The sequence below is a fragment of the Alteromonas naphthalenivorans genome, from assembly GCF_000213655.1.
In the GTDB taxonomy this organism is placed as follows: Bacteria; Pseudomonadota; Gammaproteobacteria; order Enterobacterales; family Alteromonadaceae; genus Alteromonas; species Alteromonas naphthalenivorans.
This window is the reverse complement of record NC_015554.1, coordinates 57,672-519,044: the sequence shown is the minus strand read 5'-3', so window position 1 is coordinate 519,044 and position 461,373 is coordinate 57,672. Positions and strand designations below refer to the sequence as shown.

Annotated in this window: 378 protein-coding genes, 3 tRNA genes, 3 rRNA genes and 8 pseudogenes (2 of these 392 running past the window's edge); 189 read left to right on the top strand and 203 right to left on the bottom strand. The window is 43.6% G+C overall.

What is annotated here, in order from left to right; genetic code table 11:
• The 12 genes from murC to AMBT_RS02135 all read right to left on the bottom strand — a co-directional run.
• On the bottom strand, window positions 1-780 hold the 5' portion of the coding sequence (gene murC, locus AMBT_RS02190) for a UDP-N-acetylmuramate--L-alanine ligase (RefSeq protein ID WP_013782938.1). 669 nt of this gene lie to the left of the window's left edge; the window shows 780 of its 1,449 coding nt (coding positions 1-780); its start codon is at window positions 778-780; its stop codon lies beyond the left edge, outside the window.
• Window positions 780-1,868, bottom strand: coding sequence for an undecaprenyldiphospho-muramoylpentapeptide beta-N-acetylglucosaminyltransferase (murG, locus tag AMBT_RS02185; RefSeq protein ID WP_013782937.1), 1,089 nt, complete (start codon window positions 1,866-1,868; stop codon window positions 780-782). The genes murC and murG overlap by 1 nt, the downstream gene beginning before the upstream one ends.
• Window positions 1,861-3,402 (bottom strand): cell division protein FtsW, encoded by a 1,542-nt coding sequence (gene ftsW, locus AMBT_RS02180; RefSeq protein ID WP_049791794.1) that lies wholly within the window; start codon window positions 3,400-3,402, stop codon window positions 1,861-1,863. Before ftsW ends, murG begins: the two co-directional genes overlap by 8 nt.
• Window positions 3,402-4,814: a UDP-N-acetylmuramoyl-L-alanine--D-glutamate ligase gene (murD, locus tag AMBT_RS02175; protein WP_013782935.1), complete on the bottom strand. Its 1,413-nt coding sequence runs from the start codon at window positions 4,812-4,814 to the stop codon at window positions 3,402-3,404. Before murD ends, ftsW begins: the two co-directional genes overlap by 1 nt.
• On the bottom strand, window positions 4,814-5,896 hold the full coding sequence (mraY, locus tag AMBT_RS02170; protein WP_013782934.1) for a phospho-N-acetylmuramoyl-pentapeptide-transferase: 1,083 nt from the start codon (window positions 5,894-5,896) through the stop codon (window positions 4,814-4,816). The genes murD and mraY overlap by 1 nt, the downstream gene beginning before the upstream one ends.
• Window positions 5,890-7,305 carry a UDP-N-acetylmuramoyl-tripeptide--D-alanyl-D-alanine ligase gene (locus AMBT_RS02165; RefSeq protein ID WP_013782933.1) on the bottom strand — a complete coding sequence of 472 codons (1,416 nt, stop codon included), beginning with the start codon at window positions 7,303-7,305 and terminating at the stop codon, window positions 5,890-5,892. The genes mraY and AMBT_RS02165 overlap by 7 nt, the downstream gene beginning before the upstream one ends.
• Window positions 7,302-8,894 carry a UDP-N-acetylmuramoyl-L-alanyl-D-glutamate--2,6-diaminopimelate ligase gene (locus AMBT_RS02160; protein ID WP_013782932.1) on the bottom strand — a complete coding sequence of 531 codons (1,593 nt, stop codon included), beginning with the start codon at window positions 8,892-8,894 and terminating at the stop codon, window positions 7,302-7,304. Before AMBT_RS02160 ends, AMBT_RS02165 begins: the two co-directional genes overlap by 4 nt.
• Window positions 8,884-10,659, bottom strand: a complete 1,776-nt coding sequence (locus tag AMBT_RS02155) for a peptidoglycan glycosyltransferase FtsI (RefSeq protein WP_013782931.1) — start codon at window positions 10,657-10,659, stop codon at window positions 8,884-8,886. The genes AMBT_RS02160 and AMBT_RS02155 overlap by 11 nt, the downstream gene beginning before the upstream one ends.
• On the bottom strand, window positions 10,656-10,991 hold the full coding sequence (gene ftsL, locus AMBT_RS02150; protein WP_013782930.1) for a cell division protein FtsL: 336 nt from the start codon (window positions 10,989-10,991) through the stop codon (window positions 10,656-10,658). Before ftsL ends, AMBT_RS02155 begins: the two co-directional genes overlap by 4 nt.
• Window positions 10,988-11,929 carry a 16S rRNA (cytosine(1402)-N(4))-methyltransferase RsmH gene (gene rsmH / locus AMBT_RS02145; protein WP_013782929.1) on the bottom strand — a complete coding sequence of 314 codons (942 nt, stop codon included), beginning with the start codon at window positions 11,927-11,929 and terminating at the stop codon, window positions 10,988-10,990. The genes ftsL and rsmH overlap by 4 nt, the downstream gene beginning before the upstream one ends.
• Entirely contained in the window at window positions 11,926-12,384 is a 459-nt protein-coding gene (gene mraZ, locus AMBT_RS02140) for a division/cell wall cluster transcriptional repressor MraZ (protein ID WP_013782928.1), read from the bottom strand. The genes rsmH and mraZ overlap by 4 nt, the downstream gene beginning before the upstream one ends.
• 356 nt (window positions 12,385-12,740) lie before the next feature.
• Window positions 12,741-13,508 (bottom strand): SapC family protein, encoded by a 768-nt coding sequence (locus tag AMBT_RS02135; protein ID WP_013782927.1) that lies wholly within the window; start codon window positions 13,506-13,508, stop codon window positions 12,741-12,743.
• A gap of 384 nt (window positions 13,509-13,892) precedes the next feature.
• On the opposite strand from AMBT_RS02135, the gene AMBT_RS02130 reads away from it, so the two are divergent.
• Entirely contained in the window at window positions 13,893-15,107 is a 1,215-nt protein-coding gene (locus AMBT_RS02130) for a dipeptidase (protein ID WP_013782926.1), read from the top strand.
• Between the two features lie 94 nt (window positions 15,108-15,201).
• Here the strand turns inward: AMBT_RS02130 and AMBT_RS02125 are convergent, their stop codons facing one another.
• From AMBT_RS02125 to AMBT_RS02100, 6 genes are all read right to left on the bottom strand, one after another.
• Window positions 15,202-18,354, bottom strand: coding sequence for an efflux RND transporter permease subunit (locus AMBT_RS02125; RefSeq protein ID WP_013782925.1), 3,153 nt, complete (start codon window positions 18,352-18,354; stop codon window positions 15,202-15,204).
• Window positions 18,347-19,801, bottom strand: a complete 1,455-nt coding sequence (locus AMBT_RS02120) for an efflux RND transporter periplasmic adaptor subunit (RefSeq protein WP_013782924.1) — start codon at window positions 19,799-19,801, stop codon at window positions 18,347-18,349. Before AMBT_RS02120 ends, AMBT_RS02125 begins: the two co-directional genes overlap by 8 nt.
• Window positions 19,798-21,231 (bottom strand): TolC family protein, encoded by a 1,434-nt coding sequence (locus AMBT_RS02115; protein ID WP_013782923.1) that lies wholly within the window; start codon window positions 21,229-21,231, stop codon window positions 19,798-19,800. The genes AMBT_RS02120 and AMBT_RS02115 overlap by 4 nt, the downstream gene beginning before the upstream one ends.
• Window positions 21,232-21,311: 80 nt before the next feature.
• Complete coding sequence (locus tag AMBT_RS02110; RefSeq protein ID WP_041452470.1) at window positions 21,312-21,875, bottom strand: hypothetical protein; 564 nt, start codon at window positions 21,873-21,875, stop codon at window positions 21,312-21,314.
• A gap of 39 nt (window positions 21,876-21,914) precedes the next feature.
• Window positions 21,915-22,994 carry an alpha/beta hydrolase gene (locus tag AMBT_RS02105; RefSeq protein ID WP_013782921.1) on the bottom strand — a complete coding sequence of 360 codons (1,080 nt, stop codon included), beginning with the start codon at window positions 22,992-22,994 and terminating at the stop codon, window positions 21,915-21,917.
• Window positions 22,995-23,175: 181 nt separating this feature from the next.
• Window positions 23,176-23,916, bottom strand: a complete 741-nt coding sequence (locus AMBT_RS02100; protein WP_013782920.1) for a glutathione peroxidase — start codon at window positions 23,914-23,916, stop codon at window positions 23,176-23,178.
• Between the two features lie 491 nt (window positions 23,917-24,407).
• On the opposite strand from AMBT_RS02100, the gene AMBT_RS02095 reads away from it, so the two are divergent.
• Both AMBT_RS02095 and AMBT_RS02090 read left to right on the top strand, forming a co-directional pair.
• On the top strand, window positions 24,408-26,549 hold the full coding sequence (locus AMBT_RS02095) for a GGDEF domain-containing protein (protein WP_013782919.1): 2,142 nt from the start codon (window positions 24,408-24,410) through the stop codon (window positions 26,547-26,549).
• Between the two features lie 11 nt (window positions 26,550-26,560).
• A complete protein-coding gene (locus tag AMBT_RS02090) occupies window positions 26,561-26,881 on the top strand; it encodes a GFA family protein (RefSeq protein ID WP_013782918.1) in 321 nt (106 codons plus the stop codon).
• A 237-nt stretch (window positions 26,882-27,118) separates the two neighbouring features.
• Here AMBT_RS02090 and prsR read toward each other — a convergent pair whose 3' ends face one another.
• From prsR to AMBT_RS02070, 4 genes are all read right to left on the bottom strand, one after another.
• Window positions 27,119-28,480, bottom strand: a complete 1,362-nt coding sequence (gene prsR, locus AMBT_RS02085; RefSeq protein ID WP_013782917.1) for a PEP-CTERM-box response regulator transcription factor — start codon at window positions 28,478-28,480, stop codon at window positions 27,119-27,121.
• Between the two features lie 62 nt (window positions 28,481-28,542).
• Window positions 28,543-30,570: an XrtA/PEP-CTERM system histidine kinase PrsK gene (gene prsK, locus AMBT_RS02080; RefSeq protein ID WP_013782916.1), complete on the bottom strand. Its 2,028-nt coding sequence runs from the start codon at window positions 30,568-30,570 to the stop codon at window positions 28,543-28,545.
• A gap of 126 nt (window positions 30,571-30,696) precedes the next feature.
• Entirely contained in the window at window positions 30,697-31,821 is a 1,125-nt protein-coding gene (locus AMBT_RS02075) for a beta-ketoacyl-ACP synthase III (RefSeq protein WP_013782915.1), read from the bottom strand.
• A 352-nt stretch (window positions 31,822-32,173) separates the two neighbouring features.
• Window positions 32,174-33,985, bottom strand: a complete 1,812-nt coding sequence (locus AMBT_RS02070) for a choice-of-anchor I family protein (protein ID WP_013782914.1) — start codon at window positions 33,983-33,985, stop codon at window positions 32,174-32,176.
• A 323-nt stretch (window positions 33,986-34,308) separates the two neighbouring features.
• Between AMBT_RS02070 and AMBT_RS02065 the strand changes: the two genes are divergently transcribed.
• Entirely contained in the window at window positions 34,309-35,103 is a 795-nt protein-coding gene (locus tag AMBT_RS02065; protein WP_013782913.1) for a M48 family metallopeptidase, read from the top strand.
• 79 nt (window positions 35,104-35,182) lie between these two features.
• Here AMBT_RS02065 and AMBT_RS02060 read toward each other — a convergent pair whose 3' ends face one another.
• Complete coding sequence (locus AMBT_RS02060; RefSeq protein WP_013782912.1) at window positions 35,183-36,025, bottom strand: mechanosensitive ion channel family protein; 843 nt, start codon at window positions 36,023-36,025, stop codon at window positions 35,183-35,185.
• A gap of 505 nt (window positions 36,026-36,530) precedes the next feature.
• On the opposite strand from AMBT_RS02060, the gene AMBT_RS22545 reads away from it, so the two are divergent.
• The 5 genes from AMBT_RS22545 (at window position 36,531) to ruvX (ending at window position 39,772) form a co-directional block, all read left to right on the top strand.
• Window positions 36,531-36,695, top strand: a complete 165-nt coding sequence (locus tag AMBT_RS22545) for a hypothetical protein (RefSeq protein ID WP_013782911.1) — start codon at window positions 36,531-36,533, stop codon at window positions 36,693-36,695.
• Window positions 36,696-36,841: 146 nt separating this feature from the next.
• A complete protein-coding gene (locus AMBT_RS02055) occupies window positions 36,842-37,570 on the top strand; it encodes a 16S rRNA (uracil(1498)-N(3))-methyltransferase (RefSeq protein WP_013782910.1) in 729 nt (242 codons plus the stop codon).
• Window positions 37,571-37,782: 212 nt separating this feature from the next.
• Entirely contained in the window at window positions 37,783-38,736 is a 954-nt protein-coding gene (gene gshB / locus AMBT_RS02050) for a glutathione synthase (protein ID WP_013782909.1), read from the top strand.
• A gap of 42 nt (window positions 38,737-38,778) precedes the next feature.
• Window positions 38,779-39,345: a YqgE/AlgH family protein gene (locus AMBT_RS02045; protein ID WP_013782908.1), complete on the top strand. Its 567-nt coding sequence runs from the start codon at window positions 38,779-38,781 to the stop codon at window positions 39,343-39,345.
• The gene (gene ruvX / locus AMBT_RS02040) at window positions 39,338-39,772 is read left to right on the top strand and encodes a Holliday junction resolvase RuvX (RefSeq protein WP_013782907.1); all 435 of its coding nucleotides are present in this window, start codon (window positions 39,338-39,340) and stop codon (window positions 39,770-39,772) included. The genes AMBT_RS02045 and ruvX overlap by 8 nt, the downstream gene beginning before the upstream one ends.
• A gap of 378 nt (window positions 39,773-40,150) precedes the next feature.
• On the opposite strand, the gene AMBT_RS02035 is transcribed toward ruvX, so the two are convergent.
• From AMBT_RS02035 to AMBT_RS02025, 3 genes are read right to left on the bottom strand one after another with little or no spacing between them, the layout of a single operon-like run.
• Window positions 40,151-40,465, bottom strand: a complete 315-nt coding sequence (locus tag AMBT_RS02035) for a putative signal transducing protein (RefSeq protein ID WP_013782906.1) — start codon at window positions 40,463-40,465, stop codon at window positions 40,151-40,153.
• Between the two features lie 5 nt (window positions 40,466-40,470).
• Window positions 40,471-41,583, bottom strand: coding sequence for a PilT/PilU family type 4a pilus ATPase (locus AMBT_RS02030; protein WP_013782905.1), 1,113 nt, complete (start codon window positions 41,581-41,583; stop codon window positions 40,471-40,473).
• Window positions 41,584-41,592: 9 nt separating this feature from the next.
• Window positions 41,593-42,636, bottom strand: a complete 1,044-nt coding sequence (locus AMBT_RS02025) for a type IV pilus twitching motility protein PilT (protein ID WP_013782904.1) — start codon at window positions 42,634-42,636, stop codon at window positions 41,593-41,595.
• Between the two features lie 24 nt (window positions 42,637-42,660).
• Here AMBT_RS02025 and AMBT_RS02020 point away from each other — a divergent pair, with 24 nt between their 5' ends.
• From AMBT_RS02020 to AMBT_RS01995, 6 genes are all read left to right on the top strand, one after another.
• A complete protein-coding gene (locus tag AMBT_RS02020; protein ID WP_013782903.1) occupies window positions 42,661-43,347 on the top strand; it encodes a YggS family pyridoxal phosphate-dependent enzyme in 687 nt (228 codons plus the stop codon).
• Window positions 43,348-43,403: 56 nt separating this feature from the next.
• Window positions 43,404-44,225: a pyrroline-5-carboxylate reductase gene (gene proC / locus AMBT_RS02015; protein ID WP_013782902.1), complete on the top strand. Its 822-nt coding sequence runs from the start codon at window positions 43,404-43,406 to the stop codon at window positions 44,223-44,225.
• 21 nt (window positions 44,226-44,246) lie between these two features.
• Complete coding sequence (locus tag AMBT_RS02010; RefSeq protein ID WP_013782901.1) at window positions 44,247-44,786, top strand: YggT family protein; 540 nt, start codon at window positions 44,247-44,249, stop codon at window positions 44,784-44,786.
• A gap of 22 nt (window positions 44,787-44,808) precedes the next feature.
• Window positions 44,809-45,249, top strand: coding sequence for a DUF4426 domain-containing protein (locus AMBT_RS02005; protein ID WP_013782900.1), 441 nt, complete (start codon window positions 44,809-44,811; stop codon window positions 45,247-45,249).
• 274 nt (window positions 45,250-45,523) lie between these two features.
• Window positions 45,524-46,378, top strand: coding sequence for a hypothetical protein (locus AMBT_RS02000; protein WP_013782899.1), 855 nt, complete (start codon window positions 45,524-45,526; stop codon window positions 46,376-46,378).
• 345 nt (window positions 46,379-46,723) lie between these two features.
• Window positions 46,724-48,745 carry an NADPH-dependent 2,4-dienoyl-CoA reductase gene (locus AMBT_RS01995; RefSeq protein ID WP_013782898.1) on the top strand — a complete coding sequence of 674 codons (2,022 nt, stop codon included), beginning with the start codon at window positions 46,724-46,726 and terminating at the stop codon, window positions 48,743-48,745.
• A gap of 94 nt (window positions 48,746-48,839) precedes the next feature.
• Here AMBT_RS01995 and AMBT_RS01990 read toward each other — a convergent pair whose 3' ends face one another.
• Together AMBT_RS01990 and AMBT_RS01985 are read right to left on the bottom strand one after the other, a co-directional pair.
• A complete protein-coding gene (locus tag AMBT_RS01990) occupies window positions 48,840-49,175 on the bottom strand; it encodes a VOC family protein (RefSeq protein WP_013782897.1) in 336 nt (111 codons plus the stop codon).
• A gap of 579 nt (window positions 49,176-49,754) precedes the next feature.
• Window positions 49,755-50,771: pseudogene (locus AMBT_RS01985) on the bottom strand (polysaccharide lyase family 7 protein); the annotation flags it as partial.
• Window positions 50,772-51,579: 808 nt separating this feature from the next.
• Here AMBT_RS01985 and AMBT_RS01980 point away from each other — a divergent pair.
• Window positions 51,580-51,861, top strand: coding sequence for a tRNA-binding protein (locus AMBT_RS01980; RefSeq protein WP_049791738.1), 282 nt, complete (start codon window positions 51,580-51,582; stop codon window positions 51,859-51,861).
• Between the two features lie 75 nt (window positions 51,862-51,936).
• On the opposite strand, the gene AMBT_RS01975 is transcribed toward AMBT_RS01980, so the two are convergent.
• Window positions 51,937-52,575 (bottom strand): glutathione S-transferase family protein, encoded by a 639-nt coding sequence (locus tag AMBT_RS01975; protein ID WP_013782894.1) that lies wholly within the window; start codon window positions 52,573-52,575, stop codon window positions 51,937-51,939.
• Window positions 52,576-52,650: 75 nt separating this feature from the next.
• Entirely contained in the window at window positions 52,651-53,427 is a 777-nt protein-coding gene (gene yaaA / locus AMBT_RS01970) for a peroxide stress protein YaaA (RefSeq protein WP_013782893.1), read from the bottom strand.
• 288 nt (window positions 53,428-53,715) lie between these two features.
• Between yaaA and tal the strand changes: the two genes are divergently transcribed.
• The 3 genes from tal to AMBT_RS22080 all read left to right on the top strand — a co-directional run bounded on the left by tal (window position 53,716) and on the right by AMBT_RS22080 (window position 56,827).
• Window positions 53,716-54,675, top strand: coding sequence for a transaldolase (gene tal / locus AMBT_RS01965; RefSeq protein WP_013782892.1), 960 nt, complete (start codon window positions 53,716-53,718; stop codon window positions 54,673-54,675).
• 18 nt (window positions 54,676-54,693) lie between these two features.
• On the top strand, window positions 54,694-56,343 hold the full coding sequence (pgi, locus tag AMBT_RS01960; RefSeq protein WP_013782891.1) for a glucose-6-phosphate isomerase: 1,650 nt from the start codon (window positions 54,694-54,696) through the stop codon (window positions 56,341-56,343).
• Between the two features lie 307 nt (window positions 56,344-56,650).
• On the top strand, window positions 56,651-56,827 hold the full coding sequence (locus AMBT_RS22080) for a DUF3545 family protein (protein ID WP_013782890.1): 177 nt from the start codon (window positions 56,651-56,653) through the stop codon (window positions 56,825-56,827).
• Window positions 56,828-56,973: 146 nt separating this feature from the next.
• On the opposite strand, the gene ung is transcribed toward AMBT_RS22080, so the two are convergent.
• The 5 genes from ung to AMBT_RS01935 all read right to left on the bottom strand — a co-directional run bounded on the left by ung (window position 56,974) and on the right by AMBT_RS01935 (window position 63,659).
• On the bottom strand, window positions 56,974-57,633 hold the full coding sequence (gene ung / locus AMBT_RS01955; protein ID WP_013782889.1) for a uracil-DNA glycosylase: 660 nt from the start codon (window positions 57,631-57,633) through the stop codon (window positions 56,974-56,976).
• The gene (thrC, locus tag AMBT_RS01950) at window positions 57,630-58,916 is read right to left on the bottom strand and encodes a threonine synthase (protein ID WP_013782888.1); all 1,287 of its coding nucleotides are present in this window, start codon (window positions 58,914-58,916) and stop codon (window positions 57,630-57,632) included. Before thrC ends, ung begins: the two co-directional genes overlap by 4 nt.
• 56 nt (window positions 58,917-58,972) lie before the next feature.
• On the bottom strand, window positions 58,973-59,926 hold the full coding sequence (thrB, locus tag AMBT_RS01945; protein WP_013782887.1) for a homoserine kinase: 954 nt from the start codon (window positions 59,924-59,926) through the stop codon (window positions 58,973-58,975).
• Between the two features lie 62 nt (window positions 59,927-59,988).
• On the bottom strand, window positions 59,989-62,454 hold the full coding sequence (gene thrA / locus AMBT_RS01940) for a bifunctional aspartate kinase/homoserine dehydrogenase I (RefSeq protein ID WP_013782886.1): 2,466 nt from the start codon (window positions 62,452-62,454) through the stop codon (window positions 59,989-59,991).
• Between the two features lie 329 nt (window positions 62,455-62,783).
• Window positions 62,784-63,659, bottom strand: a complete 876-nt coding sequence (locus AMBT_RS01935; protein ID WP_013782885.1) for a LysR substrate-binding domain-containing protein — start codon at window positions 63,657-63,659, stop codon at window positions 62,784-62,786.
• Between the two features lie 236 nt (window positions 63,660-63,895).
• On the opposite strand from AMBT_RS01935, the gene AMBT_RS01930 reads away from it, so the two are divergent.
• The gene (locus AMBT_RS01930) at window positions 63,896-65,044 is read left to right on the top strand and encodes an S-(hydroxymethyl)glutathione dehydrogenase/class III alcohol dehydrogenase (protein ID WP_013782884.1); all 1,149 of its coding nucleotides are present in this window, start codon (window positions 63,896-63,898) and stop codon (window positions 65,042-65,044) included.
• 70 nt (window positions 65,045-65,114) lie between these two features.
• On the opposite strand, the gene AMBT_RS01925 is transcribed toward AMBT_RS01930, so the two are convergent.
• Both AMBT_RS01925 and AMBT_RS01920 read right to left on the bottom strand, forming a co-directional pair.
• Window positions 65,115-65,759 (bottom strand): response regulator transcription factor, encoded by a 645-nt coding sequence (locus AMBT_RS01925; RefSeq protein WP_013782883.1) that lies wholly within the window; start codon window positions 65,757-65,759, stop codon window positions 65,115-65,117.
• Entirely contained in the window at window positions 65,756-66,895 is a 1,140-nt protein-coding gene (locus tag AMBT_RS01920; RefSeq protein WP_013782882.1) for a sensor histidine kinase, read from the bottom strand. Before AMBT_RS01920 ends, AMBT_RS01925 begins: the two co-directional genes overlap by 4 nt.
• Window positions 66,896-67,026: 131 nt before the next feature.
• Here AMBT_RS01920 and AMBT_RS01915 point away from each other — a divergent pair, with 131 nt between their 5' ends.
• The 6 genes from AMBT_RS01915 to arsB all read left to right on the top strand — a co-directional run bounded on the left by AMBT_RS01915 (window position 67,027) and on the right by arsB (window position 71,302).
• A complete protein-coding gene (locus AMBT_RS01915) occupies window positions 67,027-67,773 on the top strand; it encodes a hypothetical protein (protein ID WP_013782881.1) in 747 nt (248 codons plus the stop codon).
• A 7-nt stretch (window positions 67,774-67,780) separates the two neighbouring features.
• Window positions 67,781-68,506: a protein tyrosine phosphatase family protein gene (locus AMBT_RS01910; protein ID WP_013782880.1), complete on the top strand. Its 726-nt coding sequence runs from the start codon at window positions 67,781-67,783 to the stop codon at window positions 68,504-68,506.
• A 122-nt stretch (window positions 68,507-68,628) separates the two neighbouring features.
• Window positions 68,629-68,982 (top strand): metalloregulator ArsR/SmtB family transcription factor, encoded by a 354-nt coding sequence (locus AMBT_RS01905; RefSeq protein ID WP_013782879.1) that lies wholly within the window; start codon window positions 68,629-68,631, stop codon window positions 68,980-68,982.
• A 53-nt stretch (window positions 68,983-69,035) separates the two neighbouring features.
• Entirely contained in the window at window positions 69,036-69,506 is a 471-nt protein-coding gene (locus tag AMBT_RS01900) for an arsenate reductase ArsC (RefSeq protein ID WP_013782878.1), read from the top strand.
• Window positions 69,506-70,225 (top strand): arsenical resistance protein ArsH, encoded by a 720-nt coding sequence (gene arsH / locus AMBT_RS01895; RefSeq protein ID WP_013782877.1) that lies wholly within the window; start codon window positions 69,506-69,508, stop codon window positions 70,223-70,225. The genes AMBT_RS01900 and arsH overlap by 1 nt, the downstream gene beginning before the upstream one ends.
• A gap of 63 nt (window positions 70,226-70,288) precedes the next feature.
• A complete protein-coding gene (gene arsB, locus AMBT_RS01890; protein WP_013782876.1) occupies window positions 70,289-71,302 on the top strand; it encodes an ACR3 family arsenite efflux transporter in 1,014 nt (337 codons plus the stop codon).
• A 127-nt stretch (window positions 71,303-71,429) separates the two neighbouring features.
• On the opposite strand, the gene AMBT_RS01885 is transcribed toward arsB, so the two are convergent.
• Window positions 71,430-71,816, bottom strand: coding sequence for a response regulator (locus tag AMBT_RS01885; RefSeq protein ID WP_013782875.1), 387 nt, complete (start codon window positions 71,814-71,816; stop codon window positions 71,430-71,432).
• A gap of 252 nt (window positions 71,817-72,068) precedes the next feature.
• On the opposite strand from AMBT_RS01885, the gene aceK reads away from it, so the two are divergent.
• The 3 genes from aceK to AMBT_RS01870 all read left to right on the top strand — a co-directional run bounded on the left by aceK (window position 72,069) and on the right by AMBT_RS01870 (window position 75,995).
• Entirely contained in the window at window positions 72,069-73,799 is a 1,731-nt protein-coding gene (aceK, locus tag AMBT_RS01880) for a bifunctional isocitrate dehydrogenase kinase/phosphatase (protein WP_013782874.1), read from the top strand.
• Between the two features lie 67 nt (window positions 73,800-73,866).
• Window positions 73,867-74,550: a winged helix-turn-helix domain-containing protein gene (locus AMBT_RS01875; RefSeq protein WP_013782873.1), complete on the top strand. Its 684-nt coding sequence runs from the start codon at window positions 73,867-73,869 to the stop codon at window positions 74,548-74,550.
• Complete coding sequence (locus tag AMBT_RS01870) at window positions 74,544-75,995, top strand: sensor histidine kinase (protein WP_013782872.1); 1,452 nt, start codon at window positions 74,544-74,546, stop codon at window positions 75,993-75,995. Before AMBT_RS01875 ends, AMBT_RS01870 begins: the two co-directional genes overlap by 7 nt.
• Window positions 75,996-76,035: 40 nt before the next feature.
• Here AMBT_RS01870 and AMBT_RS01865 read toward each other — a convergent pair whose 3' ends face one another.
• A complete protein-coding gene (locus tag AMBT_RS01865) occupies window positions 76,036-76,584 on the bottom strand; it encodes a DUF3833 domain-containing protein (RefSeq protein WP_013782871.1) in 549 nt (182 codons plus the stop codon).
• 239 nt (window positions 76,585-76,823) lie between these two features.
• A complete protein-coding gene (locus tag AMBT_RS01860; RefSeq protein WP_232363175.1) occupies window positions 76,824-77,375 on the bottom strand; it encodes a chalcone isomerase family protein in 552 nt (183 codons plus the stop codon).
• 158 nt (window positions 77,376-77,533) lie between these two features.
• Here AMBT_RS01860 and AMBT_RS01855 point away from each other — a divergent pair, with 158 nt between their 5' ends.
• The 4 genes from AMBT_RS01855 (at window position 77,534) to nspC (ending at window position 81,563) form a co-directional block, all read left to right on the top strand.
• Window positions 77,534-78,502 carry a 1-aminocyclopropane-1-carboxylate deaminase/D-cysteine desulfhydrase gene (locus tag AMBT_RS01855; protein WP_013782869.1) on the top strand — a complete coding sequence of 323 codons (969 nt, stop codon included), beginning with the start codon at window positions 77,534-77,536 and terminating at the stop codon, window positions 78,500-78,502.
• Between the two features lie 137 nt (window positions 78,503-78,639).
• Window positions 78,640-79,050 (top strand): hypothetical protein, encoded by a 411-nt coding sequence (locus AMBT_RS01850; protein ID WP_013782868.1) that lies wholly within the window; start codon window positions 78,640-78,642, stop codon window positions 79,048-79,050.
• 150 nt (window positions 79,051-79,200) lie between these two features.
• Entirely contained in the window at window positions 79,201-80,403 is a 1,203-nt protein-coding gene (locus AMBT_RS01845) for a saccharopine dehydrogenase family protein (RefSeq protein ID WP_013782867.1), read from the top strand.
• Between the two features lie 29 nt (window positions 80,404-80,432).
• Window positions 80,433-81,563, top strand: a complete 1,131-nt coding sequence (nspC, locus tag AMBT_RS01840; RefSeq protein WP_013782866.1) for a carboxynorspermidine decarboxylase — start codon at window positions 80,433-80,435, stop codon at window positions 81,561-81,563.
• A gap of 107 nt (window positions 81,564-81,670) precedes the next feature.
• Here the strand turns inward: nspC and AMBT_RS01835 are convergent, their stop codons facing one another.
• Together AMBT_RS01835 and rsmI are read right to left on the bottom strand one after the other, a co-directional pair.
• Window positions 81,671-81,934: a hypothetical protein gene (locus AMBT_RS01835; RefSeq protein ID WP_013782865.1), complete on the bottom strand. Its 264-nt coding sequence runs from the start codon at window positions 81,932-81,934 to the stop codon at window positions 81,671-81,673.
• A 113-nt stretch (window positions 81,935-82,047) separates the two neighbouring features.
• On the bottom strand, window positions 82,048-82,899 hold the full coding sequence (gene rsmI / locus AMBT_RS01830; protein WP_041452691.1) for a 16S rRNA (cytidine(1402)-2'-O)-methyltransferase: 852 nt from the start codon (window positions 82,897-82,899) through the stop codon (window positions 82,048-82,050).
• 139 nt (window positions 82,900-83,038) lie between these two features.
• Between rsmI and AMBT_RS01825 the strand changes: the two genes are divergently transcribed.
• From AMBT_RS01825 to AMBT_RS01785, 9 genes are all read left to right on the top strand, one after another.
• Window positions 83,039-85,021: a penicillin-binding protein activator gene (locus AMBT_RS01825; protein WP_013782863.1), complete on the top strand. Its 1,983-nt coding sequence runs from the start codon at window positions 83,039-83,041 to the stop codon at window positions 85,019-85,021.
• Window positions 85,022-85,027: 6 nt separating this feature from the next.
• Window positions 85,028-85,369 carry a YraN family protein gene (locus AMBT_RS01820; RefSeq protein ID WP_041452467.1) on the top strand — a complete coding sequence of 114 codons (342 nt, stop codon included), beginning with the start codon at window positions 85,028-85,030 and terminating at the stop codon, window positions 85,367-85,369.
• Between the two features lie 229 nt (window positions 85,370-85,598).
• Window positions 85,599-86,195, top strand: a complete 597-nt coding sequence (locus AMBT_RS01815; protein WP_013782861.1) for a phosphoheptose isomerase — start codon at window positions 85,599-85,601, stop codon at window positions 86,193-86,195.
• Window positions 86,196-86,208: 13 nt separating this feature from the next.
• Window positions 86,209-86,790, top strand: coding sequence for a BON domain-containing protein (locus tag AMBT_RS01810; RefSeq protein WP_013782860.1), 582 nt, complete (start codon window positions 86,209-86,211; stop codon window positions 86,788-86,790).
• Window positions 86,791-86,833: 43 nt separating this feature from the next.
• Complete coding sequence (locus AMBT_RS01805) at window positions 86,834-88,189, top strand: MFS transporter (RefSeq protein ID WP_013782859.1); 1,356 nt, start codon at window positions 86,834-86,836, stop codon at window positions 88,187-88,189.
• Between the two features lie 241 nt (window positions 88,190-88,430).
• Complete coding sequence (locus AMBT_RS01800) at window positions 88,431-89,180, top strand: hypothetical protein (RefSeq protein ID WP_013782858.1); 750 nt, start codon at window positions 88,431-88,433, stop codon at window positions 89,178-89,180.
• A 123-nt stretch (window positions 89,181-89,303) separates the two neighbouring features.
• The gene (locus AMBT_RS01795; protein WP_202945450.1) at window positions 89,304-90,278 is read left to right on the top strand and encodes a hypothetical protein; all 975 of its coding nucleotides are present in this window, start codon (window positions 89,304-89,306) and stop codon (window positions 90,276-90,278) included.
• A gap of 328 nt (window positions 90,279-90,606) precedes the next feature.
• The gene (locus AMBT_RS01790; RefSeq protein WP_013782856.1) at window positions 90,607-91,236 is read left to right on the top strand and encodes a hypothetical protein; all 630 of its coding nucleotides are present in this window, start codon (window positions 90,607-90,609) and stop codon (window positions 91,234-91,236) included.
• Complete coding sequence (locus AMBT_RS01785; RefSeq protein ID WP_013782855.1) at window positions 91,233-91,676, top strand: hypothetical protein; 444 nt, start codon at window positions 91,233-91,235, stop codon at window positions 91,674-91,676. The genes AMBT_RS01790 and AMBT_RS01785 overlap by 4 nt, the downstream gene beginning before the upstream one ends.
• A gap of 539 nt (window positions 91,677-92,215) precedes the next feature.
• Here AMBT_RS01785 and AMBT_RS01780 read toward each other — a convergent pair.
• Complete coding sequence (locus tag AMBT_RS01780; RefSeq protein WP_013782854.1) at window positions 92,216-93,202, bottom strand: hypothetical protein; 987 nt, start codon at window positions 93,200-93,202, stop codon at window positions 92,216-92,218.
• 220 nt (window positions 93,203-93,422) lie between these two features.
• Here AMBT_RS01780 and AMBT_RS01775 point away from each other — a divergent pair, with 220 nt between their 5' ends.
• The 6 genes from AMBT_RS01775 (at window position 93,423) to AMBT_RS01740 (ending at window position 99,704) form a co-directional block, all read left to right on the top strand.
• A complete protein-coding gene (locus tag AMBT_RS01775; protein WP_013782853.1) occupies window positions 93,423-93,779 on the top strand; it encodes a hypothetical protein in 357 nt (118 codons plus the stop codon).
• Between the two features lie 793 nt (window positions 93,780-94,572).
• A complete protein-coding gene (locus AMBT_RS01765) occupies window positions 94,573-95,565 on the top strand; it encodes a coiled-coil domain-containing protein (RefSeq protein WP_013782851.1) in 993 nt (330 codons plus the stop codon).
• Window positions 95,566-96,805: 1,240 nt separating this feature from the next.
• On the top strand, window positions 96,806-97,444 hold the full coding sequence (locus AMBT_RS01755) for a DUF7010 family protein (RefSeq protein WP_013782848.1): 639 nt from the start codon (window positions 96,806-96,808) through the stop codon (window positions 97,442-97,444).
• 26 nt (window positions 97,445-97,470) lie between these two features.
• On the top strand, window positions 97,471-97,800 hold the full coding sequence (locus AMBT_RS01750; protein WP_013782847.1) for a DMT family transporter: 330 nt from the start codon (window positions 97,471-97,473) through the stop codon (window positions 97,798-97,800).
• 15 nt (window positions 97,801-97,815) lie between these two features.
• Window positions 97,816-99,066 (top strand): sensor histidine kinase, encoded by a 1,251-nt coding sequence (locus AMBT_RS01745; protein ID WP_013782846.1) that lies wholly within the window; start codon window positions 97,816-97,818, stop codon window positions 99,064-99,066.
• Window positions 99,067-99,098: 32 nt separating this feature from the next.
• A complete protein-coding gene (locus tag AMBT_RS01740; RefSeq protein WP_013782845.1) occupies window positions 99,099-99,704 on the top strand; it encodes a response regulator transcription factor in 606 nt (201 codons plus the stop codon).
• Window positions 99,705-99,777: 73 nt separating this feature from the next.
• Here the strand turns inward: AMBT_RS01740 and AMBT_RS01735 are convergent, their stop codons facing one another.
• A complete protein-coding gene (locus AMBT_RS01735) occupies window positions 99,778-102,042 on the bottom strand; it encodes a TonB-dependent receptor (RefSeq protein WP_013782844.1) in 2,265 nt (754 codons plus the stop codon).
• Window positions 102,043-102,819: 777 nt separating this feature from the next.
• On the opposite strand from AMBT_RS01735, the gene AMBT_RS01730 reads away from it, so the two are divergent.
• The 6 genes from AMBT_RS01730 to AMBT_RS01705 all read left to right on the top strand — a co-directional run bounded on the left by AMBT_RS01730 (window position 102,820) and on the right by AMBT_RS01705 (window position 111,453).
• A complete protein-coding gene (locus AMBT_RS01730; protein ID WP_041452687.1) occupies window positions 102,820-103,494 on the top strand; it encodes a GntR family transcriptional regulator in 675 nt (224 codons plus the stop codon).
• 23 nt (window positions 103,495-103,517) lie between these two features.
• The gene (prpB, locus tag AMBT_RS01725; protein WP_013782842.1) at window positions 103,518-104,393 is read left to right on the top strand and encodes a methylisocitrate lyase; all 876 of its coding nucleotides are present in this window, start codon (window positions 103,518-103,520) and stop codon (window positions 104,391-104,393) included.
• A 313-nt stretch (window positions 104,394-104,706) separates the two neighbouring features.
• Entirely contained in the window at window positions 104,707-105,831 is a 1,125-nt protein-coding gene (prpC, locus tag AMBT_RS01720; RefSeq protein WP_013782841.1) for a bifunctional 2-methylcitrate synthase/citrate synthase, read from the top strand.
• A gap of 27 nt (window positions 105,832-105,858) precedes the next feature.
• Window positions 105,859-108,456 (top strand): Fe/S-dependent 2-methylisocitrate dehydratase AcnD, encoded by a 2,598-nt coding sequence (gene acnD, locus AMBT_RS01715; RefSeq protein ID WP_013782840.1) that lies wholly within the window; start codon window positions 105,859-105,861, stop codon window positions 108,454-108,456.
• Between the two features lie 428 nt (window positions 108,457-108,884).
• The gene (gene prpF / locus AMBT_RS01710) at window positions 108,885-110,066 is read left to right on the top strand and encodes a 2-methylaconitate cis-trans isomerase PrpF (RefSeq protein ID WP_013782839.1); all 1,182 of its coding nucleotides are present in this window, start codon (window positions 108,885-108,887) and stop codon (window positions 110,064-110,066) included.
• A 151-nt stretch (window positions 110,067-110,217) separates the two neighbouring features.
• Window positions 110,218-111,453, top strand: coding sequence for a response regulator (locus tag AMBT_RS01705; RefSeq protein WP_013782838.1), 1,236 nt, complete (start codon window positions 110,218-110,220; stop codon window positions 111,451-111,453).
• A 120-nt stretch (window positions 111,454-111,573) separates the two neighbouring features.
• Here AMBT_RS01705 and AMBT_RS01700 read toward each other — a convergent pair whose 3' ends face one another.
• From AMBT_RS01700 to arcB, 3 genes are all read right to left on the bottom strand, one after another.
• A complete protein-coding gene (locus tag AMBT_RS01700; protein ID WP_013782837.1) occupies window positions 111,574-113,304 on the bottom strand; it encodes a PH domain-containing protein in 1,731 nt (576 codons plus the stop codon).
• On the bottom strand, window positions 113,304-113,882 hold the full coding sequence (locus AMBT_RS01695) for a PH domain-containing protein (RefSeq protein ID WP_013782836.1): 579 nt from the start codon (window positions 113,880-113,882) through the stop codon (window positions 113,304-113,306). Before AMBT_RS01695 ends, AMBT_RS01700 begins: the two co-directional genes overlap by 1 nt.
• An 81-nt stretch (window positions 113,883-113,963) precedes the next feature.
• Window positions 113,964-116,321, bottom strand: a complete 2,358-nt coding sequence (gene arcB / locus AMBT_RS01690; protein WP_013782835.1) for an aerobic respiration two-component sensor histidine kinase ArcB — start codon at window positions 116,319-116,321, stop codon at window positions 113,964-113,966.
• Window positions 116,322-116,972: 651 nt separating this feature from the next.
• Between arcB and gltB the strand changes: the two genes are divergently transcribed.
• The 12 genes from gltB (at window position 116,973) to AMBT_RS01630 (ending at window position 129,504) form a co-directional block, all read left to right on the top strand.
• On the top strand, window positions 116,973-121,439 hold the full coding sequence (gene gltB / locus AMBT_RS01685; protein WP_013782834.1) for a glutamate synthase large subunit: 4,467 nt from the start codon (window positions 116,973-116,975) through the stop codon (window positions 121,437-121,439).
• Between the two features lie 14 nt (window positions 121,440-121,453).
• The gene (locus AMBT_RS01680) at window positions 121,454-122,869 is read left to right on the top strand and encodes a glutamate synthase small subunit GltD family protein (RefSeq protein ID WP_013782833.1); all 1,416 of its coding nucleotides are present in this window, start codon (window positions 121,454-121,456) and stop codon (window positions 122,867-122,869) included.
• 273 nt (window positions 122,870-123,142) lie between these two features.
• Complete coding sequence (locus AMBT_RS01675; protein WP_013782832.1) at window positions 123,143-123,610, top strand: hypothetical protein; 468 nt, start codon at window positions 123,143-123,145, stop codon at window positions 123,608-123,610.
• Window positions 123,610-123,834: a helix-turn-helix transcriptional regulator gene (locus tag AMBT_RS01670; protein WP_013782831.1), complete on the top strand. Its 225-nt coding sequence runs from the start codon at window positions 123,610-123,612 to the stop codon at window positions 123,832-123,834. The genes AMBT_RS01675 and AMBT_RS01670 overlap by 1 nt, the downstream gene beginning before the upstream one ends.
• 145 nt (window positions 123,835-123,979) lie before the next feature.
• On the top strand, window positions 123,980-124,375 hold the full coding sequence (locus tag AMBT_RS01665; RefSeq protein WP_013782830.1) for a hypothetical protein: 396 nt from the start codon (window positions 123,980-123,982) through the stop codon (window positions 124,373-124,375).
• Between the two features lie 143 nt (window positions 124,376-124,518).
• The gene (locus tag AMBT_RS01660; RefSeq protein ID WP_013782829.1) at window positions 124,519-125,106 is read left to right on the top strand and encodes a DUF2726 domain-containing protein; all 588 of its coding nucleotides are present in this window, start codon (window positions 124,519-124,521) and stop codon (window positions 125,104-125,106) included.
• Window positions 125,107-125,298: 192 nt separating this feature from the next.
• Window positions 125,299-125,997, top strand: a complete 699-nt coding sequence (locus tag AMBT_RS01655) for a 5'-methylthioadenosine/adenosylhomocysteine nucleosidase (RefSeq protein ID WP_083820175.1) — start codon at window positions 125,299-125,301, stop codon at window positions 125,995-125,997.
• 6 nt (window positions 125,998-126,003) lie between these two features.
• Entirely contained in the window at window positions 126,004-126,972 is a 969-nt protein-coding gene (locus AMBT_RS01650; protein ID WP_013782827.1) for a cobalamin biosynthesis protein CobD/CbiB, read from the top strand.
• A 1-nt stretch (window position 126,973) separates the two neighbouring features.
• Window positions 126,974-127,933, top strand: coding sequence for a cobalamin-binding protein (locus AMBT_RS01645; RefSeq protein WP_013782826.1), 960 nt, complete (start codon window positions 126,974-126,976; stop codon window positions 127,931-127,933).
• Between the two features lie 46 nt (window positions 127,934-127,979).
• Window positions 127,980-128,384: a rhodanese-like domain-containing protein gene (locus tag AMBT_RS01640; RefSeq protein WP_013782825.1), complete on the top strand. Its 405-nt coding sequence runs from the start codon at window positions 127,980-127,982 to the stop codon at window positions 128,382-128,384.
• Between the two features lie 156 nt (window positions 128,385-128,540).
• Window positions 128,541-128,945, top strand: a complete 405-nt coding sequence (locus AMBT_RS01635) for a DUF2721 domain-containing protein (RefSeq protein WP_013782824.1) — start codon at window positions 128,541-128,543, stop codon at window positions 128,943-128,945.
• Complete coding sequence (locus AMBT_RS01630) at window positions 128,923-129,504, top strand: GNAT family N-acetyltransferase (RefSeq protein WP_013782823.1); 582 nt, start codon at window positions 128,923-128,925, stop codon at window positions 129,502-129,504. Before AMBT_RS01635 ends, AMBT_RS01630 begins: the two co-directional genes overlap by 23 nt.
• Before the next feature lie 91 nt (window positions 129,505-129,595).
• Here the strand turns inward: AMBT_RS01630 and tyrS are convergent, their stop codons facing one another.
• Window positions 129,596-130,795 carry a tyrosine--tRNA ligase gene (gene tyrS, locus AMBT_RS01625; RefSeq protein ID WP_013782822.1) on the bottom strand — a complete coding sequence of 400 codons (1,200 nt, stop codon included), beginning with the start codon at window positions 130,793-130,795 and terminating at the stop codon, window positions 129,596-129,598.
• Between the two features lie 84 nt (window positions 130,796-130,879).
• On the bottom strand, window positions 130,880-131,053 hold the full coding sequence (locus AMBT_RS22540; protein WP_013782821.1) for a hypothetical protein: 174 nt from the start codon (window positions 131,051-131,053) through the stop codon (window positions 130,880-130,882).
• 206 nt (window positions 131,054-131,259) lie between these two features.
• On the opposite strand from AMBT_RS22540, the gene AMBT_RS01620 reads away from it, so the two are divergent.
• The gene (locus tag AMBT_RS01620; RefSeq protein WP_013782820.1) at window positions 131,260-132,585 is read left to right on the top strand and encodes an OapA family protein; all 1,326 of its coding nucleotides are present in this window, start codon (window positions 131,260-131,262) and stop codon (window positions 132,583-132,585) included.
• 7 nt (window positions 132,586-132,592) lie between these two features.
• Window positions 132,593-133,747 (top strand): anhydro-N-acetylmuramic acid kinase, encoded by a 1,155-nt coding sequence (locus tag AMBT_RS01615; RefSeq protein ID WP_041452465.1) that lies wholly within the window; start codon window positions 132,593-132,595, stop codon window positions 133,745-133,747.
• 15 nt (window positions 133,748-133,762) lie between these two features.
• On the opposite strand, the gene AMBT_RS01610 is transcribed toward AMBT_RS01615, so the two are convergent.
• The gene (locus AMBT_RS01610; protein ID WP_013782818.1) at window positions 133,763-135,838 is read right to left on the bottom strand and encodes an extracellular solute-binding protein; all 2,076 of its coding nucleotides are present in this window, start codon (window positions 135,836-135,838) and stop codon (window positions 133,763-133,765) included.
• 285 nt (window positions 135,839-136,123) lie between these two features.
• Window positions 136,124-137,455 (bottom strand): L-fucose:H+ symporter permease, encoded by a 1,332-nt coding sequence (gene fucP / locus AMBT_RS01605; protein WP_013782817.1) that lies wholly within the window; start codon window positions 137,453-137,455, stop codon window positions 136,124-136,126.
• A gap of 492 nt (window positions 137,456-137,947) precedes the next feature.
• Here fucP and AMBT_RS01600 point away from each other — a divergent pair, with 492 nt between their 5' ends.
• Complete coding sequence (locus tag AMBT_RS01600; RefSeq protein ID WP_013782816.1) at window positions 137,948-139,267, top strand: carbohydrate porin; 1,320 nt, start codon at window positions 137,948-137,950, stop codon at window positions 139,265-139,267.
• A gap of 271 nt (window positions 139,268-139,538) precedes the next feature.
• The gene (locus AMBT_RS01595; RefSeq protein ID WP_013782815.1) at window positions 139,539-140,660 is read left to right on the top strand and encodes an alkene reductase; all 1,122 of its coding nucleotides are present in this window, start codon (window positions 139,539-139,541) and stop codon (window positions 140,658-140,660) included.
• Window positions 140,661-140,807: 147 nt separating this feature from the next.
• Here the strand turns inward: AMBT_RS01595 and AMBT_RS01590 are convergent, their stop codons facing one another.
• A complete protein-coding gene (locus tag AMBT_RS01590; protein ID WP_013782814.1) occupies window positions 140,808-141,254 on the bottom strand; it encodes an SRPBCC family protein in 447 nt (148 codons plus the stop codon).
• A gap of 238 nt (window positions 141,255-141,492) precedes the next feature.
• Between AMBT_RS01590 and AMBT_RS01585 the strand changes: the two genes are divergently transcribed.
• Entirely contained in the window at window positions 141,493-142,455 is a 963-nt protein-coding gene (locus AMBT_RS01585) for a D-2-hydroxyacid dehydrogenase (protein ID WP_013782813.1), read from the top strand.
• Here the strand turns inward: AMBT_RS01585 and AMBT_RS01580 are convergent.
• Entirely contained in the window at window positions 142,449-143,021 is a 573-nt protein-coding gene (locus tag AMBT_RS01580; RefSeq protein ID WP_013782812.1) for a glutathione S-transferase family protein, read from the bottom strand. The genes AMBT_RS01585 and AMBT_RS01580 overlap by 7 nt on opposite strands.
• 124 nt (window positions 143,022-143,145) lie before the next feature.
• On the bottom strand, window positions 143,146-143,490 hold the full coding sequence (erpA, locus tag AMBT_RS01575; protein ID WP_013782811.1) for an iron-sulfur cluster insertion protein ErpA: 345 nt from the start codon (window positions 143,488-143,490) through the stop codon (window positions 143,146-143,148).
• Window positions 143,491-143,701: 211 nt separating this feature from the next.
• Between erpA and AMBT_RS01570 the strand changes: the two genes are divergently transcribed.
• Window positions 143,702-144,535 carry a polyphosphate kinase 2 family protein gene (locus AMBT_RS01570; protein ID WP_013782810.1) on the top strand — a complete coding sequence of 278 codons (834 nt, stop codon included), beginning with the start codon at window positions 143,702-143,704 and terminating at the stop codon, window positions 144,533-144,535.
• 120 nt (window positions 144,536-144,655) lie between these two features.
• On the opposite strand, the gene minE is transcribed toward AMBT_RS01570, so the two are convergent.
• From minE to AMBT_RS01550, 4 genes are all read right to left on the bottom strand, one after another.
• Window positions 144,656-144,913, bottom strand: a complete 258-nt coding sequence (minE, locus tag AMBT_RS01565) for a cell division topological specificity factor MinE (protein ID WP_013782809.1) — start codon at window positions 144,911-144,913, stop codon at window positions 144,656-144,658.
• Window positions 144,913-145,722, bottom strand: a complete 810-nt coding sequence (gene minD / locus AMBT_RS01560; RefSeq protein ID WP_013782808.1) for a septum site-determining protein MinD — start codon at window positions 145,720-145,722, stop codon at window positions 144,913-144,915. Before minD ends, minE begins: the two co-directional genes overlap by 1 nt.
• 29 nt (window positions 145,723-145,751) lie before the next feature.
• Window positions 145,752-146,504: a septum site-determining protein MinC gene (minC, locus tag AMBT_RS01555; protein WP_013782807.1), complete on the bottom strand. Its 753-nt coding sequence runs from the start codon at window positions 146,502-146,504 to the stop codon at window positions 145,752-145,754.
• 297 nt (window positions 146,505-146,801) lie between these two features.
• Complete coding sequence (locus AMBT_RS01550) at window positions 146,802-148,193, bottom strand: class II fumarate hydratase (protein WP_013782805.1); 1,392 nt, start codon at window positions 148,191-148,193, stop codon at window positions 146,802-146,804.
• 363 nt (window positions 148,194-148,556) lie between these two features.
• Here AMBT_RS01550 and AMBT_RS23140 point away from each other — a divergent pair.
• Window positions 148,557-149,866 (top strand): annotated as a pseudogene (locus AMBT_RS23140) (putative manganese transporter).
• A 104-nt stretch (window positions 149,867-149,970) separates the two neighbouring features.
• On the opposite strand, the gene AMBT_RS01540 reads toward AMBT_RS23140, so the two are convergent.
• On the bottom strand, window positions 149,971-150,696 hold the full coding sequence (locus AMBT_RS01540) for a DUF6776 family protein (RefSeq protein WP_013782802.1): 726 nt from the start codon (window positions 150,694-150,696) through the stop codon (window positions 149,971-149,973).
• A 116-nt stretch (window positions 150,697-150,812) separates the two neighbouring features.
• On the opposite strand from AMBT_RS01540, the gene AMBT_RS01535 reads away from it, so the two are divergent.
• The 3 genes from AMBT_RS01535 (at window position 150,813) to AMBT_RS01525 (ending at window position 153,186) form a co-directional block, all read left to right on the top strand.
• Window positions 150,813-152,489, top strand: a complete 1,677-nt coding sequence (locus AMBT_RS01535; protein ID WP_041452464.1) for a chloride channel protein — start codon at window positions 150,813-150,815, stop codon at window positions 152,487-152,489.
• A 2-nt stretch (window positions 152,490-152,491) separates the two neighbouring features.
• Window positions 152,492-152,920: a protoporphyrinogen oxidase HemJ gene (hemJ, locus tag AMBT_RS01530; protein WP_013782800.1), complete on the top strand. Its 429-nt coding sequence runs from the start codon at window positions 152,492-152,494 to the stop codon at window positions 152,918-152,920.
• Between the two features lie 68 nt (window positions 152,921-152,988).
• A complete protein-coding gene (locus AMBT_RS01525) occupies window positions 152,989-153,186 on the top strand; it encodes a hypothetical protein (protein WP_013782799.1) in 198 nt (65 codons plus the stop codon).
• Here AMBT_RS01525 and AMBT_RS01520 read toward each other — a convergent pair.
• On the bottom strand, window positions 153,183-153,866 hold the full coding sequence (locus AMBT_RS01520) for a UPF0149 family protein (RefSeq protein ID WP_013782798.1): 684 nt from the start codon (window positions 153,864-153,866) through the stop codon (window positions 153,183-153,185). The two genes, AMBT_RS01525 and AMBT_RS01520, sit on opposite strands and share 4 nt — an antisense overlap.
• A gap of 204 nt (window positions 153,867-154,070) precedes the next feature.
• Here AMBT_RS01520 and AMBT_RS01515 point away from each other — a divergent pair, with 204 nt between their 5' ends.
• The gene (locus AMBT_RS01515) at window positions 154,071-155,282 is read left to right on the top strand and encodes an Nramp family divalent metal transporter (RefSeq protein ID WP_013782797.1); all 1,212 of its coding nucleotides are present in this window, start codon (window positions 154,071-154,073) and stop codon (window positions 155,280-155,282) included.
• A 91-nt stretch (window positions 155,283-155,373) separates the two neighbouring features.
• Here AMBT_RS01515 and AMBT_RS01510 read toward each other — a convergent pair whose 3' ends face one another.
• The 3 genes from AMBT_RS01510 to typA form a co-directional block, all read right to left on the bottom strand.
• On the bottom strand, window positions 155,374-156,519 hold the full coding sequence (locus tag AMBT_RS01510) for a MalY/PatB family protein (RefSeq protein ID WP_013782796.1): 1,146 nt from the start codon (window positions 156,517-156,519) through the stop codon (window positions 155,374-155,376).
• Window positions 156,520-156,660: 141 nt separating this feature from the next.
• Window positions 156,661-157,053, bottom strand: a complete 393-nt coding sequence (locus AMBT_RS01505) for a response regulator (protein ID WP_013782795.1) — start codon at window positions 157,051-157,053, stop codon at window positions 156,661-156,663.
• A 182-nt stretch (window positions 157,054-157,235) separates the two neighbouring features.
• Window positions 157,236-159,065: a translational GTPase TypA gene (typA, locus tag AMBT_RS01500; protein ID WP_013782794.1), complete on the bottom strand. Its 1,830-nt coding sequence runs from the start codon at window positions 159,063-159,065 to the stop codon at window positions 157,236-157,238.
• A 432-nt stretch (window positions 159,066-159,497) separates the two neighbouring features.
• On the opposite strand from typA, the gene glnA reads away from it, so the two are divergent.
• From glnA to glnG, 4 genes are all read left to right on the top strand, one after another.
• Window positions 159,498-160,907, top strand: coding sequence for a glutamate--ammonia ligase (gene glnA / locus AMBT_RS01495; RefSeq protein ID WP_013782793.1), 1,410 nt, complete (start codon window positions 159,498-159,500; stop codon window positions 160,905-160,907).
• A 105-nt stretch (window positions 160,908-161,012) separates the two neighbouring features.
• Window positions 161,013-161,582, top strand: a complete 570-nt coding sequence (locus tag AMBT_RS01490) for a hypothetical protein (RefSeq protein WP_013782792.1) — start codon at window positions 161,013-161,015, stop codon at window positions 161,580-161,582.
• A gap of 126 nt (window positions 161,583-161,708) precedes the next feature.
• Window positions 161,709-162,794: a nitrogen regulation protein NR(II) gene (glnL, locus tag AMBT_RS01485; protein ID WP_013782791.1), complete on the top strand. Its 1,086-nt coding sequence runs from the start codon at window positions 161,709-161,711 to the stop codon at window positions 162,792-162,794.
• Window positions 162,784-164,193, top strand: a complete 1,410-nt coding sequence (gene glnG, locus AMBT_RS01480; RefSeq protein WP_013782790.1) for a nitrogen regulation protein NR(I) — start codon at window positions 162,784-162,786, stop codon at window positions 164,191-164,193. The genes glnL and glnG overlap by 11 nt, the downstream gene beginning before the upstream one ends.
• 115 nt (window positions 164,194-164,308) lie before the next feature.
• On the opposite strand, the gene AMBT_RS01475 is transcribed toward glnG, so the two are convergent.
• On the bottom strand, window positions 164,309-165,448 hold the full coding sequence (locus AMBT_RS01475; RefSeq protein ID WP_013782789.1) for an HD domain-containing phosphohydrolase: 1,140 nt from the start codon (window positions 165,446-165,448) through the stop codon (window positions 164,309-164,311).
• Between the two features lie 232 nt (window positions 165,449-165,680).
• On the opposite strand from AMBT_RS01475, the gene AMBT_RS01470 reads away from it, so the two are divergent.
• The 4 genes from AMBT_RS01470 (at window position 165,681) to AMBT_RS01455 (ending at window position 169,377) form a co-directional block, all read left to right on the top strand.
• Window positions 165,681-166,406, top strand: a complete 726-nt coding sequence (locus tag AMBT_RS01470) for a 1-acylglycerol-3-phosphate O-acyltransferase (protein ID WP_013782788.1) — start codon at window positions 165,681-165,683, stop codon at window positions 166,404-166,406.
• A gap of 30 nt (window positions 166,407-166,436) precedes the next feature.
• Window positions 166,437-166,835 carry a ribonuclease E inhibitor RraB gene (gene rraB, locus AMBT_RS01465; RefSeq protein WP_013782787.1) on the top strand — a complete coding sequence of 133 codons (399 nt, stop codon included), beginning with the start codon at window positions 166,437-166,439 and terminating at the stop codon, window positions 166,833-166,835.
• 113 nt (window positions 166,836-166,948) lie between these two features.
• Complete coding sequence (locus tag AMBT_RS01460; RefSeq protein WP_013782786.1) at window positions 166,949-167,788, top strand: choice-of-anchor H family protein; 840 nt, start codon at window positions 166,949-166,951, stop codon at window positions 167,786-167,788.
• 182 nt (window positions 167,789-167,970) lie between these two features.
• Complete coding sequence (locus AMBT_RS01455) at window positions 167,971-169,377, top strand: sensor domain-containing diguanylate cyclase (RefSeq protein WP_013782785.1); 1,407 nt, start codon at window positions 167,971-167,973, stop codon at window positions 169,375-169,377.
• Here the strand turns inward: AMBT_RS01455 and AMBT_RS22785 are convergent.
• Window positions 169,366-169,659 (bottom strand): hypothetical protein, encoded by a 294-nt coding sequence (locus tag AMBT_RS22785; protein WP_013782784.1) that lies wholly within the window; start codon window positions 169,657-169,659, stop codon window positions 169,366-169,368. The two genes, AMBT_RS01455 and AMBT_RS22785, sit on opposite strands and share 12 nt — an antisense overlap.
• Here AMBT_RS22785 and AMBT_RS01450 point away from each other — a divergent pair.
• Together AMBT_RS01450 and AMBT_RS01445 are read left to right on the top strand one after the other, a co-directional pair.
• Entirely contained in the window at window positions 169,565-170,806 is a 1,242-nt protein-coding gene (locus tag AMBT_RS01450; RefSeq protein WP_232363216.1) for an ABC transporter substrate-binding protein, read from the top strand. The genes AMBT_RS22785 and AMBT_RS01450 overlap by 95 nt on opposite strands.
• Before the next feature lie 34 nt (window positions 170,807-170,840).
• Entirely contained in the window at window positions 170,841-173,504 is a 2,664-nt protein-coding gene (locus tag AMBT_RS01445; RefSeq protein ID WP_013782782.1) for an ATP-binding protein, read from the top strand.
• A gap of 159 nt (window positions 173,505-173,663) precedes the next feature.
• Here AMBT_RS01445 and AMBT_RS01440 read toward each other — a convergent pair whose 3' ends face one another.
• Genes AMBT_RS01440 through pepA form a run of 3 tightly spaced genes read right to left on the bottom strand, consistent with a single transcriptional unit; the run spans window position 173,664 to window position 178,415 of the window.
• Entirely contained in the window at window positions 173,664-176,438 is a 2,775-nt protein-coding gene (locus AMBT_RS01440) for a valine--tRNA ligase (protein WP_013782781.1), read from the bottom strand.
• A 39-nt stretch (window positions 176,439-176,477) separates the two neighbouring features.
• A complete protein-coding gene (locus AMBT_RS01435) occupies window positions 176,478-176,903 on the bottom strand; it encodes a DNA polymerase III subunit chi (protein WP_013782780.1) in 426 nt (141 codons plus the stop codon).
• 6 nt (window positions 176,904-176,909) lie between these two features.
• Window positions 176,910-178,415 (bottom strand): leucyl aminopeptidase, encoded by a 1,506-nt coding sequence (gene pepA, locus AMBT_RS01430; protein ID WP_013782779.1) that lies wholly within the window; start codon window positions 178,413-178,415, stop codon window positions 176,910-176,912.
• 261 nt (window positions 178,416-178,676) lie between these two features.
• Between pepA and lptF the strand changes: the two genes are divergently transcribed.
• Both lptF and lptG read left to right on the top strand, forming a co-directional pair.
• Entirely contained in the window at window positions 178,677-179,777 is a 1,101-nt protein-coding gene (gene lptF, locus AMBT_RS01425; protein ID WP_013782777.1) for an LPS export ABC transporter permease LptF, read from the top strand.
• Complete coding sequence (gene lptG, locus AMBT_RS01420) at window positions 179,778-180,839, top strand: LPS export ABC transporter permease LptG (RefSeq protein ID WP_013782776.1); 1,062 nt, start codon at window positions 179,778-179,780, stop codon at window positions 180,837-180,839.
• A 139-nt stretch (window positions 180,840-180,978) separates the two neighbouring features.
• Here the strand turns inward: lptG and AMBT_RS01415 are convergent, their stop codons facing one another.
• Window positions 180,979-181,422: an RDD family protein gene (locus AMBT_RS01415; RefSeq protein ID WP_041452682.1), complete on the bottom strand. Its 444-nt coding sequence runs from the start codon at window positions 181,420-181,422 to the stop codon at window positions 180,979-180,981.
• A 464-nt stretch (window positions 181,423-181,886) separates the two neighbouring features.
• Here AMBT_RS01415 and AMBT_RS01410 point away from each other — a divergent pair, with 464 nt between their 5' ends.
• The 7 genes from AMBT_RS01410 to AMBT_RS01380 all read left to right on the top strand — a co-directional run bounded on the left by AMBT_RS01410 (window position 181,887) and on the right by AMBT_RS01380 (window position 187,977).
• Window positions 181,887-182,420, top strand: a complete 534-nt coding sequence (locus AMBT_RS01410) for a sigma-70 family RNA polymerase sigma factor (RefSeq protein WP_013782774.1) — start codon at window positions 181,887-181,889, stop codon at window positions 182,418-182,420.
• Window positions 182,417-183,118, top strand: coding sequence for an anti-sigma factor (locus AMBT_RS01405; RefSeq protein ID WP_013782773.1), 702 nt, complete (start codon window positions 182,417-182,419; stop codon window positions 183,116-183,118). The genes AMBT_RS01410 and AMBT_RS01405 overlap by 4 nt, the downstream gene beginning before the upstream one ends.
• Window positions 183,119-183,276: 158 nt before the next feature.
• Entirely contained in the window at window positions 183,277-184,857 is a 1,581-nt protein-coding gene (locus AMBT_RS01400) for a DUF4331 domain-containing protein (protein ID WP_013782772.1), read from the top strand.
• Between the two features lie 12 nt (window positions 184,858-184,869).
• The gene (locus AMBT_RS01395; RefSeq protein WP_013782771.1) at window positions 184,870-185,370 is read left to right on the top strand and encodes an Ig-like domain-containing protein; all 501 of its coding nucleotides are present in this window, start codon (window positions 184,870-184,872) and stop codon (window positions 185,368-185,370) included.
• A gap of 79 nt (window positions 185,371-185,449) precedes the next feature.
• Window positions 185,450-186,604: a hypothetical protein gene (locus AMBT_RS01390; protein ID WP_013782770.1), complete on the top strand. Its 1,155-nt coding sequence runs from the start codon at window positions 185,450-185,452 to the stop codon at window positions 186,602-186,604.
• 9 nt (window positions 186,605-186,613) lie between these two features.
• Complete coding sequence (locus AMBT_RS01385) at window positions 186,614-187,768, top strand: HupE/UreJ family protein (RefSeq protein ID WP_013782769.1); 1,155 nt, start codon at window positions 186,614-186,616, stop codon at window positions 187,766-187,768.
• A gap of 122 nt (window positions 187,769-187,890) precedes the next feature.
• A tRNA-Leu gene (locus tag AMBT_RS01380) sits at window positions 187,891-187,977 on the top strand.
• Between the two features lie 260 nt (window positions 187,978-188,237).
• Here the strand turns inward: AMBT_RS01380 and AMBT_RS01375 are convergent.
• Together AMBT_RS01375 and AMBT_RS01370 are read right to left on the bottom strand one after the other, a co-directional pair.
• Window positions 188,238-188,594, bottom strand: a complete 357-nt coding sequence (locus AMBT_RS01375) for a type II toxin-antitoxin system RelE/ParE family toxin (RefSeq protein WP_012519647.1) — start codon at window positions 188,592-188,594, stop codon at window positions 188,238-188,240.
• The gene (locus AMBT_RS01370) at window positions 188,572-188,799 is read right to left on the bottom strand and encodes a type II toxin-antitoxin system Phd/YefM family antitoxin (RefSeq protein WP_013782767.1); all 228 of its coding nucleotides are present in this window, start codon (window positions 188,797-188,799) and stop codon (window positions 188,572-188,574) included. The genes AMBT_RS01375 and AMBT_RS01370 overlap by 23 nt, the downstream gene beginning before the upstream one ends.
• 194 nt (window positions 188,800-188,993) lie before the next feature.
• Here AMBT_RS01370 and AMBT_RS01365 point away from each other — a divergent pair, with 194 nt between their 5' ends.
• Window positions 188,994-190,661: a tetratricopeptide repeat protein gene (locus tag AMBT_RS01365; protein ID WP_013782766.1), complete on the top strand. Its 1,668-nt coding sequence runs from the start codon at window positions 188,994-188,996 to the stop codon at window positions 190,659-190,661.
• Between the two features lie 426 nt (window positions 190,662-191,087).
• Here AMBT_RS01365 and AMBT_RS01360 read toward each other — a convergent pair whose 3' ends face one another.
• Window positions 191,088-192,152, bottom strand: coding sequence for a Gfo/Idh/MocA family protein (locus tag AMBT_RS01360; RefSeq protein WP_013782765.1), 1,065 nt, complete (start codon window positions 192,150-192,152; stop codon window positions 191,088-191,090).
• Window positions 192,153-192,551: 399 nt separating this feature from the next.
• On the opposite strand from AMBT_RS01360, the gene AMBT_RS01355 reads away from it, so the two are divergent.
• Window positions 192,552-193,340 (top strand): lipase family protein, encoded by a 789-nt coding sequence (locus AMBT_RS01355; protein WP_013782764.1) that lies wholly within the window; start codon window positions 192,552-192,554, stop codon window positions 193,338-193,340.
• A 159-nt stretch (window positions 193,341-193,499) separates the two neighbouring features.
• Here AMBT_RS01355 and AMBT_RS01350 read toward each other — a convergent pair whose 3' ends face one another.
• A complete protein-coding gene (locus tag AMBT_RS01350) occupies window positions 193,500-196,643 on the bottom strand; it encodes a WD40/YVTN/BNR-like repeat-containing protein (protein WP_148259067.1) in 3,144 nt (1,047 codons plus the stop codon).
• 253 nt (window positions 196,644-196,896) lie between these two features.
• On the opposite strand from AMBT_RS01350, the gene AMBT_RS23055 reads away from it, so the two are divergent.
• Window positions 196,897-197,019 carry a hypothetical protein gene (locus AMBT_RS23055; RefSeq protein ID WP_013782762.1) on the top strand — a complete coding sequence of 41 codons (123 nt, stop codon included), beginning with the start codon at window positions 196,897-196,899 and terminating at the stop codon, window positions 197,017-197,019.
• Here AMBT_RS23055 and AMBT_RS01345 read toward each other — a convergent pair.
• The 3 genes from AMBT_RS01345 to AMBT_RS01335 all read right to left on the bottom strand — a co-directional run bounded on the left by AMBT_RS01345 (window position 197,009) and on the right by AMBT_RS01335 (window position 200,984).
• Window positions 197,009-198,286 (bottom strand): GGDEF domain-containing protein, encoded by a 1,278-nt coding sequence (locus AMBT_RS01345; RefSeq protein ID WP_013782761.1) that lies wholly within the window; start codon window positions 198,284-198,286, stop codon window positions 197,009-197,011. The genes AMBT_RS23055 and AMBT_RS01345 overlap by 11 nt on opposite strands.
• A gap of 267 nt (window positions 198,287-198,553) precedes the next feature.
• Window positions 198,554-199,672 carry an adenosylhomocysteinase gene (locus AMBT_RS01340; RefSeq protein ID WP_013782760.1) on the bottom strand — a complete coding sequence of 373 codons (1,119 nt, stop codon included), beginning with the start codon at window positions 199,670-199,672 and terminating at the stop codon, window positions 198,554-198,556.
• A 268-nt stretch (window positions 199,673-199,940) separates the two neighbouring features.
• Window positions 199,941-200,984 (bottom strand): CDP-glycerol--glycerophosphate glycerophosphotransferase, encoded by a 1,044-nt coding sequence (locus AMBT_RS01335; protein WP_013782759.1) that lies wholly within the window; start codon window positions 200,982-200,984, stop codon window positions 199,941-199,943.
• Between the two features lie 205 nt (window positions 200,985-201,189).
• Here AMBT_RS01335 and AMBT_RS01330 point away from each other — a divergent pair, with 205 nt between their 5' ends.
• Both AMBT_RS01330 and AMBT_RS01325 read left to right on the top strand, forming a co-directional pair.
• Complete coding sequence (locus tag AMBT_RS01330) at window positions 201,190-202,272, top strand: ADP-ribosylglycohydrolase family protein (protein ID WP_013782758.1); 1,083 nt, start codon at window positions 201,190-201,192, stop codon at window positions 202,270-202,272.
• A gap of 41 nt (window positions 202,273-202,313) precedes the next feature.
• Window positions 202,314-202,670, top strand: coding sequence for a RidA family protein (locus tag AMBT_RS01325; RefSeq protein WP_013782757.1), 357 nt, complete (start codon window positions 202,314-202,316; stop codon window positions 202,668-202,670).
• Between the two features lie 133 nt (window positions 202,671-202,803).
• Here the strand turns inward: AMBT_RS01325 and AMBT_RS01320 are convergent, their stop codons facing one another.
• The 21 genes from AMBT_RS01320 to AMBT_RS01225 form a co-directional block, all read right to left on the bottom strand.
• Window positions 202,804-203,925, bottom strand: coding sequence for a hypothetical protein (locus AMBT_RS01320; protein ID WP_013782756.1), 1,122 nt, complete (start codon window positions 203,923-203,925; stop codon window positions 202,804-202,806).
• Between the two features lie 8 nt (window positions 203,926-203,933).
• Window positions 203,934-204,623 carry a hypothetical protein gene (locus AMBT_RS01315; RefSeq protein ID WP_013782755.1) on the bottom strand — a complete coding sequence of 230 codons (690 nt, stop codon included), beginning with the start codon at window positions 204,621-204,623 and terminating at the stop codon, window positions 203,934-203,936.
• Entirely contained in the window at window positions 204,620-206,791 is a 2,172-nt protein-coding gene (locus tag AMBT_RS01310; RefSeq protein ID WP_148259066.1) for a hypothetical protein, read from the bottom strand. The genes AMBT_RS01315 and AMBT_RS01310 overlap by 4 nt, the downstream gene beginning before the upstream one ends.
• A 215-nt stretch (window positions 206,792-207,006) precedes the next feature.
• A complete protein-coding gene (locus AMBT_RS01305) occupies window positions 207,007-207,681 on the bottom strand; it encodes a hypothetical protein (protein WP_013782753.1) in 675 nt (224 codons plus the stop codon).
• A gap of 23 nt (window positions 207,682-207,704) precedes the next feature.
• Window positions 207,705-208,331: a hypothetical protein gene (locus AMBT_RS01300; protein WP_013782752.1), complete on the bottom strand. Its 627-nt coding sequence runs from the start codon at window positions 208,329-208,331 to the stop codon at window positions 207,705-207,707.
• Window positions 208,332-208,444: 113 nt separating this feature from the next.
• A complete protein-coding gene (locus tag AMBT_RS01295) occupies window positions 208,445-209,029 on the bottom strand; it encodes an RNA polymerase sigma factor (protein ID WP_013782751.1) in 585 nt (194 codons plus the stop codon).
• Window positions 209,026-212,286, bottom strand: coding sequence for a CHAT domain-containing protein (locus AMBT_RS01290; RefSeq protein ID WP_013782750.1), 3,261 nt, complete (start codon window positions 212,284-212,286; stop codon window positions 209,026-209,028). The genes AMBT_RS01295 and AMBT_RS01290 overlap by 4 nt, the downstream gene beginning before the upstream one ends.
• A 239-nt stretch (window positions 212,287-212,525) precedes the next feature.
• Entirely contained in the window at window positions 212,526-213,734 is a 1,209-nt protein-coding gene (locus AMBT_RS01285) for a M24 family metallopeptidase (RefSeq protein ID WP_013782749.1), read from the bottom strand.
• A gap of 163 nt (window positions 213,735-213,897) precedes the next feature.
• Complete coding sequence (locus AMBT_RS01280) at window positions 213,898-214,599, bottom strand: HAD family hydrolase (RefSeq protein WP_013782748.1); 702 nt, start codon at window positions 214,597-214,599, stop codon at window positions 213,898-213,900.
• Window positions 214,600-214,682: 83 nt separating this feature from the next.
• Entirely contained in the window at window positions 214,683-215,714 is a 1,032-nt protein-coding gene (locus AMBT_RS01275) for an ABC transporter ATP-binding protein (protein ID WP_013782747.1), read from the bottom strand.
• A gap of 10 nt (window positions 215,715-215,724) precedes the next feature.
• Window positions 215,725-216,549: a carbohydrate ABC transporter permease gene (locus AMBT_RS01270; RefSeq protein ID WP_013782746.1), complete on the bottom strand. Its 825-nt coding sequence runs from the start codon at window positions 216,547-216,549 to the stop codon at window positions 215,725-215,727.
• A 3-nt stretch (window positions 216,550-216,552) separates the two neighbouring features.
• The gene (locus AMBT_RS01265) at window positions 216,553-217,425 is read right to left on the bottom strand and encodes a carbohydrate ABC transporter permease (protein ID WP_013782745.1); all 873 of its coding nucleotides are present in this window, start codon (window positions 217,423-217,425) and stop codon (window positions 216,553-216,555) included.
• Window positions 217,426-217,493: 68 nt separating this feature from the next.
• Window positions 217,494-218,801, bottom strand: coding sequence for an ABC transporter substrate-binding protein (locus tag AMBT_RS01260; protein ID WP_013782744.1), 1,308 nt, complete (start codon window positions 218,799-218,801; stop codon window positions 217,494-217,496).
• Window positions 218,802-218,961: 160 nt separating this feature from the next.
• Entirely contained in the window at window positions 218,962-220,236 is a 1,275-nt protein-coding gene (locus tag AMBT_RS01255; RefSeq protein ID WP_013782743.1) for a hypothetical protein, read from the bottom strand.
• Between the two features lie 3 nt (window positions 220,237-220,239).
• Entirely contained in the window at window positions 220,240-220,377 is a 138-nt protein-coding gene (locus AMBT_RS22720; RefSeq protein ID WP_013782742.1) for a hypothetical protein, read from the bottom strand.
• Between the two features lie 590 nt (window positions 220,378-220,967).
• A complete protein-coding gene (locus AMBT_RS01250; protein WP_041452462.1) occupies window positions 220,968-222,716 on the bottom strand; it encodes a diguanylate cyclase in 1,749 nt (582 codons plus the stop codon).
• A 231-nt stretch (window positions 222,717-222,947) separates the two neighbouring features.
• Window positions 222,948-224,591, bottom strand: a complete 1,644-nt coding sequence (locus tag AMBT_RS01245) for a GGDEF domain-containing protein (RefSeq protein ID WP_013782740.1) — start codon at window positions 224,589-224,591, stop codon at window positions 222,948-222,950.
• Window positions 224,592-224,645: 54 nt separating this feature from the next.
• Complete coding sequence (locus AMBT_RS01240) at window positions 224,646-225,074, bottom strand: hypothetical protein (RefSeq protein ID WP_013782739.1); 429 nt, start codon at window positions 225,072-225,074, stop codon at window positions 224,646-224,648.
• A gap of 207 nt (window positions 225,075-225,281) precedes the next feature.
• Window positions 225,282-225,782 carry a cytochrome c-550 PedF gene (gene pedF / locus AMBT_RS01235; RefSeq protein ID WP_013782738.1) on the bottom strand — a complete coding sequence of 167 codons (501 nt, stop codon included), beginning with the start codon at window positions 225,780-225,782 and terminating at the stop codon, window positions 225,282-225,284.
• 164 nt (window positions 225,783-225,946) lie between these two features.
• Window positions 225,947-227,734 (bottom strand): PQQ-dependent methanol/ethanol family dehydrogenase, encoded by a 1,788-nt coding sequence (locus AMBT_RS01230; protein WP_013782737.1) that lies wholly within the window; start codon window positions 227,732-227,734, stop codon window positions 225,947-225,949.
• A gap of 190 nt (window positions 227,735-227,924) precedes the next feature.
• Window positions 227,925-228,824, bottom strand: coding sequence for a substrate-binding periplasmic protein (locus AMBT_RS01225; protein WP_013782736.1), 900 nt, complete (start codon window positions 228,822-228,824; stop codon window positions 227,925-227,927).
• A gap of 183 nt (window positions 228,825-229,007) precedes the next feature.
• On the opposite strand from AMBT_RS01225, the gene AMBT_RS01215 reads away from it, so the two are divergent.
• The 15 genes and pseudogenes from AMBT_RS01215 (at window position 229,008) to AMBT_RS01150 (ending at window position 245,496) form a co-directional block, all read left to right on the top strand.
• Window positions 229,008-230,273, top strand: a complete 1,266-nt coding sequence (locus tag AMBT_RS01215) for a type 1 periplasmic-binding domain-containing protein (RefSeq protein WP_232363172.1) — start codon at window positions 229,008-229,010, stop codon at window positions 230,271-230,273.
• The gene (locus AMBT_RS01210) at window positions 230,270-231,250 is read left to right on the top strand and encodes a PQQ-dependent catabolism-associated beta-propeller protein (protein ID WP_013782734.1); all 981 of its coding nucleotides are present in this window, start codon (window positions 230,270-230,272) and stop codon (window positions 231,248-231,250) included. The genes AMBT_RS01215 and AMBT_RS01210 overlap by 4 nt, the downstream gene beginning before the upstream one ends.
• Window positions 231,241-231,960, top strand: a complete 720-nt coding sequence (locus AMBT_RS01205; protein ID WP_013782733.1) for an ATP-binding cassette domain-containing protein — start codon at window positions 231,241-231,243, stop codon at window positions 231,958-231,960. Before AMBT_RS01210 ends, AMBT_RS01205 begins: the two co-directional genes overlap by 10 nt.
• A gap of 54 nt (window positions 231,961-232,014) precedes the next feature.
• Window positions 232,015-232,773, top strand: a pseudogene (locus AMBT_RS01200) (ABC transporter permease); the annotation flags it as partial.
• Between the two features lie 140 nt (window positions 232,774-232,913).
• Window positions 232,914-234,608, top strand: coding sequence for a leucyl aminopeptidase (locus AMBT_RS01195; RefSeq protein WP_013782731.1), 1,695 nt, complete (start codon window positions 232,914-232,916; stop codon window positions 234,606-234,608).
• A gap of 95 nt (window positions 234,609-234,703) precedes the next feature.
• Window positions 234,704-234,775: a pyrroloquinoline quinone precursor peptide PqqA gene (pqqA, locus tag AMBT_RS23090; protein WP_073324441.1), complete on the top strand. Its 72-nt coding sequence runs from the start codon at window positions 234,704-234,706 to the stop codon at window positions 234,773-234,775.
• Window positions 234,776-234,845: 70 nt separating this feature from the next.
• A complete protein-coding gene (pqqB, locus tag AMBT_RS01190; protein WP_013782730.1) occupies window positions 234,846-235,766 on the top strand; it encodes a pyrroloquinoline quinone biosynthesis protein PqqB in 921 nt (306 codons plus the stop codon).
• A gap of 1 nt (window position 235,767) precedes the next feature.
• Window positions 235,768-236,523: a pyrroloquinoline-quinone synthase PqqC gene (pqqC, locus tag AMBT_RS01185; RefSeq protein ID WP_013782729.1), complete on the top strand. Its 756-nt coding sequence runs from the start codon at window positions 235,768-235,770 to the stop codon at window positions 236,521-236,523.
• Window positions 236,523-236,798, top strand: a complete 276-nt coding sequence (gene pqqD / locus AMBT_RS01180) for a pyrroloquinoline quinone biosynthesis peptide chaperone PqqD (protein WP_013782728.1) — start codon at window positions 236,523-236,525, stop codon at window positions 236,796-236,798. The genes pqqC and pqqD overlap by 1 nt, the downstream gene beginning before the upstream one ends.
• Entirely contained in the window at window positions 236,791-237,954 is a 1,164-nt protein-coding gene (gene pqqE / locus AMBT_RS01175; protein ID WP_013782727.1) for a pyrroloquinoline quinone biosynthesis protein PqqE, read from the top strand. Before pqqD ends, pqqE begins: the two co-directional genes overlap by 8 nt.
• Before the next feature lie 10 nt (window positions 237,955-237,964).
• Window positions 237,965-239,725, top strand: coding sequence for an insulinase family protein (locus AMBT_RS01170; RefSeq protein ID WP_013782726.1), 1,761 nt, complete (start codon window positions 237,965-237,967; stop codon window positions 239,723-239,725).
• A 129-nt stretch (window positions 239,726-239,854) separates the two neighbouring features.
• A pseudogene (locus AMBT_RS01165) lies at window positions 239,855-242,300 on the top strand (TonB-dependent receptor).
• Between the two features lie 226 nt (window positions 242,301-242,526).
• Window positions 242,527-243,756 carry a porin gene (locus tag AMBT_RS01160; RefSeq protein ID WP_013782725.1) on the top strand — a complete coding sequence of 410 codons (1,230 nt, stop codon included), beginning with the start codon at window positions 242,527-242,529 and terminating at the stop codon, window positions 243,754-243,756.
• 97 nt (window positions 243,757-243,853) lie between these two features.
• Window positions 243,854-244,684 (top strand): SHOCT domain-containing protein, encoded by an 831-nt coding sequence (locus tag AMBT_RS01155; RefSeq protein ID WP_013782724.1) that lies wholly within the window; start codon window positions 243,854-243,856, stop codon window positions 244,682-244,684.
• Between the two features lie 152 nt (window positions 244,685-244,836).
• Entirely contained in the window at window positions 244,837-245,496 is a 660-nt protein-coding gene (locus tag AMBT_RS01150; RefSeq protein ID WP_013782723.1) for a response regulator, read from the top strand.
• Between the two features lie 64 nt (window positions 245,497-245,560).
• On the opposite strand, the gene AMBT_RS01145 is transcribed toward AMBT_RS01150, so the two are convergent.
• The 7 genes from AMBT_RS01145 to AMBT_RS01115 all read right to left on the bottom strand — a co-directional run bounded on the left by AMBT_RS01145 (window position 245,561) and on the right by AMBT_RS01115 (window position 255,497).
• Complete coding sequence (locus AMBT_RS01145) at window positions 245,561-248,164, bottom strand: PAS domain-containing hybrid sensor histidine kinase/response regulator (RefSeq protein WP_013782722.1); 2,604 nt, start codon at window positions 248,162-248,164, stop codon at window positions 245,561-245,563.
• On the bottom strand, window positions 248,151-249,326 hold the full coding sequence (gene nosP, locus AMBT_RS01140; RefSeq protein WP_013782721.1) for a nitric oxide-sensing protein NosP: 1,176 nt from the start codon (window positions 249,324-249,326) through the stop codon (window positions 248,151-248,153). Before nosP ends, AMBT_RS01145 begins: the two co-directional genes overlap by 14 nt.
• Window positions 249,292-251,382, bottom strand: a complete 2,091-nt coding sequence (locus AMBT_RS01135; protein WP_041452459.1) for a 4Fe-4S binding protein — start codon at window positions 251,380-251,382, stop codon at window positions 249,292-249,294. The genes nosP and AMBT_RS01135 overlap by 35 nt, the downstream gene beginning before the upstream one ends.
• Before the next feature lie 40 nt (window positions 251,383-251,422).
• A complete protein-coding gene (gene exaC, locus AMBT_RS01130; protein ID WP_013782719.1) occupies window positions 251,423-252,940 on the bottom strand; it encodes an acetaldehyde dehydrogenase ExaC in 1,518 nt (505 codons plus the stop codon).
• A gap of 143 nt (window positions 252,941-253,083) precedes the next feature.
• Entirely contained in the window at window positions 253,084-253,713 is a 630-nt protein-coding gene (locus AMBT_RS01125; RefSeq protein WP_013782718.1) for a response regulator transcription factor, read from the bottom strand.
• Window positions 253,710-254,951, bottom strand: a complete 1,242-nt coding sequence (locus AMBT_RS01120) for a sensor histidine kinase (RefSeq protein WP_013782717.1) — start codon at window positions 254,949-254,951, stop codon at window positions 253,710-253,712. Before AMBT_RS01120 ends, AMBT_RS01125 begins: the two co-directional genes overlap by 4 nt.
• A 174-nt stretch (window positions 254,952-255,125) precedes the next feature.
• Window positions 255,126-255,497 carry an alpha/beta fold hydrolase gene (locus AMBT_RS01115; protein ID WP_013782716.1) on the bottom strand — a complete coding sequence of 124 codons (372 nt, stop codon included), beginning with the start codon at window positions 255,495-255,497 and terminating at the stop codon, window positions 255,126-255,128.
• 502 nt (window positions 255,498-255,999) lie between these two features.
• Here AMBT_RS01115 and AMBT_RS01110 point away from each other — a divergent pair.
• On the top strand, window positions 256,000-256,731 hold the full coding sequence (locus AMBT_RS01110) for a FadR/GntR family transcriptional regulator (RefSeq protein WP_013782715.1): 732 nt from the start codon (window positions 256,000-256,002) through the stop codon (window positions 256,729-256,731).
• Between the two features lie 261 nt (window positions 256,732-256,992).
• Here AMBT_RS01110 and AMBT_RS22070 read toward each other — a convergent pair.
• From AMBT_RS22070 to AMBT_RS01080, 4 genes and pseudogenes are all read right to left on the bottom strand, one after another.
• Window positions 256,993-258,163, bottom strand: a pseudogene (locus tag AMBT_RS22070) (IS3 family transposase).
• 73 nt (window positions 258,164-258,236) lie between these two features.
• Window positions 258,237-258,728, bottom strand: coding sequence for a DUF1993 family protein (locus AMBT_RS01090; RefSeq protein ID WP_013782711.1), 492 nt, complete (start codon window positions 258,726-258,728; stop codon window positions 258,237-258,239).
• A 22-nt stretch (window positions 258,729-258,750) separates the two neighbouring features.
• Window positions 258,751-259,893 carry a carbohydrate porin gene (locus tag AMBT_RS01085; protein WP_041452458.1) on the bottom strand — a complete coding sequence of 381 codons (1,143 nt, stop codon included), beginning with the start codon at window positions 259,891-259,893 and terminating at the stop codon, window positions 258,751-258,753.
• Between the two features lie 21 nt (window positions 259,894-259,914).
• Entirely contained in the window at window positions 259,915-261,093 is a 1,179-nt protein-coding gene (locus tag AMBT_RS01080) for a sterol desaturase family protein (RefSeq protein WP_013782709.1), read from the bottom strand.
• Between the two features lie 115 nt (window positions 261,094-261,208).
• On the opposite strand from AMBT_RS01080, the gene AMBT_RS01075 reads away from it, so the two are divergent.
• A complete protein-coding gene (locus AMBT_RS01075) occupies window positions 261,209-262,096 on the top strand; it encodes a LysR family transcriptional regulator (protein WP_013782708.1) in 888 nt (295 codons plus the stop codon).
• Window positions 262,097-262,678: 582 nt separating this feature from the next.
• Window positions 262,679-263,281 (top strand): hypothetical protein, encoded by a 603-nt coding sequence (locus AMBT_RS21810; protein WP_049791736.1) that lies wholly within the window; start codon window positions 262,679-262,681, stop codon window positions 263,279-263,281.
• A gap of 201 nt (window positions 263,282-263,482) precedes the next feature.
• Here the strand turns inward: AMBT_RS21810 and AMBT_RS22535 are convergent, their stop codons facing one another.
• Window positions 263,483-263,641 carry a hypothetical protein gene (locus AMBT_RS22535; protein WP_013782706.1) on the bottom strand — a complete coding sequence of 53 codons (159 nt, stop codon included), beginning with the start codon at window positions 263,639-263,641 and terminating at the stop codon, window positions 263,483-263,485.
• A 534-nt stretch (window positions 263,642-264,175) separates the two neighbouring features.
• Between AMBT_RS22535 and AMBT_RS01065 the strand changes: the two genes are divergently transcribed.
• The gene (locus AMBT_RS01065) at window positions 264,176-264,739 is read left to right on the top strand and encodes a DUF2780 domain-containing protein (protein ID WP_013782705.1); all 564 of its coding nucleotides are present in this window, start codon (window positions 264,176-264,178) and stop codon (window positions 264,737-264,739) included.
• Window positions 264,740-264,830: 91 nt separating this feature from the next.
• Entirely contained in the window at window positions 264,831-268,202 is a 3,372-nt protein-coding gene (locus tag AMBT_RS01060; protein ID WP_013782704.1) for a DUF748 domain-containing protein, read from the top strand.
• A gap of 72 nt (window positions 268,203-268,274) precedes the next feature.
• Here AMBT_RS01060 and AMBT_RS01055 read toward each other — a convergent pair whose 3' ends face one another.
• From AMBT_RS01055 to AMBT_RS21805, 10 genes are read right to left on the bottom strand one after another with little or no spacing between them, the layout of a single operon-like run.
• Complete coding sequence (locus AMBT_RS01055) at window positions 268,275-269,240, bottom strand: vWA domain-containing protein (protein WP_083820122.1); 966 nt, start codon at window positions 269,238-269,240, stop codon at window positions 268,275-268,277.
• Between the two features lie 54 nt (window positions 269,241-269,294).
• Window positions 269,295-270,152 carry a vWA domain-containing protein gene (locus AMBT_RS01050; protein WP_013782702.1) on the bottom strand — a complete coding sequence of 286 codons (858 nt, stop codon included), beginning with the start codon at window positions 270,150-270,152 and terminating at the stop codon, window positions 269,295-269,297.
• A 22-nt stretch (window positions 270,153-270,174) separates the two neighbouring features.
• Window positions 270,175-271,671: an FHA domain-containing protein gene (locus tag AMBT_RS01045; RefSeq protein ID WP_013782701.1), complete on the bottom strand. Its 1,497-nt coding sequence runs from the start codon at window positions 271,669-271,671 to the stop codon at window positions 270,175-270,177.
• A 51-nt stretch (window positions 271,672-271,722) separates the two neighbouring features.
• Window positions 271,723-272,541: a PP2C family protein-serine/threonine phosphatase gene (locus AMBT_RS01040; RefSeq protein ID WP_013782700.1), complete on the bottom strand. Its 819-nt coding sequence runs from the start codon at window positions 272,539-272,541 to the stop codon at window positions 271,723-271,725.
• Between the two features lie 2 nt (window positions 272,542-272,543).
• On the bottom strand, window positions 272,544-273,320 hold the full coding sequence (locus tag AMBT_RS22755) for an FHA domain-containing protein (protein WP_013782699.1): 777 nt from the start codon (window positions 273,318-273,320) through the stop codon (window positions 272,544-272,546).
• A gap of 9 nt (window positions 273,321-273,329) precedes the next feature.
• Window positions 273,330-274,139 carry a MotA/TolQ/ExbB proton channel family protein gene (locus AMBT_RS01030; protein WP_013782698.1) on the bottom strand — a complete coding sequence of 270 codons (810 nt, stop codon included), beginning with the start codon at window positions 274,137-274,139 and terminating at the stop codon, window positions 273,330-273,332.
• 33 nt (window positions 274,140-274,172) lie between these two features.
• A complete protein-coding gene (locus AMBT_RS01025; RefSeq protein WP_013782697.1) occupies window positions 274,173-274,541 on the bottom strand; it encodes an FHA domain-containing protein in 369 nt (122 codons plus the stop codon).
• Between the two features lies 1 nt (window position 274,542).
• A complete protein-coding gene (locus tag AMBT_RS01020; RefSeq protein WP_013782696.1) occupies window positions 274,543-275,070 on the bottom strand; it encodes a hypothetical protein in 528 nt (175 codons plus the stop codon).
• Between the two features lie 11 nt (window positions 275,071-275,081).
• Entirely contained in the window at window positions 275,082-275,891 is an 810-nt protein-coding gene (locus AMBT_RS01015; RefSeq protein WP_013782695.1) for a hypothetical protein, read from the bottom strand.
• A 58-nt stretch (window positions 275,892-275,949) separates the two neighbouring features.
• Complete coding sequence (locus AMBT_RS21805; protein ID WP_013782694.1) at window positions 275,950-277,689, bottom strand: serine/threonine protein kinase; 1,740 nt, start codon at window positions 277,687-277,689, stop codon at window positions 275,950-275,952.
• A gap of 545 nt (window positions 277,690-278,234) precedes the next feature.
• On the opposite strand from AMBT_RS21805, the gene AMBT_RS01005 reads away from it, so the two are divergent.
• Genes AMBT_RS01005 through AMBT_RS00995 form a run of 3 tightly spaced genes read left to right on the top strand, consistent with a single transcriptional unit; the run spans window position 278,235 to window position 284,788 of the window.
• Window positions 278,235-279,971 carry a PP2C family protein-serine/threonine phosphatase gene (locus AMBT_RS01005; protein ID WP_013782693.1) on the top strand — a complete coding sequence of 579 codons (1,737 nt, stop codon included), beginning with the start codon at window positions 278,235-278,237 and terminating at the stop codon, window positions 279,969-279,971.
• Window positions 279,972-280,014: 43 nt separating this feature from the next.
• Window positions 280,015-282,300, top strand: coding sequence for a M4 family metallopeptidase (locus AMBT_RS01000; protein WP_158306756.1), 2,286 nt, complete (start codon window positions 280,015-280,017; stop codon window positions 282,298-282,300).
• 43 nt (window positions 282,301-282,343) lie between these two features.
• The gene (locus AMBT_RS00995) at window positions 282,344-284,788 is read left to right on the top strand and encodes an ATP-binding cassette domain-containing protein (protein WP_013782691.1); all 2,445 of its coding nucleotides are present in this window, start codon (window positions 282,344-282,346) and stop codon (window positions 284,786-284,788) included.
• A gap of 56 nt (window positions 284,789-284,844) precedes the next feature.
• On the opposite strand, the gene AMBT_RS00990 is transcribed toward AMBT_RS00995, so the two are convergent.
• Window positions 284,845-286,218 (bottom strand): DEAD/DEAH box helicase, encoded by a 1,374-nt coding sequence (locus AMBT_RS00990; RefSeq protein WP_013782690.1) that lies wholly within the window; start codon window positions 286,216-286,218, stop codon window positions 284,845-284,847.
• 671 nt (window positions 286,219-286,889) lie between these two features.
• Here AMBT_RS00990 and AMBT_RS00985 point away from each other — a divergent pair.
• On the top strand, window positions 286,890-288,896 hold the full coding sequence (locus tag AMBT_RS00985) for an EAL domain-containing protein (protein ID WP_013782689.1): 2,007 nt from the start codon (window positions 286,890-286,892) through the stop codon (window positions 288,894-288,896).
• Here the strand turns inward: AMBT_RS00985 and AMBT_RS00980 are convergent.
• The 6 genes from AMBT_RS00980 to AMBT_RS00955 form a co-directional block, all read right to left on the bottom strand.
• Window positions 288,893-289,288: a hypothetical protein gene (locus AMBT_RS00980; protein ID WP_232363168.1), complete on the bottom strand. Its 396-nt coding sequence runs from the start codon at window positions 289,286-289,288 to the stop codon at window positions 288,893-288,895. The two genes, AMBT_RS00985 and AMBT_RS00980, sit on opposite strands and share 4 nt — an antisense overlap.
• Window positions 289,289-289,308: 20 nt before the next feature.
• Entirely contained in the window at window positions 289,309-290,517 is a 1,209-nt protein-coding gene (locus tag AMBT_RS00975; protein ID WP_232363167.1) for a hypothetical protein, read from the bottom strand.
• Between the two features lie 156 nt (window positions 290,518-290,673).
• Entirely contained in the window at window positions 290,674-291,093 is a 420-nt protein-coding gene (locus AMBT_RS00970; protein ID WP_013782686.1) for a hypothetical protein, read from the bottom strand.
• Window positions 291,093-292,289: a hypothetical protein gene (locus AMBT_RS00965; RefSeq protein ID WP_013782685.1), complete on the bottom strand. Its 1,197-nt coding sequence runs from the start codon at window positions 292,287-292,289 to the stop codon at window positions 291,093-291,095. The genes AMBT_RS00970 and AMBT_RS00965 overlap by 1 nt, the downstream gene beginning before the upstream one ends.
• 195 nt (window positions 292,290-292,484) lie before the next feature.
• A complete protein-coding gene (gene eda, locus AMBT_RS00960) occupies window positions 292,485-293,099 on the bottom strand; it encodes a bifunctional 4-hydroxy-2-oxoglutarate aldolase/2-dehydro-3-deoxy-phosphogluconate aldolase (RefSeq protein WP_013782684.1) in 615 nt (204 codons plus the stop codon).
• A gap of 29 nt (window positions 293,100-293,128) precedes the next feature.
• The gene (locus tag AMBT_RS00955; RefSeq protein ID WP_158306755.1) at window positions 293,129-294,031 is read right to left on the bottom strand and encodes a sugar kinase; all 903 of its coding nucleotides are present in this window, start codon (window positions 294,029-294,031) and stop codon (window positions 293,129-293,131) included.
• Window positions 294,032-294,513: 482 nt separating this feature from the next.
• Between AMBT_RS00955 and AMBT_RS00950 the strand changes: the two genes are divergently transcribed.
• Together AMBT_RS00950 and AMBT_RS00945 are read left to right on the top strand one after the other, a co-directional pair.
• Window positions 294,514-295,245: a FadR/GntR family transcriptional regulator gene (locus tag AMBT_RS00950; protein WP_013782682.1), complete on the top strand. Its 732-nt coding sequence runs from the start codon at window positions 294,514-294,516 to the stop codon at window positions 295,243-295,245.
• A 438-nt stretch (window positions 295,246-295,683) separates the two neighbouring features.
• Window positions 295,684-297,009, top strand: a complete 1,326-nt coding sequence (locus AMBT_RS00945; RefSeq protein ID WP_041452456.1) for a mechanosensitive ion channel family protein — start codon at window positions 295,684-295,686, stop codon at window positions 297,007-297,009.
• Here the strand turns inward: AMBT_RS00945 and AMBT_RS00940 are convergent.
• Both AMBT_RS00940 and katG (AMBT_RS00935) read right to left on the bottom strand, forming a co-directional pair.
• On the bottom strand, window positions 297,006-297,491 hold the full coding sequence (locus AMBT_RS00940; protein ID WP_013782680.1) for a hypothetical protein: 486 nt from the start codon (window positions 297,489-297,491) through the stop codon (window positions 297,006-297,008). The two genes, AMBT_RS00945 and AMBT_RS00940, sit on opposite strands and share 4 nt — an antisense overlap.
• Before the next feature lie 382 nt (window positions 297,492-297,873).
• Window positions 297,874-300,174, bottom strand: a complete 2,301-nt coding sequence (katG, locus tag AMBT_RS00935) for a catalase/peroxidase HPI (protein WP_013782679.1) — start codon at window positions 300,172-300,174, stop codon at window positions 297,874-297,876.
• Window positions 300,175-300,674: 500 nt separating this feature from the next.
• On the opposite strand from katG (AMBT_RS00935), the gene AMBT_RS00930 reads away from it, so the two are divergent.
• The 5 genes from AMBT_RS00930 (at window position 300,675) to AMBT_RS00910 (ending at window position 307,749) form a co-directional block, all read left to right on the top strand.
• A complete protein-coding gene (locus AMBT_RS00930) occupies window positions 300,675-301,253 on the top strand; it encodes a porin family protein (RefSeq protein WP_013782678.1) in 579 nt (192 codons plus the stop codon).
• 175 nt (window positions 301,254-301,428) lie between these two features.
• On the top strand, window positions 301,429-303,288 hold the full coding sequence (locus tag AMBT_RS00925) for a monovalent cation:proton antiporter-2 (CPA2) family protein (RefSeq protein WP_013782677.1): 1,860 nt from the start codon (window positions 301,429-301,431) through the stop codon (window positions 303,286-303,288).
• Window positions 303,289-303,445: 157 nt separating this feature from the next.
• Complete coding sequence (locus tag AMBT_RS00920; protein WP_041452455.1) at window positions 303,446-304,606, top strand: GGDEF domain-containing protein; 1,161 nt, start codon at window positions 303,446-303,448, stop codon at window positions 304,604-304,606.
• Between the two features lie 240 nt (window positions 304,607-304,846).
• The gene (locus tag AMBT_RS00915) at window positions 304,847-307,033 is read left to right on the top strand and encodes a VTT domain-containing protein (protein ID WP_013782675.1); all 2,187 of its coding nucleotides are present in this window, start codon (window positions 304,847-304,849) and stop codon (window positions 307,031-307,033) included.
• On the top strand, window positions 307,021-307,749 hold the full coding sequence (locus AMBT_RS00910; RefSeq protein ID WP_013782674.1) for an endonuclease/exonuclease/phosphatase family protein: 729 nt from the start codon (window positions 307,021-307,023) through the stop codon (window positions 307,747-307,749). The genes AMBT_RS00915 and AMBT_RS00910 overlap by 13 nt, the downstream gene beginning before the upstream one ends.
• Here the strand turns inward: AMBT_RS00910 and AMBT_RS00905 are convergent.
• Window positions 307,698-308,702 carry a LysR family transcriptional regulator gene (locus AMBT_RS00905; RefSeq protein WP_013782673.1) on the bottom strand — a complete coding sequence of 335 codons (1,005 nt, stop codon included), beginning with the start codon at window positions 308,700-308,702 and terminating at the stop codon, window positions 307,698-307,700. The genes AMBT_RS00910 and AMBT_RS00905 overlap by 52 nt on opposite strands.
• 421 nt (window positions 308,703-309,123) lie before the next feature.
• Between AMBT_RS00905 and AMBT_RS00900 the strand changes: the two genes are divergently transcribed.
• The 6 genes from AMBT_RS00900 (at window position 309,124) to AMBT_RS00875 (ending at window position 316,349) form a co-directional block, all read left to right on the top strand.
• Window positions 309,124-311,724, top strand: coding sequence for a TonB-dependent receptor plug domain-containing protein (locus AMBT_RS00900; RefSeq protein ID WP_013782672.1), 2,601 nt, complete (start codon window positions 309,124-309,126; stop codon window positions 311,722-311,724).
• A gap of 117 nt (window positions 311,725-311,841) precedes the next feature.
• Window positions 311,842-312,663, top strand: coding sequence for a sulfite exporter TauE/SafE family protein (locus AMBT_RS00895; protein ID WP_013782671.1), 822 nt, complete (start codon window positions 311,842-311,844; stop codon window positions 312,661-312,663).
• 32 nt (window positions 312,664-312,695) lie between these two features.
• Window positions 312,696-313,865, top strand: a complete 1,170-nt coding sequence (locus AMBT_RS00890) for a pyridoxal phosphate-dependent aminotransferase (RefSeq protein ID WP_013782670.1) — start codon at window positions 312,696-312,698, stop codon at window positions 313,863-313,865.
• A gap of 251 nt (window positions 313,866-314,116) precedes the next feature.
• Complete coding sequence (locus AMBT_RS00885; RefSeq protein WP_013782669.1) at window positions 314,117-314,485, top strand: response regulator; 369 nt, start codon at window positions 314,117-314,119, stop codon at window positions 314,483-314,485.
• A complete protein-coding gene (locus AMBT_RS00880) occupies window positions 314,482-315,066 on the top strand; it encodes a chemotaxis protein CheX (protein WP_013782668.1) in 585 nt (194 codons plus the stop codon). The genes AMBT_RS00885 and AMBT_RS00880 overlap by 4 nt, the downstream gene beginning before the upstream one ends.
• Entirely contained in the window at window positions 315,066-316,349 is a 1,284-nt protein-coding gene (locus AMBT_RS00875) for a sensor histidine kinase (RefSeq protein WP_013782667.1), read from the top strand. Before AMBT_RS00880 ends, AMBT_RS00875 begins: the two co-directional genes overlap by 1 nt.
• A gap of 3 nt (window positions 316,350-316,352) precedes the next feature.
• On the opposite strand, the gene AMBT_RS00870 is transcribed toward AMBT_RS00875, so the two are convergent.
• Window positions 316,353-317,363, bottom strand: a complete 1,011-nt coding sequence (locus AMBT_RS00870; protein WP_013782666.1) for an MBL fold metallo-hydrolase — start codon at window positions 317,361-317,363, stop codon at window positions 316,353-316,355.
• Window positions 317,364-317,594: 231 nt separating this feature from the next.
• Here AMBT_RS00870 and AMBT_RS00865 point away from each other — a divergent pair, with 231 nt between their 5' ends.
• Window positions 317,595-319,964: a DNA polymerase II gene (locus tag AMBT_RS00865; RefSeq protein WP_013782665.1), complete on the top strand. Its 2,370-nt coding sequence runs from the start codon at window positions 317,595-317,597 to the stop codon at window positions 319,962-319,964.
• 240 nt (window positions 319,965-320,204) lie between these two features.
• Window positions 320,205-320,804, top strand: a complete 600-nt coding sequence (locus AMBT_RS00860) for an EF-hand domain-containing protein (protein WP_013782664.1) — start codon at window positions 320,205-320,207, stop codon at window positions 320,802-320,804.
• 150 nt (window positions 320,805-320,954) lie between these two features.
• On the opposite strand, the gene rrf is transcribed toward AMBT_RS00860, so the two are convergent.
• The 5 genes from rrf to AMBT_RS00835 form a co-directional block, all read right to left on the bottom strand.
• Window positions 320,955-321,070 (bottom strand): 5S ribosomal RNA (gene rrf / locus AMBT_RS00855).
• A 274-nt stretch (window positions 321,071-321,344) separates the two neighbouring features.
• Window positions 321,345-324,335 (bottom strand): 23S ribosomal RNA (locus AMBT_RS00850).
• Between the two features lie 663 nt (window positions 324,336-324,998).
• A tRNA-Ile gene (locus AMBT_RS00845) sits at window positions 324,999-325,075 on the bottom strand.
• A gap of 164 nt (window positions 325,076-325,239) precedes the next feature.
• A tRNA-Ala gene (locus tag AMBT_RS00840) sits at window positions 325,240-325,315 on the bottom strand.
• Between the two features lie 100 nt (window positions 325,316-325,415).
• Window positions 325,416-326,948, bottom strand: a 16S ribosomal RNA gene (locus AMBT_RS00835).
• The 16S, 23S and 5S rRNA genes sit together here with 2 tRNA genes alongside, the layout of an rRNA operon.
• 652 nt (window positions 326,949-327,600) lie before the next feature.
• Between AMBT_RS00835 and AMBT_RS00830 the strand changes: the two genes are divergently transcribed.
• Window positions 327,601-328,065, top strand: coding sequence for an RNA recognition motif domain-containing protein (locus AMBT_RS00830; RefSeq protein WP_013782662.1), 465 nt, complete (start codon window positions 327,601-327,603; stop codon window positions 328,063-328,065).
• A gap of 37 nt (window positions 328,066-328,102) precedes the next feature.
• Here AMBT_RS00830 and AMBT_RS00825 read toward each other — a convergent pair whose 3' ends face one another.
• Window positions 328,103-329,380 carry a DUF5610 domain-containing protein gene (locus tag AMBT_RS00825; protein ID WP_013782661.1) on the bottom strand — a complete coding sequence of 426 codons (1,278 nt, stop codon included), beginning with the start codon at window positions 329,378-329,380 and terminating at the stop codon, window positions 328,103-328,105.
• Window positions 329,381-329,537: 157 nt separating this feature from the next.
• Between AMBT_RS00825 and trmA the strand changes: the two genes are divergently transcribed.
• The gene (gene trmA, locus AMBT_RS00820; RefSeq protein WP_013782660.1) at window positions 329,538-330,632 is read left to right on the top strand and encodes a tRNA (uridine(54)-C5)-methyltransferase TrmA; all 1,095 of its coding nucleotides are present in this window, start codon (window positions 329,538-329,540) and stop codon (window positions 330,630-330,632) included.
• A gap of 64 nt (window positions 330,633-330,696) precedes the next feature.
• On the opposite strand, the gene fabR is transcribed toward trmA, so the two are convergent.
• The gene (gene fabR / locus AMBT_RS00815) at window positions 330,697-331,317 is read right to left on the bottom strand and encodes an HTH-type transcriptional repressor FabR (protein WP_013782659.1); all 621 of its coding nucleotides are present in this window, start codon (window positions 331,315-331,317) and stop codon (window positions 330,697-330,699) included.
• Between the two features lie 339 nt (window positions 331,318-331,656).
• On the opposite strand from fabR, the gene AMBT_RS00810 reads away from it, so the two are divergent.
• The 4 genes from AMBT_RS00810 to sthA all read left to right on the top strand — a co-directional run bounded on the left by AMBT_RS00810 (window position 331,657) and on the right by sthA (window position 336,116).
• Entirely contained in the window at window positions 331,657-332,637 is a 981-nt protein-coding gene (locus AMBT_RS00810; RefSeq protein ID WP_041452454.1) for a thioredoxin domain-containing protein, read from the top strand.
• Entirely contained in the window at window positions 332,631-332,972 is a 342-nt protein-coding gene (locus AMBT_RS00805) for a DsbA family protein (RefSeq protein WP_041452453.1), read from the top strand. Before AMBT_RS00810 ends, AMBT_RS00805 begins: the two co-directional genes overlap by 7 nt.
• 373 nt (window positions 332,973-333,345) lie before the next feature.
• Window positions 333,346-334,473, top strand: coding sequence for an acyl-CoA desaturase (locus tag AMBT_RS00800; protein WP_041452452.1), 1,128 nt, complete (start codon window positions 333,346-333,348; stop codon window positions 334,471-334,473).
• A 215-nt stretch (window positions 334,474-334,688) separates the two neighbouring features.
• Window positions 334,689-336,116 carry a Si-specific NAD(P)(+) transhydrogenase gene (gene sthA, locus AMBT_RS00795; RefSeq protein WP_013782657.1) on the top strand — a complete coding sequence of 476 codons (1,428 nt, stop codon included), beginning with the start codon at window positions 334,689-334,691 and terminating at the stop codon, window positions 336,114-336,116.
• A 53-nt stretch (window positions 336,117-336,169) separates the two neighbouring features.
• On the opposite strand, the gene AMBT_RS00790 is transcribed toward sthA, so the two are convergent.
• Window positions 336,170-336,484 carry a pyridine nucleotide transhydrogenase gene (locus AMBT_RS00790; RefSeq protein ID WP_013782656.1) on the bottom strand — a complete coding sequence of 105 codons (315 nt, stop codon included), beginning with the start codon at window positions 336,482-336,484 and terminating at the stop codon, window positions 336,170-336,172.
• A 115-nt stretch (window positions 336,485-336,599) separates the two neighbouring features.
• On the opposite strand from AMBT_RS00790, the gene AMBT_RS00785 reads away from it, so the two are divergent.
• Window positions 336,600-337,178: a uracil-DNA glycosylase family protein gene (locus AMBT_RS00785; RefSeq protein ID WP_013782655.1), complete on the top strand. Its 579-nt coding sequence runs from the start codon at window positions 336,600-336,602 to the stop codon at window positions 337,176-337,178.
• A gap of 4 nt (window positions 337,179-337,182) precedes the next feature.
• Here the strand turns inward: AMBT_RS00785 and AMBT_RS00780 are convergent, their stop codons facing one another.
• Window positions 337,183-339,417, bottom strand: a complete 2,235-nt coding sequence (locus tag AMBT_RS00780; RefSeq protein WP_013782654.1) for a bifunctional diguanylate cyclase/phosphodiesterase — start codon at window positions 339,415-339,417, stop codon at window positions 337,183-337,185.
• Window positions 339,418-339,553: 136 nt separating this feature from the next.
• Between AMBT_RS00780 and AMBT_RS00775 the strand changes: the two genes are divergently transcribed.
• Window positions 339,554-340,465 (top strand): TIGR03899 family protein, encoded by a 912-nt coding sequence (locus AMBT_RS00775; RefSeq protein WP_013782653.1) that lies wholly within the window; start codon window positions 339,554-339,556, stop codon window positions 340,463-340,465.
• Window positions 340,466-340,545: 80 nt separating this feature from the next.
• Here the strand turns inward: AMBT_RS00775 and AMBT_RS00770 are convergent, their stop codons facing one another.
• Genes AMBT_RS00770 through AMBT_RS00760 form a run of 3 tightly spaced genes read right to left on the bottom strand, consistent with a single transcriptional unit; the run spans window position 340,546 to window position 344,829 of the window.
• The gene (locus AMBT_RS00770; protein WP_013782652.1) at window positions 340,546-341,292 is read right to left on the bottom strand and encodes a phosphoadenylyl-sulfate reductase; all 747 of its coding nucleotides are present in this window, start codon (window positions 341,290-341,292) and stop codon (window positions 340,546-340,548) included.
• Window positions 341,285-343,003: an assimilatory sulfite reductase (NADPH) hemoprotein subunit gene (gene cysI, locus AMBT_RS00765; RefSeq protein WP_013782651.1), complete on the bottom strand. Its 1,719-nt coding sequence runs from the start codon at window positions 343,001-343,003 to the stop codon at window positions 341,285-341,287. Before cysI ends, AMBT_RS00770 begins: the two co-directional genes overlap by 8 nt.
• Window positions 343,003-344,829 (bottom strand): assimilatory sulfite reductase (NADPH) flavoprotein subunit, encoded by a 1,827-nt coding sequence (locus AMBT_RS00760; RefSeq protein ID WP_013782650.1) that lies wholly within the window; start codon window positions 344,827-344,829, stop codon window positions 343,003-343,005. The genes cysI and AMBT_RS00760 overlap by 1 nt, the downstream gene beginning before the upstream one ends.
• Window positions 344,830-345,201: 372 nt before the next feature.
• Here AMBT_RS00760 and AMBT_RS22320 point away from each other — a divergent pair, with 372 nt between their 5' ends.
• The gene (locus AMBT_RS22320) at window positions 345,202-345,492 is read left to right on the top strand and encodes a hypothetical protein (RefSeq protein WP_013782649.1); all 291 of its coding nucleotides are present in this window, start codon (window positions 345,202-345,204) and stop codon (window positions 345,490-345,492) included.
• A 79-nt stretch (window positions 345,493-345,571) separates the two neighbouring features.
• On the opposite strand, the gene AMBT_RS00750 is transcribed toward AMBT_RS22320, so the two are convergent.
• The 7 genes from AMBT_RS00750 to dusA form a co-directional block, all read right to left on the bottom strand.
• Entirely contained in the window at window positions 345,572-346,327 is a 756-nt protein-coding gene (locus AMBT_RS00750; protein WP_013782648.1) for a TIGR04219 family outer membrane beta-barrel protein, read from the bottom strand.
• A 3-nt stretch (window positions 346,328-346,330) separates the two neighbouring features.
• Window positions 346,331-347,323, bottom strand: coding sequence for a DUF2333 family protein (locus tag AMBT_RS00745; RefSeq protein WP_013782647.1), 993 nt, complete (start codon window positions 347,321-347,323; stop codon window positions 346,331-346,333).
• Between the two features lie 157 nt (window positions 347,324-347,480).
• A complete protein-coding gene (locus tag AMBT_RS00740; protein WP_013782646.1) occupies window positions 347,481-347,825 on the bottom strand; it encodes a hypothetical protein in 345 nt (114 codons plus the stop codon).
• Complete coding sequence (locus AMBT_RS00735) at window positions 347,825-348,025, bottom strand: PspC domain-containing protein (protein WP_013782645.1); 201 nt, start codon at window positions 348,023-348,025, stop codon at window positions 347,825-347,827. The genes AMBT_RS00740 and AMBT_RS00735 overlap by 1 nt, the downstream gene beginning before the upstream one ends.
• 88 nt (window positions 348,026-348,113) lie before the next feature.
• Entirely contained in the window at window positions 348,114-348,785 is a 672-nt protein-coding gene (gene pspA, locus AMBT_RS00730; RefSeq protein ID WP_013782644.1) for a phage shock protein PspA, read from the bottom strand.
• 354 nt (window positions 348,786-349,139) lie between these two features.
• The gene (locus AMBT_RS00725; protein WP_013782643.1) at window positions 349,140-349,421 is read right to left on the bottom strand and encodes a hypothetical protein; all 282 of its coding nucleotides are present in this window, start codon (window positions 349,419-349,421) and stop codon (window positions 349,140-349,142) included.
• A gap of 228 nt (window positions 349,422-349,649) precedes the next feature.
• A complete protein-coding gene (dusA, locus tag AMBT_RS00720) occupies window positions 349,650-350,651 on the bottom strand; it encodes a tRNA dihydrouridine(20/20a) synthase DusA (RefSeq protein ID WP_232363214.1) in 1,002 nt (333 codons plus the stop codon).
• A 370-nt stretch (window positions 350,652-351,021) separates the two neighbouring features.
• On the opposite strand from dusA, the gene AMBT_RS00715 reads away from it, so the two are divergent.
• From AMBT_RS00715 to AMBT_RS00700, 4 genes are read left to right on the top strand one after another with little or no spacing between them, the layout of a single operon-like run.
• Window positions 351,022-351,558 (top strand): hypothetical protein, encoded by a 537-nt coding sequence (locus AMBT_RS00715; RefSeq protein ID WP_013782641.1) that lies wholly within the window; start codon window positions 351,022-351,024, stop codon window positions 351,556-351,558.
• A 6-nt stretch (window positions 351,559-351,564) separates the two neighbouring features.
• On the top strand, window positions 351,565-353,337 hold the full coding sequence (locus tag AMBT_RS00710; RefSeq protein WP_013782640.1) for an OmpA family protein: 1,773 nt from the start codon (window positions 351,565-351,567) through the stop codon (window positions 353,335-353,337).
• Window positions 353,334-353,819, top strand: a complete 486-nt coding sequence (locus tag AMBT_RS00705) for a Rab family GTPase (RefSeq protein ID WP_013782639.1) — start codon at window positions 353,334-353,336, stop codon at window positions 353,817-353,819. The genes AMBT_RS00710 and AMBT_RS00705 overlap by 4 nt, the downstream gene beginning before the upstream one ends.
• A 9-nt stretch (window positions 353,820-353,828) precedes the next feature.
• Window positions 353,829-355,934 carry a sensor domain-containing protein gene (locus tag AMBT_RS00700; RefSeq protein WP_013782638.1) on the top strand — a complete coding sequence of 702 codons (2,106 nt, stop codon included), beginning with the start codon at window positions 353,829-353,831 and terminating at the stop codon, window positions 355,932-355,934.
• 62 nt (window positions 355,935-355,996) lie between these two features.
• Here the strand turns inward: AMBT_RS00700 and fghA are convergent, their stop codons facing one another.
• The gene (gene fghA, locus AMBT_RS00695; RefSeq protein WP_013782637.1) at window positions 355,997-356,839 is read right to left on the bottom strand and encodes an S-formylglutathione hydrolase; all 843 of its coding nucleotides are present in this window, start codon (window positions 356,837-356,839) and stop codon (window positions 355,997-355,999) included.
• A 124-nt stretch (window positions 356,840-356,963) separates the two neighbouring features.
• On the opposite strand from fghA, the gene AMBT_RS00690 reads away from it, so the two are divergent.
• From AMBT_RS00690 to AMBT_RS00680, 3 genes are read left to right on the top strand one after another with little or no spacing between them, the layout of a single operon-like run.
• Entirely contained in the window at window positions 356,964-357,878 is a 915-nt protein-coding gene (locus AMBT_RS00690) for a 1-acylglycerol-3-phosphate O-acyltransferase, YihG family (RefSeq protein ID WP_013782636.1), read from the top strand.
• The gene (locus AMBT_RS00685) at window positions 357,875-358,768 is read left to right on the top strand and encodes a 1-acylglycerol-3-phosphate O-acyltransferase, YihG family (RefSeq protein ID WP_013782635.1); all 894 of its coding nucleotides are present in this window, start codon (window positions 357,875-357,877) and stop codon (window positions 358,766-358,768) included. The genes AMBT_RS00690 and AMBT_RS00685 overlap by 4 nt, the downstream gene beginning before the upstream one ends.
• A 2-nt stretch (window positions 358,769-358,770) precedes the next feature.
• The gene (locus tag AMBT_RS00680; RefSeq protein ID WP_013782634.1) at window positions 358,771-360,057 is read left to right on the top strand and encodes a mechanosensitive ion channel family protein; all 1,287 of its coding nucleotides are present in this window, start codon (window positions 358,771-358,773) and stop codon (window positions 360,055-360,057) included.
• A 78-nt stretch (window positions 360,058-360,135) separates the two neighbouring features.
• On the opposite strand, the gene AMBT_RS00675 is transcribed toward AMBT_RS00680, so the two are convergent.
• Entirely contained in the window at window positions 360,136-360,327 is a 192-nt protein-coding gene (locus tag AMBT_RS00675) for a hypothetical protein (protein ID WP_013782633.1), read from the bottom strand.
• 348 nt (window positions 360,328-360,675) lie between these two features.
• Between AMBT_RS00675 and AMBT_RS00670 the strand changes: the two genes are divergently transcribed.
• Both AMBT_RS00670 and AMBT_RS00665 read left to right on the top strand, forming a co-directional pair.
• On the top strand, window positions 360,676-361,476 hold the full coding sequence (locus tag AMBT_RS00670) for a DUF2884 family protein (RefSeq protein WP_013782632.1): 801 nt from the start codon (window positions 360,676-360,678) through the stop codon (window positions 361,474-361,476).
• Between the two features lie 303 nt (window positions 361,477-361,779).
• Window positions 361,780-362,625, top strand: coding sequence for an NAD-dependent epimerase/dehydratase family protein (locus AMBT_RS00665; protein ID WP_013782631.1), 846 nt, complete (start codon window positions 361,780-361,782; stop codon window positions 362,623-362,625).
• Window positions 362,626-362,779: 154 nt separating this feature from the next.
• On the opposite strand, the gene AMBT_RS00660 is transcribed toward AMBT_RS00665, so the two are convergent.
• From AMBT_RS00660 to AMBT_RS00650, 3 genes and pseudogenes are all read right to left on the bottom strand, one after another.
• Window positions 362,780-364,201: a sodium-dependent transporter gene (locus AMBT_RS00660; protein WP_013782630.1), complete on the bottom strand. Its 1,422-nt coding sequence runs from the start codon at window positions 364,199-364,201 to the stop codon at window positions 362,780-362,782.
• A 207-nt stretch (window positions 364,202-364,408) separates the two neighbouring features.
• Window positions 364,409-365,218: an SDR family NAD(P)-dependent oxidoreductase gene (locus tag AMBT_RS00655; RefSeq protein WP_013782629.1), complete on the bottom strand. Its 810-nt coding sequence runs from the start codon at window positions 365,216-365,218 to the stop codon at window positions 364,409-364,411.
• 94 nt (window positions 365,219-365,312) lie between these two features.
• Window positions 365,313-365,705 (bottom strand): annotated as a pseudogene (locus tag AMBT_RS00650) (thiol-disulfide oxidoreductase DCC family protein); the annotation flags it as partial.
• A gap of 167 nt (window positions 365,706-365,872) precedes the next feature.
• Between AMBT_RS00650 and msrA the strand changes: the two are divergent.
• Complete coding sequence (msrA, locus tag AMBT_RS00645) at window positions 365,873-366,418, top strand: peptide-methionine (S)-S-oxide reductase MsrA (protein WP_013782627.1); 546 nt, start codon at window positions 365,873-365,875, stop codon at window positions 366,416-366,418.
• 123 nt (window positions 366,419-366,541) lie between these two features.
• Here the strand turns inward: msrA and AMBT_RS00640 are convergent, their stop codons facing one another.
• Window positions 366,542-367,690 carry a YjiK family protein gene (locus AMBT_RS00640; RefSeq protein WP_013782626.1) on the bottom strand — a complete coding sequence of 383 codons (1,149 nt, stop codon included), beginning with the start codon at window positions 367,688-367,690 and terminating at the stop codon, window positions 366,542-366,544.
• A 371-nt stretch (window positions 367,691-368,061) separates the two neighbouring features.
• On the opposite strand from AMBT_RS00640, the gene AMBT_RS00635 reads away from it, so the two are divergent.
• The 5 genes from AMBT_RS00635 (at window position 368,062) to AMBT_RS00615 (ending at window position 373,349) form a co-directional block, all read left to right on the top strand.
• Window positions 368,062-369,927, top strand: a complete 1,866-nt coding sequence (locus AMBT_RS00635; protein ID WP_041452450.1) for a metallophosphoesterase family protein — start codon at window positions 368,062-368,064, stop codon at window positions 369,925-369,927.
• A gap of 21 nt (window positions 369,928-369,948) precedes the next feature.
• Window positions 369,949-370,488, top strand: a complete 540-nt coding sequence (fldB, locus tag AMBT_RS00630) for a flavodoxin FldB (protein WP_013782623.1) — start codon at window positions 369,949-369,951, stop codon at window positions 370,486-370,488.
• A gap of 2 nt (window positions 370,489-370,490) precedes the next feature.
• Window positions 370,491-371,276 carry a CLCA_X family protein gene (locus AMBT_RS00625; RefSeq protein ID WP_013782622.1) on the top strand — a complete coding sequence of 262 codons (786 nt, stop codon included), beginning with the start codon at window positions 370,491-370,493 and terminating at the stop codon, window positions 371,274-371,276.
• 140 nt (window positions 371,277-371,416) lie between these two features.
• Window positions 371,417-371,824: an ExbD/TolR family protein gene (locus tag AMBT_RS00620; protein ID WP_013782621.1), complete on the top strand. Its 408-nt coding sequence runs from the start codon at window positions 371,417-371,419 to the stop codon at window positions 371,822-371,824.
• Window positions 371,825-371,996: 172 nt separating this feature from the next.
• The gene (locus AMBT_RS00615) at window positions 371,997-373,349 is read left to right on the top strand and encodes a choice-of-anchor A family protein (RefSeq protein WP_013782620.1); all 1,353 of its coding nucleotides are present in this window, start codon (window positions 371,997-371,999) and stop codon (window positions 373,347-373,349) included.
• Here the strand turns inward: AMBT_RS00615 and AMBT_RS00610 are convergent.
• The 8 genes from AMBT_RS00610 to AMBT_RS00575 form a co-directional block, all read right to left on the bottom strand.
• On the bottom strand, window positions 373,332-375,914 hold the full coding sequence (locus tag AMBT_RS00610; RefSeq protein WP_013782619.1) for a cellulose synthase subunit BcsC-related outer membrane protein: 2,583 nt from the start codon (window positions 375,912-375,914) through the stop codon (window positions 373,332-373,334). The genes AMBT_RS00615 and AMBT_RS00610 overlap by 18 nt on opposite strands.
• Window positions 375,914-376,972, bottom strand: a complete 1,059-nt coding sequence (locus tag AMBT_RS00605) for a family 8 glycosyl hydrolase (RefSeq protein WP_013782618.1) — start codon at window positions 376,970-376,972, stop codon at window positions 375,914-375,916. Before AMBT_RS00605 ends, AMBT_RS00610 begins: the two co-directional genes overlap by 1 nt.
• On the bottom strand, window positions 376,966-379,239 hold the full coding sequence (locus tag AMBT_RS00600) for a cellulose synthase BcsB subunit (RefSeq protein WP_013782617.1): 2,274 nt from the start codon (window positions 379,237-379,239) through the stop codon (window positions 376,966-376,968). Before AMBT_RS00600 ends, AMBT_RS00605 begins: the two co-directional genes overlap by 7 nt.
• 2 nt (window positions 379,240-379,241) lie before the next feature.
• Complete coding sequence (gene bcsA / locus AMBT_RS00595; RefSeq protein ID WP_041452449.1) at window positions 379,242-381,458, bottom strand: UDP-forming cellulose synthase catalytic subunit; 2,217 nt, start codon at window positions 381,456-381,458, stop codon at window positions 379,242-379,244.
• A complete protein-coding gene (locus tag AMBT_RS00590; RefSeq protein ID WP_013782615.1) occupies window positions 381,439-381,942 on the bottom strand; it encodes a hypothetical protein in 504 nt (167 codons plus the stop codon). Before AMBT_RS00590 ends, bcsA begins: the two co-directional genes overlap by 20 nt.
• 201 nt (window positions 381,943-382,143) lie before the next feature.
• Window positions 382,144-382,650: a YgjV family protein gene (locus tag AMBT_RS00585; RefSeq protein WP_013782614.1), complete on the bottom strand. Its 507-nt coding sequence runs from the start codon at window positions 382,648-382,650 to the stop codon at window positions 382,144-382,146.
• 15 nt (window positions 382,651-382,665) lie between these two features.
• Window positions 382,666-383,382: a tRNA1(Val) (adenine(37)-N6)-methyltransferase gene (locus AMBT_RS00580; protein WP_041452664.1), complete on the bottom strand. Its 717-nt coding sequence runs from the start codon at window positions 383,380-383,382 to the stop codon at window positions 382,666-382,668.
• Between the two features lie 53 nt (window positions 383,383-383,435).
• Window positions 383,436-384,056 carry an NAD(P)H-binding protein gene (locus AMBT_RS00575; RefSeq protein ID WP_013782612.1) on the bottom strand — a complete coding sequence of 207 codons (621 nt, stop codon included), beginning with the start codon at window positions 384,054-384,056 and terminating at the stop codon, window positions 383,436-383,438.
• Window positions 384,057-384,128: 72 nt separating this feature from the next.
• Here AMBT_RS00575 and AMBT_RS00570 point away from each other — a divergent pair, with 72 nt between their 5' ends.
• Complete coding sequence (locus AMBT_RS00570) at window positions 384,129-386,336, top strand: S9 family peptidase (RefSeq protein WP_013782611.1); 2,208 nt, start codon at window positions 384,129-384,131, stop codon at window positions 386,334-386,336.
• A gap of 137 nt (window positions 386,337-386,473) precedes the next feature.
• Here the strand turns inward: AMBT_RS00570 and AMBT_RS00565 are convergent, their stop codons facing one another.
• Together AMBT_RS00565 and AMBT_RS00560 are read right to left on the bottom strand one after the other, a co-directional pair.
• Window positions 386,474-386,848: a PH domain-containing protein gene (locus tag AMBT_RS00565; protein ID WP_013782610.1), complete on the bottom strand. Its 375-nt coding sequence runs from the start codon at window positions 386,846-386,848 to the stop codon at window positions 386,474-386,476.
• A 9-nt stretch (window positions 386,849-386,857) separates the two neighbouring features.
• Entirely contained in the window at window positions 386,858-389,830 is a 2,973-nt protein-coding gene (locus AMBT_RS00560; protein WP_013782609.1) for a sensor domain-containing protein, read from the bottom strand.
• Window positions 389,831-389,987: 157 nt separating this feature from the next.
• Here AMBT_RS00560 and AMBT_RS00555 point away from each other — a divergent pair, with 157 nt between their 5' ends.
• The 3 genes from AMBT_RS00555 to AMBT_RS00545 are packed head-to-tail and all read left to right on the top strand — an operon-like array spanning window position 389,988 to window position 393,403.
• Entirely contained in the window at window positions 389,988-391,001 is a 1,014-nt protein-coding gene (locus tag AMBT_RS00555) for a serine/threonine dehydratase (RefSeq protein WP_013782608.1), read from the top strand.
• Window positions 391,002-391,003: 2 nt separating this feature from the next.
• The gene (locus tag AMBT_RS00550) at window positions 391,004-392,740 is read left to right on the top strand and encodes an amidohydrolase (protein WP_013782607.1); all 1,737 of its coding nucleotides are present in this window, start codon (window positions 391,004-391,006) and stop codon (window positions 392,738-392,740) included.
• A 21-nt stretch (window positions 392,741-392,761) separates the two neighbouring features.
• Entirely contained in the window at window positions 392,762-393,403 is a 642-nt protein-coding gene (locus AMBT_RS00545) for an MBL fold metallo-hydrolase (RefSeq protein ID WP_013782606.1), read from the top strand.
• 119 nt (window positions 393,404-393,522) lie between these two features.
• Here AMBT_RS00545 and AMBT_RS00540 read toward each other — a convergent pair whose 3' ends face one another.
• The gene (locus AMBT_RS00540) at window positions 393,523-394,038 is read right to left on the bottom strand and encodes a lactoylglutathione lyase family protein (protein ID WP_013782605.1); all 516 of its coding nucleotides are present in this window, start codon (window positions 394,036-394,038) and stop codon (window positions 393,523-393,525) included.
• 99 nt (window positions 394,039-394,137) lie between these two features.
• Between AMBT_RS00540 and AMBT_RS00535 the strand changes: the two genes are divergently transcribed.
• Window positions 394,138-395,085 (top strand): LysR family transcriptional regulator, encoded by a 948-nt coding sequence (locus tag AMBT_RS00535; RefSeq protein WP_013782604.1) that lies wholly within the window; start codon window positions 394,138-394,140, stop codon window positions 395,083-395,085.
• Between the two features lie 39 nt (window positions 395,086-395,124).
• On the opposite strand, the gene AMBT_RS22065 is transcribed toward AMBT_RS00535, so the two are convergent.
• The 16 genes from AMBT_RS22065 to AMBT_RS00455 form a co-directional block, all read right to left on the bottom strand.
• A complete protein-coding gene (locus tag AMBT_RS22065; RefSeq protein WP_083820118.1) occupies window positions 395,125-395,610 on the bottom strand; it encodes an alginate export family protein in 486 nt (161 codons plus the stop codon).
• Window positions 395,611-395,748: 138 nt separating this feature from the next.
• The gene (locus AMBT_RS00525) at window positions 395,749-396,603 is read right to left on the bottom strand and encodes a class II glutamine amidotransferase (protein WP_013782602.1); all 855 of its coding nucleotides are present in this window, start codon (window positions 396,601-396,603) and stop codon (window positions 395,749-395,751) included.
• A gap of 92 nt (window positions 396,604-396,695) precedes the next feature.
• Complete coding sequence (locus AMBT_RS21800; protein WP_148259064.1) at window positions 396,696-397,070, bottom strand: S-methyl thiohydantoin desulfurase domain-containing protein; 375 nt, start codon at window positions 397,068-397,070, stop codon at window positions 396,696-396,698.
• Window positions 397,071-397,171: 101 nt separating this feature from the next.
• Window positions 397,172-398,047 carry an MBL fold metallo-hydrolase gene (locus AMBT_RS00515; protein WP_013782600.1) on the bottom strand — a complete coding sequence of 292 codons (876 nt, stop codon included), beginning with the start codon at window positions 398,045-398,047 and terminating at the stop codon, window positions 397,172-397,174.
• A gap of 65 nt (window positions 398,048-398,112) precedes the next feature.
• Window positions 398,113-398,376, bottom strand: a complete 264-nt coding sequence (locus AMBT_RS00510) for a DUF1653 domain-containing protein (RefSeq protein ID WP_013782599.1) — start codon at window positions 398,374-398,376, stop codon at window positions 398,113-398,115.
• A gap of 162 nt (window positions 398,377-398,538) precedes the next feature.
• Window positions 398,539-399,612: a DNA polymerase IV gene (gene dinB / locus AMBT_RS00505; RefSeq protein WP_013782598.1), complete on the bottom strand. Its 1,074-nt coding sequence runs from the start codon at window positions 399,610-399,612 to the stop codon at window positions 398,539-398,541.
• A 253-nt stretch (window positions 399,613-399,865) separates the two neighbouring features.
• Window positions 399,866-400,099: a (Na+)-NQR maturation NqrM gene (nqrM, locus tag AMBT_RS00500; RefSeq protein ID WP_013782597.1), complete on the bottom strand. Its 234-nt coding sequence runs from the start codon at window positions 400,097-400,099 to the stop codon at window positions 399,866-399,868.
• A gap of 10 nt (window positions 400,100-400,109) precedes the next feature.
• Complete coding sequence (locus AMBT_RS00495; RefSeq protein ID WP_013782596.1) at window positions 400,110-401,141, bottom strand: FAD:protein FMN transferase; 1,032 nt, start codon at window positions 401,139-401,141, stop codon at window positions 400,110-400,112.
• A 66-nt stretch (window positions 401,142-401,207) separates the two neighbouring features.
• Window positions 401,208-402,440 carry an NADH:ubiquinone reductase (Na(+)-transporting) subunit F gene (gene nqrF / locus AMBT_RS00490; RefSeq protein ID WP_013782595.1) on the bottom strand — a complete coding sequence of 411 codons (1,233 nt, stop codon included), beginning with the start codon at window positions 402,438-402,440 and terminating at the stop codon, window positions 401,208-401,210.
• Between the two features lie 20 nt (window positions 402,441-402,460).
• On the bottom strand, window positions 402,461-403,069 hold the full coding sequence (gene nqrE / locus AMBT_RS00485) for an NADH:ubiquinone reductase (Na(+)-transporting) subunit E (protein WP_013782594.1): 609 nt from the start codon (window positions 403,067-403,069) through the stop codon (window positions 402,461-402,463).
• 3 nt (window positions 403,070-403,072) lie between these two features.
• Window positions 403,073-403,705 (bottom strand): NADH:ubiquinone reductase (Na(+)-transporting) subunit D, encoded by a 633-nt coding sequence (locus AMBT_RS00480; protein WP_013782593.1) that lies wholly within the window; start codon window positions 403,703-403,705, stop codon window positions 403,073-403,075.
• A gap of 10 nt (window positions 403,706-403,715) precedes the next feature.
• Entirely contained in the window at window positions 403,716-404,480 is a 765-nt protein-coding gene (locus AMBT_RS00475) for a Na(+)-translocating NADH-quinone reductase subunit C (protein ID WP_013782592.1), read from the bottom strand.
• Window positions 404,470-405,672, bottom strand: coding sequence for an NADH:ubiquinone reductase (Na(+)-transporting) subunit B (locus AMBT_RS00470; protein ID WP_013782591.1), 1,203 nt, complete (start codon window positions 405,670-405,672; stop codon window positions 404,470-404,472). Before AMBT_RS00470 ends, AMBT_RS00475 begins: the two co-directional genes overlap by 11 nt.
• Window positions 405,673-405,674: 2 nt before the next feature.
• The gene (locus AMBT_RS00465) at window positions 405,675-407,015 is read right to left on the bottom strand and encodes a Na(+)-translocating NADH-quinone reductase subunit A (RefSeq protein ID WP_013782590.1); all 1,341 of its coding nucleotides are present in this window, start codon (window positions 407,013-407,015) and stop codon (window positions 405,675-405,677) included.
• A 475-nt stretch (window positions 407,016-407,490) separates the two neighbouring features.
• A complete protein-coding gene (gene fabV, locus AMBT_RS00460) occupies window positions 407,491-408,669 on the bottom strand; it encodes an enoyl-ACP reductase FabV (RefSeq protein ID WP_013782589.1) in 1,179 nt (392 codons plus the stop codon).
• Window positions 408,670-409,067: 398 nt separating this feature from the next.
• Window positions 409,068-409,688, bottom strand: coding sequence for a BamJ family beta-barrel-assembly machinery protein (locus tag AMBT_RS00455; protein WP_013782588.1), 621 nt, complete (start codon window positions 409,686-409,688; stop codon window positions 409,068-409,070).
• A 233-nt stretch (window positions 409,689-409,921) separates the two neighbouring features.
• On the opposite strand from AMBT_RS00455, the gene ppc reads away from it, so the two are divergent.
• Window positions 409,922-412,543, top strand: a complete 2,622-nt coding sequence (ppc, locus tag AMBT_RS00450; protein ID WP_013782587.1) for a phosphoenolpyruvate carboxylase — start codon at window positions 409,922-409,924, stop codon at window positions 412,541-412,543.
• Between the two features lie 105 nt (window positions 412,544-412,648).
• Here ppc and katG (AMBT_RS00445) read toward each other — a convergent pair whose 3' ends face one another.
• Complete coding sequence (gene katG, locus AMBT_RS00445) at window positions 412,649-414,838, bottom strand: catalase/peroxidase HPI (RefSeq protein ID WP_013782586.1); 2,190 nt, start codon at window positions 414,836-414,838, stop codon at window positions 412,649-412,651.
• Between the two features lie 336 nt (window positions 414,839-415,174).
• Between katG (AMBT_RS00445) and AMBT_RS00440 the strand changes: the two genes are divergently transcribed.
• The gene (locus AMBT_RS00440) at window positions 415,175-415,975 is read left to right on the top strand and encodes a hypothetical protein (protein WP_013782585.1); all 801 of its coding nucleotides are present in this window, start codon (window positions 415,175-415,177) and stop codon (window positions 415,973-415,975) included.
• 601 nt (window positions 415,976-416,576) lie between these two features.
• Here the strand turns inward: AMBT_RS00440 and mdh are convergent.
• On the bottom strand, window positions 416,577-417,515 hold the full coding sequence (mdh, locus tag AMBT_RS00435; RefSeq protein WP_013782584.1) for a malate dehydrogenase: 939 nt from the start codon (window positions 417,513-417,515) through the stop codon (window positions 416,577-416,579).
• Between the two features lie 239 nt (window positions 417,516-417,754).
• Between mdh and argR the strand changes: the two genes are divergently transcribed.
• The 4 genes from argR to AMBT_RS21785 all read left to right on the top strand — a co-directional run bounded on the left by argR (window position 417,755) and on the right by AMBT_RS21785 (window position 421,573).
• Window positions 417,755-418,219: a transcriptional regulator ArgR gene (argR, locus tag AMBT_RS00430; RefSeq protein WP_013782583.1), complete on the top strand. Its 465-nt coding sequence runs from the start codon at window positions 417,755-417,757 to the stop codon at window positions 418,217-418,219.
• 764 nt (window positions 418,220-418,983) lie between these two features.
• Window positions 418,984-419,985 (top strand): TonB-dependent receptor plug domain-containing protein, encoded by a 1,002-nt coding sequence (locus AMBT_RS21795; protein WP_049791735.1) that lies wholly within the window; start codon window positions 418,984-418,986, stop codon window positions 419,983-419,985.
• A gap of 20 nt (window positions 419,986-420,005) precedes the next feature.
• Window positions 420,006-420,407 (top strand): hypothetical protein, encoded by a 402-nt coding sequence (locus tag AMBT_RS21790; protein ID WP_049791734.1) that lies wholly within the window; start codon window positions 420,006-420,008, stop codon window positions 420,405-420,407.
• The gene (locus AMBT_RS21785) at window positions 420,404-421,573 is read left to right on the top strand and encodes a TonB-dependent receptor domain-containing protein (protein ID WP_049791733.1); all 1,170 of its coding nucleotides are present in this window, start codon (window positions 420,404-420,406) and stop codon (window positions 421,571-421,573) included. Before AMBT_RS21790 ends, AMBT_RS21785 begins: the two co-directional genes overlap by 4 nt.
• Before the next feature lie 176 nt (window positions 421,574-421,749).
• On the opposite strand, the gene AMBT_RS00420 is transcribed toward AMBT_RS21785, so the two are convergent.
• Window positions 421,750-422,433, bottom strand: a complete 684-nt coding sequence (locus AMBT_RS00420; protein ID WP_013782581.1) for a type 1 glutamine amidotransferase domain-containing protein — start codon at window positions 422,431-422,433, stop codon at window positions 421,750-421,752.
• Between the two features lie 181 nt (window positions 422,434-422,614).
• Window positions 422,615-425,635 (bottom strand): TonB-dependent receptor, encoded by a 3,021-nt coding sequence (locus AMBT_RS00415; protein ID WP_013782580.1) that lies wholly within the window; start codon window positions 425,633-425,635, stop codon window positions 422,615-422,617.
• A 435-nt stretch (window positions 425,636-426,070) separates the two neighbouring features.
• Here AMBT_RS00415 and AMBT_RS00410 point away from each other — a divergent pair, with 435 nt between their 5' ends.
• The 5 genes from AMBT_RS00410 (at window position 426,071) to AMBT_RS00390 (ending at window position 430,931) form a co-directional block, all read left to right on the top strand.
• Entirely contained in the window at window positions 426,071-426,931 is an 861-nt protein-coding gene (locus AMBT_RS00410) for a PhnD/SsuA/transferrin family substrate-binding protein (RefSeq protein ID WP_232363166.1), read from the top strand.
• Window position 426,932: 1 nt separating this feature from the next.
• Window positions 426,933-427,871, top strand: coding sequence for a hypothetical protein (locus tag AMBT_RS00405; RefSeq protein ID WP_232363165.1), 939 nt, complete (start codon window positions 426,933-426,935; stop codon window positions 427,869-427,871).
• A 188-nt stretch (window positions 427,872-428,059) separates the two neighbouring features.
• Window positions 428,060-428,683: a uridine kinase gene (gene udk, locus AMBT_RS00400; RefSeq protein ID WP_013782577.1), complete on the top strand. Its 624-nt coding sequence runs from the start codon at window positions 428,060-428,062 to the stop codon at window positions 428,681-428,683.
• Window positions 428,684-428,695: 12 nt separating this feature from the next.
• Window positions 428,696-429,907 carry a NupC/NupG family nucleoside CNT transporter gene (locus AMBT_RS00395; protein WP_013782576.1) on the top strand — a complete coding sequence of 404 codons (1,212 nt, stop codon included), beginning with the start codon at window positions 428,696-428,698 and terminating at the stop codon, window positions 429,905-429,907.
• Between the two features lie 184 nt (window positions 429,908-430,091).
• Window positions 430,092-430,931, top strand: a complete 840-nt coding sequence (locus AMBT_RS00390; RefSeq protein WP_013782575.1) for an isopenicillin N synthase family dioxygenase — start codon at window positions 430,092-430,094, stop codon at window positions 430,929-430,931.
• Between the two features lie 124 nt (window positions 430,932-431,055).
• Here the strand turns inward: AMBT_RS00390 and AMBT_RS00385 are convergent, their stop codons facing one another.
• On the bottom strand, window positions 431,056-432,225 hold the full coding sequence (locus tag AMBT_RS00385; RefSeq protein WP_013782574.1) for a tetratricopeptide repeat protein: 1,170 nt from the start codon (window positions 432,223-432,225) through the stop codon (window positions 431,056-431,058).
• Between the two features lie 188 nt (window positions 432,226-432,413).
• Here AMBT_RS00385 and AMBT_RS00380 point away from each other — a divergent pair, with 188 nt between their 5' ends.
• From AMBT_RS00380 to AMBT_RS00370, 3 genes are all read left to right on the top strand, one after another.
• A complete protein-coding gene (locus AMBT_RS00380; RefSeq protein WP_013782573.1) occupies window positions 432,414-432,920 on the top strand; it encodes a fasciclin domain-containing protein in 507 nt (168 codons plus the stop codon).
• Between the two features lie 145 nt (window positions 432,921-433,065).
• Window positions 433,066-433,482 (top strand): MAPEG family protein, encoded by a 417-nt coding sequence (locus AMBT_RS00375; RefSeq protein WP_013782572.1) that lies wholly within the window; start codon window positions 433,066-433,068, stop codon window positions 433,480-433,482.
• A 120-nt stretch (window positions 433,483-433,602) separates the two neighbouring features.
• Window positions 433,603-434,562 (top strand): GGDEF domain-containing response regulator, encoded by a 960-nt coding sequence (locus tag AMBT_RS00370; RefSeq protein ID WP_013782571.1) that lies wholly within the window; start codon window positions 433,603-433,605, stop codon window positions 434,560-434,562.
• 33 nt (window positions 434,563-434,595) lie between these two features.
• Here AMBT_RS00370 and AMBT_RS00365 read toward each other — a convergent pair whose 3' ends face one another.
• The 4 genes from AMBT_RS00365 to AMBT_RS00350 all read right to left on the bottom strand — a co-directional run bounded on the left by AMBT_RS00365 (window position 434,596) and on the right by AMBT_RS00350 (window position 439,217).
• Window positions 434,596-435,279, bottom strand: a complete 684-nt coding sequence (locus tag AMBT_RS00365) for a 3'-5' exonuclease (protein WP_013782570.1) — start codon at window positions 435,277-435,279, stop codon at window positions 434,596-434,598.
• 2 nt (window positions 435,280-435,281) lie between these two features.
• A complete protein-coding gene (locus tag AMBT_RS00360) occupies window positions 435,282-437,111 on the bottom strand; it encodes a DUF294 nucleotidyltransferase-like domain-containing protein (RefSeq protein ID WP_013782569.1) in 1,830 nt (609 codons plus the stop codon).
• Between the two features lie 128 nt (window positions 437,112-437,239).
• Window positions 437,240-438,946 carry a sodium:solute symporter family protein gene (locus tag AMBT_RS00355; RefSeq protein ID WP_013782568.1) on the bottom strand — a complete coding sequence of 569 codons (1,707 nt, stop codon included), beginning with the start codon at window positions 438,944-438,946 and terminating at the stop codon, window positions 437,240-437,242.
• A 4-nt stretch (window positions 438,947-438,950) separates the two neighbouring features.
• Window positions 438,951-439,217, bottom strand: a complete 267-nt coding sequence (locus AMBT_RS00350) for a DUF4212 domain-containing protein (protein WP_013782567.1) — start codon at window positions 439,215-439,217, stop codon at window positions 438,951-438,953.
• Window positions 439,218-439,474: 257 nt separating this feature from the next.
• On the opposite strand from AMBT_RS00350, the gene AMBT_RS00345 reads away from it, so the two are divergent.
• Entirely contained in the window at window positions 439,475-442,927 is a 3,453-nt protein-coding gene (locus AMBT_RS00345) for a PAS domain-containing hybrid sensor histidine kinase/response regulator (RefSeq protein ID WP_013782566.1), read from the top strand.
• Here AMBT_RS00345 and AMBT_RS00340 read toward each other — a convergent pair.
• Window positions 442,924-443,562, bottom strand: a complete 639-nt coding sequence (locus tag AMBT_RS00340) for a mechanosensitive ion channel domain-containing protein (RefSeq protein WP_013782565.1) — start codon at window positions 443,560-443,562, stop codon at window positions 442,924-442,926. The two genes, AMBT_RS00345 and AMBT_RS00340, sit on opposite strands and share 4 nt — an antisense overlap.
• A gap of 231 nt (window positions 443,563-443,793) precedes the next feature.
• Here AMBT_RS00340 and rimK point away from each other — a divergent pair, with 231 nt between their 5' ends.
• From rimK to AMBT_RS00320, 4 genes are read left to right on the top strand one after another with little or no spacing between them, the layout of a single operon-like run.
• On the top strand, window positions 443,794-444,699 hold the full coding sequence (gene rimK, locus AMBT_RS00335; RefSeq protein WP_013782564.1) for a 30S ribosomal protein S6--L-glutamate ligase: 906 nt from the start codon (window positions 443,794-443,796) through the stop codon (window positions 444,697-444,699).
• A 6-nt stretch (window positions 444,700-444,705) separates the two neighbouring features.
• A complete protein-coding gene (locus tag AMBT_RS00330; RefSeq protein ID WP_129740149.1) occupies window positions 444,706-445,728 on the top strand; it encodes a succinylglutamate desuccinylase/aspartoacylase family protein in 1,023 nt (340 codons plus the stop codon).
• A gap of 14 nt (window positions 445,729-445,742) precedes the next feature.
• Entirely contained in the window at window positions 445,743-446,177 is a 435-nt protein-coding gene (locus tag AMBT_RS00325; RefSeq protein WP_041452659.1) for an ATP-dependent zinc protease family protein, read from the top strand.
• 11 nt (window positions 446,178-446,188) lie between these two features.
• Window positions 446,189-447,172 carry a transporter substrate-binding domain-containing protein gene (locus tag AMBT_RS00320; RefSeq protein ID WP_013782561.1) on the top strand — a complete coding sequence of 328 codons (984 nt, stop codon included), beginning with the start codon at window positions 446,189-446,191 and terminating at the stop codon, window positions 447,170-447,172.
• Here the strand turns inward: AMBT_RS00320 and AMBT_RS00315 are convergent.
• A complete protein-coding gene (locus tag AMBT_RS00315) occupies window positions 447,156-447,809 on the bottom strand; it encodes a response regulator transcription factor (RefSeq protein ID WP_013782560.1) in 654 nt (217 codons plus the stop codon). The genes AMBT_RS00320 and AMBT_RS00315 overlap by 17 nt on opposite strands.
• Before the next feature lie 11 nt (window positions 447,810-447,820).
• Window positions 447,821-449,770: an acetate--CoA ligase gene (gene acs, locus AMBT_RS00310; protein WP_013782559.1), complete on the bottom strand. Its 1,950-nt coding sequence runs from the start codon at window positions 449,768-449,770 to the stop codon at window positions 447,821-447,823.
• A 253-nt stretch (window positions 449,771-450,023) separates the two neighbouring features.
• Between acs and AMBT_RS00305 the strand changes: the two genes are divergently transcribed.
• Window positions 450,024-451,190: a DcaP family trimeric outer membrane transporter gene (locus AMBT_RS00305; RefSeq protein ID WP_013782558.1), complete on the top strand. Its 1,167-nt coding sequence runs from the start codon at window positions 450,024-450,026 to the stop codon at window positions 451,188-451,190.
• Between the two features lie 126 nt (window positions 451,191-451,316).
• Here the strand turns inward: AMBT_RS00305 and AMBT_RS00300 are convergent, their stop codons facing one another.
• The 9 genes and pseudogenes from AMBT_RS00300 to AMBT_RS00260 form a co-directional block, all read right to left on the bottom strand.
• Window positions 451,317-452,468 carry a Na/Pi symporter gene (locus AMBT_RS00300; protein WP_013782557.1) on the bottom strand — a complete coding sequence of 384 codons (1,152 nt, stop codon included), beginning with the start codon at window positions 452,466-452,468 and terminating at the stop codon, window positions 451,317-451,319.
• Between the two features lie 220 nt (window positions 452,469-452,688).
• A complete protein-coding gene (locus AMBT_RS00295; protein ID WP_013782556.1) occupies window positions 452,689-453,741 on the bottom strand; it encodes an aldo/keto reductase in 1,053 nt (350 codons plus the stop codon).
• 18 nt (window positions 453,742-453,759) lie between these two features.
• Window positions 453,760-454,839: a hypothetical protein gene (locus tag AMBT_RS00290; protein WP_013782555.1), complete on the bottom strand. Its 1,080-nt coding sequence runs from the start codon at window positions 454,837-454,839 to the stop codon at window positions 453,760-453,762.
• Between the two features lie 226 nt (window positions 454,840-455,065).
• The gene (locus AMBT_RS00285) at window positions 455,066-455,632 is read right to left on the bottom strand and encodes an ankyrin repeat domain-containing protein (protein WP_013782554.1); all 567 of its coding nucleotides are present in this window, start codon (window positions 455,630-455,632) and stop codon (window positions 455,066-455,068) included.
• Between the two features lie 149 nt (window positions 455,633-455,781).
• Window positions 455,782-456,663: pseudogene (locus AMBT_RS00280) on the bottom strand (catalase); the annotation flags it as partial.
• 78 nt (window positions 456,664-456,741) lie between these two features.
• A complete protein-coding gene (gene istB / locus AMBT_RS00275; RefSeq protein WP_013782552.1) occupies window positions 456,742-457,506 on the bottom strand; it encodes an IS21-like element ISShfr5 family helper ATPase IstB in 765 nt (254 codons plus the stop codon).
• Window positions 457,507-457,534: 28 nt separating this feature from the next.
• On the bottom strand, window positions 457,535-459,079 hold the full coding sequence (istA, locus tag AMBT_RS00270) for an IS21 family transposase (protein WP_013782551.1): 1,545 nt from the start codon (window positions 459,077-459,079) through the stop codon (window positions 457,535-457,537).
• 218 nt (window positions 459,080-459,297) lie between these two features.
• Window positions 459,298-459,984 (bottom strand): annotated as a pseudogene (locus tag AMBT_RS00265) (catalase); the annotation flags it as partial.
• Window positions 459,985-460,567: 583 nt separating this feature from the next.
• Window positions 460,568-461,373, bottom strand: the 3' portion of a protein-coding gene (locus AMBT_RS00260) for an alkaline phosphatase PhoX (protein ID WP_013782547.1). The gene runs 562 nt beyond the window's last position; the window shows 806 of its 1,368 coding nt (coding positions 563-1,368); its start codon lies beyond the right edge, outside the window; the stop codon is at window positions 460,568-460,570.

Below are 461,373 nucleotides of genomic sequence, written 5' to 3'. Positions count from 1 at the left end.
GGTAATATCCTGGGCACGTACATCGTTGTGCGCTTCAAAGCCATAAGTAATGATACTGCGGCCAATACGAGGGCTAATCTCTTGTATGTTGGCGTCGTCGCCACACACAATTGCCTGCCCGTAAAATGGCAAATTACTCAAAAACTCAACAAAAGTGTCTTTCACTTTCGAGAAGTCACCGCCATAGGTATCCATATGGTCAGCTTCAATATTCGTAACTACCGACACCATAGGCTGCAAGTGTAAGAACGATGCATCACTTTCATCGGCTTCAGCAATTAAATAACGGCTTCTGCCTAAACGTGCGTTAGTACCCGCACTATTTAACAAGCCGCCAATCACAAACGTGGGGTCGTACTGCGCTTGTGCAAAAATGGTAGAGATCAAACTGGTTGTTGTGGTTTTACCATGGGTTCCTGCCACGGCTATACCATGACGAAAACGCATCAATTCCGCTAACATTTCCGCACGACGTATAATTGGAATACGCTGTTCTCTGGCGGTAATAATCTCTGGGTTAGCTTCGTTAATGGCACTAGAAACCACAATCACATCCATACCATCAACGTTTTCGGCTTTATGACCTATCTTTACGTCTACGCCCAAATCACTAAGGCGCTGAGTCATCGGCCCTGAGTTTATGTCAGAGCCAGCAATGTCGTAACCTTCATTAAGCAGTACTTCAGCAATACCGCCCATACCCGCACCGCCAATGCCGATAAAAAATATTTTCTTCACCCTGCGCATTTGCGGGCTCTCAAATGGGGTCTTAAAAACCATTATTCCCCTACTCCTACTACTGCCATGCAATGGCTTACTACTTGTTCAGTGGCGTGAGTACTGGCGTGTTGCCTTGCTACTTCACCCATTTTTAGGCAATCGCTAGGGTGTGTTACCCAGTGCCGAACCGCCTGCCTTAAATTGTCTTTTAATGCTGACTGCGCAATCATAATGGCTGCGCCATGCTTCACTAACGATTGCGCATTTTTTGTTTGATGATCGTCTACCGCGTGTGGCAGAGGTACAAACAATGCTGCCCTGCCCGCTGCCGCCACTTCCGCAACGGTGAGTGCACCCGCTCTGCAAATCACAAAATCAGCCCACTCGTAGGCCGCTGCCATATCATCAATAAAGTCGCTGACTTCAACGGGATTAGCCGAACCTGCATAAAGCGCTTCTACCGACGCTTTATTGCCTTTCCCACATTGATGGCGAATAGACAAACCGTCCAGCGCCGCGCATGTGGCAGGCACAGTATCATTAAGTACTTTGGCACCCAAACTTCCGCCAACAACCAGAAGGTTAAGTTTACCCTTTACTGTTTCGTCTGAAACTGCTTCTTTAGGGTTAACTTGCCAAATTTCGTCTCGCACAGGGTTGCCAACGGTGTGCACTTTAAAAGCAACCTTAGCAAACTGCGACTTTGCGTCCTCAAACCCGAGTAACACCCGCGTGGCAATATTAGCCAATAACTTATTGGTCATGCCCGCGGCCGCATTTTGCTCGTGAATAACCACGGGAATGCCTAACGATTTGGCAGCAACACCCCCAGGGCCACTGGCGTAACCACCAAACCCAATCACTAAATCTGGCTGCACCCGTTTAATAAGACGGCGAGCCGAAAACAAACTTTTTATTAGTGCTATACCGCCCGATAATTTAGCTTTTAGCCCTTTACCTCGAATACCTTTCACTGGAATAAAGTGAATGGGAATACCATGCTTGGGCACAACGTCGGCTTCCATTCGCTCTGCGGTGCCAAGCCATTCTACTTCCCAACCCGCTGATTGCAGCGCGTGAGCCACGGCTAATCCAGGGAAAACATGCCCCCCAGTACCACCAGCCATAATTAAGCAACGCTTACTCACTCGACGCCTCCTTAGATACACGGGCTAAAATGGCTTTAATGCCGGCTTTGCCTTCGTCTTCAGGAGAAACTGTATTGGATGCTTTTTTTGACCCAGCGTCTTTTGTTTTAGCTACTGGCGCGTCTTCGCTACTCTCATGCATATCAGGAGCGTTCACATCAGATGCTTTCAGGTCAGGGGCTTGGTTGTAATCCGCCTCGGCATCAGCGAACGGTTCAGCATTGGTATGTTTCGTTCTTACTGCCGGCTTAGCCGCTGATTTAGCTGAAGGCTTTGCCTTTGCTTTGCTGGTTCTCTTATTGTCGCCACGTCCTAACGCTTGAACTCCGTCTACGCGAAGTTCAAAATCGATACGCAACAATAAAGCCACCGCCACCGACATAACAATAAGCGATGAACCACCGTAACTAACTAATGGCAGCGTTAACCCTTTAGTAGGCAGAATACCTGCACTTGCACCAATATTCACCGCGGTTTGGAAACTGAACCAAATCCCTACGCTGTAAGCTAAATACCCTTCGAATGGGCGTGATTTCAATAAGGCTTTGTTCCCTATTTGTAACGCACGCACCACCATCCATAATATTAAGCCAAGTACCGCAAGCACACCCACAAAGCCAAGCTCTTCAGCTAAAATGGCCATTACAAAATCGGTATGGGCTTCAGGTAAGAACTCTAACTTTTGTAGGCTATTACCTAAACCTTGGCCAAACCAATTACCTCGGCCATAAGCCATTAGCGATTGGGTAAGCTGATACCCCGCGCCGAATGGGTCGGCCCAAGGATCAAGAAACGAGGTTACCCGCTTCATGCGGTATTCTTCAAACACGATAAGGGCAACAACGGCCAACACGCCCGCAAACACCAACGCAAAGAACTGCCATAAGCGAGCACCCGCTAAAAATAACAGCCCAATGGTGGTGGCAAACATTACTACCACAGTACCCAAATCGGGTTGTAGCAGCAGTAACATGGCTAATGCGAAGAACACCACTAATGGCTTTATAAACCCTTTTAAATTTTCCGTTACTTCTTCATAACGGCGAACTAGGTAGCCGGCCAAGTAAGTGAAGAAGAAAAGCTTGGCAGGCTCAGCCGCTTGAATGGTAATGGGGCCTAGTGCCAACCAACGGGTACTTCCGTTTACGGTACGCCCAACAAGCAGCACTGCCACCAATAGCCCAATCGCCGCTAATAACAGATAAGGGTTTGCCGTGCGCCAAAACTGCATAGGAAGTTCTAGTACCACCATAGCAGCAATAATTGCCCCCACAATGTAAATACCGTGACGAATAGCAAAGTAAAAAGGGTTATCGTGAATTCTCTCAGCAACAGGCATTGAAGCTGATGTCACTATGATAATACCAATCGTCATTAGGGCTAACGCAACAATGATTAAGCCAATATCGTAAGGGCTTTGAAGGTTTTGTTCGTCATGACGAGCCGCAAACAACGCACTTAATTTAGTGTCGGCTTGCGACGTATCTTTTGTTTTTAACGCGCGATTTGCTTGGGGAGCGTTTGCAGTCGTCATCATGATGGCAAACCTCCCGCTTCTTTCATTGCGCCAGCGTCACTTTCAAATTTTACCTTTTCGGTAATATGTGTGACTGCATCAGTAAATACTTGTGCGCGATGCATATAGTTTTTAAACATGTCGATACTGGCACACGCTGGGGATAGCAAGACGATATCGCCGTTACCAGCACGCAAGTTAGCAGCCAATACCGCCTTCTCCATTGAAGCCACTATTGTGGTGTCTCTAAAAACAGCGCTGAATTTTTCTGCGTCTTTGCCTAGCGCAATCACTTCACCAACACTTTCATCTAGCGCTGGTTTTAATGCACTTAAATCTGCACCTTTGCTATCACCACCGGCAATCAGGATAATTTTTCCATTGGTAGTAGGAGCTAGCCCTTGAATAGCAGCGATAGTGGCACCCACGTTGGTAGCCTTTGAATCATCTATCCACTTCACGCCATTAATGTTGGCAATTTCTACGCAGCGGTGCGGCGCTGAAGTGAAGCTAGCCACTGCACGTGCGGCGGTATTAAGCAGGGCTGGTTTATTCAATGAAGTACTAAACGCTTGGCATAATGCCAGCGACGCCATCACGTTAAGCACATTGTGCATGCCTGCCAATCGAATATCGGCGGTATTAAGCAGCGCTTCACCGTTGATGGTTATAACGCCTTCGCGTAAACCAAAGCCGGTATCGCTCATATCAAGGCCATAGGTGATAGTGTTTTCACAGTTTGAGGCTGGCGTAACCTGCTTGTCGCCGCGCCATACTACTGCGGTATGACAATGACTAAAAATACGCTGTTTGGCAGCTGTGTATTGCTGCATATCGCCGTGTCTATCTAAATGGTCATCGCTAATATTCAAAATCGATGCGGCGTTCAACTTCAAGCTAGAAGTCGTTTCAAGCTGAAAACTGGAAAGCTCTAAAACAATGACATCCAAAGAAGAAGACAGAGTTTCAAGCTCTGCCATGGATTCTGGAAGGGTTTCAAGTACTGGGCGCCCTACATTACCCGCCTCACACACCTCGTACCCACAAGCTTTCAGCATATGCGTTGTTAACAAGGTAACCGTGGTTTTACCATTTGAACCAGTTATTCCTATGGTTGGCGTATTGTTAAGACGTGCAAACAATTCCACGTCGCCAATAACTTCAACACCACAGGCTTTTGCTTGTTTTACTTGTTCAATGTTAAGCGGTAAGCCTGGGCTCAGCACTAACGTGTCGACGCCTGCGAAAAAATCACGAGGTAATGTCCCAGTGGTTACGCAGATATTTAATGGTGCTGACACATTGAAAGTATCACGGGTATCAAAGGCTTTAACCTTCGCCCCTTGCTGTTTTAGAAAACGCACGCAAGCCTGACCTGTTACTCCAAGGCCGCCTACCACATAAGAATGTGCACGTACGTTATATGTCATTATCTAAGTTTCAACGTTGCCAGCCCAACAAGGACTAAAATGATAGAAATGATCCAGAAGCGCACAATAACTCGCGGCTCCGGCCAACCTTTTAATTCGTAATGGTGATGAATAGGTGCCATTCTAAAAATACGTTGTCCACGCAACTTAAATGAACCCACTTGCAAAATGACCGATAAGGTTTCTACTACAAACACACCACCCATAATAATCAGTACAATTTCTTGCCGAACTAATACGGCTAGTACGCCCAATGTGCCACCTAATGCCAATGAACCTACATCGCCCATGAAGACTTGTGCTGGATAGGTGTTAAACCACAAAAACCCTAGCCCTGCACCAACAATGGCCGTACACACAATAACCAACTCACTGGTAAGGGGAATATGCGGAATATTAAGGTAATCGGCGAGATTCGCGTTCCCGGTTACATAAGCAAAAATAGCGAAAGCACCTGCCACTAAAATAGTCGGCACGATGGCTAATCCATCAAGGCCGTCGGTTAGGTTTACTGCGTTGCTTGTGCCCACAATGGCAAAGTAAGTAATAATGATAAAAAAGGCGCCTAGTTGCGGAAACACTTCTTTAAAGAAAGGGATAAGCAATGAGGTTTCAGCACTTAATGTGGCACTGCTATATAGGAAGAAAGCTACCCCAATGGCTACCACTGATTGCCAGAAATACTTCCAGCGCGCAATCAAGCCTTTTGAGTCTTTACGGATCACTTTGCGATAGTCATCCACAAACCCGATAATGCCGTACGACACCACTACGGCTAAGGTCACTAAGACGTAGCGGTTACTTAAATCTGCCCACAATAAGACACTCACTACTATAGCCGCTAAAATCAGTAAGCCACCCATAGTAGGTGTACCCGATTTAGATAAATGACTTTGCGGGCCATCATCACGTACAGTTTGTCCTATCTGCATGGTTTGCAAATAACGAATCATTTTAGGGCCAATTAAAATAGCAATCAGCAACGCCGTTAGCGTACTTAAAATCGCTCTTAGGGTAAGGTATGAAAATACGTTAAACCCAGTATCAAATTGTGTCAGCCAGTCAGCTAGCCAAATTAACATGCAATACGCTCCCGACGGCGTTCAAACTTTCCCAGCGAAGAGGCCTCGATCGCCTCTACCACGCGTTCCATACGAGAACTGCGTGAGCCTTTTACTAAAATTGAAATATCTTGTTGTTCTACTTGTAAGTCTTGCTCTAACGCACTCACCAAACTGTCGATGTCAGTAAAATGCTCGCCGTTTTTTCCAGGTGCCGCGTCAAAAACCGCGCTGGCCGACTGACTTAACACACCAAATGAATACAGGTAATCGATACCTTTACTTAGTGCGTAATTACCTACTTGCTCATGATAGAAACGCGCTTTTTCGCCGAGTTCTTTCATGTCGCCCAATATCAAAACATTAATGCCAGAGAAGGTACTTAGTGTATCGATAGCCGCATTCACAGAAGCAACGTTGGCGTTGTAAGTGTCATCAAGCAAACGTACTTGGCTACCTAATGTCTTAACATTCAAGCGCCCTTTCACTTGCTTCATCGCAAGCAAACCGTCGCGTACGTTCTCAAGGGTGGCACCCAATTGCATAGTAAGGGCCGCAGCAACTAGCACATTCCCCACATTATGGATACCCGGAATAATTAATTGAATAGCAGCTTCACCTTCATTGCTACACAACTGAAATGCTGCGCAACCATCAAGACCTACAATGATATCTTCTGCTGTGAAGTCAGCTTCGTTCTTTTGCATTGGCGAGAAAGTTAATACCCGCTTTTGCTTGAGCTTGCCTTGCCAGAAATCGGCAAATTGGCTGTCTACATTAACGATGGCAGTGCCGCTATCGCCTAAGCCTTTAAAGATTTCGCTTTTTGCACGAGCGACACCTAACAAACTCCCAAACCCTTCAAGGTGAGAAGCAGCAGCATTTACAATAGTGGCGACATCAGGCTTAACCAGATTAGTGGTGTACGCAATTTCACCTAGATGGTTTGCACCTAATTCCATCACCGCGTATTCGTGGTGGTGTTCTAGGCGAAGTAAGGTAAGCGGAACCCCAATATCATTGTTGAAATTTCCGTTTGTGGCGAGTACTGAACCGCGACGCTCAAGGATAGCCGCACACATTTCTTTCACGGTAGTTTTACCGCTACTTCCTGTGATAGCGATGGTTTTAGGTGCTATTTCACGTTTTACGGCAGCGCCTAAAAGGCCTAAAGCCAGTTTAGTGTCTTCAACATACACCACAGGAATGGAAACATTCACAGGTTCGCTGGCAATAATTGCGCTCGCCCCTGCATTTTCTGCGCTTTTCGCAAATTCATGGCCGTTAAAATTTTCGCCTTTTAGTGCAAGGTAGACAGAGCCCGAATCTATGGTTCGCGTGTCTGTACTTACCGCACTGACTTCACAATCTTGTCCGTCAAGTTTGCCGTCAATTTGGCTGGCTATCCACGACAGTGTTGTAGTTATCATTTTTTGTACTCCTGCTGTAGTCGCGCCACAACTGTACGTTCGTTATAGTCTGTCTGTTGGGTACCAATAATTTGGTAATCTTCATGGCCTTTACCGGCCACTATAATAATGTCGTTCTCATCTGCACTATCTAAGCAATAGCGAATAGCGCTTTCTCTGTCTGCTTCTTCAACTGCGTCATTAGGGCGTTGCAAGCCCGCCTTAATATCGCTAGCAATACTTTCTGGCGACTCGCTACGACTGTTGTCAGTGGTAATGACAATTACGTCAGCATGCTGTTCAGCCGCCGCGCCCATTAAGGGACGCTTGCCTTTATCGCGATCGCCACCACACCCAAACACGCACCACACTTTGCCGGCAGTATGTGTTTTAGCGCTTTTCAGCACTTGTTCTAACGCGTCTGGCGTGTGCGCATAATCAACAATTACGCTGGCACTACCCCCAACGGGGAACACTTCCATTCTTCCCGGTACAGGTTGCAAACCATTCACTACCCGCACTACATTTTCAAAGCGTTCGCCCTGCGCCAATAAACATGAAATAGCGCTTAGCGTATTGCTCACGTTAAACGAGCCAAACAATGCCAATTCAATAGGTGCTGTGCCCCATGAAGAAACAAGGTCGAATCGAATTCCTGAAGAATGGTATGAAACATTTGTGGCGAAACAATGGCGATCTTGTGGTTGTTTGTGCGTGGCTAAAACATCATCAGTAGGTTCAAACCCTGTCCATACTCGTGTCACTCTCGGCTTACTAATTGCTATTTCTTCTGAGCTTCCATCTTTAGCTGCATTAGCGTCTAAGTAGTCAGCCCAATTCTGGCTTTCACTGTCGTTTACATTCAATACAACAGCTTCAAGGCCAGGTTGATCTAACAACAAACGTTTTGCCTTAGCGTACTCTTCCATGGTGCCGTGATAATCAAGATGGTCTCGCGTTAAGTTGGTGAATACTGCAATATCCGTTTTCACTTGGCTTAACCGGCCTTGCACTAATGCATGAGAGCTGGCTTCAAACGCCGTATGTCGCACTTCGCATTGCACAAACTCTGCCAACACGTACTGCAAACGAATAGCATTAGGGGTGGTATTAGCCGCGGCGGTCGTAACCCATTGGGTATTTTCACCTTCATATACGCTACTGCCAAGAGTGCCAACGCTTGCACTGCGCGTACCTAGCGCATCTTTTAACTGGGTAAGCAATTGAACTGTCGAGGTTTTTCCGTTAGTTCCCGTTACCGCCACTGTCATCATTTTCAAAGCGGGGTAATCGTAAAATGCAGCCGCCAATGCCGATAGCATGCTAGGTAATTGATATAGCGAAATAATTACCGAATGGTCGCGCATTTCCATTTGGCCATGGGCTTGACTGTCGTCAGTTTGCGCCAGAATGACACGCGCGCCTAAACTAATTGCCTGTGGTATGAAATCTCTTCCGTCACGCTCATGACCTTTAACCGCTACAAATGCTGTTTTTGTGTTCACATCACGGCTATCTAAAGTTAGGCCTTCAATACGAATATCTGGCGCGTCTATGCCAAACTTTGCTAACAGCGCACGCGTACTTTGAATAAAGGAATTAACTACCACTGTTGCCTCCTTTCAGCCATGCGCCTGACGTCACGTGCTTGTCATCGGGAGTTACATTTAACATGTGTAAAGCACCGCCCATGATTGACGAAAACACAGGTGCTGCAGTGTCACCGGCGTGATACAAATCACCACCAGGCTCGTTAATAAGCACAATAGTGACAAGTCTTGGGTCGGAAACAGGGGCAATACCAGCAAAGATATTCACATACTCTTCGCCATAACCACCTGCCACAGCCTTACGACTGGTACCTGTTTTTCCTGCCACACGGTAACCTGGAACGGCCGCTTTTTTCGCTGTACCGCCTCGCTGGGTTACGCTTTCCATCATTTGGACTATGGCTTTTGCATTCTCTTCACTGATAACCCGTTCAGGCTGACCTTGCCATCCGGTTTGCTGTGGCGACTTAATAATATTCAGTGGCTGCTTGATACCGCCATTCGCCAATGTGGCGTATAACCGCCCAAGTTGCGCAGTGGTTACCGATATCCCATAGCCAAATGACAAGGTGGCAAGTTCGAATTCAGACCAACGGCTTCGGTCGTAGAAGATACCACTGCTTTCACCGGCCATATTTAGGCCCGTATCTGACATCAACCCAATGTTGTAATAGGTGTCGAGTAGAAATTGCTTAGGCACAGACAGCGCTAATTTCGAAGTACCCATATTGCTTGAATGCTGAATAATTTCTTCAAGGGTAAGCTCGCCATAGTTACGCGAGTCTTTAACTAAGCTTCCGCCTAGGCGCATCCAACCAGGGTTGGTATCTACGACATCCTCCGCTCCTACTTCACCAAATTCCATAGCAGTTAGTACCGCTAACGGCTTTAACGCAGAGCCTGGCTCGAATGCATCCGTAATGACGCGGTTACGCATGCGGTGGGGTGAAATATTACTGCGATCGTTAGGGTTAAAAGACGGCGCATTTACCATGGCCAGTACATCGCCCGTTTTTACATCAATCACCACTGCCGAGGCAGAACTGGATTGATAGTAAATCATGGCTTCTTTAATTTCTTTGTACGCTAACGCTTGAATACGTTGGTCGATAGTCAGTTGCAGATTACCCGCATCCTCACCCGTGGTGGTTTCTAAAATCTCTACCTGACGACCTTTGGCATCTCGACGAATTTTGCGGGAACCTGGCGTACCAGTAAGCCACTCATCGTACATACGCTCTAGGCCTTCAACACCTGTATCATCAACATCGGTAACACCGATTAATTGAGCCGACACTTCACCGGTAGGATAATAACGACGACTTTCGCGGCGTAAGTAAATACCTGGAATATCAAGTTTATCAACATACTCGGCCATGGCAGGAGACACTTGACGCTGCAAGTACACAAAACGGCGTTTAGGATTGCTCACTTTTTCTTGTAAGCTATCTACCGACTGGCCTAGTACGTCGGCCAGTGCTTGCCAACGACGTGGCTCAGCAAGGCCATCGTTCTCATGAATAATTTTAGGATCGGCATAAATGGCTCGAACCGGCACGCTAACGGCTAGCTCAACCCCATTTCTGTCTGTGACCAGTCCGCGATAGGTAGGCATGTTGCGCGTACGCAAGGTACGGCTATCGCCTTGTTGGATAAGTTCATCAGGCTCAATAACTTGAATAAACGCCGCGCGGGCAGCCAGTGCCGCAAAAACCGAGATAACCACGATAAGCACAACCACAAAGCGCCAGTGCACCAAGCTTGGTGTGACGTTTTGTTTTGCTCCGCTCGCTTTGCGGCTACGTTTAACGGTAGACGTGGTCATTTAAGCCTCACTACCACTTCGTCATCGGCTGTAGGACGGTACATATCAAGTTGCTTTTCAACCAAGGTTTCAATGCGGTTATGTTCGGTAAGCGCACGTTGTTCTAGCACTAAGTTGCGCCATTCAACATCGAGCTCATCTTTCTGTTGCATCAGGTCTTCAAGGGCAATAACTTGCTGACGATTTTGGTGGCTACCAAGAATAACCGCCATGCCACTAAGCAGAACCGCTAAATACAACAAAACCCGCAACTTGTTGCGGGTTAAATCTGACACAATAATCAGCAGTAAACTGAAGTTTGTATTTGCCCTATCAGGCTTACCTAACGTCATAGCTTTTCGGCCACCCTTAACACGGAACTGCGTGAGCGAACGTTGTTCGCAATCTCCAATTCAGAGGGTTTTATGGCACGGCTTAACGCTTTTAATACTTTATCGGCATCTATTTCAGCTTGGGTTATGGGCAAATTATGCGGTACTGATTTGCCTTTGCTTTGGTCTTTTATAAAGCGTTTTACGAGTCGGTCTTCCAAAGAATGAAACGAAATAACCGCCAAGCGTCCTTCTTTTGCTAACACTTGAGTCGCTGCTTTTAGGCCTGTTCGCAACTGCTCTAGCTCAGCATTAATGTAAATTCGGATACCTTGGAATGCACGTGTAGCTGGGTGTTTAAACTTATCTTTTACTGGTACGGCTTCATCAATAAGTGCGGCTAACTGAGCAGTACGGGTAATAGGCGTGGTTTCGCGAGTATTTACAATGGCGTGCGCAATCCGTTTACCAAACTTCTCTTCACCAAACTCTTTAATTACTTGGGTAATGTCTTGTTCTTCAGCGCGGGCTAGCCAATCGGCTGCACTTTCACCGCGTGAGGTGTCCATACGCATATCTAGCGGGCCGTCGCGAAGGAAACTAAAACCACGTTCGGCATCATCAAGTTGAGGAGACGAAACACCCAAGTCCATTAATACGCCGTCAATCTTTCCGGTTAAACCCAAGGCTTCAATTTCTTCGGCCATGTCGCCAAAAGGAGAATGAATAATACGGAAGCGGCTGTCATCGGCAAAACGCTTAGCCGCTTCTATAGCCTGTGGGTCGCGATCAAACGCGATTAGGGTACCATCGCTACCTAACGCATCAAGAATATGCGCAGAATGGCCTCCACGGCCAAATGTGGCATCAATATAAATACCGTTGGGTTTAATAGCTAGTGCTTCTATACACTCGTCGAGAAGTACAGAAACATGTTTGAATTCGCTAGATTGGCTCATAAGGAAAAGTCCTGTAAACGTTCGGTGAGTTCAAATTCGCCTTTGCGTTCGGTATCCATATCAAGCTCAACTTGTTCTGCCCATACTTCGGCATCCCAAATTTCAAACTTATTCAACTGACCAACTAACATGACTTCTTTTGATAGGTGAGCATGAATGCGTAGCGGAGTAGGAAGCAGAATTCGTCCGCTTTTGTCCATTTCACCTTCTGTAGCATGACCGAGTAATAAACGCTGCATGCGTCTTTCTGCCGGAATCATGCTTGAGAACTTAATGAGTTTAAGCTCAATTTCTTCCCATTCGGGAAGTGGGTAAAGCAGCAAACAACTTTGCTGTGTATCGACCGTACAGACCAGCTGTCCATTACAATCATCCAGCAGCGACTGCCGATACTTTGTCGGTATCGCTAGTCTGCCTTTTGTGTCCAGATTGATTGCATTAGCGCCGCGGAACATTCCCCTAGCCTTCTATATTTTGCTCTTGGTTTTCTTGTTTTTTGAGTACTGATCTGCAAAACAATGATGGTTCGATCCACTATTCGCCACATTTACCCACTGATTGACAGTTTAGGTATCAATGATCCCCACTGTCAAGCTAAAAAGCATAGTGAAGGCCACGTATTTACTGGCTTTGAACTGTGTGTATATACAGTGTTTTGGCGAAGTAGTTGATAACCCCTAAGAAAAGAGGGGCAAAATAAAAAGGGGGTGGGGAAAGTAAAGATGATAAATACGAAAAAACCGATACTCGTTTCCCAGTATCGGTTTATTGTCTAGCTTAGCGCTTTAATCACCCTAGTGGATGATAATACCTATGCGCTTGGCGCTTCAGCTTGTGCTTCTTCAGGCTTAACCACTGACAATTGCATGCTGCGAATTGGGTTGTCTGTACCATTTGAAAGCTCAACTAAACGGTTCAATTGGCCTGCTGACATCATTACCGCGTACATAGCGCCTAAGAAACCAGACTTATGAAGCTCAGTCACTTTCTCTTCTGGCAACTCAAGTACTTTCTTTTCGTTAATACTTAGCATGCCAGTAACGTTACGTTGTTGGCCGCTTTGGTAAGTAAGACGAATTTGAAGTGGGTCTAGCAGGTCTAGGTCAACAACTTGTTGAACAAAACGCTGAGTCATCATTTCGCTGTTAGCAAGGTCAGCTAGAAACTGCTGACGGTTTTGCAAGAATTCCGTTGGCTCACCAGCGTCAGTAAATAAGGCTTCGCCTTCCTCACCGATTAGGTCGCTGTTTTCATCAATGTATACGCCTAGCTTCTCGCCATCAGGGCGAACATCAAAAGGGTAACGAAGAATGTTCATTGGAACGTGAGGGCCCTGCCATTTGTCGCCAGTAAGAAACAGGTTTTTGTTCTGTTCCATGCCAAGCATTGCAACAACATGGTGGCGTTTAGCATTAGCATCTTCAATAAATACTAGCGGCATAGTGGCAGCCAATTGAGCAAACTCACGAATAGTGGCTGCAGCAAGGTGCGTATCTTTCGCAAACTTAAAGGTATTGCTAACCGCGACTTTTAAGTCTTTGTGTTTTTCTTTATCTAGCGGTACAAAATTAATAGCCATTTTACTTTCTCATACTTGTCTACTGTGGCCCCTGTAAAATAACTGAGAAGTGAGGGGTGCCACGAAAAATTATGTAGGCCGCGCGGATGAACTCACTCTCATCCTATTCGGCGACGCGCTCGGGAGTATCCCGCATTCGCGTTATGAAGTCACGCGTCAACACAATAACAAGTTTTAAATTTTTATTGCAATGTAAAATTAAAGTGAATGGTAGTAACCGCTCTAAAAACGCACAATTTTACTGTTTTTAGGGGCTTTGAGAATAAAAAAGCCCGAAATAAAAGGAAATCAGAAGAAATAAAAGATTAAGGCGTTCGGGCCATTGTAGGCATGAAGGTTTTCTTTTAGTCTTTTGTCTTACAACAACGATAAGGAAAAACAAAAATGAAGGGCTTCTTCCCGCTAAAATCTTGTGCACTCGCGATCTCCACTTTACTTTGCGCGCAGGCTGTTGCTGCCGATGTCCCCACTTATGCCGCAAGCGAAAAAGCGGTAAAAATAGCCCAAGAAACGATTATTGTTGATGGCCATATTGATGTGCCTTATCGGGTTAAAAATGCATGGGTAGATGTCACCAAAGCCACAGAAGGCGGAGACTTTGATTATCCTCGCGCGGTCAAAGGCGGTTTAAATGTCCCTTTCATGTCAATTTACGTACCTGCGAGTTTAGATAATTCACCGGAATCTACCCAGCTTGCTCATCTGCTTATTGATTCTGTGGAAGCCATTGTGGCGCGAGCCCCTGATAAATTTGCCATTGCCAAAAGCCCGTCAGACGTAAAAGCCCAGTTCGAGAAAGGCATTATTTCATTACCCATGGGGATGGAAAATGGCTCTCCACTTCAAGGCGATTTAGCTAATTTAGAAGCGTTTCACGAACGTGGCATTCGCTACATTACACTTGCGCACAGTCAGTCGAATCATATTTCAGATTCGTCATACGATTTGCGCCGTCAGTGGAACGGGTTAAGCCCGTTTGGTAAAACACTGGTTACTGAGATGAACAACATCGGCATCATGCTCGATATTTCTCATGTATCTGACGATGCCTTTTATCAAGTTATTGAGCTGACCAAGGTCCCTGTCATTGCGTCTCACTCATCGCTTCGCCGCTTTACACCTGGCTTCGAGCGTAATATGAATGACGAAATGGTTAAAGCGCTTGGCGATAATGGCGGCGTTATCATGATCAACTTTGGCTCAAGCTTTGTCACAAAAGAAGCGGGTAAATGGCGTACAGGGTTAACACAAGCGCGCAAAGCATTAATTGCCGCTGAAGGTGAAGATAGCCCGAAACTGGAAGACTTCGAAGCTAACTACCGTAAAGAAGTACCTTACCCTTACTCAACACTTGATGAAGTGCTTGACCACATCGACCATGTGGTAGAGCTGGTTGGTATTGAGCACGTAGGAATTGGTTCTGATTATGACGGCGTAGGTGACTCGTTACCTATCGGCCTGAAAGATGTGGCTAGCTTTCCTAATTTAGTTCAGGGGTTACTGGACAGAGAATACAGCCGTGCAGATATTGAAAAAATCTTGAGCGGAAATTTACTGCGTGTATGGACCCAAGTGGAAGAATACGCCAGCAAGCATTAATCGTTGAAATAAAACAGCCGAACAAATACTAAAAAGGCAGTTAGGTTATCCTAACTGCCTTTTTGTTTCTAAGGTGGTTATGTAGCGTGTTTTCTTACGAACGTCGCTTCATCTGCCACGCCTGAACAAGGTAAAACATAGTAGGTAGCACAAACAGAGTTAGCGCTAGCGCACTTAACATGCCTCCTACCATGGGTGCAGCAATACGTCGCATAATTTCAGCACCGGTTCCCGTTGCATACAGCACAGGTAGCAAGCCTATTATAATAGACAGCGCCGTCATCATTACCGGCCTAACACGCCGGGTGGCGCCTTCAATAATGGCGTCTTTAAGTGCTTGTTTTATTTGCTCAGCAGATGATTGAGCATGCGTAGTAGAGCAAGCTTTTCCATCAAACGCTTCAACCGCTTGATGCAGGTACACCAGCATAATAACGCCTATTTCAACCGCGACACCCGCCAAGGCAATAAACCCAACGGCAACGGCTACAGAGAAGTTAAACTCCAGTGCATACAGTAGCCAGTAGCTGCCAATTAGTGCCAATGGCAAGGTAACCATAATAAGTGCTACATCGGCAACTCGCCTGAAGCTTAAATACAGCAGCAACACGATAACGGCTATGGTAAATGGCACCATTATGCTAAGCCGTGCTTCCGCCCTTTCTAAGTATTCAAACTGCCCCGCCCACGTTAAGGAGTAGCCTGGAGGCAATGAAACCGTATTAGCAATATGCTCTTTTGCGCTTTGTACGTAACTGCCTAAATCGCCGCTTTCAATATCGATAAATACCCAACCGTTTAATCGAGCATTTTCGCTTTTTATTGCCGCGGGCCCCACCTCAATAGCAATATCGGCTACCTCGCCCAAGGTAATATTGGCACCGTTTGCTAAAACTATGGGAAGTTGTCTTAGCGCTTCTGGAGAATCTCTGTATTGTTGTGGGTAACGCATACTGATAGGAAAACGCTGCCTTCCCTCTACGGTTTCACCCAATGTTCGCCCACCTATAGCAGTGTTGATAACCTCTTGGATATCAGCGATATTGAGCCCATATCGCGCCGCCCTATCACGACTAATATCAATAGTGATATAACGCCCACCTGCAACTTTCTCGGCAAATACCGATGCGGTATTCTCAAAGTCTTGTAGCGCTTGTTCTATTTGTACACCCACCTGCTGAATGCCCGCTAATTCTGGCCCCGCTATTTTGATACCTACCGGCGTTTTAATACCAGTAGCGAGCATGTCGATACGCGTTTTAATTGGCATCACCCACGCATTGGATACCCCTGGAAATTCCACCGTACTGTTTAATATTTCCTTCAATTTTGATGTTGTCATACCTGCACGCCACTGGGATTTTGGCTTTAATTGCACAAAGGTTTCTATCATAGTTAAAGGCGCAGGATCGGTAGCGGTATCCGCTCTACCCACTTTACCGAATACATTTTGCACCTCGGGTATTGTGGCAATCAGCTTATCGGTTTGTTGTAGCAACTCTCTGGCTTTGCCCACCGAAATTCCAGGGTAAGTCGTAGGCATATAGAGTAAGTCCCCCTCATCCAAAGATGGCATGAATTCACTACCGATATGCTGCATTGGCCATACTACAGAAACTAACGCAATAAAGGCTGCGAACACTATTTTTCGAGGGTGGTTCAGCGCAGCCGTTAACGCCTTAACATACCCTGTCGAAATAGCCCTATTTAACAGGTTGCGATGCTCTGCTTTTACCTTGCCTGTCACGAAATAGCCGGCTAACACTGGCACCAAGGTAATGGCTAACGCCGCAGCGGCAGCCATGGCATAGGATTTCGTAAAAGCGAGAGGGGCAAACATTCGCCCTTCTTGTGCTTCTAAGGTAAAAACAGGGATAAAAGACACGGTAATTATCAACAGTGAAAAGAACAGGGCTGGCCCCACTTCGTTGGCCGACTTCACCACTAGCGCCCAACGCGCTTCACCTTTTACTTGCTCTCCTTGCGCTGTCGCCCGTTCAATATGCTTATGCAGGTTTTCCACCAACACAATAGCGCCATCCACCATGGCCCCCATAGCAATGGCAATACCACCTAAAGACATAATATTTGCGTTAAGGCCTTGAAACTTCATTACGATAAAGGCCATTAATATGCCAATTGGTAATGTGATTATGGCAACCAGCGACGACCGCACATGAAAAAGAAACACTAAGCAGACGGCACCCACCACAAGTAACTCTTCAACAAGCTTGCTCCATAGGTTATCGACGGCATTATCGATAAGGGTGGAACGGTCGTATACCGGTACAATATTTACGCCACTAGGTAAACTGGCCTTCAACGTTTCAATACGCGCCTTCACGTTATCAATAGTCGCCTTAGCATTTTCGCCAAAGCGCATCACTACTATGCCACCTACCACTTCGCCATTTCCGTTTAGCTCAGCGATGCCTCTGCGCATAAGTGGCGCCTCTACTACACTCGCGACATGGCCTATCGTTATCGCCACGCCATTGTGAACAACGCCTAAAGGAATATTAGCAATATCTTCAGTACCCGTAAGATAGGCAGAAGATGTCACCATATACTCTGCTTCAGCCATTTCTATTACTGACGCACCCGCTGCAATGTTGCCTCGGGCGAGTGCCGTTTCAATATGACGTAAAGGCACGTTATACGCTTGCAACTTTTGCGGATGAAGTTGCAGTAAATACTGTTTAACCATGCCGCCTACAGAGGCGACTTCCGACACTCCTTGCACGCTTTGCAATTCATATTTTAAGAACCAGTCTTGCAAAGCCCTAAGCTCACCAGCATCGTAGTTGTGTAACTCATCAACAAGGGCATACATGTAAACCCAACCTACCCCAGTAGCATCAGGCCCCAGTTTGGGTACCACACCATCAGGCAAGGTTATTTGGCTAAGGTATTCCAGCACTCTGCTTCGTGCCCAATACATATCGGTACTGTCGTCAAAAATAACGTACACATAAGAGTCACCAAAAAATGAAAATCCTCGAACTGTTTTTGCACCCGGCACAGACATTAAGGCAGTGGTGAGCGGATAGGTTACTTGATCTTCTACTACTTGAGGCGATTGCCCTGCATAGCTGGTTTTAACAATCACCTGCACATCTGATAAATCAGGTATGGCATCAATAGGTGTATGCTTTACTGCTATTACCCCGCCAATAGAAATACACAACGTTGCCAGTAAAACTAATATGCGATTCGCCACAGACCAACGTATTATGGCTTCAATCATGGTGCATGCCCTCGTGGTGCTTGGCCTCGTGATTCACTCCCTGATGTTGTAATCCATGATGAGATTTCTCTGGCAGGTTTGACTCTTTTTGGGGTGAATCGTGTTGTGTTGGATCATGTTTTGTTGGATCGTGTTGCATTGGGTCATGCTCAGGCGTATCAGACATTGGCTTGTTGTGTTTTACCATTTCATGATCGCCATGAGACTGCATACGTTTGAAATCTGATGTTTTAGACGACTCTGAATCAATCAGAAACTGCGCCGACAGCACTATTTTGTCACCTTCATTTACGCCTTGAGTTATTTCAATGAAGTCCCCTGCTTTACGCCCAACGTTGACGGCTATAGATTTAAAGCTTTCTTCGACATTCATAACGACTCGGTTTTGGGCGAGATTTTGATTTTGGCCCTGCGACTGGATTTGAATAACGCTTTGATAAGGCACATACAGCACAGGCTTTTCGGTTTGCTTGGTAAAAATCACATTGGCGAACATATTCGGTTTAATGTCACCGCTGTCGTTCTTTAAAGTAACCCGTACTTTGAGCGTACGTGTTTCAACATCAAGTGCTGGGTAGATAAAATCAACTTTACCTGAAAAGGTTTTATTTGGCAGATAGTCAAACGTAACCGATACCTGCTGATCAAGTGCCACTTTAGGGACATCTTGTTCAAATACGCGCGCTTCAACCCATACACTGTCTAAACGAGCAATACTAAGCACCGTGGTGCCAGGTTGAACATAGAATCCTTCGCGAACTCCTAAATGTTCTACCACGCCGGCTTGGGGGGCAAAGAAGGTAATAGTTTGTGAAACCTCGCGGCTTTTTTCGAGTTGCGCAATAAACCCATCCGATAAGTGCAGCGCTTTTAAACGTTGTTTAGCACCTGCGGCTAAGCGTGTGTCTCCTCGCTTTAGCGCAATAACAAATTCCTCTTGCGCAGTCACCAGAGCAGGTGAATAAAGGGTATACAGTTTTTGCCCTTGGCTAACGGCCTCACCTTCCGTTTTAATAAACAGCTTATCAATCCAACCCTCTACTCTGGGGTGAATATGCACCAAGTAGTCTTCGTTATAGGTAACATTACCCACTGCACTAAAGGTCAAATCCAGTTGCCCTCGTTTTACCGTGGTAAACTTCACGCCCATATTTTGTTGTACCTGGGGTGAAATTGTTACCTCACCTTCACCACGATTTTCACTGCTATCCGATGCCGGATATACAGGCACTAGATCCATGCCCATTGGCGACTTACCCGGCTTATCTCGACGGTAGGCATCATCCATCGGTGCAACCCAATAAAGGGGCTTTTTGTTATTTGAGTTTTCATCACCGCCAGCAACCACACCCTCAACAGCAGCCTCGCCCTGCATGTTTAAATTCCAAACAAACATAGCCGCTGCGCCACCGATTAATCCGACTATAAGAATAAATAGTGTCTTCATTGTTTTGCTACTCCGTCGGTAGTGGTTTTGTGGGTGTCTAGAAATCTGTCATCCAATCGAGAACCTGTTAACTGATTTTTTTCGTTTGTCAGCGGGTAATACAGGTAAGCGAGTTCGGCTAAAGTCTTTGCTATATCGACGTGAAGCGCTAGGGCATCTAACTTTGCGGATATGAGAGAGATACGCGCACGCATTACGTCGTCAAATGTGCCCTTATCGGCTATGTAGGCATTGAGCGCTGATTCGGCTAAACTCTCTGATTGTTCAAGTAATGCGGTATCAAATAACTGCTGGCGGTCAGTTAAGCTTGCAAGCTCTGCTTCACGTGCTTCAGCAAGGGCTGCTAATCGCCTCACTTCTAATCGTCGCTGTGTGGATGTCACCCCTAACCTTGCTGCTGATGCCGACACATTTGCATCTTGACGCTTACTGTTAAACAGCGGTAAATCAACTTGGACACCCACACTAATAAAGTCAGCTTGGCTCATGCCGTTTTGGGCATCTTGACGATATCCGTATGCTGCTTCAATAGCCCATTTAGGTTTGGTTTGCTCTTTGGCAAGAGTCAATTTCTGTGTAGCCACCAATTCATCTTTTACAAGCAGCTGCACAGAGGGATGAGCGTCAATAACATTGAGTACGTCACGTCGTTTAAGCTGTGTAGCTAAAGATTTATTAAAAGGGAATATTTCGTGATGATTGAGTGTTTCGGGCACAGTAAAACTAACTTCACTAGAAAAATCGAACCACCGCGAAAGTCGTGCTAGGGCGACAGATGCAGCCTGCTGTTCCTTCAAAATCGTATCTTTTAAGCGAAGGCGCTCTAGTCGAATCTGAATAATGTCTTGCTGTTGAGTGCCGCCCACGCCACTTCGGTAAGACGACTCTACTGTCTCGAGTAACTGCGCTAACGACTGCGATTCTTCACGCAATAAGGCTAGGGTTTGCTCTGCCCGATACCACGCCAGCCACTCCAGCGACACTTCTCGCAACAACCACGCTCGCCTTGCTGCTCTTTTCACAGGTTCTTTTTGGGCTTGCTCAATGGCAATGGTGCGGGAGATGTTTGCGGAATTCCCCCTTGGCATAGCTTGTCGAATACCCAATTTCAACTGTGTCATAGGCTCTTGATTCAGCGAAAATCCATCTGTTGGCACGCTTTGCAATGTAGTGCTGATTGTGGGGTTATCCCAACTATCAGCCGCATTACTATCGTGCTGATACGCAGCCTCTTCAAGTTTGCTGCCTTGAAAATAAACGTCTTGGTTTAGTGCGAGATGTTGCGCATCTTTAAGACTGAGGGTCGTTGCGAGGGAAGGTGTATTAATTACAAAAAGTAATATCCCTAGCCAAGCACGCTGAAGGTAACAAGTACGTAATCGAACTTGAGTTTGGTAGTTAAAAATCATACCCAGATTAAATGCAAACATGAGAAAACCACATCAATTTCCCTTTGTACTAAGGGAATAAAAAGAAAACCATGGGTGCTATACGCTCCCGCCAGATACAACTATCCTGCGAAAGTGAATTTTGGGGGGCGAAATTGGGTGTTGGGTATAGTGTAAGGAGTTTGGTGGTTAACAAAAACCACCAACGGAGTGGGCGCAATAACTGCTACCGAGAGTTCGTTATTTATGACGGCATAAACAGTGGCACATACACCTGTAGGGCATTGACACTGGACGTCGCAGCACGACTCAGATGTGTCACCGTGCATACTAGATTTCATAGCTTCGCGGGGAGCACTTGAGCCACTATGAATGGCGTGAGCATTTTTTGCAGTAGATTGAGCGCTTGAAGGCGTGATTACTTCGCTTGTAGAAGCGTAAATAGCTGAATGGCACCCACTAGCACCAGCATGCATTTTTTTATTGGCGCGACTTGCTTCTGATGAATTGTACTCAGAATTTGCTTCATTAGACATCACGTCCGCAGGCGTTGTCGCGGCCTTTGAGGTAGCCATTGGCATAGTGTTTGGCATAGCCATTCCCGGCGACAATTTAGTCACCAAGGAAATAACCATTATCAATATGACGACGTAGCCACGTCGCTGCTTTTTCAATTTAGCTATCATGCCTTAAAGCTTAATCGCATTTGTTAGAGCTGTAAAACGCTAGAATTGTTGCGCATAGGTTTTCAGCATCATTGTCATGGTTGAAAATAAAGGATTTGCTTTTGGTACTGCACATTCTTCGTTTTCATTTACCATGACTTTATTGAACTTCATATCGTGTAACATTGACGTGTTCACCACAAGGTCGGCGTGGCACAACGCATAAGATGCATCGATAACAAAAAACGTATTTGGCCCTGCGCTATTTTCCATTAGATTTTCTACACCGTGAATAGGCGTGGTGGCATCAGCTTGAGAGTGCGCAGCAAAAAGAGGCACTTCAATACGCTTGCCGTCTTCGAAGTCGTCGCGAATTTTTTCAATAATATCCATCAACTCTAACCCCGCAAAGCCTGCAACATTTGGGTATTTAAAAGGGTTCGGACCGTGCGTGATATAACTACCATCCACAATTTTCGCCACCCACTTAATACCCCAAATTCTAGACATACTCTCGGCATTTTCAGAAAGTGCCAATGCACCAGAAAACAACATAAGCCCATCTATGTTTTCATTTGTGTCTAGGTACTGATCGACCGCTAATGCGCCACCAGTAGAAAACCCTCCAACAATCAGGGTGTCGCCCATGTCATCAGCTAACGCGATAACCTCATCAACATGTGCTTGCCAACGCTCGGCTAAATCGCTGTCACTCATTGCCCCCTCATCATCTCGCAACCCATGCCCAGGTAACAGTGGAACAATAACGTCGTAGCCTTCGTTGAATAAAATATTGCTAATTTCTCGCATAAAGAAAGGTGAATCACTAAGTCCGTGGACTAGCACGGCCACTTTCTTTGAAGGGGTATCGTGATGCAGCACGAAGGGAGCATTACCTTCGTTGCGAAGTACGTTGCCACATACCGTGTAGCGATGCAGTTTAGAAGATTTACATCGCTGCGTTTCACCCCACTCTTGCTTATAAAAATCAGCAAATCGCGTTAATGCGTCTTGTGTTTCAAGAGTGCTGGCTGCTGCAGAACTAGCGAAAAATGTTCCTATTAATGTGCCTATCAATGCAAAGCACACTACTGCAACAGGAAGTATAGATAATTTTGCGAGAGCAAACTTTGAATGCACGTATATTCTCCAGAAGGCATTACAATTAGCCAATTATAACAAAATAAGGCCATTAAATAATGACCTTACGCTATTACAGTTACACTGTGACGGTATGCTGTTTTAACAAATTTCAGCTCAACAAGCCCTGTTTTAGCACATGTTGTGTTAGTAAGCGCTTTGTTACCGTCGTTACTTGTATTTAGCTAAAATACAATGCTAAGTCGTCTGACCCGCCAATATGCTTACCGCCAATGAATACTTGAGGTACGGTGTCACGGCCAGTCATTGCGTTAAGGCTAGTTAACGAGGCATCTTTCCCTAGTACAATCTCTTCAAAGTCGTAACCCTTGTCGGTTAACAACGCTTTCGCTTTTGTACAAAATGGGCAGTTAGGCTTAGTGAATAGTGATACCGGCGCTTGTTTCTCAGCGCCTGGGGCTATATAAGCAAGCATAGTGTCGGCATCAGAAACCTCAAACGGGTCGCCAGGCACGTCTGGTTCAATGAACATTTTCTCTACAGTGCCGTTTTTAACCAACATAGAATAGCGCCAGCTACGCTTTCCAAAACCTAAATCGGCTTTGTCTACCAACATACCCATTCCGTCAGTAAAATCCCCATTTCCATCCGGTATAACAGTAACATTTTCTGCTTCTTGATCGGCTGCCCATGCATTCATTACAAACGTATCGTTGACTGATATGCACAATATGTCATCTACGCCATGCTGTTTAAAAACTTTGGCGAGTGCATTGTAGCGAGGTAAGTGCGTAGAAGAACATGTAGGCGTAAACGCGCCGGGAAGTGAAAAAACCACCACTGTTTTGTTGCTAAACAATTCTTCAGTGGTTTTAGTTGCCCACGTTTCGCCATCGCGAACAGGAATAGATACGGAAGGTACTTGCTGACCTTCTTTTGATATAAAACGACTTTCTGACATAGTGTTCTCGCTACGCGCAAATAAATGAAGTTGCTAGCATAGAGAAATCTAAGAAAAAAGAACAGCCTCGGTTCATCTAATCCGAGTAAAGGTATGAATTAGCATGCGTAACGACTAATATTAATGCTTATTAAGACACATTAAGCTTTTCAATATTGTGCATCTCACTATATTCTTATTTTATGTTAGACAAAAGTTTCAACCTGTCAGGGAATGATTCAGCCTTACGCTTCCGGCAAGCCGAACTCAAAAAAGCATAACAGTTTTATTTAATGTGTAAATTCTGATTAGAACAGGTACTCTGCGTGCCAAATTTATACTTTAGTCTAATGCCTGATACGTTATTTCTTCGGGTTGTTCGCCATAATAGTAGTGATAGAAATTGACTGCTTATAACGATATCAGCACTTCAGTTTTACTCATAAATTTTCAGTCCTTCTTCTTTATTAAAGGGAGGGCAATAAATGCGTAGTCGTAAGGAAGCTTCTATAATGCCCAGACAGTCGGCTCGGCGTTTTGCCACCAGCATTGTCACCGTTTCGCTACTTTTCGCTTTAGTGGGCTTTTCTTCGCCTACAAAAGCTTCACCTGCAGCCCTTACTCAAACTGTTCACGAACTCATTCAAAGCGGGGCTTTCGAGGATGCCGAGCGTCAAACTCTACTTGCCATTGAACAAGCCCATCAAAGCGGTACATTGTCGATAAGTACATTGTCGGCCAGTACGTTCTATGAGGTAGGGCAGCTATTACAAAGCGCATCCCGTTTCAATGTAGCAAACGATGCACTCTACGTTGCGTTAGATGGATTCACCCGCCATGGCCAACTTATTGATATGGCAAATACCTTACACCACCTTGGTACTTCGCAACGTTTTCTAGGGAACTATGAGCAATCTATTGGCTACCTTCGACGTGCCCAATCTATCGCGCAAACCCAAGGTGTCCTCCCGTTAAATGCGACCATTCAAATGGAAATTGGCCTTGTCCAAAAAGAACAAGGCCAAGTTCAGGCTGCTCTTTATACATTAAAAAAAGCATTAAGCTTATTTCGGGTACAACAAGATACAAAAAGTACTGGCCAAGGCCTCGCCACCATTGGTGATATATATGTCACATTAAATCAGTTTTCTGAGGCCAACACGTATTATCAAGACGCATTACAAATAGCGAAAACAAGTAATGACAAGCCGCTAACAGCTCAAATACTGGGTAAGATTGGCGCTTTGCTGTTACTGAAAGGCGATATTGAAGAAGCATCAGAAGCACTTACACACGCACTAACCCTATTAAAAGAGAATGGGGAGGCAAATGAAATTTCTACTACTCAGGCATGGTTAGGCGAAGCGCTGGTAAAAACCGGTGACACAGAGCAAGGCTTGATGTTGCTAGAGGAATCACTCGCGGTGGCTAAATCTACAGGCCAGCAAAAGTTGCTGCAACAAGCCCGCCTAGCATTAGCCAATGCAATGATGTCATTGCAACAGTTTGACGATGCGCTAGCGTACGCTAAAAATGGCACTATTGAAGCAAGACGGCGCGGAGATTTACGCAGCCAGCTGAACTTCTTATCGATTCAAGTGAAAGCCCTAGCAGCAAAGGGGGAGTTTAAGCGCGCATTAGATATTCAGTCGGTATTGCAAAATATACGAGAAGAGGTGCTGAGCTCAGGTAGCGAGGTCGCTATTGCGCAACTTCAAGCCGAAATAGAAATTGAGCGTCAAGCACAGTCTATTCAGGTATTACAGAAAACCAAACAACTTGCATTAGCTGAAGCCGAGCAAACTAATCTGCGCACGACATTGTTTTGGAGTACCTTAATTGCAGGGTTATTAACGCTTTTTCTCATTTGGAGCAGATACACTCAGCGCCAACAAACCATCAGGCTTCGCCGTGAAGTTAAGCAGCGAACAAAAGAGCTTGAACAAAAAAATTCTGAGCTACAAACAGCCTATAAAACCCTTGAGCAAGTGAGTCTGCATGATTCCCTGACAGGCTTGTATAACCGGCACTACCTTGAATCCCAATTGCCAGGTGAACTTAAGCGCAGTGCTCATGCGAACAAACATCAAGAAGGTCACAATGAACGCAACCAAGACCTGCTTTGCTTCTTAATAGACATCGACCATTTTAAACGTATTAATGATGAGCATGGCCATTTAGCGGGCGATAAAGTACTGAGTCAGTTCGCCGACGTCCTTCGAGAAGTTTTCAGGCAAACGGATTTACTTATTCGCTGGGGCGGCGAAGAGTTCTTGGTAATATGCCGTCACTCTATGCGAGATGACCTTCCCCAACTGGCCGAACGATGCCGCGCCGCAGTAAATGATAACGTGTTTCATATCGACGATACTCGCTCGCTTCGTGTTACCTGCAGTATCGGCTTTAGTATTCTTCCCCCTGTTGAACATGTGTCCTTCGAAGAAAGCTGGAAGAGCACCTTTTCAGTGGTAGATTATTGTTTATATGCCACCAAAATGTCTGGCCGCAATGGGTGGATTGGGGTTATCGATACCAATAAAGCCCTGATTGGCGATGTGCAAGACACCCCTCTCGATAAAAAATTTCATTTTAAGCAGTCATACATTTCTACATCATTTAACACGCTGTCGAGCATAAATTGGCCCGATGAGTAGGAGCGTACATTATGTATAAAGGTAGTTGCCAGTGTCAGGCCGTGCAATTTGAGTTGTCTGATATTAGCGAAGATGAGTTGGACGTAGAAACATTATCCTGCAGCGAAACGCTTAACCTCACCATCGCCGGTGCACGTGAGCATCTAGTGATAGATTGTGCGCCATCGATGCTAGGTGAGCTACAGCTATCGCCAAACAGCAAACAGTTTTTCTGTAATGAATGCTCGACGCCAATTTTTACCGAAGATGATCAGGGCAATATTGGGTTGCATGTCGCCTTTTACGGGCATGATTTATTAGCTAAACATCACAGCCAATACCATATTCCCTGAGCAGAGCCACTGTTTGAGTACCTCTGGAGACGCAGCATGGGTTTTGAGACATTGTGAGTTGTCGCAGTGAAGTTGTCACAGTGAAGCTGTCCCAACGAATCCGCTATAAGACTAGCGCGCTCGACCAAGCTTGTCGTAGTAACAGGTTATACCTAAATAGTGGCTTTATGAAGCCTATCGCACCTAAGGGTGCGATAGGCAAGAGCGTAGCATCAAACTACGCCTTTTCGATGAGTCTCACGCCGAACTTTTTAAGTCATCCAAGTGGTATTTATCAATAAGTGAGTACAAGGTTGGGCGCGTAACACCTAGCAATTCAGCGGTTTTAGACATATTTTTATCCGCTTGATGATACGCCCTACGAATTGCCTTACTTTCAGCAACCTCTCGTACCTCGCGAAGATTCAAGGTTTCAGACTCTCCACTACCATCTACCGCGAACAAACCTAAGTCATCAGGCTGTATGACTGTACCCTCGGCCATGATCACTGCCGATTTCAGCTTATTTTGCATTTCACGAATATTCCCAGGCCATTTGTGAGCCAGCATGGAATTAATCGCAGATTCAGAAAAGCTCTTTGCCTTGGCATTAAACTCTTCACGATAAATATTAAGGAAGGTACGGGCAAGCAAGATAATATCTTGATCTCTATCTCGCAACGGCGGGATCATAATGGGAATTTCACCAACACGGTAATATAAATCTTCCCTAAAACGCTCTTCTGCCACCATGGTTTGCAAATCTCTGTGGGTCGCACAAATAACCCTAATATCCACAGGAATTTCGGCACGGCCCCCCACTCGCTCAATAACACGTTCTTGTAAAAAACGTAGCATTTTGGCTTGCAGTCCGATAGGCATATCGCCAATTTCATCTAGAAATAGCGTGCCACCTTGGGCGGTTTCAATTTTACCTAGGGTCGTTTTATTGGCGCCAGTAAATGCGCCTTTCTCGTAACCGAAAAGCTCACTTTCCAAAAGATTTTCAGGAATAGATGCACAGTTAATGGCAACAAACGGTTTATCTTTACGAGGGCTGTGTTCATGGATGCTGCGAGCAAACACCTCTTTACCCGTTCCACTTTCACCTAGCAGTAACGTACTCACATCGGTATTCGCTATTTTTTCAGCTTTACGCACTACCGTTTGAATAGACTCACTGTTACCAATGATACGGCTCATACCTGTGCGCACTTTGGATAAAATGCTGTTTTCTAACTCTAATTTCGCCAAATTAAGCGCGCGATACACGAGTAGCTTTATGGTGTCAGAATCTATGGGTTTTTGGTAAAAGTCGTAGGCACCGAAGTTGATAGCTTTAAGTGCATTCTCTTTTTCGTTGTTACCGGTGACAACAATGACCTTGGTTCTAGGCGCTAAGGAAATAATATCTTGTAGAATTCTCAAGCCTTCCGACGCATTTGCTGGGTCGGGTGGCAGCCCTAAATCTAGTGTCACGACTTTAGGTTCGTAACGGCGCAGTTGCGCAATTGCCGAGGTATGATCGTCAGCAAAAACAACGTCGTAGTCGGTTAAGCTCCACTTTAATTGTTTCTGAATACCTAAATCGTCATCTACCACTAAAACGGTATCTGTCATCAGTCTGTTCCTGTGTTACTTCGTCCATATCAACATAGGTTGGTTGTCATCGCTCACTTTGCTCAATTCAGCGTAAATGCTAGCGTAAAACAACTCCCTTTCCCTGGTTCACTTTGAACGCTTATTTTCCCACCAATAGATTCAATGTACGTTTTCGCATCGTACGCACCAATCCCCATTCCTGCGTTACCTTTCGTGGTATCGAAAGGTGTAAACAAGCGAGTATCGATGAAGTCTTGATCCATCCCGGTTCCTGTGTCCTCTATCATTACATATTGAACACGGTTTTGGATGTCATGCGTTAGTACAATATCTATTTCGCCGCTATCTTCGGTTGCTTGTTGCGCATTACTTATTAGGTGATAGAAAACATTGGCGACTTTTTCTTTATCAATTAATACCGGCTCTTCGCTGCTGCAGTGCACTTTAGGGGCGGGAAGAAGCCCCATGCATCGGTTTGCCACTACATCATTAATAATATGCGATAACGAGCACGAAGTGTGAGCCCCATCATCATTAATCTTTTTATCCGTTAATTGCTTTAACATTTTATCCATACGCGCTTTGGTATGTTCCAATGTTTCAAATGTGTCTTCAATAAACTCGGGGTTGTGTTTATGCTGCTGCGCGTTGGCCAAGATCAAATCGACTTGTGCCATCACATTCTTTAAATCATGCACAACAAACGCAGACATTCTATTGAACGCAGCAAACTGCGCATTTTCAGCCACCAGCTTTGAAGCTTCATGATGGAACACAAACATACTCACCTGCTCGGTGATAGCATTGAGATAATCTCTCACTTCCCAATTTAAACTCAGTCGTTCTTTATCCCCAGCCGAAAGCACAGCAAAGCCCCAAATTTCATCATTTTTGTAAAACGGCAAGTAAAGCTGATAACCCCAGTCTTTTAAAATATCTCTGTCGATTTGCAGCCCTTTGTAATGAAATGGCTTGGCTTGGTATTCATGTACATCAATTAACCAGGTATTAGACGTGCAGTAGTCTGTTAGCGTACGAATGATAGTTAAGTCATCATGGGTGTCTGGTAATGGATTAACTTGTGCCAACTGCTCGAAGTCGTTATTTACCCGTTTATACAATTTGCCAGAGTCATATTCGATGGCTTCAAGTATGCCGCGAAGCGCACTTTCGTGAACGGTATTAGGGGCGTCCATTGAGCTAGACAGTGTTTTGGTTAGTTTTATCCACTCTACGCGGTAGTCAAACTGATTGGCAAAAAAGTGCTTGGTAATAAAGACCTTACACTTGGTTCTAAAGGAGTTCGACAAAAATACGGTAACGAGTAGGGCAAGCGACAAAACTACCAAGATAGTTTGCACCATGGCGCCCCAGTTTCCACCTACGTAGCTGATGGCGTAGCCAATAATGGCCATAATGAAAAGGTAAGCGCCTGCAACCAATAATAAAGAGCTGTGTAGTACTACATCCCTGGAAATGAATATATCAACGCCCCAGTGCTTTATACGTCGAATGGCAATAACTAAAAATGGAATAAGCAGGAAATAGATATAGCCACGAGCCGCAATATAATTAACCTCAACCTGATTCACCATGGTGGCATTGGCGTAAGTAACAAAATCAAAAAGGTGGGTAGCGCCAAGATATAAAATTAAAGGCTTATATGCCCATTGATCGGCATCCGCTTGACGGTAAATAACTTCCAATAAGATAAGCACTTCAAGGGCCAGAATAATCAGCATCAGATAACGCCACGAGGCATCAATCCACAAGACGTGGGGCAGCACCAAGGCTATGCAGCCGGGAAGTAGTATAAAAAGCGTTGTTGGGCGGCGCAGAACATCGAACAGGTTGGTGAAATTATTTTTCAGGCATCCAGCTAAAAAGAGCAACCATGCCACTTGCCTGAGCGCATCAATAGTGAGCAACCAGGAAAGGCTGATGGGACCAAACAGTGCCGTTATCATGCTAGTAGACCAGAACAGCGTCGTAGCTGTAGCTAATACCAGCAAGTGGTTGGCTAACCCAGGCTTTCGTACTGCAAAAAGTAATAGCATTAACAGTAAGTAAGCCAAACTGTTAAGGGCATAGCCTATATCTGAAATCATCCCTATTTATTCTCACCCAGCTTTTTATTTTTTTAAGGTTCTATTTTCAAGGTTTTGTTTTTAAAGTTCTGTTGTTAGCAGGTGGTGCTGACAGCAAACTAGGTTACTGCCAGCTCAGGCTAATGCCTATCGTTTTTTAAGTAACAATGACCCAATTGAATAGCCTGCTCCAAAGGAGCACAACACACCAACATCACCGGCCACTAAGTCTTCATGGTTCAAGCCAAAAGCAATAACCGACCCTGCTGACGCCGTATTAGCATATTCGTCTAATACAATAGGTGCTTCATCAGCGTTAGCATCACGCCCCAACAAACGCTTTATGATCAGCGTATTCATGTTGATATTCGCTTGATGCAACCACCAACGTCTTACATCAGTTGCCGTTAGTTGATGTCTATCTAAATGACTTTCTATGTGGCTTGCTGCCATAGGGCAGACTTCTTTAAACACTTTGCGACCTGCTTGATGAAAGAGTTTGTCTGCACCATATGGGTCTACATCTTCTGTTCGCGTTATATAACCGAAGTTTGAGCGAATATTATTGGAGTACTTAGTTACCGCGTTTGTACTCATAACATCGTAGCTGTGCTCACTATTCACGGTTTCAGCTGTTTCTAGTACCGTGGCTGTGGCTACGTCACCAAAAATGAAATGGCTGTCTCTGTCGGTATAGTTAATTTGCGGTGACACTAATTCAGGGTTAATAACTAATACACACTTAGCATTACCGGCACTTAGCATTTCGTACGCGCGATGCATACCGAATGTGGCGGCAGAGCACGCCACTAACATGTCGAAACCAAAACCTTCAATGCCTAACGCTTCTTGCACTTCAATCGCAATAGCTGGGTAAGCACGTTGGGTATAGGCACAAGATACAATAACGGCATCAACGTCTTGGGCGGTTTTGTTTGCAGAAGCCAACGCCAATTTGGCTGCTTCTACTGCTATTTCCGCTTGGTGGGATAGCGCTTCATCTTCACGAGCCTCAATTTTTGGCTTCATGCGCGAGATATCGAGCGCACCTTCTTTTTGGTAAATATATCGGCTTTTAATACCTGACGCTTTTTCAATGAACTCAGCACTTGAATAAGGTTTTGCAGTAACCTGTTGGGCTTCTATTTCCGCTTTATGCGCTTCGTTATACGAATCAACATACGCATTATAACTATCTACCAGTTCCTGATTTGTAATACTGCTTTCAGGGTGCCAAACACCCACACCGCTAACAACGATCTGTTGAGACATCTGCATTCTCTTTTTCTATTAATTCTGTTTAAGCCCTTCGGCCATGACATAACGGAGAAATAAGATAAGTGAAATCCTACAGACTGTTAGCAGGCAACCACAATCTGTACTCTGACAATTTGAGCGCTAACGCGCTGCACTTATCGTTTCAATGTTAATACGTATAGTTATAGCTTAACTCAATCCACCCCGTATGTAATCACCGCTCAACGATTTACCCTAGGCACAAGATGCACACTATTTTGGTTTTAATAAAAAAAACGGCGCCAAAGGCGCCGTTTCATTATGGTTTTCTAGCGAGTGTTTTTGCTTAGCAACCTTTGCTCAGTAATGTCTACTTAGCGTGTTTCACTTAGTTTTGTGTAATTTGCCATACCGTTACGGTGCCACTAACTTCATTACCTACAAGTAACAAAGGAACGCCGCTTGCACTATCATCTGCACTTACAAATACCAAACTCTCTGGCGCCAAGTCGCCTATGACGTCAGTCGCCTCTAGGCCTTCTGTTAAATCGCGATTGATAATGTAATCAGCAAATTGAACATCGTAAGGGTTAGTTACATCGTAGACGAATATGCCGCCCATACGTTCAGTTCCAACAAACGCGTAGGTTCTATCACCGATAACACCTACGGTTAATGCTTCAGGCTCTGGACCTTTATTCTCAGAACGTGAGTCACCTTCGTTTGCATCATCACCGTTGTTAAACGATGCACCGTGAACTGACGCGGTAATACGCTCAAAATCATCACCTGAATCATAAACCGCCAAGCCGTTTTGATCCCAAATGGTAAACGAACGTGAGCCATACGCATAAGCTGCATCATATTCACCGTTACCATCCGCATCACCCATTGCATTAGTAACACGTAAATCATCAGCTTCGCCATTGGCTTGTAAGTCAGCAAGTTCAGAATTCGCTTCTGCCGTTAAGTCTTCAACTTTAACTTCGTCAATGAAAGCTAAACAACCATCGTCTTCATCAAACTCTAGTCCGCCTTCACTTAGGCAAGTTGCTTCATCAGCAGAGTCAAAGAAATATTCACGTGCGTCACCTTCATTCGCTGTCACGATAAAAGTGGCATCTTTCCAAGAGTAATTGGCAATAGTATCGGGCTGATATACACCGTAAAGGCCGTCATACTGACCAAAACTTACGCTGCCATCTTCTTGAATATCAATATTCAAGTCAGCCCAACTTTTTACACCCAAGCCAATAATTTCTACGGTTAGTTCTTCAAGATCAAGAATGGCTAAACCGTTGTTTTCTTGCAGGCTGACGTACGCTACATCGTTAGTCGCCGTAATATATTCTGGTTCTAAATCTTGAGCCACAGTGGTAGCAATATCTACACCTTTAATCGTACGGCCACTTGGGTTAGGGAACATCATTCCCTGTGCAACCAAGTCGTCTTGACTGCCGTTAAAGCCCGTGAAGCTCACTGAGGACGCTGTTTCTTCAGGCTCACCACTTGCAAGAATATTAATTACCGAGATAGAACCTTCTGGGTCAATCGTGTAATCATCCGAAGGCTCCCCTTCATTGGCTACTAATACTTTTCCGCCATCTGGCGTAAAAGTCACCATGTCAGGCAGGGCGCCAACAACGACTGAATCTAAAAATACTGGTGCAGAAGTGTCTAACCCATTATAGAAAAGTACGTAGCCGTTATCTGTTTTCACATCAGCAGGCACTGCAACAGCCATTAGGTCGCCACTAATAGCAATACTAGTGAGGCTTCCTAACGTTACGCCGTCAATATCAGCAGGTAGCGTAATATCACTCACTGTAAGGTTGGTCGTATTGATTGGGTCGCTCATAGCAGTAGTACTTACTGTATCAGCGGCAATAACTGCGATGGCATTGGTTTCACCGTTGGTGGCATAAATAGTTTGGGTGTCAGCATGATATTGCACGATTTCTGCCGACGTTAGGTTACCCAAAAAAGCGCGGGCAACAACGTCAAGAGAAACACCTAAAGATGCATCGCTACCGTCAACACCGTCGGCGCCATCTGACCCCGCTTCACCTTGCTCGCCCTGAGGGCCTTGAGCACCTGTTTCACCTTGTGCACCATCATCGCCATCTAGACCACAGCCGGTAAGAGCCGCTGAGATAAGAAGCGCTAAGACGCCGTATTTGAATTTTGACTGCGCAGACATTTAATTTCCTTTTTATCATGTTGTTACGCCAAACCTCAGCTTGCCAACTAGGCTGTTTAATTCTCGCTTTCAGTACGGGAACGAACCGATGGCATACAATGTAGATTTAGCTATTATTTTTAATTACATCTGTATATAAGCTAGAGCCAGTGTATGACACAAATATTAATTTGGCAAAAGGGTAAATTTACAAATGAATAACACCCCAATTTGTAGTATTAATAGAAGCTAATATTGGTCTGCTCTTACGCACTGTACGTAACAAACAATAAGAGTCGTAACTCACTAATATTTCTCTATTTCGCGACAACAAGGATTAAAATATGAAATTGAGGTTTACCGCATCAATCGCCGCAGTAGCCCTTGCAGTGACAGCGTGTGCTACATCGCCCACAGGTCGTAATCAGGTACTCTTATATTCTGAATCCCAACTGGAAGAAATGGGCGACCAAGCATTTAGCGGAATGAAAGAAGAACTTAAAATCTCAAACAAAGCTGTTCAAAATAGCTATGTTGAATGCGTCGCCAATGCGATCACCGCGAAGGTCCCTAATAGTGTGTTCGATGGTACATGGGAAGTTGTGGTATTTGACGATGAGCAGGTTAATGCCTTTGCTTTGCCTGGGGGGAAAATTGGTGTTTATACAGGGTTATTAAATGTAGCTGAAAACCAACACCAGCTTGCGGCAGTCATCGGCCATGAAGTGGGTCATGTAATTGCAGAACATGGTAATGAGCGTATGTCTCAATCAACGCTTATCAATATGGGCACCCAAGCAGCAGGTGCAGCTTTGGCGATGAACGAAGTTTCTCAAACGGCTCCTATCATGGCAGCCATTGGTTTAGGGTTACAAGTTGGGGTTCAACTACCGTTTAGCCGTACCCATGAGTCTGAAGCCGATGTTATTGGCCTTCAATTAATGGCTATGTCAGGCTTTGACCCTCGCCAATCCGTAAACTTATGGCAGAACATGGATGCGGCAAGTAATGGCGAACGCCCCTTAGAGTTACTTTCTACTCACCCTGCCCCGCAAACACGGATTAGCAACTTGCAAGCAAACATGAACGCTGCGTACACTGATTACCAGGCATCGGCGTATAGACCTAACTGTGGCTAGTTATTCAACGTCGCTAACGTAAAATAGAGCAAAAAAAACGCCACATTAATGTGGCGTTTTTGTATCAGGGAATAAAATCTTATTCGCTGTCGTTTTTGTGAAGGTGTACATCCATTTGTGGGAACGGAATTGAAATACCTTCTTGGTCGAAGCGAAGTTTAACTTGCTCAGTGAAGTCAAACTTAACGCCCCAGAAGTCAGACGCTTTACACCATGGACGAACCACGAAGTTAACGCTGCTATCAGCCAATTCAGAAACGGCAACAGTAGGTGCTGGCTCGCTGAGGATACGCTCATCGGCACGAACCATTTCATTAAGGATTTCTTTCGCTTTGCGCAAGTCTGCGTCATAACCAATACCAACAACCATATCAACACGACGTGTTTCTTTCGCTGAATAGTTAGTAATGTTATTGCTGTAAATGCCACCATTAGGAACAATAATTTCTTTGTTATCTGGTGTAGCCATTGTAGTAGTGAAAATGCCAATCTTATTGATTGTACCCGCAGTTCCAGCAGCTTCAACGAAATCGCCTGATTTGAAAGGCTTAAATACAAGAAGCATTACGCCAGCAGCAAAGTTTTTCAGTGAGTCTTGCAGTGACAAACCAATAGCTAAACCGGCAGCACCTAATATTGCAACAAGCGAGGTGGTATCGACACCAAGTTGGTTTAGCGACGCCACAATAACGAACAACATCAAAATAGCGCTAATAATGGCTTCTAAGAAGTCCACCAACATTGCATCGTACTTTGATTTTGCCATTAAACGGCGGAATAAAGATAGGATGAACCCTACAACGATTCGACCAATAACGTAGATAACAATCGCCATGGCAATATTAATGCCCCATGGGATTGCATAATCGTTAATGTAGCGTTCAACATCACTCGATGAGAATAATGATAAATTTTCTTCCATAATTTTGTCCTTGTTTTATCAATCGTAGTGTAAGCCGATTCAAAGTAGCAGGCTTTTAGAACTACGCCAACGACTTTGATGCACAAATAGCCATTTTTGGCCCAAAGTCTAATATTCACGTGGCCTACAGGCAATAAATATTATCCTAAAGTCGACTTTTTTCCTGCTAATTATTTCTTCAGAATTGTTTTCGAGCTGTTTAAACTTATTGTCGTAAATTCGTCATTAGGGTGTCATTTAAGCAATCTAATCTCAATGGCTCGTCAAGTTAGTTAGTAGCACCGAATAGCGAATCAGCCATAACGGACTATCGAAAACTTTACGAGAATTGATGATTTTTCCATCTAATTGGTGTAGAGTTTTTAGTCAAAATAAGCAGGATGCTTTAAAAAGTCTGCAAAGCGCTGAAAAACATTTAAAAAGAATGTGAACCGGACATGACGTTAGCAGGTATTGCTATTGTCAATTTTGTACAGCTTAGCAAATAGAATAAAAGGAATAATCTATGTTTTACTTTATATTACTGGCAATTATCGTAGCAGCATTGTTCTTGTATTCTTTGAGAACAGATAAAGGCGAACATACCAAGTACGCACGAAAGGACGGGCAAGCAGTACCTCCTCATCAAAACGAAACGCAAAACACCACTTCAACACCTTCGGCAGCTTAATTAACCCTAGTGCTATCAAAGCTATCGTAAATCTCAAAAAAATAGCTTTTTACAACGCATTGTAGCGATTTTCAGCTACGATGCGTTGCATCCACTTGCTCTAGACAAGTATCATATCTACATTATCCGCCATTTTTAGTTTCCCAATGCGCATACCGAGAATTTATTACCCCAACCCAATTCCTCTTGAAGAAGAATTTCAGTTAACTGAAGAAGCTGGGCATCACATTGCCAGTGTGCTTCGTTTGAAAGCGAATCATCCTATCGTATTATTTAACGGTGACGGCAACGAGTACAGCGCACAGATAATTAATGCTCAAAGAAAAAAGGTTTTTGTAGAGGCCGATGCGTGTTTAACGCTGTCAAAAGAATCATCGCTAAATATACATTTAGGCCAAGGTGTATCTAAAGGTGACCGAATGGATACGGTGCTGCAAAAAAGTGTAGAGCTTGGTGTTACCGAAATTACGCCTATTTTGTCCGAACGATGTACAGTTAAATTAGATGAAGCCAGGTGGGAAAAAAAGCTGCTGCAATGGCAAAAGATCATCATCGGTGCATGTGAGCAAAGTGGCAGAAATACACTGCCCTCGCTTAACCCGCCAATTGCCCTTAACAAATGGTTATCTGAATCAACCTCGAGTTCGCGGTTAGTATTGGCGCCGGGTGCAGAGAAGCCATTGGCCCGTCAACCATATAACTCTCAAGGCTTTCGTTTATTGATAGGTCCAGAGGGCGGACTTTCTGAAGGCGAAATTCACCAAGCTAATGAAAGCGGATTTACATCGTGCAGTTTAGGGCCTCGAATACTGCGTACTGAAACTGCCGCCATTAGCAGTATTAGCATTCTGCAAGCCCAGCATGGCGATTTTTAGGCGGGCAGTTTACGCAAGCTTTACAGGTTAATGATTAGAAAGTTTGGTTTTTTCGATACTTGATCTAAATGCTGAATGCCCCCACTTAAGTTTTAGTGGTATTCATACCTAAACCAACTTCGACAAATAAAATGCACCAACAGCCAACTATCACAATCAGTGCGTAATGCTGTTGGCAATTTATCTACCTTTATCAAAGAGTGAGAACATACATGCACTACACCCTTGGCGTGATTATGGATCCTATCGCGGTGATTAAGCCGCATAAAGACACCAGCTTAGCAATGATGCTTGAAGCCCAGCGCCGTGGCGCAACCGTACTGTACTTCGAACTTAAAGATATCTTTATAAACAACGGTAAGCCAATGGGGCTGGCTAGAACCATTACCGTGCGTGATCAAGCAACTGACTTTTACACCCTAGGTGAAGAACATACTGTTTCACTAGGCGACATTGATGTGTTGCTAATGCGCAAGGATCCGCCCTTCGACAGCGAGTTTTTGTATGCTACCCATATATTATCGCTTGCCCAGGACGAAGGCGCGCTGGTTGTAAATAATCCGCAAGCGCTTCGAGACTACAACGAAAAATTATTTACCTCTTTGTTTCCTGAGCACATTCCTAACACATTGGTAACCAATAATCAGAAGCTTATTCGTGATTTTCATGCAAAGCATCAAGATATTATTTGTAAGCCTTTGGATGGAATGGGCGGTGCTTCAATTTTCAGAGTGAAGCCAGATGGAAATAACTTAGGCGTGATCATTGAAACGCTAACCAATTTAGGCAAACGTTACATGATGGTTCAAGAATACTTGCCACAAATTAAGGATGGCGATAAACGTATTCTTATTGTGGACGGTGAAGTGATTCCTTATTGCTTGGCGCGCTTACCCACCAAGGGGGAGACTCGTGGCAATCTGGCAGCAGGCGGAACAGGCAGACCCCAAGAAATTTCAGAAACTGATCGTGCGTTAGCTGAAGCTGTTGCTCCCACATTACGAGAGAATAATATTTTATTTGTTGGGCTGGACGTGATTGGCGAAAAAATCACAGAAATAAACATTACTAGCCCAACATGCGTAAGAGAGATAGAGGGTCATTATAATATTAATATTATGGCCTCGTTATTCGACGCAATTGAAAAGCGCCTTACAACTAAGTAGCGTTTTGCACTAACTGTAAGTAAGTGAGAAGTAGAGGAAACAATGACAGAACTGAAAAGTTTACAAAACCACTTTCTAGTAGCGATGCCTTCGCTAGATGACCCGTATTTTTCTCGCTCTCTCACTTATATTTGCGAACACAACAAAGACGGTGCCATGGGGCTGGTAATCAATCAGCCTTCAACTATGAACTTAAAAGAACTGCTCGAGCAAACCGACAAAGACTTAACCGTGGCGGAAGACAAAGCCGAGCAAATTATTCTTGCCGGCGGGCCGGTAAGCCAAGAACGAGGGTTCGTTCTGCATTCCAGTCAAAGTGGCTGGGACTCAAGCTTAGCCTTATCGCCTGACGTTATGATCACCACTTCAAAAGATATTTTATCAGCAATAGGCACTAACACTGGGCCAGATTCATCGATTATCGCGTTAGGTTATGCGGGCTGGACTGCTGGGCAACTTGAACAGGAAATGCAAGATAACTCGTGGCTAACCATAGAGGCCGATGACGACATTTTGTTTAACACGCCTATTCATAAAAAATGGCAAGCAGCGGTAAATAAACTTGGTGTAGATGTGTGGCAACTCGCACCAGGAGCCGGACATGCCTGATATTGGCAGTAGAACAGTATTAGCCTTCGACTTCGGTACAAAAAGTATTGGAGTTGCAGTAGGACAAGAAATTACCGGTACGGCGTCACCGCTAGCCGCACTGAAAGCCCGCGATGGTATTCCAGATTGGAATGTTATTGAAAAGCTTTATGAAGAGTGGCAACCGCAGCTTGTGGTGGTGGGTTTACCGCTGAATATGGATGGCACCGAGCAAGAAGTTACACAGCGCGCCAAAAAATTCGCCAATCGCTTACATGGTAGATTCAAAGTAGCAGTAGATTTATGCGATGAAAGGCTTACCACAACGGATGCAAAATCTATGTTGTTCGAACTTGGCGGCTATAAAAAGCTAACCAAAGAAAAAATAGACAGCGTATCGGCCTGCGTGATTTTTACCAGCTGGGTTGAAAACCAATACGGCGACTAGTTTCTCGCCGTTATTTGGACACCCACCTTTTCCGTTAGTTGGACACCCATTTATTTAGGCTGTGATCACCTTTTCCGTTAGCTGGACACCTTTTCCGTTAGCTGGACACCCACCTTTTTATGTAACTGCGCCGTTATTTGGACACCCACCTTTTCCATTAGTTGGACACCCACCTTTTAAAAGATTTGGAGTTCCTTTTTATCATCACTTCTTTTAAGACAGCCACAATTTCAATCATTACCTCTTGGACACCCACAGTTTCAATCACGAATTAATGAATAAGAAAATCAGAAACCCGTAATGCTAAAATCATTACCTCTCGGACACCCACAATTTCAATCACGAATTAATGAATAAGAAAACCAGAAACCCGCAATGCTAAGGTCTACTTTCTCCGCACTTCCAGCAGGTATCAAAAGCTTCGCCGTTTGGTTCATTACAATGTCCGCACACCCATGGAAATTTCTCAGCTGGTTCGTGGCTGTCCATGAGAGAATTCACAACTTTATTGGCTCTGGTAGACCAAGATTCATCTATTAACCAAAGTTCGGGTTGTGACTCTTGCCATGGCAGTTCACCCATCGCCCCACCTGCAAATTCGTTTTTCACTAGGTAAGGTATAGAAAGCGCATCGAGTTCACTCTTTACCGACTGAAGTAAGAAAGGGTCTGAAGACGTAAAAAGCTTAATCAAGAGTTTTAGTCATCCATATCGATTGAGACATTCGATAATGTGCCCAAGCTCGATCCATCGTTAGAATCTAGCTTAATCATTAGGCGCAAATCATTGGGAGAATCAGCATGGTGTAAGGCTTGGTCTAAATCAATACTACCCTCGCGATATAAATCGTACAACGCCATATCGAAACTTTGCATGCCTAACTCTTTGCCCTTTTTCATGGCTTCTTTCAAGCTACCTATTTCATTGCGTTGAATAAGGTCGCTCACTAGAGGAGAGTTTAATAGTATTTCAATTGCCGCTACCCTTCCCTCGCCGTCTTTGGTTGGAAGAAGTTGTTGTGCCACTATAGCTTTTATATTTTGGCTTAAGTCAAAACGTAACTTGTCATGTTGGTCTTTTGGCGCTAGATGCATAATACGCTCAATTGCTTGGTTAGCGTTGTTGGCATGGAGTGTTGCCACACATAAGTGCCCCGTATCAGCGAACGACATGGCGTATTCCATTGTCTCCATTGAACGAATTTCACCAATAAGAATGACATCAGGCGCTTGTCGCAAGGAGCTTTTCAATGCATCGTCGAATGAGTGGGTGTCTATACCCACTTCACGCTGAGTTATCACGCAAGATTTATGCTCATGCACAAATTCAATAGGATCTTCAATAGTTAAAATATGCCCATAAGAATTACTATTTCGATGACCGATAAGTGCGGCCAACGAGGTTGATTTACCCGTGCCTGTGCCACCTACAAAAAGTACCAAACCACGCTTTGACATAATGATATCTTTTAACACCGAAGGTAAACCCAGGTCATCAACCTTAGGAATTTCGGTCACAATACGACGTACCACCATCCCGGCTTGATCTCGTTGCCAGAAGGCCGAACAACGAAAACGCCCTAGGCCTTCTCGTACAATGGCAAAATTACATTCCTTGGTAGTATGAAAAGCCTCTTTTTGCTTTTCATTCATAGCCTCATGAACAAGTGCTAATGCATCTTCATCATTAAATGAATTTTCCGAAATGGGAGTAAGCTTACCGTGCACTTTGGCGCTAACGGGAAAGCCCGCGGTAACGAATAAGTCAGAAGCAGATTTCTCTACCATTTTTTCTAAAAAGCTATCTAACATTACCCGTCCTTAAAAATTACTCATCGATTGCTTGTCTTTCGATTTAGCAGCGGCGTCTTCTTTAGAAATGGCACCTAATGCCAACAAGCGTTGTAGGCACTGATCCATAGTTTGCATACCCGTAGCTTGGCCCGTTTGAATAACCGAATACATTTGAGGCACTTTATCTTCACGAATAAGATTTCGTATTGCAGGGATACCTACCATGATTTCATGCGCTGCGATTCGCCCTCCCCCTACTTTCTTCAACAGGGTTTGAGAAATTACAGCTCTTAGCGATTCAGACAACATAGAGCGCACCATCGCTTTTTCTTCGGCAGGAAACACATCAATAATACGGTCTATTGTTTTAGGTGCTGAGTTAGTATGCAGGGTGCCAAATACTAAATGCCCAGTTTCCGCTGCTGAAATAGCTAAGCGGATGGTCTCTAAATCACGTAATTCACCAACTAAAATAACATCTGGATCTTCACGTAATGCAGAGCGAAGTGCGTTACTGAAAGAGTGGGTGTCTCGATGGACTTCCCGTTGGTTTACAAGACTTAATTTATTTTCGTGCACAAACTCGATAGGATCTTCGATAGTAAGAATGTGCTCGCGCTTATGTGAATTGATATGGTCAACCATAGCAGCTAGGGTTGTACTCTTACCCGACCCTGTGGCGCCAGTGACTAGAACAATGCCGGTAGGTTGGTTGATTATTTCTTTGAATATTTCAGGCGCACCTAAATCATCAAGCGTAAGAACCGTGTTGGGGATAGTACGAAGCACAGCTGCTGCACCGCGATTTTGCACAAAAGCATTTACACGAAACCGCGACAAGCCACTAATTTCGAATGAGAAATCGGTTTCCAAGTTCTCTTCGTATTCTTTACGTTGCATGTCATTCATTATTTCATAAATAAGTGCATGGACTTGTTTATGATCTAATGCGGGTACATTAAGCTTACGCATTTCTCCGTCTACGCGGATAAGAGGTGGCAGACCTGCTGATAAGTGCAAATCTGACGCTTTATTTTTAGCGCTGAAAGCCAAAAGTTCGGTAATATCCACAACAACTCCTCAAAAAGGTGAATAATGCAAACAATAGCAGAAAGACTCAATAGTGCACGACAGGATGTGAGCCTAGCTACTGCCAACGCTAATCGTCCACCAAATTCAGTTAAATTGCTAGCCGTGAGTAAAACTAAACCGGTATCGGATATTATGGCAGCGTATGAAGAGGGACAACGTACATTCGGCGAAAACTATATACAAGAAGGTGTAGATAAAATACAGCAGCTGTCTGCACTTAGTGATATTGAATGGCATATGATAGGCCCAATTCAATCAAATAAGACAAAAATAGTTGCCGAGAATTTTGACTGGGTACAATCCGTTGATAGGGAAAAAATAGCGCGTCGTTTGAATGACCAACGTCCGGCGGAGATGGCCCCCTTAAATGTATGTATTCAAGTGAATATAGATGATGAAGCAAGTAAGTCAGGTGTAAAACCTGAAGACGTAGATGAACTGGTGCGCTTTATTACCAAGCAGGACAAACTTTGCTTACGCGGGCTAATGGCAATTCCAAAAGCAAACCCAGACAGCCATGAACAAGCGCAAAGCTTAAGTGCTTTAAAGGAATTGTTCGACCGATACCATACAAACTTGACCAATTTTGATACCCTGTCCGTAGGAATGAGTAGTGATATGCAAAGCGCCATCGCTCATGGGTCTACCATGGTAAGAATTGGCACCGCAATCTTCGGCGCACGAAATTAGTTCCTACTATTTTTAACTGAACGCTGTTAGTTTTTTCAACTTACAATAGGATTCATATGCAACAAAAGAAATTGGCATTCATTGGCGCGGGCAACATGAGCCGCAGCATCATTAGTGGTTTAATTCAGTCTGGCTACGATAAGACACGCATTTTAGCGAGCAACCCGTCTACTCCGAAACTCGATAAGTTAAAAGAGGAATTCGGTATTCAAATTACCCAGTCTAATGATGAAGCCTGCCAATTTGCAGATGCTATTGTGTTAGCCGTGAAACCCCAGATGATGGGTGACATGTGCGCAGACCTTAAGCAGAACAATGACTTAACTGGCAAGCTATTCCTTAGTATCGCAGCTGGGTTACCCGTATCTCGATTACAAGAAATGCTAGGCGGTGAATATCCCGTTGTTCGTATTATGCCAAACACACCAAGCCTACTTGGTAAGGGTATGTCGGGCATGTATGCAGATAATACAGTGTCAGAAGATGACAGAACTTACGTTGATGATGTGATGAATAGCGTAGGTGAGACAGTATGGGTTGAAGAGGAAGACGGTATCAATGGCGTTATCGCTGCAGCTGGCAGTAGCCCTGCGTATTTCTTCTTGTTTTTACAAGCTATGCAAGAGGAAGCTATAAACATGGGCTTCGATAAAGCACAGTCACGTTTGATGGTACAACAAGCCATGTTAGGGGCCGCTGAAATGGTTTGTCACAATCCTGACCTTGAATTAAGTGAGCTTCGTGCCCAAGTTACTTCTAAAGGCGGCACTACAGCTGCGGCAGTCAATACCTTAATTGATCAAGGCTTGAGTGATATCGTAAGTAAAGCGATGCGCGCTGCGGTAGCTCGTGCTGAAGAAATGGCAAAACAGCTTTAACGTTTTTAGGAACATCAAAACATGAATGCAACGGTTTTTCTGGTAGATACACTATTTGGTTTGTATTTAATGGTGGTTATCTTACGCCTATGGTTGCAACTGGTTAGGGCTGATTTTTATAACCCTATGAGCCAGTTTATTGTAAAGGCCACTCACCCTATCGTGGGGCCGTTGCGCAGAATAATCCCTTCAATTGGTCGCTTCGACACTGCTACCTTTGTGCTGGCGCTTGTTGTTGCCGCGTTAAAAATAATCACGCTTTCGCTGATGGTCGGTGGCAGTTTGAATCCAGTAGGCATCGTAATAGTTGCGCTGATTGAAGTGGTAAAAGAAACGCTTTCTATCATGTTCTGGGTGTTGATTTTACGCGCCATTTTAAGTTGGGTATCACAGGGTCAAACGCCTATCGACTACCTTCTTTATCAACTAACTGAGCCTTTCTTAGCACCCATCAGAAAAGTTATACCGCCTTTAGGTGGTTTAGACTTATCTGTGCTGATTGCCATTATCGGACTACAGTTTTTACAATTGCTACTTCAAGACACATTCAGGTTCTTTTAAGCTGAACGTGCGGAGTGATAACATGAAAAAAATCAGTACATTACTTTTTGGTTTACTGGGTAGTTTGTTACTTATTACAAGTAGCGCAGCGTACGCTGAGCAAAAGCAACAATTAGGCGAGTGGGATGTACATTACATGGTAGTGAGTACTCCTTTTCTTACCCCTGAGGTCGCGGCCTCTTACGGCATAGTTCGTAGTAAGTTTAACGCCTTGGTCAATATTTCAGTACTAGACGCCGTAACAGGAACTGCTCAACGGGTATCGGTTTCTGGTACTGCTAAGAACTTGATAGGCACCACTAAGACACTCACCTTTAAAAAGGTAGAAGAAGGTGATGCTATTTACTACCTAGCAGTGCTGCCTTTTAGAGATAGAGAAAACTACCGGTTTAGTATTGATGTTCAGCGTGGGAATACCATGCAGACCTTGAATTTTAAACAAGAAATGTTTGTTGATGGCTAAGGTTTAAAGTAAGCCGAAAGCGCGAAACACGTAATATAATTTTGTAAAAATACTAATTGGCGAGTGAAAACTCGCCTTTTTTATGCGCGCTAAAAGGTTAGACACCCACCCAAACCATCCTCTTGTTCAGTATATTCAACAAGAGAAATACCTCAGTATCTTAATCACTATTTTGAGATTGAGCTCCCTTATGCCAAGCCCTAGAAAGTCATTAATCTGTTTACAGAACACGCCCTACTATCACTGCGTATCTCGGTGTGTAAGACGAGCATTTTTGTGTGGAGATGACCATTACACTGGGAAAAGTTACGAGCATCGACGTCAATGGGTTGAAGACCGGCTCATAGCATTAACGAACGTATTTTCAATTGATGTATGTGCCTATGCGGTAATGAGTAACCATACCCACTTGGTATTACATGTAGATAGAAACGAAGCCTTGTCGTGGACCACCGAGGAAGTATTAAGGCGTTGGCATTCTCTGCATAAGGGCACTGTGTTAACCCAGCAATATATGCAGCCTACACAGCGGGCATCACTTACAGAAGCTCAGATAACCACTATCATATCGACAGCAAATGTTTATAGACAACGGTTGTACGATATCAGTTGGTTTATGAGGTTGCTTAATGAGTTTATTGCTCGTGAAGCTAACAAGGAGGATGAGTGCACGGGGCGTTTTTGGGAAGGAAGGTTTAAATCTCAGGCTCTACTTGATGAAGCCGCATTGGCAGCGTGCATGGCTTATGTAGATTTAAATCCGCTACGTGCGGGTATCTCAAAGGCGCCAGAAAAATCTGAATTCACAAGCATTAAACATCGAATAGAGGCAGCACAATTTGGCCTCCAACCAGCGTTCCTTAAGCCTCTGGTGGGAAGTTCGTCACACGGCTTGAAAGGGTTGCCGTTTAATTTAGCTGATTATTTAACTTTGGTCGATGAAACTGCCAGGCAAATTAGTGCAGGTAAATCAGGCTACGTACTCCACAATGTCTCCCCAATTTTACAGCGTACCGGCTTGTCGCAAACAAATTGGAATAGTATGGTCGTTGGGATTGAAGCTATCTTTTCAAACTCTATTGGCCTATCGATTGCCCAACGTAAGCTAGCTCTTTCTAAAACTGGGTGATATCACACAGTTAAATCAAATTCGATAAAATAATGCGCGGCTAGGTGCACCCAAACCATATTTACCATCAGTTTTCTCTTGGTGCATGCCACACCTAGAACCTTTAGTGCTAGGTGAATATTCGCGACACCATTTTGTCTCACTAATGTTTGTTATCCGTCCTGGAAATCATAGTTCATCTGTCTCATAGCTCTAAAACTATGTTTGAAACTGTGGGTGTCTTAACATTATCTTCGATTTTTTATACCTCAATCCTTTACCCCCAAAGCATACTGGTAAATAATCTTAAGATACTGGTCGGGCTAGTTTATGGCTGTCCGAATAAAAATTATAACGAGAATAACCATGACCAACGCATACCCTCATTTACTTGAGCCCCTAGATCTCGGCTTCACCACGTTAAAAAACCGTACTTTAATGGGCTCTATGCACTTAGGCCTTGAAGAAGAAAAAGGCGGATTCGATAAGCTTGCAGCCTTTTACGCAGAACGAGCAAAAGGGGGTGTGGCACTTATCGTAACAGGGGGAATTAGCCCCAACATTTCTGGCTGGGTTGCCCCTTTCGCTGGCAGAATGACAGCCAAACGTCACGCAAAAAAGCACAGAGTAATTACTGAAGCCGTGCATGCTGAAGGCGGTAAAATTTGTATGCAAATTTTGCACTCTGGTCGTTACGGCTATCACCCTCTTGCCGTATCGGCTTCCCCTGTTAAGTCTCCAATTACGCCGTTTAAACCTCGCGCCTTATCTTCAAAAGCTGTGACATCCACAATTAAAGACTACGTTAGTTGTGCCGCTCTTGCGAAAGAAGCTGGTTACGATGGCGTAGAGGTGATGGGATCTGAAGGTTATTTAATTAACCAGTTCTTGGTAAAGCGTACTAATCATCGTGATGACGAATGGGGTGGGTGTCTAGAAAACAGGGTAAAAATAGCGGTCGATATCGTAAAAGGTATTCGTGAAAAGGTGGGCACTGACTTCATCATTATTTACCGCCTGTCGATGCTCGATTTGGTTGAAGGTGGCGCTAAATGGGATGAAGTTGTCTATCTTGCCAAAGCGATTGAAAAAGCTGGTGCTACACTTATTAATACCGGCATCGGTTGGCATGAAGCACGTGTTCCAACTATTTCGACTTCGGTGCCGCGCGCAGCCTTCACGTGGATAACACAGCGGATGAAAAAGGAAGTATCACTGCCGCTTGTTACAACAAACAGAATTAATACGCCTGAAGTGGCCGAAGGCGTTTTAGCCGATGGCCATGCAGACATGGTATCAATGGCAAGACCATTTTTAGCCGATTCACAGTTTGTAGCCAAAGCGATGCGCAATGAATCTCAACTAATTAACACCTGTATTGCGTGTAATCAAGCGTGCTTAGACCATGCATTTGAACAAAAACGTGCTAGCTGTTTAGTTAATCCGCAAGCCTGCTACGAAACAGAACTGACCTTTACTCCAGTAACACATAGTAAACGTATTGCAGTGGTTGGAGCTGGCCCTGCTGGGCTTGCATTTGCTATGTATGCTGCAGATAGAGGCCATCAAGTCATCTTGTTCGACAAAGCAAGTGAGCTTGGTGGGCAGTTCAACTACGCAAAACAAGTACCAGGCAAAGAAGAGTTTTATGAAACTATTCGCTACTTCAGCAATCAACTTGAACGGACTGGGGTTACCGTAACCCTTAATACCGATGTTACCTGTGAATTTCTTACTGAAAGCGGTTTTGATGAGGTGGTATTGGCTAGTGGTATCAACCCTAGAAGCCTAACTATCGAAGGTGCTGACCATTCTAAAGTCATGAGTTATATAGATGTGCTTCGCGACCACAAAGCTGTGGGGCAAAAAGTCGCTATTATTGGAGCGGGCGGCATCGGTTTCGATGTGGCCGAGTATTTAGTTGAAGACAAAGACCTATCGCTCAATACTGATAAGTGGCTGTCTCATTGGGGGATTGATAAAAACTATACCAATGAAGGCGCGCTCACCGAGAAATCTTATACTCCTTCAAGCCGAGAAGTATTCTTACTTCAACGTAAGACATCCAAAGTTGGCAAGGGCTTGGGTAAAACAACAGGTTGGATCCACCGACAATCCTTGAAGCTGCATAATGTGCAAATGGTGAATGGTGTAAGTTACGAGAAGGTTGATGATGAAGGTTTACATGTTCTAATAAATGATAAACCGAAATGCTTAGCCGTAGACAACGTTATCGTGTGTGCAGGACAAGAACCGTTTAAGCCTTTGCAAGCACCGCTGGAGGCTGCCGGTGTGAGTGTCCACATTATTGGTGGTGCAGATGTAGCCGCTGAACTTGATGCGAAGCGTGCTATTCGCCAAGGTGCAGAGTTAGCCGCTAAAATTTAAAGTTGATTGCACTTAAAGGTGGGTGTCTCAGTTTAGTTTTATAAAAAGATGGGAAGCTAATTAGCTTCCCTTCCTTATATTTCTTATATATCTACTAGAACTGATCGAACATAATCGTATTACCGTCTGGATCTTTTACTACGCAATGCCCTGGCCCTTCATCGCCTTTGACTGGCACATCTATTTCAATGCCTTTATCCTTCAAGCGCTGCTCAAGTTCACGCACATCAGTGGGATTGAAGGTTAAAATATTGCCCTCAAACATACCCTCGAACAAACCAATCATGGTTTGCCCACTTTTCATGATAACCCATTTCTCTTCTACCGAACCGCACGACGGCATGGCCTCAAAGCCAAGCGTTTCATAAAACGCTTTCGAGATGGCAATATCACTGACCGCTAAACTTAACGAAAAAAGCCCAGGTTGCACTGTGTTCTCCTAAGAATCTAACAGAATGAATTACATACTGTAGATAAGTGCACAAGCAAGATCACTGTATTTGGTCGCAAAACGTTCAATTATTCCGCTAAGTTAGTGTTGCCACTCTTTTGCTAGCACAACCGCTTCGCCGCCCTCTACTTTCACTTCTTTACGCGACTCTTTGCCTTGGCTGTCCACCGCATAAAACTCATAAACGGTTATTCCAGTGCCATGCTGAACACTTTCAATAATGCGTTTTGCTTCGAAATCCGGTGAAGATTGTTTTAATGCTCCACTAACATTTTCAGGCAACTGAGACCAGACTAAGTCTCTTTGTATCTCTACTACTTTCCATTTGTCAGCCACTTGTAGCATATCGAACTCAATTTCTCTGCCATCGGCCAATACGCCTTCAACATCAAGGTAAGTGTTGCCATGTTTCAGTTCTTTTTCCACTTCATTTACTGTGAAAGATGGCTCAATGGCTTTGATAGCGGTTAACGCATTGTCTGGAATGTCACTAACACTCATACCAACTTTTTCGTTTAACGTGGCACCAATTTTAGCGTGTTCGCCGTGATTAGCTTTTGGCGCAACGCTCTCCCCTACTTCTAAACGCGTGAACGTCACACTGGCATAATCACCATTTACCTTATCTTCTTCCCAGTTGCCTGTACCTAAGCACGCCGGATACCAGAAACCTGGGTCATCTTTAGTGCTACATTGGTTATAAGCACCAGCTTTAAAGTAATTCCAATCTAACGTGTAGCCATATGGATGGTCGTGCTCATCAAGTTTACCGTTAGCGTCTACAGCATTGGCGAGGTTGATTTTATATTCTACGGTTTCATGCCCATCAGCTTCGAAAGTTAAATACATCACATCACCGTGCACATTCACTACGTAACTCAGCGCTTCACCTAAGGCTAATCCTGCTTCACCAGGATCTTCAGGATTTGTCCATAAATTCCCCCAGACTGGATAAGCTATATCTCTTCGATTAGCATCATCTTTTGGAAGGTTTCTTTCATAAGTCCAAAATACCGAGCCTTTTTCATGGTTAGGCCATTTCTTATAATAAATCTTAAGCGGTTCGTTCCCCCACCCAAAACCTTTTATCTTTTTCTCCCATTTACTGGCATGTATTTGACCGATAACCACTGAATAGGCTGGTGCTTTTTCCGGGTATTTCGCGCGCAGAGCTACATGGTTTACTTTTAACGTAGCTTCCATCTTGCCACCTACTCGCCCAAAGCGTTTCGCTATAGGGTTGCTAGCTACAGTAAAATTATTCTTGGGAGATTTAGTCTTAATTCGTGTACTTTTTCCACGTAACATATGACGCAGTTCACTACGTGTGTTACTGGAATTTGCGGTTGTTAGCGCTTTGTTTGGAGACGTAAATACCATACCGCCGTTTTCGTCTAGGTAAAAAAAGTCAGGATGGGAAAAATCTTGGATGTCTTTTACTGAGACACTATCTGGCTTCCCATCATTATTTTCATCAGTTGGCAGCGTAATATTCCACTCACTTAAATCGAATTTATCAGCGGGGACGACATCCGCAATAGCACCAACATTAAATATTGAAAGTATGAGCAACATAGCAGCATTACTGCACTTTCCTCGTTGAGGGATAACTTTCATAAAAAACCTCTTAAATTATATGTTAAGCGTACTTCTTGTGCGGTACTTGCCTGATACGAACCTCTTTCATAAAAACAACAAATGGCTTTACCAATACACCATCAAGGATGCATTTAAAAGCAGAGATAAAATACCAAAAAACATTACCAACGAAGAATTAATGTAATACCAATTTAACATTCAAACAATTTAATTACAAAATACTTTCATTTCATTCATTAGGCTGCACAGGACAATTGCCTAATATGGGCTAGTGAAACGTAAAGGAAGGTTGAATAGCTAAAAAGTGTGGGTGTCCATTAGTGAGACTATTCATTAGGCTGCACAGGACAATTGCCTAATATGGGCTAGTGAAACGTAAAGGAAGGTTGAATAGCTAAAAAGTGTGGGTGTCCATTAGTGAGACTATTGATGAGACTCATGAGTGATACTCTTTTTGAGCCCTGCATTTGTGGCTGTCTGCTAAATAGAGGGTCTGCAAGATAGACGCTTGTTCATATTTAATAGGCTAAAGAAGTAGGTTCGTCTAGCCTTCAAATACGTGGGTGTCTATAAATTGCTATTGATGAGACTCATGAGTGATACTCTTTTTGAGCCCTGCATTTGTGGCTGTCTGCTAAATAGAGGGTCTGCAAGATAGACGCTTGTTCATATTTAATAGGCTAAAGAAGTAGGTTCGTCTAGCCTTCAAATACGTGGGTGTCTATAAATTGCTATACAGAACTATGGGTGTCCAAATTCAAAGAACAGGTACAATTATTAAAGAATTATTGAAACCAGCGAGTTTCCTGAGGCTCGCAAGCCAGCCTACAAACTACTTATTGATTTTTGTGAGGATATTGGAACGCTTAAATCCAGTGCTCAAATAACTGAACACTATCTAGCTGAAGAATTATTGGGAAAGCAAATTGTGGTTATAGTTAACTTTCCGCCCAAGCAAATAGGCCCCTTTACGTCAGAATGCTTGGTGACAGGTTTCTATCGTGAGGATGGTGTGGTGTTAGTCAGCCCCGACAAACCTGTGCCTAATGGCGCAAAACTGGGCTGACTATTTAACCCGTGGCTACATCGCTCTGCGTCCTTTCTCAAAACGAGCTATCAACACTAGCCTCATAAAGCAGGCTTAAGCATCCGCCTTAGCCAAATGCGCAACTTCATTGCGCCATGCTTTTTCATAGGCCGAGCGAGACAACACCCGTTCAGCATATGACTTTACATTGTCGAACTTTAGGTCTAGCTCACTGCCTTTTGCCCATGACAACACTTGGGCTGTCACGATGTCGGCCATTGTGAACAAACTGCCGCACACATACTCTTTGTCATTAAGAAGTAGCGAGAACGCTGTTAACGCTCGATCAAATTCCCACGCTGCTGTGTTTTGCATCTGGGGAATACGATGCTGCTCAGGTAAAGCAAAGGTATGCTTTGCTTTACTCCATAAGGGCTGCTCTAGTTCGCTAACGGCAAATATCATCATTTGCTCATACAACCCACGTTCAAATGTACCTGATGCAGGAATAAACTCTTCCATTGCATGCTTTTCTGCTAAGAAGGTCACTATGGCACCTGACTCAGAAAGGGCACCTTGTTCAGTGACTAATACAGGAATTTTAGTGGCCGGATTAAGTGTTTTAAATGCTGAGTTTAAGTGTTCACCGGCTTTTAAATTCACCACCTTGTACTCGTAAGGTAAGCCAATTTCTTCTAAAGCCCATGCCACCCTTACCGACCGCGTTTTCGGGTATCCATAAAGTGTATACATTGCGTGCTCCGCGTTTAAAATACTTCAATTTAACAGCATAAAGCCATATTGAAGCCAAAACGCGGTGCAAACAGCTTATGCGTCTTGGCGTCGTAAAAAGACTAATTCAGTGGCTGTACTTTGTGACTCGCTATAAACATAACCTTCACTGTCGAAAGCTTGTAACCCTTCAACATCACTTACTTCGTTTTCAATAATATATCTTGCCATTAATCCACGAGCTTTTTTGGCAAAAAAGCTGATAATTTTATATTGATCGTTTTTATAGTCTTTAAAGACAGGTGTAATCACCATACCTTCAAGTTCTTTTTTCTTAACGGCCTTAAAGTATTCATTAGAAGCAAGGTTCACCAAAACGTTATCACCCTGCGCTTGCATGGCGTCGTTTAAAACCTGAGTAATACGACTCCCCCAAAATGCATACAAGTCTTTACCTTCCGGATTCGCTAACTTGGTGCCCATTTCTAAACGGTACGCTTGCATTAAATCCAACGGACGTAACAGCCCGTAAAGGCCAGACAAAATCCGCAAGTGGTCTTGGGCATAACTAACGGCTTTATTGCTTAGTGTATTAGCGTCTAGCCCTGTGTATACATCACCATTGAATGCGTACATGGCTTGACGCGCATTATCAGCAGTGAAAGGGGTAGAAAACTCAGCAAATCGATTAGCATTAAGTGTGGCTAACTTGTCACTAATTTTCATTAACGAAGAAAGGTCGGCTGGCGAAAGGGTACGGCACACTTCCATCAAACGCTCAGTGTCTTGAAGCATGGTAGGCTGCGTGAAATCATCCACCTTAATGGGGGTTTCAAAATCTAGGTTTTTCGCTGGGGATACTACAACTAACATCTTCGACTCCTTATCTTTTTCAGGCTTTATTATACCACTGTGAAAAAGTTGAGGTTGAATTTAGCATTAAAAACCTATAAATCAACGTAACAGAGAAATCCGATTAGCCAGTATTTACCGTGTCTGCGCTATAAATTGTCACACGGGTTTGGTATAACTATACCCAAATACGCAAACGTTTGAACCTATCAAACAATTACGCCCTACATACGCAAAAGCGAACCGCTTTACACGACTTGCCTTTCCGGCAATTCGTCCGAGTTTTTTAATTTAAGATTAGAGAGAATTATGAGCAACCAGCTAGCTTCGTTACGTGAGATCACCACGGTCGTTGCCGACACCGGCGATATCGACGCAATCAAAAAATACCAGCCAGTAGACGCAACAACAAACCCATCTTTGTTGTTAAAAGCCGCCAGCTTGCCTCAGTATGCCAGCCTAATCGACGACTCAGTAGCGTGGGCTAAACTACAATCATCTGATAGCGATCAACAACTTATCGACGCATCCGACAAACTTGCTGTTGCTATTGGTAAAGAGATTTCAGACTCTATCCCAGGTCGTATTTCTACGGAAGTAGATGCCCGTTTGTCTTTCGACAAAAATGCCACCGTAGAAAAAGCAGAGCGTCTTGTTCAACTTTATCAAGATGCCGGCATCGATAAGTCACGTATTCTAATTAAAATGGCATCAACGTGGGAAGGCATTCAGGCTGCTGAAATACTTGAGAAAAAAGGTATTCAGTGCAACCTAACCTTATTATTTAGCTTTGCCCAAGCGCGCGCTTGTGCTGAAGCTGGCGCATATCTTATTTCACCGTTTGTAGGCCGTATTCTAGATTGGTACAAAAAATCGACGGGTAAAACTGAATATGCTGCCGATGAAGATCCAGGTGTGGTGTCGGTTACCAGTATTTACAACTACTACAAAGAACATGGTTACAACACGGTAGTCATGGGCGCAAGCTTCCGCAACATTGGTGAAATCCAATCGCTAGCGGGCTGCGATCGCCTAACTATAAGCCCTGCTTTATTAGAAGAGCTTGCCAATGAACCGGGCGAACTTACTGTTAAGCTTAAAGATAATGGCGCTACAAAAACCCCTGGCGATCGTTTGACCGAGTCTGAATTCCGCTGGGAAATGAACCAAGATGCCATGGCAACAGAAAAGCTTTCTGAAGGTATCCGCAACTTCGCAGCAGACCAAGACAAGCTTGAAGTAATGCTTCGTGAAAAGTTAAGTGCGTAAACCATAGGGAATTAGTAAATGAGTACACTAACATCATTGCCACAATGGCAAGCACTTAATCAAATTGCAGCTTCAATGAAAGATGCACACATGCGTGATTGGTTTAAGGCTGATCCTAAGCGTGCTGAAAAAATGCAGTTAGAAGCGTGCGGCATTTTTCTTGATTACTCTAAGAACCGCGTAAACGAACACGCGTTAGGTGCACTTTTCGATTTAGCCCGTGCATGTAAGTTAGATGACGCCCGCGACGCCATGTTTAACGGTGAGCAAATCAACAGCACTGAAGGTCGTGCGGTTCTTCATACCGCGTTACGTAACTTCTCTGATTCACCTGTAATGGTTGATGGCGAAGACGTCATGCCCGAAGTACGTGCCACCCTTGATAAAATTCGCGACTTCACTGCATTAGTTCACAGTGGCGAACATAAAGGCTACACAGGCAAATCTGTGAAGCATATTGTTGCGATTGGTATTGGCGGTTCTTTCCTTGGCCCTAAAATTATGACCGAAGCCCTAAAACCTCATACGGTTGAGACGGTTAAGGTTCATTTTGTGGCTAACGTTGACGGCTGCCATATTCATGATGTGTTAACCAAACTCGATCATGAAGAAACCCTTGTCGTCATGTCTTCTAAGTCATTCACTACCCAAGAAACATTGCAAAACACCCTTTCTGCCAAAGCTTGGTTTTTGAAGTCGGGCGGCACACAAGAAGATATCGCGAAGCACTTTGTTGCCGTGTCTTCAAATGTAAAAGCGGCCACTGAATTCGGAATAGCAGAAGATAACATTTTCCCTATGTGGGATTGGGTTGGTGGCCGTTATTCTTTATGGTCAGCAATTGGGTTACCTATTTCTTTAGCGTTAGGTTTTGAAAACTTTAAAGGTTTACTTGAAGGCGCGTTCGACATGGACACGCACTTTAAAACAGCACCGTTAGAACAAAACCTACCTGTTTTACTTGGCCTATTAGGCGTGTGGTATCGCAATTTCTTCGATGCACAGTCTCAGGTGCTACTACCATATTATCACTACCTTCGCGGCTTACCTGCTTATGTACAGCAACTTGATATGGAAAGTAATGGTAAACAAGTCACTCAAGGCGGTGAAGCGGTAGATTACGCCACAGGCCCTATTATTTGGGGTAGTGAAGGTACTAACGGCCAGCACAGCTTCCATCAGCTTATTCACCAAGGCTCAGGGGTTATTCCAGCTGACTTTATGTTGCCGTTGAATGTACCTAACCAAGATGACACACATCATGCGATGTTAGCATCTAACTGCTTTGGCCAAGCGCAAGCGCTTATGCAAGGCAAAACCTTTGATGAATGTTATGCCGACCTAGAAGGCAAAGGCTTAGACGAAGCGGAACGTACGCGTTTGGCGGCCCACAAGACGATGCCGGGTAACAAGCCTAGTAACACCTTAATGTTTGATAGCCTTACGCCTAAGACACTTGGCGCACTAGTTGCAATGTATGAGCATAAGGTATTCGTTCAGGGTGTTATCTGGAACCTTAACTCATTCGACCAATGGGGCGTAGAGTTAGGAAAAGTACTGGGCAACCAAGTACTAGCAGGCATTCAGGGAAATGCAGAAGAAGAAAGTTTTGACGCATCTACCCAACAATTGATTGCCCGTTTCAGAGCAGCGAATGCACCAAAATAAGGAAGTCCGAGTGATGTAATCACTCAAATTTGGTGCAAATAATAACTGAACGGCCGGCTTACCCCCGGCCGTTTTTATTGGCAGAAAATAAGAACGTACAAGCTAACTTGCTGCTAAGTATGTAACCTGCTAACTGTTTTGCTAAACACACTGACGATATCTACCTGTGTCATCATACTGTCACAATTTGTTAATAAAAAGTAAATTTACTTGTTTTATTTTAATTGTGGCTGTGATACAAAATTATACAGAGGGAATAAATACCAAACTCTGTATTGTTGTAGTGGTAATAAAAAGGAGAATCCCAGTGGACAAATCAGACTTATTTGCCATGTTAGATATTGAAGCAAGCCCAGCGAAAACAAAAAGTAAAAAACGCAAGTGGAGAGAGATTGAAGCGCTTCAAGATCGCTTCAAACTGGAAAAGGAGCTCTCTGAACTCGATTGTGGTTTCGAATACGAGTTAGAAACACTGGAAAGATAATATAAAGGCCGCCTGTTAATAACAGGCGGCCTTTTTACTTTCTGGCTTCTTACTTTCAAAGCGGCATTCAAAGTTGCGAAAGAACGACGCCTAACGTTTGCCTTTTGTTAACCGCGATCCTTTCAATAGGCTACAACTGCCAGAAACTATACCTGCCAAAGAATGGGTGAAAGTCCTTTGCTTGCTAGGTAGGCATTGGTGTCGCTAAAGTGGTGACAGCCAAAGAAGCCTCGGTAGGCTGATAACGGTGACGGATGTGGCGCATGTAGCACACAGTGCTTAGTGCGTTTGATATGCTTGCCTTTCTTTTGTGCATGACTGCCCCACAATAAAAACACCACGTTTTCTGCGTGCGTGTTAATTGCCTCTATTAGCGCATCAGTATAAGTTTCCCATCCCCACTTGGCATGACTATTCGCCTTGCCCTGCTCTACCGTTAACACGGTATTAAGCAGCAGTACACCTTGTTCGGCCCAAGAGGTAAGCGTGCCGTGGTTCGGAATGGAAAAGTCGGTAATATCATTGGCTAATTCTTTATAAATATTAACCAGCGAGGGAGGTGTTTTAATGTTTGGCAATACCGAGAAGCATAAGCCATGAGCTTGATGTGGGCCGTGATAAGGATCTTGCCCCAATATCACCACCTTTACTTTTTCTAGCGGTGTCATCGTCAGGGCGTTAAATACATCTTCTGAAGGCGGGTAAATGACTTTACCCGCTTCACGTTCAGATTCTACTTTTTGCATTAGGGCTTTGAAGTAAGGCTTATCTTCTTCACTGCCCAATGCTTGTGCCCATGTGGTCACGCTTTTAGTAAATCCAACATGTGCTGTTTAAGCGCATCGTAAGATGCAGGCAAATCAACAGCAAGGCTGTCTTCACCGGCTACATCAGCTAACGGCTTAGGCAAGCTAATAGGCGTGCCCAGCACGTTTTCTACCGTTTCGCGGAATTTCGCAGGATGCGCAGTACCTAAGAATAGGCCAATTTCGCCGTCTTCTAAATCGTGGCTAACTGCACGGTAAGCAATAGCAGCATGAGGCTCACTGGTATAGCCTAATTGCGCTAATTGGCGCATAGCTAGCTGAGTGTACTCTTCATCTACCATTTCGCCTTTTAAGCAGCCTTTATCAACATAGCCCTGCTCGATTAAGGCTTCAATGCGCGGCCAGTTGTTAGGTTGGCTAACATCCATCGCGTTCGACATAGTAGCGACAGTCTTCTTCGGCGCCCACTCGCCAGTTTTTAAATAGCGTGGCACAGTATCATTAGCGTTAGTGGCAGCGATAAAGCGTTTAATTGGCAAGCCCATTGATTTTGCAATCATACCGGCGGTTAAGTTACCAAAGTTTCCACTTGGTACAGAGATAACTAGTTGATCACGCTTATCTTTAGGTAATTGGCTTACCGCTTCAAAGTAATAACATACTTGGGCTAGCAAGCGACTGATATTAATCGAGTTAGCCGAGTTAAGGTGTAAACCTTCACGGATGTCTGGGTCGTCGAATGATGCTTTTACTAAGGACTGACATTCATCAAAATCAGATTCAACAGCTACTGTATGGATATTGCCACCAAGAGTGGTGAACAGCTTTTCTTGCAGGGCGCTAATTTTGCCTTTAGGGAAAAGAATGACCACATTGATATTTTCAATACCGTGAAACGCATGCGCTACCGCAGCACCTGTATCACCAGAAGTGGCGGTAAGAATAGTGACTGGTTTACCTTCACTAATTCTTGATAGGGTTTGCGCCATGAAGCGACCACCAAAATCTTTAAACGCCAACGTTGGTCCGTGGAAAAGCTCCAAAGTATAAATATTGTCGCTTACCTGCTCTACCGGCGCGCCAAAAGCAAACGCGGTATTCACGATTTCTTCTAATTCGCCATTGTTAAGCTCATCACCAATAATGGCACGAAGTACCGCTATGCTGCGCGCCGCGAACGGCATTTCAAGCAGTTCATCAATATTATCTAGCTTTGGAATATGCGTCGGGAAATACAAACCTTGTTGCTTACCCAACCCTCTTTTAACTGCTTCGGCAAATGAGGCAGTGTCCTGTGCATCTTTTAAATTAACCAATTCCACGTTTTAATACCTTTTTTAGTTGTGCCGTAATTTTACTTAGCTGCTGTATCACTTATTTAAGCGATAGGGCCAACCGTGGTTCCCTGCTCAGGGATTTGGCACACATGGCTAAAGCCATCTTCATTTTGAATATAGTGTTCGTCTAAATAGGCAACGATACGCTGCGCTTTTTCTTTACTGTCACATACGGCGAATACGGTTGGGCCGGAACCCGAAATACCAAAGGCTAACGCGCCTTCTTGTTCACTGAAGGCTCTTGCTTCATCGAAACCCGGCAGTAACTGTTTACGATACGGTTCTGCAATTACATCTTTCATTACCGAGGCAGCAAGATCATTTTCACCTGCATTCAAGGCGTGTACAAACACCCCTAACTGGCGACCAAAAGTGAGCGCCGTGGCCATATCAACCTGCTTGGGTAATATGTCACGGGCGGCTGCCGTAGATACGCTAATGCCAGAATAACAAATAGCATAATACCAGTCTTTCACTAAAGGCAGCGACAAGGTTACAGGAGATGTTGCCCCAGTCATCAATGTCATGCCGCCAACATAACATGGCGCCACGTTGTCGTAGTGAATGCTACCGCTGATTTGCCCTTCTAGTTCACCCATCATGGTCAATAAAGTGTCTTCATCGAAGGGATAATCATAAAAAGCGTTTAATGCAACAAAAGCAGCAACAATAGAGCTTGCGCTCGACCCCAAACCGCTGCCTATTGGCAAATTTTTCGATAAAGTCATCGCCACTGGTGATGTCGCTTTTCCGACTTTCTCCATTTGCGCACAAAAGTAGTGATAGCATTGCGTCACAATATTGCTGTCTGCGTCGCCAGGCAATTTGTGTGCGAAAGGGCCAACCGTGGTTAACGAAAAGGTATCTGCACTTTCAATATCCACTTCGTCGCCCAAGCGCGAACCATCGACAGGGGCAAGTGCGGCACCTAGTACATCAAACCCTAAACTTACATTGCCAATAGATGCTGGCGCATATGCTCGTAATGCTTTCATAATACTTTTCTTTAATTACTCTTTAAACTTCAGCGGCTCTTTTGTTCTAGAAGAAGAGCCAGTTAGTGTGCCATTTGCTTCCATGGCATAGTACGTAGTATATCTGCAAATACACCCGCAGCCGTTACCGTACCACCCGCACCATAGCCTCGAATCACATAAGGGATGGGCTGATAATAGTCACTGTTAATAGCCAGTGCATTTTCGCCGTCTTTCACTTGCGATAATGGGTTAGATGCAGGTACTGCTTGAATGGTTACCTTACACTTGTCGCCTTCAATGCTGCCAATATAGCGAAGCACTTTTCCTTCGGCTTTAGCTGCATCTACACGCTTGGCAAATTCAGCATCAAGTTCAGGCAACTGTGTCATGAATTCTTCAATGGAACAGTCTTCAGCAAAACCAGCTGGTAGTACCGATTCTATTTCAATATCAGAAAGCTCAAGTTCTAAGTCTGCTTCACGGGCCATAATAAGAAGCTTACGGGCAACGTCCATTCCGCTTAAGTCATCACGAGGATCTGGCTCGGTATAGCCATTATCTTTCGCTGTACTTGTAGCTTGAGATAGCGACATTCCATCTTCTAACTTGCCAAATACGTAAGACAAACTGCCCGATAATATGCCTTCAAAACGGTGTAATACATCACCTGCACTGAATAGTTTTTGAAGGTTGTCGATTACCGGTAATCCCGCGCCTACCGTAGTTTCATATAGATACTGACGATTCGTAGATAATGCTGTTTTCTTCAACTTACGGTAATAGTCGAGTGAGCTGGTATTCGCTTTCTTATTCGGTGTCACTACGTGAAAACCGTTTTCCATCATGTCTACATATTGCTGAGCAATAGCATCGTGGCTAGTGCAATCAACAATGACCGGGTTTACCAAACTGTTCTCGTCCACAAACTGTTGTAAACGTTCAATGGAAAGCCCTTCACTGGCCGCATCTAATGCTGGCTTCCAGTCCTGGCTTAAATCTATGCCTTGACTGTTAAGTAACAACTTACGGCTATTCGCAATACCGTATACCCGCAGCTGTACATTACGATTAAGTAAAGCTGGCTGTTGTTTTGCAATTTGGCTTAAAAGCTCAGTACCCACGTTGCCGCACCCTACCAAAAATACATCAATGGTATGGCGGTCTGAGAAAAAATTCTGGTGGATAACCTTAACCGCTTTTTTCGCCCGCTTGTTTTCGATAACTGTTGAAATAGAACGTTCTGAAGACCCTTGCGCAATTGCCACGTTATTAACGCGAGCTTGCGCCAACGAGTTAAAGAAGCGTGCAGCCAAGCCTTTCGCATGACGCATACCGTCACCCACTAAGGTAACAATCGCTAAGTCATGGCGCACTTCGATAGGGTCTAACAATTGGTTTTGCAACTCTAGCGCAAAGGCATCTTCTAACAAGTTTAACGCGCGATCCGCGTCTTTACTTTGAATACAGAAGCTTATTGAGTATTCAGAAGAAGACTGAGTGATTAAGCTTATTGAAATATTCGCATTCGACATCACCTCAAACACACGGCTCGCCATGCCAACCATGCCTTTAAGACCAGGGCCTGCCACGTTGAACATAGTGACATTATCAAGTTGAGAGATACCTTTAACCGACGTCCACTTTTCGCTGGCTTCATTACTAATCAACGTACCAGGGGCCGCTGGGTTCAGCGTATTACGAATCAAACAAGGAATATGGTGCTGGGCAATAGGGCCGATAGTTTTCGGGTGAAGTACTTTTGCACCAAAGTATGAAAGCTCCATGGCTTCTTGATAAGTAAGCTTATCAAGCAATACCGCCCCTTCAACTTGATTCGGATCGGCATTGTAAACACCGTCTACGTCAGTCCAAATTTCACAACAACTCGCATCGATACAAGCTGCTAAGATAGCCGCTGAGTAGTCAGAACCATTGCGACCAAGCGTAACTTTTTCACCGGCCTCGTTCGCAGCAACAAATCCAGGCATGACCAATAACTCTCTACCATCGATAGGCACATCAGTAAAACGGGCTTTACTTAACGAAACATCAGCAATGCTGTCTAGGTACTCACCTTCTGCAAGAATGTAAGTCACCGGGTCGATAATACGATTTTTAACACCTTTAGCGCTTAATATGCCGCTAAATAGCGTTACCGAGATGTACTCGCCAATACTTAAAATCCCTGCGGCAATATTGTCAGGTGCAACACCTAATAGTTTAATACCATCGAGGTGTTGATTAAGTACACGCAGTTGCGCATGAATGAAGTCGGTAACATCGGCGTGTGCGAAGCCGCTGAGCTCTTCGTTTAGTGCATCAGCAATACCGGTCACGGTAGACGTCAATTTTTCAAATAGAGGGTGGAAATCTTCGCCAGCGGCTGCCTGCTCACATAAAAGTGACAATGCATTCGTTACCCCTTTAGGGGCAGAAAGTACCACTGCAGCGCCATCGGTTTGGTGGGTGGCCGTGCTAATGTCGTTCACGCGCAAGTAGCGCGGTGCGTCGGCAAGTGATGAGCCCCCAAACTTTAAGACTTTCATGTGCTGCTCCTATATCGGTTACGCCAGGTTACTGCTTTAAATCGGTTACGATGACGTGAGTAAAAAAAAGCCCGCTCTCTGTGAGGGCGGGCTTTCGTTGTCTTATGCTTACTTGCACTAGCCAGCGACCGCCCGTTTTAAGGTGGTAATCATAATGCTGGTGGTGCCAATAAGAAGAATCGTTTTCATAGGGTCAATTTGCCGTATAGACGTCTATCTGTCAACCGCAGTTTTCACCATACTGTATTGCAAAAAGTGAAACACAAAGTATTTCACGTTTCGATTTAAGCGATAATCAATTAAGCGATGCTAGATTCGGGTAGTAAGAACTATTCATCATCAACTAATTTCGCAGATAAAAAATCAACTAACAAGCGTATTTTTGGCACTAAATGCCGGTTCGATGGAAACAATGCCCATACCGCTTCTCGCTTGTCTCGATATGATGATAACACTTCAATTAACTTGCCTACTGCTAACGACTCACGTACATAAAATCCTGGCAGCTGTACTAAACCCAGCCCGGCCAATGCAGCATGATGTAGGGCATTACCACTGTTATACTTCACTCTTCCCTTCACTCGCACGGTTTGCGCTTGCCCTTCATGATTAAATCGCCAATGGGGCTGAGATCCTACTAAGCACTGATGTTCGCTGAGCATGTCGGTACGCTTAGGTTCAGGGAAGACATTTAAATATTCTGGGCTGGCGCACACATATAGCTGTCGGGTAGCCAGCTTTTTGGCCACCAAGGTAGAATCTTCTAAATTACCTATGCGTATGGCCAGGTCATAACCTTCATCAATAATATCCATGGTGTCGTTAGTAAAACGACACTCTACTTCTATACCTTCGTATTTTTTTAAAAATTGATTAATGAGCGGGGCGATAAAAGCTTCGCCAAAGGCGACCGGAGCGGTGAGTTTAATCAGCCCTTGGGGTACTTTTTGAAGTTGACTAGTATTGAGCTCAGCCTCTTCTAACGCTTTTAGTGCTGGTTGGCATTGCTCAAAGTAAATATGCCCTGCTTGAGTGAGTGACACACTTCGGGTGGTACGGTTGAATAACTTCACTCCCAAACGCTTTTCCACATTGGCGACTTTTCTACTTATTTGCGCGCCCGACGTATCTAATTTAGTAGCAGCCGCAGTAAAGCTGCCAGTACTGGCCACTGCGCAAAATTCTACTATACCTTCCCATGTCATCGTTTATACCTTTACAGATTCTCGTTTTTTAGCATGGCGCTATGGGGATAAACACTCACTAGAAGACGCCAGTTAACTTACAATTAAACACCAACAAATTATTACACTCAAGTAATAATGAATTACCAAATCTGTATTTATAAAGCCTCGCCTCAGGTCTATAATCTATTTCATTACGTAAGAAATTAAAGGTAACGACATCGTGTTGTTTACTTACACTTATTTAGGAGCATGCCATGACATTAGCATTGAAAGATGGTCAGACACATATTAAGTCCAAAGCAGCCGTTGCGTGGGCCGCTGGTGAACCGTTAAAGATGGAAGAGATTGATGTTGAACTTCCCAAAAAAGGCGAAGTACTAGTACGTATTGTTGCCAGCGGCGTGTGTCATACCGATGCGTTCACGCTTTCAGGTGATGATCCAGAAGGTGTGTTTCCTTCAATACTTGGCCACGAAGGTGGCGGTATTGTAGAAATGGTAGGTGAAGGGGTGACGTCTGTTGAAGTAGGCGACCATGTTATTCCTTTATACACAGCGGAATGCGGTGAATGTAAATTCTGTACGTCTGGCAAAACAAACTTATGCCAAGCGGTTCGTGAAACTCAAGGAAAAGGCTTAATGCCTGATGGCACCAGCCGCTTTTCGAAAGATGGTGAGCCAATTTACCATTACATGGGTTGCTCTACTTTTTCTGAATACACCGTATTGCCAGAAATTTCACTGGCTAAAGTGAACAAATCAGCGCCGCTTGAAGAAGTCTGCTTATTAGGCTGTGGCGTTACCACGGGTATGGGCGCTGTGCTTAATACTGCTAAGGTAAAAGAAGGCGATACCGTTGCTATATTTGGCTTAGGCGGCATTGGGCTTTCAGCTATTATTGGTGCACGTATGGCGGGCGCTAGTCGTATTATTGGTATTGATATTAACGAGAGTAAATTCGACCTTGCTACGCAACTTGGTGCTACAGACCTTGTTAACCCTAAAAATTTCGACAAACCTATTCAGGAAGTGATAGTTGAAATGACCGACGGCGGCGTAGATTACTCTTTTGAGTGTATCGGTAACGTGAATGTGATGCGTTCAGCACTCGAGTGCTGCCACAAAGGTTGGGGCGAATCAGTTATTATTGGTGTAGCGGGTGCTGGCCAGGAAATATCTACTCGTCCATTCCAGTTAGTAACTGGCAGAGTATGGCGTGGTTCTGCTTTTGGCGGTGTGAAAGGTCGCTCTGAACTACCGGGTATTGTTGAACGCTACCTAGATGGTGAATTTGGCTTACAAGAATTCATTACACACACAATGGGGCTTGATGGCATCAATGATGCGTTCGATTTAATGCATAAAGGCGAAAGTATTCGTTCTGTTGTGCACATGGATAAATAGCGCTTAGCTTCTAATAAACTGTGTTTAAGTGTTAAAAGGCCCGCATTAGCTAATGCAGGCCTTTTTATATTTATAACCACCCTAACTCTAGCGCTTTTAGCACGGCTCGTGTTCTATCTCTCACGCCCATTTTCGCCATAATGGCAGACACTTGATTCTTAACCGTACCGGTTGATTTAAACATAGCTTCAGATATTTCTTTATTACTGTAGCCAGCGGCCACTAAACGTAAGATCTCAATTTCCTTTGGGCTCAAGGTTTCTGGTTGTTCAAATGACTCGAAACTAACCTCTAACCCTTGCAACCCTTTTAGTACTTTTTCGGTAACACTGGGCTGAATAAGGGTTTCCCCATTAACGACGGATTTAATTGCGTCAATTAAGGTTTCAAGTGAGACATCTTTAAGCAAATACCCTTTCGCCCCCGACTGCATCGCTTGAGTAACCAGTTCATGATCGTCAAATGTGGTTAGCATAATAACGGGGGTATCAATGTTATGTTTTCGCATTGCACGCAAAGCATCAATACCCGTCATCTCGGGCATTCGAATATCCATCAATACAATATCTGCACTATTAGCATTAAGTGCATCAATAACATAAGCACCGTCATCACACTCGGCCACGACTTCTACACTATCATCCAATGCCAACAAGGAGCGTATCCCTTGTCGCACTAACATTTGATCTTCAACTAATACAACACGAATACTCATACTGGCTCCGGCAACAACACATGCGTAAAAAACCCATGTTTATTAAAACTAAATTTCACCGAACCACCTGCCTCTTCAATTCGCTCCGACATCCCCGTCAACCCATTACCTAACTGAATTGTTTTTGCCGTAGGCACTTGCTCATCTTGCAGCGTTAATGAATACCCTTTTTCGCTTTTATCTAAGGTGACTTGTAATTGCGCAGACTGCGTATGCTTAATGGTATTGGTTAAGCTTTCTTGTACGCAGCGAAGTAAGATATCTGCTGTCGTGACATCTTCAATGCTGACATTATCGGCAATAGATAATTGAAGGCTTGGGCGCGGTAAGTCTTTAAATAATGCCCTTACCGCTTGCTGCCAATCTAATGGGGCGTTTTCGCGAATATCAGAAACCGCTTCTCGCACATCAGATAGAAGCAACTTTGCTAAGCTGTGACACTGGTCTACGTGGGTCTTTACTTCATCTTCCCCAGCACCTTTGGCTTTATGTGAAGCCACCTGCAAGTGGATGGTAAGCGCGGTTAAGTGGTGCCCTAATACATCGTGTATATTTCTGGCAATGCGCAGCCTTTCGTCTTGTCGCCCAGCTTGGTGAATGAGTTGCTGGGCACTGGTTAACTGTCGATTTAGTGCTTCAGATTTCTCTCTGGCGGACTTTTCTTTAATAGCTACATTCGACATCATCATGGCAAATAAATTAAATGTCCAAAACAGTGCGGCCGTTAGCCATGCGTAGGGATCTTGCCAATAGAAGGTGTGTATCACCCCTAAAGGTAAAGCCGCTAATACTGAAACAGCCAAACATTTTCTCCACCCTAAGTAATAAGGTAGCAATGCCGACCATACCACTAAGTATATAGCGAGATAACTGTAAGGCAGTAAAAGCAAACTCCCTACTGCCAATAAGTACATTACAATTAATAGCGGAATACGCCAAGAAGGAAGCGACGTGTCCCGCCTAGTTACCACACTAAAGCACAGCGCTAGCCCAACTGCTGCGGCAACAATCAACCACGGTCTGTGGGATGAGACACCATATTGACTAAATGCGTAGTAAAGCGCAGAGCTACTCACAAACAGCCATGTTACTAAGGCGCTTGCTCGCTCTATATTCATAAAACTGAGTATTTTCATAAACCTATTATTAACTTAAGCGACGAAAAATACATAGGCCAAAAGTCACTTTTTATCTTGTGACCTTCGGCACTAATACTAAAAAGAAGATATCGGCAAACTGGCTACATCAAATATTTAAGGTGTAAGTCATGCAAAACATTCACAGCGCTATCGTTCTATTTCACATTATTTGTGGTGCAATTTCACTGCTACTTTTTTGGGGGCCATGTTTTACCAAAAAAGGCGGAAAACAACATAAAAAGGTAGGTAATGTTTACCTAGCCACAATGACGCTGACATCAGTCAGTGGTGTAGTTAGCTCATCATTAGTACTGCTTGCTCCCCTTCTCATCTTTCCGACGATGCCGGCGCACTTTGAATCTGTTGAGTATTTTCTTGCTTATCTTCAAGGCCAGTATATTTTCTTGCTCATGCTAAGCCTTCTGGTTTGGAACAATGTCAGGCACGCTAAAAGAGTTTTAGAGGTAAAAGTTAACCGAGGTGAGCTTCGGAAGGTTGAATATTTATGGTTACCTACTGCACTATTTGTTGTAGCCAGTATCGCGCTATACCAAGGCATAAAATACAACATCACGCTGACTCAAATTTTTGCGCCTATCGCACTATTTAACAGCTTTGGCATTGTGCGATATGCATTCAAAAAAGACATTGCTAAAGGAGCATGGGTCATTCAACACATCGGGCATATTATTGGCTCAGGCATTGGAGCCTATACTGCATTTTTCGCTTTCGGTGGTCGCAACCTATTTCAAAGCCTCCCCTTGCTTCAGATAGGAAGCTGGGTATTGCCAAGTTTAATCGGTGTCCCTTTTATCATTTGGCTAAGTAGGAAGTATTTTACGTTGTTTAATCCTAAAGCCAGAGTTAGCGCCTGAAGGTTTTTTGACCAAAATTACCATTGAATTTATTCTCGATTTGGCGCAGTCTGGGCTTAAACATGAATACTACCTGCTAGCGGTGATGGCTATGAGACGTAAAACAACAAGTTTCCTTTCTTCATTCTTGGTTGTAGCAATAGCACTTATAAATACAAGCTCATCAGTAGGTAGTACAGTAACTGTTACTAGCGATATTTCGAAGGAAAAGGGCATTATAGCCCCAGAAATATCACTCAATTCGCTTACCAACTATCAAGTTAATAACGACCGTATGGTTAGCTCAGGTTTGCCTTCTGCTGCGCATTTTCAATTATTGAAAGACGAAGGGATAGGTAGGGTTATAGATCTCATTCCCGGCGAGCGAGGGCAAGAACAGCTAATGGTTGAAGCACTATCGCTTGACTATCACAATATTCAAGTTGAATGGGAACACCCTACCCTCGCTAATTTCAAAGAGTATACGGGCTATATGGCTCAAGCAAATTCAGCCGATGATAAGGTGCTTACTCATTGTAAATTGAATTGGCGAGGTGCCGTATTTACCTATTTGTACCGCATTACCGCATTAGGTGAATCAGAGCTATCGGCTAAACAAGATTTACTGGCAATTTGGCAACCGAATCAAACCTGGTTTCAATTTATTAATTCCGTCATAGATGACTTTAACCAAACCCACAATGCTCAACTCGTTACCTCTGTAACGCCTCAGGTAGAGCCTCTTGAACAATAATTTCTAATTACATCTTGGTAGCGACATCATCAAGAGCATAGTAAGACTTCATTTGAGTTTGACATATACGAAAATTCATATACGATACCAACATATATGATTTAGCGTATTTGAGATAAATGATGACTGCAGCAACTTCTACTTCATGCGTTTCGCTTTCACCCCTTTCATTGTTTAAATGTTTAGCGGAAGAAACTCGGCTAAAAACACTGCTTATGCTTTGTGTTAAAGACGAACTTTGTGTGTGTGATTTAACCGACGCGCTCAATCTTAGCCAACCCAAAATATCCCGTCATCTGGCCGATTTACGTAAATGCGGGCTAGTGGCTGACGACCGACGTGGTAAATGGGTTTATTACCGCCTCAACCCAGCGCTTCCTGCATGGGCCAAAGAAGTGATTCATTTATCTGCCACAAACAACGCTGACTATATTAGCGATGCGCTAAACAACCTTAAATGTGACGCGGGCTGTTAAACGCCCTTCTTACTTTTTTCAAATATGTGACGTAAACCATCAGGATTTTTGTAATGAAAATATTGTATATCTGCACGCACAACCGTTGCCGTAGCATCCTTTGCGAAGCCATTACTAATGCTTCAAGCAATTCATCTTTAGAAGCGCGCAGTGCGGGAAGCCAGCCTGTGGGTGAAGTACATCCGTTGTCAGTAAAGTACCTTGCCGAGCGTGGCTATAGTACCGATGGGCTTAAAAGCCAGTCTTGGGACGACTTTGAAGACTACCAGCCTGACATCGTCATTACCGTGTGTGACTCAGCAGCGGGTGAAGCATGCCCAGTGTATTTTGGTAATTCTCTTAAGTTGCACTGGGGTCTTGAAGATCCTTCGAAATTAGAAGGTAGTGAAGAAGACAAAGCCCAAGCGTTCTACAACTCCATCGATATTATTGAAAGCCGCGTTGCCGTATTAAGTGATATTGCATCTCGTAACCTTGCTATCGAAGACGTTAAAAAGGCGCTTCAGGAAAAAGGGGCTCAGTAATGTCAGAAAAAACATCACCTTCTGATAACTTAGTGACAAGCGTTGCGCCTGCACCTACAGCAGACGACTTCGCAAAAACGTATTCTGAACACAAACCGCGCATATTGTTACTTTACGGCTCGTTAAGAGAGCGCTCTTACAGCCGTTTAGTCATTGAAGAAAGCGCACGCCTGCTTGAGTACTATGGTTGTGAAGCTAAGATTTTTGACCCTAGAGGGTTGCCACAACCAGACACGGAAGATGACACCCATCCAAAAGTAAAAGAGCTTCGCGAGATCATGATGTGGTCTGAAGGGCAAATTTGGTGCTCGCCTGAACGTCACGGCAGTATGACAGGCATTATTAAAAGTATTATCGACTGGGTACCATTAAGCATTGGCGCGGTGCGTCCAACTCAAGGGAAAACCTTAGCCGTAATGCAAGTCAGTGGTGGCTCTCAATCATTCAACGCAGTGAATCAAATGCGTGTGCTTGGTCGCTGGATGCGCATGCTGACCATACCTAACCAGTCTTCGGTGGCAAAAGCCTTTTTAGAATTTGAAGACGATGGCCGTATGAAGCCTTCTTCTTACTACAACCGCATCGTGGATGTGGTTGAAGAACTGGTGAAATTTACACTGCTGACCCGCGACAACAAAGATCATCTTGTTAATCGCTATTCTGAGCGCGTTGAAAGCGCAGAGGAATTGAGCAAGCGGGTCAACCAAAAAACGATTTAAACAATACTGTGAACAACAGATTGTAAGTTTTAAAGACATTAACGTCATTAAGGACACTGTCTCATGGGATTTTTCGAACGATACTTATCCGTATGGGTAGGACTTTGTATTATTGCAGGTGTAGCCGTCGGCAGTCTTTTTCCAGACTTCTTTGCGCTAGTAGCTAGCCTTGAATATGCTCACGTAAATTTGGTAATTGCTGTACTAATTTGGCTCATGATTTACCCAATGATGATTCAAATTGATTTTTCATCCATAAAAGATGTGGGTAAAAAGCCCAAAGGGCTGGTACTTACCTTAGTCGTGAACTGGTTGATAAAGCCTTTCACAATGGCGCTACTTGGCTGGTTATTCTTCAAAGGCATTTTTGCCGATTGGGTAGACCCACAAACGGCCACTGAATATATCGCGGGTATGATTTTACTAGGTGTAGCACCGTGTACTGCCATGGTATTTGTATGGAGCCACTTAACAAAAGGCGATGCAAACTACACCTTAGTTCAAGTCTCTATTAACGACTTGATAATGATTATCTTATTTGCCCCTATCACGGCTATGTTACTGGGTGTTACCGATATCACAGTACCCTGGAATACCTTGATCCTATCTGTAGTGCTCTATGTGGTATTGCCGCTCATCGCTGGTGTTATCACACGTAAGAAGATGGAAAAAAAGGGCGAGCAAGCGGTAACGGCAATTATTGAACGCTTTAAGCCATTTTCGGTACTTGGGCTGTTAATTACCATTGTATTGCTGTTTGGCTTTCAAGCAGAAACAATTTTAGCCCAGCCTCAAGACATCGTGCTTATCGCGATACCGCTTCTTATTCAAACCTACGGTATATTTGCGATAGCGTATTTTGCAGCGAAAAAAATGAAGCTACCACACAATGTTGCAGCACCTGCCTGCATGATTGGTACGTCTAACTTTTTCGAATTAGCCGTTGCAGTAGCCATATCCTTATTTGGCTTACATAGTGGTGCTGCCCTAGCAACCGTTGTTGGTGTGCTGGTTGAAGTACCAGTTATGTTATCGCTGGTATGGTTCGCGAATAGAACTCGCCACTGGTTTGACTAACATGAGCATTCATTAGCGCGACAAAAGTTAACACAAAACTAAAAGCAAAAAGGAGCTCATATGAGCTCCTTTTTTGGTATTTATAAGTGCATGAACACCCAATATCATTACCCGTGAAGATGTTTATTTAACACGCCATGGTTTCTGGCAGAATAAATCCGTAGCGCTTCAAGGTAGTTTCTAATGGCAGTCGTTTTAGCGGCTTTTCAATAAATGCCAGCGCGCCTAGTTCCATCACGCGGTTTTGCATCACCGGCTGAATATCACCTGAAATGACCACTACAAACACTTCTATTTTTCGGCGCTTTATTTCTTCAAGCACGCCTACCCCGTCGAGTATCGGCATGGTTAAATCTAGCAGCACTAAATCAATGCGATGATGCCCCATTATCTCAAGCGCATCCACACCATTAGATGCTTCATAAATTTCACTTGCTAATCCATCGGGCAAGTTACGGCGCGCCATCTTTCTTGCTAGCGCCGAATCATCACAAATCAGAATGTTAAAGCTCATGGTCAACTCTTAGTCATCTACAAGTACGTATATCGCCACAAGGAACTCAAAGCAATGCGTCTATTGTCGAAAACATGGATGAAGAAAGTAGGGATAAGACTATATTAAACGAAAGTATAAAAAAACACTTTTAGGTCAATTTTCCAGTAGCTTATCGTAAATATTTGTTACTTTAGAAGGTATATGCAGCCAAATATAAATACAAAGCACATTGCACTGCATTGAATATCACTTATTGTTTAAGGTTAAATTATGCTGGATGTAACCCTTTCTAAAAAAGTTGCTTATCAAATTCTTTCTCATTTTGATAAGAGCTATCGCTGGTTTACGCGAATTACTAGAGGTGCCCAATCGCGGTTTGAGCAAGGCCAATGGAAAGAAATTCAGCTCGCTTCAAAAGAGCGTATTACCATCTATGAACAAAGCCTTTCAGATGCCGTTGCCGATGTTTACCATTTAACCGAAGTTCATAAAAAAAATGACGAGTTTTGGCAAGACCTCAAGAAGGTTTTCGCACGACAACTTGAAGGCCACCCGCAATTTGAGCTAGCCGAAACCTTTTATAATTCTGTGATTGGACGTTTATTCAAACACCGCAAAATCGACAACAGCATGATGTTTGTATTGCCAAGTCGCTGCTTTTTACCCGGCCAAGACCGAGATAAAGTCATTCACAGCTTCGATACCACCACCACGGTACGCGAGATGTACGTGTCTATTTTCAAAATCTATCGCTACGGCATCCCTTTTGAAGATTACGAACGTGACATGCAAAACCTTGAAGAAGCACTTAGAAAGCGATTAACCACACAGCAATTGGCCAGTGTTCATACTGTGGAACTGCTAAAACCCACGTTTTTTAGAGGAAAATCGGCGTATCTTATTGGCAGAATATGCATGCCAGAAGAAACCCTCCCTTTTGTAATCTCTTTACAACGCAGTGATGAACACACCCTGTTTGTAGACGCATTACTCACGGACAGAAGTGATTTAAGCGTTATTTTCGGTTTTGCCAGAAGCTACTTCATGGCAGACACCCAAAACCCAGCAGAAGTGGCGGCGTTCCTTCAAGAACTATTACACAACAAAAAACACTTTGAGCTTTACATGGCGCTAGGTCATTACAAGCACGGGAAAACAGTGTTTTATCGTAATTTTCTCGATCATATGGATACCACCGACGATCACTTTGAGGCCGCGCCAGGCATTAGAGGATTGGTGATGATGGTGTTTCACCTGCCCTCTTACGGGGTAGTGTTTAAAATTATCAAAGATGAGTTTGCCGAAAGTAAGAAGATCACCCGAGAGCATGTTAAAGACTGCTACCGGTTAGTAAAAATGTCCGATCGTGTGGGACGAATGGCAGACACCCATGAATACGTTAACTTTCGCTTTCCCTTGTCTCGTATCGACCCTCTTTTAATCGAAGAACTTAAAGAAACCTGCGCTTCTAGTCTCGAATTTACCGATGACGAACTGGTCATTAAGCATTTATACATAGAACGTAAGATGACTCCGCTTAATTTGTATCTTCAACAAGAAGAAGATGAGGACAAAGTACGCAGCGCATTAAACGAGTTAGGGCTTTGTATTAAACAAATAGCCATGGCGAATATTTTCCCTGGCGACATGCTGCATAAAAATTTCGGTATAACCCGACATGGCAGAGTTATCTTTTACGACTATGATGAAATATGTTTAATGAACGAACGTCATTTTAGGGCGCTACCCAAATCAGATGACCCTTATGCGATGGACATGTTGTCGGTTGGTCCCAGCGATGTCTTCCCTGAGCAGTTTGAACATTTTATTGTTGGAAAACGGAAACTTAAGGATATTTTGAAGTCGTTGCATGGCGACCTAATGACCCCAGAATACTGGCACGAAGTTCAGGTGAAATGTGCTCGTGGGGACATTCAACATTTTACGCCATATAACGCTAATGTCCGTTTTAATAGGGGTGCTGATAGCAACCCAAAGTGATCGCAACACGATAGATTGTATGTATAAACACTGATATTTAACTCCATTAATTAGAAGTACCAAAATCATGAATGTGCTACTTGTTGAAGATGATCCCAAGGTTGCCGCTCACATTGAAAAAGGATTTATTGGTGAAGGGCACAGCTGCGTTGCGGCGCGTGATGGCGAAAAAGGCTTAGCTGAAGCTTTGTCCGATGATGTAGATGTTATTGTACTAGATGTAATGCTTCCCTTGTTAGACGGCTTTACCATCTTAGAACGTTTACGAAAAGATAACGTGCTTACCCCTGTGCTACTGCTTAGTGCGAAAAGCCAAGTAGAAGATAAAGTCCGGGGTTTACGTTCAGGCGCCAACGATTATTTAACCAAACCTTTTGCGTTTGAAGAACTACTCGCCCGTGTTGAAGGGTTAGCAGGAAGAGAACGTGAAAGCGGTGATAAAACACTTATCAAAGTGGGCGACCTCACGCTTGATCTTGTTAACAGGAAAGTACAACGCGGTGATACCGAAATAGACTTACAATCAAAAGAGTTCCAGTTACTAGAGTGCTTATTACGCCATCAAGGAAAGGTCGTTACTCGTAGCATGCTATTGGAGCAAGTTTGGAATTATCACTTCGACCCGCAAACCAATGTTATCGACGTGCATATCAGCCGTTTGCGTCAAAAAGTAGACAAAGCATTTAACGTCCCTCTTATTGAAACGGTAAGAGGCACGGGTTATAGAATTGCGGATCCGGTTGTGTGTTAGCAATAGGCAATTTCACCCGAAGCTCTAGTTTTCGAGTTGGGGTATTACTTACCTCGTTAGCGCTTGTTGCTATTTTATTTATCGTTTACTTCTGGCGTCTTGCCAGTAGTGACGTATTTATTCGTGAGGCAAGCGCTGCGGTTGATGCTGAAACTTATGCGTTTACGCTATTGCATGAGCAAGTGGGTATTGATGCGGTTATTAGTAACATTCAAGCGAGAACCACACCAAGCCTTTCGTCAGATTCGAACCTAACCGACACCTCCCACGCCTTAACGCCATCTCGTTTAATTGTGGTTCTTCGCGACAGCGAAAACCAGATAGTAGCAGGCAATTATCCAATGTGGCCTATTGCCATGGGTGAAAGTGTTGACGCTGGTACTCCCTTCACAAGCATTATTAAATTGCCCGTACTGAGCGGCGAAAAAGAGAGTATCGCGCAAGACAGCACCCGCTATTCCTTTTCTGAATCAACCAACAGCATTCTTTTCGAGGAAGTAAACCTAGAAGGTTATTCTTTGTTTGTTGGCCGGAATATCGATGATTTATACAGTGCACAGTGGTTAGGAAAAACGTTTGGTTGGATAATTATTGCCTTGCTATGCGTATTGGGTGCCATAAGCTTTGCGGTCGCACTTTACGTAGTTAAGCGTATTAACCGCATGGCACAAACTGCTGATTACATTATTCGTACTGGTAATTTAGAAGAACGCTTGGAAATAGACAGCAACTGGGATGATTTAAGTCGACTGGCTGTTGTGTTCAATCATATGCTCGATACCATTGAAAGTGCGGTGAACAATATAAAGTCGGTAAGCGACAGTATTGCCCATGACTTGCGTACACCGTTGGCACGCTTACGCAATAATTTAGAACATATTGGTGATGAGAAACTACGCCACGAAACTACCTACGAAGCTGACAAACTCTTAAATATGTTCAACAGTCTTTTGCGAATTAGCAAACTAGAAACGGTTCACAAAAAAGAAGGGTTTTGTGAAACCGAGCTAAGTGAAATGATTATTGATGTAGAGGATTTATATCAGCCATTGGCCGAAGACCGTGATATTAACCTAATTAGTCAGCTGTCAAAAGTTCAGTTCTACGGCGATCCAAACTTACTGTTTCAAGCAGTAGCGAATGTGCTAGATAACGCCATAAAATACACGCCTGATGGCGGAACCGTTACGCTACAACTTACCGCCACGTCTTCCCATGTGATTATCAGCGTGAACGATAATGGAAAAGGTGTTGATGAACATGAACTTGATAGTTTAGAACGTCGTTTCTTCCAAGCTGATAAAAGCAGAACCTGTGAAGGGAACGGGTTGGGGTTATCGCTTGTTTCGGCAATTATTAAACTGCACAAAGGTAAACTCTGGTTCGTGCACGACCCGCTTATGCAAGGTCACGGGTTGGGCGTAGTATTCACCTTCCCCCGTTAATGCTTTGATGGTAATGCTTTGATAAACTGTTAAATCGACACTAGCTTTGTTTCTGCATAAAAATAGTCACCTCAGCCATTACCACGCCAAATTTTCTAATGTATGAGCGGTTCATCATGGCGCTATCGTCAAATGCCCAAAACCAATCATCGAAGGTAACTGCATAGGTTGTATCATCAACCGGTAAGTCCATATTGTAATGAAAGTTAAATGCGTTGCCGTATGAACTGCCTGTTGCAGGGCCATCAATATCGCCCGCGTTGCCCACGTAGGTGCCATCGGCCTGTTTAACAATTTTCCACGTACGAGTTTTTGGCCCTTCACCTACCCCGTAGGTGAATGTTTCATCTAGCGTTAATGTACCGCCCTCGTTTTTACCTTCAATATCTACCACAAAGCGCTGAACCACTTCGCCAGAACGATTTTGTACTATGCCCCAAGCCCGAACGTTGCCAGCAAAAAATTCCTCAATATTAAACGTGGGTGAAACTTGTTTGTAAGTATTGCCATCTACCGATGTAGAACATCCGGCTACAAGAGTAAGGCAAGATAAAAGCCCGACTAATACCGTGCGCTGTATAAATTTCATAATGACCTCGATTTTGGTTTATATGGCTGCCTGCTTAGCGACTTATTTTTTTAATAAATATTTCGCCAAATGAATGCCGTTCACTGCGCTTGCTGTGCGCTTTTTGTTTATATAGGTTGATGCTTTAAGCTGATATTTTTAGCTAATATTTTTGTTTATAGTCTTTATTCTTGAGCTTATTTGATAAGCTTTTTAACGCGCTTAGAATCGCTGCCCATAATTAATAAAGAATGGGCTTATTACTTTTGTAACAAGGCCTTGCGTAATTTGGGTTCAGAGGTTTTTTCTGACAGCCAAATGTCGAAAAAAGACTGCGTGAAGTTTGTATCTTCAATAGTGCCAGCTAGCTCACCATTGATATAAAACTCACTGGCTTGGTCTGAGGTAGCCACACCGGTAATCACGTCACCGTCTTCAACATCGGGGAAAAGCGCCGCCATTTTGTCTCGCCATTCACTTAACATTGCTTCGTCGCTAATACCTTGCTTACGCATTTCATCTACTGAACGCTGTGCTATCTTTTTACCGTCTAGACTTCTTTGATAATCAAGCTTTAATGCAAAAGGAGCGTCAGACTGCCACTGTCCCTTCGGCGCATAGAGCGTAGCGTCGTACACGTCCCAAAACATATACGTAAACATTGCATTACCCACAACTTGCGCCTCGGGCACTTGTTTGGTGACATAATCAGGCACGCTTTGCGCCAGCACATTTTTCGACAAAACCACAAGTGATATTCCCAATACGATGACGAGCTTTAAAGTGGAATAACGACGTTGAAACATATACATGTACCTTCTTTATCTATCTTCTAGTTATACTGTTGGAATTGCCACATTGATCATTTGAATAGCTTGTTTTGAATTTTGAAAGTTTTGCTGATGCCCTATGTTTACCCTCGCCGCTAGAGCCCTTTGCGCCAGACTGGGAGGGGGCTGAACATGTATCAATGTTTGTTAAGCGGGACGATAAAATACATCCCATCATTTCAGGCAACAAATGGCGTAAATTAAAGTACGCGTTTGCTCTTTTGCCGCACCAAGAAATGGCTTTAAATTCGCAGGCGGGTTTACGCTCGGATTTGAAAACCCAGCTACCTTCCTCAGTAGTCAGTTTTGGCGGTGGGTTTTCCAATCATCTGCATGCTTTAGGTTATTTATGTCATCAGCTAAATGTGCCTTTTCACGCTATTATTCGCGGCGACTACACAAAACACCCCAGCCCAATGATTCAGGATTTAGTGAAATGGGGCGCTCAAGTTCACTACGTAAATAAAAAAACCTATCAGCAAAGGGATGAGCCTACTTATTTAGCAAGCCTACGAACTCAGTTTCCCGATGCGTTGATTATTCCTGAAGGTGGCAGCCAAATGGCGGCGCTAAAAGGCGTGCAAGAAGTCGTAAACGAAATAGATATCCCTTTCGACCGTATTATTGCTCCTGTTGCCAGTGGCGCGACCTTGGCAGGGTTAACCTCTGCATTATCACCCCACCAACACGCTATTGGCATTGGCGTATTAAAAGGAGAAGGATACCTAGAAGGACTCGTAGAAAAGTTTATTGAGCCGGGGCGGGCACTTAATCTTGCTCATACTTCTACACCCACTCATGCATCAGCCCTTAGCGCTCGCTCAAAAAGCCACTTCAGCATCAATCATGATTTTCATTGTGGTGGATATGGGAAAATACCCCCGTACTTGAAGACATTCTGTGAAAACTTCAATCGAACAATGCCGTTTGAAATTGAAGGGGTTTACTCTGGAAAGGTGTTTTGGGCACTTAAGCACTTGCTAGCCACTTTGGCTTCAACCAATGCCTCGACCAATGTAGGTGAAAAAAGGACAATTGAAAAAGGACAGACACTTATCATCGTTCACACTGGCGGAATTCAGGGTGCCAGAAAAAATAAAACCCCTTGATCTTATAGACCCACACATTCGTTTAACCTAATATCAAGGCTGTGGAAGGTGTATATCTAAAAGCACAGCCTGGTTGTATCTAGCTTCGCGTTACTCATAGCTACCGCTCAAACGCAATAACTGTTAGGAGATGCACCATGATAAAAGGAACAAGTAGCTTACCACCCCCTTTAAACATACTGGTTTCTAGGGCGCTCAAGTTATGCGAACTGGTACTTTCTACCAGTTCCGTTTTCTATCCCTTCGCGGCTATTTATGAAAATGGCAAAGTCGGTTGTTTGTTTAGCGAAGAAACCCATTATCGTATCGACGAAAGTCAGCTTATAGAGTGTTTGCAGTGGCGAATCATCGACACTACCACAGACTCTGAAAGTTACAGTATTCTCGTTTACGCCGCGACGGTTGAAACGCAAAAACACACTCGTTTAGATGCTATCGCCATCAGCGCTGCGTGCCCCAATGACGAGGAAAAACTTTTACTCTATCCTTATTATCGTGTGGGCGACAAAATTGTGGTTTCCCCTCCCATCAATACAATGCCAGAATAGGCGTTATCGCGTATAAATTGCGCTTATTCGTTTTCCTTGTGATTACGATGACTATTTTTTGTCGAACCTATGCTGTCTTTGCTTGCCAATTTGGTATCGTCTGCTAGCATTCAGCCCAAAATTCATTAGCTTATTTAGGGATTAATTATTATGTCTCGCGTTTTAATTATTGGTGCTGGCGGCGTTGCCTCAGTAACCGTAAAAAAGTGTGCACGTTTACCTCAACACTTTGACGAAATTTTTCTTGCCAGCCGCACTGTGTCTAAGTGTGAAGCCTTGCAACATGAAGTAGGTGCAGACCGCGTTAAAGGCGTATTCGCTCTTGATGCTGATAACGCCAAAGAAGTAGAAGCGCTTATTAACGATGTTAAACCTGACCTAGTAATTAACCTTGCGCTACCGTATCAAGACTTGCCTATTATGGATGCTTGTTTAGCAACCAATACTGATTACCTTGATACCGCAAACTACGAACCAAAAGACGAAGCAAAATTCGAATACTCTTGGCAGTGGGCTTACCAGCAGAAATTTAAAGACGCTGGCATTATGGCGTTGTTAGGCAGTGGTTTCGATCCAGGTGTAACCAACGTGTACACCGCTTACGCTGCTAAGCACTATTTCGACGAAATTCACTATTTGGATATTGTTGATTGTAATGGTGGTGATCACGGTCAAGCATTTGCTACCAACTTCAACCCTGAAATCAATATTCGCGAAATTACTCAACGTGGTCGTTTCTGGGAAAATGGCGAGTGGAAAGAAACCGATCCACTCAGCGTGCGTGAAGATTTGGATTACCAAAATATTGGTGTGCGCGCGTCATACTTGATGTTCCATGAAGAATTGGAATCTTTGGTTAAGCACTTCCCTACTCTAAAACGTGCGCGTTTTTGGATGACATTTGGTGATGAATACCTAACACACCTTCGCGTATTAGAAGGCGTTGGCATGACCAGCATTGAACCGATTGAATTCCAAGGCCAAAAAGTGGTGCCTTTAGAGTTCTTAAAGGCAGTTCTGCCCAACCCAGGTTCGCTGGCTGAAGGTTATACCGGCATGACCTGCATTGGTACTTACATTACCGGTATAAAAGATGGCAAAGAAAAAACCATTTTCATCTACAACAACTGTGAACATGCCAAGTGTAACGATGAAGTTGGTGCACAAGCGGTGTCTTACACCACAGGTGTTCCGGCCATGATTGGTGCAGCGCTAATGCTAAATGGCACTTGGAAAGAAAACGGTGTTTGGAACATGGAACAATTCGATCCAGATCCATTCATGGATATGCTTAACGAGCATGGCCTTCCATGGCATGTACTTGAGTGTGATAGCAGCCCATTCACTAAGTAATAGAACACTGTAACTGGAGCAAATAAAGGTTGGCAGACTTAACGCAACGAACAGATATCCCTTCTCCTTGCTATGTGCTGGAAGAGGAAAAACTCATCCGAAACCTTGAGTTGATGAAGCGTGTACAAGACGAGTCAGGCGTTAGAATTATTCTGGCTTTAAAAGGGTTTTCAATGTGGTCGAGCTTCGACATCATTAAACCTTATTTACATGGCGCAACCGCAAGTTCGGTATGGGAAGCCAAATTAGCCGCTGAAATGGGTAAAGAAGTCCATGCCTATTCTCCTGCGTATAAAAAGGCGGATATAGAAGAGCTGGCTACGCTGGTGAATCACTTGTCGTTTAATAGTCTGTCACAATGGCAAACTCACAAAGATGCGCTTGCGGGCGTGTCTCTGGGTTTGCGTATTAATCCAGAGCATCAAGAAGCAGATACCCCGCTTTACGACCCCGCAGCGCCGGGGTCGCGATTGGGGCTTCGAGTAAGTGAGCTCGAAGGGGTAGGTTTATCGGGCATTGACGGTTTCCATTGTCATAACTTGTGTGAGTGTGACTCATTTGCTACCGAACGTACGCTTAAAGCAATAGAGGCACGCTTTGGCGATTACCTAGGTCAGTTAAAGTGGTTAAACTTAGGTGGCGGTCACTTGATGACTAGCGAAGGTTACGATGTTGACCACCTGATTAAAACCCTTAGCGATTTTAAACAGCGCTACCCGCATTTAGACGTTATCTTAGAGCCGGGCTCTGCCGTCGCGTGGCAAACAGGGCCGCTAATTGCTGAGGTCGTGGATGTAGTAAACAATGATGGTGATATTGCCATTTTAGATATTTCAGCCACGGCGCACATGCCTGATGTACTTGAAATGCCTTATCGGCCGACGATTTTAAATGCAGCGTTACCTGGCGAGAAAGCCTACGACTATCGCTTAGGTGGAAATTCCTGTTTAGCCGGTGATGTTATTGATACTTACTCGTTTGATGCGCCATTAAAAGCCGGCGATCGGGTTCAGTTTGAAGACATGATGCATTACACCATGGTGAAAACATCATTCTTCAACGGCGTTGAACACCCCGCCATTGGTATTTTACGTAAAAACGGTGAGTTCGAAATTGTTCGCCAATTTTCTTACGAAGACTTTAAAGGCCGCTTGTCGTAAGCAGTAGATAGCGCCTTTTAACTAAAAAATAAATGCCCGCTGCGTTAACGCCAGCGGGCATTTCTATTTATGACGTTTGAATACAGCGTAGTGGATAAAAACCTATTTTATAAAATGCCTGTACCGTTAAGATTCTGGCTTTTATCAACCGTGCCTTCCGCGATAACCGTATCATCAAGATAAATAGCAAATGGCGTACCTTCAGGGCCAGTAAGATTATACCGAAACCCATGCATTTCATCGGCTAAGGCTAACTTCACCTGCGTATTAGGGTGAATTAAATCGTACTCGCCGGAATCGCCGGATTTACCAAAAATATCGACAACCCATTTACCCTCTGGCATCTCAATTTTCAAAACTTGCTGACTCATAACTATCCTCCAACCTTACACTTAACGTGATAAGCGATAGTGCAAAATGCGCTAAGCCTATTGTGTGTTAACTATATTGTTTAGATAGGTACCCTTAACCCATAGGTCTGAGATCAATCAGCGTCTTTCGCACCTTTTGCGTCTAGCCCAGCTTGGTACAAGGCATTCTTTTTCAAGTCATAATGCTCAGCCACCACTGCTGCGGCTTTCTTTAATGGCATGTGGTCACATAACGTGGTTAAAAGCGACATGGCTTCAGCCGATATTTCAGATAAATTCACTTGAGCTGGCGACACCATCACCACGAACTCACCTTTTTGGTGGGCTGCGTCTGCTTCTAAATAATCAATAACATCACCCGGCGTACCACTCACATAGGTTTCAAAGGTTTTGCTAAGCTCTTTGGCGACCACTATGTGTCTGTCTCCTAGCACACGGGCAATGTCTTTCACTGTGGCTAAAATACGGCGCGGTGCTTCATAAAATACGCTCGTGCAAGTACGCGCTTTTAGTTCGGCAAGTTGGTTGTCTTTAGCTTGTGTTTTTACCGGTAAAAAGCCTTCAAAAATAAATCGGTCTGTTGGCAGCCCAGAAGCACTTAACGCGGTAATAGCGGCACATGGGCCTGGCAATGCGATAACAGGAATACCTTCTTCTCGGCAGCGCCTAACAAATACAAAACCAGGATCGCTAATTAATGGCGTGCCCGCATCGCTGATTAACGCCACAGATTCGCCGTCTTTTAAGCGCTGTACCAGCATCGCGGTACGTTTATCTTCATTGTGATCATGCAGCGATAAGGTACGTGTAGAAATACTGAAGTGCTGTAACAACCGAGAGCTGTGTCGTGTATCTTCCGCAGCAATCCAGTTAACCTGTTTTAATACCTCGATAGCGCGGGCGCTAATATCATCAAGGTTGCCGATAGGTGTAGGAACGATATACAAGGTGGCGAAATTGGTCATATAAACAATAAAAATAACGAATAATAAAGAAAGTGTACCACGCCATTGGGCTAGTTTACGTCGGCAAACGTAGATTTTCATCGTGGTTAGGATAAACTTGCCGCTACTTGCCGTTAAACGAAGTGAAAGGAAACAGACTGTGGGTCACATTGGACATTTTACAAAGCGCATTACCTTTGCAATGGCGACAGCCACCAGCGTGCTATATTTAGCAGGCTGCGGGAGCACACCTGAACCCACCTCGGCACCTAAGATTATCAATACTGAGCCGGTAGAAGCGCCAGTAAAGCAACATATCACGCCAGAACACAAGCTGGTAGAAGCCAAAAAAGTATGGCTTCAAACTCGAGATAAAGTGAAGCGAGATACCTTACTACTAGATGCAGTAGGCCTTTATATCGCGCAAGACGATACTATTTTAGCGCAGCAAATCTTGTTTGAAATGAAACAAGATGGTGTAGCTACCTCATTGCAAGATAGCTACGCCATACATGTTGCGATGGCATATCAGAACGACCCTTCTTCATCACCGGCACAACTTACAGCAATGCTGGAAGATGTGAATACTAGCCCTGCCCTTGTTGCCAAACTGGCGGCGCTGGAAGCAGACCTTTATGCCAAGCAAGGTTTGTGGGCTAAAGCGGCCAATAGCGTTTTGTCTACCGAGCTAGAAGACGAACAAAAAGTTGCTAAGGTTTGGTCATTATTAAACCAAATACCTAGAGATGAACTTGCGCAAAGTGAAAACCAGTACCCTGAGCTGCAACCCTTCTTTGCCCTTCGTCAATTAACCATTGAAAGTGCGCGAAACCCGCAGCAATTGAATCGGTCAATTGCGCAATACCAACAGGTTTATGCAGGCCATATGTTGGCACAGCATTTACCCAAGGATGTTGCCTTAGCGCAGGCACTAACTGCCCCTCAAATTCGCGAACTCGTCGTGCTACTGCCGTTAAGCGGAAGATTGGCGGCTACTGGTGAAGCAGTGAAGGATGGCATTATGGCGGGCTATTACCAACAGCTTCAACGAAGCAGCAACCCAAATAGCTTGCCTGCCATTCGGTTTGTAGATACCACCAACGCCGATACACAAACCATGGTCGCCGCCATTGGCGACGCTAAATTTATAGTGGGTCCGCTACTAAAAGAAACCGTTGAGCAATTAATACCAGCGTTACCCCCTGGCGTAAACATGCTAGCGTTAAACCGCCCAGACGAAATGCCGACAATTTCAGAGAGCTCAGCCTCAGTAAACTCTGCGCCTTCAAACTCAAAGCCTTTAATCCCAGAAGCCGTTAACGCTGAATCTGAAATGCCTTCCAGCGCAGCACCGGCCGTTAATTATTTCGCCCTTGCGCCGGAAGATGAAGCAAATCAGCTTGCAGAGTTTATTTATAGTAAAGGCTTTAGAGCCCCTATCGTTATTGCGGCACAAAGTAACTTGTACCAGCGTATGAACGATGCGTTTAAATCCCGTTGGAACACCTTGCACGAACAAGAAGCGCAAGCCCGAAAGGCCAATATTACCTCAGTAACGTTCAACGATAGTGAATCGTTACGAGAAGGTATTACCCAAGCTTTAGATGTAGCGCAAAGTAATCAGCGTATTAACCAAATTGAATACATGACGAACGAAGAAGTCTACAACATGCCCCGCAGCAGGCGAGACATTGATGCCATTGTTGCATTCGCGTCGCCGCAAGATACCGAACTTCTTAACCCCATTATTGAAGCGAGCTTAAACCCGTACGATGGAAAACAAGTGCCTGTTTATGCGACCTCTCGTTCAATGGACTACAACAGTGGCAAGAACCAGTGGCGTGATTTACAAAACGTTCGCTTTATCGACATGCCATGGATGATGCCAGACCATAAATGGCAGCAACTTGCTCAAGAAACCAAGCAAACCTGGCCCGATCGCAGTACATTGCAAAATAGACTATTCGCCTTTGGTGTAGACGCTTACGAATTACTTCCTCAATTAGGGATGTTAAACACCCTGTCGTACATAACATTCGACGGGTTAACCGGCACCCTTACACTGAACAAAAACAGCGAAGTAGAACGAAACTTACCTCAAGCCGTTATTCGTAACGAGCGCGTGCAAATGCTAATGGAGTAAATAACATTGTCCGTATTGCAAGGGAATGCAGCAGAAAACAAGGCTGTTGATTACTTAGAGGAACAAGGGCTTACATTACGTTGTCGTAACTACCGAACTAAACGTGGTGAACTTGATATCGTTATGCAAGATGGTGACACCATTGTTTGCGTAGAAGTGAAGTTTCGCAAACAATCGCAGTATGGTCACGCTGCCGAATTTGTCACAATGAAGAAACTTCAACGAATTCAGGCTGCGTTTGCGTTCTATTTGTTAGATAATAAGCTTAATCCCGCGTCTACCCCATTACGCATAGACGTTATCGCCATTGACGGAAGCGACCTTCAGTGGCTTAAAAATATTGGATAAGCCGCGCGTAGCTGTTAGGTATGCTGGTGAATAGGTGTAGGTAGTACTTAGGCTGTAGTAAACCCTCCGCCGCACGGATGCGGCGGCGGAGCTCCCATGGATGGGTTCACAGCGGGTTTACGGAAGCCTAAGTACTGACTGCGCCAAATTCTCAAGCCATACCTCCTACAGCGTGATGTGCACTCATTATTGAGATTGCTTGATATCCTGAAATGCAGAGAAAAGAAGTATGATTGAACAAATTAAAGCGAACTTTACTGAAAGTATTCAAACCAAAATTGCTGCATCTGAAATTTTGCCTGAATCAATTGAAAAAGCAGCCATGATGATGGTTGAAGCGCTAATTCGCGGCAATAAGATTTTAAGCTGTGGTAATGGTGGTTCAGCAGGTGATGCACAGCATTTTTCTTCTGAAATGCTTAACCGCTATGAGCGCGACCGCCCTAGCCTTCCTGCTATTGCGTTAAGTACTGATACTTCTACTATTACCTCAATTGCCAACGATTATAGCTACGACGAAATTTTTGCTAAGCAAGTGCGTGCTTTAGGTCAGTCTGGCGATATTTTGTTTGCTATATCAACCAGTGGTAACTCACGCAATGTAATAGCCGCCATGGAAGCTGCTTTATCACGCGATATGACCATTGTTGCCCTTACCGGAAAAGACGGCGGTGAAATGGCAGGTTTCTTAAGCGAGCACGATGTTGAAGTGCGTGTGCCTTCTAACCGCACTGCCCGTATTCAGGAAGTTCACTTGTTGGTTATTCACAACTTATGTGAATGCATTGATGACAGCTTATTCCCAGCCGACCTTGGAGACGAATAACGTTTACCCATTTATGAAACGAGTTAAAACGTTAAGTATTACCCTTGTATCACTACTTTTTGTAATGCAATTACAGGGCTGCGTGGTAGCGGTTGGTGCTGCGGGTGCCATGGCAGCAAAAGTGGCGAACGACAGACGCACCGTTGGGACTCAACTTGATGACCAAAACGCAGGTCGCTCTGTAGCTTATCAGTGGTCTAAAAGTGAAGCGCTTAAAGAGCAAACCAATCTACAAGTAGATATGTATAACGGCATTGCTTTGCTTACTGGCCAAGCCCCCACGCAAGCGTTAATTGATGAAGCGGTTAGACGGGCTCAAGAAGTCGATTACCTTAAGAAAATACACAATCAAATTCGCATTGGCGAGCCTATTGGCGCGGGCACCCAAGCCAACGATATTTGGCTAGCCTCAAAAGTCCGCACCAAGATAGTGGCCGATGAACGCGTGCCTGCATTGCAGGTTAGGGTGGTAGTGCAAGACTCTGAAGTGTTCTTAATGGGCCGATTAACCAATGCAGAAGCTAATGCCGCTGTAGATATCGCAAGGAACATAACGGGTGTAGCCCGCGTAGTGCGCGCATTTGAGATCATTTAGTCGCGATACCGCAACGGCCCTACTGGTTGCTGGGGCCTTGTTTATGGAAATTCTGGATGCCACGGTGATCACCACCGCGCTTCCCGTTATTGCTGCTGATTTTGGCGTGCCAGCAACCCAGCTTTCTATTGGCGTTTCTGCCTACCTTGTTGCCGTTACCTTTTTTATTCCGCTAAGTGGTTATGTTGCCGACAAATTTGGTGCCCGTAACGTTTTTATGGCTGCCATTATTATTTTTGTGGTGGCATCAATACTGTGTGGCATTAGCACTAACCTAACTAGCTTTACCTTGTCTCGCATTATGCAGGGTATTGGCGGCGCCTTAATGGTGCCCGTAGGCCGTTTAGTGGTGCTGCGAGACTTACCCAAAGAAAAGCTAGTTAAAACCGTGGCTATTATCACGTGGCCGGCGTTAAGTGCCCCTATTCTTGGCCCTGTATTAGGGGGGTGGATTGCCACCCACTTGAGCTGGCAATGGATATTCTTTATGAATGTGCCATTAGGTATATTCGCGCTTATTGCTTCCGCTTATTTGCTTGAGAACTTCACCGCCAATGTAGGTAAGTTTGATGTGGTAGGTTTTCTGCTAACCGGCATTGGCTTTGCCTCTTTTATGGCCGGTATAGAACTATTTGCTGGTCACAGCACCTCCACCCTATTGGGCGCTGTGGTGACCGTGTTTGGGCTTTTACTATTGTTAACTGCAGTATTTCATATTCGCCGTGCTGATAAACCTTTGTTTTCTTTTGAAGCTATGCAGTTTCGTACCTTTCGACTGTCGATGTACGGCGGCTCGGTGGTACGTATTGCCCTAGGCAGTGCGCCGTTTCTGGTGCCGCTTATGCTGCAATTAGGTATGGGTTACTCGCCGGTAGAAGCGGGCACATTATTACTATGGCTATTTGTAGGCAATATTGCCATTAAGCCAGCTACCACATGGATAATGAACACCTTTGGCTTTAAGCGGGTGCTTATCGCAAATGGCATTATGATCTCACTGGGTTTTGTGGCGCTATCGCTAATTACTCAACAAAGTTCATCGGTTGTGATTGCGGTTATCTTATTTGTTAGCGGTGTGAATAGGTCGATGCATTTAACCTTACTAAACACTATCGCCTTTGCTGATGTGCCAAAAGATAAAATGCGCGATGCCAATACACTGGGTGCAATACTCATGCAAATGAACCGTGGCATGGGGATCACCATTTCTGCGCTTATGCTGGCCGTTGCTTCACTGATGGTGGGTAATTCAAGTAGTGATCCGTCGCTTATCAACTTCAAAATTGCTATGGCGATGATGGCAGTAGTTGCGCTGCTTAGTATTACCGACAGCCTAATGTTATCAAAAACCGATGGTGACTCAGTTTTAAAAAAGCGACTTAAAAAGCAGGTGAGTTGAGGTAGCACGGGTAAGTGCTACTGTTCAGATAAAGCGAATGACTGTGTTTAGCAAGGGGTTATCAGGGATTTAAACCTACACTTCAATAACCGAATTAACTATACCTGACAGTCCGTTGTGTACGTGAAGCGGACATTTCCTATACCCCAAAAAAAAGAGAATATGGTTTTTCTGTAGGATCGGGTGTTACTATGAAGTCTTAATAATAAGCTGTTAGGCATCTTCAGTTTTCAGGAGCAGTATGCAAGTATCTAGACGAACAAAATTCTCATTAGCACAACTTTTAAGTGTTGTTGATAGCCCGACTGCATATCTTATTTTTGATAAATTTGGCTTTGAACCACAAGAAGTTTCTTCACCCGCTGGCATTAGTAATGAAATAACGTCTGCAGACGAGCAAACTCTTTCAGAGTTGATTATTGAAGTAATCGAGACCAGTAGAACTCTAAGAAACTATACGTCCCCAAAATACAAATTTGATGACCAATTTTCAATATTGGAAAAATCTTTATTACTTGATGGATACTTAATTGAAGATAAATCAATTAAAGCATTAGACCCAAATTTTATCGGGTTTGACCCAGTTGAAGATGCACTAATAAATGAACTTGAAATTTCATCCTTACAAAATAAGGTAGGAATAATACGTTCAGTAAAAGCATCAGCTGATGATTTTGTAAAAGCACAACCAGATTACAATGGCAGTTTAACTAATATTCGTATTGCACTTGAAACGCTTGTGAGAGAAATAGCACTAGAAAAAGGTTTTACTACAGCAAGAGCAGGCAACACTTGGGGACCATCATTAGGGTATCTGAAAACCAATAACTTTATAGATCAGAAAGATGAAAATGCTTTGGCGTCCGTGTACACATTTATTAGTAATGGCTCGCATATCCCATTCGGTTTTACTGAGGCTGAAATTGTTCGTCTAGGTCGAAACATGTGCACTTCAATGTGTTATTTTGTTATCAAGAAGTACAATGCCTAACAAGGCAATGAGAACGGACGCATTACGGCTGTCACGATTCTTGCAAAAAAAAGCCAGTAAAAACAGCGCCCACTTACGCGCCATTTATTGCGGCGTTAACCTCCCCCTTAAATTATGGCAAAAATGCAAAATCTATACTTATCGTTAAACGGTATTCCAACAGAAGCGCCTGAACAATCGGGGAAGTTATACTTTGCACGTGACCCCCAAGGGGCTTGGTATCCAAATCAAGGCAATCGCCTTTATGAGATAGACAGCGCTTGCGTTCGCCTCCATGATGCTCTCGCTCAGCGAGTTTTCGGTAGCTTGGATAGCTTTTATAATTTCCTGATGACTGCCCCCGAATTTTTATCGACCGCAGGGATGAATTCAGAAGCTCCTGTTTCAAAAGATGTATTCAACCAATTATTGGAAAAATTTCCACCAAGCTTTCCGGTAAACAAAGCGCTTTACCTTTTTGACTGTCGAAAGCTCGTTAGCGGAGTGCAGGAGTGCAGTAAGGAAGTGATGCAGTTACAAGGAGAGTTTTATCAGGCCTTGAATCTAGAGGAACTGTTTTTTCCAGAGATTAAAGAGGAAGATGGAGTTCGGTATGTAACCTCGCCGGTTGTTACAAAGATATATGCGTTACTTGGGTTTACTTATATCAGAATGCATAGTCTTCTTGACTACGTGACAAAACTAGCTATCGAATTTGAGTGTTTGAAAACACAGTTTGATTCTTACCCACGTTTAGCCTCGAAGAATTCGCTTTATAGCGACCGTAAGAAAATTTCGCTCAATAACCGGGCTGGTACTTTGTTTGAGAAATGCCCACTCCTTACGGAAGTTGAAACAGTTCGTAATCATTTAATCCATAACGGTCTTATAGATGATATGCCCAAGGTATACCGGGTGATATCAAATGGTGAGTGCGTAGAAAAGTTTCTGCTCTTCCCTGACCAAGACGAACAAGGGCGATTTGATTCGTTCAAGAATCGGACTTTGTTCTATGGTAACGAAAATAAGATTAACCTTCGCCTCCCCAGTATTACAGAAGAGTTTCAGGAGCGGCTGTTATCTACGCTAGAACTGCTAGTCGAAAAAGTGCTAATCTAGGATGTAAAGCTGGTGTAAAAGGAGGCTAACAAGCGCATGTTGTAGGACTGGTTTTCCGATGCCCTCCATACTAGCCGCAATGTGGGCATTAACCATCAAGGAAGGATATGAGTACGAAATCGACATCATTCGAGCTTTTTAGATATCAGATTTTGCCAATCGATAGATTTCTTCAGGGTAATTTATTGACTGGAGTTAGTTCGATCAAGGAACTAATTTCTCGGAAGAACGAGTTTTTTCAGAAGCCATCCATGGAACGAAAAATTACTCTGATAATAGGCATGAGACGATAACGAAGAAACTTTACGAAAAAGATGATTTCTTCCTTTTGAGAATTGCTCACAATAGATCAATTCATCGCGAAACCAAAGATTTTCGCGATGAGGTCATAGATAACTGGCCATCCATATTGGTCGCAATATGGAATGATCCTGAAAAGCAGTTCATTGCAGTCCAACGAAGATCTACTGCATTCTCGTCCTGCGAAGTGGTTGTTAAAATGATTATTAACTCCTTATCACCTCAATTGAGTAATCACCACCTACGTGCGATTCATGAGCCATTATTTGAAAAACAACAATTTTGGTCTCTATTGCACCAGTATGAGGGTAGAATCAAATCCGTAGAGTTTGAAATAATAACTCCGAACATGGCAAACATATCTGGCTCACTATCAGACGATCTAAAAGATTTCGCAAAGGCAACTAATTCAGCGAAAAACAAATTAAAAATTGAGTCTGATCCAGAAGCGCCACTTCATCTTGTGGAAAACAATCGCACGTTGCAAGGCCTTGTCAACTATAGTAGTGAAGGTGGCGGAAATATCTCCCTAAAAATCGATGGCGTTAAAAAACTCTACCATACATCTAAAACGGTTAAAGAAATCCAGCTTGGAGATATGGAAATACAGGGTAATGCAGAAGAAGTGGTTTCGGTGATAAAAGAATTTCTTAAATGATTAAACAGGTATTTACTACATCATTTATTTCTTTAGGAACTGGCTTTTTAGTAGAGCTATTAAATGTTTGGCTAGGCTCTAAATTTCTTTATGGCTTTTTCGAATCTAGCCTAGTAACAATACTTGTGGCACTACTGGCTGTCAACGCTGCCACAATGGGAATTGTACTAACCAAAATGCGTGACCTTATAGATAAAAATGGTAATGCAGAGGCGTTCAAGAAAACAAGAACCAATATGCTACTATCTATAAAAGAGCAAATCGGCTTAATCATACTCGCAACAATTGTTTTGTCCGTTAAGTCTGCTCCGGTAATTCAGACAATCGAAAATATGCCTTTGCTCTTCAACTCTATAGTTACTGGCATATTTGTTTATGCGTTGCTAGTGCTATATGACACGGCGAAAGGCGTTTTGGTTATAGTTGACTTCAATGGTTAACAGCTTGCCGCATGCCTTAACAGACAGCTACTTTCGTATTTTTGCATGTCGCTGCGCTGGATGTGCCGGTGAGCAAAGCGTTGAAAGTCCGCTCCTTGTCTCAATATGCCTCTGACGCTGTTGGGCGGCTCCGTACGTAAAACCGGCTTTGGCTCATTGCAATTTTTATCGAGGCTACGAGTGAATTGCAGACCATCACTGGTGCTTCTGCGATGGCCTGCTGAATACAATAAGCGAAGCTTGATAAATTCCCTCAACTGGAAGCTAGTAGGTGCTTTGAGGTGTGTAATTCTTAGAAAGGCAAAGCAGCCATTTAATTTCGCTTAAGTAACGAGAAGTAAATGACCAACTAGCAATGAATGAGTGGCAAAATTTAGCGAGCCACTACACTGGGATGTGTTTTTGCAAGTCACCTATGAAAAACGCGATTAGCTATTGAGCGGCTTCAAGTAATATAACAGAACAGCGCATTACCCAACGTTTACATTGGTCTTTACTTGAAGAGCTTTTTAGCTGTGCAAGAGAAACTCTGGTTCTATCTATTGTACTTTCCTAATTTGATTTTTTGAGGATTCAACAATCGTAAAAATCTGGTCACCGACCTTTAGAGGGACTTGCGCCCATGCAAACGTGCGTGGATCGCCTTCAATTTTCAGACCAGATTGTTCCAACATTTGCTCAATATTAATTTTAAAAGCCTGCTCTTCGAAGCCTTCTAAACGACGGTTAGGATCACCTCTGAAGTGATGCAAACCGGAGATAATCAAATCGCTTTGGCGCTGTAACTGATCTTTTGGTATCAGCACCACCGCAAACAATCCCCCTCTATAATCGCGAGAAACTGAATTGCGAGCAGGCACTGCTTCCATGGGGTCAATGAGGGCTTTAATGGCACCAGCAAGGGCATTTTCTTTCTCGTTGGCATAACAATCCATCAACTCTTTGTAGAATTGCGATTCACGATCGAACTGTATGGACGCTGTCGGGGCTTGACGGTTCGGCCAACATTTCGGTAACAAATCCCTTCTAAAGTTAATATATTGATTTATAAGGTGATCTATTCGGTGTTTTACGGCCTCTACAGAAGCTTGATTTTGACTAGGAAAGGCAGATAACGTGACCGGATTAAATCCGTAACCTCGATGCAAAGCACTAGCTAGCTCTTCTGTGGTAATGGCTTTTAAGTCAATAAAGGTAATATCAACATCCAGAGGTAAGCCATTTGAAGCCTTTTGTACCGTAACTGTGAATTCCACATCAACAGTCGCATTGTCAGGAATTTCACCAAAGACAGCGTGGATGATTCTTCTGGCTTCAGCACGTTTTTGAGGGTCTGAGCTATGATACTCATCGATATAGATACCAAACTGATTAATCGATAGTGATGCCGTTCTTGTAGACGCTTTGACGTCCTCACCAAGTTTGTCTACCGTCTGCCTAAGTGTTTCGATTTCACTTGAATAATCGCAGGCTGTTAAACCTGTAGAGATAACTAAAATCAAAATAGCCGATTTTAGACTTTTCATAAATCATTCCTTCGATGCCCTTTTACTCTTAATTTGCCAACAAAGATGACTTCATGCAATGATTATTATTTGTACAAACAGCAGCAAGTTCCAAACAACCTTCTGTTAAAAAAATGCCCTTTGTATACGCTATGATTTAAGAAACAAACGCTGTTCATTTAAAAATATTGAGAATTCTCAGCTAAATTTGATATTGATTTATCAATAAGGAAACCGCTAGATGAAAAAAATAGTTTGTATAGTTTTGTTATCTTTACCACTAATTACTAATGCAAATCCTGAAAACTATCCGATGTGTAAGTCTGTTGATAAAAATTGGTCATGGTTTAGTGATCACGCTGTTAGCTCAATAAAATATCATGTTGTTGTGGAAACAGGAGCAAAAGTCATAGTTGGCACAGGTATGAAAGTAGTTGGTAAACCTCGCGGTTCAATAATAACTATTGTAGGAGAGGAGATAGTTAACGCATACGGTATTGGGAGCATTCACATTCGAAGCACTGAAGAATCACCGGTAAAAGTTTGCGTAAACTCCGGCGAAGCTGTTCCTATCACTATTATTAGAGAATACTTCTAGTTACCACAAGAACTGATTCATTTTAATAATACGAATATCGAGACATAAATAAAAGGTTGTATTTATTGCAGGTATTGAGGTGCTTCTCACTGCTTATCTTTGCGTTTAAAGAACAAATTTTATGACAACAGTAGGCACATCGGGACTAAAGTTGAGTAAACAACATTTAGCCATTGGAGGGCTGCTACATGAACAAAGTAATCGTTAAAATAACTTAATCTCTACGTCCGGAAATGGCACAAATCGAAGTCTAGAATTTCAAATCTGAAGGTCCGAATCTTGTCTCAAGATGCCTCTCACACTGTGAGACTGAAACGTACGTGGGAAGGACCTTGGAGCACTAGTTGTGAGCGACAGATAACAAGCGAGACCTGTTTCAACAATCAAGGCGCCATGCTGTGACAGCGTTCAGGCCGTATCTGTAAAAAAATGCACCTACCTCATTCCTTAATTGTGAAAGACTAGCAAACATCAATCCACTAATCTTAGATGTGCTTACATGAGGCACAACAGTCATGTTGCTAGGCTTGTGCTTGTTGGTACCGTCACTTTTGTCTTCAAGATACATCGTAAAGTATACGTTGAGCAGTGTTTTCATAAGGCGAACTCGTAAATGGGTATAGGTCTATTATGCCCAAAATTGTCATCCCACAAGGCCAAGCGAAGGCTTAACAGCGTGTCCACGATAAGAAATAATGACGTGCATGCTTTAGAGTATTTGTAGAAGCCGTGTGTTAAGTTGTCACGATAGAAACACTCCAGAATTTATAACGTTTAACAAAGGGATGGGTATATGCGTTTATTAGTTTTAGCTTTTTTTCTACTGATGTCGTTCCAATCGCATGCAGCGAGATTAACCTGTAATGCAGAAAAATTAAGTTTTAGTTTTGGTGGCTCGAACACGATAGACTTCCTTCAAACGGCCATGAAATATCAAGACTTTGATTTCACAAGCGTCAAAAATGTTGGTGATATGCAGAAGGTCGTGAAGCACAAGAAAGCGCTTAAAAGTATGTACGACATGTATAAAGACTCACCTTTCATCTGGGGCGAGACTTACCAAAAAATGCTTCCACTTTGTGATGAGAATCAGAAGAAAACACTCTTCGCAAAAGCTTTTACGTATTATGAAAACCGCTGGAGAATGAACTCTCATTATGACCCTGTTGAACGAGAAGAATTTTCAGAGTATCTGTTTGAATTTGAAATGGCTGGACACACTAAGAGCAAGTTCTTTCATATAAGAAGCTATGAACATTTCATGTCTATATTTGAGGCCGCTATACAGAGCATAGAAAATAATACCGACACAATGCGAGCCGCTTTAAAAAGCAAGCGAGAAAATGAAAAGCAAGAAATACAAGAGATGGAAAATGAAGCGAAGGAAATGGATCGTTTAATCGCAGAGCAAAAGGCCGCCAACGAAAAGAAAAGGAAAATGCAGGAAGAAATAGCCGCGAAGCAACGTGAATTGGACCTTCTTAAGAATCAGAGCTTTGAAACGTCTCAATCAACGAACAAACAACGCGGTCACTCAACAAGCAGCAATGTTGGAAATAGAACGATTAAGCCAAACAGCGTGATATGCATGAGTGAAAGTGCCTATGACCGACAAATGCAAGCGCTCGCACAAAACGACCATAGATTATTTTCAGGTTGCACCGTTAATGAGAGAGCGGTTAAAGGCTGGTTCGATGATATAAGCATGTTTAGCGGCACTTGCACTTTGCTAAGCTCAGATAGAAGCCGAAAGATGTGGGTTAATTGCGAGAGCGTGCAAGACTGATAATACAGTGAAGCAGAGGCTCACTCCGTGGGCTTTGGTAACGGCGGTTGCAAGCAATATATAGAGATCAACAAGCCATGGCATTGAAAATGCTCACTTTTGGCGGAGATGCGAGAGAGTTTCCAAGGACAATATAAAATTTGCTTGAATAGACGAAAAGAACTGGCTTTTGCTCGTTGCGTGCGAACTTCAGCCGGCTATATTTCAATGCTCAGCTGTACTAGCTCAGCAAAGCGTTACGAACTGCTATTTGTGGCACCAAGTAATCATTCAAGAAGTTAAGTCGCCAGTGTCTGCTCTTTGTCTGAAGCTGGCGTACAATGATATTTAAGTCAACTCCGCTTTTTTCCCATCACGGTAGTTGCTAATTACATTTATTGAGTTGCTTGTCCCTCAATGTCAGCATTGGATCAAGAAATGCTAACTGATGTTAAAAAACGACACTGCCAAATAAACGTTCATTTATTTAGGCTGCTTTTACTAAACATTGAAATAATACTTTTAATTCATTCAATCTAACACGAGGTGTATATCTGGGCAGGGATAGTGGCCATGTTCAGATAGAAACCTATTATGTTTGCGTATTATGGCTTTAATGTGCGAAATATCAGTGTTGCTACAAACGTCTAAACTGTTAGAAGGTAGATTAATTAAATTGTTCAAACAATCGATAGAAGTTGATAGGTCAGAATCATATTGCCTTAAGTCATGATCAAAATCGCTCTCAATTTCTTCTGTAACAGCCATATGGCGTCGCAACTTCAGTAGGCCTAAATCAGTTCGACAGTTCTCGAAAACATCTTTGAAGCACTTATCACCACGGGTCTTTCTTAATTTCAATGACCCAAACATGTTTTCAAAACTCTTTAAAAAAGCAGACAACTCATTGATTTTTTCTAAGCTTATTAAACTCATTCGATATTCTTTTTGACATGATTCTATATGTTTGGAAATGGTATATGATCAATAAAAAAACTCAATAAATACTTATGAGTGTCAACTAAATGTGGTGCTTGTCCAGATCGATAAGCAATCAAACTTACCTCAAAAAGATTTTTTGACAATCCGTCCGCTTAATGCCCTGAGCCACTCGTCAACCATTTTTATCCAACCCCATAGCTTATTCATGACAAATGTCATGTCACTTTGCTTACCTTTGTGACTAACCAAATTTTCTCGCGCATTACATACTTTCATCACTGCTTACGCACTTTTATTTATCAACTAAAGAGGCATCGTGATGAAAACACAAACGCTAACACTAGAACAACAACGCGACATTATGAAACAACGCCGCTTTATCGCGATGCCACTGGCAGGCACTCTGGTTTGGGCGGCGATTGGTTTTGCATCGCCTTTTTTCAACGAGGCAATACAAACCTGGATGCTTTACCTTGGCACGGGCGCTATTTTTTATATTGGTTCAGGACTTTCCTACCTTACTGGCGAACGTTTCTTTTCTAAAGACCGCCAAAATACAGAATTCGACACCTTGTTCTTTATTGGCATGGCGATGGCGTTACTGGTATTTGCCATCGCCCTACCCGTCGCCGCCATCGACCACACTACGCTTCCACTTAGTATTGGCATACTTACCGGGCTTATGTGGATGCCGCTATCGTGGGCTATTCAACACTGGGTTGGCTACTTTCACACTGTCGCCCGTACCCTAGGTATTCTCATTGCTTGGTATGTGTTTCCAGAAGCCCGGATTGAAGCCATATCAGCAGTTATTGTGGCAGTTTACTTGATATCACTTGTGGCATTGGAAGTAAGATATCGTGCCATTAACCGCACAACACTAAAAGTAAGTCGAGCTTCGGCTAACGCTGGCGTATCAATGTCAGCACGCTCTACTACTAGCCCTATTCCACAATAAGTTCATATTCATTACGGAGAGAAATTATGACTTACTTATTATTAGCCCTAGCCATTGTCACAGAAGTAACAGCTACGTTGTTGTTAAAGGCCTCAGACGGCTGGGAGAAATGGTACTTCGGCTATGGGGCTATCGCATTTTATATGGTTTCAGGAATACTATTTGCTACCGTGCTCAAGCATATGGGGGTGGGTGTTGCTTATGCCATATGGTCTGGAATGGGTATCGCCCTTATCACCGCAGCTTCCGTAATCTTATGGAAACAAACTTTCGACTTCTATGTCGCAATGGGTATTATATTAATTGTTTCAGGTACTTTGCTTATCACCAGCAAGTCTGCCGTTGTATTTCAATAAGGACGAAATACCTAGATGGATAGCAATTCAATAAAAAACAGCGACAAGGCCACTAGCGGTTCTGGTATAGCCACTAGCAGTTCTGGTATAGCCACTAGAGACTCCGGCGTAGCCATTAGCAAAAACTCTGCTAACCTACCATCGCCAGTATTACCCTTACTGGCAGACGGGCGCAAAAAAAAGTGGTCTTATAGCTCTTTGGTATTTTCGCTGTTTTACTTTGTGCCAATGTTATTTATGCAAAATGCGCCTTCCAATTGGGTAATGGCGCTTATTCTTACCGGCTTTGTCACCTTTGTTTTGCTTTATGTGTTGTGTGTAAACCAACCTGTAAATCGCTTACCTTATTACCTCACTGCAATGTTTTTTTTAGCCTACACCACCAGCTTGGTTAATCCTGGTGGCACGGTGATTTTTGGCTTTATTAGCTTTATTGTTGGCTACTATTATCGTTTACGTACCGGCATTATTTTATTATTGATAGTATCGGCTTCGCTCATTGTCATGAAAGTACATTTATACCCAACTGGGTTGTTTTTCTTTCTTGGCGCAGGAAGCAATATCGCTGTGCTATTTGGCTTTGGATATATGGAACGTAAGGAAACGCTTTTTCAACAAAAAGAAGCAAAGCACGCTGCCGCACTGGGTACCTTAAGTGCCATTGCCGAAAGAGAACGAATAGGCCGTGATCTTCATGATGTAGCTGGTCATGCATTAAGCAGCATTTCGTTGAAGGCTCAAGTGGCCGATAAATTACTGTCTAAAGGCCGCACAGCTGAAGCTCAAGTGGAAGTAAAAGCATTAGCGCAGCTGTCTCAGCAACTACTCAGTGAGATTAGGCAAACGGTAAGTGGCATTAAACACCTTTCCTTTAGCCAGGAAATCGCTAAGAATATGGCTAAGTTGTCGGAGCAGGGTTTTCATGAAGTGAGTGATGTAGACGAAAGCAGCTTCACTCATCTTACTCCCCTTCAAGAAACCCAATTGTCGTTAATAGTAAAAGAAGCGACTACGAATATTCTTCGTCATAGTAAGGGCAACCAAGCAGCGCTTACCCTTCAATGTACCAACGATATGTTGAATCTCGTTATAACTGATAATGGTAACAGCCACTGCCAAACAGAGGGCAACGGCATTCAAGGCATTCGCGAGCGAGCTGAACTCATTAATGCAACGGTTGAGTTTCAGTGGGGCTCCCCAACCGTGCTAACACTTCAATTACCGCTACTTTCTAAACCCGATAATAGCGCACAGAGCACACATTGAAATATGACTAATTCTATATCGAGCAACCGGCAATGAATCGAATTTTAGTGGTAGAAGACCAATCTTTGGTGCGTGATGCTATCGCCACCTTATTGTCTTTAGAAGACGACTTTGAAATAAGTGGGAAGTGCGCTAATGGACAAGAAGCGCTAGATTGGCTTGGCGCAAACGAAGTCCCCGACATTATTCTTACCGACATTGAAATGCCCTTAGTCTCGGGGCTAGATTTAGCAGAAAAGCTTGCAGCTTTATCTATAGGTAGCAAAGTGGTGGTAATGACCACATTCTCCAAACCTGGCTACATAAAGCGAGCGCTGGCACTGGGTGCTAAAGGGTTTGTTTTAAAAGAAGCTGACAGTGAGTACCTTGTAAGCTCATTACATAAAATTGTAAAAGGCGAAAGAGTTATTAGCCCCGAACTTGCTTTAATGGCACTGGATGATAATAACCCACTTTCGGCAAAAGAAAGCAAAGCACTGAAACTCGCCGCTGATGGATTAAAAACCCATGATATTGCGCAGAAGCTGTTTTTGTCAGAAGGTACCGTACGTAATTATTTGTCTGAAGCCATCGCAAAACTAGATGCTACCAACCGTGTAGATGCCGCCAGAATCGCAAAACAAAAAGGCTGGTTATAAACCAGCCTTTCTTATATCCGCTACACCTATCTCACATGTAGCGTTTATCTTTTTAGCTTACTCAATTCGTTCATTAAAACTCAGTTGAGAAGCGTACGCCAAATTCGCTGGCGTCATTGCTTAATACTTGCAGAATATAATCGCCGGTGTTTAAGCGAGCATTGTCATAACGCTCATCAAAAATATTACGGCCATATAATGCCACCGTGTAAGCCTCATCAGCTGGCGTGTATGCCACATCAAAGTTAACTAATTCTCGGCTTTCAATTTCCGTCATACGAGCAGGCTCTGAGCTAGGCTCACCGTACATATCTGCGCGGTATGAATAGTCGATACGAGCGCGAATTTTATCGCCACCTTCAAGGTCGAAAGTATATGACGGGCCAATCGCAAACGTTAAATCAGGCGTTAATGGTGCAACAGGATTAAATCCATCTTGCTCATCTACTTCAACGTCCATATAACCAATACTGGTCAACATGCTGAAGTTGCCTACGTTTAAGGTAGTATCTAGCTCGATACCGCGAGAAGTTTGCTCAACCACTAAGTTTGCTGTATCAAAACCGCCTTCACTTACACGGCTAACTTGGTAAGGTAGGTCTTCAAACTCAGTGTTAAATACTGCAACACTTACGTCGAAGTATTCATTAACGCGACCTTTAACACCCACTTCGTAGTTCACTGCGGTAATGTTGTCAGAAGCAACAAAACAGTTGCTTGCATTAACTGCTGCTACTGCGCCGTCTAAATCATCGAAGCCACCCGCGCCAAAGAACTCGCCAATTAGGCAGTATGGACGAGCAGGATATTGACCTGACTGATAACCGTTTTGAATAGTGGCATAACCTGTCATGCCATTTTCAAAGGTATAGTTGGTCGCCAATTCCCACGTCACTTCGTCCCATTCATTTGAATCGAAAATGGTGCCAAGGGCGTCAAAAACATTGGCAGATGCGTCTTTTTCATCTTCAGTGTAACGAATACCACCAGATACACTAAGCTCGTCAGTTAAGTCATGACGAAGGTTTAGGTACACTGCTTTACTGGTAGTTTCTTGATCAAGTTGAAGCGTGTTACCGCCACCATCAAAACTTGAATCGCTACCTTGGCGGTTACTACCTTCTTCATTGAAGTAATAAAGGCCAGCAACAAAGTCAGTGTACTCGTTGATATAACCATTTAATTGAACTTCAATTGACGTTTGGTCTGCTTCACCGCGTTCTGGATATTGGTCTAATGAATAGATAGTGCCATCATCGTCCAAACCCGCTTTGTACTTAGAGGTACGGCGGCTAGCAACGACTTTAGCCGTGTAATCGTCGCTAATATCCCATTCGGTAGTTAGAGACACACCACGGGCTTCATTCGATACGCTGGTCACTTCTGGTGTGCCTGTAGCGTTATCGTAAATGTCATACCCTTCTGGGGTTACATCACTATTTCTAAGCTCAAGACCTAGACTGTTTGTACCTGCATAAAAACGCCCTTCTGGCATTTCATCGATAAGCACTGTGTAAGGGCGTAAACCACCGTCACCATTGTTGGCATCAGCGGTTAGCACCATACGGAAATCATCAGACGGCTCATATTTTACCGAGATACGACCAGAAATATCTTCTGTTTCACCCACATCATATTCTGCATTAGGTACGTTAATGAACTCGCCCAAACCATCACGGGTGTTGTAAGCAAGGTTCATGTTAAATGCTAGGGTGTCAGATAATGCATGGTTCACGAACAAGTCAGTCTTAACACGACCGCGAGTACCGAACTCTGCATTCACTTTAGTCACATCGCCTTGATCTGGCTCTTTGGTAATGATGTTAATGGCACCACCAATAGAGTTACGACCGTATAGCGTACCTTGAGGACCACGAAGTACCTCGATACGCTCGATGTTATTCAAGCTCCAGTTTTGACCCACTTGGCGGCCTAAATAAACGCCATCAACATAGACGCTTACGCCTGGATCAGTAGTGATAAGGTGATCTTGAAGACCAATACCACGAATAAAAGGGTTTACAGAAGAAGTGTGACCCGCTGAGAAGCCCGTTACGTTTAAGTTTGGAACAAACTTACCAACATCCGTTAAGTCAGTAATGCCTTGTTCAGCTAACATATCACCATCAAATGCACTAATTGCAATTGGTACTTCATAGATAACTTGAGGACGCTTGGTTGCTGTAACGGTAATCGCTTCATACATTTGTTCTTCAGTGGCTTCAGCCTCTTGAGCAAATGCAGAATGAGAAATAGCAGGTACAGTTAACGCTACTGCCAAAGCGACAGGCGAAAGCCTACTAACTAGTGTCTTAGACACGTCAGTATTGGTGATCATGTGTAACCCCTTTGCGAGAGTGTTTAGTGTCAAAAAATTTATTGTTTTTAGGCTGCTTCAAGTTCTCTATGGAACTTTAAAACCAATAGACTCACAAAATAGAGGGCGTTACGACGAGTAACATTTAGCTGATTTATGGATATCCTGATGAAAGTGGCGTGTATCCCTACTGGTTTTAGTGTCACTTTCTCTACCCTACCAGCCCCCATCTACCCACGACCGAGTATTGGCTTGAAGACTGGAGAAATATCATACTGACTTCTTTTTAACTTGCATAGCGAAATATTGCACTTTTATTAAATTGAGACTTTAAAATTAGACTAATTGGTTAGGTCGAAAACGGTGCTAAACCACTCATCTCAATTGACATATTATTTTTTATAATCATTACGTTAGCATCGGTTACTTATTAACCATAAAATCGATTCCCTTTAACTATTCACTAGACCATTTAGACAATATTTCCCCTTACCTTTACAATATTCAGTTAAAAAGCACTACAATTTGCAGGTGCACTAGGCTGTATTAGTTTGTTTGATAGCCGCCCCCCACTTAATTCACCCTCTTTAATTCGCCCTCTCTGTACTCAAGCTCTTGTCGCTAGCCTTTTAGATTAACCTCTTGCATTAGCAGCAAATTGTTACCTTTTTTATTTTTATTAAGTATTCCACTTATAAAAATCAACACCACTTTGTCGACAATAACTACCAAGAAAGTTTGACCGAGCCACTTAAACCCTCTATATTGTCGACATGTAATAAATTTGTGGTGAATAGCTTGTCGGTACAGATAACCCTAGAAAAGCCTGTAACTAATGCGGATAGAACCTTCTTTCAATTGCGTAAAGACATTGTAGAAGGCGTTATTCCTGCAGGCTCTAAACTCAGTGAAACTGAGTTGTCGACAAAATACGAAGTCAGCCGCGCGGTTATTCGCGAAGGTATTAATCGTCTTGCCGCCTGCCACCTTGTAGAACGCAAAGCGAACATAGGGGCCAAAGTTGTATCGCTAACCCCTGAAGGGCTGATTCAGCTTTACCAAGTAAGAGAAGCATTAGAAGGCATGGCCGCACGCCTTGCTGCAAGACACATGAGCGACGAAGAAGTCGCCTCATTACAAGGCTTATTAGATTCTCACTTTAATAAAGTGAAAGACGCCCAGCTCTATTACCAAGAAGCCGGCGACGTGGACTTCCACTACCGCATCGTGACTGGCAGTAAAAACAGCCACCTCATTAGCGTGTTAATAGACGGGCTCTATCATCTTGTACGCATGTATCGCGTTCAACTAGGCATGGCTGGCCCAAGAGTTACCACTGCCTTTGATGAACACAGACACATTGTGAACGCGATTGCGAATCGCGATGAAGAGCTAGCCGAGATGCTAATGCGCCGCCATATTCTTTATTCAAAGAACAATATTGAAAACAAACTTAACGCCACACCAACCTAATTTAAAACCAGAGAGTGTTACTTATGAGTGCAGGAAAGAAATTCAGACAAGCACTGGCCGACAATAAGCCACTGCAAATATTAGGCACCATTAATGCCTATACCGCCATGATGGCAAAATCTATCGGTCACAAAGCGATATACCTCTCCGGCGGTGGCGTTGCGAATGCTTCATACGGGCTACCCGATTTGGGCATGACATCACTAAACGACGTTATTGTTGATGTACAACGCATCACGTCAGCCTGTGATTTACCCTTATTGGTAGACATAGACACAGGCTGGGGCGGCGCATTTAATATTGCAAAAACCATTCGCGATATGGAAAAAGCAGGCGCAGCGGCTGTGCATATGGAAGATCAAGTTGCGCAAAAGCGCTGCGGTCATCGCCCTAACAAAGAAATTGTGAGCACAGAAGAAATGGTCGATCGCATTAAAGCCGCGGTGGATGCCAGAACCGACCCAGACTTTTTCATTATGGCGCGTACTGATTCTTTCGCTCAAGAAGGGTTAGAAAAAGCCATTGAACGCGCTAAGGCTTATGTTGCGGCCGGTGCCGATGGCATATTTGCAGAAGCAGTAAAAACTGAAGAACACTACCGCGCATTTTCAGAAGCGTTAGACGTCCCTATTCTTGCCAACATTACCGAATTCGGACAAACCGAACTTTGGAACAAAGAACAACTTGGCGAATGGGGCGCTGCGATGGTGCTTTACCCACTAAGTGCATTTCGCGCCATGAACAAAGCTGCCGAAAACGTTTACCAATCAATACTGGATAATGGCGATCAAAAAGCCGTTGTCGACACCATGCAAACACGCATGGAGTTATACGATTACCTTGGCTATCACGACTACGAGCAAAAGCTCGACGAACTGTTCGCCAAAGGCAAAGGCTAGCGGCTGAGATGACTCGAGGCAGTATTGCCTGCGGGCTGAATTGAGTAGAGGCCGCTTTGGCTGCGAAGCCGCTTTGGCTGAGGAGGCAGGGATACGGCGCTGCCACGCCGTAAACCCATCCATGGGGGCTCCGCCTCGGCATCCATGCCTCGGAGGGGCAGCGCTCGTATTCCCTGCCTCCCCATCCGCGGCCTCGAACGCCAATTTGCATCGAGTAATACTTTGTTAAAAACAACGCTTTTAAATATCGATTGTTGAATTAAAAACTAAACAAACTTTTGTACCTTACATACACAAGACCGGAGACAACAAGATGGCTAAACAATTAAGTGGCGCGGGATTACGCGGCCAAGTTGCAGGAAAAACAGCACTGTCTACTGTAGGCGTATCAGGTTCTGGCCTGACATACCGTGGTTACGATGTAAAAGATTTAGCAGCCAGTTGCCAGTTTGAAGAAGTGGCTTATCTTATTTTAAAAGGTAAATTGCCTACCCAGTCCGAGTTAGATGAATACAAAGCCTTACTTCGAAGTATGCGCGGATTGCCTCAGGCTCTTAAAGATGTATTAGAGCGTATTCCAAAAGACGCACATCCTATGGACGTACTTCGTACAGGTTGTTCTATGTTGGGCAACCTTGAAATGGAAAACGATTTCAGCGAACAGCAGCAAGCAACTGATCGTATGTTAGCTTGTTTCCCAAGCATTATTTGCTATTGGTATCGCTTTACTCACGATGGCGTTCGTATTGATGTAGAAACCGATGACGATTCAATCGGTGGTCATTTCTTGCATATGCTGCACGGCGAAAAACCACGTGAGCTACATGAACAAGTCATGCACGTTTCACTTATTTTGTACGCAGAGCACGAATTCAATGCCTCTACCTTTACCGCTCGCGTATGTGCCTCAACCTTGTCAGATATGCACTCATGTGTCACCGGCGCTATTGGCTCACTTCGCGGTCCATTGCATGGCGGTGCGAATGAAGCAGCTATGGAAATGATTGAAGGCTTTACCTCGGCAGACGACGCTGAAGAAAAAATGATGGCCATGCTTGCCCGTAAAGACAAAATCATGGGCTTTGGCCATGCCATTTATTCTGAATCTGACCCTCGCAACGAAATCATCAAAGGCTGGTCTGAAAAGCTCGCTGCCGATGTAGGTGACGAGGTACTTTACCCCGTATCTGTGCGCTGTGAAGAAGTGATGTGGCGCGAGAAAAAGCTATTCTGTAACGCTGATTTTTTCCACGCTTCCGCCTATAACTTTATGGGAATCCCCACCAAGTTGTTTACCCCTATCTTCGTGATGTCTCGCCTAACGGGCTGGGCAGCACACGTGATGGAACAACGCGCTGACAACCGTATTATTCGCCCATCAGCTGAATATACTGGTGAAGATATTCGTGACGTACCTCCTATGTCTGCACGTAGTTAACGACTAAGGCTTAAAATCATGAGTAATATGAACTACGAATACCGTAAACCTTTGCCTGGCGCAGGTATCGATTTCTTTGATACCCGCGAGGCAGTGGAAGCCATTGAACATGGTGCCTACGATAAACTTCCCTACACCTCACGGGTGTTTGCTGAAAACTTAGTGCGCCGTTGTAACCCTGACGCATTAACCGATTCACTTAAGCAGTTTATTTATCGCAAGAACGACTTGGATTTTCCGTGGTTTCCAGCCCGCGTGGTTTGCCACGACATTCTGGGGCAAACCGCGTTGGTTGACTTGGCTGGCTTACGGGATGCCATTGCGGCGAAAGGCGGCGATCCGGCGAAAGTAAACCCCGTTGTGCCTACCCAGTTAATTGTCGATCACTCATTAGCCGTTGAACATGCGGGTTTTGAACCCGACGCGTTTGAAAAAAACCGCGCTATTGAAGATAGACGTAACGACGACCGATTCCATTTTATCGACTGGACTAAGTTAGCGTTTAAAAACGTGGATGTGATACCGCCGGGTAATGGCATTATGCACCAAATCAACTTAGAGCGTATGTCGCCAGTTATTCAGTCTCGCGACGGCGTCGCTTTTCCAGATACCTTGGTCGGCACCGACAGCCACACTCCTCATGTTGATGCACTAGGCGTTATTGCTATTGGTGTAGGCGGCCTTGAAGCAGAAAGCGTTATGCTGGGGCGCGCCTCTTACATGCGCCTACCTGATATTGTAGGTGTTGAACTTACCGGTAAGCCACAGCCCAATATTACTGCTACCGATATTGTATTGGCACTTACCGAGTTTTTACGTAAAGAGCGTGTGGTGTCTTCTTATTTGGAATTTTATGGCGAAGGTACTACGCACCTTACCCTTGGCGATCGCGCTACTATTTCAAACATGACACCCGAATACGGCGCCACCGCGGCGATGTTCTACATCGACCAGCAAACCATCGATTATTTGCGCTTAACTGGCCGTGAAGAAAAGCAAATTGCCTTAGTTGAACAATACGCGAAGCACACCGGTTTATGGGCAGATTCATTAGCGAGTGCCGAATACGAGCGTGTTCTCACTTTTGATTTATCCTCTGTTGGCCGCAACATGGCTGGCCCATCTAATCCACATGCTCGTTTAGCCACCAGCGACTTGGCTCAGCGCGGCGTTGCCAGCGCATGGGAACAAGAAGAAGGAAAAATGCCTGATGGTGCGGTAATTATCGCTGCCATTACCAGTTGTACTAATACGTCTAACCCGCGCAATGTGATTGCAGCAGGCTTAATTGCCCGCAATGCAAACCAGCGTGGCTTAACCCGTAAACCTTGGGTGAAAAGTTCGTTAGCGCCAGGTTCTAAAGCGGTAAAACTGTATTTAGAAGAAGCCGATTTGATGGGCGAATTGGAACAGTTGGGCTTTGGTGTAGTGGCCTTTGCCTGCACCACCTGTAACGGAATGAGCGGCGCGCTAGACCCGAAAATTCAGCAAGAAATTATAGACCGTGACTTATACGCCACGGCAGTGCTTTCTGGTAACCGTAATTTCGATGGCCGTATTCACCCGTATGCGAAACAAGCCTTTTTGGCATCACCGCCATTAGTGGTTGCCTACGCCATTGCAGGTACGGTTCGTTTCGATATTGAAAAAGACGTACTAGGCATAGATAACGACGGTAACCCTGTCACGCTCAAAGATATTTGGCCAAGCGATGAAGAGATTGATGCCATTGTCGCGAAAAGCGTGAAGCCAGAGCATTTTCGTAAAGTGTACGAGCCCATGTTCGATTTAAAAGTGAATACTGGCAGCGACATTAGCCCGCTGTATGATTGGCGTGAAATGAGTACCTATATTCGCCGCCCGCCTTATTGGGAAGGTGCGATGGATGCTGAGCGCACCATGACGGGTATGCGACCGCTGGCTATATTGGGCGATAACATTACCACCGATCATTTATCGCCATCGAATGCGATTATGGCTACCAGTGCAGCTGGTGAGTATTTGGCGAAAATGGGGTTACCGGAAGAAGACTTTAACTCTTATGCCACCCATAGGGGCGACCATTTAACTGCGCTTCGCGCTACTTTGGCGAACCCGAAAGTGTTCAACGAGATGGTGCTTGAAAACGGCGAAGTGAAACAGGGCTCGCTTGCTCGCATCGAGCCAGAAGGCAAAGTGGTGCGCATGTGGGAAGCCATTGAAGCCTACATGCAGCGCAGACAGCCCCTGATTATTGTAGCTGGTGCCGACTATGGTCAGGGCTCTTCACGCGACTGGGCTGCCAAAGGTGTTCGTTTAGCTGGGGTAGAAGTCATTGCCGCAGAGGGCTTCGAGCGTATTCACCGTACCAACTTACTTGGCATGGGTGTATTACCTCTTGAGTTTAAGCCAGGTACAACACGCAAAACCCTTGAACTTGATGGCACTGAAACCTACGACGTTAAAGGTGAACCTGCACCGGGTGCTACGCTAACCTTAGTGGTTAATCGAGCCAACGGTGAAACCCTAGATGTGCCCGTAACCTGTCGCTTAGATACCGCAGAAGAGGTGTCGATTTACAGCGCAGGCGGTGTGCTTCAACGCTTTGCCAAAGACTTCTTAGAAGCTGAAGAGGTTGAGGGCTAACGCCTTCATCTTAGCGCATTGACGTTTGGCACTGCCACTTCACTTCATAAACACGCCGTGACCCCATCCATGGGGGCTCTGCCGCAGCATCCTTGCTGCGGAAGGTTTATGAAGCGAAGTAGCTCAATACCTTGGTGTGTAACGACGTTAAGCCAAAACTTGTAATACAACTGTGGAAAGTGATTTTTAAGCGCTGCTTTCGCTGTGTGACTGGTTGCCTAGCTCCCAACTTACATCCATGCGTATTGAGGGCACTGAGCCCAAATTACGTTCCCCTAACATCCTCCAACAACGTTTAATTAGGTGGTGGATTTAAGTGATGGATTGGTGTGTTTTAAGTGGGGTTTAATCGTTATTACGGTTCGCAACCACTCATCGTAACCAATTAACGTAATCAGCCATTGCCACCACTCAAAAAAGGAATAAACATGACGAAGTATGCCCCTCAAATTCGTGTACCAGCTACCTATATGCGCGGTGGTACCAGTAAAGGTGTGTTCTTTAACGTATCTGATTTACCCGAAGCGGCGCAGCAGCCTGGACCGGCGCGAGATGCGCTTTTATTGCGTGTGATTGGCAGCCCAGACCCTTACGGTAAACAAACCGATGGCATGGGTGGCGCTACGTCGAGCACTAGCAAAACCGTGCTTATTAGTAAGAGTGAGCGCGATGATTACGATGTCGACTACTTATTTGGTCAAGTTTCTATCGACAAGCCTTTTGTAGATTGGAGTGGAAACTGCGGTAACTTGACGGCCGCAGTGGGCGCATTTGCGATAAATAATGGGTTGGTCGATGCCAATAAAATTCCAGATAACGGCATTGCTGTCGTCAATATTTGGCAAGCTAACATCAATAAAGCCATTATTGCCAAGGTGCCTATTACTCATGGTGAAGTGCAAGAAACCGGCGACTTTGAATTAGACGGGGTGACGTTTCCTGCCGCAGAAGTTGAGGTTGCGTTTGTCGACCCTGCCGATGGCGAAGGCGCTATATTTCCTACCGGTCGTTTAGTCGATACGCTTGAAGTACCTGATGTAGGCTCTTTCAGTGCCACCATGATTAACGCAGGCATTCCGACTATTTTCATCAACGCTGAAGATATTGGCTACACGGGTACGGAACTTCAAGATGACATTAATAACGATGATGCCGCCCTTGCCAAATTTGAAGCTATTCGTGCTTATGGCGCGGTGAAAATGGGGCTAATTAATGATATTGGCGAAGCGGCCTCTCGCCAGCACACGCCCAAAGTCGCTATGGTAGCGCCACCTGCAGGCTATAAGGCCTCTAGTGGTAAAGATATTTTGGGAAATGATATTGATGTACTGGTTCGCGCTATGTCTATGGGTAAGCTGCATCACGCTATGATGGGCACAGCCGCTGTGGCCATAGCTGCAGCTGCGGCTATTCCGGGTACATTAGTGAACCTTGCTGCTGGTGGCAGTGAACGTGAAGCAGTTGTTTTTGGACACCCCTCAGGCACCTTGCGTGTAGGCGCAAAAGCAAGCTTTGAAAACGACAAATGGAATATTGAACAAGCCGTCATGAGTAGAAGCGCCCGCATATTGATGGAAGGCTGGGTTCGCGTTCCGCAAGAACAAAGCTAACCAACAGTATAAAATTTAACCCTTTGAGAAATGCCAGCTTTTCTTCCCTTATCGCTAAGGTAGACTTCCGTATAATATTGCGCTCTTAGGGGCGCTTTTTTTATGTTTATTCGTTATTCTTTTCGTCTGATTACTTAGAGTCCACGTTGTCATGAATAAAGTATTGGTGGTAGAAGACAGCCTAACCGTTCGTAAAATTTTAAGTAAACTATTAGAAGACAACCCGTACTTAACGCCAATCCTTTGTAAGGATTTCGCTGAAGCAACGCAAGAACTTAAAAAAGGACACGACTTTCTTGCCGCTATTGTAGATTTAAATTTACCTGATGCTCCCAACGGTGAGAGCGTAGATTTAAGTTTATCGTATTCAATTCCCACTTTGGTGTTAACAGGCAATTTTGATGAGTTTACCCGAGCACAACTTCTCGATTTAGGTGTACTTGATTATATAACCAAAGAATCTCGCTATTCCTACAATCAGGTCATCAAGCTCATTGACCGCTTGAGAAAAAACCTCACCACTAAAGTACTCGTTGTTGAAGACTCTGTTACTAGTCGAAACTATATTTGCAGCCTGCTTAAAAAATTCCAATTCCAAATATATGAGGCAAGTGATGGCCTAGAGGCGCTCAATTTGCTTGCTGAGCATCAAGATATCCGTATGGTAATTTCCGATCATCGCATGCCTAATATGGATGGATACGAACTCATTAAAGCAATTAGACACGAACGTCGAATGCAAGATTTAATCTTTATAGGGCTTTCAGGTACCAATGATGGCGTACTTTCCTCTAAGTTCATCAAAAGTGGCGCTAACGACTTCCTTTCTAAACCTTTCTATCATGAAGAGTTCTTCTGCCGAGTGATGCAAAATTTAGAAGCTCAGGAAATGATTCAGACCATCAGGCAATCAGCCAATATCGATCCCCTGACTCAAGTTTACAATCGCCGCTACCTTATAGAACAAGGAGAAGAAATATTAGCCGAGGACACGTCTACCTCTGCGGTAACCGTATGTATGATTGATATCGATAACTTTAAATCGGTGAATGACAATCAAGGTCACAAGGCAGGTGATATGTTGCTTCAGGAGTTTGCCACTTTGTTAAAAGAACATTTTAGTGAAGACTTGGTGGTTCGCTACGGCGGTGAAGAGTTTACAGTAATATCTACCCGAGCTTTAAAGGAGCATCTTGGGAACGTTTCGCAATTTATTAACCTTGTCCGAAGCTCACGTTTCACGCAACACGAATTAAACATAACGTGCAGCATTGGTATTTGCGCAGAAAAACACACTGACCTTGAAACGCAAATTGACATTGCTGACAAACGGCTTTATCAAGCTAAGCGTACTGGAAAAGATAGAATAATTGCTAGTGACAGCTAACGCTAAACAATTGCATCATACGTGCCCAAATTAGTCGCTTCGATTGCTTTAACGTAATCACAAAAATAAAACAAGCTGTGGTCATATTCTGGAGGTACCACGCTTGTTATCGATAAATTGTTACATCCAAGACTTTCGTTTCGATTCCACTTCAAATAGCACGTTATTAGCTAACTCATTCGCATAATCTTCAGGTAAAAACGGCACTAAAATAGCCCCAGATGCTAATACAAACTGCACCGTCGCAAGCTTTCGCCTTTTCATGAACACACTTTGCTTTACCACTACCTGCTGAACTTTGTAGGGTTCGAAGCATAAGTAATCCACACCTATGCGCCCTCGCCTTACATAAATGTATTTACCGTCGCTAACCACACCCCAACGCCACCATCTAAGCACAATAACACTTAGCAGTATTGCGCTAACAAAAGTGACCCCTGCAGTAATATCTAAATGTTCTATATAGATGCCGAATCCAGCACCCACCATAAAAGGAATAGAAAGCCCTGCTATCACCCAGTGTAAAATGTAACGCTTGCTTATAGACTGGTAGTCGCTACGGCGAATTTTACTCTGCGGCATGACTTCTTGGCTTAACTCATCCGCTTCGTCTTCAGTCACAGAAGGTACAATAAGTCGGTTTGGCGACATAAGCTCATTGGTCGAGTGCCCAATTGATGCGTTTTGCTCGAAGTACAGGTTCACGCGCTTAAGAATTCTGTCTAACCAATCTTGCTTCGCAGAAATTACTTGAATGCGGGATGCCCGCATACTCACTTCTTGTTTATTCAATAAACCACTTCTGCGGATATATCTGTCGTTGTGGCGCGACAATGTATAATCGTAAAAGGTAAACAGAGCCCCGCCAATACTAATCACTGCGACCAAGGCCATAGCCATCATTAGCATCACAAACGCGTACAAGCCAAACTGCCACCACGCTATGGTCTGCTCGCCAACAAGCTGATTTAGCTGCAAGCCCTTTTCAGCCAGCCATTCTGATAGGTAGCCAAACGCATTGTCATAAAAGGGGGCTGCAGCACCTAATAAAATCCATACTCGGTTGTTGGTAATTCCGTGGATCACAATATCGGTTATAGAGCGCCTATTCAGTATGGTTTCGCCATCCTCGTTGGTTTCTAAATAGCGCTTGCTTTGGTCACTGTTGACCGCAGTATTAGCAACAGCATTGCTATCATTTACATAAGAGCTTGCGTGGCGCCCAGTCTCTTGATGCCCAGTCTCTTGATGCCCAGTTTGTTGATGCCCAGTCTCTTGATGTTCTTCCTCGCTATCTCGAGCGTCTAGGGGGCGAGAGTCTTGATGCTCGGCAAGCACTTGCTTTCTTAAGGCATGAGCATAGGCCAAAGGAACGGCGACAATTTTAGCCTCTTCTCCTGCACTTCCAGCGGTATCAAGTATCACAAGTGCGAAGCCGAACGGTCGATAGTAGAAAGGTAATTCAATTTTTACATTCTGAATACGCCAAAATGGCAAGTTGGTGTAACTTCGAGAAAACACACCACTGTGAATTTCAACGTGCTGGTTGTTTACTCTAAAGCGGTACATGAAGAAACTGACGACACCGCTTGAAAAGAAAATAATGAAGATCGCAGCAATGCCTAAAAAGGTATTGGGCGATTGAATGTTATCGGTAATATTGGCCGTTACTGCAATGGCCGGTACGGCGTAAATGGCGCCTTGTGCCATGTTTTTAATGCTGCGAAGGGTAAAATAAGCAATGGCAATGGGGGAAAGCCTACGCCAGCCTTCGCCGGTATCAACCTTAACGGCTTTCCCTTGTGCGCTGCTTTCGGAGGGCTTCGCCGATTCTACTTCGGGGGAAGCCATTATTTTGCACTCACATCTTTATGATCAAGTATGAACTGCCTTAACCGCTCGGCCACCTCCACCTCTATACCTGGAATTTCAAACGTGTGGGTAGCACCACCAGCCGAAAAAACCTGCAAAGAAGCTAAACCAGCTAGGCGCGCAATCGGCCCACGTTTTAATTCAACATGTTGAACGCGAAGTATGGGCTGGCAAGATAACGACCTAAATACCAAGCCTGATTGCAAGCTTAAGTCTTGTTCACGCAGGGCATATTTAATAAGCGGATCGGCAAAAAAATGATAGGTCGTCCATAAACATCCCAGCACACAAATGCCCACAACAATATAAGGAAAGGCGGCGACCAAGGGCTCTGGTAGCGCGAAAAATGACTGATACCGTAGCGCACTAGCCACCATGATAAGCACAAACGCTATGCCAAAAGCCAATGAAATATTAATCACGCGGTAACGCGGAGAAATCGCTTCTAAATTAAGTTGGTGAAGTTGAGGCTTGTCTGATGCAGACGTGTTTTCATTAGCTGTTATAGCGTCTAGCTGAGCGTTGCTAAACGTCTCGTTATCAGTACTCATTGTCATTACGTCTACCCCTTGTAAACTCGCGAAATCAACTTTCAAATAAAAACGGGGCCTAATCAGCCCCGTAATTTGATAAACGAATTAATCGTCTACTCGCTGCTGATTAAGCCAATCCTGCAAGGCTTTCATGTCGTACTGTACCGCCATCTGCAATTCTTCAACCCAATCATGAACGTTTTGCCACCACGTTGGGTGATCGCCTTGTTGAATTTGATTTGCAATACGCTGAACACGAGCAAGCCCTACAGAACCCGCCGCACCTTTAATTTTATGCGCTTGCGAGCAGACTTCAGATTTCTCATCAGCGCTTAGGCTCAACTGCAAAATTTCCATGTATTCAGGCATTTTCTCCTGGAACACTTTCACACTTGCTCGCACCATATCATCGCCTATTGTATCCACTAACATCTGGAGCAAGTCCATATCTAAAATGTTACTTAATATTTTGCTTGGCTCTGGTGGGCGTTCTACCTGACCTTCAACTTCTAATGGTGCAGGCGGCGCATGGAATAATTCGTTGAACACCTCAATCACGCGAGATTTCTTAATGGGCTTGGCAATAATATCGTCCATGCCATTTTGCAAATATTCTTCCCGCTTTTTAATCACGTTCGCAGTAAGTGCCACAATAGGCGTTTGCATTACTAAGTCTTCTTCATGCAGCGTACTGGCCACGTCGAAGCCCGTCATATCTGGCAACTGAATATCTAACAGTATTAAGTCGTATTGGTTCGCGCGGGCTTTATCAATCGCTTCTTGCCCCGTCATGGCCACATCCACCTTTTGCCCCATTTTTTCAAGCAAGGCTTTGGCAACCATCACATTAAGTTCAATATCTTCTACCAGTAGAATGTTCAAGTCAGTAACCTGAAGCTGCGCCACTTGCATAGGCTTTTTCGATATTTCTACCGGAAGCTCTATTTCAAAGCGCGTGCCTTTACCTACCACACTGGTAACCTTGATATTACCCTTCATTAAATCGACCATTTGCTTACAAATAGCCAAACCAATACCGGTGCCTGTTGCAGACTGGTGATCGGGGTGATCAACCTGATAGTACATAGCGAAGATTTTTTCTATCTCTTCTTCAGGTATGCCTACCCCAGTATCTTCAATAACAAAAGTCACGAACGCGACGTCATTTTCTGGTTTAGTGGCTTCAATGGATAAGCTCACATGGCCTTTTTGGGTAAACTTCACTGCGTTAAACAGGATATTCCACAAAATTTGGCGCAGGCGCGTGCCATCGACTTCAACTAATCTCGGAAGAGGCTCTTTAATCGTAGTCTTAAGCTCTAGCTGTTTATCACCCGCTAATAGTCGAATAATACTGCTTAGCTCTTCGGTGAAGTCGCGAAGCGATACAGTCTTTAAACTAAGCTCAACTTTATCTCTATCCAGCTTATCCAAATCGATAATATCGTTAAAGATATTGCCAAGCGTGATAGCACTGGCATAAATAGTACTTACCCAGCTAAATTGCTCTTCGTTTAATTCGGTATCGCGCAGCATTCTACTTAAGCCAACAATACCGTTTAACGGCGTACGTAGTTCGTGGCTAATCGTAGCGATAAAGCGCGTTTTGTCGGTACTGGCTTTCGCTGCTGCATTTTCTGCTTGTTTACGTTCAGTCATGTCTCGACCAAATGATAGCAAGCCTAAACGGTTACCTTCTTTATCGAAGAATGGAACTCGCTTCATTTCGAAGTAGCGACGGCGGCCATCGGCAAAGCGTAGCCATAACTCTTCGGTAATACTGGCGTTAGTTTCTAGTACTTCGTGATCACTGGCGACGATTTGTCGCGCCAAGTCTTCTTCATAAACATCGGTAGGGGTTAAACCAAGCAGTTCCTGCTCTGTTTTACCCGTCATGAGTTCTGCTATACGGTTACAGCCCGCAAAGCGCCCTTCTTCATTACGGTAGTAAATAAGATCTGGCGAGGCATCGATAATCGAGCGCAGCAAGGTAGATAAGCGGCGGGCTTGCGCTTCTTGTTCAGATTTATCCTGAATTTCACGCTCTAAGTCTTTAAATAAGGCTTCACGCTCTTCTTGCGCTAATTTACGCTGCTCAATTTCGTGATTTAATTGGCGGATATTTGTTTGCAGCTCACGGTTAAGAAAAACATCTTCTTCTCGCAAGCGCTCTAGTTGGCTTACCACTTCTTTAAGATTGGTACGTGAATTTTCTAACTGCTTTATAAGTTCGCTAAAAAAGTACAGTACCCAAGGTGCCGAAAGCATGGTGAGTATAACCGCGCTGATAAAGTCATCAGGCTGTACTGCACTGCCCATGCTTACGCGAATTACGTAAGAGCCGCCAAGCGTAAATACCAGCGAAAATACAACGAACAGAATACTTAACTTAAGCGTACCGAAGCGCTGTACAAACTGCGCAAAACGAATAGCCCAAGAATCGTTTGGTGAATCTGAATGCATGAACGACTTATTTTTAGGATTATATTCAGCATATCCTATCAGGCTTTATGCATTACGGAAATGCTGACAGACACCGTATCTACTGAACAATAGAATGTTGTTTATAGGAATTGATTCACCATGGTGTAATTTTTGTACAACTGCAAATGATTCTGGTAGGCTGGATATAAAGAATGAACAACTACATAAAAATACAGAAAACATGCCTTTGACTAGATATTAAATCCTTCAATGTGAATTTTTATTCACTTTTAGCGATTCCAAGTCACTTACTTGAATTTCATTGCCTACCAATAGAACGATATATCGGGTTATAACATTTTTGTTACAAAGATGAATTTAAAAGTTTAACATCATGAAAGTATTGATAATTTTAAACTATATGCTAAATCTTTGCTATACCCTTAATTTTAGCGTTTGATTTTACATATCAATATAGGTATTTTGTACGCCCCGCAAAGCAATAATGCATAAAAATGCGGAACACGACTGGAATCCTCTAATAATAAATAACGACAAGAAAAGGCGCATAGAGCGGTAATAGTGCCAGCTCGACAAAAGACGTCTGAACAATGTTGTGATACGCAATACCTAGGCGCATCTACACGCAACGCACACCTTGCCCCAGTCAAAGGTTGAAGGAGTTAAGAGATGAGTTTATACAACCCCAACGATTCCCGGGATAACTGTGGATTTGGCTTAATCGCCCATACCCACGGAGAAGCTAGCCATACGCTAGTAGAAACTGCTATTCACGGTTTAGACCGTATGCAGCATCGAGGCGGTATTGCCGCTGACGGGAAAACCGGAGACGGCTGTGGTTTATTACTACAGAAACCGGATGCGTTCTTCCATACTATCGCCGCAGAAAATGGCTGGAAACTCAGCAAAAAATACGGCGTTGGCATGATCTTTCTAAGCCAGGACCAGGCCCTTGCGCAAACTGCGCGTGAGGTGTTGAATGAAGAACTTGAAAAAGAAACCCTTAGTGTTGTTGGCTGGCGCGAAGTGCCTGTCGATCGCTCTGTATTGGGTGAACTTGCTCTTACCGGCGTGCCACAAATAGAACAAGTATTTGTGAATGCACCAGCAGGTTGGCGCAAGCGCGATCTTGAACGCCGCCTTTATATGGTGCGTCGACGCGCTGAAAAGCGTCTTGAAAGCGATCCAGATTTTTATGTTGCCTGCCTATCAGGTTTGGTCACTATTTATAAAGGCTTGGTAATGCCGAAAGACTTACCCGCCTTCTATTTAGATTTAGCCGACGAACGTCTGCAAAGTGCTATTTGTGTATTCCACCAGCGCTTTTCAACCAATACGCTTCCACGTTGGCCATTGGCTCAACCGTTCCGCTTCTTGGCCCATAATGGTGAAATTAATACCATTAAAGGTAACCGAGATTGGGCAATGGCACGTGCCTCTAAATTTGCTACGCCGCTTATCCCTGATTTGAAAGAAGCAGCCCCTTTTGTTAATACCGAAGGTTCTGATTCATCGTCACTTGATAACATGCTTGAGCTATTCTTAGCCGGTGGGATGGATTTGTTCCGTGCCATGCGTTTATTAGTGCCACCTGCTTATCAAAATAACAAAACCATGGATGACGACCTACGTGCATTTTACGAGTTTAACTCGATGCATATGGAACCATGGGATGGCCCTGCCGGTATCGTATTAACGAACGGCCGCCACGTGGCATGTAACCTAGACCGAAATGGTCTTCGCCCTGCCCGCTACGTTATCACCAAAAATGGCTTCATTACCCTTGCCTCAGAAGTGGGCATTTGGGATTACGAAGAAGCTGACGTTATTGAAAAAGGCCGCGTAGGCCCAGGTGAAATGCTAGCGGTTGATACCTACACAGGTAAAATCTGGCGTTCCACTGAAATTGATGAAGAATTAAAAGCGCGCCATCCTTATAAAGAGTGGCTCGATAAGCATATTCGTCATTTAACGCCTATTGAAGAGCTAGATGCTTCACTGATTGGAAAGCGCGTTTTTGATGACGACACCATTTCGGTATTCCATAAGCAGTTCAGCTATAGCTATGAAGAAATTCAGCAAGTTATTAAAGTACTTGCGAAAGACGGTCAAGAAGCCGTTGGCTCTATGGGTGATGATACGCCAATGGCGGTTATGTCTTCACGCCAGCGTACCGTTTACGATTACTTCCGTCAGCAGTTTGCACAGGTAACTAACCCGCCTATCGATCCATTACGTGAAAACCACGTAATGTCGCTAGCCACCTGTATTGGCCGCGAGCAAAACGTATTCAGCGAAACCTCAGGTTATGCAGACCGCGTATTGTTTAACTCGCCAATACTGATGTATACCGATTTAAAACAGCTACGTGAATTTAATCCTGATAACTACTATTCAGAAGTGGTTGAACTTCAGTATCAACCGCAAGAGGGCTTGAAGAAAGCCATCGAGCGTATTTGTAACGAAGTAGAACACTTAGTTAAACAAAAGCGTGCGGCGTTCGTGATTTTATCCGATCGCAATATCAGACAAAACCGCTTACCTATTCCAGCTGCTATGGCCGTTGGTGCAGTACAGCGCCGTTTAGTTGATAAATCACTACGATGCGACGCGAACGTAGTAATAGAAACCGCCAGTGCCCGTGACCCACATCACTTTGCCGTACTCATTGGTTTAGGTGCTACAGCGGTTTATCCGTTCTTAGCCTACGAAACCATTGAACAGCTTTGTGAGAAAGGCGAATTAGACATTTCACCTATGCAAGCCACGTTGAACTACCGTAAAGGTATCAACAAGGGCTTGTACAAGATAATGTCGAAAATGGGTATCAGTACCGTGGCGAGCTACCGTAGCTCGAAGCTATTCGAAGCTATCGGTATTAACGATGCGGTAATGGAATTGTGCTTCAGAGGCGTTACCTCGCGCTTACAGGGAGCCGATTTTGACGACTTCCAACAAGATACGGTTAATCTAAACCGCGTTGCTTGGTTAAAACGTAAGCCTGTTGATCACGGTGGTTTGCTTAAGTATGTACACGGCGGCGAATACCATGCGTATAACCCAGATGTAGTCAGCACTCTGCAAAAAGCAGTAATGTCCGGCGAATACAGCGATTACCAGCAGTATGCGAAACTGGTTAACGAGCGCTCTCCTGCGCACATTCGTGACCTGCTAGCGCTCGACCCACAAAGCGAGCCAGTGGATATAAGCGAAGTTGAAGACGCACAGAACTTATTCCCGCGTTTTGATACGGCAGCAATGTCTATAGGCGCGTTAAGTCCTGAAGCGCATGAAGCGTTAGCGATTGCCATGAACCGTTTAGGCGGGCAGTCGAATTCAGGTGAAGGTGGTGAACATCCATCACGCTTTGGTACTGAAAAGAACTCGAAAATTAAGCAGGTTGCTTCTGGTCGCTTTGGGGTAACACCGCATTACTTAGTAAATGCGAATGTTATTCAAATTAAAGTGGCACAGGGCGCGAAGCCTGGTGAAGGTGGTCAGTTACCTGGCGACAAAGTGAATAAGTACATTGCACAGTTACGTTTCTCAGTGCCTGGTGTAACCCTTATTTCGCCTCCACCGCACCACGATATATATTCAATTGAAGATTTAGCCCAGCTTATTTTCGATTTGAAACAGGTGAACCCAACTGCACTTATTTCAGTGAAGTTAGTGTCTGAACCTGGTGTAGGAACTATTGCTACCGGTGTAGCAAAAGCCTATGCAGACCTTATTACAGTATCAGGCTACGACGGCGGCACAGGCGCAAGCCCACTAACGTCGGTTAAGTATGCTGGAAGCCCGTTCGAATTAGGTTTGTCTGAAACACAACAAGCCCTAATTGAAAACGGCCTTCGCCATAAAGTACGCGTTCAAACTGACGGCGGCCTTAAAACAGGTTTAGACGTAGTGAAAGCGGGTATTTTAGGTGCTGAAAGCTTCGGTTTTGGTACTGGGCCTATGGTGGCGTTAGGGTGTAAGTACTTACGTATTTGTCACTTGAACAACTGCGCGACCGGTGTAGCAACACAAGATCAAAAGCTTCGTGACGACCACTTCATTGGTTTGCCAGACATGGTTATGAACTACTTTAAGTTTATTGCCCAAGAAGTACGTGAAATTATGGCTGCCCTGGGCGTGACCAAGTTTGACGACCTTGTTGGCCGTACTGAGCTACTTAAAGTCATTGACGGTGTGACTGCGAAGCAAAACCGCCTCGATTTAACGCCATTGTTGGTAAGACCGAAAGCAGGTGAACATACCCGTTTATTCTGTTCACAAACCACCAATGAACCCGTTGATAAAGGTGTGCTTAACGCACAAATGCTTAAAGACGCGCAACAAGCGGTTGTTGACGGCGAGTCTCTTGAATTGAAATACCCTGTTCGCAACACCGACCGTTCGGTAGGTGCTTTGTTATCGGGTGAAATTGCTAAGCACCATGGTAACCACGACTTTGAAGATACACCGATTAAAGTGAATCTTACCGGTACTGCCGGCCAAAGTTTTGGCGTATGGAATGCTGGCGGTTTACACATGCACCTTGAAGGTGACGCAAACGATTACGTAGGTAAAGGAATGACTGGCGGTAAGCTTGTTATTCATCCACCAAGAAACATGACTTACAATGCGCATGAAAGTGCCATTATGGGTAATACCTGCTTATACGGTGCAACTGGCGGTAAATTATTTGCTGCAGGCCGTGCAGGTGAGCGTTTTGGTGTACGTAACTCAGGTGCTATTGCGGTAGTTGAAGGTATCGGTGACAACGGTTGTGAATACATGACCGGTGGTATTGTTGCTGTACTTGGCCCTGTAGGCGTGAACTTCGGTGCCGGTATGACAGGTGGTTTTGCGTACCTTATGGACGACAACGACGACCTAGATAACCGTGTAAACCAAGACCTTATTGAGATTATGCCTGTTGACGGTAAAGCGATTTTAGTAGAGCACTTACGTGGTCTTATTAATCAGCATTACGAAGAAACCGGCAGCGACCATTCGTTAGGCTTGCTAACCGATTTCGCGGCAACGCTGAAACGCTTCAAGCTTATTAAGCCGAAGACCAGTGATGTGAAAAACCTATTAGGTCACATCAGTCGTTCAAGCGCAGAATTGCGCATTCAGGCTCAGTAGGAGGAGAAAAGTTTATGGCAAAGAACGTATACCAGTTTGTCGATGTTGAACGTATCGATCCGCCGAAAAAGCCGATCATGGTGCGTAAACACGAATTCGCTGAAATTTATCAGCCGTTAAGTCAGTCACAAACCGAAGGCCAAGCAGATCGCTGCTTGGACTGCGGTAACCCGTATTGCGAATGGAAGTGCCCAGTACACAACTACATTCCTCAATGGTTAGACCTTGCCAATGAAGGTCGTATTATTGAGGCGGCTGAGTTGTCGCACAAAACCAATAGTTTGCCAGAAGTATGTGGCCGCGTTTGTCCTCAGGACAGACTCTGCGAAGGTGCATGTACCCTAAATGACGACTTCGGCGCGGTAACCATTGGTAGTATTGAAAAATACATTACCGATACCGCGTTTAAAATGGGCTGGCGCCCAGATATGTCTGACGTAGTTTGGACAGATAAGAAAGTCGCTATTGTAGGTGCAGGCCCAGCAGGCCTAGCGTGTGCCGATATTCTTGTGCGTAACGGTGTTAAGCCCGTAGTATTCGACAAGTACGAAGAAATTGGTGGCTTGCTAACCTTCGGTATTCCATCGTTTAAGCTTGAAAAAGATGTGATTAAGCTTCGCCGCGAAATCTTTACCGACATGGGTGTTGAGTTTGTACTTAACACTGAAATTGGTAAAGACATTGAAATGCAAAAACTGTTAGATGATTACGACGCCGTGTTCTTAGGCATGGGTACGTATAAATCGATGCAAGGCGGCTTTGAAAATGAACATGTACACGGTGTTCACGATGCTCTGCCCTTCCTTATCTCAAATACAAACCGCGTGATGGGTCTTGAAAAAGACGAAACCGACTTTGTTGATATGAAAGGCAAACGCGTAGTGGTTCTTGGTGGTGGTGATACCACCATGGACTGTGTACGTACGTCTATTCGTCAAGAAGCCGACCGCGTTATTTGTGCTTATCGTCGTGACGAAGAAAGCATGCCTGGTTCTCGCCGAGAAGTGGTTAACGCAAAAGAAGAAGGGGTTGAATTTATGTTCAACATTCAACCTTTAGACATTGCTGTTGATAGCGAAGGAAATGCTTGCGGTGTTAAATTCGTAAAAACCGAGATGGGTCCACCGGATATTAACGGGCGTCGTCGCCCAGTTGAAATTGAAGGTTCTGAGCACGTGGTTGAAGCTGATGCGATTATTATCGCGTTTGGTTTCCAACCTAGCCCTGCCCCTTGGTTTGCTGAGTTCGGCATTATGCTAGATGAAAAAGGCCGCGTACGCGCTCCTGCTGCTGGTAAGTTTGCTTTCCAAACATCGCACCCTAAAATCTTTGCGGGCGGTGATATGGTACGTGGTAGTGACCTCGTGGTTACCGCTATCGACGAAGGCAGAAAAGCCGCTGACGGTATTATGGATTACATTGGCGTTTAATATCCACGTGTAAAACAGCACGTTAACCGTACCTCGTTGTATGTAATCTATTTAAAAGCTCGCTTAGGCGAGCTTTTTTGTGGCCAGTATATCTAAAGCTGTAAAGAAATCCGCCTAGGGTACTTTCGCCTACAACATCGCCTACAACATACTTTGTAACAACCTACCACTAGCTTTCTACAAGCACCAATGTATAGTATATTTAACATTGAGTTAAATTTAGCGTATACAAAGTAAAATTTAACCACCATTACTAGGGCATGGAGAAAGATAATGATTTCGTTCAGAGAGAAAAGTTTGTGGGTGTCTTTTTTAGTATCTGCGGTGATCGCCTCTATTTATGGAGATAGCGTATATACACTTATGTTTTTGCAACCAAATACTAGCCTAGATGTCACCACCGCCCTCATCATGCGAATTACTATTGCCTTCATTATCTTAGAGGTAGCGTTACATGTTGCGTTAGCCATGAGCCAGCAAGAAGATGCCAATACCCCTGAAGATGAACGAGAGCGTTATCATCGACTTACCGCGAATAATGCGGGTTATTGGGTACTGTCAGTAGGTATTGTGAGCTGCGTGATACAACAAATGATCAACAGTAACATCGATTTTGACGCGCAAAATAGCTACACCAATTATGCTCTTGCGCCTATTGAGCTAAAGTTAGTCCTTATTTTTTGGTTATCGGAGGTAACCCGCTTTGGTACTGAGATTTACTATTGCCGGAAAGAAAGTTAATGGCTGAACATTATTCAATAACTAACAATATAAGAACCTTGCGCTTTCTTGTCGATGAAATGACGCAGCAGGAACTCGCGTCAAAAGTGGGTGTTACACGCCAAACCATTATGGCGATTGAGAAAGGAAAATACTCACCATCTCTTGAAGTGGCGTTCAAAATTGCCTTGGTATTTGATAAGCCATTTAATGAGGTGTTTCAGTATTCGAAAGTGAAGGAGTGATGGGATTGAGAACCCGGTTCTCAAATTATTTTCACCTTATACCCATCACGTTATGAACATACCTTGTGCAACTATTTACCTATTGCTCTTATATAGTTAGCCCATTATTATCGATACAAAGAGTGATTAATGGTTAACAAGAATAATGACAAGTGGTTTACGTAAAAGCATTAATATAGTTTTACTTAGCGGGCTAGCAATGGCGAGCCACGCGTTTGCCGATACGGTGTCCACCGACAGTTCATTAGATGAACCTGTTGTTCGGTCTTGCCCTGCCTCCTTTTTTGACGTCTCGCTAATGGCTAATGCTCGCCAGTGTCAGCAATTCGACGATAGCTTGCCTGCGAGTTTGGTCTATTTTACTAAGCACGCGCCTAAAGAGGTTATCGCCTTCTATCAAAATGCCTATCCGCAATTTGTCAGAAAACCTGCGGTCAACCAACGCACCATGCTTGCAGCAACAGATGATTCGGTTCGTATTGTGGTCTCCCCGGATAATGTGGGCACGCAAGTTGATGTACTCATCATTAGTAAGCCATAACCTTCCATAAATTTTATTTCCGACTAGTTACTCTCCTCGTTCAATGTGGCACTGCCTTTGCAATTTCAATAAAGAACCACAGTGGTGTCAAAAAAAGCGTCATTTTAATGACGCGCATTACACGTTGATATGCGAGGAATATGATGGAACTGGCAATTATTTTAATGATGTTACTTATCGTGGTGGCATTAGGCGCCATAAAATTATCAGATGGTGGCGTAGCGTTTCCTTTTCGCCGAAAGCCACAGCTTTTCACTCCTGTAGAACACTCTTTTTTAAACCTTATTGAACAAGCAATGGGGCGAGAGTTTCGTATCATTTGCCGTGTACGCTTAAGCGACATAGTGTCAGTAAGGCAATCGGCCAACAAGAAAACGGCCAGCCAAGCTATTTCTAGAGCCTCTTCGCGCCAACTTGATTTTATCCTGGTCGACAAACAGGACATGAGCCCCATATTAGCTATCGACCTTGTGCATAACCAAGGAAAAGAGGGTTACAAAACTCAGCGCGATTGGTTTGTTTCTGGCGCATTAGATGCTGCGGGTGTACCTCATGCGCGAATTAAGGTTAAGTCGGGTTATACCGTAGACGATATTCGTGAATGCCTTGAAAATAAGCTTATTCCTTATAGAAGAATTCAACAAAAAATGTCGCAGCTTCCTACGCACAACCCTGAGCCAACTAAGCGCCCGACTCGCCCAGTTAGGTCGAGCCGCGCGGCAGCTGCATAAAAAAAGCCGGTTTCCCCCTAGCCTTTGTTGCACTCCATTATTGCTGTAATAGCAGGTGACAAAGGCTTTTTCCTGTCAGTTTTCCTCATTTCCTTATACAATTCATTACCATATCTGTAGCAAGTTTTGCTTCCCCCAACATTAGAATAAATCGGTATTTACATGAAAGAGACTGACATGAAAGAGACTGGCATAAAAAAAATTGGCATTCTAGGCGCAATGGATGAAGAAGTTGCGTTACTTAAAGCTTCACTTTCAAACCTTAAAGAAACCACATGGAAGCACTTAACCTTTTATGAAGGCACCCTTAATAACGTTGAGGTTGTGTTAGTAAAGTGTGGTATTGGAAAAGTTGCGGCGGCCCTTGCCACTACGGTACTTATCGAGCAATACGCGCCAGATGTGGTAGTAAATACAGGTTCAGCAGGCGGGTTTGATAAGAACTTAAACATTGGTGACTTAGTGATTGCCACCCATGTTATCCACCACGATGTGGACTTAACCCATTTCGGCTACAAGCTTGGCCAATGTGCTGGCATGCCTGCAGACTACCGCTGTGACAATACGCTCATTGAAGCCGCAAAAACGGCGACGGGCGAGTTAGAAAACATCCAATCTACCAGCGGTCTTATCTGTACTGGCGATTCGTTTATCGGCACCGACGAAGCAGTAGAAGCGCTGCGTGAAAGTTTCCCAGATATGAAAGCAGTTGAAATGGAAGGTGCAGCTATAGCCCAAACCTGTCACATGCTTGACGTGCCGTTTTTGGTCATTCGCTCGCTATCTGATATTGCAGGTAAGACATCAACTGTCAGTTTTAAAGAATATTTAGATACGGCGGCAAAACATTCAGCGCAACTTGTTATGGCTATGATCAAAGCGCTGGCGTAGCGGTAAATGGAAGCATTGCTGACCCAATCAGCATATCAGTCGGTGCTGGTATTATGGTTGGCAGTTGTTTTAGATGCCCTTTGGCGGTGGCCGCTTAGCAGCCACCCGCTTACCCTCATGCGTTATTTGGTTAGGCAGATGGGGTTTAAAGTTCTTCCTTCTTTAAGCTACTCTCGTTCGCAGCATTATATCTCTGGTTCATTAGCGGCTATCGTATTATTAGCCCCCTTAATCGTTTGCCTTGCCATACTCATATACATGGCTCAATACCCTGCTTTTTTCGAAGCCGTGATCATGGTTGCCTTGCTTGACTTTGCCTATCAGCGCCATCAGTTCAGTAAGATATTAAAAACAGTAGGAAAAAATAAAAAAGTACTCACCAGAGAAACAGTAGACACCATAGTTGCCCGTGAATGCACCCAATTAACCGATGTAGGTATTGCGAAAGCGGCCATTGAATCGCTATGGCTTAAGTTTTTATATCTTTATTGCGGCGTTATTTTTTACTTTATATTGGCAGGCCCGATTGGTGCGCTCACCTACCGTTTGTTATTACTCACCTCGTGGCAATGGCACTATCGAAATCCTAAAATGGTGCATTTTGCCAAACCTGTGCGAAAGCTTGTTTCGTTATTAGTGGTTCCCCCTGCGTTACTCGGTTGTGTTGCTGTGCTTCTTTTCACTCACCCCATAAAAGGCATTCGAGCAGTAAAACGAAGTAAAGCACGAGATAAAACCTCCTTGTTACTTGCGCTATTTGGGGGAATACAAAACATTCAATTAGGCGGCCCTGCAATTTATCATGGACGAAAATACCGCTACCCTCGCGTAGGCGCTGCCGAGCAAGTAAAGTATTCAGATATGATACGCAGTAAGCGCACTATAGTGGGTGCCATGGCCGTGGTCACCGCCATCGCGAGTGTTTGTTTGCTATTGATCGCAGTACAGACACAAACCCTGAGCGAGGTCTTCTAACGTGAAAAGTATATTTCACAAATTGCGCAAACACGCTGCGTTTATAATAAGCATTTTGCCATTTAACAAATTGAGTAGGGGCAGTGCGGAAAAGCGTTCGCTAACAATCGTTACATTACTCATACTAGTACCTCTTTCCACTTCAGTTGAAGCGCAAAGTGGTGGGCAAATTGACGAGCAAAATCAGCATGAATATGTTCAGGATGTAGAAGCCAGAAAATCAGCCCCGCGGATTATCACTCTCGCACCTCATTTAACCGAGTGGGTTTATAGCCTTGGTTTAGAAGCACACTTAATTGGCGTTAGCGACTACAGTAACTATCCTAAAGAAGCACAGCTTTTACCTAAAGTGGCCGACTATCAAGGAGCCGATTTATCCCAGATAATGGCGCTGCAACCTACCCTGATATTAGCGTGGGAAGGAGGCAACAAGCCGCAAGATTTACACCGTTTAGAAAGCTTAGGTTATAAGGTGTTTCGAGCCAAAATTACTGAAGTTGAGGACATCGCCAGTGAGTTGATGCGATTAGCTAAAGTAACTAACACAGAAGAAAAAGCCAATGCGCTCACCAGTGAGTTTTTACACCATTTAGCAGCATTAAGAGCCGAGTATGCCACGCCTTCAAATAACAAGGTGTTTTATTATTCTTGGACATCGCCGCTAATGACCATAGGTGACAATGCGTGGCCGAACAAACTGCTTAACGTATGTGGTGCGCAAACCCTATTTGCCGACAGCCCGGTCGATTACCCGCAAGTTTCGGTACAAGAAGTACTATCTAGACAGCCTTTTGCTTTGGTGGCCGCAAGCAATCAGCCAGCGTCCGATCTTGAGCAGTTTTGGCGTGCCCACCGCCGCTTTTTGTCAGCCCCCTTAATTGTGGTCAATCCTGACATTACCAGCAGGTTCTCACTGCGGTTAATTAATGAACTAAAAATACTGTGTAAGGGTATTAACTAGCAATTCCACAAGGTATAATATCCTCGTTTTTTTCTGAAGGTTATTCATGCGAATCGTTTTAGTTTTGTTTCTCGTCGTTGTTGCCGTCACGCTATTTGTGTCAATGCAATGCACAGCGAAAGCAACCTCTCAAGTATCGGTTGCGGCTTCCCCGTACCTTATTGAGCGGGTGAAAAACAATGACTGGATGCTTATCGACGTGCGTTCTCCAAGCGACTTTGCTGATGGACACATTCCAGGCGCCATCAATATGCCTCATGAAAATATTAACGATTACCTTACCGAGCTAGAAGGCCATAAAGACAAGCCTATTATTATTTACTGCCAATCTGGTACTCAGGCTAAACTTGCTATGAAGTTTCTAAAAGACTTAGACTTTTCTGAAGTCATGCATTTAGAAGGCGATATGCTGGGCTGGAATGCTTCTCAAATGCCAATTGACAGAATGTAGTTTTCTGTAAAAAACTTCTGTAATTAAAGCCTTTTCAACTGCATTTCGTTTCTAACACCAACTAAACACTCACCTACACTACTATTCACTATCAGACGACAACATCCCTACACTTTTGATACACTGACACGCATTCACTAAGGTGACAGACAATTCATGAAAATAGATCTCGCAACACCCGCCATGCTCTTTCCAGCAATCTCATTGCTGTTGCTGGCCTATACCAACCGTTTTTTAACCCTTGCTACGCTTATTCGTAACTTTTCAAAAGAAGAGCGTGACGACAATACCCTAGCCCAAATCAAGAACTTGAGACTGCGTATTCAGCTTATTAAGCGGATGCAAATTGCGGGGGTTGGCAGTTTCTTTTTGTGTGTCGTCTCTATGCTTGCGATTTACCTTACTTATCAGCAAGTGGGTAATTGGATATTCGCATTAAGCCTAGTCTCCCTTCTGTATTCACTTTGGATGTCGGTAAAAGAAATACTCATTTCTGTAGAAGCATTAGATTTTCACCTTGATGGTATGAAAGAGCAACATGACAGCAGCAAACTTAAATAGCGTTAAATACCTACCTTTAGCGCCCGAACATTTTGCTGATGTTATACGCTTAGGTAATGAGGTTCAGGGTGAAAATTACCTGATGCCTGACACATTAAAGGCCATGTACGATAAAAGCTGGCACAACAATATCAATGCTAGCTTGGTAAGCTATTGTGGTAACGACATTGTTGGTTTTCGAATTACCTACGCTCATTCGCAGTGGCAATGTGATAAATGGTGCAGCCCAGAACTTTGGCCGGTGGCACCGGAAAAAGTATGCTATTTCAAATGCAATACGGTATCGCCTGCTATGCAAGGAGTGGGCATTGGAAGTACCTTATTGGCAAAGTCGGTAAGCGCGGCCAAAGCGCAAGGCGCTGAAGCAGGCCTTGCTCATATTTGGCTTTCAAGCCCAGGTAATAGTGCGTTTAAATACTTTAGCAAAAACGGGGGTGAACTTATTAAAAAGCACCCAAACAAATGGCGCTATGAGTCAATCCACGAAGGTTACGACTGCCCTGTGTGCCCTGAAACCTGCGAATGTGAAGGCGCAGAAATGTTACTCCGGTTTTCCTAAAACCTACTGACATTAAAAAGCCCCGATAAATCGGGGCTTTTTGGTATTTGCGTTAACACCTAAATGCTAAGGCCTAAGCGCTAATATCAAACTAAGCTAACGTAATTCTCGCGAATTTACGTTTACCCACTTGATAGACATTTTCGCCAGCTTCGGTCAGTACAAGACGAGTATCTTCTACTTTATCGCCATTAATTTTCACAGCGCCTTGCTTAATCATACGCATAGCGTCAGACGTTGAACCCACTAACTTGGTTTCTTTTAATAAGTTACCAATAGCAATGCCATCATCGCCAAGTGCAATTTCAAACTCTGGCATTTCATCAGGAATCGCATTTTTCTGGAAGCGCTGAATGAAATCTTGATGCGCACCTTCTGCTGCGGCATCGTCGTGGAAACGAGCGATAATCTCTTTCGCCAGCAATATTTTAATATCACGCGGGTTTTCGCCGTTCTCAACACGCTGCTTAAGTTCAGCAATTTCTTCAAGTGGGCGGAAGCTTAGCAGGTCGTAATAACGCCACATTAAATCATCTGAAATCGACATCACTTTACCAAACATATCGTTTGGTGCATCAGTAATACCGATATAGTTGTTTAATGACTTAGACATTTTTTGAACGCCATCTAGGCCTTCAAGCAACGGCACCATCACAATAGACTGTGGCTTAATACCTTGCTCTTTTTGAAGCTCGCGGCCCATTAGCAAGTTAAAGCGTTGATCGGTACCACCTAACTCAACATCAGATTTTAGCGCAACTGAATCCCACCCTTGTACTAACGGGTACAGAAATTCGTGTATCGCAATAGGCTGACCATTGTTGTAACGCTTTTTAAAGTCGTCACGCTCAAGCATACGTGCAACAGTTTGGCTGGCAGCTAATTTAATCATACCCGCAGCGCCTAATTGATCCATCCACTCTGAGTTAAAGCGAATTTGAGTCAGTTCAGGATCAAGAATTTTGAACACTTGTTCTTGATACGTTTGCGCGTTTTCTAATACCTGTTCTTTGTTTAAGGGCTTGCGTGTCACATTTTTCCCTGTAGGATCGCCAATCAGGCCAGTAAAATCCCCAATAAGAAAAACAACGGTATGGCCTAACTGCTGAAAGGTACGCAGTTTATTGATCAAAACAGTGTGACCAAGATGAAGATCAGGCGCAGTAGGATCAAAACCCGCTTTAATGGTTAGGGTTTTGCCGGATTTTAATTTCTCAATTAAATCCTCTTCGGGGAGTATTTCATCCGTTCCCCGTTTAATTTCAGCTAGCGCTGTTTGCCAGTCTTTCATCGGTTATTTCACACTCTTGATGTTGTAGAATCTATTTTGAGCGGCATTTTACGCGGACATTGGAACCATTAAAAGGTTTCTGCGTCAAAAAGCGGATGACTTGTCGTCACGTTCGTTATTGAACGCAATGGTTGAGGGCTTATTAACTGCTGCACTTTGCATATCAAGGTGCACGTCGAGGACATTGAGATCAGGAGGAAGGGGGCTTCCGCAAACACGCGGTAAACCCATCCATGGGCGCTCCGCCATCGCATCCATGCGATGGAGGGTTTGCTACAGCCCCCTCCCTCCTGCTCATGCCCTCGATGTATCATCACTTGCAGTTAAAGTAGCTTTTCGCTATTTCCTATAGCCATTGCGTTCAATAATTAACTTTTGCGCTAAAAAACAATGAGAAAAGTTGCATTTTTAAGCAACTTATGTGACAAGTACATTGCACATAAAATTCTCAAGTAGGTAGTATTATGAGAATCAAACTAGACGCCCTTAAGGCGCTAAACATATTTAAACAATTGCCTAAGCAACACCGAACAGGGTTAGCTATCGCTAGCATGTTTTTAGGTGGGCTTATTCTTTTTCCGTCAGACACGGTAGAAGCGAGTCGTCATCAAGACGCTTTGGTACTTGATACCGGTATTCGTTACCCTCTTGATTTGAACATTATGCCGTCAACCGACGTGTTTTCAATTGAAGAAGAGTCGAACTGGCAATCCTATAAAGTACGCAGCGGCGACACCCTTGCAAAGCTGTTTAAGCGTGCGGGTTTTACTTCTCGTGACGTTTACAATGTTACTCAAGCGGGTGATCTTGCTAAAACATTGGTTACCTTATTACCCGGTGATGAGCTTTCGTTTAAAATTAATAACGATGGCACATTTGGCGAGCTTAAATACAAGCTTTCTTCTACCGAAACCTTATTTATTCGCCCTGACTCCACCAGCGAAGATAATAGCTTAACGGCCGAACTTGAAAAGCGTGACGTAGATATTCGCTATAATTTTGCCCAAGGTGAAATTCATTCAAGCTTTTGGAATGCTGGGGCAACAGCAGGATTAACCAGCAACCAAATTATGAACCTTGCGGGCATATTTGGCTGGGATATCGATTTTGCGACAGAAATTCGTTCAGGCGATACCTTTAACGTGGTGTTTGAAGAACAGTACATTGATGGTGAGTTCGTCGGCTATGGCGACATAGTTGCAGCAGAATTCACTAACCAAGGTGAAGAGTTTAGCGCTATTTTGCATGAAGATGGCACTTACTACACACCTGAAGGCCGAAGCATGCGTAAGAGCTTTTTACGTGCGCCAATTAACTTTAGGTACGTGAGCTCTAACTTCTCCAAAGCACGTTTTCACCCTGTGCAAAAACGCTGGAAAGCACATCGTGGCACAGATTACGTTGCGGCTGTTGGTACGCCAGTTATGGCGGCGGGTGATGGTAAGGTGATTAAGTCTGCGTACGATAAATACAATGGTCACCATGTATTTGTTCAACATGGTGAAAAATATACCACCAAGTATTTGCACTTCAAAAAACGTGCTGTGAAAGTAGGCGACACGGTTAAACAGGGTCAAACCATTGGTTACTTAGGTAGCACTGGCTTGGCATCAGGCCCGCATGTTCACTACGAATTCTTGGTAGACGGTGTACACCGTAACCCTCGTACTGTTTCGCTACCAAAAGCATTACCTATTGCCGCTGAAGAGCGCGAAGCATTTATGGAAATTGCCCATGTACGTCAACAGCAGCTTAATAACAACAAACGCATTATGCTTGCAATGAAATAGCCTACTTATGGCAAAGTATATTGGCCTTATGTCAGGAACTAGCATGGACGGCGTTGATGCCGTCCTTTGCGATATCACTGGCGATAACTGCCAAACTTTACATGCGGTCTCTATTTCCTACCCTGAGAACCTGCTTTCTTTACTTCATTCACTTTGCACCCCCTCTACTAACGAGCTAAATGCGATGGCAACCGCCGACAGGTTGGTGGCCGAAAGCTTTGCACGTGCCGTAAACGTGTTGCTATCAGAGACTCAGCTTTCATCAAGCGATATCACCGCAATTGGCTCTCATGGACAAACCATTAGGCACTTTCCGCAGGGAATTGAACTTCCACATGACGTTGAGCAAAAAGGTTTTACGTGTCAGATTGGCGACCCTAATACTCTTGCCGTGTTAACAGGTATTGATGTTATTGCTGACTTTAGGCGCAAAGATATTGCTCTTGGCGGTCAAGGTGCGCCCTTAGTTCCTGCTTACCATAATGCTATTTTCGCTCATGACACCAACCCCAGAGTGTTGGTTAACATTGGCGGTATTGCGAACATTTCAGTATTAGCAGCAAAACGAGATGCTATTGCCCCTCTTGGCTATGATACTGGCCCAGGCAATACCTTAATGGATGGATGGATTAAGCAGCATTTGAACCAACCCTATGATGACAAAGGGCAATGGGCTAGTACCGGTGTAGTAAGTAATGACCTATTAGCAAGACTGCGAGCAGATAACTATTTTCATCACACGGCGCCTAAAAGTACCGGCAGAGAGTATTTCAATTTAGCATGGTTAACGTCTTACCTTAATGGGATCGCAAGTTCACAAGCCAGCACACTCGCCCCTCAAGATGTGCAAGCGACGTTATTAGCGCTAACAGCAACCAGTATTGCTGATGAAATTAACAAGCAAAAAATGCCCAAGGGAGCACAAGTCATCGTTTGTGGGGGTGGAGCCTTTAACCCTATGCTGATGCAACGCATAGCCAACTTACTGCCAAGTTATCAAGTGAGTGACAGCCACAGTATCAATATTCACCCCCAACACGTTGAAGGGGCTGCATTCGCGTGGCTAGCTTTTGCACACAACAATAATATTCCAGGCAACGTACCTGCTGTTACCGGCGCTTCGCGAGAGGCTGTATTGGGTATTTTTTGCCCTGCAAACTAAATGTAAGTGGGAATTTCAGTTGTGATAATAACCAGCGCGCCTCATTACAGCTTCAGATTGGTGTTGCGCTGTTTTTAATGCCTCTTGAATAGTAACTTGCTGCTTCACTGCTAAATTTATCTGAACTCCCACAAGGTAACCGAGCGCCGTAAATTCTGGGATTGGAACAAACTGGCTTCCAGTCGTGGGGACATTAATATTATCAAGCTCAGTTGCTAGCAGTGCGTTGTATTCATAGCTAGCATAAGGAATAGCGTTTATATAGCTGTCACTGTAGGTTGAATGACGAGTGCCAGCTGGCGCTGCGTAATAACCATACTTACCTTTAACCGAAGTAATAAACGCTTTAGAAGTTAACCAATAAGCTAATTGCTGTGCTATTTCTTTATTGTGAGCTAAATGAGGTATCGCGAAATTCCACGACCAAAACCATTGTGCCCCTTTTGGTGTTGTTCCTATTGGCGCATAAGTCACACCGACATTCTCCGAAACCTTCGAAGAAGAAGGATCTAAGATGTAGCCACCTAAAGATGATGCATCAACAAAGAATGCTAATTTTCCGTCAGCAAAGAGTTGCTGGTTATCTTTCCACCCTAAATCGTATTCACCTGGCGGACCGTTGTTTACCGCGATTGAAACATAGTCCTTGATTGCTCGCTCCCACGACCTAGAAGTAAGCAGCGGCTTCATATCTTCATCAAACCAGCTTCCACCGTACGTATTTACCATGGTGCCAATTAATGCCATATTTTGCCCCCAACCTACTTTTGTGCGCAGTCCTACACCATACAGCTGCGATTTGGGATCTTGAATTTCCATAGCAATGGCGCTTAGGTTTCTATAAGTCATCTGCTTGGGCAAACTAATATCAGCGTTCTGCAACAGATCTTTTCGGTAGAAGGTTAGCGTTGTTTCTCCTACAAACGGTAAACCATAGACCTCACCTTCGTATGTATTTGAATGCTTTGCGATGGGTATAATATCTTTCATATCGTAGTTCGAGGGCGGCTCGGGAAAAGGTAACAACCAACCATTTCTGGCCCAAATAGGCACCTCGAAATTACCTAGCATTACTAAGTCAAACTGTGTTTCGTTAACTGCAAAATCTCCCTGTATGTGCTTTCTGAGTATACTCTCCTCCATGACACGCCACTGAATATCTTGCTCTGAAAAAGGCGTGCCGCTGTCATTCAAGTATTTAATAGCGGTTTCAATACCATTAATATTAGGCGCACCAACTATTAATTTTCTCTCTGTAACGACATTTTCCGGCTCGATGAAAATACCGTATCGCTTTAATATTGTATCGATGGTTCCATCAGTTTCTAGAGATGCCAATGCTTGATTGAAATGCGCCATAATTTGGGGGGCGTCGGGCAAGTTTTTCGATATCCCTAAGAAATGAGGATTGCTTTTTCTAAGCGATTTAATGAATTTAAATTTCTGTGATAAGTGGGGACGATGATTAGTTATTGTTTGTTTTGCGCCGTACTCATCTATATAAATAAAGTCAACTCGCCCCCTATCTAACATATCTAACAATGTCGGTAATGATTTGGCTAAGAGTACATCGATATTTTCAGCCTCACGAAGACTCAACGGCAACTGTGCACCGCGTAAAACCCCAAGACGGGAAAGGCCTAAGTTGTTGAATTGTGATATCGAATCGCCTAATTCGGTGTTTAATAAGCTATGAATGTTTCGACTATTATGGACAAGATAGTTGATGCTCCCACCACGGATAGCATCGGAATATATCATCCCCTCAACACGTACTGTGCTATCGCGAAGTGGAAAAACACCTTCAACTTTTCCGCCGTCGGCGAGATATATCGCTCTAGCATGTGGAAAGAATTCAATTTTGGGGATGTAGCCCATTTTTTCAAATGCAAGGTGAATGACCTCGTTTACGTACCCTTGTTTAGGGTCGTGCGCGCTACTGAATGGACTCGCTTCTGAGGTGGCTAAAGTAATTGTGTTTCGTTGCTCGGCGTAAACACCAAGTGAAAACGTATAGCTTCCAAATAGAATCAAAAATACCGAAAAATGGCTGATGATATTTGAGTTAATAGAGCCAGACCAATTATTCATAATCCCAATAGTAGTTGAAAACCATTAAGTTAGTATTGGCATGAACGACAGAAATTACCAGTTAATCTAGTTTTCTGCGCAACTCGAATTTTATGTAATTGGCTTTTTGATATTGAGGCAGCAATCTTATCTACTAGTGTTTTCAGTCCACCCAACGTTACCTGCAACTATTAGATCCTTGCTTCTTGTGCCAATCTACTTGGCCGTTCATCTCACATAAAAAAATGCCAGCAAAGGCTGGCATTTTTTTAAATCATGATGAGCATCACTACAGTAAAGTAAGTATTACTTCGCCATGTTTGTCTTCAAAGTGTTGGTCTTCAAATCGTCAATGGATACTTTCTGAGGACTTTTAACTGCTTTAATGTCAAACAGTCCATAGCCAGCCACAAATATAAAGCATACTGCAGGAACAATATAAGAAATAACGATACCTGCTGAGTCGATAATTGCAGCTTGGAAGAGTGGCATAATTGCACCACCTAAAATAGCCATTACCAAACCCGCCGCGCCAAGTTTAGTATCTTTCCCTAGCCCTTGTAACGCAATGCCGTAGATAGTAGGAAACATTAGCGATAAACATGCAGATATTGAAATTAGTGCCACCACACCGACTATATTTGGCGATTGTGTCATAACAAAACACAAACCTGCTGCCACCAGTGACATCACCATAAGCAGTCGTGCTGGGTAGAGATACTGCATTACCCACGTCATCACAAAACGTGAAATAAGAAACACTATCATGCTGTATTGAAGTACATCGCCGCCTTGTACCTCATCCCCCCCAATCGCTTTCATGACGTATTGGATAGTAAAAGTCCACACACAAGTTTGCGCGCCCACGTTGAAGAACTGAGCCATTACACCAAAACGATAATGTTTGTTCGCCACTAGGCGCTTCAATGATGCTGCGATATCGATATCGTCAGCTTTAGACGCAGTGGCTTCATCCACAGGGGTTTTAATCAAAGCTACGGCAACCCAAACCAAAAGAAGTACACACGCCATAGCAACGTAGGGGATCATCACTGCATCCAGTTCAGCACCTATAACAGATTTTAGCTCAGTCATAGACATAGCACTTCGCTCTTCAGCTGACGCCTGATTCAGATTAGGTAGTATGAGCGTAGCGGCTAAGAATACGCCAAAGTTTGTCCCTACAGGGTTGAATGCCTGTGCTAGGTTCAATCTTCTGGTGGCGCTTTGCTCGTTGCCCATCGCCATGACATAAGGATTAGCGGACGTTTCCAAAATAGACAACCCACCGGCCATCACAAACAAGGCCATCAGAAAAAAGCCATAAGTCATTGTCTGACTTGCTGGGTAAAATAGAAAGGCACCGGCTGCAGCACATCCTAGCCCTACTAGCACACCCGTTTTATAAGAGTATCGCTTATTAATAAAGGCTGCGGGTATCGCTAAACAGAAATAAGCACCATAGTAAGCGAACTGAACTAAGGCCGATTGTAGTGACGACATAGTAAATATTTTACTAAAGACTTTCACTAGTGGATCTGTCATGTTGGCGGCAACACCCCATGCAGCAAAACACACCGTCAATAGAATAAACGGCAATAGCATATCTCTGGAAACTATAGGCGTTTTAGTTTGCATCACCCCAACCTCATCTTGTAAACAATTTGTTGAGTAATTTAAACAACAAAAAATGTTCATGTCAATAAATCAACAAGACTTATTTAATATCTAGCCAGACTAAAAAAATCACAACAAATTCACATCAATGCGATCACTTCAATTATCCATACCATTCCAAATCTTATCAATTCTTTATATTAAACAAGGCTTAAACCACATTTACATATGAAAAAAGCACTACAAAAGTCTATAAAAATAGCATTTCCATACCGAAAAAACGTCACACTGCCTCACTTCAACTATTAACAACTTTGTAAAATACAAATAAATAAACATGATTGATTTATTTCTTTAACTGCATTAAATTGCGTTTCCCATACGAAAACTGTTAACACGATGTAATTTAAGTTCTCTCTGTTCTAGGCATTGGAAACAAATAAAAACATCGTGATGAGCACACAAAGATAAGTGCAAGTTATAAGCACGTTCAATCAACTCTAAGGGTAAGATATGAAGCATACTTTTCGTTGGTTAAAGCAAAAAACTCTGGCTTTAAAGCCATTTACACTTACTTCCTGCTATCTATTAGTCAGTTTTTCTTACCCTACATTTTCTGCTCAAGATACATCGGAATACATAGAATGGCAGGCCAGCTACACGGGAGAAGCCGCTAGTAATGTTGAAGGGGGTAAGCGTGAAGGGAGTGCATATGCTGGTCAATTATTTTTGGGCGCAGAAATAGACTTAGAAAAATTTGCAGGTTGGGAAAAGACTAAAGTCCATGTGGCATTTACTAATCGTCACGGACAAAACCTTGCGGCCACGCATATTGGAAGCAGTACGTCTGTTCAAGAAATCTATGGCGGCCAAAACTCCCGTTTAGCCAGACTTACCGTAGAGAAAAGCTTTTTTGACGACCAGCTACAAGTAGAAGTTGGCAGAACTGTGGCTAACATCAGCTTTCTTGGTTCAGAGCTATGCCAGTACTTTCAAACGAATTCTGCCTGCGGTAACCCCACCTTTGTATTTAAAACCAGTAACTTTACATGGTGGCCTGTTTCAAGTTGGGGAGGTCACGCAAAGTACTGGCTATCACCTGAAATCTATTTTCATACTGGTGTGTATGAAGAGAACACTCCCCATCAAGATTTGCGTGATCATGGCTTTGATTGGTCAACGGATGAATCTACTGGCGTGGTCGTACCTGTGACGTTGGGCTATCAAACTACATGGGAAAATGACGACTACCCAAAACGCTATGAAATTGGCGGTTGGTATGATGGCGCGGACTATACCTATCCTGCTAAAGATGAGAAGGGTAATTTTGCTGCTGTCACCGGTAATGACTATGCAACACAAAATGGGCGCTCTGGTATTTTCGCCCGATTCGAGCAAACCATTTTACGTCCAGATTTAAATTCTAAACGCAGCGTTACGATTTTTGGTGCCGTGTTAACGGGCACATCTGGTGAGCTAATAGAAGATGAGTATATTAAAGCTGGCTTTGTTAAACGTGGTACCTTCGAAGGAAGAGACGAAGACACAATTGGTTTTGTCTTCACGCAACAATTTTATAGTGAGGATGCTATTGAAGACCAACGCGTATTGCGCGAAGCAAATGGCGGTTCAGGTCGCCCTGCAAGCAGCCAAACCATGATGGAGTTAAGCTACGGTGTCCATATTAACGACAATATTCGGGTTCAGCCCAACGTGCATTATATTATCAATCCAGACCAGTTTAGCGAGCGTGACCGACTTCAATCCTTAGATGATGTATGGGTGGTGGGCGTACGATTTGACGTAAACCTTGCAGGTTTACTACTGCGCTAGTTAAAGCAAACTCCCTCTTATTTCTACCGTACAGGTCGTCATTTTGAGGGCCTTTTTTCTTTTTAGCTTAAACGCATTTTCATTAGTTAACGCCTCTTCTCGTATTACGCGATTAACATCTGCATTACCAACTTCGCAGCGTTCCCCCTCGCCTCTCTTGCACTCGTTTTGCTATTTATTAGTACCAATCGGCATATCCTTTCATCTTGAATCAATCCAAGTCGCATCCATTTCTGTAATCACTTACACACAGTTTTAAAAGGAACGACAAATGTCAGAGTTATCTCTGTTTAAACCACTAGAATGGGCAGGAAATACGCTACAAAACCGCATGGTATTAGCACCTATGACACGCGGCCGTGCAGGTAGCGACCGCATACCAAACAAAATCATGGGCGATCAATACGTACAGCGCGCCGATGCTGGCCTTATTATCACCGAAGCAACGGCCATATCAGAAGAAGGTATTGGCTGGGTAGACACGCCCGGAATCTACACCGAAGAAATGGTGGAAGGATGGCGCTCTATTAATGAAAGAGTGCATGAAGCTGGCGGCAAAATTATCCTTCAGTTATGGCATACCGGTCGTGCGTCTCATAGTGACTTTCATAACGGCGACCTGCCTTTTTCTGCATCTGCTATTGCCATCGAAGGCGATGAAATTCACACGCCAAAAGGTAAAAAGCCTTACGAAGTGCCAAGAGCAATGACACAAGATGACATTCGTAGAACGGTTGCTGATTTCAAACATGCGGCTGTAAATGCGAAAGCTGCAGGTTTTGATGGTATAGAAGTGCATGCCGCTAACGGTTACCTGTTAAATCAGTTTTTAGACAGTCGCAGCAATCAACGTAGTGATGAATATGGCGGCAGCGTAGATAATCGGTACCGCTTCCTTAGTGAAGTGATGGACGCTGTGCTAGAGATTTGGCCTTCAGAGCAAGTTGGAGTGCGTTTATCGCCTAACGGCGTATTTAATGACATGGGTGCAGATGATTTTCGCGATACGTTTACTTATGTCGCCCAAGCACTTAATAAGCTAGACCTTGGCTATTTACATGTGATGGATGGCCTAGCGTTTGGTTTTCATGAACGCGGTGAGCCTATGACACTTGCTGAGTTTCGTGCCTTGTTCGACGGCATGTTAATGGGCAACTGTGGTTATACCCAAGAGGAGGCAGAGAAACGTATTAGCGACGGTGATGCCGACATGATTGCTTTTGGGCGCCCTTGGATCACCAATCCTGATTTGCCTACGCGGTTTAAAAATAACTACCCGCTGGCAGCGTTTGATGATCCTTCAACATGGTATGGTGGTGGTGAAGAAGGTTATACCGATTACAACACCTACCGTGAAGAAAGCGGAAAAGCGGCCATGGAGTCCTTAACCTAACAAATAAGCTAACCTAACAAATAAGGTTAATTTAACTGCAGGTGCAAAAATGTTGCAGTTAGTAAATAGAAAAGCAGTCATTTCATGACTGCTTTTTTTATATCTTTAGCAACACTGCGCTATTAATATTTCGCTAGCATTACAGCTTTAGTTAAACGCCACTTGTTTATCGGCTAATACTGCAAGCTTTTCTAGGCAAGACATCCATGCATATTGATGCTGGTCGCATTCTTCTTGGTTATTGAAACCACTATGAATTAACGTTAACGCCACTTCCCCTTCGCTTGTTTCTTCAAACGAGATATCTACTGAGCTCATTACCGTTTCTTCTACGCCATCTTCCCACGCCCAAGAGAACACAAGCTTCTCGTTTGCTAAGATAGTCACATATTCGCCCGTTAGCGCTATTTCAACGCCGTTGGGTTCAATCACTTTTATGCGGTATCTTCCGCCTTCCTTAAAGCTACTCATAATCTGCGATACCGTGCAATTACCCGGTGCAAACCATTCAGATAAATATTCAGGTTCATGAAACGCAGCAAACAAAAAGGAGATGGGCGCATGAAGGGATACATTCAGGGTAAATTGAAACATGTTAAGTCGCCTGTAAAAAACCTAGAGCCTTGGTAAGTTTAGGCGCTAGAAGAAAAGGATTCTAGGCTGTTATCGGCTATGTTCGACATTTTCTTTAGTTTGACCGATAGCGTTGCCTTATGTGAATGATTATCTTAGGGTATCCTCACTAGCAGTATCCATTCTGCGTAAACTATTTACGCTATGTATTCGTGTGCTAATTGTAAAGGCCACCAATAAAGATTACTAAGGCTCACTTATGTCAATTCAATCGCCTACACTCAACGTCTCTATACTCAGCAAAGATGCCAGCGCATTAGCCGAGGAAATAGCAAATGCATGGCCCCAGTCTCATGCTTTGAATATCTGCCAAGCCGTTACCACTTCTGAACAAATTAACCCTGACGAGGTTGAGGTATTACTTGCCGATCCTAATTTGGCGGCTGAGGTTATCGACCAGTGCACTGGCTTGAAGTGGTGCCAATCAACGTGGGCTGGCAATGCACCGCTGCTTAATTTGGACAAAAGCGATTATATACTCACTGGCGTAAAAGGCGTGTTTGGAAAGCTAATGCGCGAATATGTGTTTGCTTATCTCTTGCAATACGCACGCAATATTCCCGCGTTCGCGCAGAACCAGAATCATCAGCCCCCAATCTGGGAAGAAAGCCCTCGAGCGCCCCTTACGGGTAAAACCCTTGGTATTTTAGGCGCTGGCTCAATAGCTCAAGCTCTTATTCCTGTGGCAAAAAGTTTTGAAATGAAGGTCATAAGCTTATCGAGAAGTGGTCAAGCGGTAGACGGTTTCGATGATGTCTATGTAGCAACTGATCTACTCAAGTTTGCCCAAGAGGCCGACCATGTGGTGAACCTGATGCCAGATACGCCCGCCACTACAGGTGTATTAAACCAGGCTTTCTTTGGCGCACTAAAGCCTCATAGCGTGTTTATCAATGCGGGACGTGGAAGTGCCATTATAGAAGACGCGCTTTTAAACGCGCTGGATAACGGCACACTACAAGCAGCAGTCCTTGACGTATTCACCCAAGAACCACTGCCAGAGAAGCACCCATTTTGGACACACCCAAAGGTGGTAGTTACTGCTCATACTGCTGCAGTATCATCACCTGAAGATGTTGCTAGCGTATTTGTGGCTAATGCAAAACGTTACATAGCGAATGAGGCGCTACTCTATCAATTTGATTTCAACAAAGGCTACTGACGTGGGTCGGTAGCGGTTAGCTCTATACGGTCGCGATGTTTTTCGTGGAATTCCAGCAACAAAGGGTAATCTTTAAAGCTGTGCAATTCTCTGAATAGCACCCAATCTACCATTGAGTACAGACATATTTCAGGGTACGTCCAGCCACTAAATCCACCCGCTTCCAACTGCTTAGACAGTGTCGAAAAAACCGATTCGATACGTTCTTTTTGCAAACGAATGATGAGCTTGTCTTGATTGATATCGATATCAGAGCGCTTTAGTAGCATCAACTGCACGAATGAATCGTTAGCAGCATCTATCAGAGTAAGCAGATTTTCTTCCTCCCAAGACAGGGAGTCATGGTCAAGTTTACTCGCCAAATAACTATAAATTACTCTGGAATCGAAAATTAGTTGCCCGTTGTCTTCTAGGCAAGGCACTTTTAAGGTGGGGTTTCGCGATGCGAGTAGCTCTCTGTCTTCCCCAGAGAATATTTGTAAATCGAGGAATTCATGGGGCGTGTTAGAAAGTACTACGCGAATTCTACGTACAAATGGAGATGTTACTGAACCATACAGTTTCATAGCTTCAACCTGAGTGAATTTATTTACACACTCAGTTTAGCCATAAAATCAACGAGGAGAAAAGTACAAGATCATAAACGCGAGACAAGCATACACCAAGATGCGATGTATGCCCGATTATCATTTACACGCTAAAGCTAGCGCCGCATCCGCAAGTGGTGGTTGCATTCGGGTTTTGCACTAAAAAGCGTGAACCTTCTAAACCTTCAACGTAGTCAACAACGCCGCCCACTAAGTATTGCAAACTCATAGGGTCTACCACTAAGGTAACGTCATCTTTATCAATTGTCATATCACCGTCGTTCACTTTCTCATCAAAAGTGAAACCATACTGAAAGCCAGAACAACCGCCCCCAGTAACATAAACCCGCAGTTTTAACGCAGGATTTTCTTCTTCCGTGATGAGCGCTTTTACTTTTGTCGCCGCTGCATCAGAAAACTCAATTGGCAACGCCATTTCTACAGACATACTCACCTCTTCATTAACCATGTGCACCTGCACGCATTCACGTGCACGCATCGATAACCCAATTATCTAATACTTGAGTAATGCTATCAACTATTGGGGTGAAACTAACTGAAACAATAGCCAGCGTTCTTTCATTTAGCATGAGAATGAGAGACTAAATGGACACGCTTGTCTGAAAGGCATACCCTGAAAAGAAACAAACGGGATCATCATGGCGCGTTCAGTATCTTCTATTTCTCTTCTTGAGCGCAAACTTACATTGCCTGAAGGCGATGATGCGCCTTTTATTGATAGTCGCAAGCATTACAAAAACACATTGAAAAGCTGGCAGAAAAAACTGCTACATGTACAGCAGGCTTATTATCACCAAGGCCGACGCGCCATCATCGTGTTTGAAGGGTGGGATGCCTCAGGTAAAGGCGGCGCTATTAGGAGGATAACCGAAAAACTTGACCCTCGCGGGTTTCGCGTTCACTCGTTCGCCAAACCCACACCTGAGGAACAAGGTCGCCACTACCTCTATCGGTTTCAAACACGGCTACCTGTACCGGGAAGAATAGCCATTTTTGACCGCTCTTACTATGGCCGTGTGATGGTAGAACGCATTGAAGGTTTTACACCTACACCCGCATGGGAAAGAGCTTATCAAGAAATTAATGAGTTTGAACGACTCTTAATTGATGACGGCGTAACAATTATAAAACTCTTTATGCATATTTCAGCAGCCGAGCAATTAGAGCGCTTTGAAGAACGCTTAAATAACCCTTACAAACGCTGGAAGCTAACCGAAGAAGATATACGAAATCGTGGCCGACGGGACGATTACATTAATGCCATAGAAGAAATGTTTGATAAAACCGATACTCAAATGGCACCCTGGCATGTGATAGAGGCCGAGCATAAATGGTTTGCACGTATTAGCGTGCTAAAAACGATTGTTGAGGCACTCAGTGATGGCGTAGTTGTAGAACCACCGCCAATCGACCCTACCGTGGTGCATTTAGCAAAGCAGCAACTTGGTATTACTTTAGAGAAAAGCGAATAAACAATAACAGTTTACCCATGTCTTGTTACTAAGACACGGGCAATACTATTTTAATATAAGTCGCGGCATGGGCGGCTTTGATACGGTGTATACCGGCTATTCCTGGCCTTAGCCCTAGTTCTAGCTTTCAGGCAAAGTAACGTTTAGCTCTAGCACGCTGCAATCGTCACTGCTTTCCAACTGTACCGACACTTGGTCGTCTGCAATACTCACATATTTGCGTATTACCTGAATAATTTCTTGCTGCATCATTGGCAGATAATCAGGCTCGGTACGTTTACGTCTTTCGTGAGCTACAATGATTTGTAACCGCTCTTTGGCCACCGCCGCAGTGCGCGGCTTTTCCTTTTTCTTGAGTAGGTAATCGAAAATACTCATTACTTGCCTCCTAGCAGGCGCTTAAAGAACCCTTTTTTCTCTGCTTCTAGAAATCTATGTTCAATGGTTTCGCCTAATAAGCGGCGAACGGCGTCTGAATATGCCTGACCAGCATTGGCTTCTAAGTCTAGAATAACCGGCTGACCTTGGTTAGAAGCTTTAAGTACGGCTTCCGATTCAGGAATAACGCCCAATAGTGGTATCGCTAATATTTCTTCAACATCAGCAACACTAAGCATTTCTGCACTTTCAACTCGCTGAGGATTGTAGCGGGTAAGCAGTAAATGCTCTTTTACCGGCTTTCCTTGTTCAGCGCGCAAAGACTTACTTTGCAAAATACCTAAAATACGATCTGAATCACGTACCGAAGAGACTTCAGGGTTGGTCACAACGATAGCTTCATCGGCAAAATACAATGCCATTTGAGCGCCTTGTTCTATACCTGCTGGTGAATCACAGATAATAAAATCGAAATCTTCTTTCAACTCGTTAAGAACCGCTTGAACCCCATCGATGGTAAGCGCGTCTTTATCACGTGTTTGTGATGCTGGCAGAATAAACAAGTTGTCGGTACGCTTATCTTTAATTAGCGCTTGTTTCAGCGTGGCTTCTTTATTTATCACGTTAACGAAGTCGTAGACCACACGGCGTTCACAGCCCATGATCAAATCGAGGTTACGCAAGCCCACATCAAAATCTATCACGACGGTTTTATGACCCGCTAAGGCTAAACCTGTACTGATAGCCGCACTTGAAGTCGTTTTACCAACCCCACCTTTACCCGATGTTACTACGATAATCTTTGCCATTTTTAATTCCTTGTAGAATACGTTAACACTTAGGCGATAGGCTCAATGTGTAACGTGTCCTCTTCTAAATAGATTTGTGCGGGCTGTTTCCAGCATGATGCTTTTACGGTTTCATGCATAATGAATTGCCCAGCAATTGAGATAAGTTCTGCATCTAACGACTGACAAAAAACGCGGGCATGCACGTTACCTTTTACGCCCGCCAGAGCTCGGCCTCTAAGTGTGCCGTAAACATGAATATTTCCATCTGCTAGTACTTCTGCCCCTTCGCTCACCGCTGCGGTAATCACCAAATCACCACCTTCGGCATAGACTTGCTGCCCAGAGCGTACTGGGCGGCTAATGACTTTTACCGGTTTAATGGCTGCTGGTGTGGGTACTGGCGAAGATACTGGTGTGGATGCTGCTGGCTCATTCGCGGCCTGCTCTTTAGACGTGGTACTTTCTGATTTTGTTGTTTTCAACGAGCTTTCGGTGAATTTACTTTGGCTAACATCCGCTAACCCCAAATCGTTGATGATACTTCTAAGTGGCCCAACTTCACCGCGAACCGCCATAGGCTGAAGCTTAAAGCGTCGACATAACGCAACAAGCAACTCGAATTCGGTGGCAGTGAGTGATTTGACTAAATGCAATATTAGCGATGAACGAGTGAAAAACTGGGGTGCACTATTTACCTTTTCAGCAAGCTGAGATTCAAAGGTATCTGGCTCAAAATCGATCACTTCTAACACGATACTGGTTAGTGTAGTGCCCTTCATGCGAAAGCATGTATCTGTCATTAATTATTCCTGAGTAATTTTTATTGCTCAACTGCCCAACCATGAGGGCTTAAAGCGAGTATGCACTCTATCAAATTCCGCTTCATCGGCAATAGGCAAGCGCTTAACAAGCGCACAACTGCTCACAAAACAACCACAATCTAACATTCCTTTGCACTAGGCATCTAGTATCGACCTAAAATTGCTTTGAAAATCCGTAAAAAAAGCGTGGGGCTCCACGCTTTGCATACCAATATTTTGTCCATAGAGCCTTTCAACCAGGGAATTAAAGCTCGGTTAACCGCCCTACTAAATGCTTTAGCGCTGAATTTCAGTCAGTTTTTTAGGGTCTAATAACGATTCCAGCTCAGACCTTGGCAAGTCGGTCATCGCTTCTGCAACATCGATAACGGGCATTTTATCTTTGTAAGCTTTTTTCGCTATTTCTGCGGCTTTCGCATAACCAATGATAGGGTTAAGCGCAGTCACTAAAATAGGGTTTTTCGCCAATGCTTTCTCAAGGTTCTCTTGGTTAACCGTAAACTCTTTAATGGCCTGCTCGCCCAAAAGCACACAGCTATTCGACATTAACTTGATGCTCGACAGCAAATTATCGGCAATCATAGGCAACATAACGTTAAGCTCGAAATTGCCCGACTGCCCGCCCACCGTTATGGCTGCATCGTTTCCTATCACTTGTGCAGATGCCATCGCTACCGCTTCGGGTATTACGGGGTTCACTTTGCCAGGCATAATAGATGATCCTGGTTGCAATGCCGGTAACGATACTTCACCTAAACCAGCAAGGGGCCCTGAGTTCATCCAACGTAAGTCATTTGAAATTTTCATTAAGGTAACGGCGAGGGATTTTATCGCGCCTGATAAAGTTACCGCTGTATCTTGCGAGCTAATTAACGCAAAGCAGTTATCAGCAGGGGTAAATGCTATACCTGTAAGGTCAGATAGAGTACTTGCAAAAGTGGCAGCAAAGTCAGGGTGTGCGTTTACTCCTGTGCCAACTGCCGTTCCACCCTGCGCTAACGTTTGAATGGCGGGTTGAAGCGATTTTATTGTCTTACGTTGCTGACTAAGCTGCGCAGACCAAGCACGTAAACTTTGATCCATCCTAACCGGCATAGCATCCATTAAGTGTGTGCGGCCGGTTTTGCAATAATCAGACACTGAGTTCGCTTTGGTATCAATGATATCGATTAGCTTCGTAATGGCCGGGATAAGCGATTCTGTCAGCTCAATGGCGGCACTTGCATGAATAGTAGTGGGAATAACATCGTTTGAGCTTTGTCCATTGTTGACATGATCGTTAGGGTGAACCGCTTCCCCTTCATGTTTACCTTGTTGCTGATTCGCCAAGTTAGCGATGACCTCATTGGCATTCATATTGGTGCTAGTGCCTGAGCCTGTTTGAAATACATCTACCGGGAAGTGTTGCTGTAACTCGGGCTCACCAAGCAATGTGTCACAGGCCTGCTGTATAGCGTCGGCAGTTCCAGCATTAAGGGTTTCGAGTTTTTTGTTCGCAAGTGCAGCGGCTTTTTTAATTGTCACTAGGGTGCGAATAAAAGTAAGCGGCATTCGTTCACCGCTTAATGGAAAATTATTAATTGCGCGTTGTGTCTGTGCGCCATATAACGCGTCGCTAGGAACTTCGAGCTCGCCCATGCTGTCACTTTCTGTTCGGGTATTTGTCATTACTGTCCCCTTAATCTGATGAAATAAACGTTACTCTACTCTTGCGTACTTCACCCTGCACGGTTTGGATCCTTATTTATCTTTTTCAGCAACAGCGCATCCATCAACGTGTTTATCAACGTTTCCGTCAAAGCTCCTATTAACGTAGTACCCAATAAACCTGAGTCACAAGTGCTATCGGTACGTATTGACAGTACGTATTGACAGGAATCTTGACAGAACACCTGTTAATGATAATAATAACCATTATCATTTAATGCGTTATAGCATGATCTGATCACGTAAAAGTTCGTAGGAATTAGTACTGTTTGTTTAAAAAGCACATTACATGTGCTTTTGCTAAAACCTGTTATTTTCACTGTAATGTGTGGGGCTGGGCCTTTTATTACTGGGCCTTTTATTACTGAGCCTTGTAGGACCACCACCTGTTGCTATCACCTGGAATCGAGAGTGTCTTCTTTAACTTCAACTGAAAAAGTCAGTAGATACAGCATTAGGCAGAAAACACTAATGTTAAACAAGCGCCTGTTCTTACCGGCGTTTATCGTCATGCTGCTTGTTTACTCATTCACGCGTGAAGCGACCATCGCGGTTCTATCCGATGCCTATTTTCAAGTCGCTGCATTTGTTTATGCATCACTGTCAGTTTATTACCTTGCCACTTTGAAAGTATCCGCTGAAGCCATTGGCGACTTTATGCGCAAGCATCCGCTCTATGAAGTAGGCTTGGCATCTTTTCTTGGTGCCCTTCCCGGCTGCGGGGGCGCGATTATTGTAGTCACGCAATATACCCGAGGTGTTACTAGTTTTGGTGCTGTGGTTGCTGTGCTAACAAGTACCATGGGTGACGCCGCGTTCTTGCTATTGGCTCAGGCGCCGTTTGACGGCTTAACCGTAATGGGTGTTGGCATGGTAGTGGGTACCCTTACCGGCGTTATTGTAAACCGGTTCCACAATTACCAACCGCCTTCCTCTACTACTGCGCTTGGCAGTGCTGACGACAATACCGATGATAGCGTTGATGATAGTGAGCCATCCGCTACCACTGCCTCCTCTTCCATTGATAAGCTTTCTACTTACTTTTGGCTGGTTGTTGCATTACCATCACTTGCTATCGCCCTAGGCTTGTCGTTCCAATCGCCCGTTCATGAATATCTGGGGGTAACGGAACCTACATTGCAACTTATTGGTGCCGTATTGTGCTTATCGGCAATTACACTGTGGTCGTTAAACGGCGGCAGTGCAGGTTATGCTTCGCTAACTCTAAAGAAGATGCTATTACGCCTCCGCCACGCTGGCAGAGTAAAGCAGCGCTAGATACCCAATTTGTATTAGCTTGGGTTGTCGTTGCTTTTTTATTGTTTGAATTGGCGATACTGTGGTTTGGACTTGATATAGGTGCCACCCTAACCTCTATGGGCGCAAGCGTTGTAGGCTTAGCAATTTTGGTGGGGTTTATACCCGGGTGCGGCCCACAAATATTAGTGACCAGTCTGTATTTGAATGGTGCAGTACCTTTTTCTGCTCAACTTGGTAATGCTATTAGTAACGACGGTGATGCATTGTTTCCCGCCATAGCACTATCACCAAAAGCGGCCATTCTAGCCACTGTCTACTCCGCTATTCCTGCCATAACGGTGGGCTATGGGTATTATTTTCTATTCGAGAGATAGCGATATCAGTGAGGCTAGTAGCTGTGAAACACTCACGGTTCACACTTGAGAATGAGCTTCTTCGCCCGGCACTGTGGGTTTGCATTGTACTTATCGTCGAAGCGCTACTGCGTATCTTCTATTATACTGCCACTATTCAATGCGTCTTCCCACTTGACCGTTTTAGCTAAGTCTCCGCGCTTTGCATTATATTGGTATACAGTAGTTTCAAGGGTAATTGATGTAGGCTGAAAGCCATCGGGTAGCGTAAAGCTTGTATTAATGGCTTGAAAATATTTAAACCTGTACTCAATTTCTTGCTGAATAAACTCTGGCTCACCAATAGTAACCGTGTACTCCTTCCCTTCCCGCTCACCTACTAAGGTGACTGCAAGTTTGCCCTTAACTACTGCTTTGTTTTGTCGCTGCTGTAGTACTACAAAACGCATTTGAAACTGATTAGGCTCTGGCAGTGAGACAACCTCTACCCCTTCAATGATAAAACCATCTTGGGTGGTTTCAGGTGCCATAATTCGTTGGTAAAAAGCGAGTTGCTGCTGAAGCTCAGCCTGTTCGGTTTGAACGTTATTGAGTTGCTCGGCAATCGATTTCTTTTCCAATTCTGTTAACTGTAATGCGACTTCCAATTGGTTAACCTGAGTCACATATTGATTATTTTCACTGACTAATAACGCAATGGTTTTGTCTTGAGCAGCTACCTTCAGGCTATCACCCTCATCCACTATTCGCGCTAACTTGTAGCCAAACGCTATCATTATTAGTAACAAAGCAGCGACAAGCAATGACCACTTGTAATCACCTAGGAGTTGTTTCAATTTATCAGTTGTCATGAATAGTTATGGTTCTTAATTTTCTCGAGCCAGATACATTAAAATTCTTAACATTATGAATTTCAAGTGTTTGTGGTAAGCTGCTTATATCTACGATTTCTCTACTGTATCACAACATGCGTTTGCAGGCTTTACGACAAGAAGTGGCTCACCCGAGGACGTCTATACAACTTTGCCTCTTGGGTATTGTGGGCGGCGTAAGTGCTGCATCACTGATCATCATGTTCCGCCTTTGCGTAGAATGGCTTCAAGCGTCAGGTTTCGGTGCACTACGAGAGTGGTTCAATGATGAGTGGCCCGTTTGGTTTCTCATGCCCTTACTTAGCGTGCTGTGTATTTTGCTTATTGCCTATATCACGGGCTTTAAGCACTATCGAATGGGTATTCCCTTTGTTATCCACCGCGTAAAATATTACTACGGCCATATTCCCTTTCGCACTACTATTAATCAATTTTTCGGCGGTATGTTGGCCTTAGCCGGCGGCTTCGTGGTAGGCCGCGAAGGCCCTTGCGTTCATTTAGGTGCATCGGCCAGTAGCTTCTTAGGCCAATGGCTACGACTTCCCTACAACAGCATTCGTATTTTAGCGGGTTGTGGTATTGCTGCGGGCATATCCGCCTCATTTAATACCCCGTTTGCCGCGGTTATCTTCGTTATGGAAGTGGTACTGCGGGAATATAAAATTCATATATTTGTGCCCGTTATGCTTGCCGCTGCGTGTGGCTCGGTGTTAACCCGTATCGTATTTGGGCAAGTAAACGAACTGTCGTTTTTATCTTTTACCGCGTTTAGTCAGTGGATGTACCTATACCTTGTTTTACTTGGCGTTTTACTCGGTATGCTCGCGACATTATTTAACAACCAACTTATGCGGGTAATGACCTGGTTTAGACCTGTCCCTATGGTATGGCGACTCATGCTGGCGGCGCTAATAACAGGTACAGTGGGTATGTTGTTGCCCGAGGCGTTAGGGGCCAACTTTATTGATGTCGAAACGCTGTTTTCCAGCAACCCAGAAACCCTTTTACTGTGTGCTATTTTAGTGAGTAAAGTCGTGCTGGCTGTATTTGCTATTGGACTGGGTATTCCCGGCGGAATTATTGGGCCTGTAATGGTTATCGGCATGCTTGCTGGTGCGGTACTGTTGGTGCCCTTGTCTTACTTTATCGACGTACCTGAATTTACTAACAGCTTTGCCTTATTAGGTATTGCTGGCATGCTAACAGCCGTGCTTCACGCGCCCTTAGCTGCCTTGTCGGCGGTAATGGAGTTATCGTACAGCCCTGAAATTATTTTGCCCGCCATGTTGGTTATCGTGCCTGCTTATGTGACATCAACACAATTTTTCGGCAATCGGTCGATTTTTATTCGCCAATTAGATTATCAAAACCTACCCTATGCTATTTCTTCCATTCGGGAAGCCCTTGAAAAAACGGGTGTACTGGCAGCATTAAGCAAAGACTACAAACTTTTTCATGACGCTCCAGATAAGGCACTTGAAGACTATTTATCGAAAAATCCAACAAAGATCGTAATTCAACAATCAAAATTTGAAATAGATGTGCAGTATCGTCTGGTCCAATATAATGTGAGCTTAGAACACGATGCGAATGCGCTCAGTTATCACGAGATGGAAGGCTTAAATGCTCAAAGCACGCTTCATGAAGTATATGAGCATCTCAAAAATACGCGTTCTGGCGCGGTCTATATTTACGATCAGGAACTCAACGACATCATTGGCGTTATTACCTGGAATATTTTGCAAAGCTTTTTACAAAAGGCACAGTATTAACAATGTACATTTTATGGTTTAAAGCACTTCATATTTTTTTCATGCTTGCGTGGATGGCCGGAATTTTTTATCTTCCTCGGTTGTTTGTTTACCATGCTGAAGCTACATCGCAAGAAGTGAAAGATCAGTTTAAAGTGATGGAGAGAAGGCTGTGGTTTTTTGTCACCCCTTTCGCTTTGTTAACCTTGGCGTTTGGTGTTGCACTTATCGTGAGCTATGGGAGTACGTGGTTTAAAATGTCAGGTTGGCTACACATTAAATTCATGCTTTTGCTTGCGCTTTACGGCTATCACTTCTATTTGTTTAAGCTAGTAAAACAATTCTCCCGTGATGAAAATCGTCACAGCGCCAAATTTTACCGCATTATTAATGAAGCTCCGGTACTGCTTATATTGGCTATTGTTTGTTTAGCAGTAGTAAAACCGCTATAAATTCAACAGGCCGTGTTACCACGTACTGATGTTATGGAATAACCGTTAAATAACCTAAAGGAAACTACATGGATGATAGTAACCAGCACTTAAAAGATTTGTTGTCGCAAACTGATTTAGCGTTTAAAGCGCTGATGCGCCAACCTAACTCTAGTGAGTTAAGTCATGCTTACGACAACGCTAAAGCAGAGTTAGACGCTTACATGAAGTCATTGCGTAATACGCTTTCTCAGCGCAAACACCTGCAGCGTCAGAAAGCTCGTTAAGAAGTTTTCGTAAAGGTTTCAAATTGGTTAGGTAATGCTGCGCTCAGTTCGCCAGCCAGATCAATATAATCTTGAATCATTGCTGGAAGTTGTTTCCACAATAAGGGTAAGTTGGCTTTAAGCTGTTGCGCTTGGCTGGGGTTACGATACTGCAATGCCAGTTCAACATTTGCTAGGGTAGTAAATAACTTTAAGCAACGAGACAGCCGTTTCTCTGGGGTATCTGAGTCATTGATATCTTCACGCATTGCATCTTTTGCACTAAACTTTTCCCACGCTTGTTGCCAGACATCTTCAAGTTGCTGGTGCACGTAAAGTAATCCTTCAAGCCATTGAGCTAATTCAGCGGGTATTGCAGAAGCGGGTTCAACAGTAGCATCACCCTCTGAATACACACAGCGTGATGGCATTAAGGGCTTCTCGTCGGTCATACACTGCAGGTGAGCCCTTAAGTTATTCATCAGTACATCCGCTAATGCATCTACATCTTTGTCTACCAGTGCACTTGAAGAGCTCTGTATCAACCATGGCATCCACTGCTCTGGCATAGGTATTTCTGGTGATGCTGCAACAGCGAATATCATACCGTCGGCTTTGTAGGCGCTAGGTAGTACATGCGTTAACTTGCCCTTTTCAAATACAGGCAAAAGAATATCGATGGGACGCGCCGTTTCTGACATTAAAAATTCCTACTAGCGGTTGAAATGACCTATTTATAACCTGTACCCTTCGCGCCCGTTTTTATGTTGGGTTAAAAACCTGTGTTAACCGTTATATTCAAAGCACAACAACATAGTGAGCGAGTAGCAATAGAATTAGTTTGCGTGGTTGCGCAATAGCTAACCTGTTGTCATGATAGCAAAACTAAACTAAGAGTGACTGCAATGGCAAAAGATAAATCAGGATATATTATCGCGGCTGCCTTTATTGGCCCAGGTACAGTAACAACGGCAAGTCTAGCAGGCGCTAACTTCGGTTTTCATTTGGTGTGGGCATTACTGTTTTCAATTTTTGCCACCATTGTATTGCAAGATATGGCAGCTCGCTTGGGGGTGGCAACGGGCAAAGGCTTGGCATCAGCCATGAAAGACATGGTGTCTACACCATGGCTGAAAATGCTTTTCATTGCGTTAATTGTTAGCGCAATCGGCATTGGAAACGCCGCTTATGAATCAGGCAATCTAACCGGCGCTGCCATCGGTCTAGATGCTTTTTGGGAAATTGGCACAGGCACCTGGGCGCTTATTCTTGGGGTACTTGCCATTGCTCTACTTTGGACAGGTAGCTATTCATGGATAGAAAGCGTACTGGTTTACCTCGTGTTTATTATGGCTGGCGTGTTTTTCGTTACCCTTATTGTTGCTAAACCCGATATATCACTAATGTTTAGCCAGCTACTGCAGCCGCGTTTAGCCGCCGATTCTATTACCACCATACTTGCGTTGATAGGCACCACTATTGTGCCTTACAACTTATTTCTTCATGCGAGTCTTGTGGCGAAGTCATCCACAAACACGGACAATACAAATTCTGATAAAAGTGATGCGATTAAAGCGTGCAGAAAACAATCGGCAACGGCCATTAGTATGGGCGGCTTAATTACCCTTGTGGTGATGGCCACTGCTATGATGGCCTTTTTCAACCAAGCTGCCACCATGGACGCCGGAAACATGGGTGAGCAGTTAAAGCCCGTCTTAGGTGACAAAGCTCAATGGTTTTTTGCATTAGGCTTATTCGCGGCTGGGCTAACCAGTGCCATCACCGCACCGCTTGCAGCAGCCTATGCGGTTTGTGGAGCACTTGGGCTGTCTGACGACATGAAAAGCAAGGGGTTTAGGGCGGTGTGGCTGACAATAATTGTGTGTGGCGTTGCCGTTGCTGCACTCGGCTTTAAACCCTTACCTGCTATCTTATTTGCTCAAGCAACCAACGGCTTATTGCTGCCTATTATCGCTATCTTTTTATTGGTAGTGATGAATAAAAGTAACGCACTTGGCGAATTCAAAAACACCCTATGGAGCAATCTTGCAGGCGTTTTAGTGGTATCTGTTGTGGTAGGGTTGGGTCTTTATAAATTGACTAGCCTATTCATTTAATTCGATAATTTCAGCCACAAAAAAGCCCGTTATGCGATAAGCAGACGGGCGTTTTTATAGGCTAGCGTTTAATTAGTGGCTAACTTGACCGCTACTTGGCTAAACGTTGTAGCACATCATTAAGCATCGACTGGCTACAGCCAAAGTTAATTCTGAAATGATCAGCTTTATGAAAATCTGCGCCAGGAGAAGGGCCTACGCCTTTTTCTTCAGCCCATCTTTGCACGTTTTCTACGCCTAAACCGCTTGCGTCTACCCACGCTAAAAACGTGGCTTCTTGCTTCAGCATAGATAACCCATCGATACCGTTTATCGTTTCATACACGGCATCACGGTTAGCGCGCAAATACTCAATTTGAGCGCTGTGCCATTCGTCACACAAAGTAAATGCGGCTTCGGTAGCGGCTAATCCCAACACGGTAACCCAAGGCATGATGCCAGCGGCTGCGCTGGTAAATTGCTGCCGGAGTTTAGGGTCTGGAATAATCGCAAAAGAGGTGCCTAAACCCGCAACGTTAAAGGTTTTGCTAGCAGCCATTAGGGTAACGCTGTTGTTGGCTAAGTTAGCCTCACGACCAGCAGGAATATGCTTCACTCCAGGCTCTAAAATTAAATCACAGTGGATTTCATCAGAACATAAACGCACGTTATTGGCGTTACAAATATCAGCAACCCTATCTAGCTCTGCTTTGGTTAATACTGAGCCAACTGGATTCATTGGGTTACAAAGAATGAATAACTTACATTTAGGGTCGGCGGCATTGGCTTCTAGTGCTTCGAAATCCAACGTATAGCGCTTTCCTTCAGATTCAGAGTCAATCACAGTGCCAATATCGACACGCTCTAATTCATTTAATTTAGGCGCCGCGAGCAATGGTGGGTAATTAGGCGTTTGAATAAGCACCTTATCGCCTGGCTCACAATAAGCTTTACAGGCTACATTAAACGCAGGCACTACGCCGGGTGTCCACACAATCCATTCTGATTTAACATCCCAGTCGTGTTTGTCTTTCAACCAGCGCTGGATTGCACGAATGGCACCTTGATGCTGACTAGGTAGTACATAACCTAAATTACCGTGCTCAACTTGTGCTGAAATTGCATCTAAAATAGGCTGTGCGCAACGAAATTCAGTGTCGGCAACCCAAGCAGGAATAATGTCCTTGCCTTTATATTTCTGCCACTTGAACGAATAGGTATCTTTACGAGGTGGGGTTTGGTCAAAATTAATCGTCACACATACATCCTGTTGCCATTACATTATGGGCACCAGTGTAATAATTCGTGAGCATATAAACTAGCGCTGCTTAGACCATTTAGGACTTTTTTATTTGTTTGCTAACGCCATTACCTATATTCGCTGACGAGTAGTTCGCTATTAGCTAACGCGACTTTTCGTTTTTGCTTGCACAACAGATTTCGCCTTTGCGGCCAAGGCGTCCATTTCCAAGGGTTTCGCTAAAAATCCAGACACGCCTAACTTGCGCGCTTCCATAACGAGTTCTTTATTAGGATCGCCAGTAATAAGTAAAAAGGGAACGGATAAATTCGCAGAGCGGCATGCTTTCAACAAACTTAACCCATCGAATTCTTTCATGACTTGGTCGCTGATAATAAGCTGAAGTGTGTCTGGCGTTTGTTGGAGTAAGAATTCACGAGCAATTTTACTTCGGCTAAACGGATAAACCGTCGCCGACAAACGGGTTTCTAATGCATCGGTAATAAGATCGAGCGTAATAACATCGTCTTCAATAACTGCTACAGAAAACACGGGCTTTGCCTTTTTAATTTCAATAACTTGATAATAGAGGCCAAATTCGATGTTGCCAACTCATCTTTCGTCGACATTTTGGCAAAAAACGTGAATATAAAAAAAACGCCAGCTTTCAAGCTGGCGTTTTTGAATCATATCAATGCATTTGAAAACTAATTAAGTTATCAAAGCAGTGGTGATTACTTTTTCTCGCGTGAAGAACGCTTACGTTCGTTTTCAGTAAGTAACTTCTTACGAATACGAATAGATACTGGCGTAACTTCAACTAGTTCGTCTTCATCGATGAACTCAAGCGCTTGCTCAAGAGACATCTTGATAGGCGGAACCAAAGTTTGCGCTTCATCAGTACCAGATGCGCGAACGTTGGTTAACTGCTTACCTTTAAGGGCATTTACAGTTAGGTCGTTATCGCGGCTGTGAATACCGATAACCATACCTTCGTAAACTTCTACACCGTGACCGATAAACAAACGACCACGCTCTTGAAGGTTAAACAAGGCGTTAGTTAGGGCTTTACCGTTAGCGTTAGCAATAAGAACACCGTTCTTACGCTTCCCAATGATACCGCCTTTGTATGGGCCATAGTGATCAAACGTATGGTAAAGCAAACCAGAACCAGACGTCATCGTCATGAATTCTGTTTGGAAACCAATCAATCCACGGCTAGGAATTACGAAGTCGATACGTACACGGCCTTTACCATCTGGAGACATGTTGGTCATTTCAGCTTTACGCAGACCAAGTTGTTCCATGATTGAGCCCTGATGCGCTTCTTCACAGTCAACCGTTAGTGTTTCAAACGGTTCTTGTGTTTCGCCATTCTCTTCTTTAAGAATAACTTCTGGACGTGATACTGCTAGCTCGTAGCCTTCACGACGCATGTTTTCAATAAGGATACCCAAGTGAAGTTCACCACGACCTGATACGCGGAATTTATCCGGATCTGGTGTTTCTTCAACACGTAGTGCAACGTTATGTACTAGTTCGTCGTTCAAACGCTCTAGAATGTTACGTGAAGTAACGTATTTACCTTCTTTACCAGAAAACGGTGAAGTGTTTACTTGGAAAGTCATGGTCACTGTTGGTTCATCAACAGATAACGGTGTCATTGCTTCTACTTGGTTAGTATCACAAATAGTGTCAGAGATTTTAAGCGAACCTAAACCTGTGATTGCGATGATATCGCCAGCACTTGCACCTTCAACTTCATGACGTGCTAGACCAAGGTAACCATATACTAAGCCAACTTTACCGTTACGCTTCTCACCTTCAGCAGTAACAACAGTTACTTGTTGGTTTGGCTTAACAGTACCGCGCTTAATACGACCAACACCTATTACACCAACATATGAGTTGTAATCAAGTTGAGAAATTTGCATTTGGAATGCACCAGAAGCATCTGCGTCTGGAGGCGATACTTGGTCAACAATCGTTTGGAACAAAGCATTCATGTCTTCTTCAGGTTTGTCGGCGTCTAGTGAAGCCCAACCATTCAGTGCAGAAGCATAAACAACTTGGAAGTCTAGTTGATCGTCAGTTGCGCCAAGGTTGTCGAACAAATCGAATACTTGATCCATAACCCAATCAGGACGTGCGCCTGGCTTATCAATTTTGTTGATAACAACAATTGGCTTTAAGCCTTGAGCAAATGCTTTTTGTGTTACGAAACGCGTTTGAGGCATTGGACCTTCTTGCGCGTCTACTAGAAGCAACACTGAATCGGCCATTGACATTACACGCTCTACTTCACCACCGAAATCGGCGTGTCCTGGAGTATCTACGATGTTGATACGGTAGTCGTTCCAGTTAATAGCAGTGTTTTTCGCTAAGATTGTGATGCCGCGTTCTTTCTCGATGTCATTCGAGTCCATCACGCGCTCTTCTTGCTCACCGCGAGTTTCAAGAGTGCCTGACTGTTGTAACAGTTTATCAACCAAAGTTGTTTTACCGTGGTCAACGTGAGCAATAATAGCAATGTTACGTAATTTATTAATATCAGTGGTATTCATCTAGGGAGCCTGTGTAAATCATTACATGATGTTAAGCATGCATTAGATTTGTTGCAAAAAATGCAGATAGTAAATTTTGCGCGGATTGTACAGAAAAACCACGGCGTTTGCGCACCTTTTTTTAAAAGGTAGGCATGTTTTTCACTATTATAGTCTTTGATTAACGAATTTATTACTTTTGCGCCCTGTTTTCGGTGGTAAGTGAAGACAAGTTACTCTAGGCTAGCTAACGGCTACTTAAGTTTAATTTGCACCAAAATATAGCGATTGAGCACCATTATCGTGCAACACCATTAATCATTCAGTTATCCTCTTGCTGCTAAGCCAGCAAAATTGGAACCACGATAGATGGCATGAAAATCGCTTTTAGTTTTTCCACTGTTGGGATGAAGCTGATCATTCCGCATTTTTACATTAAACCTGGAGGACACGATGTCAGTAGAAAAGGCATTAGAGCTGATTAAAGAAAGTGAAGCGAAATTTGTTGATTTGCGTTTTACTGATACTAAGGGCAAGGAACAACACGTATCGATTCCTGCTGCTACGGTAGACGAAGAGACATTTGAAGAAGGTAAAATGTTCGATGGTTCTTCAATTGCAGGCTGGAAAGGCATTAATGAATCAGACATGGTACTTATGCCTGATCCTACGAGTGCGGTAGTTGACCCATTCGCAGAAGAGACTCAAGTTAATATTCGTTGTGACATCCTAGAGCCTTCTACAATGGAAGGTTACGAGCGTGATCCACGTTCAGTTGCGCGCCGTGCAGAAGAATACCTAAAATCTACCGGCATCGGCGACACAGTATTCTTCGGTCCAGAGCCAGAATTCTTCCTTTTTGACGATGTTAAATTCCACACAGACATGGCTGGCTCTTTCTACAAGATTGATGCTGCTGAAGCAAAATGGAACTCAGGCGCTGATTTTGAAGGCGGAAACATGGGTCACCGTCCTGGTGTTAAAGGCGGTTACTTCCCAGTTCCTCCAGTAGATTCAGCGCACGACATTCGTGCAGCAATGTGCTTAGTAATGGAAGAAATGGGCTTAGTTATTGAAGCGCATCACCATGAAGTGGCTACTGCTGGTCAAAACGAAATCGCTTGCGAATTCAACACACTAGTAACGAAAGCAGATGAAATCCAAGTTTATAAGTATGTAGTACATAATGTAGCTCACGCTTATGGCCAAACTGCTACGTTCATGCCTAAGCCTCTTGTAGGTGATAACGGTTCTGGTATGCACTGTCACCAATCAATCGCTAAAGATGGCGTAAACATCTTTGCGGGTGATAAGTATGCTGGTCTGTCTGAAGAAGCGCTTTTCTACATTGGCGGTATTATTAAACACGCTCGTGCAATCAACGCTTTTGCAAACGCATCAACCAACTCTTACAAGCGTTTGGTTCCAGGATTTGAAGCACCGGTAATGCTTGCATACTCTGCACGTAACCGTTCTGCATCTATCCGTATTCCATACGTAACTAGCGATAAAGCGCGTCGTATCGAAGTACGTTTCCCTGACCCAACAGCTAACCCATACCTTGCTTTCTCAGCAATGCTTATGGCTGGCCTTGACGGTATTAAGAACAAGATCCATCCTGGCGATTCTATGGATAAAGACTTGTACGACTTACCACCAGAAGAAGCGGCAGAAATTCCAACCGTTGCTAGCTCGCTAGAAATGGCACTAGAAGCATTGGATAACGACCGTGAGTTCCTTAAAGCGGGTGGCGTTATGACTGACGACATGATTGATGCATACATCGATCTTAAGTCTGAAGAAGTAACTACGCTTGCCATGACAACTCACCCAGTTGAGTTCGACATGTACTACAGCGTTTAATTAACGCTTAAGTGCTTATTTATACAAAAGCCCGCTTATGCGGGCTTTTTTTTATGCCAAAGCTTTTCTACTATATAAGTAAGAAACTATGAGTGGGTCTTCCTATTGACTATTTATCCCTACATTGCGTTGCTTACGGTGATGGTGTTACTCCCCAGTGAAAGCCATGGGCAAAGCACATCAAACGACCCTGATGAGTCTACTACCTCAAGCTCTCCTGTTTATAAAGTGAAGCAAGCCGATGGCACTATCCTTTATACCGATAACCCTTCACCAAAAAGCGACCCTGTTGAGTTTGAAGCGAAAACACAGAATGTAGTGTCTAGCCCCTCAACACCGAAACCCGTTTTCGCTCAAACAACTAAATCCAAGGAGGTTGCCTATAAGGTGGTTATAGCCTCTCCTGCCCCTGAGGCTACTCTTCGAAACAACGCCGGAAACTTCACCATACGAGCGAACCAGCCGACTTCAGTGAAGGCGCCCCGCTATCAGTTAATTTTTGATGGCGCCCTATTGCAGAGCAATACAACAGGCGTATTTACCTTAAATGGTATAAATCGGGGCGAACATCAGTATAAGGTTGAGCTAACAGATAATAAGGGCAAGACTCTTGCATCCTCTGCACTACAAACGCTGTTTCTACATCAAGCATCAGCGTTAATAAATAGCAACTAACGTTCGAAAGTAGCGCAAAGCCCGCACCATAGCGGGGAACAGAAAAAAAGTAACACCAATTCTGTGCCTACAATTTTTACCGATACGTTACAATGCACCCATATAGTGCAGAGGAGATAAGCTCGGATGCAATCTACCGAGTTAGACACGCAACAATTTTTGAACAGCCTGAATACTGCGCTTGTGATGGTAGACAATAGATTAAATATTGTTTACGCCAACCACGCAGGAGAAGCCCTGTTTGAAACTGGCAGAAAGCAACTATGCGGTCATCGACTTGATGACTTTTTCCTGCCTGGAAATATCGACACCACTCGTTTACGCGCAGCACTAAGGCACGGAGAAGACTTTACCGAAAACGAAATTCGCCTTTGTTTTAGAGATAATCGCAATGTCATGGTTGATTTAACCGTAACGAACTTGCAGTTAGAAGAAGGGGCTAGGCTACTATTTGAAGTAAAAAAAATAGATCAGCAAAAGCGAATATCCCGTGAAAATTTACAAAACGCACAACATTATGCAGCTCGCGAACTTGTCCGTGGGTTAGCTCATGAAATTAAAAACCCATTAGGGGGCATTCGCGGGGCGGCGCAATTACTTGAAAAAGAATTGAGCGAAGAGCATAAAGAATTTACTCAGATGATCATTGAGCAATCTGATCGACTTAGAAATCTAGTCGACCGTTTGCTTGGACCAAATTCACTGCCTCGGTTTAATTGGAGCAATGTGCATCAAGCATTGGAGCAAGTGCGAAGCCTGATGCGGGTTGACTCAGAAACCCCTATCACCATCATTCGGGATTACGACCCTAGTATTCCACCTCTGATGATTGACGCTGATATGATTCAGCAAGCTGTTTTAAATATTGTCAGAAATAGTATTCAGGCGTTAACCGAAAGTGAAACGCCTGACCCTCAAATTCGCTTGGTAACGCGTATTGAGCGACAGATGACTATTCAGGGAAACCGCCATGCCCTAATCGCTAAAATAAAAGTGATAGACAATGGCCCAGGCATTCCCTCAGAAATAAAAGACACGCTTTTTTACCCCATGGTGAGCAGTAAGCAAAATGGTTCCGGCTTAGGGTTATCGATATCGCAAACATTGATAAACCATCACGGCGGAAAAATAGATGTAGAAAGCCACCCTGGGCACACTGAATTCGTAATTTATATTCCGATAGACCGCAAGGAGACAGACAATGACGAATGAGTCAGTATGGATTGTCGATGACGATAGTTCTATTCGTTGGGTGCTTCAAAAGGCCTTACAAACAGCAAGCATTGGATGCTTGTGTTTTGAAAACCCGCAAGATTTACTCCTTCAATTACAAAGCGGTCAAGCGCCAGAAGTGATTATCTCTGATATTAAAATGCCGCAGATGGACGGCATGACATTGCTTAATGAAGTTCATGCTACGCACCCCATGATGCCGGTAATCATCATGACAGCACATTCCGATTTAGACAGCGCGGTAAACGCCTATCAAAAAGGGGCATTTGAATATCTACCTAAACCCTTTGATATCGATGAAGCGGTCACGCTGACTCAACGTGCGTTAGCCCATGCAAGAGAGCAGTCGAAAACGCAGCAAGCCCCTCAAGACGATCCGGAAACCGAAATTATCGGAGAAGCACCCGCGATGCAGGAAGTTTTCCGTGCAATCGGCCGATTATCTCGTTCTTCAATTAGTGTATTAATTAATGGCCAGTCAGGTACTGGTAAAGAGCTGGTTGCCCACGCCTTACATCGCCATAGCCCGCGCTCTAGTAAACCTTTTATCGCACTTAATATGGCCGCTATTCCAGCCGACTTGGTAGAGTCTGAGTTATTTGGCCATGAAAAAGGCGCGTTTACAGGTGCCCAAAATGCGCGCCAAGGGCGCTTTGAACAAGCTGACGGCGGCACCCTTTTTCTTGATGAAATAGGTGACATGCCTTTAGATGTGCAAACTCGACTTCTTCGGGTTTTAGCCGATGGACAATTTTACCGTGTGGGCGGCCATCAATCTGTGGCAGTAGACGTACGAATTATTGCGGCCACCCACCAAAACTTAGAAAAGCGTGTGGCTGACGGAAAGTTTCGTGAGGATTTATTTCACCGGTTAAATGTTATTCGTGTGCATCTACCGTCTTTATCTGAACGCCGTGAAGATATTCATTTATTAGCCCGTCACTTCTTACGCCGAGCAGCGAAAGAGTTAGATGTAGAAGCAAAAAGTTTAAGCAAAGATGCTGAAAAGTTAATGGCTCAGCTTCCTTGGCCAGGTAACGTAAGACAACTCGAAAACGTATGCCGTTGGTTAACCGTGATGGCTAGCGGACAAGAAGTGTTACCGAGTGACTTACCGCCTGAAATCCACTCAGACAACAGCATCGAAAAGCCCGCCGCCGAAGCGGGAGATTGGCCAGACTTACTCGCCCGTTGGACCGACAAACAACTTCGCGATGGCAGATACAATATTCTTAATGACGCCATGCTTACGTTTGAAAAAATTATGTTGGAACGTGCCCTTCAGCATACTCATGGCCATAAGCAAGATGCCGCTAAGCGTTTAGGTTGGGGCCGTAATACCCTTACTCGTAAACTAAAAGAGCTAGGTATTACGTAGTTTGCGCTAGCTTGTAAGGCCTGCTAATACACAAAAGCCCGCTTTATTCATTGTGAAATAGCGGGCTTTTCTATGCTTGTTGAAAACAAGAAATAGGTTCGTTACTAATCGGAGGCTAGCCGCCTTTTTTCAACAAACTTGTCATCGCCTGGTTGAACAACCTTACCCACTGCATGCTAAATTGCCCTTTAGCACTGCGGTTAATTTCAATAACTGCCTCTTTCTTAGATAGTTGTTTTTCATCATTGTGGGCACGAGAATGTGTCATCGCATCATAAGTATCAACAATGGCAAGTAACTTGGCCCCATCACAAATATCATCTTCTTTAAGGCCTAATGGGTAACCGGTGCCATCAGTACGCTCATGGTGCTGCATCACTATTTTACGGGCCAAATCCCATTGGTCTAAGTGTTCAAGCAAGCGGGAGCTTTTATACACATGGGAACGCATTAAGTTGAATTCTATATCGGTTAACGCCTCGCTTTTATGCAAAAGCTTTAGTGGCATAAATGCCATACCGAAATCATGTACATAACTGGCTACGGCTAGCTGAGATTCATCAATAGGTTTGCCTGCGGTACTATTAATATACAACGCTAACTTAGCAACCCTATCCCCTCTGCCTACCCAAAATTTCGAGCGCTTCTCGATGGTTTGCATAAGATCACGAAAGAAAAGAACATCCAATTTCTTTTCATTACTCATGTCTTTGGGTATACCCGACGTTGCCAGCGTAGGCGGTTTTATTTGAATATTTTCAGGGTTACTGTCGTCGGTTATTACGTCTAAGGCGGGGTTGAGTAATAATACAGCCTCGGTAAGACGTTTCTCATGTTCATCGCCATTATCCGGTGTAATTCGGCTTATCGCCATGACCAACTGTTGGTGCAAGGTATCGTCATATTCGGCTTTTCCTTCAGCCATAACAGCTTCTACAAATGCCTTAACCCTATCCATGGTAAGTAACACCAAGTCACTCATGGTGCTGGTATACGACACCTGTCCTTTACGTAAGTAATCGAGTAAGTCTTCTACATGCTGAAGCAAGGGGATCATGGGTGAGAAATTCACTAACCCAAGGTCGCCTTTAATAGTATGAATTGATCGGAACAACGCACGTTGCAGTTCATTGTCTTCTGGACGAAGCTCTAATTCTATTAATGTCTGCTCACTCGATTCGTAAAGCTCATTAATTTCTTCCATTAAGTCACAAAGAATATCTTCTTCGAGGTCGTCAGGTACAAATGTCTGCATTATGGATACCGGGTTGGTGAGGATAAGGTTTCACTTTCTCTTATTGTAAGATGCTATCGACCAAGTTACCTCATACTAAAGTTAAGTATTTTAGATTAACTTGCCTAATTTGAACGTATTTCTTGCGATACCATGGCAACAGAACCGCTAAAGCATCTATAATAACTCATCGGACAAGTGTACGCTGAAACTTACTTTATACTTCGCGCGTCATTTATATTCAGGAGTCACTTTGATAGCTTTACTACGCGTTCCCGCGCTGTTACTCACCTTTTTACTCGTCAATATAGCCCTTTTGGCGGTATGCATTTTTCGTCCTTTTCACAAAGATAACGTACATACGGCGGGTAAACTTTATTCGTTAATGTCTTACGTAATGGGTTTAAAGGTGATTGTGCGAAAAGATTCAGCGGTAGACATAAAAGAGCCCTACGTATTTATTGCGAATCATCAAAATAGCTACGACGTAATGACTATTTGTAAAGCCGCATTACCCGGCGTTGTCACTATTGGTAAGAAAAGCCTAAAGTGGATCCCAATTTTCGGTCAAATTTATTGGCTGTCAGGCAATATTCTCATCGACCGGAAAAATTCAGGCAAAGCCCGTAACACATTAGATATTGCAGCCAACCGTATTGCTAAGAAGCGTACCTCTGTATGGTTCTTCCCTGAAGGAACGCGAAGCTATGGACGCGGTTTATTGCCTTTTAAACAAGGTGCTTTCAGGCTGGCGAAAACCACCAAGGAACCCATCGTCATGGTTACTGCGAGTAATCTACACAATAAAGTAAAGTGGAATCGGTGGGACAATGGCGTAGTACTTATCGATATTAGTGCACCTGAAGCCCTTACCGACGACAAGCCACTTAAAGCCTGGATGCAGTATTTCAACGACCAGATGAAAAACAAGATAACTGAGTTGGATGCTGAAGTCGCTGAAATGGAAAAAAGCAGGTAAACTTGCGAAAAATGATTGAGGTTTTGCTTTATGAGTCAGTTTGATGAACGAGAAGAATGGTATTCCTTTAATGAGGAGACCATAGAAGCGCTACTAGAAGACGGTAGCCAGGCCGATGCTGAATACACCATTGAGCATCACTTTGCGAGTAACGACTTCGACAAGCTAGAAAAAGCGGCGGTTGATACGTTCAAAGCGGGTTTTGAAGTGACTGACGCAGAAGAGTTAATGCTTGATGATGGTGGCACAATTTTTTGTTTCGATGCTATCATTGAACGAGCGTTAGACCTTGCAAAACTCAATGCTGATTCCGATACCCTACTTAAAATTGCTGACAAACAAGACGTTCAATACGACGGCTGGGGTACGTATTTCATGCCCCGCGGCGATGATGAAGATGAGTACGAAGACGACTACCTAGAAGATTGATTCTGACAGACTAATCTCTTTACTCAATACTACATTAAGGGTGGCTTCAGTTTTTGTTCATCTTATCTAATCAACAATGGCACCTGTTATTTTGATTAGAAAGGATGTTAACAATGAAATCACCCATTCAACCTCTTGCTAAGTTCTGTTTATTAGCACTATTACCCTGCTCGTTTATCAATACTTCATACGCCGAACAAGCGCTATCAAGTGACACAGTTTCTGTTGAATCAACAGAATATCGCTACGGCGCCGTTTACTCCCCTACTGAAACGTCCACGCAGGCTGCAATAAACGCGACTACCAAGAATGCCTTTACCAGTGCTATTAACGATACTGAAAACGGTAATGAGACCCAAACTAGCGTATTGGAATCATCTTCACTGGCTGAGAAAAAAGCGAAACGTGAAAGCCTTTTTAGCGGCACGAGTAAATCCTATGCCGAAGCACAATCAACCACACTATTGCCTGATTACTGGATTTATGACAGTTGGGTATCTTTAGACACTGATATCGATTATGACGGATATTATTCCGAATTTACCGTTGAGTTTGATGCAGATACCGTTTACGACAGTGCCCTTGTCTATGGGGTTATTTACTTAGGTAGAAACGATCGCTATGAAGCCATTCATGTTACCTCTGAATTTGTACTGTATGGTGAAGATTCCTCAGATTCATTTGTGGTAGAAAGTCGTCTGCTTTCAGGCTTTCCCGCTGCAGACTATGATGTGCTCATCGAGCTATATGATGCCTATTCCGAGCAACTGGTCGCTTATTCTGACGGCTATTGTGATGCCGACCTTGCTTACCTAAGTTTAGAAAGTGATAACCATGAGTATATCTACGAAGACACGGTCATAGTGGTTGAGGAACACGGCGGCAGTACGACTATCTTCGGTTTACTATTCATCGCCCTTACTCTAGTGGCGCGCAGAGTAGTTCGACACTAACACTTTACAGTTCACTAAAAAGACTTTCATTGAACGCGGCGTTTTATTCTTTTATCACTACACTAAAGTAGTAGAACAAAAAATAAGCATTATGCAATATGATTTGACCGCATAATGACTTACGAAAGTGGCTACCGATTGGCAGCCACATCGATATGTTAAGTCTAGATGGTATACGTGCGATGAAAATTGAAAATGTAAACCTGATCAACCTTTTGGAACATGCGCATATTGGCGTAGTGATACATTCTTGGGATTCGCAGATTGTTTACGTGAACCCTGCTGCTATGAAACTTTTTAAAACGTCACTTGAACGTTTACAAAACCGACATCTGGTAGAAGATGGATGGGAGTTGGTAGACAGGCAAAATCGCCGCCTGCATCCCGACGAATATCCGGTAAACAAAGTGACATCGCTAAATGTTTCGATTACTGATGAAATTATTGGCTTAGTCAATGAGGACAGCGGGGAGATCTGTTGGTTAAGTGTCAGTGCTTATCCGGAAAAGTCTGAGGGTGCAGGTTTTGTGGTGGTTTACTTTACCGAAATCACCGAAAAAATTGCAGCGTTTTCATTCCTCGATATTGTGCAAAGCGCACAAGATATGATTATTGTTACCGAGGCGAAATCAATCGAGGGGCCTTTATCACCAAAAATCATTTACGTGAACGATGCCATTTGTAAGCTTACGGGATATTCTAGAGAAGAGTTAATTGGTGAAACGCCACGAATTTTTCAAGGTACGCTTACAGACAAAGAATCCACCTCTCGTATCCACTGTGCGCTTGCTGAGAACAAGCCAATAACGGAAACACTGCTTAATTATACTAAAACAGGTACCCCCTATTGGGTTGAAATGAGTATCTTCCCACTGAAAAATCAGCTGGATGAGGTCACCCACTTCGCTTCGGTCGAGCGAGACGTAAGTGCCGTTAAGTTCCACGCCGAGCAACTGAATAATCGTAATTTTGAGCTAAAGAGTATTCGTGAAAATTTAGAAGACTTGGTAAATCAACGTACCAGAGAGCTTCGGAACGTTAATGTGAAACTTGAAAAACTGGCTTATTTCGACCCCCTCACCGACATTCCAAATCGGCGTGCCTTTGAAGAGGCATTAGATAAATCTACGCACTTTGCTCACCGTCACGGCTATTCTCTATTAATCGGCATTGCCGATGTTGACCATTTCAAAAAGCTCAATGATACCTTCGGGCATGCGTTTGGTGACGATGTACTAGTGGCTGTTGCAAAGTCGATGAAACAATTTTTTCGTCAAGAAGATGGCATAGGCCGTGTTGGTGGAGAAGAGTTTGCTTTTTGTATGGTATTGCCCGGCTCCCACGAAGCCATAGACATTCTTGAGCGACTCAGAAAGCGGGTTGAGCTAATTTCAAGCTCGCTTCCTGCCTTAAAGGGTTATGACGTAACTATTAGCATTGGCGCTTATTATGTAAGCGGGGTAAACCCCAGCGAAACAAAAGAAATGGTAAGCATAGCTGATGAAGCGCTGTACCGCGCTAAACGAGAAGGGAGAAACCGGGTTAGCTTGGTGATGAAAGATAAAACCGAATCCAATTTAGTCAATTAGTGGCATAACCTCAACGAGTATGATGAATTCATTTTTATCATTCTTTGGTATAAAGCTTCGCTTGCGAAGACAAATAACTTGGTAAATATCTAAAATCGATGCCAGAATAAAAATACTATAAAGAACAACTGGAATCGTTCTAATGCCACCCAGCCAACGTTTATCTTCTCGCCCTCGGCGTAGTTTTATTAAAGGAGCCGCTGCGCTGGGAGTAACCGCTGGCGTCACTGCCGGAGTAGCGCCTTTTGCAATAGGTAAGCCAACACCAACGTTAAGGGTCATGGGTACCCATGTCACGCTACAAGAAGAAATTCGTCAACACGCAATGGCTGATTTAGGCATTAATATCCAATTTCAGCCTGGTGGAAGTGCAACCGTACTGCAAAGAGCGTCAATGAATCCTGGTGCTTTTGATTTGTATGAACAGTGGTCAAACAGTATTAATGTTTTGTGGCGCTCGAAAGCTATTCAGCCTATCGAAAAGAAAAAGCTTACCTATTGGGATGAAATAAACGATTTAACCAAAACAGGGAAAGTAACTGAAGCCGCTCGCTTAGGCGCTGGTGATGCCCCCCATAAGATTATTAATGTCCAAGCTGATGGCAGTTTAGGGATAGAACATACAGACACCATTAGCTTTCTTCCCTATGTGCACAACGTAGACTCATTTGGCTACAATACGTCTCAATTTCCTGAACAACTCAAAAACCAAGAAGAAAGCTGGGGATGGCTACTCGATAGTCGGTTGTCTGGCAAAGTGGGGATTGTAAATGATCCCACCATTGGACTTTTCGATTTAGCCCTAGCGGCACAAGCAAAGGGCTACATTACATTTGAAGATATAGGGGCAATGACCACACAAGAGCTGGATAACTTATTCAGTATTCTTATTGAGTTATCCCAGTTAAATCACTTCAGTGGCTTTTGGACATCAGTGCCTGAATCTGTGCAATTTATGAAAAGCCAACGCGTCTCTATAGAGAGCATGTTCTCTCCTGCGGTATCGGCGTTAAACAGCCAAAACATTCCCGTTAAATTTGCTGCGCCGAAGGAAGGTTACCGAGGTTGGCATGGTGTAATGTGTTTATCGTCAGCTTCACAAGGAAGAAGTAAAGATGTGGCTTATGAATATATGAATTGGTGGCTGTCAGGCTGGCCCGGGGCATTTATTGCTCGTCAGGGTTATTACATATCTAATCCAGAGCGTTCTGCAAAATATTTATCGCAAGCCGAATGGGATTATTGGTACAAAGGGTTACCTGCAAGCGAAAATCTAAAAGGCCCGGCAGGTAAGGTTAGTGTTCAAAAAGGTGAACAGCGCTCAGGTGGAAGCTATGAAGATAGGTTTAGTAACATCGCAGTATGGAATACTGTCATGCCAACCTACGAATATAGCCTCCAAAAATGGTATGAATTTATTACGTCTTAACCCAATTGGTTAAGTCAAAGGCACAATAATAGCTATGCTGTCATCGATTCGAACGCAACTTATTCTCGTATTAATTGCTTTAGTCGCCCTGCTCTTAGTACAAGGGTATATTGCTAGAGAAAACCAATCTGTATTAAGCAGCGGCATGGCGGCATCGAGTCGTGCTGTGGTTGATGTGGGAATAGTAAAAGAACTCGAAAGAGATGTTATCGACCTACAGCGGAATGTGCTCATCTACAAAGAAAATGCGAGCCAATCTGCGGTAACACGTTTTGAAAGGTTGATGCTCTCTATCAATAAAAGGCTAGATGAGCTTGCCGATCCTGTTACCCAAAGTGGTGAGATTGACGATACCTATGTGCTGTCTCGTATGCATAAGCACCTTAGTGCCTACCAAGAAAATTTTCGCCAAGTTATTGATGCACGCTCTAGAAAAGACGACTTAATCATTGATGGATCATTGTCAGATTTACTGGCGATTAAGCGGCTATTTGATACTGCCAATGAAGACTTCGCGCTTCCTCAAAGTACCATTGATAAACTTAACTTCCACATTGCTAAAGCGGAAAATGCAATCCTTCGCTATTTGATGAAGCCTGATATGGCGTTAATCACGCAATTCAATGAAGCAATTACTGCCATTAAAGCGGTTACCATGAACAATCATACACTTCATAGCCAAGTGAATGAGTTACTTGAAAAGGCCGAAGCTGACTTATTTAAGCTAACACAAATTACCCAAGGGAATTTGTTTTTGGTTAATGTGGTTATGGCCGGTTCAGCGAATGAGTTTTTATATTTAAGCGGCGAACTTGCTAATCAAGTAACTTCGAAAACCGAATCTATTACTCACAACACCTATTTGGTAGCGCAAGAAACACAACGTAATGGTGAGATATTTTCACTGGTCGCCATTCTACTTGCGGTCATCGCCGCCATATTTACCGCCTATCGTATTTTAGGCCCTATTCGCACCATAACCCACGTATTCAATCGATTATCTGAAGGCCAAAACATTTCGAGTATTCCAGGCAACAGCCGCAACGATGAAATTGGAAACCTTGCTCGAGCCGCCCATGTATTTAGTGATAAAAACAAGCAAACAGAAATCTTATTATCAGAAGCCCGTGGTCTGAATGGCAGATTGGAATCTTTAAACTCAGAACTGACTGAAAGTAAAATAAAAGCCGAGCGAGCGACAGCCTCGAAGAGTATTTTCTTAGCCAATATGAGCCATGAAATTCGTACGCCCATGAATGGTATTATTGGCTTGATAGAACTCGCTCAGCAACACCCAGTGCCTGATATTGTCAGCGGTTATCTTGATAAAGCGGCCTATTCAAGCCAGATTTTAATGAGTGTTATCAATGATATTTTAGACTTCTCAAAAATTGAAGCCGGCAAACTTAAAATTGAAGAAGTCAGTTTTTCCCTTCATTCTTTATTCGACAATCTCATTGCTGTTATTGCGCTTAAAGCCAAAGAGAAAAACTTAGTTGTTCGCTTTATCGTGTCACCATCCATACCGCCTCAAGTTATTGGCGATCCGCTACGTATTGCGCAAATCATCATGAATATTGGAAGCAATGCGGTGAAGTTTACCGAGCAAGGGCAAATTTGCATTCGGTTTGATGGCAGCATTAACGATAAAGGTAATTTGCTCTCCCTAACAATGAATATTGAAGATTCGGGTATTGGAATGAGTGAGCGGCAACTTGCTCGTATTTTTAACCCCTTTACTCAAGCGGATGACGCGACCAACCGCAAGTACGGTGGAACCGGTCTGGGTTTAACCATTGTAAAACAACTCACCGACTTGATGGGTGGCTCACTATCAGCTACTTCAGTAGAAGGAAAAGGCAGTACCTTTACAATATCCTTGCCCCTTCGTGTATTTAAGAATCAGCCTGGTATTTTTGACCTTACGCCTCAGTTGCCCACATCCAGTGTGTACTTAACCTCTTCGCCTCTGCTACCAGATATCTACCAGTCGATAGTACAAATTAGCCAAGCCAATATCATGGACATTTACGCCGCCCAATCCCTCGATTCTCTGCCTAAACACCTTATTGTTGATATTCCCAGCTTTGGTGTATTTAAAGACAATATCCGCTGGTTACACGAACTGGCAGAGCAAGGAACCCATGTTGGTTTGATCATGGATACCGTAGGGAGTGCGCTGCAAGATAAGTACAACAGCCTGTGGAAAGGCCCTCTTATTATGCACCCCTTTACGCCTGCACAATTTGAACATTTCATGTCTATGGTAGTCAGTAATGAAACACGAAAAACCATGACTAAAAAGGCGGATATCATTGAAGATATTAGCTTAGAAGGGCATGTATTATTGGTTGAAGATAACAACATAAATCAGATTGTTACCGGTGAAATGCTCAAAACCTTAGGGATTACGTTTGATATCGCGGAAGATGGTAATCAGGCAGTGCGCAAAATAGAAAACGCCCCTCATTATGATTTAGTATTAATGGATGTACAAATGCCCGTAATGGATGGTTATGAGGCAACAAAAGCCTTAAGAAAAGCGGGCTTTACTACCCTTCCCATTATCGGGCTCTCGGCTAATGCTATGAAAGAAGACAAACAGAGCGCTATCGATGTAGGCATGAACGACTATCTCACTAAGCCAATTAAACGCAAAGCCTTGGTGGATATGTTAAAGCGTTACATGAACCATTAACAAGCGCAGCGCTTTATTCCTGTGCCACCAATGCACGATTTTTAGCAAAAAAAAGAGTTGTCTTTCGACAACCCTTTTTCAAATCGCTTGTTAGATCTGACTTATAAAGTAGCTCTTTTAAGGCAGCTACAAACCAGTCAAAACCCTGCTACAACAAACTTATAACGCCGCAATAGTTTCGTATTGAGCTTTTAACTTCTCAAGCTGCTTTTCACCTTCTTCCAGCTTAGCGCGTTCTTTCTCAATCACCGCGTCTGGGGCGTTGCTTACAAACTTATCATTACTCAACTTTCCGCGTGTACGTGAAACGTCTTTATCCACTTTATCCATGGCTTTCGTGATACGAGCAAGCTCGGCATCTTTGTCGATAAGACCCGCCATAGGAATAAGAATTTCCATTTCACCCACCAGTGCCGTAGCGCTCGCTGGTGCTTCTTCACCGTCTTTAAGGATGGTCACTGTTTCAAGCTTAGATAACTTATCTAAGAAGGCTTTAGCGGCCTCTAAACGGCGGCTATCTTCAGCGCTTACGTTTTTAAGTAAGGCATTAAGCGGTTTGTTTGGAGAAATATCCATTTCGCCGCGAATATTACGAATACCTACGATGAATTTCTTCACCCACTCAATATCGGCAAGTACTTGCTCATCTTGTTTAGCGGCATCTTGTACTGGGAATGCTTGCACCATAATGCTGGCATTCTCTTCAACCTGTAGCGCACTTAATGGCACAACACGCTGCCAAATCGTATCGGTAATAAATGGCATTAACGGGTGCAACAAACGTAGCAAGTTTTCTAGTACGTTAATTAACGTATGACGTGTACCACGCTTCTCAGCTTCACTGCTGGCTTCATTGCTAAGCACAGGTTTAGTCAGTTCTAAGTACCAATCGCAGAACTGGTTCCAGGTAAACTCGTAAACAATATGCGCAGCAATGTCGAAACGGTAGTCTTCTAACGCTTTTTCAAACTCAACAAGGGTTTGTTGGAACTTAGCCCAAATCCAGCGATCGGCAATACTTAATACCATTTCGCCACCATCACGGCCTGTATCGTGCTCTTCAGCATTCATCAGTACAAAACGTGATGCATTCCAAATCTTGTTACAAAAGTTACGGTAGCCTTCTACTCGCGCCATATCAAAGTTGATATCACGGCTGGTTGACGCCATGGCAGCAAAAGTAAAACGAAGTGCGTCGGTACCATAGGCGTGAATACCATCTGGGAACTGCTTACGCGTTCGCTTCTCAATCTTTTCAGCTAGCTTTGGCTGCATCATGCCTGAAGTACGCTTTTTCACTAGCGTTTCTAGGTCGATACCGTCAATAAGGTCGATAGGGTCAAGTACGTTCCCTTTTGACTTAGACATTTTATCGCCGTTCTCATCGCGGATGAGACCGGTAATATAAATATCTTTAAACGGAATTTGGCCTGTGAACTTCTTCGTCATCATGATCATTCTGGCTACCCAGAAGAAAATGATATCGAAGCCAGTTACCAATACCGATGAAGGCAAGAAGGTTTCTAGTTCAGGCGTTTTTTCAGGCCAGCCCATGGTCGCGAACGGCCATAGTGCAGATGAGAACCAGGTATCAAGTACGTCGTCATCTTGGCGAAGGGCAATATCGTCGCTCAAACTGTTTTTAGCGCGAACTTCTGCTTCAGTACGACCCACGTAAATGTTGCCGTTGTCGTCATACCATGCAGGAATGCGGTGTCCCCACCACAACTGACGCGAAATACACCAATCTTGGATGTTGTGCATCCACTGGTAATAGGTTTTGTTCCAGTTTTCTGGTACAAAACGAATCTCGCCGCTTTCAACCGCTTCAATAGCAGGCTTAGCCAGTGACTCAACCGCAACATACCATTGGTCAGTAAGGTAAGGTTCAATGACCGCGCCGGTTCTGTCGCCGCGAGGTACTTTAAGCTTATGTGGTTCAATTTTAACTAATGCGCCTTGGGCGTCTAAGTCGGCCACAATTTGCTTACGAGCGTCGAAACGGTCTAAGCCGCGATAAGCTTCTGGCGACTCATCGTTAATTTTCGCGTCGTCAGTTAAGATATTGATCATCGGTAGGCTGTGGCGCTTACCCATATCGTAATCGTTAAAGTCGTGAGCTGGCGTAATTTTAACGCAGCCGGTACCGAATTCTTGATCCACATAATCATCGGCAATAACCGGAATTAAACGGCCAGTAATAGGCAGCTTAATATCTTTACCAATATAAGCTTGATAACGTTCGTCATCAGGATGTACCGCAACAGCGGTATCACCTAGCATGGTTTCTGGACGAGTAGTAGCAACCACTAGCTCACCACTGCCATCAGCAAGTGGGTAGCGCATGTGCCACATGTGGCCATCTTCTTCCTCGTTTAGGACTTCTAAATCTGACACTGCGGTGTGCAGTACAGGATCCCAGTTAACCAAACGCTTACCGCGATAGATTAAGCCTTCTTCATGAAGCTTCACAAAGGTTTCAGTTACAGCATCAGACAACTTGTCGTCCATGGTGAACACTTCACGAGACCAATCAGGTGATGTGCCTAACCGACGCATTTGCCCTGTAATAGTGCCGCCACTGTGCTCTTTCCATTCCCAGACTTTTTTAATGAAGTCTTCACGACCTAAGTCATGACGAGTCTTGCCTTCTGCATTTAATTGGCGTTCTACCACCATTTGGGTAGCAATACCCGCGTGGTCGGTGCCCACTTGCCATAAGGTGTTGTCACCTTTCATGCGGCGATAGCGGGTTAAGGCATCCATTATAGTTTGTTGAAAACCGTGCCCCATATGAAGGCTTCCGGTAACATTTGGCGGTGGAAGCAAAATACAATACGGATCGCCGCTGCCCGATGCTTTAAAAAGGCCCGAATTTTCCCATTTTTCATAGCATTGCTGCTCAATGGACTGTGGTTCGAAGGTTTTATCCATTACTTACTCTCGTTGTGAAGCCCGATTCTGATGTGCTCACTATGCAGTTTTCTTAAACTGCATATTACATCCGGCTTGCTGGTAGTTCTTATATCGCACCCGCGCAGCCTGTTTGGCTTCGTCATCTACGGGAACAAAATCGATAATTTGGCGATGTTGATTTGGCGAAGGCACCATGCCCGAACCAACGTTAACCACCATTTGACGGCGGGCAACCTGCTCGGGTTGCCAACAAATTTCCACCGGTGTGCCGCTTTGTGGCCCTTCACCATATAGGTTGTGGGGTACAAAGCGATTGGCTGGCAATTGCCATAAAAATTCATCAACTTCTTCGGCTTGCTTTTGCGTATCGCATAACACGCTTATCTTTTGCTTGTTGGCAAAAGCATCTGCAATAAGTTCGCTCGCGCGAGACGCCACACTGGTGTCGCCTGCGCTCAGTTGATAAAACACGACTTGAGGCATCGTGCGTTAGTCCTCTAACTTGGTGCCAGCGCGGTTCATTAAGAACTGCGATAACATAGGAACAGGTCGCCCTGTTGCACCTTTGTTCTTGCCACTGCGCCATGCAGTACCGGCAATATCTAAGTGCGCCCAATTATATTTCTTGGTGAAACGAGACAAGAAACACGCTGCCGTTATACTGCCTGCCGGACGACCACCTAAGTTAGTCATATCAGCAAACGGGCTTTCAAGCTGTTCTTGGTAATCATCCCACACTGGCAAACGCCATGCGCGATCTGAACTTTGTTCAGATGCATTTAGCAGTTCATGGGCAAGCGGGTTATGTGTGCTCATTACACCGGTTGCATGGTGGCCAAGCGCGATAATGACGGCACCGGTTAAGGTAGCCACGTCAATCACCAGCTCAGGCTCGTAGCGCTCAACGTAGGTTAACGCATCACACAGTACCAAGCGTCCTTCTGCATCCGTATTTAATACTTCAACCGTTTGCCCCGACATGGTGGTTAAGATATCACCTGGGCGATAAGCCGTACCATCTGGCATGTTTTCACAGCCGGCTAGCACACCAATAATGTTTATAGGCAGGTTTAGCGCTGCAATTGTGTGCATAGTACCTAGCACACCAGCTGCACCGCCCATGTCATATTTCATCTCATCCATGGCTTCGCCAGGCTTAATTGAAATACCACCTGAGTCGAAGGTAAGCCCTTTACCCACCAGCACAATAGGTGCTTGATCGGCTGGACCACCACGGTGGTGCATAATACTCATCATACTTTCGTTTGCAGAACCACGGCCTACGGCTAAATAGGCTTGCATGCCCAGTTCAGCCATTTGGGTTTCATCTACAACTTCAGCGCTCACGCTGTCGTACTGGCTGGCTAAAGACTGGGCTTGTTCCCACAGGTAAGCAGGGTTACAAATGTTTGGCGGCATGTTAGCCACATCTTTGGTAACTTTGGCGCCGCGAGAAATGGCTAGCCCATGCTCTACTGCACGCTCACCCACGGTGAGTTCGCGACGTGTAGGTACGTTAAATACGATTTTACGCAACGGACGACGTGGTTCACCTTTCTTGGTTTTAAGTTGCAAGAAGGTATACAAAGAATCTTCGGTAGCTTCTACGGCTTGACGCACTTTCCAATAAGTGTCGCGACCTTTAACGTGTAATTCCGTTAAGAAACACACCGCTTCCATCGAGCCCGTTTCGTTCAGGGTAGTAATGGTTTTGGCAATAATTTGCTTGTATTGGCGTTCATCAAGTTCGCGCTCTTTTCCGCAACCAACTAGTAATACGCGCTCACTCAGTACATTCGGTACATGGTGCAGCAATAGCATTTGCCCGGCTTTACCTTCTAGGTCGCCGCGGCGTAATAAGTTGCTAATATAGCCTTCACTGATTTCGTCTAGTTGTTCAGCCACCGCGGTAAGGCGGCGCGGCTCGAAGACCCCGACAACAATACAGGCACTGCGTTGTTTTTCCGGACTGCCACTTTTTACACTAAACTCCACGATATCACCTCGTTTTTCGTCGTTTAAGATTTGCATGCTGACTAAATTCACATAACGTTTCGCGCTGCTTTATGTTTTAATACGCAGCCATACTTGCATGCTAGCTGCGAATGACTCAATGTTGACGTAAATTATGTCAATTTTGCTTCGCCACACCATGCAATTAATTTTATGATTGCAGGCAAAACTTGTAAAAACGGTAAGTTTACTCAAAATTGTGGTTTCTTTCACTAAAATTCCAAAGTTTCCGGTAGGACTGAGATGTTGATATTCCGCTATTTGCTTAAGGAAACCCTTAAGTCTCAGTTAGCCATATTTTTCATTCTAATGGCGATATTTGTCACCCTTAGATTTGTACGTGTACTTGGTGATGCCTCAGACGGCGATATACCAGCAGGACTAGTACTTGGCTTTCTTGGGCTATACGCCCCTATTCTCGCATCACTCGTGCTGCCTATAAGCGCTTATTTAGGCATTATGCTGGCCCATGGGCGACTGTATGTAGACAGCGAAATGACTGTCATGCGCGCATGCGGTATCAGTGAGTGGTACATCACCCGAGTGATGTTGTTTCTCTCAGTACTCATTATGATAGTTACGGGGGCGATTACCCTCTATTTTGCCCCTATGGCGGCTGAAAACGAGTACCAACTTAGGGAAAAAGCCCGAAACGAAGCTGGCCTTTCTGCCATTATTCCTGGTCGATTCCAACAAACCGGTAATGCCAAAGCGGTTATTTTTGTTCACGACATTGATACGGACGACCAATTGCGCCGCGTGTTTTTATCGCAAAATAAAACTGAAAATGGTGAAAATCAGGTTCAAGTGGTTTACGCGCAAACAGGGCAAGTAGCCAGTAACCCTGATGGCACCCGAAACTTGGTGTTAAAACAAGGGGTGCAGTACGAAGGTCAGCAGTCGCAAAAAAGCTACCGCAAGGTAGAATTCGATGAATACCAAATTCAAATAGCAGATAAGCCTGCAGAGGAAGCAAGACGCAAGGTTAGCGTTTTACCTACTACTGAATTATGGGGTGACGAATCGATAGAAGCCCGTGCAGAGTTACAATGGCGTATCGCTATTCCTCTTTCACTGCCCTTCTTGATTCTTATTGCGGTGCCATTGAGCGCGGTAGATCCCCGCCAAGGCCGATTTGGAAAAATGTTTCCGGCTATACTGCTCTATCTTGGCTACTTCTTATTGTTATTAGCCAGCAGACGGGTATTAGAAGACGGCAAAATCCCCCCTCAACTTGGGTTGTGGTGGGTGCATACCATCATGCTGATAATTGGTGTTGCCTTGATTGTGCGAGACAGAAAAACAGGTACCCAATTTAGGGCCTGGATATTGGGGAAAAAATAGATGTTTAAAATCCTCGATTTATATATTGCTCGCACGCTGTTAGGTACGGTAACTGTTACTCTATCGGTCCTTATTGGCTTAAGCGCACTGATTAAATTCGTAGAGCAACTGCGTAAAGTGGGTGAAGGCGACTACGACATGATGGTGGCGTTCCTTTATGTCGTGCTTAGCTTACCAAGAGATTTAGAACAGTTTTTCCCCATGGCAACCCTTCTGGGCGGGTTAATCGGTATGGGTGTACTTGCCAGCAACAGTGAGCTTGTTGTTATGCAAGCAGCAGGCATGAGTAGATGGAACATAATTGTCTCTACCATGAAGTCTGCCACTATCATGATTCTATTGGTCATGGCTGTGGGTGAATGGGTCACCCCCTTCAGTGAATCTAAAGCCAAAGAAATTCGCACAGAGGCCATTTCAGGCGGAAGCTTATTCTCTTCAGAGCAATTGGTTTGGGCTAAAGATGGCGAACACTTCGTGAGTATTGGCGAAGTGTTAAGTCGTGATTCACTAAAAGATATTAATATTTTTGATTTTAACGACGACCTTTCACTTGAAAGTATTACCTATGCTAAATCGGGTAATTTCGATGGCAGTGAGTGGCGTTTAAGTGATGTGGACGTTACGCGTTTTAGTGAAACCGCGGTAACGTTAGATAACGAAAAAAGTATGCAATGGAACTCGACATTAACGCCAGATAAGTTGGGTATTGTTGCCGTAAAACCTGAAGCTCTATCTATTTCTGGTTTGCTAGACTATGTGGGCTACTTAGCCAATAACGGACAAGATCCATCACGCTACGAATTGGCACTGTGGCGCAAAATATTACAACCTGTGTCGGTAGGGGTAATGCTATTAATGGCCTTGTCGTTCATCTTTGGCCCGCTGCGCAGTGTTACTATGGGTGCCCGGGTGATCATGGGCGTACTGACCGGCTTTGGCTTCTTCATTTTAAATGAAGTGTTTGGCCCACTTAGCTTGGTATATCAAATTCCACCGTTTTTAGGCGCTTTACTTCCCAGCTTATTGTTCGCGGCCATCGCCGCCATCATGCTGAGAAAGTAGCGTATTTTGAGTCATCTATTGAGTCGCTTGAATTAAGCGTTTGGTTGAATCTTCAGACGCACTAGGCTCTGCCGCTTCAACACTGGATACAAAAAAGGGAAGCTTAGCTTCCCTTTCTTATTGGTATTAGCGCTTTTGCTTACCAGCTTTTATGATCGTTACTTTCTTTAGTCAATTTGAGCACTTGGGTTTGCGCCAATCTATCTTGCAATGACTGCTTGTGCTTAAAATCAAACAGCACCAATAGCGTACCTAAGCCACCTAGTGAGGCCACCAAACGAATAAGCAATCGCGGCCATGTCATAGGTGCATCTACGGTGCTGAAAATACGAAGTCTCCATGCACGCATTCCCAAGGTTTGCCCACCTCGCTTCCAAAACCATAAAAAGAAACCAACCACCCACAAACCAACCCATACTTGAATCAGTAACTTATACCCAGTAGATGCTTGAATTAATTCAGCGGGCTGCTCGTAGCCTTGCAAATCCAATATACCATTTGAAAGCAACACAATAAGCGTCACTATTACCACCATAGCAGCACACATCCCCACCGCAACGGCAACTAATGTATCGTAAATCATGGCAGCTAAACGACGAATAAACCCTGCACGTTCAGAAGAAGAGGTTAACTCGACAGCTTCATTTTCGGTGAGTTTTTCACGCTTATTCGCTTTTTTTGCATTGCGTGCAGCACGTGACGCTTTGTTGTGACTTTTGTTCAAAATACTTCCGATACAGTTCAATACCGCGCTAGTGTGCCACAACCCTGACAAGGCATAAATAACCGATACGGAAACAGGGCTAGTTTTAATACTTAGTATTGTGAATTGCTAAGCTATAACCGGTTAGAAATAGCGTGTAAGGTGTAGAGCACAAAGAATATTTATACTTTTTGCATCTAATTACAGACGGCAAACGTTTAATAACATGTAAACACAAACAATCGATCGAAAAATTCTTGTGTCTATGCCCTGATCAGAGTTCCGAAGCTTAAGGCCATTTAATTTCTAAATGCCATGTATGGCTCGGTAAAGAAGGATACTTTATGGAACATGAAACCTTGTTTCCCCTACTGTGTGAAACAGCGAATGGCAATAAAGCCGCTTTTGCTGAGCTATATAAATTAACTAGCCCTCAACTGTATGCTGTGGTGTTAAAGCTTTTGAAGCGGCCGGAACTGGCCGACGAAGCTACCCAAGATGCTTTTATCAAAATATGGCATAACGCAGGCAGTTACCAAAGAGGTAAAGGTACTGTGCTGACTTGGATGGTCAGTATTGCTCGCTACCGTGCATTAGATTTGATGCGCTATCACAATGTGAGAAATGAAGTATCACTAGATAACGAAGCGCCTCAATTGGATGAGTCTTCTACCCCCGTTCGGATGAATACCGAGCAAGATAAATTAGCGGAATGCTTGGATGAATTGGACCACTCCCAACGCCAAGCAATACAGTTAGCGTATGTAAACGGACTTTCCCATCAAGAAGTTGTGAACCATTTGTCGTCGCCTCTGGGCACTATCAAAAGCTGGATTAGACGTGGCCTTCAAAGCTTGCAAAGGTGTTTGTCATTATGAATTATTTGAAAGAAGAACGGTTAAACGCACTCGCGGCCGAGTATGTGGTGGGTACCTTGCGTGGCAAAGCACGTCTGCGCTATCAAAAATTATTGATGCAGTACCAAATCGTAGGTGAAACTACCGCCAAATGGGAAGAATACTTGGTAGGCTTTTCTGACGGTATTACCCCTGTAGAGCCTCCCCATGCGGTGTGGGAACAAATTCAGCATCGTCTTGATCATGGCAATTCAACAAAACCAGTGTCGAACGTTGTTGAATTTGAACAAGCAAAGCAGGCTAGATGGCGTTATCTCTCCTTTCTGTCTACCGCTGCTGCAATGATATTTGCGGTACTTCTCGTCGTGATGATGCCAGTAGCCGACGAAGAAATTTCACATGTTGCGGTGTTTAATAACGCCGACAATGCGCCGTTATGGGTAATAGAGATTTCTGAATCCACTATGGATGTAAAAGTGACCAGTGCATTTGCTGCTACGACCGATAAAGACTACGAGCTATGGATGGTACCTGAAAATGGAGAAGCGCCTATTTCATTGGGCTTGTTGCCTGAATCGGGCTTTGAGCACTTTGCTACTAATGCCATATTACTCAACGGTAGCATCGCGGCACTAGCCGTAAGCTTAGAAGCGCCAGGCGGCTCAAAAACCGGCGCACCTACTGAAGTGTTATATATAGCGCCGCTGGTTTCTGTGTAATAGAGAAGACATTTCTAAAAAAGTACTTTTGAAAGCCGGCATTCAAGCCGGCTTTTTAGTGTTTGAAAAAAATATTTTAAAAAAAAGTAAATTATTTTGCATCCAACTGCACATCCGAATCGTTTGGCTTTATGAACTCACTCACTAAGAGACATAATATGATTTCGATTAAACGTTCAGTAGTTGCAGTTTCTTGCGCACTTATTGCCGCAGGCGCAGTGGCTTCAAGTCACCGAGAAGCGCCTAACATTACACGTCATCCAGCTTTAGACAGTACCGACTTTTACGCATTTAATAGCTACGAAGAAGGGCGTGAGGGCTACGTTACTTTCATCGCAAATTACATTCCACTGCAAGATGCCTATGGCGGCCCTAATTATTTCGCCATGGATCCAAACGCGCAATATACTATTCATATCGACAGCGATGGCGATGCAGTTGAAGACATTAGTTTCGTTTTTGAGTTTCAATCTATGCTTGCCGCTGAAAACGAAGGCATTGCATTACCTATTGGCGCAGCCGGCGAAGAAAAAATGGTGAAAGTGCCATTAAAGAACATTGGCCCTGTTAGTGCTGACGATCAAAGTGCAGCCAACTTCTCAGAAATGTATAGCTTAACAATGGTATCGGGCGACATGCAAAGCGGCGAGCGTACTACGCTGACGCCAAGTGCAGGTGATATGTTTACCAAACCACTTGATTACATTGGTAATAAAACCTTTACCAGCGAAGCAGAATACGCACGTTATGCTGAAAGTTTTATTTATTCGTTTTCAATACCAGGCTGTGACGACATGGCAAAGGTATTTGTAGGCCAACGTAAAGACCCGTTTGTAGTAAACCTAGGTAAAACCTTCGACTTGGTGAATTATGTGCCCGTTGAAGGCGACAGCTCACCCGGCGCTGGAGACGGCGATGGCTTCCCAGGCGGCATTACGCAAAGTGATGACAACGATGACTTGGCAGATAAAAATGTGACTTCGATTTCTGTAGAAGTACCATCAGCGTGTGTTACGGGCGACGGTAATGGCGTAGTGGGCAGTTGGACAACAGCCAGCCTTCCACAAGCACGTATCCTAAACCCTGATGCTACCTTTGATTCGCCAGAAGTTAATGGCGGTGCAATGACGCAAGTATCTCGTTTAGGTAGCCCATTAGTTAACGAACTGGTTATCGGTATTGGCGATAAAGATACCTTCTCTAGTGCCCACCCAAGTGATGACGGCCAGTTCGCTGATTATGTTACTCACCCTGCACTACCAGAATTACTAAACATCTTGTTTAAAGATGCAGTAAACACAACGTTAGGCACATCAATAGAAACGTTAGCGCCAACTAATTTCCCAAGAAATGATTTAGTTGCTGCGTTCTTAACAGGCTTCCCTGGCGTTAACCAACAGGCAACGGTAACGGCGTCTGAAATGCTTCGCTTAAATACAGGCATTCCAGCAACACCTGCAGCCGACCAATCTGCATTCGGTGTAGCAGGCGACGATTTAGCGGGCTTCCCGAACGGAAGAAGACCTGGCGATGATGTGGTAGATATTGCCCTTCGTGTTGTGATGGGCCGATTATGTTACCCCATTCCAGTGAATGGTGAAGATACTGCTCTTGGGTTATGTACAGAAGAAGATGCCAGTGTAGGTAATGTTCCATTCACTGATGGTGCGCCAATTGATGCAAGCATGACAGATGCGTCGTTCCCTTACCTTAAAACACCTATTGCAGGTTCTGAATAAGGAGTGAAGATTATGAACAACGCTCTTTTAAGAGGCTTAGTTTTGGTAGGCGCACTCAGTGCGCTTACTGGATGCTTTGACAATGACGATGATAAGCCAGAAGTAAACGTGGCACCGGTAGCTGAAGATGCCATGTTTACTACCCAGGCTGATATTGCGTTCACCGAAATGCTCAGTGCAAGTGATGCTAATGGCGATGCTTTAACTTATACGCTAGCCACAGACAGCGCAAACGGAACCACAACGGTAACAGCAGACGGTGATTTTACTTATACGCCGAATGCGCAGTTTACCGGAACTGATTCTTTTGTTTTCAGCGTATCTGACGGCGTAGCCGATGCTGACACGGGCGAAGTGACTATCACCATTGAAGCGCAGCAAGTCTCGTTTTCAAGCTATACACGAGATGCATTTAATCAAGAAGCGACTGATGACCCACTTCCTATTAACGGAAGAGCGTTCACTCAGGATGCTGAGCAAAGCAGTTTTGATGACTTACTACCTCAGCAATAAATAGCACTAGCGCCAGGGATGGCGCTGCTTTTTCTTAAGTTTGTTTACTTTACGTTTATCTACCCTAGGAGTTCATACTATGAAATTAATGGCTCGGCTTATCGCACTTAGCGCTTTGTCTACATTATGCTCATCAGCGCTGGCATTTGATGATACAGCGTCACTTAGCGTTAAATCAGGTGATATTCCTAGCAATAAAGTAATCGCCACATGGAGTGCACAGCCTCAAGCAAAAATGACCATAGCACAAGCACAAACAGTGCTTAGTCAAAGCCGTTATCCCGATGCCACAGGTAATGAAAGACAACAGGTGATTCGCTTCATCCATTATCAAAAACAGCAAAAACGCTCCCTTTCAGCTAGTGCGCAAACGCAACTTATGGTGTTAGAGGCCAAGGTGCTGCAAGGCACCCATCAATTTCGCGAAGCTGAAGCTATTTTAAACGAAATAAAAACGCCCCTTTATGCACCTGCTTTACTGCTACTAGCAGACATTAACATTCAGCAAGGCAACCCCGCAGCGGCCAAAAAACACTGCCAACAATTAGTTGGCAAAACCAGTTATCTATTGGCTTTCACATGTATTTTAAACGCCGAATTCACACTTAATACTAATAGTGCTAGCTACGAGAAACTACTAAACCTTGAGGCATTTGCTGAAAAATCTCGTGTAGAAAAAATGAATGCTAATAACACTAGCATCAAGCAAGGGGGCGCGAGCGAACGCCTGTGGTATTACGAAACCTTGGCGGCAATGGCCTACACCCTAGATAAACCCGAGACTGCGCTTTCACACCTGAACAAAATAGACACACAAAAACTGCCCGTAAGCGCACTATTGCTATGGTCTGACGCTAAGCTCAAACTTTCAAAATCTCAAGATGTGATTAAAAGGCTTACAGCAATTCAGGCTGCAGCTCATCGCAATTCCAACAGTACAGAAAAGAACATAGACGATGGCTTATTGCTTCGCTTGGCAAAAGCAGAACGGCAAATAAGTCTTCATGATACTGAAATTCAAAAGCAATTAGCTGATAGAATGGCCTTACGTACTTGGCGGGAAGATGTGTCTCATGCAGCGCAAGTAGCTAGTTACTTTTTAGATATTGACTATAAACCCGCTATAGCCCTGAAATTCGCTAGGATAAACTGGCAAGCAGCACAAACAAGAAGTGACGCTAGGTTACTGGCACGGGCCGAAAGCGCTGTTGCCACATCATCGACATTGAATTAAAGAAAATATATGAAAGCACTTGTAGTTATTCTTTTTTTGTCACTTTTAGTTATGAACGCAAGCGTAGTAAACGCCCACGAACTGAGTAGCGGGTATTTAACCCTTAACGCGGGTGAAGAAAATACCTATAGCGGCGAATTGTTATTAAAGCCTGATGATATTGGGCAAGTAGCCGGACTAGACACTAACGGCAATGGCGCACTGACGTGGGGTGAGATTCATCAAAATCAGCCCTTGTTAGAGCGCTATATAACGAAAGTGCTAAGTATTAGAGTAGATGACTCGCCCTGTGAAATTAACCTTAGCATGCCAAATATTAGAAGTGTTTCCGGCGATTCTTACTTGGTCTCACCAATTCAAGTTATGTGTGAATCAGGTGGTACATTGGGCATTCACTACGATGGTATTTTTGAACATAGCCCTACCCATAAGCTGCTTGTAAACGTAAACCTTGCTGATCAATCAGGAAGTCGTTCACAAGGCAGTTCAAAAAGCACTTCAGATAACACATCTGTTACCAGCGTACTTGATACAGATAGCCGCAGCGTTACATTCGATGCTAGCACTACGTCACTAACCGCATTGTTCATTTCGCTAGTGTACGAAGGTGTATGGCATATCTTCATTGGTATCGATCATATCCTGTTTTTAGTGGCTACCTTGCTTACCGTTAACCTGGTAAGAGAGCAAAAACAGTGGCAAAAAGAGCCTTCAACTTCTCGAATACTAAAGCACACTGTAATATTAGTCAGTGCGTTCACGCTAGCGCACTCTATTACCCTGACCGCTACCGCCCTGAATTTTATTGCGTTGGATAGCCGTTTAGTCGAGCTTGGAATCGCTATTTCAGTGCTGCTGACTGCTCTTAATAATATCTATCCGCTCATCGTGCGATTAGGCATTATCACCTTTGCCTTCGGCTTATTACACGGAATGGGGTTCGCCAGCGTGTTTGCCGATTTAAATGCGCAGTCAAATAACCTGGTACTTAGTGTGGCTGCTTTTAATATTGGTGTGGAAGTGGGTCAGTTAGCTATTGTGGCAGTATTACTACCCTTGTTGCTGTGGCTGCGTCATTTTGCATTTTATGCAAAAACCTTAATGCCACTGCTTTCATCTGTCATCGCCATCATAGCGATTAACTGGACGATTCAGCGCTGGTAGGAGCCATCCCGAAGCGCTAATTGGATAATCTTTCAGCACTTAGACATTTAAGCTAAAAAAAGTGTTGTATGCGAGCGCTGCATCGCTATAATGCACCACTTAGCGATAGCACACCTATCCAAGCCAGTGTGATGGAATTGGTAGACATGACGGATTCAAAATCCGTTGCCAGCAATGGCGTGGCGGTTCAAGTCCGCCCACTGGTACCAAACTTTTAAACCAACTTTTTAGTTGGTTTTTTTGTGCCTGGTGATTGATAAAGCCTCCACGCAAGCGTGACGTCCGAGTGTCGGCTCATCGCGTGGCGACCAACCGAAGTCCGCCCACTGGTACCATATTCTTCTTTTAGAAAAAGATACTGAAACCGACTTTTGAGTCGGTTTTTTTGTGTCTGAAATCAGCGTCGTTCTGGGCTCTACCCCATTAACGGGGGATCAGTATTTATCCTGTTCTATTATTTTGGGGTAAATCAGACGAGTAAATTAACTTCAAACAAAAGCTTTTTCAGGTCTTGTCTAGAATCAAAAACTAGAAGAAGAATGACTGTCTTTGTAGACTCTTCAACTCGGTAAAGCACCACATTATGACTATCGACAAGAAGCTGCCTGTATTCGGTTAACCCTAACTCCAGGAGCCTGTCACTATGAGGCGCAGAATACGGATTTCCAGAGAGTTGAGACTTAACTTTCGATTTAATAGCTCGCTTGGCCTCGTTTGCAACATTGTGATTAAATTTTCTGATTAAAAATGCATCCAGTTTTTTCAAACAAAGTTTAAAAACCGGTGTCACTTTTATGCTGTATTCAATCGTCGTCAAATGCTTCATCCAGATCAAATAGCCCGTTCTGTCGCGCTCTGCGTTCTGACAAATTTATGAGTTTTAATAATGCTATAGTTTGTTGCTGTTCTTCGTAGTCATTCGCATCCTGAATAACATACTTTGGCTTGCCATTTTGCGTGACCAAAATGGGGTTATCCAATTCCAGATGATTCGCATGTTCCTTCATGTAAGATACAGTTTGAGTTTTCATGACAATCTCTTTGGTCTAAATATAGACTTATTATAGTCCGATAGACGAAAAATGAAACGGATAGATTTCCGAGTGGACCGCAATATTTTCATGATATACCTATACCGGAGCATTTATTTAATCAATTCGGCTTCAAAATTGAAAACTCTGCATGTTATGCTTTTACATTAATTCAGCGATTCAAGACTACTTACTTGACAAAGTTTAATAAAGATTTCCCGAAACTAGAAATGCGGCTTGACGCATTTTTTGATGCCATTGATGACGAAGATTACAAACTTGCCCGACTCATTGTAAAAAAGGCGGTCAGGAAATTCCCCCGACATCCTGTTTGCTTCGCGCTTCAAGGGCTAGCAGCTGTATTTATCGATGACGATCATACCGATGGTTATTTGTTTTTTAAGCAAGCAATAAACAGTGGCTACGCACCTGCTTTTGTATATTTTAATTTTGGACTCTGTGCCGAAAAATCTGGCTCAGTTGCTGAATCTTTAGCGGCTTTTCAAAATGCGCTTGACAGTGCGTCACCGGAAGAACTTCATCAATATGAACCTGCCAGACTCCATCTCCAGGCGATAAGAGAGCAACTTCCCGAACACCTCACTTTGGAACAGTACCTTATAGACGCCGAAATTTTTGAAGAAGGTGTTGTATTGTTAGAAAGTCATAAGTTCAGTGAAGCGGCAAACTGCTTTACTCTACTGTTAAAAAGCCAGCCTGAGCATGTACAAAGTTGCGGCAATTTGGGAATTTGTCAGATGTATTTAGGCGATCACTTGTCTGCAAAACGTGCGTTTCATCGAGCATTGGCAATTGATCCAGATTACTTGTTAGCTGAAAATAACCTGGCAATGTTAAAAGCGCTTGAAGACGGAGAGATAGAAGAGCTTCCAAGATTTGGTATTACCGATTTCTATGCAGAAAAAGAGAAAACCTCAAATCCTGCCACTGAACTCAATCAGGCAATATCACAAGCCATGGCCAACGAGCAGTTTGACTCAATTGAGGATGCCCAAGCATTTGTTGAGAACTATATGAATGAGCATAACAGTTCACCGAATACTGATATGCTTAACCTCACACCAAGCCAAACTCACAAGCTACTTACTGAGCCTTTCGAATCCAGTGATTTACTTAGCTGGCAATTTTCGAATGTTACCAAATTTACATCAGCCCCTGTTTATTGGTTAGCTGTAAATTTAATAGGAGCTTTAGGGGCTGATGGAGTTAAGTGCACCGCCAATGGAAATTTGCCCCGCAATTTATGTCGGTCGCTATTCGATAGTTATATGAAAGAGTTTGCTCCCAGCTTTATCGTTTCCAAAATAAATAAAGAAGACGATTTCGTTAACCTACATGTAGTTCGCAGCATCTTGTTGATTGCCAAATTAATTCGTAAACACGGTGGGCGCTGGAAGCCATTGAAATCAACATGGCAACTTTATGAGCGCATACAGCAAGGTGATAACACAGCTGCGACTGAACTTTATCAAATACTGTTTAAAACGTATGCTACTGAGTACAACTGGGCGTACATTAGTGGTAATGAGAGCGATTGTGCATTCTATCAGTTCAGTATAGGTTACTCATTGTATATGCTTCGTCATCTTGGCACTGAATGGCGACATTACCGAAAATACCAGGTACTTTATGAGCAGGCTTTCCCAGATCAAGCAGATTCGTTGTCAGAGCTTGCAAAGATAGAATTTCCCTCCCAGTATATTTTTCATTTCTGGTTCGACTTTGCATGGCAAGTCGGACTAATAGAAAAACGTGAAAGCACCGATGAAAATACAAATGGATTTTCCAAAGAAATCATAGCTACGCCTCTGTTTACCGAACTGATTTCTTGGCACATATGAATCCGGTAATAAAAAACGTCATTTACTCTAATCGAATGCGTGCGGCGTCAGTAATCACAGCGTCTTCAATAAACCTCAACTTATTTGTTATGGCATGGAATTTCAGATCAAAACACGCCGTTTATCTGAATCTGATAGAAAGGGATTCCACCTAAACCTCATCACCTTTGTTTGGGGCTTCGTGGACTGGGGGAAGGAGAATCGGGTAAAGTGGCTTTAAGCATTTTTTTTGCGAAAAGCTGTTAGTCATGCAAAGAATTTGCAAAGCGTCATTATTACAATTTAACTTGCTGATTTAAAATAATTATTTCAAACACTAACTTTTCAAAATCCGTTGCCAGCAATGGCGTGGCAGTTCAAGTCCGCCCACTGGTACCAAACTTTTAAACCAACTTTTTAGTTGGTTTTTTTGTGCCTGACTATTAATCAAACCGCCACCGTTTTTCCTGTTTGTGCGGCCCGAAATATTGCATCAACAATATGAATATCGGCTAACCCTTCACTCCCGGTTACTAGCGGTTGTCGGTCGGTGAGTATGGCTAAAGCATCATTGTCCATTTGAAGCGTTTGCTGCATGCCTTGAATAGGTTCAAACTTTTTCCCATCAGAGGTTATACCCGTTACGCCATTGTAGCTTTGCATTGGTCTCAGTTGATACCAACCTTGTTCGCACTCTGCTTTAAAGTGGTTGAACTCTGTTACTACGCTTGTACCACAATCAGCCATTAGTCCATTCCCGAAATCCATGGTAAACATGGTGGTTTCATCAACCTCGGTAAACTTATTAGGGAAACGCTGGGGTGGATGACTACCTGTAACAGATAATGGCTCTTTACCTGTTAAAAACCGAGCGCTATTAATAGCGTATACACCCATATCATAAAGCGCCCCACCTCCCATGTGTTGCTGCATTCGCCAATTGCTAGCGTCTCTTCCTTGCCCAGCGTAACCAGCAAAGCTAGATACCTTCTTAAACTTCCCATAAGGCATGCTTTCTAAATAGTGATGAAAAGTGCGTGTGTTGGGCTCATGTTGCATGCGATAACCAATAGATAGCGTCACACCATTCTTGTTACATGCGTCTATAATGGCTTGGCATTCGTCACTATTCATGGCCATAGGCTTTTCACACCAAACGTGCTTTCCTGTGTTCGCGGCTTTTACTGCAAAATCTTTATGTGTACCGGTTGGCGTAACTACATAAATAACATCAATATCTTTGTTATTCGCAACCTCATCAATCGTATCGTAGGTATACACATTACTATCCTGAATACCGTATTTACGCTGCCACTTTGAAATTTTGCTTTCTGTACCGGTAATTATTCCGCGCAGTTCACAATGTTCGGTATGCTGAAGTGCTGGCGCAAGTAAATTAGCGCTGTAATTGCCTAAACCTAGCAAGGCAACACCTAACTTTTTCCGCGACTGAGTGCCTCCTAAAGCCAAAGAGAACGGACTATGAGCGACTAATAGACCAGCACCTGTCATACGAATAAAGTGGCGACGTGTTACGTTTGACGTAAAAACTCCCTAATGAAGACCTGTATTTCCCTTCTAATTAATAGTGTTAATTATATATAGTTAGATCACTTTGCCGCGGCGCATTATTCGGTTCTATTCATAAACGATTTTGTCTGGAACCAATGGTGTATCAGCATTCCAGAGAGCATCGAATAATGCGGTTTTGTAGCCTGGTTATGATGATTTACTTCTTTTTCTTTTGTTCGCCCTGCTTATTCCGCCCTCTACGTGACTTCTTTTATTCGCCCTCATTATTCTGTGCGTAATATCACTGAAACAAAAACACTATAGCTTTAGAACTCGAGTCATTGTTTGTGAATTAAATCCGTTCACAAAACTGAGTAAAGCGAGTTGATATAGTTGTCTATGAAAAAGCTCAAGCGCTATCAATACGAGCGATATGCCATTCTCTGCCAACTCTCCTATCCCGATGCCGAAGCGCATTACCGTCAAGTATTAAAGCCCTTTCACGAACGTCACTTGGTCGATAAATATGGCCGGATGAGCGTCAGGATCCTTTGGGTAGATAATAAAAAAGAAGCCATTGTGGTATTTAGGGGCTCGCTGGGACTAAAAGACTGGCTCGCAAATTTGGTATTCCTACCCACTAGAATCAAACAAGTCGATAAAAAGTTCTATGTACATTGGGGCTTTAGTCGACTACTTCATCAACCCATGTATTCAAGCACGAAGACGATTGACGAAGCGCTGCCATTGCAAGAACTTTTGGTTAAAGTACTAGAGCCTTTGCAAAATCAAGGTAAGCGTTTTACATTTATAGGGCATTCTTCTGGAGGCGCAGTAGCCGTGCTGATGGCCGACTATTTCGAAAGAAAAAATGCTAAAGCGGTTAAGCGTGTCGTAACCTTTGGCCAACCTGCAGTGGGCAGTCGCTCATGGTATAAAAACTATCTATTACATCACAAAACATACCGTATTTGCTGTGACTTAGACGTAGTAACATTTATGCCTCCTTTCCCTTTTTACTTTTGGCACGTGGGTAAAATGCTATGGCTGCACGACGATCAAATTTATGAAAACACGCCCACGCATAAGCGTTTTTTTAAATCGTTAAGTAGCTGGCTATTAAGACCTATTACCTACCATTACATGAGAAAATACATTAGAAATAAGTCTTTATTTGATGAGCATTAGTGTGTATTCACGCTATAGCGTTTTTGATGTGAAGGCCTAATTTAAAAAACAAAAAACCGACTTAACGTCGGTCTTTAGTTTAAAGTGTGCCGATAATGCTATCGAACACCTTCATCGTACCTTCATTTTACAAAGTACAATTCAGTACGCACAAACAGCCTACAAACTGTCTAGATCGTACACGCCTTTTTCAGCAAGCGCTTCATTGACTGGCTTAACATTTTCACGAAATAGAATTTCTAACTGTAGTTTGTACTTTTGCCATCTGACCTCTAAATCGTCTAAACGTTGTACTGCCCCAGCTTGTGCTGGCGCGCCGGTTCTATCGAAGTTATCCATTAAAAAGCGAACTTGTCGGTCGAGCATATTTGGCCAATTTATGTCATCTTCAAAGGTTTGGTGTTTAGGTTGGATCACCAATGCTTCCCAATCATCAATAGCACTAACAACACGGTCAATTGATGCTGACACTTCGCTGGCTAGTACCACATTCGACTCAGTTACCCCATTTAGCGTTTCACGCACGTTACGGGCTTTTTGCAAGTGCTCAAATAGCTCGTTTAGTAAGTTTTCACTAGCCTGAATGCTTTGCTCAACAATTTGTAATTGGGCGGCATCAGATTCTTCCCTTGGGTCTGGCAGTACCTTAAACGGTCGGGTCTGAGACTGCTCGCCTACAGTGATAGTCGCTTTATAGTCGCCAGGCATTACTCTGGCGCCATTCCAGCCACCAAATAATTTCACATTATCAATACAGTTTAAAGGTGAGCGTCGCAGGTCCCATACAAACTCGTTATAACCTTCATGTGTTGAAGGGTGTGTAAACTTCAGCGGGCTACGTGCGTCTTCGTTACCCTTGGCGCACTTTTCAAACGCATCTGCGGTTGACGATAACGTACGCACGAGTTGATTTTTCGAATCAAAAATATCAATGCGAAGACTTTCACTCTCTTCAAGCTCCTCTTTTAAGTAGTAACGGAACCTTGCTCCGCGAGGAGGGTTTTTCGCTTCTGGTTGGCCGCTCATATTGCCGCCAGACAACAAGCGCACACCGTCGACAGGGCTAAATTGAAACAGAGCTTCATTGTGTAATGAGCCACTGACTTCACGCAGCGGGTTTATGTCGTCCAAAATCCAAAAGCCACGACCTTGCGTTGCCACAACTAAGTCATCACCTTTTACCTGCATATCAGTTATTGCAACAGGCGGTAAATTAAGCGCCATCTCCTGCCAGTTTTTACCATCGTCAAAACTAACAAACATCCCGCTTTCAGTTCCCGCGAACAGCATACCTTCATGCTGCTTATCCTCACGTACTACGCGAACAAACGCATCTTCAGGCAAACCTTTATCTATGCGAGTCCAGCGTTTTCCGTAGTTTTCTGTTTTATAAATATAGGGCTGATAGTCGTTCAGTTTATAGCCGGTTACAGCTACATAGGCTTTACCCTCAGCGTGAACGCTTAGCTCAATAGCATTAACCTGTGCTTCTTTTTTATGAGGCGTAATGTCTTTCCAATTTTTACCTTCATCTTTGGTTAAATGTAACTTGCCATCATCTGCACCTACCCATAGTTCACCTGCATTTGCTGGCGATTCAGCAATATAGAAAACCGTATTGTAATATTCAGCACCGGCTTGTTCGTTGGTGATAGGTCCGCCGTTTAAACCCTGCTTTTCGGCATCGTTGCGGGTTAAATCTGGGCTGATTTCTTGCCAATTAACGCCTCTGTCGGTGGTTTTTAATATCATCTGCGTACCGTAGTACACTGTTTTCGGGTCGTGCTGCGAAACCAATACCGGCGCATTCCAGTTGGTACGGTATTTCTGATCTCTCGCATTGCGCCCAAACACGTATTCAGGATAAGGCATGATAGGGCGAGTAAGCCCCGTATCCTTGTTGAACTCGGTCAATGTGCCATTAATAGTGGTGGCGTAAATCAGCGTAGGATTGTCGGCATCAAAGGCGATATGTGCGCTTTCACCACCGCCTACGGCAAACTGCTCGGCGATACCAATGCCGCTATCATAGGTAGAAGAAGGAGTCGCCATTGTGGTGTTATCTTGCTGGCCGCCATAGACATGGTAGGGTTCCAGGTTATCGGTAACTACACGATAAAATTGCGCAGTGGGTTGGTTATAAATACTCGACCACGACTTTCCACCATCAAACGTTACGGTTGCGCCACCGTCGTTGGCATTAATCATATTTTGGCTGTTTTCAGGGTTTATCCACATATCGTGGGTATCACCGTGTGGCAGTGATTTAATTTCAAAGGTTTTGCCGCCATCAATAGATTTATGCAACTGTACATTCATTACAAACAGGGTGTTTTCGTCGTTAGGGTCAACCTTAATATGATTGTAATACCAGGCTCTGGCTTTAAGAATATTGTCGCCATTCATTAGTTGCCAAGACGCGCCAGCGTCGTCGCTGCGGTACAAGCCACCGTTGTCTGCTTCAATAATGGCGTAAACGCGCTTAGGGTTAGAGGCAGAAATATCAATTCCCACCTTTCCGATAAGCTTGGGTAAATCTTTTTCTAGTTTATCCCAAGTTTCGCCACCGTCAGTGGACTTATAAATACCGCCACCGTCGCCGCCTGATTTTACGAACCATGGTGTTCTTCCGTGGTGCCACATGCTGGCGTAAAGCACTCTCGGGTTAGATGGGTCTAGCGCTAAATCTGCAGCCCCTGTGTTGGCATTAACGTTAAGTACGTGCTTCCAGTTTTTACCGCCATCGATAGTTTTAAATACACCGCGCGCTTCATTTGGTGCCCAAATATTACCTTGAACAGCCGCCCACGCGATATCTGGATTAGTGGGGTGAATGCGAATTTTAGGAATTTGACCACGATTTTCTAAACCAACTAGCTCCCAGGTTTCACCCGCGTCGGTAGACTTATATACACCTTTACCGTGGCTGGTGGTTACACCGCGAATAGGCCCTTCTCCCGTACCCACATAAATGACGTTATGATCTGAGGGGGCTACAGCAATTGCTCCAATGCTACCTACTTCAAAGTGCTTGTCAGACAACGGTTTCCAAGACAAACCGGCATTATCTGTTTTCCACACGCCACCACCAGCGGCCCCCATATAATAAAGGTTGGGGTTACCATCAACGCCTGAAACGGCAACAGAGCGACCGCCACGAAAAGGGCCTATATTACGATATTCCATTTTTTCGAAAAGCTTGGGATTAACGGAATCTTCTAACGCAATTGCAGGAAAAGAGAGACTAACTAGCGTGCTAATAGATACTGCTAAAGCGGCTAGTGTTCGCCGTAATTTCATCATTGAAAGCCTTTTTATAATTAATTGTTTATGAAGGATAGGTGCTTATGATTTATATAGTGCAACGTATTTAGCCATACGGTAAAGGCTAAATAGCTAATTCATTAGGAATTCGTATTGCCTTAATGAGTTTATCCACTTGTGTTTTTTTTAAACATTACCATTAAAGCACAGTGAAGGGATTTTAATTGGTACGACAAATACAGCATCTTGTCGCATCGAATAACGCAAGTGGAAATGGAAAAGGCAGTGCAATATGGATTTGTTTAGCGATACCCTGTTCGCACTTAGCGTATTTGTTGGTTTCGCTTTTATTGTCGGCTTCTTTGCTCTTATGTATCTATGGGCCAGAAAACAAAAAGGCGATATTAATCACTGAAGGTGGCAATGCAGACCGCGTTTTTGCCTTGGTTCTTGGCGCGATATAATGCTTCATCTGCACCCGATAGCATTTGGTTTGCCAAGTCCTGTACTTCGACCACATTGGCTATAGTCAATTGTTCTGGCGTAACACTGACTATACCGAACGAACAAGAAGTATTAAACGTGCACTCGCCTTTACCGAAATCTGTTTTTGCAATGCGCTCACGAATTCGCTCGACCGTAGTAGCCGCATAATTTTCATCTTGTTTGCTGGCAAATAAAATAACGAACTCGTCCCCTCCCAACCGTGCTATACAATCAGACTGGCGAATATTATCTTTTATAATAGTAGTAATTTGGGTAAGCAACGCATCACCATTAGCATGCCCATATTGGTCGTTGATATTTTTGAAGTCATCTACATCAAATACGCATACCGATAACCCGCTCAGCTCCCCTCGTCGCATTAGGTTCACAGCTTCCGTTAAACGTATCTCCAGATAACTACGTGAGAATGCTTGGGTTAAATGGTCATACATAAGCCGGTTACTCAGCAACCGCCTTTCTTCATAAAGATCATCTATATGTAAAACCAACACCCACGCAATACATGAAGTAACCGAAAATGAGCCTATCCAACTCATCGGAGGTAAATCAACCACCTGAATACCGGTGAACGTATCGCAAAGGCCTGTAATCACCCACACGATATTTGCTACCAACAACAATAACACCGTATTCGTATTCCCATTCTCTTGCCTGATGCGTTGTCGATTAAACACTCTCACGAGTATAAAAATACAATAAGCGGCGAGGACTAATATCCACGCCCCCCACAACTGGAATAATGCTCCAAACTTTAAGCCTGTGTAGTACTTAGACGTTGAGTAGAAAGCATTATTAAGAAAGTACGGATTGGGCACCATGGTCAACAAGGAAAAAGCACCACAAATTACGTAGCACCACTTCAGAAAAATAGGCACTTTGTATTGAAAAAAAGCAATGTAAAAATGCAGACTCAACACTATGGTAAACATCGCCGCAATAACGGTTATGCGGTTAGAAATACTGAGATAGGTAAGGTTATCGCTTGAATTAACGAGTACTGCAAATGCACCAAAAAAAACGCCACTGGTTAACGCTGAAAGCGCGAAAATCAGGTAATAATTTACGAACTCTTCATGGCGGGAGGTCAAGCGATAATATAGAAGCAAAAAGAAAAAGCTTAAAAGAAAGCAGATACTGGCAGTGATAAACAAAGGGATAGAAGATACTTGAACCATACTACTTGCTCATCCCCCCAACTCCCTTTAGTTATATGTGTTCTGTAAGCGCCTTAGCGTAAAAAACCTTAAGCAGAAGGCAACACTAATACAGGTATTACGCTTATATGTTAACTGTATGTTAGCGCAAAAATACTCTGCTCGCTTGCTCTTTCTATAACGAACTTTATCAACCTGGTAATGATAGAGGGCTTATCTTACGCAGCCCGAAGGTAGAACCCCTATATCTTCGATAAACCTATCATCAGCATAATAAGGGGTAGCGCCCTAAAGCGCCGTCCTCCATGCCTTTTCAGGTAGTAAATATAAGCCATTTTTGTGGGTACTACCTTCCCCTACAATATGCCCAATACCAGCTGCCATTACCGCCAAGGTAACGTCGAAAGCATTTAAGCTATCACCATAGCCTGCGGTAAGGTTAAACATAGAGCCATCTGCCAGTAAGAATAGGGTTTTGCCATTCAACGTATAAGCATTCACATAAGGTATTGGTTCGCTGTGATTGGCATTTTCTTTAAGATATGGCACGTCGATTTCTTGCGCCACATGCCCAACATTTAATATAAAGGTGCCTTCTTTCATCGCATCCAAATGCTTTGCACTTACCACGCCGTAACCACCAGTGGCAGTGGCAATAACATCGGCATCTTTTACCGCATTGCCCAAATCAACCACTGGCCAGCCATCATACTTAGCTTGTAGCGCGCGAGCAGGGTCGAGTTCAGCAACTTTTACTTGTGCACCAAAAGCCTTTGCGGATGCCGCCACGCCCTGCCCCACTAAACCATAACCTATGACCACTACTACTTTTTCATGCAACGTAAGATGGGTGGTTTGGAAAAAGGTTTGCCATGCACTTAAGCCCACCATATGGCGATTATGTAAGCCTTCTTTAACGGGCAAATCATCCCAGTTAAAAATAGGATATTCAGGCTGCATACCATTTAACCGCGTAATACCTGAGCCTGTAGCCTCCAACCCCGCAACGATACTTGGAACCGTTTCATTCAATTGCACTTTTTCATGCAAACGTGTGGTTAAATCCGCCCCCATTTCACACAAGTGTGTGGGTTTCCAAGCCAAGGCTTTATCAAAAGAATCTGACCAATCGGCGTTACTCATGTCTCGCCATGCATGCGCCGTTGCCCCTTTATCTACTAGGTACTTTACTACATCATCTTGAACTGTAGTGGGATTACAAGTTGTTAGAAAAACCTCACACCCACGCGATAATAATCCTTCAACTAATGGGGCCATCTTTAAATCTAGGTGTATATTACAGGCTAGCCTAATGCCGTCTAAGCTGGGAAGAGAGGAAATAGCGTCACGCGTGCGCGGCATATGTAAACTGGCCCATGAAAGCTCAGCTTGAAAATCTTGATACATAGAAAAGTCTTAATGTCGAAAAAGAGAAAGCACTATAGTACGCCACAATATCTTTATCCTACAACTGACAATCTAGCTTTACCCTGTTAAGGCAAAACCTTGATATACATAGAAATAGTTTTTATATCGCTAGACTGCGCGAGATTCTGCAGTTTGGGTTAGCGGAATTCGTTCTGCGGTGCTGACATAGAGGTGTAAGCTCGGCGCCGTAATTCCAGCGCATTGAATTTTGTATTAAGAGTTTTTACTCAGAAGTTCGCTATCATCCTCAAAACTTCCAATAGTTTAATTTCTTTCTAATTTTAAAGTTTCTTAATAGGTTTATAGGCTTTTTATTAGTCCAATGACTACTAACCATTTCTTCAACCGCTTTCACTACTCGATAAGAAGACTTTCCATCTAGGTAAGGCGTTATTGAAGGCCCGTATTGCTGAATGCTGTTTAGAAGTTCTTGTGACGGTGACAGAGCTTTAGTTATTGCGCCTTCTAGTGCGTCACTTTCGGTTATATTAATAAAGCAATCTAACGGTGTACTGTTGTTCACGGTAACAACTGGCTTGTTCAACAATAGGAACTCTTGGAATATAGAGGAATTATCACAAACCATAACGTCAGCTCTGTGCAACGCTTCAATAACTTGATTGTTTTCAAAAAATTGTAAGTTTTCACTTTCCAATGCTTTGTATTTTTGAACGGTGGATGTTGCCATTTTCGGATGTAGTGTGACTAACCATTGCCACTTACCAGTTTGGCTTAGCCGTTTCATCTCTTCATAAACAAGTTCCGCGCAGGACAACGCAGTTGAAAACGTAGAGCCAAATAGTATCTGCGGTTTATCGAAATGCTCTTTTGGCTGGTACTGAAACAAAGAGTCTAATTTCACCCAACCTGTTTCAACCACTTTATAATTGCCTTTATTACTGCCTGTTAATGTACCCGTGCGTTCAGGCCCTTCTGTGCAATATAAATCGAACAGCCCACGCTCAGGATAAACATTGCCTCGCTTACTTTCATTAAGACCATGAAAAACCTGTACTTTAATGCCGGCAATGAAATTTGGCACCCTATCGCCGGGTACGAATACCGCATCAGGTTTAAAGCTTATCGCTTGCTCAATGGAAGCTAATGCCTGCTCGTTTTCGTGTAAAAAGTGTTTGGACGCATCATTTCCCACCACCAACCATTTAACCTGATGACCTTGCTTTATCGCTTCATTTTGTATGGGACGAAGTATGTCGAAGGAGTAATTTTGTTCTACATATAAAAGAAAATTTAAGGGTTTCCCCGCAGTACTTGATGGCGATGCATGCATATTCTTACCCTTCAATTTCAAACTCAAACCAAAACAACGAATAGTAATGAGGCTGCCACTTTTTAGCAAATGGCTTTTGCAATCGTTACGCTGCGATCAATATTCACGCAGAATACGTACAAAGCCCTTAGATCATTCAATGTTTTTTGCTCATCGATTTTATATTGAAACCGATAGGTATATTAGCTATTAAGGGGAAGACTCAGTGCCATCTGAATTACATAAATCACGGGCAATAGCGGCGCTTAAAAATGCATTTATTGCTGACGCTTTGGCAATGCCAGTACATTGGTATTATAACCCTGCGGACATTTTAAAAGATTTCCCCGGCGGCATTCAGCAATTTGAAGACGCACCATCATTTCACCCCTCCTCTATTATGTCTTTGCATTCCACCAGCGAAGGGGGCCGGTCCAAAGCGTCTAAACATGAAAAGAAAAACATTGTAGGCGACGTTATTTTAAAGGGTAAACGACAATATTGGACTGGCGCTAATCAGCATTATCATCAAGGCATGAAAGCCGGAGAAAATACGCTGAATGCGCATTGTGCAAGAGTACTACTTAACGTTTCAGCACCACACTATCAACAAGCTGCTTTTTTAGATGAGTACATTAAACTCCTGTGCGCAGATAAGCCAGCTCACCCAGACACCTACGCGGAATCGTATCATAGAGGCTTTTTTGCAAATCTCGTAGCTGGTAAACCTGCCGATAAGTGCGGCGCAGTGACTCACGATACGGCATCTATAGGTGGCCTTGTTACCATTGGGCCTTTAGCGCTCACTTGCGCCCTCAAAGGTGATGACCTAAGTGATATTCAAAACCTGTGCAGAAGCCATTTGTATTTAACGCACCCCAGTGACGCGCTAGGTGTAGTTTGTGATTATTATGTCGAGCTGCTGTATCGATTGCTCTACCGCACGGACGAATCGCCTCAAGACATACTTGAAGATATTGCCCTACGGGGGAACCATCTGTCTTTGGCAAAGCTGGTTGCCAAGAATAAAAGCGATATCGAAATAGTGGGCCGTCAATTCTCTCCTGCATGTTACATTTCTGATGCATGGCCCAGTGTGCTGTATTTTGCTTATCGCTACGTAGAAAATGGAAAAAAAGCACTCACAGCCAACGCCAATGTTGGAGGAGATAACGTGCACCGTGGTTTTGTATTAGGTACACTCGTAGGTTTGATTGAAGGCGCGCCAATTCGCGACATGTTTGAACAACTTACTGATACAGAAGCGTTAGAGCATGAAATTCAGCAAGCTTGTAAATATGAAGAATAAACCATTAAAACGTTAAGATTAAAAGCACGGACACTCAAACAATGACCATAGAGCGAATAGAAACAAAACAGCGTATGAGCCGTATAGTAAAACATAACGGCACCATCTATTTATGCGGCCAAGTGTGCGCAGATGCTACCCAAGGTATTACCGAACAAACCCAAACCATGCTAGATAAAGTGGATACCTTGCTAGCACAAGCGGGTAGCGATAGAGAGCATATTTTATCAGCCACTATTTACATTAAAAGCATGGAATACTTCGCCGAGATGAACGCCGTATGGGATAACTGGGTACCAGAAGGCCATGCCCCTGCTCGCGCTTGCGTTACCGCAGATATGGCTCGTGAAGCGCTGTTAGTTGAAATAACGGTAGTCGCGGCTGAGAAGTGTGAATAGGCCATAGCGCTTGTTCCAAGCTTCGATGCACCTTTGAATTAATCACCACTCGCCATCAAGACACATTAGAGGCGAACTTCAAAGGTGCGCAACTGTTATGATTAAATGAAGCAGCCTATGCCGTAAACTTACTTTAGTTACTGGAAAAAAAACTGGGCGCCAATTTCTTTAGTGATTCTGGTCTTATATTTACCGCTGCAAGGTTTGCATTATATTGAGGGGCCAATCTTAAACGTAATGTATGCACTAATTCTTCAGGCGTGTATACGCGCTCTGGCTTCCCTTGTGCAATGACGTCCAAGTCAATTTGATTGCTTAAAGGATCCCAATTTATATTTGTTGGAATGAATTTTCCGGTTACACCGGAAGGTACATTTATTGCGGAGTCTTTGATTGCAGATTCATTGAGTGAAGCGTCGCCGTCTGAGGTGTCATTAAGACCCGCCGATTTATCTACTGAAACTTGCTCTTTAAGGTCTTTCAGCGTCATTAGCCTGCTTAATTGTTGACGCCAAAATGGCGCACCTAACCCAGCGAGCAATCCTGTCAATACGCAGCCAAAAATCCATTCAATAGAGATTCGATTTATACCTGGCGCTATGGGACCAACTGAAAATGTTTTACTCTCTAAATCAGAGCGTTGATTTAACCTACTTCTTAACTCAATCATAATCGCCCCTGCGTTAGTCGGGTCGTCCTCTGCCTCAAGCCTAGTGTTTAAACTCTCAATTTGACTTTGAAGACGGGTCATATCTTCGGCATCAGTATTTTCAAGCTCATTTATCAATGACAAGCTACTGATATTTAATGCCAAGGCAACAATGGTGGCAACACATGCGACTTTAACGCCAGTCCTCAAACGAAATCGACTTGTGGCACTATGATCACATTTTGCGATTCTATCGGGTAATACTTGCGCTAATTTATCAGCCTTTTTTGGTGCTGATACTTTACTGGCTGACGATAAAATATTATTCAACAATACTGACCTATTTAAATATGGCTTTGCTTTTTCACGCTCATATGCCATTAAGGTATTAAGCTTTTCTAGCACATGTGCGCTTTGTGCTGCAGTAAAATTAACATCATGTATTAAAGACAACCGGACTTCTTCAACTACACATTCACACCAATAATCGTAGCCACGGGTTCGAGAGCCAATCATAGACATGAGCTTATCTGTAGTCAGTGCTGAAAACTCAGCAACGGTAATGATCACTAAGGTCAGCACTATAGCGGTATCAAGATAATCCATAACTCACCTCACAAATCTAAAGATAAAATATCGTTTTTAAATTTAGGAATAAACCGGTTGGCATTTTGAATAAAATCAACAGCAGGAAGCATATAGCCCTTACTCCCATTCCCAGCGACATGCATGCCCAATAGTATTTCTCCATCATCGCTAAGAACAGGTGAACCACTATCACCAGCCATGGTCTCTCCATCGTAGCTTGCAATAAGGCGATGAACTGCCTGCAGACGGCTAAGTTCAGGCCCATAGGTAACAATTTGTTGATTACCTCTTTTAGCACATACATTGGATAGAGTGACTTTGCCACGCGGACTGTGCATGATGGCGGTCTTTGGTAATTCATCCATGTAATACAGTATTTTTGTTGGTACTGGACCGGGAATAGCCTTGCGTGCAAGATCGAGGTTCTTTGGCTCTACTTTGGCAAACGCCACATCGAAGCTCCATGTATCAGTACCTAGCGGGGCTATACCTCCGCAAATATCGTTATAGTGCGCAATAACGTTTCCGCCATGCTTTATGGTGGCCTGCTGACAAGGCTGCTTTACGTTTGTCGCTAATAATCCAAATAGATGAAAACAACTTACAAGATAGTGCTCAACGGGTGAATTTTTTCGGATACGGCGTATTAATGCGACCGCACTGCCTTGGTCGTACTTTGATTTCTTTGCAGTATCGATAGCCTTTATATAGCTCATTGCACTTTCCCCTCTTGTAAACTTTCAATCTTGGCTTTTATTTCCTCATGATTACTGAACTTCAAATCGCTGTATCTTAATGTATTTCCCCCTGTAAACCACTGAAGTGATTTGTTAATCGTCACTTTTGCTTGAGCGGCTAAATCCTCTACTTTATCTACATAAAGTGTTGGACAGATTGAATCTAGGTCACGTAGTGTTACGGTTAATACACCTTCACTAAAATCAGAATAGGCTAACGTAAAATCGTCACCGCAATCTCCAGCTTCCATTGGCGTGCGTAATGCACATTTCAGCCTTCCTACATCGTCATCGGCTTCGCAAACATCAGATGTTGAACTTAAGGCATTGTTTAAACTGGGGTGAGGCGTAAGATAATCGTTGCTGGTAATGTTTTTGCAATTAAGCTTTTTGAGTAAGGGGTCTGAGGTAAGCTTCTCAAGTAAGATCTTCTTAATCGCCTCTATATTTTTCGTTTCTGAAGGGATAGAGAACGACCCAACAAGCGCCAGTTCTCCTGAAATGGTACTTCCTAGTAAGGCTGGGTTTTCCAAAACAATACCATTCGCATGTGTTCCCATTACCGGGTAGCCAATAACACCGAAGGTTTCATTCCATGTATTGGTTTTACTATTTTCGCAGTTTTTCAACGCTGCTTGTGATGCCTCTTTAACGTTCTCTTTCGCAGCATCACTTTCAGTTTTTTTAACTGGCTCTTTAATCGATACGTTAATAATGGCGTGCTGAGTGCTGCTATCTTTCACTTTAATCGTAAAAGCTTCACCCGCTTTTGCTTCGCCTGTAAGCGTAACGATAACTCCAGATCCTCCTGCCACCGTCGAGACGTTTACCGATGAGTTAGGCGTTCTAGTTAACTGTGCGGAATAAGGCTTAGTTCCACCAGATACTTCAACGATTGCCGTTTGAATTACGCCCTGTGTAAATGCTAAAGAGGAATGATCGAGTTTTAGCTGGGTAGTAATATTATCAGTAAGGGCACCACAAGATTTAAACGTAGCTTCATTTAAGTTGAGTGGCATCGCCAATAAACCATTTAATTCGCTGGCTCTTGCCAACATAATTTGACGCTTCGCTTGCATCTCTCCCATGGCAATACTGATGTTAGAAATCATTTCTTGGTGAACGCGTTTAATTGCATCTTTAACGTTCTCAGCGTTCTCTTTTGGTTTTTCTGCAAGATTATTCAACGACTGCGCTAAAATACCATCGATACCAGTACCGGAACTGCCCGTACTCGCTAAGGTTGTTTGTAATATTTGAGCGAAGTCTAGCCCAGGCGTAAAATATTGTGCGTAATCACTCAATGCAGCTATTTGCGAACCGATACTATCTGTACTCGCTAATGTTGACGTTAAGGCTTCATCGACGGCCACACGAATGCTATCCACTTGCGCAAATACTCTAGGCCCAATCGTGGAAGACTTTGCAAGCAAGGTGTTGGTGCTTTGAAGTAACTGTGCGGCCCGCTCTCTGTCGCTGTCTATCACCTTTAACTGGGCCTGCGCTGCCGCTTTTAAGCTCTTGGTGGAATCATCATAAAGGAAGAGTTGGTTCACGGCGTTGGTCAAGTCTCCAGCCGCTATGGCGTACTCGTCCATTGCGCTACGAAGCCGTTCGGCATTGTTTTGAATATGCTGATAATTGCTAGTAATTCCCACCATAGGGCTAACAATATCTTTTATGCATACCATTGCCCGCATACCAGCAATATACTGTGCACGCCTGCCAACATTTTCATTTGCCGTTCCTAAATGATAGGCGCCCCCTCCGAGCAACCCCGCCGCTTTGAACGTATCAATATTGGCCTCGAAAGCTGCTAAACCCAATGTTACTGTGCCAAGGGCAATCAGGCCTTGGCTTAAATCTTGGCTTTGCCTTGCATCTTCTAAAAGCTTTCTGCGGTAGCCGTCGTAAGTGTAATCGACGTAAGCCATTGCCCGCTGAAGCTCTACTTCGCTTGACTCACACATTGTGCACGATCTTGTGTATTCGGGGCGAGGATCTTCAACATAAGGAAAGGTAGTACAGCCAAACAGCGAGCTTGCCAAAATACACATTGAGGATAATCGACTAGCGGTTTTATGTCGGTTCAATGACTTACCGAAAAGCGACTTGCCAAATTTGGCATGGTAATTAGTATTCATCACGTTCATGTTGCCCTCACAATCCATTTTTATTGGTATATAGGAGCAGTGCATACACGTTGATGATTCTCTCACCTAAATAATACTTTTATTTTTTAGGGGAGAGACAATACAAATGACGGGATAATAAAAAGAGGATTTAGCTGAGCTAGGCTTAACTTCTAGCCCAGCGCAACTACAAAGTAAGAATACAGCTAGCTAATCCGCGGTTGCAGTACCTATGTACCTATACCACCACCATGGGTAGTATTGTGCTTCATAACTTGATTTTTTCCTTTATCATGCGAGTGTGAACCATCGCCATCGTGATTATGGGCTCCGTTGTTACTAAATTGCTTATCTCTGTGAAAGACACGGTAAGTCATTGAATTTTTATCACCGTGATAAACGTATATCTGCATAGAATGGGGATGGTCTACCACAAATTGACTATTATTTTGTTGGTGTTTCGGGTTATCTAATGTCGGTATATAAAGAACCGTGAAATTATCCGTTTCATAAACCTGATAGCAATTTCCGTTATAGCTGATGTCATCAATGCTATCTTTGTCAATTCCATTAGCGTCTGTAAATCCTATACTGATTTTGGGTCTAGGAGTATTGTGTCTCTCTGACTCGAAACTACAAGCATCTTCGAGCGCTAAAGCACTACTATTTTTATTGAGAACTAAAGCTCCAAACGAGCTTTTTCGTTGTGATTGGGAGACGCTATCCGCCTCAGGTGTAGTTTTATCATCGCCTAAAAATTCGACCTCATAGCTATCTGTAACTTTCGATAGCATGCACTCTGCATCGTCATCTTCGCACTTTTTATTTTCATGTGAACAGCCAAGTAATGTTAAAAGTAATAATGTTAGTCCTACGGTTGATACCATTTTATTGAATAAAGTCATTAGGGTCCGCTCCTAGTTGTTGACTAATTAAATTGTATTAACCCACTGTGTAGTGGTGTTCTTGTTGTATTGTTGTAACCCGACACTTCAAAATCGTATACTCCTGATTCAAAGTGCTGTAATCCCATGTTTATGAAAATTTCGCTTGTAGAAGTTAAATGTAAAGCGCTTGTCGTGAACACTTGCTCTCCTTTTTGATTGGTTAACGTGAACCCATATTTGGGATAATCAAATTCAGGTATTTCAGTATCAACGTAAATTGCAAACACGAGCTGGCTGTCCGATTGAGTCACCTTAACCGCATCAAATTCTGAAGCTCGAACATTCGACATTTCCAAGCGATAAACATTTAAATCGGAATTTGGTGCTAAGCGCTCAGAGGTATTGAACGGCGTTGGCATTAATAAAACGAGTATCAATGCAGCGGCGGCTGCCCAAAGCGGAATTGGCTGTTTCCACACGCGAGGTTTGCTTTGAATAGGCGTTATCTTATTTACGCTGTTTGCTTGCATTCCCTTGTACAAACGCTCTGTAAGCTCTAGTTGATCTAAACACGCTTGGTTAGACAAAAAATAAGCTTCAAACTCCGCTTCTTCACTCGGTGTCATTCTACCTAGCACATACCGTTCTATTCTTTCATCTTGCTTCACTACGCAAACTCCTAACCATGAATACTCTGGGTCTATTGTTTGTGAAATGCCTATGCTCTTGCGTACTAACTTCTTGTGCACTAACTAGGCCAAACCTCTCAGTGAAATTCATATCAGTTATCTTCCATTACCGCTAACCACAGCGTTTTAAACCGCTGTTTACAGCGATATAGCACATTGTCGAAGTTTTTAGCGTTAACACTTAGTTCATTACAAATCAGACTTTTATCTTGTTCATGTATATAGTAACGATGGAGTAATTCTCTATCTCTCGGTGTATTCAACTCTTTAATAACCGTTTGAACAAGCAAGCCCAAATTATGCCGTTCTAGCGCATCCTCGGGCGATTGTGTTGACGGGCCGGAATACTCAGACTCCAACGCTTCCCCCATACCCGTTTGTTGGCGCTTAACGTCACTTTTTCTAAAATGCATCAGTAGCTGATTTTTCGCCGTCTGAAGAATAAACGCTGACAACTTTGTGGCATCTCGTAGTTCATTATTCCTAATACGTTCAATGACAATGCGCCACGTTTCTTGGCTAATATCTTCAGCCAAATCAGGGTCGTGACATTTTCGCCTAAGCACAAAGCGTAACCCCCTTTTATAACGCTCTATCATTTGTAATTCAGCGGCAGCATCTCCCGCTAAAATTCCTTTCACAATAGTGGCTGCAATATCGCTCTCAGATTCAGTCATGCCGCGTTACCATGTAAAACAAATCCCGCCCAGTAATAGGGCGATCGCCACGGGTGTGTTCCATTTTTTCTTTTGTGATTTTTCACCGCCACTTTCGCTTTTTCTAATGCTTCAGAGATAGGTAATTCGTGTTGTAGTAAATAACGATAAAACTCCTTCATCAGCATCGCGGTTGCATCGTCTTGTACTTGCCACAAACTGCCTATAACACTATGTGCTCCAGCTTCGATGAAGGCGCGGGTTAAGCCAAGCATACCTTCGCCCTCAATCAAGTGTCCTTGGGTAGTTTCGCAACCACTTAACACAACAAGTTGAGCCTTTAGCCTAAGCCGCCTGATTTCCGAGGCAAACAGCAAATTGTCGGCACTTGAAGCGTTTGATAGAACGAGTCCACCCAATTCAGGCACTTGATTATTTGCTAGCCCATGTGTCGCCATATGTAAGATATTAAAGGTAGATAAATCTAATTCTGCTAACGCTTGTTTACTGGCTTTACCTTTATTTAGAAGGGTTATCGGTTGAGCAGAGAACTCGTTTATGTAACTTGCCTCTTTTGCTGTATAAGGCAATGAGGAAGACTGAAAACCATAGAGTAGCGGGCTGCTTTGGTCTTTTGGCATAGTCTTCATTAAAGGGTCTGCCACAACAAGAATACTGCCTTCATCCACAGCCGTAGCGTAATTACCTCTTCTCGAATCTACTATGTTTTGTAAAGAATGTTGATAGCTTACTGACCACCCGCTCTGCGCGGGGGAAGATGCTGACAGTAATGAAAATGGTAAACGGGTTAACGCGCCATCCGGTATTACAATTAAGTTCGTTTTGCCTTTGAATAGATACTCTGCATTGCTAGGAAAAAGTGTATTGCGTAGCTCTGCCACCTCTTTACGCATTTTACGCAAAGGCAGTTTTTGCGATATTACATTCAGTACAGCGCCCACTCGTTCACTAAAAAAACGCTCATGTTCACTCTTAAAGCTTACAATCTGCTGCTGATCAATAAACCACAACCTAGACTCCACTTCTGCGGTATCAATAAATAACACCACGTCATGCTCTGTTAAAGACTGCTGAAGTTGGGCCAATGATTTGGCAGAAAATTTAGCGGTAGACGGCGGAACAACATAATTGTCACTCTCAAGCTGATATAACGCTTCTGACAATACCCGTATCTCTCTGATGGTCTGCTTTCGCTGCTGTGTTTCAATTTGTGTACTAAGCTCAATCAATTTCACCTGCTGTTTTTGATTGAGCTTTTTTTGTTCACGTTGAATGTCGTTATTAGTATTGTTGTCACGATAAAGCCCATACCCTATGGTGCGTGATCGCGCCCCCTCAGCAAGTAATAAGCTCTGCTCTACAGAAAGTGAGTTATCAACACGAACCAGCAAACTGACCACCTTCTGGTAGGTAGAGAAATACCCCCTACGTAAATCGGTTCGCTTTATTTTTGAAAAAATGTCATTGATCTGCTTGCTAATATCACGGCCTATTTGTAGTGCAAGTACTGGGTCGAGATGGGCTACTTCATTGGCATAGGCATAGGTACTTTCTAACTGTGACAACGTGGAGCGCGTTTGAATAAGTTTGCTCGTTCCTTTGTTAAAATAGGTCTCAGCACTTTTAACGTTACCCATGGATGCATGCAGTGTGGCCATTTGTATTTGTGCTAAGCCGATTGACCGAATATCTTGCGTTTGCATCAGAACATTTAACGCATTTTGCTGATATTTCATTGCCTCATCTTTGCTACCAAGTAACGTAAGGGCATGCGCTAGATTTGAAGCAGCAATAGCATGCTCATAATCCGTGGCAATACCGTCAGTGTTAAACAAGTAACCCTCTATTCGCTCTTTCGCCTGTTGATGCTCTCCAAGTTGCATGTTGAGTACACCAACAAAAAAGTCGATTTCACTCGCCCCCTTTGAGGCATTCAATTTAAAAAATTTGCGCTTTGCTATATCAAACGTATCCTTCGAATAGATATACTGCCCCGTTGCCTGCAAAAGCTTCGCTTTTTCTACATTAGCCCACGCATCTAAATATGCATGCTTAAACCTGCCGCTTAGCTTTAGCGCCTGTGTAACATGATGATTGGCTTGCTCGATATTGCCTAGTTGTCGATACACACCCGAGAGTTTGATATGCAAGTTCGTGATTGCGTAGTTATCTGAAACTTGGGTTGCTAATTTCTTGGCAAGAACGTATTGCTGCATGGCGTTGTTGAAATCGCCCGTGTGATAAAACAACCATCCTAAAGAGGTCATGCTTTTAATAGCTTTTGACACATCACCTTGTTCCAAGAAAATTTTGCTGGTTTCTTCAAAGGCCGCTACAGCATTCAAATAGCTTCCTTTTTCAATTTCTATTGACGCTTCTAACTCTTTCGCCTCTGCATACAACAAGGGATAGTGCCCAGAATTTAGATGGCCGAACACAATGCTTAAGTACGCCACCGCGGTATCAAATTCACCTTTTTCATAAATATAGTAACTCGCTAAATCCATGTTAATTTTAATAAGGTAGGATTGGGGAATAGAGGTCTGCTGTAAAATACGTTTCAGTAAATCAGCTTGATTGTCGTATTCTCCAAGGTAGTGGCTCACTATGGATTGCATATAGGCACTGAAAATAATGAGAGAGTGTTCATCTAACGATGTTGCAATATTCTCTGCTTTTTCATATTGCGAACGCACATCAAGTAAGGCTTCTTTATACTCCATCTCTGCAAGCTGATTTTCTGCCGCAGACCACGTTAACGAAGCGAATTGAATGGCATTGTAGAAACCTATGTAAGCATCCAATCCGGTACCGATTGCACTAAATAAGATATCGCTGCGACCTTGCGTTGGCGATGATGCCGAAGTATCAATTTCAACGTAACAAATGTCGCAGTCGTTCGCATCGAAGTGTAGATATTCAGGTTGTCTATAGGCGGCTGGAATATCAAGAGTGAGTAAGGGCTTGCTGGTTTCATATTCATCGCCATAAAGCGCTAAGCGAACATTTGCTACTGATTGCGTCGCTTTAATAAGCACTGTTACCCCCGTTGTAGGAATAACTCTGAACGTTGTTTTTTCATCAAGGCTTACTTGGAAATTCGCCGTGGTAGCGTCCGATACTGTCACGGTGGGAATCAATGTATTTTCTTCCGCCCATCCAGAAAAAGAAAATACATAAAGCATAGAAATAAAGAAAGGGAAACCACATAGCAAAGCTAGTGACCTTTTGATAATAGAGACGCTTGGAGTTTCCATACATGCTTTTACGCCACCAAAGTATCGTTCAAAAAATACACTAATTTATTTGAACACTCAAGTCGCCTCATACCAGCAGGCCTTATTTACCTGGCCTTGGATTTTTCTTTTTTCCTCTAACGAACTGCAATACGCCTCTAAACGAGTACTAGTGGAGATCATTCTCGTATAAGCCTGCAATATCAAATACATTCAGAACCTAATATTCTTGTCATAGCGAATCACTGCAAACATGGCTTTTAAAAAGGCTCATCGATAGCTTTGCTTGGTTCAGTGAACCACACTGCGCCAGTGTCAGATACATAGAAGTGATCTTCTAAACGAATACCAAACTCATTAGGAACCACTATCATAGGCTCATTGCTAAAGCACATTCCTGGTGCTAATGGGTGGGGATTATCTTTCACCAAGTATGGCCACTCGTGAATATCCATACCAATGCCATGCCCTGTTCTATGGGGTAAACCTGGTAGATTATAATCTGGGCCTAAGCCATCGGACGCTAAGCTGTCTCGCGCGGCCTTATCAACATCTCCACAGGGTAGGCCTGGCTTTACTGCATTAAAGGCTGCGTACTGCGCGCGTTTTTCACTTTCCCACATCGCCTTTTGTTTCGCTGTTGGCTTACCAAAGCAGTAGGTTCGCGTAATATCAGATAGATACCCATGAACTTTGCAGCCGGTATCAATAAGTACTAAATCGTTTTCTTTCAATACTTGCGGGTCTTTTACCCCATGTGGAAATGACGTTGCTGTACCAAAAAGTACAATGCAAAAGTAGTTGCCACTGGCACCCACTTTTTTGTGAGCATCATTGATAAAGGCTTCTACTTCTGTGGTAGTAATCCCTGTATAGAGCATACTGGCTGTAGCCTTATGCACTGCGAGAGTCATATCCATAGCACGCTGTATAAGCGCAAGCTCATTAACCGATTTGTGCATTCGGCAGTGGGCAGTAATCTCTGCGCCATTAATAATGCTGGCGCCTTCAGGAAGGGCCTTATTAAACCCGTCAACAACGAAAAATTGAGTCGATTCATCTACCGCGATTTTCTTGCCACCAGCAGTATCAATTTCACCCACTAAACGAGCAACCAGTGCATAAGGGCTTTCATGCTCTTGCCACCCAATAATGTCACCCTCGATGAGTTTACGCTCTTCAAGGGAGTCAATTTCAAAATAAGGTGCCACGTAGATAATATCGCCAGAGGCAGGAAGAATAGCGCCCACTAAACGCTCACTGGCATACCACTGCATACCCGTAAAATAAGTTAAGTTAGTGCCGGCATTAAGGTACAGCGCAGCAATACCATTTTGCTGCATATATTGCTGAGCTTTATCTATGCGAGATAAGTATTCACTTTTTTGAATAGGCGCTACATCGCTAGTCATATTTGAAAGACTACCCAGTGCTTCTTCCTTTGTTTTCCCGCCAATCAGTGTTGTCATAACCTGCCCTTATAATGTTATTAGTCGATAAAGCAGGTGCACTGTACAACACTGAAGTGAAAAGTCGAGAAGCCAGTTAAAGGATCATTAATCCCCTGCCTGCTTGGGTAATTTAAGCGTAAATGTGGTGTCTAGGTCGCTCGATTCTTAAAAAACGCCCTGCCTAAACACTTATTTTTAAGCTGGGGTAAAGATTGAAAAACTCACACCAATGAGAAATCGACGGTATCTCTTTTTTCTTATCTGCGCTAATTGGCAATACACCTTTAAAATGACTCGCGCCGGTATATTTCACCACCTGCATATCGGCAGCTAGTGCACCTTGAATACCCGCTTCTGAGTCTTCAATAACTAAACAATGCTTAGGCTTAACACCTACTTTTGATGCAGCAAGTAAAAATATATCAGGGGCTGGCTTCCCATTTACAACTTCTGTACTTGTGGTAATGCGCCCTTCAAAAAAAGAAAGAAGACCTGTTGTTTCTAGCGCAAACGCCACACGCTCTGGACTGCTGCTGGTCGCAATACAATTTTTCACGTTCAAATGCGCTAATACATCATTTAACTGGGGAGTTGTATCTAACTCTTCAGCAAACACTTTTAACAGCGCAGTTAGGTAGTTATCTCGAAACTCAGCCGGAAGCATGACATTGAAATCAGTTAAAATCTGCTTTTGTGCAGACTCGTAACTTTGTCCTAGAAAATACGTATCGAAGTAGTTGCTTGTAACCTCTACACCTAAGTCGCCTAGCATGGCGATAATGACCCGTTTACACAGCACTTCACTATCGACTAATACGCCATAACAGTCGAAGATCACAAGTTCAATGTCTGTACTGTCGAGGGAGGTTTTACTGCTACCCATTTAATAATCCTTGTATCTTTCGTCCTTTAAAAACGTGCAGGCTATTGTTGAATGCAATAACCCGCACATTAACTAAAAACGAATTATGCTACACGCTCTTCGCCCCAAGAAAGTGAGGGAATGGTTACGCCATCTTTGTCAAAATGCATAATTTTACTTTCTGCGGCAGTTAGGTTGACCACATCGCCATAGCTCACCGGACAATCACCGTCAGCTTTAACCGTGAGCGTACCAGCACCTTCTACATGCACATGTAAAAAGGTTTCTGAGCCAAGATGCTCCACTACGCCTACCTTGCCTGACCACAACCCTCGCTCTTGGGTAATTTTTAAGTGTTCTGGTCGCACGCCAATGGCATGTGTGTCGTCGCCGGCTTTAGGCATCACATCAATGAAATTCATTTTAGGCGAGCCAATAAACCCAGCTACAAAGCGGTTAACTGGCTTTTGATATAGCTCTAGCGGCGTGCCGACTTGTGCGATAATACCGCCATTGAATACCGCTATACGATCGGCCATGGTCATGGCCTCCACCTGATCGTGCGTTACATAAATCATGGTGGTATCTAAACTTTTATGAAGTTCTGATATTTCTAGGCGCATGTTCACTCGAAGTGAAGCATCCAGGTTAGACAATGGCTCATCGAACAAAAATGCCGAAGGTTGGCGCACAATAGCACGGCCAATTGCCACACGCTGACGCTGACCACCTGATAATTGACCCGGCTTGCGATCAAGATAATCGGTTAGGTTCAGCATTTTAGCCGCTTTTTCAATTTTTTCGTCAATCACAGCAGGCGCTACTTTTGCGCGCTTAAGCGGAAACGCAATATTACTGCGAACAGACATATGCGGGTATAACGCGTAAGACTGAAATACCATGGCTAAACCACGTTTGGCTGGCGGCATATTTGTGGCGTCTTCACCGTCAATATCAATGTTGCCGCTAGTCGTATCTTCAAGTCCTGCAATCATGCGAAGTAAGGTAGATTTACCGCAGCCCGATGGCCCAACAAACACAATGAATTCACCGTCACGGATATGTAAATCTAGCGGTTTAATAACATTTACGTCGCCAAAGCTTTTTGTCACTTGTTTTAAAGTAATGCTTCCCATTGGAATACTCCTACTTAACCGCGCCGAAACTTAATCCGCGCACTAATTGTTTTTGACTGAACCAACCAAGAATAAGGATTGGCACCACAGCCATCACAGAGGCTGCTGATAATTTCGCGTAAAATAAGCCTTCTGGGCTTGAATAACTGGCAATAAAGGCAGTTAACGGTGCTGCATTCGCGGCGGTAAGAATGAGTGTCCAAAAGGCTTCATTCCACGCCAATATAACGTTTAGCAGCAAGGTTGACGCAATCCCGGGTAAGGCGATTGGTAGTAACACGTGAAAAATTTCTTCTTTGATGCCAGCGCCGTCCATTCGTGTCGCTTCAAGAATTTCATGAGGGATTTCTCTGAAATAGGTGTAAAGCATCCACACCATGATAGGTAAGTTAATGAGTGTCATTACAATCACCAAACCTAAGCGTGTATCTAGCAGACCGAAATCACGGAACAACAGATAGATAGGAATTAGCACCCCAACCGGTGGAAGCATTTTGGTTGATAGCATCCACATCAATAGGTTTTTAGTTCGCTTAGTTTGCACAAAGGCCATCGACCATGCAGCCGGAATAGCAATAAGCAGTCCAAGTAAACTTGCCCCTAATGAGATGATCACAGAGTTCATAAAGTGTTCGAAATAAGGTGAGCGAGCTAACACATCTTTGTAGTTCTCTAGCGTCCACTCAAACATAAATAAGCTTGGTGTGGCTGAAATCGCTTCAGATTCCGTTTTAAAGCTGGTGATCATGGTCCAAAGAATAGGAAAGAAAATCATCCCACTGATGGTCCACGCTAAAATGGTGTAAATGACTTTTGATTTATTCGTGCTGTTCATTACCTAGCCCTCCAAATTCTTGCCGATAAGGCGCATTAAGAAGATGGCAACAATGTTGGCAATAATGACTGCTACAATTCCACCTGCTGAACCGCCGCCCACATCAAACTGAAGTAGCGATTGGGTGTAAATTAAGTACGTAATGTTGGTAGAGGAATAACCTGGGCCACCACTCGTAGTTACCAATATTTCTGCAAAAATAGACAGCAAGAAAATGGTCTCAATAAGAATAACTGCGGTGACTGCTCGGGATAAATGCGGCAACACAATGTAAATAAATTTACTGAACGGGCCTGCACCATCTAAATCCGCCGCTTCTAGTTGCTCTCTATCTAACGATTGAATAGCGGTAAGTAAAATTAGCGCCGCAAACGGCAGCCACTGCCACGACACAATAATGATAATGGATAGCAACGGAATTTCTGCAAAGAAATCGATAGGGGTTGCACCAAAGAATTCGGCAAGATGAGCAAACAGCCCGTTTACCGGGTTCATGAACATGTTTTTCCACACCAATGCGGAAACCGTTGGCATAACAAAAAACGGTGCCAATACCATGATGCGGACATAGTTTCTGCCCCATATGGCTTGGTCGAGCAATATGGCTAAACCAATACCGCCGCAGATGGTAATAAACAGCACACCGCCAACTAGCAATAAGGTATTAAAAAATGACTCTATAAAAGCAGGATCGGTGAGAAAAAACTCGTAGTTCAAAAAGCCTATGTATTCATTATCGCCAGGCATGAGCAAGTTATAATCTAAAAACGAGAAATATAACGTCATGCAAAGCGGAACAATCATCCAAGCTAACAGCAAGGTGACCGAAGGAAACAGCATCATTTTGGCTAAGGTACGAGATTGGGTAGTCGCCATTGCTAAGCCCCTTACAAGTGAAAAAAGTGGGTAAGTGCACCTTGCACCTACCCGTGGTTAACGTTTTATTATTTTGGGTAACGCGCTTTGCGCATGGCTCTTTCAACTAGTCGCTGAGAGCTTTGAAGTGCTTGGTCTACCGTCATGCGGCCCGTTAGTGCTGCACTAAACTGCTGACCAACTGCTGTTCCTATGCCTTGAAACTCAGGAATAGCAACAAACTGGACACCCACATAAGGCACTGGTTCTACCGTTGGATTTTTAGGGTCTGCAGAGTTGATAGAATCAAGAGTAATTTGCGCAAAAGGTGCCGCATTCATGTACTCAGGGTTTTCGTAAAGCGAAGCTCGCGTACCAGGAGGTACATTTGCCCAGCCTTTCTTTTCAGCCACTAATACAGAGTATTCTTTTGAGGTAGCCCAGCTGATGAACTTCATCGCTGCATCGCTTTTCTTACTGCTGGAAGGAATAGCTAATGTCCATGCCCACAACCAGTTTCCGCGTTTACCTAGGCCGTTATCTGGCGCTAGAGCGAAACCTACTTTGTCTGCAACTTCAGAATCTTTCTCGTTTGTCACAAAACCGCCTGCAACCGTTGCATCAATCCAAATACCGCATTTACCGGTTTGAAACAGCGCTAAGTTTTCATTAAAGCCGTTCGCTGATGAACCTGGAGGGCCATACTTGTCCATTACATCAACATAGTATTCTAAGGTGTCTTTCCATGCTTTGGAGTCAAACTGAGGCTTCCAGTTTTCATCGAACCAGCGTGCGCCAAACGAGTTAGACATAGACGTTAGCAATGCAATATTTTCGCCCCAGCCCGCTTTACCACGAAGACAAATACCGTAAACACCTGCTTCTTTGTCTGTCATTGCTTCGGCTGCTTCACGGATAAATTTCCATGTAGGTGCTTTTGGCATTTCAAGACCGGCTTTGACCATTAAGTCAGTGCGGTACATCACCATTGAACTTTCGCCGTAAAACGGTGCAGCATAGAGTTTGTTATCTACTGACAGGCCGCTACGAATAGCAGGCAGTAAATCTTCTACGTCATAATCAGCGCCAAGGCCATCAAGCTCTTCCAACCAGCCTTGGTTACCCCAAATTGGCACTTCATAAGTACCAATTGTCATCACATCGTACTGGCCGCCGCCAGTGGCTACGTCGGTAGTGACACGTTGGCGTAGAATGTTTTCTTCAAGCGTTACCCACTTTAAATCAATACCTGGGTTTTTCTCTTCAAAGTCGCTACTCAGTTCTTTCATGGCAATCATGTCGCCATTGTTTACTGTTGCGATGGTAATGGTTTCAGCTTGCGCCGCCGTGGTTATCGCCAATGCACTGGCAATCACTAAAGATAATTTTTTCAACATCGGGTAGTTCCCCTTTAGGTTTTGAAGGGTATGACTTCCCCCTCCCCTTCATTTTCGATGGGGATAAAAGTCATACTCGTTTCATTACTTAATGTTTTGGTTGGTTTGAAAGCGTCAGCGTTTTAGATAAAACCGCTGACGCTGCTGAATGTTTATTGAATTAGAACTTCACTGAAATTTCAGACGTGATGCCATCGAAACCTGTACCAATCTGGCCACCAGAGTTCACGCCTTCGTCTTGGTTAACGTATTCCACTTTCCACAAGGCTCTGTCGTTTATCCAGTAACCTGCAGATACTTGTAAACGCGTGACTTCGTTGTCAGTTTGTTCAATTAGGTCAGAGGTATTTTCTGACTCTGCGTAACGTGCCGCTACGTAAAGCTTCTCAGGAAGAATATATTGTTGGGCTTCTAGCGCCCAGTACTGCACCGATGAATCGCCTTCAATCACTTGGTTTGAATCAAAGGTTGTACCCGCTGGGTCTAACACGCCATCTGTACCAAAGTAAGTAATACCCGCCACCGCGTTTCCATCGGAATCGGCAAAGGTGTAGTCGTCAGACGCTTTACCTAACATCACAATAACACTCGTTTGATCAGATGGTTGGTAAGCCAAGTTCAATTGCATAATTAACTGGTTCAAGCCTGGCAGTGCGCCAACATGGGTATCACGCTCACTAGATGCAGAGGCTGAAAAGTTATAGTTTTCGCCATCGCCGAAACCATAGTTAGTGGTCGTAACGCCATCAAGGCTTGCTACACCATCAGCGAATACAAGCTGGTCGCCTTGATTAGCTTGAAAAACGTTTAAGCCTGCTTTGAAACCACCTTTAAACTCAAGGGTACCTTGCAATCTGTAGTTGTAACTTCGGTCTTCTTGGAACGCTTCGCCGAAGCTAGACGTAGTCATGTGGCCCGCAACGTTATATGAACGAAGAATGCCGCTATCGAAGGTCTCGGTGTAGCTTAGTTGGATACCGTTCTCAGCTGTGGCGTAGTCGTTAATTCCATTACCAATTAACGCGTTACCTTGGTTGTCAGCGCCATCTTGGAATCCTTTAAACTGAAAAGGAGATGCGCCAATGTTACCTACACGCAAGATAAGGCTTGAATTCTCTTTTTCATAACCAGTAAGGCCAAACATATCAAACTCGATGCCAGCGAAATCTTGGTGGAATGAGAAGTCTCTGTCGCCATTATTACCAAAGTCATTAGGTTCTTCAGCAATATCGATATCGGCTGTGATGTTGTCGGTAATTTTAAACTTGAACATCAAGTTAACGCGCAAACGGCCAAAACCATCTGATTGTGTTTCATCTTCAGGGCGAAACGCGCCGTCTTTTGCTTGAATAGCCTGATAGTTCTGCATAGCTAGAAAATTAACTTGAACACGACCATCTAGAAACTCATTAGGTTCACTCGGCGGCACATACATTGGCTAGGTTTCGCTTAGTTCCTGAGCCACTACGAGTGACGGCGCCATAGCAGCCATAATCGCTGATGCCAGTACGCTTAACCCTGCAGTTTTAAAATTAGATCGAGAAGTCGCTTGTTGAAGCTGGTTATTTTCTAACATGGTGAACCCTCAAGTTTCTATGTTCGGTTTTATAAAGTGATTGGAATTTTCGTCAGACTCGTGTCTGCGCATATTCTCTGTTCGCTATGAGCAAAACCTTTGGGATAAACCAAATCGGTCACATGCTCAAAATTGGGGCATATGACCATTTTTATATTTTAACGTCAACAACTTTTTTAACAAATAGTTTTCATTTATATTTCAAATTAAAATTAACCAAATAAATTCAATTACATAACAAAATAACATCAAGATTACATTTACATTTTAATGTAAACGATAACAATTAATCCAGAATGAAAAACGATTAAACTTTGTTATTGGAAGTGCAACTCGAGAAAGGAAAGCAAAGAGCAAAAGATAACAACCATGGCAATAAACCACACCAGTTCTTAAACTTTTGACCGAAATAGAGTGTATTTTCGAAAGGTTTTTTAGGCGCATAATATTATGGTAGAACTAGGGTGAAGAACGACATCATGATTTAGACCATGAACGACACCATGCTATTTTGAAATTGAACTAGGTTTTGTAACGGGCTTTCCGGCAGGCGTTCTGTTTGGCTCCTGCCTATGTGACAACTACTCGAATCAACGTGGAACTGCCGCAATAATTCTATTGCGCCCCGCATCTTTTGCTTTGTATAAGGCTTTATCTGCACGTCTAAATGCATAAACGATATCAGCAGCGTCTGTACATATTGTCCAACCTATACACGCGCCAATTTTTAAACCGCTAAGCTGCTGAAGGCTCAGTGTATTAATTTGCTTGTGAATATCGGCTAGCGTATCGCTAAAATGCTGTTCACTTACGTTTTGTTGAATAATAGCAAACTCTTCACCACCAAATCTTCCCGCCATACATTCCTTGCTATTTAAGGGCTGCAGTATTTTGGCAATTTCAATCAACACCGTATCGCCTGCTTCATGCCCGAAAGTGTCGTTAATATTCTTAAAATGATCTAGGTCTATCAACGCCACTGCAATGTGATGATGATTATCCGCCTCTGATGAAAAGCTAGCGTCTACGAATAAATCGATACTTCTTCGATTCGGTAAGTTCGTTAACCCATCGTTAGCAGCTAGCTTTTTGAGCATTTCATTTGATGCGCGTAATGCTTTTGTACGCTCTTGAATTAGCGCCTCAAGCTTCGACGCTTGCTCGCTTTTTAATACGGCATTGGCCTTCTCGGTATCACGCTCTTTTTGGACTATTTTGACGAAAAGCCGAGACGCTAATATCACCATGAACATACATGTAATCAATACGCCAACCATGAACATGGTGATAGGATCTAATTGAAGGTCAATACCAAAAAGAGCAATAAGCACGAGCGAAAGGGTACTTAACACTACAGGGAAAATCGTCACCGCCAGCCACTTTGCCCTGTCAGAGCCATTTTTGTGTTCTTTGTAAATCACAATGCTTGCGAAAATAACAAAGGGAAACAGTAGAATAACGGGCAAACGTAACGCTTCATCTAACCCTACGTAACGCCATACCAGCAAGCCGAGAAAAGGCAAGATTGATCCGCAAAATATAGCAAATTTCAATCCATAAACAGTCCTATTGGGGCGCTTCAAACTAGAAAACACGGTCCATCCTGCCGTGAGCAATACGGCGTAAATACTAGCGGCGTAAGTGATGTCATTTAACTGAGGGATGGTTGGCCATAAAATTTCAAAGGCGTAACCAAATACCCTAAAAAACCAGAATGATGTGGCAAAGATAAAAGCGGCGAAACTCAAAAACGCCATCTTTCTTGTGATAGTAAAAACAACCAAACTAAGAATGGTTAGTATCGACATAGCCCCGAAAAATGTCATATCACGCTGCAGCGAATCGACATACATTTTGTTCACCTTTTCAGGGGTGGCAACAAAAAAGTTGTAGCGCAGTATTTTTCCTTCCATGTGACCATAGATTTGCATTTTATCTTGGGCGGGAAGAATGAACGGGAAATGGTAGTTAGGTACTAGTACTTCTCGGCTTGAAAATGGCAGCGCATCGCCGGTTATCCACGTGTGGGTGCCATCTGACACGTACAGATGCTCAATCGAAGGAAAAGTGATAGAAAACCAAAGGGGAACAGGCTCATTACGTGCATTTTCAATGGTCACCCGAAAATGCAAATATTGGTGGGGTGCGCGGCTTATTTTACTCTGATCATCTACCCATAATTCGTCTCCTACTAGGGTATTACCATCAGCAACTGCAAATTCCATGTGACCAGTTAAATCGTACTCTAATGCCTTATCTTCAAATAAAGCCGTGCTATAGCAAGCTGTACTTTGCACAATAAAAAACAGTGCGAAAAGCATAGGCAGAAGCCTAACCATGTAAGATCCTTATACAAACAACACACACTTTAAAATAATAATATAGGTGTGTTTAATACCTCAGGTACATCAATAATCATCACATTCGTCATGAAATGCATCTATTTCTGAGTCATTAAAAGTATATCACTAACGGTTTGTTTTCAAACGTTGATTTCACACATTGAAATGTATGATCGTAATAGAAGGTACAAAAAACAGCATCATCTAATCCTAAAGTTACCGCCAAACTTACGACCCTGGTTCTCGCCTTATCGTCACCCTTTTTTGTTGAATGAGCGTCTCTAACGAAGTCTTATTGAAATCTCCAACAAATGCTTCTTCATCATGAACTGACTCTAAGCCTACCCAGGTATTTTTACCCGATGCTTTGGCGAGATATAAACACGCGTCTGACATCTCAATCAATTTTTCCAAATGACATGAAATAACCTTGGTTGGAATAAGTGGATAACATACGTAACCTACCGAGCAAGTTATCGGTAGGGCCGTGTTGTCGTGCATTTCAAATTTTGTGTCATTAATCGCTTTTACTAGGCGCTGCGCTAACACCATGGCACTTTTACGATCAACAAACCTTGCTACCGCAACAAACTCTTCCCCGCCCCACCGAACAATATAATCAGATTGCCTGAATACATGTTCTAATCGCTTAGAAAACTCTATTAAGACTTCATCACCTATTTGGTGACCAAATCTGTCATTCACTTGTTTGAAGTCATCAATATCTAGAATGAAAACCAGCAAATCTGAGCCAATGGGTTTACGGCCTTTGCCTTGATGCCAGTCGGAAAACTCTCGGTTGCACAGTGCGATATCTGTTTTAATAAATTTTTGTAAATAACGGCGATTCTTCAAACCTGTTAGTGTATCGGTGATACTTTCAGACTCTATTAGCTTAAGTGACTGAATGAGCTGTTCATTCTTTTCGCTTAGCTCTCGGGTTTGAATTCTAACTTTCCACTCTAGGCGTTCGTTTGCTTTGCGCAATGTGTAACGCCGGTATAATACAAACAGAAGAGAAAATAGGATGACAATGAGCCCAATAAACACGTTTTTCAAAAGCAACTTTTCGTTTAGCGCGGCTTGCTCAAGAGCCTGCTCTTTTACTTTCAAATTTAGCTCTAGCTCTTTACGTACAGACTCAGTTTGCGCTTGCACATTTGCTATCGCTTCCACTTTATTTTCATCGTTAAGTTGTTCTTTGACTCGCATCAGTGTTTTAAGCGCAAGAAAAGCAGCATCGTAGCGACTCATTGCTTCTAGTGAATTTACTTTGGCCTCATGGAACTGGACTTCAATGGGTAGCCGCTCTGCCTGCTTCGCTTTTTCTATTCCCTGATTAGCATAGTCGATAGAAATTTCATATTTATTGGTAATAAATGCATGCTGCGCAGCAACTACCAGAGCATTCAATGTAAGTGCTGGGAATCGACCATTGGCGGTACGTAATACGTTTTGGATAACCTCGTTGGCTTTGTCGTAACCACCTCTAGCGATATATATTTTAGCCAGCGTTAACTTATACATATCAGCATATTCAGTCGACTTAACTTCATTAAAAAGACGAATGGCTTCACTAGCATGTGATTCGGCAGCTTCAAAATCTGACAGCGCTAATAATGACTCAGCAATTAAGGCATTGTTGAATGCAATATTTTGAATCATGCCACGCTTGGTATTTATCTCCAGAGAGCTATAGAAATACGCTAATGCACTGCGGTGAGCCCCCATCTTGGCATTTAGACCCCCTAAGCTATACAGCACCTGTGACTTTTCAGCATCACTGCCTTGTTCTACAGCATGAGCGAGCGCGGTTTGGTACGCCATAATAGCCCCTTCATAATCACCGATAGCGCCCAACGCCATGCCCATATAACTGCCGACAATACTTAGGCTTTTTTTATCATCTAAGGCCTTGTAAATCCGCTACGCGCGATGGTAATAATCAAGGGACAAGGGATATTCAGACATGCTGTAGTAGGCGTAACCAAGCATGGTATAGACATGAGCTAATGCAAAATCGTTAGACAAACGAGAATACATTAACTCAGCTGACTTCAATAATTCGATAGCGTGTGAGTATCGAGTTCGGCTGATCTCATTCTCGGCTGTAATAGTGGCTAGATCAGCTTGTAATTCGGGCGTTTGTGAATGGTCTACTATGCGTTGCAGATCTTGCGTTAACAACTCTGCTTTCTCAATGTCTCCTAATTCCCTTTCATTACGAATAGATGCTTTTAACGCATCGACATCCCCTTTCTTGCCGGTACCAGTATGTTGGGCGTCAGCGTGCTGGGCCTCAACATGCATACTCGTGATAAAAACTAAAAAGAAAAGGAATCGCAGGATGTGCATTTAGGGCCTAAAAATAAGTCGTTTCGTCCAATGAACTACCCAAAGAATAGCTGCAAACACCTAATTCTGCACAGATTTATTTGAAATAATGTAAGGCGTTTATTTTGATAAGTGGGTGTGATTTGTCTACTTTCACTTTTTGAAAAATAGTTGGCCTATAAAAAAGCCGGGCGATTTCTCGACCCGGCCGACAAAACGGGAATATAGTTAGTCTACTTCAATTTCACCTTCTTCAATTGCTACTATTCTACGAGCCTCTACATAGGTTTTTATGGCCCATAGTGTCTCTTGATCTAAAATGGGTTCAGACTGCCCTTCTGGAATTCCGCCTAACGCAGGCATGCCTTTTGATGATCCAAAACGAAGGCGCTCTACATACCATTCATCGTCTTCCATACTTTCGGGGTCGAGCAAACGTAAATCTGGGTTTATGCCACCTGACTGCGCATGAAGACCATGACAAACGGCACAGTTATTTGAGTAGGCTGACTCGCCAAATTCATACACCTTCTTGTGAGTTTCTTCATCTAAATTACGATAAGGGTTTTCAAACACCCAGCCATCTTCAGACTCATCACCATCGGTAATTTTTTGCATTTCAGAGCTGTCAGCGCCTTGTGGCGTCACGTTGCCATGTGCTGCTAACTTGTGCGCCGTTAAGGCCAGAAAAAGCGTTGTAATTAAAAGAGATACTTTTACTTTCATCATTCATACATCCTCTCAAGCTGATGAAAAAATTATACTGAATGTGATAATTGGGGTAACTCTACTTTGGTTTTGAAAGGCTCCTCCTTTGGGAGGATAAAGGCTATTTCAGATATAAAAAAGCCGATACCTACAAAGGTATCGGCTTCTATCGTATTTAAAACAAATTAGTTCTTAGCCACTTGTTCATAACGCTTTGGTAATTTAAACGTCCACACCGTACCACCTTGGTTTAGGTGCTTAACCCGCTTAGCAACTTCGCCGCCCCATAAAGGCACTGCACCGCCCCAGCCAGACAACACAGACACATATTGCTCGCCTTCCATCTCCCAAGTTACTGGCGACCCTACAATGCCTGAGCCGGTTTGGAACTTATAAACCATCTTTCCGGTTTTATCGTCAAAGGCCATTAGGTAACCTTCTGGGTTGCCTGTCCATACTAGACCGCCGCCTGTAGTCATTACCCCACCCCATAGTGGCGCATAGTTGTTATAACGCCATACTTCTTTACCGGTTTTAGGGTCAATGGCGCGAAGTACACCTATAAAGTCTTCATTGACAGATTTGATAGTAAAGCCAGCACCTAAGTAAGCAGCGCCCTTTTTATATGAGGTGGTTTCGTTCCAAATATCCATTTCCCATTCGTTGGAAGGTACATAGAACAAACCCGTATCAGGTGAATACGCCATAGGCATCCAGTTTTTTCCACCTAAGAAAGCAGGACGAGCGACAACCTGTGCGCCTTTTTTACCATCGTCTGAAAGTGACGGATTACCAGGACGCGTTTCGTCAATGTAAAGTGGGCGGCCATTCTCATCTAGGCCTTTGGCCCACGTTAGCTTATCTACAAACGGGAAGCCTCGAATGAAATCACCATCTTCACGGTTCAATACATAAAAGAAGCCGTTTCTATCTGCAGTGGCAGCGGCCTTCACCGTTTTACCTGCCTCTTCATAATCAAACGATATAAGCTCGTTTACACCATCGAAATCCCAGCCATCGTGTGGCGTAGTTTGAAAGTGCCATACAATTTTTCCCGTTTTAGGGTTAATCGCTAAACGAGATGAAGAGAAGTAGTTATCGCCAGGGCGAAGGTGAGAGTTCCAAGGTGATGGGTTACCTGTACCAAAGAATAACAGCCCTGTATCAGCATCATAAGTGCCGCCTAGCCAGGTTGCAGCACCGCCAGTTTTCCATAAATCTGCAGGCCAAGTTTTACCCGCCCCGCCGCCAGAAATACCATTCTCGGTTTTTTCACCGTCTTTCCACATATAACCCATGTGGCCTTCAACAGTAGGTCTAACCCAAATCTGTTTGCCAGTTTTAGCATCAAAGGCGTATACCTTTCCTACTACACCAAATTCACCACCCGAGTTACCCGTTATCACCATACCATCAATAATAATAGGCGCGGCAGTAATGGAGTAACCAGCCTTGTAGTCTTCTACTTTTTTCTTCCATACGGTTTTGCCCGTATCTTTATCAAGGGCTACCAGTTTGGCATCAAGGGTGCCGAATATGACCAAATTATCGTACAAGGCTACGCCGCGATTAATCACATCACAACAAGGCATAATACCATCGGGCAAACGAGCTTCGTACTGCCAGAGTTCTTCGCCAGTCATCGCATTAATGGCCCATACGCGAGAGTAAGAACCCGTCACATACATAACGCCATCTTTTACCATAGGCTGAGACTCTTGGCCCCGCTGTTTTTCGCCACCAAGCGAAAATGCCCAAACTGGGCGAATTTCTTCAATGGTGTCTTTGTTAATTGCAGATAGTGGGCTATAGCGCTGCGCGCGTAATCCCATGCCATACGATACGATATCGTCAGTAGTGGCTTGGTCGTTTTGTATATCTTTGTCGGTCACGTTAGCTTGAACGGGGGAAATTGCCCCCGCACAAACCAATAAAGCTAAGGCAATTCTTTTTAGTGGTAGTTGTTTATTCATAACGTTTCCTAATGCGTATTGGCCATGAATGTGTCTGATTTTCAGACTATTCGATAGAATTAGAATAGCGGTGCCCGATGGGCGTGCCTATGGAACGGCTGAGTGAATTGTCCCCTCCTTTAGGAGGAGGAATTAACAGGAAATGTGCCTAATAAAAGTGGAGCTATTGCAATAGCATTGCTCGCCGGCATTACTCAACAGCATAATAATCTGGCATTTCATAGGCGGCATGATACTGACTAAAAATGTGCGCCATTTTTTCGGTCAGTACCATCTCGGTAATTACATCGCCAACTTCATACGCTAGGGTTCGGTAGTCGTTGTGCGCGGCTATACCTAAATCCCACTTCTGTTTTCCTATAAGAGGAAACGCGTTGCTAGCGAGTTTGAATTTTGTGTTATCAAGAAACTGAGACAAATAGCTAATTTGTGTTCGAAGGCCCATTACCGCATCAACATCACCTTTTTTCATGGCATCGATGGCAAGTTCATTGCTAGCATACTGAGAGGTGTTATCTCGTAACCTTCCGCCAAAGGCCGAGGTGAGGTAAAAATGAGGAATACTGTCTATTTCAGCACCAATGGTATGGTATTGAAACATTGCCATGGTCTCTACCTCTGGCAACTGTTCTGTGTTGTGAATTATCTGCCAGCTTTCTTGTTGATACGGTGCGAACATATGAACTAACTCATTCGCTAATAAGCCAATATCATCACGTTTTTGGGAAAAAGAACGGTCGTAGGGAGCACGCATCATTAAGTCAGCTTTTACTTTGTGAATAATGTGCCCCTTCCATAAAAAATTACGAAAATCGTCTTCCGTTGTTTCCCCGGGGGTCATCCAAGTTAACACTAATTCCACATTGAATTTAGCAGCAATTTCTTTAGCTATATCAACATCTATTCCTTTCGCTGAACCCGCTTCCATGTATGAGTAAGGTGGGTAGTCATTATAAACCGCGATATTAATCTTCTTACTTTCGATAATGTCATCAAAAGACCGAGCAAAAACACTGGTGCTTAATACATTCAAGCTTAAAAAACTTAAAAGTATGAAAGGAATAAAATAAAAGGTTCGCAAACAAGTCACTACAAGAAACTCTCTTGACGCTAAGTACTTTCAATACTAATGCGCAGACAGGCATTCACGAATGCTACTTTAGCGCCATAGCATTCCTCCTTTAGGGGGATGTTATTCGGGAATAATGCCATATACCCTTTTTGTATCGCGACTGACAAAAGGCACACTTTTAAAAAAAGTGTGAAAAGAAGTGTGAGAAAAGCCCTTCGCTGGTTCATGGAAAAAGTAAAAATATGGATAGGAGTATCAATCCTATTGATAAGCGTATCGGCCTTGCATGCCAATGTTCATGCCCAATCGGGGAGTCAGCCAGAAAATAAATATGTAGGGCAAGCTGAAGCCCAACCTAGCACTACGAACATTGTCTATATTAACGTGGAGCGCCCTCCCCCCGCAGGAACGCCTTCGTATTTAACCCGTCCTAATGACGAAGGAATTGCGGGTGCCGAAATTGGCATTGAAGATGCCAATATTACAGGAAAATTTTTGGGCTATTCGCTGTCGCTTGCCCGCCTTGACGCTTTTGACTCAGCGGCTACCGATGTGATTGCCAATACCTCTGTGGTGCTTATCGATAGCCCAGACGCTCAATATGAAAAAGCCGTTCGTTCGGTAGTGTCTATTAACCCCAGCGCATTAGTGGTGAATGTAGCCAGTGGCAAGGATGCTTTTCGTCAACAGCACTGCGAACTTAACGTACTGCACACCTACCCTAGCTACCAAATGAAAACCGATGCGCTTGGTCAGTGGCTTAGAACTAAGCGTTTGAGCTCTGTGCTTACCTTGCGCGGCTCCCATGAAAGTGATCAGGCTTACTTAGACGCGTTTTTACGTACCGCGAAGAAATTTAAGTTAAATATTGTTGAAGAGAAAATATGGCAGGCAAGTTTTGATTTACGACGCTCTGCATTTTCTGAAATTCCCCTTTTTACTCGGACTAAGAAACCTTACGACGCTATTTTTGCTGCCGACACCCAAGGTCAGTATGCCTACAGCTTACCCTTTAATACCCACCTTATTGTGCCCATTATAGGGTCGGCAGGTTTGAAACCATTAGGGTGGCATTTTACTCATGAGCAATGGGGCGCAAGGCAGCTGCAAAATCGTTTTAAGGAAAAGTTTTCGCGCAATATGAATGACGTAGACTTTGCTGCTTATGCAGCCATTATCGCCATATCGACCGCATTGCAGCGAAGTGAAAACAATGATTCTGATACCCATGAGCCTGTTACAGGTACAAAATTATTTAACGCATTAGTAGATGACCAACTCAGTATTGCAGCGTATCAAGGTAGGCAACTCACCTTTAGAAAAGGCACCCGCCAACTTCGCCAGCCTGTGTCTCTAGCACACGAAGAAGCGCTAGTGATCCACGCCCCCCTGCCTGGCTTTTTACACCAACGCGATGAACTAGACACCCTAGGTGATGCCACCACTACTTGTAAGGACGCCCTATGAGAACGCAATTTGTAGTTACTAGTATTTGGTTACTAAGTTTGTGGGCTACTAGCCTAAGTGTAAGTGCTATGCCACAGGCATATGTAACCAATGAAAAAGACAATACCCTATCAGTCATTGATATGAATACGTTTGAAGTCACCGACACATTAGACATTGGTGAGCGACCAAGGGGCTTTATACTAAGCGCTGACCAAGCCCATGCTTACATTTGCGCCTCGGATTCCGATCGCATTCAAATTATCGATTTAGACACCCATACTATTGTCGGTGATTTACCGTCAGGTGAAGATCCTGAAACCATAGCCCTGCACCCAAATGGCACTACTATTTACACCGCCAATGAAGATGATGCTCTGCTCACCGTTATTGATATTCCCACCAGCCAGGTAATTGCACAAATAGATGTAGGGGTTGAACCTGAAGGGTTAGCGGTAAGCCATGACGGCCGCATGATGGTGGTTACTTCAGAAACAACAAACATGGTGCACTGGATAGACACCAACACCCACGAGAACATTGCTAACAGCTTAGTAGATGCTCGCCCGCGAGACGCTCACTTTACTGCTGACGATAAGTACCTTTGGGTAAGCTCTGAACTTGGCGGCACAGTCACCATATTTGATACTCAAACCAAACAAAAAGCGCATACCTTATCTTTTGCAGTTAAAGGCGTGTACCGCGACAAAATACAACCCGTTGGTATATTGCTGATGAAAGACTCCCCTTACGCGTTTGTCGCCCTAGGCCCCGCAAATCGCGTTGCTGTGGTAAACACTAGTACGTTTGAAATAGAGAAATACATAGTTGTAGGACGGCGCGTGTGGCAATTAGCCTTTAACCAAGACCAGTCACTATTACTCACCACAAACGGGGTAAGCGGCGACGTGTCGGTTATTAATACTGAAACTCTCGATGTTGAAAAAACGATTAAGGTGGGACGTTACCCATGGGGAATTGCCGTTAAATGGAAATAGATATCCAAGGGGTTACCCACACTTACGGCAAAGTAGCAGCCCTTGATGAAATTTCACTGACCCTTAAACCGGGCTTTAATATTTTACTTGGCCCTAATGGCGCAGGTAAAAGTAGCCTATTTGGGTTGCTCACAGGGTTACAACGAATTGGCCAAGGAAATATTTTATTTAATGGCAAGCCGATAACAAAAAACCGCGCTTCGATTATGAAAAATCTCGGCGTGGTGTTTCAGCAAAGTACGCTAGATATCGACCTTACCGTAAAGCAAAACTTAGCCTATTTTGCCTCGCTTCACGGACTCGCCCCAGACAAATCAATTTCACGTATTACTGATTTATTGACGAAACTTGATCTTAGCGACCGCCTGAACACTAAAATCCGTTATTTAAATGGTGGCCACCGCCGTCGTGTTGAGCTGGCAAGATGCCTTATTCACCAACCTAGTACCTTATTACTCGATGAACCCACCGTAGGGTTAGATATTGCTTCTCGGCGGTTAATTCATTCGGTGGTTCATGACTTAGCAGTGAAACAAGGCGTGACTGTGCTGTGGGCTACTCACCTATTTGAAGAAGTATCGCCGACGGATCCCCTCGCCATATTACTAAATGGGCAATTAGTAGAACGAGATATTTGCTCGGCGCTGCTTACTAAACATCAGGTCTCGGATATTCATCAGCTTTGGGATGTATTAACTCGTGCAAACTAATATCAATACCCTCTATAAGTGCAAGCAAATTACACAGACTAAGGTTCCGGCATGATGTACTGGCGCTGTTTTGTAGGCGTATTAAACCGAGAAATGCTGAAATTTTGGCAGCAACGTTCTCGGCTGTTAAGTGCGCTGGTTCGCCCCTTGCTATGGCTATTTGTGTTTGCCGCGGGATTTCGTTCAGCGCTAGGGCTTTCTATGATACCGCCCTACGAGACTTACATTCTGTATGAGGAATACATTGTACCAGGGTTAGCCGCCATGATTGTGTTGTTTAACAGTATGCAAAGCTCGCTGTCTATGGTTTACGACCGAGAAATGGGCAGCATGAAGGTACTGTTAATGAGCCCAGTACCCCGTTCATTTCTGCTTTGTAGTAAATTGGTGGCCAACACACTGGTTTCAGCAATACAGGTTTATTTATTCTTTTGCTTTGCCTTACTTGTTGATGTGCAGTTGCCCTTAATGGGTTATGTCTACGCGCTTCCTATCATTGCATTACTGTCTATTTTTCTTGGCTCGCTGGGCTTATTGCTGGCGAATTCCATTAAGCAATTAGAGAACTTTGCTGGTGTGATGAACTTCGTTATCTTTCCAATGTTTTTCCTTTCAAGTGCGCTTTATCCATTGTGGAAAATGCAAGAAGCAAGCGAATGGCTGTATAAAGTGTGCGCCTTTAATCCTTTTACCAGTGGTGTTGAGCTACTGCGCTTTGGCTTGTATGAAAAGCTTGCAGCAAAAGAGCTAGTGATTGTACTTGTGCTCACTCTAATTACCTTTACCTTCGCCGTAAGAAGCTTTAGGCCAAAACCTGCTGCTAGCTTTTCAACTTCCAGCTCTGGAAACTCTGGAAACAGTGGAGCTGGAAATAAGGGGGCTGGAAATAAAGGGATTGGAAATAAGAGCGATGGGAAAAAACAGCGCATAAAAGCAAACCAACAAGGGCGCCCATGACAAACGTAACATTAGCACCTCACCGCAACTTACACGAAGTAGTCGCCGATTGCGTAATATGGCTTTGCTCACCCACCGATATACAACCCACCATTGAAAACATGCCACATAGCACTCAAGCATTTATTCAGCAGATATTTAATGATGAAGAATTTGTAGGCTCGCAAGGCCAAAAGGTGTTACTTCACCGGCCTGTAGAGACCGCGGCAAAACGATGGCTTATATGGGGAGCGGGTAATTTAGAAGAGAATATCAGCCTTAGTTTTGATCATCCTTCAGCTTCTCACGGCACACGTAAGCTATTTGTTGATATGTTTAAGTACGCGCTTTCGTTAAAGGCGGCAACAATCACTTTGGTACTGCCTTGGGGAACGACTTACAGTGCTATCAGCCACACTACTTCCCTCACTATGCACAGCGCAAGCAAACAGAGAGAGCTAGGTATATCGCTGGTTCGCCAGTTATTGCGAGCTATTCATTTTTGTTGCTATCAATTTAAAGGATATAAATCTTCCCCTCACTTGTTATCTAACGTAATGCCTAGCTTAAACATACAAGTATCGTCAACAGACGTGGCAGCTAACCTAGTTTTAGATAAGGCGTTAAATGAAGCTTCAGTCGAAGCACTTAATGGAGACTCTGCGCTAGCATCGGACAATACCTCAGATGCACTACTGGCCTGCGTTAATTATGAGGCCGCACTAGCAAATGGTATGGGCTTAGCGCGAGATTTGTCTCACATGCCAGCGAATTTATGTACCCCAGTTTATTTGGCCGACCAGGCGACAATACTCGCGGATGCGTATTCTAAAATTACTACCGAGATTATCGATCAAGATACATTGGAATCGCTAGGTATGAATGCCTATTTGGCAGTAAATCGCGCATCGGCATTTCCTGCTTCTATGCCGGTGATTCGTTATTCAGGAAATGGCGCTACGCAAAGCAATGACGCCAAAAATACCAAGCCGGTAGTCTTAATAGGGAAAGGTGTAACATTTGATTCGGGCGGCATCACCTTAAAAAGAGGAGGAGATATGCACCACATGATTTACGACATGGCAGGTGCAGCGTGCGTACTTGGAGTAATAAAAGCGGTTGCAGAACTCGGCTTAAACATTAACATTATTGGAATATTGGCTACCGCTGAAAACAGTATTGGCGGTAATGCATACCGGCCCGGCGATATTATTACTACCCACTCAAAACAAACCGTTGAAGTGATAAGCACAGATGCTGAAGGGCGCATGCTAATGTGCGATGCACTAAGTTACAGTGAGCGTTTCGCCCCCCACTCAGTCATAGATATAGCAACGCTAACCGGCGCTGCTATTACTGCTTTGGGGTACCAATGCAGCAGTGTAATGAGTAATTCCCGCCCACTAGAACAAGCACTAATTAAGGCTGGTGAACACGCCCAAGATCCAATTTGGCCATTTCCATTATGGCCCGAATATCAAGACGCTATAGCCTCTTCTCATGCCGATATGACAAACGCAGGGAAAAACTCACCAGGTATGATTACCGCAGGCTGCTTTTTGTCCCGCTTCGCTAAAAATTTTTCTTGGGCTCATATGGATGTGGCTGGTACCGCATTTAAATATGGTACTGCCAATTCGGCTACCGGCCGCCCTATTCCCTTACTGGTGGCCTATTTGCAACGCCTAGCCACTGTCCAAAAATCATCATGATTCATGGTAATTCTCCTCCTTTAGAAGGATATCTGTTAACAGATAATCAACATATACTCATATTGAACTCACCCAAAAAGACAGAGGAAATGACGATGTGGACTAAACCTCAATACACTGAAATGCGCCTAGGTTTTGAAGTAACGCTATATATCAGCAACCGTTAGACCTAAGCCATCGTGATAAGTAATCAAAAGGCTGCTATTGCAGCCTTTTTCAAATACCCAAGGAGTAGTTATGCAGGTATTGATTCTTGGCGCAGGCGCAGGCGGCGGGTTCCCTCAATGGAATTGTCATTGCGAAAATTGCAAAGGCGCACGTCAGCACACCATTAAAACAACCCCCCGCACCCAATCGAGCATTGCGGTAAGTGTCGACGGGAGTAAATGGGTATTAATTAATGCCTCTCCCGATTTACGGGAACAAATAAATAGCCATCCTCAGCTTTGGCCTGAAGAGCACGTTGCCCGTGGCACACGTATTTCATCTATAGTGCTCACCGATAGCCAAATAGATCATACCACCGGCTTACTTACACTAAGAGAAGGGTTACCACTTCCTGTGTACTGTACCGATGTAGTAAACGAAGATTTAACCACCAGCTTTCCCTTATTTACCGTGCTTAAACACTGGCACGGCGGCCTTCAGCAACGTTCCATTAGTACTGACTTTCACCATACGTTTGTGCCCGAAGGCGCAGATGGGCTTTTATTCCAACCTGTAGTATTAGAGTCGAATGCGCCGCCCTATTCTACTTATCGCGACAACATTGTTCCGGGCAATAATATTGGCCTTAAAATTACCGATACTCAAACAGGTCACGTGCTTTTTTATGCGCCAGGGTGTATGCAAGCCAACGACACAGTGAAGCAGGTTATGGCCGACGCTGAATGCGTGCTTTTCGATGGCACCTTATGGGTGAATGAAGAAATGATTGACCATGGCTTTAGCCAAAAGCTCGGTACGCAGATGGGGCACATGCCAGTAAATGGCGAAAATGGTGCCATTGCGCTGCTTAACCGCTTTAATGTTAAGCGCAAAGTCCTTATTCACATTAATAACACTAACCCCGTGCTGAATGAAGATTCATCAGCCTTTCATGCATTGCAAGAGCAGAATATTGAGCTGGCTTACGATGGCATGCAAATAGAGGTGTAACATGTTGAAACCTGCATGGACAAAAGAAGAATTCGAACAGCAATTACGCGCAAAAGGTGCGTATTACCATATCCATCATCCCTTCCATAAACGTATGAATGCAGGGCATTGCAGTAAAGAAGAAATACAAGGCTGGGTGGCAAACAGGCTGTATTATCAAATGGCTATTCCAGTTAAAGATGCCGCCATATTAGCAAACTGTGAAGATCAAGAAGTAAGACGCACCTGGATTCAGAGGCTTATCGACCATGATGGCCGGGAAGGTGATACCAGTTTAGGCGGTATTGAAGCATGGCTCCGTCTAGGGGAAGCGGTAGGGCTTAACCGCGATGAATTACTTAATGAATTTCACATATTGCCCGGCGTAAAATTCGCGGTAAATGCCTATGTAAATTTTGCACGCCGCGCATCGTGGCAAGAAGCCGCTTGTTCATCACTTACCGAAATGTTTGCGCCTGAAATACACCAAAGCCGTCTTGATACCTGGCCCACTCACTACACGTGGATAAACCAAGAAGGGTTTACCTATTTTCAAATGCGTTTAGGGCAAGCAAGGCGCGATGTAGAACACGGCCTTCAAATAACGCTCGACCACTTTGTTACCCGCAATCAACAAGAGCGTGCTTTGAACATTCTTCAATTTAAAATAGATATTCTGTGGAGCATTGCCGATGCTATTTGTTTCGCTTATGAATATGGCAGAAAACCTTTCGATGGCATTGCCAATCAACAGGTTTGCCATACAGGGAGATTCTAATGACAAACAAATCTAACACGCCGTCTATGAACCCTTTGTTTCGCTTACAATACGAAAAAGTACAAGATGGGTATGTGCTTCTATTTCCTGAGGGCATGATTAAGCTAAACCCTTCGGCGTCAGAAATCTTAACCCTTGTTGATGGTGTGCGCTCTACAGATGACATTGCAGTAGCGCTTAGAAAGGCCTTTCCCGATGCACCTGAGGATTTAGAAGAAGACGTAACCGTATTTTTGCAACACGCTGAAGAAAAAAAGTGGGTGGTGTATGACTAACCACGCAACGCACGCTACCAAGGCTTCACAACCTACCAAAACCACTACTCCACCTTTATGGCTACTCGCTGAGTTAACCTACCAATGCCCGCTCCATTGCCCCTATTGTTCTAACCCCGTGAATATGGAAGAAACCTTTAACGAGCTCACTACGTCTCAGTGGAAGAAGGTGTTTAAGGAAGCCAGGGAAATGGGTGCGGTTCAGTTAGGCTTTTCCGGTGGTGAACCCTTGTTGCGCAAAGATTTAGAAGAGTTAGTCGCCTATGCCCGCGAACTTGGCTTTTACACCAACTTGATCACCTCCGGCATTGGCATGACGGAAAAGCGCATTGCCAGATTAAAAGATTCGGGGCTTGATCATATACAGCTTAGCTTTCAATCAGCCAATGCTGAAGTTAACGACCTTATTGGTCATAAGCGCCACTCGTTCAAACAAAAACTGAATATTGCCAAGTTAGTTAAAGCCTACAACTACCCTATGGTGCTGAATTTTTGTATTACCGCCCAAAACATTCATGAAATTGAAGAAGTCATGGCGCTTAGCACTGAACTTAAGGCCGATTTTGTAGAACTTGCGACGGTTCAATATTATGGTTGGGCGTATGAAAACCGTGAGCACTTACTACCTACACAAAGCCAGCTAGAAGAAGCTGAGCAGGCCATTAACCGGTATAGAGACCAGCAATGTGGCGGCCCTAAATTTATGTTTGTCACACCCGATTACTACGAGAATAGGCCAAAGGCGTGTATGAATGGATGGGGAACTACTTTTTTAACGGTAACCCCAGATGGCAGTGCGCTTCCTTGTCACAGTGCCAAAATTCTACCTCTTACCTTTCCTAACGTGAAAGACTCATCGGTACAGCATATCTGGGAACATGATTTTAGTTTTAATCACTTTAGAGGCGATGACTGGATGCCCTCGCCATGCAAGACCTGTGATGAAAAAGACAAGGATTTTGGCGGTTGTCGTTGCCAAGCCTTTTTGCTGACCGGGGATATGCACAAAACCGATCCGGTTTGCGATAAGTCACCCGATCACCATTTGATGAAAACTATTACCGATAAAGCCGGGCAACCGGCAAGCTCTACTTTAAAATTTCGCACAGTGAAAAATGCTATCCCTGTAAAGATGATACAAGACGTGACCGCTTGAGCGCTTTTTGATGATTAACATCCGGTATGTGTCACGCAATGCTAAAAGGCCTGAAGGTGGCTCAAGTAGCTCAAGTCACATAATCAGCGCAGGTAGTACTCGGTTTCATGACAGTTCTGGCAATGGCACTAATACAGGCATTGCGGCGAATCCAAATAAGATGGGCAATCTAGAATGCAGAAAATCACCATTCACGGGTGTATTTGTTGTCAATACGCCAGCACATGATCACTCAGGCGTATCTCATCTGGCTGAACACATGTGTTTTCGTGGGTCGCCTTACTACCCTGCCGACCATGAGCTTTTTGTAGCAAATGCTTTGCTACCCTTGTCGATAAACGCGACGACCTACTCAGGCTGTACGTATTTTTATGTGCAATCTTATAATCAAGCGCTTTTTATCAGTGCGATTCAATACCTGTATAGCGGCCTAGTGAATACCCATTACGAAAAGAGTAAATTTGAAGCAGAGCGAAGTGGCGTTCTCGTTAATGAACTCACGCTGCTTGAACGCAATATCGATTATTTGAATAACATGGCCATACGCCGATGTGATACCAGTACCATGGCTTACAAACATGCCGGAGGGTTTTCTGATTCGGTATTAAAAATTGGTTTTGACGACCTCATTGATTATAAGAAGAGATGGTATGACGGTGAACACATCACCCTTTTAGTCAGTGGTGCAGATACTGACGGCGATGAAATCATCTCATTAAGTAGACAGGCTATAGCAGAAATTAATGCCAAAGGCTGTAATACAAAGTTATGTGATGCTATGCCTCTTAATGAGGCCGCTGAAGTGCCCGCAAGTACTTTGAAACGAAATACCTCAGTTCCTGTTTGCCACATGAGACGTCACCTTACGAATAATCATCAAGTGAAGCCTATCGAAAACGATGTGTCTACGTGGTGGGTGCCACAGGAATTTACTTACGACTTACTTGATGTCGAACACCAGATTAAAAGCAGGTTTATTGCTTTAGGCCACTTATTTATCGATGATGAAGTAAACCATGCAGGCATGATTGCTCTTCGATTTGTGCATAATACCAAGACCAGTACTCAAGCGCGTACAGATGCGCATAAAAAAGTGGTGTCGGTATTAACTGAGTTCAACGTAGAAGCCAAACCTCGTTTATTTACAGACAATAAATTACCCCAAGCAGTACAGCAACTTATTCGAGATTATCACCAGCAAGCGAATTCTCGGTATAGCGAACCACACTCGTCTTTAAAAACAAAACCGTTTACCGAGCACCTTAATAATGTGCATGTTTGCCGAACAGGTAAGCATGAAACGTATGACAAAAGTGAGCGCGCAGACAGACCCAAAAAAAATAATTGGGTTTCTACAACAGAGGTTGCCGTTGAGTTAAAAGACAAAAAAAGCGCGCAACTCGCGGCCGACTTTCCCTCGCTATTATCACTAGAAAACTTACCAGCATTACCTAAATTACTGCATAAGCTCGCCGAACCGTCTGTTAAGGCGGCACAAAATTCTGAGGAACGGTTTCAGTGTATTGGCAATAACTGGGTATACAGGGTTGATGCCCAATTCCATCGCCATCTTATAGTTATCATGACTAGCGCCTCGTTTTGGCAACCTCGTACTACCGGAGAATGTTATGCACTAGGGGTAGCGCGTTTTCATGAGCATACCTTTATTTATGGGGCGCAAGATAGGCAGGCGTCGCTCCGCGAAGTTTGGTGTAAAAACACGCTCACCCAAAATGACCTTAATACTGGTATAAGTAAAAGCCCTACTTAATAAAAATTCGTTACTTGGGATTTTCATGTAGTACCAATTTACGAGCTTTCCTCCCTCTTTAGGAGGATATTTTTCGGGACCCACCTACACGATACTGATTGCATACTCGTTCATAGAAGAATCAGGAACATGCTAATAAAACACACAACGCCTTTAGCTTACGCACTCATCGCTTCAAGCGTGTCTCTAGCGCTTTGCAGTAACGCCTCCGCCAATACTAAAACAGACAGTCTGCTAGCAAACAACGATGTAGAAGTAATAGAAATCCATGGAGCAACCACACTACAAACCGGGAGTGATGCAGCGCCAATTTTTGGAACCGTTCAATCGCTGTCTCAAGAGGAGATAGAAGCAAGTGTAAGTCGCTCTTTGCCAGAACTCTTGAAAGCACAACTTGCCAGCGTGAATTTAAATGATGCACAAAACAACCCCTTTCAACCCGATTTACAATACCGAGGTTTCACCGCGTCGCCATTGCTAGGCTTGCCTCAGGGAATTTCGGTATACCTAAAATGGTGGCAGAATTAACGAGGCGTTTGGCGATACTGTAAATTGGGATCTAATGCCCCTTGATGCTATCGATACAGTGTCACTTTATTCCGGCTCGAACCCGTTATTCGGTCAAAATACACTTGGGGGCGCACTGGCATTAAATACGAAAACAGGCTTTTCCTTCGATGCCAACGAGGTAGATGCCACCGTAGGGCAATATGGCCAGTCTGCGCTGTCGATAGAATCAGGTGGAAACAATGGTAACTGGGGCTATTACATTAATGCCAATCATTATGAAGAAGATGGATGGCGTGATTACTCGCCTTCAGAGGTAAACCAAGTATTCAGTGCAGTGTCTTATCAAGACAGTAAACGACGAATAGATTTTAACTACTTGTATGCCGATAGTGAGCTATTGGGCAATGGGGCTTCACCAATTGAGTTGTTAGAAATTGAAGGTCGTGAAGCGGTTTATACCCACCCGGATCAAACCAATAATGAGCTACATCACTTTAGCCTTTCAGGCGATTTGCAGCTAAGTGACAATCACCTACTCTCGTTCAATGCTTTTTATCGCGACAATGAAACCACCACCATAAACGGAGATGACAGCGACTTTGGCGCCTGTCAATTTACAGATGGCCGCATCACCTTGTGTGAACTGGAAGATGATGACGATGACGATGGCCTTGATGACGATGACGACGATTTTGAAGAGGATGATGACGAACTAGCCACCGTTGGCGATGATGTAGAAGCCGTTGCTTTCATTGGATACGATGAAAATACTGCGCTATCTGACATTTCAGATGTATCTCCTGATGAGATAGACGGCACTTACAACACTGGATTATCAAGTTCAGAAGCCTTTGGGGTTTCTTCCCAGCTTGCCAGCAATTATGAATTATTAGGCAAACCATCGGTACTGGTAATTGGCGCTACCTACAATAAAGGAGATATCAATTACTCTGCCGATACCACCTTTGGCATATTGGAAAATGACACGGCAAGCGACTCCCGAACTGTCATTCCACTTCAAGGGCTCCAATCTGCTGAAGCACGAGTTAGGCTTGATGTAGACACCTCAGCGTGGTCTTTACTCTTTGTTAATACTACCCAGCTTACTGACAAAGTATCACTCAACATAGGGGGCCGGTTCAATCGCGACCATGTACTAATGGAAGATTTAAGCGAAGACGGTGATGACTCTCTTGATGGCGATCATAGATTTACCCAGTTCAACCCTGCCATAGGGCTAGATATTGCGCTTAGTGATACGTCGCAGTTAAACCTAGCGTTTAGCCAGTCATCTAGAACACCAAGCCCTGCGGAATTAAGCTGTGCAGACGAAGATGATCCTTGCCGCTTACCTAATGGTTTTGTTGCAGACCCGCCGTTAGATCAAGTCGTCACACAAACCATTGAAGCAAACTATGCCGCGACCTTTAACAACATCGACATGATGCTAAATGTTTACCGTAGTGAGAGTGAAGATGACATCATTTTTCAGCAGGCAGGCTCGGTGGCATCCAGAGGCTACTTTATTAACATTGATGCCACCCGTAGACAGGGCGTTGAGTTCAGCATTAGCTCATTTTGGAAAAAGCTGATTTATCGGTTTAATTATAATTATTTAGACGCGACTTTTGAGTCTTCCTTTACTTCTTTCAGCCCATTCAATCCGTTAGGAGCAAATAGACAAGTTGAGGCAGGTGATACCATTCCTGGGCAACCAAAGCACAATATCAAATTTTACCTAGACTACGCGTTTAGCCAACAAACCGCCTTGGGTGCAGAAATCATTTCAGCCTCTAGCCAATACTTCCGTGGTGATGAAGCCAATGAAAATGACACCTTAGATAGCTATGTTGTTACTAATCTTTATTTGAACCATCAGTTTAATCACACATTTAGTGCCCAATTACGGGTGAACAATGTATTCGATAAAGAGTATGAAACCTTCGGCACTTACGGCGAAGCTGATGAAGTATTAGAAGACATCTACCCCGATGTGGAAAGCCCCCTATTTGTAGGTCCAGCGCAACCTAGAATGGTAAGTTTAAATGTGAAAGCTAAATTTTAATTTGGCCCAGCTTTAAATTAAAAATATAAACCAAAAATATAAATTAGGCGCCATGCGCCTAATTTTTCTTAGTCCTAAAGAACGAGGCTAACAAGCCTTACGTCCAATGGTTCAAAAGCTATATAAATCTATTATCAATTTTACTGACACCCGAAACTTAAATTAGGGCACATGAGAAAAATAAATTCTCATTATTAAAAAACACCACTCACACTGGGACAGTAAAATGAAAAATAAATTGCTTGTTAAATCATATTTATCTATCGCTATTTTAAGTACGTTAAGTTTGAACAGCTACGCAGAAGAAGAAAACTACTCTTGGAATATCTCTGGCTGGATTAATGAAGGATTAACGTATTACGATGATGGCATTGGAAGTGATGTCGCTCAACTTTCAGATAATGGCACCACACTTGGCAGCCGCATTACCCTTTCTGGTGATTACAAATTAGAAGAGCACAGATTAGATGTGGGTTTCGAAGTCATTATTGAGCCGCTTTCAGGTACACCTAACTATTCAGGCGGCGGCCACCAAACTCCCCTTTTGTTCGCAAACCAAGATAATTTAGATACCTTCAATGGCGGCGATATTGGGCTTCTAGGTAGTAGCCTTCACATTGGTGGGGATTGGGGGAAAGTCACCATCGGCTTACAAAGCTTACCGACCGATAACATTGCTGTTCTTGCAGATCCATCAGGCACTATTTGGTCTGGCATTTCGCCATTATTCCGCGCCAACGGTTTCTTTATCCGGGGGATAGACGAAGGCACAACCAATGTGGCTTGGGGGCAATTTGCACAATGTTTAGCCACACCTGGGCTCGGTATCGGCCTTGACTGTAATGGGATTTACCGGAACGGCGTACGTTATGACTTGCCTAAAATGGGTAATTTTAGCGTGGCAGTTGGCTATGCCAATGATGAAATATACGACATCGCGGTTAAGTACTCAGCCGAACATGGCGGGTTTAAAACAAACCTACATGGTGGCTATTCAGTGAATAAAGACGGCGGCACTAATGTAGGCGGCGACGGCTCATCAACCTTACAATTTCAAACCGGCGTAATGCACCTTGAATCTGGTATTTTCGGTGTGGCCACCTATCAAATGGAAGAAACTGATGATGCGATCATCGGCTCAGGGGACGACACAGATGCCTATTACTTTAAAGCCGGTATTCGCAAGCAATATAACGCCTTTGGCGACTCCGCTTTTTACGCAGAATACGCAAGCTATAACGACCAATACGGTATGGCCCATCTAGACGGTGTAGTAGGCTCTGAACTTAATCAATGGGGGATTGCGGCAGAGCAGTATTTTGGCTCTCGTTTTCTCATTTATGCAAAGTATGAAAATTTAAGTCTCAGCGTCAGTGGCTCTGAAGCAGCACAGTCACTTTATGATAATGCAGAAGATCTCACGCTTATTCAGTTAGGTGGCACCATTTTCTTCTAACTCTCGACTCAAATAGGGAGCAATTCTGCTCCTTATTTAGATGTTTTTTAAGAGTAAGTAATTTTAAACGAAGCTTATATTTACTTGGTACTAAATTATGATGAGATTAATGTTAAGAATTCAAGTGATTATTATCATGGTATTTTTCTCCACGCCATCATTTTCATCAGATACTATTTTATGGCGTGAAAGTGAAAATTCTCTTATTAAAATACAAGACAACAATATTGATGGGAAAAAATTAAAAAATGGCGACATCGCAGAGAGTGAATTAACCGAAAATCTAACTTCTCAACCAGTCGAGATAGATGAACAAGACATATTAAAATTTTTATCTAGTATAAAAATAATAAAAAATAAAAGTACAACTGAACCTCTATTTACAGAGAAACAACAAAACAACCTCGCGAAGTATTTAAGCATAGGCCTAAAAAAAGCAAAGCCTCATCAAGATATATTATTTTCCTTGGCGAAAGAAAAAAGAACCCTAGGAGGACTAAAAAAACAAACTTACTTTATAGCAGGTAGAGCATTTTTCAACGAAGGCCTACTTAATCTCATCATTGGTGAACACAATCGAGTAGCAAACAGCGCCTACGAAATGGCCTACGACCCCACTAACCAAGGGCTTGTTGAATACGACTTTAATTATGGTGAAAGAGTAGTATCAAAATTCCCTTTCAATGAAAAGCTAGCGTTCACTTTATCGGGTGTAACCATGAAGCCTACTAGAACTGATTGGGTCACTGTAAACGTAGCAGAGTTACATAAAACGCCACTGTCGCCCGACATTGTTAAGGAAGCATTAAAACCGAATGAAGATCCGCTAATAGAAAGATTCAAAACCCTTGAAAAGCTTAGAAAAGAGGGGTTAATTACTGAAGAAGAATACGAACAAAAGCGTAAAGCGCTTTTAAGCAATTTATGATGAATTTTAAGGCTTTTTTGTTATAAGACTTCGGTCGTATTTGCTTGCCCACATTGTAACTATTTTGTTAAAATAAATTTAACAAACATAGCGGTAGATTACGTATTGTGTGAGTGCATTTGGGTACTTACTAAGCCGAGGGTAGTAATAGTATGCAAAGAATTCTTATCATTGACGATCACCCTATTTTTCGTCACGCCATGGTGACGATATTAGGCAAAAAATTTCCCGACTCTCAAACCATTGAAGCTAATTCACTCTCTGAAGCGCTTGAGGTACTCGAAGCTGATGCTGCTTTCGATCTTGTGATGCTAGATTTAAATATGCCAGAAACCTGCGGGCTCAATGGCTTACTTGAAATTCGGAATCAGCACCCTAACCTTCCTGTCGTTATCATCTCGGCGGAAACGGAAAAGCACAACATTCTGCAAACCATTTCTTATGGTGCAGTAGGATTCATATCAAAGAGTAGTAAAATAGAAGAAATTGCCACGTCAGTGGAGTCTATTTTTGAGGGTAATGTATGCCTTCCTTCTGAAATTTTACGTACATCATCGACAAGAAACCGAGTGAAAAAAGAAGACGCTATTTCTCTTGATCAAATTCGCTCGTTAACCAGAAAAGAATTAGCGGTTTTGAAATATTTAACCCAGGGTTTAGCTAATAAAGTTATCGCTTATGAGCTCAATATTTCAGAAACAACCGTGAAATCACACGTCTCATCTATTTTGAAGAAATTAGGGGCAAGCAATCGAGTTAAAGTGGTAGCTAGCGCTGCCAATATCGATTTTAATCAGTACGTATTTAACTAATACGTACACAGCATATATGTGTTGTGCCTAGTGTCCTCCCCCTATGGGTTTATGCGAATAGTACTTAAGAAACAGCCGATTTAAGTGCTTGTTTCAAGCGTAGTGAATTAATCGGCTTGTGCAACAGCTGTATATTTGTCCCTTCTAATTCATTTTCTAGCGCTTTAGAATGATTGGCCGTACACAGCATAATGGGCATAGCCGGCATGGTTTGCTTAATATGCTTCGCAATTTCTAACCCGTTCTCTCCGTCATCTAAATGATAATCGACAATAAGCAAATCACACTCGTCAAAGCAATGGTCCATCACCGCCATGCATTGTGCAAAACCTGAAAACGTAACCACTTCCACACCCCAATTTTCGAATAGCGTCTGCATGGCTATCCGCATATTGGTGTCATTGTCGATATGCCAAATTTGTTTATCTAAAAGGTTATCAGGCAAGCTATCTTGAGGTACCGCATCAAACGAAGCCTCGTGCTCAATGTCTTGAATAGATGCAAGGGGCACCGTTAAAGTAAAACAAGATCCTACCCCTTGCGTAGATATAACGTTGATATCATGCTCTAGTAGACGACTCATTTTATCAACGATATAAAGCCCAAGTCCTAAACTGTAAGAATAGTTAAAGTCATTTTCCAATCGACTAAATTCTTTGAAGATTACAGCTTGATCGGCTTGGCTTATTCCAACCCCTTGGTCGAATATACTGATGCGAAGATGGTTGCCTTTCGTCCTTGCCACAAAAAGCACTTTCCCTTTTGCACCGTATTTCATGGCATTACTTAGTAAATTACGAAGAATTCGTGACAGCAAACTTAAATCGGTATGCACAATAGCGTCTTGGAATTTATAACGAAAATTTACTTCATAGTCGTGACTGATGTGGCTGAACTCCTCAGCTAACTGCGTTAGCAATGGGAGTGCATCCTCTCGCTTTTTGTCAGGTTGCACCACACCCGCGTCTAATTTCGATGTCTCAATCAGAGTACGGATTAGGCTGTTTAAGTCGGATAGTGAGTTATCTAAGGCACTTACTATTGGTTCAGCAGATGCTTGTACTTGGTCTCTTAAAGACTCATTAAATAAAATAGCCGCACTTAAAGGCTGCATTAAGTCATGACTAATGGCCGCTAAGAATTTGCTCTTTGAATTCATCGCTTCTTGCAGCGCAATATTTGCGTGATTGAGTTCTCGAGTACGCTTTTCTACATTTGACTCTAGCTGGTCTTTCGCTGCTTGTAGCTGTTGTTTACTTCTTACTTGGTGTGACACATCAGTAGCAAGAACAAAATGCCCTTCTATTTCATTCTTATCGTTGAAATGGGGTAGATAGACTTTTTGTAAGAATCCGATTTCACCTTTTGCGTTAGTTTCTTCACTTTGAAAACTAACCACCTCTCCTTTATTTACTCGCTCTACATAATGAATAAGACGAGGATAGACGTGTTTAAGGTGGCTTTGTTCCATCGCTACGCCGTACAAGGGTTCTTCTCCTAGCCCATACCAATCTCGATAACCCTTGTTGGTGTATAAGAAGTTTTTATCTGTGCCGATATAGGCGATAAGTGCGGGCACATTATCGGTAATCATGCGGATCCAACTTTCGTTCTGCTTCAAGGTTTCCGCATACTGATGCTGAGACGTCACATTGGTAAAAGTACACAGGGTGTTTCCTTCAGGAAGCAGAGTAATTCGCCTATCGACTACCAAGTTTTCGTTAATAATTTGAGTGGTGTCACCACCTTTCTCAAGGTTTAAACCGCTCCAGTCAGCATGCATTTGCAGAGAATAAATATTCTTACAATCAAACATTGCCTGCTTCGACAAATTAGATTGGGTTATAAACGTATTGTTCCAAAAGGCAACGCCACCCTCTTGGTTAATAAGCAAGATACCAACATCAACATTATCAATAAGACTTTGTAGCAGTTTGTTTTTCTCTTTTATTACTTGCTCATACCGATTTGACTCATTTAACTTCACTTCAGTGATATCGTTAAACAAGATAACTTTCCCGCCTTCTTGAGTACGGCGAATAGTCAGTTGATACCACCGGCTATTAGACAGTTGATAGATAACTCGGCCTTCGGAGTCAGGGGGAAGCACACGGCGGATAATCCCTAAATGCTTGGCAAGTTGAGTAATATCATAATAATGATCACCAATCTTTGGCGTAACTGAATAGTTGTCCCAAACAGTTACAAAATGCCGATTGAAATAAACCACTGCCCCTCTACTATCGAGCAATACCATCGCTTGGTTGATACTTTCGATAGCGTCATTTAGGCGCAGCTTGAGTTGATTAGTTTCTTGATTAGCGCGTGCAATTTCAGTATTCGACTTTTCTAACTTCTGCAGCACGATTTGCAATGCTTCGGTTTTCTCGTTTACTTTTTCAGATAACTGCACGGCATGTTCAAAGGCCCGGTAACTATGGTGATTGAATCCACCTTCTTCGATACGATACATAAGCGCAGCGTTAATCTTTTCAAGCTTTTCATTTTCATCGATTTGGCGTGTGAGTTCGCGACGTAGCTTCTCTAGTTCAGTTTCCTCGTGCGTTTTATCCTCTTCAATCTCTGGGAACGCTTCATTCTTATTACGCGCTAGGTTCTCTTCATTACTTTGAGAGTCAATGGTTTGGTGCTGCTCAGTTTTTAGCAAAGTACACCCCCGTGAAGGTCTGGTTTAAATGCACCGAATGAATATGTTCGCCATAAGCATTAAACCCGCCTACATGATATTTTTGCTGCAATCGCTGAATTTCAGATTCTTTTTTGTTTTGTTCAATTTCTAAACGCCGCAAAAAGCAATCACAGGTATACACAAATTCGGCCTCTCCTAACTCCTGAGTTAGCGTTTCTAACTTGTTCTCTAGAACATCGATACAATCACCAAGTTGCACAAAGGTAAGAATAATGCCGATATCAACCGCACAGTAAAACGTTATAGCGTTGGTGGCCAAATCTACTTTTTGTATTGAGCGGATAAAATACCTATCCCCTACTAGTACCGCCAATGGGAATACTGAAAACACATCTGGGGTTAGATCAGAAGCCTTTAACCCAAGCAAACTTGCATAGTATTGCGCAGCGGGTTCGCCGTTAATCTCGTAAACCGTACGAGACTCTGGATCAGCTTTGGTTACCACCAACTTAGACACTGGCGAGTCGATATGATCGACAGAAAAAACAGAGAACGCTTTACCGGTTCCTATCAACATTAACACTGCTGCGTTTTGATGAAATTTCCCCTGATAAAAAACATAGGTGGCTTCAAGTTTTAAATCGTCACCAGCACTGCCGCCTAAATGAGGAATATTGCCGAACGCTGTGGCAAAGGTCTCTAAAAAATGTTCTTCGTGTCGGGTTAGCCCGTCTAGCACAGAAATGACAAAGTGCTGATTGGTATCGTACCGTTTATCTCTTGCCTGCAAGGTATGGCGCAATCCACTTGCAATGTCATGGGCTTCGTCAAAATTAATTTTATCTACGTTTGAAACTAACGCGGTAGCTATGGAAAAATCATGCTTTAAGAAAGCAACAACAACTAAGCTTTCGGTACAATACCCGTTTTTATTGAACTCTCCGGCACTAGTGCAACCGACCGTGGGCACATTGACAAACAGCGATGTCATATTATGCGCGACTTCATCTAAATCGAACGACGTTGAAGTATGAAAAAGTACCAGTTCTATTTCATCTAAAGTCGTTTTAGATAGAATTTCACTGGCAACGTCATGACACGCGTCTGCCGCCGCATATACAGCGGACGCTGACTGACTGGCAGGCTTACTCAGCGCGGACAGGATGGAAGTTTTTGACACGTGTTTGCACCTTATTTTTCTTATATTTATCAATTTTGCATAGGTTAGGATTATCTAACGTCACTACACATTCAAAGCACTGCACACATTCAGCATAATCAATACTGCCATCTTGTTCGATGGCATCTATACCGCATTTTTTCTGCTTACAGAGTTGGCATGGACTACCACATTCTTTACGACGCTCTAAAAGCTTAACTAAAGGGAAGCGGCCTAAAACAGCTAATCCAGCACCCAACGGGCAAAGGTAGCGACAATATACTTTGTGAATTTTTAAACTTAATCCTAATAGTAAAAGCGCATAGAGTACGAACGGCCAATAGCGTGCAAAATGGAGCGTGATCGAGGTTTTAAATGGCTCAACTTCTGCTAATTTCTCGGCCAATGTTAATGAGTAAAACGATGTTGCAACTAAACCAACCAGCACGACATACTTAAGTTTTTGCGCATATTTATGATGCTTTGGCTTTATTCGAATCTGCCTTATTTTTAACTTTTGTGCAACAATTGCCATAATTTCCTGAAGCGCTCCAAATGGGCATAACCAGCCGCAATAAAGCCCTCGCCCTACAATAAATAGCGACACAAACACAAAGCACCACAACACAAAAATAACAGGGTCGAGCAAATAGACTTCAATAGAAAAACCATCGGCTAAATCTAGTAGCAATGTATAAATATTAACGACCGACAATTGCCCTTGCGCGTAGAAGCCGATAAAAAACAAGACAAAGAGCAATGATGCCCCTCTAACAACATGCACCATGCGCGTATATTTCATTAGCTTGCGTTGGAAACCAAAGAACAACGACAGCGCAACTAAGTAAACAAGCGTAATACTGAGTTCCAACCACCTGCTTTGCCACAACTGCTGCCAAAGCGGCACACTAGCACTTTGTTGCGCTTCTGGGTTTTCCATGAATAGTGCGTCAGGTAATAAAAACGTGTGGTTAAACAGGTGCTCATCTTGCTCCATAAACCGAGGGCTAAAGGGCAAACTAATCGAGACCGTCATTTCTTGGTCGAGGGACAGCCCACCTTGTGATTTAATCCTAAGTACTTTTATGGTTTCAAATTCTGGCATCGATTGCTTAAAACTAGGATCGTAAAAGCTATAAAAATCTAAGTCTCTAGCATCAATCGTAAATGCGGATTGCGAGAGGCGAAAAAACTCTGGCGCGGTTTGAGGAATAAACTCATCACTAACGAAACTAAATCCTTGAGTATTCAAGACTAGCAAGGCCACTTCGCCAGGTTTTAAGCTTTCTTGAAGCCTAAGATATTCCTCTTCCCGTAATAGGTTTTTCCCCACAATAGGTAAACTGAGAAAGCCGAAAAAGTGCTCGGAAAATATTGACTTTTGAGGGTCGGTAAAAGCATTTGCCGCGTCGATAACTTCAGTAGGAAGGTCATCTATTTCACTACGGTAAATGGTTTGTTTTTGGATATAACCGGCCGTAACTAGTTGCTCAAAGGTGAGAGTTTCAAAATAATCAGGATTAATAATGCGTGTGCTGGGCAATACAAAACCATCTAATTTGGCCCGCGCTACCGCCAATGCAGAGGTAACAATAGTATCGTTTATTACCAGTACCGACACCGTGGCTTTTGTCACCCCATCAAAGTAGGTCGCATTTTTGCCCACATGGCTTTTTCCACCCACCACGAAACGTTCTTTCACATTGTGGCTTTTGTATTGCGCGATAAAATCTCTTAACGACTGCTCACCTAATCCATGCAAAAAAATGGGTTCGCTGTGTTTTTTTATGGCCAGATCGGCAAAATTACCTTGGGTGTCCAGTCCAATTAACACATTGACTGGTTTACCGGAGAAACCGATAAAGTCGACAAAGTCTTTTGATTCAAACACGTAGCCCAGTAATTGTTGCAATTGATAAACCGGTATTACGTTAATGTCAGTGTGCGCAGTGCCTACACGGGTAGCGGTAGGGAATAATTGATGTACGTCTTCGGGGATCTCAGTGGCATCTGATTGCGCATGAGCTAATGATATGGAGATTATCGTAGCAAAAAGGAATAAAAGCGCTTTAAACATAAAGAAATAGGCAGCACACAAGTGCTGCCTTCCCACTTAATTAAAAGAAACCAAGTGGATTGATGTCGTAACTTACCAGCAAGTTTTTAGTCTGCTGATAGTGGTCCATCATCATTTTATGAGTTTCGCGGCCTATGCCCGATTTTTTATAACCACCAAATGCAGCATGGGCAGGATATAGGTGATAACAGTTAGTCCACACGCGTCCAGCTTCAATAGCTCGGCCTACTCTAAAGGCGATATTTGCATCTCTGCTCCATAACCCTGCGCCTAAACCAAAGCTGGTGTTGTTTGCAATTTCAATCGCTTCTTCTTCGGTTTTAAAGGTTTGCACCGCGATTACTGGGCCAAAAATTTCTTCTTGGAACACACGCATTTGGTTGTGCCCTTTCAATATGGTGGGCTGAATGTAATAGCCTTTATCTAAACCTGGTAACTGTTCTTTTTCACCACCGGTGACAACTTCAGCGCCTTCTGATTTGCCGATATCAATGTACTTAAGGATTTTATCAAATTGTTCACTAGACGCTTGCGCACCTACCATGGTCTCGGTATCAAGCGGGTTGCCACGCTTAATTTTGTGAATTTTTTCAATCACTTTATCCATGAAGGCATCGTAGATATCTTCATGAATAACCGCACGAGATGGGCAAGTACATACTTCACCTTGGTTAAAGTAACCAAGTACTAAACCTTCGGCACATTTATCAATAAATTCCGGCTCGTGATCCATAATATCGGGAAAGAAAAGGTTCGGCGACTTACCGCCTAGTTCAACCGTAGATGGAATAAGATTTTCAGCCGCGCAACGAAGAATATGTTCACCTACTGGTGTAGAGCCAGTAAAGGCGATTTTCGCAATTCGGGTGCTTGTAGCAAGCGCTTGCCCCGCTTCTGCACCAAAACCATTAACAATATTGAGCACGCCTGGCGGCAGCAAGTCTTGAATAAGCTCAGCAAAAACCAAAATAGACACTGGCGTTTGTTCTGCAGGTTTTAACACCACTACGTTACCGGTCACGATAGCCGGTGCGAGTTTCCATGCCGCCATAAGTAGTGGGAAGTTCCATGGAATGATTTGCCCTACTACACCGTATGGTTCGTGGAAGTGATAAGCCACTGTGTTCTTATCAATTTCGCCGATAGTACCTTCTTGGCTACGTATACAGCCAGCATAATAACGGAAGTGGTCAGCGGCTAATGGGACGTCAGCGTTAAGTGTTTCACGCACGGCCTTACCGTTATCCCATGTTTCTGCAACCGCGAGCATTTCAAGATTAGCTTCAATACGATCGGCTATTTTTAACAGAATGTTCGAGCGTTCAGCGACTGACGTATCCGCCCACCCTTTTTTGGCAGCATGAGCAGCATCAATGGCTAGCTCAATATCTTCTGCAGTAGAGCGTGGAATTTTGGCTATATCACTACCATCGACAGGAGACGTAGTAATAAAGTATTCGCCCTTAACTGGCGCAACCCACTCACCACCGATAAAATTACCATAACTTTCTTTGAAACTGAGTACTGAACCTTCACTTCCTGGATTTGCGTAAATCATAATGACACCTTTTTTGAATGCTTAGCGCGTCAACACGCTGCTAGTTATCGCTTACTGTGTCATTTGATAATCGTACTTTTGCAGCCAATCCACCATAATGCGATAGGCCGATTTGGCTCCTACTTTAGGAGGGGAAAAGAAGTTTATGCCTTGCCAATATAACCATGTTTTGTTGCCAGCTCGGTAAATTCTGCAGGAATGGTATTTAACTTTCGCTTTATCACTGTTAGCGCGTTTGACACTGTTTTCGCAGACAGGGCTAATTCATTGGCAATATCAAATCGGGTTTTACCCATCGCCGTTGCGATGAAGATTTCAAATTCACGCTTCGTTAATTTTGCAGCAATATCGACATCAGCGTTTAACAGCTGATTAGCCAAATTAACCGCCAATGAACGTTCTATGTATTTTTGCCCTTTGGCCACCACTTTTATGGCTGATATAAGTGTATCTGGCGGGCTACTTTTACTGATATACCCCATAGCGCCGGTTTGCATTGCCCGCTGTAATATGGCGCAATCCTCAAACATACTAAAAAATATGATTTTCAAATTAGGCTGCGTGGCTAAAAAGTCAGCGGCGAGCAATAAGCCACTCTCTTTCGCAAGATTAATATCCAGAACCAAGGTGTTGATATTGTGCGTTTTAAGTAGACGATGAGTTTGCTGCCCATCAGCCGCTTCTAAAACCGTACATTCAGGCATCATGGCATTTAGTAGAGCTTTATAACCTTCTCTTACTACAGCATGGTCATCTACTAGTAAGATATTCATGCAACGTTAACCTGGCGCAAATCTTCAGTGCCCTGTAATCTGAGCGACAACTGAACCCTTACACCGCCCTCTTTGTGTGATTTTACGACGCAGCTAGCGCCAATACACCTGGCTCTACTGTGCATAGATGACATACCAATACTTTCAACAGCATTTCCGTCAAACCCTTTGCCGTCATCTCGAATTTTGATAGTAAGCCCTTGCTTGTTACCGGCTATGTGCACCCATACTTTTGACGCATCAGCATGTTTTACCACATTGTTAATAGCTTCCTGAACAAAGCGATAAATATGAATATCTCGCTCATGCTCTTGGGCAAATTTATTCAAATTGATAGAAACTTGCCATTCGATTTGAGGGTGGGCTAGCTCTTGTTCGAATACCAGTTTTTCAAGGGATTGCTGTAACGATACCCGGTCTAACACTAACGGATGGAGGTGGACCGTTAAGTGGCGAATGGCGTCACTAATTTGCTGGCTCATGGCCTGCACTTTATGGGCAGACAACTCAAGCACACTGGGCTCATTTGAATTCACTAAAATATAGGCGTGAGCTTTAATGGTAGTAAGTAGTTGCCCCACATTATCGTGTAACTCTCTAGCAAGATAGCTCCTTTCTTGCTCCTGTAACAGCGCGAGTTTTTTATCTATTTTAACCAACTGCCTTTCTTTATTTTGTAGTGAGTCTTGAAGGCGTTGGAATTGTCCAATAACACGCTTTACTTCTTTAATATCACTGTCTTCAATATCATTCGTTGCTTTGCCATCTACAAGTTGTTGCAAAGCATAGCCCAATTGATTTAAAGGCTTCAAGTGCTGCGCTACGGCAACTTTTAGCGTAAATAGCAATACGCTTAAGGTTGTAAAAAATAACGCGACCACTAGCCAAAAAAGGTTCATGTTCTGCACCAATTCGGCAGTATTGTGCGCTCTTACTACCAAATATTGATTTTCATGGATGGGAATATAGATAGGTTGGTTGTCAGAATGATAATTAGTAGGCATTGATAACCGACCAGTAAAGCCTGATACCGATAGGTGTGGGCTTTGCTCTGCAACTGCCTTGATATCGTTAGCATTCATATTCGCTTTAAGCATCTCTTGCACTTGGTTTAGCGCACTGGATGTTTCATCGTTTATATTTTGGCGAATTTGGAAATAGACCGCGCAGGAAAAGACAATAAAACACACGATAAAGACGGCCACGATGGCACTGGATATTTTCTTAAACCCCGACATGGCAATACCATAAACACAAAATAGACGTGTTTATGCTAAACAGTCTTCGCTAACAAACACATCCTGCAATAGCCCTGTTTTAATCATTCAAAAGGAGGAGAAGAAGATGGAGGCGGCTAGCAAGGCAGTCGTCAATTTTACCCGTGTTCAGCCGCCAGAAGTACGTTGGTGAAATTATAAAAACGCTACGAGTGACTCCGACACAGATTCAGGTTGCTCATCAGTAACCCAATGTGCAGCGCCCTCTATCCACTTGATAGAAGAATCGGGAATAGCATCCGCTAACATTGGTGCATATTTCGGCTTTTGGAACTCGTCTTTATCTCCCCACAGTATCAATGTTTCATGAGTAAGAGTAGGAAGGCTTCCCGCAATGGCTTGGGTGTATTCTTTATTCAGTCTACGCATATTGCGGAAGAAGGCAGCTTTCCCCTTTTCATTACTCCACGGGGTAATATATAAATCTATCATCTCTTCAACCGGCACCTTGTCTCCGTATACGCCGTTAGGAATGAAATCTTCAAGAATACCGCTAAACTTTTCCACACTAGTGCTTTCTTCGAAACCGTTTTCGAAACTTTGTTATGAGTAATCAATTATGTTAATGCTGAACAGATGAAACCAGTAAAAAAACGAACACAAAATGTTAACCAATTGACAATTAAAAGCGCAGAAATCCACCTCAAATTGTTGACCAATAACCCCTGTATGCTATAACTAATAATAAGTAAAATCCTTCAAACCCTTAGTTTTTGAGCGCCTTCGACTGTAAACAGCATAATTTTAATCTCTTTGGTGCATATAAATATATGATTTGATAAGCCTCTTTTAACAAATACTTCTGTATTTGTAGAATAAGACGTAGATATCCTGAATTGATTGTTTTAAATGGTAGGTTTTGTTAGCGGATTTAGCAGAACAAACGCAGCTAGGCACCGGTATGCTTGAACCTTTTAAAGCAATTGAATTGTGTTGAACAATAAGTACAATTTAACCGATTAAGTTGTATCTGTTTGTACCTAATTATTGCAGTTATAAGGTTTAGTTGATGAAAAATCGTCGCATGTTCTGGCATATCGTTGAAAAAATAGAAGCGCAAATTGACGCTGGCCGATATCCCCCTGGAAGTCGCTTGCCGCCCGAAAGAGAACTTGCTGAAAATTTTGACGTCAGCAGACCAACCATCAGAGAAGCCATTATTGCACTTGAGGTGCGAGGCCGCGTGGAAGTTAAAGTAAGTTCTGGTGTGTATGTGCTAGACAATCAGCCTCAACAAAGTGAAGTACAACGCATTAGTGCTTTTGAGCTTACTCAAGCCCGCGCGCTGGTAGAAGGCGAAGCGGCAGCACTGGCGGCGCTTTCGATAACCGATGAAGAGCTTAATAGTCTTAACGACACCCTTATTGCAATGGAAAATGACGACGAGCCGGAAAAAGCCGATAGAGAATTCCACTCTATTATCGCCAAGGCTACTCGTAATAACGCGCTGTTGTTATCTATTCAACATTATTGGAAGTTAAGAGAATCTCAACCTCAAATCATATCGTCGTACAAAAGCGTTTGCGGTACCAGTAGTCAATACCGGCTAGAAGAGCACAAGCGTATATTTATGGCGTTAAAATCACGTGATTCACAAAGCGCGCGAACCGCCATGCATGGACATTTTAATCGATTGATTAATGCTTTATTTGAAGCATCAGAGGCCAAAGCCTTGGAAGAAATTAAAAAGAAATCAAGCGAAACCCGAGACCGATACTCTATTACTCATTTAGTCGGTTAAGTCGACAGCTCAAACCTATCACTTAATATTAAGCCGCTTAATTCACCTTAAGCGGTTTTTTTATGTCTCTACACCCCTATTTTTAGAAGATACTCATCAACGAAAACTCCCACCACAACAGACTTACCAAAGTGTAAGAATAATAAATAATTTTGGTATGATATGAGTGTTGGATAAAACTATCCACGCCCTTATATTTGAAAATTATTAATTACATTGCGTTTACATTAAGGGGGCGCTGCCTGAATCGACCAGACTTTACTAGACAGATTTTCTTTTGAATTCTTCTAGCTTTTCATAAGCCAGTGGAGGCATATTATTCGCGTCACCATGCTTGCGTCTAGAGTTATAAAACATTTCGATGTAATCGAATATGTCGGCTCTTGCATGTTCACGTGTTGTATAAATTTTTCTCTTTATTCGTTCTCGCTTAAGTAGTTGGAAGAAGCTCTCTGCGACGGCATTATCATGGCAGTTCCCTCGACGGCTCATGCTGGCTTTGAGATTATGTTCAGTTAAGAAGTCACTCCATTCATAACCTGTAAATTGACTCCCTTGATCTGAGTGTATAAGTACCTGCTTTTTAGGCTTTCGTTGTCACACCGCAGCTAGCAGGGCTTGAGTAACAAGCTCAGACTCCATGCGAGAACTCATCGACCAGCCAACAACAGCGCGAGAGTATAAGTCTAAAACGACGGCAAGGTAGAGCCAGCCTTCGTGAGTTCGGATGTAGGTAATATCAGTGACCCAGTATCTGTTCGGTGTGGCAACCGTGAATTGCCTATCAAGCACATTATCGGCAACAACCGCAGGCTTGCCGCTGAAGTGTCCTTTATGCTTTTTATAACCGACTTGTGCCTTTATACCTTCTAGCTTCATCAATTTAGCTACGCGATGTTTGCTGCAAGCTTCGCCTAAATCCTTAAGGTCACTCGTGACTTTTCTATACCCATAGACACAGCCACTTTCTAGCCAAGAATGCTTAATTAACCCCATCAGGCGCTCATCTTCTAACTGTCGCTTTGATTTCGGTTTATCCACCCATGCGTAGAAGCCACTTCGTTGTATTAAAAGTGCTTCACACATGAGTTTTATTGGGTAATTCTTGAGCCTAGCTTTTATGAACGCGTATTTTTCTTTGACTCGCCCGCGAAAAATACGGTTGTAAGTTCAAGTGATCACTGCAACGCTCTTTTCGATTTTGTGTGATGGAGTTTTGAATTTCAAGCTCTTTCTCTAGCTGCTTAATTCGGTCGGATTGTTCTTGAGACTGCCTATGTTCTTCACTCTCTGGGCCGTAGGCTTTTATCCAGTTATACAGCGAACTGCTAGTCACTCCCAGTCTCTCAGAAACGCTTGCCACCGAATAACCTTGGTCGGTAACTTGTTTGACGGCTTGTATTTTAAATTCTTCTGTAAATCGCTGAGACATCTTTTCTCCTTAGTACACACAATTATAAAGCAATTAAGTGTCTAGAGAAGTCTGGTCGATTCACTTCTTTGTTTTATTCAAAACAAAATCCATCTGGATACTGGTGTATTTGATCAAAATCAGCTTTACCTAGTGAGAGGCCACTTACCTTGAGTGAGGCATAAGCCATACTTATATGAAACAAAAAATTTGGAATGGCATAGATATTAATAAACGTATCACGTTCAAAGGATCGTTCAGCAAACCCTGCTGTGATTCCAAACTGCATAGACGTTTGGCTCTCCAATTCCTTGTCTGGTATGGAATCAAGATAACTCATCGTACTCTTCAGCTCATCAATTAGTGCTGCTCGGTCAGTCCCTCTGTAAAACGTGAGGATTTCTCTAGAGGCCAGTTGACAGCAACAACGTAATGTAAATGACACGGCGGTGCTAATATGCTGATGTGCCGGGAACATGGTATCTGTGAGTTGGTGCTTTAAGTGAGAATCTACATTGTCATTTTCTTCAAGAATTCTTTTAACATTTGATAAATAATATAGAAATACTTTTTTTGGATTGTTCATAAACAGTGTTTCCTTATTTCACTTACCACCACGTTTCATATTGAAATCCCACATTCATGCCAGCGGTGGAAACCTCGTATGGGTCATCGACATCAAAGACCGTGATGAAAAACCGATATACTGGTCGATCATAAAAAGTCTTGTTTTTTGAATATTGTAAGCCTAAAGAATACTTTCTATGTCTTGCCGTGTACTTGTCTTTGAGCTCCAATGTGTCAAAACTGATCTCTTGAACCAACGTAATTTCTGATGACAGGTAATTCATAATTCTTAATGCGGTCCCAAACCACTGTTGCGTTTCTGAGACCAGCGTTCCGCTTTCTCTTTTTTCGTATATATTGGTCACTCCCAGACTCCATAAATTGGCGTCGTATACCAACTCATTTACTACTTGAATTCCATTAGTAGTGGGATTAACTCCTCTAGGTTGCGAAAATTCATGGTGTGCGAGCGGGCCGCTCGCTTTTTTTATTGCAAATAAGTAAGTCAGTTCACTATCCACCCGTGTTGTGAAGACTATGCCAAATGCTCTATGTATGCCATGATCAGTATCGTTTCCATAGGTAGTAATAATTTCTAATGACGAGCTATCCAGATACTCAAAAAGATCAGAAATCAACACACGTAAATCTGTCGAATTTATCTTCGATCCCTGAGTATCACTAAAAAAATGTGAACCTGTAACTCGAATATCCTCAGTTACATCATAGTAGCCACCGACACCTTCTCCCCTGTAGTGATAATATTTATAATCATAAATATGCGCTTCCCGGCGTTGATAACTTCTTTTTCCCGTCCAAAGTCCCCACCCAGAAGCAAATCTAACTTGTAAGAACTGCTCGTCGGCGCTGAGTAAGTATGGATCTTGTCCAGGCAAATCCAAGAAATCCCAGCCTATGACACCTAACAGTGTGAACTCGTCAGTTTCATAGGAGGGATGTAATTGGAATTCCAAAAAGCCTTCGCATTCGTTTCCGTATCTGGATTTTGCGAAAGCGTTCAACATACTGTTGCAGTTCATTGTATTCCCGTTATCGACTCCAATTAAAAATCCATGCCGAAAATAGCCTGTTGTATCAAGCTCAAAGGATGCAATGGCTGACCAGCTACTGCAAGTCAGTGTGAGCGCCACGAAAAGAGCAAAAATAAACCTTTTATTCTTCATGCTTAAAGCCATGTAGCACTGTTAGTGGCTAAGTTTAGACTTGTTTGGTGGAGACCAGAATACCGATCCGAATAGAATTTTCGGCCAATATCGAAGCTTATTTTTTTTGAACTCGTCTATAAACCTGATATATGGCAGCAGAATATACCTCATTGGATTCACGCAATAGTCAGTATGTTTACTAAATAATCCGGACTCGGGAATATAATTTACTGGCTCTACATATGTTCCAAACAGTCTATCCCACAGCGTCAAACGTGCTCCAAAGTTGCACCCGGTTCTTTTGTTGTGAATTGGATCTCGAGAGTGATGCGTATAGTGCACACATGTCGTCATGAAAAATAAGCGCAACCATTTAAGCGGTCTGTAACGATTTTCAAGCGCATAAAGCGCAACTGAATGAGAGGGATCAATCCAAAGATTGATTAAAGCCATTGGTATTAGGAAGTAACCTGCATTAGAAAAATCATTGGTAAATAATTTTGCAACAAGAGGGAGCAACATCAACGAAGCGATACCATGCGCATTTAACAGAAAAAATCGTGGCTCTACACCGTGAGTAAGCTGAGTCAGATTTTCATTTCTGTGATGGTATATATGACCTAAGTTCCAGAATACCCTAACATTGTGGATCATCCTATGTGACCAATAAAAACAGAAATCTCCAAGTAACATGGCGATTAAAAAAGCAGATACACCGTCAAGATGAACGAGTGTAGGAATTGAAACAATAAATGAATCGTAACTATCAATTAAGTTCTCTACTGGTAAAAGACTAAAGCTGAAGACACCCAAAAACAGAATAAGAGAGTTAACGACAACCATATTTAGCATATTCGCATAATCGAAAGAGCGGCCAGTGAGGCGTTTGAAGAAAACCAAATCTGCTAGTCCGACAGCTAGACCCCAAACGATTTTTGCGACTGCGATACATATTAGTAGAGAATATAGCTCTGGCGAAATCCAGTCCTGCTGAATACTTTCTACCATATAAAATACTTCAACAGTGCCAGAATGATAAACGTCTATCATTCGCAGTACCTGAGGTTGCCAAATGCTCCAACCTATTACACCTATTGCTATAGTAATTAAAAACAATAACTTTGTTCTCGGTACTTCGATATTGTAGTGCCACATTTTTTTAAGCAGCTGTTTACCTGATTTAAAGGTTTTTGCACTATTGAGGATTCGCTCAGACATAGCAACTTTCCTTGTTTTGTTAGACCGAGCTGTAGAATATGTCGAATTCTATTGAAAATAATCAGTGTATTTATTATTTTACTATCAACCTGTGGTTTATAATCTAAAGCGTTAAATGAGTATTTATAGTGAAGTAGGGGCTTTTCATGCTGTTGTGGAGCAAGGGAGCTTCATAGGCGCTGCTAAAAAACTAGGAGTGAGCAGTACTGCTGTGAGCAACTCAGTGAAAAAGCTTGAGGCTCGGTTGAATGTGAGACTTCTTGAACGATCTACGAGAGTAGTTAGAGAAACCCACGAGGGTAGATCTTTTTATCAACAAAGTCGTTTGGCGTTTGCAAAGCTTGAAGAGTCATTTGAAGAAGTCAAAGATAAATCGGAAATACTCGCCGGTGAAATAGTAATTGCTGCACCTACTGACTTAGCCAAGACGAGACTTCTCGGGGTTCTTGACTCCTTTTTGTCCATCTATCCCGAGGTTCGTTTTCGGGTAAACACATCTGACTTCGTGGAAGATCTATATTCCGGCGATATTGATATAGCAATAAGGTATGGTATTCCCAGTGATTCAAGACTCGTTGCGCGTCCTCTATCCGATAAGAGAAGAGTCTTATGTGTTTCTCCCGACTTTATACTCAAGCATGGCCATATACAACACCCCTCAGAACTATCTCACCTACCTTGCATCTGTTATAAAGTTCGAGACAAGATAGATAACGAATGGGTTTTCTATAATCGGTCGGGCCAACGAATCCAAGTGAAGGTAAATTCCCAATTTTGTACTGACAACAGCTCCATTGCCAGAGAGTGGGCCGTAAGAGGAAAAGGAATAGTATATAAATCTAGCGTGGACGTACATGAGGATATTAAGAAAGGTCGATTGGTGACAGCACTAAATCAATTTGTAGGCCAAGAGTCCGCATTAAATGTGATCTATCCCTCTGCTCGGTATCAGCCACTAAGAGTTAAATACTTAATAGATTGCCTAATTGAATTCCAGTGGTGAAGGTTTACGCTTTGATTTGATAGTTCATAACTGTAGCGTCCTGACTTCTTCTCCTGTCTGACTGCTAATTACATCTTACGTGGACCATGTTTAAGATTAATCACGCCACTAATTCCATTTATGTGGGACACCGTTATTTTTTGTTGAACTACGACGCGTATATGCAGTTGGTCATTTCATATTTCTAAGATAGTCAGGAGACGCTTGAGCGCTAAAATTGCGGTCCACCTTACTGTATTGGATTCGTGCCAGAGTATTAAGTCTAAAATTTAAGAAGCAGCAAGTTTGGCGTTAGAATGATTAACTATCGCTGTGACTTCAGCGGACACACTGCCGCCGCTTGGTCAGGCTGTTGCGAACGTTGGCCTCAACAAGGAATACAAAAAGCCAGAAATATTTCATGGCTGCAACATGAAATGAGGAGTGGTAGTGTTATTAAAAATGTACACTTTTAACTGTACTGACTCACACATAATTTGCTAGGTTCGGTTCGGATTTTGAATTAAACCAAATCTTACAATTCTCAACTGATTTATTGTTAAAAAGAGCGCAGGCCGTGTTAAAGCAAACATAGGATTTATGATGATGAAAACTGACCGGATTTTTAGTGAAGCGGATCACAGTTTACACCAAGAATTTTCTGCTCAAGATAGTCTTATCAACACAATTGACAATTCAAATCCAGCAGAACTTGTTATTGATAACCCGGCTTCATTTAACATCACCAAAGGGCACACTGATGATGAATCTTTTTCTCAATTGTCTGTTGATATTCCATCAGATGGCATGGATAAGATGGCTATCGCGTGGTGCAAAAAACGTGGACTTCATGGAGCGCTCGGTGGTCCAGTAGGTCGAGAGTTTGGCTCAGTGGATTGCGAATACAATGAGCATATTTCCTATACTATCGAACAAGAAGATGCTGAGCGAGTGGAAGGGGAAAGGCAGTCAGAGACAGAAAGTAATCTTGAATTTGATAACATTTTTGATGTTGTAGCAAACAGTTCAGAAAAGGCTAAGCTGTTAAAAGAAGAGTCCGATAAGTTTATTAATGATAGGGACGCTAGCGAACAAAAAGTGCTATTTTCGACGTTGCATACTAAGCATAAACGAGCGGCTTTTGGAATTCTCAACCATATCAGAGCTAGTCAATCGATGACGAAACTTCACTGTTATCAGCAATAGAAGAGGCGTTGCTAGAAGAACATGTCATGTCTGACAATGAGGATTTTTAGAGTCTGACTGGCAATTTGAAATTAGATTAGTTGCTTTAGGAGTTGAATAGAGCATTAATTAGCGCGAAGAGCGTTATGGATCTACAAAAATCGTAACGGTTACTTTCGTGATAAAGATTTCAAGCCCACATGCATCTAAAAAGTATATCCTTCAAATTTTATGATTATTACCTTGCCTCTTGATATGTTTTTCACCCCATCTTTCTATTTTCGGCCCAAAATGATTGATGACAAACACACCGATAACCAATACAAAACCTGTTATAGGTAGAGCCCATGAAACGAACTCGATACCGCTGATGCCTGTCATGCTCTTCTCCGACAACAAGATAAATTCTCACACCAAGACCGATTCCTACTAATTCAAAAACCACTGCATAGCCTCAACATTGTTATCATTTTATTTGATTTGTTATCATTTATTGTGAAATTTTACTTTATGAAGTAACAACCTAAAGCAGTACTTCCCTACCCGATGTGTGTACACGATATTTCCCCCAGTGCTTTTACTCGATGCTGTCGACGCAAAGCCCTTAGCCTAATAGAAAGCCCTAGTCTCATATAAAATAATATCCGCACATTCTATAAAAGATAATGGCCACATGACTTACTGCACGCTTCGTATTTCCCCACACGAATGTAAAGCTGCTTTACACTTTATTTCAGGCAATAGCACTAAATTTACGTTAGGATAGCGCTTCAGAATACCGCCTAAATTTCACCTATTTCACTATGTAAAACACTATCTACTGCGCTATCGAGCTAGACTAGCGCTAACCTTGCTTCTTAGTTTGCTGACATACTAGCTACAGCCCGGTAGATTTCTACTTCAAAGGAAAATCTTATGAAAGTCTTATCTTTATTCGTTATCGCTACATTATCATTTTCGGCACACGCTTCTGCCAACGACACGCTTAACAAACTAAAAGGTATGTTGGGTGATGCCAGTACATCCACTTCACAAACCACAGAAGCGGCTGAGGCTAGCTCGTTAGATGTGTCTAGTTTGGTAAGTATGGTGTCAGAAAATTTAGGCGTAAGTGAAACACAATCTGAAGGTGGTTTAGCCTCTATTTTTGATTATGCTAAAGGCAACCTGACTACTGCTGATTATTCAGAACTTGCCAGAGCCATCCCTGGTTTAGATTCTTTATTAGAAAACGTACCTTCAGTAGCAGCAGATTCTACAAATGGCGGCTCAACTATGTCTGGATTACTAAGCAAAGCTTCTGAATATAGTAGCTCTCTAGGCTCTATTAACGAATTAAAGCAACAGTTCGATGCGCTTGGCTTAGATGCCGATATGATAAGCAGCTTTATCACACAAATTAACACTTACCTAAACAGCAATGAAGAAACACAGTCTTTACTTCAGTCTGGCTTAGGTAATTTAGCCTCAATGCTTTAATATTTATTTTTGGCGGCTGTATTAGTGATGGACCTATGCCATCACTTATTCGCCGCCTTTTTCTCTTCTATTTAATACGTCTAGAATAATTATGCCCATAAAAAACTTATCCACCTCATTTAAGCAGCAACCTAAATGGCGGCGTATTGCTACCTACTTTCTGTTGGCATACTTATTCTACGCGTTAATACTGGGTCTTGTTGCGCCTATGGTTCTTGAATCCAAAGCACCAAGAATATTGAGTGAACAGTTAGGCCGAAATGTCAGTATCGACAATATTCGCATTAACCCTTTCTTGCTGCGCGCTAGGGTGTCTGGATTTTCTATTGATGAAGCTAGTAACGATGAACCATTCATTGCGTTTACACTGCTGGAAGTGGATGTGGGCTTTTGGCACACCCTATTCAGCTTTACCCCTACCCTAGAGCACATCTATCTAAATGCCCCTTATGCACGCTTTGCTCGGGTATCGGAAGGTGATACTTCACTAGCGTCTGATCAAGATACCACCGTATTTAATTTTTCTGACATTATAGATACGCTCGCTAAAGCTAATAACGATACAACCGAGCCTGAAGCGCAAGAGCAAAGCGAAATACCTCATATTCGCTTGGGGAAATTTCGCCTGAGCAATGGCCACATTTCAGTGGCCGATTATGTCACTGACACACAGCTTGATTATCCAGAGTTGTCTTTTACGCTAAACAATCTTGATACCCTAGCCACTTCCTTAAATGTAGATGCAGACCAAAGTCAGGTTAGTGGCGCTGATAATAACTCCCTAAGTGCAAAGAACAGCACTGAAAATAGCAGCAAAGAAGAATCAGCCAACCACTATTCTTTTACCCTCGCGACCACCGAAGGCGGCAGCGTTCAATTCGATGGGCAGTTTCAGCTGTCTCCCATAGATATAGCGGGTAGTTTTGAGGTGAGCCAAATTGCGTTAGCTCCGCTTTGGCCATTATCTGATGACATGATTGATGCGAAAATAACAAACGGCGCCCTAAGTTTTTCCCTGAATTATCATCTATCAGAAAACAATAATGATTTTCGCTTTCAAGCAGATAATGCCGACTTATCTTTGTCTCAATTAGTTATCTCAGACAAAGAAAGCCCTAGAATTAAGCTTGCTGAATTACGTGTCAGTGACATGAGCCTAGATACCGAAACGCAGCAGGTTAATGTTGCTAATTTTAGCCTAGAACAGCCTTGGATAAGTGCTCAAATCGACAAATCGGGTGTAGATTTAGTATCAATATTTACCCCAAAAGGATTCTATGAAAAAGCTTCGCAAGCGGCCTCGAGCACTTCGTCCACAGGCCCGACAGCCGCGACAAAAGCCTCACCTGCGACGCCTCCTACAACCGCAACCGCGCCAACGTCATCAGATTATAGCGCCAGCGCAGCGCCAAACACAGGGAACTCAGCTTCTGTTGATGCCACACAAAGTGATAAAGCGGCGTGGCGGGTAGTACTGCAAGCGTTCGCGTTAAACGAGGGCGATGTACTCGTACGAGAAAGTATGGTTTCTGACGGGGTTAATTGGCGAGTATTTCCGCTAAATTTAACCACGGGCGTGATAGATTCTACCCTGACAACCCCAATCGATTACACTATTGATATAAAGCTCGGTGGCAGCCTAGCGCGGTCTACCGCTTCAAGCCTACCCGACACTTTATCGATAGCCACACCCGCTTCATCGATAAGCAGTAAAGGCGCTATTTTGGCAAATGTTCAAGCCGTGTCGGGGACTATTGATATCAGCCAATTCGGCCTTTCCCAACTTCAGCCTTATGTAGAGCAGTATTTAAATCTTGCTCTTGAAGATGGCAGTGCAGATCTTTCAGGTAGTTTTGAAGCCAATAGTGACAGTAAAGTAGTATTTAATGGGCAGGCGAGCATAGCGTCACTCACGGTTATCGATGATTTAAAGCAAGAGCCTTTGCTGCAATGGGCCGACCTTCAAATTAAAGGTATTAAGTATAATTCTACTGACAGCACCCTTTCTTTAGAAAAAATCACGCTGGATAAACCCTACGCTAAGCTATTAATCGCTGAAGACAAGCAAACTAACTTCAGTAATATTGTAGTAGAACAAACTGCCTCCCCCTCTATTTCGACACCAGAAACCAAAACCCAACCTGAATCTAAACAGGGAGCTCACCCCAGCGCTGACGAAGAAGTCTCTGAGCTTGTTATTCGCATTGGTGAAATTGTCTTTAATGATGGTAGCGCCTACTTTGCTGATAATTCTTTGCGCCCTCGCTTTGCTTCTGGAATTGAAAGCTTAAACGGCAGCATTACTAAACTCTCATCAAATGCCGACACCGCCGCAAATGTAGACGTAAAGGGTAAAATAGATGGCTACGCGCCAGTTGCTTTGTACGGCGCGATTAACCCGCTAATAAAAGATATCTTTTTAGACCTCACTTTCACCGTAGAAGGCGCGGAACTTACGTCAGTAAACCCTTATTCAGGTACTTATATGGGGCACTTTATTGATAAAGGTTTATTGTCCCTCGATATTCAGTATTTATTGGAGGATAACCAATTAGCGGGCAATAACCATGTAGTCATTGACCAACTTACCTTAGGTAGGAAAACAGACTCTGACCAAGCGCTTAGCTTACCGCTTGGGCTGGCCATAGCTTTATTAGAAGACTCAAACGGTGTTATCGATCTAGGTCTTGAAGTGTCGGGTGATTTAGATAGCCCAACCTTTGGGTTCGGCTCTATTATATTAAAAGCAATTGGTAACTTAATCACGAAAGCGGTGACTGCGCCCTTTTCGTTGTTGGCGAACTTAGTCGGCAGCGACGACGATGAGCTTAATGAAATTGACTTCACGCATGGCTCATCGCAGTTAACTGATGCTGCATCAAGTAAACTCGCTACCCTTGCCGATGCGCTAACAAAACGCCCTGGACTTCGCGTGAATATTGAAGGCACTGTAGATGAAGTACCTGACGCTTATGAACTAGCAGAACAGAAACTGCAACAACAGCTGTTGGCCCTTTCTGGTCAAGAGGCGCTACCAGAAAGCTTGTCGCCAAGTACTATGCCGATAAGCGGCCCTCTCGCTGACGCATTAAGTGAGTTATTCGTTAGCAGCACCGGCAAAACAGTAGAAGAAGAACGCGTAGTGGTAATAGCTAAATTGCAGCAAAGCGGTGAAGATACAGGTAAAGATACTGCAGATAGCGAAACAACACCTGTTCAAGTAGCACCTGATGCCGCGCAAGTCGAACAAGCACTCTATATCGCCATGTACAATCAAGTAAGAAGTGCCATGGACATACCGAAGCGGGAACTTGCCCATTTAGCTGATGCCCGCGCCAAAACGGTGAAAAACTTCTTGGCAAATGAACTTGCGGTAGACGCGAATCGTCTGTTTTTACTGAATAGTCGACAACATTTACAGCTTAAAAAGAGCGGAGTCGCCTTAACGCTTGAGGCTAATTAACTCTTCAGCCAGCTCATTCATATTTCTCAATGCTACTTATTACAATTTTGTTATTGCGTGCTAGCCGCGTTATTAGGACGCGGCTAATACTGCAATAAGCAGCATAGAAAGCATCTCTGAAGGCTCTTCTGAATAATGCCCGTTGTCTTCGCCACCTTCATTTGCCACAGCTTTGAAAAACGGGGTGCTATGGGGTTTAGTGAGTGCGATAACGTTATACGACGCATCCCCTGGGCGGGTTGCGTTACCTGTGTACATGGCCATTACACTACGTAATTTATTGCTCGATATAAAACTGCCAACACTATTTAAGATTTCAGTCTCATAGTTTTTACTCACCTGAACGCCTCTTCCTGCATTAATTAACCTGTTTGCCTGAGCCTCAGATATTGCATAAATATCAAAGCTTCGAGAGCCAATCATTTCATAGGGACCTACATCACCGATAAGTACGTAAGCTTTGCGCACTTTGTCATTGGGTGGTGAGAACATCGCCATGGCATTCGATACCGCCTCTGGTACATCGGTTTCACCTGGTAAAAGCTCAAGCGCATCTATCTGCTGAATGAAGCCTGCCCGAGATACTTTTGTAATAACAACACTTGGCACAGTGACAAACTTGCCATCGCCACCATAGGCCACCACACCAATCTTAAATTCCCGAGTAACCTTGGGCACTTCAATAGTGAGCCGTTTAATGGCATCTTTTAATCTCTGCAAAGGCACTGCCATCGAGCCGCTGATATCAATGGTAATCACTAACTCTATCGGGTATTTATTTATGCCTTCTGCAAGTTCTTGCTTGGCTTCTTCTAAGCTTTTTTGCGCTGAAGCTAACTCTTTTTTGGTCTGCGTGGACTCGGCTTTAGCCGCATCAAGTTCTTTTTTAATTTCACTTATAGATTCGGGAGAAGAACCCGTATTGGGGAAAAACGGCAGTGCAATAATGGCTAAAAACATGAATGCCCCCATTGCTGAGGCAAAGAGATCAAGTGCAGACATGCTGAATACGTTGACTTCCCTGTTACGTAATTTCATAAAGCCTCGACATTAATGGAGCGCTAAAAATCGTTTGCCAACACAGTAAGGCAATCATTCAGCTAGCGCCAACAGCACGGTCCCTACGAAAGATCCGCCACCAGTGACAAACTTACCGCCCCCAGTCTCTGCTAATTGTTTTAAGTAGGCACGTCCGAGGGCATTCTGAGTTGGCACGAAAACCGTTGAAACTTGGCTTTTCTCACCACTTTGATTAAACCGACTCGCCTGCCCTAGTACTTGTGAAGAAACGCTGGCGTATGCACCATTATCGCTAATAAAAATAATGGTTTTTGATTTGGACGAAGCGCGCCACTTCAAAGCTAATGCTTTGTTCATTGCAAGATTTATCGCTTCTTCGCCGTCTTGGTTACAGTTATGACTACCAGCGCGCATGGTATTCACAAAACGTTGTAACTGATTAACTGAACTCGTATTTAGCTTAATGATATCGTGACTTTTTATTGCCCCTCTTGGCTCACATCTGTCTTTAAAATCAATGACGCCAAGTGCCGCATCAGGGGATAACTTCATCAACAAATTGGCGATGTCGACAATTTCAGCCCTCAGCCCCTTAACTTGTTTATCCATGCTAGCGGTTGTATCAAGCGCAATTACCATATCCATGGTAGGAAAAGATATCTTAGATGTGCTTTGCTCTTCGTCTAGTTTCTTTTGAACTTCATCCCTTTGCTTTGCTATCTCCGCTTTTTGTTTTTGTTCTTCGGCAATTTGCGCTTCCGCTTTTTTAAGCTCGCTTTTAATGTCGGCCACTCGCTCAGCTGAATCTCCCGTATTGGGGAAAAACGGCAGTGCGATGATGGCTAAAAACATAAAAGCGCCCATGGCAGACGCAAATAAGTCTAATGCCGACATACTAAATACGTTTACTTCCCTGCTACGCACTTTCATTTGGTTTCACCTGTTCTTTCAGCTAAGACGGTAAAAAATGGACAGAAAAAGTCACCGTTCCTATTCGAAGGGTATCGCCATTTTTTAGTTCGGCCTTCGTGTTTGGCGCTAAGTCTTTATCATTTATGGCAGTCCCATTTACGCTGCTTAAATCTTCAATCATTACCTTATTGTCTATCAAGATAACGTTTAAATGCTCTCTTGAAACACCCGGCACATTAATAACGTAGTTTGCTTTTTGTGCTGAACGGCCTATTAATATGCCGCCTTCGGTTCTGGCTAAAGTAGACCCAATAACTTTAATACGATGATCACCACCTGCTTCATCTTTGCCATCTAGAATAATGTCGTCGAACGTTGCCGACGCCATACTGAGCGCTTCTTGTGCCGATGCCACTTTGGCTTTCTCTGCCGAGAGTTGTTGCTTGTTTTCCGAGGCCTCTTGCTCTACTTCAAGCAGTTTTTTTCTACGGCGGCTTAAAACAATAAGCACCACAATCAGCACTAGAATGATTGGAATTGCATAGTAAATAAGTTTTTGTTGCTCACTTTTCTTTTCTTCTTCGAATTCCTGCTCTTTTTGTTTACTCTTCGCTTCGGTTTCTTTTACTTTTTCTTCTTGTTCTTTAATCGCTTTTTCAGCATCTTCCAGCTTTTTCTGTTGCTCAATAGTTTGCTGCCTGGCTTCTTCTAGTGCCTCTTCGGCCTTTTGACGCTCTGCATCTTGGCGGGTCGTATCAGCTTTAGCCACTTCTAGCGCTTTTTTCTTTGCTTCCGCTTCCTTCTTTAACTTTTCAAGCTCTTCTTCCACCGCTTTGCGTTCAGCTTCTTGCTTCTCAAGTGTTGCTTGCTGCTTTTTCTTTTCTTCTTCTAACGCGGCCAGTTGGTCTGCTTCAGACAAACAGCTATTTTCTGATTCTGTGAAATCTATGTTGTACTTAGTAAGGAACGCTTTTAGCGTTGTTAAGTTGGTTGCGGCTGAAAATGATGAAGACAGTTTAAGGCGCTTGTCGAATACCCCTTTGGTATCGCTAACACTTACGCCTAATAGCTCTTGGCAGTTGTTCACTAGCGGCGCACCAAACTCCCCTTCAGTTAATAATACCGTATGCTGCCAGCGCTGTTCAGGGTGGCTTTTATTTACAGGAAGTATGGAGTGAAGAGTACCTGCCGTAGAGAGTCCATTTAGCTTCACCAAATAGATTTTGCTACCAATGGCAGAATTCTCTTTCGCCACCACCACAGGGTTACCCGATAGTCCATTCACATGTAGAATAGCTAAGTCTAAGCTTTCATCTTTTGCTGATAGGTCAGCTATCAACTTTGCCTTGCTAGTAGGGTCGGTGACGACATACTGATTGCCTTGCGCTAGCAGTTTATGGTTGATAATGATGGTTTCGTTTGCAACCAACGTCGCAATGCCTGTTTGCTCTACTTTTCCATCATCAAGCACCTCTATAGGAACGGTAGTAAAGGCATAGGATGGCAAAGTAAAAAGTACCCAAAGTGTAATAAACATCCCTACTCTATACACAAGCGTATTCCTCAAATTATCTATCAGTTAATTTAGTTAATGGGTAGATGGCTCTTCTAATGTTTCACCCGCTTCCGGCTGCACCGTAGCTGGCTCATTTACCACAGGTTCTTTTACCTGCATGACAATAAGCGTCGCGTTGTCTTGCTTGGGTCGCTCTTGTGCTTTAACCGCATTTAACAGTGCCATTGTTAGCTCAGCACTATCATTTGAAGACTGTTGGCATACCCCGATAATGCTTTCATCACTACAACTTTCCACCCCATCACTAGCCAAAATAAGCAAATCATTTGGTTTAAGCTCTCTAGAATCGTCCGGCGCATCAACCCGTTCAATATTTTCGCCCATTACTGCTTCAAGTAATTGAGAACGAACCGGTGATGTCCTTGCTTCCTCGCTTGATATTTCGCCTAACTCCACTTTTCTAGCCAAGACTTCCGACATAGAATGGTTTTCGTTAAGTCGCACCAACGTTTTGTTACGCAGTAACCACATTGGGCTGTCTCCTACACTTAACCACTGTAGATGTAAGCCATCAAAAACTGCCGCTATTAACGTCGTTCCCATACCTGATAACTCAGGGTTTTCTTTTACCTGATGATAAATAGCAAGGTTGGCCGCATCTAACGCGTTAATTAAACGCTGCTTAATATCCTGTTCATCGCTCTCAATAAATTGCTGTTTGAATGTATCGATAACCAAGCTACTGGCGATATCTCCCCCAACATGCCCCCCCATCCCATCAGCTAACAGCAACAACCGGAAACCGTTAGGCCAAGTTACTACTGAGGCACTGTCTTGTTGGCTTTTTCGAGCACCAATTATTTGAGACCAAGCCACCTGAACCGAATACATGATTAATCCTCTTCCATACTTTCCCAAGTGAAGTTTTCGCCACACAAAGGCACAAATCTCAGTGTGGTTTCACCAATAGAAATATGACTAAAAGCAGGTAATATCATGGGCTGCAGTACGGGCGCAGGCTGGTTATCTAAATAGGTCATATTGGTACCTGAGCCCGGCTGAATATAGAACTGATTACCCCTAGGATCGTAAGAGATAGTGGCATGATTAGCCCTTGATACTTGCCCATCACCAAAATCAACACTAACTCTTTCAGATGCACTTCGCCCAATACTATTTTGACCAAAGCCCAATTTTAAAAAGTGCCCTTTACCTGGCCCTTTTACCACCACTAGCCAACCAGAGATGGGGTCTTGCATAGGATCAGGCATAGAATGTGGTGACTGCGCGGCGGTTTCAGTCGTACTGACTGGCGGCGCACTAGGTCTTCTGTTTCCCCCTACCACAGTGGGTAGTGCATCAATGTCATCATGTTCTGATATTCCAGAGTTTTCTCGAATATCAACGGACTCAGCAGGGGTTGTCGATTGCTGCCGGTTTGCTGGGGTCGTTGAAGGTTCATCAAATATTAAACCCGAATTTGCAGGCCTTGATGGGCTGGAGCTGGAGGGTATAGTATTAACGGGGGTAGCGTTAGAGGGAATGGTCACTGTTGGCCCGTCGTTAGCGGTATTGCTACCTATACCACTCGCGCGAGTTTCAGGTTCGATAGGAGCTATGACTGACGGCATATCAACTGGAACGCCATCAGGGCCTCGTTTAATCGCCATGGTGCACCTCTATTTGTTTTCGTAAAGTCTATTAATTAAATTATCCATACAATATTGACCGGCACTATTAAGTGCCATTTCTTCTCTGGCCTGCACTATATGCAGTAAGAAAACCAATATCGCTGACATGATCAGCGCCACTAACGTGGTGTTGAATGCTAAACCTAAATCTGTGGTGAGTAGCCCTAGCCACTCTCGAATAGCATCTGTGTCTGATACATCGGGCATGTCTGCCGCCGACGATAAGGCTAATGCAATACCCACCACCGTACCGATAAACCCCAGCGTAGGTATTAACCACACAAGGTATCGCAACATATTAAATTTGAGCTCTATTTCATGCTGCATTAACTCAAGGCTAGAATTCATCAAGGAGTTGGCTTGGTCTGCTGAATTACTGCCTTGGAATTGCAGGATCACCCGTTTGGTGAGCCGTTGAACAAAGAAGTGTTGAGCAACTTTTCGCTCGCATATACCGGTATAAATAGGTACCAGATCTTTCGCCCTCAGCATAACGTCGTCTTCTTCAGGCAAAATATAAAGCTTAAGCTGCTCTAACTCTTTGGCTGAACGATTGTGCCTAACCCACATTTCGCCTAGCCCGATGAAGAACATGAGCCACATGAGGTTTTGTAAGGTAGCGGGAAACATACCACTGCTGCGATCGAACAATACGTCGCCCACGTTTATTTGACCGGTTTTGGCTTCGCTGACAGGAAGTATTAATGCAAATACGCCAACCACAAATATGGTGATAAATATGGCGACTAAAGCCACAATAACCCGATATTTCTGCTCGTCTGATTCCAATAAATTCATAACGTTTACCAATCCATGTTTCATGTTAGCTATTTACGAGGACGATTCAATTTCACCCGTAGCAGTGTTGCGAATAGGCTTAAATGACATAGGCTCGACATCTTCATTCACTTCTTTTTGCTTTAAAAAGCCCGCCACTGCGGGCGAATTTATAATGCTACTGAGCTTGATTTTTTTCGTTCCCAGCACGAGGGAATCGGCTCCGTCTATGTAGCCTTGCTTAAGCGGCTTCCACTCGCCGTTTTTTTTCAAAAAAGTGCCGTGAGTCGACATACGATCTGCGCAAAAGTAGCGCCCGTCATTTGTGACAGTTATTTCCATGTGAATGCGAGAAATACTCGGGTCTGCAATACAGATATCAGCTTGGCTCGACCTACCTACTGTGTAAGTTGCAAACGCCATATCACTCTTCCAGCGCATATCGAGTTCGCATGGCTACAATGTCTTTTATACCTGTAGATACAATACCCACCTGCTTTTCCACACTGTTTACTTGTGAGTCCAATTGCTTTAAATCGTTAACCAGTTCATCTTGGCTACCTTCTTTCTCGCGAAGCTGCGCATTTTTATTTTCAATGAGCTGAGCACTGTCTTTGTTCTGTTGATCAAGTGCTAGGGTTTGCTGTTCAACTTGTGCTATTTCCTGTTTTAAATCGGCAAGCTGCTGCTCGGTGAGTTCATAGGTAGATAACTCTTTTTTTACCAAAAAAAGCTGACTTTTATAATAATCAACTTCTTCATCTACCCCTTTCACTCGGCTGTTTAAGGTATCCAGTTTTTCCTGCATACTGGCAATGGTTTTTTCATCGAGTCCGCTAATACTTGCCCAAATTCGCTCCCCCGTGCTCTGTTCTCTAGGATCAGCAGATACTGCACAGCCCACCACCATTACACTTAACATTACCGCAGCTACTTTATTAAAAGGGTTCATTTATAAGCTCCTTAGCCTGCAATTAGGCTAGTAAGTGCGGTACTTTGTTCATCCAGTTGTGACGACTGGGTTTGAATAGAAGCCAGCTGCATTGAAAGTTGATTACGCTTAGCCAGTAGCTCTTCATGCGCCTGTTGAGTCTTTGCTTTATCTTCTGTTAGCGACGCAATTTCTTCCTCACTGTCTTCAAGTGCACTGTCTAAATATAAAAGCGTTTCGTCGTAGCGAGTTTCAAGCATTTCATTTTCTTCTCGCAGTGCTTTAACTTCACTTAGAAGTGCTGTTGCCTCAGCAATTTCGGCTTTGGTTAATGACGCTTTGCTTTTAAGCAACACAACCCTATCTTCCATGGTAGTAATATTTAACTTGGTTGCTGCTAACTCGTCTTCGCGTGTTTTAATCGCGTTTTCAGACGCTTCAATCTCTGACTCTAAAAACTCGTAATTACTGGCATAATTCATCCGTCTTATGGCTATCCCCTCACCTATATATTTTCCCAATTTATCGCCTGCTGTCCCTCCGATCGCGGCACAAGTCGCCATCAATAATTTGTTGCCATCAAACTTTTTGTAACACGCATACCCCCCAACAATTGCACCAATAACTTGGCCGACAGTCCGAGCAGTACTGATATCCTCTTTACCTAATTCTTCAACTGGCGAACTCACTTCAAATGAGCTGAAGTCCATGCCGCCTTCGCTACTGTTACTTTGATTACTCTCTGGTGTTAAAGCCCCCATCAAGCTTTCTGCTGTATTTGCACACCCAGTCATGAGTAAGCATGCAATGGTCGCTGGTACTACTTTATTTAACGTATTCATCGTTTAAATCCCTATTAAATTGATAGACGTCTTTCAAGTTTGTATTTCTAGGCTGGTGTTAACCGCACGCTTTAGGAGTAACGGTTATTCGTTTTTCTAGTAACTCAATGACTTCGCTCTTTTCATTTAATTTAGAAGCTTCTTGGACAAGTAACTTTAACGACGCTTGGTATTCTGCTTTATCGTACTTCCCTTTTTGTTTACTCGACTTTATGACTTCATCGAAGACATTATTAATATGTTGTGAGTTTGTTTGATGACGAGATACTAAATCGGCAGCTCGTTCTCTGGCTTTCGCTAAATTCTTTTCAATATTTAGTGTTCGGTTTTCAATGCCAGAACGAAGTAGCTCAATATTTCTCGTTCCAGCATCATCCATATCATCGATTTCTTCCATTGCACATAGCATGCGGTTTTCAATAGTATTGCTGTCGTTATCCATCTCTGCTTTGGTGACCAAAGAGTAAATAATATCGATTTCTTCGTTTACCAAAATCTGATTAGAAGCAGTGCTACTTTTGGTTGCCTGTAAGCCATAAAAGCCGCCTAGCAGAACGACAACCGCCGCACATAGCGCGCCGACCCACATTTTGAAGTTATTTTTAGTGGGGGGAGTTGTCGATTGATGTTGATTCGCGTTCGCCCCAAGATTGTTGGGAACGGGCCCCGGACTGTACCCCGAGTTACTATTAGCAGATATAGGTTGAGACGTAGAAAACCCTGCCGTGTTTGGCCCCGATGCGCTATGTGACTTGGGTGAACTAGGATTGGGATCGGTGGCCTGCGGATGTGCAACATGCGATGGATAGCTTGGTGGAAACTGAGACGCTGAGGCCGATGAATCTAACCGAGTAGTTTGTTGTTCGTCTAGCCCAACCTGTGGTGTTACGGGTACGCCTTGTAACGCAGCTATAAGTTCATTAGCAGTTTGAAAACGCTCACTAATACGAATTGATATTGCTTTTTTAATTGTATTAATAAAATTTTCAGAGAATTGCTCTTTAACTTCATCCAGTCGGGTTAGGGCAGGATCTGCTTGGCCTTGCAATACTTTAGCGGTACGGTCTTCAACCCGGGGAGGGTTGGCATTAAGAACAATTCGCCACATCATCGCACCAACTGCGTGAATATCCGTCCAAGGGCCTAGATCACCCTCTGAACCTACCTGCTCTAACGGAGCATACCCATAAGTTTGCATTTGATTTTCAGACTTCTGCGTGTGGCCAAAGTTTTGTTTTGCAGCTCCAAAGTCAATCAACAATGGGCGCTCGTCACTTGAGCGAACAAAGATATTAGCGGGCTTAATATCTCTATGTAATACACCTTGGTCGTGTATATACTGCAGGCCTTCTAGAACAGGTATCATTAGTTTTATTATTTGCGCTTCAGTGAGCGGACATTCTTGTGCTGTGTGAGCTTTAAGAATCTGAGCGAGTTCTTTTCCTCGCTCTAAATTCATTACTAGATACGCCGTTCCATTGTATTTGAAGAAGTCTTTGCAGCGAATAATGTTGGGATGGTCATCAAACTGGACGAGCTGCTTTGCTTCATCGAGAAATTTTTGAATTCCGGTTTCAAATTCTAGTTCGTCTGACTGGCTTAGAGGGTACACGGTCTGACCATCACGAGTAGCACAGTGTTGCGGCATAAATTCTTTAATGGCCACCAAGGAATCAAGATGCGTGTGGCGCGCTTGATAGACAATACCAAACCCACCAACCCCGAGGACTGACTCTATTTGATATTGTTGAAGTTGCGTACCAGCTGGTAACGCGAGCTTGTGCACCTGACTGCTCATTCTTCCCTCTGCAGTGGTAAATACTTACCTGTATATTTGCATTGTGTGTTGCACTTTATACTGCCCTTAGTGTGCAACTTTTTTTCTAATTATTGGCGCAGTTGTCAGCATCTTTTGATGTCACTAAAAACACACCGGCTGATCGAAATTTAAACAACAATAAAAGATATACACCAAAGAAAATAACGAATCAATCTTTTAAATAAACACTATGTATTTATTTTTTGATCAGTAGTATTTGTATGGAAAACGATCAATACTACACAGCGCTAGTGAAAAGTATTTAGGCCTTTTCGTTGTTCTACGCACTTACAAAAATAATGAATTGCGATTTCAATGGCGCCAAGGACAGGTACAAATATGATAGTTTCAGCTCCCTCTTTTTTGTCTTTTCCTCATTTTTCTTTAGGGAAACATAGGCAATTCTCTCAGTTATCAAGCCTTCTCTTGTTTTCTTTTAAACTGATAAAGCCTGCAGTAAATCTACTGAGTTGCTTGATTCGACGGTGACTTTTCAATAGCGGTTTTTCTTAAGGAAGAGAAATATGTACAACAAGTTTCGCGTTTATTCTGCTAGTCATATTGGTCATCGCGAAGAGAATCAAGATGCTCATGCGGTATTAATAAAACCACAATATGGCGAGTTTTTATGTGTGGTTGCAGACGGCATGGGAGGCCATAAAGGGGGGGCGTTTGCAGCACAAAAAGTGGTTGATGTCTGCACACAAAAGTGGAATGAAAATGATAGTATTGAAGAACCCGAAAATTTTCTTACCGAATTGGCATTTTCCGCACATAGTGCAATTCTAGATTCACAAATTGAAGAATTCGCACAAGCCCAATCCCTCGTCTGCATGCTCTATGTCAACCTAGCACAAAGTATCTTCATGTCGATGCATGTGGGCGATTGTCGAACATTTCAGTTTAAAAACGAAAGCTTCGTTAAACGAACCGTAGATCAATCTCTCGCTCAACTTCATGCATTAAAAGGCGATATTTCAGATGATGAAATTGCATCGCATCCAGACCAAAACAAAATTTATTCAAGTTTAGGCGGTAGTGAGCCCCCTTCCCCCCTAATTGAACGTTACGAGACAAGCGGTAACGTGTTTTTGGTTTGCTCTGATGGTTTTTGGGAGTTATTCACTCAACAATCATTAGGGGGAGTACTTGAAAACATTGAAAGCGACAAGGATTTAGACACCCTGATACAGCAGCAATTAGCCAACAAAAATCAACATGACAATACCACCGCCATATTAATAAAACTGTGGCCTGAAGAAACTGCAGGTTCAGGGCCAACGCCCCAGGAACAATATGGCATTAAATCGCCCGAGCCTGAACTACTAAAGCCGGAATCCGCTGAGAAGGAATCAAATCGTGTTGAAGTTCCTACAGAAGAGAATATTGATCCAACACAATTTCACAGTGACGTTAAGAGCAGCACGGTAAAAAACACGGCAGAGCAATCTTCACATAGTCAGTACAAATTACTGCTAGGGCTGGGGGTGCTCATCATCCTAATTACATTAGGATATTACTTCCTGAGTCGACCTATCAGCATCGACAGTGCGTCACTACCACATCAAAAGACAAGCAATGCTAACAGTTCCGAAGCTAACCCGCCTATACCTCTACCCCGCTCAGACTCAAATAGTCAGTCTAAGCAACAGGATAACTTACCACTTGAGTCTAGTGAAAAGTCATCAAAAGAAGTCATAGGAACCGACACATCTTCTGCTGACTCAGGAAATATCGAAACCCGAAGAAGCACTCCAGATATTCCCGTATCAAGTATTGATGATGCTATCGAGAAAACGGTGGAAGCCCTTCGAGAAGAAGGCGACTTAGGTGAAGACGATGAACTTAAAGTAGCCAACCGCGGCCGTGAGATAGGTAATAGTCAAGTAATTAAACTCCAGCAGTTCTACAAAGGCTTACCTGTTTATGGGGCCGAAACAATTACCCTTGTTCGTGAAAACAAGATAGCCAGCATAAATAGCAAAACGCTTAACGATATTAATATAGACACCACTCCGGCACTGTCAGCTGACGAAGCATTTACGTTAGCGGAAGACGAGGTTAAATCGACATTAAGGATGCTTCAGCAAGCCCAGCTCATCATTTTCAAAAAAGGAGACAACTACTTACTTGTATGGCGCGCTGAAGTTGAAAAAGCAACCGGTGAACAGGTAATGCTATTCCTAGACAGCAGTAACGCCTTAATTGTTGAAGAAATTAGCCTACATATTTCTGAAGGCCTTGTAGATGAAACAAAATGAACGCCAATCAAGGTATATAGGAACCATAACTAGTAGTATATGTTTGGCATTTATTTGCTTCTATCTAATAGCACCTGCGTTAGGCGTGGAGAAAATTGGCATTAACCGCGCGCCTCAATCACTGGAAGAGCAATCAACGCTTAGTACGCAGGCAGAAAGACAAGAGTGGGTAAAAACTGTCTTATCAGAACGATTTAATTTAAGTAAAGAGAGCGCACTTCACACCACTTCAGAGCAGCAACTACATTCCTTTAAAATAGTTGCAGTAAACCAAACATATCAAAATGTTCCGGTAGTTAATTCAGCATCTCGTTTGGTTTTAAATGCGCGACATCAACCTATATATATATTAGGCACACATAGTAATATTGAGCCCTTAGAACCAGCGACCGCCACATTTAATAGTGAACAAGCACTATCAACACTAAGCATTGCAAATGGGGCTGATGTAGCATCGAGGCTCGTATATTGGCCTTCGCCGCAGGGCCAGCATATTTTGGCTTATGAATTTGAAGGAGAGTTTAGCTCCTCGTTTGGCTACGCTCTTTCTCAACGTGTATTTGTCAATGCTACCACAGGTAAAGAATTGGACCGGGAGCCTTTATTTCACACTGCCATGCACCGCCAAATCAACAACTTTTCCGCAGCTTGTGAAGAATTCAAAGTTAAATTTCCACTTATCCCACCGCTAACCGATAGAGTTGAAGCGCGTGCAATGAAAACCCATGCGCGAACAGAAGGCAGCGCACCTAGTAATGATGATTCTGTAGAAACCGCATTTGCATTACTAGGTAATGCCTATGAGTTTATGGATACCGTGCTCGGTATGGATAGTATTGATGGGAATGGCTTGCGCTTAAATATGTTTATCAACGTTCACTTTTTAAAGGGCATGCCTACTATTCAGTGTTATGGCGATGTATTCAATGCCATGTGGATGTCGAGAAAACAGTCACTATATGTGCCGAAAGAGGGGCTTAATTACATTGAAATTACCATGCATGAATTGGCACACGGCATTGTTTCAAACGGCAGTAATCTGGAATACTCTTTTCAATCAGGCGCGCTGAATGAATCTATAGCCGACTCAATCGGCATCGCCTTTCGCATTTGGTTAGAGCATGCTAACAAGCAGACAAATTCAACTAAAATTCCCAGAGAGTATTGGTTATTACGAATGCCTTCGGGTCCAGAAAGAGACTTAGCCGATCCTAGTTCGCTGAGTTTTGGAGAGAGTGCCTACCCAGACCATATGAATGACTTTCTGAATTGGCCGATAAAGAAAGACCGAGGCGGTGTTCATATAAACTCTTCCATAATGAATATGGCATTCTTTTTAATGGCTAACGGGGGCAAGCACCCACGCCATTCCAGTACGAGTACCGTAACCGGCATAGGATTATACCCAGCAGTACGCATTGTTGCGCAAGCGGCTTCAAAATTACTTGTTCAAAATGCTAACTTTGAAGATGCGCGCTTTGCGTATGCTTTAGCCGCCGAAGCTTTGCACGGTAAAGGCTCAAAAGAGTGGGTAGCGGTACATCAAGCGATGGATGCAGTTGGTGTAACGGGAACATGGAGCCCGCCTCAAGAAGTTCCAGAGCCCCAGCCAGTACCCACTCCCGAATCCGAGTCTGAGCCTTCGCCAGAGCCCACGCCGGAGCCGGAGCAAGAGTCACAACCTGTTCCTCAGCCAACGACGCCCCCACCAAAAGCAGAGGAACCTTTGGAAACAAATGACAGAGTCCATACGTCTAAGAACGAAGCCGATAACAACCAGCTCGTTATAATTTTGATTCTAGGGAGCGTAGGTCTTTGTATTGCTTTGCTAGCGCTTTTTAAATTAAAGCCGGCGTATAGCAGAAGCGAAAGCCCAAAAGGTTATTCAGCTGAAAATACGCCAATGGGTAACTCAGCAGCTACCCCCAATGCTACGCCGGACAACCTTGTTCCCAGGCCATCTAAACAGCAAAAGGGAAACGTTAACAATAGCGGAAGTGCGGCGCATCAGCAGGCTTCGCCTTATTACTTACAATCCCTTGAGGGTAACCAAAAACTCAATATTTCTTCTTATACTGCATCGAAAGGTGAAGGGTTTGTTATTGGTAGATCACTAGAACTTGTGCACTTGCAACTTCGAGATGAGCGAATTTCCAGACGTCACCTAAGAATTAAGTCTCATAGCGACTACTTTACGGTTGAAGATTTAAACTCAACCCACGGTACCATGCTGGACGGAGAACGACTTAAAGCCTTTTTACCAGCACCTATTAAGCACGGACAGCTCCTTCGTATTGCTGACTTTAGCTACGTATTTAAAGTCAGTTAATCGTAATACTGCGAGCGTCACTATATTTTAAAAAGAGAATAAAATGGCAGGATCACAAGCAGTCAGCGTTAAAATAGTGTCTTTTAGAGGCATAGAATCAGAATTTGTCTTATCTCAAAATGGGGACTACGATATAGGTCGTTCCGACACTTGCTTCGCCAGCGTTAATGCCGAACTACTCTCCCGTCAGCATTTAGTTATTCGCTACCTCGATGGGCGCGTTTTTGTTACCGATAATAATAGTTCCAACGGCAGCATCATCGGCGACTTAAAACTAGTAGGCGGTCAACCTTATGAAGTGCAGCTTCCTAGTACGATTTTATTAGCGAATGGCAGCATCCATGTCGAGCTATGCTCTTCAACTTTAGCCTCTACAACCTCACATACTAATTCTTCAGCACCACAGGTTTCACCAACAACTTCCCAGCCCCAACTTGGGCCTGTCACTCATAGTGGCTCTGAAAATAACGAACTTCATCAATTACTATTAATCCGTGGGCAAGTACTCATTGGTCGCTCTTTCGACTGCAATTACGTTATCGACTCCCTTCAGGCATCACGAAAGCACGCTTTACTCGCGTTAGCTGATGGCCAGATAACATTAAAAGACCTTGATACCACCAACGGTACGTTCGTAAATGGTGAAAAAATTAGTGGCTCAGTGAGTATCTCCACTACTGATGAAATCACCATTGGAACCACGACGTTTGCTATTGAAAGCGGTAGAGTTGAACTTGAATACGCTATCGTGGCAGATAACATAGAAAAAGTGTACGCCCGTGGCGTTGTTGGCCTAAATACCATGAGCTTAAAAATTCCGAGTAAGCAATTTATTGCCTTAATGGGGCCTTCTGGCTGTGGAAAATCAACCTTACTGAAAGGCTTAAACGGTGCCAACCCTGTAACCTCTGGGGCTATTACCGTACAGGGGTTAAAACTAAATAATAGTAATTACAACACGCTCAAAAAGTATATTGGCTATGTGCCCCAAGACGATATTGTTCATGGGGAATTAAGCGTCGAAAGAACCCTCTTTTACGCCGCCAAATTGCGTATTTCCGACGATGTTACGAAGCGGGAAATTAAAGATAAAATAAGCACAGTGCTGGCAAGTCTAAATCTGGATACCGACGCTATAAGAAAAAGTAAGGTCTGTGATCTATCCGGGGGACAGAGAAAACGGGTATCTATTGCGGTAGAACTGCTCAATGACCCTAAAATATTATTTTTGGATGAGCCCACCTCTCCTTTAGATCCAGAGACCATTGAAGATTTCCTATCCTGTATTAGACGGTTAGTGAGCAAGGGGCAAACCGTTATCATGGTCACCCATAAACCCTCCGATTTAGACTATGTTGATCAAGTTATCTTTTTATCCAAGGGAGGGTATCAAACCTATTATGGTGATAAGAAGCAGCTTCTAAACCATTTCGAAAAAGACAATATTATTGAAGTGTATTCCATGATGAAAAACCCAGAAGAAGGCCAACAGTGGTATCAACATTGGGTTAGCCAAAATCCTGCGTCTGCCCTCGAAGTAAAGCAAGAAGTACTCGCGAAGAAATCAAACACTGCTCTGATTGGTCAGTTTTTTTGGCTCTCAGTGCGTTATTTCAATATCAAGATTAATGACCACGCAAATTTGCTTTTGTTACTCGCGCAACCACTCATTATTGGTGGGTTACTTGTTTTTATATTTAGTAAACTTCAAGTGAGCGTGATGTTTATGATGGCAGTATCTGCGGTTTGGTTTGGGGTAAGTAATGCAGCTAAAGAAATAGTCTCTGAGCTCCCCATCTACGAACGGGAGCGCATGTATAACCTAAATATCTTCAATTATATTGCGTCTAAGCTAACGGTACTGTCGATTATCGCTTGTATACAAGTGGCTATATTTATCGCTATAACGCATCTTGCGTATCGCAGCGTAAATGGGGATGCCAATGAAGTACAACTTTGGAGTGTTAGCGCAACAGCGCTGTTTATGCTGTTGTTGTCGGTTTCAGCCACCTTATTTGGCCTCTATCTATCCGCAGTATTTACCACCACTGAAAAGGTCATGACTTTTGTACCTATTGCCCTTATGCCGCAAATCATGCTGGCGGGAATTATTGCGCCGCTAGACAATAATATAAAAGTTCTGCTCAGTTACCTTACGTTAGGTAGGTGGGGAACTGAAGGGTTTGCGCATATTCAGGATGGTGCAGCCAGAGAGCTGGAAAAGTGGACGAATGAAAAAGCGGACATACCCGCTTCCGTTATGGTGCGGGTATTCAATCCACCCGCAGCCACAAACAAAGGTGATGCAACAGAATTTGCCACCCAAGGCGCAATGCAGCAACTTAATTTATACAATGACAATACTGAAATGGTGAGCTTGTTTCCAGAGAGTTTTACTGGTGTACTTATCGCTATTACGCTAATAAACGTGCTCGCGTTTGGCGGGTTGTTACTCGCACTTCGTAGTAAAGACAAACGATTTATTTGAACCGTGTGTGTACCGCTAACTAGCAGCAGGTAATGTTACCTGCTGCTACAAAGTCACTATGCTTTGCTGGTTGGCGCTCTGCGTGAGCTAGGTTTACCAGCGTTAGAGCGACCTGAACCGCCAGGCTTACCAGAACCACCCGGTCTACCCTGCCCTCGAGGTCCGTTTCGGCTACCAGAACGACGCGCGGGTCTGTCGCCTTGACTATTGCCGTTACCGTTGCCACCTTGAGATTGACGTGGGCGCTTAGGCTTGTTTGGCTTTTTAGGCGCTGACAATGTGGTTTCAGGTACTTTAGCTTGAGGCTCAAAACCTTCAATAATTTGGCGCGGAAGTAATTGTTGAATAAGAGTTTCGATATCTTTAAGTTGATCTAGTTCATCAATACTAACGAAAGACCAAGCTTGACCACTGGCCCCAGCTCTACCCGTTCTGCCAATTCGGTGCACATAGTCTGCAGGTGTATTTGGTAAGTCGATATTAATAACAATAGGTAGCTCGTTGATGTCGATACCGCGAGCAGCAATATCAGTCGCTACCAGCACATCAATTTCACCACTTTTAAACTCAGACAGCGCCTTTGTACGCGCACCTTGGCTTTTATTGCCATGGATTGCTGCACTTGGAATACGCGCTCTACTCAGTTTGTCTGCAATACGGTTAGCGCCATGCTTAGTTCTGCTAAACACTAACACCTGCTTCCAACCATTTTGCTTAATTAGGCTAATTAAGGCCGCTGTTTTCTTAGACTTGTCGATAGGCACTAAATGCTGCTGAACTGTTTCAACAGTAGTATTAGCAGGTGCCGTAGACACTTTCTCAGGATTGTTCGTAATCGTTTGCGCCAGCGTGGTTATTTCAGAAGAGAATGTCGCTGAGAACAATAAGGTTTGTCGCTTAGTCGGCAACAATTTAAGAATACGTTTTATGTCATGGATGAAGCCCATGTCTAGCATTCTATCGGCTTCATCTAACACCAAGGTTTCAAGTTGGCTGAACTTAACCGCGTTTTGTTGGTAGAGGTCGAGCAAGCGGCCAGGGGTGGCGATAAGTACATCAACACCTGAGCGTAGCGCTTTCATTTGCGGGTTAATACCCACACCACCGAATACCACGGCGGTTTTAAGTGGCAAAAACTCACTAAACGATTTTACGTTTTCTTCCACCTGCGCCGCAAGTTCACGGGTTGGCGTTAAAATAAGTGCGCGAACACAATTAGATGCAGCGGGTCTGCCATCCAATAAACGGTGTAGCAAAGGCAAAGAAAAGCCTGCTGTTTTACCTGTACCTGTTTGCGCTGCTGCCAGTATGTCTTTGCCTTCAAGAATAATGGGAATAGCTTGCTGCTGAATGGGCGAAGGCGTTGTATAGCCTTGTTTTTCAATAGCTTGTAGTAGCGGGGCAGCTAGGCCCAACTCAGAAAAAGACATGGATAACTCCTGGAAATAAAAATTAGGTTACGCAACGTAACCGGTCTGCGCTGAAGGGTTATCAGTCTGAAGCAGGTGTAAAACGGTAAAGTTCGTAATGTGAAACGCGAGAGGGACTTGCAATAGTAATTATAAAAGCAGAAACAATTATCAAATTAAAATAGTACCTACAAAATGCGGGCGCATACTACCACTGTTTGGCCTCACTCGCTAGGTTAATTTTTAACCTCGACGTAAAGATCACATACAATGAAGGTATGGATAACGTAGCCATGGCTTTACCTTTCACTTTGTAGCGCTCATCACATTGTTCATAGCACTATGCAATCGCCAAATCCGATAGAAACGTCTATTTAAAACTACTCTTGTGTCTAATTGAATTAATTTAAGAAATCGACATAATTGTGCACAATAAACCTATTTTTAACTGGTAAATTAGTTTAGTAACGTTGTTAACACGCGTTTTGCCAGCGAAATCTATTAGCCAGTATTATACTAATCGTTAAATGTCTCGTTATATGCATTAACGTCGTCATTTACTAATAAAAAATAATTAGGCATTAAACAACATCTGGCATTATTAATTAACTTGAGTTTCTTGATTGAAAAGTCTTCGTTCCGACATTGCACTTACATCTATAGCTTCTGTTGCGATTATCAGTGTTTTGATAATGGCTTTGTCTATTCGTGTTTACGAAACCTTGTATCAAGATTTTGTTGCCTACCAGTTTGATGCTCTGGCTGAAAATATGGCGGTGGATTTATTGCCAGTCATTAATTACAGCGCAGGAAGCTTTGACCAAACCCAAGTGCTGCTCAGGTTAGACAAATACGAATACGTTGAGTTTGCTCGTATTTACAACGAATACGATGAATTGGTCAATCATTACGTTGGTAACCCCAATATCGATAATGGGTCATCTTCCACTCCGGTTGTTGATGAAGCTAATTACCTTCATTTAGACAATGGCTTTCACACCATTAATAACAACATCTTTGTTATTAAAACGATTGGTGAAGTGGATCTTCCTATGGGAAAGCTCGTTTTATCCTACGACATTCAACATCCTCTTGCCGAAAATCGCTGGAAATTTATTGGGCTAGTCTCGCCTGTCGTCCTCATTCTTCTTCTCATCACCGTCATAACGACTGTGCGCTTACAAAGACGTTTGCTTACCCCGCTGACTTCGCTAATTGCGAAAATGAAAAAAGTCGAAAAAGAAGCTAACTACGATGTAAAAGTGTCGGAAGAAGGCAAGTTTGAAATTGCCTCACTTGGCCGCGGCTTCAATAGCATGATGCTGCACATAAAAAATCAGATAGACATTAATAAGCGCAAAACCCTGTTGCTCGAAAGACAGCAGTCTCAAATGGAGAAGCTTGCCAACTTCGATACGCTAACAGGGTTACCCAACAGACAATATTTAATGAAGAGCTTATCGATTGAATTGGCTCGTGCCAAAAGAGAAAAGTCCCAAGTTGCACTTATGTTTCTCGACTTAGATGGTTTTAAGCAAGTCAACGACTCTTATGGCCACGATGCTGGTGACAAACTACTTTGCGGCATTTCATCTGAAATATCTGATGCTATGCGCGATGGCGACGTAGTGGGTCGTCTTGGCGGCGATGAATTTCTTATTATCTTAGTGGGAAACCCTACGAACTCACAACTAGAAGCAATAGCGAAGCGACTCATCAGTAAAATAACCAAGTTGGATCATATTGATGGTTGGCGAGTAGACCCTAGCGTTAGCATAGGTATTGCTCTCGCTACCGACAGTGATTACGCCGCGTCCACGTTAGTCACAAACGCTGATGTGGCTATGTATAAAGCGAAAAACGAGGGCAAAGGTCGTTACGTTTGGTTTACTGCGTCGATGCAAGAGGAAACTAGACGCAAAATTCAGGTGGCTACTCACCTTCCTCAAGCCATCGAGAACGATGAATTCCATTTAGTTTATCAAGCTAAAGTCAACAGTAAGGGTAAAGTGGTAGGTTTTGAGGCCTTATTGCGCTGGTTTGACAACGAGCTTGGTAATATTTCTCCCGCTGAGTTTATACCCATAGCCGAGCAAAGCGACAGAATTTCAGAAATTACGCTTTGGGTGATAGTCCAAGCTTGTTTAGAGATACCCCATATATCGGAGCACTATGGTGAAGATATTAGAGTTTCAATCAACCTTTCCGCTTACGATTTAAAAAACGTTCATGTGACCGAGTTTATTTTAGAGGGGTTACGTTCCGGTGGGATACCCAGAAATAATGTGGAATTTGAAATCACCGAATCGGCTTATATGAATAATTTCTCTATCGCAAATGCCTTTTTAGCCGAGCTTAAAAAAGAAGGCTGCAAGATATCCTTAGACGACTTTGGAACGGGTTACTCATCATTAAGTTACATCACAGAGTTTAACATCGACACGCTTAAAATAGACCGACAGTTTGTGAGTCAAATTGGCACATCGAAACGTTCTGAACTTATCACTATCACCATTATCGAAATGGCGAAAAACCTGAATTTAAATGTATGCGCTGAGGGTATTGAAACCCACGAACAGTCCGCTTTTTTAACCGAGAATGGTTGCAACATTTTGCAAGGTTTCTTATACAGCAAACCTATCCCCCTTGACGCTTTGTTTTCGCAAGAAGAACAGGCTTTATTAAACCTAGCAAACTAAATTGATATATACACCACGGTTAGTCCATTAGGAATTGATGTTCCCTCGGGTAAATAGCCAACACTAGATTCATGTTCTATAAGAAAAGTGACCATTTCTTCAATATTGCTAACATTCGAAGGTGGATTACTGCGCCCACTGAATCGCATTTGCGCCCAGAATGACTGAATTCGGGATTCAGGCAACCCTATAACTTGAGTATTAAAGACTTTTCGAATATGGGTACCAGATTCAAATTCTACGGGTGACAACCCATCGAGAGAGCCTCCCATAAACAAATTGCGTATTTCGCTTTTGCTAAGCTGAAGCGTTGACTCAGCTGAATTAGCCACCACCAACACACGTTCACGTGCGTGCGTTATATGGGCGAACACTGTCGAAGATAAGAGCACGAATAACACTAAGCAACGCATCAAAATACCCACTCTACGCCCACTTGATAGAGACTTGCGCGCCTATCAAAATTAGCATTTGTAGGTGGAACATAAAACAACGATGTTTTGTCCTCTTTCCCCTTCAAAAACGAAACTTCAGTTTTAAGCGCAAGACTAGTACTGTAATCCCAACGAACACCAAAGGTTAAAGAATCTAAGTCATCAGTAGGAAATAAAGCATTAATGGAATCAACTGAGGTTGATAATAAATCGAATAACGGGCTCACCCCTAACGGGATGGTATTTTCAATACTGTTCTCGTCCTGACGTGACCTTGATATCGTAGCGTGAAATAACAACGAGTTATAATAACGCCCTAGTGTTAGGTAATAGCTTTTGATACCAGATAAAACATCAAGATCAGAATCTACCGACATTAATTCTGCGCTAACAAACCAATCCAGTGACGTGTAGCCTGCACCAAACTCATAAACGGATACACCGTCGTCTAATCTAAATTTTGCAGCAAGTTCCTCGAATCCAGCCGAGGTGAGCCCCTCCACTAATTGATCGATTAGCACGCTATTATCGACAACTTCAGTAACTCTCATAAAAGACGAGCGAAAATGGAACCCATCATAAGTCAGTGAAAGCACCGCACCATAAATATCGTTGATATCAACATCAAAGGCGTCTTGGCCTGAGAAAAGTTCGCCATCAAAATCTCCCCAATACCCCTCAATCTCTAGTCCAACGTTTTTAAATTGTGTTTTGTGTCTTACGTTCAAGCCTTCGTAACCTGAATAAAAAAGCCGTCGACTATAAACTTGCTCAGGTGCATTAAGCCAAGGGTAAGAAAAACCTACATCAATAACATCGGAATACTTGAGTACAGGTAATCGAAGTCGTCCAACATTGAACTGCCACGATGATGAAGGTTGATAGGTAAGATAAAGCCAATCTAATCCTGAATCTCTATCTGCCCCTGTGTGGAGTATTCCCTGAGCAGAAATTGAAAACTGACTATTAATCGCATAATCGGCTTGCAGTGCGATGAGTGAATCTTCAGAAAAGCTCCACGAGTTATCGTAATTTGCATAAGACGCTTCGCTTGTGGAGAGCTGACCACCTACGACCCTAGCAAACCCAGAGAACGTTAGATCGCGATGGGTATCTGCAATCGCAAAAGAGGTAAAAAGGGCTAAGGTGAGCAAAGCAGCAGTGATATATTTCAGCATCCAGGTCATAACTCAGTAAATATCAATAGCAGACCAAGTCACGTTAGCTAGCTGCTGTTTTAGTTATATAATTAATAGCATAGGCGCTAACAATTACCAGCCTGTCTAGATAGTAGGAAATATTTATGCAGCCTACAAAACCACTGGATACGACGCTGATTAGCACTAATCTGTTGTAAAAATAACGGTGAGACTGTCTGGAAGCTCAACACCTTCAGGTAAATAACCAATGCTGGCTTCGTTTTCATTTAAGTAACTTATCATCTCGTCAACACTGTCCACACTGGTGGGCGGTTTATTCCTGCCGCTGAACTTCATCTGTGCCCAGTAAGACTGAATTCTAGATTCAGGTAGCCCTATAACATGAGTATTGAAGATAACCCGAATATGGGAGCCGCTCCCAATTTCTACAGGAGCAAGGTTAGATTCCGATACCCCACCCATGAAGATATTTCGGATTTCCCCCTTACTCAAAGAAACCGGTTGATCAGCTAAATGCGCGACCACTACCACTCGCTCGCGCCCTTGGGCAAATGCACAAAAGATAAAGGAGATAATGAATACAGCGAAAACAGATTTCGACATTAAAATACCCACTCCATACCTAACTGATAAAGTGTGGCTCGCCGGTCAAAATCAGAATCAATGACATCTAATTCAAAAAACGATGTTTTACCTTCTTTTCCTTTCAAAAGTGAAACTTCCGCTTTAAATGCTAGATTGGTTCGAAAATCCCACCGGGCCCCTAACGTTAATGAGTCTAAGTCATCCGTTGGGAAGTACGTTTTTACTTCCTCCACAGCGAAATGAAGCGCATCAAGTTGCGGTGCAATACCAACAGGTATCGTGTTTTCAATATCGTTCAATGACTGGCGAGATGAGCCCACCGTGGCATGTAATAGCACTTCATCGAAGTAATAACCGAAAGAGACATAAAAACTGTCGATACCGCCTAGAATGTCTAAGTCTGATTTAACCGACATCCATTCAGCAGAAGCAAACCAATTCAGCGAGTCGTAACTGATACCGAATAAATAAGAGGTGGCTCCGCCGTCAATATCTAAGATATCTGCAGTGTCGGAAAAGCCTGCTGCTCTTAAGCCTTGAATTAATGGGTCCAACTCGGTTAAATCGGTGTCGGTATCGTTCGCATATATAGTGGCAGTTCGAAATTGAAAACCTCGGTAACTTAGCTCTACTACTCCGCCATACATGCCATCGACAGTAACATCAAAAGCCGTTCCGCTGGAGTGTATCTCGTCGCTGTAGTTCCCCCAGTAAGCCTCTACGGAATAGGCGATCTCATTAAAAGAACCTAAATAACGCGCATTCACCCCTTTGTACTGAGAAAACAGATAGCTGCTGTAAAGTTGCTGCGGCGCATTTAACCATGGATAAGCGAAACCAACATCTATCACATCAGAATATTTCAAAAAAGGCGTGCGTATTTGTCCAAGATTAAACTGCCAAGATGCGTTAGGTTGGTAGGTTAAATATAACCATTCAATACCTGATTTTCTCGTCTCATCGCTATGCCATAATAACTGCCCAGAAAGAGAAAAGTGATCATTGAGAATATAATCGGCTTGCAGCGCCGCCAATGATTTTTCAGAAAAGCTTACCGAATTATCATAGCCCTCGTACTTAGCTTCATCGGTAGATAAGTAACCGCCAACTAAACGCGCAAACCCAGAAAATTGTAAATCATTTGAAGTTTTGGCGAGGGCTCCAAAGGAAGTGAAACTCGCGATTATAAGCAGTAGTGTGAACCGACTAACCAATGGGAAACCTTATAAGCAAATTAGTAGTAAATTAACTATCACAAGCATCTTGTGATTATTAACCTAAAATCCACTTTTCGCCAGTTTAGGCAGTAAGTTAAGAGATTTTTTTTGCAGGGAGATAAAATGCGCTACCAGAAGTGAAAGCGAACCCCTCCCCCTGGTAGCAATTTGTAGAATAGATGATTTCTTTTACTATTTAACGTCTAGGCATGCATCAGTAATAGCTTGCCAGTTTTTCGCTTCAACCCACTCAGGTTTTGCCACCCAAGTTCCACCCACAGCAAAGATATTGCTCATGGATAAATAATCTTGGTAGTTACTTTCTGACACACCGCCGGTTGGACAAAAACGTGTATCTTTAAATAGTCCACCTACCGCTTTTAAAAACGCTGCGCCGCCAGATAGAGATGCAGGGAACAACTTCATTTCACGAAAGCCATGTTCTCTTGCTAATACAATATCAGCAACGGTGGAAACGCCAGGTAACACAGGTAAGCCACAGGCTGTTAAAGCTGTGAGTAAGCGCTCGGTGACGGCTGGCGTCACTATGAAATCAGCGCCCGCGTCTTTAGCAATTTTTAAAGAAGCTTCATCGATAATTGTTCCCGCGCTGACAATCATTTCAGGTAGAGCGGCTTTTATCGCTGTAATAGCTTCGGCAGATTTTTCTGAGCGAAGTACCACTTCTACTGTGCGCAAGTTCGCTTCATACATCGCTTTTGCGATATCTACACCATCGTCTGCGTTATTGACTTGGATAATAGGTAAAAGCTTCTGCTCTCCCATAATTGAAGATATAGAATTCATAGTTTTCTCTGTGTAATTTTGCGTAAGGATCAGGTTAAATTTTTACTAAAGAGGCTATAAGCGGTGGCATCCACAATGGCGCCTTTGTGCTGGATGACAAAGCCCGCACTTTTTGATGCTTTCTCGACCGCTTCTTTTTGTGACGAATCATCTAGTCGTGCCCCAAGGTAAACGCCGTTGAAGGCATCGCCTGCAGATGTTGTATCTACCACATTCTTAACTGGCGTAAGCGGGACTTGAGAGATATCGCCTTGTTGATTAATAACGGTAACAGCGTCACTACCATTTTTTATAATCACTTCGTCGAAGGTGTAATCACTCAAAAATTTCAGTGTTTCGTCGATAGTGTCTATGCCATATAAGAAGTTAAAATCTTCAATACCGGGAAGAATAATATCTGCTAGCTCATAAGCTTTTGCGTAAAGGCGCTTAGCATCGTCTTTACTTTTCCACAACGAAGGGCGGTGGTTGATATCAAAAACTAACTTAACGCCAGCTGATTTTAATCGGGTTAATAAAGAGAAATACGTCGAAAGGTCTTCTTCGTTTATTATCGCTAGGCTAATACCACTAAACAACACCATGTCGAAGGCAGTCATTGCGGCAATATCGTTGCTATCTAGCGTTTGCATCATGCTTTTTGCTGCAGAATCCGAACGCCAATAAACGAATGAGCGTTCACCAGTATCATCTGTGTATATACGGTAAAGACCTAGGTGCTTATCTTCATGCCTGCCAATAAATCGTGGATTTATCCCCTCATTGACAGCATGCATGACCATTTCATCACTTAGCGCATCTTTGCCGACTGCACTGATGTAATAAACATCATGTTGGGGAAACGTACGTTTCATATAAACTGCTGAATTATATGTGTCACCTGCGAAACCTTGAGAGAGTAAGCCGTTCTCGGCTTCCCTAAGCTCTGACATACATTCGCCAATAAAACCAACTCTCATGCTACACAGACTCCAATTTAATATGCACTGTCTACTTAACGTAGTAGCCGTTTAATCCGAAGGCCAGCTAAATGTTGATTCCAGATAGACTTCGCTTACTTAATCCCCTTTTCTATGGGATTATCGTCGCTATCTAGCCTAATCACAGTGAACCTATACTGATTTCACTTTTTTGCTCGCCAACCATGGCCATATAAGCCATTTACGATGTTCATTTTGTGTAAAAGAAATGTCACACGAAAAACACAATCTAACCAATCGGACGACCAAATACAACCAATTTATTTTACCAGATAGCAAGCCAGTTATTACCAAGCGTAAATATCTCGACATTTATTCGTACTTTTAACTGTGATTAGCACAACGATATTTGTCGCACTTTGCGAATAGACGCATTTTCAGGCTACAATCTGTGTAACAGCGACGTTACCAATATATGTAAATAAGGTTAAAACATGAAATCTCGCCGGCTTTTCTGGAGTATTGTAGAAAAACTCGAAGACTTAATCGATCAAGGTATATGTCCAGCTGGGAGTCGACTGCCAGCGGAACGAGAACTAGCACAGACCTACAATGTGAGCCGTCCTACTATTCGTGAGGCGATAATCGCATTAGAGGTTCGCGAACGAGTGGAAGTGAAAACCGGGTCAGGAGTCTATGTATTAGCGCAAAAGAATGCCCAACATTCAGCAAAAACTATTAGTGCTTTCGAGCTTACTCAAGCCAGAGCATTGATTGAAGGGGAAGCCGCCGCGCTGGCTGCATCCACGATAAGCGATGACGAGGTTTCTGCGCTTAAGAAAGCCCTATCAGATATGGCCTCTCCAGATATTGCGGATGAAGCTGATCAGCGTTTTCACCATATTATTTCCCAAGCTACACATAACCATGCAGTGCAACTTTCGGTTGAAAATCTATGGGAACTTCGTCGTTCAACGCCCGAAATAGTAGCGGCCTATAACGATGTCTGCTCTCAAGGTATTGAACAACGAATAAAAGAACATACGGAAATTTTCAACGCCATTGCCAACAAAGACACTGCTGCCGCTCGTAAAGCAATGCACAGCCATTTTAATCGTCTAATAAACGCGTTATTTGATGCTAGTGAAGCGAGAGAGTTAGAAGAGATTAAACGGAAAACGGATAAGACGAGAGGCTTATATTCGATTTCTCATCTAAGTAAATAAATCACCTGCCTTGGTGAAAATCGTTTTTACGTAAAGCACAAACAAAACAGGCTTCTTTCGAAGCCTGTTACTTAGTAGGATACTCAGAGTGTTTTTGTTTTTCTTGTATGAGTTTGTATTTGAGTAAATCTGTTTTTACTAATACGGGTGTCTAAAAAGTAGCGCGTCATCATTAGTCGCGTTAGCTTCAGCTCAAAATATATAAACATCACGCCACCTTGTCAACCACAAACAAGAAAAGATATTACCAATAGCCATTACCAATAAACATTGAGAGGCTATAACGTTACCTTCTTCTACTTAACTGCTTTTATTTAAATACGCATTTTGTGTACAAAATTGCTTTACGGCATGCAAAATTCAGTTTAAAAAGCGCGCTATTGTTTAGTCTATAATTTCGAGTATTCTGCTCGTCATGGTTTAGCGAATTATAATCAAATGATCCCAAATACGTTTTTCGACTTCATACAAGAAAAATGGACTCTGATACAAGCATCGGTGTATACCACGACGTTCCTCATTCAAGTTTTGCTCATCGCAGTGATATACGCACTGGCCTTTATTCTGGCAAGACAAGTTAGAAGGCCTTTCAAGTTCACACGGGAAGCACCACAAAGCGGGGCACATACAATACACAACATGCTATTCAAACTTGGCGGCACACTGTTCCCCGTCATTACCATTAGCATACTCAAATTGACTACGGTTTTAGGTGAACAATTTCAATTCGATGCTTGGGTACTAGAAATAGCGGTTGTTGTGGCAGTTATGCTATTTGTTGCTTCCTTGATTAGAGGGTTTATAGATAACCCTGTTTTCGCCGGTTTCATGCGGTGGGTAGGCTTGCCTATTTTATTCTTACATTTAGTGGGCGTATTACCTGTTGTTACTAGTGCGCTGGAATCGATGTCGTTATCGATTGGCAATGTCGATATTTCAGCCTATGGAATAACGCGCGTATTTCTTTTTGGCGGCTTGTTGTTTTGGTTAGGTCGAGCATCTAACACCCTTGGAAAAGACATTATTCGCAGCCACACTACGCTAGATGTGTCTACTAAAGAAGTGTTCGCAAAACTCTTTGAAGTTGCGTTATTTTGTATTGTATTCCTGCTACTACTAAACGTGATGGGAATAAATCTAACCGCCTTAGCGGTATTCGGTGGTGCACTGGGCGTAGGGTTGGGCCTTGGGCTGCAATCTATCGCTTCAAACTTTATATCCGGCATTATTATATTGCTTGATAGGTCGTTAACCGTAGGTGATTTCGTAGAACTTGAAGACGGCCAAAAAGGTATCGTGCGGGAATTTAAAATGCGTTATGCGGTTCTCGAAACCTTCGACGGTAAAGACATACTCGTGCCTAACGAAAAGTTCATTAGCTCGTTATTAATCAACTGGACTCACAAAGATCCTAAACAGCGCTACCGTATCGATTTTTCAGTCGCTTATAAAACTGATATTCGAGCAATGGTAGAAATTATAAAAGATGCAGTAGCTCAACATCCTCAGGTTATTAGTGGTGAAGACATCCCCTTTGAAGAACTGCCAGATTGCGAAATAGACAGTTTTGGTGACTCGGGCGTGAATATGTTTGTTGAGTTTTGGATGGATGGTGTTGATGATGGAAAAAACCGTGTTGGCGGAGACCTTTTATTAACCGTGTTCGAAACCCTGAGAGAACATCAGATTGAAATCCCCTTCCCTCAACGTGAAGTACGCGTGGTTAACGAAAACGGTATTGGTATTCGAAATACCACCCCTTAGTAGCGAGAAAGTAATACATTCCACTGCCATTGGGCATCGCGTAGATTTAGCAGGTCGATAAACTTCTGATAATCGGCCTGCCCCATGGCATGGGCCACCGTTTTTAGCTGAGCTTTGGCTCTTATAGCTTTCACCTGTAGCAACTCTAAGCGTTTGTCGGCACTTTCACCAAAGTTAGTGTCTAGAATTTCATTGGCTTTTTTATTTGCATCCCAAAAGGTTAGCACATAGCCAATGAGTTTCAGATGTACACCTATCATCTGTTTACTTTCCAGAACGTGAGCCAAAGTAGATGTAGTCAGCCTTTTTTTAAAGCCACTCTCCGTTTCTGGTTTTGCGCTAACTGATAAGTGCTCAAGTGCTTCTTTGTATTCTTCAATTAGCCTAATATGCTGCTCGCCCTCATACTGCCCACTTGAAAGTGAATTCAAATCCTCTGCCAGTATTTCTAGGTTCACAAGCTGTCGCTGTATCGTTGCCATGATTAGTTATTAAATACTTAGGTATGCTAGATGGTTTTATGGGTTATTGACTGATGCATCGCTAGCATTCAATCATTGCCTTATCATCACTACTTTGCAGGTATTTTCTGCCATTGCTACTCTGCATTCAGTCTTTACGCTTTGACTGTCATTTATTCATCGCCACTTCTATGCATTTACAACGAGATAATTTACAACATGACTAAAGCGCGTATTAATTTTTATCTAAGCTGTTCAGTGTATAGAAAGTTTGCGGGAGGTGCAGCGTTAATCTTGGGTATCTTTCTAACGCCTTTCAATGTTTCCTTTTATTTCTTCAATGTAAAAAACGCGGGCACTTCAATAATGCCCGCGTTTCTATTAAGTAAATGAGCCTTTAACTTTACTGATTTAAAGGGCTGCTTAAGTCATGACGTAAATCGAAGCGATCAAGGGTCATCACTTTTATCCACGCATCTACAAAATCCTCTACAAATTTAGTTTTCGCGTTGTCGTAAGCGTAAACTTCAGACACTGCACGCAATTCACTATTTGAACCAAATACTAAATCAACAGGTGTAGCCGAGTAGAGTACCTCACCCGTTTTACGGTTTATGCCCTCATAAACAGCGGCGTCGTCTGTTTTTCTCCACTTCACATTCATATCAAGCAATGTGGTAAAGAAATCATTGTTGAGCGCACCTACCTTATTAGTGAAAACACCGTGAGTGCTATTGCCGTTATTCGCACCTAACGAACGCATACCACCAATTAGTACCGTCATTTCTGGAACGGTTAAGTTAAGTTGGTCTGCTTTATCTACCAGCATTTCTGCAGGTGAACGATAGCTAGTATCTGCATTGTAGTAGTTGCGGAATGCATCAGCCGTTGGCTCTAACAGTGAGAACGAGTTCACATCAGTTTGCGCTTGGGTTGCATCACCTCGCCCTGGTACGAACGGTACCGAAATTTCAACGCCTGCATCGGCAGCCGCTTTTTCAATAGCCGCCCCACCTGCTAATACAATGAGGTCAGCCAACGAAATTTTAGGACTTGATGACTTACCGCCATTAAAGTCTTTTTGAATTTCTTTTAATTTAGCGATCACAGCTTTAACGGTTTCAGGTTCATTTACCGACCAATCCATTTGTGGTGCAAGTGCAATACGAGCACCATTTGCGCCACCTCGGTAGTCAGATGCTCGAAAACTTGCCGCCGAGCCCCAGGCTGTTTTAACTAACTGTTGTACGCTAAGCCCCGAATCTAAAATAGTTGCTTTTAACTTTTTCGCGTCGCCATCACTAACTAGCTTGTGATCAGTAATGGTTACTGGGTCTTGCCATACAAAATTTTCTTCAGGAATATCGTTACCAAGATAACGTGCTTTAGGGCCCATATCGCGGTGGGTTAGCTTGAACCAAGCCTTAGCAAAGGCGGTTTGATATTCTTTTGGATCAGCAAGGAAGCGTTCTGCTATCTTACGATATTCTGGGTCATACTTAAGCGCGAGATCGGCCGTTGTCATAACCGGAGCATGTCGCTTCCCTTCTACATGAGCGTCTGGCACTGCTGTTTGCGCAGACTCATCAGTTGGTATCCATTGAATAGCGCCTGCCGGGCTGCGAGTTTGTTCCCACTCAAAACCAAGCAAGTTTTGCAGATATAAACTGGTCCAACGGGTAGGAAGTTGGGTCCAAGCACCTTCTAAACCACTAGTCACTGTGTCTTCAGAATGTCCTTTGCCACAGTTGTTCTTCCAACCAAGGCCTTGTTCTTCCACACCTGCACCACCAGGTTCTGCTTCTAAACAGTCTGCAGGCTTGTGAGCGCCATGCATTTTGCCAAATGTATGACCGCCAGCGATAAGCGCCACTGTTTCTTCATCATTCATGGCCATGCGATTAAATGCGGTGCGAATGTTCTTCGCTGAACCCAAAGGATCAGGCACACCTTTAGGCCCTTCCGGATTAACGTAAATTAAACCCATGTGCGTCGCGCCTAATGGGCGTTGCAACTCTCCGCCCTTTTCTTCTCGATCGCTAGCCAGCATTTCTACTTCAGGTCCCCAATAAACCATATCAGGTTCCCAGTCGTCGGTACGACCACCCGCATAACCATAGGTATCAAAACCCATGTTTTCCATACCTACCGTGCCGGCAAGTATCATAAGGTCACCCCAAGATAATGCTTTCCCGTACTTTTGCTTTATTGGCCAAAGCAATCGGCGCGCTTTATCTAGGCTTGCATTATCAGGCCAGCTATTGAGCGGGTCGAAACGCATTTGGCCACCATCGCCCCCGCCTCGACCATCTAACGTACGATATGTCCCCGCACTATGCCATGAAAGTCGGATAAAGAATGGACCATAGTTTCCATAATCTGCAGGCCACCAATCTTGAGAGGTCGTCAGCAATTCATTCACATCCGCTTTAACTTGGTCTAAATCGAGTGAAGAGAATGCTTTTGCGTAGTCAAAGTCATCGCCTAGCGGGTTTGAGCGGCTGTCGTGATCACGAAGTTGAGATAGGTTTAATTGTTCTGGCCACCAAAAATTATTCGTTCTAGCCTGAAAAGGCTGAACCATGCCAGACCCTTTTGCGCCGGCTGGTTTGCTAATTTCATTGTTAGCAAATGAATGCGACGTACCTAGTGCCAATGAAATCAAGCCTGCTAATGTAGCCTTGCGTACCCTGGTAATTTTCATATTGTTGTTCCATTTATTATGTGTATACATCTGCAAATGTATGCGTTTTGTAGTTCGCCCACCCGCCACAATTTGCAGTTAACAATTAATTCACATAGTTAATGTAGTTATCGGTTCGCTTAAAGGACAGTTAAAAAATTGAATTAACCCGATAGGAAATACTGATTAAGGCATTCGTTCTAAAAACAGATATTTAAAAACGTTGACTCAATCAACCTGAAAAACGTGTTTACGCATTTCAGAAGCCGTGTACTCTTTTCATACCCCAAGAAAGTTATGCCGTACAACTTTTAATCGGCGGCTAAAACTTACTCAACTTGAACATAAAACTGAGTAAGACCGTGAAACTCTTTCCCAATATTTCCCTCGTTTAAGACAATTTTACGCTGGCACGCCGATTGAATAGTCAGTGTTATCAAACGTGAAGCATTTCATCTTCACGTGGATCTTCCTTTATCGGAAGCTAATGGAACGTTGGAAATTAAAACGAGGATGTCATTATGAAAAACACACTTACAGCACTTGCTGGTATTGCAGCACTTACATCATTCGGTAGTTTTGCTCAGTCAAACGACTACTCTCTCGACGAAAGTGGTTTCTATGTTGGTGGTAACTACGGATACCTTCGCGTAGAAGGTGAAGACGATTTTGATGACGACAAAGATGTATGGCAAGGACTTGTCGGTTATAAGTTCAACGAATGGGTTGCGGTAGAAGGTAGTTTTATCGACTTCGGTGACTATGGCAACGACATTGCTGGCGGAGATACCGATGGGTACACGGCGGCGATTAAAGGAACTCTTCCAATAACAGACCGTTTTTCACTGTACGCTAAAGCGGGACAGTTGTGGTCAGAAACAGAATATAACCTAGGCGGTGTTTCTAGTGACTATGACGACGAAAGTCTTTTCGTTGGCGCAGGCTTAAGTTATGCCATCACAAAAAACTTTTTGGTTAACGCCGAATACACAGTGTATGACGCCGAGCTAGATGCAGAAGAAGCCGTAGATGATATCGACGATACTAACTTTGAGACAGATTTAAAGCAGGCAAGCATCGGTGTTGAATATCGATTCTAAATACCAAAGTTAATTGAGTTCCCCCTAAATGCGGCGCTTTACAGCGCCGCATTTTTATTTACATCCCTTACTAAAAACAGTTACCTCCAAAACAGGTTAATGAATGTCAAGCTAACGACATGTTTTTGAGATAGCATAATTCATTCCTATAAACGAAAAGACGGCAGTAGACCTCATGCTAACACTTGCTCTTATCTACCTTGGTGCTGCGCTAATCGCTGTACCTATTGCTAAACGATTGGGTTTGGGCTCAGTGCTAGGCTATCTCATTGCTGGGATTTTAATTGGTCCATTTGTTTTATCGCTAGTGGGCGACCAAACCGAAGTGATGCACTTCGCTGAGTTTGGGGTAGTGATGATGCTGTTTCTTATTGGGCTTGAGTTGCAACCTTCCCGATTATGGACCTTAAGGCATTCAATCGTGGGGCTAGGAGGACTACAAGTGTTGCTCTCGACCGGGGCTATTTTTGCCATCACCTATTATGGATTGGGGCTTGCTTGGCAAAGCGCATTGGCAATTGGCTTGATGCTAGCGCTCTCTTCAACCGCTATTGTTATCCAATCTCTGGAAGAAAAAGGCTGGTTAAAATTAGACGCCGGCCAAAATAGTTTCTCGGTTCTTTTATTTCAAGACATCGCCGTTATTCCTATATTGGCACTTATGCCGCTACTTTCATTCCTTCCCGCTAGTGCCGTTGATGGGTCTAACCACTCACTGGTATCGGATTGGTCTGCCATGGGTAAAGTGGGTATTTCTATTGCCGTGATTGTTACCATTATTCTGGCGGGCAAATACATTTCCACCCCCATATTCAGGTACATCTCCCAAACTCATATGCGAGAAATATTCACGGTTTTCGCGCTATTCTTAGTGATTGCAATAGCACTACTGATGCAGACCGTCGGCCTTTCCCCAGCATTAGGCACCTTCTTGGCGGGCGTGGTGCTTGCAGAGAGTGAATTTAGACATGAACTTGAAGCTGATATTGAGCCCTTCAAAGGGCTGTTACTAGGGCTATTTTTCGTTACCGTTGGCGCATCGATTGATTTCGGATTATTAGCTGAGAACAGTTTACTTATATTACTGCTGGTTGTTGGTCTTGTGGCTATTAAAGGTTTAGTGCTTTATGGCTTAGCCCATCTCTTTTCGATTAATTCTCGTCAGCGACTATTGTTCACTTTAGCCCTAGCACAAGGTGGGGAATTTGCCTTCGTGCTACTTTCACTATCTCGAGAGTTGAGTATTTTAAGTTCTCAGGAAGCCAATATTGTTACCTTAGTCGTGGCACTTTCCATGGTTATTACCCCATTACTATTAATGGTTTACGACCGTGCACAGAAATTTCAAAAGTCATCAGCACCTGCATTTGATAAGCCTGAGGAAATAGAGGCTTCTCGACATGTGATTATTGCGGGCTACGGTAGATTTGGGCAAGTTATTGGACGACTGTTAAAGGCCCAAGGTTATGAAGTAAGCGTACTTGATCACAGCCCTAGCCAAATCGACTTGTTGAGACGCTTCGGTAACAAAGTCTTCTACGGCGACGCCGCCAGAAAAGAATTATTAGAAGCGGCAGGGGCAAATTCTGCCGACCTGCTTGTTATTGCCATAGATGACCCGCACAAAACAATCGAAATTATCGACATTGCTCGTAAGCATTACCCAAATTTGAAGTTAGCGGTACGGGCTAGGGACAGGCGCCATGCTTATGAACTTATTCGTATGAAAGTCGGCACCTTTAACCGAGAAACTTTCGACTCTGCATTGGTACTCGCGGTTGAATCATTAAAATTATTGAGGAACGATGATATCGATGCCGAACGCGCAGGAAGGCTATTTAGAGAACATGATGTTGAATCCATGAACCTACTTGCTGAATTGTGGGGTGATGACCACTCTTATGGCGTCGCAATTAAACAGCGGATGGATGACCTCACCCAAGTATTAGCACAAGATACTGAAGCACAAGATATGTTTAATACCTGTGATAGTACTCGAGACCCTAATAAAGCTAACGAGGCGAAAGAAGGATGAAAGTGAATAAGGGCAAAACTGCAACGATAGAATAGCCATAATAAAGTATATAATTTAATAACTTTATCTAGTTTACGATACCAGCCTTAGGATGAGTGCCCTATTGCACTCTTTATACTTTGGTATAATCCTGCCTCGAATTAATCTTAAGGGCTGAGTGTTGTACTTTTTTCTAGCCACCTGCATTATTGTTTCTATCGCGGTATGTGCGGCACTTTGCGGCTACTTCACGATAAAAACGGTTTATCAGAAAAAAACAATATTTCGCTACTGGTCAATTGCCAGTGGCTTGCTTTGCGGTAGTTTAATTTCACGTCTTAGCGATACCCTATATGCACTCCCTTCTTCATATTTCATTTTGGGGCTTATAGCTCTTGTAGTCGGTTTCTATCAGGTCTTTTTGGGGTTGGAATCGCTACAAAAACACAAAGACTACAAACTTAACCGCCATGCACTTCCTGTCCTAGGGGTAGGAGTTAGTGGAATTTGTGTATTGTGGTCAATGCCTGCGCTGGCCGAATCTGTGGCTATGTTTTTTTGTGCTGCACTTGTGCTGTTAAGTGAGGGCGTGCTTTACAATGATAATAGAGTAAAAGAGGAAAAGCGTGCCTTGCTCCGCCATTTGCTGCTTATTTCGTCTTTTTCACTTTTCTTACATGGCACGGTATCGGTGGTAAATTCAATTACCGGTGGTATGGATGACTTGTCGTTGCTGTACAAGCTCACCTCTGTGCTGATGGTGATAACCGCTGCATTAATCGTTTTATCGTTGACGCGATGTAGCACAGAGCCAAAATCTCAATCACTTTATCATCGTCCGCTTAGAGGCTCTGGTGCGGTTTTACTAAAACGTGACGACTTTATTCAACAATCCATTAAAAAGCTTCAACAAACTAACAAACATGAAAATGTACTGTTGCTAGTTGAAATAGATGGCTACCAAGACGTGATAGATAACTACGGCGCGAGTGCCGGTGAAAGCGCCAGTTCTCAAGTGGGGCAGTCTCTTATTCATTTTACCCGTTCAAATGATATAGCGGGGCAAATAAGCGAAAGTAAGTTTGCGATTATGCTAAGCGGTGTCACTATTGACTCGGTTCATGTGGTTGCTGATAGATTGGTAAAACAAGTATTTTCCAAAAATGTCCAAACGCTAGACAGCGCGCCCATGTTTACTGCCAGTATCGGGATTGCGCCTTCCTCAGATATCGTATTCTCGTGGCAACAAGGAGAGCCGTTCGATGAATACAGCATAAAACGACATGACGGTACTAGTTTAGTCTACATGCTGTCACCATTTAAAACGGCCACACTGTAAGTTTTGCGCTGAATTATCGCGCTTATCTTCAATTTTCCATTACGCCTCAATTACCCTCTTCCTATGAAAAAGTTACATTCTCCGGTTCCGACCAAATGAAAACTCTTCACTCAAACAGCCTTAAAAACATGATTTATTAGTAAGTTAGGGTCCAAACCTAACACTACTTTGATCCGGAACGTTTCCTGCAACTTCTTTGTATATTTACTTTATTACACGGAAGCGATTTCGGGAGACAACATGGTTGATAACAATAATATATTCAAACCAGGTGAAAACTGTTGGGTTAGCAGCAAAGCAAATTTTGTTGCGCCACTCATAGATTGTGGTAACTATTACAAAGCGCTACACAGCGCTATTGTAAAAGCCAAACACAGTATTTTTATCATTGGGTGGGACATTGATAGCCGGATACGCCTTTTAAGAGGTGATGACGAAGCAAACAGTGAAGCCCCGAGTGTTGTCAGTGATTTACTTGCATGGAAAGCAGAAAATAACCCCGACTTAAACATTTACCTGCTACGCTGGGATTCTTCTCTCGCATTTTTCTCTAAACGAGAAATGTGGGCAAAAGAAGTGTGGGAAGAAAAAACCCCAGATAACGTGCAAACCGAGCTTGATGACACCATCCCTATGGGCGGCAGTCAGCACCAAAAAATTATCGTGATTGATGATGAGCTGGTTTTCTCTGGTGGCATGGATATTTCAACGAATCGCTGGGACACCCGTGACCACCCCGTAGTATCTGAAGAACGAGATGGGCCCGACGGTGAGTACCCTCCGCTACACGATGTGCAAATGGTATCTTCCGGTCCAGTAGTGGCTGATTTTTCTAAACTGGTTCGTTGGAGGTGGTTGCGGGTTGCCGAAAGTGAACCGGTAGAGATTCGCGCCCAAGCCGATACGTCTGTAGATGGTCCTATTCCCGACACGTGGCCTGAAGGTTTTCCGCCCATCTTTGAAGAAGTCGACTGTGCGCTAGCTAGAACAATTCCGTTTATGGACGAAGTTGAGCCAGCGCAAGAAGTACGCACCATGCTACTTGATTTAATCGGTCAAGCCGAGTCGCTTATCTACATTGAGAATCAATTTACTACTCGTCAGGAAATTGCCGAAGCGTTGAACAAACGTATGAAGGCACGTCCTGACTTACACGTCATTATTGTCAGTTCTTACGAGCCTAAAGGTAAATTCGAATGTGAAGCCTTTTGGGCAAGTCGCATAGAATTTAAATCTATTCTTGAAAAAGACATCGACCCTAAAAGAGTAAAGTTGACTTACTCGTCGTGCGAAGACTTACAAGGCAGAAAAGCCTACAAGCGCATACATTCTAAGGTAATGACCGTTGACGACAAATACTTAGTGATAGGATCGTCTAACCTAAGTAACCGTTCTATGACACTAGATACAGAAATTGACGTTGTGCTTAGCGGCAACAGCGAGCTAAACCGAGCGGCAATTTTGAATGTTCGTAACGATTTACTTGCTGAGCATACCGGTAGAGATATCTCAGATATGCCTGCACTGTTTGCAGAAGAATATCCTGTTGAAGCATTAATCCATGGGCAAATTGCACACGGATATGTATTAACCGAAGTTCGTGATGAAGTTTTCACTACGCAGTCAGTGAATAATGTATTTCGTTCTTTATCAGATCCAGAGGAGCCTTTAATTTCTATGCCTTCTTTTGATGGTGGGGCGCTACCCGCGCGTAACCCAAGACGTAGAACTATTATGATCATGTTGGGGCTAGCCGTTATTGCTGTGCTCGGTGGCCTGATGTTCTGGGCGAGCCAATCCATTTCGTGGTTAAGTGGTGAGAGTATTAATGCGTTCCTTGAAAAGAGCAGAGGCACTTACTTTGCACTGCCTACGGTATTATTGGTTTATGTAGTGGGAGGCATACTCTTCTTCCCCGTTACCGTATTGTCATTAGCGGTTGCCGCTATCTTCGGCCCTATTTGGGGGCCAATATACGGCATCATGGGTGCCCTGCTAAGCTCTGCTATTTTATTTGCTATCGGTAAACTTTCTGGTGACGCTGGCCTTCGGAAGGTGGGTGGACCGAAAGTAGAAGCATTGGATGAGAAACTGAAACAAAGTGGAATAGTGGGTGTTGCTGCCATTAGAATGTTGCCTATTGCCCCCTTTAGCTTAGTAAACTTAGTTGCAGGTATTTCATCAATTGGTTTATTACAGTTTCTGATCGGTACTTTCTTTGGCATGTTCCCCCCAATGATTGCGAAAGGATTGGTAGGTGACTCTATAACTCAAATCTTCCGCAACCCGTCGGTTGAAACCATTAGCTATTTAGTAGGCGGTATTGTGCTTTGGGGCTTAATGATTTGGGGCTCTCAAAAGTTCGCTCGCTATTATCAAGAATCTCGTCAAAAACGTGCATCGGAAAGTAAAGAATGTGCCGCATAATTAGTTACAACATTCATAGTGGGCTAGGCAGGGACAAGTTACAAAATTATCACCGAATTGGGCAATTTCTAGCTGAATCGGGTGCCGATATTGTACTTTTACAAGAGATGGATACACGCCCATCCGAGCGTGCGATTGAGCGAGATATTGAAGATATTTGTGCTAAAAATGTCTACAACTTGGTGTCTGCCCCTGCCCTGCATGAGCCAAGCGGATGGTATGGCAACGCTATATTGTCGCGCTTCAACGTTATTGAACAAGAAACCTTTGACGTAAGCCAGCAGGGGCGACAGCCCAGAAATGTGCAAGTGGTAGTGTTACAAACTGACAAAGGACCCCTTACTGTCGTTAACACCCATAAAGGACTTAAGCGATTAGAGCGCCGCTCGCAATTCGCATTGTTGCATGATTATCTTGAGCAAAGGATGCAAGCCCATCCCATGCCATTGGTATTGGCGGGAGACTTCAATGAGTGGCAATTCTTTTCACGGGCTTTCACCTCGTTGAACAAGCTTTTGAATCAACATAAGGTAGGCGCTACCTTCCCGAGTCAATTTCCAATTTTCTCTTTAGATCGTGTGTGGGTAAGTGACGACATCACGGTTTCAGAATGCAAAAAGCTGACATCAAAAAAGGCGAGCGTCTTTTCTGACCACCTGCCAGTTCAACTCGACATTAGACTTCCAGAAGCCAATACGCCTTTCATTTCTGACTGATCAGTAAACGCTAAGGAGCCTCGCCAGTGTTGCAGCGCCTGCTCACTGGCGACAACTTGTTTTATCACTTTAAGCATTTTTAAGACGGCTTCGTTTAACGGGCTCGTTTTGTTAGTCGCAGCTAGCACCAATCGCTGCATTTCCGGCTCAACTATTTTTAACGTAGAAACCAAGCCCGATTCTTCAAGATGAAAAATGGCCGATGTTGGTAGTATCATTACCCCTTCTCCTTGCATAACTTGTCGCAACCCTGTCATCAACTGCCCCGAATAGGCTAAATTATGCTGCAAATTGACACCCGTCGCTTTTTCATAATGTTCGATAAGCTTGCCTAATGCGTCTTTATTGCCAGGCGATAATAGAGGGAATTGGCTCAACGCCCAAAACGGGATACTTTCTCTGCCCGCAAGGTGGCTGTACTCACTGGATGTTGCTTGATTAGCCATTACCAAGTGCAAGTTTTCACGAATAACCGGTGAAACCGTCATAAACCTTGGGTCAACGTCTTGCTCGTAGGTTAATGCAATATCGACTTGCCGCCCTTCTAACCACCCCTTTACTGAATACGAAGGGCCAGTACTTATTTCCAATTTTAGTTTTGGGTGGTTTTGCTTTACTTCTGCAATAAGCGGCATGGAAAGTACATTGCCGATAGACGGAAGCATACCCACTTTTACAGTACCCGCCGTTTTCCCCACTAACTCTCGCAGTTCAGATTTAGCGTTATTGATATCATCCATGAGCCTGGTGGCGTGGGTGAGAAACAAATCGCCCGCTGGGGTTAACGTTACCCCAGAGAAGGTTCGACTTAGCAACTGCGCCCCCATCTCTCTTTCGAGGCTTGCTAATTGCTGACTAATGGCAGGTTGAGCGATATCAAGCTCACGTGCTGCACCTGCAATACTGCCTTTGTGTACTGTGGTTAAAAAATACTGAAGTTGCTTAGAGTTCAAAGTCTAATTTCCCGAATATGACAGTTTTTAACACGTTGCCATAAAGCACAGGTCGCTTTATTAAGATTAAAATCAGCAAGTTACATGCCATCGACTAGTAAAGCTGCCCTCACACTTGTAAAAATTACGTTAATCTCAAAGTTGCATTTATTTTTTTCATACTAAGCTAGAACAATTAAAGACATTAGAATCAGATAGTTAAATACAGCCTCAATACTTTTCTTATACCCCTCAATATTCTTTTTTCTTTCGCGATTTTAAAAGAATTTTTAGCCTGAGTGTCAATACAGGTAACCACACAAAACATTTATAAGATGCAGGATGCATCAAGGTGGTGCTTGTTATGCCAAACGTGGGCGGCATTAGTCCCTGCTCCAAGTGAAGAATAACAACTCATAACGGCTCGTTTTAGGGAACACACATGAGAAAAAACAAGATACATAATGCAATTGCACTAGCGTTCACTGGAATCTCTCTATCTTTGGCAGCACCACTCGCGCTAGCGCAAGAAGCTGAAGAAACCGCAGTAGATACTCAAAATGTTGAAAAAATTGCTGTTGTTGGTGCACGTGGTGCACCTCGCTCAGTAACTAGCTCTCCTGTACCTGTTGATGTATTAAGTGCTGAAGATATTGAAGCAGTAGCCTTCACCGACATGAACAACGTACTAATGACTTTGGTTCCATCTTATTCAGTAGGCCGACAGCCCATTTCTGATGGTGGTACTTTCATTCGTCCTGCAACGCTACGTGGTATGCCCACAGATAAAACTTTGGTGCTAGTTAACTCAAAACGCCGTCACAGAGCAGCGTTGGTATCTATTGGGGGTTCTGGTACACAAGGGCCTGATATCGCGACTATTCCTACCGCTGCGATTGGCAGTGTAGAAGTATTACGCGATGGTGCAGCCGCCCAGTATGGCTCTGACGCTATTGCTGGTGTTATTAACTTTCAGTTAAAAGAGAACACTGAAGGTGGGTCTTTCACCGCTGACTACGGTAGCTATTTTGAAGGTGACGGCGACCAAATTACCATTACAGGTAACAAAGGTTTTGCGTTAGGTGATGATGGTTTTTTAAGTATTTCAGCAGAATATTCAGACAGCGAAGCCACCTTTCGCGGCGAGCAATACTGCGAAGATTGGTTTTGTGTAGATGAACAATCAGAACAATACATTGCAGATGCCGCCGCAATGGCTAGCTCAGTGCATGATTCAGATGTAGTTCAGCCTTGGGGACAGCCAGATACTAGTGGTACTCGTATCTTTTTCAATGCTGGCTATGCATTAACGGCTGAAATGGAGCTTTACGCGTTTGGTAACTACTCTGAAAGTGAAGGTAGCGGTAACTTCTATTATCGTTACCCGGGTAACCGCACTATTGAAGATATTCGGCTAGAAGATGGTTCTATATGGAGCCCTACTGAATTTTTCCCAGGTGGCTTTACGCCGCGCTTTTCTGGCGATGTAACCGACTACTCTTTTGTTGGTGGTATTAAAGGAATGTCTGGCGACTTAGGCTATGACATAAGTGGTCGTTACGGATATAACGATATTTCATATACGCTTGCCAATACGATTAACCCCTCTATGGGTAATGAGTCACCGACATCATTTAAGCCCGGTGACCTAACTAACGAAGAAACGCAAATTCAGGCCGATTTCACTTACGATTTTAACGAATATATTTTGGCCTTCGGGGCAAGCTATCTTGACGAGTCTTATGAAATTTCAGAAGGCGGAGTAGATTCTTACTTTGCAGGGCCTTACGCAACCTCTGATCCTTGGGGCTTCTGTGACGGAGATGCAGCTAGTGCAGCTGGTTTAGCCGTCATAGGTACCGGTTCAACGCTAAATTGTGCTGACAGTGATGATGCGGTTTATACCGTGGTGGGTGTAGGCTCAAATGGTTTCCCTGGTTATTCACCTGACTACTCAGGTACGTATAGCCGTGACTCTTACGCGGTATATACTGATATTTCTGGTGACATTACTGACGAATTATTCGCACAAGCCGCTATACGTTATGAAGACTATTCAGACTTTGGTTCTGAGGTGGTTTATAAGGTTGCGGGTATTTACCAAATTAATGATGAAATTGCAGTAAGAAGTTCATACGGTACGGGCTTTAGAGCTCCAACGCCAGGTCAGCAAGGTACGACTAACGTATCGACTCGCTTGCCTGATGGCTTTCCTGTTGCTACGGGCTTATTCCCAGCGGGCGGTGATGTAGCGCAAGCATTAGGCGCTGAAGAACTACTTCCTGAAAAATCAACTAACTTCACACTTGGTTTAACCGCTAGCTTTGGTGATCTAACGCTTACTGCCGATTACTACAACATTAAACTAGAAGACAGACTGTACTCAGTATCTACACGAGATGTGTCTACTACGGTAGTCACTGACCCAGACGCTGATGGTTATGATGCCTACCAGAACTACTTGGCACTATCAGGTGCGGGCGTTTCAGGAGCAGAGTCCATTGGGGGTGTATTCTTCTTCCAAAATGCGTTCGATACGGTTACTGAAGGTGTAGACCTCGTTGCCACTTATAAAATGGAAACGACCTACGGTTCAACGATGATTACAGGGTCTATTAACTATAACGATACATCGTTCGACTCAGATCCTAGCGAATTCCTAGACCCCGAAGACATATTCGATTTTGAAAATGGAACGCCAGAAATGCGCGGTGTGTTCTCTGTGACACATAGTTATGATGTGTGGTCTGCGGTGGCACGATTAAGTTACTACGGTGAATACGAAAATGTAGGTAGCGATGATGGTACCGTAATCGATGCCGAAACAATTCAAACCTATGGCTCTGAATTTATGTTTGATATTGAAGGGTCATACCTTATCAATGAAAACCTAACGTTATCAGTAGGTGTACGTAACCTATTTGATAGCTATCCAGACCCTACAATAAATGGTGATGCTTGCTGTGGTCAAGTCTATGACTCAGGCTCAGTCGTCGACTGGCAGGGTGGTTACTACTACACCCGCCTCGCGGCAAGATTCTAAAATCAACGATTAATAAACACCGGCAAATGCCGGTGTTTATGTTTCCCCCCTCTTTTTATAAGTAAAATTTAAAGGTCTATTCATGTTATTAGAAGTATTTGCTGGAGATGTAGTTTCATGGAAATAGAGCTTCTCTGGTTCGTTGTTACTCTTTGTATTACAGGTGCTATTGCTGGCATTACTGCTGGTCTTTTTGGTAATGGCGGTGGGTTTGTTGTTGTTCCCGCTCTATTAGCCGTATTTCCATTTTTTACGCCCCCATCCCAAGAGCTAGTGAAAGTTGCAATAGGCACTTCTTTAGCTTCTATTGTGGTATCGAGTACCCGCTCAGTTATGGCTCACCATAAAAAAGGCGCTGTAGATTTTGATATTCTAAAATCATGGAGCATCTGGATAGTATTGGGCGTAATAGGCGGTATTTATATTGCCAGTAGCACAAGTAGCGATGGTCTAACGGTCGTTTTTGCGGCAGGTGTTTTACTTTATTCTATTTACTTCTTGTTCCCAGAATTTGTCATTCGCCCTGGTGTGGCATTGTCTATGCCTGAAGGTGTTGCTAAATCAGTACTCGCTTTTGTACTAGGGGGCTTTTCGGCCCTTCTGGGGATTGGCGGAGGCACGCCCATGGTAATTACTATGGTTATCTGTCAACGCACAATCCAGCAAGCAGTAGCCACTGCTGCTGGCGTTGGTTTCCTAATAGGTCTTCCAGGTGCTATCGGCTTTCTGTTTATGAAACATCCTGAAACCGCCATTTTGCCCGTAGGAACTATAGGCTATATCAACATTCCCGCATTAGTTGCCATTAGCATCGGTGCCATTATCACTGCTCCAATGGGAGCAAAAATGGCGCATAACTTCAGCGAGAAAAAATTAAAACGAATGTTTGGAATTTACTTAGTAATTGTTTCTAGCGCTATGTTTTACAAGGCCCTATAAACACTTACGATGTTTGAGATAAGGAATTAACAATGTCACATAATGTTTCAAGACGCCTATTTTTGGGTGGTAGTGCTGCCGCTACTGCCATTGGTGCCTCAGGCTTGATTACGTCTGCGGGGCTTCAAGCTGCAACACCCGCTATGTCCAAAGTACTCTATGGCCCTAAGCCAGGTATCGCCAAACTAAATGCAAATGAAAATCCATTTGGGCCAAGTAAGGCAGCATTGAAAGCGATTGCTACTGCTTCTGCAGAGGGTGGCGCATACTATGCCTACCCCGCTGCAATGACGTTGCTAGACATGATTGCGGAACGCCACGGAATTACACCTAAAAATATTTCATTAAGTGCAGGCTCTAGCCCAATCCTTTCTTATGCAGCTCTTGCGGCAAGCAAAAAAGGAAAAATATTAGGCCCCGATCTTTTCTGGGATACCACCTCAAAAGCACCAGAGAAGCAAGGTGCTCCTGAGATTGTTCGGGTACCTAACAAGAAAGATTTGGCTATCGATTTGGATGCCATGTATGCAGCCATTGATGACAGCGTTGGTATGGTACATATCACCAACCCTAACAACCCAACCGGACGCCTTCTAGACCCTGCCAAGCTTCGCGAGTTTTGTATCAAGGCTTCTAAAAAGACGTTAGTCCTTGTTGATGAAGCGTATAATGAACTCACAGACGATCCGCCCGCAAACTCTATGATTCCATTAGTAAAAGCCGGGCATAATATTATTGTTGCACGAACCTTTTCTAAAATTTACGGGTTAGCTGGCATGCGTGTTGGTTACATGATTGCTTCTGAAGAAAATACAGAGTGGATAAATCGCTACGGCATGGGTGGCTACACATTAAATCAAGCAGGTTTAGCCGCAGCAATTGCGTCTTACAATGATGAAGCTTTTCTAACGTTTGTTAAAGATAAAGTTATAGAAGCAAAAGGCTTAGTGATGGATGGCCTCAAGGCCAATGGCCTAACCGCACTTCCTTCTAGTACTAACTTTATTTTTGTGGACCTTGGTAAAGGAGATGCTGAATTATTTAGAGCCGCGATGGCGGAGAAAGATATTCACATCCGCGGTATTTATCGTACCTATACTAATTGGTCGAGAGTAAGTATGGGCAAAATCGCAGATGTGCAGCGGTATGTTGATGCCATTCCACAAGCACTTGAAACGATGACTAAAAAACAAAACGCTTAACTGAGTTAAAACATCTTTATATTATGCGTGCAGCCGCGTTAGGCTGTACGCCTCTCTTGTTCCCCCCCTCATCAACTAGCATTTACGCGTAAAGTATAATGCTCATAAATGCCCTCTTTGTCATATACTCTCAAAGTATCTTGCGCAAATACACCTACCTAGGTTTTAGAATCTCAGTATGTCTACTAAGCTTCTTTCAAGCGCTAAGAAATTGCACACACTGTATTAACAGAGGTTAAAGGAGGCTGTTGATGGCACTATCTGTTTTAGTTACTGACGACTCTAAATTGTCACGCCGTAGCGTAAAAAAGTCGTTACCGCCGGAGTTAGACTACGATATTGTAGAAGCAACTAATGGCCAAGAAGCCATAGACTTGTTAGCGGAAAACACCTTCGACCTTGTGTTGCTTGATTTAACCATGCCAGACGTAGATGGCGTGGATGTGTTGGAATACTTATCTAAGCGTGAACAATGCTTTCCTAACGTTATTGTAATCAGTGCAGATTTTCAGCCTGAAAAACAGCGCATCGTACTGTCCTTAGGGGCGAAACGATTTATTAGAAAACCGTTAGATAAAGAAGAACTGGCAATGACTATGTTTGAGTTGGGGTATTTATGAGCGCTGTAATACCATTAGACGAGGAACAACGCGATGCGCTGCAAGAATTGCTCAATATTTCAATGGGCCAAGCAGCAAATTCACTCGCGCAACTCATTGAAACCAAAATTGATATTTCAATCCCTAAAATAACTTCAGTGACCCCCACGCAGCTATACACCTTGCTGTTTGGTTCTGACGATACCTTTCATACCCGCCAGTCGTTTTTAGGTGATATTCAAGGTGAAGTGATGTCGGTACTTTCTCGTTCTGGACTGAGCGAGATGGCAAAACTGATGGAGTACAGTGAACCGCTCAGTAAAGAAGATGTAGAAGAAATTATACTTGAGCTGTCTAATATTCTCGCAGGCGCATGTTTGGCAGGCTTATCAAGCCAATTAGAACTGACCACCAATTTGAATATGCCAACGTTGTTTACCCCTAACAAAGAAAACTTCGATGAGCTAAAGTGGCAACATAGTTTGGTCATGGAAGTACAATTCACTGTCGCTGTTTCATCCTTTTCTATGCGCGTTGTTTTCTGCTTAGATGACGATTCACTGACAAGAATGAAAGATACCTTAGATGAACTACTAGAATAATGTTTGAGCAACTGGTTGAAAAACTTCCGGTTGGAATTGGCATCGTTGATGAAAACTTTTTGGTGGTTTATTTAAACGACTTTTTTAAAGACCGCCTTCCTCACGAGAATCGCGCTTCGTACAAAGATACACCGGTTACCGAAATTTTTAGCGACCAAGGTAAGTTTCTAAAGCGAAGACTAAAATCGGTTTTTGTTCTGCAGCATCCAAGCTTCAGCTACTGGGAGCAGCGCCCTCATATATTTCCGTTTAAAAGCAGTAGGCCGATTACTGGCGAAGAAACACAGATGTATCAAAACATGGAGATATTGCCGGTAAAGGACAAAAGTACTGGGAAAAAATATGCGTGCATTTTTTTACAAGATGTTACCGCGCAGGCCAGTTATTTTCGTACCCAACAAAAGCTATCTGCCGCACTAAAAGAAGAGCACGAAGCTCAACGTAAACTAATTCGTAAACTTGATACCGCCCAATCTCAACTCATTCAAGCGGAAAAGATGGCATCAACGGGTCAATTAGCGGCGGGCATTGCGCATGAAATAAATAACCCTATTGGTTTTATCAACGCAAACCTAGACACCTTGTCACAATATGCCAATAACTTAATATCCATCTGCGATGGGGTAGAAAATCACGTTGCTGATTTCAACGATGAACTAAAAGAACAAATCAAAAACCTTTTCGAAGCACAACACTATGATTTGATAAAAGACGACATTGAAGAGTTGCTTGAAGAATCAAAAGCTGGCTTAAATCGAGTTAAAGATATTGTCGATAATCTAAAACAATTTTCCCTCGACAGCACACAAGGCAGTCAGGTTGTAGATTTAAACGACGTCGCCACGCAAACCATCAAGTTGGTATCTACCCAATATGCTTCTCACCACTATAAGGTGGAATCTCCCGACGAAAAGATAGAAATAACGGCAAACCCAGGGATGATAAAACAAGCCTTAATGAACATATTACTCAATGCCGCCCAGGCTATTCCAGACAAAGGCTACGTTAAGTTAACACTATTAAAAAATAACGAGAACGTCACAATTAAGGTACTCGACAGCGGTGAAGGTATTGAGCAAAAAAATATGAAAAGAGTCTTCGAACCTTTTTTTACTACCCGCCCTGAAGGTCAAGGCCAAGGGTTAGGCTTGTCCACCGCCTATACCATTGTAGAAAAGCACAAAGGAAAAATTTCAGTCAATAGCAAAGTGGGCAAAGGTACAGTGGTTACAATAGCGCTACCTATCATCTCAGAAGCCGAGTCAACTACAGCCCCTGAGTAACATCTATTGTTGCACCCCATACAGATAAAGTCCTTCATCAGATAAATGGCGTGTTATCTTTCCATGAGACAAGAGGTAGTTTAAATGGGACACACACTCGGCTACGGCAAATACGATATTTCTACCACTCAGTTCCCGTTTAAATAAAACAGGTAACAACTCGACAACGGTCTGAGGCTTATTACAAGCCTCTACGAGTGCATTTAAATGGCGATGGTGATGTTCAATAAGCTCATTCACTCGGTCTTTTACCCCAATAAAAGGTTGTCTGTGTGCGGGTAACACCAAGGTTTTTTCCGGTAAGTCAGTGAAAGGCAGTAGCGTAGACAAATAATCTTGTAGCGTATTGCCCTCAGGCTCCGTTGAATATACCCCTATATTGGGCGTGATCTGCGGTAAAATATGATCGCCCGCTAGCAGTATTCCAAGCTCTTTAGAATATAAACATACGTGCTCTGGTGAATGCCCCCTCCCTATCATCACTTCCCATGAGTTACCTTTTAACGTAAGCACATCACTTTGCTTTAATCGTCGATAACTGATTGGAATTGGCGATACAACGTTGCTGTAACCTTTATTCCCAGACATGAGCGACATCACGTCATCGGATTGTAAACCTGCACGGTGATAGTATTGCTCATCCCGCCAAGCAGAGGTGTCGCTTTTCCCCCCAGTGAACGCGCGCGCAGTAAAATACTCAACCTGCGACATGTACAGTGGCACTTTGAATTGGTCGGCTATCCATCCGGCTAAACCAACGTGATCAGGATGCAAATGAGTAACTAAAACCGCTGAAACGGGTTTATCCAATGCGGCAAAAATTTCATTCCACAAGGCTTTAGTTGTATTCGTACCAAGCCCAGTATCAATAACCACCCAGCCATCATCATCTTCAACAAGATAAAGATTAATGTGGTCAAGTTCGAAAGGCAGTGGCATACGAAGCCAAAGTACGCCTTTCGCTATCTCTGTCCATTGACCTGGAGACGGTTGCTCAATTGCTGGGTAATGCATACATCTTCACCTTTTCGCTGGTATACTTACTTCTATAACGATAGGTAGGCAAAAACAAACGTATCTGTTTGATAATCAACTATAGCGTTAAGTAATAGCACTGCTATACCGAGAGTTAGTGAGAGGTAGCGAGCATTGGTAAACCATTGACCTCTCTCATTTCGAGTAAAGAAAATCGATTGCCCTGTACCATGAGTCCTTCATTATCTCACCAACGAAAATTAACTTGCCGTGATTAGAAAAGGTTACATTCTCAGTAAACACACTATAGCTAAACAAGGGCGCAGTAAGCATAAAGGCGCTTGCGTTGAAGTGTGGGTGTCTACCGACGATGGTCCTGTGTGTCTTCAAAGCGCTTTGCAGAAACCCTCATGTTTTGTTGCTACTGAAAACACAAAAAGCATAATAGAAAAAGCCAAGCGGGAAGGTATTGAGATTGAAGTTTCCTCTGACAGCTTCTTTACCTTAGAGCAAGTGGAAGTAGACACCCTTAAAACCACGTCTGATTCTCACATGCATCAATTAAGGCAGCTTGCTAAAAGCTTACATATCACTTTGTATGAAGCTGATATACGGCTTGCTGATAGGTATTTGATGGAGCGGTTTATTTACGGCTCATTGGAGTTTATTGCGGCTGACGAAACCGCCACATTAATACCTGAGGCGCGAATTAGACCCGCAATCTACACGCCAAGCCTTTACTCGATTAGTATAGATATTGAGTGCGATGAAAATGAAAATCTATTCAGTATAGCACTAGCGTCTAACGACGTTAATGAAGTGATGTTAGTTTCTGCTTCCACTCATCCCAAGACGTTAGATGTTCCAGACACATTTTCACTTAGCCAGTTTTCTACTGAATCAGCACTGCTCACTGCGTTTATAACGCGTATATGTGAAATCGATCCTGACGTTATCTTAGGCTGGAATGTCAAACAGTTCGATATGGCCGTGCTTGCTAGGCGAGCCAAAAAACAAGGCGTGAAATTTACAATAGGCCGAGACAAACGAGAAGCCTTCGTAAGGGACTGGGATGGTCAAACTATTGTGGATATACCTGGCCGCAGTATTGTAGATGGGATTGAAGCACTAAAAACGATGACCTATCAATTTGATTCTTTCTCTTTAGACAATGTTGCACAGCAGTTATTGGGTGATAAAAAGCTCATACAGAGTGAAGACAAGCTTGGGGCAATAAAGGCCTTGTATTACGAAGACCCCTCTTCGCTTGCCAGCTATAACCACAAAGACTGTGTATTGGTAAATGAGATTGCTACAAAAACTCGATTTATAGAGTTTCTTATCTTGAGAGGCACCTTAACTGGGCTCGATTTGGGAAGACCCGGTGGGTCGGTAGCGGCATTTCTAAATGTATATTTACCAAAGTTGCACCGACAACGTTATGTAAGTGGTGTACGCCCCGAACACGGCGGGTTAGCTAGCCCTGGTGGCTACGTGATGAATTCACAGCCAGGCCTGTACTCTGATGTACTTGTGCTCGATTTTAAGAGCCTATACCCGTCAATTATTCGCACGTTTAAGATTGACCCAATGGGACTTGCTGAGGGCCTTAAATACCCAGAACGCGCCATTGAGGGCTTCAAAGGGGCGATGTTTAGTCGTGACAATCATTTTTTGCCCGATATTATTGACAATCTATGGCGCCAAAGAGACGAGGCTAAAAAGCAAAACGATGCTCCCCGCTCGCAAGCAATAAAGATTTTAATGAATTCATTTTATGGCGTATTAGGCAGTGGCGGATGCCCTTTTTACGACCCAAGACTAGCAAGCTCTATTACTCTGCGTGGGCATGAAATAATGCAAACTACCGCAAAGTGGATAGAAGAAGCAGGGTTCTCAGTTATCTATGGCGATACAGACTCTACCTTTGTACATGTAAATAACAACACTTCGTTGGGCACGCCTAATGAAACGGGACAGTCGCTAGCAAACACCATCAATCAAAAGTGGCAAAGCAAGCTTCGTGAAGATTATGATATAGACTGCCATTTGGATATTGAATTTGAAACCCACTTTGAAACTTTTTTTATGCCCACAATTAGAGGTTCTGCGTTAGGCAGCAAGAAAAGGTATGCAGGTTTAAAGCAAATTGGTGATAAAAAAGAGCTGGTTTTTAAAGGGTTAGAAAACGTACGTTCAGACTGGACTGAATTAGCTAAATACTTTCAGTATGAGTTGTATCGACGGGTTTTCGAAAAAGCACCTGTATCTGATTTTATTAAACAAACTGTTGATAATATTCGCCAAGGGAAAGAAGACACCAGACTCGTATACGCTAAGCGACTAAGAAAGCCATTAAACGACTACATCAAATCTTTGCCTCCTCATGTAAAAGCCGCGCGCCTTGCAGATGATATTAATAGTAAGACAGGTCAACGATTACGTTACCAACACAATACAACCATACGCTATGTCATGACAGTACAAGGCCCACAAACTACTGAACATCAAATGGCACCGCTTGATTACGACCATTACATCGAAAAGCAGATAATGCCCATTGCAGACAGTATACTTCCGCTCATCAATCTTTCTTTTTCTGAATTAACCAACGAACAATTATCCTTGTTTTCTAACTAAGGTGATGATGTTGGAGCATTCATATCATGAATGTCACCTCAGATGTAATTTGCCTGAATATTTTTCAAACCCCTGTTGCAAGTTAACAAGGTAGAAAAACATCTAACATTTAGGTTTATTCAATTAATAACTAAAAATCAGTAGCTTATTTCAGTGGCATAAACAATGAATGTGATTAAGTGAGTATTTTATTCCTTGCTCTAACCGAGCAAAGTGTTATCACTACAAAAGGAGAATGTGATGAAAAAGCTTACACTATCACTTGTTATAGGCGCAGTAATGTCAACGACCGCAATCGCTGGAGATATCCAAGGTGGTCACAAATCTAAGGTTAGCGCTGATTTTTCTACATTGGATCATGATGGAAATGGACACATCACCAAAACAGAATTAAAAGAAGCAAACTCTAGTAAATTTTTTAAGAAGATGGACGCAGACGGTAATGAAAAAGTGTCCCAGTCAGAGTTTGATAAATATGTAAAAAATAACCCTAGCATGTTTTCTGAAGATATCGTGATGCGGGTTAAATCAAATGGCACTACCGATGCAGTGCTAACTCGTAGAATGACGTCATCGACATCTCAATCTATGAATGAGCCTATGATCTCCAGTAGCGGCTCAACCATGATGAAAGGCGAAGAGATGATGGGAAAAGAGATGTCCAGTGAAATGAAGTCTGAAGTTACTGCGAAATTCAATAAAGCAGATCGTAATGATGACGGTAAGCTCTCAATGAAGGAAGTTGAAAAGGCTGGCATTGATGGCGATTTTAGTGAAATGGATAAAGACGACAACCAGTTACTAACCAAGATGGAATTTCGTCAGCATTTAACGCAGTAGCTGTTACTCAATAGGTTAATTAGCTATTTTGTACATTAGTGTATGAGATAACAAAAACCCCGTCTTCGCGGGGTTTTTTACTGCCTGTTCACTTTCCTGCAGGCATAAAAAAAGGGCTATCCGTTAGGATAGCCCTTTCTTCGAATGGGAGCTTGGCAGTGTGCTACTCTCACATGGGGAAACCCCACACTACCATCGCCGCTAATACGTTTCACTTCTGAGTTCGGAATGGGATCAGGTGGTACCGTATCGCTATGGCTGCCAAGCAAAAACTTTTGCAAACGTTAGTTTGCGTAATACCGACTTATTTAGTCCATATTACTTTAATAATTAACAATTTAGGAATTCTGATATTCACGTAATCAATCTTTGAGCACTGAGTACTACTACTCTCGTTGCTTTAATTAGCTTGTAAACAACACCGAAGTTCTTCATATAGCACTTCTTTAGCGAGTAAGAAAATGGTCAGTCGAGTTTCTCGACGTTTAAGCCATTTTCTACGACTAAGCGTAGCGCCATAAAAAGCCTCTTGGGCGTTGTATGGTTAAGCCTCTCGGGCAATTAGTACAGGTTAGCTTAACGCCTTACAACGCTTCCACATCCTGCCTATCAACGTCATCGTCTATAACAACCCTTCCGGACTTTAAAAGTCAGGGATGACTCATCTTTGGGCCGGCTTCCCGCTTAGATGCTTTCAGCGGTTATCCGTTCCGAACGTAGCTACCGGGCAATGCCATTGGCATGACAACCCGAACACCAGCGGTTCGTCCACTCCGGTCCTCTCGTACTAGGAGCAGCTCCCATCAATCATCCAACGCCCACACCAGATAGGGACCGAACTGTCTCACGACGTTCTAAACCCAGCTCGCGTACCACTTTAAATGGCGAACAGCCATACCCTTGGGACCGACTTCAGCCCCAGGATGTGATGAGCCGACATCGAGGTGCCAAACACCGCCGTCGATATGAACTCTTGGGCGGTATCAGCCTGTTATCCCCGGAGTACCTTTTATCCGTTGAGCGATGGCCCTTCCATACAGAACCACCGGATCACTATGACCTACTTTCGTACCTGCTCGACGTGTCTGTCTCGCAGTTAAGCTAGCTTATGCCATTGCACTAACCTCACGATGTCCGACCGTGATTAGCTAACCTTCGTGCTCCTCCGTTACTATTTGGGAGGAGACCGCCCCAGTCAAACTACCCACCAGACACTGTCCATAATCCCGATAAGGGACCAATGTTAGAACATCAAACATACAAGGGTGGTATTTCAAGGACGGCTCCACACAATCTAGCGACTGTGCTTCGAAGCCTCCCACCTATCCTACACATGTAGGTTCAATGTTCAGTGCCAAGCTGTAGTAAAGGTTCACGGGGTCTTTCCGTCTAGGTGCGGGTACACAGCATCTTCACTGCGATTTCAATTTCACTGAGTCTCGGGTGGAGACAGCGTGGCCATGGTTACACCATTCGTGCAGGTCGGAACTTACCCGACAAGGAATTTCGCTACCTTAGGACCGTTATAGTTACGGCCGCCGTTTACCGGGGCTTCGATCAAGAGCTTCTCCGAAGATAACCCCATCAATTAACCTTCCGGCACCGGGCAGGTGTCACACCCTATACGTCCTCTTGCGAGTTAGCAGAGTGCTGTGTTTTTAATAAACAGTCCCAGCCACCTGGTCACTGCGGCCCTCATCTGCTCAAGGAGCAAGTCCTATCACAAACAAGGGCGTACCTTCTCCCGAAGTTACGGTACAATTTTGCCGAGTTCCTTCACCCGAGTTCTCTCAAGCGCCTTAGTATTCTCTACCTGACCACCTGTGTCGGTTTGGGGTACGGTTCATATAATCATAAGTTTAGAAGCTTTTCCTGGAAGCAGGGCATCAACAACTTCACCACCGTAGTGGCTCGTCTCGCATCTCAGCTTTAAGAATCCGGATTTACCTAAATTCTCGGCCTACTTGCTTTCACTTGGACAACCAACGCCAAGCTTGCTTAGCCTTCTCCGTCCCTCCATCACTGATTATATAAGTACGGAAATATTAATCCGTTTCCCATCGACTACGCATTTCTGCCTCGCCTTAGGGGCCGACTTACCCTGCCCTGATTAGCATGGGACAGGAAACCTTGGTCTTCCGGCGTGGGAGTTTTTCACTCCCATTATCGTTACTCATGTCAGCATTCGCACTTGTGATATGTCCAGCAGACTTCTCAATCCACCTTCATCCACTTACACAACGCTCCCCTACCATACGTGTAAACACGTATCCGCAGCTTCGGTATATTGCTTAGCCCCGTTACATCTTCCGCGCAGGCCGACTCGACTAGTGAGCTATTACGCTTTCTTTAAAGGGTGGCTGCTTCTAAGCCAACCTCCTAGCTGTCTATGCCTTCCCACATCGTTTCCCACTTAGCAATATTTTGGGACCTTAGCTGGCGGTCTGGGTTGTTTCCCTCTTCACGACGGACGTTAGCACCCGCCGTGTGTCTCCCGGATAGTTCTCATTGGTATTCGGAGTTTGCAAAGGGTTGGTAAGTCGGGATGACCCCCTAGCCTTAACAGTGCTCTACCCCCAATGGAATTCGTCCGAGGCTCTACCTAAATAGATTTCGGGGAGAACCAGCTATCTCCCGGTTTGATTGGCCTTTCACCCCCAGCCACAAGTCATCCCCTAACTTTTCAACGTTAGTGGGTTCGGTCCTCCAGTTGATGTTACTCAACCTTCAACCTGCCCATGGCTAGATCACCGGGTTTCGGGTCTATACCTAGCAACTAAACGCGCAGTTAACACTCGCTTTCGCTACGGCTCCGCTATTCGCTTAACCTTGCTACTAAATATAAGTCGCTGACCCATTATACAAAAGGTACGCAGTCACCCCATCACTAAGCACCCTGCTTGATTTTTGGCGGTTTACCGTTGGCTGCTTCGCAGGTCAACGCTAACGCTTATCAAACGGTTGTACTTTGTGAGTCACATCACTAAAGGCACTTAGTGATGGGGCTCCCACTGCTTGTACGTATACGGTTTCAGGTTCTATTTCACTCCCCTCACAGGGGTTCTTTTCGCCTTTCCCTCACGGTACTGGTTCACTATCGGTCAGTTAGGAGTATTTAGCCTTGGAGGATGGTCCCCCCATATTCAGTCAAGATAACACGTGTCCCGACCTACTCGATTTCACAAAAACAAACACTTCGTGTACAGGGCTATCACCTTGTATCGCGCCACTTCCCAGAGGCTTCCACTACGTTCATAATTGCTTAAGGGCTAATCCCCGTTCGCTCGCCGCTACTAGGGGAATCTCGGTTGATTTCTTTTCCTAAGGGTACTTAGATGTTTCAGTTCCCCTCGTTCGCCTCGTTACACTATATATTCATGTAACGATACCTATAAATAGGTGGGTTTCCCCATTCGGACATCTGTGGCTCAAATGCATTTTGTCGGCTCACCACAGCTTTTCGCAGACTTACACGTCCTTCATCGCCTCTAACTGCCAAGGCATCCACCGTATACGCTTAGTCACTTAACCATACAACCCCAAATGGCCTTCGTTAACACTTCCTATTCTTCCTAAATTTTCCTCGTTCGCTCAGTTACATACTAAAAGTATGTGTCTTCGCTTACTCGTCGATTTAGTCGACTAGAAACTGTTACCTCGACCATTGCACTAATAATCTTATAAATAAGAATATTAAAACAATGATTGAGCGAAGCGCTCTCCCGCCTTTTGAAATCAGGACTGGATGAGATCTAACTCAGTTGTATGCATGACAAGCTAATCGTGAAATTGCCTTGCTATCTTCTTGCTAATCGGACTTGCCGATTGGCACGCTTTTCAACGCTTTTTCGATAACAAGCAATTCAAGTCAAGTAGAGTAGTAAGTACGTCTTTCGACTTCTCAATTACTCAAATTTTGATTGATTTACTAATTAAATATCAGCTTTCCAAATTGTTAAAGAACGTAGGAGATTTCATGCTAAAAGCATTAATTTCTTCCTTAGAGTAAAAAACCCTAATCAATGCCTACTCATTTGAGTAAATATTCATTAGGATTTCGATCCGATGACACTATCTACGGCATATCGAGTTTGTGGCCAGTTCGCTTGGTGCGGGTAGTTTCAACGCGAGAAACGCAGTGTGCGCTAGCACATGAGTATCGCAACGATTGGAAATAACAAAACCAAGTAGAAATGGTAGGCTTGGGCAGACTTGAACTGCCGACCTCACCCTTATCAGGGGTGCGCTCTAACCAGCTGAGCTACAAGCCTATTACTTGCTTCTGCTTTTTGCCCTATGCTGCGCCTCTTGTTCGTCGCTTGTTCAGTCACATACTAAAGTATGCTCCCTCACGCACTCCTCATTCAGCTTGCCTAGAACAAAAATCATTGCAATTAATTGCTTTGATTTAGCTCTGTTTGGACTAACGTGCAGATGGTGGAGCTAAGCAGGATCGAACTGCTGACCTCCTGCGTGCAAGGCAGGCGCTCTCCCAGCTGAGCTATAGCCCCATTTTCTGTATAACTACAAAAAACTTCGTGTCGTTCTTCATTTAATAACAAAACAATCTGTGTAGGCACTACACTAACAATGTCACCATCGACATTTTGGTAAGGAGGTGATCCAACCCCAGGTTCCCCTAGGGTTACCTTGTTACGACTTCACCCCAGTCATGAAACACAAAGTGGTAATCGTTCTCCCGAAGGTTAAACTAACTACTTCTTTTGCATCCCACTCCCATGGTGTGACGGGCGGTGTGTACAAGGCCCGGGAACGTATTCACCGCAGTATTCTGACCTGCGATTACTAGCGATTCCGACTTCATGGAGTCGAGTTGCAGACTCCAATCCGGACTACGACATACTTTAAGGGGTCCGCTCCACATCACTGTCTCGCATCCCTCTGTATATGCCATTGTAGCACGTGTGTAGCCCTACACGTAAGGGCCATGATGACTTGACGTCGTCCCCACCTTCCTCCGGTTTGTCACCGGCAGTCTCCTTAGAGTGCCCAACTAAATGCTGGCAACTAAGGACAAGGGTTGCGCTCGTTGCGGGACTTAACCCAACATCTCACGACACGAGCTGACGACAGCCATGCAGCACCTGTGTTTGAGTTCCCGAAGGCACGAAACTATCTCTAGTAACTTCTCAACATGTCAAGTGTAGGTAAGGTTCTTCGCGTTGCATCGAATTAAACCACATGCTCCACCGCTTGTGCGGGCCCCCGTCAATTCATTTGAGTTTTAACCTTGCGGCCGTACTCCCCAGGCGGTCTACTTATCGCGTTAGCTTCGCTACTCACGGCTTAAAGCCACAAACAGCTAGTAGACAGCGTTTACGGTGTGGACTACCAGGGTATCTAATCCTGTTCGCTACCCACACTTTCGCACATGAGCGTCAGTCTTTGGCCAGGGAGTCGCCTTCGCCACTGATGTTCCTCCAGATATCTACGCATTTCACCGCTACACCTGGAATTCCACTCCCCTCTCCAAGACTCTAGTCTGCCAGTTCTAAATGACCGTCCCAGGTTGAGCCCGGGGCTTTCACATCTAGCTTAACAAACCGCCTGCGTGCGCTTTACGCCCAGTAATTCCGATTAACGCTCGCACCCTCCGTATTACCGCGGCTGCTGGCACGGAGTTAGCCGGTGCTTCTTCTGTTGTTAACGTCACGGCTAGCAGGTATTAACTACTAACTTTTCCTCACAACTGAAAGTGCTTTACAACCCGAAGGCCTTCTTCACACACGCGGCATGGCTGCATCAGGGTTTCCCCCATTGTGCAATATTCCCCACTGCTGCCTCCCGTAGGAGTCTGGGCCGTGTCTCAGTCCCAGTGTGGCTGATCTTCCTCTCAGAACAGCTAGAGATCGTTGCCTTGGTGAGCCTTTACCTCACCAACTAGCTAATCTCACTTGGGCCTCTCTTTGCGCCGGAGCCTAAGCCCCGTTTGGTCCGAAGACATTATGCGGTATTAGCAGTCGTTTCCAACTGTTATCCCCCTCGCAAAGGCAAGTTCCCAAGCATTACTCACCCGTCCGCCACTCGACATCATCTAGCAAGCTAGACATGTTTCCGTTCGACTTGCATGTGTTAGGCCTGCCGCCAGCGTTCAATCTGAGCCATGATCAAACTCTTCAATTAAATATATCGAATATGAATCGTCGTTGTGTGACACTCTTAATGAGTGCCCACACAGATTGTCTTGTTATAAATTGTTAAAGAACGTGGTGCAGAATCGCGACGCTTTCGGTCGGGACTTCTGCGCAAGGAGGACTCAGGCTACATATAGTTGCTAGCGTCTTTCTTGCTTTGCTTCTCTTCGAAGCGGATGCGCATTCTACGCGTTTCGTTTTCAGTGTCAACGTTTTTCGTAAATTTCTTTTCGAAGCGCTGTTAACTCCAAAGAGTTAATGAAAACTGCTTTTCCAGTGTTGTTACCAACTCCTTGAAGCGAGGCGCGCATTCTACATCGTTAAGTTACGATGTCAACCTAGATTTTTAACTTTTTAATCAGTCTTAATTCAAGGTTGCGCACTGTGTCTTGTGAATGCCTGAAGCCCCCTCAAAACGTGGAGCGCATTATAGATAGGTGGCGTAAAAGATCAACCGTTATTTGGCACTTATTTGCATTTAATAACACTTTCACCCTCAAACGCTTATTTTTACATCATTTAGGTGTATTCCATTGGACTTTAGGATAGTTCTTTCACATTTTATTGTTCTAATTGTTACAAATGAGTAAACTATAACCAGCCTTCATTATTATGATAATAAACACTAGAAAGGTAGGTATATGAAAGTAGGCTTTATTCAATGCACTGTTATTAGTGCTATCTTTGCAATCGCAGGATATCTGTTGTTTTCATCAGCTAGTATAGAAGCGCACGTTCCGTTAACGGTTTCAGCGTCTTTATTAATAAGCGGTATATTAACCCCGTGGCTAGCTTCACTCCTTAACAATTCCCCCTCTGAAACAGCTGCGCCCTCCACCAGCAGCACAACCACTGAAACACTCTATGTGGGTAATCTACCGTATCGTGCAAACGAATCTGCGGTTAAAGAGTATTTTGGTAGTTTTGTCGAAGTACAGTCTGTCCGACTCATGAAGGATAGAAAAACTGGCAAGCGAAAAGGTTATGGCTTTATTGAAGTGATAACTAGCGACCTTGACCCAGTAATAGCGAAGACTAACGACTCAGTGTTCCAAGAGCGAACATTAAAAGTTAGACCAGCTAAAGACAAAGTAGAACAAGTATAAATTAAAAAACCTGGGCATGACCCAGGTTTTTTTTACTCTATTCTGAAGCCGCTTGCTGTGGCATCGCGTTTAATAAGTTTTGGTTAAACGTATGGAAACGATTTATAGCTGAAACTAAATCAGGTATTTGTACATCTTTCATTTCACTAATAATACCTGCAAGCAATGTATTGTAGTCATCTCCAGCGCCTAAGGTATTCTCGGCATTTTCGAACGTAGACATCATCTTTTCTAGATACTGTGCTATTGGGCTTACTACATTACCGTATTGGTTTTCAGCCTCACCTTCTTCACTGTAGTGCTTTACGTTCTCATAAGCCTTGACCATTTCGGTTTGTGTAGTGCGGTTTAACTGCAACGCATACCCAACTAACTCTTTGTCATCGAAACCTAAATTCAACGCTTGTTCGAACGCCTTATCCATATCCCCGCTATAAAAGGTATCGGCTAAGTCTTGTGCTTCACCCACAAGGTTTGCAATAGCTGTCATTTCATCTTCGTCTATTTCACCCTTTAACGAAAAGCTGATGCCACTTCGCTCAAAGTATTCATATTGAGATGACTGCTGCGCCACAACTGAATCTGTATTCGAACTAGACGCTTCAGCATCGTCATTCGCGGGTATATATAGCGAAGCCTGACTAGCAGCACTAAACTGTCTGATACTTTCAAAGCTAAGGTTTACTTCATCCCCATCTTTGGTTCGAATGAGCAAGCTTCCTGATTTAGCATCAGATGCAGATACCGCGTTAAGCTCGCTCACACTCACTGGATTAGGATTGAAGATATTCTGTTCCAGATCATTGATGCCGCCGTCTATCATTTCGCGACTACGCGTAACACCTTCTTCAATCTCATCATTCATAAAGCCAGCGAGATCCTTTTCAGCCATAGCGAATCCACGACTTACCCCTTCACGGGCCTGACCAAACAACCCTTTCAAGGTATCATCATCCGCACCTCCATCAGCCGCACCTTGAATGACTCCGGTCACGAACCCAAGTACATTACGTGCGACTTTCTCGAAATCGAATAAGCTTTTATTTTCTTCGCCGTCATCTGACTGTTTGCTTTCATTCGGGCGCTTGCCATCAACAACCACATTTTGACTTAAGCTACCACTGAAGACCTTTAAGCCAATACTGGTTTGCGTGCTATTCACGGTGACTGTCGCTGAATGCTGCTTGGTAAACTCGGCTGCTTGTTGTAAGCCTTCCTGTTGAAGCTGCTTCTTTATAGCTTCATTCGGGTGAACCGATGCCTTTTCATCCACTTTCTGGTCGCCCATGAAAGCCTTAATTTGACTCACGTTCATAATTTGATCCTCACTATCCTCAATCAAGTTATCGGCACCAATCACGTATTGTTTAATTTTAATACGAAATTTTTGCTTCTGTGAGTTTTATCCGTTGCACATATAATATAAGGCACTACAATTCGCAGCCTTATTTAAATGATGTTCGGAGAACCACATGACAACCACCACTGCAAAAGACTATCAAGCTCAACTCGATGAGAAAGTGGATCGGTTAGGTACTCTCCTTACGCCGTTTAACGCACCGAGTCTGTCGGTGTATCCTTCAAAACCTGAAAACTACCGTATGCGAGCTGAGTTTCGTGTATGGCATGACGGTGACGATCTTTATCACATCATGTTCGATCAGGGGTCTAAAGAGAAATACCGCGTAGATACATTTCCACCAGCAAGTGAAACCATCAACAGTGCAATGCAGCAGTTAATAGAATATTTAAAGCCAAATGAACTGCTGCGCAAAAAGCTTTTCCAAATTGATTATTTAACTGGGCTATCCGGCGAACTGGTTATTAGCCTTCTTTATCACAAGCCACTTGATGATGAATGGGAAGTGCAAGCTGAACTGCTTCGCACCTTTTTAGCTACGCAATTTACCGCGGTGAGTATTATTGGGCGGGCTAGAAAGCAAAAACGCATTGTGGGTAACGATTTTATTATAGAACGTCTACCTATTAATGGCCGTGAATTCGAATTCAAACATATCGAAAACAGCTTTACTCAACCTAATGCAGAAGTGAATTGCAGCATGATTGAGTGGTCACTTGAATGCTCTGCTCCCCTAACTGGCGATTTACTCGAAATGTATTGTGGTGCAGGGAACTTCTCAATGCCATTGGCAGTTCATTTTGACAACGTGATAGGAACCGAAATAGCAAAGCCTTCGGTACAAGCGGCGCAATACAATATTGCGGCAAACCACTTAGATAACGTGAAAATTGTTAGGCTTTCTGCAGAAGAGTTTACTGAAGCAATGAATGGGGAAAGAACCTTCTCTCGTTTAGAAGGTATCAACTTAACTGAATACAATTTTACTACTGTATTGGTCGACCCACCTCGAGCAGGGTTAGACGTAGATTCACTAAAGATGATTCAAGGGTACGATAATATTATCTATATTTCTTGTAACCCTGAAACCTTAGCTGAAAACTTAAGCCTGCTTTGTGAAACTCACGAAGTAGCAAATGCGGCGCTGTTCGATCAATTCCCATTCACCCACCATATAGAAGCAGGTGTGTTACTCACCAAAAAGTAATGCTCTGTATATTGTGAATGTCGCATATTGTCAATAAATCGGCAGCACACTTAGGCTTTAAAGCTTAAGATGCGTCGGAAGATGTCTCTGATGAAAGCTTCGACATTGCGCCCAATTGCACGAAACGTAATTGGGCTTTAACCCTTTCGCCAATTTCCATCTTCAACTTAGTATCAGCTTCTAGTGCTTCTGCCCCTGCACTAAAAACCAATCTAACCATAGCATCCGCTTGGAGCTGCGCAATATTGTACTCTACGCTTTGTTGCTCGATGATGTAATCGGTTAGCTCTTCAATAAAATGTTGAATTTCGCGAAAAACCGCCATTCGGTATGCCGCTGATGTGCCTGTATGTTCCCGCAACAATAATCTAAATACATTCTTGTTTGCAGAAATGAACTCCATAAAAGTTTCAACTGACGTGTGAATTACGCCGCCACCTGAAGCAATTCTACGGCGAGCCTGGCGCATTAACTGGCGAAGAGCTAACCCAGCTTCATCCACCAGCGTGAGCCCTAATTCATCCATGTCTTTAAAGTGTCGGTAGAAGGACGTTGGCGCAATGCCTGCTTCTCGAGCAACTTCACGTAAACTAATAGCAGACAAACTGCGATTTTCATCCAGTAATAGGAATGCCGCATGAATGATATTTTGGCGGGTTTTAAGCTTTTGTTCCTGACGAGTCACAATAGTACCAGTTTGTTAGTCTTCACTAGTCTATCGCATGAGTGCCTATGGGGAGAAGCTTAAATTAATTCAGCTCTAGGTATAAACGCTATTAGCACCTACTCAATATTATCTCTATAGCGTTTTATAGTAACTGTTGTTACTGTACATTTTATTCTTAACAAGTTGTTAACTATGTAGCCGCTATTCTCCTGTAAGGCATTACTGGGACTTTATCAGAGTGCCTAGCCTGAATTAATTTATCTCATTATTTCCTGTGGAAATGATGGGCTATGGGGTTATAGGGCTATCGGGTTATAGGACTATCGGCCTACATGAACAAAAATAGCTGACCCAATAATGAAAAAAAGTATTCAGCCCTACGTGCTACGGTTCATTTCGAGTAACACGCTACTAAGTATTAAACGCCGCTATTATACTTGTGCACGCTTTTTTAAGCGTGGTGTACCTAAATTAGAAATTTTCATAAAAGTAGATGACCCCTACTCATTCCTACTTGTTCAAGCATTACCGACACTCGAAAAAAAGTATCGCGTAACGATAACAGCTCGCGTCATTATCAATTCAGATCCCGTGATGTTTCCTGAATTAACTATGTGGAATAAGCATTCAATTAATGATGCGATGCATTTAGCCAACGTCTACCATCTTCATTTTCCGTGCTCTACTACTGAGATTACCCACCAAGCTCGCTCTGTTTTTACTGCGTCCTGTGCCGTTCAGCAAAAAATAGATGAAGGCGCTTCATGGACAGGCATTGCTGAATTGCTACTTGCCTATTGGAAAGGTGACCATATTGATGCCTCGTCTAGTATTGATGAGGCGGCATTAGAAAAACGCTTTGAAGCACACCTACATCAGCTTTCCTCGAATGGTCACTATCTGCCCGCCACGATTTTTTACGATGGTGAATGGTATTGGGGTGTAGATAGGCTTGATCACCTTGAACGTCGACTTATTGATGAAGGCTATGGCATACAACCCAACCCTCAAATTGGATTTAATAAAACCTATGCTTCGCTATTACAGCCTCTCAACTTTACTCAAGAGAAGGAAAAATACAGTGAGCCCTTAACCCTGTTTTGGTCTGCCCGTAGCCCCTATTCTTATATTGCGTTGCTGCAGGCCGTAAAACTAACCACACACTATGGCATCCCCATTGAAGTAAAACCTGTATTGCCGATGATGATGCGTGGGTTATATGTTCCCCCTAAAAAAGCCATTTATATTTTTCTAGACACAAAACGCGAGGCACAGAAATTGGGGATTAATTATGTGTTTCTGGCTGATCCGTTAGGTGAAGGTGTAGAGCGATGCTAGCCTATGCTAGGGCAAACAATAAATACCTAGATTATTTACTCTCTTTTGCGACGTCGGTAAATGCAAACGGTGTTAGAGCAGATACAGACAGCGGATTGAAAAAAATAGTAGAGGATGCAGGGCTATCTTGGCAGGAGGCAAAGCGACACTTAGCCAATACTGACTGGAAAGAAGAGGTCACTGCAAACCAAGCGGATATTTACCAAACAGGCAGCTGGGGTGTACCCGTCTTCAGATATAAAGATATTCAAGTATGGGGACAAGATAGGCTATTCGTTATGGAAGATGCCATTCGACAAAACCTTAACCTGCATAAAGTTGCCCCTATTGATTGAGCAATGCATGACAATCGCCAAGCAGTAGGTAGTTCACAAGATGAATGAAGTGGACAATTAAACTAACTTGCACCAGGTAGAGTTCAACAATATGAAGCAATTGTTATGACGCAATCCTCACGAAGCAAAATACTGTAAGACTGCAAGATATTGGTCACTATCCCCAACTTGAAGCGCCTACCGATGTTAGTAATTCAATAATTTCCTTTATAGACAGCGATAAGACTCCCTTAGCATAAAGTGTAGTAGGCAATTTTTAGAAGCTTACTATAATTAAAGTTTACACACGTAAGCAGAACTTCTGTCCATTCTGCTTGCCTGATGAGCAATAAAACGATAAATTAGCGCACAGTTGTAAGCTGAGTTGTAGAAAATGAAAAAACCACCTCTTATCCTGACGAATGTCTTAGTGTTCATAATTACCGGCGCCATCGCCTTTATTGGCGTACCTGTATGGGTTATCAATCATGGAATTGATTGGGCGGAAATAGGCACTGCGATCTTCTTATTTTATTTCACTGGTATGTCAATTACTGCCGGTTACCATCGTCTGTGGTCACATAAAACCTATGATGCGAATATTGTCGTGCGCGTAATACTTGCTATCGGCGGCGCAATGGCACTGCAAAATAGTATTTTGCACTGGAGTTCAGATCACAGAATTCACCACCGTCACGTTGACGACAACGACAAAGACCCTTATTCAGCAAAGCGCGGTTTGTGGTTTGCACACATTGGTTGGATGCTTCGCGAGTATCAAGAAAAGCGATATGACGACTACAGAAACTGTAAAGACTTGCAGAAAGATAAAGTGGTTATGTGGCAACACAATTACTACTTACCTATCGTTCTTGCCGCGAACTTCGGCGTTACCGGCTTTTTGGGTTGGTTGAATGGTGACATCTTAGGCATGATTTTGGTGGCTGGCGTATTGCGCTTGGTACTTGTGCATCATGTAACCTTCTTTATTAATTCCTTAGCACATTTCTGGGGAAACCAGCCGTATACTGATGCAAATACGGCTAGAGATAACGGTGTACTAGCATTCTTCACTTTCGGCGAGGGTTATCACAACTATCACCATATTTTTGAATACGACTACCGTAACGGTATTCGTTGGTATCAGTTTGATCCAACAAAATGGTTAATCCGCGGGCTTTCTTACGTGGGACTTACCCATAACCTGCGTCGTGTGCCCGAAGAGCGTATTGAAAAAGCGAGAGCGGCAATGCAACTGCAACGTGCTAGCGAACAAGTCTCTGTATTACCGAATGCAGAAGAGCTCATGCACACCATTGAGCAAGAGTATGAGCTACTTATGCAACGTATGTCTGATTACTACGCGGCGAAAAAGCGTTTGATGAAAGTAAAACAAAAATCACTCAAACGTACCATAGAAGGCTTAGAGCTTACCTATAAGTATAAAGAGCTTAAGCATGCGTTAGCCGTACAAAAAGAAAAGTGGCTTCAGTTACAGAGTCTATCGCTTCAAGCCGCATAAATTGTTTGGCTCCAGCTTAGGGACTGCTGGCATTTGATATACAGTAAAAGTCCACACGCTCTAGACTATTTTAAAAACCCACATGCGCTTTGCTCATGTGGGTTTTGTTTATTTGGCGATTAGCACTAGAGTTAGTGTTACAAACCCAGTAACGTAGAATATTAGTAATCGTTATTTTACGACAAGCGCGGCCACTTAAAAAATAGGATGTAGTTATGGCGACAAAGCAAAAAGATAAACCAGCAACCCCTTCTTACCAATACGATGCCATTGTTATAGGTACAGGACCTGGAGGCGAAGGTGTAGCCATGCAGTTGGCTAAAGCTGGCAAAAAAGTCGCCGTAGTAGAAAGGTACGAAGCCGTGGGAGGTGGGTGTACGCATTGGGGCACCATTCCATCTAAAGCGTTAAGGCATTCAGTAAGCCGCTTAATTGAATATAATAGTTCGCCACTTTTTGCTGATAACCATGTAAGCAGAAGCCTCACATTTGCAGAAATAATGCGTCATGCTAGCGGTGTAGTGAATAGCCAGACCCGTTTGCGTTCTTCGTTTTACGATAGAAATAGAGTCACTCTGTATCATGGAGAAGCTAGTTTTATTGATGCCAACACCTTACAAATTGTCCGTGATGATGGTTCGAAAGATATTTTAACCGCAGCACAGATTGCTATCGCTACTGGCTCTCGCCCTTACACGCCACCCGACATCGATTTTAATCACCCTCGCATTTATAACTCAGACACGATTTTATCTCTTGATCACGACCCTAAATCCATCATTATTTACGGCGCTGGGGTTATTGGATCGGAATATGCCAGTATCTTTCGCGGCATGGGCGTAAAAGTCGACCTCGTGAATATGCGAGACAGACTTCTGTCTTTCCTTGATACCGAAATTTCAGATGCGCTAAGTTACCACCTTTGGAACAACGGCGTACTTATTAGGCATAACGAAACCTATAAGTCGGTGGAAGGTAAAGAAGACAGCGTAGTGTTGAACTTAGAGTCTGGTAAACGAATGAAAGCTGATTGCTTATTGTTTGCCAATGGTCGCACCGGTAACACTGACATGTTGGGCTTAGATGCTGTTGGCATAAAAGCGGATAATCGCGGCCAGCTTAGCGTGAATGAGAAATACCAAACTCAAGTAGATAATATCTTCGCTGTAGGTGATGTTATTGGTTACCCAAGCTTAGCATCGGCTGCGTATAATCAAGGACGATTTGCCGCAGAGGCAATGCTCGGAGCAACCACACATACCGCATTGGTAGCAGATATTCCCACTGGCATTTATACCATTCCAGAAATTAGTTCGGTGGGTAAAACAGAACAAGAGCTTACCGCCGCAAAAGTGCCTTACGAAGTAGGTAGAGCCCAATTTAAGCATTTGGCTCGTGCGCAGATTGCATCAACACAGGTGGGTAGCTTAAAAATTCTGTTTCACAGAGAAACGAAGAAAGTTTTAGGCATTCATTGTTTTGGAGAGCGTGCATCTGAGATTGTGCACATTGGGCAGGCGATTATGCAGCAAAAAGGCGAAGGAAATACCATCGACTACTTTGTTAATACAACCTTTAATTACCCCACCATGGCCGAAGCTTATCGCGTAGCAGCAATAAATGGACTAAATAGGATATTTTAAGGAATTTTGGGCACAAAAAAACCGGCACGTAGTGCCGGTTTTTTTTAGTGCGATTAATCTCGGTTGGCAGCCAGAGTATTTAGCGCTGAAAGCGCATCTCTATGTGCTACGATATCGATCTGCATCTTTTCTTGGTCAAATGTCATTGTTGCAGTGGCGTAGTCTCCAAGACTTTCGCTGGCAACATTAACCAAATCAGTTTGTGCATCACGGAAATGAATGTTGTTGTTGATGTTCTCAGCTATACATTCATTATTCAATTCGAACGATTTTGCGTCCATACAATCGAAAAGCTGGTTTTCGCCAGAGCCCGCATGCGCAATACCAAAGACGGACATTAAGGTTAATCCTAGTACTACTTTACGCATGGTTTTTCTCCTGTTCAGCAGTTCATTACTGCGATGATCCAATAATAATGTATATACGTTTTAATGTCAAATCGGATCACGCAAATATGACAGCAATATTACAAAGTGAAATATTATGAGAAATTCGACAATTATTTTTGAGGATTTAGTAAAAGAAGCGAAACAGTGTTCATTGTGTGTTGAACACCTTCCCTATGGCGTGAACCCAATTTTTTCAATTGGCTCAAAGGCAAAGGTTGTGCTAATTGGTCAAGCGCCCGGCCTGATCGCACATCAAAACACAAAAGCCTTCAGCGATAAAAGTGGTGAAAGACTAAGACAGTGGCTACACATCGATACTACAACGTTTTATGATGAAAACAAATTAGCCATTATGCCTATGGGGTTTTGCTTTCCAGGCTATAAAAACGGGGCCGATGCGCCGCCTAGAAAAGAATGCGCGCCCACTTGGCACGAAAAGATGTTACACGCCATTCAACCAGAATTAGTTCTACTTGTCGGTAGATATGCTCAGCAATACTACTTACCTAAGTACCGAACATTAACAGACGCTATAAAGAACAATTGTGATGAGAAGTTTGCTGTGCTGCCCCACCCGTCTGGTAGAAACAATCGCTGGCTTGCACAGCACCCTTGGTTTGAAACTGAATATTTACCCCACGTGGTAGCGCGCTTAACACCCTTACTTGTGTGAAACGTTAGTTCGCGTCTTTTTGGGACACAAGGTAATCCATCAATTCAGTAAATGGCATGGGTTTAGCGTAGAAGAAGCCTTGCGCTTCGTTACATCCCAATTCAATCATATACTCAGCTTGCTCTTTAGTTTCAATCCCTTCAGCAATAGTGAGTAGCCCTAGTTTGTTTCCTAAGGTCACAATAGTTTCAGCAAGCACGGCGCTTTTACCGGGCTCAATATCACGAATAAACGAGCGATCTACTTTAAGCCTGTCTAACGGAAGTTGCTGCAAGTAACTCATAGACGAAAACCCCGTACCGAAGTCGTCTATTGCTATGGCAACACCATGCTCTTTTAACGTTCTAAGGGCATCTATCACAATTTGCGGTTCATCCATCACCACACTTTCTGTTATTTCTAACTCGAGTAAACTTGGATCGCATTTAGATGTACTAATAGTGCCAAGCACTTTATTAACAAACGATCTATCTCTAAACTGAGGCATTGATATATTTACTGCTACCCTCAAGTCACCGAAGTTTGCTTCTTTTAAATCTTTCAATCGATGACAGGCTTCTTCAATAACCCACTCACCAATATCAACTATAAGACCTGAATACTCAGCTAGAGGTACAAATACAGCGGGGGAAATATAGCCGTTGTTCCCATCAGGCCAACGTAGCAAACCTTCCATGCCAACGACTTTTTCACTGACCAAATCTACTTGCGGTTGGAACCATAGCTCTAGCTTTCGTGCCATGAAGTCGCTACGCAAACGACGGATCATTTCTAGGCGCCACGTAGTTTTGTCTTCAATATCTTTAGCAAAATACTCGAAGTTGTCGCTTATGTTCTTTTTCGCGCGATTTAAGGCAATATTAATGCGCTTTAAAATTTCTAAGCCAATATTTCGTTTGTCATCAAGCTGGCATAGCCCCATCGTCACGTTGACTGGCAAAGTATGGTCGCTCACCTTAAACGAAGATTGAAACAGTGAATTAATATTGTCTGGGTTAACCGCATCTGAAGGGCCAATAAGGCCAAATACATCCGCACCAATACGCCCAATTTTTACTGAGTCATCGAAGCACGCTTTAAACCTATCACTTATAGCACGCAATAGTTCATTACCAGCTTCTTGCCCTAAACCATCGTTAATATCTGAAAAGTGGTTTACATCAATAAGCGCGACTGAACAATTTTCGCATGCAAAGATATGCGGTTTATCGAGCATATTGATAAATTCATTACGGTTCGGAAGTCGCGTTAGCCAATCCCTAAAGGCAGCATTTCTGAGTTGATGAAACAAGTTTACGTTTTCATAGCCTACCGAAATACTGGATAAAAACACTTCTAACAAATTTTTATCTAGGTTAGTAATTTCACTTACCATATTCACGTAAACTGCCGCTTCAAACCCGGAACGGTTTATATACAGCACAGATGAATCAGATTCGAAAATATGACGTTTAAGGCGAAGACAGCGACCTACTTGCTCGGCAATTTCGCTGTTATTGATACTATCGATAGATTCATTAATAAAAGAGGCATATTCGCCAGCTGCCCCTAAAACATAAACACCGTTATCGTCTTTATCGAGAACCGAACCAGCTCTAGCACAAACAAGACCCTCAGCATCTAATCCAATCAACGAGCTAATTTGAGTAACAACCCCTTCGCAAAACCCTTTTACCGAATGCTCTTCAAATAAATTGGCCGACGATGTGATGATTTTTTCTAAACCAACGCGGTTTTGATTGATTGTCATTATTTGCTGATAAGAGCGCAGAGAAGAGATAACAGTGGTCATCAGTTTAGCGCGGGTAAGCTCTGTCTTTGTTTTGTAATCGTTGATGTCGTAAAGCTTAATCACCTCTTCTTCAGGTGCATAACCAGGTTGCCCTGTTCTTAAAACAATACGTGGTTCGGTTAGCCCCATGGATTCCCGGATATAACGCACTACATCGAAACCGGCGTCATCAGTTTCCATGACAACATCCAATAAAATGATAGCTATCGTTTTACCGTAATCATGCAGCAGTGTTTTGGCTTCTTTAGCCGAATAAGCATGAAGGAAATTAAGTTTTCTATCATTAACAATAAGGTCGGAGAGTGCGAGTCGCGTAACGGTGTGAATTTCCTCATCGTCATCGACGATAAGAATATTCCATTCTTTATAAAAAGTAGTATCGATATCAGAACTTCCATCATCATCTAAGAAGATAAGTTCATCGTTATCGTAATCCGTTGCCGACATAACTGCTTAAACCCTCGTCACTGATTCATACATACTTTTTTGCCTGTATGCTGTTTATCAGAATTGCTAAATCGATACTGCAATGCAATAGTGGTAATCTATTGTTCATGCTTTGAATGGCAATCTACATATTAAAATGAAGATAACCCCAGATCCTTATACTAGTTCACTTCCTAAGACCAAGCGCCCTACTGAACCATCGCCGGCTAGCCGTAACGACAATCCAAACCAAAGTGCGACTCAAAATGTGCAACAAGATACACCGACGCATTTTGTACGGCAAAAGATACTCTCTTGGTTCTCTCGTGTCGGCATTTCTCCTTCAATGGCGAAAGATCCTAAAAGCCAACGCAACACGTTAGAACGAAGAAAGCAGATAATTGAATTACAAAAAGCTGCAAATCTCCAAGCTGTTTTAAATATAGCACTAAATGTCAACATAACCGAATCAGAAAACGATGGACTTGATCCAGATTGGTTTTTTGCCTTCAGCAACATGGCAGAAGAAATTCACAGCCCAGGAATGCAGGAGCTTTGGGGCAAAATTTTTGCCGTAGAGGTAAGTAAACCAGGCAGCTTTTCTCTTCGCAGTTTGCAAATGCTAAAACTGCTTACTCACAGAGACGCTAAAGTCTTTGCGAAAGCCGTTAGTATAGCCAGTAGACGGCAACACGATACTATCCCTCGTATATTAGTCGGCTTTCATAGAAAAAAAGGCATACTGTCATTTTTCAAGCGTGCGGTGCCGGAACAGCTCAACTTAGCCTCTGTCGGCCTATCCTACCCCGATTTACTGGCCCTTCAAGATATGAAGCTACTTTATGCTAGCGAGATAGAAAGCGGTGAATATGCAGAAGGCCAACAAACGAGATGGCGCTGTGGTGCCGAGCAATTCACGTTAGAAAGTAAGCAGCCAGGTGTGGCCTTAGTGTATTTTAAGTTTACCGCGGTAGGCGGCGAGCTTTATAAGCTCGTACCGAGAAAACAAAACCCAGCTTACCTATCAGCTCTTAAGGACGTATTAAGCGAAGTCTTCAATATTCATTAACCCGTTGTATTAGCGCGGCCTTATTTCAGGCCTGCTTTTTCATCTAGCGATTTCTGTATGCTAGGCGAGCGGGTGACAGCTTAAATACCGTCACCAAACTCGTGCAAACCACACTCTCGCTTGAGCCCGAAGAAACGAGTATCTTGCTCACTCATGCCTTCTTGCAATGACTGCGTGGTATGCCAATCGCCAATAGACACATAACCTTCGTCCCACAAAGGATGGTACGACAAACCATGTTCTTTGAGGTAGTAGTGCAGGTCTTTGTTGCTCCAATCAATAATAGGATAAAGCTTAAACTGACTGCCTACCTTTTGAAGCACAGGTAACTTGCCGCGGGTATCAGATTGACTGCGGCGTAAACCCGCAAACCATGTTCCAGCATTAAGCTCTTTTAAGGCACGCTGCATAGGTTCAACCTTATTCATTCGGTTGTACTGCTCTATGCCTTCAACACCTTGTTCCCATAACCGTCCAAATCTCGCTTCCTGCCACGCAGATGAAATATCTGCGTTGTACACGTGCAAGTTCAAATTCAACGCGTTTTTCAGCTCATCTATAAACTTGTAGGTTTCAGGAAACAAATATCCAGTATCCGTTAGTACCACAGGGATATCTGGCTTAGCTTGAGTAAGCATGTGAAGCATAACCGCAGATTGAGCACCAAAGCTTGATGACACAATGTGGCTGTCAGGTAAGTTTTCAAGCGCCCACTCAACGCGGGCTTGAGCACTCATTGCTTCCAGTTCAACATTGATATCGGCAAGGGCTTCCTTGCTGATATCAAGTGTTAGCGGACTGCTATTAAGTAGCGTCGAATTACTCATAAAAGTCTCTAGCTGAATCGACAACGGGTGCGACAATTTCAGCGCGAATAACATAATCACCGAACGATTCGTTACCGTTACGCTCTTTCGCCCACTTGCCAATTAATGAATCAAGTTCGGCCATAATTTCTTCTTCACTGATGTTTTCGCGATACATCTTAGGAATACGGGTTCCTTCGCGATCGCCACCTAAATGGAAATTATATTTACCTGGGCCTTTACCCACTAAACCAACTTCGGCCAACATGGCACGACCACACCCATTCGGGCAGCCCGTTACGCGGAAAATAATACTGTCGTCAGCTAAACCATGCTTCGCTAGCAAGCCTTCAAGTTCCGTTACCGCATCAGGCAAATAGCGTTCTGCTTCTGCCATTGCTAATGGACAAGTAGGCAATGCAACACAGGCCATAGAATCAAGACGTTGGTTTGAAGTTTCTGGCGCAATAAGGCCATGCTCTCGAGCCAAGGCTTCAATTTTTTCTTTATCTTCTGCCGGTACACCTGCAACAATCAAGTTTTGATTCGCGGTTAAGCGGAAGTCGCCGGTATGAATTTTCGCAATTTCAGCACACCCTGTTTTTAAGGTTTTGCCTGGATAATCTAAGATTCGGCCGTTTTCGATAAATAGCGTTAAGTGATATTTACCGTCAATACCTTCAACCCAACCGAAGCTATCGCCACGAGTCGTGAATTCATAAGGACGTGTTTCACCAAAGGTTACGCCTGCACGCTTCTCTACTTCGGCTTTAAAGTTATCTACGCCCACACGTTCTAGGGTGTATTTGGTTTTAGCGTTTTTACGGTTAACACGGTTACCCCAATCGCGCTGGGTCGTTACTACTGCGGCAGCAACGGCTAACGTGTCATCCAAACCAATAAAACCAAAGTCACTGGCTTTACGTGGGAAAGTGCTCTTATCGCCATGCGTCATGGCAAGGCCGCCGCCTACCAGTACGTTAAAACCAATCAGTTTGCCGTTTTCAGCAATAGCCACAAAGTTAAGATCGTTCGCGTGAACATCTACATCGTTTTGCGGTGGGATAACCACGGTAGTTTTAAACTTACGAGGTAAGTAGTTGTCACCTAAAATTGGCTCTACTGGCTTTTCAGTGGTTTCCACTCTTTCACCGTCTAACCAAATTTCAGCATAAGCACGGGTTTTCGGAAGTAAGTGCTCGCTTATCTTCTTAGCCCATGCATATGCTTCAACGTGCAAGGCAGACTCAACCGGATTAGAGGTACAAAGTACGTTTCGGTTTACGTCACCAGCGGTGGCAATAGAGTCGATTCCTGCTTTATTAAGCATTTGGTGCATCGACTTGATTTTCGGCTTTAGTACACCGTGAAACTGAAACGTTTGACGCGTAGTAAGACGAATACTGCCGTACATAGTGTGATCGGCGGCAAATTTGTCGATAGCTAACCATTGGTCAGGGGTAATCACGCCACCCGGTAAACGGGCACGCAACATTACGTTGTGCAATGGCTCTAGTTTTTGCTTAGCACGCTCGGCGCGAATATCACGATCGTCTTGCTGATACATACCGTGGAAGCGGATAAGTTGGAAGTTATCTGCCGTGAACCCACCGGTTAAATCGTCTTTTAAATCGGTTTCGATAGTGCCGCGTAAGTTATTACTTTCACGCTTTAAGCGCTCGTTGTCAGCCAGTTTGCCCTCAACGATAAATGGTGATTTTTCATTGCTCATTAATAGACATCCTTCTGGTAACGTTTCGCTTTGCGTAATTCAACTAAGTACGCTTTAGCATCGGCTTCTGATTTTTCGCCGTACTGTTGCACAATACTAATCAGTGCATTTTCTACATCTTTGGCCATGTAGGTTGCATCGCCACACACATAAAAATGTGCACCTTGCTGAAGCCATTCGTACACTTCTTTACCATGCTCAAGCAAGCGATGCTGCACATAAACTTTCTCTTCTTGGTCGCGAGAGAAAGCCAAAGTAATCTTATCTAGTAGGCCGTCTTTCACGTAGCCTTGCCATTCCACTTGATACAAGAAGTCTTGTGTGAAATGCGGATTACCGAAGAACAACCAGTTCTTACCTTCAGCCTCTTGAGCATCACGCTCTTGCATAAAGGCCCTGAAAGGGGCAATACCCGTACCTGGGCCAACCATGATAACTGGTATATTTCCATCTTCAGGTAAACGGAAGTGATCGTTGTTTTCAACAAACACGTCTACTTCACCGTTTTCTTCTAAATATTCACATAAGAAACCAGATGCCCCGCCTTGATGACGATGACCAAAGGCTTCATAGTCTACGTGCGCTACCGTTAGGTGAACTTCGTCTTCAACTTCGGTTTGGCTAGACGCAATAGAGTATAAGCGCGGTGTTAGCGGTCGAAACGCTTCTACCAGTTGTTGCGCGGTTAAGCTGCCCGGATGGTCGCGCACGATATCAATCAACTGACGCTCGGCCATGTAAGTGCGCAGTTTTGCTTTATCTTCCATCATCGCGGCTAAGCTTTCAGAGCCGGTAGCCGCTTGATAGGCTTTAATGAAGTTAGGATAGCTAAGCGTAAGCTCAAGCTTGCTGGTTAATGCTTCTCGCAACGTCAGCGTTGCATCAGCAACCTTCACTTCTGCATCGCCATCAAGAGAAAGTGTATCTATGAAGGCATCAACAAGACTTGGCGCGTTTTTAAACCACACGCCTAATGCATCACCCGCTTTGTAGGTAATACCAGAATCTTCAAGGCTAATTTCAATATGGCGAATGTCTTTTACTGAATCACGACCTGTAATTTTTTGAGCATCAAGCAAGGTTGCCGTAAACGGCGCTTTTTTGGTATACGCTTGTTCAGGTGCGCCTTGCACGGCTGAGCCAGTTTGCACTGCTTGGGCAACAGGCGCTGACGCTGTAAAGTCATCTTTAAGAGAAGCGATTAAGTCATTCAGCCACGCCTCAGCTTGCGCTTCATAATCAACATCGCAATCGGCACGGGCCACTAGCTCGGTACCACCAAGTTTGTCTAAGCGTTCATCGAAGTCTTTGCCCGTTTGACAGAAAAATTCGTAGCTACTATCACCTAACCCTAACACCGCGTACTTAGTGTTGCTTAACTTAGGTGCTTTTTTACCGCTAACGAATTCATGCAACTCGATGGCATCATCTGGCGCATCGCCTTCACCATGGGTGCTAACAAAAAGCGCAACATGGGTTTCAGCCTTAAGCGAACGAGGCTTGTAATCTGCCATGCTAACTAACTTAGAGTTAAAGCCCGCTTCTTCCGCTTTTGCCTGACACTGTTGAGCCACACCTTTCGCGTTACCGGTTTGTGAACCGAATAAAATGGTAAGCGTGGGAGCATCAGTCTGCGCTGGTGCTACTGCACCGGCAGTGGTTGGCGCAACGACGCCGCCTTGTGCAGCGGCCATACCCGCAGCATAGCCACTGATCCAAGTCAGTTGGTCGCGGTTTAACCCAGATATCGCTTGGGTAATTGCATTGAACTGTTGTTCGTTTAGTACGGCACCAGTAGCCGATGGATTGTTCGATTGTTGTGACATAATTCTTTAGCCTTAATTCGATGGGCATAAGGCTAACGGCTTTCTACAAGAAGAGAAAAGAATAAATGAGACTTTTTTATTACTGAAAGTGATTAAGGATGTGTTTTGGAGTATAAACACGCTGTTTTTGATGATAACACTACCAGTAAAGTTGATTTTAGGTAGCTTCCCTAAAGAATTTTTAGATATCAGCGCCTGAAATTAAGCACAAACCTAAAGTGTTTTAAGTAAGTTTTAAGGTATAAGATAACTTTATGAAGGAAAAGAAAAAACACCTAAGCAATTAATAAATAAAGGGCTTTATGCTTAAATTCACAAAGACTAGCATGTGGAAATATGTTGTAATCTACCAAATTTTCTAATTGCTACATTATGTTCCAACTTCCGTTTTTTAGATCAACCACCTCGTTAATCATTCTGTTCTTTCTTAGCGCAATTTCATCTAGTCATGACAACACATTTAAGCACTCAGATGTGCCATTGAATCAAGAGCGGCACAAAGATGACATTGAGGAACAAAAACATGACGAGCATGCAGAGCACGACGAACATCCTCTACTGTTACCTAGCCGAGCGGCTAGTGGGCAGTGGACTACTGATATATGGTCTCGCAACGATGGCTTCATTGCCAATGCAGGAATAAGAGTTAAATTTGGCCACTAGTGCAATAGTACTAATATAAAAAAGCAAAAAAACCGACACATGTCGGTTTTTTTGTTTATCAGGTAGATGTTGGCAACAATTAGAAGTGAACTTCTAATCCTGCAAACGCGCCATCAAATTCCATGTCTGCATAGATATCGTCAAGATCTTCAATATCCACCGTCACTTTGCGATAGCCCACCTGAAGGGTCATATCAACCGCGAGACTTTCTATAAATGAGTAAGTCACTGCTACTTGGTAGTCGCTTAGTTCGTGCTCGTCAAACGACAAGTAGCTACCTTCAGCGTAAGCCGCTAACCCCGTAAACGGCAAGCCTACTTGCACTTTCGAGTACACCATTGGCACAACACCTGAGAAATCACCCGAGCCTTGCGTATCGCTGGCCGTATCATAAACTGAAAACGCGCCATCGATATACTTGGCATTCAAGCCCACATCGAAACTAATTAAGTCGTTATCGAATAGCTCGTAATACAAAATAATATCTGTAGCGTCTAACTCAACAATGGTATCCACTTGACTATCGGCAGTGTACAAATCGCCGTCGAAGGTAAAGTTAGTATTTAGTGTAGTCGTGCCCGAGTTATCAAGGGTGGTATGCCCTATCTTCACGTTAGGCACAAATGGCAACGGGTGCTCAAATGCAACGTATAACGCAGTATTTGTTTCATCATCAAAATTGAAATCAGCAGTAGACGAACTATCGGCGAAACCACCTGTTGTATCCGTCTGCCAAACTTGTGCACCTGCGTACACTCCTGCAATTGTGTCTGCATGCGAAGATGCGGAGAAAAGAGCACAACCCACTAGGGTTGCCAATAGACACTTTTTCATTTGTTATCCTTGACTGAGAAGTTCTGAAAGTTCAATTAAAGCAGCGTTAGCGCGAGAAATATAGTTCGCCATCACTAAAGAATGGTTAGCCAGCATACCAAAGCCACTGCCATTTAGAATAACAGGACTGAACACAGACTGCTGAGTTGCTTCAAGCTCACGAATTATCTGCTGTAAGCTAACCAATGCGTTTTTATCTTCTAATACATCGTAGAATTCAACTTCTACCGCTTTAAGAAAGTGTAGTAGCGCCCACGTCGCGCCGCGCGCTTCATGGAAATTATTGTCTAGCTTGAACCAACTAGTTTTAACCGTACGCTGCTGCGCTACCGAGGTAGATTGCTTCGCTTTCGAATCGCCCGCTAAATCTGTATTAATTCTTGCAGAACCAACACTGGCACTTAACCGCTGAGAATAGCTGCCTAAACGCTTTTCAACTTGCTTAAGCCACTCACGTAAATTATCAGCACGAGTATAAAATTGACTGTCAGAATTTTGCGGATTCGCAAGCTGATCGCGATAAAGTTTTAGAAGCTCTATGCCGTCTCGGTAACTAGACTCAGACGACGGAAACATCCAGCTCTTATGATCCATATTAAATTTAGGATGCGCTTTAGTCAGGTAAGGGTTTTCTAACGATTGAGATTGCGAACGGCTAAAGTCTTTACGCATAGAAAGCGCAAGGTCTCGAATCATTTCCAGCGCGCCAAATTCGAAAGACGGCATATTATCTAAGAAAACACCTGGGGGCATTACATCATTCGACAGGTAACCACCCGGTTTATCTAGCAAGGTTTCAGAGACATCAATCATAGTTGCAGTAAGCGTATAGCCGGCCACGTCTTCTGGATTAATATTTTGTGCTTGTTGCGCCACCCGCTTTTTAACGTCGTAGGCGTCTGGTGCCATGCTCCAGTACAGACCTATTAACCAAAAAATCAGAAACAACACTGCAATGACAATGGCTACTCGTTTTGTGCTAATTGATTTTCTCATATCAATGCCAACCTTCCTTTCAAATGACACAAAGCCGGATTTAACCGGCAATGTATAACTAATTATAAATACGCGAGAATTACTAAACCTTTATGACGGTTGCAGTTATATCACCATTTAACGGCCTAATAACACAACTTAAATAAACTTATAATCATCATACAGGATGATTTAGGTGTTGATCACGCTTGGATTTGTCCTTAAATGCATAGATAAGTATAGCTAAAACAACGATTGGCCAAAACGCGCCAATGCCTGCAGCAAGTAATGCCAAGAACACCGCACCAGCAGCCAACAATAGCGTGCCAAGAACACTGACTGCCACGACAAAACCGACTACCGCTAACAGAACCCCTATCACAGATAGTGCAGCAAGGTTTTCCCAAGGACTAAGTAATTCATCTGACATTACGATATGCATACCAAACCAGTCGTCAATAACACTGCCTAAACAATTAACCAAGATCACAGCTAACACAATAGCGATAAGAAAGTTTTTCATTACACTGCCCTTGGCAATAGCATGACTGCCGCGAAATAAGAGACTACGGCGATAGCTGGCATAAAGATAAGCGCCGTTGCTGCGCCAACGCGAACCCAAATTGGATCTACCTCTAAGTGCCGTGCAACGCCTGCGCAAACACCTGAAATAACCGCGCTGTCTAAATCTCTATAAATACGTTTTTGTGATGGCATTTTCATTTTCATTTCCTCAATTCATTTCAGATTTACTTAGGGCTGTACGGTGAGAGTGCGCAGGTACTAGCCTACGCCGCACTCCACTTAATATTTACGCTACCTTTTTTTTCTTAAGCGCAGCCAGTTCATTCTCTATCGTTTCATCGGCTTCTAGGGCGTCGAACTCTGCGGCTAAAGAGCTAACACTGCCGCTATCCTTCGTTAGATCGTAGGCATCAACCTGCGCTTCTAGTGTGTCAATGCGCTGCTCGTAATGCTCAAAACGCATCATGGCATCATCGATTTTGTTGCTGTTATCCACGCTTTTTACTTTAAGGCGCGTTTCTAACGTTTGTTTGCGGCTAACAAGCGACTTTTGCTTTTGCTTCGCTTCATTTAGCTTGCTATTTAAACGGCCTGTATCAACCTGAATCTTTTCGATAATTTCAGCCAGTTGTACCTGCTGTTGCTCTAGCTGACTTAGCTTGGCAACATATTTCTGCTTTTCTACCAACGCGGCTTTAGCCAATTCTTCTTTGTCGTTATTCATGGCAAGCTGCGCTTTATCCTGCCAACCGTTGATATCTTTTTCTGCTGAAGCCATATGGCGAGCTAAGGTTTTCTGGTCGGCTAAGTAACGTGCTGCATCAGTGCGTACTTCAACCAAGGTCTCTTCCATTTCTTGGATAATTAGACGAATGATTTTTTCAGGATCTTCAGCCTTATCTAGCATGGCGTTTAAGTTTGATTGCACAATGTCATTTATTCTTGAAAACATACCCATTGTTATTGCTCCGTTTCAGTGTGATTAATAACGTAGACTAGGCAGTGGCCATGCTACGGTTGGCGATTAACTATGCTGACGCCAATCTTGTCGCTTACATCTCTTTGCTTATTAATTAATTACATTACAATTGACGTGCCAAATCAGTAAGGTGCTGTTTTTATTAATTAAAACTCAAAAATGAAAATAACTGGTGCTCCGCCGCTTTCCTATAAACCAACTTTTTAGCAAATTTAACCACTCACTATTCGTCAATTTAACCAGTGGCAAAATCAGCGTTACGTTTAAAAATTAAGGCAAAAAAAACGACCTTGTTAGGTCGTTTTTCATAAATAGGGTAGAACCGTCGATGGCTTACTCAGCACGTGGAGATACTTCTTCAGTATCCGCAGATGATGTTACTGCAATATCGGTAACTTGTACTTTACCCATTGTAGATTCACCTTCTAACTCAAAGTGATATGCCGTATTTGCCACCGTTTGGTACACATTTGCTTTTACTTCGTTGGTTGTGATACTCACGGCGTGATCAACCATATTCGTCAATATTGACTGAAGGATTGATTCTTGCGCATTTGCGCCAGCGCTGAATAAAGTGATAGAAACGATTGATGCTGCTAAAAGTGAAGTTTTCATAATTTCCCTTGATGGTAATCACTGCAACAGCCCTTCGCTATTGCTTTGATTAATAGATAGCTAAACTCGTGCCATCTAGGAAAATTACGTTTAACCTATTGAATTTAATGAAAATAGAAGAAAGCATGACGCGCACGAAATTTCGAGCAAATTTCGTACAGCGCCAAGGTTTAGTCAAATTCATTAAGTGGTTTAGTGTATTTGACCACTTGCCGCCTTATTGTCCATTTAAGAAATATTATTTGCCGCTTTTTGCGCGTTGTAGTCATTGATTTCTTGCTGTGCTGACTCGACAGCTTCAAGCGCATTCATTAATAGATGAGGATCCGGAGACTTTCCGGTACCATTTTGGCTTAGGTAACGACGCCATATACGGCCACCCGCTTGACCTTGATATAAGCCAAGCATATGTCTAGCAACGTGCCAAGGCTTGAAATAAGGGTCGTCTTGGCGCGCGATACACTTCTCTATATATTGCTGCATCTTTAATACGACATCGCGGCGGCTAATGGGTTGAACTGAATTATCCCCAAAAATCTCGGCATCAACGGTAGACAGAATATAAGGATTAGCATAAACCTCCCTTCCGATCATTACTCCATCTACATATTTTAACTGCTCTTGAGCATCAGCAAGCGATTTGATCCCCCCATTTATACTAATTGAGAGCTCGGGATGAGATTCTTTTAGCATATGTACTCTAGGGTAATTAAGTGGAGGAATATCTCTATTCTCTTTCGGACTTAATCCTTGTAGCCAAGCTTTTCTTGCATGCACAATAAAAGTATCGCACCCAGCGGTAGCGACGATATCAATAAAACGAGCGAAATCTTTATACTCATCCATGTCGTCAATACCGATGCGGCATTTTACTGTAACAGGTATATCAACTTCAGCCTGCATAGCTTTAACATTATCTGCAACCACCTCAGGTTGCGCCATTAAACATGCGCCGAAGCTACCGTTTTTCACTCTATCAGAAGGGCAACCCACGTTAATATTCACTTCATCGTACCCACGCTCTTGCGCAAGTGCGGCACATTTAGCCATGTGCTCTGGGTTACTACCGCCAAGTTGCAGGGCTACAGGGTGTTCCTGCTCGTTAAAGCCGAGATAATCACCTTTACCATAAATAATCGCGCCAGTAGTTACCATTTCGGTATACAGCAAAGAATGCTTAGAGAGCAGCCGAAGAAAATAACGGCAATGGCGATCGGTCCAATCGAGCATTGGGGCAATGGAGAACTTACGATTTAGTGGAGCGAAAGACAAGAAGTCACCTCAATATTATATAGATAAGTAGCGTTTGCTTGTTTTAGAGACTAATACTTAGTCTATAAACATTTCGCTGAATCCCGTTATTTTACTACTGTAATGGTAAAGGTTAAAGCTGTTCGGTCATATCAGCAGCAAGCTTTATCGCCAAAGTAAAAAACACATTTAAAACTAATGTGTTATTTTAAATCGCACCTTTACACGCTATGGTAGAGAAAAGAATAAAAAGCATCCTATTTTTCTATTTAATGGGCTTATTTACTAAGCCCAGTTCAGAGGTTTGATGTGAACGCAGTTATGTTTATGCCCAAGGGAGATTTTTTGCATGGCAAATAAACCATCTAAAAATGTGGAAGCCGAACCCGACGATTCGCAAGCGGGTAACGAGCTTACTCAGTTAAGAGAGATACTTTTTGGTCAAACTAATCGAGCATTCAAGGCAGATTTGGCCAGCTTAGAATCTCGCATAAATGACAACTTTGCTACGTTGAATAATCAGCTAGAAGTTCAGTTCAACGACATTAGAAAGCTCATCGATAACCAAGTTCAAGATTTGTCACATCGACTTGAAGGGGCGAATAGCTCGAACAGTAATGTTCAAAATCAGCTTCAAGCCACCACTGATAAACTGCAATCAGAACTTGAAATAGCCGAAACCTCTGCCAAGAATGATAACGATGCCCTAGAAGCACATGTGGTCAAAGAACTAGATTCCTTAGAGAATGTATTTAGTAAACGTCATCAAGAGCTACTCGAGCGTCTGCAGCAGGTTACAAGTGAACTATCAGAAACGAAAACTGATAGAAAGACGCTGGCGAACTTGCTTTCCACCATGGCTTCGAACTTAGCAACTGACCAGTAGCTGTAAATGGAAGACAACGGGCTTTCTCCTGAATCGAAGGATAATTCTCTTGATCAAATCAGAGCATTAATACTTGGCCAGGATGACAAATATGTTCAAGAAATAGTAAAACGCAATGCCAAAGAAGTGGTAGGCGGTATTGTTTCTGAAGCATTACACGAAAGGGAAAGCAAAGACGGCTCGGTGAATAAAGTGCTGGTGCCGCTGGTTGAAAAGTCACTGCATCGTTCAATTGAAGCAAACAGCGATAAAATCGTAGGCACGTTATACCCCCTTGTCGGCACCTTGGTTCGTAAAGCAGTATCGTCATTCTTAGTCGATTTCGTAGAAAGAACCAACGCACTTATCGAAAACAGCCTTAGCCCTAAAAGTGTTTCGTGGCGTTTTAAAGCGTGGCAATCTGGTATTAGATATTCTGATTACGTCGCATCTCAAGTCTATCAATACCAAGTTCAGCAGCTTTTTGTCATTCATCGAGAAACCGGTACGCTGCTGCATACTATTTCCTCTGATCCTGAGCGTAGTAAAGACGCTGATCTTATTTCATCAATGCTGGTTGCCATTAATGATTTTGTTGCTGATGCATTTCAGTCGCAAGAGAATGAAGCCGAAAACGAATTAGGTGAAATCAAAACCGGTGATTTCACACTGCTTATAAAAATAGGGCCGCAGGCCATTTTAGTTGCCGCAGTTGTTGGCAGTGTTCCGCCAGATATTAGAAGTCGATTGCAGCAAGCACTAGAAGAATTCCATCAGTTTTATCAGGTTCCATTGCAAGAGTATCAAGGCGACAGCGCGCCATTTGCGGGTTGTGAAACCTTACTGAACGACTGTTTAATTAGCGCAAAGAAAGGTGAAGCGAAAGGTAAGAAAAAAAGACTTATTGGTGGTGTTGTTATCGGCATCGTACTGCTGCTTTTAGCTTATCTTGCATTTTTACGAATAGATTTATCGATACTACAAAGCACGATAAGGGATTTACCTCCTCCAGCTGGTATAGTGCTTACTGACACAGCCGTAAAAGATGGCAAGGTGCAAGTGCGCGTACTACGCGATCCTCATATGCAATCATCCCTTGCGTGGTTAGAAAGCCAAGAAATCAACACCAGCAAAGTGATTATTCATGAAGAGCCCTTTGTGTCGCTACAAAAGAATGTCGTTATCGGCAAAGTATCGTCCTTACTCGCAGCAACAAATAACGAACTAACCGCCATTTATGATGAAAACGATGCATTATTTCTGAGCGGCTCAATGACAATTGATGCTTTACGTACATTCTCACGTGAACTTCGTGCAATACCTGGTATTTCTCAATTAAAACCTAATCTTTCTGGTATTGATATTGTTGATGGAGTACGTGCAAATACTGAAGAACTTGATAACGCGGTAATCAACGACCTTGTGGCGAGAATTTCTTCTACGCATTTACCGTTTGCAATTGCACAAGAGAACCTAGATTCTGAGCAATTAGAAGTAATAGAACAATTAGGTCAAGAGTTGTTCCAGTTGCAGCTACTCGCGAAGCAGCTTAATCTGTCAGTTGCGGTCTTTATTTTGGGTGCAAGTGATAATTCAGGTAGCTCTGCACGCAATCTTGCCTTAAGCAAATTAAGAGCTAACAACGTGAAAGAAGCGCTGCTACCCATGAAGGTTGACCCTAGCATTCTTTTTCCAATAGGGCTTGGCCAGTTATCTTTAAGTGAGGGTTCAATGGGACGAACTGTATTTATGAATGTTTTGCTATCTGACTCAAAAACATCAGAGGTAAATACACAGTGATTCAAAAAAAGGTATGCATCTTAGGCCCTACCGGTGTTGGTAAAACGAGCCTTGTTAAACAGTTCGTCGAAAGTATTTTCTCTGAAAAATATAAAACGACAATCGGTGTTAAAATCGATAAAAAACAAGTTAACAAAGATGGCCGAGGTGTGCAGTTGCTACTGTGGGATCTTGAAGGTATTGATAGATATTGCGGGTTCAACCCACGCTATTTGCGAGGCGCAAGTGCCTATATCATCGTGGTCGATCAAACTCGCTCTCAGTCATTATTAGAAGGTATAGAAATCCTCGAGATGGCTAGGGAACACTACCCTGATATTCCGGCTTTCTTCGTGGTCAATAAAACCGACCTCCCTTCAAGCTGGCACTGGAGCGAAGAAGAGCTTGATTCCTATGCGAAGAATTTTACATCACTGACTAAAACCAGTGCGAAGACAGGCGAAAATGTTGAAGAACTCTTCAGTACAATTGCGTTTTGGTAGGAGTTACCTATGGATATACATCTTCTTAATGCGCTAGGGATTACAGACTGCGCTATATTTAAGAGTACAACGAGCCTTCAATGTCTTACACCTGATGTATCGTGGCTTCATAAAATCATCTCTCTGAACGATGACGATAAGATTAATCCAGATGCATTCTCTTCCATTTTTCTAAACGATTTTATGACTGACGCCAATGATATTTGGCGAAATGACAGCATTAATACCCTATCTTCAGGTTTTTGGACTGAAGAAAACAAGAATCAAGCACTCCGTTTAGAAGCCCTCGCGATTAATAGCGGCAAAGGCGAACACTTCTTAGTGATAAAGAATGTAGAAAGCCAATACGAAGAAAAGCAAAAAACACTTCAAGCCGCCAGAGAGCTACTTTTAAGCCATCACGAAATTGTAGGTCAGCACGAATACATACGTCAGCGTCTAGATAAAACACTACTTAAAAACAAAAATTACGAAAAGTTAGTTCCCCCCATAAAACAAGCTATCTACCACTTAGAAACTGGCGTCGTTATTTTAGATAAAAACCGTGAAACTGTACTAGATAATAAGTCCGCTCGACTGCTCCTTTCCTGTAGCCGAGCAAGTAACAGTTCTGACAGGCTTGAACACCTGCTTGAAGATGTCAGCGTGCCAGACACCTTCCTTCCAACGCTCATTGAAAAGCGTGCAGCATGGCAAGGGGAGCTCTATTGGCAGCCCTCGGAAAATTATGAAGTATGGTTACAGGTAACCATTCACCCCGTTATTCAAGATAGTGAACTCACCCACTGGGTATATCTTCTCACCGATATCAGTCACATTCGAAATAAAGAAGAAAGCGTACTCTCTGCTACGGGCATGGACTCTTTGACCAAAATTGCAAACCGTAATTTTTTCAATAGCTATGTTCAGAAGTTGGTTCAAGAGGACGTTAAATTTGCTCTGTTTATTATAGATATACGAGAGTTTAAGAAGATTAACGAAAAGCTTGGTTATCATTCAGGGGATGAAATACTCAAGTCTTTTGCATCAAGATTGCAAGGTTTTGTTGGCAATAGTGGGTTTATCGCCAGAATGGGAAGCAACGAATTTTCCATAGTAAAACGCACCGATACCTTCAGTGGCGTCAACACTTTAGATTATGCGCAGGATATGAAGAAGAAGTTGGTGAACACCTATACTTCGCTGCATGGCGCTGAATCAAACCTTGGGATTAATATTGGCATCGCCGGTTATCCTCAACACGGAGAGCAAGGGAATATACTTTTGCGTCATGCAGATATCGCCCTCCAAATTGCGAAGTTTCAAGGTAAAAACGTTATTCTTGAATATAGTGAAATGCTGCAACGCCAACATAAGAGTATGTCTGAGTTGGAAAGCAAACTTCGCACTGCCATTCAAAACAATCAATTAGCGCTTTTCTTACAACCTATCGTTGATTTACAAACCGGTAAAATTGTTAAATGTGAAGCATTAGCGCGCTGGAAGACAGAAGACGGAAGCTACATCCCACCGGATGTTTTTATTCCACTTGCAGAACGTACAGAGCTAATATTCCCATTAGGTGAATGGTTGGTAGAAGAAGCGTGTAATGCTATTGATAAGCTTACAGAGGCTAATTTAGACATTCGCTTAGCGATTAATATCTCAGGCCGACAAGTCACCGATCTTGTCCTGCTTCATCAAATACAATCGTCTTTAAAGCGCCGAGCCATCGACCCAAGACATTTATCGATAGAACTCACCGAGAGTGTATTCATAGACAGTTTAGATACGGTGTCTGTGTTGCTGAACGAACTTAGAGCCATGGGCATTACTATATCAATTGATGACTTTGGAACGGGGTTTAGCTCTTTGGTTTACCTTAAAAAACTGCCTATTGATGAACTCAAAATAGACCGTTCGTTTGTGAGCGATTTAGAAGAAAATACTGACGATCAGGCTATTATTCAAGCTATCTTGGGCTTGGCCAAAAATTTAAATATTAGCATTATCGCTGAGGGTGTTGAGACGCAAGAGCAGCAGACGTTTTTGGTAGACAACGCCTGTACTTATGCCCAAGGTTATTACTTTGACAGACCTATGTCGATTAGTGACTTCGTAGAAAAACTGCGTTAGAAAACTGCGTATAAGATTTGGTCAGGCAGCTAACTAACACAGTTTATAAGGTACGCTGGCACTTAAATTAGGCCTAAATGCCCAGCGTGAAACTCTAAGTGGTCTTCAATAAACGACGCGATAAAGAAGTAACTATGATCGTATCCTTCATGCATATTCAGCGTTAATTGCGTATCTGATTGCTGAGCGGCTTGCACCAGTGCCAGTGGTTTTAATTGCTCAGACAGAAACTCATCGCTATTACCCTGCTCAACCAATAATGGAATGGCGTGGTTCTTACTAGCAATAATCTTTGCAGCATCATATTCATCCCATGCTGATTGCTCATCTCCTAAATACTGACTCAATGCTTTTTGGCCCCATGGGCAATCAGAAGGGTTCGACACTGGACTAAACGCAGAAACAGATACATAGCGATTTGGATTACGTAAACCAGCAACAAGTGCGCCATGTCCACCCATTGAGTGACCGCTAATTGCGCGCTCCTTTGTCACGGGGAAATGTTGTTCAACATCGCTAGGCAACTCTTCGGTGACATAGCTATACATCTGATAATGCGCTTTCCATGGCGTTTGTGTGGCATCAACATAAAAGCCAGCTCCCAGCCCAAAATCATATGCGCCGTTTTCGTTATCAGGAACACCTTCACCTCGCGGGCTGGTATCTGGCGCAACAATTGCCATTCCAAGTTCTGCGGCTAACTTCATCGCCCCCGCTTTTTGCATAAAGTTTTGGTCGTTACAGGTAAGCCCTGAAAGCCAGTATAACACTGGTACTGGTTTCTCAGCGGAGGCAAACGGTGGTAGGTAGATTGCAAATGTCATACTGCAATTGGTGCTCTTTGCATCGTGAGTGTAGCGTAAATGCCTACCGCCAAACGCACGATTTTCACTAATAAGCTCCATAATGACTCCTGTACACTAATAAATTTAGAAAAATAACCACTTTGCTGTAGCAAACAGTAAAGGGTCTATCGGATTTTAAATCAAGTTCGTTTACACTAAGTGCCTAATTTTTGAGGTAAGTACGATGATAAGAGGCCTAATGCATCACCTGATTGGCACCATTTCAGTGATTTTTTATTTTTTAAATACGGTTTTATGGGCAACGCCCATCATTATTTTGTCTTTTTTCAAACTTATACCGCTTGCGCCCTGGAGACGATTTATATCGTATATCTTGGACGCGTGCGCAACCGCATGGATTACGATTAACAATCTTAATCAGCGAGTGAGTAGTAGAACAAAGTGGGATGTTACCGGCCTTGATCAACTTACCCGCAATGACTGGTACTTAGTGATTGCCAACCATCAATCTTGGGTCGATATCTTAGTTTTACAACGCGTATTCAATCGTAAAATCCCATTTTTAAAGTTTTTCCTCAAAAAAGAACTGATTTACGTCCCTATCTTAGGCCTCGCTTGGTGGGCTCTCGATTTTCCCTTTATGCGTCGATACTCAAAATCTTTCTTAGCGAAGAATCCACACTTAAAAGGCAAAGACATGGAAACTACCCGCAAAGCATGCGAAAAGTTTCAAACCAAGCCGGTAAGTATCATGAATTTTGTGGAAGGCACCCGCTTTACCCAAGAAAAACATGACCGACAGAACTCTCCTTTTAGCCACCTGCTTAAGCCTAAAGCGGGCGGCGTAGCCTTTGTACTTTCTGCCATGGGCTCGCAGTTACACAAGCTAATAGATGTAACAATTGATTACCCTGGCGGCGTTCCCTCATTTTGGGATTTCGTCAGCGGCAAAGTACGTGATATTCGCGTGAGTATTAAAGTCACTCCCATCACGGATATTACCGAAAAGGGCTACTTTAATGATAATTACTTTGACGACCCGCAGGTAAGAAGCCAATTTCAGCGTTGGTTAAATAGCCGCTGGCAAGATAAAAACGACCAATTAGAATCGATTAACGCAACTCAGAAGCCACTATGATCCGTACCTTGTTTTCCCCTGTAACTTTCGTTGTTCACACTGCGCTTCAAATAGCTAACCTTGCGCTGTGGGGAGGGCTGATCATCTTGTTCGGCGTCATTAAACTAATACTCCCTTCAGGTAAAGTTACCGAGGCGTGGAATAGCGTCATGCACGCTTGCTTGTTTAGTTTTGGCCGCGTTAGCGTATTGCTTATTCGCCTATTCAATAACGTAAACATTGAGTGTGCGGTTCATGGCGAATTGTCGAAAGATAGATGGTATTTAATTATCGCCAATCATCTTAGTTACCTTGATATTGTGTTACTAATTGAATTTGCCACTCATCGCATACCGGCTCCAAAATTCTTTCTTAAAAAAGAGTTAATTTGGCTTCCATTTGTAGGGCTAGGAGCTTGGGCCTTAGATATGCCGTTTATGCACAGATACACCAAGGCCTACTTAGAAAAGTACCCTGAGAAAAAGGGTAAAGATCTAGAGACAACACGAGCATCATGTGAAAAATTTCGTACGGTGCCCACCACTGTTATTAATTTTGTTGAAGGCACCCGCTTTACCACACAAAAACACCATCAGAAACGAAGCCCTTATGAAACCTTACTTCCGCCTAAAGCGGGAGGCGTATCTTTTACATTGGCTGCAATGGGTGAATTATTTACTAATGTGCTCGATATTTCATTGTTGTATCCAGAAAATAAGCGCCACCCAATGATGGCTATGCTAAGTGGCACAATGACCAAAATCATAATCGATGTTAATGTGATGCCTGTGCCCGCGCTTCAGCAACACTCTACGTTGAGTGAACCTGAGTTTCGCACCACTTTTCAAGATTGGCTAAATGCCATGTGGAAAAATAAAGATAGCCGTATCAAACGTCTTTTGGAGTCGTAATTGTGGAAGTAAGCTCAACTGTACGTGATAACTTCATGCATCTAGTGAAGGATTTTTTTCCATCACTGACCATGCACGACCCGCTATATAATGCGCTAGCATTGGGCACCATATTGACGATAGCGATTGTCATTTATGTATTTGCAAGGTTGATTGTTCGCCCTGAAATAGCAAGATGGGTGTCAAAAACCACCAACATTTGGGATAACGCATTACAAGAGCATGGCTTCTTCCGCCGTCTTATGCATTTATTCCCTGCCCTGTTTATATTCCTTGCTACCCCAGTGCTTATTGAAGAAGCCTCTGTGTTGTATGGCTTATTAATAAAAAGTGCGTTGTTGTACATGCTTTACAGTGGGCTGCTGGGTATTTACGCCATTTTGAGTACGGTGGAAGATGTTTACAATGCCTCTGCGCTGTCTAAACGTGCACCTATTACTGGCTTTATTCAAGTCACCAAACTCGGCTTTGCCATTCTTACCATTTTGTTCAGCATCTCGTTAATTGTTGATAAAAGCCCCTTACTCTTAGTGTCTGGCTTAACCGCTATTGCCGCAGTTCTATTACTCATTTTTCGCGATACCATATTAGGTTTTGTGGCGGGTATTCAAATTGCTGCTAACCGCATGTTTAACACTGGTGACTGGATCACCATGCAAAAATACGAAGTCGATGGTGAAATTAAAGAAATAGGTTTAACCAACGTAAAAGTGCAGAACTGGGATAAAACCATTTCAACGCTGCCTACCTATAATTTGACCACCGAAGCGGTTAAAAACTGGCGAGGCATGCAAGAATCTGGTGGACGCAGGATAAAGCGCTCTGTGTATATCGATGTTCATTCTATTAAATTATGTGACAACGAGATGCTAGAACGCTTCTCTAAAATTCGTTATATCAGCGAGTATATCGAGAAGAAAACAAATGAACTGCGTGCTTACCACAGAGACTACTCTATTGACGAGTCTGATTTATTAAATAGCCGCAAGCTAACCAACATCGGTACCTTCAGAGCTTATCTAGAATCCTATCTGCGCAAACACCCAAGTGTGAACCAAGAAATGACCTTGATGGTGCGCCAACTGCCCCCTAACGAAATTGGCCTGCCGCTAGAGCTATATTGTTTTAGCATTGAAAAAGATTGGGTGAAATATGAAAAGGTTCAAGCGGATATTTTTGACCATGTAATGGCCATGCTTTCTTTGTTTGACTTAGTTGCTTACCAGCGTGATGGCCACTTAGGGTATTTATCCAGTGCCATGGATATAAGCCAAAGCGAACAAGACTAGCGCTTGCTGTGACGACAAATTATAGATGCTAGACATAAAAAAACCGGCCTAAGCCGGTTTTTTTAAGAAAATCATTACTTAAGCCAACGCATAACCCATTAGCAAGCAAACCACTAACCCAGACACACCGAAGAAACCATACTCGATTTTTTCCTGCATGCCTTTTGCGCCAGTTTCAGCTGTCATGAAACCCATTACGATGCTGCTAAGCCCCAGAGTGAAGGCAATTAGCGCAACACCAAATACAATTGCGTTAATCCAATCAGTCATTCTCTAAACCCTTTAATTTTTCTGACGTTATTATGCATGAAATCAATCTAGATGAACATGCCTCAAAAAGCATTAAATACGAGTAATGTGCTCTTTTTCTTACCACTTTGATCTTAGTCAAAAATGCCAAATAGTTAAGCTAATTGCTAAATTATGGTGAATAGTTAGTGCCACCGCCTATCTGAAGAATTATAAGATACTGAAATTAAAAGAATTATTTAAATGGCACTGAGGTTGCAATACTTAGGTTACAACACCTAGGTTACAACTGAGCTTGTAATAGCAGGTTATAAAAACAGCGTGAGCGCATTGCGCTAGACAGTCTTATGGCTAATAGGATTTCAGAAAATGAAAATTAAACAATTATTTCCACTTGCCTTAGTAACTTCATCTTTACTTAGCGTGCCAGCGTTTGCTTTTGAGACTAGCTGCGATATCGAATTAGATGGCCATCTTCAATATTACCAAGGCCTAATTACTGTCGACATGCAAAATGGTTCTACCATGTCGATAGATGACACCTACCATTTAGTGATTAACGGTGAGAGTGTGTCGTTGAACAACGAACAGCAACAATGGGTAAATACCTATTACGACCGTATCGATACTGCTATCCCCATGACCCTTAATATCGCAAGTGAAGGGTTAGAGATTGCGAGTGTCGCCGTTTCAGAAGTATTCGGTGAACTGCTTGGCGGCGATAATAAGCTTACTGAAGATTTTGATACGATGTTTACATCGCTTAACGAAAAGTTGGCAACGTCTTTTTATGATGACAGCGGCAATATCAAAGTGGATACGGCTAAGTTTGACGAGCCAGGCTTTTTCGACGAAAGCTGGGAAGACGAATTTGAAGCGCAATTCGAGTCGCTAATTAGTGAATCAATGGGCCGAATCCTCATTGCTGTTGGTACGCAAATGCTATGGAATGGTGGCGATATGGAAGCGTTCGAGGAAAAAATGGAGCGCTTTGGGGAAACTATTGAACACCGTGTTGAATCACAAGCTGCAGCACTTGAAGAAAAAGGCGATGCGCTATGTGAAGTGTTGCAAGAAGCTAATTATGCAGAAAACAAAATGCAAACCAGCATTCCTGGGTTAGGTGGCTTAGACTTAATCGATATGCGCAGTGGCGAAATGAAAATGTAATTGTGGTTCTATTGGTGTAGTAACTCCCCCACTGCATTCAAACCACGTTTAATTTACGTTTAATAACCTTACAACGCTAGCTTTCCCGCTAGCGTTTTTTTGTTTTTTAACTCATGCCATTGTAATCGGTTTTCTCCCTTATCAATTAGCACATAGCGCTTTGCACCTCATTCCCAGAACTGTCCACCTAACAACCTACATTTGTGTGCTCGCATTTACCCCATAGAACCAATCCGTTTTGCGCCTTACCGCGTATTTTTGATACTTTTACTCTCACGCCCCATTATCATCTAAGAAGACGTTATGAATAATAAGCTAGTTATATGCGGTTACGGTTGGCTTGGTCGCTACTTGGGCAAAGCCATGTCAGCTACCCATACTATTATTGCCACCACGCGAAGCGAAGAAAAAGCGTTGAAGATAAGCGACAAGCACATTAAAGGCTTGGTTTTTAGTTTGGGTGACGACACCACAACGCTATGTGAAGCGCTTGGCAATGCAACGCTGGTACTAAACATTCCACCTGGCCGTCGTAATACCCAGTTAGATGATTTCACCGATAACATGCTTACCCTTATTGATAATGCAGTGGCGGCTAGAGTAGCCCGTATTATTTTCATTAGTACCACTTCGGTATACGGCGATAATAGAACTGATGTGTTAAATGAACACGCCAGCACTCAACCTGAAACCGCATCGGCAAAAGCGCATGTAGCCATAGAGCAGCACTTGTTAGATTTAAAAACGAATGACAAGGTAGACGTTAAGATAGTTCGCCTTGCTGGGTTAACCGGCCCAGATCGTCATCCGGTAAATTCGTTAAGTGGCAGAAGCCTGAATGCGGGTAATAAAAGAATTAACTTAGTGCATATTCATGATGTTGTTGCCGCGTTAAAGACACTGATTTTCGCAGATAGTAGTAAGAACAACACTAGCAAAATCGATAGCACAGATTTATATCATCTGTGTAGTTTGCAGCATCCCAAAAGAGGCGATTACTATACCCAGGCGGCACAGAAAAAAGGGATTGCTGCTCCCACATTTAGTGAGTCAGATTTAGCCCCCACGGGCAAGGTGATTGATGCAAAAGCGAGTTGGGCTTTACTGGGAATACTTCCCGACTATGCCAACCCTGATGACATGATTTAGTGAGATAGAATGTTGTAACACGATGACGTTACACGCATAGGATAATAAACAGATAAGGCGCTCATATTTGAGCGCCTTATTATTAATATACGTTTTACTTCAACTTGCCTAGTGCAACTACCAATCGAGAACAACGACTAGCTGAGAACAACCACTAGCCAAACAGGCTGAAGCCGAAGTATTTAACCGCCACGGTATTGATGAAAATAACTAACAAGATGGCAGGGATAAACGTTTTAAGCGATACATCGACATACTTTTCAAACCATCCACCACGATAGCCCGAACTCCCCTCTTCAAGGGATGCATTGAAGTTTGCACTTTTCCAACGATAGATAACGAAGATACAAATCAAGAAGCCGTTTAATGGCAAAATGGTCTCGTAAAATACGTCAATAATAACGTCGAACAGCGACTTATCTACACCTGCATAGCTGGCGAACTGCGTAAGTGCATCAACTTTACCAAATGACAAAGTACACAGTACCGCTAGCACAAGCATCACGCTACCAAGTGATGCTAATGCCCACTTTCTGCTTACCCCTTTCTCGTCCATTAGCGCCGCTACTGGCACTTCAAAAATAGACACTAAAGACGTGATGGCAGCAAAGAACACTAATAAGAAGAACAGGCTTGCCACGATAGACGCCCCCACATACCCAATAGAGCTTTGCAGCGCTAAAAATATATTAGGTAGATAGGTGAAAATCATACTCACCGATGACTCACTAAGTTCATCAGGATTAATATCAGGGTTGAATGAGAATATCGCAGGCAGAATCATTAAGCCTGCCGTGAAGGCCACTGCGGTATCTGTTATTGCCACTAGTTTTGCCGACGTAGGTACATCCGCTCTCTTGTCGATATAACTGCCGTAGGTAATCAAAATCCCCATACCTAGCGAGAGGGAGAAAAACGCTTGTGCGAGCGCACCATTCACCACACTTGCTGTCAGCTTTGAGAAGTCAGGAATGATATAAAACTTCACCCCTGCCATAGCATTCTCGCGGGTGAGTACGAACACCACTAAGCCAATTAGCATAACAAAAAGGGCTGGCATCAGCAGCTTAGCTGCTTTTTCAATCCCCTCTTTAACACCGCCTTGCAGAATGAGATAAACCACACCAACAACCACGGCCATATAAGCGAAAATAGACGACGAATTAATAAATAACCCAAAGGTATCTGGGTTAGCTAAGGTGTCTAAATTACCGCTAACGGTTTCAAAAAGATAACCGAAAATCCACACCGTAATCACCATGTAGAACACGGCAATCATAAATGGCGTAGCAATGGCTAACCAACCGGCGATTTTCCACTTTGCTGAATTGCCACTGATTGCGCTGTACGCGCCAAGTGGATCCTTTTTGGCATGACGCCCCACTGACATTTCCGCTAACATCACAGGTAAGCAAATAGCGAATACAAAAATGGCATACATTAATAAGAATGCACCACCGCCATTTTTTGCCGCGCCAACAGGAAAGCCCACTAGGTTACCAATACCTACTGCCGACCCTGCCGCTGCTAGAATAAAACCTATGCGCGATCCGAACTGTTCTCTGGCCCCGCTCATATCCCTTCCTCTTGTTGAGTTTATTTTTATGTTTTCTGGGATGGCGATAACTTATGATTATTTCATCGTGCTAATGGCGTCGACTACGTCGTATTGCTCGCCTTTTTTAAGCGAGTCAAAACACTGCACCATTCCCTAAAATGCATGGTAACAGCAGTGTAATAAAAAGTCTTGATATTGGGCTTACAGAAAGCGGCAATTGGCGTATCACCAAGTTACCACTTTACCGTCCCAGTCAATGAAGTGACAGCTTTCGTCATGGTTTGAATGGCGATAAGCGCTTAGTGTCGACAAGTGAGTAAGCAGTTGATTAGCGGTAAATTCCGGTGTGAACAGTTTTTTTGCTTTTACGTTTTTCTGAAACGGCGCTGATAAACCAGTATCGACAGTACCTGGGTGATAACACACTAAAAGTGGTTCTTTAAGCCGCCGTGTGTATTCTACCGCGGCTGTTTTTACCAACATATTAAGCGCGGCTTTTGAAGCTCGGTATCCATACCAGCCCCCCAGTTTGTTATCAGAAATGCTGCCCACCCGCGCACTAATACAGACAATTAACGGGTTTTCTTTCACCATCACAGTCACTAAGTACTTCATCCATAAAGCAGGCAGCGTACTGTTGACGGCAAAGTAAGTTGCTAACGCTTTTTCACTTATGTCTTCAAGCCGTTTTTCTGGGCGAAGCCCCAGCGTTTCATTGTGAAGTACGCCGGTCGCGACAATCGCTAACTTCACTCGTGTACCTTGCGCTTGAAGGTCTTTAACAAACGCCTCTATACTGCGTTCATTGTGTTCCGGCAAGCTAATTGCCGTCACATTATCGGTCCAAGTAGGGTCTTTAAAACCACTGCGGCTAAGGGCTATTACCTTTTTAGGATTCTCATCCTCACCGGTGTCAGCGCTTAACAATAAATGAACCAGAGCCCTCCCTATTCCGCCCGACGCCCCTATCACGAGAGACACCGTATTAGCGCTTTGCTCAGCCGTATTTTGCTCAGTTTTGGGGTTATCTGCCACTGTCGCCACCTTTGCCTTTTGTGCTTTCGATATTCTTAATATGTTCCGCCCCAGCGGTGCTTTTAGTAAGCGCAGCATTCGCATCACTGGGTGATTCTTGCTGAATGTCACCAGGTACACATCGGTCACAAGTACGCTTTTTACCGGTCAATAAATACGAAATGGTATAACGGTGTTTAGCGAATTTGAGGTAACACCAATCGGCAATAATACGAATACCAGGCCAGCGCAGGGGGGCGTATAGCCAACCTACACCTACAGCTTTCCACGCCTGATGGGTTACATCTAGTCCGGTAATAAGTGTGCCATCGGGTAATAACCCGTGAATTCTAGCATTGAGTGCATGCCAATCTAATTCTGGGTACTGCGCAGCAAACTCTTGTGTTTGAATATCAACAAGGGTTAATGCACCTTGCTTATCCCGTTTTTGTAAATGGCGCATTTCTGTTTTGCACAACGGGCAGTAGCCATCGTAAAAAATTATCAATGTAGTCACCTCTGACTTGGCGGTAGCTTTCTGTGTGTTCTGTCTTTCTGTGTTCTGGGCTTTTTATTTATTATGCTTTTATACGCTAAAAAAATGCACTTGGATGACTTGAGTTTAGGTACACTCACACCCACACTGATGTCATACGTTTTTTCTGAGGTAACACAATGGCAAATTTACAAGTAGCCACCCTAGCTGGCGGGTGTTTTTGGTGTATAGAGTCAGCATTTAATACTGTTGAAGGTGTTGAAAAAGCAGTATCCGGGTATGCGGGCGGCGAAGATGCCTCACCAACTTATGAAACAGTTTGTGGTGGCGGTACTGGTCACGCTGAAGTCGTTCAAGTTACCTACGATGCCGATAACATCAGTTATCGAGAGATATTAGAGATTTTCTTTGCACTGCACGATCCTACGCAATTAAACCGTCAAGGTAACGATGTGGGCACTCAATACCGTAGCGCGGTTTTCTATCATGACGATGCGCAAAAAGACGCTGCAGAAGCCATAATAAAGGAAATTACCACGGAAGAGATTTGGCCTGAGCCGGTTGTCACCGAAGTTGTGCCCATTGATAACTACCATCAGGCTGAAGACTACCATCAGGATTACTTTAAAAATAATCCGCAGAACCAATACTGTTCTATGGTAGTCGCACCTAAACTAGCGAAGTTTAAAAAGACATTTGCTTCACGTTTACGTAAGCAAGCATAAAAGCCTTAATTAAGGCTTGAAGACCCTAACAAAAAATGCGGTTGCAGCGTAATATCTGCAACCGCATTTTTTATTTCTGTAAATAGCCTGTGCATTGAATCTCATGGCTTTTGCCGTTTATTGCTACTGAAACCATGCGTCATTTAAAGGCACCGAGAACAACAAAGGGGCCATGGCTTCGTAACGTGGTGTCTCTGCCTCACATTTAATGTTCTTCAAGTAGTTCACTTTCCACGGATCGTTTATTAGCCACAAGGTATCTTCTACTACAACCAGTCCTTCAATTGAGGCGTTATCCATTACATATTCGCCGCACTCATTATCTGCACTCACATTAAACTGCATGGAGATACGCTTCGTTTCTACCTTACCAGCAACATCAATAACCCAAACCTCGTTATCATTTCGGGCTGCGGCCAATAAAAAACGATTACCACTATCAGCAGCATTATAAAGTGCTAAGCCATTTATGGGGTGGCTACCCGTTTCAAACTTAGGTAACGACAAATCAGGTTCATTTACCACAGCGAAATCCGCACTTTTCCAAAAGTCATCCGCTATGTTTAACGAGAAAATTCGCGGCTGCCCCGCTTTATCTTTTTCTAGGCCTAAGTATAAGGTGCCATCTTTTGCCATGGCCATGCCCTCAATACCGTCGTTAGGAAAGTTCCCTACTTCAAATTCGGTAGGAAACTGCAAAGGACGAACATGGGTCATTGTCACAGTGTTGTCTTCATCACGCTCTAAACGAACCAATAAGGTGGGATAGTCGGTAGAGCCTGTATCTTGATATTTCTTTTCACAGCGGGTAGACAATGTTCCTGTGCGGGTAGCATCTTCGGTTACAGTGTAAATCACATTCGGATTACGAGGATCGCTAGCAAGCGCTTCTAAATCTGGCGCATTGGTTAAATAGTCACTAAAACAACTTCGGCGCACGCGTGTAGCTAGCTTAAATGCATTACTTGATATGGTCAGTGTCGCCGTGTCTTTATCAATAAAGTGCAGCTTTCTTTGCTGCTCGAACGCGGCACTACCATCTGCAATGGTGACTAATTGACCATTAATTTCAATTAGCCCCGAGGTTTGAGGGTCTTGTATTACGTCGCTGGTGTCGGTTGATATCCAGCGCCCAACAGAGGTTAAAACTGAACTGGTTGTGGCACTAGGCGCTTCTTCGTCAAATGCGGCATCTTTGTTATCGCTGCAGCCTGCCACAACACCACTTAACGCTACGACAATAAACGCGGCAACCGGCCAATTATTCAACATGTTTTTCATTTCCTTCAACGTTAAGATGCCCCTATCACTCACGCCTAGCAAAACCTGCAAGCACCAGCACGCTTATAAAAAACCGCTAGCAACAAATCAGCCCGACAACGTGTTCACAGCCTATAATTCTATTGGCTACCCCATCTACGATACCGCCTGCACTTTGACCTACATTTTGACCTGCTTTTTGACCTACATCGTAAATAGTCAGACAAAGGCAAACTTATGGGCGAAAACCGTCACGGGTAAAGCCCATTAGGGTAAAAAAATGTAAGCGAGTATATCTACCATACCGTTTAAAGCCAAAAAAGAGTAAGGTACATTTTTCTTCTTGTTGCCTTTGGTAGGAGCATATTATTTCTGAGCAGTATATTCCTGCGGTGATTGCGGGCCCAATCGTTAGGCGAGTCACACAAAGTGCGTGTCATGTTTGGTTGGTAACACCTGAAGCTAATGCGCCAGCATTTGCACTAACACAGCATGGTGCAACGCTTAAAGCAGAGGTGACAGGCACCTGCGTACAAGTCGGTAAGCACGCCTTCATTCATTTATTATCTGCCACTGTTGATGAAAGCTTTACCGCCAATGTACCCATTTACTACCAACTCACCTTTACAGCGACTGAATGCCAAGAAAAGTGGCAACAAGAGCAAGCAGACTTACTTTATGCTAATCAAACTGCATTAAGCTTTTGCTGGACAAATAAACCAGAAACCCTATTGCATGGCTCATGTCGAAAGCCTCATTTTGATGGTGATGATGCCCTTGCTCAAGTTGATAATCTACTCGATAGCGCTATTACATCAAACAGCCCTCGCCCTGATGTGCTTATGATGACAGGCGATCAGGTATACACCGATGATGTAGCCGGCCCTACTTTGCAAGCCATTCACCAAGTCATTGCATTACTTGGGCTTTTTGAAGAGCCCCTTGATGGCGCGGTATTAGACAACTCGTCAGAGCTCCCTACTCACCCTCATGGTTTTTATGAACGTGAGCAGTTACTACCACAAACACAAACGAATACCGCTCTTTCATCACTCTTCTTTGGTGCCAAAAGAAAACCTATTTTCACCTCGGTGAATGCGCAAAATCACTTAATAAGCTGCGCCGAAGTAATGGCCATGTATTTCTTAGTGTGGTCGCCTGCCCTGTGGCGCAATGTGACTTTTCAAGTAAATGACATAGCCACGCAACACAAAGACACCTTTGAAAAAGAACAAAATGCCATTGAAGGATTTGTGAAAACGTTGCCCAAAGTCCGCCGTGCACTGGCGCATATTCCCGTTTACATGATTTTTGACGATCACGATGTTACCGACGACTGGAACTTAACCCGCGGTTGGGAACAAGAAGTTTATGGACACCCTTTTTCTAAACGTATGATTGGTAACGCCCTAACCGGTTACCTACTTTGCCAAGGATGGGGCAATGCGCCGCAAAAATGCACGCCGTTAATGGCTAAAGCCAGTGAAACCTTTACCGAAAATGGCATGGTCAAGCAAGATGAACTCATTGACCAATTGTTAGACTTTGAACATTGGAATTACCGCTTAGACACCACGCCCCCTATTGAGGTACTCGATACCCGAACGCGACGTTGGCGCTCTGAATCGAGTATGAAAAAGCCGTCAGGCTTGATGGACTGGGAAGCCTTATGCGACTTTCAGCATAACATTATTGGAAAGGAAGCGGTGATAGTGGTGTCGGCCGCCCCTATTTACGGGGTGAAGTTTATTGAAGCCATCCAAAAGACTTTCACCTTCTTTGGCAAAGCACTTACTGTGGATGCCGAGAACTGGATGGCGCACAAAGGCACGGCGAATGTTATGTTGAATATTTTTCGACATTACAAAACGCCCCCTGAATTTATTATTCTGTCAGGTGATGTTCACTACTCGTTTGTATACGATGTACGATTACGTTTTCAGCGCAATAGCCCTCACATCACCCAATTTACCTGTAGCGGATTAAAGAATGCGTTTCCCGAAGGCTTAATTCGCTGGTTAGATAGGCTTAACCGTGTTTTCTACGGGCCAAAATCTGTGCTTAACGTGTTCACAAGGCGCAGAAATATGTCGGTTACCGCCAGAGAACCATCATCAGGATACGGTGAGCTCTATAACGGCTGCGCCATCGGTATATTACAAATTTCACAAAATAGTACAGTTGTTGGCTGCAAAGCTTTGTTGAGCAACGGTAAAGAGGTAGAATTCCCGCCCATAAAAGATGATTAGTGTGTACGGAAAGAGGTTTTCATGAGTGATAATGCCCTGTCGATTGGCTTATTCTACGGTTCAACAACCTGTTATACGGAAATGGCAGCGGAAAAAATTCAGGCACAATTAAATAGCTTGTTCGATGAAAACATTGTAGATGTTCACAACATTAAAGATGTGAGCTTAGGCAGAACCGCCGACTACGACGTCATTATCTTCGGAATTTCTACCTGGGACTTTGGTGAACTGCAAGAAGACTGGGAATCTCATTGGGAAGAAGCTCACCAGCTTAATTTGGAAGGTAAAACCGTAGCCTTGTATGGCATGGGCGACCAACTTGGTTACGCTGATTGGTTTCAAGATGCCTTGGGTATGCTGCACGATGCTATCGCCCCTTCCAACTGCACTATTATTGGTTATTGGCCCAATGAGGGTTATGAGTTCACAGCGTCTAAAGCGTTAACTGAAGACAAGTCACACTTTTTAGGGCTCTCATTAGACGACGAAAACCAGTACGACAAATCAGAAGAACGTATTGCTGCATGGTGTGAACAACTGCTTATATCGTTAGCGGGTTAGCTGTGACCCAAGGGCGCATACATCAAGATTTCTATCGCAATGGACCTAGCCATAGGGATGGTGCCGATGTCACTTTTCAAGATATTCGCAAACTGTTTAATTTTTCGAGTATCACCATTGGAAAATGGGTAACGGCTGATGAACAACAAATAGCGGCTAACCTTTTCTTCGACGCCTTGTATGATCTGGCCACCATTTTAAACGTTAACGAACAAGTGCTGTCCTTAAACGGCACATTGTCGTTAGCCTTTGGTAGTGGCGGTCAAAAAGGCGCTAGCGCCCATTATAATAGTGCACGAAGACAGCTCGCACTGGCTAAGAATGCCGGTGCAGGCGCATTAGCTCATGAGTGGTTTCATGCGTTTGATCATTATATTGCGCCCAAAATGTTTGCCGACGCGGGCCCTGGTAGCTTCGCTTCGCAAGCTTGGCTAGATAATGTTCCACTAAATCCCCATCCGCTCAATGAAAAACTGAGTAATTGCTTCTCTTCGTTGTTTTTAGACAACAATAATCGGCCTAACGATTATTTTGTACGATCTGTAGAGGCGGATCGCGCATTAAAAATCTATTACTATGCGATGCCCCAAGAAATGGCCGCCAGAGCCTTTGAGGCCTGCGTTCAAGACCATACGATCAAAAACGCATTCTTAGTTCAAGGAACAAAAAGATCAACAGAGGCTAGACTTGGCATTTATCCTCATGGTAATTTGCGTATAGCGCTCAATGAGTCGTTGATGTTGTATTTTTACCAATTAGGCGTCGCCATTTCCCACAAACAATCATAAGTTTGTTGTTTTACGATGGAAACTGAGCAATTTTTCAGCAACAAGTGTTAACGAGCACGCTGTTTTGTACAAAACCCTGTTTATTTTTGTTACAGGCAGTATACTAATGTGCTCGAACGTAACAGAAAAAAGAAGACGAGATGAAAAGAAAAAAGCATACCTCGGCCGAAGACGAGGCTCAGATTGATATGACCCCCATGTTGGACATCGTGTTCATCATGTTGATTTTCTTCATCGTAACGACCTCGTTCGTGAAAGAAAAAGGGTTAGATACAAACCGCCCAGAAGACAATCAGTCTAATAATGATCAGCCTTCTAAAGCCCTATCTATTCGTATAGCTGCTGATGGCACTATCATGATGGGTGGCCGTGAAGTTGATATCCGCCGTGTTGTTGCAAACACGCAAACTTATTTAGCGGAAAACAACACTGATTCAGCAGCTATCCAAGCTGATGAAGATACTGAACACGGTACAGTGGTAGAAGTAATGAACCAGGTTAAAGTAGCTGGTATCGCTAAAGTGTCGGTACTGGTTAAGAAAGGCTAGTTCTTTCGAAAGTTTTAAAAAGCCGCCTCTAGGGCGGCTTTTTCGTATCTATACCTATACGAAAGTATCTCTTGTGGTAATGCGCACATTTTGTTCTGATCGTACCATTCGGTGTGCCTGGAAATCCATGTTGAAAATTGATTCCAGTTGCTGATTTCACTGGAGCAAAAATATGTCAACTATGCGTAAACACACAATTTCAACGAAACTCGCCAGTTCCCTAGGCGCGCTAACCCTGGCGGTTAGTGCACAAGGTATTGTTCATGCCACTCAAATTACCTTAAGCGAAGCCTTCGACTACAATGCATTCATCTTCGAAGACTATACCGGTTACTACTCCGATGTAGAGGGTAGCCTTGCTGTTGGCGGTAACCTAGTTGTAAACGATTTTGATGTAGGCCTGCAACTTTCCCCAGATTTAACCACAAGCTCATTGTTTGTGGGTGGCGATATCGCCTATACGAACGGAAAAATTCGTAACGGCCAAACCACCGTTAGCGGCAATATTGTGGCTAACAGTGTTGAGTTTGAAGGCGCCGTTAATGCAGCTGACAACGCCACTATTACCGAAAGTACGGTATTAAGCGGCGATGTTAATGTGGGAGGTGCTTTTACCTCAACTAATGCACAAATCAATGACGGCGATATTCATGCAGGCAGTGTACAGCTAACCAATACTAGCGTAGAAAACGGTGATATTCGTTCGGTTGATAGTGTTGCACTAATTAGCTCTGAAGTGACCGATGGCAGCATTTCCGCCGGTGGCACGGTTGTCCTTGATATGCACTCTACAGTCAGTGACGGCATCATTGCAGACGCTGTAACACCTGCGTCGATAGATAATATCGACTTTGACGCTATAGAATCTGAAATCAAAGCACAGTCGTTAGCATTCGCTGACATGACGGTAAACGGCAGTACAACTTTTTATTGCCAAGGCGATACAAGCTGTGCAGATAGCACTAACGTAGACGGTATCGTGTTCTCTGGTGATGACAGCATCAATATTTACGACATCGATGCCGACTGGTTATCTGTGGCGAACAAGAGTATTACGTACGACTTCTCAACCACTAGCTATAACATCATTAACGTAACAGGTGATGCGGTTGACTTGTTTAATACCGGTTTTTTCAATACTGCGTTTGCTGGGCAGTATCAAGATAACGACCAAAATGCGAATTACCGTCACGACGGTACTTACACCAATAACATTCTATTTAACTTTGTTGACGCCACCAGCGTGACTATTCAGTCCATAGGGGTTAAGGGAAGCATATTAGCGCCTTATGCCGATATTGCTTTTTACAACGGCCATGTTGACGGGAACCTTATTGCGAGTAGCGTGTTTACCCCAGAGGTTTATCTAACCAATGATGATGGCGTTGAATATTTAGCACCCACAGGGCAAGTAAACAATTATAGTTTCGGCGTAACGCAAGTATCTGCACCGGGCTCAATACTGCTTATGCTTCCTGCTTTCGCGGTAGTGTTCATTCGCAATAAGCTAAAGCGCAAAACCTGATAACCGTGGTGACGAGCGCATTAGCTCGTCACTGGTTACGCCCTCGCCTTTTCCTGGTCGCCAACGTATTTGTATCCCCGCCTCAAAAGCCTGATATTCCACCGCAAAGGCTTTACCTACGTAGCCCGCTACTATCCAATGGTTAGACAATCTATATTGGCCTTCAAACATCATATTGCCACTTAAGCCAGTACTACGATTATAAGGCAGATGTAAGCTTGATAGCGGGTTGCTGCTATCATTCGCTGTTAATAGGGGAAACCGAGGATCGCTAGGCTCTGCCAATCTAGACAGCCCTAATGAGGTACTTAACTTAAATTGCCAACGGTGCGCTTCCATCGTCAGTAGTTCAGAATAACCGCCAATACTTACCATATAATTTGGGCTGAAATACCCACCATGCCCGTAAGTAAAACCGCTTAGATTTTCATCGTACCCTAAATAACTGAAAAAAGGTCCTACGCGCCAGTAATCCAACCTAGGCGATATTTGTGGCGCAAGGTTATAGTTTACATCCGTACGAAGAGATAAATATTTATTATCGGCAACCCCATCGCCGCTTAAACTGGCCCACGTCAATGTACCCGCTATCGACCACTGCGGTTTGAAGCTGTGTGCAGCTAACACCGAAACGCCGTCGGCTATAACATAGCCCCAACGTTCGGTCTGTTCGCTATTGAAGGTACCGGACTGGCTCAATAGACTATCGGTTTTAGGTAAATGAAATAGCGTTGTCGCCAACGTCACTTCAGGTAAAAACCACGTTGCTGAAAGTTGCCCTGTTAGTTCTGCGTCAACAGGCTGGTCGAATAATTCATACTCTAGGTTAGCGTAAAAATTAAAAGCGCTTTGTTGATACATGACTTCAGCGCGCAACCCTTTATCTTCAAAACCAGAAATGCCTGCAAAATCATCTGAAGCTTGCCCATCAGCAAACCAACTGTTTGTTGCAGGCTTACCGCTATACAATTGTTGATAATCTAGCGCAACTTGCCATTGCCAACTGTCTACCATGCCGCCAACGCCAATATAGCTAGTGAATACATCAAAATTGCCCAGCCCTTCATCACCGCTTCGAGAACGCGTCCTCAAACCCGCCACTACGGTATAAGCATCTTTAGTTTGCGCTGTTGTCGCTCTAGCATCATCAAGATTATAAGATAAGATAAATTGCTTTCTTGGCCATGCACTGGCGGCGTCTTGTTGCTTTAGAATGAGTGCAACCGAAGGGTATTTTTCAGCTAATGCAGCACGCCCCTCGTCATTTTCTAACCCTATAAGCGCATTGGCGATATCGATGTTACTCGCCTCACCTGCAGTTAGTTGTGATGCAAGCGTTGCGGAAAAAGCATCTCTGGCAATTTGCGCATTTTCATCGTTAAGACGATTGCTTGCTTGTAACGCACTCCACCCCAACAGTGCTTGTTCATCACCGCTTAAACGCCGAATATTTCGTAATGCTAATCCAGCATCCACACTTCGCTGAAATTGCTCGTTGTTGTAATGTTCGGCCTGTTCGGAAGCTAAAAAGTCAGCACAGCGAGTGAGGAATTTTTGCGAGCTTGCTTGTTCGCATGCGTAAGAGCCCGCCTGGGCATTTTTCCCCTGCCCTCGCAGACTCAGCCACACCCCTTCATGATTTTCTAACAGTTCAAATAAATCATAAGCAGCGTGATAGCGCTCGGCGTCATAGCGTTTCCAAGCCTCTCCCAATAGCGTTTCACTCACCTGCTCAGCATCTCCCCCTAACAACATCGACTTGAGCTGCGCTGCGCTTTTTTTGGTAATGCTGTCTTTGGTAATGCTGTCATCTTTATTGTTGGTATTAGCGCTGTTGCTCAAGAGTTGCTGAATTCGCGCATTCACAATGGCACGCTTACCATCAACTACGCCTTTTTTCTGCACTACGGTTTCATGTAAGGCTTCTGCGCGCTCGAAATGATGCTGAGCATCGCTAAGCATGCCTTTGTCTAGAGCAGCCCACCCCAATAACATGTGATAATCGTAACGTGCTAGGCTGTCAGCTAACATTGATAACTGGTTAAGCTCACGTGCGCTAATAAGCACACGTTGCGCTGATGTTTTTTGCGCAAATTTTTGAAGTGGGGCGTCTTTCGCCACCGTGTTTTGCGAAGGCGCATTTGATGTTGCCGGATTCGACGCAGCCTGATTTGAAGCAGCCCGATTTGAAGCAGACTGTTCTAAAGCTTTCTGATTTGTAACAACATCAGAGGACTTGGAAGGATTGTTTAATTGATACAATGCTGTTTCAACGTCGCTAGGTACTACCCATTGCGGAAACGCACTTTTAAGCCTTCCTAATTCTCGGTTTGCCAGTTGTGTTTGCTTTTGGTTGATGTGATACCACAACCCCGTAACATCAGGTTTGCCATATTCGGCTACTTGTAGCGGTTTATCTTGCTGCTCTTTAAACGTAGTAGAGGCTTCTGCGCTAACTTGTGCGCTGACTTGGGCGCCGCCTAACAACGAGCCCACAATACCGGCCGATAGCACCGCTAAAAAAAATGTTGTGGGGCGCTTTTTGCAATAAAATTGTGATGACATTAAGACTTGGCATCCATAACAGCAACCATAGAGAGCAAGGTTAAACTCGCCGAATAATAATCCATATTTCTGTCAATCGCTGGAAGTGACAGTGGACTACCATCAATAATATGTTTTACCGCAGACTCAACGGCTTTCATCCCTGGTGTCATCGCATATTCAGCTATTTCATTGGTGAGTAAATTGACGGTAGCCGGTGTATTTTCTATGTCCCACCAGCGCTCAAAATCAGAATAAAATGCGGCATCATCTATACCTGCCCACGCAAGGTGAAGGGGTATACGACAGGCATTAAAGCCATATTCCTGAGACACAGTATTGGTTAAAGACAAGGCTCCTTCGTTCACTCTTAACCAGTCTGGGGGCAGTTTGTGTTTAGAAAAACGTGCTTTGTAAATAAGCGCAGTGCCACTGCGGTGTAATGCTTTCCAGCGTAGTGCCCGAGACGAAACCTCAGTAATCGCATCAATGGCGGGAAACACCCAATAAGACAAATTAAGTTGTATGCCCTCATCATTACTCTCATCACTCTTAAAACCGAACTCTCCTGGCAATAGCACTAGGAACGCTTCGGTTTCAATAAACAACTTTTCTTCGATAGCCGTTATGATGACTTGAGCATCATGCCGATAGCTTTTTTCTCCCCACTTATCAGCAGCACGCAGAAGTGCCCAAGCAATAAGTAGGTCGCCATCTGAGGCGTTATTTGGGTCGTCTATACATTGCTTATTTTTACTTTCACAGGGGCGGTAGCGCCAATGAAATAGCTTATCGTCCCGCTGAAGTACAGTGTGAGTCCACATCCATATACTATCAAAAGCGGTTCTGTCGTTAGCAGCAACCGCGAACAATAGACCGTACCCTTGCCCCTCACTATGAGATACATCGCCATTACCCGTATCGATGATACGACCATTGTCGATAAACAAGGCTTTATAGGCTTGAAACGCTTCTTGTATTTCACGCTCTTCAGGGTTGCTACATGACGCCAATATACCTAGCAGCCCAAACAGGCCGACGAGTCGAATGAACCGCCAGCCCCTACCGCCGTCTACCATGAATCTTGTGCTCTTTTGTTTCGGCGTCGCAGCAACAAGTAAATCAATAAGCTTACGAAGAATACTAATACCATGAAGGTGACTAACCAATACCAAGGGTTGTTAGACAACCACAAACGAAGAGTGAGTAAAACATCATCCGGTTCACCCATTTCATATTTATCGTTAACCTGCATAACCAACAAGGGTGATTCGTTGTCATTCCAAACAAAGAAGTCGCCTGCCATTTGTCCCCATAGAGATAAACTAATCAGGTCATCCACTCTCGCGGCCAATTTTTCAGGTGTTTGTGCAACCAATAAAAATAGGGTGTCGGTATTCGTGCCGTTGGGGTGGCGCTGCGCGACAAACACCGCATTATCGCCCAAATCACTTTCCTGTACTGTAGTGCCTTCGGTAAGCATTTGGCGGTAAGATTTATCGTTGCTGAAATCTCTCACACGGTTGTACAACATATTTTGTGCGCGGTAGGGCCAACGCTTGGTATTCCCAATGGCAGTGACAAAACTATCTTGTTCAAAACTATTTAGTGTTTCAGGGCTTCCTAATACAATTAATGAACCCTTATCTTCATTTGCGTCTTTAGTGATTGATAGATTCAGCAGAGGAATTTTTGCAACTTGAGCAAGCTTGCCAGCAAGGGTCAATGCACTGTTTAAATAGTCGTTAGACGGTATAAATATTTGGCTTTTAGGCGCTGAATTAAAACGTGCTAACGGATAGCCAGTATCACCAAATAAACCTAGATCAGGCTGAACGGCTACATGGCCTGCTTGAGGAAGGTGTATGCTAGAGCTGTTGTTAAATTGGAACAATAAATGAGAGCTTTGCACATCGTTACATGCAAGCCCTGCAACGGGCGGGCGCATAGTAATGATAAAGCTAATACTGTTCGTTCCACCTTTAAAAAATCGTGCTGGGATCTTCAGCTGATAATCCCTAAAAGATTCACCATTCACATCGCCAAGATACAAGCCGTGAACGAGTTCACCGTTCACATTTACGTTCATTGAAGAGCCCGGCCCAATGCCCGCCCCATAGCCAAAATCGAGAAGGAATTCTACGCTGGCATTTTCAGGTACAAAGAAATCAGCGGGTAGCGTTAATAAAACATTTTTCTCAAAGCGCCCTTCATCCACAAATTGATCGCTAGATACCCCAATATCGCTAAAGGTGTAACTTTCACCGGGTTGCAATGCAGCAGTCTGTTGCAACGCTACTGCATCCATTTGCGTTTGAAAGCGCACGATAGTACGAGCACCTGGGTTAAGCATATCGTCCATTACCGACAAGGCTTTTGCTGCATCAAAAACCTCATCGTTATTATTTCCGCTAACAATAAGTCGGTATGATGCTGGCACCCAAGTTTTATCGACAGCGACAAATGCTTCGGTGCGTTGCACTTTTAAGAAGGGGCCGTTAATTTCATTGACAACCGCATCAGATAATACCGGAGACAATGCTTGCTTATTCCCAACCAGAACATGAACCTCCCGCGTTTTGTCTTCAGCTAAATACCATGCCGTTTTTTCATACGCGCCTATTCTATTTTCACTCCAAAACTCCTCATCTTGTTGAGTAACTTTAGGTAAAACATACCCCTGTGGAATGGGCGTATGCATGATGCTAAGAGGTTGATATTGGTTTCTAAGGGCCAGCGCCTGTGCCACTAACGGCAACGTTTTTTCGATAATTTCGCTATCGGCATCCTCAGCAGTAAGTAATTGAACACTGCGTTGCCCGCCTATACCTGCACTAAAAAATCCCGATAAATCTTTAATACCAAAATTATCCACGTCAATATCAGCATCTACTGTAAGCGAAGAAGTATAAAGGTTCACCTCGCTCCATAATTCCGGAGCGCTACCGTTTACGCATTGCATGGCGTAGTGCTGGCTAACTGCCAAGGTTAAATTATTAAACCCCTCGCGCCAAAGCTGAGAAGGAATATCAATGGTTGAGATAATAGTGGGTTGGTTTGGGGAGTAAGCTATTTGCCCAATGGTGGCATTGTTAAATCGCACATACATTTGTGAACGTTTCTCAACGAGCGCCTGTGAACTCACAATTTCTATTCTAAGAGAGGCCTTCGATATATCACTAATAGCACTTAGCGGTATTGCGATATCCACGCTACTAGATTTCCCTTCTAATCGCGCAATACTGTCACCAGCATAAAAATCACTAAGTCGAAAAGTTTGTGTTTCAGCCATGATGCTTACAGAGAAAAACAAGCTAAACATCAGTAAGAAGTAAGGTTTTATCATTATTATTCCTTCAATACCCCAGAACGCATTTTAATTCGTAGAAGCAGCTTTTTTAGTAAGAAAAACAAATGAGCAAATATAGGGCCTAGTCCTACATTTAGAACATGTCGCATACCAAACCAATATGAAATCGGGCGAGTTCGGCGTCGTTGAAACGATTGCCAGCGTCTACTGTCACATAAACAATAGGCCACAACGTTATTTCGTTCCACATCACTTTGTGGATTGAAGGTTGCACGTAACGTCTTCTTATCGCTATCAAATTCGACGACTTTCATATTTAAATCTACATTAGATTTTAGCGCTTCTGTCCAAGAAGTTAATACCACATTAGATGGAATTATCGATAAATCCCCCCTAATTTGTACCTTTACCCCGCTAGAAGACAAGTCGTTTAGCTCTCCTACCCAAGCTTGCCCTTCGTGCGTTCTAATCACCACGTTATCGGTGGCGGGTAGTCGTGATTGGCTTCTCAGTTGTTTACGCTCAAGCAATACACTCATAGCGCTGAACAAAAGTAATAAATTGAAACCATTCCATAGCAGCACAACTAGCGTGAGCTCTCGGGTAAGCGGTTCATTAATGAATTTATAAATGCCGATGATCATGGCAAACGAAAGCAATGCGGTTATCCAGTAGAACACGTTAGAAAGTGGCGAAACAAAGTTCTTATCTAAACTCTCCCCTTTCGGGGTAACCACAAATGAGGGCGCGCGAGGTTTTAAAAATACCTTGATGAGCGCCATCAGTGTGAATGCGCACTGTAAAATTTCGTATAACTCAGAAACCAGCGGCCATCGGGTTCGCCCAAATAGCATGGTGGAAATCATGTATGTTGCGATAACATGGGGCATGGTGAACGCCAGAATTTCCATCATCGAGGCATGGTAAACCTGTAGCCCAAACACCAAATAACCAAGCGGCATTAGCAGAAAGACAACCCGTGCGAAGGGAAACAGCCAAAACATTATAGAGCTCATGTAGCCAACGCGTTGATACCAAGACAATCCCTTCGCGTTATAGGGTTTTTTCAGCAATAGAATTTGGGTCATTCCCTGTGCCCAGCGCATCCTTTGCTGTATGAAAGCATCAAAGGTTTCTGGCGCTAATCCGCTTACCATCGGGCGGTCAACATACACTGATTCATAGCCCATTTTATGTAAGTCTAAAGCGGTTTCTGCATCCTCGGTAATAGACTCTCCCGAGATCCCCCCGACTAACTCTAAATGTGCCCTGCGCATTAACGCAGCCGACCCACAAAAAAACGAACTAGACCAGTAATCTAAGCCCTTTTGAATAGTGCCGTAAAACATGTCGTTTTCAGAAGGCATACGGGTAAACGCCGAGAAATAGTTTCGTTCGACGGGGTCTGGGTTCGCCATAAAGTGAGGGGTTTGTACCAAAAACACTTTTTCTTTCTTAACCATCCAAGGCACAGTTCGGCTTAAAAAGTCGCTAGTGGGCACGTGGTCTGCATCTAAAATAACAATAAGCTCACCAGAGGTATTATTAATGGCGCTGTTCACGTTACCTGCTTTTGCGTAAAGGTTCTGCGCTCGTGTATGGTAGGTAACTCCTAGCCTTTCACAAAGCGCCTTCAATTCTGCGCGGCGCTCTACGGCTATTTGCGCTTTCTTTGCCTCTGCTTGATTTATTTTTTCGTCGGTACCGCCGTCATCCAACAGATGAATACTGACTTTGTCAGCAGGATAATCCATCACTTTGGCTGCTCGAATAGTGATTTCTAAAATGTCTTGTGATTCATTGTAGGTGGGGATCATGACATCGACAGTGGGCAACTGCGTTCTATCTATATCATCAAGAGAAAGCTGGGGGCGACTAAGTGGGAACACATTGACAATACACCCTAGAATTGAAGTAATTCCAGCATAAATTTCAGCTAAAAAAAGAAGCCATATGGCAATAAATGAAAATACATCAGTGGCAGAAAGAGTATATAAGCCCCGCCAGAATAAATAGCGCAAGGTTATAGCGATACCAAGTACCAGCGCGAGTGTTCTAAAGAAATATTGAAACCGTTGTGCGAAATTGGCTTCACGGCTACATATTGAGATGATAACCAAAATAATGGAAGAAGAGACCAGTTGACCTGCTGCGTCCATAGGGGCTAGAAGCAATAATCCTAGGAGCGTGGATGCAATAAGCAGGGCAATTAGAAGATAACGAGTGTGGTGCTTATTAGTTAACGAATTGCCCAAGGTTACTATCCATAATATTAACGTGAGTCACGTTAGCATAGCTCGCTCTATTGATTAACGTAACCTTACCGTCTGCAATTTCGAGCTCGTGGTTACTCTGGTAAAACATTCGAGAAATGCTGTCGCGCGTTTTCTGGCTACTACGACCCAATAAGAACCAAGCCGGGTACGTTGCCACGCCCAAAGCCATTACCACTACCATACTGAAAAACACGAACGGGGTAAGAATAGGAGCCATGTACAAAGAGAAAAATAATGCTCCCATACAGGCTAAGGTAATAACCCCTGTCACTTTACGCAGTCGTTTAATTTTTAACAACTTTTTTTCTGCGCTAACATATAAGTTAAGACGCTTTTTCCACAGCTGTTCAGTCTCTTCTTTAGACTGACCACCAATCAGCTTCGCACAGGGCTCGGCTGCTTCATCAATATGACTATCGGCAAGCGATGTCACTCGATGAGCGTGCAAGTTCACTACATTCATAAAATACACCACTTCTCAGACTACGGAAGAGTTTACAAATACTCTTGCAAGGTAAAAATCTGAGGCCTGATACCCTCAGATGATTCTTTATACCCATTGAAGTGGTGTGATTAAATTCAACTTTGGCTTATTAGCATAAAGTAGAAAGCATAAAGCAATGTTTTAAAAGGCTTTTTAAAAACCTCGCTCAGCCACTTTAGACTAATGGTTTACCTTCTTTTTATCACTAATCATCTTTGTCACAATACTAAATAAGTTACTGATATTAAAAACGGTACCAAAAATACTACCTACTGAGAGGGCGTACATAAGCCCTAGTGTTTCTGCGAGCAAAAAATATCGTCTTATTTTGTCTGTTTCCTTTAAGACAATTGAGCCTATCGTAAAAATGAGGGATGACGCATAGGCGATAAAAATGTTCCAGTCATGGTGCAGAATAAACCACTCATACAGCATGAATAGGATATTGGCGGCCACGAAAATAAACAGAACCCATCGACTACGGTTTTTAATAGCAATGAAATTACGTAACCCCGCTAAGCATGTACCCACGCCGGCAGCCATGGCATCAAGCATAAAGAAGTGCACGCTTAAGCTCAGCAAAGCAAAGGCAGAGATAAACAAATAGCGCTCAACTCTATTTTGTCTATAACCTATAAAATTGAGTACGACGGCAATAGCACCGAACGCTTCAGCTACAATCAACATGCCAAACTACCTGTGTTAAAAGCGTAAATAAAAATCGCGGCAAAGCGCTTTGAAACGACTTGAGTAATCTCCGGATTCATCTCTAATTACCAAATTCTCAATAACGCTCTTTTTGTGTTGTTTACTCATACAAAATACCGTCACATAAGGGGAGTGTTGGTCATTGTGCTGCACTCTTAATATACGATTCGTGGCTAAGCCTATTTCAGCAGCTAAGTCTGTAATTTCGCTCTCCCGAGCAAAAGGATAAAGGCAATAGAACTCACCCGTACTGGTAAGGTGCTCAATGACAAATGAAAATAGATGCGCTGGAGTAAGTGAAACAGTTTGCCTAGCCTGTTCTCTAGTGTCACTTTGCGAATTGTAGGCATGACTATGGCCTTTTACCTGCTCGAAATAGGGCGGATTAGACACGATAAAATCGAAAGTGTTATCCGCTACTAAGTCGGACAACTTGGTGTGCTGCACCACTATTTTTGTTGGCCAGGGCGAAGCCCCTACGTTTGCGCTTGCTTGCAGTGCTGCGCCTTCGTCGATATCGATAGCGGTGATTTTTGCCGATGCTAAAGACTGTTGCGCCATCATTAGCGCGAGAATGCCCGTGCCAGTGCCTATATCAAGAATATGCGCACTTTGATTAGGCTTAGCCCAACTACCTAAAATCATACTGTCGGTATTTACCTTCATGGCACAATTGGTTTGATTAACAACAAATTGCTTGCAGCGAAACATGGTGGTTCTCTTTATGTTTTTGTTTGTGTTTTCTAGAACGTGATGCTCTAACGCTACCACTTTTGCCTTGTCATCATGTTTCTTGCTACATCGGAAGCATGCACTGGGCGGTATTTTTTCAACGGCCCTTGCATCAGCATTTTCCAAGCAGGTGCAGTTTTTTGTGCCACATCTTCAAGAGTGCGAGATTCGCTTCGCGCACCTAATAAAAGTGAAGGACGTACTGCTGCCGCATGTGGAAGCTGAGGCATGCGCATTATCGCGTTTTCTAACTCGCCTTTCACCCGTAAATAAAAGTTACTGCTTTTTGCATCAGCCCCTACCGATGAGATCCACACAAAGCTGCCGGTTCGCTGGGCACGGGTTAGTTGCGCGGCAATATGCACGTATTCGAAATCAACGCGCCTAAACGCCGATTTAGAGCCAGCTTGTTTAAGTGTGGTACCTAAACAGCAATACACGTGATCAACACTAAAATACCCTTGGTAGTCCTGCAGGTTATTAAAATCGATAACCACGGGTTTTAACCTATTATATGGGTCGGAAAATTGACTAGACTGCAGCGGTTTTCTAACCAAACAGGTCACTTCGCTGTAGCGACGGTCCTGTAAAAGTATATTTACCAACGTTCGTCCCACTAATCCGGTCGCTCCTAGCACCATTGCGGTTTTCATACTTAGTACCTTGTATCCTAAGACAGTTTCTCTACAATCAACCATTCGACAGTTAAAAATATGCAGATAAAAATGAAAAAAGCCTTTTTAATAGGAGCCGCTATGCTCTCTACCGCTGTACAGGCCGCACCGCTCGATATTGAGCGTATTTTCGCTTCTCCTTCCCTTGATGGCAATGCGCCTCGTGCACTTAAAGTTTCTCCAGATGGAGAAAGAGTTACGTTCTTAAAAGGAAAACAGACCGATTATGAACGTCTCGATTTATGGGAATACCATATAGACAGTGGCGAAACCCGCCTATTGTTCGATTCAAATGACCTTCAAAGTGGCGAAGAAGTGTTAAGTGACGAAGAAAAAGCCCGTCGCGAACGTATGCGTCTGTCGGGTAGTGGCATTGTAAGCTATCAATGGTCTGCAGACGGTAAGGCCCTCCTTTTCCCGCTTGGTGGTGATGTGTATTACCACAAACTCGGCGAAAAAGGGGCAAAACAACTTCTTGATACCGACGTATTCGAGACTGATATTAAGCTTTCTCCTAAAGGAAATTACATTTCTTTCATTCGCGACCAAAACTTGTTTGTAAAACATATTGAGTCAGGCAAAGAAACCGCCATCACAAAAGAAGGCGGCGGTAACATTAAATTTGGTATGGCCGAATTCGTTGCTCAAGAAGAAATGGGCAGAATGACTGGTTACTGGTGGTCACCAGATGAAAGCTTTATTGCATTTACCAAAGTAGATGAAAGCCCTGTAGATGTGATTTCTCGGTCAGAAATTTATGCCGACGACATTAAAACCATAGAACAAAAATACCCCAAAGCAGGCACCAACAATGTACTTGTTGAGCTTGCTATCCAGAATATCAATAACGGTGCACGTAGATGGGTAGACTTAGGCGAAGACAAAGACATATACCTTGCCCGCGGTAAATGGATGCCTAACAGTGAAACTTTCACCTATCAGTGGCAAACTCGCGACCAACAGACTCTTGAGCTGCGAGCGTATAACGTTCCAACAGAAAAGCAGAGCGTACTGTTAAGCGAAACCAGTAATACGTGGGTTAACTTACACAACGATTTATACTTTTTGTCTGACTCAGACCAGTTTATTTGGGCTTCTGAGCGAGATGGCTTCAAGCACCTTTACCTTTACGAGAACAGTGGCAAGTTAGTTCGCCAGTTAACTCAAGGCGATTGGGTGGTTGATAACATTGAAGCGGTTGATGCCAAGAATAATCGAATTTATTTCGCGGGCCGTAAAGACACGCCGCTTGAAAGCCATGCCTATTCGGTATCGTTAGACGGTGGCGATATTTCACGTATTACCAATGAAGGCGCTTATCACAGTGTGTCATTCAGTAAAGATGCCTCCATCTTTATCGACCGTTTATCTACTATTAACTCACCTGCCCAAGTAAGTTTAAATGATGCCTCTGGCAAGCGTATTACATGGCTTGAAGAAAATAAGGTAGAAGAAGGCCACCCGCTATATCCCTACATGGACACGTGGACTAAACCTGAATTTGGCGACATTACCACCAAAGACGGCGCAACCTTAAAGTACCGTATTTACAAACCTGAAAACCTTGAAAAGAAACACCCTGTTATTGTGTATCTTTACGGTGGTCCACACGCGCAAGTTGTGACGAATAGCTGGGCAGGTAACCGCGGGTTACTGATGCAGCATTGGGTAGATAAAGGCTATGTAGTGTTTACCCTTGATAACAGAGGCTCTAACTACCGTGGAAAGGCATTTGAAGATCCTATCTATAAGAAAATGGGCTTTGTAGAAGTTGACGACCAAGTCGCTGGTGTTGAGTTCTTGCGAACCCTACCGTATGTAGATGCTAAGCGTATTGGTGTTCATGGCCACAGTTATGGCGGTTACATGACGCTAATGACCATGTTTAAAGCGGGCGACTACTTCCAAGCAGGTGTGTCTGGTGCTCCCGTTACCGACTGGCGCTTGTACGATACGCATTACACTGAACGCTATATGGGCAACCCTAAAACTGATGACGATGCATACACAGCCTCTTCCGTATTCCCTTACGCGAAAGACTTAAAAGGTGACTTGCTTATTTATCACGGAATGGCTGACGATAACGTACTGTTCACCCACTCTACGATGCTATACAAGCATCTTCAAGATTTGGCAATTCCATTTGAAACCATGGATTACCCAGGTAAGAAGCACAGCATTCGTGGTAAGCAAACGGGTATTCACTTGTACAAAACCATTACTAACTTCTTCGACAGAAATTTAACGCCTGAGCAATAAGGTTTTAAATTTTAGGCGTTGAGAAAAACGGTAAATAAAAAAACGGCGGGGCTTTTAAAAGCACCGCCGTTTTTATTTATACTTCACTTTCTCTATTTCAAACCGCCGTGAAACCCCAGCCGTTCATCAATATAGAATTAAGCAAACATCTGATTGGCTAAGTTTTTCTGTACATCTTGCGCAGATGCTTTACTTAACTCAATTTCTATAGCGTCACTTTTACCTGATAACCATATTTTTAGTTCTGCATCGGTATCGAAGTGTCCTGCCGTTTCTACCACAAACTGGGTAATCGACTTATAAGGAATAGAATGGTAGTTAACCTTTCTGCCCGTTAGCCCTTGCTTATCAATAAGAATTAGTCGCTTATTGGTAAATACGCTTAAATCTCTTACTAGTTTAAATGCTGCGGTGACGGTTTCATTTTCAGCCAATATGGGTGAGAGTTCTTCATTTACCGCTTCAGCACTGGTTTCACTAGCGTTACCTAGCAAGGTGTCAAATAAGCCCATTTTATTCTCCTAAACAGACACGAGTTTTGTAAGCCACTGTACGCGATGGGCAAGGGGCTTAGGCTTGTCTAAGGCAAAACCTTGACCATAGTCTACCTGTAGTGCCTTTAGTACATTTGCCGTTGCGGTATCTACCACAAACTCCGCCACCGTTTGCTTACCCATACTGTGAGCAATATTATTTATCGCAGTAACTGTAGCATGATCAATCGGATCGTGAACAATATTTCGAACGAAGGAACCGTCAATCTTGACGTAATCAACATCCAAGTTTTTAAGGTAAGTGAACGACGACATTCCGGCACCAAAGTCGTCGAGGGCAAAGCTGCACCCTATTTCCCGAAGGGTGGAAATAAAATGTTTGGCCGCACTTAAGTTAGTGACGGCTGTGGTTTCTGTGATTTCAAAGCAAATTTTTTCTAGTGGTACTGTCGTACCTTGAAGCCGCTGGGTAATTTTTAACAAGGTGATTTCATCGCCGAGGGTAATTCCCGACAAGTTAATCGCTACTTTAGCCACATTGTCTACATGCAGTGGATTGGCCTCTAATGTCTTTAGTGTATTGTCTACCACCCAGTAGTCCACTTTGTTCATCAAGCCATGACGCTCGGCAAGAGGTATAAACAAACCTGGGCTAATAAGCGTGCCATCACTTCCGGTTAAGCGTATAAGAATTTCATAGTGTTCAAGGCCGTTGGTATCGTCTTCAGTTATGCCATTAAGGGGCATAATGGCTTGGCTATATAATTCAAAACCATCGAACTGCAGCGCTTTATGCAGGGTGTGTAATACATCATTTTCGCTGTTATCCATGTTCAGTTGTGCATCGTGAGCATGGTAAACAAAGTATCTATTTCGTCCTAAATGCTTGGCCTTGTAGCAGGCATTGTCAGCGGCCTTGATAAGCTCTGCCGCATTATGTTCTTGTGGATTTATTTCAATGACACCAATGCTCGCCCCAACGAAAAATAGCTTATCTTCATACATAAACCGGTAAGTAGAGATAGCCTTTAACAGCTTATCGAGCTTTATTTTTACCTTATCGAGAGGCTGTTCGTGATAAATAATACAAAATTCGTCGCCCCCTATTCGGGCAAGCAAGTCTTTGTCGCTAATGTGCTGCCGAAATATAGTAGACACTTCTTGAAGTAACTTATCGCCAGCGGGGTGACCACAGCTGTCGTTGACTAACTTAAACCTGTCCATGTCAATAAAGCACATTACGCCAGGATTAGTGGTATTAGCCGAGATTAGTGAAGGGTATATGGTAGTGACGTTGTCTCTTTTCACGTCTGTATTTTTATCAGGCGTATCGGCTGAATTCGCCTCTAAAATATCACGGAGTTGTTTGTCAAAAGCATAGCGGTTGAGTAGACCTGTGAGTTGATCATGATTGGCCTGATAGGCGACTTCTTCTTGCAGCGCCTGCTCTTTGGTTACATCTTTTGCAATACCTTCCACTGCAATTAGGGCACCAGACTCATTCAAGATAGGCGTATCTGAAAACTCTAGTACCAATTCTTTTCCTTCACAGCTGGTGTAGTGAACCAAATAAGGATCGGGTTTTACCCCCTGCCCCGATTTCATTCGTATATTGAAGGTCTCATCAGGTATTTTCCTTACCAGTCGAGACTCTTTTTCGATGAAATAGTCTGGCGTAAACCCCAAAATAGTTTCAATCCCAGCACTCACATAAATAAACTTATGCTCAGCAGTTTTGGTATAAACGAAGTGTCTATGCATGCCATCGACAAGCCTCCTATAGCGCTCTTCGCTATTCTTAAGTGCTCGCTGAGCTTTGAATCTTTCTGTGACATCCCTAGCGGTTAAGGCAATATTGTCACCCGCCTTAACCACTTGTACCTTAAGCCATTCAGGCGCAATTTTACTTTCCTTAATAGCGACGTACTCTTCAAAGGGCGTGTTGTTTGTTGCCACCGCAACAACACTATCAAACAGGTCAGCTTTGCCTAGCAGCGTTAACTGAGCTTTCAGTGTTTTAGTGCTTAACTCTGCACATGCCCCACGAAATAGAAGTCGACTGTAGCGGTTTGCTTCAACTAATTCATAATCATTGCCTGCAGGGCGATAAATAACTAACGCATCTAATGAGGCCTCACTTGCCGTAAGGTAGCGCTTTTGACTAATCGATAGACGCACCGCACCTTTCATTTGCTTATGAAAAATCCAGCTGGCCAATGCCGACATGAAAAGCCCTATTACCGCAACTAATACACCAGCACTATAACGCCCCACTTCGGTCTGCATAGACAGCGAAAACTGACGACCTATAAATGAAAAAGGCTCAGTAGTAATAACGGTTCCATCATTAACCAACTCACCATTGCTAAATAGGGTGTGCCCCGAGTCTCGAAGCGCAAAATTAAACTGAGGACCTTCTAGCTCGCCTAGCATAACGCCCAAAATAGTTTGCGCATCAAAGCCCGCCAATAAGTACCCGTGATTAAGTTCTTGAGGGCTAATAGAGCGACCAACAACAATATGGTAGTGACCCGTTGCTGACGAATGTACCAATGTGCTCGCCAACGATTCAGCCAGAGCGGGAATAGTTAGCCCTACCGACGCGAGTGGCTGACCGATAAGTTCGTTCGATAAGCGGGTTTTCATTCCATGGGAGGGCGTAGCAACCCATTGAATAACGCCGTTCTGATCAGCAAATGTTAGCGAACTATAGCCGCGCTGCATCCCCATCAACGACATTGCTTGCGCATTAAACCAATCTACCTGGTTGGGCGCAAAGGTTGGCCAGTTACGCATTAAATTGTGAACGGCTTGGATGCGTTCGGTAGAGAATACTTCCAAGCTAATTTTTACCTGCTCTGCCACTGACTGGGCTTTTGAAACTCTTACGCGCTTATCTTCTTTATCCAGATAAACACCAGCAGAAATAAAAAGTAAGGAAAGAAAAACGAACAACACTAGCGGAAGCCCGTAAATACGGTGGGTAGATCTTGAGCGCATTTCGATTACCTCTCATTCGAGAGAAAAGGACTTTAAACTGCTATTGTGAACATTTTATGAAATGGCCTTTTAATATTTAAGTGGTAGGGTATAACTTTACACATAAATGATTACGTTTAGATAAACGTGTTTCCCATGCAGATACAAGGCGTTACTCATGCACTCAAGCGAAACCCAACTCTCCTACTCCGACGTTGTACAAGCGTATGGCAGAATAAAAGACCACGTAAAGCGTACGCCCATTATGGAATCGAGCTTGTTAAATAAGTGGATGGGACACCGTATTTTATTCAAAGCTGAGTGCCTTCAAACCATAGGCGCGTTTAAGCTTCGCGGCGCACTAAATTTCTTGGCCCACTTAGATGAAGGTGGTGAACTACCTAAAAAGGTGGTGGCAAATAGTTCAGGTAATCATGCTCAAGCCGTGGCATACGCCGCCTCAAAATATGGCATTCCCGCGACTATTTTCGCTAGCGAAACCATTTCTCCGATTAAAGCAGCAGCCACTGAAAGTTATGGTGCAACACTTAAGTTGTTCCCCACTCGCCAAGAAGCAGATATCGCCGTGGACAATGCAGCCGAAGAAGAAGGGATTGTGTGGATCCCACCTTTCAACCATCCAGACATAGTGGCAGGTCAAGGCACCGCGGCCATGGAAGCGTTAGAAGATACAGGAAAGGTAGATGCTATCTTTGCACCTTGTGGCGGTGGTGGCCTGTTATCGGGCACGTTGCTTGCGGCCCGTGCGTTACAACCCGATGCGTTAGTGATTGGAGCTGAACCACTGGCTGCCAACGATGCATCTCAGTCATTACAGCAAGGCGAAATAGTAGCCCTTGATGCGCCGCCAGTAACCCTTGCCGACGGCGCAGCAACGCCCTCGGTTGGCAATGTAACCTTTCCGCTATTACAAGCGCTTGATGATTTTTACGAAGTGGATGAACTACAAATAGCCTATTGGACGCAATGGCTACAGCACCTATTAAAACTCCATATAGAGCCCACTTGTGCCATGAGTATGGCAGCCGTTGCTGCTTGGGCTGCTAACACGCCACCAGGGCAAACGGCATTGGTTATGCTATCAGGCGGCAATATAAGCCAAGCCTCTATGGCCGAAATTTGGCAGCGCGACTTTTTACTACAACCCCCTATTATTAACATGGAAGAATAAGCATGCTAAAAATGCACGTTAATACAACAGAAAGAGTAAGTGGAATTACCCCTAATCAAAGTAACAGATACGGCATTAAACGCTTCATTCTTAAATTCGGTGGCGCGCTTGCTATAGCCACACTATCGGGTGTCGCGTGTGCAGCAACACTTTTTACCAACGTAAAAGGTTACACGCTGAATGAAGATGCTGAGCTAGTATCGTTCACATCGATTCTTATAGACGAAGGCAAAGTGCTTTCTCTCGATATAAAAGCAGATGAGACCACTGCTCAAACGTTAAATATTACCAACACCATTGATGGTAAAGGCCGCGTAATGTTGCCGGGGCTTATTGATGCGCACGGGCATTTATTGGGCTTAGGTGCCAACCTACTTGAAGTTAATTTACGTGAAAGTACCAGTGCTGCCAATGCCGCTGATAGCGTAGCAGAATATGCACTGGCGAATAGCACGCAACCATGGATTACTGGCCGAGGGTGGAACCAAGAATTATGGTCTGATAGAGCCTTTCCCACCAGTGCTGATTTGGATAAAAAAGTGTCCGACCGGCCGGTATGGCTAACTCGTGTAGATCGCCATGCGGGTTGGGCTAATACCAAAACCCTCACCTTGGCGGGTATTACCAAAGACACCCCCACGCCGGTGGGCGGTGAGATAGTTAAAGATGCCAACGGCGAGCCAACTGGGGTATTAATTGACAATGCCATGGCATTAGTCGAACCCTATGTACCAACACAGAGCAATGCGGTTTATAAACGCCAACTTGATGCCGCAGGTAAGCACTTACTATCAAATGGTATCACGTCGATGCATGATGCGGGTGTCGGACGTGGTGTGTACGACTTCTATATTAAACAAGCAGTTCAAGCTGAATTACCCATTCGAATATACGCCATGATAAGCGCCACTGACCCTGACTTAAGTAAACTACTTGGAAAAGGGCCAATACGGGACGCTAACGATTATTTGTACATTCGTTCAGTCAAAGCTTACGGTGACGGAGCCCTTGGCAGTAGAGGCGCAGCCTTATTAGCTCCCTACTCTGACGCTCCCCACCAGCATGGTTTATTACTCACTCAACCTGAGGACATGACGCCGTTATTTACGTCGGTCATCGGTGCTGGGTTTCAATTGAATTACCACGCTATTGGCGACAAAGCGAATCATGTTGCGCTTAATGAATTTGAAAAAACATTTGCTGCTATTGGCGGTAGTGAATTACGTAACCGAATAGAACATGCGCAAGTTATCGCGCCTGAAGATCTCGCTCGTTTTGCCGAGTTAGATGTATTGCCATCCATGCAACCAACACATGCCACCAGCGATAAAAATATGGCTGAAGATCGTATCGGAAAAGACAGAATGGAAGGTGCTTATGCGTGGCAAACTTTACTTGAATCAGGCATTCCTTTGCCATTAGGCTCAGATTTTCCTGTCGAATTGGCAAACCCATTTTATGGTTTGCACGCTGCGGTAACCCGTCAAGACAGAGACAATCAACCGGTGAAAGGCTGGTATGCACACGAAGCGCTTACTATTGAGCAAGCCTTTAAAGGCTTTACATTAGATGCCGCTTACGCGGGACATATGGAAGATACACTTGGCACCCTTACACCGGGCAAATGGGCTGATTTTATTCTGGTTGATCAAGATATCTTCACCATTGATAAAAAAGATATTTGGAAAACCCAAGTGCATGCTACCTACATAGCAGGCAAACAAGTGTTTTCGAAATAGCCGTTGTTGGGAGGCAGCACATTGGAAATTGTTATTATACCGGTTACGCCATTTGCTCAAAACTGTTCGCTTATTTGGGACGCAGGTAGTAAACAGGGGGCATTTGTTGACCCTGGCGGAGATATACAGAAACTTATCGGCGCGGCGTCGGATAATCAGGTCACTATTGAAAAAATCATTCTTACCCACGGTCATTTAGACCATGTAGGTGGCACCGTCGAACTGGCTAAACATTACGATGTGCCGATAATAGGGCCACATCTGGGGGACAAGTTTTGGCTAGATGCCCTTATGCAGCAAAGCCAAATGTTTGGCTTTCCACCTGCCACGCCCTTTGTGCCTAACCAATGGTTAAATGACAAAGATACCATTTCAGTTGGCGAGCTAACGCTTGAGGTGCTGCACTGTCCGGGACATACCCCTGGCCATGTGGTTCTGGTGGAGCGAACGAGTAACAAGGTTATTGTAGGTGATGTGATTTTTGCAGGCTCGATTGGGCGCACTGATTTCCCTCAGGGAAATCATCAACAGCTAATCGATTCAATAAACGCGAATATTTTAACGCTGCCTGACGATATGGAGATTTATCCTGGTCATGGCCCTACCACCACGGTAGCAAAAGAAAAAGCCAGCAACCCTTATGTTGCGGGGCAATGGGGTTAAGTGCTAATAGAAGTACCAATACGGTAGCTTTCCTGCCCATTAAAAAGGCGAGTGAGCCACTCGCCTTTACCTATTGTGCTTCTTTATCTATTGCCTTCTTTACCTATTGCCTTCTTTACCTATTGATAGGCACCGCTGGCATAATGAAGTTCATAGCTGTGGCTATAAATTTCTAAAATGTTGCCAAACGGGTCTTCCATGTAAATCATGCGGTAAGGCTTCTCGCCTGGGTAATAGTAACGCGGTGCTTTCATGCGCTTTTTACCACCGGCTTCTACAATTTTTTCTGCCAAGCCTTCAACGTCAGGGTCTTGAACACAGAAATGGAACACGCCCGTTTTCCAGTATTCGAAGTTATTTTCAGGGTTTTCCTGATTTTTAAACTCGAAAATTTCTACACCCACACGGTCGCCCGTTGAAAGGTGAGCAATACGGAATTTATCCCAACCTGCACCAAATACGTCGGTACACATCTCGCCAATGGCTGAATCATCTTCAACAATCTCAGTGGGCTTCATAATTAAGTACCAGCCTAGTACTTCAGTGTAAAATTTAACTGCGGCATCAAGGTCTGGAACCGAAATACCAATGTGCGAAAATGTACGTGGATAAGGGGTGTTAACTGCTTCAGTCATCGTTATCTCCTCGGAGTAAAGTATGCACGTATATTAACTAGACAAAGCAAACACTAGAAATTATGATTAATTCTCAAATCCATAATTTTAATTTATACCATGCTAAATCCACAGTGGCTTGATACGTTCAAAGTGCTAGTAGAAACGGGGAATTTTACCCGTACCGCAGAACAACGATTTATGACGCAGCCCGGTGTGAGCCAACACATAAAAAAGTTGGAAGTAGCCTGTGGCTGTGAGTTGCTCATTCGCTTGGGTAAAGGTGTAGAGTTAACTGAACAAGGGCAACGGGTTTACGACTATGCGCAAAGCTTGAGTAAGCATGAACAGGCACTCATAGAAAGCTTAAAGTTTGATGCGCCCTACGAAGGAAAGTGTTTAATTGGTTGCTCGGGTGCGTTGGCTCAGCGTTTGTACCCTGTACTTGTTGAGCTACAGGTTGCCCATCCGAGTTTGAGTATACATTTAGAAGTTGCGCCCAACCGAACCATCCTCAATAGCATTCACGCATCTACTCTAGAATTAGGCATCGTCACGCAACAACCGGATGAAGAATTGTTTTCGTCTGAAAAGATCGGTAGCGAATCTTTGGGGCTTATATTGCCCAAAGGTGCTCTTGGTAATTTAAGTACGAATAGTGCTGATAATAGTGCTGATAATGCTAGAAGTAGCCAAGAGAAAGACATTGCCGATATCTTGCTATCGCTTGGGTTAATTAACCACCCCGACGCCATGCACTACCTAAAACTTTACTTTAGCCACTCGGGCGAGCAGGCCCTAATGCAATTAGATCCTAGTCGGTTGCCAAAGCGTGGTTACATTAATCAGCTGTCTCAAATTTTATTACCCGTAAGCAAAGGGCTGGGCTTTACCGTACTGCCCATTAAAGTACTTGATAGCTTTACCAACGCCACTGAAAGTTTAACGATATACCCCGCCACAAACGATGTTGCCGAACCTCTTTACTTTGTGAAAACGCCCCACCGTTCGTTGCCATTACGTTATCAAAAAATTCAGTCGTTGATTGTAGAAACCCTCAACGCATAGTCGCTCTACGTTTAAACAATCGCAGTAAGGTTTCTTTGGCTAAAATTGATAGCTCAATTGCACATAACCGAAGCGCGTGGTGGAGGTAGGCAAACCCTCTTGCTCTCGTATCGACTCAAGGTAATTGCCCGCGAACAATAGCGAGAAACCTGCATCAAACATCCATGCTTTATCGTCTGTCCAAAAACGGATACGGGAATCGACTGTGTGGCCAATATCATCACCGCTTTGCCCTGACGGATCCTGATATTTACCAATAACAAAGCTATCTGTGTTTGACGACAAGGTAGCGGCAGAATAATGAATCCTGCCATCCCAGTTTGCATGTGGGCGAAACTCAACGCGAAACCCTGTCGCAGTTAGGTTTGCAGGTGTTAACGGCCCATGAATAGAAGTATTGTTTAAGTCGGTGCGCCTGCCACCAAATAACCGTTCAAACTGATCATAGCGGTTGTCATTGGGGTTATCATCACCACTGGTGTAATAGTGCTGAAAGGCTAGGTTTGGGTTTAGCCAGTGATTAATTGAACCATCATAGAACTGCGGAGCATTAACGTATGCTTCGGCAAGTCACATATGAAATTTGTAATATATGGATATTCAGATATGTAAGGGTGGAAGTCAATTACAGTACGGTGACAATTACGTGACAGTTGTGACTTTCTAAGGATTGAGCTTGAGTGAGTTAGCGCTAGGATCAGGGCTCGGACTTGTCATGGCCGCTTCAGATTTGTGCACAGGAACATCCACTTTACCGCTGGCAATCACCTCGCCTTGCTGCCATAGTTTCCATTCACCACGCTCGTAAATATCCCATTGTTCGTCATGAGTTAGTGGCGCAGTGGCAATGATACTCACCACATCGTTGGGTGTGGTTTCTGCAGCAAAATCAATCTCTACCTCCACGTCGCTGAGGCAAGCTGGGCCAAACGGGGCACGGCGGGTAATGCTCGCCATTTTGGTGCTACAAAATGAAAACAACCAGTCGCCATTGCTTAATAAACAATTGAATACGCCCTGCTCTGCGTAGCCTTTTGCGATATCCACCAGTGTATCGGCCAATTGTTGCGGCATCGCATCACGAGGCAAGTTCTCGCGCACCTGATTCATTAAGTCGCAGAACATGGCTTCGCTGTCGGTATCCCCAACGGCTTCATACATGCCTTCACGAGGTACAAAGTTAGGCAGCTGCCCATTGTGGGCAAACACCCAATACTTACCCCACATTTCACGGGTGAAAGGGTGGGTGTTAGCAAGGTTTATATTGCCTACATTAGCTTGGCGAATATGACAAATAGCCGTTTCGCTTTTAATCGGCAGGTGAGATACAAACTCTGCAATTTGAGAGGTAGCACAGGGCTCTGGATCGTGAAAAAGGCGAATGCCCTTGCCTTCATAAAATGCCATGCCCCAGCCATCTTTGTGCGGGCCTGTCTCGCCACCACGTCGGGTGAGACCGGTAAAGCTAAAACACAAATCAGTTGGCGTATTGGCACTCATGCCAAGCAGTTCACACACGATGCACCCTTTTTTAAAACGTTAATAGTAGCAGGCATTGAGCATAAACAAGCTTGGCGCGCTAAGCAACGCGCAATACGTCTAATTTACACCTATTTATTGTGCCTGTTTTGCAAGCTAGCTGGGCGATAAGGCGCATCTACACCAACATACGCTGGACCAAAGGTAGCTAAGCCCTTTGGGGTTAAAAATGCATCAGGCGCAGGCAAAATAATCACCGCTAACGATTGGCCAATTTCATAATGCGGATTGGTCACTGGCTCACCAGTATTCTCATCAATTACACAAATGAGATCTGGAATAGTCACATCCACTTTACCATCGTAGTAGCTGACTAGGTTTTCGTTCTTAACCCCTAACTGGTAGGTATGTCCTGCGTCATTCCCTTCATCTAGCCCTAATGCCAAAGCAGATTCCGAGGGAGTATTGATATCAGAACCTACGGTGAATAAACCTGACCCAGCCATATGAAAAGGGGCTGGTGTAGGAGCAGTATTACAACTGCTCCTTACGGTTTTTAGTTGTGCTTCCTCGGGAGCTTTGGGTAGATGCTCACTTACAGGCTTACTTAAGCTTCTTCGTAAAGTGTTGCAATCCACTTCTCTTCAGAAATGAAGCTCCACGCCCACTTATCCCATTTACTATCGAGCCCTGTTTCAGTAATTGCTTCAAGGCTCATGCCTTTTGCTTTCTGCGCTTTTACAAAGGCAAAAGTTTCTTCAATCATGGCAAGAAAGGTAGTGTACTCAGCTTTGTTGCTAAGTTCACCATGACCAGGAATGAGCACAGTATCGTCATCTATTTTCGCTAACACTTGCTTTACTGAATCAATGTAACCTTCAACACTGCCACCAGAATTCAAATCAATAAATGGAAATAACCCACTAAAGTACAAGTCACCTGTGTGCAAAACATCCGGTTGTTCAAACCACACTATGCTATCGCCGTCGGTGTGCCCTGATTCAAGATGCATAATGTGAATGGTTTCACCGTTGAAATGTAACTTAATGCCGTTTTCATAAGTGATAGCGGGTAGCGCATCTGGCGATACTTTTTCATCGTTGGCTAATCGAACGCGCACGTTATCGTGGGCGAGAATAGTCGCGCCTTTGTGGCTGTGGAAGAACGCGTTCGAGCCTGTATGGTCGCCGTGGTAATGGGTGTTAATCACATACTTTGGTTTATCGCTACCAAGCTCGCCGAGTGCCGTCGCAATTTTTTCAGCTAAAGGGGCGAATTGATCGTCAATAATTAGAATGCCATCGTCACCGGCAGAAACGCCGATATTGCCACCCATCCCCGTTAACATATGCACAGAACCTTTTAGTGCTGTTGCCTCTATTTCAACCTTTTCGAAGCGGTCTTGCGAAAAAGCGGCTGGAATGAAGGTAGTCGAGACTAAACTTGCAGCAAGTAGAAAAGTTCGGGTAAATTTGTGCGTCATTAGGGTTCCCTTAAAGAGTGCTTATTATTGAATAGATTTAAATACACTATGACCTAGTTTGCGGTTCAGATCATTTTTTCATCGTTTGGGATCTCACCAATATAAGCAAATCGAGGGACAGACTTACCTTCTACCAGCACCTCTTCTTCAAACATACTTAATGGGCGCACCCACAGGGCTTTTTCGCCATAACATGGGCGATATACCACTAAAGAAGACTCGTCTTCTGAATGTGTCGCTACTTCATAAACGTCGTAATCACTGCCTTTATAATGGCGGTAGCGACCTGGGGTTTTGAGCTCTTGGTTTTTAGGTTTTGGGGTAGTCATGATGGCTCCTGCTTTTTACTTTTTGTTAATTTGAATACGGTAGAAGTCGGACTCTGTTCATAAAGCGTCTGATAAGGTTGCTCAATTTTGAAGTTATTCACTAATCTACTCGGCTATCTACTCATCTAGGTACTCACCTATCTCGCACTTTACTTCCCCCTTCTACTCACCCTCTAGGGGTAAAGGGAGTTGATGTATGGTTTGTGCCTCACCAAGACCAATGTGCAGACCAACTAAGCGTATACCACGGCCTTTAGCACGCTCGTAAGCTTCTTGTAGTAGGGTATCAAAGTAATGCGCATTTAACGAAGGGCATCGATGCTCAACCGTGGTTAGCTGGAAGTCTTGAAATTTAAGTTTCACCCCTTGAGTACGAATACGAATAGGCTTGCCTGTGCGCTTTTCATGCGCCTGTATGCGTTCCTGAAGCTTTTCTAGTAAATGAGGCATAAAGTCGCGACATTCTTCCAATGAGTGAATATCGTTGCTTAGCGTGCGCTCTACGCCTATAGACTTACGTTCTCTCGATACTGACAGTTCTCGATCATCAATACCGTGAGCACGCTCCCATAATACCGCACCAAATTTACCTAATTCTTTTTGTATGCGCTCAAACGGGTAACTGCGCACATCGTTACAGGTAGCTAAGCCTAATCGTTGTAGCTTTTGCATTGTTACCTTACCTACCCCGGGAATTTTTTTAAGAGGCATAGCCCTTACAAAACTATCTAATTTATCCGGGGTAATGACACAAATACCATTAGGCTTATTCTCATCACTGGCCACTTTTGCTACGAACTTACAGGGTGCAACGCCCGCCGAGGCGGTTAACCCCAGCTCTGACTCAATTCGACTTCTAATTTCTTCAGCTATTAACGTGGCACTGCCACCGCAATATTGGCTATTGGTCACATCGAGGTAGGCTTCGTCTAACGAAAGTGGTTCGATTAAATCGGTATAGTCGGCAAATATTTCGCGGATTCGTTGGGACTCTTTTACATACGCCTCCATACGCCCTTTCACTAAGGTAAGATTTGGGCAAAGCTTGAATGCGTAAGCGGTAGCCATGGCGGAACGAACGCCATATTTACGGGCAGGGTAATTACAGGTAGAAATAACCCCTCGATGCTGAGAGCTTCCACCAATGGCAATAGGAATATTACGTAACGCGGGATTGTCACGCATTTCAACCGCAGCATAAAAGCAATCCATATCTACATGGATGATTTTTCGCATGCCGTATTGCCCCCTAAACTGCCAAACGAATTGAACAGCTCCACAAAAAACTGTATAGAAAGACAGTATTCTAAAGCATATCAATTCGCCTTACCAGCGAACAGGATGAATAGTAAGCGACTACTTACTGCACAAATAGTAAATCAAAGATAAAAAAAAGCGCGGTAAGTTTTAACTTACCGCGCATCTGAATTTATACATTGTGGCGCTTTTGCGTATTTTTTATGACTTAACAAAAAGCGACAAGATCAGATTAAAGGATCTGATTCTGTTTCCATTCATTCAATTTCTTTTCTCTCGCTTCTTCTTTTTCCATACGAGATTTTTTGCGATCGCAAGGCTCTGGGCAATCACAGGCTTTCGCGATTCCTAATGCGCCTAGTCCACCGCAACTACCTGAGATAGTTTTGCGCTGCACCAAGTAGCCAACAGCCATGGCGAGTACCATAGTGAGGAAGAAACCGAATGCTAAAATAAACGTAGACATAGCCTACTCCTTAGTTATTTACTGTTACCAGTTTATCAAATTCTGGCGTGGCATACTCTTCAAATCCATCTGCTGTGCGACGAATGAGGAATACAGCAAGTTGTTCTTGCTCTGCAAGGTTAATTGCTCGTTCCCACCCCATTACATTAAACGCTGTGGCTAAACCATCAGCAATCATTGAAGATGGATTGACTACCGTAACCGACACCAAATCATGGGTTATCGGCGAGCCGGTATTCGGGTCAATTAAGTGAGAGTAGCGTTTCCCATCTTCTTCGTAATAGTTACGATAATCACCCGATGTCGCTATGGCGTTAGTCCCTATAGACACCACTTTTTGTACCGCGCGTTCTGTCGTTACCGGCTTTTCAATCGCAATTAGCCATTCACTGCCATCGCCGCGTTCGCCTTTAACCCGCATTTCACCACCAATTTCTACAAGGTAATGCTGCAAGTTATGAGCATCTAAAATGGCTGCGACTTCATCAACACCATAACCCTTTGCAATTGTTGATAAATCAACGTAAAGCATAGGGTTTGCCTTCATAAGACCGGTTGGCGTAGTAGATAATTTCTCATAGCCTACATAATCTCGTACAGCATCGATATCGGCTTGGGTTGGCACTTTTTCAGGGCGTTTATTAGGTCCAAAACCCCACAAATTGACCAAAGGCCCAACCGTAACATCTAGCACGCCGTCACTCAAACGAGCCAACCGCAGAGCTTCGTTAACTACCGTTAATGTCTCTTTAGACACCTCGAAGTTATCAGAATAACGATATTGGTTAAATCGAGATAACTCAGACGTAGTGTCATAGGTAGACATTAATTTATTAATATTAACGAGCTCTGCATCAATCTCTTCCTGCAAGCCTTCAACTTCTTTTTCACCTTCCGCAAGCACATACTTAACATTATAAGTCGTGCCCATGGTCTGGCCTTGCAGATGCGCTACTGCAAGCGGTTTGTCGCTGCAACTTGCTATCATTAGAATACTGATAGCGATAATAGCTAACGCTATACGTGCAAAAAATCGAATCACGTTTATGGTCCTTTAACTAAACAAAAAGGGGGCTCTCGCCCCCTTTCTTACTTAATCGATTTCGGATTAACCACCGAAGTCATCAAGCATTATATTTTCGTCTTCAACACCTAGTTCTTTCAACATGTTGATAACGGCTGCGTTCATCATAGGTGGTCCACACATGTAGAACTCACAATCTTCTGGCGCAGGGTGGTCTTTCAAATAGTTCTCAAGAAGAACTTGGTGAATGAACCCAGTGTAACCTTCCCAGTTGTCCTCAGGTTGAGGATCTGAAAGGGCAACATGCCATTTGAAGTTATCGTTTTCTGCAGCTAACTCATCAAAGTCTTCTGTATAGAACATTTCACGAAGTGAACGTGCACCGTACCAGAAGCTCATCTTACGATCTGATTTTAAGCGACGAAGTTGGTCGAAGATATGTGAGCGCATTGGTGCCATACCAGCTCCACCACCAACGAATACCATTTCGTTCTCGGTTTCTTTAGCAAAGAACTCACCAAATGGACCAGAGATTGTCGCTTTGTCGCCTTCTTTAAGGCTCCAGATGTACGATGACATTTTACCAGCAGGTAGACTTAGGTTATTAGGTGGCGGCGTAGCGATACGCACGTTCAACATAATAATACCTTCTTCTTCCGGGTAGTTAGCCATTGAGTAAGCACGAATAGTTTCTTCATCTACCTTAGATTCGATATCGAAGAAGCCAAAGCGCTCCCAATCACCACGATACTCATCAGGGATTTCAAACTCTTTGTACTTAACATGATGCGCAGGGGCTTCAATTTGAATATAACCACCAGCACGGAAAGGTACGCTTTCACCGTTAGGAATCTGAAGCTTAAGTTCTTTGATGAAAGTGGCTTTGTTATCATTAGAAATAACTTCACAATCCCACTTTTTAACACCAAATACTGACTCTTCAAGTTCGATTTCCATGTCTTGCTTAATCGCAACCTGACATGACAAACGACAGCCTTCACGAGCTTCACCTTTAGTGATGTGATCAAGTTCAGTTGGAAGTATTTCACCACCACCTGAATGTACGTCTACACGACACTGACCACATGAACCACCGCCACCACATGCTGAAGATACGAAGTACCCTGCATCGGCTAGTGCACCAAGAAGCTTGCCGCCTGGCTCAGTTTTAATTGCTTTGTCTGGGTCGCCATTAATGGTGATAGTTACATCACCGCTTGGTACCAGCTTCGACTTAGCAAACATGATGATAAATACTAGCGCCAATACAATGGCAATAAACATGCCGACGCCTAGGAAAATTTCTACTTGATTCATTTATATGCTCCCGAGCTCGATTACAGCTGAATACCAGTGAATGACTGGAAGCCAAGTGCCATAAGACCCGCAATCATGAACACAGAGCCCAGACCACGAATACCATCAGGCATATCGGCATATTTAAGCTTTTCACGTACAGCGGCCAAAAGCACAATTGCGATTGCCCAACCCATACCACTTCCTACGCCGTAAACAACACTTTCGGTCAAGTTGTATTCACGTTGTACCGCGAATGCCACACCACCGAAGATAGCGCAGTTAACCGTAATTAGCGGAAGGAAGATACCAAGCGCGTTATAAAGCGCAGGGAAAAACTTGTCTAAGCTCATTTCCAAAATTTGAACCAATGCCGCGATAACGCCGATAAAGGTTAAGAAATTCAGGAAGCTTAAATCTGCATCAGGGAAACCAGCCCAAGCAAGTGCACCTGGTGCAAGAATGTTCACATAAATGATTTGGTTAACCGGTACAGAAATACCCAGTACTACGATTACCGCAACACCAAGACCCATAGCAGTTTTAACTTTCTTCGATACCGCCAAGAAGGTACACATACCTAAGAAAAGTGATAACGCCATGTTCTCAACAAAAATTGAGCGAACAAATAACGACAAATAATGTTCCATGACTTACTCCTTAGGCTCTACTTGCTCGGGACGAAGGGTACGGATAACCCAAATCATACCGCCGATTAAGAAGAATGAGCTAAATGGTAGGATTAACAAACCATTACCCTGATACCAACCACCGTTTTGAACTAAAGGAAGAATTTCGAAACCTAAAATAGTACCGAAACCAAATAGCTCTTTAATTGTACCAATAACAATCAATACGAATGAGTAACCCAAACCGTTACCAATACCATCTAAAAAGCTCATCAGAGGTGGGCTCTTCATTGCATAGGCTTCAGCACGACCCATTACGATACAGTTAGTAATAATCAAACCAACGAATACCGACAGCTGCTTCGAAATTTCGTACGAATAAGCCTTCAATATTTGGTCAACTACGATTACCAACGACGCAATGATAGTCATTTGGATGATGATACGAACGCTTGATGGTATCTGGTTACGAATCATTGAAATAAACAAGTTCGAGAACGCGACAACCGTAGTTAGCGCTAAAGACATTACCAAGGCTGTTTCTAGCTTAGTGGTAATAGCCAGTGCCGAACAAATACCCAGAACCTGTAAGGCGATAGGGTTGTTGTCCATAATTGGCCCAAAGAGGGCCTTTTTCATTTCTTTAGTATCTGCCATGAGACTCCCCTTATGAACGCCATGCCTGAGTCTTCAGGAACTGGCCGAAGCCTTGCTCGCCTACCCAGTATTGAATAGTGTTTTCAACACCTTTACTGGTTAGGGTAGCACCTGAAAGCGCATCAATAGTGTGTGGATTGCTTGGGTTTGCATTTTTAACTACGCGGATAGCCACTTCGCCATCTTCAAATAGTTTCTTTCCATCCCATTTGTCCTGCCACGCTGGGTTTTGCACTTCGCCACCTAGTCCAGGTGTTTCTTTTTGTTGATAGTAAATCAACTCACGAACTGTTTCGCCATCGGCGTCAAGGGCAAGAAAACCGTACATAAGATCCCATAGACCACTACCGTGCACAGGCAAGATAATGCGAGATACATCGCCAGCTTCGTCACGTACCAAATAAACACTGGCAACATTAGGGCGACGTTGGAAGCCAACGTTGCTGCTAGTCACTTTTGTGCTGTACTCAGTTTGCTTTGCTGCTTTATACATATCGTAATCTGGCTCTGGTGCTTCTACAAACTCACCGCTTTCCAAATCAACATAGCGAGATTCAATCTTTTCGCTATATGTACTTTCGATTGCTTTACCCGTCATGCCTGTTTCGTAAAGCCCTGCTGCGTTCAAAATGTTGCTCTTTTTATCAAGCGACGCATTAGTTTGTTGTAACGAGCGCAAGCCTACAGCGGCGCCAGATACAACAATTGAACACACAAGACAAACGGCAACTACAACGCCAATCGTTTTTCCTAAAGATTCTTTTTTAGCCGACACGAGCTACCCTCCGCTTGATATTACTTTGTGCGACGAAATAGTCGAACAGTGGCGCCCAAAGGTTGGCAAAAAGAATGGCCAACATTACACCTTCTGGGAAGGCTGGGTTTAGCACACGTACAAGTACTGTCATAAAGCCGATGAAAATACCGTATGCCCACTTACCTTGGTTGGTAAACGATGCAGACACAGGGTCTGTCGCCATAAAGAACATACCAAAGGCAAGACCACCAATAACAAAGTGCCAATATGCAGGCATAGCAAACATGTAGTTGGTATCGCTACCAATCATATTCAGCAAGGTGGCAAACACGGCTACCCCGATTGCTACACCAGCAACAATTCGCCAGCTTGCAATACGCATGTACATAATGAACAAGCCACCAATTAAGATAGCTAATGCCGAAACTTCACCCGCAGAACCTGCGATAGTTCCGAAAAAGCTATCAAACCAAAGGTCCATGTTGGCGTAATCAAGCGCGCCTGAAGCCGCTTGGCTTAATGATGTTGCACCTGAGTACCCATCAGCAGCAACCCAAACTTGGTCACCAGAGATTTGTGCAGGATAGGCGAAGTATAAGAACGCACGACCAGACAATGCAGGGTTAAGGAAGTTACGGCCAGTTCCACCGAAGACTTCTTTCGCGATAACCACACCAAAGGTAATACCTAATGCAACCTGCCAAAGCGGAATAGTTGCTGGTAACGTTAATGCGAAAAGTACCGAGGTTACGAAGAAACCTTCGTTAACTTCGTGCTTACGTACCGAAGCAAATAGTACTTCCCAGAAGCCACCAACAATAAAGGTAACTGCATAGATAGGTAACCAGAAACAGGCACCGTAGAAGAACATGCCTAGCAAACCAGAATTCGCTAAGTCTCCACCTAAGGCAGTGAATAATCCTGCTTGCCATGTATCAGGCAGTGTACCGGCACCAGCAGCAATAGCTTCTTGCGCTTGGAAACCAATGTTATACATACCGAAGAACATTGCTGGAAATGTTGCTAACCACACCAAAATCATGATGCGTTTAAGGTCAATGCTGTCACGCACGTGCGTGTTAGCTTTGTTTACTTTACCAGGAGTATAGAAAATAGTTGCCGCTGCTTCATACAGTGCATACCATTTTTCGTGCTTTCCACCTGGCTCAAAGTTCGGTTCAATCTTTTCTAAATACGCTTTTAAACCCATGACTAACCCTCTTTCTCAATCGTGGTCAAACAGTCGCGTAAAATCGGGCCGTAGTTGTATTTGCCAGGGCATACATAGGTACACAATGCCAAATCTTCTTCGTCCAACTCTAAACAACCCAATGTCTGAGCACTGTCACAATCACCAGAAATCAGATCTCTAAGCAAAAGCGTAGGGATGATATCTAGGGGCATAACGCGTTCGTAATTACCAATTGGCACCATCGAGCGCTCAGAGCCATTGGTTGTTGTTGTCATATCAAACTTCTTGCTGCCACCTAAGTGACCAAGATAAGCGCGCGTGACGGAATGCTTGTCTGAACCAGGCGTGATCCAACCAAGGAATTTCTTCTCGCGACCTTCTTTAAGCAGTGATACTTGGGTGTGGAAACGACCTAGGAAGCCGTGAACACCTTGTGCGGTTACGCCGTTTAATACGGAACCTGAAACCACACGTACGTCACCGTCTTGTTGTTCGTTTGCTAGCAACTCTTCTAAATCAGCACCGATAGTGGTACGAACTAGACGAGGATTTTTAGCAGATGGACCACCAATAGCAATAACACGACGGGCATCTAGCTCACCCGTAGTAAGCAACGCGCCAAAGGCCATTACATCTTGGTAGCTAATGTGCCAAACCGTTTTATTCAAACCAGCAGAATCCAAATAATGGATATGTGTACCTGCTAAGCCGGCTGGGTGTGGTCCTCCGAATTCTTCTACGTCTACTGCGGCATCGCCAGTGGCTACTGATGAGCCTGGAGCTTTACAAACGTAAACTTTGCCGCCACTTAACTGCGTTAACGCTTTTAAGCCGTTTACGAAGTCATCGTTGCGCTCAGCAATAATCACCGCTGGGTCCGCGGCTAGCGGATTGGTGTCCATTGCTGTAACAAAGATTGAATTTGGTACCGAGTCAAGGGCTGGAGATTTGCTAAATGGACGCGTACGTAACGCTGTCCACATACCTGACTCAACTAGGATTGATTGGAGTTGCTCCCGCTCAGTACTCGCGATTTTGTCTGCAGCAATTTTATCAAAGCTAACAGCATCACTGCCATTAACCTTAACCACTACTGATTGCAATACACGCCTTGCACCACGGTTTACCTCTACCACTTCACCCGCAGCTGGAGCAGTGAACTTAACGCCAGGATTCTTTTTGTCTTCAAAAAGCATCTGGCCTTTTTTCACTACATCGCCAACTTGGACGTGCATGGTAGGACGCATACCCACATATTCTTCTCCCAGAATGGCAACGCGTGAAACAGCAGACCCTTCAGCGATCTCCTGCTTCGGCGCTCCCTCTATTGGGAGGTCGAGACCTTTCTTGATTTTTATCATATGTAATCGCACTACTCTAATAGAAATACTCTTTTGCATGACCGCAGACAATCCTGCTTATCAGCATGCAAAAGCGTACTATTGTTAAGGTGTAGAACACCTTTAATATTTAGATTGACGGAATTTACTTACTGTTACGGTCAGCCTGTTATGAAGCCGTAACTTACATTCCAAATGTATAAGCGACGTTATACGCCTTTTCTTTTATAGACCAACAGTGAAAATTTACACTTATTTTTGTTGTTGTATTACTGCAATTAACGCTGTTGTTGAGTAGAAGTAGAATAGACCCCTACTTAATTTCGGGATTTTAGCATTAACCGAGCGGTTTGTGCCACGCAAATCATAGATAAAGAGCAACTTTTCTATAATTTAATGTAAACCCCATTTACGTTTAAGTGGTAAGTAAACAACGAAAAAGCCGTCTATTCGACGGCTCTACTCAATATTAGGCTTATTTAAGTATAGTAAACCTCTACCATTTCACGAGCGGGTCAATATCCTGTTCGTAATCAACACCTTCAACATCAAAACCAAACAGTTTTAAGAATTCGTGGTGATAACCAGCGTAATCGCTTAGTTCATGAAAGTTCTCTTGGGTCACTTTGTCCCACAAGGCTTGAATTTTAGCTTGCGTAACGTCATTGGTTTCAATGCCGTCCATGCGATAGCGGTTTGCCTCATCTAATGTGGGTGTATCACCAAATAGGCAAGTTGAGAACAACCCATGTATTTGTTCAATACAGCCCTCATGGGTCCCGTCGCGCTTCATCACTTCCTGCATTAACGAGATATAAAGCGGCATAACCGGAATGGCAGAACTGGCTTGTGTGACCAAGGCTTTCAACGAACTTACATTCGCTTCAACGAGTAATTCGGTATTTTTGCCAATGATAGCCGCGGCAGCTCTGTCTAAGTCTTCTTTTGCTTTTCCGATGGTCGCTTGACCATAGATGGGCCACGTTAGTGCTTTGCCGATATAGGTGTACGCCGTGGTCTTGCAACCTTCAGCAAGTACGCCAGCCTCTGCTAGATGATCCATCCAGCGCTCCCAATCTTCTCCGCCCATGACTTTAATGGTGTTTAAGATTTCGTCGTCATTTGCCGCCTCTAGCGTAACATCATGCACTTTATCTTTGTCGGTATCGTACGTTTTGGTGGTGTACTCACGCCCCACAGGTTTAAGCGTAGATTTATAGACCACGCCCGTATCTGGATCGGTTCTGCGCGGTGATGCCAAGCTATAAATCACAAGGTCGACCTTGCCCATATTGGCTTTAATCTTATCGATTGTTTGCGCTTTAATTTCATCTGAAAACGCATCACCGTTAATAGTTTCAGCATAAAGCCCTTTTTTAGCTGCCTGCTGATGGAAGGCTGCAGTATTGTACCAACCTGCTGTGCCAGTTTTACGTTCTGAAGGCGCTTTTTCGAAGCAAACGCCAAGGGTTTTTGCACCATAACCAAATGCAGAAGTAATACGCGATGCCAATCCGTAACCGGTTGAGCTACCAATCACTAGCACGTTTTTAGGGCCATCACCTAAGTTGCCTTTCTCTTCAATATAGGCAATTTGTTGTTCTACTGACTTTGCACAACCCACAGGATGTGCGTTTGTGCAGATAAAGCCTCTCACTTTAGGCTTGATAACCATAATCATTTTCCTTTTTTATGCGTGCGCCTATTGTAAACGTGCAAGGGCTTATAACAACTCGGAGCAGATGACACTAACTAAGCACCGAACACCCTATTCATCAAAAAGATACACATGTACAAACGGGTAGCGAAGTTCGAAAGCGGTTTTTAAAGTCTATATCGAAAGAATATCTTGGAACGCTATGTAATGTATACGAAAACAAAAATGATGAGCGACTATTGCGCTAGAAGCAAATGAAAAAGCGAGAGTTCAAACTATATTACGAACTGAAAATAAGTAAGGCAGAGACAGGAAAGTGAAGTATGAAATGTGGCGTTAAATATAAAGTGGAATGAATCATGACTACACATGAATAAAAAGGTGAGCCCCCACAAGAGCTCACCTTTTTGAGTGAATTAACCTAAGATATCAAGCAATTCAACATCAAAAATTAACGTGCTGTATGGTGCGATTGCTGCACCAGCACCTTGCTCACCGTACGCAAGGTCGTGTGGTACGTATAGACGCAGCTTAGCACCAACTTTCATAAGCTGTAATGCTTCAGTCCAGCCTCTGATCACGCCGCCAACTGGGAATTCAGCCGGTTGACCACGATCGTAAGAACTGTCAAAAACGTCACCTGAAGTAAGTGTACCGTGGTAATGAACGCGAACCGTGCTATCTGCAGTTGGCGTTTCGCCATCGCCTTCAGCCAATACTTCGTATTGTAGGCCAGATTCAGTCACTTGAACTTCTTCACGCTTTGCGTTTTCTTCAAGGAACTTAACGCCTTCTTCGATAACCGCTTTGCTTGCTTCTTCTTTCTCAGCTTGCATACGCTTATGGATTTCGCCGAATGCATCACGTAGTGCGTCGTTATCAACCTGCGGAGCTTGACCCGCGAAAGCATCTTTTAAACCTGCCACTACTGCGTCAATCGCCATACCTTCGAAAGGATTAGATTGCAATTGTTGACCCATTTGAAAACCAATGCCGTAACTTGCTTGGGTTTCTACTGTGTTGAATGTATCAGTCACAAGAACTCCTGAAATTAAATTACAAATGCAGTACAAATTTCAAACAAACCGCGTTTCACGAATATGTTTCTGCATTTTCCGGTGCCAGAGTGTAGCACACCAGAATTTATCTTGCTTTGAGCATTAAATAGATAGGTGCAAATGGAACGATTTATTGTAAATTATAACGCAAAGTGGTTTTACAACTTGTTAAGTACTTAGTATGGTGAAGGCCATATAATTGGGAGGATAGCATGCACACTCATTACGATGCTGAACTAAAAGATACAGTTAGATACCTTGGCAAAACGCTAGGTGAAACCATCAAAAACCAATTAGGCCAAGAATGGCTTGATCGCATTGAGAAGATTCGAAAAGACGGCCGAGCGTCTTATCAGGGCGACACGAATTGCAGTGACGAACTGAAAGAAACTTTCAAAACGATGACCGACAGCGACTTGCTGACGGTGGGTCGTGCTTTCGCACAGTTTCTAAATCTAGGAAATATTGCTGAGCAGGAATATAACAGCGCAATGAACGTTGACGCGTCTATTGATGCACTGTTTAAGCATCTAGACAAAGCCGAACTCACGGCTGATAAAGTGCAAGAAGCTGTGGGCAAGTTAAACATCGATTTAGTGTTAACGGCCCACCCGACTGAAGTAACCCGTCGTACTCTTATTCATAAACACAAAGAACTAGCAGACTGCTTACAAGAGGTTCATCAAGAATCGCTAACTGGCGCAGACAGAAGTAAAGTTGAAACCCGTGTTGCTGATTTAATTAGTCAGGCTTGGCATACAGAAGAAATTCGCTCTGTACGCCCTACCCCTGTAGATGAAGCTCGCTGGGGATTTTCAGTTATTGAAAATTCACTGTGGGAAGCCGTTCCTGATTTCTTGCGCGAGCTAGATGGCCGCCTGCAGGAAGATTACAGTGTGTCGCTTCCGCTCGATGCTTCACCGGTACAATTTAGTTCTTGGATGGGCGGTGACCGCGACGGTAACCCATTTGTAACCTCAAAAGTTACCGAGCAAGTACTATTGTTAGCGCGTAAACGTGCCGCGAAACTTTTCGCATTAGATTTAGACCGCTTGCAAGTTGAGTTGTCTATGTACGACTGCAATGACGCATTACGCGAAAAAGTAGGTGATGCGAACGAACCTTACCGCGCTCTACTTCGCCCATTGCTTGACCGTTTTATCGCTACCCGAGATGGTATTGCTAGTTATTTAGCAGGTAAAAACCCAGATACGTCTAACTGGATTGAAAGCAACGACGAACTGTTAGAAGCACTATTGCTTTGCCACCAGTCACTTATAGACTGCGGTATGGACGTAGTCGCTAAAGGCTTATTGCTAGATTCCATTCGCCGTGCACATGTGTTCGGTATCCACTTACTTCGCTTAGATGTGCGCCAAGATTCAGAACGTCACGCCGATGTATTTAGCGAACTGACCCGCTACCTTGGCCTGGGTGATTACTCTCAGTGGAGCGAAGAAGATAAACAAGCCTTCTTGCTACGTGAACTTGGCTCGAAACGCCCCCTATTCCCTGCACAATGGGGCGCATCTGACGATGTGAAGGAAGTACTTGAGACATGCAAAGTCATTGCTAAACATAGTAAACATGGCTTTGGTATTTACATTATTTCGATGGCAAGTGAGCCATCAGACGTACTTGCGGTTCAATTGCTGCTTAAAGAAAGCGGTGTTGATTGGCCGATGCCTGTAGCACCTTTATTTGAAACGCTAGACGATTTAAACAACTCGCCAAGTGTTATGCGCAAATTGCTTTCTATCGACAGGTATCGTGGCTATGTGAAAGGCCGTCAGTTCGTGATGATTGGTTATTCAGATTCAGCCAAAGATGCCGGTGCACTAGCGGCAGGTTGGGCTCAGTATCAATCTCAAGAAGCACTAGTAGCTATTGCCGAAGAATTTAATTGTTCGCTTACTTTATTCCACGGCCGTGGCGGTACAATTGGCCGAGGCGGCTTACCTGCCCACGCAGCGATTTACTCGCAGCCTCCTGGCTCATTGGAAGGTGGATTCCGCGTTACTGAACAGGGCGAAACTATTCGTTATAAGTTTGGTATGCCTAAACTGGCCAAACGTAGCTTAGGCATTTATGCCAGCGCGATAATTGAAGCTATGTTGTTCCCACCCCCAGCACCAAAGGAAGAGTGGCGTGACTTGATCTCTACTATGGCAGGTCAAGGGCGTGACAACTACCGTGCTACTGTGCGTCATGACGAAGATTTTGTACCCTACTTCCGCGTAGCTACACCTGAACAAGAGCTTGGTAAGTTACCGCTAGGCAGCCGACCTTCTAAGCGTAAACCACAAGGTGGTATTGAAAGCCTTCGTGCAATCCCTTGGATATTTGCATGGGCGCAAACTCGTCTAGTCTTGCCGTCATGGTTGGGTGTAATGCGCGCTATCGATAGCGTGAAGAATGCCGAAAATGAAAAAGTCGTGAATGAAATGTTCGCTGAATGGCCTTTCTATCGTTCACGCCTTTCGATGCTGGACATGGTATTCCATAAAGCGGACCCGCGTATCAGTGAAGCCTACGATGAGCGCTTGGTACCAGAAGAGCTTAAGCATTTTGGAGCAGCTCTTCGAGAGGAACTCAAAGAGAGTATTGCTTCATTGCTTGAACTCACTGGCGAAAACGACATCATGAAAGCTGATCCGTTAGGGAAAGAATCAATGGAAATTCGTGCTGCGTATTTGCAGCCGCTTCATTATTTGCAAATCGAGTTGCTAGATCGAATTCGTAAAGCGGGTGATGATGTACATAACCCTGATTTGGAACGTGCCATGATGGTAACTATTACTGGTATCGCGACCGGCATGCGTAATACAGGTTAATACTTATCTTGATAGGTACATAATCATGCTATTTGATTAAATAGCACAAATAAAAAAGCCCGCTAAAAGCGGGCTTTTTAATGAGATTACATTACAAACTAATTATTAAGCCTGTAATTCAAAGCGATCGGCATTCATCACTTTAGTCCAAGCACTAACAAAGTCTTTAACGAACTTCTCTTTATTATCGTCTTGCGCATAAACCTCAGCGTAAGAACGTAATATAGAGTTCGAACCGAAGACCAAGTCAACACGAGTGGCTGAATAAACTTGCTCACCGGACACTCTATCTACAATGCCGTAAGTGCTTTTACTAGTGGGCTTCCACGTGTATTGCATGTCGGTAATAGTCGTGAAAAAGTCATTCGTTAGTGAGCCAGCACTACCTGTAAACACGCCATGTGCAGTGCTTTGGTAATTCGTGCCCATTACACGCATTCCACCTACTAACACCGTCATCTCTGCAGCCGTTAACCCAAGTAACTGAGCTTTGTCTAACAACAGTTCCTCTGGTTTAACCACGTAGTCTTTCGGCAAGTAGTTCCTGAAACCATCGGCCTGCGGCTCTAACGGTGCAAAAGAATCAGCATCCGTCATATCATCAGTAGCATCACCACGACCTGCTGCAAACGGAACATCAACGCTGAACCCTGCCGCTTCTATAGCCTTCTCTACACCCACATTTCCTGCTAACACAATGGTGTCAGCTAGACTGGCACCAGCTGCTTCTGCAAGCGGTTTCAACACCGACAATACCTTAGCTAGCTTTTCCGGTTCATTAGCTTCCCAGTCTTTCTGAGGCGCTAATTGAATGCGTGCACCATTAGCACCACCACGTAAGTCAGAACCACGGAAGGTTCTAGCACTGTCCCATGCAGTCGATACCATTTCACTTACGGTAAGGTCTGACCCAGCGATACTGGCTTTCAATGCATCTACATCGTAGGACGTACTACCTGCAGGTACAGGATCTTGCCAAATAAGTGTTTCTTGTGGCACTTCAGGACCGATATAACGTACTTTTGGCCCCAAATCACGGTGAGTCAGTTTAAACCATGCTTTAGCAAATACTTCACTGAAGTAGTCTGGGTTGTTGTAAAACTTCTCAGAAATCTCACGGTAGATTGGGTCCATTTTCATGGCCATATCTGCATCAGTCATAATAGGGTTATAACGTTTTGATGGGTCTTCAACATCAACAGGCTTGTCTTCCTCTTTAATGTCGATAGGTTCCCATTGCTCTGCGCCCGCTGGTGATTTTTTCAATTCCCAGTCGTAGTTAAGTAGCAATTCGAAGTAACCGTTATCCCATTGTGTTGGATGAGTTGTCCACGCTCCTTCAATGCCGCTTGAAACTGTATCACGGCCGATACTACGAGTTTCGTGGTTCATCCAGCCTAGACCTTGCTCAACAATATCAGCACCTTCAGGATCTGGCCCTAAACGCTCTGCGCTGCCGTTACCATGGCACTTTCCGACAGTGTGTCCACCAGCAGCTAGCGCAACGGTTTCTTCGTCGTTCATGGCCATACGGGCAAAAGTTTCTCTTACATGAAGCGCTGTTTTAAGCGGATCAGGTTTACCATTCACCCCTTCAGGGTTAACGTATATAAGCCCCATTTGCACTGCCGCTAATGGATTTTCCATTGTGTCTGGGGTTTCAACGTCGTCGTAACGCTCATCGCTAGGAGCTAGCCATTCTTTCTCAGCGCCCCAGTAAGTGTCCTTTTCAGGATGCCAAATGTCTTCCCGACCAAACGCAAAGCCGTAAGTCTTAAGCCCCATGCTTTCATAAGCAACGGTACCAGCAAATACTAGAAGATCAGCCCAGCTAAGCTTGTTGCCATATTTCTTCTTGATTGGCCACAATAAGCGGCGCGCTTTATCAAGGTTAACGTTATCCGGCCATGAATTTAGCGGCGCAAAACGTTGGTTACCCGTAGATGCTCCACCACGACCATCTGCAATACGATAAGAACCTGCGGCGTGCCACGACATTCTGATCATTAGGCCACCATAGTGTCCCCAATCGGCCGGCCACCAAGACTGAGAGTCAGTCATCAGCGCTATCATGTCTTTTTTCAATTCATCGAAATCAAGTGACTTTACGGCTTCGCGATAATCAAAGTCGTCGCCCATCGGATTTGTTTTGGTATCGTGCTGATGCAAAATATCTAGATTTAGTGCTTCAGGCCACCAATCCATATTAGTGCTGCCGGTCGCTGTAAGGCCACCGTGCATAACGGGACACTTTCTTTCTGAATCATTTACATCGCCTAGCTTTGCATTACTCATTTACTGTACCTCTTCGGTGTTCGACAAAGGATTTCATCAATTAAAACTATTAATTGGTATAGCTTTATTCTAATTATTCGGTTGTAGTTAAGACAGTCAGTTTTTTAGATGTGGACGAATAGGTTTAACGATTAGAAAAAATTAAACCTTACGTCGAGAAAACAAGGCCTTATAAATCTATCCGTCAACTCGCTCATGCAGAATTAACTAAAGAAAGCGTAAACAATGATTATGAATTTTCTAGGACTTTTGTCTCTTTTTTTTGTAAAACTTTCCTGACATATCGTAGGATAAACAATCGAATTTAGAGTTAATCCCTAAGAAAGGAAGTCTCACTTGTACAGACTATTTATAAGCTTGCTCCTTGCCTTTTACTTTGCGCTAATGCCCGTAACAGCGCAATCAGAGCCGCTTACTTTGCCCCCAGGGCTGTGGGAAGGCGTGAGTGAGTCTAACTATAATTATAAATTACTCCAGATAAATGAAAACGGGGAACACTTCCTGTTTGAAGCAGGTATAGGCAATGCGTTTCGCCATATCCGACGCCTACCCTTTGATAATGACCATATTGAATGCAATACGCTAAATTGCGAAATAACACTTCCTTCTTATGAAGATGGATATGTTAAACATTTAATTTTATCTCCCTACATAGACACCGGTTACCAAGTATTAGAATCGACTACCAATAAAAACAATAAGCCTATCTTAAGTAGTACCTATCAGTTGGATAAGCAGAAGAAACAATCTTCCGTGCGCAACTTTATCGATATGTACCGAGGTTCAATAGAAGCGTTAGCTAACACAGCTACTGACGATATATTTGGCTTGTGGGTAGGCATTATGCGTATTAGTGGTAAAAATGAACTCATAAGTATTGAGATTTACCCGAACAAAGAAGGCCGCTTAGTGCGATTTATAAATGGTAGCAGCTATACCAATCAGACTAGCTTTAACCCTGAAGATATTCTCAAAGAGGGAAGCGTTTATACCGTTAAAACATCACATCCCACTTTTGCCAACTCACTGTTATTTACCATTCGGTCGTCGAATGTATTAAACGGCTATGCTTATTCAGTTTATAAAAACAGACCACTAGAAAGTATGACGTTTACCCTCTATAGAATTCACAACTAAGCGCCATACTGCGCCCCAAGTAGAATAGCGGCGTACACATGGGTATGAAATCAGTGTCGATTTCGTTTCGAAATTAGATTGTAGCCCATCCCTTGCCAAGGATGCAGTAGCGGAGCCTACAGGGAAGTATTTACGGCTGGTTGTTATCCGGCATGGCTATTATAGGAAGTAGCTATTTATTAGGCCGAGCTGTTCTGCAGAGGCCACAAACAAAACGGCAGGATTAGTAAGGTCGTGAAAAACTGTCAGCAGCGTGGATGCGGTCTTACAAAAAGGATTTTTTATTGCGTGCGATGCGTAGGTGTTGGTAGGTATACGGTTTGAAATTAAATAGTAGCCCCTCCCGTGCCAAGGATGCAGTAGCGGAGCCTACAAACAAAAAGGCAGGATTAGTAAGGTCGTAACAAACTGTCAGCAGCATGGATGCTGTCTTACAAAAAGAATTTTTTACTGAGTGCGATGAGTAGGTGTTGGTAGGTATACGGTTTGAAATTAAATAGTAGCCCCTCCACCGCATGGATGCGGTGGCGGAGCCTACATGGATGTATTTACGGCGTGGCTACGATTTGATTTCAAATCGGATGCCGAGCCTAATACATCCTTAGCCAGTTACGAAATCTACGCCTAGCTTGATGTCGCCACGAAGGCCTTCAAGCATGTCGTTTTTCGCTTTTTCTTCAAATTCGCTTAGCTCGCCGTATGGCAAGATTTCTTCAACACCGTTTGCGCCAAGGCGAACAGGGTGAGCGAAGAATGCAGCATCGTCGCTGTCGTCAGTTTGAACGTAAGTGTATTCAACCACGTTCTCACCTTGCATTGCTGCAACCAATGATAAGCAGAAACGTGCAGCTGCTTGACCCATAGATAGGGTTGCAGAACCGCCGCCAGCTTTAGCTTCAACAACTTCAGTACCTGCATTTTGGATACGAGTCGTTAGGCTTGAAACTTCATCATCAGAGAACTCAACACCTTCAACTTGCGAAAGCAAAGGAAGGATAGTTGTGCCTGAGTGACCACCGATTACCGGTACGTGTACAGAAGCAACGTCTACGTCTTTAAGCTCAGCAACGAAAGTCTCAGCGCGAATTACGTCAAGGGTAGTAACACCGAACAATTTGTTCTTGTTATAAACACCTTTCGCTTTAAGCGTTTCAGCAGCAATTGCCACTGTTGTGTTAACTGGGTTAGTAATAATACCAACACAAGCATCTGGACAATTGTCAGCAACACCTTCAATAAGGTTCTTAACAATACCAGCATTAATGTTGAACAAGTCTGAACGATCCATGCCCGGCTTACGCGGAACACCAGCAGGAATAAGAACAACGTCTGTACCTGTTAATGCACCAGCTAGGTCATCTTTACCGTGACCGGTTACTTTTACTGCAGTTGGGATGTGGCTCAAATCAACAGCTACACCAGGAACAACTGGCGCTACATCGTAAAGCGCTAGCTCAGAACCAGCTGGCAATTGTGTTTTTAACAACAAAGACAGCGCTTGGCCAATACCACCGGCAGCACCTAACACGGCTACTTTCATACCATTTCTCCTATGGGATTACTCACGTATTTAAACGGAACGTCACACTAATGCAACGCGGGGGAAAACTCAATCATCTGATGGTCTTAATACGGCCATTTAAGGCATTTTTACGTTGATATTCACTATCATGCATGATTATGCAATTAAATTGCGCAAAGGTCACCTGTAAGGCACAATATATGATAAATCGTTAATGACCATTTAACTTATTACCGCTAACTACTGTGCAGGACGCTATGGCCAACGCAAAACAAGAGCAACTGATTAAAGCCTTTAAAGAAATTTTAAAAGCGGAAAGCTATGGATCCCAGGGTGAAATAGTGGATGCCCTTAAAACTCAAGGTCATGACAATATTAGTCAATCTAAAATTTCCCGCATGCTAAGTAAGTTTGGCGCGGTACGTACCCGCAATGCCCGTGGCGATATGGTGTACTGCCTGCCGCCTGAACTGGGTATGCCTACCGCTAAAAGCCCGTTAAAGCAACTTGTTCTCGACATTGTGCATAATAATGTGATGGTGATTATTCGCACCAGCCCAGGTGCAGCGCAACTCATTGCACGCTTGCTTGACTCATTAAGCAAAAAAGATGGTGTACTTGGCACCATAGCCGGCGACGACACTATTTTTATCGCCCCTGCCGACGTGACACTTATTGAAGAGTTACGACAACGTGTGGAAGACCTATTCGAGAATGTCTAAGGCACAGCCTTAATTTTTGAGCAAAAAAAACCGCCATCACAAGATGGCGGTAAAGAATTTGTACCAGGGAGATACAAAACAACTTGGTAGCTGTGTATTTAAATTATCACAGACTCAGAAAAGAGTAAGAAAAGAAAAGTAAAGAATTTGAAAACTAGAAATTAATTATAAAATCCATCCTTAGATAAAAACAGCAACATTTAAACTCAACCTTTAAAATTAAATAATATCACCACCACTAAAAACATCCTATTATTCACCAACGTATAAATTCTAAAACCCACAAAAATACCATTATCATTAATTGTAATTACAGTAACTTTCTTCCACTTTTTAATCTGTACTGAAACGCCCTCACCCACTTTTACTTCAAGCCAGATTTAACTATACTGAATTTGCGCAAAACCTGCGCCGTTTCTGCGCTAAACCCACAAAATTCATACACAATATCTACACACTATTTACCCCCTCACATTACTTCTTCATTTCTATTTTAATTAATATACAGCGTTACCTTTAAATAAATATTAAGAGAGAAAAAAGTAATATTTATTTTACCAATGTATAGAACCGTAAAGGTTTCATCGCTCTGCGTATAAATAAAGTAAATTAGGTCTAAATAGAACAAATTATACACTTTGTAAATTGCCAAATAGCACGACGAAGTGCTTAATTCTCCCGACAGAAAACATCTGCTCAAAATAAAAACTAATAAACGTCTATGTAATTACAAATTGTAATCACCTTCGACAAGGGGAATTAAAATGTTTGACACAAATAAACTCAGCACTGCGGTGAAGCGCGGACTATTACTGGCGGGTTCCGCTAGCCTGTTTGCCGCACCAATGGCCCTCGCACAATCAGATGACGAAAATTCAGCTGAACCTGTAGAAAAAATCCAAGTTACTGGCTCTCGTATTAAACGAGTGGATTTAGAGTCAGTATCTCCCGTTACGGTTATTACTGCTGAATCTATCGCGTTATCTGGTGATACATCGGTTGCCCAAGTATTACGTAACTCTTCGATTAACACTTTCGGTTCATTTCGCGGACAATCTGGCTACGGCAGCGGCGCATCTGCGTCAAGTGAAGTAAATTTACGTGGTCTGGGGGCTGGCGCTACTTTGGTACTAATGGACGGTCGTCGCCTACCAGGTTTAGGATACGATGGTGGTTCATCTTCTGATATGTCGATGATCCCGATGTCGATTGTTGAGCGCATTGAAATTCTTCGCGATGGCGCATCGGCCATTTACGGGTCAGATGCCGTTGCAGGCGTAATTAATATTATTACCAAGAAACAGTTCGATGGCGTTAATGTAGGCTACAGCTTTGAAGATCCAGGAGCAGATGGCGGGAACTCAAGCAAATATAACTTTTCAGCCGGCGTAACCAATGACAAAGGTAGTATCGTTTTCATTGCGGAGCATGAAAACACTCAAGAAGTCAGCGATGTAGCGGTTTCAGGCGAAAATGCACTAGATAGCTATTCAACCTACAGCCCTGTTGCCAATTTCTATGATACAGATACTAGTTCGTATCTTTATAACGAAGATTTGTGTGGCGATGTGGCTGACACATCGATTGAATCTGATCGTTGTGGTTATTACTACGGTAATACCACTTGGCTTTATGGCGCGTCTGAGAAAAACTCTTTAATGACTAAAATCGAGTACGAGTTAGCAGAGAACTTGCAACTTATTACTCGTTTCTCTGCACTACAGACACTCGTTATGCTGCTACCCCAGTATCTACATCTTCGCTGACCATCGATGCGGATAACGCAATGAACCCTTATGGTCAAGATGGCTCTGTTTACTTCCGAACGTCTAGTTTGGGAACACGAGACACCACCACAGAAAAAACCACCTTTGAAATGGTGACAGGCCTTGAAGGCTATACCGACATTGGTGGCAATGAGTGGGATTGGCAAGTTTATTACCAACGCACGTCTGCAAAAGAAGAGGTATTCAATTACAACTTAGTTAACGACACAGTTGTACAAGATTTAATTGATACTGAACAGTTGGATTTATTTAATGTTCAAGGTTTAAGTACCGACGACTGGTCTGCTTATAACGCTGAGCTATTGGCTAGCGCTGATCACACTGGCACCTACCAGTCTACACAGATGCGTGACATTATTGACGGCAGCATTTCTGGCGAAGTTTCTCGAATAACTTCATGACAGTGAGTGCTGTTTTCGGCGCTGAGTACTCTTACCTTGATTTTGAGCAGATATCTGACCCTGAATCGGGCTTGGGTATTATTTCAGGCGGTTCGGGCGGTGACGACGTGTATGCGACTCGTGAGCGACAGTCTTACTATACTGAGTTTGCTATCGAACTACCCCATGAAGTGGAAGTATCTGCTGCACTTCGTTACGACGGGTACGAGCTTGAAGGGGATACAGGCGAAAGTATTTCAACCTCTGAGTTCTCAGATACCGTACCTGAGCTAGGTATCAGCTGGCGCCCAACTGAGTCACTTTTACTTCGTGCTAGCTGGGGAGAAGCTTTCCGTACACCAACAATGAGTGAAATGTTCGCGACCATCTCTTACGGCTTCCCAAGCGCATACGATACCTATTACTGCGATACACTAGATAACCCTGGTAGCGACGATAGTTACTGCTCATCAGGTCAGCAACACCTAACCTATTACGGCGGTAACCCAGACCTTAGCCCAGAAAACTCTGAGTCGCTTACGCTTGGTGTGGTTTACGATGTCACTGATGATTTATCACTCGAAGTGTCTTACTACCAATATGATTACGAAAATAAAATCGAAGATATCGACGTAGATGACCTAATTGCTGCTGACTTAGATGGTACGTCTAGCAGTATCGTTCGTGATAGCGATGGTAAAATTACATCGATTACCTCTGGTTACACAAACTACTCAGAAGTGAAGACCAACGGTTTTGATATTACCGCGAACTACGATCTGGCCACTGAAATTGGTGATTTTGGTGTCAACCTTGAATACTCCCATGTATTTAGTTACGAAGAAGAAGGTACTGAGTGGGCAGGTGAATTGTTCTATCCTGATAATCGCGCTAACTTGACGGTAGATTGGACCGACGGCGATAAATGGACGGCATCTTGGAGAACGCTATTCATCGGTGCCAACGGTGAAACCTATTACGATTACTATGATTACGCCGACAATTATTTTAAACATAATGTGACGGTTTCATATCATGTGAACGATAATGTGAAGGTTTCTGCCGGAATTGCGAATATTACCGATGAATTTGAAGAGTACGCACCTGGGGAATGGCGCGGATATGATGACTCTTTGTATGATCCACTAGGACGTACAATGAGTTTTAATGTTCAAGCTAGCTTCTAACATTTAACTTATAAAAAACGCCGCATTTCCTGTGTTCTATCTCTAATCTGTTTGAGATAGAACACAGTCAGCGGCGTTTTCTTATTTTCGTAATCATTAACGCTTTATAAACCCGTTATACCAGCTGTCAATTAGACAACACGGGCTAAGTGAGTAGTGTAAGTGCTTGAAGTACCCTACGAAAGTACCTTAATAAGCGCTTCAGCCGCGGGGCCTGATGATGCTGGATTCTGTCCGGTTACCAACAGACCGTCAACACACACTTTAACGCCAAAGTCGTCGGTACTTTCATACTTACCGCCCTTACTGATAAGCGCGTCTTCCACTAAATAAGGCACTACGTCGGTTAACCCCATTGCGTCTTCTTCACTGTTTGAAAAGCCAGTAACGGTTTTGCCGTTAATAAAAAATTCACCATCGGCGCGTTTTACTTCTTTAAGTACGATAGGAGCATGGCAAACGGCGCCTACAGGCTTCTGAGCTTTCACCATATCTTCAATTAGCATTGTGGAGTGAGTATTGTCAGATAAGTCCCATAACGGACCGTGGCCGCCCGGATAGAACACGGCATCAAATTCATCTGCACGAACATCTTCCAACACAATAGTTGAAGACATTGCGCTTCTTGCAACCTCATCTTTTGTGTAACGGATAGCATCGTCGGTCATGGCATCATCTGCCAAGCTGTTTGGGTCGATTGGCACTTGGCCGCCCATAGGTGAAGCTAAGGTGATGGTATACCCCGCATCTTTGAACGCATAGTAGGGTGAAGCGAACTCTTCCAGCCACATTCCTGTTTTCTTGCCTGTATCACCTAACAATTCATGTGAGGTCATTACCATTAATATATGTTTAGACATAAGTTCTCCATGTGAACAATTCATTTAGTTATTCGTTCGTATGGCGGCAATAGTTAGATCAGAAAAAGAAAATCGATGCGATGAGAAACATAAAGAGAAGTTGATTTGCAAGATAAAAAAAATGCCACTTCCAAAATTGGAAAGTGGCATTTAACACTACAACTGGTTTTTAAACTGTTGCTTAGAAGCGGTAGTCAATACCTACACGCATTTCCCAAAGTGATGCATCACCCTGACGACTTTCAGGAGATGATGTACCTAGCGCAGCAGTATTGAAGTTAACTTCTTCCAAAATACCCCATTCATCGTTGATGAAGTTGGTGAAGTTATTCATAACGAAGTAAACCTGAGCAGAGTGATCTTCACGGAACGCAGGAATATTTTGTCTAACTGCGATATCCATTTTGAACCACCAAGGGCTAGTTTCATCATTACGCTCTGCGCCAATCGGTAATACGTTGTTACCTTCAAGATACGGCGTGTAGCCATATACAGAGTTACCGCTGATGGTGTAACTAAACGGACGACCAGACTGCGCTACTGCATAAGCAGAGAAGATAGTGCTGTAACCGTCGATAAGTTCAGTTGTGTAACGAAGGTCAGCAGTAAAACGGTGCTCGATATTCCAATCAGACACTGAAGATACTTCTTCGTTAATGTCAGTAAATGCTCTGTACTGGAAGTTAGAGAACGCGACTGAACTCGTCATTGGTTGTACATCTTCAGCGTGGCTGTAGTTATAACCACCGGTGAAAGTAAAACCGTTGTCCCAAGACTTGTTCATGGTCGCTGTTAGTGAGTAAGACACTGAATCTTCATCAGAGTTGGTCAGTTCAAGTGAACCGTAACCTACTGAATCATAATCAGGGTAACCTTCATCAGTTGTACCTACACGCTCAAGACCCACATATTTAATCATGGCTTGTTTCTGCGTCACACTTAAAAGAAAATCTAAGTTGAATACGTAGTCTTCATCATTGATGTGAGTCATACCCGCAGAGATTTTCCATTCGCGAGGCATTACGAAGCCTGGATCTAGGTTGTTACTTTCAAAGTTACTACCTGCACCAGAAGACATTTCTTCGTCTAAATCAGAAGGTACTGAGTAACCAGGACCAGCTGTTACGCCGTCTTCTGTGTTAACCCATGTAATGCTGCCGTCGAATAAGTCAGCGTATTCACCATCAACTTCACCACCAATAACGTTAGTATTTTGATAGTTGTTTGTCATCCATACGTTCGGGTTACCACCTGAGAATAAACCAACACCACCACGTAATTCAGTTGAGTCACTTACCGTGTAGTTAAGGCCAACACGTGGTTGTAGTAAGCTAAGACCGTCTAGGTTAGCTGTGTTGTCATAACCGTTTCCAGCTACGAAATCAGCGTTTCCAACAGGCTCGTCTGACGTTGTGATCCAGTCATAACGTAAACCCGCAACCACTTTCAAATCATCAGTAAGATAGAACTCATCTTGTGCGTAAGTAGAGTGTGACGTGTAACCCCACTCAGCAGCACGGTCTAATAGCTCGCCAGAATAAGCATAACCGTATTCGATTTCTGCATTAGTACCGTTAGTGAAATCTTCTAAGCTTTCAAAAGTAATAGAGGTTTCAGAGTGCTGAACGAAAAGGTTGTAGATATCTAGTTTGTCGCTCTCGTAACCGAAAGTTAACGCGTGGCCGTTGTCGAAGTAATAGTTACCACGAAACATTAGGCTAAGCGCTTCCCAATCTAGGTCGTTTGCTTGACGGCTGTCATCAGAACCTAGGAAAACCGTTAGATCGTCATCAGAAGTATCTGTGTCATTACCTAGCTCAATTTTGATTTCACCAAAGTCGTTGCCGCCTGGAGTGCCGTCACCGTACATAGAACGCTGTAGGTTATCTAACTCGGTGCGAGAAACACGAATTTCAGTCGAGAATTTGTCTGTCCAGTCTGAGTAAAGTACACCAACAAACGATTGAAGCTCTGCGCCACGCTCGTAAATGTGGCTAGATAGTTCAAACTCATCTGCGTCGCCGTCAGATTCTGAGAAGTTGTTACCATCGTTGTAGTTGTACGTAAACGCAAAACGGTGATTTTCGTTGATGTTCCAGTCTAACTTAACAAGAAGCTTTTCATCTTCATTAGGCATGCTAAGAGGCGTTGTACCGGCATCAAAGTTATATAGTGACTGAGATACAGACTGAATTTGTTCAAGCTGGGCTTGTGTAAGCGCTACTTCATTAATTGCGCCAGAACCGATAGCACCACGGTCAAATGTATTTGCGCCTTCTAGTTTTTCGTAAGCAGCAAAAACAAACAACTTATCTTTGATTAGTGGGGCACCCACTGTGAAGCCGTAACGTTTTTCAGTGTAACTACCAAGGTTGATATCATCACCTTCAAGAGAGTCACCACGTAGGCTGTCGCTACCATAGTCGTAGAACGCTGAACCGTGAACTTCGTTTGTACCTGTTTTACTTACCGCACTGATGTTACACGCAGAGAAACCGCCGTAGATTACATCAAAAGGAGCAATTTCTACTGATACGCCTTCGATAGCGTCAAAAGAGAAAGGCATTCTTTCTGTAGGGTAACCGTTCGAGTTAAGACCGAAAAGGTCATTCATGCGAACGCCATCAACAGTTAAACTGTTAAAACGCGGGCTTTTACCAACACACTGGATACCACCGCTACCGCCTTCATCTACGTAGATACGAGGGTCAATACGAACGATATCAGTGATATCACGGTTAATCGCTGGCGCTTGTTGAAGTGTTGCCAAATCAAAGTTTGCTGAAGGGCCAGTTTGACCGAATGCCAAGCTACCTACTTGAGAAGCCGTTACTACGATATTTTCGTAATCAGCTGCAGATTCAAGTGTTCTTTGGATAGTTGCCGCTTCACCAAGCTCTAGGTAAATATCGCTGATCGTTTGATCTGCAAATTCATCTGAGTCGATTTCAACAGTGTAAGGACCACCTACACGTAAACCACGAAGGTTAAATGTACCAGCACTATTTACTGTGACTGATTTAACCGCACCAGTTGGTACGTGAGTTACTTTAACTACGGTTCCAACAGCAGGGTTGCCGTTTGGACCGACGATTTGACCATTCATATCTGAAGACGTTACTTGAGCCATTGCAGTCGTGGTTAGACCCACTGTTAGTGCAACTGCTGCAGCAACGCGGCTGAGCTTAGCTGATGAGTACATGTGTGTTTCCCTTTTTGTTTAAAATTCTTTTTTTTTAGCGCAGAGGGAATTTATTCCCCTCTACGACCTCTGATATTGACTAAAAGACTTCTTTGAGTGGATGAAATTGTTATAGACCTTCGTGTCATATTTATTACAGTTTTGTATATTTCGTCAATTCCGTGACGTGATTTCATCGCAATTTTTGCACCACACACCTGACCATTTGGTCAAGTTATTTTACTTATCAAAACCAAGGTCGTCTGACTTGTTCTTGTGGTTTATATTGATGACATATCATGGACTAATAAACAGCGCTTAACAAAATTCAGTCTGATTTGTAAAAAACGCTTATTTTTCATATCCATAACCAATTAAAATAAATTTACCTATTGCAATAAATAACCTTAGCTGATGAAATCAGTACATAAATCACTAACTCATTTGGTTATTTTTTTGCCAATAGTCAGAATTATTGCTACCGGAAGGTGGATCATACTCCTTATTGCCGCACTTGTTTGCGGTAGTGCCGGCTATTTTTCAAAGAAAATAGAATTTATTCCGGTACCTCCTCAAACTGGTCGAACTTTAACCTGCCAAACCGAGTTACAAAATAATTTAGATACCTTTTCAGTGTATGTCACAGATGGGTCTATCGCGAATATGGCGTTAGAACGTTTATGCGACAATAAAATCATCAAAAGACAATTTGGCCAAGTCAGGGTCATCGTCGGGCAAAGCGACTATGATACCTTTCGATATATAAACCATGGAGTGGTCGATTTAGCGCTAATTAAACGTAATGTAGTTGATGCTTTCGGTGCAGATCAAATTTATGGTTTAACCCTAATAGCCTCGCACCCCAATTACAGCGCTTTCTTTATATCTCAGCGTGAAAAGCCCCTGCTTGAAAAAGAGTACTTGCTTGGCAAACGAATTGGCCTGCTCGATTACCCTTCCAGCCGCTCAGGACACATAGTTCCAAAAACCATACTTCAAAACCTTGGGCTAACTGAGAATAACGTGGACATTGTGTACTTCAATTCCCACAAAGATCTGCGCAGAGCATTGCTTGCTGGTGAAGTCGATATTATTTCATCGTACTGGGCCGAAGAAGATGCGCAAATTTTGTCTAAGAACTACGCAACGCCTCTACTAAAAAGTGTTAGCGGCATGCAATGGTTTTTGAAGATGCAAATGCAAAACACCGATTTACTCTGCGCCATGCAGTCTGTAGTGAAAGACATAGCCGACTCTCACGCACGTCCCTATTACAAAACCTTAGTTCTCGTGAATGGATGTAGTGAAGATGAGTAATATGATGTCAACTGTTCGCCCGTTTACCCTAATCTGTGCACTTATACTCTTTGCGGTACTTCAAATCATCAGTACGTTTGGCCAGATTATAGGTATTCAGTTTGCTCGTCATCATGCGAAAGACAACGTTGAAAGAAGAATAATATTGGACAGTGCGTTCCTTGATGTTGGGAATGCAACACTAAATACCCCCGTAAATACTTATGCGGTGGGTCGCTATATCGACACTATTAACGAAGATTTAGCCGCTGACAACTATCCGATTAGAGTCGCCTCAATTCAGGGGGTGAATGCTGATGTAACCTATCCTGAATATAGCTTATCCCATACTTTTGTATTCGAAAACGCAGAGCAAAAAATTACGCTAATCATGCAATCGCTCCCTATGTATCAAAACCTTAAGTTTAGTTGGTGGGCTTTAGTAATATCAGTATTGCTTGCGCCTGCGTTTGCTATCCCTAGACAGCGAAAAGCTAAGCACGTTGTCAGTGAAGAATTAGTTGTCCCACCTAAGCCCAAACTTGTTATTAATTTACGCGATAAGACGTTGGGCAATAGCGTAAATGACACCGTTGTTATATTGCAAAACAAGCCTCTTTGCTTTTATACAGCGCTCGTTAAATATTGCACAGAGAACCCAGAACACCCTCTTCCCCCACATAAAGATGTTCCTATTGAACTTATTGCGCTTGCGAATAAAGCCTTTGCACGATTGATTGAGTTAGGGCACACGAAACGTAAAAGGCCAGACTTTAACGCTAACTTAGATAAAACGTTAAGCGAAATCAGAGCATCACTTGATGAGGTATTTACCTTGTACCCTGAGGAAAAAGAACGCTATTACCCTCCACGTGCCCAAGGTGAAGGTTCTCGTTCAAAACAGCATTCTTATGCGCTTACCCATTTATCCCCTGACGATGTAGAAATTATCGGAAACTAGCTATTTTTTAATCAATTATGACAGTGACATGAAAATAAATTTAGGAATGAAAACGCACTCAAATTAAGCGAATGTTATTGATTCGGCTAGCAAATAGCGATCCATTTGACCAATTGGTATGAATATAACATTGATTCGTAGAGGCTAAACGCGTATCTTTGCTCCAATAAAATCAGCTTTCTAGAATTATGCAATCGCCTTTAATTATTGCCATTTCTGGAGCTTCAGGCTCTGGAAAGTCACTGTTTACCGAAAATTTGTTTAACGGCTTCTCTGCTCAAGGAAGGCCTGTGCAAGTGCTTCGCGAAGATCACTATTATCGCGCTCAAGACCACTTGCCCATGGAAGCACGAGAAAAAAACAACTACGACCACCCCAATGCATTTGAGCATGAATTGCTTAAAGCGCATTTGCAGGCACTGCGAGAAGGTCAGCCTATTGACTATCCTCATTACTGCTTTAAAACGCATACTCGCCTGCCTGACACAGAACTTTTGAACCCGGCGCCAGTCATTATTCTTGAAGGAATTATGCTGCTTGCTCGTGCAGATCTTCTGCCACTTTATGACGTTAAAATCTTTGTCGATACCCCACTCGATATTTGTCTTATGCGCCGCATGATACGAGATATTAAAGAGCGTGGGCGCACTATCGAGTCAGTTGCCAAACAGTACGAAGAGACTGTAAAACCGATGTATCACCAATTTATCGAGCCAAGCCGGTTCACTGCTGATGTAGTAGTTACACAAGGTGGTAAAAACCAAATTGCTCTAGATGTGATCAAATCTCACATACAGCAAGCGCTTCTATAAAGGATTGATATTATGGTGGGTTTACTGGGCATTGCAGTCCTTTTAGGTATTGCATTCGCGCTTTCGTCGGCGAAACGCAGCATTAGTTTTCGTACTGTCGGTGGCGCCTTTGCTATGCAAGCTTTAATCGGCGCATTTGTTCTGTATTCTGAGCTAGGCAAAGAAGTTCTGTTAGCAGCAACAGGGTTTGTTGCTAACATCATTGCCTACAGTCAAGATGGAATTGACTTTCTCTTTGGTCCTATTGGCGATAAATCCATTGCATTTATATTCGCCTTTAATGTGTTGCCCGTTATCGTTTTCTTTTCATCACTTATTGCTGTGCTATATCACTTAAAAGTGATGGGCTTAATTATTAAAGTGATTGGTGGCTTCCTTCAAAAGGTATTGAGAACTAGTCGTCCTGAATCTATGTCAGCGGCAGCAAACATATTTGTAGGGCAGACCGAAGCCCCATTAGTCGTTCGCCCTTTCATACCTCATATGACGCGTTCTGAGCTATTTGCCGTGATGGTAGGTGGCCTAGCCTCTATTGCAGGTTCAGTCATGGCGGGTTATGCGGGTATGGGCGTAGATTTAAAATACTTACTCGCAGCAAGCTTTATGGCAGCGCCTGGCGGTATGTTGATGGCAAAAATCATCTTGCCAGAAACCGAAGAACCTAAAGACGGCTTGAGCGAAATAGATTCGGAAGACACTGGCTACGCAAACGTCTTTGATGCGGCTGCTAGCGGTGCAGCATCTGGGATGACACTCGCATTAAATGTGGGCGCTATGCTACTTGCCTTCATCGCCCTAATTGCCATGTTCAACGGCTTAGTGGGTTGGACAGGTGGGTTGTTAGGGTATGAAAATGTTACCTTTGAAGGGATCATGGGTTACATACTTCAACCCTTAGCATGGGCAATTGGTGTTCCGTGGGAAGAAGCACAGATAGCAGGAAGCTTTATAGGTCAGAAAATGGTAGTTAACGAATTTGTGGCTTACCTTAACTACCTTGAGCACCAACCCAACCTGTCTGAATCAACGCAAGCTATTGTCACTTTTGCACTTTGCGGTTTTGCGAACTTGTCCTCTATTGCTATTTTGATGGGTGGTATTGGTGCTATGGCACCTACTCGCCGAAAAGAAATTGCTCAGTTGGGCCTTAAAGCAGTTATTGCAGCAACGTTATCAAACTTGATGAGCGCAGCGCTCGCAGGCATTTACTTAACACTTGGCTAAACGACAAGGTTAATTACTAGATTAATTTTTAGGCTAAGATTTCGCCCAAATGTAGACTAAATGGTCTACATTGATTACATTAGGCATCTTAGATGAGGTTGATTGATTTAAGTCAACTACCACAGCTTTTTTGGCGGCCCGTCTACCTTTATAATGCCGCAATCAAAATAAACGGGATAATGTTATGCAATTAGTTGCTGTTGATTACACGGCGGAAAACGCCCAAGAAGAATTCGTTAAGTCACTACGAGAGACGGGCTTTGGGGTATTGAAAAACCACCCCATTCAACAGTCACTGGTGCAAGGCATATACGATAGCTGGCAAGGATTTTTCGATAGCGAAGAAAAAAATGACTACCTTTACAACAAAGGTAAGCAAGATGGATTCTTCCCTCAAAGTGTTTCAGAGGTAGCTAAAGGCTTCACGAAAAAAGATATTAAAGAGTACTTCCATTACTACCCATGGGGACAATGTCCTGACGAACTTCGTCCGTTGCTGTCGCAGTACTATTCAGAAGCTAACACGCTTGCTTCTGAACTATTAGGCTGGATTGAGAAACATTCTCCAGAAGAAGTCAGCAATAAGTACAGCCAACCGTTAGGCGACATGATCAAAGATTCAGATCAGACGCTACTACGTGTACTTCACTATCCACCATTAAGTGGCGAAGAAGAAGTAGATGCTATTCGCGCAGCGGCTCACGAAGATATTAATCTTATTACTATTCTTCCTGCTTCTAACGAGCCAGGGTTACAAGTAAAAGCGCAAGATGGCAGTTGGTTAGACGTACCTTGCGATTTTGGTAGCCTGATTGTGAATATCGGCGATATGCTTCAAGAAGCTTCAGGTCACTACTTCCCATCAACGACACACCGTGTTGTGAATCCAGATGGCGCAGACATGACCAAGTCGCGTATTTCATTGCCACTATTCTTACACCCTCGTCCGGATGTAAAGCTTTCAGAACGTCATACTGCGGGTACTTACCTGCAAGAGCGTTTGAAAGAGCTAGGTGTTATCTAAAGAGCGCTATTCTCTTAAAAAAAAGCCACGTTTTAACGTGGCTTTTTTGTTGGTGTAATTTATTGATACGCTCGCCGCATTTACGTGGTCACTACTCATTTTGTAAGTAGTTAGTCGTTATTAATTAGTAGTTCAGAGCAATCGTGGAAAGCTTACTCATGTACCGGTTCTCATCTTGTGAATTGGGTGCAAGTTGAATTGCGCGTTTGATGTAACGCTCAGCGTTACTGATATCTCCTATCTCGTAATACACTTTAGCCAACCCAAAAAACACTTCGTGTCTGGTATTATCTAAGCGAAGCGCGCGTTGGAAATGTTCCAATGCATCTGCTAACTCCCCTTCGTCCAAAGCTTGCTCCCCAAGAATGAAATGATAAAAAGGATTTTCTTTTCGTTGCGCTTCTACCTTTGCTTTAATTTGTGCTGATTTATCAAATAACCCTTGGTGGTAATACAAAATAGACAAGTTGTCCCACGCGGTCAGATTGTTCTCATCTAGATTTAACGCAAACTGATAACTTTGCTCTGCGGCTTCAAATGCGTCGACCATACGGTAAAGCACACCTAAATTGACCCAACTTTGTTGTAACTCTGGCGATAATACTGCAGCAGCCCTAAAGTAGCTGTATGCCCGCGTATAACTGTTGGCAATTAGCGCATCGGCGCCTTTGTTGTTATAGAACATAGACAGCACGAGGCGCTTGGTAACCGGCACCCGTGGAAAGTGCGTTCTGATCATTTGTGGGTCAAAATCAACATCTGCACTACTTGGTCCGATGTTGGTCACTAATGGATCTTTCGGGACATTGATAGTTAAGTTTACGTGACCATTTAAAAAGCTGAAGCCGTCACGCCTTGTCCAATACTCGGGTATATCTACTTCATAGAACGTGGCATCGTAGCCTGCGTGCTGAGCCATAGCGTAAGTCATGATAGACAAAGAAAGGCAGTTGGCAGAACGATTATAAAACGTCTCACTGGCAACCGAGTTCGCATTGCTGCGGTACAATAGTCCCATTTCAGAATGGTCAAAGATTGACGAGATCAGACCTTTTACGTTGGTTGTTTTTCCTCCCGACTCAAAAACAGCCTCATCGACAAATAACTGAGCATCTTCTTCTAGTGCAAATACCTCCTCTTCCGTTTCAATTGGAAAAGACGCATAACTTGGAAATAGATGGTCGTGTAATGCAGGATAAGGATTCTTGGCAACAACGGGCGTAGTGCTAGCACAACCTAGCATAGCTGAACCGATAAAAACGAGTAGTGCAGTAATAAGATGTCGAAGTAACATAATGCAGCCCTCCCCTATTAACACCTTGGCGAAGTATAGCGCAGCACTCAATAATTTAACATTATTTTTACATATTCATATCTTCCTACTTTTCTTATTACGTAAACTTAATCATCCAAATTGAGGTGGTAGCGTAACAACCTGCGCAACAACAATTAATTTTCTATCTCAATTTAAGGAAAAATTTTATGCGTAAGTTAATCCCATTGGTAATGATGAGTTTGATGAGTCTTTCTGCTTTTGCTGGCCATCATATGGAGTCCGAGAAAACTGATATTGTTGATACTGCTGCTAGTCAAGAAACATTCTCAACATTGGTGACTGCTGTAAAAGCCGCCGACCTAGTAGACACACTAAAAGGTGACGGTCCTTTCACTGTATTCGCTCCTACCAACAAAGCCTTCTCTAAATTACCTGAAGGTACCGTAGAGATGTTATTGAAGCCTGAAAATAAGGCGCTATTAACACAAGTACTTACTTACCATGTAGTATCCGGTAAAGTCATGGCGGAAGATGTTATGTCGCTGACTAGTGCAACTACTGTTGAAGGCAGTGATGTGAAGGTGGTTACCGCCATGGGCAAAGTGATGATTGATGATGCAACAGTAACGAAAGCTGATGTAAAAACATCAAATGGTGTGATTCACGTTATCGATACTGTACTGCTTCCTGCTGAAGTTAAAAAAGCGTTATAGTCCATTCATAGTAAGTAGCGGGTTTCCGCTACTTCCCCCTTCCATGTAAGACACTCCGTGCAAACTCATTAGCACTGATATTTTTTGTAATCCAGAACCTTCTTCTAGCCCGTATACCAATTAACTAGCTTACAAGGATGAAGTCATGTTCATTGTTTACACTTACACTATCGCAGGGCTTGCGGTAATCATTTTAACGGTATTAGTTCAAAATATCGTTGCTGCAGTAGCGCATCGCAAACAGTCGTCTTATGTACCAGGAAAAGTCGCAGAAGACTTAAGTCATGACAGTTTTGTATTTAGAAGCCATAGAACGTTTCACAACTCACTTGAGAACGTAAACCAGTTTATTATTCCAGCCATACTTTGCATGTTTATTGGTGTTACGCCTTTTTATCTGGCGATCTTAGTTTGGGTGTATGGCTTATGTAGAATTGTTCATATGGCACTATACTATGCGGTAGCGACAGAGCGTAACCCAAGTCCGAGAACCTATTTTTATATGATAGGACTGGTAACTAACCTAATACTGTACGTGCTTCTTTTTATATCGTTAATTTAAATGAGTTAAAATATTAATTATTAAACTTATGTTTAATGCATTTTTTACACTCGCCGCGGTACTCTGGGTATAACGTTTACAAATTGTTGGAAACAGCTGCGTTGTAGGTAAAGGACTAACATGTTTATTGAGCAAGTAAATAAACGAACATTATCAGACTGCCATTTATTAATTGTAGATGATCAAGCAAGCTCTCGAATGATTTTGGAAGGGCTTCTTGATGAGATGGTAAGTTGTACATCTGTTTCTTCCGGTGCAGCAGCGCTTGCTTACTGTGAAGAAAACACGCCTGACCTTATCTTGATGGATGTTTATATGCCAGACATGGATGGCCATCAAGTTGCAAAAGCCTTGCGTGAAAACCCGAGCAAGTCTGATATTCCAATTATCTTCGTTACCGCAACAACATCTGACGAAGCCCAATCAAAATGCTGGAATTCTGGCTGTGTTGATTTTGTGACCAAACCTATTAATGCATGCACGTTACAAAATCGCGTGAAAGCGCACCTCAATCATAAGCTCAAAAATGATCTGTTAGAAAATCTCATTTATATCGATAGGCTAACAGGCGCCTATAATAGACATTATTTAGAAGACTACCTTCCGCGCTTGATGAAAGATGGCAAGCGGAGTCATAACCCTCTTTCTCTTGTACTTTTCGATGTTGATGACTTTAAGCGGTTCAACGACCGATATGGGCATATGGAAGGCGATAGCTGCTTATGGAGGCTTAGCAAGGCAATTAACGATAGCTTGTTGCGTCCTATGGACAAATTAGTTCGTGTGGGCGGTGAAGAGTTTTTAGTTATTCTACCTAGCACTGATAAAAAAGGCGCAAAATTAGTCGCCAATCGACTTTTGGAAACCGTGTTTAATTTAAACATTCCCCACGCTGATTCAAACCTTGCAAGAGTGACAATTAGCGCTGGGGTAGCAACTAAAAATCCAGACGACAACAAAACCATCGACTTCACTATGCTGCAAGCTGATAAAAGCCTCTATGCTGCAAAAGGGCAAGGTAGAAACTGTGTCGTAAGTAGCGTGGAAAAGGCTCACAATGTTATGGAGCCGGAAATTTAAGTGGTATGGTAATGCTTAGTTTAGGGTAATTTATTAAGGCTTAACCACCCCAAGTGTTTTCTTACCAAGCGCTTTAGTATGTGATAAGTCTGCCAAGCAACTTTGTTGTGTTAGCCCTAATGACGCTAACTGTGCATAACATAGGAGTAGCGCTGCCATGGCATCTTCTAAGGCATTATGTTGAGGCACCGCCGGTAAACCAGCTCGTAGTAAGCATGCACCTAGGGATGCACTATTTGAGGGAACGACTTCGTGCTCTTTTTTCAATTCATACAAAGCAAGTTGTAAAGTGTCGATGTAATAAACCTCTTGTGCCGGTAAATTTAATCGCCTAAATACCGCATCTAGCACCGCCAAATCTAAATTCGCATTATGGATAACTAAAACCTTCGAGGGTAACTGTGCGGTAAATTTAGTCAGCACATCTTCTATTTTCTCGCCCTTTGCAATATTATCCTGAATAAGTCCATGGATAACGGGGCTTTGCCCTAAAGACGCCTTGGTTTTCACAACGCTATAAGCGCTAGTTTCTAGAGCAATGCTACTATTACGCCCACATACCCAGCCAAAAGAGGTAATTTCTGACTCATTGGCGTTTAAGGAGGTCAGCTCTAAATCAATCGACATAAGGGTAGTGTCTTGTAAGGTCGCGTTTTTGAACCTATCGAATGATGATGGACCGCGCCCAGATAACCAGTTACTTAGCCATTGCAACATACCTATGCCATGCCACCGGAAAAATTTATGATAATTGCTTTTTGGGCTCTTTCGATAGCTTGAAACGATGCCTTTAGTTGATGCTTTTCTATAGAAGATAAAGACGACACTGACACACTATTATCTGCCACGTTATGCTGAAGTTGGTGCCGCCAGCGTAATCGATTTAAAAATATCCAAATATCCCGCAAATTCGCTGCATCTTTGGTAGAAAGCTCAGAATTTTCGGGCAACAGAGATAGCCTTGCGAGAGTGCCAGGTACTGATATCCCTCCTGCTAGGGCATAAATACGCGCAATATTGTTGATCAGTGCCACCGCACGTACTTTTAAATCGATCGTATCTTTCAGCTTCCCTCCCTTCTCATAAGTAAATTTTTGAAACATAGAAAGAGGTACAGAGACTTCATTTGCATGACGGGACAATGCCGCAAGAAATAAACTTTGTTTAAGCAGGGGCATTCTTTGACGTTGTAGCGTTTTAAACAAGCCCACATCACCCGCGGCGCAGCGTGCATCAAGAAAGATATTAAAGTGCATAATGGCATCTTTGGTAGGCGCATTTACCCATTTCCGCGCTTGTTCAACCGCTTGCTCTAACGTTAACCTCAGCTCGGGATTACTCGCCATAATATTGCCACTGCATAGCTTAATACCACATTTTGCTAATCCCTTGCAGACATAGTCAGCCATGGCGGCAAAGTAATCGGCTTGTGCTTGCGAGGGCAATTTAGCTAATAGCAACGCGTTGTCTTGATCCGATCCCATTGTCTGATCTTCTCTCGCTTGTGAGCCATAGACTAGCCACGAAAACATCATGCCGGCTTTACCATGTTCTTGCTGAAAGAAGCCAATGAGTTTTCGCGTCATAATATCAGTGGCCTGAGATAGCACTTTACCTGCAATATCATAATCGCCTGCGTGTTTAGCATGTGCAGAAAAGTAATGTGGAAGCTGCCACGCTAAACGTGTTAATTCGTACAAATTGCTCGCTTTCGACAATTCGCCAATAATGAATAGAACGCTGCCTCGTTGATGGCGAACAATATCACTGGCCGTCACCATCCCCACGGGTTCATGACTGTCTTTATCTAAAATAGGCAGATGATGAATGTTTTTTTCGGTCATTAATGCCATGGCGTCGAATAACGTTAGGTTACTGGCAACGTTCGCTGGCGACGAGGTCATAACACTGCTAACAGGGTTCGTCAGCGCAACACCAGCGGCAACCACTCGGGAACGTAAATCTCTATCGGTAACGATACCCACTAGCTGCCCTGCTTCAGTAATGAGAAGAGACGACACCCGGTTATCGGTCATCAGTTGAGCCGCTTGTTGAATGGGCGTATTTACATCGGTGCCAATGGGTGCTTTTTCTGTTAAATCACAAAGTGGTTTGTACAACCACATAGATTTTGACTCTGTTATAGCCTGATTTTGTAGTGCATCATGTCGCAATCCATTAAAAAAAGTATTAATGCTATCGAAACGAAGAAGCGCTTTAAATGGTGCTTCATCAAAGCTGTACACTAGACCTGGGCTCTCTACCGTCACCGACATTGGATAGTCTCTACCATCCAAAACACGCTGGAAGCCAAAGTAGTCCCCTTCACTAACATAACGGGGGGCGTCTTGCTCGGTACTTACCGAAAACTGGCCGCTTTGAATGAGATAAATTCGGCGAGATTGTCCAACTAAGGTCTTTAGGTTTTCTTTTGTTACGTAAAGCAATTCTGCCGAGGTAAGTAAATCAGTTAATGAATCCACATCAAGCGTATCAAAGGGCGCAGATGCAGCAACAAAATCTGCGACTTGCTGGGCAATAGCTGTCATACACAATGCTCCTGAAACGATAAAAACCAACCCGCTTTTAGAGTTTCCTCTTTGAACGGGTTGGCTTAATAAAGGCTCAGTTAATTACTGAGCGTCAGCTTCTTGTTTTAACAATTAACTTCTAGCCGTTAGTGTGCAGATGCCTCGCCCGCCCCTTTCGGATAGCGAATGCTTTCTACTAACTCTTGAATTTCTTCCGGCGCCTCATCGGTAAACTTAAACACGATAAAAGCAACAAGGAAGTTAACTATCATACCTAACGTACCTATGCCCTCTGGCGAAATACCAAACCACCAGTTTTCAGGTACATTTGCCGCAGGATTAACAAACTTGAAGTAAATGATATAGGCAGCAGTGAACGCAATACCTGCAATCATGCCTGCAATAGCGCCTTTATCATTCATACGTTTGCTAAAGATACCCATAATAATGGCAGGGAAGAAACTGGATGCCGCCAGACCGAACGCGAAGGCGACCACCTGCGCCACAAAGCCCGGTGGATTAATCCCAAAGTAACCTGCAATAACAATGGCTACCCCTGCGGCCAGTCGCGCATAAAAGAGCTCAGACTTATCGGTTATATTGGGCGCAAAGTTACGCTTCAATAAGTCATGAGACACCGATGTAGAGATAACAAGCAGTAAGCCTGCGGAAGTAGACAGTGCTGCAGCTACGCCACCAGCGGCCACTAATGCAATGACCCATGCTGGTAAATTTGCTATCTCAGGGTTAGCTAATACCATGATGTCACGGTCAACTTTCATTTCGTTGCGCTCATCACCAGAGTAAAACATCACCCCATCACCGTTCTTATCGTTGAACTCGATAAGCCCAGTTTGCTCCCAGTTTTTAATCCACGACGGTGCTTGCTCGTAACTTGTACCAGTTAGTTCAGGCCCGTTAATGGTTTCAATCATATTTACGCGAGCAAAAGCTGCAAGAGACGGTGCCGTAGTGTAAAGAATAGCAATAAATGCTAATGCATAACCTGCCGACTTACGCGCATCATGTACTTTCGGTACAGTGAAGAAGCGAACGATAACGTGAGGTAATCCAGCCGTACCTACCATCAATGCAAAAGTAATAAAGAATACATCGATGGTACTCTTCGAGCCGGAGGTATATTCATGAAACCCGAGCTCCACCGAGAGGTTGTCGAGTTTCTGCAGTATATGCATCCCCGACCCATCTGCGAGTGTGGCGCCGAACCCCGTTTGTGGAAGAATGTGGCCAGTTACCATGATAGAGATAAATACCGCAGGTACGATATACGCAAAAATCATTACGCAAAACTGCGCAACTTGGGTATAGGTAATACCTTTCATTCCACCTAGTACCGTGTAGAAAAACACGATAACCATGCCAATAACCACACCCGTAACAATATCGACTTCTAAGAAACGACTAAATACTACGCCAACTCCTCGCATTTGCCCCGCCACATAGGTAAAGCAAACAAAGATCGCACAGAAAACTGCAACGGTTCTCGCGGTTTGGGAGTAGTAGCGGTCGCCAATAAAATCCGGTACAGTAAATTTACCGAATTTACGTAGGTAGGGTGCTAGACACAAGGCAAGTAATACATAGCCTCCAGTCCACCCCATTAGGTAAACCGCGCCGTCGTATCCCATAAAGGAAATAAGGCCGGCCATTGAAATAAATGATGCTGCCGACATCCAGTCTGCAGCGGTAGCCATACCGTTTAGCACGGGAGGCACACCGCCACCAGCAACGTAGAAGTCGTTAGTAGAACCCGCTCTAGCCCATACAGCTATGGCGATATATAGCGCAAATGTTGCGCCTACAATAATAAATGTTAGTAGTTGAACGTCCATGGTATTACTCCTCGTTTACGCCATAACGTTTATCCATCGCCTTCATCTTTGACATATATACAAAAATTAGAGCGACGAATACATAAATGGAACCTTGTTGCGCAAACCAGAAACCCAGTTTAAATCCAAAAAAGTGGATATTGTCTAGCACATCGACAAACAAAATGCCGGCGCCAAACGACACCGCAAACCAAACGATTAAAAGCTTAGCAAGGAGAGACAAGTTCTCCTTCCAATATGCTTTTTTGTCGTCATCATTTCTAAATGCCATTGTTCCGTCCTCATGTCAGGTTAATCAATTGTTTTATTTTTACATTTTCCTAACGCCCAGCTTTGCTAACATTATTGCCAAGCTTTTTCATTTAGACCGAACAGGCCTCAGAGCGGCAAAAGTCAAGCACTTAGGAGCACGATGTATACTCTAGACCTCACTATTCAAATTCAAAATGAGACCATGGTCGTAGGTAGACCATGGTTGAAATGATTATAATGCACACAGACTTGTTAACTTTAAGTTAAAGGAAACTCATGACGTTTGGTTGGGTTACGCTTGCGGTATTGTATCTATTTTTGCTTTTTTCTTTGGCGAGTTGGGGCGATAAGAACTCGCCTCGAGCACGCGCGTTAACCTCGCATCCAGCCATCTACTCGCTGGCACTCGCCATATATTGCACGGCGTGGACATTTTTCGGCATGGTCGGTCAGGCTAGTCGCGACACATGGATTTACCTACCTATTATGTTGGGGCCCATCTTGGTCTATGCGCTTGGCTATCGATTTATTTATAAAATGACCTTAGTGAGCAAAAAGCAACATATCACCACAATTTCCGACTTTATCGCGTCTCGTTATGGTAAGCGCCAAACCGTAGCGCTGTTAGTGACCGTTATCGCCCTGCTGGCCACCATTCCCTATATTGCGTTGCAATTAAAAGCGATTGGCTCCACTTTTCAGCTATTAACCCAACAGCCCAATAGTAATTTTATCGTGATTGCTGCCACCACCTTTATTGCCGCATTTGCGATTTATTTTGGCACTAAGCATGCCGATGTAACCGAGTATCGCCGAGGGTTAATGCTCGCTATCGCCTTTGAATCTACGATTAAATTACTGGCATTAGTCTTAGTTGCCTTTGTGGGCTACAGCGCTTGGCGACAAACCGAGACAGGCCCTTTTCTAGAATCCTTTGTGAATACAGCCGCACTCTCTCAATTTAGCTCGTTCAACTTTATCGCTCAAACGATCATGGCCGCGGCTGCCATTGTATGTCTGCCTCGCCAATTTCATGTGGCGGTCATTGATAACCTAAGCCTTTCGCACTTAAAAACGGCCCGTTGGTTGTTCCCACTTTATCTTGCGATTATTTCTGCGGTTATTCCTATTATTGCTATTGCGGGTAAAGCTATTTTTGCTGGTGCCAACGTTGAACCAGACTCCTACGTACTCTCCCTTGCCATGTTCTCCGGCTCAGCTTTACTACAGGTTATTGTATTTGTAGGCGGGTTATCGGCCGCTACCGCAATGATTATTGTGGCAACCTTAACCCTAAGTACCATGTTAACCAATGACGTTATTTTGCCTCGTTATTTAGCATTTCGAGGGAATCCTTCTGAGAAGAAAGATTTCTCGGCGCAAATACGCCTTATCCGACGCGTTGTTATTGCTTTCATTTTACTTATGGCATTTTTATATCATCAACAAATGACCAGTAGCCGCTCGCTACACTCAATTGGGCTTATTGCGTTTTCATTAGTCATCCAGTTGATGCCGGCGATCCTCGGTGGATTATATTGGAAACGTGCCCATGCCCATGGTGTTTACGCAGGCTTGTTAGTGGGAATAATACTTTGGGTACTGTGGTTGGTATTTCCGCTCGTAGGAAAACAAACCTCGCAATTTGCCAACAACGAACTTATCAGCCAAGGCGCGATGATAAGCCTTGGCGCTAATACCGTGATGTATATTATTTTCTCTTGGTTCGCCCCGCACCGGCTCATCGACAGAATTCAAGCCGAGGCCTTTGTGTCTCCTGCTGTGGTTAAAAACAGTGTGATTAAAGGTCCTAATAGCAATGTGACGGTATCTGACCTCACTACGCTACTATCAACCTTCATGGGTACAGGTCGATGCGAACAGCTTATTGAGCAATATCAGCATCACAATAGTTGCACGCTGAACCACCAAGCTTCTCCCGATGAAGACTTTCTTGCGTTTTGTGAGCGTGCGCTAGGCGGTGTTATAGGTGCATCCAGCGCCAAAGTGTTATTAGACAGCGCACTGCGTGGCAAGAAAATGGACTTCACGGAAGTGATCAACTTTTTCGATGACACCACGCAAGCTATGCAATTTAATATGACTGCGCTTTTGACCTCGCTGGAGAACATGGATCAAGGCATTAGCGTAGTTGATAAACATTTAAATTTAGTGGCTTGGAATAAGCGATACGCAGCGCTATACACCTACCCTGAAGATTTTCTTGCTGTAGGCATACCCATAGAGAAACTTATCCGCTTCAATGCTTCACAAGGAGAATTTGGCAAACTGGACGTAGAAGCGGAAGTAGAAAAGCGCCTAGAACACTTACGCTCTGGTACCCCGCACCGATTTAAACGGCAGCGAAAAGATGGCCGCGTAATAGAAATGGTAGGCAATCCCCTACCTGGCGGAGGCTTTGTAACCAGTTTTAATGACATCACCGATCATATTGAGATTCAACAAGCCCTTGAAGAATCAAACATCGACTTAGAAGCCAGAATTAAGCGGCGAACCGAAGAGGTGCATACTATTAACGCCGAGCTACGCCTTGAAATAGAGCGGCGCTCTGGTGCAGAAACTGAACTTATACGGGCTAGAAAGGCGGCTGAAGATGCGAATGCCAGTAAAACTCGCTTCCTGGCACTTGCCAGCCATGATGTACTTCAGCCTCTTAATGCCGCCAAGTTATATATCTCGGCACTAGAGGAACAAGAACTATCGAATGGTGTGCATGAAATCATTCAAAAGCTGCATCACTCCGTGACCTCAAGTGAAGCCCTTATCGGTACGCTTTTAGATATTTCACGCCTTGACCAAGGTGAAATGAAACCAGACATTGAGCCCGTGGATGTGCAGGCTCTTCTCAGCCCGCTTATTGACGATATAAGAATGCGGGCACGGGAAAAAGGCCTTTCACTGCGGGTATGGATTAAACCACTTTGGGTAATGGCCGACAAGACTTACTTATATCGAATTATGCAAAACCTGCTGTCAAATGCAGTGAAATACACCCAAAGCGGCAAAGTTGTATTGGTTATAAAACCCGTAGGGTCAGTCGTTTCTTTTCGTGTTTACGACACGGGTATCGGCATTTCGGAAGATAAAAAAGATAACATCTTTAGTGATTTCTATCGCATTAATCAAAGTGCAGAGCACGGTATTGGTCTAGGGCTAGGCGTTGTTCGTAGATTAAGCCAGCAGTTGGGTAGCGATATAACCGTATCCTCGTCACTCCAAAAAGGTAGCTGCTTTACCTTTACGCTGCCAAAAGCTCAACCTGGCTCTTCAATAAGTACGACAGCCAAGCCTAAAAACACAACTTTCACTGGATTGCAGGTACTTTGCGTAGATGATCAAAGGGAGAACTTAGATGCCATGCAAACGCTGCTAGCTCGCTGGGGCGTTAAGGTGATGTTGGCGGGGTCTTGGGATGAAGCGCTTGCCCTGATTGAGCAAACATCACCTCAGATATTATTGATGGACTATCAATTAAGCCACGATGAAACGCAAAACGGCTTAGCCTTAATAGATAAAATTAGATACCAGCTTGATGCCATATTACCCGCTGCGCTTATCACAGCCACGCCGGATGAAGATTTAGTGGTTAAGTGTAAGGATCAAGGGGTTAACTATTTATCTAAGCCGCTAAAACCCGCAAAACTTAGGGCACTATTACAAAGCATGACTCGCCATATTCGCGAGTCACACTATACCGATAGCGACTAAATTTGGGGGGCGCTTTTCACCCGGCTCTTTTTCGTCGGTTTATCGGATTGTTCTTCCGTTTTAGTCGCTGCCGTTGTTGGGGTTACTTTACCCATGGTGCCCCACGCTGATTTAGGATTTATAAGCACAGGACGAGTTAAAATTAGGTTATTGGGGTACATGAGGGTTTCGCGCTCAGAAGTAACCAGCCGAGTACTAAATGGCCCTAAGTCGGCAATATAGCCCTCTATAAAATTATCGCCATCGAGGATACGAATAAAATTTCCTCGGCGATACGCAACGTTCGTCAACAGTATGAAATAAGCGGTAATATTGCTTATCAATGACCAACTGGCGAACAACGCTACCCCTGTTACCGTGATAATAGAGGTTGATAATACCAATAGGCCTGAGAAGTCTATTCCCCACGCTAGAAGCAGCAAGGCTAACGATACGGTCGCCACAATAACTCGTGCGGCAAATAACCCCTTAATTGCGCTGGTAGACTTTAATTTGGTTTTCTCAATATTGGTTTCAAGTTTGGGAAGAATTTTTCGTGAAGCCGCCAAATAAAACAGTAAAACCAACCCACTCCAAATAAGGTTTGATTGGTAGCTCGTAAGCCAAACCACTACCTCTTGCCACCACTGCACCATAGTAAAAAACTCATTATATCCTCATGTTACCCCATGCTACCGCGTAACGTTTTTGAGTTCATCCAGATATTACTGTCGCCACCACAATAATAATTCGTAAGACCATTAATAAAAGGTGCTTTATGATGCGCGCCAATTCGCTGCAGTCCGACTAATCTGGCTATGCACCCAAAAAGGTGCTAAAGATTAAGCAGCACTTTTTTGAAAATTTATAACAACAGGCAATTTACAATGCGCATAGCGATTTTATCTCGGAATTCTCGTCTCTATTCAACCTCTCGTTTAGTAGAAGCAGGTCGTGCTCGCGGTCATGAAGTAGATGTTATTGATACCATGCATTGCTATATGGACATCACCAGTTCTCGTCCATCGGTGCGCTACAAAGGTAAAAGACTTCCTTATTACGATGCGGTTATTCCTCGCATTGGCGCTTCTGTTACCTTTTACGGTACTTCGGTTGTACGCCAATTTGAAATGATGGGCACCTATAGTGTTAATGAGTCTGTGGCGATAAGCCGCTCTAGAGACAAGTTACGTTCTCTACAACTGTTATCACGTAAAGGCATTGGCATGCCGCGAACTGGCTTTGCTCACCACCCTGATAAGATAGAAGACGTGATAAAAACTGTGGGCGGCGCGCCAGTGGTCATTAAACTACTTGAAGGTACTCAAGGTATTGGTGTGGTATTAGCCGACACCCATAAAGCGGCTGAATCAATTATTGAAGCCTTCATGGGGTTAAATGCCAGTATCCTAGTGCAAGAGTTTATTAAAGAGGCCGGTGGCTCTGATATTCGGTGCTTCGTAGTAGGCGGTAAAGTGGTTGCCGCAATGAAACGACAAGCGGCACCGGGTGAGTTTCGCTCTAACCTTCATAGAGGCGGTCAAGCCAGCTTGGTAAGACTAAGCCCAGCTGAACGCAAAACTGCCGTAGACGCTGCTAAAACGATGGGTTTGAATTGCTGTGGCGTAGATATTTTGCGTTCAAATAATGGGCCTGTAGTGATGGAAGTAAACTCTTCACCAGGCTTAGAAGGCATTGAAAAAGCCACTAATAAAGATGTGGCCGGTATGATCATTGAATTTATTGAAAAAAGTGCAGAGCCGCACAAAACCAAAACACGAGGTAAAGGCTAAGTGGCAGTGGATAATTTAGTCATTGGTGGGCAGAGTATCGCGCCAGGCGAATCAGTGAAAATTGAGCTGGAGATGCCCCCGTTATACACCGCGACAAACATGAGCATTCCCGTGTATGTTACCCGTGGTAAACGCCCTGGCCCAACGATGTTTGTTAGCGCCGCTATCCATGGTGATGAACTCAATGGTATCGAAATTGTAGGCAGACTCATTCGCTCACGGGCCATTGAACGGTTAAGAGGTACCCTAATCGCGGTGCCTATGGTGAACGTGTACGGGGTGTTAAACCAGTCTCGCTATTTGCCTGACCGTCGCGATCTCAACCGCAGCTTTCCTGGCAGTAAAAAAGGCTCGTTGGCCGGTCGACTCGCCAACTTGTTCTTAAAGGAAATTGTGCAAAAGTGCGATGTAGGCATAGACCTGCATACCGGTGCAATCCATCGCAGTAATTTACCGCAAATTCGCGCTGACTTAGACGATCCTGAAGTACTAGAGATGGCAAAGGCGTTTGGCGTTCCCGTATTATTAAACGCTGAGCTACGTGAAGGTTCGTTACGTGAAACCGCCAGCGAGAGTGGCGTTAAAATTTTGCTCTATGAAGCAGGGCAAGCCCTGCGATACGATGAGTTCTCTATTCGCGCAGGACTTCGCGGTATTATTAATACCATGCGTCATTTGGGTATGCTTAACAAGAGTCGCAGTAAAGGCCATAGTATTGAGCGGTTTATTGCGCGGCAAAGTGGCTGGATACGAGCGACAGAAAGCGGTTTTGTTACTCATTTAGCCCAACTTGGCGATCATGTGAACAAAGGAGATAAACTGGCGACTATTGCCGACCCATTTGGGGGGTATTTGGCCAGTATTGAAAGTCCAGCCGAGGGCGTGGTGGTAGGTAAACAAAACATACCACTGACTCAAGAAGGAGAAGCGGTATATCACATTGCCTATTTCTCACAACCCGATACAGTGGCAGAACACGTTGAGTTATTGCAAGACAACCTGCTACCAGGTGAAACGGAATATACTTGATTGAAGGCGAATACATGAAAAATAAGAAAGTAGTGGGTGCGGTTGAGTTATGCGACCTTCCTGCATTTACCATCACAGATTTAAATGTTCGGGTTGATACCGGCGCAGCAACCTCCTCTTTGCATGTAGATAACATTGAAGAGTTTGATGTAGATGATGAATTGTGGATACGCTTCGATATTCACCCCGATATTCATAATGTGGATAGAGTGGTAAGAAGAGAAGTAAAAGTTGAAGGAAAAAAACGGGTAAAAAGCTCAACGGCCACAAGAGAGAAGCGTTATGTGATAGTAACGCCTATAATCATGGATAGTGTGCAATGGGATATTCAGTTAACCCTAACAGACCGCTCTGAAATGACGTATCTTATGTTGCTTGGCAGAGAAGCCATGAGTGGCCATTTTTTGGTTGATCCCGAGCATGAATTTTTACTTACAGGGAAGGATTAACCGTCGATACAATGATAGGAAATACGATCAGCCGAACATTGCTCTCGTCAGCTTTCATATTGCTGAGCGGCTTATTCACTCCACTGGTTTTTGCAGGCGAGGTTACTGACTCGCCTAGTCTAGAAAAAGACGCTAAAGCAACGTTGCCTCATAAAGTGCTGCGTCTTCCTAATGTGCATCCTGGTCGAGATCCCGTTTACGCATACGCCAAAACACTGCTGTCAAAAGTAATGGAAGTGACAGAAGATAAGTATGGCACCTTTGAGTTACAAGTCAGCAAACAGGAAATTGCGCAAGAGCGCCAATTAAGAAGCCTAGAACACGACATGTTAGATATCACATGGAGCGTGTCTTCTATCGACAGAGAAAAACTACATCGCGCAATACGCATTCCTATCATGGGCGGATTTTTTGGCAAGCGTATTATGCTTATTCGCGCCGATGATAGTCGCTTCGATGCACCGCTATCGCTTGAAAGTCTAAAATCAATGCGCGCGGTACAGGGTTATGACTGGCCTGACACTCGTATTTTTCGCCACAATGAAATTCCCGTGCTTGAAACTACTTATCAAGCCTCTTTTCGAATTGTGTCTGAAGGTTTTGCCGATATGTTTCCGCGCAGTGTAATGGAAATACAACATGAATTGGACAAGCAACCTGACAGCACATTGAAAATTGAGCCACACCTGCTGGTGTCTTATGACAGCCCTTTATTTTACTTCGTTGCATCAGATCAGGAGGCCTTGGCTAACCGAATCAATGAAGGGCTTACTGTCTTGCTGGAATCTGGAGAATTTCAGGCATTCTTAAAAGCGCAGCCTGTTTACCAAGACAGCATGACGCTGATGCGTGGACGCACTGAGATTGAAATTGAGAACCCTTTGTTAAGCGAACAAAGTAAGGCAGCGCTTAAGCATTACCTTACTTATTATGAATCCGATTTGCTTATTGAACCGATTGACGTACCGCTGGAAAAGACTAATGATCACTTGTAGCGGGCGGCTCTAGCTCTAGTTGAGATGCAATTAATACCGCTTGAGTACGATTATTTATGCCAAGCTTTTTGAAAATCGCAGTAACGTGGGCTTTTACCGTAGCTTCGGCAATATCCAAATTATAACCAATTTGCTTGTTAAGTAACCCATCTCGCATAAAGCACAGTACTTTGTATTGAGACGGTGTTAGTGAGGCTACATTATCTGCAAGCTCAGAAAACTCCTCATCAATCTCATCGACACTATCGCTTAAATTAGGTGGTAGCCATACATCCCCATCTAAAATAGCTTGTACCGCATTAGCAATATCACCAGAGCTGGCAGTTTTAGGGATAAATCCCAGCGCCCCAGCACTCATGATTTTTGATATAAGTTGGGTATCTTCCGTACCAGACACTACTGCTACAGGTACGTCAGGAAACAGTTTACGAATGTGAATTAACCCGAAAAGGTCGTTGCTGCCCGGCATATGTAAATCAAGCAGCAACAGGTCGATATCCTCGCGATTGAGAATATCGACTGTCGATGTTAAATCACCAGCTTCTGATAGCGTCAGCGCTGGTAAAGACAATGACAAAGCGCCTCTTAAGGCATCCCGATACAACGGATGATCATCGGCAATTAACAGGGTTGTCATTGCATTATCCTTTATGATTTATTTAATCGCTCCTCAATGAGTGTATCAACAACTGACGGATCCGCCAATGTAGATATATCACCAAGTTGCTCATGTTCGTTCGCAGCAATTTTACGCAAAATACGACGCATAATTTTACCTGAACGGGTTTTAGGTAAGCCAGCCGACCACTGTATTTTATCAGGTGTCGCAATGGGGCTAAGCTCTTGTCTCACCCAGTTTTTAAGCTCTGTGGTTAGCGCATCATCAACGGCAACACCGTCAATTGGAGTAACGTAGACGTAAATGCCCTGCCCTTTAATATCATGAGGGAAGCCCACTACAGCCGCTTCAGCCACTTTTGGATGCGCCACTAGTGCGCTCTCAATTTCAGCAGTACCTAAACGGTGACCGGATACATTTAACACATCATCGACGCGCCCTGTAATCCAGTAATAACCATCTTCATCACGTCTTGCGCCATCACCGGTAAAGTATACACCTTTGTAAGCACTAAAGTAGGTACTGATAAAGCGTTGATGGTCGCCATATACAGTTCTAGCTTGGCTTGGCCAGCTATCCTTAATCACAAGGTTACCTTCGGCTGCGCCTTCAAGTTCGTTGCCTTCAGCATCGAAAAGCGCAGGCTGAATACCAAAGAATGGCCTCGTGGCAGAACCAGGCTTAAGTGCTGTGGCACCAGGTAATGGCGTTATCATATGGCCACCAGTTTCAGTCTGCCACCATGTATCCATGATAGGACAACGGCTTTGGCCAATTACACGGTAATACCATTCCCACGCTTCAGGGTTAATTGGTTCACCAACTGTACCGAGTAAACGTAACGAAGATAAGTCGCAACCTTCTGCTGGCTTATCACCATGCGCCATCAATGCACGAATAGCCGTTGGTGCCGTGTAAAGGCTGTTTACTTTGTATTTTTCTACTACTTGCGCAATACGACGCACGTCAGGATAAGTAGGTACGCCCTCAAAAAACACCTGAGAAGCGCCGTTGATCATAGGGCCGTAGACCATGTAGCTGTGTCCTGTGATCCAACCGACATCCGCAGTACACCAGTAAACATCATTTTCTTGATAATCAAAGGCGTATTTAAAGGTCATGGCGGTATAAAGCAAGTAACCACCGGTAGTATGCACTACGCCTTTAGGCGTGCCAGTTGAACCCGATGTATACAGGATAAACAGTGGGTCTTCCGCGTTCATCACTTCAGGCTCACACGTTGTGGCGCACTCAGCCACCAGCTCATCCCACCATACATCGTGACTTTCGTTCCACGCTACATCTTCACCTGTTACTTTCTTAACGATGACATGAGTAATGGATGGGCAAGCACCTTTTGACAAGGCCTTATCTACATTGGCTTTTAGAGGTACAGAGCGACCCGCTCGGCGGCCTTCATCTGCCGTAATAACCACTTTGGCATCGCTATCATTAATACGATCGGCAATCGCGTTCGGCGAGAACCCCCCAAAAATAACAGAGTGAATAGCACCAATTCGGGCGCACGCCAACATAGCGTAAGCAGCGTCGGGCACCATTGGCATATAAATAGCGACTCTGTCGCCTTTAGTCACACCTAGAGATTTAAGAGCGTTAGCTAATTTACAAACTTCATCGTGCACTTCTTGAAAAGTAATATCTTGGCTGTCTTCAGGGGAGTCACCTTCCCAGTGAATAGCCACTTTATCAGCGCTGTCTGCTAGGTGACGGTCGATACAGTTGTAACTGGCATTTAATTCACCGTCTTCAAACCATTTAATAGAAACATCATTGTCACCAAAATGGGTGTTTTTCACTTTGGTCGGCTTTTTAAACCATTCAAGTAAGTTTGCATGTTCAGCCCAAAATGCTTCAGGGTGTGCTACAGAATTAGCATACATCTCAGCGTACTGAGCATCCGTTAAATGGGTGTTACTTTTAATCGCGTCAGGAACAGAAAAAATCTTACTGGCAGTCATAAAAAATTGCCTCCAATATCAATAATGTGAAATGCTTTCATATACTAAACACTGTAATGATTAGACTATAAAGTAAAAATGCGACTTTGGTCTTACGGTTTATGGACTTTAGTCCTAGGAATTCGACTACTCACCAATTACGACTATAGTCGTATGCGACCATTAGCTTATTTCAATTTGCACCAAGGTCGGCAAATCTATAGAAGTTAACTTTGAATTTACATTTATTTAACCACACTTTAGGGCAAATATAATGAAAGCCATAATAAAAAACTCAGTGCTAGCCGTATCGTTAGCACTTGCAGCGTCTAACGCAACATTCGTTAGCGCCGCTGACTTAGGCGATACCAGCGTTAAATTCACCGGCTACATAAAAGCCGACGCGATGGTGAGCAACTACTCTGAAGGCACGCTAGGTTCCGGTAGTATTGGTCGAGATTTTTACATTCCCTCGCTAACGCCGGTTTCCGGTGGCGATGAAGGCACCCAATTTGATGCACATATTCGTCAATCTCGTTTTAGATTTAGCACCAACACGCCAACAGCGGAAGGTGATGAAATCAAAGGAGTATTAGAATTAGATTTTATCGTCACTAGCGGTGGTGATGAACGCATTAGTAACTCTTACACCCCCCGTGTTCGCCACGCCTACATTCAATACAAAGAATGGTTAGTGGGTCAAACATGGACCACATTTATGGATGTAGGTTCCCTACCAGAATCTCTTGATTTCATTGGTACGACAGACGGCATTACATTCGGTAGACAAGTCATGGTGCGATACACCAACGGCGGTTTACAATTGGCGTTAGAGAATCCTGAAACTACGGTAACACCCAACGGTGGTGGTAGCCGAATTGTGGCTGACGATAACGCCGTTCCTGATTTCGTCGCCGCCTACACCGCTAAACAAGACTGGGGCTACGTGAAAATAGCAGGTCTGGTACGTCAACTTTCATATGATGATGGCAGTGGAATTGACGCCGATGAAACCAGTTATGGTGTCGCCTTGTCAGGAAAATACAAGTTGTCGAGCGGCGATGATATTCGCTTTATGGTGAATACAGGCCAAGGGATGGGTAGATATTCCGCATTGAATGCTGCAAATGGCGCAGTCATCACCGCCGATGGAGATTTGGAAGCTATCGATTCAACGGGTTACGCTATTGCCTATCGTCACCTTTGGAACGACAGAATGCGAAGCAGCTTCATGTTTTCAGCGTTAGATATTGATAACGACACTACTCTTACCGGCCTTAGCGTGACAGAAAGCAGCTACAGCGCGCGTGCTAACTTACTGTATTCGCCTACCAAAGCCCTTACCTTTGGTGCAGAGTACGCGTTTGCACATCGCGAAATTGAAGAAGGGTTAGAAGGTGATATGAACCGTTTACAGGTTTCTGCAAAATACGCCTTTTAATTCGTAAAGAACACCCCGTGTTAAAAGAAAACCGCGCTAAGCAATAGCGCGGTTTTTTTATAGGTTTGGTTTCGCTTTAGAACGTGACTAGCACGCAATATCAGATAGAAACAGAGGTCAATAAAATCAAACTGACATAAAAATGATACCTAGCGGCATGCAGAAAAATAGCCCACCAATATACGCTACCCCGTAAAATTTCTTCTCGGCGACAATAACCGACAGTTTATAAGACAAATCTAACGGAATATTGCGCAACATTGGCGTACCGTAAATTAACACCACGCTAAAAACGTTATATAACAGATGCACAAGGGCAATTTGTAATGCAAACGCGGCATTCACACCCACCACACCCAGCGCTGCAATTAACGCGGTAATACAGGTGCCAATATTAGCGCCAAGGGTAAAGGGATAAATATCTTTTGCCTTTAGAATATCACTGCCCACTAACGGCACCACTAAAGAGGTGGTAGTAGAAGAAGATTGCACCAGCACTGTCATTAGTGCACCAGAAGAAATACCCGATATAGGCCCTTTACCGATGCTTTTATGCAGAATATCTTTTGCTTTACCTACCATAAGGGATTTCATGATTTTCCCCATGTAGGTAATTGAGGTAACAATAAGCCCAATACCGAGAATGATCTTAACGATACCGGGGTACACTGAAGGCAAACCGCTAACCATGCCTGTTACCACGTTAAGTGCCGGCTGGGTAAGTGCTTTGATAGGATTAAACCCGTCAACGCCCATTGTGCCACCCGTATTGAGCATAGACACTACAAAGGCGCTAGAGTGCTCCAAAATCCCAAAGGCCATTTCTAGAGGCAAGAATATAATCACCGACATCACATTGAAGAAATCGTGAATAGTCGCGGCGTTAAATGCTCGTTGGAATTCATCTTTTTTAGCGACATGCCCAAGGCTAACAAGGGTGTTGGTGATGCTGGTGCCAATATTAGCCCCCATCATCATAGGCACGGCGATGGTGATAGGTAATCCACCTGCCACCATGCCAACAATAATAGAGGTTACCGTACTTGAAGATTGAATGAGCGCGGTAGCTACCATGCCGATAATCAGCCCCATGATGGGATTACTAGCAAAAGTGAATAGCGTTTTTGCGTGATCGCCGGCAGCAAGTTTAAAGCCGCTTCCTATCATGCTAACGGCCAACAGCATTAAATACACTAGTGCAATAAGCAATAGCCAACGGCGCCAGTTGCCATGCTGGGTTTCGGTTTCACAAACAAGGGGCGAATCTGATAGAGACATAAAAGGTGACAGTCAATAAATAACAGTGAATTTATACTATGACGAAGTTGTGACAGATAAATGACCAACGTCGACAGTATAAAATCACCGCAATTTATAACCTTACTGCAATTCTTGGGTAAGACAGGCTGTGTTTAGGGCTTGCACCAAGTCGTTGTGACTTGGCCCGTAATATTAGAAACTTACGCTCTAATGTTTGCACCTTTTGTTACCACAGTATCTAATAACCTAACGGATGGCGGCGAACCACCTCGCCTATTTGTTTCAATGTGCTTTCATCTAGGTTAAGTGAAAATGCCGACAAGTTTTCAGCTAACTGCTCGGTGGTCGTCGCGCCAATAATGGTAGAAGTCACACCTGGCACTTGTTTACACCACGCTAAAGCCAATTGCGACGGGGTAATCTTTGCTCGCTTGGCAATTTCAACATAACGAGCGGTGGCTTCACGGGCGGGCTCTTTATCTCTGAATAATCCTTGGCGCTGAACCAGTGTCCACCTTGAACCTTTGGGTCTATCACCATTCATGTACTTACCACTTAGCATACCTGTAGCCAGTGGCGACCAAGGTAAATAGGCAATATCTTCAAGTACACAGGTTTCAATCAAATACGGCCAATCTTTTAAATGCAGTAAACTAAATTCGTTTTGAATTGAAACTGGAAAAGGAATATTCATTTCTTTGCACAGCGTTAAAAACGTATGAATACCCCAAGGTGTATCATCAGATAATCCCCAATGACGAATTTTCCCTGCATCGAGTGCTTTTTTAATGCCGGATAAAATATCTCGCATACCCTCAATTTCTTGCTGCTTATTAATTTTTATAGGGTTAGCACGGTCAGGCCAATGCTTTCCAAAATGCGGGGTAACGCGATTCGGCCAGTGTAATTGGTAGACATCTACATAATCGGTATTTAATCGGCTTAACGAATTATCCAGCGCCACCTCTACCGCATGAGATGTAATGGGGCCACCGTCACGGATGTAACTTAAGCCACTGCCGGCAACCTTTGTCATAATGACTAGAGAATTACGGGCGGCAGGATTTCTTGCTAACCAGTTACCCAAGATGCGCTCGGTATCACCGTAGGTTTTATCGTTCGGTGGAACAGGGTACATTTCGGCGGTATCGATGAAGTTCACACCATGATCAATTGCCATTGCTAATTGCTCATCGGCGTCTTGCTGCGTGTTTTGAATGCCCCATGTCATGGTGCCAAGGCAAATATCCGATACCGATAAGTCGCTACCGCCTAATTTGTTAAATTGCATATTTACGTTCACCTACCTTCAACTTGTCTCTGATTTTCTCTGCTTTTGTGCTAATTCTGCTTCCACAACAGCGAGTCGTTCTTCAATTGCTTGACGAGACTCTACCATTTCATTGGCAAGTTCAGCCAACGATTTGAACTCAGCAAAACCGAGTTTCCTCGGATCCATCCGCTGATATTGGCGCTTACACCGATAGAAGAACATAACGAAATTAGAGAAAGCTCGGTGAAATGTGGCAAAGCTCTTTACTAGAATTAAAATTAAAAGCACTGAGGTGAGCACCGCAATACTAATACTGTATATTTTTACTTTTTGCTCTTGGTTTTCAATAATAGGCTGTAAAGCGTTGTCAATTAATGTGAGCTGTTGTTCCACATTGTGAGCTTGTCGCCGAAAACGCCCTACCAAACCCTCATTGTGAGTAAGACCTAGCGTTTGATGGGCAATAGCAAGCGCCCTCACGGTTTCTTTATACACGCTAAGTAGTTCATTTACCTGTTCTGATTTACCCGCGTTACGCTCCTGCGCCAGTAGCTCTATACTTTGAACCGCAAGGGTGGCGTAATAGTTATTACGGGTTAGTTGAAAATCGCGAATAGCTAATCTTGCGCCGTCAAGTTGAATGAGCGCATTAGACCCAACATCAAAATACGACTGACTGAGCAATTCCCCCTCAGTATTAATCATTTGCCCTAGCAAGCCAGATGTTGGGGTAAGCCCTATCTTGGTTTGTAGCGCAACGACTTGCTGGAAAAGTTGTTGGTATTCATCCAAGCCTTCGGCTAAATTCCCTAACTGCGACATGGGCATATCATAATCGCTAATTAAAGGCGTAAGCTGATTAAGCCGAGTGCTAAAACTCTCAGAACGCTCGATAAATAACTGAAAGTACTCCTGCTGATGGCGCATCAAAAAGTCTTTCTCGTGGCGCCGCATTTGCAATAAATCTTGCCCCATGCGAAGCAACAAATTCCTTTGCTGATTCAATTCAATGAGCCGCTGCGTAAAATAATGCTGACTGACCACCAGCATGCCCATTCCAACAACACAAATCAGTGTCATTAGTACAAGCCTAGATTTTATAGAGTCAAACTTCATTCATGAGATCCCCTTAGGTATTTCATTTACACTGCGCGCTGGGAACTAGACATACTACTTGAAGATAGACCAATTCACTCTATCTAGCTCAATAGGCATAAGAGTAATTAAATAAAATGACAATCTATAGTGGAGACTCAATATTTTAGCTAAACGTTTTTGAGGTGTTAATGGAAAAAGGGGCGAGCGCCCCATTTCTATCATTGATAATGTAAACCGAGAGGTATCACCGATTAACGTTTGACTCGTTCAGCGTTTTCGCCAATTTATAATTGCCTTGCGATAAGGCAATATCGGCCACTGAGTTACCTGCCAAGTCTTTGTGCTGCGGGTTAGCGCCTTGCTCAATTAACTCATTCACTAAAGACTGCCTATCGAACAAACTAGCGAACATAAGTGCCGTTTGACCTTGAGAGTTAGTTTCATCGATATTGCATTGTGCAAACATCAGTTTTCTAGCCACACTCAAATGCCCTTTGAAAATAGCACCCATTAGTGCGGTGTTACCTTTGTTATCTTCCTGGCAGGCATTGATATTTTCCTTGCCAAGTAAATAATTAACCGCATCGTTGTGACCATGGTAAGCCGCTAGAATAAGTGCGGTATAACCTTTTTCATCAGCTACGTTTCCATCAAGACCGGCCTGATAAAAGGCTTGAAGCAATTCAACGTTGCCCTCACGCGCGGCATCAAAATAGTGCGCTTTCAGCTCATCAATACTGGATTGCGCATGACATAGACTCACGCTAAGCATTAAAGTAAAAACCAAAAGTGTGCGTTTAACGATGTGCATTGTGGGTCTCCTATGTCGTCTTTAATAATGATAAATATGAGTAGTTGATATGAAAAAAGCTACAAGGTAAAACAGGTGGTTCAAACGAAGTCTTTGATAACTATAACTGCCCTACCTAAATAGGTAGGGCGAGTTGATAGTGGTGTTACTTATTGCATAAGGGCAGTTAAGCTTTCCGCTACTTTCTTCGCTTTAGCAGCGCGGGCTGCTTGCTCGTCCATTAGTGCTTTTGCTTCTGCACGTACTTGCGAGATAGAAACCTTAGCTAGCTTAGCAACGCCGGTACCGTATTCTTTATCAGCGTTGTACATGAATGCACTGATGATAACGCGAACCTCTTCTTCAGGTACCGATGCTAATGCACCACCCATGTTGTTGATTAAGTTCTTACGACCTTGTTTATCAAGGTTGCGGTAGAACTCACCCGCTTGTTTGAAGTTCTGTTCCTTGTAGAAAGGAATTTGCTGTGTCATACCTGCAAGCGGCTTGCTTGAGTAACGGTATGCTGGATCTTCATTCAAATCTAAGCGACGGCTAGGCTGATAGTTAACATCACGGTTAGTTGATGTAGTACGAAGCTGGCCATGTTGCTCGTGGTTGTTAATCTCAACATTTTTAGGCGCGTTTACCGGAATACGGTAAGCGTTAACACCTAAACGGTAGCGCTGGGTATCAGCATAAGAGAACAAACGACCTTGTAGCATTCTGTCTTCTGATGGCTCGATACCTGGAATTAGATTACTTGGTGCAAATGCAGCTTGCTCAGTTTCTTCAAAAAAGTTGTCAGGTACACGGTTTAACACCATGCGACCAATTTTGCGTGAAGCAACTAACTTCTCAGGCCAGATCTTTGTGGTATCTAACGGGTTGAAGTCAAAATCATCTAACTGCTCTGGCTCAAGTTCTTGCAAATACAAATCCCATGAAGCGGTTTCGCCTTTCTCACCAATGCGAGTGTAAACGTCAGTGGTGTGTGGCTGGAAATCCATACCTTGCTGTTTCATTGCTTCTTCAGCAGTGAAGTTTTTAATGCGTAATACCATGAAGCCGATCGGTCAATACTATTCAAGCCGATCACTTTTTTGTCTGCCAGTAGACCTTAGTAAAATCTAACTTGAGTGATCGCCATCAGTCAAGGAATTTAGTTTTTTTCGCATCGATTCGCCTTTTAATTCCAACTTTATTGCTCCGTGAACAAGCCGATCTAGGATCGCATCAGCATGTGTCGATTCTCCGATCATTTCATACCAATTTTCTATCGGTAATTGGCTGGCAATTAAGGTCGATTTTGTGTCATATCTCGCATCAATTAATTCCAGTAAATCACTGCGTTGTTGAGCTGTTAATGGCTCTAATCCCCAATCATCTAGGATCAGTAAATTGGCAGAGCTAAGCTTGTTGATCAGTTTTCGATAACTACCATCGGCTTGCGCTAAGAACATCTTTTCTAATAGCTCTTTAAGCCTAAAATAATAAACGCTACTCCCTTGTTGGCAGTGGTTTTGACCAAGCGCGCAAGCGAGGTAAGTTTTGCCACACCCCGTTGCGCCCGTGATCAAGATGTTTTGATGAAGGCGAAGCCATTCACCTTGTGCTAATGAACGGATCTGAGTTTTATCGAGTTGTCGTGCTGCGCCATAGTTTAGTTGAGCCAGTGTGCCGCCAACTCTGAACTTTGCTTGACGAGTTAAGCGATCAATTTTACGCTGGTCACGCTGTGTTATTTCATGCTCAAGCAATAAACTTAGCCGCTCTTCGAAACTTTGTTCTACGTATAGATTGGGTTGCTCATATTGCTGCAATAGTGCATCACGTATACCGCTTAGCTTTAAGTTACTTAACTGGTTATTGACTTGTTGATTGATATTTTGCATAAGATTTCCTTTGGTTTGTTAGTTTTGATTAATGGTAATAGTTGTTGCCGCGGATATTTTTATGATCAATATCTTGTAGTAAATCACCTTGAGCTTGTGGCAAGGGTTGCTTATCCAAGCCCTTTTCTAAAATGTTTTTTACTTGTTTTACGCGAGTAACACCTGTGGCTAATGCGCGATGACAGGCTGCTTCAAGACGTTGGTCAGTAAACTTCTTACCTAGGCTTAATAACCCCATACAAGCACGGTAGCTTTGTTCTGGATGCTTTTTAGCTTGCATCAATTGCATAACAAACTGCTCCGTTGAACCACCGAACTTAGCTGCCCAACGCTCGAACCGTTGTGGTGTCCATTGCTGCTGCTTTTGATGAGCTATTGGCATATGTAGATCAAGCGTAGTGTGTGCACCTTCTCGGTGTGATCTTGGATGAACGGCTACTTGAACACCCTGATGGTAAAGTGTCACCAGTTGACCTGTGGCATGGGCTTCAAGCTTTTGTTTGATCAAGGTATGAGGTACTGAGTAGTAGTGTTTTTCAACTTCGACATGATAATCAATATGCACGCTTACTTGTTTGACTAAGGTGTAACTGTAAGCCTGTGTGGGTAGTGGTTTGAGAGCAGGTTTATCAATGGATTCAAACTGACTGAGCCTTGAACCAGGGTGCTTCTTCATTTTCCGCTGGTTTAAGTCGACAAGCAGTTTTTGTATCTTTAGGTTTAATTGGCGCAAGCTAAAGAAGCTTTCATTGCGAAGCCGTGCCATTATCCAGCGTTCGACAATTTGCACACCCACTTCTGCTTTGGCTTTATCCTTGGGCTTATAAGGTCTAGCAGGCACAATGACCGTATTGTAGTGTGTCGCCAATTGTTGGTAGGTTGGATTTAAATCAGGCTCATATCGACAAGGTTTAGTTACCGCACTTTTTAAGTTGTCAGGGATTACCAGCTCTGGCACACCACCAAGAAACTCAAAACAACGAGCATGACTCATCACCCAATCTTCTAGCTTTTGGCTATACGTTGCCTCCGCATACGTATAATTAGATGCGCCCATAACTGCGACAAACACTTGAGCTGTACGGTATTCACCTGTACTAGCATCAACAATATTCATAGTTGGGCCGCAGTAATCAACAAACAGTTTTTCACCTGCTTTATGGTTTTGTCGCATGGACGGTTTTTGACATTTAAGCCATGCCTTGTACTGTCGGCAGAAGTGGGTGTAACTGTAAAATCCTTCCTCGTGTCGCTCTTTGTATTCTTGCCAAAGCAGCAATAGCGTCATGGTTTTGGGTCGCAGCTCCTGCTGAACTAACAACCAGTCAGGAATACTAAAGCCTTTTAGTCGGGGCTTTGTTTTGAAGAATGCTCGTTGCAGAGAATGATCATCCCATTTTTCATCAAGTGGCCAGCAAGTGATACCTAACTCTGCTGATTTACAGGCATATTTAGAAACAATTGAAGGTGAAATAGATAAGCTGTTTGCTATCTTTCGATGACTGAGTTTACAGTCGTATTTTAGTCTTAAAATCTCTTTAAGTTTACGCATTGAAATAGGTGCCGTTGGCATGGTTATTCTCATCATCAAAAATGAAAAGGATAACGGTTAAAAACACCTACTGGATAGACAAAAATGAGTATAAATTGAACGATACCATTCAAGCCGATCACTCAATACCATTTTGACCAAAAAGTGATCTGCATCGATGGTATTGAGTGATCGCGATGGATAGTATTAGGTGATCGGCTTAGATGGTATTAGGTGATCGCGATGCATGAGAATATGCATTTAATAGGTTGGTTCGCTTTCCACGTAAATTTCACGTATTTAACGTTGCCTTCATCATCAACAAATTTGAAAGCGTGAACACCTGAACCATCCATATTTAGGTAGCTTGCTGGCGTACCATAGTCAGAAAACAGCATGGTTAGTGTGTGCGTAGACTCTGGAACATGCGAGAAGAAGTCGAATACACGCTTAGCATCTTGCTTGTTAGTTACCGGAGACGGTTTAAATGCGTGAACCATATCTGGGAATTTAATTGCATCACGGATAAAGAACACAGGGAAGTTGTTACCTACTAAATCCCAGTTTCCTTGCTCAGTGTAAAACTTCACAGCGAAACCACGAGGATCACGAAGTGTTTCAGGCGAAAGGTGCCCGTGCACTACTGATGAAAAGCGCACGAATACTTCGGTCTTTTTACCTTCACCTTGGAAAGGAGCAGCAACTGTATCTTCAGATAAGTCTTCGTAGTTTTCATAGTAACCATGAATACCAACACCACGGGCGTGAACTACTCGCTCTGGAATACGCTCACGGTCGAAAGCCGCTAGCTTTTCAATTAGGTGAGAGTCTTGTAGAAGCACAGGACCCCAAGGACCAGCAGTTTGCGAGTTTTGGTTATCTCCAACTGGTGCGCCATTTTGACGAGTAAGGGTATCCGCTTGAGCACTTAAGCCCATACTTAACATACCTACGGTTACACAACTTATTATACTTCGGGTAAACAATCGCTTCATTTTATGCTGCTCCTGAAAAACGAGTTTTATTGGTCGGGGTTTTCTGAGCGACACAAACTTGGTCGCCATAATAGTTATTTGCATAGTTGCAAACCGATTGTGCTGGTTTAGCAACGAATTTGTGCGGTGTAAGTTTTCTTAGAATTGTGCTCACAACAGCTCTCCTTGTTAGATGCGAGGATTATTACCGTTCTACGAAAACTATTAAAATGACATAAACTGATTAAGTTAATTGAATTTATAGATGTGACTAAAGAATAGAAAAATGATTGAGGTTTTCGATTGGCATTTTAGACTGGGTGAGCTTAGGAAAATTTGCGATTTGTTCGATAGTTTAATCAACAAGTCAATTTTTAACTTAACACCAAAAGGTTAGTATCTTTGATACTTATTTCAGAGTGACAACGATGGGAGATGAGAGAATACACAAAGGGGTTAAAGGCAGAAGCAAAGGTAGGAAGATAGACAGAAAGGTAATGTACTTCACATACATAAAGCACATTACCGATAATCAGTTACTTGAACATGGGGCTAGTTAAAGCGCCATCCAGGGGCCTGTAATGGCCAAGGTCTTACTGGGAGAGTACATATTCACGAACAATACACTACCGTCGTTAGTGAAGCACGCGCCAGCAAGTTCGGTTTGCGCGTGTAGTTTGGCAACGTTATAAATATCCCCCTCTGGTGTAACCCCGCGAAGGTGATTATCTACAATTTCAGTGTACTGATCTTCGCATACAATCAAATGGCCATTAGGGCTAACAGTCAGGTTATCGCCGAAGTTAAATAAGTTAGCGTCATCACTTTCAACGAATAATTGTAATCTGCCACCTGAAGCCTGAGAGTTTGAAGCAGAGTCGGCTTTAGCGCCTTGTGGCTGATAACGCATTATCTGACCTAATTGCTTAGCTCCGCCATTGGTGCAACAAAAATACAGCTCGTTGTTGCCCCAATGCAGCCCTTCACCTCGAGCAAACAACGTTGCGCCCGCCTTATAACCTTGAACACGCAAGTCATCATTAGGGCTTTCTGGCGTATGTAAATCGACCCAATCTACATTTAACCATTCCCCTAGATTCATACGCGCCTTATCCCAGTTACGAGAGTCGAACTGAGGCACACCTTTTATGCGTAAAGCCTGTAACTTACCGCCTTTATCCAGCTGGCCTTTAACACTAGGAATAAAGCGATAAAACAAACTATCGCCTCTGTCTTCCGTTAAATAAACAATACCCGTTTCTGGGTCGACACAAGCCGCTTCATGATTAAACCGCCCCATAGCCTTAAGCGGTTTAGCCTCTACTAACGTCTCAGCATCAGCAGGTACTTCAAAGATATAGC

Coding starts and splice junctions, on each gene's coding strand:
- ftsW (WP_049791794.1), bottom strand. CDS start 3,402: ATGACGACTGCAAACGCTCCCCAAGCAAATCGCGCGTTAAAAACAAAA.
- murD (WP_013782935.1), bottom strand. CDS start 4,814: ATGACATATAACGTACGTGCACATTCTTATGTGGTAGGCGGCCTTGGA.
- mraY (WP_013782934.1), bottom strand. CDS start 5,896: ATGTTAATTTGGCTAGCTGACTGGCTGACACAATTTGATACTGGGTTT.
- AMBT_RS02165 (WP_013782933.1), bottom strand. CDS start 7,305: ATGATAACTACAACACTGTCGTGGATAGCCAGCCAAATTGACGGCAAA.
- AMBT_RS02155 (WP_013782931.1), bottom strand. CDS start 10,659: ATGACCACGTCTACCGTTAAACGTAGCCGCAAAGCGAGCGGAGCAAAA.
- ftsL (WP_013782930.1), bottom strand. CDS start 10,991: ATGACGTTAGGTAAGCCTGATAGGGCAAATACAAACTTCAGTTTACTG.
- rsmH (WP_013782929.1), bottom strand. CDS start 11,929: ATGAGCCAATCTAGCGAATTCAAACATGTTTCTGTACTTCTCGACGAG.
- mraZ (WP_013782928.1), bottom strand. CDS start 12,384: ATGTTCCGCGGCGCTAATGCAATCAATCTGGACACAAAAGGCAGACTA.
- AMBT_RS02135 (WP_013782927.1), bottom strand. CDS start 13,508: ATGGCTATTAATTTTGTACCGCTAGATAAAGAAAAACACAAAGACTTA.
- AMBT_RS02130 (WP_013782926.1), top strand. CDS start 13,893: ATGAAGGGCTTCTTCCCGCTAAAATCTTGTGCACTCGCGATCTCCACT.
- AMBT_RS02125 (WP_013782925.1), bottom strand. CDS start 18,354: ATGATTGAAGCCATAATACGTTGGTCTGTGGCGAATCGCATATTAGTT.
- AMBT_RS02120 (WP_013782924.1), bottom strand. CDS start 19,801: ATGAAGACACTATTTATTCTTATAGTCGGATTAATCGGTGGCGCAGCG.
- AMBT_RS02115 (WP_013782923.1), bottom strand. CDS start 21,231: ATGTTTGCATTTAATCTGGGTATGATTTTTAACTACCAAACTCAAGTT.
- AMBT_RS02110 (WP_041452470.1), bottom strand. CDS start 21,875: ATGATAGCTAAATTGAAAAAGCAGCGACGTGGCTACGTCGTCATATTG.
- AMBT_RS02100 (WP_013782920.1), bottom strand. CDS start 23,916: ATGTCAGAAAGTCGTTTTATATCAAAAGAAGGTCAGCAAGTACCTTCC.
- AMBT_RS02095 (WP_013782919.1), top strand. CDS start 24,408: ATGCCCAGACAGTCGGCTCGGCGTTTTGCCACCAGCATTGTCACCGTT.
- AMBT_RS02090 (WP_013782918.1), top strand. CDS start 26,561: ATGTATAAAGGTAGTTGCCAGTGTCAGGCCGTGCAATTTGAGTTGTCT.
- prsR (WP_013782917.1), bottom strand. CDS start 28,480: ATGACAGATACCGTTTTAGTGGTAGATGACGATTTAGGTATTCAGAAA.
- prsK (WP_013782916.1), bottom strand. CDS start 30,570: ATGATTTCAGATATAGGCTATGCCCTTAACAGTTTGGCTTACTTACTG.
- AMBT_RS02075 (WP_013782915.1), bottom strand. CDS start 31,821: ATGTCTCAACAGATCGTTGTTAGCGGTGTGGGTGTTTGGCACCCTGAA.
- AMBT_RS02070 (WP_013782914.1), bottom strand. CDS start 33,985: ATGTCTGCGCAGTCAAAATTCAAATACGGCGTCTTAGCGCTTCTTATC.
- AMBT_RS02065 (WP_013782913.1), top strand. CDS start 34,309: ATGAAATTGAGGTTTACCGCATCAATCGCCGCAGTAGCCCTTGCAGTG.
- AMBT_RS02060 (WP_013782912.1), bottom strand. CDS start 36,025: ATGGAAGAAAATTTATCATTATTCTCATCGAGTGATGTTGAACGCTAC.
- AMBT_RS22545 (WP_013782911.1), top strand. CDS start 36,531: ATGTTTTACTTTATATTACTGGCAATTATCGTAGCAGCATTGTTCTTG.
- AMBT_RS02055 (WP_013782910.1), top strand. CDS start 36,842: ATGCGCATACCGAGAATTTATTACCCCAACCCAATTCCTCTTGAAGAA.
- gshB (WP_013782909.1), top strand. CDS start 37,783: ATGCACTACACCCTTGGCGTGATTATGGATCCTATCGCGGTGATTAAG.
- AMBT_RS02045 (WP_013782908.1), top strand. CDS start 38,779: ATGACAGAACTGAAAAGTTTACAAAACCACTTTCTAGTAGCGATGCCT.
- ruvX (WP_013782907.1), top strand. CDS start 39,338: ATGCCTGATATTGGCAGTAGAACAGTATTAGCCTTCGACTTCGGTACA.
- AMBT_RS02030 (WP_013782905.1), bottom strand. CDS start 41,583: ATGTTAGATAGCTTTTTAGAAAAAATGGTAGAGAAATCTGCTTCTGAC.
- AMBT_RS02020 (WP_013782903.1), top strand. CDS start 42,661: ATGCAAACAATAGCAGAAAGACTCAATAGTGCACGACAGGATGTGAGC.
- proC (WP_013782902.1), top strand. CDS start 43,404: ATGCAACAAAAGAAATTGGCATTCATTGGCGCGGGCAACATGAGCCGC.
- AMBT_RS02010 (WP_013782901.1), top strand. CDS start 44,247: ATGAATGCAACGGTTTTTCTGGTAGATACACTATTTGGTTTGTATTTA.
- AMBT_RS02005 (WP_013782900.1), top strand. CDS start 44,809: ATGAAAAAAATCAGTACATTACTTTTTGGTTTACTGGGTAGTTTGTTA.
- AMBT_RS01995 (WP_013782898.1), top strand. CDS start 46,724: ATGACCAACGCATACCCTCATTTACTTGAGCCCCTAGATCTCGGCTTC.
- AMBT_RS01975 (WP_013782894.1), bottom strand. CDS start 52,575: ATGTATACACTTTATGGATACCCGAAAACGCGGTCGGTAAGGGTGGCA.
- yaaA (WP_013782893.1), bottom strand. CDS start 53,427: ATGTTAGTTGTAGTATCCCCAGCGAAAAACCTAGATTTTGAAACCCCC.
- tal (WP_013782892.1), top strand. CDS start 53,716: ATGAGCAACCAGCTAGCTTCGTTACGTGAGATCACCACGGTCGTTGCC.
- pgi (WP_013782891.1), top strand. CDS start 54,694: ATGAGTACACTAACATCATTGCCACAATGGCAAGCACTTAATCAAATT.
- thrB (WP_013782887.1), bottom strand. CDS start 59,926: ATGAAAGCATTACGAGCATATGCGCCAGCATCTATTGGCAATGTAAGT.
- thrA (WP_013782886.1), bottom strand. CDS start 62,454: ATGAAAGTCTTAAAGTTTGGGGGCTCATCACTTGCCGACGCACCGCGC.
- AMBT_RS01935 (WP_013782885.1), bottom strand. CDS start 63,659: ATGACATGGGAAGGTATAGTAGAATTTTGCGCAGTGGCCAGTACTGGC.
- AMBT_RS01930 (WP_013782884.1), top strand. CDS start 63,896: ATGACATTAGCATTGAAAGATGGTCAGACACATATTAAGTCCAAAGCA.
- AMBT_RS01925 (WP_013782883.1), bottom strand. CDS start 65,759: ATGAGTATTCGTGTTGTATTAGTTGAAGATCAAATGTTAGTGCGACAA.
- AMBT_RS01920 (WP_013782882.1), bottom strand. CDS start 66,895: ATGAAAATACTCAGTTTTATGAATATAGAGCGAGCAAGCGCCTTAGTA.
- AMBT_RS01915 (WP_013782881.1), top strand. CDS start 67,027: ATGCAAAACATTCACAGCGCTATCGTTCTATTTCACATTATTTGTGGT.
- AMBT_RS01905 (WP_013782879.1), top strand. CDS start 68,629: ATGACTGCAGCAACTTCTACTTCATGCGTTTCGCTTTCACCCCTTTCA.
- AMBT_RS01900 (WP_013782878.1), top strand. CDS start 69,036: ATGAAAATATTGTATATCTGCACGCACAACCGTTGCCGTAGCATCCTT.
- arsH (WP_013782877.1), top strand. CDS start 69,506: ATGTCAGAAAAAACATCACCTTCTGATAACTTAGTGACAAGCGTTGCG.
- arsB (WP_013782876.1), top strand. CDS start 70,289: ATGGGATTTTTCGAACGATACTTATCCGTATGGGTAGGACTTTGTATT.
- AMBT_RS01885 (WP_013782875.1), bottom strand. CDS start 71,816: ATGAGCTTTAACATTCTGATTTGTGATGATTCGGCGCTAGCAAGAAAG.
- aceK (WP_013782874.1), top strand. CDS start 72,069: ATGCTGGATGTAACCCTTTCTAAAAAAGTTGCTTATCAAATTCTTTCT.
- AMBT_RS01875 (WP_013782873.1), top strand. CDS start 73,867: ATGAATGTGCTACTTGTTGAAGATGATCCCAAGGTTGCCGCTCACATT.
- AMBT_RS01865 (WP_013782871.1), bottom strand. CDS start 76,584: ATGAAATTTATACAGCGCACGGTATTAGTCGGGCTTTTATCTTGCCTT.
- AMBT_RS01860 (WP_232363175.1), bottom strand. CDS start 77,375: ATGTATATGTTTCAACGTCGTTATTCCACTTTAAAGCTCGTCATCGTA.
- AMBT_RS01855 (WP_013782869.1), top strand. CDS start 77,534: ATGTTTGTTAAGCGGGACGATAAAATACATCCCATCATTTCAGGCAAC.
- AMBT_RS01850 (WP_013782868.1), top strand. CDS start 78,640: ATGATAAAAGGAACAAGTAGCTTACCACCCCCTTTAAACATACTGGTT.
- AMBT_RS01845 (WP_013782867.1), top strand. CDS start 79,201: ATGTCTCGCGTTTTAATTATTGGTGCTGGCGGCGTTGCCTCAGTAACC.
- AMBT_RS01835 (WP_013782865.1), bottom strand. CDS start 81,934: ATGAGTCAGCAAGTTTTGAAAATTGAGATGCCAGAGGGTAAATGGGTT.
- rsmI (WP_041452691.1), bottom strand. CDS start 82,899: ATGACCAATTTCGCCACCTTGTATATCGTTCCTACACCTATCGGCAAC.
- AMBT_RS01815 (WP_013782861.1), top strand. CDS start 85,599: ATGATTGAACAAATTAAAGCGAACTTTACTGAAAGTATTCAAACCAAA.
- AMBT_RS01810 (WP_013782860.1), top strand. CDS start 86,209: ATGAAACGAGTTAAAACGTTAAGTATTACCCTTGTATCACTACTTTTT.
- AMBT_RS01805 (WP_013782859.1), top strand. CDS start 86,834: ATGGAAATTCTGGATGCCACGGTGATCACCACCGCGCTTCCCGTTATT.
- AMBT_RS01800 (WP_013782858.1), top strand. CDS start 88,431: ATGCAAGTATCTAGACGAACAAAATTCTCATTAGCACAACTTTTAAGT.
- AMBT_RS01795 (WP_202945450.1), top strand. CDS start 89,304: ATGCAAAATCTATACTTATCGTTAAACGGTATTCCAACAGAAGCGCCT.
- AMBT_RS01785 (WP_013782855.1), top strand. CDS start 91,233: ATGATTAAACAGGTATTTACTACATCATTTATTTCTTTAGGAACTGGC.
- AMBT_RS01780 (WP_013782854.1), bottom strand. CDS start 93,202: ATGAAAAGTCTAAAATCGGCTATTTTGATTTTAGTTATCTCTACAGGT.
- AMBT_RS01775 (WP_013782853.1), top strand. CDS start 93,423: ATGAAAAAAATAGTTTGTATAGTTTTGTTATCTTTACCACTAATTACT.
- AMBT_RS01765 (WP_013782851.1), top strand. CDS start 94,573: ATGCGTTTATTAGTTTTAGCTTTTTTTCTACTGATGTCGTTCCAATCG.
- AMBT_RS01755 (WP_013782848.1), top strand. CDS start 96,806: ATGAAAACACAAACGCTAACACTAGAACAACAACGCGACATTATGAAA.
- AMBT_RS01750 (WP_013782847.1), top strand. CDS start 97,471: ATGACTTACTTATTATTAGCCCTAGCCATTGTCACAGAAGTAACAGCT.
- AMBT_RS01745 (WP_013782846.1), top strand. CDS start 97,816: ATGGATAGCAATTCAATAAAAAACAGCGACAAGGCCACTAGCGGTTCT.
- AMBT_RS01740 (WP_013782845.1), top strand. CDS start 99,099: ATGAATCGAATTTTAGTGGTAGAAGACCAATCTTTGGTGCGTGATGCT.
- AMBT_RS01735 (WP_013782844.1), bottom strand. CDS start 102,042: ATGATCACCAATACTGACGTGTCTAAGACACTAGTTAGTAGGCTTTCG.
- prpB (WP_013782842.1), top strand. CDS start 103,518: ATGAGTGCAGGAAAGAAATTCAGACAAGCACTGGCCGACAATAAGCCA.
- prpC (WP_013782841.1), top strand. CDS start 104,707: ATGGCTAAACAATTAAGTGGCGCGGGATTACGCGGCCAAGTTGCAGGA.
- acnD (WP_013782840.1), top strand. CDS start 105,859: ATGAACTACGAATACCGTAAACCTTTGCCTGGCGCAGGTATCGATTTC.
- prpF (WP_013782839.1), top strand. CDS start 108,885: ATGACGAAGTATGCCCCTCAAATTCGTGTACCAGCTACCTATATGCGC.
- AMBT_RS01705 (WP_013782838.1), top strand. CDS start 110,218: ATGAATAAAGTATTGGTGGTAGAAGACAGCCTAACCGTTCGTAAAATT.
- AMBT_RS01700 (WP_013782837.1), bottom strand. CDS start 113,304: ATGGCTTCCCCCGAAGTAGAATCGGCGAAGCCCTCCGAAAGCAGCGCA.
- AMBT_RS01695 (WP_013782836.1), bottom strand. CDS start 113,882: ATGACAATGAGTACTGATAACGAGACGTTTAGCAACGCTCAGCTAGAC.
- arcB (WP_013782835.1), bottom strand. CDS start 116,321: ATGCATTCAGATTCACCAAACGATTCTTGGGCTATTCGTTTTGCGCAG.
- gltB (WP_013782834.1), top strand. CDS start 116,973: ATGAGTTTATACAACCCCAACGATTCCCGGGATAACTGTGGATTTGGC.
- AMBT_RS01680 (WP_013782833.1), top strand. CDS start 121,454: ATGGCAAAGAACGTATACCAGTTTGTCGATGTTGAACGTATCGATCCG.
- AMBT_RS01675 (WP_013782832.1), top strand. CDS start 123,143: ATGATTTCGTTCAGAGAGAAAAGTTTGTGGGTGTCTTTTTTAGTATCT.
- AMBT_RS01670 (WP_013782831.1), top strand. CDS start 123,610: ATGGCTGAACATTATTCAATAACTAACAATATAAGAACCTTGCGCTTT.
- AMBT_RS01665 (WP_013782830.1), top strand. CDS start 123,980: ATGACAAGTGGTTTACGTAAAAGCATTAATATAGTTTTACTTAGCGGG.
- AMBT_RS01660 (WP_013782829.1), top strand. CDS start 124,519: ATGGAACTGGCAATTATTTTAATGATGTTACTTATCGTGGTGGCATTA.
- AMBT_RS01650 (WP_013782827.1), top strand. CDS start 126,004: ATGGAAGCATTGCTGACCCAATCAGCATATCAGTCGGTGCTGGTATTA.
- AMBT_RS01640 (WP_013782825.1), top strand. CDS start 127,980: ATGCGAATCGTTTTAGTTTTGTTTCTCGTCGTTGTTGCCGTCACGCTA.
- AMBT_RS01635 (WP_013782824.1), top strand. CDS start 128,541: ATGAAAATAGATCTCGCAACACCCGCCATGCTCTTTCCAGCAATCTCA.
- AMBT_RS01630 (WP_013782823.1), top strand. CDS start 128,923: ATGACAGCAGCAAACTTAAATAGCGTTAAATACCTACCTTTAGCGCCC.
- tyrS (WP_013782822.1), bottom strand. CDS start 130,795: ATGAAAGACTGGCAAACAGCGCTAGCTGAAATTAAACGGGGAACGGAT.
- AMBT_RS22540 (WP_013782821.1), bottom strand. CDS start 131,053: ATGGATGCGATGGCGGAGCGCCCATGGATGGGTTTACCGCGTGTTTGC.
- AMBT_RS01620 (WP_013782820.1), top strand. CDS start 131,260: ATGAGAATCAAACTAGACGCCCTTAAGGCGCTAAACATATTTAAACAA.
- AMBT_RS01615 (WP_041452465.1), top strand. CDS start 132,593: ATGGCAAAGTATATTGGCCTTATGTCAGGAACTAGCATGGACGGCGTT.
- AMBT_RS01610 (WP_013782818.1), bottom strand. CDS start 135,838: ATGAATAATTGGTCTGGCTCTATTAACTCAAATATCATCAGCCATTTT.
- fucP (WP_013782817.1), bottom strand. CDS start 137,455: ATGCAAACTAAAACGCCTATAGTTTCCAGAGATATGCTATTGCCGTTT.
- AMBT_RS01600 (WP_013782816.1), top strand. CDS start 137,948: ATGAAGCATACTTTTCGTTGGTTAAAGCAAAAAACTCTGGCTTTAAAG.
- AMBT_RS01595 (WP_013782815.1), top strand. CDS start 139,539: ATGTCAGAGTTATCTCTGTTTAAACCACTAGAATGGGCAGGAAATACG.
- AMBT_RS01590 (WP_013782814.1), bottom strand. CDS start 141,254: ATGTTTCAATTTACCCTGAATGTATCCCTTCATGCGCCCATCTCCTTT.
- AMBT_RS01585 (WP_013782813.1), top strand. CDS start 141,493: ATGTCAATTCAATCGCCTACACTCAACGTCTCTATACTCAGCAAAGAT.
- AMBT_RS01580 (WP_013782812.1), bottom strand. CDS start 143,021: ATGAAACTGTATGGTTCAGTAACATCTCCATTTGTACGTAGAATTCGC.
- erpA (WP_013782811.1), bottom strand. CDS start 143,490: ATGTCTGTAGAAATGGCGTTGCCAATTGAGTTTTCTGATGCAGCGGCG.
- AMBT_RS01570 (WP_013782810.1), top strand. CDS start 143,702: ATGGCGCGTTCAGTATCTTCTATTTCTCTTCTTGAGCGCAAACTTACA.
- minE (WP_013782809.1), bottom strand. CDS start 144,913: ATGAGTATTTTCGATTACCTACTCAAGAAAAAGGAAAAGCCGCGCACT.
- minD (WP_013782808.1), bottom strand. CDS start 145,722: ATGGCAAAGATTATCGTAGTAACATCGGGTAAAGGTGGGGTTGGTAAA.
- minC (WP_013782807.1), bottom strand. CDS start 146,504: ATGACAGATACATGCTTTCGCATGAAGGGCACTACACTAACCAGTATC.
- AMBT_RS01550 (WP_013782805.1), bottom strand. CDS start 148,193: ATGACAAATACCCGAACAGAAAGTGACAGCATGGGCGAGCTCGAAGTT.
- AMBT_RS01540 (WP_013782802.1), bottom strand. CDS start 150,696: ATGACAACTGATAAATTGAAACAACTCCTAGGTGATTACAAGTGGTCA.
- AMBT_RS01535 (WP_041452464.1), top strand. CDS start 150,813: ATGCGTTTGCAGGCTTTACGACAAGAAGTGGCTCACCCGAGGACGTCT.
- hemJ (WP_013782800.1), top strand. CDS start 152,492: ATGTACATTTTATGGTTTAAAGCACTTCATATTTTTTTCATGCTTGCG.
- AMBT_RS01525 (WP_013782799.1), top strand. CDS start 152,989: ATGGATGATAGTAACCAGCACTTAAAAGATTTGTTGTCGCAAACTGAT.
- AMBT_RS01520 (WP_013782798.1), bottom strand. CDS start 153,866: ATGTCAGAAACGGCGCGTCCCATCGATATTCTTTTGCCTGTATTTGAA.
- AMBT_RS01515 (WP_013782797.1), top strand. CDS start 154,071: ATGGCAAAAGATAAATCAGGATATATTATCGCGGCTGCCTTTATTGGC.
- typA (WP_013782794.1), bottom strand. CDS start 159,065: ATGAATACCACTGATATTAATAAATTACGTAACATTGCTATTATTGCT.
- glnA (WP_013782793.1), top strand. CDS start 159,498: ATGTCAGTAGAAAAGGCATTAGAGCTGATTAAAGAAAGTGAAGCGAAA.
- glnL (WP_013782791.1), top strand. CDS start 161,709: ATGCAATCTACCGAGTTAGACACGCAACAATTTTTGAACAGCCTGAAT.
- glnG (WP_013782790.1), top strand. CDS start 162,784: ATGACGAATGAGTCAGTATGGATTGTCGATGACGATAGTTCTATTCGT.
- AMBT_RS01475 (WP_013782789.1), bottom strand. CDS start 165,448: ATGCAGACATTTGTACCTGACGACCTCGAAGAAGATATTCTTTGTGAC.
- rraB (WP_013782787.1), top strand. CDS start 166,437: ATGAGTCAGTTTGATGAACGAGAAGAATGGTATTCCTTTAATGAGGAG.
- AMBT_RS01460 (WP_013782786.1), top strand. CDS start 166,949: ATGAAATCACCCATTCAACCTCTTGCTAAGTTCTGTTTATTAGCACTA.
- AMBT_RS01455 (WP_013782785.1), top strand. CDS start 167,971: ATGAAAATTGAAAATGTAAACCTGATCAACCTTTTGGAACATGCGCAT.
- AMBT_RS22785 (WP_013782784.1), bottom strand. CDS start 169,659: ATGACCCTTAACGTTGGTGTTGGCTTACCTATTGCAAAAGGCGCTACT.
- AMBT_RS01445 (WP_013782782.1), top strand. CDS start 170,841: ATGCTGTCATCGATTCGAACGCAACTTATTCTCGTATTAATTGCTTTA.
- AMBT_RS01440 (WP_013782781.1), bottom strand. CDS start 176,438: ATGGATAAAACCTTCGAACCACAGTCCATTGAGCAGCAATGCTATGAA.
- AMBT_RS01435 (WP_013782780.1), bottom strand. CDS start 176,903: ATGCCTCAAGTCGTGTTTTATCAACTGAGCGCAGGCGACACCAGTGTG.
- lptF (WP_013782777.1), top strand. CDS start 178,677: ATGTTGATATTCCGCTATTTGCTTAAGGAAACCCTTAAGTCTCAGTTA.
- lptG (WP_013782776.1), top strand. CDS start 179,778: ATGTTTAAAATCCTCGATTTATATATTGCTCGCACGCTGTTAGGTACG.
- AMBT_RS01415 (WP_041452682.1), bottom strand. CDS start 181,422: ATGATTTACGATACATTAGTTGCCGTTGCGGTGGGGATGTGTGCTGCT.
- AMBT_RS01410 (WP_013782774.1), top strand. CDS start 181,887: ATGGAACATGAAACCTTGTTTCCCCTACTGTGTGAAACAGCGAATGGC.
- AMBT_RS01405 (WP_013782773.1), top strand. CDS start 182,417: ATGAATTATTTGAAAGAAGAACGGTTAAACGCACTCGCGGCCGAGTAT.
- AMBT_RS01400 (WP_013782772.1), top strand. CDS start 183,277: ATGATTTCGATTAAACGTTCAGTAGTTGCAGTTTCTTGCGCACTTATT.
- AMBT_RS01395 (WP_013782771.1), top strand. CDS start 184,870: ATGAACAACGCTCTTTTAAGAGGCTTAGTTTTGGTAGGCGCACTCAGT.
- AMBT_RS01390 (WP_013782770.1), top strand. CDS start 185,450: ATGAAATTAATGGCTCGGCTTATCGCACTTAGCGCTTTGTCTACATTA.
- AMBT_RS01385 (WP_013782769.1), top strand. CDS start 186,614: ATGAAAGCACTTGTAGTTATTCTTTTTTTGTCACTTTTAGTTATGAAC.
- AMBT_RS01375 (WP_012519647.1), bottom strand. CDS start 188,594: ATGAAGCATTTGACGACGATTGAATACAGCATAAAAGTGACACCGGTT.
- AMBT_RS01370 (WP_013782767.1), bottom strand. CDS start 188,799: ATGAAAACTCAAACTGTATCTTACATGAAGGAACATGCGAATCATCTG.
- AMBT_RS01360 (WP_013782765.1), bottom strand. CDS start 192,152: ATGACAGGTGCTGGTCTATTAGTCGCTCATAGTCCGTTCTCTTTGGCT.
- AMBT_RS01355 (WP_013782764.1), top strand. CDS start 192,552: ATGAAAAAGCTCAAGCGCTATCAATACGAGCGATATGCCATTCTCTGC.
- AMBT_RS01350 (WP_148259067.1), bottom strand. CDS start 196,643: ATGATGAAATTACGGCGAACACTAGCCGCTTTAGCAGTATCTATTAGC.
- AMBT_RS23055 (WP_013782762.1), top strand. CDS start 196,897: ATGGATTTGTTTAGCGATACCCTGTTCGCACTTAGCGTATTTGTTGGT.
- AMBT_RS01345 (WP_013782761.1), bottom strand. CDS start 198,286: ATGGTTCAAGTATCTTCTATCCCTTTGTTTATCACTGCCAGTATCTGC.
- AMBT_RS01340 (WP_013782760.1), bottom strand. CDS start 199,672: ATGTATCAAGATTTTCAAGCTGAGCTTTCATGGGCCAGTTTACATATG.
- AMBT_RS01335 (WP_013782759.1), bottom strand. CDS start 200,984: ATGCATGCATCGCCATCAAGTACTGCGGGGAAACCCTTAAATTTTCTT.
- AMBT_RS01325 (WP_013782757.1), top strand. CDS start 202,314: ATGACCATAGAGCGAATAGAAACAAAACAGCGTATGAGCCGTATAGTA.
- AMBT_RS01320 (WP_013782756.1), bottom strand. CDS start 203,925: ATGGATTATCTTGATACCGCTATAGTGCTGACCTTAGTGATCATTACC.
- AMBT_RS01315 (WP_013782755.1), bottom strand. CDS start 204,623: ATGAGCTATATAAAGGCTATCGATACTGCAAAGAAATCAAAGTACGAC.
- AMBT_RS01305 (WP_013782753.1), bottom strand. CDS start 207,681: ATGACTTTATTCAATAAAATGGTATCAACCGTAGGACTAACATTATTA.
- AMBT_RS01295 (WP_013782751.1), bottom strand. CDS start 209,029: ATGACTGAATCTGAGAGCGATATTGCAGCCACTATTGTGAAAGGAATT.
- AMBT_RS01290 (WP_013782750.1), bottom strand. CDS start 212,286: ATGGAAACTCCAAGCGTCTCTATTATCAAAAGGTCACTAGCTTTGCTA.
- AMBT_RS01285 (WP_013782749.1), bottom strand. CDS start 213,734: ATGACAACACTGATTGGCGGGAAAACAAAGGAAGAAGCACTGGGTAGT.
- AMBT_RS01280 (WP_013782748.1), bottom strand. CDS start 214,599: ATGGGTAGCAGTAAAACCTCCCTCGACAGTACAGACATTGAACTTGTG.
- AMBT_RS01275 (WP_013782747.1), bottom strand. CDS start 215,714: ATGGGAAGCATTACTTTAAAACAAGTGACAAAAAGCTTTGGCGACGTA.
- AMBT_RS01270 (WP_013782746.1), bottom strand. CDS start 216,549: ATGAACAGCACGAATAAATCAAAAGTCATTTACACCATTTTAGCGTGG.
- AMBT_RS01265 (WP_013782745.1), bottom strand. CDS start 217,425: ATGGCGACTACCCAATCTCGTACCTTAGCCAAAATGATGCTGTTTCCT.
- AMBT_RS01260 (WP_013782744.1), bottom strand. CDS start 218,801: ATGTTGAAAAAATTATCTTTAGTGATTGCCAGTGCATTGGCGATAACC.
- AMBT_RS01255 (WP_013782743.1), bottom strand. CDS start 220,236: ATGTATGTGCCGCCGAGTGAACCTAATGAGTTTCTAGATGGTCGTGTT.
- AMBT_RS22720 (WP_013782742.1), bottom strand. CDS start 220,377: ATGTTAGAAAATAACCAGCTTCAACAAGCGACTTCTCGATCTAATTTT.
- AMBT_RS01250 (WP_041452462.1), bottom strand. CDS start 222,716: ATGGTTAGGCTTCTGCCTATGCTTTTCGCACTGTTTTTTATTGTGCAA.
- AMBT_RS01245 (WP_013782740.1), bottom strand. CDS start 224,591: ATGGGCATGGCGTTGGGCGCTATCGGTGATTATGAAGGGGCTATTATG.
- AMBT_RS01240 (WP_013782739.1), bottom strand. CDS start 225,074: ATGCACATCCTGCGATTCCTTTTCTTTTTAGTTTTTATCACGAGTATG.
- pedF (WP_013782738.1), bottom strand. CDS start 225,782: ATGATGAAAGTAAAAGTATCTCTTTTAATTACAACGCTTTTTCTGGCC.
- AMBT_RS01230 (WP_013782737.1), bottom strand. CDS start 227,734: ATGAATAAACAACTACCACTAAAAAGAATTGCCTTAGCTTTATTGGTT.
- AMBT_RS01210 (WP_013782734.1), top strand. CDS start 230,270: ATGAGAACGCAATTTGTAGTTACTAGTATTTGGTTACTAAGTTTGTGG.
- AMBT_RS01205 (WP_013782733.1), top strand. CDS start 231,241: ATGGAAATAGATATCCAAGGGGTTACCCACACTTACGGCAAAGTAGCA.
- AMBT_RS01195 (WP_013782731.1), top strand. CDS start 232,914: ATGACAAACGTAACATTAGCACCTCACCGCAACTTACACGAAGTAGTC.
- pqqB (WP_013782730.1), top strand. CDS start 234,846: ATGCAGGTATTGATTCTTGGCGCAGGCGCAGGCGGCGGGTTCCCTCAA.
- pqqC (WP_013782729.1), top strand. CDS start 235,768: ATGTTGAAACCTGCATGGACAAAAGAAGAATTCGAACAGCAATTACGC.
- pqqD (WP_013782728.1), top strand. CDS start 236,523: ATGACAAACAAATCTAACACGCCGTCTATGAACCCTTTGTTTCGCTTA.
- pqqE (WP_013782727.1), top strand. CDS start 236,791: ATGACTAACCACGCAACGCACGCTACCAAGGCTTCACAACCTACCAAA.
- AMBT_RS01170 (WP_013782726.1), top strand. CDS start 237,965: ATGATTAACATCCGGTATGTGTCACGCAATGCTAAAAGGCCTGAAGGT.
- AMBT_RS01160 (WP_013782725.1), top strand. CDS start 242,527: ATGAAAAATAAATTGCTTGTTAAATCATATTTATCTATCGCTATTTTA.
- AMBT_RS01155 (WP_013782724.1), top strand. CDS start 243,854: ATGATGAGATTAATGTTAAGAATTCAAGTGATTATTATCATGGTATTT.
- AMBT_RS01150 (WP_013782723.1), top strand. CDS start 244,837: ATGCAAAGAATTCTTATCATTGACGATCACCCTATTTTTCGTCACGCC.
- AMBT_RS01135 (WP_041452459.1), bottom strand. CDS start 251,382: ATGTTTAAAGCGCTTTTATTCCTTTTTGCTACGATAATCTCCATATCA.
- exaC (WP_013782719.1), bottom strand. CDS start 252,940: ATGATTTACGCAAATCCAGGAAGTGAAGGTTCAGTACTCAGTTTCAAA.
- AMBT_RS01125 (WP_013782718.1), bottom strand. CDS start 253,713: ATGAATATCTTACTAGTAGATGACCATGCTGTAGTAAGAGAAGGTTAT.
- AMBT_RS01120 (WP_013782717.1), bottom strand. CDS start 254,951: ATGTCGGGGTTTAAGAAAATATCCAGTGCCATCGTGGCCGTCTTTATC.
- AMBT_RS01110 (WP_013782715.1), top strand. CDS start 256,000: ATGAAAAATCGTCGCATGTTCTGGCATATCGTTGAAAAAATAGAAGCG.
- AMBT_RS01090 (WP_013782711.1), bottom strand. CDS start 258,728: ATGAACAATCCAAAAAAAGTATTTCTATATTATTTATCAAATGTTAAA.
- AMBT_RS01085 (WP_041452458.1), bottom strand. CDS start 259,893: ATGAAGAATAAAAGGTTTATTTTTGCTCTTTTCGTGGCGCTCACACTG.
- AMBT_RS01080 (WP_013782709.1), bottom strand. CDS start 261,093: ATGTCTGAGCGAATCCTCAATAGTGCAAAAACCTTTAAATCAGGTAAA.
- AMBT_RS01075 (WP_013782708.1), top strand. CDS start 261,209: ATGAGTATTTATAGTGAAGTAGGGGCTTTTCATGCTGTTGTGGAGCAA.
- AMBT_RS21810 (WP_049791736.1), top strand. CDS start 262,679: ATGATGAAAACTGACCGGATTTTTAGTGAAGCGGATCACAGTTTACAC.
- AMBT_RS22535 (WP_013782706.1), bottom strand. CDS start 263,641: ATGACAGGCATCAGCGGTATCGAGTTCGTTTCATGGGCTCTACCTATA.
- AMBT_RS01065 (WP_013782705.1), top strand. CDS start 264,176: ATGAAAGTCTTATCTTTATTCGTTATCGCTACATTATCATTTTCGGCA.
- AMBT_RS01060 (WP_013782704.1), top strand. CDS start 264,831: ATGCCCATAAAAAACTTATCCACCTCATTTAAGCAGCAACCTAAATGG.
- AMBT_RS01055 (WP_083820122.1), bottom strand. CDS start 269,240: ATGAAATTACGTAACAGGGAAGTCAACGTATTCAGCATGTCTGCACTT.
- AMBT_RS01050 (WP_013782702.1), bottom strand. CDS start 270,152: ATGAAAGTGCGTAGCAGGGAAGTAAACGTATTTAGTATGTCGGCATTA.
- AMBT_RS01045 (WP_013782701.1), bottom strand. CDS start 271,671: ATGTTTATTACACTTTGGGTACTTTTTACTTTGCCATCCTATGCCTTT.
- AMBT_RS01040 (WP_013782700.1), bottom strand. CDS start 272,541: ATGTATTCGGTTCAGGTGGCTTGGTCTCAAATAATTGGTGCTCGAAAA.
- AMBT_RS22755 (WP_013782699.1), bottom strand. CDS start 273,320: ATGGCGATTAAACGAGGCCCTGATGGCGTTCCAGTTGATATGCCGTCA.
- AMBT_RS01030 (WP_013782698.1), bottom strand. CDS start 274,139: ATGAATTTATTGGAATCAGACGAGCAGAAATATCGGGTTATTGTGGCT.
- AMBT_RS01025 (WP_013782697.1), bottom strand. CDS start 274,541: ATGGCGTTTGCAACTTACACAGTAGGTAGGTCGAGCCAAGCTGATATC.
- AMBT_RS01020 (WP_013782696.1), bottom strand. CDS start 275,070: ATGAACCCTTTTAATAAAGTAGCTGCGGTAATGTTAAGTGTAATGGTG.
- AMBT_RS01015 (WP_013782695.1), bottom strand. CDS start 275,891: ATGAATACGTTAAATAAAGTAGTACCAGCGACCATTGCATGCTTACTC.
- AMBT_RS21805 (WP_013782694.1), bottom strand. CDS start 277,689: ATGAGCAGTCAGGTGCACAAGCTCGCGTTACCAGCTGGTACGCAACTT.
- AMBT_RS01005 (WP_013782693.1), top strand. CDS start 278,235: ATGTACAACAAGTTTCGCGTTTATTCTGCTAGTCATATTGGTCATCGC.
- AMBT_RS00995 (WP_013782691.1), top strand. CDS start 282,344: ATGGCAGGATCACAAGCAGTCAGCGTTAAAATAGTGTCTTTTAGAGGC.
- AMBT_RS00990 (WP_013782690.1), bottom strand. CDS start 286,218: ATGTCTTTTTCTGAGTTGGGCCTAGCTGCCCCGCTACTACAAGCTATT.
- AMBT_RS00985 (WP_013782689.1), top strand. CDS start 286,890: ATGGCTTTGTCTATTCGTGTTTACGAAACCTTGTATCAAGATTTTGTT.
- AMBT_RS00975 (WP_232363167.1), bottom strand. CDS start 290,517: ATGACCTGGATGCTGAAATATATCACTGCTGCTTTGCTCACCTTAGCC.
- AMBT_RS00970 (WP_013782686.1), bottom strand. CDS start 291,093: ATGTCGAAATCTGTTTTCGCTGTATTCATTATCTCCTTTATCTTTTGT.
- eda (WP_013782684.1), bottom strand. CDS start 293,099: ATGAATTCTATATCTTCAATTATGGGAGAGCAGAAGCTTTTACCTATT.
- AMBT_RS00955 (WP_158306755.1), bottom strand. CDS start 294,031: ATGTCAGAGCTTAGGGAAGCCGAGAACGGCTTACTCTCTCAAGGTTTC.
- AMBT_RS00950 (WP_013782682.1), top strand. CDS start 294,514: ATGAAATCTCGCCGGCTTTTCTGGAGTATTGTAGAAAAACTCGAAGAC.
- AMBT_RS00945 (WP_041452456.1), top strand. CDS start 295,684: ATGATCCCAAATACGTTTTTCGACTTCATACAAGAAAAATGGACTCTG.
- AMBT_RS00940 (WP_013782680.1), bottom strand. CDS start 297,491: ATGGCAACGATACAGCGACAGCTTGTGAACCTAGAAATACTGGCAGAG.
- katG (WP_013782679.1), bottom strand. CDS start 300,174: ATGAAAATTACCAGGGTACGCAAGGCTACATTAGCAGGCTTGATTTCA.
- AMBT_RS00930 (WP_013782678.1), top strand. CDS start 300,675: ATGAAAAACACACTTACAGCACTTGCTGGTATTGCAGCACTTACATCA.
- AMBT_RS00925 (WP_013782677.1), top strand. CDS start 301,429: ATGCTAACACTTGCTCTTATCTACCTTGGTGCTGCGCTAATCGCTGTA.
- AMBT_RS00915 (WP_013782675.1), top strand. CDS start 304,847: ATGGTTGATAACAATAATATATTCAAACCAGGTGAAAACTGTTGGGTT.
- AMBT_RS00910 (WP_013782674.1), top strand. CDS start 307,021: ATGTGCCGCATAATTAGTTACAACATTCATAGTGGGCTAGGCAGGGAC.
- AMBT_RS00900 (WP_013782672.1), top strand. CDS start 309,124: ATGAGAAAAAACAAGATACATAATGCAATTGCACTAGCGTTCACTGGA.
- AMBT_RS00895 (WP_013782671.1), top strand. CDS start 311,842: ATGGAAATAGAGCTTCTCTGGTTCGTTGTTACTCTTTGTATTACAGGT.
- AMBT_RS00890 (WP_013782670.1), top strand. CDS start 312,696: ATGTCACATAATGTTTCAAGACGCCTATTTTTGGGTGGTAGTGCTGCC.
- AMBT_RS00885 (WP_013782669.1), top strand. CDS start 314,117: ATGGCACTATCTGTTTTAGTTACTGACGACTCTAAATTGTCACGCCGT.
- AMBT_RS00880 (WP_013782668.1), top strand. CDS start 314,482: ATGAGCGCTGTAATACCATTAGACGAGGAACAACGCGATGCGCTGCAA.
- AMBT_RS00875 (WP_013782667.1), top strand. CDS start 315,066: ATGTTTGAGCAACTGGTTGAAAAACTTCCGGTTGGAATTGGCATCGTT.
- AMBT_RS00870 (WP_013782666.1), bottom strand. CDS start 317,363: ATGCATTACCCAGCAATTGAGCAACCGTCTCCAGGTCAATGGACAGAG.
- AMBT_RS00860 (WP_013782664.1), top strand. CDS start 320,205: ATGAAAAAGCTTACACTATCACTTGTTATAGGCGCAGTAATGTCAACG.
- AMBT_RS00830 (WP_013782662.1), top strand. CDS start 327,601: ATGAAAGTAGGCTTTATTCAATGCACTGTTATTAGTGCTATCTTTGCA.
- AMBT_RS00825 (WP_013782661.1), bottom strand. CDS start 329,380: ATGAACGTGAGTCAAATTAAGGCTTTCATGGGCGACCAGAAAGTGGAT.
- trmA (WP_013782660.1), top strand. CDS start 329,538: ATGACAACCACCACTGCAAAAGACTATCAAGCTCAACTCGATGAGAAA.
- AMBT_RS00810 (WP_041452454.1), top strand. CDS start 331,657: ATGAAAAAAAGTATTCAGCCCTACGTGCTACGGTTCATTTCGAGTAAC.
- AMBT_RS00805 (WP_041452453.1), top strand. CDS start 332,631: ATGCTAGCCTATGCTAGGGCAAACAATAAATACCTAGATTATTTACTC.
- AMBT_RS00800 (WP_041452452.1), top strand. CDS start 333,346: ATGAAAAAACCACCTCTTATCCTGACGAATGTCTTAGTGTTCATAATT.
- sthA (WP_013782657.1), top strand. CDS start 334,689: ATGGCGACAAAGCAAAAAGATAAACCAGCAACCCCTTCTTACCAATAC.
- AMBT_RS00790 (WP_013782656.1), bottom strand. CDS start 336,484: ATGCGTAAAGTAGTACTAGGATTAACCTTAATGTCCGTCTTTGGTATT.
- AMBT_RS00785 (WP_013782655.1), top strand. CDS start 336,600: ATGAGAAATTCGACAATTATTTTTGAGGATTTAGTAAAAGAAGCGAAA.
- AMBT_RS00780 (WP_013782654.1), bottom strand. CDS start 339,417: ATGTCGGCAACGGATTACGATAACGATGAACTTATCTTCTTAGATGAT.
- AMBT_RS00775 (WP_013782653.1), top strand. CDS start 339,554: ATGAAGATAACCCCAGATCCTTATACTAGTTCACTTCCTAAGACCAAG.
- AMBT_RS00770 (WP_013782652.1), bottom strand. CDS start 341,292: ATGAGTAATTCGACGCTACTTAATAGCAGTCCGCTAACACTTGATATC.
- cysI (WP_013782651.1), bottom strand. CDS start 343,003: ATGAGCAATGAAAAATCACCATTTATCGTTGAGGGCAAACTGGCTGAC.
- AMBT_RS00760 (WP_013782650.1), bottom strand. CDS start 344,829: ATGTCACAACAATCGAACAATCCATCGGCTACTGGTGCCGTACTAAAC.
- AMBT_RS22320 (WP_013782649.1), top strand. CDS start 345,202: ATGTTCCAACTTCCGTTTTTTAGATCAACCACCTCGTTAATCATTCTG.
- AMBT_RS00750 (WP_013782648.1), bottom strand. CDS start 346,327: ATGAAAAAGTGTCTATTGGCAACCCTAGTGGGTTGTGCTCTTTTCTCC.
- AMBT_RS00745 (WP_013782647.1), bottom strand. CDS start 347,323: ATGAGAAAATCAATTAGCACAAAACGAGTAGCCATTGTCATTGCAGTG.
- AMBT_RS00740 (WP_013782646.1), bottom strand. CDS start 347,825: ATGAAAAACTTTCTTATCGCTATTGTGTTAGCTGTGATCTTGGTTAAT.
- AMBT_RS00735 (WP_013782645.1), bottom strand. CDS start 348,025: ATGAAAATGCCATCACAAAAACGTATTTATAGAGATTTAGACAGCGCG.
- pspA (WP_013782644.1), bottom strand. CDS start 348,785: ATGGGTATGTTTTCAAGAATAAATGACATTGTGCAATCAAACTTAAAC.
- AMBT_RS00725 (WP_013782643.1), bottom strand. CDS start 349,421: ATGAAAACTTCACTTTTAGCAGCATCAATCGTTTCTATCACTTTATTC.
- dusA (WP_232363214.1), bottom strand. CDS start 350,651: ATGCTCGATTGGACCGATCGCCATTGCCGTTATTTTCTTCGGCTGCTC.
- AMBT_RS00715 (WP_013782641.1), top strand. CDS start 351,022: ATGGCAAATAAACCATCTAAAAATGTGGAAGCCGAACCCGACGATTCG.
- AMBT_RS00710 (WP_013782640.1), top strand. CDS start 351,565: ATGGAAGACAACGGGCTTTCTCCTGAATCGAAGGATAATTCTCTTGAT.
- AMBT_RS00700 (WP_013782638.1), top strand. CDS start 353,829: ATGGATATACATCTTCTTAATGCGCTAGGGATTACAGACTGCGCTATA.
- fghA (WP_013782637.1), bottom strand. CDS start 356,839: ATGGAGCTTATTAGTGAAAATCGTGCGTTTGGCGGTAGGCATTTACGC.
- AMBT_RS00690 (WP_013782636.1), top strand. CDS start 356,964: ATGATAAGAGGCCTAATGCATCACCTGATTGGCACCATTTCAGTGATT.
- AMBT_RS00685 (WP_013782635.1), top strand. CDS start 357,875: ATGATCCGTACCTTGTTTTCCCCTGTAACTTTCGTTGTTCACACTGCG.
- AMBT_RS00675 (WP_013782633.1), bottom strand. CDS start 360,327: ATGACTGATTGGATTAACGCAATTGTATTTGGTGTTGCGCTAATTGCC.
- AMBT_RS00670 (WP_013782632.1), top strand. CDS start 360,676: ATGAAAATTAAACAATTATTTCCACTTGCCTTAGTAACTTCATCTTTA.
- AMBT_RS00665 (WP_013782631.1), top strand. CDS start 361,780: ATGAATAATAAGCTAGTTATATGCGGTTACGGTTGGCTTGGTCGCTAC.
- AMBT_RS00660 (WP_013782630.1), bottom strand. CDS start 364,201: ATGAGCGGGGCCAGAGAACAGTTCGGATCGCGCATAGGTTTTATTCTA.
- msrA (WP_013782627.1), top strand. CDS start 365,873: ATGGCAAATTTACAAGTAGCCACCCTAGCTGGCGGGTGTTTTTGGTGT.
- AMBT_RS00640 (WP_013782626.1), bottom strand. CDS start 367,690: ATGTTGAATAATTGGCCGGTTGCCGCGTTTATTGTCGTAGCGTTAAGT.
- fldB (WP_013782623.1), top strand. CDS start 369,949: ATGAGTGATAATGCCCTGTCGATTGGCTTATTCTACGGTTCAACAACC.
- AMBT_RS00620 (WP_013782621.1), top strand. CDS start 371,417: ATGAAAAGAAAAAAGCATACCTCGGCCGAAGACGAGGCTCAGATTGAT.
- AMBT_RS00615 (WP_013782620.1), top strand. CDS start 371,997: ATGTCAACTATGCGTAAACACACAATTTCAACGAAACTCGCCAGTTCC.
- AMBT_RS00610 (WP_013782619.1), bottom strand. CDS start 375,914: ATGTCATCACAATTTTATTGCAAAAAGCGCCCCACAACATTTTTTTTA.
- AMBT_RS00605 (WP_013782618.1), bottom strand. CDS start 376,972: ATGGTAGACGGCGGTAGGGGCTGGCGGTTCATTCGACTCGTCGGCCTG.
- AMBT_RS00600 (WP_013782617.1), bottom strand. CDS start 379,239: ATGATAAAACCTTACTTCTTACTGATGTTTAGCTTGTTTTTCTCTGTA.
- AMBT_RS00590 (WP_013782615.1), bottom strand. CDS start 381,942: ATGAATGTAGTGAACTTGCACGCTCATCGAGTGACATCGCTTGCCGAT.
- AMBT_RS00585 (WP_013782614.1), bottom strand. CDS start 382,650: ATGTTGATTGTAGCTGAAGCGTTCGGTGCTATTGCCGTCGTACTCAAT.
- AMBT_RS00580 (WP_041452664.1), bottom strand. CDS start 383,382: ATGTTTCGCTGCAAGCAATTTGTTGTTAATCAAACCAATTGTGCCATG.
- AMBT_RS00575 (WP_013782612.1), bottom strand. CDS start 384,056: ATGAAAACCGCAATGGTGCTAGGAGCGACCGGATTAGTGGGACGAACG.
- AMBT_RS00570 (WP_013782611.1), top strand. CDS start 384,129: ATGAAAAAAGCCTTTTTAATAGGAGCCGCTATGCTCTCTACCGCTGTA.
- AMBT_RS00565 (WP_013782610.1), bottom strand. CDS start 386,848: ATGGGCTTATTTGACACCTTGCTAGGTAACGCTAGTGAAACCAGTGCT.
- AMBT_RS00560 (WP_013782609.1), bottom strand. CDS start 389,830: ATGCGCTCAAGATCTACCCACCGTATTTACGGGCTTCCGCTAGTGTTG.
- AMBT_RS00555 (WP_013782608.1), top strand. CDS start 389,988: ATGCACTCAAGCGAAACCCAACTCTCCTACTCCGACGTTGTACAAGCG.
- AMBT_RS00550 (WP_013782607.1), top strand. CDS start 391,004: ATGCTAAAAATGCACGTTAATACAACAGAAAGAGTAAGTGGAATTACC.
- AMBT_RS00540 (WP_013782605.1), bottom strand. CDS start 394,038: ATGACTGAAGCAGTTAACACCCCTTATCCACGTACATTTTCGCACATT.
- AMBT_RS00535 (WP_013782604.1), top strand. CDS start 394,138: ATGCTAAATCCACAGTGGCTTGATACGTTCAAAGTGCTAGTAGAAACG.
- AMBT_RS21800 (WP_148259064.1), bottom strand. CDS start 397,070: ATGGCTGGGTCAGGTTTATTCACCGTAGGTTCTGATATCAATACTCCC.
- AMBT_RS00515 (WP_013782600.1), bottom strand. CDS start 398,047: ATGACGCACAAATTTACCCGAACTTTTCTACTTGCTGCAAGTTTAGTC.
- AMBT_RS00510 (WP_013782599.1), bottom strand. CDS start 398,376: ATGACTACCCCAAAACCTAAAAACCAAGAGCTCAAAACCCCAGGTCGC.
- dinB (WP_013782598.1), bottom strand. CDS start 399,612: ATGCGAAAAATCATCCATGTAGATATGGATTGCTTTTATGCTGCGGTT.
- nqrM (WP_013782597.1), bottom strand. CDS start 400,099: ATGTCTACGTTTATTTTAGCATTCGGTTTCTTCCTCACTATGGTACTC.
- nqrF (WP_013782595.1), bottom strand. CDS start 402,440: ATGAATCAAGTAGAAATTTTCCTAGGCGTCGGCATGTTTATTGCCATT.
- nqrE (WP_013782594.1), bottom strand. CDS start 403,069: ATGGAACATTATTTGTCGTTATTTGTTCGCTCAATTTTTGTTGAGAAC.
- AMBT_RS00480 (WP_013782593.1), bottom strand. CDS start 403,705: ATGGCAGATACTAAAGAAATGAAAAAGGCCCTCTTTGGGCCAATTATG.
- AMBT_RS00470 (WP_013782591.1), bottom strand. CDS start 405,672: ATGGGTTTAAAAGCGTATTTAGAAAAGATTGAACCGAACTTTGAGCCA.
- AMBT_RS00465 (WP_013782590.1), bottom strand. CDS start 407,015: ATGATAAAAATCAAGAAAGGTCTCGACCTCCCAATAGAGGGAGCGCCG.
- fabV (WP_013782589.1), bottom strand. CDS start 408,669: ATGGTTATCAAGCCTAAAGTGAGAGGCTTTATCTGCACAAACGCACAT.
- ppc (WP_013782587.1), top strand. CDS start 409,922: ATGCACACTCATTACGATGCTGAACTAAAAGATACAGTTAGATACCTT.
- katG (WP_013782586.1), bottom strand. CDS start 414,838: ATGAGTAATGCAAAGCTAGGCGATGTAAATGATTCAGAAAGAAAGTGT.
- mdh (WP_013782584.1), bottom strand. CDS start 417,515: ATGAAAGTAGCCGTGTTAGGTGCTGCCGGTGGTATTGGCCAAGCGCTG.
- argR (WP_013782583.1), top strand. CDS start 417,755: ATGGCCAACGCAAAACAAGAGCAACTGATTAAAGCCTTTAAAGAAATT.
- AMBT_RS21795 (WP_049791735.1), top strand. CDS start 418,984: ATGTTTGACACAAATAAACTCAGCACTGCGGTGAAGCGCGGACTATTA.
- AMBT_RS21790 (WP_049791734.1), top strand. CDS start 420,006: ATGAACCCTTATGGTCAAGATGGCTCTGTTTACTTCCGAACGTCTAGT.
- AMBT_RS21785 (WP_049791733.1), top strand. CDS start 420,404: ATGACAGTGAGTGCTGTTTTCGGCGCTGAGTACTCTTACCTTGATTTT.
- AMBT_RS00420 (WP_013782581.1), bottom strand. CDS start 422,433: ATGTCTAAACATATATTAATGGTAATGACCTCACATGAATTGTTAGGT.
- AMBT_RS00415 (WP_013782580.1), bottom strand. CDS start 425,635: ATGTACTCATCAGCTAAGCTCAGCCGCGTTGCTGCAGCAGTTGCACTA.
- AMBT_RS00405 (WP_232363165.1), top strand. CDS start 426,933: ATGATGTCAACTGTTCGCCCGTTTACCCTAATCTGTGCACTTATACTC.
- udk (WP_013782577.1), top strand. CDS start 428,060: ATGCAATCGCCTTTAATTATTGCCATTTCTGGAGCTTCAGGCTCTGGA.
- AMBT_RS00395 (WP_013782576.1), top strand. CDS start 428,696: ATGGTGGGTTTACTGGGCATTGCAGTCCTTTTAGGTATTGCATTCGCG.
- AMBT_RS00390 (WP_013782575.1), top strand. CDS start 430,092: ATGCAATTAGTTGCTGTTGATTACACGGCGGAAAACGCCCAAGAAGAA.
- AMBT_RS00385 (WP_013782574.1), bottom strand. CDS start 432,225: ATGTTACTTCGACATCTTATTACTGCACTACTCGTTTTTATCGGTTCA.
- AMBT_RS00380 (WP_013782573.1), top strand. CDS start 432,414: ATGCGTAAGTTAATCCCATTGGTAATGATGAGTTTGATGAGTCTTTCT.
- AMBT_RS00375 (WP_013782572.1), top strand. CDS start 433,066: ATGTTCATTGTTTACACTTACACTATCGCAGGGCTTGCGGTAATCATT.
- AMBT_RS00370 (WP_013782571.1), top strand. CDS start 433,603: ATGTTTATTGAGCAAGTAAATAAACGAACATTATCAGACTGCCATTTA.
- AMBT_RS00365 (WP_013782570.1), bottom strand. CDS start 435,279: ATGTTGCAATGGCTAAGTAACTGGTTATCTGGGCGCGGTCCATCATCA.
- AMBT_RS00360 (WP_013782569.1), bottom strand. CDS start 437,111: ATGACAGCTATTGCCCAGCAAGTCGCAGATTTTGTTGCTGCATCTGCG.
- AMBT_RS00355 (WP_013782568.1), bottom strand. CDS start 438,946: ATGGACGTTCAACTACTAACATTTATTATTGTAGGCGCAACATTTGCG.
- AMBT_RS00350 (WP_013782567.1), bottom strand. CDS start 439,217: ATGGCATTTAGAAATGATGACGACAAAAAAGCATATTGGAAGGAGAAC.
- AMBT_RS00345 (WP_013782566.1), top strand. CDS start 439,475: ATGACGTTTGGTTGGGTTACGCTTGCGGTATTGTATCTATTTTTGCTT.
- AMBT_RS00340 (WP_013782565.1), bottom strand. CDS start 443,562: ATGGTGCAGTGGTGGCAAGAGGTAGTGGTTTGGCTTACGAGCTACCAA.
- rimK (WP_013782564.1), top strand. CDS start 443,794: ATGCGCATAGCGATTTTATCTCGGAATTCTCGTCTCTATTCAACCTCT.
- AMBT_RS00325 (WP_041452659.1), top strand. CDS start 445,743: ATGAAAAATAAGAAAGTAGTGGGTGCGGTTGAGTTATGCGACCTTCCT.
- AMBT_RS00320 (WP_013782561.1), top strand. CDS start 446,189: ATGATAGGAAATACGATCAGCCGAACATTGCTCTCGTCAGCTTTCATA.
- AMBT_RS00315 (WP_013782560.1), bottom strand. CDS start 447,809: ATGACAACCCTGTTAATTGCCGATGATCATCCGTTGTATCGGGATGCC.
- acs (WP_013782559.1), bottom strand. CDS start 449,770: ATGACTGCCAGTAAGATTTTTTCTGTTCCTGACGCGATTAAAAGTAAC.
- AMBT_RS00305 (WP_013782558.1), top strand. CDS start 450,024: ATGAAAGCCATAATAAAAAACTCAGTGCTAGCCGTATCGTTAGCACTT.
- AMBT_RS00300 (WP_013782557.1), bottom strand. CDS start 452,468: ATGTCTCTATCAGATTCGCCCCTTGTTTGTGAAACCGAAACCCAGCAT.
- AMBT_RS00295 (WP_013782556.1), bottom strand. CDS start 453,741: ATGCAATTTAACAAATTAGGCGGTAGCGACTTATCGGTATCGGATATT.
- AMBT_RS00290 (WP_013782555.1), bottom strand. CDS start 454,839: ATGAAGTTTGACTCTATAAAATCTAGGCTTGTACTAATGACACTGATT.
- AMBT_RS00285 (WP_013782554.1), bottom strand. CDS start 455,632: ATGCACATCGTTAAACGCACACTTTTGGTTTTTACTTTAATGCTTAGC.
- istB (WP_013782552.1), bottom strand. CDS start 457,506: ATGCAAAATATCAATCAACAAGTCAATAACCAGTTAAGTAACTTAAAG.
- istA (WP_013782551.1), bottom strand. CDS start 459,079: ATGCCAACGGCACCTATTTCAATGCGTAAACTTAAAGAGATTTTAAGA.